Genomic DNA, 459,611 nt, shown 5'->3' with positions numbered 1-459,611 from the left:
GTGGAGCGGTAGTTCAGTTGGTTAGAATACCTGCCTGTCACGCAGGGGGTCGCGGGTTCGAGTCCCGTCCGTTCCGCCACTTATTAAGAGCCCTGAGCTAACGCTCAGGGCTTTTTTCTTGCCTGCTGTTCCATTATTGCTTATTTCGCAAAAATCCTCTGCGTTCTACGATCTTTTTCCGCATAAAAATAACCAGATTGAACTGTCTCCGTATCTGCAAAATCGCAAGGTCGTGGATTGGGCAAAAAAGGCGATTGCCGCACTGGATTGCAACGATCGCCTTGTCAGCCCGGAAGGTCTGGCGCCAGAGTGGGACTGATCGGCTAACCCTCACTCTGTACCCTTAACCCTCTTTTACAGCTCCTTCGGGGGCTTTTTTACATGATCACTGAGAAAATCGATGAATGCCCGAATGCGGGTACTGACCGCACGATCGCTGTAATAAACGGCACTGAAAGGCATCTCTACCGGTAGGCGCTTATCGGCCATCAGCTCCACAAGCTCTCCCCGCGCGATTTCTTTATCAATCATATAGTCAGACAGGCAGGCGATCCCGTTACCACTCAGACAAAGCTGCTTGAGCGTCTCACCGCTATTTGACGACAGACCGCTGCTGATTTCATGGAGTTGCCCGTCGCTACATGCTACAGGCCATGTATTGAGCGAAGCCGGTTCAGTGAATCCGAGACATAGATGCTGTTTTAACTCTTCAATGGTTTCGGGTTTGCCAAAGCGGGCAATATAATCCGGCGACGCGATAATCTTTCGATAACTGGTAAAGAGCGGGCGGGCGCGCAGGCTTGAATCGGTCAGCGTCCCGGCACGTATGGCGACATCGACCTTTCGTTCAATCAGATTGATGAATGTTTCTGAGGAAACCAGTGATAGCGTCATTTCTGGATAACGCTCGCGAAAAGGCTTAACCAGCGGCATCAGAAAGTGCAGTATCACCGGCGTGGCGGCGTCGATACGCAACAGGCCGCGTGGAGTGCTTCGCGTTTCCATCACCTCCGTTTCAGCGGCGGCCATGTCTTGTAGTATCGACTGCACGCGACGAAAGTAACGTTCGCCTTCTTCCGTCAGACTCAACTGGCGTGTTGTGCGATTAAGCAGACTCACGCCCAGTTTCATTTCCAGCTTTTTGACTGCCCGGCTGACCGCAGAATTCGCCTGTCCAAGTTGCTCCGCAGCGCGGCTAAAGCTACCGCTTTCGACTACGGCAACAAATATCACGAGTTCTTCTGATGTAGCTTTCATTTTTGCACCTGAAGCAAAATTACATTGATATTTTGGCTATTTTTTCATTAAAACATCCTGGGCTGTTGGTTTCAATCTGCGCGTGAGGTGTGGTGGCCGGAGCGCCTGTTCTGACGGCGTTAACCCGTGATCGGTTGGATAGGCCAGTTCGCGCTGTTCCTGGTTAAATTTACGGAGGTAAGCGCTTGCTTACAAAACAATATGTAACTGCTCGTTGAAAGTGTGAGCTAAAATCCCTATAACAGAATAACCAGTCCGTGCCCGGGCTGGTTGACGTTACAGAGGTTTTAAAGTCAAACGTGCGAAAAAATACTTATGCCATGCGCTATATTGCCGGACAACCCGCCGAGCGGATTTTACCGCCTGGGTCGTTTGCGAGTATTGGCCAGGCATTACCCGCCGGAGTGCCGTTAAGCAGTGAAGACCGCATTCGGATTCTGGTGTGGAATATCTTTAAACAGCAGCGGGCCGAATGGTTATCGGTGCTGAAAAACTTTGGCAAAGATGCGCACCTGGTTTTATTACAGGAAGCGCAAACCACGCCCGAACTGGTGCAGTTTGCGACCGCTAACTATCTTGCAGCCGATCAGGTTCCCGCTTTTGTGTTACCTCAGCATCCTTCGGGTGTTATGACGCTTTCTGCTGCTCATCCCGTCTACTGCTGCCCGCTGCGCGAACGTGAGCCCATCTTACGTCTGGCGAAGTCAGCGCTGGTGACCGTATATCCTTTGCCTGATACGCGATTGTTGATGGTGGTAAACATTCACGCCGTTAACTTCAGTCTTGGGGTGGATGTGTATAGTAAGCAGTTACTTCCTATTGGCGATCAAATTGCGCATCACAGCGGCCCGGTGATTATGGCCGGTGATTTTAATGCCTGGAGCCGACCACGAATGAACGCGCTGTATCGCTTTGCGCGCGAGATGTCCCTGCGCCAGGTGCGTTTTACTGACGATCAGCGCCGACGGGCGTTTGGCCGTCCTCTTGATTTTGTGTTTTATCGAGGTTTGAACGTTAGCGAGGCTTCCGTACTGGTCACGCGCGCGTCCGATCATAACCCGCTACTCGTTGAATTCAGTCCCGGCAAACCTGAGCAATAAGGTGTGTCAGGTCTGCCGTGGGGCAGGCCTGAAGTGGTGCTGCCCTTTATTTTGCAAACAACCAAAGGACAACACGATGACAACACACTCCCACCATGACAACGTCGAAAAGCAGTTTGGCTCTCAGGCAAATGCCTATTTAACCAGCACCGTTCATGCTTCTGGTCGTGACTTACAGCGACTGGCGGAACGGCTGTCCTCTTTTCCGCATGCCAGCGTACTGGATATGGGATGTGGCGCCGGGCACGCCAGTTTTATTGCTGCGCAGAACGTAAAGCAGGTGGTGGCTTACGATTTGTCTTCGCAGATGCTTGAGGTCGTCGTACAGGCGGCGAAAGAGAAAGGTTTAGAAAATATCGCGACCCGACAGGGGTATGCTGAAAATCTGCCGTTTGAGGATCACGCCTTTGATGTTGTGATTAGCCGCTATTCTGCACATCACTGGCATGATGTTGGGCAGGCACTGCGTGAAGCCAACCGGGTTCTGAAAGCGGGTGGCGTGTTGATTATGATGGATGTGATGTCGCCTGGGCATCCGGTGCGCGATATCTGGTTACAGACTGTAGAAGCGTTACGCGACACTTCTCATGTACGTAACTACTCCAGCGGTGAGTGGCTGTCCCTGGTGAATGATGCGAATCTGATTGTCGATACGTTGTTAACGGACCGCTTACCGCTGGAGTTCAGTTCATGGGTAGCGAGAATGCGTACGCCTGCGGCGCTGGTTGAGGCTATTCGTTTGTATCAGGAGAGCGCATCCGCGGAGGTAAAAGCGTATTTCGCTTTGCAGGAGGACGGTTCGTTTACCAGCGATACGATTATGGTTGAGGCGCATAAAGCGGCATAAATAAAAAAGGCACTGGGGGGAAACCAGTGCCTTTTCTGAGTCATGCTATCAGGAGTCAGGTGTGCTGCTGTTCTTCACAAACAACGTTAGCTGATCGCCTGGTTGCAGATTTGCTGTATCGCTGTTCCAGCGCATCACATCTTTGATGTTCACCCCGTGACGTTTGGCGATACTCGAAAGCGAATCACCTTTCCGCACACGATAGGTAATGCTATCGCTGTTGTTGGCCAGACGCTGTGCGCTACTGCCAGCGCCAATCGTCAGACTTTGGCCCACTTTCAGGTTAGATCCGCGCAGACTATTCCACTGCTGCAAATCTTTCGTGCTCACGCCAAGGCGTGCCGCGATGCCGGAAAGCGTATCGCCAGAGCGAACTTTGTAGCTACGGCTGTTCAGCGGCGTATTGTCTGCGACCAGCGTAGACTGTACGGCAGCAATTTCGCCTGAAGCCAGAGACTCACGCAGTTGTTCTGCATGCTTCTTTGGCACCATCACGTACTGTGGGCCGCTAACACCTAGCGTAGAGCCTTTCACGCCAGCATTAAACGCTTTCAGCTTGGTGACGGACATGCCCGCCATATCTGCAACCTGCGCCATCTCAACCGGGCTGCTCAAACGAACGCGCGCCAGCGCACGACTTTCGTCTGTGGTTGGCAGACGCACGCCATAGCGTTTGCTGTTTTTGAGAATATCGCTCAATGCCAGCATTTTTGGCACGTACAGCTTCGTTTCCTGAGGTAACGAAAGCGACCAGAAGTCGGTGGCTTTGCCACGCGCCTTATTCGCTTTGATTGCCTTCATCACGCGACCTTCGCCGCTATTATAAGCTGCAACGGTCAACAGCCAGTCGCCATCAAACATCTTATTCAGACGCTGCATCATGTCTAACGCGGCCGTTGTGGAAGCCACAACGTCACGACGCGCATCATAATTGCGGGTCTGTTTCAAACCATAATTGCGCCCTGTGCTCGGAATGATCTGCCAGATGCCTGCGGCATTGGCGCCAGACGTTGCGTGTGGGTCAAAAGCGCTCTCCACTATGGGTAGTAGTACCAGTTCCATCGGCATGTTACGTTTCTTAACCTGCCCGGCTATCCAGTACATATACGGCTCTGCCCGTAAAGTTACATCGTGGAGATAGCTCTTATTGCGTAAATACTTCTGTTTCTGTTCGCGTATCCGGTTGTTCTCCGGAATTCCCATCTTTAGCTCGTCGCCAATGAAAGCCCACAAGTCTTGATCCGGCGCGAGAGACGTCCCATCGTCCATCCATCGTGCCTGACTCGTAAACTTTCCTGCTTCCCCTTGACCAGCTGCAGAAAGGCTCTGTGCGTGCTGTTGGACGTTGCCAGTGTTCTGAGACGACTGGCACCCCACAAGCAGGACAGAGGCGAGTAATATCGCTTTTGCCTTCATGTGTGTGTCAATAGTTGCTTAAAAGACGACCGATCATAACGGCGAAGTTCGCCAATGACAAGTAGGAATTGTCAGAAGCTGTCTTTCTTTGACCTTAACCAGGCAAAACGCTCTTCAGGTTGTTGCAACTTTGTTTCTTTGTTTATTTCATTAATTAAATCAGGATCTTCCGTTCTCAAAAAAATATTATTTTTCCGCTCATTTTTCAGAATTACGGGGAGTGTAATTTGGTTTTTTGCGCGTAACTCATTAACTTTACGATAATATTCATTTATGAACGAATCGTGCGGTAGGATGCTCAATGCAAACTTCATGTTTGCTAAAGTATACTCATGTGCGCAACAAATCAGCGTATCGTCAGGAAGGGCGCTGATTTTTTTAAGTGATTGATACATCTGTGAGGCTGTACCTTCAAACAGGCGTCCACAGCCTCCAGAGAAAAGGGTGTCGCCGCAGAAAAGGTAAGGATGACTAAAGTAACAGATATGTCCTAAAGTGTGACCCGGTGTGGCAAATATACTAAATTCATGCCCTAAAACGAGGGCGCTATCGCCATCTTTGACTACGTGCGTGGTTCCCTTATCTTGTGTTTCTGCCGGTCCGTAAACCACTACGTGCGGAAAATGTTGAAGAAGTTCTTTCACGCCGCCAACATGGTCGTGGTGATGGTGAGTGAGGAAAATCGCTTCCGGCTGCCAGTTCTTCTCTTTGATGGCGTTTAGCACGGGAGCCGCTTCGCCAGGATCAACGATCAGACAACGTCCTTCATTATTACTCAGAACCCAGATGTAATTGTCCTGAAATGCGGGAATACTGTTAAGATTCATAAATTACCTCTTAGTGCGTAGCGGAAGGTTGTGATGAAACCGGCAAGGATCCCTCAAACAGTCATAGCTCCCCATCGCTGGGGCGATTTGCCCTGGGGTGAATACTATCGTGAGGCGCTGGAGCATCAGCTTAACCCGTGGTTCGCCAAAATGTATGGTTTTCATTTGCTTAAAATTGGTAATTTAAGCGCAGAAATCAACTCTGAAGCGTGCGCCGTTTCTCATCAAGTCAATATTTCCCTGCAAGGCGCGCCCGTCCAGGTTCAGGCCGATCCCTTACATCTTCCCTTTGCCGATAAGTCTGTTGATGTTTGTCTGTTGGCGCATACGCTACCGTGGTGCGTCGACCCACATCGGTTACTGCGTGAGGCCGACCGGGTGTTAATTGATGATGGCTGGCTGGTTTTGAGTGGTTTTAACCCGATTAGCCTGATGGGCCTACGTAAGCTGGTGCCCGTCTTGCGTAAATCTTCACCTTATAACAGCCGGATGTTTACGCTGATGCGCCAACTGGACTGGCTCTCGTTATTGAATTTTGAAGTGCTGCACTACAGCCGTTTTCATGTTTTACCCTGGTCAAAGCAAGGGGGAAAGCTGCTGAGCACGCATATTCCGGCGCTGGGCTGCCTGCAACTGATTGTGGCGCGTAAGCGAACCATCCCGCTTACGCTTAACCCGATGAAACAAAATAAAAGCAAAGCGCGGATTCGCCAGGCCGTGGGCGCGACCCGGCAATACCGTAAGCCAGACGCTTAAGCCTCTGCCTGATAGCCAACGTCTTCCTGCGTAGGGTTCATCGCTGCCGCACGCGCCAGCTCATCGCAACGTTCGTTTTCAGGATGGCCGGCATGGCCTTTTACCCATTCCCATTTGATTTGATGTTGGCCCAGCGCGGCATCAAGGCGCTTCCAGAGATCGACATTCTTTACCGGCTTTTTCTCTGCTGTTTTCCAGCCGCGCTTTTTCCAGTTGTGGATCCATTGCGTAATTCCCTGACGGACATACTGGCTGTCCGTGCTTAATGTGACTTCACAATGTTCTTTTAACGCTTCCAGCGCGACGATGGCCGCCATAAGCTCCATGCGATTGTTAGTTGTGAGGCTATATCCTTCGCTAAAGGTTTTTTCATGGCCGCGATAGCGTAAAATAGCGCCATAACCACCTGGACCTGGATTTCCCAGGCAAGAACCATCGGTGAAAATTTCTACCTGTTTAAGCATCTCTGGTAGACTTCCTGTAATTGAAATCGATCGTAAAACGACAAGTCTGACATAAATGACCGCTATGAGCACTGCAATTACACGACAGATCGTCCTCGATACCGAAACCACCGGTATGAACCAGATCGGCGCCCACTACGAAGGCCATAAGATCATTGAGATCGGTGCGGTCGAGGTCGTAAACCGCCGTCTTACCGGCAATAACTTCCACGTCTATCTAAAACCGGACCGACTGGTGGACCCGGAAGCGTTCGGCGTACACGGTATTGCGGATGAATTTCTGCTTGATAAACCCGTTTTTGCCGATGTGGTTGACGACTTCCTGGAGTATATCCGTGGCGCGGAACTGGTGATCCATAACGCATCGTTTGATATCGGCTTTATGGATTATGAGTTCGCCAAGCTCAGTCGTGGTATTCCGAAAACAAGCGAGTTCTGCAAAATCACCGATAGCCTGGCGCTGGCGAGGAGGATGTTCCCCGGCAAGCGTAACAGCCTTGATGCGCTTTGTTCACGCTATGAGATAGATAACAGCAAACGTACGCTGCACGGCGCATTGCTCGATGCCCAGATTCTGGCCGATGTCTATCTGGCGATGACCGGCGGGCAAACGTCGATGGCCTTCTCAATGGAAGGGGAAACGCAGCAACAGCAGGGTGAAGCGACAATCCAGCGTATTGTCCGCCAGGCCAGCAAGTTACGCGTTGTTTTAGCGACTGATGAAGAGCTGATGGCGCATGAGTCGCGTCTCGACCTGGTGCAGAAGAAAGGCGGAAGTTGCCTCTGGCGGGCGTAATTCGGGGTTTTACGACGTAAAAATAGCCGTCCGGGTGATTTTTACAGCAAACGATTCAAAACGTGAGAAAAACCGTTGACGAGGTGCGAGGCAATCCGTAATATGCGCTTCGTTCCCAAGAGGAACACAACGCGGAGCGGTAGTTCAGTTGGTTAGAATACCTGCCTGTCACGCAGGGGGTCGCGGGTTCGAGTCCCGTCCGTTCCGCCACTATACAGAAAGCCTGAATCAGAAATGATTCAGGCTTTCGTCGTTTTAGCCTTCAACAAAAATTATCCTTCTCTGTAGAAATGCCAGAATCGTTGCAAAGAAGGATGAACAATCATCAGCGTAACGTGAACGGGTCGGCGTCCTGCCATGCCGGAAATTTCTCGCGGTATTCCCGTAACGCCGTGAGCGACAGGTCTGCATCAATACGTGTCGCCTGATGTGGTTCGGCGGTGGCGATAATCTCTCCTTGCGGGTTAATCACCCGACTGTCCCCACGGTAATGGTGCCCGTTGCCGTCAGTGCCAACACGGTTGCAGCCTGCTACATAGGCCTGGTTTTCAATCGCGCGTGCGGTGAGCAGCGCCTGCCAGTGTAGCGAACGTGGAGCAGGCCAGTTTGCTACATACAGCGCCAGGTCATAATCATTAAGATTGCGGGACCATACCGGAAAACGCAGGTCATAACACACTAACGGCAGAATACGCCAGCCGCGCCATTCAACGACAACACGTTTATCGCCCGCCTGGTAATGATGATGTTCATCCGCCATGCGGAACAGATGGTGTTTATCATAGCAACGAACGTTGCCGTCAGGTTCAACCAGTAAAAAACGGTTTACCGGGCCACGTTCGGTTTGCAACGCAGCGCTGCCCGCAATCAGGGCATCAGTCTGTTGTGCTTTGGCCAGCATCCAGTCGATCGCATCTTCTTGCGGGAGTGACTGAAGTGCGGCTTCCATTGCAAAACCGGTGGTAAACATTTCAGGTAAAACAATGACGTCACGTCCGGTGATGGTTTCCAACAGTCTGTCAAAATGACGTAAATTGGCCGGACCGTCCATCCAGACCAGCGGTTGTTGCAACAGGGTAATTTTCAAACCAGGCACGATCGGGGCTCCTCGTTGAACAGCATTTTTACACTGTAGCATGAGTATCAACGAAAATGTGGCAATAAAAAGCCCCGCAGAAGCGGGGCTTTCAGGGGCGGTGAGGATTAAGCGGCTTCGACTTTACGCACTTGCTTCTCTGGCAACTTTACCGGCTGAGTCGCCAGCGCGTCGGCATCAAAATCATCAACGTTAATGCTGCGCAGACGGCTTTCTTCCGCTTTCACCAGAATGGCGGCTTCATCGTTATCAATCAGCCCTTTTGCCAGCGCGTTATGCGCCAGTTCATCCAGACGGGTAAACGGCAGATTTTTACCCAACTCTTTGCAGATCCGCTGGTGGATAGGATCTGCCACTATTACGTCCAGCAGCGCTTCTTCCAGCAAGCCGACCGGGTTATGCTCGCTCGGCGTCAGGTATTGACCGCGACCGATACGTGAACGGGTTGCGCTCGGTACTTGTAGAATCTGCGCGACCTTATGATCCAGCTTGTCGGAAGGGGCAAGGTAGTGACGACCGGTTGGGAAGATCACCACGTTCAGCAGACCCGCAACAAAACGGTTCGGGAAGTTTTGCAGCAGTTCATCCATCGCTTGCTCCGCCTGATACAATGCATCCTGTACGCCCCAGTGCACCAGCGGCAGATCGGCTTCGTTACGGCCTTCATCGTCATAGCGTTTCAGCACGGCGGAGGCCAGATACAGCTGGCTTAAAATATCGCCCAGGCGTGCGGAGATACGTTCACGACGTTTCAGGCTACCGCCCAACACCGCCATTGAGACATCAGACAGCAGGGCCAGGTTGGCGCTCAGTCGGTTAAGGTGCTGGTAATAACGTTTCGTTGCGTCGCTGGTCGGGGTGTAGCTGGTCAGGCCGCGGGTCAGACCGAGCCAGAAGCTGCGTACTTTGTTGCTACCGACATGGCCGATATGTTTAAACAGCAGATTGTCGAACGCATTCACATCGTTGCTTTGCGCGGCGGCCATCTCTTCCAGAACATACGGATGACAGCGAATCGCCCCCTGACCGAAGATCATCATGCTGCGGGTCAGGATATTCGCACCTTCAACGGTGATGGCAATAGGCGCCCCCTGGTAAGAACGTGCCAGGAAGTTGCTTTCGCCGAGCATAATGCCTTTACCACCGGTAATGTCCATCGCGTCGATGATGGACTGCTGGCCGCGATGGGTACAGTGGTACTTGACGATAGCTGATAGCACCGCCGGTTTTTCACCCAGCATAATGCCGTAGGTAATCAGCGACGCTGCGGCGTCCATTACGTAGGCGTTACCGGCAATGCGCGCCAGTGCCTCTTCAATACCTTCCATCTTGCCGATAGAGATTTTGAACTGGCGACGAATATGGGCATATGCCCCGGTTGCCAGAGCGACGGATTTAACCCCGCCGGTCGAGTTGGACGGCAGCGTGATACCACGGCCTACCGACAGGCATTCCACCAGCATACGCCAGCCCTGGCCTGCCATCTTCGGCCCGCCAATGATGTAGTCGATCGGCACAAAGATATCTTTGCCGTGCGTAGGCCCGTTCTGGAACGGTACGTTCAGTGGGAAGTGACGGCGACCAATTTCGACGCCAGGCGTTGAGGTCGGGATCAGCGCACAGGTGATACCCAATTCTTCTTCGCCACCCAGCAGTTTTTCCGGGTCAGAGAGTTTAAAGGCCAGGCCCAGCACGGTCGCGATAGGGGCCAGCGTAATGTAACGTTTGTTCCAGGTCAGGCGCATACCCAGCACCTGCTGGCCTTGCCATTCGCCCATGCAGACGACGCCGGTATCAGGAATTGCGCCCGCATCGGAGCCCGCTTCCGGGCTGGTCAGCGCGAAGCAAGGGATCTCCTGACCACGCGCCAGACGCGGCAGGTAATGGTTTTTCTGCTCTTCAGTACCGTAGTGTTGCAGCAGTTCACCTGGGCCTAATGAGTTAGGCACGCCCACGGTAATCGCCAGAATCCCGGAAACGCCGGAGAGTTTTTGCAGCACGCGAGACTGCGCATACGCCGAAAACTCCAGGCCGCCGTACTCTTTCTTGATGATCATCGCGAAGAAGCGATGCTCTTTCAGGTAGTCCCACAGCTCCGGCGGCAGATCGGCTAATTCGTGCGTGATCTGGAAATCATTCGCCATACGGCAGGCTTCTTCTACCGGGCCATCCAGGAACGCCTGTTCTTCAGCAGTCAGATGCGGTTGCGGATAGTTGTGCAATTTTTTCCAGTCAGGTTTGCCCTGGAAGAGATCGCCTTCCCACCATGTTGTACCGGCATCAATGGCCTCTTTCTCCGTGCGCGACATCGGCGGCATCACTTTACGGAAGCTACGAAACGCTGGCGCAGAGATCATCGACTTACGCATCGGCGTAACGTTAAACGGTACGAGGATAATGGCCAGAGGAACCAGCACCCAGATAGACCACAGGCCAGCAACGCCCAGCGCGGCTGTCCATGCGAGTAAAATCAGGCTGCTGAGGAATAAGCTCACGCGGTGATAAAACAGCGCGCCGAGCAGAACAACCGTTGCGAGAATACTCAAAATCATCATAACGAAAAGCTCCCTTGCTTGTAGGAGGTCTGACCACTTGTGATGATATGGTTGTAGTGGATGTCATTTCTTTTAGCAATGTGTTTACAAAATAATTACAACGAAGCTCACATTGTTGCCGTTTTCACCGGCACAAAAAATCAAAAGCCAGCGGCATTCCTGTGGCTTGTGCTTCTCGCTTTCTGCGCTATCCGGTACACTGCATCTGTCAATTACATTCATGCTGAAGGATATCCTCATGTACCAGGATCTTATTCGTAACGAACTGAACGAAGCGGCGGAAACGCTGGCCAATTTTTTAAAAGATGAAGCCAATATTCACGCTATTCAGCGCGCGGCGGTCCTGCTGGCAGACAGTTTTAAAGCGGGTGGCAAGGTACTTTCCTGCGGTAACGGCGGCTCTCATTGCGACGCGATGCATTTTGCCGAAGAGCTGACCGGTCGCTACCGCGAAAACCGTCCAGGCTACCCGGCGATCGCTATTTCTGACGTCAGCCATATCTCCTGTGTCAGTAATGATTTTGGTTACGACTATGTTTTCTCCCGCTACGTTGAAGCGGTTGGCCGTGAAGGGGATGTGCTGTTAGGGATCTCAACTTCGGGCAACTCTGGTAACGTGATTAAAGCGATTGCCGCAGCACGCGAGAAGGGAATGAAAGTCATCACCCTGACCGGGAAAGACGGCGGTAAAATGGCAGGGACGGCGGATATTGAAATTCGCGTGCCGCATTTCGGTTATGCTGATCGTATTCAGGAAATCCATATCAAAGTGATTCATATCCTGATCCAATTGATCGAAAAAGAGATGGTTAAGTAAGCGGATAATTCTTTACTGTGTTTTTGCCGGATGATGACGTTAAAGCGTCTTATCCGGCCTACATTTGATTTGTCCAGGCCTGATAAGCGCAGCGCCATCAGGCGGTTCAGCGTTTTAAGGTAGGTGATGTATGTGCGAACTGCTCGGGATGAGCGCCAATGTGCCAACCGATATTTGCTTTAGTTTCACCGGGCTGGTTCAGCGTGGTGGAGGAACCGGGCCGCACAAAGACGGCTGGGGCATTACGTTTTATGAAGGTAAAGGGTGTCGCACGTTTAAAGATCCGCAACCCAGTTTTAATTCGCCCATCGCCAGACTGGTGCAAGACTATCCCATCAAATCCTGTTCCGTCGTTGCCCATATTCGCCAGGCGAATCGTGGGGAAGTGGTGCTGGAAAATACGCATCCGTTTACCCGTGAGCTTTGGGGGCGTAACTGGACGTATGCGCATAACGGGCAGCTCAACGGCTACAAATCGCTTGAAACCGGTAATTTTCGCCCGGTTGGTGAGACGGACAGCGAAAAAGCGTTCTGCTGGCTGCTGCATAAGCTGACGCAGCGTTATCCGCGCACGCCGGGCAATATGATGGCGGTATTTAAATATATTGCGACGCTGGCAGAAGAACTCCGTAAGAAAGGTGTCTTCAACATGCTGCTGTCAGACGGGCGCTATGTTATGGCCTATTGCTCGACCAATTTATTCTGGATCACCCGCCGCGCGCCGTTTGGCGTTGCCACGCTGTTGGACCAGGATGTGGAAATCGACTTCAGTTCACAAACCACACCGAATGATGTGGTTACCGTGATTGCAACGCAGCCGCTGACGGGAAATGAAACCTGGCAAAAGATTATGCCAGGCGAATGGCGATTATTTTGTCTCGGGGAGCGTATAGTTTGACGCCAGCTGTGGCTGAACCACTTCATGGCTCAACGGTTTGCTGACCACGTAACGGCCATCAACAACGGAAACCGTTGGTGGCTTACGGGTTTGCTCAAAGTAGTCGTAGCCCGGTTTTAGCTGCGTCCAGAAATCTTTGTAATACGAATACTTATGGCGCTGCATATTTGCATCGGTCATGCGGAAGGGATAGATGCTCACCTGTACGCTGGATTGCCCGAATACCAGGGCGCCGGTTACAAACTGGAAAATCTCATCAATGCCGCTGTCGGTCATGGCATAGCAACCGACGGAGACGCAGGCGCCGTGGATCATCAGATACTTACCTTCATAACCGTGTGCGCGGTCATAGGCGTTCGGAAAACCGATATTAATGGCCTTATAGAAACGGCTGTCCGGTTTGAGCTGATTACGCTGGACGCTGTAAAAACCTTCCGGGCTTTTAAAGTCACCCTGGCGCTGTTTGGGGCCTAAGCCACCGGAATAGTTGCAAATTTTGTAGCTGTCGAGCAATTGATATTGCTCACCCATCTTGACGTACAGATCGAGCGTACGCTCTTCTTTAAAGATCTGAATATAGACAGGCGACCCCATCAACTGCTGCTTATATTCTTTACTGACTGGCGTGGTTGGGCTGCTACTGCTTAGCAAACCGGCAAATGAGACGCACGGGATCAGAAGCATCGCAAGAAAAAATGCGATTTTACGCATACTGCTTATTCCTTGATAAAACGGTTACACACGCCAGAACGGCAAACAGAGTCCCCAAATCAGACTAATCCGTATTTGGTGCGCTCACATTATCACCACGGCAGTTTTTCGCAAGCCCCAGGCGATGCGTTTACAATTTAGTTTCTCTTTATACTGAAATTTAGCCGTCAAGGCAGTCAGAACCCGGCGCATTCTGCCGCGGCTTAATTTCCACTCGCTTCTCACAATACAAAATATACTGTATACTTAAACAGTATTGCAGAGGTGAGCCATGCGCAAAATCATACATGTTGATATGGACTGTTTTTACGCGGCGGTTGAAATGCGCGATAACCCGGCCCTGCGTGATATTCCCATTGCTATCGGCGGCAGCCGCGAGCGCAGGGGCGTTATCAGTACGGCGAATTATCCCGCCCGCAAATTTGGCGTGCGCAGCGCGATGCCGACCGGTATGGCGCTTAAGCTTTGCCCGCACCTCACGCTATTGCCGGGGCGGTTTGAGGCGTATAAAGAAGCGTCGCAGCATATCCGTGAAATCTTCTCTCGTTATACCTCGCGTATAGAGCCGCTTTCGCTGGATGAAGCCTATCTGGACGTCACCGACAGCACTTATTGCCACGGCTCCGCCACGCTTATCGCTCAGGAAATCCGTCAGACGATTTTTAACGAACTCCAGCTCACCGCATCAGCAGGTATTGCTCCGGTTAAGTTTCTGGCAAAAATTGCTTCTGATCTTAATAAACCGAATGGGCAATATGTGATTACCCCCGCCGATGTTCCTGAGTTTCTCAAAACCTTACCGCTGGGGAAAATTCCGGGGGTGGGTAAAGTGTCTGCGGCCAGGCTGGAAACGATGGGGCTGCGTACCTGTGAAGATGTGCAAAAGTACGATCTGGCGATGTTACTCAAGCGCTTTGGTAAGTTTGGCCGCGTGTTATGGGAGCGTAGCCAGGGGATTGATGAGCGGGATGTGAACAATGAAAGACTGCGTAAATCGATAGGCGTTGAACGTACGCTGGCGGAGGATATTCACGAATGGGCGGAATGCGAGGCGATCATTGAGCGGTTATATCCAGAGCTGGAAAGGCGGCTGGCAAAAGTGAAGCCTGACCTGCTCATCGCCCGCCAGGGGGTTAAATTAAAATTTAACGATTTCCAGCTGACCACTCAGGAGCACGTCTGGCCGCGTTTAAGCAAGGACGATTTAATCACGACGGCGCGTAAAACCTGGAATGAGCGGCGGGGAGGGCGGGGCGTGCGGCTGGTAGGGTTACACGTTACGCTACTGGACCCACAACTGGAAAGACAGCTTCTGCTGGGGCTGTGACTTTGATGTATTGCCGGATGGCGGCGTAAACGCCTTATCCGGCCTACAAATCAGCGTGTAGGCCGGGTTAGTTGTAGGCCGGATAAGCGCAGCGCCATCCGGCAATGTTTCGTAGCGACTTACTTCGCCGGAATAGACTTCAGCAGTTCAGTCAGAAGCCGCCAGTAGTGACCGACGCTTTCGATATGAACCTGCTCATCTGGAGAGTGCGGGCCGGTAATGGTTGGCCCGATAGAGACCATGTCCATATCCGGGTACGGTTTTTTGAACAGACCGCATTCCAGACCCGCGTGAATAATCTGGATGTTCGGCGTCTTATTGAACAGACGCTGGTAAGTTTCACGCACCAGGTGCATTACCGGCGAGTTCGCATCTGGCTGCCAGCCCGGATAGCCGCCTTTTGCTTCGGTTTTCGCGCCGGCCAGTTTACCCAGCGAATCCAGCATGCTCACCACGTAGTCTTTACCGCTGTCGATCAGCGAGCGGATCAGGCAGTGGATTTCCACGTTGTTGTCGGTCATGGTCACAACGCCCACGTTCAGGGACGTCTCAACCACGCCTTTCGCTACGTCGGAATTGCGAATCACGCCGTTTGGCGTGGCGTTCAGCAGACGGATAAAGCCGTCGCGGGACGGGGCAGTCAGCGCCGCTTTGTCGTTAGCGGCTGCTTCCAGCAGAACCACCAGATTCTTCTCTTTCTCTGCCAGCTCGTTTTTCAGGATCTCCTGATAAGCGTTCACCCGCGTTTTCAGCGCATCGACGTTATCTGCCGCTACGGCAACGGTGGCGAAGGCTTCACGCGGGATAGCGTTACGCAGCGTACCGCCGTTGAAATCAACCAGACGCAGACCCAGTTCTTCAGCATGATCCGCCAGGAAGCGCACCAGCAGCTTGTTGGCATTGCCGAGACCGACGTGGATTTCGCCGCCGGAGTGGCCGCCTTTCAGGCCTTTCAGCGTCAGTTTAAAGCTCTGGAAGCCCGCCGGAATGGCTTCACGGGACAGCGGCAGGTTAGAGGTAAAATCGATACCGCCTGCACAGCCCATGTAGATCTCACCTTCTTCTTCGGAGTCGGTATTGATCAGAATATCGGCCTGTAGCCAGCCAGACTGAAGGCCGAATGCGCCGTCCATACCGGCTTCTTCCGTCATGGTCAGCAGCACTTCCAGCGGGCCGTGTGCGACGTTGTCGTCAGCCAGAACGGCCAGCGCGGAAGCCATACCAATGCCGTTATCCGCGCCCAGCGTGGTGCCGCGGGCTTTTACCCACTCGCCGTCAATATAAGGCTGGATCGGATCTTTGGTGAAGTCGTGTACGGTGTCGTTGTTTTTCTGCGGAACCATATCCAGGTGCGCCTGCAAAACCACTGGCTTGCGGTTTTCCATACCTGCGGTGGCAGGTTTACGAATCAGGATATTACCGACCCGATCGCGCTCAGCGTGGAAACCTTTCTCTTTGGCCCAGCCCATAATGTGTTCAGCGAGCTGCTCTTCATGGTAGGACGGGTGAGGAATAGAACAGATTTTTGCAAAAATATCCCACAGCGGTTGTGGAGATAATTGAGACAGTTCAGACACGATAAGTCTCCTTGACGATGTCCTGCAAAACTTTCTTGCAGGCCACAGGGTTAGCAGATTGATTGTCACCACAAGTCGGGCTTGCGAGATGCGATTGAGAATACCACTTTCCTGGTCTTCGGGTAGTATAAAGCACGTAAAAAGAGGGCTGGATTCCGCGAAACACTGGTTTTTAGCGCGTCAGGTCTCTATAATCTCGCGCAACCTGGTTCACCCTCAATTTTTAAGCCGTAGATAAACAGGCTGGGACACTTCACATGAGCGAAAAATACGTCGTCACTTGGGACATGTTGCAGATTCACGCACGCAAACTGGCAAGCCGCCTGATGCCTTCTGAACAATGGAAAGGCATTATTGCCGTCAGCCGTGGTGGTCTGGTACCGGGCGCATTGCTGGCGCGTGAGTTGGGTATTCGCCATGTCGATACCGTTTGCATCTCCAGCTACGACCACGACAACCAGCGCGAACTGAAAGTGCTGAAACGTGCGGAAGGCGATGGTGAAGGTTTCATCGTGATCGACGATCTGGTCGATACCGGCGGTACTGCTGTTGCTATCCGCGAAATGTACCCTAAAGCTCATTTCGTCACTATCTTCGCTAAACCGGCTGGCCGCCCGCTGGTGGATGATTATGTGATTGATATCCCGCAGGACACCTGGATTGAGCAGCCGTGGGATATGGGCGTGGTATTCGTCCCGCCAATCTCTGGTCGCTAATCACTGAAATTTTCAACGCCTGGCAATGCCGGGCGTTGTTTTTTTTAGCCGCACACACGTTACAATAGGCCTCAGTAAGTACCCTTGGAGGCTGCACGAATGTCACAGGCTAACCTCAGCGAAACCCTGTTCAAACCCCGCTTCAAACATCCTGAAACGTCGACGCTTGTCCGGCGCTTCAATCACGGAACGCAGCCGTCCGTGCAGTCCACTCTGGATGGTAAAAACGTGCCGCACTGGTATCGCATGATCAACCGTCTGATGTGGATCTGGCGCGGTATCGATCCGCGAGAAATCCTTGATGTGCAGGCGCGTATCGTAATGAGCGAAGCCGAGCGAACCGACAAAGATCTGTACGACACGGTGATTGGCTACCGTGGCGGTAACTGGATCTTTGAATGGTCGAAACAGGCGATGGAATGGCAGCAGAAAGCCTGCCAGGAAACAGACCCACAGCGCAGCGGGCGCCACTGGCTGCACGCTTCCTCGCTCTACAACATTGCGGCTTACCCGCATCTTAAAGGGGATGAGCTGGCGGAGCAGGCGCAGGCGCTGGCGAACCGCGCGTACGAAGAGGCCGCGCAACGCTTGCCGGGCTCGCTGCGTGAAATGGCGTTTTCGATCCCCGGCGGCGCGCCTGTCACTGCGTTTTTGCATATGCCGAAAGGGGATGGTCCGTTCCCGACCGTACTGATGTGCGGCGGCCTGGATTCCATGCAAACGGACTATTACACCCTGTTCGAACGTTACTTCGCGCCGCGCGGTATGGCGATGCTGACGCTGGACATGCCGTCGGTTGGATTCTCGTCAAAATGGAAGCTCACCCAGGACTCCAGTCTGCTGCATCAGCATGTGTTGAAAGCGCTGCCTGGGGTGCCGTGGGTTGATCATACCCGGGTGGCGGCGTTTGGTTTTCGTTTTGGCGCTAACGTTGCGGTACGTCTGGCCTACCTGGAAGCGCCGCGACTGAAAGCGGTAGCCTGTCTGGGGCCGGTGGTCCATGCGTTGTTAAGCGATTCACAGCGTCAGGGGACGGTGCCGGAAATGTATCTTGACGTGCTGGCAAGCCGTCTGGGGATGCATGATGCGTCAGATGAAGCGCTGCGCGTTGAGCTAAATCGTTATTCACTGAAGGTTCAGGGGTTGCTCGGCAGACGCTGCCCAACGCCGATGTTATCTGGCTTCTGGAAAAACGATCCGTTTAGCCCGGAAGAGGAGTCCCGGCTCATCACCTCGTCATCTTCCGACGGTAAGCTGATGGAGATTCCGTTTAATCCGGTGTATCGCAATTTTGACACTGCGCTGAAAGAAATTACCGGTTGGATCAATCACAGATTGTGTTAATGGATTGCTAAATTTTATTGTTTTGGTAAAACAGTTGCTTCACCAAAGGAGATCGCAATGACGTTACCGAGTGGACACCCGAAAAGTAGATTGATCAAGAAATTCACTGCGCTTGGCCCGTATATACGCGAAGGGCAGTGCGAAGATAATCGTTTTTTTTTCGATTGCCTGGCTGTTTGCGTCAACGTGAAGCCAGCGCCTGAGAAACGTGAATTCTGGGGCTGGTGGATGGAACTGGAAGCGCAGGAAAAACGCTTTACCTACAGCTACCAGTTTGGCCTGTTTGACAAAGAAGGTAACTGGACCGCCGTGCCGATTAAAGAGACCGAAGTGATTGAACGCCTGGAGTACACCCTGCGCGAGTTTCATGAAAAATTGCGTGCACTGCTGACTTCGCTGAATCTGGCGCTGGAACCCGCCGATAACTTCAAAGAACCGGTGAAGTTAACGGCGTAACATAGAATAATGCCGGATGACGCTACGCTTATCCGGCCTGCAACAGTGCAAAAGAGTAGGCCGGATAAGACGCCTGAGCGTCGTCATCCGGCAAATTAAGACAATCAGAACTGGTACGTCATACCAATCGCGACGATATCATCGCTGCTTACGCCCAGCTTGTTATCATCGTCAATCTGGTTGATTTTATAATCAACGAACGCAGACATATTTTTATTGAAATAATATGTTGCGCCCACATCGATATATTTCACGATATCTTCATCACCGATACCTTCAATATCTTTGCCTTTAGACTGAACATAGCCCAGAGAAGGACGCAGGCCGAAATCAAACTGATACTGGGCAACCGCTTCGAAGTTTTGCGCTTTATTGGCGAAACCACCGGAAATAGGCGCCATGTTGCGGGTTTCAGAATAGATAGTCGCCAGGTAAATGTTATTGGCGTCATATTTCAGACCCGTCGCCCAACCTTCCGCGTTTTTACCTTGTCCGCGAGATTGCAGGTTCTGCTCATTGGTGCGGTCTGAATTGGCGTATGCGCCGATGATGGCGAAGTCGCTGCCGCCGAAGTCATAGCTCAGAGATGTGCCGAAACCGTCGCCATTCTGCTTTTTGACGTCGCGGTTTTCGTTTTTACCCTGATATTGCAGGGTTAAGTTCAGACCATCGATAACGCCGAAGAAATCGGTGTTACGGTAAGTTGCCAGGCCACTGGCGCGTTTGGTCATAAAGTTGTCGGTCTGTGCAAGGCCGTCGCCGCCGAATTCAGGGAACATATCCGTCCACGCGGCAACGTCGTACAGGGCGCCCAGGTTACGACCATAATCTAACGAACCGAAATCGTTCAGCTTCAGACCCGCAAAAGCCAGACGGGTTTTCTGACCGCCTTCGCTTTCTGTTTTGTTACCGGCGAACTCAGCTTCCCAGCGACCGTAACCGGTCAGCTGATCGTTAATCTGCGTTTCGCCTTTAAAGCCAAAGCGGATATAAGTCTGGTCGCCATCTTTGCTGTCATCATCACTGATGTAGTGCATCGCTTTTACTTTGCCATACACGTCCAGTTTATTACTGTTTTTGTTATACACTTCTGCTGCCTGCACGGATGCCGATGCAACAATACCCATCACCACTAATGCCAGAGTGCTCTTTTTCATTTTCATTCCTGATTTAAAATTACGCGCTAATATTCGCTGGGAGTGATCCCCGTGAAAAACAGGATGGTTTTTAACGCTCTGCAATGAAGGTTTTATGACAAATTAAGAATATTTTTAAAAAAGGATGATTTATTATTGCGGTAATAAAATTGTCAGAAACTGCCGCTACGCTTGCTGATCCTGCGCAACAAAATTTCATGCTTTGTGCTCTGGTTGTTGGCAACCGGGGCCAGTCCTGCTAAAACGTTCGTTTGATATCATTTTCCCCTATTTTGAATGGCAGAGAATCATGAGTGACAGCCAGACGCTGGTGGTAAAACTCGGCACCAGTGTGCTAACGGGCGGATCGCGCCGCCTGAACCGTGCCCATATCGTAGAACTTGTTCGTCAATGCGCGCAGCTACATGCCGCAGGCCATCGTATTGTGATCGTTACGTCGGGTGCTATCGCCGCCGGGCGTGAGCATCTTGGCTACCCGGAACTCCCGGCGACCATAGCGTCTAAACAACTGTTGGCGGCGGTGGGGCAGAGTCGTCTGATTCAGCTTTGGGAACAGCTATTCTCTATCTACGGTATTCACATCGGGCAGATGCTGCTGACGCGTGCGGATATGGAAGACAGAGAGCGCTTCCTGAACGCGCGTGACACCCTGCGTGCGCTGCTGGACAACAATATTGTCCCTGTCATCAATGAAAACGATGCCGTGGCGACCGCTGAAATAAAAGTGGGCGATAACGACAACCTTTCCGCGCTGGCCGCCATTCTGGCGGGCGCCGACAAATTGTTGTTACTGACCGATCAGCAAGGGTTGTTTACCGCCGATCCGCGAACCAACCCGCAGGCTGAGCTGATTAAAGACGTGTACGGCATTGATGATGCGCTGCGTGCGATTGCAGGCGACAGCGTCTCTGGCCTGGGAACCGGGGGAATGGGCACCAAATTGCAGGCTGCCGACGTTGCCTGTCGTGCCGGAATCGACACCATCATCGCAGCGGGCAGCAAGCCGGGCGTGATTGGCGATGTTATGGCAGGCATTTCTGCGGGAACCCGTTTCCATGCGCAAGCCTCCCCGCTGGAAAACCGCAAACGCTGGATCTTTGGCGCGCCGCCTGCCGGTGAAATCACGGTGGATGAAGGGGCGACATCTGCGATTCTGGAACGCGGTAGCTCATTATTGCCAAAAGGCATTAAAAGCGTGACAGGTAACTTCTCGCGTGGTGAAGTGATCCGCATCCGTAACCAGGAAGGGCGCGATATCGCCCACGGCGTCACCCGTTATAACAGCGACGCGCTGCGCCGTATTGCTGGTCACCACTCTCAGCAGATTGACGCGATTCTTGGCTATGAATATGGCCCGGTCGCTGTCCATCGCGATGACATGATTACCCGTTAAGGAGCCGACGTATGCTGGAACAAATGGGCATTGCTGCCAAAGCGGCGTCCTACAAACTGGCGCTACTCTCCAGTCGCGAGAAGAATCGCGTACTGGAAAAAATAGCGGACGAACTGGAAGCGCAAACTGAAAGCATCCTGAGCGCTAATGCTCAGGACGTTGCCGAGGCGCGCGAAAACGGCCTCAGCGAAGCGATGCTGGATCGTCTGGCATTGACACCGGCGCGCCTGAAAGCGATTGCCGATGACGTCCGTCAGGTGTGTAACCTGGCCGACCCGGTCGGACAGGTGATTGATGGCGGTCTGCTGGACAGCGGGCTGCGTCTGGAACGTCGTCGTGTTCCGCTGGGCGTCATTGGCGTGATTTACGAAGCGCGTCCCAATGTGACCGTTGACGTCGCCTCGTTGTGCCTGAAAACCGGCAACGCGGCGATTCTGCGCGGCGGTAAAGAGACGTATCGCACCAATGCGGCAACGGTTGCGGTGATTCAGCAAGCGCTGGAAGCCTGCGGCTTACCGGCTGGCGCAGTCCAGGCGATCGACAGCCCGGATCGCGCGCTGGTCAATGAAATGCTGCGTATGGATAAATACATCGACATGCTGATCCCTCGTGGCGGCGCGGGCCTGCACAAGCTGTGCCGTGAGCAGTCGACGATCCCGGTGATCACCGGCGGGATTGGCGTATGCCATATCTTTGTTGACGACAGCGCGGAGATCGAACCGGCGCTGAAGATCATCGTCAATGCGAAAACCCAGCGTCCGAGTACCTGCAACACGGTGGAAACGCTGCTGGTGCATCAGGATATCGCTGCGCGTTTTCTGCCTGCGCTGAGCAAGCAAATGGCGGAAAGCGGCGTCACGCTGCATGCTGACGATGCGGCGCTGGCCCAACTGAAATCAGGCCCGGCGAACGTGGTAGCGGTGAAAGCCGAAGAGTATGACGACGAGTTCCTGTCGTTGGATCTGAATGTGAAAATCGTGGCCGACCTGGATGATGCGATTGCGCATATTCGCGAACACGGCACTCAACATTCTGATGCGATCCTGACGCACACTCTGCGCAACGCCGATCGTTTTGTGAATGAAGTAGATTCGTCCGCCGTTTACGTCAATGCTTCTACCCGATTTACCGATGGCGGACAATTTGGCCTTGGCGCGGAAGTGGCTGTCAGCACGCAAAAATTACACGCACGCGGCCCAATGGGGCTGGAAGCGCTGACCACCTACAAGTGGATCGGCATCGGTGACGATACCATTCGTGCGTAATTAAAACCGGAGTGATGCAAAATCAGCCACTTGATTCACAAGGCTATTGACGCATCACCCGGTTAGTTTTAACCTTCTACCCCGTGATTCACACTCGTGGTCATGTCCTTTCAGGGCCGATATAGCTCAGTTGGTAGAGCAGCGCATTCGTAATGCGAAGGTCGTAGGTTCGACTCCTATTATCGGCACCATTTCAACCTCTTCCCAGGTCTACCGAAATCAACTTAAAGCCCGTATACTGCGGTTTCTGGCCCGTATCTTATCTCCTGTTATCAACTGGACTCAACCGGAATCAAGTTACAGTTGGGGGCATAAGTGGGGGCATTCTGTGTTCGGTCCAGGGAGATGCCCCCAATGAAGCTAAATGCGCGACAGGTAGATGCAGCTAAACCCAGAGAGAAAGCCTATAAGCTGGCAGATGGTGCTGGTTTGTATCTTGAAGTCGTTCCCTCTGGTTCCCGATACTGGCGGATGAAATATCGCTTTAATGGGAAAGAGAAGCGTATGGCTTTTGGGGTCTATCCGGCAGTGTCCCTTGCACAAGCGAGGGCACTGCGTGATGAAGCCAAGAAAAAGCTGGCCGAGGGCATCGATCCGTCTTTCGCCAAGAAAGAAGAAAAGCTGGTTCGCGATGTGCAGCTCAATAATACGTTTCAGGCTGTGGCACTTGAATGGCACGGAACAAAGGTGAGCCGATGGTCAGAAGGTTATGCCTCCGATATCATCGAAGCATTCAATAAAGATATTTTCCCCTATATCGGCCAGCAGCCGGTAAATGAAATCAAACCGCTGGTTCTGCTTAATGTGCTGCGTCGAATGGAAAGCCGTGGCGCGACGGAAAAGGCCAAGAAGGTTCGCCAGCGTTGCAGCGAAGTCTTTCGTTACGCCATTGTTACCGGTCGTGCGGAATACAATCCTGCAGCGGATCTAACCAGCGCGATGTCAGGGCATGAATCAAAGCATTATCCCTTCCTGACTGTTGAGGAGTTACCTGATTTCTTCAAAGCTCTCTCAGGCTATACAGGAAGTCCGCTGGTTGTTCTTGCCGCTCGTCTGCTGATCCTTACAGGAGTTCGCACCGGTGAGCTTCGAGGTGCTTTCTGGAGTGAATTTGATCTTGAAAAAGCGGTGTGGGAAATTCCTGCTGACCGAATGAAGATGAAACGGCCTCACCTTGTTCCCCTCTCTACCCAAGCACTAGAGATCGTACAGCAGCTCAAAGTGATGTCTGGGCAATATCCTCTAATGTTTCCTGGGAGAAATGATCCCCGGAAAACAATGAGCGAAGCGAGTATTAATCAGGTGTTTAAGCGGATTGGATACACGGGGAAGGTAACGGGGCATGGTTTCCGTCACACGATGAGTACGATTTTGCATGAGGAAGGGTTTAATACGGCATGGATTGAAACCCAGCTTGCGCATGTCGATAAGAATGCGATTCGCGGGACATACAACCATGCGTTGTATCTGGAAGGGCGAAGGGAGATGATGCAGTGGTATGCAGATTACATTGATAACATTGGTAAATTTAATCTAATCATAGCATCATAATTTCACCTACAAACTTAGCTACTTATTCGTTAGATAAAGTGAAAATACAAGCAGGTCTCCTCCAAAACGGAGGAGTTCCATACCAGAAAATTTCTTTTTTTGCTGAGTTTCATTTCTGCTTTCTGGAGAAAAATTACATTTACTTCTGAAGATCTGCTTAGTTATGTAAGTTCAAACGATAGATACAAACGCAGGCTATAACGCTCTGTGAGGGATTCAGAAAGTCGATTGAATGTAGTGCCAATGGGGCACGGTAAGATATGTGAGTTTTACCTTTAAACTGACCATGCTAATGGAGGCATAATGGCTCGTATCGCTTGTCTTGGATGGGGTTCCTTAATTTGGGAGCCAAGAGGTTTACCTGTTCAGGGGAAATGGTCTGAGGATGGCCCACTTATATCCGTTGAATTCGCCAGACAGTCGCTAGATGGACGGATTACGCTTGTGCTAGTCGAAACTGATCGATTAGTGCCTTCCCTGTGGGCGATAATGGAATCAGTGGATCTTACCTCTAGTATTGAGGCTTTGCGTTGCCGTGAAGGTATCCCAATAAAAAATATTGAAAAGCATGTTTGCAGGTGGTCTGCTGGTCAGCCTTCTCCAAAACTGATCCCAGGATTGTCTGAATGGGCTGATACCAATAACGTGGACCATGTGGTATGGACCGGTCTCCCTCCAAAATTCAACGGTAAAGAAATCCTTCCGACAGCCGAAAAAATTGTGAAGTATTTAGAACAACTATCTGGAGAACAAAGAGATAGGGCGGAGCAATACATTCGTCGTGCACCGCGTCAGATCGACACCATGTATCGGCGTATTATTGAATCATCGCTCCAGTGGCATTCAACGGGCGGTGAATAGGCATCTGGTCAGACCTGTGTTGAGGGCTGACATTTTAGCATGTGTTTGAGCTGATTAAGAGGAGGCAGGCTAGGATTTCGCGGGGTGCGTATAAACAGAATAAGATACCTTAACTCAGACTCGAGGACGTCCGTCATAAATGTCAGCCCCAAAACTACTAATTGCGGTGGCAAGTATGCCGTAAATTACCCCACTGCAAACCAGTAATTGTTTACGAGGTTACTATCCCCCGTTTAATCTAATGTTTTGACAGCATTGTTACAGTAGTAATGGATTGCCGATCTTGTTTTAAGGTGAATGCCCAACAAAAGGAGCTGTTATGCTACCCGACCATTTAAAAGGTTTACATTTAAGGTCAGCAGGTTTGATAACCGTTGAAGGCCGGACCATAAATGTTTGGGAGTTCTCGCCCCCAACTGATCCGGCGATTCTTGACAGTTGGGCACTGCATTTTCGTCGGCAATACTGTACAGACCAGGAGCTTCCTGAGCTCTTGTGCGGGACAGGAATGACGATAGAACAGTATCTAAATGCACATATTTTCCCCGACAAAGTCAAGGCTCCCGGGCCATCAATTCGTTCTGGTGATTTCGCTGAATTTCTCATTTCCGACTACTTGGAGTTCACGCTCAATCTGTGGGTGCCCCGAGGAAAATACGCTGACAAAGCCAGCAACAATGAGTCCGTCAAAGGCGTTGATATACTAGGCTTCCATCAGTTGGATATTGCTACTCCCAATCGAGGGGATGCCCTTTATGCCTTTGAAGTTAAAGCGTCTCTTTCAGGTGGTATATATGGTGGCCAGCTCCAAAATGCTGTTGACGATGGTTCTAACGATCAACACATAAGGCAAGCTTTCACGTTAAACGCCACTAAACGTAGGTACCTTCGTGAAGGAAAGACACTGGAAGTGAGCCGAATTGCACGGTTTCAGAATCCTGCAGATAACCCTTATACATATTACTCAGGTGCGGTTGCTGTTCTTTGCAACACAGCTTTCAATGAAGAAGAGCTTGCCAAGACACTGGCCAACACGCACTCAAATGAGGCAGCACTTTATCTGATGGTTGTGAGAGCCGATCTTCAGATGAAACTGGTTCATGAACTTTACGAGAGGGCCTGCAAATGAAGGCTGGATTCAATAGCAAACGCCTCTTTGGCATAACACGCTCGAAAGGTAAGATGTACGAGTTTGGTCTGGATGAGTCTCTGCATCTCAGAATGCCTGAAGGTTCAGATCCTCTGCAGCTGTTTATTATGACCGTAGCAACCTTGGGCGACGTTACCGGGGTGCTGGCTGAGCTGTCACTGCCATTAGTTTCTCTTCCCCCTGAGCCGCAAGCGGAGCTGAATTTCTGCGCCAGCTTTTTTGACGCAGTTCTGGATTCAGGATTTGCACAAGGCCTCGAAAGCACAACATTACTATTAGCCTCTGCCGCCTATTATGTGGCTCGACGCCCGGGAAGTAGCTTAGTCCTTGCCCGTCGAATTGAACCTAAAGAAGAAGACAACAATGTTGAGCATTTGCTTCAATGGTTGCTCAAAGCGGACTGGAGGACTTACTGGCTTTTAGACGACAAACGTTATGGACCGCTGCTAACATCGTTTTCGCGTGCTGTTGCTAACCATTTTGCCGAAGGTACCCAGCTACAAGAGATTGATGTACTGATGAAACTCCTCAGGAATGAGGCTTATAAAATGGGCACTCCCGAGGAAGTGCTTTATGCAGATGTCGCCATATCGATTTGTCGTATGAGGCTTGCAGCATCTGCTTGGGTAACCCTCTCCCAATATTCAGGTTTATCAGTGGATCATTGGCGGCCGGTCATTCAGAGGGAACGCTTTCCTAAAGAACTCTGGCCTTCTCAGATTCTTTTAGGGGAAAGAGGGATATTCAGAGGTGACTCGGGCTTGATTCAGATGCCTACAAGTGCCGGGAAAACTAGGTCGATTGAGTTAGTTCTGCGCAGTGCATTCATGTCTGGGCGCACGAAGCTTGCGGTTGTGGTTGCACCCTTTCGGGCACTCTGCCATGAAATTGCCTTATCACTTCGGCAAGATTTGGCCGGCGATGACATTAAAGTCAATGAACTGACGGATGCCTTGCAGATTGACTTCGTTGAACAAATTGCTGACCTTCTGGGAAGTGCCCCGCCCTCAACATCGAACGTATTAGTCCTCACACCCGAAAAGTTTCTCTATGTGCTGCGTCAGTCCTCTCAGGCTTTGAAACACATTGGTCTTGTCGTTTACGACGAGGGGCACCAGTTTGATACTGGCGTGAGAGGTATAACCTATGAATTGTTGCTCACCGAAATCAAGGGATTGCTGCCTGATACAGCGCAGACTCTACTTATTTCAGCTGTGATGCAAAATCCACAGGCCATTGCTAGCTGGCTGATGGGTGAGGATAAGGCACAGGTTATTGACGGCGCAACGCTATTACCTACGAGCCGGTCTGTTGCCTTTGCAAGCTGGACAGAGTCGCTTGGACAGTTAATGTTTCATGAAAATGGATATGACAAAGAGGACTACTTTGTTCCGAGAATAATCGAAGCGGCACAGCTATCGGGAATTAAAGCAGACAGCTCGATATTTCCGACCCGGACGAAATCGAGCGACGTATCGCTCTATTTGGGTCTACGCGTTATTAGTAAGGGATCCGTAGCTATTTTCTGTGGGACAAAGTTGATTGCAAATGGTATAGCAAAAAGGGCTGTCCAGATTGCGGATGCAGGATATAACACGTTATGGCCTTCAACCTACGCTAATCCTGAAGAAGTCATGGCACTGAAAACTATTATTGAGGGTAATTTCGGTAGCAATTCCTTTCTTTTAAAAGCTGCAAAGCTGGGTATATACACGCATCACAGTAATACACCTCAGGGTATACGCTTAGCACTAGAACATGGTATGCAGAAAGGACTGATTAACTTTATTGCATGCACATCTACGCTTGCTCAAGGTGTAAACTTGCCTATTCGCTATCTTATCGTGCAGGGAGTATATCAGGGGGTAGGACGTGTCAAAGTTCGCGACTTCCAGAATCTTATTGGGCGTGCCGGTCGTGCAGGGATGCATACTGAGGGGGTTGTAATCTTCGCTGATGCAACAGTTTGGGACAGAAGGAAAAATTGGCAGGAAGGATGGAAATTTCAAAGCGCTGTGGAGCTTCTCTCTCCTGACCGCGCTGAAGGCGTTACCAGTTCACTCCTTTTATTGTTAAAACCTTTTGCACTCCCCCGTAACCAAGAATTGCCCTTTGCTGGGGGCGATTTGCTGGATTTTATGGATAAGGAGGTTGAGTGGGAAGGCTGGGCTAATCTGGTGGCGGATTCAGACCCTCGCCTCAGTAAGTCGAAAAAAGATGCTCTAGTAAAAGCGCTGTTGAGCTCCTTGGCAGAACGGAAAAAGATGACGCATACACTTGAAAGCTATCTAATGGCAAACTGTGCTGCGATGGATGCAACCGCCTTTGAACAGAGGGCCGGGGAACTTGCACGCGAGACATTGGCGTACTCGCTTGCCTCTGCCGAAGAGGCTGAGAAACTTGAAGAATACTTCAGATTGGTTGCCAGACGTATTGAGTCGGTTGAGAGCTCACCCTTAAAGCAGGCATTCTTCGGCAAGACATTGCTGGGCGCAAAGCAGACTAAATTTATTGAAGTATGGTCAGGCGAACATAGAGCAATGCTGCTAGCGCTGGATTCCTCTAATGGATGGCTCAATGCCGTCTGGCCACTACTGACCGAGCTCTGCGACAATCGTTTTTTCCGTAGCGTCGAGCCTGCAGGTGCAGGGTTCGAGATCGCCCTTTCGTGGATGTGCGGAATGAGTTACGGAGAAATCTTCAAGAAAGCATCCCAGATGCAGGTTAAAAAGAAAGCCGGTAAGCGTAAACAAAAAGTGAGTGACGACGATATTCTTAAGTTCTTGGAGAGCACACTGGCATTTGATTGTTCGCTCATTCTGGCAGCTCTTGCACAATTCCTTTTTAGTCCAGAGGAAATAATCGGAGAGCAAGGGGCATCGCTCGCTCATTTTCAGAAGAGCCTAAAAAATGGTCTCCCTGACGCGCTATCCATGAGTATATTTGAGGCGGGATTTGCTGACCGTTTTATTTCTCAAGCTATTCGCGACGCTCTCCTCCAGGATGGATATGGAGGCAGCTCATTTGATGAGGCTAGGCAAAATCATTTAAGCGTTATTGAGCAAGTTGTCAAAGGAACCCCTGCTTATTTCAATTACGTTTTAAGCTCATACTGATGTCTGGTGGACTCGTAGCACGGTGCATTATGCTGCATGGGTTCCACCACACGATGCGTACCATTTTGCATGAATAGAAATTTAACACTGTCTTGATTGAGTTACAGCTTGCTCACGTCGATAAAAACTAATCCGCGAAACGTATAACACGCTAGCGCTTAGGTGGGTTATATAGTGATATAGAGAACTATTGTTTACTTTTAAAATACTAAGAGCTATATATTCTTGAATCTAATTGTAGCAATCCTTTGCTACAATTAGATTATTCTTACATTTTAAGTAAGCGATTATATCTTAAGTTGAAGGCCTCTTTACCACCTTCCATTATCTCACAAACATTAAGTCTGACATCAGTGTCACATAAACCACCTGCAGATAGTAATTGCACCTGACCGCCGTTAAAATGCATAACATTTATGTACTCAGCATCTCCATTTACAACTATGTTTGGGTTGTGGGTAATGATTATAATTTGTCTTCTTCTTTTATTGCTATGTATTTGAGATACTATTAACTTATTGATTAGAGCATTATCTAAATCATCTTCTGGTTGATCGACTACTATTGGATTATCTCCATGACTTAACAGGAATGCGAGAATTGCAGCGGCTTTCTGTCCCGCAGAACCTCTGTCAATTGAGGCGAACTTCCCTTTTTCAACATCTCTTGCATATTCTACCAGTAAACGGTCTTGTGGAAGCCAATTAATTATTCTTTCTAATATTTCTGGCTGCGACTTTATTTTTTCACATAACGATGTTTTAAATCTGCCATCGACTCTATGTATAGTTACATCTTCACTTGCTGCAATTTTGAATATAGTATCCTTTATTTCTGAGATATATTTTATCGTTTTTCTTAAATCTCCACCATCATTTATTACTTTATAAAGTAAACTATCTTCACGATCATCTTGATAAATGGATGAATTGAACCCATTGCTATAACCTAGAATAGAACGGAAATCATTTTCAATATTATTTTTATCTCCAAATGGAATGATTGACATTTTAACATATTTATTATTCCCAATTACTGAACGGATGAATTTCTCTCGTTTTTTTTGTAGGCGTCTACGTAAGATGTAACTCAAGGAAATCGAACGATTAAAATCTGTTTTGTAAGAATCAAGTTTATTTTCTTCTTCTACGATTTCATCTAACTGTTTTTGTGTGTTATTTCTTTTTTCGATCCATTGTTCATATTCTTGAGGGTTCAGTTCATGCCCTTTGCTTTCGTAAGTTTGAACAACTTCCTTATACCGATCAATGATTTTTTTACTATTTTTTTTCCATTCAGAGTTATCGAGTGCTTGTACGGTTTGCTGTACAATGTTGTCAATCTTTGCTTTTGATGATTTGATATCAGATATGACTTTATCAATTTCAGCAGTGAAATTTTTATGAATTTCACTTACTTCATTTTCATTTTCTAACTCATGTCCTAAATTAGATAAATCAAGAGGGACTGTGTTAAAATCAATAATTGATTGTAATGCATTGCTCAAACTTTCTATTTGGAAACTATCTTCTATTTTTGTTTGTTTTTTTGATAGCGTTTGATAGTTATTAAAAACATCTTTATGTCCACCCTTTTCAAAGCTGGATATATCAGAGTTTAAGTCATCAATTTGTGCTTGAATAGAGGTTTTTTCAAGAGCGCTCAGCTCAATTTTTCTAATGCTTTTTGCTAAATTAATTGATGTAACTTGTTGGGAAGCTAATTTCTGTTTCCAGCTGGAAATATCTACTTGTGGTGTTCGATCAACTATGTTTAGTAAACTTTCAGGATTAGATGCTAAGGCATTGATTTGCTTTTGGCTATAAATGCTTATGTTGAATCTTTCCTCTGGTTTGCCCGGAGCATCTTGCCACTCTTCATTTTCAAATTTCTTTATTTCAATGTCATTATTTTTTGTCCATATAACATTAAATAAATCATCACGCCTCTTTATTCCTACGCTGACTTCGGTATCATCTCTAGTAACTCCATCAATAAAAGAATCTAGATCTCTTTTTATAGATTGTAAGCCGACTAACTCTTCAGATCTACCCATCGCAATTCGTAGTGATTCAACAAATGTTGATTTACCAGCGCCACGTCCACCAATTATAGCATTGAAGAGAGGGTGCAGTTTTATCTCAACAGGTTTTCCTGGGATAATTCCACAGTGGGTCATTTTTTTAATTGTTAGGTTGTTAATTGACAGGTTTGGTAGAGAATTAGGATCGTCAATTTCGTTACTTACGCAGAATTTATTATCGTATAATGCAAGCCTTAAACCATCAATTGTTGGTTTTCCCATCTTGATCCAAGAGGTATTAGCTCCTAGTCTAGACTTTTCATGAGCATCAGAACCTTTAACTCTACCTATATCTTGAAATGTCTTTTGTAGTTCTACATCTACGCTATCAAGGAAGTTTAAATCGACAAATTCTGCTGCAACAATTTTTTTTGCCCATGTACTTATTTCTGAGTTGTTGTTTTTTATTCCCTTTAATAGCCCTTTAGGACCATCAATATGCGCAGGAATAGCAATTCCATTTTCCTTGCTTATCAGCTCAATTACTTTATCAACAGATTCGGTAGCGCATGTTGACTCTGCATCTCCATGTCCTTCCGTAATCCCACACATGCCAAGCACACCATTAATTTTAGCTGTGCCACAAGAGGGGTCAAAAATTGATAATATATGAACCCTAGATTGCCCGGTGCTTACGGTTATTTCACATCCTGGGAATAAAATTAATGGGCGATATTCTTGATAGGATGTTTCAAGCGCTTTTAGCTCTTGCTTCAAGATATCAATCCATGCCCCACTAACATGGTCAGTTACTGCAACGCAGTCAACCTCTCTTTCCATCAGGGCAATGAGCCACTCTTTTGCTGTTTCTGCTGGCGCTTTGTAATCTGATGAGGCAGGAGTGTGTGTATGAAAATCAAATTTATACCAATAGCTTCCTACATTAGTGTACATATCAAAGTCCTACTAAGTTATTAAGCTGAAACGTTTTATTGTTTTAAAACATGATGTTAAATCATATTTCCTATTCACATTTTTTACTATTAAATTTTAAAAATTTTGAGTTTTGCTTTCATATATGAAAAAATGCATGTGATGTTGATCGTTTCATTTTTCCGCGTGATAATGAATGTTTCCGTCAGAGGAGAAATTCCTATGAAGCCCCTACAACTCTTCAAAAACCTCTCCGATGAAACCCGTCTAGGGATCGTACTGCTGCTCAGAGAGATGGGAGAGCTGTGCGTGTGCGATCTCTGTACAGCGCTGGATCAGTCGCAGCCCAAGATCTCCCGCCATCTGGCAATGCTCCGGGAAAGCGGTCTATTGCTGGATCGCAAGCAGGGGAAATGGGTTCATTATCGCTTATCCCCGCATATTCCATCCTGGGCTGCTCAGGTGATTGAGCAGGCCTGGTTAAGCCAACAGGACGACGTACAGGCCATCGCCCGTAAGCTGGCATCGGCAAACTGCTCTGGTAGCGGTAAGGCTGTTTGCATCTAAAAAATTTTCCTGAACATATATGTTTTTCCAAATGTGAGGTATTCAGAATGAAGACGTTAACGGTGTTTGACCCGGCAATGTGCTGCAGTACCGGCGTATGTGGCTCAGATGTCGATCAGGTTCTGGTTGATTTTTCTGCTGATGTGCAGTGGCTGAAAGGACGTGGTGTACAGGTTGAACGTTACAACCTGGCGCAGCAGCCCATGAGCTTTGTTCAGAATGAGAAAGCGAAAGCATTCCTCGAAGCATCTGGAGCAGAAGGTCTTCCGTTACTGCTATTGGACGGTGAAACGGTGATGGCAGGGCGATACCCAAAACGCGCTGAGCTGGCTCGCTGGTTCGGTATTCCGCTGGAGAAGGTAGGGTTAGCTCCCACCAGTTGCTGTGGTGGTAATACTTCCTGTTGCTGAATATGTCAGGAGGACATATGAAATTCTTACAGAATATCCCGCCTTACCTGTTTTTTACCGGCAAGGGTGGTGTAGGAAAAACTTCTATTTCCTGCGCGACGGCTATCCGCCTTGCTGAACAGGGTAAGCGGGTTTTGCTGGTCAGTACTGACCCAGCCTCCAATGTCGGTCAGGTGTTCGATCAGGCTATCGGTAATACCATTCGCCCTGTGGCAGCAGTTCCTGGACTTTCCGCTCTGGAAATCGACCCGCAGGAAGCCGCCAAACAATACCGCTCCAGAATCGTTGATCCTATCAAAGGTCTTTTGCCTGATGACGTTGTTAACAGTATCAGCGAGCAGCTTTCAGGAGCCTGTACCACTGAGATTGCGGCGTTTGATGAGTTCACCGGCTTATTGACAGACGCTTCCCTGCTGACCCGCTTCGATCACATCATTTTTGATACAGCGCCGACGGGCCACACGATTCGCCTTCTCCAGCTTCCCGGTGCCTGGAGTAGCTTCATTGAAAGTAACCCGGACGGTGCTTCCTGTCTTGGCCCAATGGCCGGGCTGGAAAAGCAGCGTGAGCAGTATGCTCATGCGGTAGAGGCGTTATCCGATCCTGAACGTACCCGCCTAGTTCTGGTTGCGCGACTGCAAAAATCTACGCTACAGGAAGTCGCCCGCACCCATGAAGAACTCGCCGCAATTGGCCTGAAAAACCAATACCTAGTGATTAATGGTGTGCTGCCTAAAGCCGAAGCTGAACATGACGCCCTGGCCGCTGCGATATGGCAACGTGAGCAGGAGGCACTGGCAAATCTTCCTGCCGGTTTATCTGGGCTACCGACAGATACCCTATTACTACAGCCAGTCAATATGGTTGGTGTTTCAGCATTGAAGGGACTGCTGGATACCGGTTCTGAGGCATTACCGCTCCCGGTAACGAACATCCAGTACACGCCTAAAAACTTATCGCTCTCTGGCCTGGTCAATGATATCGCTCGCAGCGTACACGGCCTGATTATGCTGATGGGCAAAGGTGGCGTAGGGAAAACCACGATGGCTGCTGCCATCGCCGTCAGGCTGGCGGATATGGGATTTGACGTACATCTCACGACCTCTGATCCTGCTGCGCACCTGAGTACAACGCTGAACGGCAGCCTCAAAAACCTGCAGGTCAGCCGCATCAACCCTCACGATGAAACCGAACGCTATCGCCAGCATGTTCTTGAGACGAAGGGAAGAGATCTGGACGAAGCCGGGAAACGGCTGCTCGAAGAAGATTTACGCTCCCCTTGCACCGAAGAAATTGCCGTCTTTCAGGCCTTTTCAAGGGTAATTCGTGAAGCAGGTAAGCGCTTTGTGGTCATGGACACGGCACCTACCGGGCATACGTTATTACTGCTTGATGCTACCGGGGCTTATCACCGTGAGATTGCCAAGAAGATGGGGGATAAAGGTCATTTTACCACTCCGATGATGCAGCTTCAGGACCCGGAACGTACCAAAGTCCTGCTGGTCACTCTGCCTGAAACCACACCTGTACTGGAAGCTGCAAACCTGCAGTCCGATCTTGAGCGTGCGGGGATTCATCCCTGGGGCTGGATTATCAATAACAGCCTTTCGATTGCACAGACGCAATCGCCGCTGCTTTGCCAGCGCGCCCTACAAGAGCTTCCTCAAATCGAGGTTGTGAAAAACCAGCATGCAAGCCGCATAGCGTTAGTACCGGTAGTGGCTGCAGAGCCCACTGGCATCGAGAAACTCAGAGAGCTGGCCGTTTAATTTTTTTTGTATACACAGGGCGGCAGAGCCGTCCTGTCTGGAGGATTTATGTTACTGGCAGGCGCTATTTTTGTCCTGACCATCGTTTTGATTATCTGGCAACCGAAGGGATTAGGGATCGGCTGGAGTGCGACGCTGGGCGCGGTACTGGCGCTGATATCTGGCGTAGTCCATTTTGGTGATATCCCTGTAGTGTGGAATATCGTCTGGAATGCGACGGCGGCCTTTATTGCCGTGATTATTATCAGCCTTCTGCTCGATGAATCGGGCTTTTTCGAATGGGCAGCGCTGCACGTTTCCCGCTGGGGTAGCGGTCGTGGACGTTTGCTCTTTACGTATATCGTTCTGCTCGGTGCGGCGGTGGCGGCACTGTTTGCCAACGATGGTGCGGCACTTATTCTGACGCCGATAGTCATCGCCATGCTGTTGGCATTAGGGTTCAGCAAAGGCACCACGCTGGCATTCGTCATGGCTGCCGGTTTTATTGCCGATACGGCCAGCCTGCCGCTTATCGTGTCGAACCTGGTGAATATAGTCTCGGCGGACTTCTTTGGACTGGGCTTCACTGAGTATGCGTCGGTAATGGTGCCGGTGGATATTGCCGCTATTATCGCCACGCTGGTGATGCTGCATCTGTTCTTCCGCAAAGATATTCCACCGACTTACGACCTGGCTCTCCTGAAAGCACCGGCAAAGGCGATTAAAGATCTGGCAACCTTCAGAACTGGCTGGATAGTGTTGATCCTTCTTCTGGTTGGTTTTTTCGTCCTTGAGCCGTTGGGTATCCCGGTCAGCGCGATTGCGGCTGTAGGGGCTGTCATTCTGTTTGCGGTGGCGAAACGAGGCCATGCCATTAACACTGGCAAAGTGCTTCGCGGTGCGCCATGGCAGATCGTCATCTTCTCTCTGGGGATGTATCTGGTGGTCTATGGCCTGCGTAACGCTGGTCTAACAGAGTATCTCTCTGGCGTACTGAACGTGCTGGCAAATAAAGGTCTTTGGGCCGCGACCTTTGGTACTGGCTTCCTGACGGCTTTCCTGTCTTCCATCATGAACAACATGCCTACCGTGCTGGTTGGCGCTCTCTCTATTGATGGCAGCACCGCAACAGGTGTTATCAAAGAGGCGATGATTTATGCCAACGTGATTGGCTGCGATCTGGGACCGAAAATTACACCTATTGGTAGCCTGGCAACGCTGCTCTGGCTGCATGTCCTTTCACAGAAGAACATGACCATCACCTGGGGATACTATTTCCGCACCGGGATCGTCATGACTCTGCCTGTGCTGTTTGTAACGCTGGCCGCGCTGGCGCTACGTCTCTCTTTCACTTTGTAATGAGATACTGATATGAGCAACATCACCATTTATCACAACCCAGCCTGCGGCACGTCGCGTAATACGCTGGAGATGATCCGCAACAGCGGTATTGAGCCGACCGTTATTCTTTACCTTGAGACTCCACCTTCACGCGATGAGCTGGTCAAACTCATTGCGGATATGGGCATTTCCGTCCGTGCTTTGCTGCGTAAGAACGTCGAGCCGTATGAGGAACTGGGTCTTGCAGAAGATAAATTTACTGACGACCAGCTCATCGACTTTATGCTGCAGCATCCAATTCTGATCAACCGTCCGATCGTAGTGACGCCACTGGGAACTAAACTTTGCCGTCCTTCGGAGTTGGTTCTGGATATCATTCCGGAACGTCAGAAAGGAGCATTTACCAAAGAGGATGGTGAGAAAGTCATTGGCGAAACGGGGAAGCGTGTTAAGTAATCTGCCCACTTTAAAATATCGGACGCCTGTTAACGCTATGCGGGTGTCCACCTTTCGCTCATAGCAGACCTCGCAACGCTTCAGGCGGTCCGCTTTGTGCTAGGAGCGGACACGGCCAATACCACTGGATATTAATCAATGGGGGGGGCAGCCCAGCATTACAAACCAAGAATCTGGGATAGCGCTGTTGCAGCCGCAGACAATGCCGCAAATGAATTGTACTTAGATTGAAGCCGCGCAGTAGCGAAGAAATCATGGAGGTTTACATTAAGTTCGGGATCTTCATATGTGACCATGACAATTTTTTTGCCTAGCTCAACTTTTGCTGTGGCAGATTTAATCCATAAAATTGCAGATAAGACTCCAAAAGTTAATGACATCACATGATGATCCTTAATCCAGCTCATCACAAAAAGTATATCTTCCACTCATCACCTCCCTGATAAATAACAATAGCATTACGGACAAACAAGAAATCTCCTGTCGCGAGAACCTCGTCGATTTTAACTCTACACTAGTGATTGGCTATTCGAACAGGATACAGCGGCAAGGCTGCGAACTTCCGCTTATCGCTCACAGCAGCCGCACCTGAGTGAAGTCCCCATAGGGAAACCTGTGGGGACTTTTTCTCTTTTTTTGACGTCGCACTCTCATCTCCGAAAATTCAGGCGATGGCACTGAGAAATTCTGTCGGGCCTGGAGTCTTTTGCAGGCAGGGTACCGATGCGTTTATCCCAAGCCCTGCTTGGCCTAAGGTTTCTGCCATGGAACGTGCCAGGTGCTGCCATCTTCAGACGTAAAATTTCCTGCCTTATCATCCGTCCGGAAACACCGGGTGACTTTGCCGTCAACGTTGCAATTTCTCCAGTATAACGGGAAGCCCTCAGTCTCCTTATGTAGCTGCGCCAGCGTTGAGCGTCGCTCGTGTATCTCATCCAGTGAGGGAACAAGCGTCAGGATAAGCACAATGACCACACTGCACAGAACCCCCTGTGCAGCCAGAAACCAGAGCCAGCTTCGCCAACCAAGAGACCTGCAGGCTCGTTCATAGCGGTTAGTTGCACCGTCTGCGGCTCGATCGGCTTCGCGGAAATGGTCCGCCAGAAGTCGTGCAGACCTCTGAGCCGTTGAGTCGGCCATTGCTGTAACGGCACTGATAACATCATCTCTGACCTCTCTCATCTGTTTTTCATGAGATGTTGCGGAATGAATCAGTGCTGACGTTGCCCTGTCTGCTGTTTTTCCCTGCTGCTGTGCGGCCTGAAGGAGCCTGTCTGCGGCCTCAAAAAAGAGGCGTATGTCGTGTTCACTGACGGAATTTGTGTTTTTCATAGGCTCAGCTCAATCCCTCTGTCGTGGTCTAATGATTGCTCTCTCTCCAGCTTTGGCTGGCGATCTACTTCATGCCTGTACAGGAGCCATTTCTCATGTGTCATCGAAAGCTCCATCATATTCTTCAGCTCTGCATACCTCAGATTACCGCTGCCGTCACAAACGACGATAAGCGCGCCCGCGTTGCTCTCTGCGTCCACGCCCTGGCACCACCTGACCAGTTTCAGGTAGTCACTGACGGCAACCGGATCTTCGGCATTAACCTGAGTCGAAAAGATGCTACGGGTTGTCTGTGCAATAAAGTTCTCAAGGTTCAGGGGCTCAGCCTGACGGGGGGACCGAGAGAGGGCGATGAGATAGCTCGAAAAGTAGGTTTTCACACCCACCTGAACATCAGGCGTTGTTTCAACATACCAGTGGATTCGGTGAGAGAGTGGCCTCAGCCTCACATCACTTCCTAGCGCGTGAGAGAGCTTTCTGAAACGGGCGGCCTCTTTACCAGAGCGGTTATCCGCAGATTTGAACTCAATTAGCCGTAGGGTGCCGGGAAAGGAAAGCAGGACATCAGCCAGCGCCTTGTCCTCAGGCGTCTGTTGGAGCAGATTGACAGATGCTGGCAATACATGCCCGCGAAGCTGTGCCCCTACAGAGACGCCCAGTCCGTACAGGAAATTACCAATAACCACGTTCTCATAAAGTTTCACTGTCTGCTTCCCCTCCTCAGTTCTTAGCGCGGCTCCGCACGTATATTTATCCACACGCCGGAGCTGGCATATTTATGACCGCTGTTTACCTATATCCATAGCGATTTATCGGCCTCTACTCTGTGAGGATGATTGTTTTCGAAGGAGATTTTTACATTACACTAAGCGCTGGAGCAAATGAGCCATTTAGAAAGAGCGGACCTTACCGGCCCTGTGTTCAAACTTTTTGGTGAAAGTGCTTTCCCGTCAGACAGCATTAATCATTCAGTAATGAGAAGCCGACGCAGTCACGGGCTGGCCGCTGCATATGCTGAGCTGCTCCGCCAACTACTTGTATCTGAGACTACTGGCTTACCTTTGACTCTCACATCAGGCAGTGTCACATCCTAGCCATGCTTGTTCACTACGTCACGCCACTCACGAGCCATCGCCAGACGTATGCACCAGCTGCCCTGCGCGGGCATAGCGATGGGTTTATCTGTTAGGTCATCGCTGTAAAGTTAGGAGGATGTTGACGAGTTTGTGCTTATTGATAATCACAGGCAGGATGAATGGGACTATGAGCGATATTTCAACAACGGGTAACGTTTGTTTGCGAGAAGACATCACTGAACTCTTGGAAATAAAAATTAGCTTCTATAGGCCATAGCAGATATAGTTAATGGAAGATTAAATAAATGATATCGATAAAGTTTTGGACGAACATGCAGCTTCGAAAGAATTGAAATTAAAAGGATGGATATTATGACTTGGGTGGTTGGAGGGAACTGCTTTAATGGGTTTGTCTGCGTAGCCGATATTCAGGCAACAATAACATTGACTGGCGGGGAAGTTCGTTATTTTAATTGCATTCAAAAAATACACCAAATAGGAAGTAATTTATGCGTGGCTTTCAGTGGTGATATTAGGTCAGGATTCAAAATCATCGAGTTATTGAGGGAAAATATTCATCAAAACTTTCAGGATGGTGAATGCTTTGATATTGATGGCCAATCTAAGATATTGATAGGTTTTCTTAATTGCTGCTATGATTATATCAATCCGAACCATAAGCCTTATCTTGAATTAATGTTTCTATGGAATTCACAAGAAGGCGATGGACTTCTATATCGCCCATTTTGCATGAAATTTAAATCGCCAAACTTTACTATGAATTCAACCGCATTGCCTGGGGTTGCTCAATCAGGTAGTGGAATGACTAATAGCACTTTTCAGGCAATATCTTCTTTTTTAGAGGGAAAGGAAATTTCCACGCCGGAGTACAAAAAATTATTTTCTAACATTGAAGGTGCTCCAGATATTATCACTCTTAAAAATTTCAAAAACATAATTCTGAATGAAGCGTCAAAAGTTAATCAGCCGGGTATAAGTCGAACATTGATTTCTTTTGAATCAGAAATACCCTTTGACGAGATTTATAGTGAGCAACAAAACAAGAATTTAAAAGAAGCATTTATCACCCTAGGTTTAGGACCCACTGAAATGAAAACTGAAAATTACAGATTATTTCTTTCTGTGCTCTCAGTTCCTGATGTTCAGAAAAAATTAGATTATATCAAACGATATAATCCATTTTTGTATAACTCGATAAGGGATATATTGCAACAGGGGAAAAAGTCAATAAATATACAGCCAATAACAGAACTTCCGCCAATTGTTGTCGATCGTCATGTGAGTGATGAAGAAGAAATTCACTCTTATAAACTAATAACCACGTGGCCTGAACTTAAAGCATTTTTGGGCGAAAAGCGCATTAGCGTATCGGCTATGCAGGCAACAGCGTGAATTAGCTATCCTCTTTCAAACATTGCCACTTACTTAAGTTGTTCGCTCACATCGGACTTTTAGCCCGGTTAACGTGTCCGTTCCGTGGGAGGAGCGGACAACACCTAAATGCTCTTGTAGACTTGGCTAGTTCTTCATTGTTTCTGTTGTTTCGTACAAACGAGGGAAATTACAAAGATTACCTGTAACTTGCACCAGATCTAGATACGGGTATCTTTAGATAGCCATTCGACGCTAGTAACATCTCAATTTCATAATTATTTATTTCACATTTAGGGCCAAGAACAACTTCAAATAGAAGATTTTCTTTTGAGGAAAAATCATATTCGAAATACGATGTTATTCTATTTCCTGTAACTCTTTGCTTTGGCCTTGAAATTGAATGTAAGAAGTTAAATTCGCCACGCTCATTCCCTGTAACAAAGGGAAGGTGTACAATTCTCACTTCTTGCTCTTCTTCAAAGAATTTATTTTTAGTAAATAAGCATTTTGTTCTGACCTCAGTTGTTATATGATTATAGGTCATCCATCTATGAGAGTCATCAAGAAAAGATGATGCAATTACAACATTAGACATGCGGTCAGCAAACTCACGGATAACTTTAACATCATCATAAAAAACTTCATTGATGCCTATGGAATGAATATCAGACATACCCAAAACTGGGGCGACGTCAGAAAACCCAAAGGCTTCAGTATTAAAACCAATTGATACTCCACAGCCATCACTAGCATAGGCACGCCATTGACTTAAGAGATCTTTGTTTTTTGAAAAACTACAAATATAAGGATGTGGGAATGAGTTTTGAAAGCAAAGAAGGAACTCATCAATAACATAATTATTAGATGGATTTCTCTTTGAATCCAGAGCATCCAAGAAATAGTTTTTAGCATAATTTATTTCAGTATAATCATTTAGATTTCCAGCCGATGAAATCCAAAGTTTCTTATTATTTATAATGCTCAATAGTGCATTGAGATCACAATAGTGATAAACTTTACCCATCAAAGACACAACCTTCTTTATAATATAAAAATCCCCTTGCTTATCTCAAGAGGCTCCCGCGACTTAGCTAACGCCTGTCTTCCAACACTCATGCCTCTCAATGATTTAATCGCAGATGTATGAGTAGATATCGCATGATAATAAAATGAAGACTGAATCACCATATATTTAACCGATACCTTATTGCTATCCATAGATACTGTTTTATCGTTGTAGAAGGTAACTGCTACACCGATGACGTTACCCAAAACTAACTTCCGCTCCTCACTCACTATGGACCTTGCTGAGCGTGAGTTTCTTCGTGTTCGGGGGCGGAAGTGGCTAACAACAATCTGTGTGGTTCAACGGGGAACGGGTCAATACAGTGACTGAGAGATAAACCATATTCATTCATAACCTTCCTTGGGAGGATACGCTTCGCATGCAGCTAGATATTGCTAATCGATGAGCACAAGTTAACCCTGACCTATTAATGGGTAATGTTATCAAATAAGGAATAAAGTGTTGAGCCTTATGAGGAACTGGGCTTTGCAGATGAGAAATTTACTGACGCTCGGTTAATCGTTGTGACGCCGCTGGGAACCAAACTGTTTCGTCCTTCTGAAGTTGTTCTGGATATCCTTCCAGATGCTCAGAAAGCGGCTTTCACCAAGGAAGACGGTGAGAAGGTTATTGATGATGCAGGTAAACGGCTGAAATAAACATTAAGGGGGCAATTGCCCCCATATTTGTTAATTCTTCATACCCTTCCGAAAGTCTGTTCGAATCAGTTCATTATGATGATTACCATTGTTTATTCTGTATTTTACAATGGTATCATGGGGTTAATGGTATTTAAGTTTGCTTCATCTAGAGCACCATATCACGATGGTAATGAATTTATACCTTTCATTATGCAACAGCATATAATGAAACCGATGTATCAAGCTGATCGACCATTTCGCAGATTTGCGATTGTTCATAGCTCAGGACCGGTCGTTGCTTAACCACACTTACTACAAGTGGTTTAATCAGCATATTGGCCGTTGCTCGGTCTTGCTCTTTTGCGGCGAAGATTACCTCCAGGGTTTTTTGGTCAATTACTGTTGCCAGATTCGCGTTCAGGTTTTCAAGTTCGTGTTCTGTAAGCATGAAACTTGTTGCAAGCCATGTAACCTGTTCCTGGATGAGAGCCAGCACTTTTACTCGGTCGTCTTCAACCAGTGCACCCGCTATTTTTTTGGAAATCGCTGTGGCAATCATACCGCCTAACAAGCCACCAGCTGCGCGTCCTGCTAAAGCACCGAAAGGACCTAATGGACTAAGCATCATTCCGCCAGCAATAGAACCAATTGCACCCCCAGCCACACCAGATGAAGTAACTGCCAGATTTTTTATAAACTGTGCCCCAGAAATACGACCTCGCACCATTTTGATCATATCCGGACCAGTGGTCACGGCGACCAGTGCGAAAGAGGTAACCAGTGTGCCACGCATCATCTTGTTAAGGGAGTTGAGATTGTTAGCTCCGACTCCCTGTTGAAGCGCATTACGAACTGTCGGGCTGGCAGCGGCAAAATCAATATTTTTAAGTAATCCCTGAACGGCACTGATACGGTGTAATTGCTGTACCGTCACATAAACTGTCAGTGTGCGGGTAAATGTTTTACCTGCCTGTATTGCTGCCGTTTGCAACGCAGCCTTACGATCGCCGGTATTGAGGTAGAAAATAGAAGCTGTCAGACCGAAGCTGATACCTCCAGCTGCGAGGCTGATGATAGATCCTTCCGCAATGTCGTAAGTGATAGATTCGAACGTGCCAAACTTAGTAATGTTTTGTGCCTGGCTATAAGTCAGGTGTCCCTGACGTACAAGTTTTGTGGCTTCTGCAGGATCGGTAACGCCGGGGACTTTGCCATCGCGAATTTTGTTCTCCATCGTTTCAAGCGCTTTCGAATACTGGTCTTTCGGAACCTCTAACTGCATTGGGGTTCCGTTACTGTCATAATAGCGATAATTACCGTTTTGTCCGTCAAAACCAGCACCGACGCTACGTGCAGCGGTTGCACAGTATTTGGTCTGAATCTCTGAACCGTTAACCAGCCTGTCTGCACCATTTTTCGCATTATCATCACCGAGAATATGTGCATCTTTTAGTTGGATTTTGTCAGTAAGATGATTTCCCCGTTCGGCTGCAAAACCATGTCCTTGTCCTCCCACTGCAAACATTTTTTCGTTAGTATTCCAGGCCTCCGGGAGTGTCATGAGAATCAGACCGTTTGTTGCTGCACTGGAAATAAATTCAGCCTGTGGTCGCTTGTGAATTTCAATGCAGAGTTTTTCCGTTTCCCGGCAAATATCTGAGCAATACCATTCTTGGCTCCCACCACCGCCTTGGTGTTTTGCGTTTTTAATTTCGCTCAAACCGCATGAAGTGCAGGTACAAAGCTCGTCGACATAGTGAAACGAGACAAATTTTCGACCATCCGAAAAAGAATAATAGTTCCCACCATCAAGATAACGGTTCAGGAGATCATCATTCGCAGCAGAGGGTAAATTCAGCCTATTACCAAAAAGGCTTCTTAGCTCATCTGATGAGTGTACTATTTTACTGTTTAACTGCTCATTAAATTCAGCCATCTTTCTTTCATACCAGGCATCATTTAAAAGCCAGTTTTCACCAGCCAGATCCTGCTCTCGAGTATCGCCCTGAAAAATATGCTGTGAGACCAACTTGAGATAGATAGTCTCTACGAATTCTGCTGAGAGGTTACTTCCTTCTTTTAGTTCCGTCAGCCAAAGTTTGTTATTGATCGCTTTTTGCTCATTTAACCCTGTATTGATGGCATTAGTTAACTTCTTGAGTTCCTGAATTTGGTTTGCCGCATAGAACTGTGTCAGTAAGGCTGCTATCCAGTATAGCAATCCTGTCCACCACATCAGTGAAGATGAGATATTATATTGCCAGGCTATAAACGGTGTAGCCGCAGAGCAGGCCATCAAAAAGTAAGACGTATAAAAACAGCAATAATACTCTTTAAGTTTGGCATTGATATCGGCTGGTATAAGCCCGTTTTGTAGAATAGCCTTGGTTTGTACAGGTACTGCAAGCAGGCCACTGGCAAATGCAGCGGTTAAAATAAACTTCATTGAATCAAATGAATAAGCTTCGTAGGCAATATGTTTACCATCAAGTCCCCACATAAAGCTAATCACCATTCCTGCTATGGCAAGAGGTACACCCAGCAGCCAACGTGAGTGAAGCGCATAGGTTACGCGCTCTACAATATAGCCCGCCAATAAAGGTGGGCCTGCAACAATCAATGCACCCAATCCTAATATCACACCTAGAATATTGAGAGATGCCTTAAACAACGCTTTTATAATAACAAAACCGATTACCAGTAAAATTAACGCACCAATTATCTGTAGCATTGTGGTTTTATCCTTGCTGTAATTTTTATTCGAGTGCTACGCCATCATAAATGTGTCAAGATCATCCGCATTTTTGATTATCTTCGTCTCTTCAACACCGTGGGCCTGGGCAAGCGTGATGCTTGCTTCCAGCAACCGGCGATTGTTTTCCACGCTAAATGCAGCTGCGGTAAGCTCACCCAGCGCCGCGAACTCGTTCAAAATTCGGTTGAGTGCTTTCTGCTCAATCTCACTTAAGCGACATGTAAATTGCTCCATTTTTTTCGCCAGCAATTGGCGTGCTTTACTGTCCAGATTTTTAGCTACGGTAACCATAAACTTCCCTGAGATAGAACCAACCAATGCCCCCAAAACAGGCACAGGGATGATTGCCTGACCTGCGACAGACATTGCGCCAACGATGGCAGATTCCGCGCAGATGATAAGGCCAAGATCGGTAAATTCATCAGCATTAATCTCACCGCGCTGATAGGAGAGAGCAAGATTGCTTACACCTTTAGCGGCAGTGACCAGCGCGCTGGCGAACGGTGCTCCCAGAGAGGCATAATTGGTCAGGGTATAAATTGCTCCGGCGGATACACCGCCAATAGCGGCACCTTTCAATGTATCTAAGCCGACATCCTGCCAGTCCTGTCTGTTGAAATCTCCACGAAATATATTTTTACCGTCACGGTATTTGCTATATATACCTGTTACAAGAGCAAAGGTTCCACCGAAAGCGGCTCCCATTGCGGTTGCACGCATGCCTTCACTTAGGGAGGGTTGGTGATCGTCAATAATTTCTGCTTTTTTTGCCTCGTTCTGTTCCGCTAATTCCTGATCATGTTTATCAAGCGTTTCGTCAATTTTTCCCCACTGAACATCTTTGTAATCAGAAACTCCAGGACGCACGACATCATTAAAGGATCTTCCCGTTGTACTTTCAATTTCTGTAACTTTATCCCTGATAGCCTGTATTGTTTTTTCGCTCAAGCCCTCCACCGGCTTCCCATCAATAACATCCTGAATCGTTTGCCAGGAGTCTTTGGGGATATGGTAAAAGGATTCTCCTTGGGTGAAATTGGGATAGGTTTCCATGTGCTGAAGGACATGGTTCAGGTTATTATTAACTCCGTTGATAAACTTTGACTGCACGTCAACGCCATCTATCATATAATCCGCCGGAGCGGTTCGACCCACTCCGTCAAACGTGGCGCTAAGATCAGAGGCATCCTGAACCCTTTCTTCTATTGCCTGGCGAGCATTGCGCACGCCAACTTCTACCTGCTCAGCAATTTCACCGTGTTTGGTGCTCATTGAGCCCAGGATGTTACCCGGTGACGCGATGAAATCACGCACCTTTTGCATTTGTTCGCCAGCCAACTCAAATGCACGATCCTGCTGCGATAGTTTTAACAGTTCATTATCAATGCGGGTCTGATTAATGGCGTTAACCGCGCTGCCGATAAGCTGGTCGCCAACTGTATTATGGTTAATGCTCATTACTGGATTTTCTTGTTGATCAGTTTTGATAATGCATTGATATGGTTAATCAATGCCCCTAATTGATCTTTCTGCTGGGTATTAAACTGGCAATAGTCTTGAGGCGCAGCCTTTTCCAGCACATCAATAATGCTTTCAGTACCATGATAGTGCTCGGATGTGAGCATCTTGAGTTCTTGCGCACCACGTTCCATCACGCGAAGTTCGCTGGTTTTTGCGCGAACCTGGCGCTCTTCCTGTTGTGCTTCATCAATGATTTTACCGTTTTTGCGACGGGCTAGTAAGGTTCCGCCAGCGATGCCTACAGCACCAATCCCCCAGCCTATTGGACCCGCCAGAGCCAGTAGTGCGCTTCCTGCTGACATGCCACCGCCACCCGCAGCCAGTGCGCCGCCGCCGAGCCATGCCAGGGCTGCATTTGTTGCGGCAGCTCCGCTTAACGTAGCAATAGCGGTACCCGTGGATGCTGTACCAAAAGTTGTTGCGACCGCCAGCGCAGCCGTAGGGGCAAATGCGGCGACCCCCGCCCCAACGGCAACCCCCGCAGCAGCCGTTCCTTTACCAATATGTGATGCGCGGTATTCTTCTTCCAGTTTTTCCACCACGTTATCAAATTCAGCGATTTCCGCTTTCAATTCGCTCCAGGATTTATCAAACTCTTTCGGTGTATTCGCCAGTCGATTAACAAAATTTTCACCACGGGCAATCAGGTCCTTACTGCATTTCTGGCGTAACAGAAAGAGGGCAGTGATCTCATCCTGGGTGTCTTTAGCCTGTACTTCATAACGGTTAGTTGCACTTTTGAGACTGGCTAATGCTTCTTTTCTTTCTGAACCACGTAACATTTTTTACTCCTGCTGTATGTTGTCAAAAATAATTTCACTGCAATGGGTTTTTCATTTCTATTATCTGCTGGTTGAGCTTCTGATAAAAAAGTTGTTGTAGGCTAACCGGGGAAATAATAGTGAGATTTGGTAACCAATAACGTAATAATGGAAATAGCTGGTTTTCGTGTGCCATTTTGGTTTGCACGATCAAGTCGCCATTAGGTTCCTGACGAATTAACTTTTGGGCAGGCAGAACATTTCGACGTTTAAAAAAATGGCTTACGTCGGCTGAAATTTTAAGGAGTACAATCTGCTTATCCAAAGAAAACCAGACATCATCTTCTTCAGCAAAGTATTGTGTGATATGGGGTTGTGGTGTGAAGTGCTCTGATTTAAATTTCAGCCAATGAATTTTGGTGAGCTGGAATCCTTTAACCTTTTCATTCTCTACCGCACCGAGATACCAGACGCTCTTTATGTTAATAAGCTTATAAGGCGCGACGGTCCGATGTTTCCCTTTATAATGAAATTCACAAAGGCTATTTTCACGAATCGCTTTATCGAACACACTATAGTTATTCTCAAGTACGCGTTTCGCTTCTGGATCTCCGGGCAGCGATCTGATGATCAGTGAAGTCATGTCAGGCTGGGAGAAGATTTTTTTTACAGGGAATAACTCTGCCATCCCTAGGGCATTGATGAGATTTTGTTGTTCTTTTAGAGCCTGAGGTTTAGCGTAAGCGGGAGCCAGCCTGTAAATACCATCACCATCGGGGACGATTCTGTCGCCCAGACGATTAAGATCACGATACAAAGTACGCTCACTGATGTTGAATTCGTCCATCATCTTCTTACGTGATACAAAACCGTACTGGTAAAGTTCTGCAATAATAGCGGTTATTCTTTGTACCATTACCTCATGCCCGCTCATGCGCGTTCTCCTTGTGATTTTTCCTTGAGATTACCAGTCGCTACTGACAGGGCATGTCAGTAGCGACTGGGGGATCATGTTTTCATATCGGCAAATTTCTCACATAACTTAAGGAGATTAAGTCGAAAAGTCAGTTAATGGCTTTTGCGGTCAATAACATAATCAGTCTCCTGCAGGCAGTCGCGAGTAGCCACTCAGAGGTGAAAGAACAACTGACGTGTCAAGGCTTCAAAAGCGGAGTATGCTGAGATTCAGTCGATTAGAGCCAGGCTGAAGAAATCTTTATAGACTTAGTTTGTTTTGCCTCAGGACTGGCTGCAGCCAAATGAGCGTTCATTCCGGCTGTATGACTTGGTGCGCTCCTTCGCAAAATAACTCAGCCTGAAAGTGAGTTTATCGTAAACCGTTTTGTAGTCTAAATTATTGACGTCCAGGTAATACAATGGGTTGTCCGGGATATGTACCAGCGTTCGATATCCGGGGGGAGAGCTCAACTGTAAGGCACTCAGCCAGGCTGCCTGTATCAGGCTGGCTAACCCAGTTCCATCTTCACCGTACACCCCTAACCCGTTGAAAGTATCTTTATTCACAAAGAGTACCATGTGGTAATGAGACTTCTTGTTTACTTCTCCAACCTCCCGGACCCAGGCGTAACGTAAATGACATGGGTAGCATCGAATACCCTGCTTTAGTTTGCTTCGATATCGTGCTTCAATCTTTGCATTAAGCGATTCTATAAATCGAGAGATAAGACCAGCCTTACATTCATCGTGGTTATCAGGAAGTCGTAGGTCTACACGGACAACCATTGTTCGTGGGTATTGTGCTGTAGCGTTATTAATCACGCGAAGCATCCGTTGCAGATACATTGTATTGAATGGGGCATGACGTTGATCAAGATAAATATCATTAAGCATCATAAATTCCTGTTGTCTGTATAGTATCTAGGGTTGTGTCTTACCTTGGGCTGATGAGGTAATTAAATGGTGATTTATGGTTTTGATTTGAATGTTTGTTAGTTTGATTTGTGGGAGCGTGTATATGTGCAGAGTGTATTGACTATTGTTGTTTATATACTTGCAATGGATGAGTGTGTTGATGGTTGGATGTGTAGTATATTGTTGTATATATTACCAATCCGGGGTGTTAATTTTAATGCGTGTCATGCAAGGTGTGATTTTATTAGCTGGTGATCATTTATTTTTACTCCGAAGTTAACATGTGGGTTATATAATGATATTTATGATATAAACATGCAGTCCGATTGGGGGCATGGGCGTAATTTCATTTCAGCTTCGCGATGCTTTAACTCGTTCTCGTAACCAATTTTCAACTTCACTCTGTAACCAGCGAGAACTTCTCCCTAGCTTAATAGGTTTTGGAAATTCACCATCTTTAATTAATTTATAGAACCACTTGTCAGTTAATCCAGTTAGGGTGGTGATAAATAACATGTCAACTAATTTGTCTTCAGTTAATAGTGTTTCAGTTATCATATTAGATTCTCCGGTTGTTATTAGTGTGGCAGAGCTCAATTTGGAATTGAGTTCGCGTTCAGGCATAACAACCGGTTGTTATGTAAAAATTATAATGAGCCTTTTAAGTGATTCTGGAAATTGAAATGTCCCACTTCATGCATATAAAGCAGTAAGGTTTTTTATAATTCGTTATGGCTATTTCAATCTGTTTATATTTGCGCTTAGAGTTTTATATCCCTTTGTAATCCAGGACCCAAACAGTTCTTTTACTTCTTCCCCTCTGCTATCCCCCAGTCCTCAAGAAGCCAAATTTTCGTGACCGTATACACGTTATCAACAATAACTCATTGAGTTAATGTGCAAAAATGGGCATTTTTGTACCTATAATCACGTAGTGACAAGGGGGTAGTGGTGGTTTCATTTTATGATGAAAGGAATCTCATTTTATTTTTGTACTTTAAATTAAAGAAATTCGAGGTTGATATTCCTCCTGAGTCGTCCGAAGCAAATCTTGCAAACTATGAAAAGAGAGTGCGCAATTTATTATTGAGTGGGAATAAAGGTTCCGAAAGAGAAGTAGATACTTTTATCAATAACACCCGGGTTGAGGCTAAAAAAGAGATTCCATGTGAAGATGAGCTTGAATGGTTCACCACAGACTCCAGGGCTAGTTATTGGTTACTTTGTAAAACAGATCAAGATCACGTTACCGCGGGTTATGCACCCTATACAAACACTTTCCCTGTTCAGGCAGGAAATTCTCTGTTAAATGAACCATTCACTTTAGGATTCGATATTCCGCCGGTCCATAATCTTCGGGTGCGGCTTATCAAAGATAAAGTTGTAAGAAGCATTTCTGAAGGAAATACCAGACAATACATCCTAAAATTACATAATGAGTGGAATGAATTAATCACAAAGAGAAATTTATTTTCTGATGTTAATGGGAAGGCAGGGGTGACCATTGACTGGTTGCTGAACTATTTGCAGGAAAACAATATTACCTTGCAAAAGTATCGGCATGCTGAAGGAACAGAAGAAAAAATCGCATACTGTTATGCGTCATATTTTATCTGGCGTGAGGATGTTTTTAGAACTGAAGCAGAAAGAGAACTATTCATAAGGAAATTTAAAAGTGCATTGAGCACACAGAAAAGCCGAGAGAAGAAGCGTGCAGATAAAAATAAAGCCCTTAACGTGATCATTTCTCAGGAGACTCATGATAAGCTTCGTGATATATCTGTGAGAGAAGGGATCTCAAATGCCAGAGTTATTGAATATGCTATTCATCTGGCATGGAGGCAAAAATTGAATCCACGCTGAATGTTTTTTTGGATATATATCATCCCCATGAAGGATTCAAAAAGGCAGCCATGTAAGCTGCCTTTTTATTATCAATAAGAGGGGGGTGTTATGAAAAATAAATACGGTTATTCTTCTTTGCTAAAGCCGGTATCTGGATTACCTGAATGGGTTACTGAGCATTTATTGCAACAAATAAGACAGATAACTGAGTATGAACCGGTTATAGGTATTATGGGTAAAACGGGAGCAGGCAAAAGTAGCCTTTGCAATGCCCTGTTTGCTGGTGAGGTATCTCCTGTCAGCGATGTGGTAGCCTGCACCCGGGAACCTCTGCGCTTTCGCCTTCAGGTTGGCGAGCGCGTTATGACGTTGGTAGACTTGCCCGGCGTAGGGGAAAGTAGTGCACGCGATAGCGAGTATGACGGGCTGTACCGTGATCAGCTTCCCCGGCTCGACCTGGTGCTGTGGCTGATCAAGGCCGATGATCGGGCGCTGGCGGTGGATGAGCATTTTTATCATCAGATAATTGGTGAGTCGTACCGGCACAAGGTGCTGTTTGTTATTAGTCAGTCGGACAAGACCGAACCCACTAGCGGTGGCGGTTACTTATCCACAGAGCAGAAGCAAAACATTAGCCGTAAAATTTGCCTGCTGCATGAATTGTTCCAGCCTGTTCATCCTGTATGTGCCGTATCGGTCCGGGCTAAGTGGGGATTACGAACAATGGCGGAGAGAATGATTCGCTGCCTGCCGCGCGAGGCCAGCAGCCCGGTGGTCGCGCAACTGCAGTCTCCCTTTCGCACAACAGTAGTCCAGGAAAAAGCGCGCGTTGATTTTGGTGAAACTATCGGTGCGGTGCTGGATACGGTGAGTACTTTCCCGCTGATACCGACTCCGGTGCGGACCATCATTCAGGCCATGCGCACCACCGTGGTATCAGTGGCCCGTGCTGTCTGGGATTTCTTCTTCTGAGCGTTTAATTCCAACCTGTTATTCCATGAGCCCTGTCGCCTGTGCGGCAGGGCTTTCTATTATTGTTTTCGTTATGAGGAGTCTGCTTATGACCCGTCTGGCTTCGCGCTTTGGCGCAGCAAATCTTATCCGTCGTGACCGTCCGTTAACCCGCGAAGAACTGTTTCGTGTGGTGCCCAGCGTTTTCAGCCAGGACAAACACGAATCCCGCAGCGAACGTTATACCTATATTCCAACTATCTCCCTGCTGGACAGCCTGCAGCGCGAAGGTTTTCAGCCATTCTTTGCCTGTCAGACCCGCGTGCGTGACCCGGGGCGTCGGGAACACACCAGGCACATGCTTCGCCTGCGGCGGGAGGGGCAAATTACAGGTAAACAGGTGCCGGAAATCATTCTGCTTAACTCTCATGATGGCACCAGTTCGTATCAAATGCTGCCGGGATTATTTCGTGCGGTGTGTCAGAACGGGCTTGTCTGCGGTGAGTCGTTTGGTGAGGTGCGGGTACCACATAAAGGTGATGTGGTGAGTCAGGTGATTGAAGGGGCTTATGAAGTGCTTGGGATTTTTGATCGGGTGGAAGAGAAAAGCGATGCCATGCAGTCTCTGATGCTACCGCCACCTGCGCAGCAGGCACTTGCGAAAGCAGCGCTTACGTATCGCTTTGGTGAGGACCACCAGCCTGTTACTGAATCGCAGATACTCTCCCCACGCCGCTGGCAGGATGAGAGCAATGATCTGTGGACCACTTATCAGCGTGTACAGGAAAACCTGATTAAGGGCGGGCTTAGTGGACGCAATGCTAAAGGCGGACGAACGCATACCCGTGCGGTGCGTGGCATTGACGGGGACGTAAAACTCAACCGTGCGCTGTGGGTGATGGCGGAAACGATGTTGTCACAGTTTCAGTCTGTTTAAATTCAGGTTCTGCATCTGAAAAGTTAATGCCTCGTTAAAGAATGACATGCCCTGTCAATTCACCTCTTCTTGTGTTGCTGATTAATTGAACAAAAACCCCAGCTTACCCAGTGATCAGTGGCTTCCTGTCCATCGAAAAATAGTTATTGCCCCGGACATACCCTGTCAGACCCCTTCTTTAGAATCATAACCCTTTCAGTCAGTTAACTCGTATGGAGAAATGATAATGACACAGACAGAGCGCCGCCACGACAGGCTGGCGATCAGGCTGTCGCTGATTATCAGTCGCCTCGTCGCAGGTGAAACGCTGGATATGCGCAGGCTGACCGCAGAGTTTGGTGTATCTGCACGTACTCTGTACCGCGATTTTCGTGAACGGCTGATGTATCTGGATCTTGAATGTAGCAACGGTTGTTACCGCCTGCGGACGGGGGTGAGTGGTGCGCAGGCCGAGCTGGATGTGCTGACCTTCGCCCACCGTACAGGTGTAGCCGATCTGTTTCCGGGGCTGGACCGTCGACTGGTCAGCCTGCTGCTGAACTGCAACGACGCGCCCTGTCTGGCGGGTGAAGCTGTGGGTATAACCAGCCCGTCAGCGTCACTGTCATTCTATCGTCTGGTCAAAGCCATTACCGCCTGCTATCGCGTCACGCTGCTTGCTGACGGACAGCGTTGCGAACGGCTGGCACCGTATCGGCTGATGATGCAGGAAGGTCACTGGTACCTGATCGCTGAATATCAGGAGCGCCCGGCTGTTTTCACCCTGAATGAAATCCATGTGGTACAGCCCACAACGGAGATATTTAGACGTAACGAGAGGCTCTGGCGGATGGCAGAGAATACCGGTTTTGCCCGGGCTCTGCCGCATTTCCGCTGCATCCAGCAGTCGCTGAATGCATTTACCTCACCCTGAAGTTTTTCACCAGCCAGCATCCACGGAGAGTGGATGCTGGCTTTTTTATTTACACACAACAAGGTTAATACGATGAAGCGAAATCTGAATACCAGCTATCGGCTGGTCTGGAACGAAGTTCTTGGCGCATTTGTGGTTGTTTCAGAACTGGCAAAAGCAAAAGGAAAGCGTACTGGCGCAGTACTCGCACTAGCCGTTGCCGGACTGACCTCTGGTACAGCACTGGCGGCAGAGACCTCTGTACCTGTCGGGGAGACGACTGACGGGGTGGTTATCAGCAATAACGACACGCAGCTGGTTTACGGGCAGGCGAATAACACCACCATTAACACTGGGCTTGAGTACGGCAGCGATGATGAAGATAACAATCAGGGCGGCCAGTTCGTACAGGATGGTGGCGTAGCAAACCACACCACCATAAACAGTAACGGTCTTCAGGCGGTGCTTGCAGGCGGCAGTGCCAGCGATACAACGATAAATACCGGTGGTGGTCAGAGCGTACACGGTCAGTCTTCCGGTACGGTACTGAACGGTGGCGAGCAATGGGTACATTCCGGCGGGATTGCCAGCGGTACCGTCATTAATGAAGGCGGCTACATGGTAGTTAAAGGGGGGGCTCAGGCAATTGGCACCGTTGTGAATACCGGCGCACAGGGTGGTCCGGATTCGGAAAACAGCGACGGGATGTTTGTTTCTGGTACCGCAACAAATACAACCATCAATGAAAATGGCCGCCAGGTCGTTTTCGAGCAAGGGACCGTCGTCGCTACGACGGTGAATGCTGGCGGTGACCAGAGCGTTCATGGCAGTGCAGAAAATACCACGCTAAATGGCGGCTATCAGTACGTTCATTCCGGTGCGGCAGCAACGGATACCGTCATCAACAACGGTGGCTGGCAGGTAGTTAAGGACGGCGCTCAGGTCAGCGATACCACGGTCAATAACAGCGGCAGACTCAGCGTGGTGGCGGGTGGCAAAGCCTCAGATGTCATTATCAATGCCGGTGGCGCACTGGTGACAAATACGGCTGCGGATGTGTCCGGCACCAACCGGCTAGGCAGCTTCAGTGTTGATTCGGTTTCCGGTAACGCAAGCAATGTGGTGCTGGAAAATGGGGGGCGACTGGATGTCCTCACTGACAATGCCGCAGACACAACAATGGTCGATAAGGGCGGTGTGCTGGCGGTTAACAACGGCGGAACGGCGACAAACGTGACTATAAATGAGGGCGGTGCCCTGATTGCCGACAGCGGTTCAACGGTCAGCGGTACAAACGCGCATGGTGAATTCAGTATTGATGCTGCATCTGGCAAAGCCAGTGGGCTCTGGTTGGAAAACGGCGGTCACTTTAGCGTTAAATCCGGTGCGATAGCGGAAAATACAGCCGTTGGCAGCGGCGGCGAGCTGAGTGTGGGAAATGGCGGTGGGCTGGCCGGAACCACCAGCCTGGCTGAGCATGCAAACCTGACGATTACGGGGGATGTCATCAGTACCGGCACCATTGAAAATGCCGGTACGATAACCTTCGCGCCTGAGCAAAGCGATGCCGCCAGAACTCGCCTGTTTGCTGCTTCCTCTGATATTACCTTTACTCCCCGCAAGCTCACCACGACAAACATTGTCGGCCAGGGTGGCACCATTAACATGAGCATTAATCTGGCTAACCCAGACTTCCCGGCTGATATGCTGGTTATTGATGGTGGGCAGGCAACGGGTAAAACCTGGCTGAATTTCACCAATGCCGGTGATGCCGGGCTGGGCCTCGCCACCACGGGGAACGGCATCAAAGTAGTGGATGCGATTAACGGTGCCACGACGGATGCCGGGGCCTTTGCACTTGGCAGCAAACTGCAGGCTGGTGCGTATAACTACATCCTGAACCACGGTGCTGCGGATGAAAACTGGTATCTGACCAGCGAAGCTGGCTATCGTGCTGAAGTTGCTCTTTATGCTTCGCTGTTTGCGCAGAGCATGGACTATGACCGCGCACTGGCAGGCAGTTACAACCAGCGCAGCGCGGTCAAAGGTGACAGCGGAGTCTGGGGACGCATCCAGGGCGGTCACATGGGACATGATAATAACGGCGGAATTGCACAGGGTGCGACACCGGAAAGCAGCGGCAGCTACGGCTTCGTACAGCTGGGTGGTGACATGTTGAGTACGCCATCACTGAAAGCCGGTGTGTACGGTGCAGCAGGACATTCTTCTGTTGATGTAAAAGACGATGACCGCTCCCGCGCCGGGACTGCCCGTGACGATGTGTACAGCCTGGGCGGTTACCTGACCGCCGTGCATGCCGCCAGCGGCCTGTGGGCGGATGTGGTGGCTCAGGGCTCCCGTCATAACCTGAAAGCGACGTCTGATGCAGACAGTTTCGCTACCCACGGCTGGGGCTGGCTGGGCTCGCTGGAAACGGGCCTGTCGTTCAGTGTGACCAGTGGCCTGATACTGGAGCCGCAGCTTCAGTATGTCTGGCAGGGGCTGTCCCTGAATAACGGCTATGACAATGGCGGCTACGTGAACCTCGGTGACGGTAGCGTACAGCATATTCGTGCCGGTGTTCGCTTCGGCAGCCAGTCAGAGATGGCCTTCGGTAACGGTACTTCCACACAGGCTGGTTTTGGCGACAGCATGAAACGCAGCGTAAGCGAACTGCCGGTGAACTGGTGGGCGCGTCCGTCTTTTATTCGTACCTTCAGCTCAGATGGTGATTTGAGCATGGGAACGGCCACGGCGGGAAGCAATGTTACCTTTACCCCGTCTCAGGATGGCACAGCGGTTGATCTCCAGGCGGGTATCGATGCCCTTATCCGCCAGAACGTGACGCTGGGTATTCAAGGCGGCTATACCCGTAGTGTCAGCGGTAACAGCGCTGACGGTTACAACGGGCAGGCCACGCTGAAAGTCGCCTTCTGATAGCACAGCCCCACTAAAACAGAGATAACCACTCTCATCCGGCCCCTGTTGCTTATGCAGCAGGGGCTTTTTGTTTTTAACGTTATGTAATCGACTTCACGCCAGCACACAGTCGCTGGCTTTTTATTTCGGAGAAACATCATGAACGCATTCAATAGCAATAGCGTTACGCCCTTTCAGGAACAATCGCCAGCGACAGGTATTACCGCCTCTGTTGTGCCCGATCGTCAGCGGCTCTCATTCTGGCCGACACACTTTGGTTCCATTCCGCAGTGGATAATCCTGAAGCCCCGCATTTTCGCCTGGATGGACCGCTTCTGTGATGAGTACAGCGGTGGTATCTGGTCCTTTTACATGCTCAGCAATGGCGGAGCGTTTATGGCTCCCGATGCTGACAGTGACGATAAATGGCATCTGTTCAACGGCATGAACGGCAATGGTGCGGAAATGAGCGCGGAAGCCGCAGGTATCGCTGTCTGCCTGATTGAATACAGCCATCACGCCTGTCGCACCGAATGCTATGCCATGACCGCGCACTATTACCGCCTGCGGGACTATGCCCTGCAGCATCCCGAAGCTCACGCCATTCTGAGCATTATCGATTGAGGATACTCATGATGGAACAGCCACTTACCCCACAGGCTCCGGTGCTCCCACTGAGCGCTCAACGCACTGTGCAACATGCCCTGGCCCTGCTTGACCGCCACCTGCGCGAAACTGGCGTGGCGTTCACCTCCATACAGGCCGCCCGCGACTGGCTGCGGTTGAAAATGGCCGGGCTTGAGCGAGAGGAGTTTATGGTGCTTTATCTCAATCAGCAGAACCGGTTGATTGCCCACGAAACCCTGTTTGCCGGTTCCATTAGCAGCACCGAGGTACATCCCCGTGAGGTGGTCAAGCGGGCCCTGTACTTTAATGCGGCAGCAGTGTTATTTGCGCACAACCACCCTTCCGGTGACACCACACCCAGTCAGGCCGATAAAGCTGTCACGCAGCGTCTGGTGCAGGCGCTCCAGCTCGTTGATATCCGTGTGCCTGACCACCTTATCGTCGGTGGCACGCAGATATTGTCGTTCGCTGAACACGGTCTGCTTTGAGGTATTACATGAAAATTATCAGTAAACGCCGGGCGATGACGATTTACCGTCAGCATCCGGCCTCCCGTATTTTTCGCTACTGCACCGGCAGATATCAGTGGCGCGGCAGTGTCTGTCATTACACCGGTCAGGTAGTTCCTGACATTCCCGGCGTGCTGGCGGTATACGCCGAACGTCGCCAGGACCGCAACGGGCCGTATGCCTGCCTGATGAGTATTACCCTGAACTGACAATAAAGGAGGCTATAAATGAGTAACATGACATGGGGCCTGCAGCGGGACATTACGCCACGCCTGGGAGCCCGTCTGGTGCAGGAGGGGAACCGGCTGCACTATCTGGCTGAGCGGGCAAATATCACCGATAAGTTTAGTGATGCCGAGTGTATGAAGTTGGATGTCGCATTCTCGCATTTTATCAGTCAGATGGAATCAATGCTGACCACTGGTGAAATGAATCCTCGCCATGCCCACTGTGTCACCCTGTACCACAATGGTTTCACCTGCGAAGCCGATACCCTTGGTAGTTGCGGCTACGTATATATCGCCATTTATCCCACTCAACGCTAACGAATTTCACGAGAGCAAACATGAAAACTCTACCTGCTACAATTTCGCGGGCGGCGAAGCCCTGGCTGTCGCCCGTTGCAGTCTGGCAAATGCTACTTACACGCCTGCTGGAAAAACACTATGGTCTGACCCTGAACGATACGCCGTTTTGTGATGAAACCGTTATACAGGAACATATCGATGCCGGTATCACTCTGGCTAATGCCGTTAACTTTCTGGTAAAGAAATATGAGTTAGTTCGTATCGATCGCAATGGATTCACCTTACAGGAACGAACGCCATATTTGACTGTGACAGATATCCTTCATGCCAGGAGAGCATGCGGATTAATGAACAGTTGTTCGTATCTGGAAGTAAGTAATATTGTTCTTAGCCGATCGCGGCAGTGAGAAAGACTTCAAGAGCCGAGAAGATTTGTACGGTCTGTGAAAAAATTGGTGATATTGGCGACTCGGTGAAAGGCTCATCGAGTCGCATGAAAAACAAGGTGGGGGCACAAAAGGGGGCATTTATAAAGATGAAACGAGAAAATATGTATGTTTATCAATGGTTATGTGGGGTGTGTTATGTTCCTATTATCTTCCAAATTCTTCCCAGGTCTACCGAAATCAACTCAAAGCCCGTATACTGCGCCTTCTGGCCCGTATCTTATCTCCTGTTATCAACTGGACTCAACCGGAATCAAGTTACAGTTGGGGGCACAAGTGGGGGTATTCTGTGCTCGGTCCAGGGATATGCCCCCAATGAAGCTAAAATGCCCGACAGGTTGATGTCGCTAAATCCAGAGAGAAAGCCTGCAAGCTGGCAGACGGAGCTGGTTTGTATCTTGAAGTCGTTCCCTCTGGTTCTCGATACTGGCGGATGAAATATCGCTTCAATGGAAAAGAGAAGCGTATGGCTTTTGGTGTCTATCCGGCAGTCTCCCTTGCACAAGCCAGGGCACTACGTGATGAAGCCAAGAAAAAGCTGGCCGAAGGTATCGATCCATCATTTTGCCAGGAAAGAAGAAAAGCGGGTTGATGTGCAGCTCAACAACACGTTTCAGGCCGTGGCGCTTGAATGGCACGGAACGAAGCCGATGGTCAGAAGGGTATGCTTCTGACGTTCTGGAGGCCTTTAGGTTCTACTGAATGTGCTACGTCGAATGGAAAGCCGTGGCGCGACAGAGAAGGCAAAGAAGGTTCGCCAGCGTTGTAGTGAAGTCTTTCGCTACGCTATCGTTTAAACTTATAGTTCCGAAGGAACGATACCGCATCTGTGTGAACACGTTCACATACGTTATCTTCCTCATCACGCCATCGCTGTACTATATTGATATCAAGCTCAATACCTATATTTCTGTCGGCCGGTAATTTATTGCGCATGACAGCCCCACCACCTGGATGGGTTTCAATATAAGTATGGTGCTGCGGCATAATATTAATGAGCCGCTGAAAGCACTTGCTTTTTCCGCCTGGATATTTCATTACTCAATCATCGCCATAAATGATGATATAAAGTTATTGTCCCGTTCATTATATCTCTCATCATGTAGTTAAATTCATGACATTTACTCTGTCAGGTGTTGACATTGCACATGATGGGGTCCGTTTGGAAAAAGGAAAATATCTCAAGCTAAGACTTTTTTGTACTACCCGGTGTCAACTGTGCGTAATGACCGATGCCCAAATATTTGCAGCCTTTTACCGTCATTACTTTCAGTTTTTTGGGTTGTCTCTACGGAGGTGTTTGCACTCGATGTCACTGCGTATCATCGCGTTCAGTTTCATATGTCTGAAGAGGAAGCTGTAAAGTCGCTGAAGCAGATTACTCCGCCAGCAGGTTAATCAGCGTATATACCGGGTGGTCAGAATTAGCAAATGTAAGCGCGAGGAAGATCTGACCATTTTGTTGCATAAGATGGTGAGAGCATTTCACTATTCATTTGCCATTCCGGCGCTATCCCTCCGAGGTTGTAACTCGTCAAACAGGTTAAGCTGAGAAACGCCAGAAGGGGTAAAGTCATTCAGCATCACACCTGCCTTCGCGTAACAATGGCCCTCAAGAAAGATACGATCCAGAGCCTTTACAGCGGCGGTGATGATGTCACATGTATCGTGGGTGGGAAGACGCAACTTTTCGCTGGCCACGTTGCTGTAGTAAGTCTCTTTGACTGCAAATAGTGACGTTTTTTGACGTGCCGGCAATATTGTCGTTCTCCTCGCAGCTTAGCGGTCTTTCCGGGGATCTCTAACCCATGTATTTCCCAGTATCCTGGCTTGTGCTTAAATAGCTAAATCGGTTTAACGTTATTTAGCTATGAGGATTACATGGAAAAGATCTGGGTGCTTGGCGACGCGGTTGTGGATCTTCTGCCGGATGGTAAGGGCAGATTACTGCAATGCCCCGGGGGCGCACCGGCCAATGTCGCGGTTGGCATTGCCCGCCTCGGCGGCAAAAGCGCGTTTATCGGCAGAGTCGGTGATGACCCATTCGGCAGGTTTATGCAAAAGATGCTTGCGGACGAACAGGTCGACGTTCAGTGGATGCGGCGCGACCCGCAGCATCGCACATCAACGGTGGTGGTTGATCTGGACGAACAGGGTGAACGCTCGTTTACGTTTATGGTACGCCCGAGCGCCGATCTGTTCCTGACATCTGATGATCTCCCGCCATTTCAGGTTGGGGAGTGGCTGCATGTCTGTTCGATTGCCCTGAGCGCAGAACCCTCTCGTTCCGCTACACTTCAGGCAATGGAAACCATCAGAAAGACCGGTGGTTTTGTCAGCTTCGACCCCAACATCCGCCACGATCTCTGGCGTCATGATGCCGAGTTGCGCCAGTGCCTTGCGCAGGCATTGACCAAAGCCGATGTGGTGAAACTTTCCGTGGAAGAGTTGAGCTATTTAACGGGGGAGCATCAGGTACAGGACGGTCTGACGGCGTTAATGCAAAGCTGTCCTGCCAGTCTGGTGCTGGTAACTCGGGGTAAAGAGGGGGTGATTACCTGGCATGAGGGCACGATGACCCACTATCCCGCGACGTCAGTGGAATGCGTTGACACCACCGGCGCAGGGGATGCCTTCGTGGCGGGACTTCTCTACGGACTGGCGTCAGCAGGCTCTGCCATTCCCCATCATCTCCCCCCGATAATCGGACTCGCACAACGCTGCGGCGCACTCGCCACAACGGCCAAAGGGGCAATGACTGCACTGCCGTATCTCCACGAACTGTAATATCCCTCCGCAGGCTGCCTATCGGTGGCCTGAATTGTTGCCCTGATCACAATTGTTAAACCGGTTTAGCAAAAAGCATTGCCGATTCAGAATCCATCAGTTTAGTATCACTTTCCTAAACCGGTTTAGCTGATTAGCAATATTCAATAACTTCTTTCAGGATGCGACAAAATGTATAAAAAACGCAGAATTGCCGTGATGATAGGCATGCTGATCGGCAGTACCTCTGTTCTTGCCCAGACGGATATGACGAGTATCGAATCACGCCTTGCGGCGCTGGAGCAGCGTCTTCAGGACGCAGAAACCCGCGCACAGGTGGCTGAGAAACGTGCCATAGCAGCAGAACAAAAAACGCAGCAGTTGGTTGCCGCCCAGCAACAGGCGCAAACCATCACCCGGGAGGTGGCGCAGCGGACTACCGCGCTGGAAAAGAAAGCCGATCAGAGTAGTGGATTTGAGTTTCACGGCTATGCTCGTTCCGGCCTGCTGATGAACGACGCAGCCTCGAGCAGCAAAAGTGGCCCGTACCTGACGCCAGCTGGGGAAACAGGCGGGGCGATTGGGCGTCTGGGGAATGAAGCAGATACCTACGTCGAGCTAAACGTGGAACACAAGCAGACCCTGGACAACGGCGCAACCACGCGCTTTAAGGCCATGCTGGCCGACGGGCAGAAAACCTATAACGACTGGTCAGCGGACAGCAGTGATCTCAATATTCGCCAGGCCTTTGCTGAACTGGGCAATTTGCCTGATTTTACCGGTGCGCTGAAAGGCAGTACCTTCTGGGCGGGAAAACGTTTTGACCGCGATAACTTTGACATTCACTGGCTGGATTCTGACGTGGTGTTCCTGGCCGGTACGGGCGGCGGTGTGTATGACGTGAAGTGGGACGACACGCTGCACAGTAACTTCTCTGTCTATGGGCGCAATTTTGGCAGCGAGGAGGAGATCGACAACAACGTTCAGAACTACATCCTCAGCATGAACCACTTTGCCGGACCGTTCCAACTGATGGTGAGTGGTCTGCGGGCTAAAGACAACGATGACCGTAAAGACAGCAACGGTGACCTGATTAAAACTGATGCGGCGAATAACGGTGTTCACGCTATGGCTGGCCTGCACAACAAGAGTTTCTACGGCCTGCGGGAGGGATCTGCCAAAACGGCGCTGCTGTATGGCCACGGCCTGGGTGCGGAAGTAAAAAGTATTGGTTCCGATGGCGCACTGCTGTCTGAAGCTGATACCTGGCGCTTTGCCAGTTATGGTGTCACGCCTCTGGGCGGCGGCTGGCATATTGCACCTGCAGTCCTGGCGCAGAGCAGTAAAGACCGTTACGTCAAAGGCGACAGCTATGAATGGGTCACGCTCAACACTCGTCTGATTAAAGAGGTCACGCAGAATTTCGCCCTGGCGTTCGAAGGTAGCTATCAGTACATGGATTTGAATCCTGAAGGCTACAAAGACCGTAATGCGGTCAACGGGAGTTTCTACAAGCTGACTTTCGCCCCGACATTAAAAGCAGGCAAGATCGGCGATTTCTTCAGCCGTCCGGAGCTGCGTCTGTTCGCCACCTGGATGGACTGGAGCAGTAAACTGGATAACTACGCCAGCGATGACGCCTTTGGCAGCAGCGGCTTCAATGCTGGCGGGGAATGGAACTTTGGGGTTCAGATGGAAACCTGGTTCTAAGCCTTCACGCTCCTGCGTGGCGGGAGCGTTTTAAACACCATAAAAATGAAGTCAGGCAGAGGTATATATGGATTTTGATAATATCGCCCGCGAACTCATCCCGCTGCTCGGAGGCAAAGAGAACATCGCAAGCGCCGCTCACTGCGCAACGCGTCTGCGTCTGGTTCTGATTGACGACGCGCTTTCCGATCAGCAGGCCATTGGCAAGGTCGAAGGGGTGAAAGGCTGTTTTCGTAACTCCGGGCAGATGCAGGTGATTTTTGGTACCGGTGTGGTTAACAAGGTCTACGCCGCGTTTATTCAGGCTGCGGGGATTAGCGAATCCAGCAAGTCCGAAGCTGCAGATATCGCCGCACGTAAGCTGAACCCGTTCCAGCGTATTGCTCGTCTGCTGTCTAACATCTTCGTGCCAATCATTCCTGCCATTGTGGCGTCCGGTTTGCTGATGGGCCTGCTTGGGATGGTAAAAACCTACGGCTGGGTGAATGCGGATAACGCGCTTTACATCATGCTGGATATGTGCAGCTCGGCGGCGTTTATTATTCTGCCGATCCTGATTGGCTTTACCGCAGCCCGGGAATTTGGCGGTAACCCGTATCTGGGGGCGACGCTGGGTGGCATTCTGACGCACCCGGCGCTGACCAACGCCTGGGGCGTGGCGTCCGGCTTCCACACCATGAACTTTTTCGGTTTTGAAATCGCCATGATTGGCTATCAGGGAACCGTGTTCCCGGTACTGCTGGCGGTGTGGTTTATGAGCATAGTGGAGAAACAGCTGCGCCGGGCGATCCCGGATGCGTTAGATCTGATCCTGACCCCGTTCCTGACTGTTATTATCTCCGGCTTTATTGCGCTGTTGATCATTGGCCCTGCGGGCCGCGCGCTGGGAGACGGTATCTCCTTCATCCTGAGTACCCTGATTGCTCATGCAGGCTGGCTGGCCGGGCTGTTGTTTGGTGGTCTGTATTCGGTAATTGTTATTACCGGTATTCACCACAGCTTCCACGCCATCGAGGCCGGACTGCTGGGGAATCCGTCGATAGGCGTTAACTTCCTGCTACCAATCTGGGCGATGGCGAATGTGGCGCAAGGCGGGGCGTGTCTGGCGGTGTGGTTCAAAACCAACGATGCCAAAATCAAAGCCATTACATTACCGTCGGCGTTCTCTGCGATGCTGGGCATCACCGAAGCGGCGATTTTTGGTATCAACCTGCGCTTCGTGAAGCCGTTTATCGCGGCGCTGATCGGTGGCGCGGCGGGCGGTGCTTGGGTGGTGTCGGTGCATGTCTACATGACCGCCGTGGGACTGACTGCTATTCCGGGCATGGCAATAGTACAGGCCAGCTCGCTGCTTAACTATATTATCGGCATGGTGATTGCTTTCGGTGTGGCGTTCACCGTCTCCCTGCTGCTGAAATATAAGACGGACTCTGAATAATGACTTTAGCTTCCCGCTGGCCTGCCGTGTTGCAGGCAGTAATGCAAGGCCAGCCGCGTGCACTGGCGGACAGCCATTATCCGCAGTGGCATCCCGCGCCGGTAACGGGGCTGATGAACGATCCGAACGGGTTTATCTGGTTTGCCGGGCGCTACCACCTGTTTTATCAATGGAACCCACTGGGCTGCGATCATCGCTATAAGTGCTGGGGACACTGGAGCTCCGTGGATCTGGTGCACTGGCAGCACGAGTCAATTGCCCTGATGCCCGACGAAGAGTATGACCGTAACGGCTGTTACTCCGGCAGCGCCGTGGATAACAACGGCGTGCTGACCCTGTGCTACACCGGCAACGTCAAGTTTGACGACGGCGGTCGCATCGCCTGGCAGTGTCTGGCGGTGCAAAATGACGATGGTAGTTTTACCAAGCAGGGGCCAGTGTTGCCCCTGCCGGAAGGGTACACCGGGCATGTACGGGACCCGAAGGTGTGGTGCCATGATGGGCAGTGGTACATGGTGCTCGGTGCGCAGGATCTGCAAAAGCAGGGCAAAGTGCTGCTGTTCACATCCGATGATTTACACCACTGGCAGCCCTGCGGTGAGATTGCTGGACAGGGCGTGAACGGTCTTACGGACTCCGGGTATATGTGGGAGTGTCCGGATCTGTTTGCGCTTGATGAAACACATGTGTTGATCTGCTGCCCGCAGGGGCTGGCGCGCGAACCGCATCGCTATCTCAATACCTATCCGTCAGTCTGGATGAGCGGGGCATTTGATTATGAAACGGCTTCGTTTGCCCACGGCGAGCTGCATGAGCTTGACGCCGGTTTCGAGTTTTATGCGCCACAAACCACGGTGGCGGAAGACGGAAGACGCATCCTGATCGGCTGGATGGGCGTGCCGGACGGTGAAGAGATGCTTCAGCCCACATGTGCGTACGGCTGGATCCACCAGATGACCTGCCCGCGGGAATTGAAGTATCGCGACGGCAGGCTCTGGCAAACGCCTGCCAGAGAACTTGAACAGCTTCGCGAAGCCGAACACCAATGGCAGGGCCGCGCCAGCGATGCGCCAGAACTGGAGGCGACGCGTCTTGAGTTTGAACTGAGCACTTCGTACGTGAATGCCGATTTTGCCGGCGCGTTGCGTCTCACGGTCGATGACCACGGTGTGCGTCTGGAACGCGCCAGTCTGAAAACCGGTGAAATGTTGACCCGCTACTGGCAGGGCGACGTCAGCCATTTACGCGTTCTGTGCGACAGCTCCAGTATTGAAATTTTCATCAACCATGGCGAAGGGGTGATGAGCAGCCGCTATTTTCCTGACCATCCGGGCCGGGTACGCTTCGAAGGTGCGTCCGACATCACATTACGCTACTGGTCGCTGCGCCGCTGCATGATAGAATAGGAGTTTTGGCAGCCGGATCTAAGTCGTTGTGAGAAAAACAAAACGCGTCACAATAAAAGACATCGCGGAACTGGCGGGGGTCTCAAAAGCCACCGCCAGCCTGGTACTGAACGGACGCAGCAAAGAGCTACGGGTGGCGGAAGAAACACGGGATCGTGTACTGGCTATTGCAAAAGAGCATCACTACCAGCCCAGCATTCACGCCCGCTCGCTGCGTGATAACCGCAGCCACACCATTGGTCTGGTGGTTCCGGAAATCACCAACTACGGTTTTGCCGTCTTTTCTCACGAACTGGAAACCCTGTGCCGGGAGGCGGGCGTTCAGTTGCTGATTTCCTGTAGCGATGAAAACCCAGGCCAGGAGACCGTAGTGGTCAATAACATGGTGGCGCGCCAGGTGGACGGGTTGATTGTCGCCTCCAGTATGTTGAATGATGCGGATTACCAGAAACTGAGCGAGCAGATGCCCGTGGTTCTATTTGATCGCCACATGAACGACAGCTCTCTGCCGCTGGTCATCACCGATTCGATTACTCCCACGGCTGAACTGGTGGCGGATATCGCCCGCCAGCATCCTGACGAGTTCTACTTCCTCGGCGGTCAGCCGCGGCTTTCCCCGACGCGTGACCGTCTGGAGGGGTTTAAGCAGGGGTTACGTGAAGCCAACGTTGAACTGCGCCCGGAGTGGATCATCCACGGCAACTATCACCCAGGTTCCGGTTATGAGATGTTCGCTGAACTTTGCGCCCGACTGGGACGTCCACCTAAGGCGCTGTTCACCGCCGCCTGCGGGTTGCTGGAAGGGGTGCTGCGCTATATGGGCCAGCACAACCTGCTGCAAAGTAACATGCGGCTGGCCAGCTTTGACGATCACTATTTGTATGACTCACTCACTATTCCTGTCGATACCATCCGCCAGGATAATCATCAGCTGGCATGGCACTGCTTTGATCTTATTGGCAAATTGATTGAAGGGGAAAACCCGGAACCTCTCCAGCGTAAGCTGAAAGCAACACTGCAACGGCGATATAAAACAGAAAAACAGACGCAATAGTCTGTCCTGACACGTTAATAAAAAGAATCGGAGAACCACTGGCTAACGGTATTTTTTTCAGACACGAAACTCAGATTCTAAACTCTTCGGGATAACGCTTACCGTCCATGGGCACCTCTTTTTAAGCCATCTTAAACGACTCTGAGGTGTCTGTTAAACCCGTGGCGATTCAGGATTCAAGCCATTCGGCACCTATATTGATGAGAAGTCTGCGTATCCGTGGCAATTCATATTGGTAAAACGGATAAAGTTAACTGTGCCCCCAGTTGAGTCCAGCATTCAGTCATGTTTTCATCGGATCAATACCAATTATTTTACTTGAATTTAATGGGGTTTTAGAGTGAATGCCAAAGAAGTATCGGTGAACCTACCAACATTATAAGATTTTTTTCGCCATTAGGGCTGTGGGTTAAAAGCCTTACCACCCGGCAGGAAGGCGGTAAGGTCAGGAAAAAAGTGGCATAAAAGATGAGAACAAATACCTGAAAGGAGGGGGATGAAACTCTCTGTCAAAGTGCCTTAAAGGACGTAACGAATGCCGAACACAAATTCATTGTTGACCAGGCGTCCACGCATATTTTCATCCTGTAGAGCACGGGCGTTTACAAAGGTGTTACGGCCGCTTTCGATATTGCCCATATCGACATAACGATAAGTGGCGTACAGGGTCAAATCGTTAATAACTTCATAAGAAGCACCCGCACCAACGGAGTACGTAAAGTTGGTTTGCGTGTTGCCGGCGAACTCGCGGGTGTCATTACCCTGCCAGCCACCTACTTTCACTTTCGCTACACCGGCGCCAGCCGTTGCGTACAGGGCGAATTTATCGGGAAACTTAAACTGCGACTTGAACAGCGAGACCGTGACAAGGTTGGCCGCATGGCACACCGGATTAACGGCGGTGCACGGATGATGAATTATACGCCGCTGAAAGAGACCTGTGAGGCGCTTGAAGTTGCCTGCAATAACGAGCAGGACTGGGAAACGATTGAACAGTTGGTCGAATGTGTGCTGGAAGATATGGTGCGCTTTAATAAGTGGCTGGCAGAAAAATCTTAACCCCCTCCGGGCAGTTATGAACTGTTTGAAAGAGGGCGATAAACAGCAGCTGTCTGGCTGACGCCTTCTGCGCCAGCATGCGGTTCTGCCGCTCAGGGATATATTACCCACTGCGGTTTATAGCCCGTATCTTATTAACAGAGTCATTTAGCCGAAAGTTCTCTTCGGATGATTTCTGCGCCTGCGCTTAGGGCATCGAGCTTACCTCTGGCTACCTGACGAGATAAGGGTGCCATACCACAGTTGGTAGAAGGATAGAGCTTGTCGGCATCGACAAACTGAAGCGCTTTGCGTAACGTACTGGCGACTTCCTCTGGTGTCTCAATGGTATTGGTTGCCACGTCAATGGCTCCTACCATGACTTTTTTACCGCGAATCAGTTCAAGCAGATCCATTGGAACATGCGAGTTATGACATTCCAGTGAGATGATATCGATATTAGACGTTTGCAGTTTGGGAAAAGCTTCTTCATATTGTCTCCACTCTGACCCCAGCGTCTTTTTCCAGTCGGTATTGGCTTTGATGCCATATCCATAGCAGATATGCACAGCGGTCTCGCATTTTAGCCCTTCAATGGCTTTTTCTAACGCGGCGATCCCCCAGTCATTCACTTCATCAAAAAACACATTAAATGCGGGCTCATCAAACTGGATAATATCGACGCCGGCAGCTTCTAACTCTCTGGCTTCCTGATTGAGAATTTTTGCAAATTCCCAGGCCAGCTTTTCGCGGCTTTTATAGTGGGCATCGTAGAGCGTATCGATCATCGTCATAGGCCCTGGCAGCGCCCATTTAATTGGCTGACAAGTGAGCTGGCGTAAATACTTTGCATCTTCAACAAAAACGGGTTTTTGACGCGCTACCGCATCAACAACGGTCGGTACGCTCGCATCATAGCGATTACGAATTTTAACAATCTGACGTTTCTCAAAATCAACGCCGCTGAGGTGTTCAATAAACGTGGTGACAAAGTGTTGGCGCGTTTGCTCGCCATCACTAACAATATCAATACCTGCCCGTAGTTGATCATCCAGGGATAAACGTAGCGCATCTTGTTTTCCCTCGATTAATTCCTCATTTTGCAATTTCCAGGGCGACCAAAGCGTCTCAGGTTGAGCAAGCCAGGAAGGTTTAGGTAAACTGCCAGCCGTTGAAGTGGGTAGTAATATTTTCATAATCGATGACCTTTTATTTTCGGTTAATCAGAGAGCGTAGTGAGCAGACCACTTTTCAAGAATATCCTTGTATGGTTTGATGAAATGCTCTTCTGTAAACTTTCCCTGCTCAATAGCCAGCTGGCTGCGTTCTTCCCGATCATAAACAATTTTTGTTAATGAATGATCCTGGTGGTTCAGATTTGGTTGATAGCATTGACCTGCTGCGGCGTTGGCATTGTAAATTTCAGGTCGGTAAATCTTCTGGAACGTCTCCATCGTGCTGATGGTGCTGATAAGCTCAAGATTCGTGTAATCACTAAGTAAATCACCAGAAAAATAAAAGGCCAAAGGTGCAACGCTATTTTGGGGCATAAAATAGCGAACCTGCAAATCCATTTTTTTGAAGTATTTCTCAGTTAACGAAGAACCACCTGGCTGGTATTCGATACCCAATACAGGATGCTGATTCCCAGTCCGATGATAGATATCGTTACTTGACACGCTGAGACATATCACAGGTGGTTTTTTGAAATGCTCTTTGTATTCACTTGAGTTTATGAAATGTTTAAATATGTTCCCATGCAAATCACCAAAATTATCTGGAATGCTAAACTCAGGTTTGTTTTTGTTATGCTCTGGCAGTAATACGCTAAAATCATAATCTCGCACGTAAGAGGAGAAATTATTCCCGACAATACCTTCAAATCGTTCGTTGTTCTTTTTGTCAATAATATTGGTTTTTAATATTTCAATTGCAGGGAATGTATCGATGTTGCTATCAACGTTAATATTCATCGCAACAGAAATGATATCAAGTTCCACAGAATAACGATCGCTTTTGGGGTTATCCCAATACGCCAGTGTATTGAAGCGATTGTCAATCATCACTAACGTGTTGCGTAAGTTTTCCTGGCGGTTCTTTCCTCTGGCCAGATTCGCAAAGTTGGTAGTAATACGCGTATTTTCAGAAGGGTTATAATGCTCATCGAAGCGACTGCTTTTGATCGTAAATGTAAAATCGTTATTCATCGTGATCCTGCATCCTAAGTCATGATATGAAAACTGAATTAATTTATTGATTTTACAGAGTTACCTGACTTTATTATTTAGCAGTCTTCATGTTATCAATAAGTGAGTAAGGTCTCTTTTATGCCAGAGTCACTGGATGAGTGAAAGAGACTTAATTTCATTACAACATGAGTCATATTCATGGTCTGCTGTATGGTCAAACCCGGTCATGCTTGTAATCGATTAAGTTGAATAGTGATTCTTCTGACTGACCGGTTCACCTGGCTCTGTTATTCAAGCGCAGCTGGCAGGATGCTGTGCAGCAGAACATTAGCGCCTTTTTCTGCCCATTCCGGCTGAATATTTTCTGCCTCGTTATGGCTGATGCCTTTTTCGCAGGGGATAAAAATCATGCTGGCGGGCGCGATTTTGCTGATATAACAGGTATCGTGACCGGCGCCGGACACCATCCGTTTGCTGCTGTATCCCAGTGCCTGGGCCGCGTTTGCGCTGCGCTGTAGACAGGTCTCGTCAAATGCGATGGGGGCGTAATCGAAGATACGTTCCACGTCGAGCTGAATGCCGCGCTGATTCAGATCGGCGGTTGCCTTGCGAAGCGCCGTTTCCATTGCCTGGAGGACGGTAGTCTGTGGATGACGAAACTCCACGCTGCAATGTACTTCCCCTGGCACTACGTTACGCGATCCCGGTGAAATCTGCGCCATGCCGATTGTCGCTCTGCCGTCTGGTTCGTGCTGATTGCCAATATCTTCCACCGCCAGCGCCAGACGGGCGAAAGCGGTCAACGCATCGCGGCGGCTGGCCATTGGCGTGGTGCCGGCATGGGCGGCAAATCCGCGAATTACAACGTTGAACCAGCGCTGGCCCATAGCGGCATGCACCAGGCCGATATCAATACCTTCCTCTTCGAGAATCGGGCCTTGCTCGATATGTAGCTCGTAACAGGTGTAGACAGGGAAGGCGACGGCGGGCTGGTCGCCACGGTAACCGATGGCCTCAAGCGCTTTGCCGACGCTGATGCCATCCTGATCTTCACGCGCCCATGCGTATTGTTGTGTGAACTGCCCGCTCCAGACGCCGGAGGCCAGCATTGCTGGCGCGAAGCGCGCGCCTTCTTCATTGGTCCAGTTGACCAGTACAATATCGCGTTCGGTTTCAATGTTCTGATCGTTTAAAGTACGCAGCACTTCCAGCCCGGCCAGCACGCCGTAAATTCCATCATATCGCCCACCCAGCGGCTGAGAATCAACGTGTGAACCGGTCATCACCGACGCAAGCTGTGGTTTTTTACCGGCGCGGCGAATAAACATGTTGCCCATGCTATCGATTTCGCAGCGAAATCCGGCTTCCTGCGCCCAGTCGCGCAGTAAATCACGGGCGAGGCGATCCTCATTGCTTAATGCCAGTCGGGTGACGCCACCGGCTGGCGTGCCGCCGATTTGCGCCATTATCTCAAGCGTTGACCATAAACGCTCTGCATTCACGCGGATCATACGTCTTCCTTTTTGGTGCGATAGCGAAAGTCACAGCATGCGCCACCCTGCATGATGGTGGTCGTACGGGTCAGCTCCACGTCGGGCGCGTAGCCGACGATAAATTTCTCATCGCGGGCGCAGGAGAGCAGGTGGCCAATCTCACCGAGGCCCATCTCGTGGTACATCTCGGCATAACGGCAGCGGGTGACGTTATAGTTGTACTGCTTGTCGTCGGCGTCGATCACTTTGACATCCAGCGCGTTATCCTTCTCCCACAGGTATTGCAGGGCGATAAAACTCTTCACGTCTGTGCCATTCGGCTCCTTGCGCGCAAATTCTTTACCGGCATCGATCGCCGCCTGCTCAATGGCTTCGCCAATGACCGCCTGGGCGCGGGCTTTCCCTATCTCGCGCACCAGGATTTCATAGATTGGTTTAATAATCTCTGCTTCTATTTTGCGGCGGGCGAGAATGCCCAGCTCATTATTATCACTCATCACATTGCCTCACTGCGTTACTTCGTTTTGGCGCCGCCCAGTACCGTTTGCGGCTGCCATTTACCATCCACGACTTTGTAGACGGTGAAAGACGGCGATTTCAGGTTGCCTTCATTATCAAAAGCGATCTGCCCGGTAACGCCGGAATAGCTTATTGCGCGCAGAACCGGCAGATACTCAGCCGGATCGACAGAGTCGGCTTTTTCCATCGCGGCAACCAGAACGCGGGTGGCGTCATAGGCGAACGGGGCGTGGAGTTCAATATGGGTGTGGTAGCGAGACTGATACTCTTGTTCGAACGCCTTACCGCCCGGCATCTGCTCAACCGGCAGGCCCGGCTCCAGCGCCACGACGCCTTCACCTTCTTTCTGGGCCAGTTGCAGGAAGGTCTGGCTGACGAAGCCGCCTGCGCCCATCAGCGTGGCGTTCATACCCAGCTGTTTGATACGACGCGCCAGCGGCGCGGCCTGGCTATCCACGCCGCCGAAGAAGATCAGGTCAGCGTTTTTGCTACGAATGGCGGTCAGCACGGCGCTGAAATCCACGGTTTTGTCGTCAACGTACTGGCGGTCAACAATCTTCACGCCCTGCGCTTCAAGTGATTTTATAAACTCGTCAGCCAGCCCCTGACCGAATGCGGTACGGTCGTCGATCACGGCAATACGTTTTGCCTTCAGGGTATTCACCGCGTACTGACCAGCAAACTGGCCGCCGTCATCGTCATGCCCCATCACACGGAAGCTGGTATCAAAGCCCTGCCTGGTATAGGCATGACCGGTGGCAACAGGCGCGACCTGGGCGATACCCGCATCGTGATAAACGCGTGCCGCCGGAATACTGGTGCCGGTATTCCAGTGGCCGACCACGCCCGCCACGCCGCTATCGACCAGACGCTGCGCCACAGCCACGGCAGTGCGCGGGTCGGACTGATCGTCTTCAGATTGCAGCCTGAAGGTCACCGCTTTACCACCGATGGTCGGGTGCTGCTTGTTGATATCGTCAATCGCCAGTTGGGCTCCGTTCTCCAGATCTTTACCAATACGGGCAGACGGGCCGGTAAGCGGGCCTGCAAGACCGATGGTCACGGTTTCGCTTTTAGCTGACCATGCACCTGTAGAGGCAAAACTACTGAGCAGAATAGCGGCGCTGAGCGCACTGATTTTTACTGTTTTCATTGTTTTTCCCTGCTGTTGGTGAGTGTGTTAAACAGGCATTTCGCCCAAATAAATCTGTGCAATTTGATCGTCATTAAGCATCGCTTTCGACTCGCCGTGATGCACAATGCTGCCGCTGTCCATCACCCAGGCGCTGTCGGTTACTTCCAGCGCTAGTCGGGCGTTTTGTTCAATGAGCAGCAGGGCGACGCCGCGTGCGCGCAGCCCGGCGATCACGGTAAAAATGTTTTCCACCATCCTGGGGGCTAACCCCATAGACGGCTCGTCGAGGATCAGCAAACGCGGTCGGCTCAGCAGGGCGCGGTTGAGCGCCAACAGCTGCTGTTCGCCGCCAGAGAGCAGTCCTGCAAGCTGGTGCTGGCGTTCGCCAAGACGCGGGAAACGCTCAAAAATCTCTGCCATTTCGCGCTTAACGCGGGCGGTGTCACGCCTTAACCATGCCCCCATCTGCAAATTTTCAAGCACCGTCATGCGGGCAAAGATGCCGCGACCTTCCGGCACCATCACCAGCCCGTTGCGCAGCAGCGTCTCCGGTTTCTGTTTGCGTACGGCTTTGCCATTGAACTCAATGTTGCCGTTAAAACTTTCCAGCCCGGTGATGGCGCGCACGGTGGAACTTTTACCCGCGCCGTTGGCGCCAATCAGCGTGGCTTGTTCACCCTCATGCAGGGTAAAGGAGATATCGCGAACGGCCTGAATACCGCCGTAATGCACATCCAGGCGTTCCACCTTCAGTAACTCAGACATGCTTATTGCCTCCAAGCCAGGCTGCGATAACTGCCGGGTCGCGACGCACGCTATCCGGCGTGCCGCAGGCCAGCGTTTTGCCGTAATCGAGCACCGTCAGGCGGTCGCAGATGTTCATCACCAGCTTGACGTCGTGCTCGATCATCAGCAGGGTTTTGCCATCTTCACGAATACGGATTAACAGCTCGCCAAGCGCGACCTTCTCGGCGGCATTCATCCCCGCAGCAGGTTCGTCAAGCGCCAGAAGCAGCGGATCTGTAGCCAGCGCGCGGGCGATCTCAAGACGACGCTGGTGGCCATAGGCCAGATCGCAGGCGTGGTAATGGGCAAACTTTGCAATGCCGGTGTACTCCAGCCAGCGCCAGGCCTGTTCGCGGGTTTGCGCTTCTTCCTCACGGGCGCGTTTATGGCGGCTCAGTGCAGCCCATAGCCCATTACGGGTACGAACGTGGCGACCGACCATCACGTTTTCCAGCACCGACATCTCGTTGAACAGACGCACGTTTTGAAAAGTGCGTGCAATCCCGGCGGCGGTGACTTTCTCTATCTGTTTTGGGTAATAGGGTTGGTCTGCAATAAAAAACGCCCCTCTGTCTGCCGGATAAAGCCCGGTAATCAGGTTAAAACAGGTGGTTTTTCCGGCTCCGTTGGGGCCGATCAGACCGTAGATCTCGCCTTTATTAATGGAAAGCGAGACATCGTCCACGGCGGTCAGGCCGCCAAAGCGTTTGGACATATTGCTCACGGTTAACAGGCTCATGCTTTCACCTCTTTGTGGCGAACCGGCCAGATACCGGATGGGCGAACCAGCATCACCAGCACCAGTGCAAGGCCGTAGAAGAGCTGACGCAAAATTTCCGGGTCAATCAGTACCGTGCCGAACAACATCTGTTGAACAGGGGCCGCCTGGCTACGGAGCAGTTCCGGCAGAGCGGTCAGGAGCACCGCACCGAGGATCACGCCAGGGATGTGGCCCATACCGCCCAGCACCACCATCGCCAGCACGGCAATGGACTCTTGCAAGGTGAAGGATTCCGGGGAGACAAATCCCTGAAACGCGCCAAACAGTGCGCCAGCGACGCCGCCAAACGAGGCGCCCATAGCAAAAGCCAGCAGCTTATAGTTGCGCACGTTAATGCCCATCGCGCGGGCCACGTCTTCGTCCTCACGAATCGCGTGCCAGGCGCGACCGATACGTGAGTGTTGCAGGCGCAGGCAGACAAAAATGATCGCCACAATGACCAGCATCAGCAGGTAGTACCACAGCCACAACGCGGGTACTTTAAAGCCGAGCCAGTGATAAACACCGCTGAACTTCAGGCCAAACAGATTAAGCGTATCCACGCCGGTGATGCCTTTGGCGCCGTTGGTGATATTCACCGGGCGATCGAGGTTGCGCATCAGAATGCGGATAATTTCGCCAAAGCCCAGCGTAACAATTGCCAGATAATCCCCGCGCAGCTTCAGCGTCGGTGCGCCAAGCAAAATGCCGCATACGGCAGCGACCAGTGCCGCAGCCGGAACGATCAGCAGATACGAGGTATGTAGCCCGTCCGGGAACCAGACGGCGAGGATTGGGAACACCTCAGACAGATGGGGAGAGGCCAGCAGAGCGGCCAGATAAGCCCCAACGGCATAAAAGGCAATAAACCCCATATCCAGCAGGCCGGTATAGCCCACGACGATATTGAGCCCCAGCGCCAGCATGATGTAGAGCAGGGCGAAATCGATCACGCGGACCCAGTAGTTACCGCCAAGCTGACTGGCAACGACAGGAGCAATCAGCAATGCGATGCAGAACAAAGTCATACCTGACCAAAATTTGCGCGTCGTGGCTGGAGCTTGCAGTTGTACGGTTGTCATTGATTTTCCCTTACGCTCTGTGCGCCACGCGCTCGCCCAGCAAACCTGCCGGACGGAATACCAGCACCAGGATCAACACGATGAAGGCAAACACGTCCTGGTAATTACTGCCAAAGACGCCGTTAGTGAGTTCACCGAGATAGCCCGCACCCAGCGCTTCTATGACGCCCAGTAAAATCCCGCCGATCATCGCGCCGCGAATATTGCCAATGCCGCCAAGCACGGCGGCGGTGAACGCTTTAATTCCGGGGAGAAAGCCCATTGAGAAGCTGGCGTTACCGTAGTTGCTCGCCATCATCACGCCGGCCAGCGCCGCAAAAATGCCGCCGATAGCAAACGTCAGGGTGATGATGGCGTTTGGGTTAACGCCCATCAGCGTGGCGACTCGCGGATTCTCTGCCACTGCGCGCATGCCTCGCCCGAGGCGAGTGTATTCAACCAGCAGCCACAGACCGGTCATGACCGCCAGCGCCAGCCCGACGGTGACAATGCCGGTGAGAGTGATAATCGCGGGTGGATGAGTTTCGCCGCCGGAGGTCACGGCGATCGGGGCCATCGACAGGATCTGCGGGAACATCAGCGGGTTGCGGGTCCAGACGATCATCGCCACGGTTTGCAGTAATACGGAAACGCCGATACCGGAGATCAGCGGAGCCAGCCGTGGAGCGTTACGCAGCCTGCGATAGGCGAAACGTTCTACCGCCATTGCCAGCAGGGCGCAGACGGCCATCGCAATGAGCAGCGCTACACCGAGTTGCAGTAACTGCGGCATAGCAGGGAAGGTATGATTCAGGACATTGATGGCGGAGAGCGTAGTGAGCGCGCCAACCATCAGGATATCGCCGTGAGCAAAGTTAATAATACGCAAAATACCATACACCATGGTATAGCCCAGCGCGATCAGCGCGTAGATGCTGCCCAGCATCACACCGTTTATCAGTTGTTGTATGAGTGTGTCCAACGTTTGTACCCGACAAATTGCTCTTTCAGTGGGTACCATCCAATAATTGAATAAAATTGTAAAATACACATATATTATTTCTTATGATAAACAGATATTTTCATATCTTAATGATTAATATGATTATTTTATTAATCACAAAACAAGGTTACAGCCTAAAGAAATCAATATATGAATAAAACAGAACAATTGACGACATTGCCCTCCTTTGCGGAGAGTCGCCTTGCCAACGATCCTCCGTTGCGGGCGGTGCGCGCCTTTGAAGCCATTGCCCGGTTAGGAAGCGTGACGCAAGCCGCGAGGGAACTGGCGATTTCTCCATCTGCGGTTAGCCATCAGCTCAAGTTACTTGAGGGATATCTGCAAATCGCGCTCACCGAACGGCATGGGCGACGACTGGCGCTGAGCCAGCAAGGGCGTGAATATTATCGTTCGATCCGTGCGGCGTTTAACGTTTTGCGTCAGGCGACGGAGCATCTGGTGGAGCAGGAGCAGACCCGGCAGGTAACGATTAGCCTGATTCCGCTTTTTGGGATGGGATGGTTTATTCCTCGCCTGCCGATGTTTATGCGCGCGAATCCGCATACCGAGATTAACGTGGTGTATGCCAATCACCGCAACTATCTGAGTGATGCTTCAGACATGTCGATCCGCTTCGGCAATGGCAACTGGGCGGGATACCAGAGTGAAAAACTGATTTCCGGGCGCATGGTGCCAGTATGCAGCCAGGCGTTTTTGCGACTGCATGGTCATATTGATACCCCGGAGCAACTGATGCAGATGCCGCTGCTGCATGATGAAGAACGAACCACCTGGCATCAATGGTTTATTCAGCAGGGCGTGAAGCGTTCCCCGCCGCGCAGCGGCCCCTTGTTTGAGGACGGTCTGCTGACGCTGGCGGGCGTACAGGCAGGACTGGGATGCGCCCTGATGCGCGAACCCCTCATTATGCCGTACCTGGACAAAGGCGAGCTGGTGAAGATTTTCGATCTGCCAATAGATGACGGGCGCGACTACTATTTGTGCGTCCGCCAGGATAGTGAAATGACGCAGGATGGCAAACTATTACAGAACTGGTTAAGGCGCGAAGCGGCTACCGTATAACGATGTCACCGCATATGAAGCGAATATGGGCGACATAATGAAATGCCGTTTTCAGCGTAGCGTTGCATAGCCTCTGGAGAACGCAATTTCTTCCCGGTCGCAGACGACTTGCCAGGCGTCTGCTGACGGGGTGATAAATCCCCGCAGCCCCAGAGGCCGTAATAGCGTGGCGTCGCGTTCTGTGTTCAGCGTCAGCAGCGCCGTTTGCAGCGCCGTAATGGCCTGTGGATTAACGGTATCGCTTGCCACCAGTAAAGGCATCGGTGCAGGAACGCTGCGCGTCAGTATGCGCACATGGCGCGTTAGTTCCGGCTCATACCGGCACAGAAGCGACCAGGCATAGCTGTCCAACGGGCCGACATCCGCTTCGCCCGCCGCCAGCGCTTCCACCACGCGTCGCGGGGTGATTAGCGGCCCGACAAGCGTGCGATAGAGCGTCTTTCGCGTCTCGTTAATGTATGCCGACAGATGATAGCGTACCGCGTTATAGCCGGAGTGCGACTCTGGGTTGGTATACGCCAGCCGCCCGCTGAACGTCTCTTCCAGACATCTGGCGGTAGACGATGTTGGCACCATAAATAGGGTGCGGTAGTGCCCTGGAATCCCTTCCCTGGTGGCCTCTTCCGTAACCGGCGCGGCCACCGGGCGTACCGGAAAGCGCCGCTGCGCGAAGGGCCAGCCGCACATGAATACCGCCAGCAGATCGGAACGAGCCCATAGCCCCTCCAGCCTGGCCGGGGCCGGGTAGTCAACAATCTCTGCCGTCAGCCCGGCGCGGCGCACGGCTTCGGGCAGGAGTCTTTTCCACCCCTCCGCCGCTGCCGGAGTTACCGAGTACATTCTTGCGTTAACAATCATCGGTAGCGTAGCTCCTGACCAATACCCAGCGCACGCGCTTTCTTCAGCATCGTATGCCCCAGTGCAATATCGCTTAGCGACAGCCCCCGGTGCCAGAAGAGGATGGTTTCATCATCATTTTCACGGCCTGACTTCGTGCCCGCGACAATGTCACCCAGCTCGGCATGCAGGGTATGCTCACTTAATTTTCCCGCTTCTACGTGGGCTCGCAGTGAACCAAACATGCCGCCTTTGCACTGCCCCCAGTCGTCCACCACCAGCTTGTCCATCATGTCGGTGAGCGACAGCTCCACGGCGCTCATGGTGCCGTAGGGCACAACAAAGGCGCCGGGCTTTATCCATTCTGTTTTTAACAGCGGCGTCGGCGCATTAAGACGCGAGGCTTCGACCACAATATCCGCGCCGCGCACGCAGCTTTCCCAGTCATCGGTAACGATGATTTTTTTGCCGAGATCCTGCTCCAGACGGCGGGCAAATGCGGTACGGCTTTCCGGGCGACGCGAATGAATGCGGATTTCATCAAAATCATAAATGCTGTTGAGCAGGCGAACGTTCCACCAGGCGGTTCCCCGCGCGCCGATATGCCCCAGCACTTTACTGTTGCGGCGGGCAAGGTGGCGTGCGCCCAGCGCGGTAAGCGCGCCGGTGCGCATATCTGTGATTGCCGATGCGTCCAGAATGGCGACCGGCATCCCGGTGCGCGGATCGAACAGGTTCAGTAGCGCCATTTCCGAGGGCAGCCCGAGCGTATAGTTATTGACGTAATCGCCGACGATTTTTACCCCGGCGAGTCCCAGCGGTTCGATATAACCGCGCAGCACGTTAAAGTGGCCGTTAAACGCTTTATCGGGAATTAAATGCATGCGCGGTTCAATGACTGTTTTTTTCTCTCCCTGTGCCCGCAGCCCGTCCTCCACCGCCGTGAGGATTTCCGTATCCGTGAGCTTCAGTTGGTCAACGTCGGGGCCGTTTAGCCAGGTTAAATGGATGGGTTGAGTCATAAATTTCTCTCACTGGTAGCATGGTTCGCATCGGGTCGTACGTGGGTGAAAAGCCGCTGGCGAGTTAATACGCCAACGGGTGCGCCGCATTTGGTGACGGTGATGCTGTCGGCGCGCCGGGAAAGCATCAGCGCCAGCGCGTCTTTCAGAGTAGCGTTGACGTCAAGCCGTTGTGGATGGTCAGCGTTCAGAGACGTTTCCATCGCCTGGGCGACCGGGGTAATAGCAAGAAGTTTCAGCGCCGCATCGCTGCCGACAAAAGCCGCGACGAACTCATCTGCCGGGGCCGAGAGCACTTCAGCGGGCGGGGCATACTGACACAGGCGCCCTTCGCGCATAATGGCGATGCGATCGCCCATTTTGATGGCCTCATCAAGATCGTGAGTGACGATAATCACCGTCTTTTTCACGCGTTGCAGAATCTGCTTAAACTCGGTCTGTAATCGCCCGCGAACCAGCGGATCGATGGCGCCGAACGGTTCATCCATCAGCATGACCGGCGGGTCCGCCGCCAGTGCGCGGGCAACGCCGACTCGTTGCCGCTGACCACCGGAAAGCGCGGCAGGAAATCGGCTGGCGTATTGCCGGGCATCCAGCCCGACCAGTTCCAGTAATGTTTCCACTCGCGCCTGAATACGCGAGGCGCTCCAGCCCAGCAGGCGCGGCACCGTGGCGATGTTGTCCGCGACGGTCATATGCGGGAACAGTCCGACGTTCTGAATAACGTAGCCGATATGCCGACGCAGCATCACCGGATCTTCCGTTGCGACGTCGCGCCCGTTTACCCGGACACGCCCGGAAGTGGGTTGTTCCAGCCGGTTGATTAAGCGCATGGTGGTGGTTTTACCGCAGCCGGAAGGGCCAATCAGGGCCGTGGTGGTTCCCTCTTCAAATGTCATGGAGAGATCGTCAAGCGCTTTACGCGGCGAACCAGGATAAATTTTGCTAATATTTTCCAGTGTAATCATTGTATTAGCCCTTACGTCGGCTGAGAATACAGGCGCTCAAGCAGGGCGAAAAGCGCTTCGATAGCCACAGCGAGCAGAATAATCGGCACCGCGCCGACCAGCAGGCGCGACATGTCCATGATGGCAATGCCGGTGGTGACAAAATCCCCCAGACCGCCGCCACCGATAAATGACGCCAGAGCCGCGCCGCCGACAACCTGTACGGCGGCGGTACGGCAGCCGGCGAGAATGCCGGGAGCCGCCAGAGGCAGTACGATTTTGCCTGTGACCTGCCAGGGCGTCAGCCCCATGCCGTGCGCCGCTGAGAGCGTATCCGGGTTCACGGACTGAATGCTGGTGCAGGTGTTGAGCAAAATCGGCGGCACGGCCAGCACCACCAGCGCGACGACTGAAGGCAGCAGGCCAATACCGAGAAACGGCATGACCGCCGCAAGGATCGCCAGACTTGGGATCGTCCGCAGCGTGCTGGCGCCGCTGGTGATGATAAAAGCGAGGCGAGGGATGTTCGCGATCAGCACACCCGTCGGGATAGCAATAATCAGGGCGATGCTGAGCGCCAGCCCGCACATCATCAGATGCTGCCACACTGCCTGCCAGAACAGCGGCTGGTTATCCAGCACCCATAGCCATGCCTGGGTTATCATTGGTCTCTCCCCTGTAAAACGCGCCGCTGTAGCCGGACAAAAAACAGATCCGCGCCGATCGCCAGCAGCGACGTCAGGCCGCCGCCGATAAATATTTTCTCTGGATAGCGCTGATCCAGCCCGGCGAGAATAATTGCGCCAAGTCCACCGGCGTTGATATATGCCGCGACCGTAGCGATGCCGATAAGCGTGGTGGTGGCAATGCGCAGTCCGGTGATGATGAACGGTAGCGCCAGCGGCAGTTCCACTTCGCGCAGATTGCGCCAGGCGCCATATCCCATTCCGCGCGCCGCTTCGCGGACGTCCAGCGGAATGGCATGAAAACCGGTGGCAATATTGCGGGTCAGGATCATCAGCGCATAGGCTGTCAGCCCGACAATCGCCGGGAGCATTCCGATGCCGAGCCACGGGATGAGCAGTGCGAATAGCGCCAGCCCTGGAATGGAAAAAATCATGCCGGTGACCGCCATCACCAACGCATACAGTCGCGGGCGGCGGGCGGTGGTAATGCCGAGAAACAGTGAAATAGCGAACACCATCAGCATTGCGGCACCGACCAGTACCAGATGCTGCCAGAGCGCCAGCAGAATGTCGTCATAGTGTCGCGTCGCCCAGCGCATCAGGAGGTCTCCAGCAATACGGCCTGGCCTGCAAGCCATTCCGGCTGCATTATCGCGTCGGCCAGAACGGAAATATCGCCAGCGCTGGCGCGATCTTCATCCAGCGGCGCCACCCGAGCGCGAATCTTGTCGTGTAATGCCGTTGCATAGCGTCCTGGCCGTGGCGACGCCTGAAGATCCAGCGCCTGCGCGGCGACCAACAGTTCAATGGCCACCAGATAGCGCAGGCTTTCCAGTAGTCGTGTGGTTTTGGCGACCACCCCCATTGCCTGCGAGGCGTAATCTTCAATCCGATCGGCTACCGGCATCGTCAGCGGGGAGAGCGGCTGGGCATGATGGGCGATATCGCTGACCAGCGCGGAAACCGTTTTTTGCAGCGTGGCGAAGCCTGTCTGCCCGGCGTGGCGGGTGAGAAAACGCGGCAGGCCGCTGGCGGCGGGTGACATCAGTTTCATGATGCGTTCGCCGCTGCATGCGGCATGGCGGGCGAGAGCCAGCCCGAGGCTTTCCAGCGCCAGCGCCAGATGCGTGGCATCAAAATTGGCATTTGCCAGAACTTGTTCAGACTCAGCCAGCAGGCCGGGATTGTCGTCGGCGCTGTTGAGTTCCAGTTCCACCGCCGCGCGGGCATTCAGCCAGGCATGGCAAACGCAGGCCAGCACCGGCGCGACGCAGCGGAAGCTGAGCGGGTCCTGCAACGAACGCGCGCTGCCGGGCTGGAGTAGCGGGCTGCCTTCCAGCAGCGCCAGCAGATACGCGGCGGTCTTAGCCTGTTGCGGTGCGGGGCGCATCCGCGCCGCCCAGGGCGTCAGCGGCGAGATATTAGCGCGAAATGCTTCAAACGAGAGCGCGATAGCGCCCGCGTGGGCGTTCATAAGCCGGGCTGCGTCGTGCAGCAGCAGCGCGGCGAGGCCAACGCTGGCGGCGTTAGACGACACCAGCGCCAGCCCGTCTTTTCCACGCAGCGGCGCAGGCGTCAGACCCGTCTGGTTCAGCAGTGCGGAGACTGGCGCCACCGTACCCTGAAATTCCGCTTCGCCATCGCCGATGAGCGCGCGTCCGATATGCGCCAGCGGCGCGAGATCCGCTTCGCCGATAGATCCGATAAGCGGAACGCGCGGATGGATGCCTTCGTTGATAAAGGCCAGCAGCATCTGCGCCACGGGCAGAGAAATACCCGATGCGCCCTGCACGAAACCCGCAAGACGCGCCAGCATGATCGCGCGAACCTGTGCGGGCGTTGCCTGCTGGCCGACGCCGACCGCCCGCGCCAGCGGGATTCGTCGCTGAATCGCCTGTAGCAGACCCTCATCGTGACGGTCATTTTGCGTGTGCAGCAGCGTCGTATCGACATTAGCGCCAAGCCCGGTGGTGACGCCATAGATATGTTTTCCGGCGCTGATGCTATGCAGCAGAAAATCAAAGGACGCGCTGATGGCCTGCTGCGCCTGCGCCCCCAGCGCGACAGTCTGGCCGCAGTCAGCAACAGCTCGCACGTCATCAAGCGTGAGCGGCGCGTCGCCCAGAAAAAGTGTCGTTGTCACGGTCGTACCCTATTTAATTACGCCTTTTGCGCGCAAAAAGTCTTCCGCCACATCGCGCGGTTCTTCTTTATTCTTTTCCACTTCCGCATTCAGTTTTTGCATCGTGGCGTTATCAAGCAACTGGCTGATGTTATTTAAAATGTCGCGAACCTGGGGATGTGCCTGTAGTGCTGTATCGCGCACGACCGGCGCAACTTCGTAGGGAGGGAAGAGGTGTTTGTCGTCTTCCAGTGCGACATACTGGTTTTCCGCGATTTGCCAGTCGGTTGCGAAGCCGTTTGCGACGTCTATTTGCCCGGCAGCAAGGGCGTCGTAGCGCAGGCCGACTTTGGCAAACTGGCGGAAAGCTTTAAATTTAATGCCGTAGGTCTGCTCCAGCCCTTTCAGGCCGTCCTGACGGTCGCCAAACTCCGCACCTGCGCCGATGGTCAGTTCCGGCGCGGCTTTGGCGAGATCGGAGAGCGTTTTCAGGTGGTATTTCTCTGCGGTTTGTTTGCTCACCAGCAGTGCGTAGCCGTTGTTCACGCGGGCTGGTTGCAGCCAGGTGAGATGATATTGCTGCTGGTAGGCGTCGCTGACCTGCTTAAACACCTGTGCGGCATCGGAGGAGGGCTTTCCTTTGACCACTGCGCTGAGCGCCGTACCGGTATATTCCGGGTACATATCAATTTCGCCTTTCAGCAGCGCGGCGTGGGCGATTAGCGTCCCGCCCAGGTTTGTTTTGCGTTCAACGGAAAGACCGGATTGCTCCAGTGCCTGGGCATAGATTTCCGCCAGAATATATTGTTCGGTAAAGTTTTTGCTGCCCACAACGAAATCCGCTGCCTGCGCCTGCGCTGCGAACAACCCCAGCGCCAGCCAGGAGGCTGCCAGTTTGTTTTTTATGCTCATCCCCGTTTCCCCGCAAAGAAATGCATGAATTTACTTGTATATACAAACCAGCGAAGCTAGCAGCATATTGACGGCGCATGAAATAGGGATTCGTTCTTTCTTATAACGAAACTTTAAATGTTTACTATTTGGCTGACTTCTCCTCGTACCAGCATCGCCAGACAAGTTTCAGACGGGGCTCAGTGCCGTTGAATGGTCTTAACGGCGGAGAGCGCCGGGTGGATACATAAGTAATTTTGGCTGCTCAGTAATCCCATCTTTTTTAATGCCGACCTCTTGTAGTAAGAGACCGTTTTTTCAGAGATGTTTATTGCGCTGTACATTCGTTTCACATTCCCGGCACGGACTAACTCGCTGAGAATAAAAAACTCTTTGTCAGTGATGGTGTTATTTTCCGTATTTTTTCTATTTGAAATAGCAATCAGAATATCGTTTAATTCTGATAGTGTTTTGTTTTTATTGAAGTAATATACACCGTACTGGCAAAAGAAATGGCGACGGGAATGCAGGCCTGACGGTGATATGCACAGCGTAACCTTACTAAAGAAAAAGGTTATTAACCTGTCGAGTAAACCCGGTTCTCTGACGGAGAGTAACACAACGGTATCTTTTGATAGCGAAAAAGAGGTGGTTAGCGTGAAACGTTCAAACTCGCCAGCATCGCTTAAAAAAATGCTCTCAACACGCGTACCTGACTCTTTCATCCCTTTCGATATACCCGTCAGATAATAGATGTCATCAGACACTATCACTATTTTCGACTTCATTTGAATCCCTTTTTTATATTTGAAATATGCTGATTTCCTTAATATTTAAATCGTTATTACGAATGATTCTCGCTCATCAACGGGCCAGAGAAATCCCTGGGCATAATGTACGTCGCTCTCCGAAATAAAGCGGTGCTGGTATTCGTTTTCAACGCCCTCCACCAGAACATGATCCGTCAGATATTCCACCTGCTTTACCAGCGTTGTCATTGCTGAGGTATCCTGTTCAGCGGATATTCTCCAGAGTTCATGTTTATCAATTTTAATCCCATCAAAGCGAAAGGGGAGTTGCGCAATTAACGGAATATGCCTGACATAGAGATCGTCCAGCCAAAGTTGAGTATTAAAAGCGCGCATTAGGGTCAGAATTGCATCAATATGCGGCACAAGTCGCGGAAAATAAGACTCGCTTTGCTGGCAATCAATTTCAATGACCTTTGGGCCGGGTAACATGGCAAGAATCGATCTGAGCCACACCAGATTCATAAGCAATGGAATCGTAATATTCAAAAATAAAATGCCATTGCGATCGTGCTGATTTGCTACTCCCGTGCATATCTGTTCCTGAACAATATGTGACAGGAGTTCTGGCGAAACAGAGCGGAAAAATAGCTCTGGATCTGCCCCTTCCGGCTGGCAGAGCACCTCACCGCCAATCCGTCTACCGGTCTGGACATGAATGATAGGTTCGATACGGCACATGAGTTTCATAATAATGGCATATCCTTTTTAATTATAAACGGTGCATCGGGATTTTCTGGGATTAATTAAATCGGTCGCGATAAGATATGCTTGCACTTTTTAGTGGATTACTGTTTATCGCTTTCAGCATTTTTATGTGTTCATTTTTAGTGCTTAGATGCAGCTTTTTATTGATCTTTTTGATGTAGTAAAAAAGCGTGTGATAGCGTTTATTTATTATTTTTGCGATGTCATGGGTAGGCGTGCTGTGGGCCAGTTCGGTCAGCACGGTCCATTCAATGTCGTCAAAAGAATCCGGCTGTTCTATTTCAGCCATGAGATCGTTAATGTACTGGCTGTAAAAAGCCTCATCCAGCCAGCAGGCATGAACGGCATGATTAAGCTCGGACATGGGTTCATACTTAGAAACGATATTGATATAATGAAAACTTCGCAAAACCTGAAGCAGGTAACTGTTACGCGTAAAAGTAAACACCGTTAAGCGAATGCCAGGATAGTTTACCTGCATATCATAAATGAAATTAAGCGCCTCCAGCGCACTCTCCTCCAGCGTAAAAACTTCCATGACGACATTATCAATAATATGGTTTTCTATTTTGTATTTTGCTTCTCTGAATGTCGGGCTGGTGTGTAATACCAAAGGGTTGATCAGGTGTTTGCAAAGAAAATTAATCATATAGTTATCGGTATCAATAATTAACGTTGAATGGAGCGGCTGCGTAACGCTATTTAATGACTTGACAGAGTTTTCTATCATGACTAAATCAAATCTTGCAGTGGAAGGATTACAGGGGGAGTCCTCACTGCTGAGATAAAGAAATTGATCGTTCTGTAGTGTACGCATTATATTTTTCGATCCGCATATCGTTTACAATAATGACAAGATGTAAAATTTAACTGTAACTATTTATAAAATAAGAAAATAATAGTGATGCTATTAAAACACACCATGATAAGGCGTTGATATACACTTCATCCTTCAGGCTGCCTCTTTGTTGGCTGCGCTCATTCACCCCGGTCACGTACTACGTGTACGCTCCTGGGGGCTCATTCACTTGCCGCCTCGATGCTTCTCAAATGATTTTGTGTATAAATATCTTTCTTTTTTTGTTGAGGCTTCTGATTATTTCAGTAGATGACTATTCTGTTTCTCGCCTTTTATCATGGGTAAATGATGTTTACTTTCGCCGTGGTTTGTATTCTGCCTTCCGTCGGTTTGGCACCATAGATGTAATAATATGCTCTCAGTGGAATATCAAAATTGCTTCCCCACTGCGCAATCTTATAGAGTTCATACTCGCTGGTAATATTACCTGCGGTAAGCTCTGTCTGGCTGATGGCAATTTTTTTACTGGTATCGGCACGCATAATTCGCACCCCAATATTCCTTGCCGTTCCCTGGGTGTTTTTCAGGGTGTATTTATCCGTATCGACGCTGGCGCTACTGAGATAAAACTGAATGGTGCGTGTGCTCATGCCTTCTAACAGGTCGCTGCATTCGGCATGCAGAGTGAAGTTTTCATAAAACTGCGCTTCCTTTCCTGCGGATATCAGGCTGGTAAGATCGGTTTCCGGTAGCGTGACCGTCGTATCCGGGATGCTACAGGTGCTGACATGAGGACGATAATTGATCGTGATATTCTGGTAGAACAGGCGTTTCTCTTCGTCAGAACCGATAAGGCCTAATATCCATTTAATGAATTCGGCTAAATTAACGCCGGGAAACCAGAAATCGATACCTGAAGCATCAACAACGGATATAGCGTGAGCAAGAGTAATACTGGTTGCGTCCGGGCCAACGTTATAGACATAGGCCGGGTTGGCGCCGCTCGGTACGCTTTTGAGTAACTTAGCCTTATAGGTATAGACCACGTTATTCAGCGAAGTACCGGGAATATGACTTTCTCCAGAGCGACTATAGTCTTTTTTCGTGGGTACAATATTGCCGATGGTGAATTGCAATACATAGTTACCATAATTGATATAGGCCGTGCTGTTGGCCATTTCAGAGATAATGGCAACACGGTTAGCATAACCAATCCATTCGCCGGTACAGCTAAACGTACCGGATGACAGTGACAGGTTCTGCGAACCTGTGGTTTCGCTGCTGAGGGAAAGTGAATCCAGGTTGAGCACCAGATTGCTCTCTTTTTGCGCGCCGGAATCGCTTTTACAGGAGGCCTGTACGCCATAGCTTATCGATCCCAGTAGCCAGGCAAGAATTAACGTTATTGTACGGATAGTGATTTTCATCCTCTGCTCCTGCCATTAGCGGCAAATATTTATCTGACCATCGTGGGTCGGCTGGCTAATAACACAGCTTTGGCGGCCGTCACTGCTGGTTTTGATATGTAAACGTGACGGGAGCTGTTCCGTTTTCAGATACAACATTCCTCCCTGGGCGACATATCCGACGCTGGCGCCAGCATCGTCAAAAATTTCGGTGCCGAAGGGGAGAGGGCGCCCGTTAACGGCCCGTGCTGGCAACATGAACTGCCGCCGTTGGTCGGTATCGAAGCGCACATAGGTGACGGAACCCGCATAAGGCACCACTTCCTGGATATTGCCTTTCAGCTCAACGCCTTCCTTCATATGGGTGGTATCTAACTGGATTCGGTTTTTACGGTACGGGGACAGGTAAGGAACCAACGCTTTCCCGGCGGTATTCGTGGTGCGTGTGCCGTCGCCGCCCAGCGTGGCCCCTTGAGCGCCTGGCGCGTCGATAATCGCGAAGGTATCGCCCAACTGGCTGGACGTCAGCAGGCCGTCTCGATAAGCCACCAGGCTACCGCTGGCTCCCGCGCCGATCTGACGATAGTCTCCTGACTCGCTATAGCTGCCGTTTAAGGTGGTAAACGCAGTGCGATAGCTCAGGCTGCTGCTGGCCGAGTTATTCCCACCGCGACGGTTGCTGCCGCTGACGCTATAGGTCGCCTGATTAAATTCGCCTGCGGTTCCGCTGATCCCCACGTTCGTGTCGGAATAGCCGTCACGATTAAATGTAACGCTGCTGTTGAGGAAAACGGGCCGTTCAAAGAGACTCAGGGGCACCGAGAACGTGAGGTAATAACGTCGTTCTTCGCGCTGATTATCGTTACGCATGCTACTGGCTGAGAGGGTATAACTTACGGCGCCAACGTGGTTGGAATACCCCAGTTGATACTCTTTTGTTGTGCCATGACCATTCCAGTAGTCCCGCCAGGTTCCTGATAAGTAAAGGGAACCCAGTTCCTCACCCAGAGACTGGCTCAGGTTGATATTAAAGGTGTTTTTCTGGCGCATATATCTGGCATTAGGGCTGTCAGCGTTCTCTTTTTGCCAGTTATGCAAAGCGATTGCATCATTGAAGCTGTAATAGTTTTTCGTGGAATAGCGATACGCCGCCAGCGCAAAGTTCGTCCCGGTGACATTAAAGAAACGGCTAAAGGCGATTTTGTAACTTTGCCCACGGACTTTTTTATCTGCCGGAATTTGCGTTTGTGACTGTGTGACGTCAAAAGACAGCGCGCCAAACGGGAGGTTAAGGCCGCTCCCGAGAAGAAACGCGTTATAGTCTTCGCTGTAAATTACCCCGGTATAACCGGTGATCAGGTTATTGATCCCGTATTGATAGCTGCCCTGGGCAAACTGGGGGCGATAGCGGCTTTCTTCCGTGCGCGCTTCCCCCAGCAACAGACCATATTTCCCAATCCCTTCTTGCAGCATGTTTGGCACCGAAGAAAAGGGGACGATGAAACTGCTGGTGCGCCCGTCTGCTTCAATGACTTCGACATTCAGATCGCCGCCTGAGCCGGTAGGAAGGATATCCGCAATTTCAAATGGGCCAGGCGACACGTTTTTCTGATAAATAACCTGCCCGTTCTGACTAATTTTAACCAGCGCGTTAGACTGTGCGACGCCGCGTACAATCGGGGAAAAGCCCTGCTGAGAATCGGGTAACATGCGCATATCCGTGCCCATGCTGACGCCGCGAAAACGCAAAGAGTCAAAAAGATCGTTGCTGGAATAGCTGTCACCCATGCGGATGATCGATTTAAGCGCAGCGATCCCGCGCTCAACGTAGCGTGTATTGTTTGTCCATGATCCTTCCACGCCCTTGCTTTTGTTATAGCTGGAGCTATCGCGAAATTGCCAGCCAAACGCATTCAGCCCGCTGTTTAACTGGAAATAGGCGTTTTCCTGATTGCGTCCTCCGCCTTTGGCTTCGTTGTAGTTATAGTTGGCATTGTATCCCAGCATCAGCGCCGGAATGCCTTCATCCCAAAAGACGGGATCGACATAACCGCGCAGCGTCTGGCGAATATACGCCTGGGGAATGGTCAGACGCAGCGACATATCGGCCGCATTGACTTTCATACTGCCTCCGTGCAGTAACGTATTCACATCCACTCGCTCGCTGGCGCTATTTGCGGCAGGGACTATTGAGGGAAGAAGCCCAAGCTGGGCAATATTTTCATGCTGGAAAAACGTTCCTTCATCCGTGATATAAACGGGAAGGCGGCCTTTCCACTCCTCGTTAATAAAAACATCAAACGGGTATTCACCAGGAGGAAGCGCAGAGGCACGATAAAAACGCGACATATCGGCATTTTTAGAGTCACCGGCTAAAAAGTCAGTATTGAAAGCCACGGCATACGCCCGACTATAAATAGACATCATCGCCAGTATTGGCAATAAACATGCGTATTGACTCTTTTTACCAGCCATTGCCATCCCCATTCATTTGGACATTATTATATTATTTTGTGGTGAATGAATATTTTTGATATGAACCGTAATCATCAACTAACAGAATATCCAAAGCCTGCCCCGATAAAACCGCCCCTGTCGTGGGTATTGTCAGTGTTGACAATGGCGCAATCATTTTCGGTTCGCCAGTAAGAGATTTACCTCGTGAACTCATTGTGGCAATCGATGCGAAATAAGGAGCCCGGTTTGTGGCGACAAGTTGATTACCCTGCGCGCTAAACGATAAATACTTATGTAAATCGCTGGCCGGAATCGTGAGTTCGGTCGGGCGATAAAATAATTTGATGCGCGACTTAATGGCGATTTGCATCGTGTTTTTGCCATCAAGATTTTCCTGTTTTGGCGGAATATCCAGCACATTCAGGTAATAAACGGACTCCCTGTCCTGAGGCAGCGCGTTGGCTGAGCCGGTATAGCGAATGCGCAGCTGCTGGCCGCTACCGCCTTCAACTTTCACCACTGGCGGCGTCAGCAAAAAGGGAACCTGAGCGGTTTCTGGCGTAGAGTCTGGATTACCTTCGTCTATCCAGGCCTGAATTAACGCCGGACTGTTGCCACGGTTAATCAGCTGAACCGTTGTTTCTTTTTGTTCTTCAGGATAGATAACCCTGGTATTGCTAATAATAACATTCGCCAGACTGCTAAAGCTGAAGGCAATAAGCGTTAGAAAAATGAGAGAACGTTTCATATTAACCTGAAAAAAGAGAGCCTAATCTAATCAATATACCTGGTCGCGTTTATTTTCTCTCTTTCCTCCTGAATTGCAGGTATAAGAATACCTCACCAGAAGGTGAAAATAATTCGCTAATACAATAAGTCAATAATGACGAATCAGGCTCTTTATTTATATGAGTAAATTAACCCGTTGCTTATAAATACGCGACGGTATAAGTCAGCATGGTGTTAACGGCACCGGTATCGGCAGCGTCTGAACCGACTTTATAGTAGTTCGCATACAGATCGACAGTGGCGCTATCACCTTCAACATTCGTATCAAGGTTAGTATGCAGGTTCAGCGGCGTCTGGCTATTGGCCAGCGTGCTGAGTGCGATACCCACGTTTTTCTTCGTGCCGTCGGTTCTCAACTGTGTGTTGTTCAGATACAGACCATCGTTAGAAATACTGTCTGAACTCAGGATCAGATTCAGGGTATTTTTATTTCCCGCGCCATCGTCCTGCCCCAGGGAAGCAGAAGTACAGCCGGTAAATTCCAGAGTAAATTGTTTACGGTTTTTCTGGATCAGACCTGCGGTAGATGCATCGCTAACGGCGATGGGATCTAATGGAATCGTCAGGTCAGCAGAGTTTCCGCCGTTAATTGTACAGGTTGTATCAGTAACCTGGCCGGTAAAGGTGATAGTACCGCCAGAAGCCTCGGTTGCAGCGCTGACATTAAAGGCTGCGAAGGATGACGCGATAACGAAAGAAGAGATAGCGAGCTTTTTCATTGATATTAACTCCAGTATGTTTGCTCCCGTCCTGGGGACGAACATTTCATGTCACAAAACCGTCCTGGTCTTGCTGTCTACATCCGTAAAATCCCTGAAAACGGAAAAATGGAGCCTGCATCATTATTTCCATCAGGTTAGGTGATGATCCTAATTGATGTAACACAATCTTAAAATATCAGTTTAAGAATTTACTTAAATTAAGTGTATAAGTCTGCTGTTTTGGTTTTTTTTCTTGTTTATCAGCATATGGCACTGATCATGTAACTGAGATGTAACTTTAAATTTTAAAATTCTTATAAAACGAAAGGTAAAATGGAAAAAATCTGATGCTTACATTCAGTAATATTGATTTACACAATCAGGTAACGACAAAAAAAGAGAATATTTTGCTCGCTAATGTTATATTTATAAAGAAAAGTAGTTAAATGTTCTTTATTTGTTTTGTTTTTGTTTCATTGTTTGGGGTGAATTATTTTAATTAATAAGATTTATTAAAATGAAAGTGGGTGAAGAGGATGAGCAAAAGGGATAAAAACGCTCTGGCATGCAATATAAAATGGCGTTTTAATAAAAAGGAGAGAAGAGGGGGATTGCTGCTTATTCTTGCAGGTACGCACTGACGCTAACTAAATAGCGCAATGGCAGGGGAGCAGAGTGTACGGCTTTGCCATATGGGGACTGTTATATACCGCAAACTCCGTATTTTTATAGGCGGGGCTGCGTTCTGTCGTTGCATTCCGGTCTTTATCTGTCCCTTAATTCGCTCCCGATCACCGCAGACTTCCCAGCATTTTATCTTCTTCGGCGCCGCTGATTAACCGGGTTAATTCCTGACAGGCAGCAATACGGCCATTTTCTAATGTGAAACAGGCAAAGACTTCGGTTTGTGCCTGTTCGCCGTTCGTTTTGATGACGGTCACCAGGTGATGGGTCAGAACGTGATTGCCCTGCTGAGCGATGGCCAGAATGTTCACCTTCATGGTACGAGTAACCTGTTTTAGTTTTGCCATGTGCGTGACGAAGTTCTCGTAATCAAGGTCGATGCCATTTACCGTCTGGCGATAATCGGGCGTGAAAAATGATTCAATAGTGTGTTCATCGTGCCCAGGTCGGGAAATAACGGCATCAAGCGCCTGAGCAACGCGTTGCATCATATTTTCCAATGTTCTCTTCCTCATCGTGATTGCGTACAGGGAAGATTACCCTCAGGCTGAAGCGGCAAAGTAACCGTAGTAAGACAATAAATACGTTAAATCGGCCATGATGATAGAAAGTATTCAACCTTTACATCACTCCTCTAAGCATACGACTCAGTGGCACCATCACCCTGGCGGGCAGTTGTACTGGATCACGCGTGGCATGGTGATGGTCGAAACGGAGCAAGGGCAGTGGGCGTTGGTGCCCGTTTCGGTAGGGTGGATTCCGCCGTCGTTACCCCATTGCGCGTGGATGCCGGTGAGTGCATATGGCGCCAGTCTGCACTTCAGCGCGGAATTTTGCAGGGCCTTTCCCTCCTCGCCGTGCATTCGGGCAGCGTCGCCTTTTTTACTGCTGTTGCTTGAGAAAATTTGTGGGGAGGGAACCATCGGAGAGCCTTCAGAGCGGCTGGCCCACCTGTTGCAGGTTATGGTCGATGAGATTCGCTGTGCTGATGCGCTCTCTTCACAATTGATCCTTCCCGACGACAGAAGGGTCAGACAGATTGCGCAAAAAATACTGGCCGACAGGGCCTGTACGCTGAGTCAGGCAGAGCTGGCGAAACAGGCCGGGCTGAGCGTCAGGACGTTGAGCCGCCTTTTTATACAGCAGACGGGATTAACATTCGGTCAGTGGAAGCAAAAAGCGAAAGTCATTTTGTCTCTGGAATATTTACTGCGCGGAGAGCCTGTCAGCCTTGTCGCGCAATTAGCGGGTTATGAGAATGTGAGTGCATTTATTGCCGTGTTCAGGCGTTTTATGGGAATGACGCCAGGGCAGTTCTATCTGCGTTTCGGTCATGGTACGAATGTGGTTTAAAAAAAGGTCGCATAAATAGAGTCACTTATGCGACAAGGCACACGGAGTCAGACATCCCTGCCTGTATAATAGAATCTTATGATTTGTTCTTCGTTTTCTCCAGAATGACGCCTTCCAGAAAAATAATTCTGTTTTCCAGCAGATTAATATAATCCTTCATCAGGACATTTTCTTGTCGCAACGTTTTAAAGACATTAATTTTTAAGTTAAGGTCGTGGTCTATTTTATTTCTTCCTGTTTTTTTTATGTTTAACAGTTCCCTTTTCATAAATATTCCTTATGCTTATAAGGTTATGCCTTTATTTCTTATTGCCCATATTTATGCTGTGTAATTATCTTGTCAAGATTATTATTTTTTCTCATTGGATTTAAGATGCAAGGACAATGTACCGGAGAGAATAAATGAGACTCTGGACTCAGGTGTGTTCTGTTTACATTGATGTATTACGCTTTTATCAGTGTTGACATGTTATCAGTTAGTTGTTTATATAACATATATTTTACAGGGAAAAGTTCATAATTGTGATATGGTCACTTGAACTCTTTTTTATTGGACTGCATGTCTTTCATTTTTTTGCTTATTTAGCACGCTCATACAGATCTTTTCTAAACTTTACCTGATGTGCGCCTGTCTTCTTCTTCCTGAAAAGACGTATAATTGTGAAACACAATTCGTACAAGGATAATAATTATGCCGAAAATCATTCAGTCTTTATTATTATTTATTGCACTAAGTAATATCTCAATGGCATCGACGCAGGAAACGGCGTTTTTGGCTGAACGCGGGCTGGCGGGAAAATCGGTTGAGCAAATGGTGGATGCTATCGATCAAAACCCTCAGGCGCGTCCTTTACCGTATACCGCTTCTGTGACCAGCACGGATCTGAAACTGTCGGCGAATGGCGAAACGTACACCTTTCCGCTGGGTGAGAAATTTTATCTCTCGCTGGCGCCTTATGAATATCAAACCCATCCCTGTTTTAACCACAGTCTTTCAGGTTGCCAGGGAGAAATGCCGGACACCTGGTTTGATGTGAACGTGACAGATCGGAACGGTACGGTGTTGATACATAAGAAAATGAAAAGTTATCAGAATGGCTTTATTGGGTTATGGCTACCGCGTAACACTGAGGGGATGATTGAAATCAGTCATGAGGGGAAAAAAGCGGCTTATTCGTTTAAAACCGCGAATGACAGTCAGACTTGCCTGACCGACCTGCAATTACGCGCTGCCTCGTAAAGAGATAAACAGCCTGAAGAGATGACTGACGATGTGCTGCATTCTTCGCCAGTCTCTATCTTCAGGGCGATTCCCTTGCCGGTGACTCAGCCCCGCATCGGGTGCGAATCACGTATCATGTAATGGTGACTTCTTTTCGGATTTTGTTTTGAAATTCCGTAGACAGCGATTTAAATTGCGCTCGCTTTTCTGTCAGTGTGGTAATGACTTTATTGCTGCTGGTACATCTGCCGTAGATAAAGTCAAAATAGATAGAGCAGTTTGAAACTTTACACAGCGTATTATAATCATCCTGTAGATGCGGAAAGTAAATAGATATTAATGCTTTTATTTTGGAGTAAAGTTTGCTGTCGCCGCTTATTGTCGGTTGTGTTATCGGCGTTTCTGTGGCGCTTTTACTCTTCACTTTTGTAATGAAAAACTCAATGGTGGATATTCGATACGTATGCCATTCGATTTCCATTGCTAACAGCTCCTCATATTTTTGCAGAATTTTATTATTCTGATCCTCTTTCCTTTTGAGTTCCAGCCCATCCATTATTTTTTGTTCTATTTTAGCTTCGGCTTTCAGAATGAGTATCCATCCTCCAGACAGCGCCAGGATGCAGCCAATTATGATTAAGGAGATAATAAATATTATGTCCATACATCAGACTCCTTCATTTGTTATTTTGCTCAAATTGCCTGAGTACCATTGCGACACAATCCGGCCTGTACTTAAATCTTATGTTGTATGATTGCTATAAATTCTGTTGATATTTTAAAAAATAGATGCAGGGTTAGCTGATATGTTTCATTAAGTCAAATCAGATCGCCTTGTCAATGTGTAAATAAAGTATTTGTTTTCTGTTCAAGCGTAAGGTTTTTGATTTTTCTTATTTCTGTTAGACATGAGGCAGAGTATTAGTAATTCTCTTAGGGCGTTAATGGACGAACATACAACAAAAGGAGTTTGTTATGGAGTGGAGCGTCGAAAATAACCTGGTGTGCCCGACAACGGGAACCGCCTTTGCGCTGACCAGCGGAGCGGAAAATCTTAAGTTCATTCTGTGGTATAAGGGCGATTATTTTTTACGCACAGGTTCCGTTATCTCCCCGGAGGATTCAGGCGTCCTGGCGAACGGGAAAAAAAGAAACATCAAAATCCTGCACGTTTTCCCCTACAGCAATGCGTTATGGGCCTCTTTTCATAACCGAATTGATTGCCCGGGAAATGGCGTTGTTACCATCAATCACTGTGCGCGACAGCAGCGGTGCGTATTCACGCTTTGTCCGTATGGCGCGAGGACTGTCACCGGATAAAATAATTTATGGCGTGACTATTCTGGCATCGCAGAACGTCGTCGTTACATGCAAATTGGGTATCCATCCTTTTTATTGCTGTCATTTAAGACGGGCCGGTTTTGTGTCGCCTGAATACAGAGTGCCCTGAGTAGAAAAGAAGCGACCTGATATGTCTTTAAGGTTTATAACAAAATCAGATAAAAGAATCCTTACAGCTTCTGTCTTTCTGTTTTTTCTGGTATTTGCCAGCGTGCTGTGGCTGGAGTTAACGAGCGTACAGCAAAGTAAGCAGGCGCTGCTGCAATCTGAGGTCAAAAGTCTGGCTTTTGTCGTCGATAAAGTATTAGGCGATGCCCGACTGGCGATTGCGCAGGCGCAACCGTTACTGGGTCAGCCCTGTAATACGACACTGGAAAAAAAGCTCAATATTATCCCCACACGCTACCCGCATCTTCAGTCGCTTAACTTTACGCAGGGCAATACGATTTATTGTTCCTCGCTACTCTACAACAAAGGGTACACCCTGAGTCCTGCTCTCTCTTTACAGCAGGGCATAAGGGTTGATCGGGTGATCACCTCTCCGCATGATTTCATCATGATGCTTTATGTTTCTTATCCGGCGGGAAGAATATTTGCGGCTTCTGATGTGCGCATTATTGTTGAGCGCATCAAAAATATGGCGTTCAGCGATCGTATTGTTTTACGCATGAACGATAAAATTTTAACCGCCTCTGGCGTTAAACCGGGGAGTTTGCAGGAGTCGCATTTTTCACACTATATAAAAGCGGAAAGTTATAACAAACTTTATACGATTGCCTGGCGAAAAACCGAACTGGGGGATGCGCTGGTCGTGATCGCCCACTCATGGCGCTATATTGCGATGATTATCGCCAGTGCGCTCGTATCATCCATATTGCTCTGGTTACTGTTATCGCATCGGGCATCATTACCTCATCACCTTGCGGTAGCCATCAGAAGAAATGAAATCCAGCCTTACTACCAGCCGATTGTATGCGCCAAAACAAACCGCGTGATTGGCGCGGAAGTTCTGGCCCGCTGGCAACATTGTGAAGCGGGTTCTGTTTCTCCCGATATCTTTATCCCGGTGGCAGAACGTGCCGGGTTGATTGCCGACCTGACGAAAGGATTACTGGATCTGGTGGTTATCGATATTCAACGCTCGGTCACGGTATTTAAACCGGGTTTTAAATTTAACCTGAACATCAGCCATGCTCATCTGGTGAAGGACTCTTTTTATTCATTCATCGGGACGTATTCAGGTGTGTTTCGCGAACAGAACCTGCAACTTGTTTTTGAAATCACCGAGCGTGGAGAGATCGAAGTGAATGATGATATCTCCAATAAAATTGATTATATGAAGATTCATAATGTCGGGCTGTCGCTGGATGACTTTGGCACGGGGTTTTCTAACCTGTCTTATATCACTGGCCTGCGGCCAGAGAATATTAAAATAGGTCGCATGTTTATTAATCTGATTTCGGAAGGGAAAAATACGCCGCTTGTTGATTGTGTGGTCGAGATGGCACAAAGAATGCGTATTCAAACGACTGCGGAAGGGGTGGAGCATAAGTATCAGGTTGATTATCTTCGATCTAAAAATGTTGATTTCTTTCAGGGCTATTTCTTCTCCCGGCCACTTTCATTCGCGAATTTTATCCGCTTTATCAGAGGTTATCAGGTTGTCACGTAACATACTGATTATAGGAATTATATCCTGAAGGACTCTGCGCGGGGGAGGGGGCGTGATATGAACGATAAGCTATCTCAAGTGCGTGACAGATTACCGCTCATAATAATTATGCTGTATAGCGATGATTCAGACTGGCGTCTCTTTACCTAAATCATACTGAATTAACTGCCATTGCACGGGCGAGCCCTGATAATAAGGCATCATTTCCCCTTTTTTTAGGTTCACTACAGCCGATACCGCGGTACTGGACAATTGCCAGTAGCCGCTTTGTGGACTGGCCTGCCCGCTGTTACGCGTGATGCCGAGAGGTTTGCGACTGGCATCGTTTTGTGACGAACCTGAGGAGAGTGTCGAAAGCATGTAATTACTACTGTCTATCTTCATAACCTAACAATCCATGAGGAACACATATTGTTATCAAGCGACATTTACCGGCAACAACTTAAATCAGGGAGGTGATTATTCATAATGTGAATAAAATCTTGTGACTTATTGCAAATAAAACATAATTTAGCCAAAATAAGCCCCTGTATTGGTTAAAGATTATTCATAATGATTGGTCGCCTGATTAACTGTCTGATACTCCTTGTGTCATTCTCCGCTGCCAGCGCTTATGCGGTTAACTGTCAGCGTGCTTCTATGCCTTTAGAAAACACCATTTGTAACAACGACAATCTTCATTGGCTGGACAGCACAATGACGGTTATCTATCACACGATGTTGGTCAGAAACCCTTCTCAACAGGTTCACAAGAAGTACCAGGAATGGGAAAAGTCGCTACAGGCGTGTACCTCCGACAGCTGCATTGAGCGCGCCTACTATCAGGGCATCAGTTCTATTTCAGACGTTGCCCCGGATTTTGACTGGGAAGGGCTGTGGTGGAACACCAGTGTGTCCAATTTAAGTGGCGGAATGATCCAGTTCAGCCGGAGCGCGGAATGGTCAGTCACGACGGATATTCGCGTCTGGTCGGGATTGAATAAAGATGAGTTTACGGCTGAAGCCCGAAAACTGTACGGCATGGCGCTGGTCGAACGTATTGCCGATACCAGTAATTGCAAACTGCTGTTTATCCCCCGTAAAAGCGGCGCGCTTCAGGTCTACAGCAACGCGGACTGGGGATGCCGGATTTCGATGCCGACGGGGGCATTTATTGATGGGCGCTATCTGCGCTCGGATCACGATCCCCGCCCGAAGGCGACGCTGTACTCGCTGGGAATTTTCTCCGACCCCAAAATGGATGAGCGCTTCCGCGCGCTGGTGGGGGATGATTACCAGAAGTTTGTGGATACCGCCAACGTTTACATTTATCAGGATGATATAGATAACATCGGCGCAACGGTCGTCTCTATGTGGGTGCGTGGCGCGGCGAACAACCATACGGCCATTATTATGTACACGCAAAGCAATATCTGGGCGGCGAGGGTAGAACGCGACAGCGCCGGAAAAATGCAGTTGTACTACTTCAGCACCAGAGGTAACGATATCAAGAAAATGCCGCGTACGCTCGCTGGCTGGAAACTGCGTTACCTGGATCAATAAAACCTGTCGTTATGGGAAAGGAGATCGTCATCGCGATCTCCTTTGTCGATCTCCTGCCGGTTATGCCAGCGTCCCTACGACGTTCAGATCCGCGTCATCCGGCACTTCATTATAAGAAAGAATATGCAATCCGCTGGCGAACAGCCGACCATAGCGGGAGATCACTGGACGTAGCTGCGGCGTTACCAGCAGCAGCGGCGGCAGCCCTTTCGCCTTCATCTGCTCGTAAATCATCGGCATTGTCGTCTGCAACTGGGTCAGAATGTTCGGATCGACAGGGAAGCTATCCAGCGCCACTTTTCCGGCCTGCTGCGCCTGGTTGAGCGCGCCCAGCAGCATATTCTCCAGTTGGCTGTCGATGGTGTAGGCCGCGAGTTGTTGACGATCGCCGTTAATGGTGTGAACGATGGCGCGGCGCAGAGCATAGCGCACGTCGGAGGTCAGCAGCACGGGATCTTTCGTCACGGTGACGCTTTCCAGCAATGTGGACGCGATGGTGACGATATCCTTCAGTGAAATCTGCTCCAGCAATAACTGGCGATAAATGCGCAGCAGCAGACTGTAGTTAAACGCGGCATTTAAATCCTCCGCCAGCTTTGGCGCCTGGAGCGCCAGGCGCGCATGCAGGTGGGTAATATCGTCATAGTTAAACAGATCTGGCAGATGCTCGCGGGCGACCTTGTTGACGTGCGTCGCCACCACGCTCGCGCAGTCAACCACCTGATAACCAAGATTCAGCGCTTTCGCCTTTTGTTCCGGGTCGATCCAGACAATCGCCATGCCGTAAGCGGGGTCGGTATCCAGTATGCCGTTGATCTCCCCGTACAATTCAGTGCCGGGAATCGCCATCAGTTTTTCAGCCTGGACTTCGCCGAGCGCGGTACGAATGCCGTTGATATGAATCGCGTATTGCGCCGGTTTCAGGCGGAAGTTTTCCCGGATGCGGATCTCCGGCAGCAGTACGCCGCAGTGCTCGGAAATGACCTGGCGAACGCCGCGTATACGTTGTGACAACGGACTGCCCTTCGACTCATCCACCAGCGTGACCAGTTTATAGCCGAGATTCAGGCCAATGGGCTCCACCAATGGAATGCTTTCCCAGGAAACGCCTGGCGTCGCATCCGGCGCGATGGCTTCGGTGATGGCCTCCATATCCGTCTCTTCCTGGGCGGGCTGCACCGCTTTGCTCTGCCGCCAGGCGGCAAACAGCAGCAGGGCGGTGAAGCTCAGGAAGGCGATGTGCGGCATTCCCGGCACAATCGCGAGAATAAACATCACGAAAGCGGCGGTATAGAGCACCTTCGGGCGAGAGAGAAGCTGGATTTTAATCTCATCGCTGACGTCATTGCCTTCGCTGACGCGGGTCACGATAATCGCTGCGGCAGTCGCCAGCAGCAGCGATGGGATCTGGGCGACCAGACCGTCACCAATGGTCAGCAGAACGTACTGGCGGAACGCGTGGCTGGCATCGAGATCGTATTTAAAAATACCGATACAGATACCGCCGATCACGTTGATGATCAGCACCATGATCCCGGCGATGGCGTCACCGCGAACAAACTTCGACGCGCCGTCCATCGCACCGTAGAAGTCTGCTTCTTTCGATACTTCCTGTCGGCGGTTTCGGGCCTGCTGTTGGTTAATCAGACCCGCGTTCAGATCGGCGTCGATAGCCATCTGTTTGCCCGGCAACGCATCCAGGGTAAAGCGCGCGGAAACCTCGGAAATACGTTCCGCCCCTTTGGTGACCACCACGAAGTTGATGATCATCAGGATGATAAACACCACGAAACCGACGACGAAATCGCCGCCGATGACCACCTGACCAAAGGCTTCAATGACCTTACCCGCCGCGCCTTCGCCTTCATGACCGTGCAGCAACACCACGCGGGTAGAGGCGACGTTCAGCGTCAGACGCATTAACGTCGTGATCAGCAACAGCGTCGGGAAAATCGCAAAGTCCAGCGGACGCTGCATATTCACCGATACCAGCAGCACGATGACCGCCAGGACGATATTAAAGGTAAACAGAATATCCAGCATCAGCGGCGACAACGGCAGAATAACCATTGCCAGCACGCAGAGAAGCAGAATAGGCACGCCGACTTGCCCCTGACGGAGCACGCTCAGCGCGTTGCGCAATTTACTGTTCGCCATTGGCTTTCAGTACCTCTTGAGGAATGTTGATTTGCCTGTTCAGGCGGGGCTTTTGTTCCACGTTGCCTTCGCGCCAGGATTTTAATTGCATGACGTAGGTCAGTACGTGGGCAATAGCGCGGAAAAGCTGTGTGGGAATCTGTTGGTTAACGCGGGTGGTGTAATAAACTGCCCGCGCCAGCGGCGGAAATTCCACCACCTCGATATTGTGATTAGCGCCCACTTCACGGATCCAGAGCGCAACATCGTCGATTCCTTTAGCAACGATGTAAGGGGCTTCGGCACGCTGTGGATCATATTTCAGCGCAACGGCGTAATGCGTCGGGTTGGTGATGATAACGTCTGCCGTTGGTACGGTTCGCGCGATTTGCCCCATCGCCATCTGACGCTGAAGCTGGCGGATGCGTCCTTTAATCTGTGGATTACCGTCGTTGTTTTTATACTCTTCTTTCACTTCCTGTTTGGTCATGCGCATTTTTTTGGTGAACATGAACTTGCTGAGCGGTACATCCAGCAGGGCGAAAATGACGATAACGGCGATGAAGTAGCTGAAGACGTGACGAAAAATGGCAAACCCTTGTCCGATCGCCTGACGAAGATAAAGCTGTTGCAGGTGCAGCAGAGCGTGCATGGAGTCATGCACCATCATGTACAACACGGTAAGAATAATGCCGCACTTGAGCAGCATTTTGCCGACTTCCGTGTAGTGGCTGGCGGAAAACATCCGCTTGATGCCGCTAATGGGGCTGAGCTTTTTAAAATCCGGCTTCAGTTTTGTGGGGGTAAAAATCCAGCCGCCAGGCACCAGGCTTGCCACTATGCAGCACAGCGGAATCGGAATCAGCGTTGCGATAAAGCGCAGTACAACCCAGATGTTCAGCAGCATAAACTGATTCAGCGCCGTGGGATCGTCGAGCCTGCCCGCCATTTCACCGACAGCGGCAAACGATTCACGGATTAACTGCTGGTAATAGGGCAGAAATGCGGCAAGGGTGAAAAACGACGCCAGCAGTCCCGCCGCCATCGTCAGATCTTTTGAGCGCGGGAGGTCGCCTTTTTCACGCGCTTTGCGCAGTTTTCCGGGGGTGGGTTTTTCGCTTTTGTCGCCGCTGGAGGACATTACGACACCCTTATGGCGTCGAGCTTCGCCAGTATTTCATTGGTGAGATTGAGATAGTGATCAGGAATGTTGGTCACCATCATCGAGATACAGAGCAACCCAAACAGCATACTGATCGGAAAACCCAGCGAGAAAAGGTTCAGCGTCGGTGAAACGCGGTTTAGCAGGCCAAATCCGCCCTGCACAATCAGCATGACGAACGTCGTCGGCAGCGCGATAAGCGTCGCGGATGCCATAATCCAGCCCAGTCCCTGAACAATCAGCGTCAGCGTTGGCTGATTAATCGCCTGACCAATAGGCCAGTAGCTAAAGCCTTTGAACAGAATCGTGACCAGCAGCAGGTGCCCATCCATGATGAAAAAGAGCAGTGCGCAGAAAACATAAATGATCTGCGAAATCACCGTGGTGGAACTGCCGTTGACCGGGTCGTTCATCATCGCCATCCCCAGCCCCATGTTCATCGACAGAATATGCCCGGCGGTTTGCAGCGTGACAAAGACGAGCTGGAGCGCCATGCCGAACAGGAATCCCCACAGGAGCTGCTCGCCGATCAGCAAGACGGTGCGCATCGAAAGCAGTTCGCTGAGTACAACATTATTGGGCAGCATGGGGGTGATAATGATCGACAGCGCCAGCGCTGCGGCAATCTTAATGCGACGGGAAAAAGCCCGGTTGTCCAGCACGGGCGCGAACTGCAAAAACGCCAGGATGCGGAAAAAGGGTAGCACCAGAGCCATCAGCGGCGTGAACAGCGCCTGTATATCGATTCCCATCGCCGCTTAACCGACCAGCGCCGCCGCCTGGTGAAAGATCTGGATCGTAAAATCCACCAGTTGCGTCAGCATCCACTTACCGGCGAAGATCAGCACGCCCAGGGTGACGACCAGTCGCGGCAGAAAGCTCAGCGTCTGTTCGTTAATTTGCGTGGTGGCCTGAAAAATACTGACGCACAGCCCGACAATCAGGCTGGGAATAATGGCGACGGCGGAAATCAGCAGCACCAGATGGATGCCGGTCGCCATGATGTCGCCTGCCGTGTCCATGTTCATCATCGCTAAAGACCCTGAACGCTGGAGGCCAGCGTACCGACGATCAATGTCCAGCCATCGCACAGGACGAACAGCATCAGCTTAAAGGGCAGCGAGACAATCAGCGGCGAGAGCATCATCATCCCCATCGCCATCAGGATACTGGCGACAATCAGGTCGATCACCAGGAAGGGGATATAGATCATAAAGCCGATCTGGAAGGCGGTTTTCAGTTCGCTCAGCAGATAGGCCGGAGTCACGATCGTGAGATCCTGCTCGCGCGCATCGCCCTCGATCCCGGCGATGCTCATCATTTGCGCCATCGCTTTATTGTTCGTCTGGGCCAGCATGTAGTTCTTCAGCGGCACTTCCGCCTTCGCCAGCGCCTGTTTCAGCGTGATTTCATCTTTTTGAAAAGGGTCAATGGCGTCAGTATAAATCGTGGTCCAGACCGGGCGCATCACCAGCAATGTCAGCGCCAGCGCAATCCCGGTAAGAATTTTATTGGGTGGACTTTGTTGCAGCCCGAGCGCCTGGCGCAGAATCGCCAGAACGATAATGAAGCGGGTGAAACAGGTCATCATCAGCACCATGATCGGCAATAAGCCAAGCAAAGTCATCAGGATCAGGATCTCAATTTTAACGTTGTAATCCTGACCTGCGCCGTTGGCGGCGGTGCTAAAGAGGGTAATGTCGCCATTTGCAGCCAGTGCCGGTTGTGCGACAAGCAGACTCAGGAGCAGCAGAGCGATGCCGCTTCTGTTAAACAAGCGGTTCATCGCGTGAGCTCACCGAGTTCTTTGGCGTTGAATTCAATGATTCGCAGGCCGTATTTATCGTTGAGCACCACCACTTCTGCTTTACCAAACAGAATGCCATTCACTTTAATGTCCAGCGGCTCGCCCGCCATCTTGTCCAGTTCGACCACCGAATCGCTGTTGACTGACATTAATTCAGCAAGCGAGATATTTACGGAAGCGACTTCCAGCGTCAGCGTCACGGGAATGCGGCTAAACAGCGCCATTTTACGGATATCCGTCATCGCGGTGTTGCGCGTTTCAGGCTGCAAATCCAGGCGGATATTCCCTTCGACGGTGTCTTCCTGCGTCATATCGCTAAGGTTCAGGTCATCCAGGTCAAGAGACTGGCTTAGCTCGTGTTGCAAATCACTCATATTGCTTCTCGGTTGTCTTATCATAGATATCGCACAAAAACAGCTTGCTACGATCTTCAACGATAGCAGCCTCAAAAATCTGTTCTTTGCCGATAAATACCGGTAAAGGTTCGTTAATGGCGATGGGGATGATATCCCCGGGTTTAATATCGGAAATCTGGGCGACGGTCAGGTTCAGGCTGGCCAGACGCCCGCTCAGTTTTAACGGCAGACTGTCGAACAACCGTTCTATCTGCGCAGGGCTCAGGGGCACGCTTTTCACGGCGCGGCTATCGGCCGCATCTGGCGAACGGAGTATCGCCAGCATCTGATCAACATGGTGGTGATCGAGCAGAATGGTAAAAGAGCCATGATCGTACCCTTCGAGGGTAAAGGTAATGCACCAGGACCAGTGGCTAATGACCGTTGAATAATCGACCTTAATATCGAGATTTTCGCCAAAGGTTTCTTTGCAAATCACCAGTTGCGTGAGTTCCTGACCCAGTTTACTTCTCAGGCGTTCTTCTGTTTTTGTCACGCGCAACGATTCATCTGGCGCAACATGGCTGCTGTCTTTACTTAAACCGTAATAATCATGAAGGATGTTCAGCAATAAGATGCGATCAATAACAAAGGCGACATTTCCGTAAGGCGTCGAAAAAACCTGCGCATTCTTATATTGCTGGTCGATTGCGAAGGTCATCGACTTCAACGCGGCATTAACACGGAGTTTCTTCAGAAAATAAATGCTCAGGCGTGCATCAAGTATGTCAAAACTGTCATTCATCAACTTGGGTAACTTGTGCCACGGCCGACCGAGTTTACTGGTGTCGAGCTTTACCAGAGAAGGTAAATCCTTTCTCTGATGAATTCTGACTCGCTGTGATGCAGGGTTCATGATTATTCCGGGTTACCAAAAGTTTAGATGAAAAATAACGCCACTTTTTGGTTGTTGTGTAGCGTGAACCGTAAAATTTCCTGGAGGTATTTGAGTTTTAAAAATTATGTGTCGCTCTTGAACAACACAGAAGAAACGTCGCTGTCGAAAACTCTCACACATTACGTCAGGATGTAGATTAGACAATCTTAACCCTGCTATTGCAAGCATCCAGGGGTTATTAATCCATTATTTCTCTAGGAATTTTCTCATTAATAACTTTTTTAATTCATTGATTTTTATAGATTAATATTTTAATACCCATTAAAAACAAGACAATTCCTATTCGCTACGTATACTGCCTTTACTTTATGAAAGTTGCCTGATTCATGAGTTAAAAAAACTGTTTATTTTTATTAACATCTTATAAAAACCCATTAACAAACTGGGTTTGTGATGTTTTTAAAAGATGCTTTGAATAATGGCTGAACAGCATATTTCTTATTTTGTTTTTTCTGTTGGTACACCTAAATGAGTATTATCATTGAATGCGAAGATCGTAATAGAAATGGCTTTATCGCCGTTTCTCCTGCCAGCGTTAGCGTAATGTCGTTAGCGCGTCGCGTTGCTAAGTATAATGTATCAGTACTGATTACGGGCGAAACGGGAACAGGGAAAGAGTGTATCGCCAAATACATTCACGAGAATGCCTGCGGCAGTGACGCCCCGTATGTCGGCGTTAACTGTGCAGCTATTCCAGAGAGTATGCTGGAAGCCATTTTATTTGGTTACGAGAAAGGCGCGTTTACCGGCGCTGTTGCGAGCGTCGCCGGTAAATTTGAGCAAGCTAATGGCGGCACGCTGCTGCTTGATGAGATTGGCGATATGCCGTTGGCGTTGCAGGCAAAATTACTGCGCGTATTGCAAGAGCAGGAAGTTGAACGTCTGGGAAGCCATAAGCGTATTCCGTTGGATATTCGCCTGATCGCTTCTACAAATAAAGATTTGCAGCAGGAAATTGCCGAAGGCCGTTTCCGCCAGGATCTTTTCTACCGTATTTCCGTCGTGCCTATTCATATTACGCCGCTGCGTGAACGCAGGCAGGACATCCTGCCATTGGCCCAGCGTTTTATCACTAAATACCGCGCTTTTCATAAAGGCGATCTGCGTCTGAGCGATGAGGCGCGTACCGTCCTGCTCAGATACGACTGGCCGGGTAATGTCCGTGAACTGGAGAATGTGATTCAGCGCGGCATGATTTTGTGCAACGGCGAAGAGATTCACGCCGCCGACTTTGGCCTGGCCGTTCGCGCTTCCCAGCCTGAAGCGCCGGTTATCGAAATGATGCCTGCCTATCGCGAGCAGGAGACGGGCAACCCGTCGATCCGCGATGTCAAACTGCACGGACGGCTGGCGGAATACCAGTACATCATCGATCTGCTTAAACGCCATAAAGGCAACAAATCCAAAACCGCAGAGTTTTTAGGCATCACCCCACGCGCTCTACGTTATCGTCTCGCCTCCATGCGCGACGAGGGTATTGATATTGAATGTTATTCCTGAGGCCAGGAAGGATTGATGAATGGATAAGATTACTGCCGCAGGCATTAACACGACACACCAGGCGTTGCTGAACAGAATGCAGCAAACCGCTTCATTAGCGTCAGCCGGTTCGGTTGACGTCTCTTTAACTATCGCTCCCGCCAGCAACGCGTTTGGCGTCAGTGAACCGATTTCCTTTGCGGGCGCGCTGAATAACGCTATCGATAACGTCGATGCGATTCAACACAGCGCAGGCGTAAAGCAAAAAGCGATTGATATGGGGCTGAGCGACGACTTAGCCGGTGCGATGATCGAAAGTCAGAAAGCCAGCGTGGCTTTTTCGGCCATGATGCAGGTGCGTAATAAGCTCACCACGGCACTGGACGAAGTAATGAATATTCTGCTCTAAGGTTTTAACCGTGCTTACTAAGATTAAAAGTCGTCTCCCTTCCGTGTCGGTGCCATCCGGTCTGAATAAGCCCCAGCTCATGGCGATTGTGGGCGGCGTGGTGCTGGCGGCCGCGATTATTCTGTCGCTGTGGAACCGCAATCAGGGTTATGTCGCGCTCTATGGTTCGCAGGAACATCTGCCGGTGTCACAGGTGGTGGACGTTCTGGGGGCAGAAAACATCGCTTACCGCATTAACCCGGACAATGGCCAGATTCTGGTGAGCGAAAGCAAACTGCCGCAGGCGCGAATGGCGCTGGCGGCAAAAGGCATCAGCGCGGCGACGCCCGATGGCTACGAATTGATGGACAAAGAAGAGATGCTCGGCAGCAGCCAGTTTATTCAGAATGTCCGTTACAAACGCAGCCTGGAAGGGGAACTGGCGAAGAGCATCATGGCGTTGGACCCCGTGGAAAACGCGCGCGTCCATCTTGGGCTTAACGAGTCCAGCTCCTTTGTATTGACCAATAAACCGACCAGCAGCGCATCGGTCATGGTGCAACTGCACTATGGCAGAAAACTGGATGAGCAGCAGGTCGCTTCTGTCATTCAACTGGTGGCCGGAAGCGTACCGGGTATGCAGCCTGGCGCGGTGCGGGTGGTCGATCAGAGCGGTAATTTGTTGTCTGACGGCATCGAAGGCCCGGATGGCGGCATGACGAGCAAGCGTATGGGCGATGACGTCATGCAACGCATTCGCGAGGATACCACGAAAAATATCACCAGCCTGCTGACGTCGTTAGTGGGGCCGGGCAACTTCCGTATCAGCGTTGCGCCGACCGTAGATTTAAGCCGTGTGGAAGAGACTCAGGAACGGCTGGGTAAAGATCCGCGCGTCAGCGATGAACAACTGAGCCAGGAAAACACCACCAATGAAATGGCGTTTGGCATTCCCGGCTCGCTGAGTAACCGTCCGGTCAACCCGACGCCGCAGGCTCCCGCCAACCCGGCGGAGGGCAATCCGCCCGCTGAAAACGCTGCAAACGCCGCGAATAACACCGACCCGCGCTCGCTTTCCAGCCGCAGTCAGGAACAGCGTAAGTACGCGTTTGATCGTGATATTCGCCATATCCGCCACCCGGGTTACAAGCTGGAAAAACTGAGTGTCGCGGTGGTGCTGAACCAGGCCGCTCCTGCGCTGGCGAAAATTACGCCGGAACAACTGACGTCGATGACGCGCCTGGTGGAAAGCGCGGCGGGTATCGAAAAAGCGCGCGGCGATGCCTTAACGCTGGATGTTCTGACCTTCACGGCCCCGGCAGACGATGTCATGCCAGACCTGAAATGGTGGCAAGACCCTTCCATGCAGTACTGGGGACAGAATGGCGGAATTGGGCTGCTGGCCTTGCTGACATTGCTGTTTGGCGTTCGCCCGCTGGTACAGCGCTTTGGACGTCGCGACCCGATCACCCTTGATGGCGAGGCGACGAAGAAAGAGCTGGAAGCGCCTGACAATGGGGTGGTGATGAACGATGACGAGTTCGCCAGCCTGTCGAAAGCGGCGTTCAACAATAATGAAGATCTGCTGCCGCCGCAAAGCTCCGGCCTGGAAGCCAAAGTGGAATTCCTCCAGCTGTTGGCTCAGAGCGAAACCGAGCGCGTAGCAGAAGTACTGAAACAATGGATCAACAGCAATGACCGAAGCAACAGTAAGCCGGAATGATAAAAACCACTCAGCCTCAGCCGGGCGCAGCCGTCTGGAGCAGGCGGCGATCCTGCTGATGAGCGTAGGCGAAGAGGCCGCCGCGCAGGTGATGCAGAAGCTGAACCGCGAAGAGGTTATGTTGTTGAGCGAAACGATGGCGCGTCTCCATGATGTGAAGGTGCATCAGGCGCGTCTGGCAATGAACAATTTTTTCTCTGATTACCGCGAACAAAGCGGGATCAACGGCGCCTCACGCACGTATCTGCGCAGCATTCTGGAAAAAGCGTTGGGCGGTGAGATTGCCCGCAGCGTGATCAACGGTATCTACGGCGATGAAATTCGCTACCGTATGGCACGCCTGCAATGGGTCGATATCCCACAGCTGGCGGCATTGATTGAGCAGGAACATCTCCAGCTCCAGGCCGTTTTTCTCGCCTTCCTGCCACCGGATATTGCCGCCAGCGTGTTAAGCGTTCTGCCGCAAGAACGGCAGGATGAAATTATCTATCGCGTCGCGCGTCTGGACGACATCAACCGTGACGTTATCGACGAACTGGACAGACTGATCGATCGCGGCGTCGCGGTGCTTTCCGAGCATGGTTCAAAAGTGATTGGCCTCAAACATGCCGCCAACATCGTTAACCGTATCCCCAGCAATCAGCAACAGCTGCTGGATCAACTGCGCGAGCGCGACGAGAAAGTGGTCGAAGATCTGAAAGACGAGATGTACGAGTTCTACATTCTCAGTCGTCAGACGCCGGTGACGTTGCAGCGTCTGATGGATGAAATCCCGATCGAAGAGTGGGCGGTAGCCCTGAAAGGGACGGAGCCGGTTCTGCGTCAGGCCATCTTTAACGTGATGCCAAAACGCCAGGTCACGCTGCTGCAAAGCACCACGACCCGCCTGGGGCCAGTGCCGATCAGCCGTATAGAGCAGGTGCGCAAAGAGATCATGCAGGTTGTGCGCCAGCTGGCTGAAGAAGGTGAAATTCAGGTGCAACTGTTTGCCGAGCAGACGGTGGAGTAAACCATGTTCAAGAAACGGAGTTTACCGCTGGATGCCCTGACCGCCAGCCGCCAGGCGGTGGTTAAGCCGCGCTTATACCGCTTCCCGCCCCTGCGTAATCGCAGGATGCCTGCCGGTGTTGTCGCTGATGAAGACGCCGCACCGACGCTGGACCCCGCCGACTACCAGTTACAGGTAAAAGAGGGGTTCCAGGAAGGGATGAACCGGGGGTTTGCCCAAGGGATGGAAGAAGGCCGGGAAGAGGGCTACCAGGAAGGTATTCGTCTTGGTTTTGACGAAGGGATGCGCAAAGGGCTGATTGAAGGTAAACAGCAGGCGCGCCAACAGTTCCTGGACGCCGCCGCCCCGTTTGAGCGCCTGACCGCAGAGGTGCGGAACTACCTGGAGCGTTACGAGCAGCGTCGCCGCGAAGAGTTGCTGCAACTGGTGGAAAAAGTGACCCGCCAGGTGATCCGCTGTGAACTGGCGTTGCACCCGACGCAACTGCTGGCGCTGGTGGAAGAGGCGTTGACCAGCCTGCCGCATCAGCCGGAGCAGGTGCGTGTTCAGCTGAACAGCGAAGAATTTATGCGCATCAGCGAGGCCGAACCGGAGAAAGCGCGTGAGTGGGGACTGGTTGCCGATCCTTCTCTGGAGCCGGGAGAGTGCCGCGTTATCACCGATACCACGGAGATGGATGTGGGCTGTCAGCACCGTCTCGATCAGTGCGTAGATGTACTGAAAAACAGTTTGCTGCCGGAATCGCCGCATGAGCAGCCTTGATTTTGAAGAGGCGCTGCGCTCTATCGAGCAGATCGATCTGGCGCGCGTCGCCGGGCGGTTGGTCAGGGTCAACGGCATTCTGCTGGAGTGCGTCGGTTGTCGTCTGGCGGTAGGGCAGATGTGCCACGTTGAAAGCGTCGATCAGGAGATGATGGATGCGCAGGTGGTTGGCTTTGATCGTGACGTGACCTACCTGATGCCCTTCAAGCATCCCTCTGGCCTGATCGCTGGCGCCCGCGTGTTTCCCGCAGGCAAAACTGAAGGGGTTATGATCGGCGATCAGTGGCTGGGACGCGTGGTAAACGGTCTTGGCGAACCTCTTGATAATAAAGGAAAGCTCGGCGGAGATACGCTGTTAGCACAGCAGCTTCCGCAGGTGCATCCGCTTAAGCGTCAGCCTGTTCATGCGCCGCTGGACGTTGGCGTTCGCGCCATCAACGGCTTGCTGACTATTGGTAAAGGCCAGCGCGTCGGGCTGATGGCGGGCAGCGGCGTCGGTAAAAGCGTTCTGCTCGGCATGATCACGCGTTACACCCGGGCGGAAGTCGTGGTGGTAGGACTGATCGGTGAGCGAGGCCGTGAAGTCAAAGAGTTTATTGAAAATGCTTTGCAGGCTGAAGGGCTGGCGAAGTCGGTGATTGTCGCCGCGCCAGCGGATGAATCGCCGCTGATGCGCATTAAAGCCACCGAGTTATGCCACACCATTGCTGGCTATTACCGCGATAAAGGGAAAGACGTTCTGCTGCTGGTAGATTCCCTCACGCGTTACGCGATGGCGCAGCGCGAAATCGCCCTGTCGCTTGGCGAACCACCTGCGACCAAAGGCTATCCGCCGTCGGCGTTTGGGATGATCCCGCGGCTGGTTGAAAGCGCCGGAAACAGCGAAAGCGAGGGATCGATGACCGCGATCTATACGGTGCTGGCGGAAGGGGACGATCAGCAAGATCCGATTGTGGACTGCGCCCGCGCGGTGCTTGACGGGCATATCGTGCTTTCGCGCCACCTTGCCGAGGCCGGGCATTATCCGGCGATTGATGTCGGCCAGTCTATCAGCCGCTGTATGAGTCAGGTGACGGAGCGTGAGCACCAGCTCGCCGCCCGCACGCTGAAACAGCTGTATGCCGAATACCAAAGTATTAAACCGCTGATCCCGCTGGGGGGATACGTTGCAGGCGCCGATCCGCTGGCAGACAGAGCGGTACGTCTTTCGCCCGCGATCAATCAATTCTTACAACAGGAAGTCCAGGATGCCGCGCTGCTTGAGCCGACAATCAGCGATCTGTGCGCCCTGGCGCAGGCAGGGTAATGCACGATGAGCAAACTGATTTCTACGCTTGAGCAACTTCACCTGCTGCGCACTCGCGCGGTAGAAGACTTAAGCACGAAGCTGGCATCGCAAAACCAGCTGTGCCAACGGTTTGAGAAAAATATCGATACGCTGACGTCACTTGCTGCGGGTCTGGTGTCCCAGAGCGCCAACAGTGCGGCCATGATGATTAACCAGTCGAAATATAAACATAACATTCAACGCATTATCGACTGGCAAAAACAGGAGCAGGCGCTGGCGCACCTGGAAGCGCAAAAAATTCAGGGCAACCTGCTGGCGGAGGCGAAGCGGGAAAAAAGCATTGAGCTGGTTCTCGACGCTAAACGCGCTGACCGGCAGGCTGAAATCAACCGTCGGGAACAGAAAATGACCGATTCGCTCTCTGCCCAGTGCTGGCTGCGTCAACAACGTCTGATTCGTCAACGATAAGCGCTATGAAAAGAAACAAACCGGGTTTCCCGAAAACGTCTTCGCGTTCTCTGATGGGGACGCTGATTCACCGTCAGCAGACGGCACGCGTTCACAGCACGCCGTTTGTTAGCGTCGTCTGCCCGACGTATAACCGACGCGAGTTCCTGCCGTATCTGCTGTATATCTGGCAGTACCAGGACTATCCGGCCGACAAACGCGAACTGATTATTCTGGATGATTCTCCGGTCAGCAATGCCGATCTGATTGAGATGATGACGGACCCGTCGCAGCCCAACGTGCGTTATGTCCACAGTGAAGCGCGTCTGGTACTGGGGCAAAAACGTAACATGCTCAATGCGATGGCGCAGGGAGAGTACATCCTGTGTTTTGACGATGACGATTATTACCCGCCGGATAAAATTTCCTGGCAGGTGGCGCAGATGCAGGCCAGCAACGCGCTGTTCTCCGGCAGCGATCAGATTTATATCTGGTACAGCCATCTGGACAAAATCTATATCACGCACCCTTTCGGGCCGAGACATGCGCTGAACGGCACTTTTGGGTATCACCGCAATTTGTTGAAAAAAAATCGTTATGACGACGATGCGGCAAAAGCGGAAGAGACGGGATTCCTGAAAGGCTTTACCACGCCGGTTCACCAGATAGATCCGAAGCGCGCCATTCTCTGTATTTCGCACAGCAGCAATACCTATGACAAAGATTTCATCATGGGCAGCTCCACGCCGGTGGATCTGACGCTGGAAGACATTGTCGATGACGCGAACTTGCTGGCGCACTACCGTCGACTGAGTCATGCGCCGCTAAATGTTCAGGTGAACTGGCAGGCTTTTGAAAAGGTGGCGGTGCTCTACGACCCGGCAAAAGAGGCGGAGCTGGCCCGTCGCTGCGAGGCTTTACTGGATTTTGGCCTGCGCGGCGAACAGATCTGGCCGGTAGCGAAAAACGCGGAGGCGTCGGCGGAACGGGCGGAACTGGCAACGCACTGCCAGGTGCTTGAGCGGGCGCAGAAAGAAGGCTGGAAAAATGTGTTGCTGCTGGATGCCGACGTGCAGTTCGTCAAAAAAGAGAACGCCGTTAACGACATCAACAAGCTGCTGAATGGCCTGAAACAGCTTAACTGGCAGGTGCTTCTGCTCGGCGGGCGCTATGAAAACTTTACGCTCACCCAGTCATTGAAGGGCGTAGCGCGGATCTATAACGCGGGCTGCGGCTGCGCGTATGCCGTTAACGCAGGTTATTACGATGCCCTGCTGGACGCCTATCGCCAGGCGATGGACTATCCGGCAAGCCTGGATCGCTGCTGGGCGGCATTAATGAATAAGGGGGATTTGTGGCTGGGATTCAGCCCGAGCTTTGCCTTCCTGCAACATCACCCGGACCCTAAAAGTGGCGAAATCATCGATTGTACGCACTGGTTTTTCCGTAAACACCGCTAACCGCAGGCCAGAATACGCCTGGAGAGAGCAAACATGGAACTGATAGAACATTACCAACCTGAATTTGTGTCACGCTTTGATGCGCGAGAAACCCCGTGCCAGTGCCCGGCTTGCCAGCATGCGCAGCAAAACTGGCCGCGTATTAGCGTGAAGCTGAAAAACCAGCAGCGTGAAAGTCTGGATATCACCTGTGAAGCGGCGGCCAGAGAGATGCTGCTTAACCCGGAGGCCTTTATCCTGCACACCTCGCAAGGGGAGGCGCAGGGCGAAGATGAGTTATCCGCCTGGAGCGAAACCCTGAACCAGCAATGTATTAACCTGGCGGTACATCCTGCGCTGTCGCTGGAAGGCAGCCTGTATGCGATCGGCGTTTTGCTGAGTAAGGCGCAGCAGTATCTGGACGGCGGCGAGCACGATCCGGCCCTGTTGTCCTCTATGGGAGAGCAACTGGCGATGCTGGCAGAGCAGGGCGTGCTGACACAGCAGTTTGCGCTGTTGCCTCCGATTGCTGAAAACCGCATTGCCGCGCTAAAAGAGATGGGCCGGGTACGCCTGAATCTGAATCTGCCGCTGACTGAAAAAATGAGTGTGGCGCTGAAAATGAGCGAGCTGTCGGTGATGCAGCCGGCGCGGTTGGCGGATCGTCTTCAGCAACTGGAATCGCTCTGGTCAACCATCCCACTGTTTGATGAACAGCCGCATATCCTGCGTAATGCGCTGATTTATCAACTGTATAACGATGTATTCCCCGGCATTCAATGCACCAATTACGGAGAGGCGCTACTGGGGCTGGCCAACCAGTTCTTCCAGATCAAAATGCTGTGCGCAATCCGCCGCGAACAGGGAGCGCTGACGCAGGATGATGTCGTGCTGCTGATTAACGCGCTGAAGGGGTGGCAGCAGCAGAATCCGTTCTCCGCGAATGCGGCGCATACCTCTGACTACAGCCTGCTGTGCGGGTTGTCGCTGTTGTAATAAATCATATGGATACTGTTTATTTACATCTTAATGCTGCAATGGGAGATACCCTGTATCTCCTGGCAGCGTGCAGAACCATCAAAAATAAAACCGGCGCGAGCATTGTTATGCTGAGCCAGCCGCACTTTAGCGCGCTGGCGCGGGCATGCCCGCATATCAGCGAGGTCTGGCCGGTGGATTCTCTTAATGCGGAGCAGCATCAATGCATTCAGCGGGCGCAGGCGCAAGGGCGACTTTTTGACTTTACGCATTGGGCCCATGCGCTCAGACCGCTACATATGATCGATGCTTTTCTCGCGCAGGCAGGGCTTGAGGCGTCCGCAGCGGATAAACACCTCGATTTGGTCATTCCAGAATCTGCCCACAGTGCCGTTGACGCGTTCTGGCAGCAACATAAATTAGAGAACGCGCCGGTGTTATTAATGCACCCTAATATTGGGCACCCAAACCGGACCTGGCCGCAAAATAACTGGCATGAGCTGGCGCAAATGTGGCTGCAAACGGGGTGGCAAGTTGTGTTCATTGGGAGCAATAACAACTCAGAGGCGGGAAAATCGATGGCGGAAGCGTATCCGGCCGGGGTTATCAATGCTATTGACCGCTTTTCAGCGCTGGAAACGGTTGCGCTTATGCAGCGAGCGAACATGCTGGTTTCCTGTGATTCAGGGCCGGTCATGCTTGCGGCGGCAACAGATATCCCTGTGGTAGCCCTCTATTCAACCGTGGCTGCGGAACACCGGTTGCCGTTTCGTTATGGGGAAGCGGGCTGGCGTTGTATGGGAATTGATCTCGCCTGTAGTCATGGGCCATGTGCGCGTTTGCTGATGAACGATGTCATTTTCACCACCGTGCTTAAACGCCCTTTTGATGTGCCGACGACTCAGGAATTTGCAAACTGGTGCGTTCATAAAACCCCTTTCCGTTGTCTGCGACAATATGAACCGGCGATGCTGTATACCCAAATGGTCAGTTTTGTTTTATCGCTCCAGGAATAACGTTATTTCTTGTCGTGCCGGTTCCTGAAGGAATATCTGGTAAAAGCGATTGGCTATGCGGCATAGCCAATCGTATTGCTAAATAGCGTGGTATGAAGACTAAAAACCTTCGGCTAATATTCTTCTTTTGTTCTTTATCGCCAGTTCAATTCTGCCTGATAGCGCGATGAATTCGCTCTCATCAATAATATTGCTGTCGCGAGCAATTTGGTTAATCAAGGCATGCAGCAACACAAGCCCATTCTCTGTTGGCGTGTCTACATACAGTTCATGAAAAATGGATGCCAGATAGTGAATCATCTTCTGTGCGGAAAATAAAGGCAGCGTTTCGGGCAAATTACGGATTATCGCATCCTGATATAGCATACCCGTATATCGGTTTAAACATTGTACGGTTTGGGGATTGCTGATATTTCCGGCCCGGGGAAGCAGCAGTCGGAAGGTATCAAGGATAGCCAGCGCGCGTTTTGCTTTGCTGCTGGAAGTGGTGATTGAGCCGTTACGAATGGTATGGAAATACAGTCTGTCGGCAAGGCATCTTACTTTTGCGTCGGGCACGCTGAGCAGCAATTCGGTGGTGAAGTATTCATCCTCAAAAAACGGTGTCTTAAACCGCATATGAGCATACGTTTTTCGCCGCCAGGCATATCCCCAGACCACAACGGAGTAACCGTGTCCTGTTCGGGCGCGTTCGGTAATGCAGTGATTAAAGAACGTTTCGGCATGAAATGTTTTATTAATCAGATTACGCGGCCGTTGATAATACCCGGAAACCATATTGTTGCTGATATGGTGCAGGTGAAATTCCAGATGGGTGGAGAAAAACAGGGCATCCAGGTGATGCTTTTCCATTTCGCGCACAATGGTTTCGATACCATCCGAAGCGATATGATCGTCAGAGTCCAGGCAATAAATATATTCACCTGATGCGCTTGCTAACGCGGCGTTGCGGGCTTCGGCAAGTCCTCTGTTTTCCTGGTCAACGATACGCATACCCGGCAGACGGCTCTGATAACGCGCCAGAATATCCCGGGAGTTATCTGTCGAACCGTCATTAACCGCGATAATTTCCAGATGCCGCCAGGTCTGCGCAACGAGTGAATCAAGGCAGCGCTCAAGGTATGCGCTGACATTGTAGACCGGCAAAATAATCGATACGACAGGGTGATTCATTGGCTACTCTCCCTGTTGCTATGATTTCAGCTTTTGGATGATTATCTCAATTGCGGATTCAGCAAACGCCGTCCGCGTTTGATCGAATCGAGGCATACCTTTTAAATGGCTATGATTCAGCCTCTCTATTTTCTCAATGCTGAAGTTCCCTGGCAGGGTTTGTAATAACGATAATACGTTGACGGAAACAGGCGACCAGCTCCGATGCTTAAAGGGCGTAAAAGTATGTTTATGATCGTCGTTGAAGGTTGATGGCCAAACGCCTTGCTCGTATAAATCTTCGTCTGGAATGGTTAAAACCAGATGACCGCCGGGTTTTACGACCCTTAACCAATGAGGCAGCGCGACGTAGGGGTCCATAACATGCTCCAGGCAATGCCCTGAATAAACGAAATCAAATTCGTTATCCGGTACTCTGGCTAAATACTGCGCGTCACCTTGTTGAAGATCGAATACGGTTATTGATTGGATTAAAGGAAACAGGCTTTGATACAACGCAATACTGTCATCGCCGCCGCCAATATCCAGACCTTTTCCTGACAGCCAGCGAGTACTGAAACGCGCATCAAGCAATCTCCTGTTAATTGACATACAGGTTGTTCCTGGTATCCCCGTTCGAAATACGGGGGCGGCAGTCCGGTCTCCTGCCAGAATATGGGTGTTAACGCCGAATTCTCGCCAGCTTTTAGGCCAAAGTACAACGTAGCCCTGGTCATCGGGGTAATGTTTGATGATATGCGTCCCGCTATAGGCCTCAAGCGCTTCCAGAAACGCGTTCTCAGCGTCTTCTGTGGGAGGAGGGAGCGCTTTGCAGCCGGTGGCCTCATGCATGACGCGAAGATAGATACGGCTATCGTCAATAATAATCAGCGCATTATCCGCAAATTCTTTTAGCTGGCGTAACTCATTGAGCAGAGGAAGGCGCGTTTCCTCATTGTATTTATTGCTCTGGTAGTCCTCGAATTTAAAATCTGCGCCGGGGAAGTGTGCATCCAGAAAAACAACGGCGCGCTTGATGAAAAGAGTGCGTTTAATTTCTTCATGGGACAAAAATGTCAGGCTGTCTTCATTGTACAGATGCAGATTGTCTATTTTTGGCGCGGCATCAAATAACGGTTTATAGATTTCACAGGAATAAACTTCTTCAGCACCTGAGCGTAAGGCATATACACTTGATGCACCTTTACCAAAACCTGTTTCAATTACATGAGTAACACGATAGTGACGAATCAGGTGGGGAAGGTTGAAGCGTCGTAATTGCCCCATAATATTGGCCTCGATGAAAATTACGGATAGAACGCAAACGGAACAAAGCTACAAATCAATAAATTACAGCGCATTACCCCTGCTGATACAGCCAGTTTTCGGGTTCGCTGATATTCAACAGATTGGTCAGAATCTCCTGCTGCATATTCATCAGCATGGCGTTGTATTCATTGGTGGCCTGACATTGCGCGACCTGTTGCTGGAGACTTTGCCAGAGAGCGGAAACGGAAGGCTGGTGGGCGGCAGGCAGGCGGGCAATGAGCGTTTGCATGCCCTGCGCGTTGGCGTTAATGCCTAACCGCTCAAGCAGGCGATAACGTTGCTGACTGTGCTGCGACAAGTGCTGGTAGCATGCCATGATTTGCGCGTTCAGCACGTCAAGCTCTGCGGCGCGGCGCGCAATAATGTGGTCGCGCTGCTGTATGAGTAAATCATTCAGGACATGGTAATGCTTACGGTCTTCGGCCATGTCCTGTATCAGTGTTTTAACGCTCTGAGCGGCGTTAGTCATAATTACCTCTGGAAATACTTCTGCATCGCATCCGTCAGCGAATCGAGGTTAACCGCGATTTTACCGCTGCTGATCGCGTCTTTCATTTCAGCTACGCGCGCCATATCCACTTCCGGCAGCGCAGAGAGTTGTGTTTGCGCATCGCCCAGTACCGGATCGATCGCGGCGCTGCGCTCAATTTTCGTGCCTTCCTGAGCGACAGTGCGGGTCTGTTCTGCGGCGCTGCTCTTGTTGATTGCGGTTGCCAGATTGTATTGATTCGCTACTACTTTCATCGCTTCGCCTCTTTTTCATCTTTTCGTTATGGTTGCGGATGAATCCTGCCCTGCGGAAGGAGGACTTCCGATGCCCTCACCGTTAAAGAGCGGCCTGCTGCCGGTAAAACTTAAACCGCGAATGAATATTTTTAGTTTCCGCTGGCGTAGACCATTTTGACGACGCCAGCGTCCGCGACAATTGCGCTTACCACCCGCTCGCTGCTCTCATTTTTCACCTTAATCATTTCGCCTTTACGTCCCTTTTTCATGGCTTCCCCCATCGTACGGGCCTCTACGCCTCCCTGTTCGGCGATCATCAGAACGCGCTGACCGCGTTCAACCAGCACCGGAGATTCCAGTTGCGTCAGGGTGATCGGCTGTAGTTCACGAATGCGGCGCTTCACGGTCAGCCCAATGGCCTCATCCGGGTCGGTGAGGTAGTTGCCGCGCGTGCTGCTGATGTTGAGCTTTTTGATGGATACGTCGCTGGCGGATAACACCTGGCCGCGCTCCAGCGAATTTTTGGCGATCACCACCGGAAGATAGACATCCGGTTTGACGGTGACGGCGACATCCCAGCCTTGCGGCCCTTCACAGCGCACATCAAAACGCAGGCGGTTGAGATCGATGCGTTCGCCGCCGGGCAGCGACACGGTTAGCGCGTCAGGGCAGGGAGCGTACCGGGAGACGTCGGAAGGGATAAACAGGTTCATCTTCGCCTGGTACTCGGGCCACTTGCGGCGCCCGGCCTCCTGGCGAAGGGCTTGCGCTGCGTGATGTTGAACGGCGGCAGTGACCTGCTTACGCGCGCTCTGCACTTTTTCCGGGGCGGCGAAGGATGGCAGCGCCGTAAAAAGCATCAGCAGGAAGGATAACGTTCCAGGGCGGAAGCAACGCTTCACCCGTGTAGGGATAAAACCAATAAAGCCATTAAAAATCATAATGTTAAAACCTTGGCATGAATATTGCTATACAGGGAAGCAGATCATTGCAGGTTTAGCATCACGAGGGTGTGAGTTGTGAGTATTACTTTTGACAAAGCATTGGGCGTTCATCCACAGGCTGTAGCGCTTCGACTTTCCCGAGCAGAGTTGCTGTCAGCCAATCTGGCAAACGTCGATACCCCCAATTTCCAGGCTAAAGATATTGATTTTGCCGCTGAGATGCAACGTTCATCGTGGAGTTTTTCGAATCCGTCAGCGCCGCAAGAGATGTACCGCGTGCCTTATCAGCCCTCTTCCGATGGCAACACCGTTGCGCTGAACGTCGAGCAGGCTGAGTTTGCGAAGAATACCCAGGATTATCAGATGAGCCTGGCATTTTTAAACATGAAATTCACGGGCCTGAAAAAGGCCATTGAAGGTAAGTAATCCTACGCAGGTGATAACGGAATATGGCTTTTACCGATATTTATCGCGTTTCGGGGTCGGCGATGACGGCGCAAACCGTTCGTCTGAATACCATCGCCAGTAACCTCGCTAATGCGGAAACCGCCTCCGCCACCGAAGACGGCGTCTATAAAGCCCGTCGTCCGGTGTTTGCTGCGGTTTATAAGAATGATGAGTTAATGAATAGCAGGGCGTTAACCGGCGCGCGCGTCCAGGTGATGGATGTTGTCGAAACCGGCAATGCCGTACAGCGTTATGAGCCGCATAACCCGATGGCGAATACGGATGGCTATGTCTACTACCCGGATGTCAACGTGGTAGAGGAGATGGCGGACATGATGTCGGCGTCGCGCGGTTTCGAAACCAATGTTGATGTTCTGAACAGTGTTAAAAGCATGCAGCAAAGTCTGCTGAGACTCGGAGAGGTATAAGGATGAATGTAGACGGCACGTCCACCAGAAGCCAGACAGGAACGTCGGATAGCAGCATTGCCAGTAACAACAATAACAGCAGCGCAGCCGGCATGAACACGCTGTTCATGCAGCTTCTGGTCGCGCAGATCCAGAATCAGGACCCGCTGAACCCTACCGATGGCACCGAGTATGTCAGCCAACTGGCGCAGCTGACGCAGGTTCAGTCAATGGAAACCATGTCGCAACTGATGGCGAACAGTTCCGTATTGATGGACAACCTGCAAACGCTCACCACCGGCAACCTGGTCGGGCAGCATGTGATGGTGCAGACCGACGCTATCAACTCTGACGGCGAAACGACGATTAACGGACGTCTGACGCTGGATCACGCTTCCGGTGTGACGACGGTCATCGTCAAAGACGCGGCCGGCACCGAGCACAAAATTGAGCTGGGGAAACAGGACGCCGGGCAGGTGGACTTCACCATTGACCCGCAGGAGCTGGGCCTGAGCGAAGGGAAATACACCCTTAGCGTTGTGACCGATACGGGCGAAGAAGGCATTCCTGTTGAAGTGGGCGGCATCGTCAACAATGTGCGCATCCCGCTTGATGGCAGCGCCATCCAACTGAATATCACCGGAATCGGTGAGATTGCTTACAACAATATTACCCAGTTTGGCAGCGACTCGCAGAAACGTGCGTAAGTCGGGTTAAGCGTTGAGTTAACAGGAATTTATTATGAGTTTTAATATTGCGACCTCCGGTCTGAATGCAATTACCGAGCAGTTGAACGCCATTTCCAACAACATTGCGAACTCCGGCACCGTAGGATTCAAATCCGGCCGTGCGGAATTTTCCTCACTGTATGCGGAAAGCCAGCCGCTGGGCGTAGGGGTTTCTGGTGTGACCCAGAGTATTACCCGAGGCGGAAACATTTCTACCACCGGAAATGCGCTCGATCTGGCGATCAGCGATAGCGGATTTTTCATGGTGCGTGACAGCACGGGGACCACGGCATATACGCGTGCGGGCTACTTCGGCACCGACAGCAGCGGCAACCTGATCAACAACCTGGGGATGTATCTTCAGGGCTACCCGGTTAATGCTAACGGCGAGATAGAAGTGGGGACGATCGGCAATCTGACGATCAGCAGCGGCTCTATTCCGGCGAAAGCGACCGACAGCCTCGACTTCACCGCCAACCTGGATGCGCGCGCCGCCGAGCCGGAGACGGCGCCTTTCAACCCAAAAGACAGCACTTCCTATAACAATACCTACACCACGCAGGTTTTTGATTCCCTGGGACGCGAGCACACGCTGAACCAGTATTTTGTGAAAACCGGCGAGAACACCTGGCAGGTTCACTATTACATGGACGACGTGGAAATCCCGGACAGCAGCCAGGCGATAGAATTTACCGAGCAGGGCGTCCTGAAAAGCCCGATTGGCCTGACGAACCTGACCACATCGATCTCCGGCGCGGCGGATCTCTCTATCGATCTGAGCTACAACGGCACCAGCCAGTACGGTTCTGACTTCTCCGTCAGCAAAAACAACAGCAGCGGCTACGCGTCTGGCGAACGTACCGGTCAGGCGATTGATGAAGACGGCAGCGTTTACGCGACCTTCTCCAACGGCGAACGGATGTTGCAGGGGCAACTGGTGCTGGCGAACTTTGCGAACCCGAATGGTCTGGCGTCAAAAGACGGCACGACGTGGGTACAAACCGCCAGTTCCGGCGCGCCGCTGACTGGAACGCCGGGCACCGGTTTGCTGGGTTCTGTGAAATCCGGTGCGCTGGAATCCTCAAACGTGGATTTGACCTCTGAGCTGGTTGGTCTGATGACCGCGCAGCGTAATTACCAGGCGAACACGAAGGTTATCAGCACTAACGACAACATGATGAACGCTCTCTTCCAGGCGGTGTAATGGATCGTTTGATTTTTACCGCCATGAGCGGCGCATCGCGCAGTTTGTCGCAGCAGCAGATCCATGCAAACAACCTGGCGAATGTGAATACCCAGGGGTTTCGTAGCGATCTTGATAATGCGATTTCCCAGCAGGTTAACGGCGAGGGATATGCCTCGCGTTATATGGCGCTGCCTACTCAGGGCGGCGTGGATATGACGCCTGGCGCGGTACGTGAAACGGGGCGCAATCTGGATATCGCCATTAAAGGCGATGGGCTGATTGCGCTGGCCAGTGGCAACCGTGAGGTTTACACCCGCAACGGGCAGATCGACGTCAGCCCGGAGGGCGATCTGTCGATCAACGGCCTGCCGGTTGAAGGTGACAACGGCCCGATCGTTTTACCGCCGTTCTCGTCCGTCAGCATCGGTGAAGACGGTGTGATCACTATCGTGCCTGACGACGGCGATATTGCCGCGCCGGTTGATGTTGACCGCATCAAGCTGGTGAACATTCCGGTAAGCGACCTGAGCAAAAATGTGGATGGCTTTCTGGTGAGCAACACGGCGATTAACCCACGCGATGAAGAGGTGATGGTGGCGTCCGGGCATCTGGAAACCGCTAACGTCTCGGCCATTAATGAGATGGTCGCCAGCATTGCGCTGAATCGTCAGTTTGAAGCGCAAATCAAGATGATGAAAGCCGCTGAAGATCTCGCTAATTCAGGCAACCGTCTGATTCGTGGCACCTGATAACAATAAGAAGGAATAAAGATGAATCCCGCTTTATGGATCAGTAAAACCGGCCTGGCGGCGCAGGACGCCAAAATGACCGCGATTTCCAACAACCTGGCGAACGTCAACACCACCGGGTTTAAACGCGATCGCGCGATGTTCGCCGATCTGTTTTATCAGAATCAGCGCACGCCAGGCGGGCAGCTCGATCAGAACAATATCGCGCCGACCGGTATTCAGTATGGCACCGGGGTGAAGATCGTCGGGACGCAGAAAGAGTTTACCGTCGGCAGCATCCAGAACACCGGGCAAACCTTCGACGTGGCGATCACCGGGCAAGGGTTCTTCCAGGTGGAAACTGCGGATGGCGATATCGCGTATACCCGCGCCGGTAATTTCCAGAAAACGCCAGATGGCGTGCTGACGAATGCGCAGGGGCTGCCGCTGGTGCCGCAGATTGAATTGCCGGAGAACGTCAAAGATTTGCAGATTGGTAAAGACGGCACCATCACCGCGACGGTGGCAGGTGAAACCGATCCGGTGGAGCTGGGGCAGTTGACGCTGGTGAACTTCGTCAATCCGGCCGGTCTGGAGGCGATAGGCGGCAACTTATACCGTGAAACGGCGGCCAGCGGCGAAGCGGTTGAAGGCGTACCCGGCGAGGACGCGCTTGGACAGCTGGAGCAGGGCTCTCTGGAAGGTTCTAACGTACAGGTCGTTGAAGAGATGGTCGACATGATCACCGTTCAGCGTGCCTACGAAATGAACGCCAAGATGGTCTCTGCCGCCGATGACATGTTGAAGTTTGTCACCCAGTCGATGTAACGACAGGGCTTTAAAGTGAAAGAGAAATGAAAAAGCAGTTAGTTATCAGTCTACTGGCGCTGTTTTTGTCGGGCTGCGAAAGCCCGGCGTTGCTGGTGAAAAAAGACGATGCGGCGTATGCGCCGCCGGAAGATATCGTGGTGCCTGAAACGCAGGTGCGCGGCGGTGGGTTATATAACGGCAACTACAACTGGTCGTTGACCCAGGATCGCCGGGCTTATCGCGTAGGCGACATCCTGACCGTTAAGCTGGATGAGTCTACTCAGGCCAGCAAGCAGGCGCGCACTAACTTTGGTAAGAAAAACGATGTTTCCCTGGGGATACCGGAAGCATTCGGCCATTCAATCGATAAGCTTTCCGGCTCGATTGACGGCAACCGAAACTTTAACGGTAATGCCACCTCGCAGCAGCAGAACAGTCTGCGCGGCGCGATCACCGTTGCGGTTTATAAAGTGTTGCCAAACGGCGTGCTGGCGATTCGCGGGGAGAAATGGCTCACCCTCAACCAGGGGGATGAGTATATGCGGGTGACGGGCCTGGTGCGCGCGGAAGATATCGAACGCGACAACTCCGTCTCTTCACAGCGAATCGCCAATGCCCGTATCTCCTATGCCGGACGCGGCGCGCTCAGCGACGCGAATGCGGCAGGCTGGCTGACCCGCTTCTTCAACCACCCGCTGTTCCCAATTTAATGGAGGCCATGATGCGTAAACTGGCACTCTTTTTCCTGCTGATTTGCAGCATGAACGCGGCGGCGCAGCGTCTTGGCGATGTGGTCGATATTCAGGGCGTGCGCGGCAACCAGCTGGTGGGCTACAGCCTGGTTGTGGGGCTTGACGGTACAGGGGATAAAAACCAGGTCAAGTTCACCAGCCAGTCCGTTACCAACATGCTGCGCCAGTTTGGCGTGCAGTTGCCTGCGAAGATTGATCCGAAGGTGAAGAACGTCGCGGCCGTGGCGATTAGCGCCACGCTGCCGCCGGGCTATGCGCGTGGGCAAAGTATTGATGTAACCGTCTCCTCAATTGGCGATGCGAAAAGCCTGCGTGGCGGTACGCTGCTGCTGACTCAACTGCGCGGTGCTGATGGCGAAGTGTATGCGCTGGCACAGGGGAATGTGGTGGTAGGCGGCGTGAAAGCCGAGGGCAACAGCGGCTCCAGCGTGACCATCAACACCGCGACCGTTGGCCGTGTGCCAAACGGCGGCTCGGTGGAGCGCGAAGTGCCGAGCGATTTCCAGCAGGAGCCGGTGGTGATGCTGAACCTGAAACGTCCCAGCTTTAAGACTGCCAACAGCGTCGCAGTCGCGCTGAACAACGCCTTTGGTTCCGGCACGGCGACCGCGCAAAGCGCGACTAACGTGGCGGTACGTGCGCCGATGGGCGCGGGCGATCGGGTGGCCTTTATGTCCTCTCTGGAAGATGTGCAGATTAACGCCGGTAAACAGCCGCCACGCGTGGTGTTCAACGCCCGAACGGGAACGGTGGTCATTGGCGATGGCGTAGTGGTGCGCGCTGCGGCGGTATCACACGGCAACCTGACCGTCACTATCCGCGAGTCGTCGAACGTCAGCCAGCCTGGCGCATTCAGCCAGGGAAGAACGGTTGTCACGCCGGAAAGCGACGTCAACGTTAATCGTGGCCGGGGTCAGATGGTGACTATTGCGGCGGGAACCAGCCTGCGCAGCATCGTGAATACCATTAACAGCCTTGGCGCGGCGCCGGACGACACGATGGCTATCTTACAGGCGCTGCATGAAGCCGGCGCGCTGGATGCTGAACTGGTCGTGATTTAAGGAAATACCATGCTGAATGCCATTAACCGACAAACCGCGATTCTGCCCGGCGATCTCTCCGGGCAGGTAAAGCCGCAGAATCTTGAACAGGCCGCCGAACAGTTTGAGGCGCTGATGCTGCGTTCCATGCTGTCGCAAATGCGCAAGGCGTCCGATGTGCTGGGGGAAGACAACCCTTTCAACAGCAAACAGCAGCGGATGATGCGTGATTTTTACGATGACCGACTGGCGTCTGACCTGGCGTCTCAGCGCAGCACCGGGATTACCCAGATGATCATCAACCAGCTTTCGCCGCAGGTGAATACGCCGCTTAAGAAAACGGATGAAATGACCGCTTTAGAAGAGCAACCGAAAGAACTTAAAACGCCTGTGGTTCCGGTAATGCGCGGGCAGGAGTAAGCCATGAGTATGATTAATATTGCCTTCAGCGGTTTGCAGGCAGCCCAGGTGGGCATGAATGTCACCTCGATGAACATCGCTAACCTGCTGACGCCGGGGTACAGCCGCCAGGGCATTATCCAAAGCTCCATCGGCCCAATGGGGGAAGCGGGTTTTACCGCCGGGAACGGGGTACAGGTCGACAGTATTCGCCGCATCTCCAGTCAGTATCTGGTTAATCAGGTGTGGCAGACCAACTCGAAAGCCAGCTATTTCGAAACCGGAAATCAATATATTGGCGCGCTGGAACAGGTGATCGGCACCGACTCTACCAGTCTTGGTAACGGGCTGGATGATTTTGTCAGCGCCCTGAGCGCATTGACCCAGACGCCGGAATCCCCGGCGCTGCGTCAGCAGCTTATTAACCAGGCGGGCGCGCTGGCGACCCGCTTCAATAACGTTAACAACTTCATCTCCAGCCAGAAAGAGTCGATCAACACCCAGCGCAACGCGATGGTTGACCAGATCAACACCCTGAGTACCAGTATTGCGGACTACAACAAAAAAATTACCGACATGGAGTCAACCGGCGGTAACAGCAGCGTACTGCGCGATCAGCGTGATGAACTGGTAAAACAGTTAAGTACGCTGGCGGACGTGAAGGTGACGGACGATGGTTCCAGCGGGTACACCGTCTCAATGGCGAACGGTCAGCCGCTGGTGAGCGGTAAGGTCGCCGGGCAGCTCAGCGCGGGGCAGGACGCCAACGGCAACTCCACGCTGACGCTGAAATTTTCCACCAGCGAGTTCACGCTGAACCCGTCGGCGGGCGGTCAACTTGGCGCGCTGTATGATTATGAAACCGGCACCCTCCAACAGATGAAAGATTCGGTGCAAGGGATGGCGGAATCGGTGGCAAAACTGTTTAACGATCAGCTGGCGAAGGGCTATGACCTGAATGGCAATTCAGGCAAGCCGCTGTTTACTTTCGATCCGAGCAATCCTGCGGGCATGTTGCAGGTGACGGATCTGAAGCCTGAAGAACTGGCGCTGTCCGGCATCCAGGCCGACGACGGCACGGGCGTACCGGGCAACGGCGATAATCTGAAGGCGCTGATCGAACTGAAAAACCAGAAAACGGATATTCCGGGTCTGGGAAATATGAGCCTGAGCGAAGGGGCGGCGGCGATCATTTCCACTATCGGTATTGCCAGTAAGCAGAGCAAAACAGAAATGGAAGCGGCGTCGACGGTGCGCGACCAGGCGCAGAATCAGCGCGATAACCTGAGCGCGGTAAACCAGGATGAAGAGGCGATTAATCTACAGATCTACATGCAGGCTTACCAGTCGAACATGAAGGTGATCTCCACCGGAAATCAGATCTTCAGCGACCTGCTGGGGATGTTTTAAGCGCCATCAGAGAATTTAAATTATGCGTATTAGTAGTCTTTACAACTCAAATGCCATGCTGGCGCAATTAGGCGTTAACGGCACGCGTATCAGTAAGTTGATGGAGCAGATGTCGACGCAAAAGCGCATTAATGTGCCGTCTGACGATCCTGTTTCCGCAAGTCGTCTGGTGCAACTGAACCGTGAGCAGTCTGCGATTAAACAGTATCAGAGCAATATTTCCAGCCTGAGCGGCGCGCTGTCGATTCAGGAGTCGAACATCACCGCGCTCAGTAACCAGATGCTGGCGGTCGGCGATAAGCTGAAGCTGGCGAATAACAGTACGCTCAGCCAGAAAGATATGGCGGGTTACGGCATGGAGCTTTCTTCAATGCTGGATTCGCTGGTCGCCACCCTGAACGCTAAAAATGAAAACGGCAGCTATCTGTTTTCCGGCACGCAGACCGACAGCCAGACGGTAACGTGGGACGAGGCGAAAGGGCAGTATGTGTACGGCGGCAATGACAGCAGCCGCGAAACGATTGTTGCGAACGGCGTCTCTATTACGGAAAACACCCAGGTTGCTCAGGCATTCTCCGGTTCAGGAAACGACCTTGAGATGCTGAATAAATTGAAAGCGCTCAGCGACAAAATGCAGGACCCGAACGCGAATTACGCTGACTATAAAGACGAACTGGAGGAGATGATCGGTGTCGCGCAAAATACCAGCGATAACATCTCCAGCCTCTTCACCGATCTTGGCGGCCGTCAGAACCGCCTGACGCTGCTCAGCGATGCGCACAGCGATGTCAGCCTTGCGAACGATCAGGTTGTACGGGACCTGTCCGAAACGGACTGGGCGACCACCAGTATCAACCTGCAACTGTATACGCAGTCGGTGCAGATCACTAATAAGGCTTACAGTATGGTGAGTCAGCTTAACTTGTTTAGTCTGTTGTAATTGTTATGCAGGTAGGTTTAAAAACAACGTCCCTTACGACTTCCGCGCCCGCAACCGGGCGCGGAAGCATTGATGCGCCGCAAACGGTCGGCCGCGTCAACGCGCCAGAAATCACCGCGACCCGCAATGAGTTCCCCGAATCGGCGCTGTTGTCCCGCCGTCCGATGCGCTACAACGTACAGCTAAATCAACAACTCACGGCAGTGCAGCAGGCTGACAGCTATCTGGCGCAGACGGAAACGCAATTGTTGCAGGTACGTCAGTCGTCGCTTCGCGGCGATGCGACGCAGCCGGCGAATACGCTGCAAAAGCATTTGATGCGTCGGACGCAGCTTTCCGGCGGCACTGTCGATCGCCATCTGACCGCGTCGCTGGAGCAAAAAAGCACGGTTAACTTTACGCTTCCCGGCAGTGAGAAACTTCTCAGCCAGCCGGGGGGAGAAACGCTGGTATTTTCACTGGGCGGGCGGCAGCGTGAGATGACCGCCATTTCGTTGCCGGAAGAGGCGACGCCGCGTCAGACGTTGACCCAGTTGAATGTGGGGCTGGGCCGTCTGGGGATTCATGCGCGTCAGACGGCAAACGGGCAACTGATGTTCAGCGTGGATGAAAGCCGTTGGGAGCGGGTCAGCCAACAGCTCACCGTGCGCGGAGAGGGCAGACATTTCCCCGCCGATGCGTTTACGTTGCTCACGCCACAGGCGGAAACGGCAAGCAGTGATGAGGTTGTTTCGCTGGCGACGCGTCGGGAAAGGGAAAGCCAGGTAAAGCTGCAAAATACGCTGGAGCACATTACCACCCAGCGCAGCAGGCTTCGTCAACAGCAGGAGCGCGTGGCGTCGCGCATCAATGATATGGCGACGGTATACAGCCCGGCGCAGGCCCGGGAAACCGCGCGCGGCCTGGGAGAGGCGCTGGCGAGCAGCGCCAGTAGCTACAGCACCCTCTCCAGGGCGCTGGGCGCGCAGGCCAACGTCAGGCTGGCGACGGTAAAAAATTTGCTGGGGTGATTATCGTAACCGGAAGCGGGCCTCCGCCTCCGGTTTTGACTTACTGCTGGATGGGGTAGAGAAAAATCGACCCACTTTGCCCTACTACCAACGGTTGCCCGTTAAATGCCAGCGGCTCCATCCAGAAATTGGTGTTCATCAGCATATCGACCAGACCATCTATCATCAGCCCCTTGTGCGTGGTGGTGTAGTAGATGGGCGTCAGGTAAAAATAGAGTTTGCCGTTTTTCCCTGACGTCGGCGTAAATTTTTCCTTTAGTACGAAACGATTGTCATCAGGGCTGGTAATGGTCGCCAGAATGGTGCCTTTCGTTGTTTTCATCCGTGAATTATAAATTTCTTTCGTCTGCGACATCAGGTCATAGAAACCAAGCTGGAAAGTCCCTTCCACATCCGTATTGGGGCGCTCTGCGCCGCCTGTGAGGGCACTGGTGCCGAATGCGATGGCGAGAAGCACGGAAATACTCAACAAAATCACAAGATTAACTTTCTTTGCATGTTGCCATTTCATTCAGTTTTCTCCGGGTTTCACGCATAATCAGGTTGTTCAGCCGTGTCGGATCGATACGCCAGTGATAAATCGTCATCGCTAACTGCTTTTTGTCGCACTGGCTGGTAAGGGCGAACGTGTAGTTCAGCGATGAATTGGTGATGCTAAAGTAGACGCTCATCCTGACTGACTGCATTTTGATCTGCTGATTAATGGTATAAAAAGTGTCTTTCAGCTTGGTATACAAGTTATTGGCGTCATAAGACGGCTCGCTGCTCGTCCCAATGGAATACAGGTTGATGTTGCTGTAAACGTTAGGCTGTATCTCCTGGGCGACCAGATGCTCATGGCCTTTCAGTTTCATGTACCAGCCGGTAAAGAGTATGCTGCCGATCGCCGTCAGCGCGAGCAGTAAAAACACGGTGGTCCAGTGGATGGATTTTTTCACTGGCCTGGTCGTTGCAGGCGGCGTTACGCGGACGATATCGTTCACTTGTTCCGCGACAGGAAGTGATGTCTCGTCGACAACCTCATATTCCCCGGCTAAATCGGAGGGGGCGTTTTCTTCCAGCGGAAGATGATTTTCTTCGGGATCGCGAACCTCGCTCTCTTCTTTTTCGATAAAGCAGCAATAATCAGGCTCAAGCAAATACCCTTTTTTAGGGATGGTTTTGATGATTTTTTGCTTTTTGCCGTCGTCTTCCAGTGCCGTACGCAGCGCGTGGATGGCATTGGGCAGACTGTTATTACCGATGACGCGGCGTTCCCAGACCAGCGTGGTGAGTTCTTCACGCGTAAAGATCTTTCCCGCATCTTGCATGAGCGTTTCAAGGAGCTTGAGTTGATATTCTCCCAGACGTTTACGTTCCCCTGTTGTTAAATGGAGAATAGATCCCGAGGGGATATCAACCAGCCAGTTATTAACGGAGTAATAGCGTTTATTCATTTATTCATCGATGGATATACCACCCCAGTAAATGCAACGGCTAAATATCGCAAGAAAATATAGCCTGAACACGGATGTTGACTATCTGTTAATTCCATTTGAAATTCTTAATGAATGCCGCTTGCCTGCGGGAGGTGAGGAAACGAAAAGCGCTTTTGCCGATGGCTGAGTTTGTTTTTCAGCCTGAACAGCACTCAGAAACAAGACACCAGCGGCCTGCTGTTGTTCTGATTATCGCGGAATCATCTTTTCCTGGCGCTCTTTTTACGCGATAAAAATGTGATGTGCAACCTCATTTGCAGTGAAAGATTCGCCTTGTTATTAATTCTTCTGATTAAAAGTTAATCGAAATAGTTAAAAGATCCTTATGTAAAATCAGGCCCTGCGAATGTGAAAAATTTGTGTTCATCAATCTCCTTTCATGGGGTGTGGGTATATTTTTTGGTAGATTAAAACAATAAACAAGAAAAAATAAAGGGGCGGAGTTAATTTTTTTATCGTTTGTGTCGCTTGATTGTATAATTATGGGGTTGGTTTTATTGCCGGGCTAAAGGTGGTTTATTGAGGATGGTATAATAAGAATAATTAATTGGATATTTTTCGTCTTGAAAAAAGAGGGTGACAAATCTTTAAATAAATTTTCATTAAATGAATTTAATTTTTCGTTGTGGTGGGTCGTTTTTATCAGTCAGCAACGACAAGAACCTGATAAAACAGACAGGTAATCCAAGGAGAAATATATTATGTCGCTTTCGATTTTCACCAGTGCTTCTTCTATGGCATCCACCAATGCCCTGAATAAATCCAACAATCTGCTGTCCACCGCAATGGAGCGTCTGGGCACCGGCAAACGCCTCAACTCCGCAGCGGACGATGCGGCGGGCTTGCAGATTGCCACTCGCCTTCAGGGTCAGACCAACGGCATGGCCGTTGCGCAGCGTAACATCTCTGATGCCACCGCATTGCTGCAAACCGCAGAAGGCGCGTTCGACGAAGTGAGCAACATCATGTACCGCATGAAAGATCTCGCCACCCAGGCAGCGAACGACACCAACACCACCAAAGACCGTGATGCCATCAACGCTGAAATGAACGACCTGAATGCCGAACTGAAAAACATCATGGGCAACACGTCTTATGCGGGCGATAAATTATTCGGTACTGGCGGTAAATTTGCCGATTCCCTGAACTTCCAGATTGGTTCTTCCTCTGGAGAAACCATGACCGTGAGCCTGGGTGATGAACTAGGCGGTACAGCGAGTGGCCTGTTTAGCGCTTCTGGTTTCTCGGGTATCGGTGACTGGAACAATACCGCTTCCGGTATCAACATCGGGAGCGCCTCCGACGCTACGGCGATGATGAACTCTCTGGAAACGGCGCTGAATGACGTCGGCGCCGTGCGCTCCAAAATGGGTGCGAGCATTAACCGTCTGGGCCACACCGCGGCCAACCTGGCAAACATGAAAGACAACACCGATCTGGCGCTGAGCAACATTCAGGATGCGGACTTCGCCAGCGAAGCCTCCTCCATGACGCGTAACCAGATGCTGGCGCAGACCAGCATGTCCATGCTGAAACAGTCCAACAGCATGTCCAGCATGGTGATGTCTCTGCTGGGTTAACAGTAAGCCGCCGCTTGCCTGGAAAGGCAGGCGATGTGTTCTTATGACGCTGCATCCTGCGCGGGGTGCGGCTTTTTTTGTGTCAGCTGTTGCCGTGCTGCTCCTTTTTGCCGTCTTTCTTCGCCATTTTTCCCCGGGTTGTCTGAAAAATGGTCATTCGAACGTCGTCGGATTTAATTTTCGAAATGGATGTGTCGTTTTGAGTCAGTACAACGAATGAATGACCTGAATGAATAAGGAATATCTATGTCGCTTTCTATTTTCACCAGCGCTTCTTCCATGGCATCCACCAATGCCCTGAATAAATCCAACAATCTGCTGTCCACCGCAATGGAACGTCTGGGTACTGGCAAGCGTATTAACTCCGCAGCGGACGATGCGGCGGGTCTACAGATTGCCACCCGTTTGCAGGGTCAGACCAACGGCATGGCCGTTGCACAACGCAACATCTCTGATGCCACTGCGCTGCTACAGACCTCCGAAGGTGCGTTCGACGAAGTGAGCAACATCATGTACCGCATGAAAGACCTTGCCACCCAGGCAGCGAACGACACCAACACCACCAAAGACCGCGATGCCATCAACGCCGAGCTGAACGACCTGAACTCTGAGTTGCAGAACATCATGAACAACACCTCCTATGCAGGTGACAAACTGTTCGGCGCTTCCGGTAAGTTTGGCGAAGCGATGAACTTCCAGATTGGCTCTTCCACCGATGAAACCATGCAGGTTGATCTGTCTAAAGAGCTGAAAGGTTCTGGCACCGACTCGCTGATTGATGCCAGCGGCGGTTTTGGCACGATTAGCGATACAAGCAGCAGCTACTACTCGGCCAGCGGCATCAACATTACTGACGCTGCCGGCGCGAAAGATCTGATGAACAACCTGGAAACTACGCTGAATGACGTCGGCGCCGTGCGTTCCAAAATGGGTGCGAGCATTAACCGCCTGGGCCACACCGCGGCTAACCTGGCGAACATGAAAGACAACACCGATCTGGCGCTGAGCAACATTCAGGATGCGGACTTCGCCAGCGAAGCCTCCTCTATGACCCGTAACCAGATGCTGGCGCAAACCAGCATGTCCATGCTGAAACAGTCCAACAGCATGTCCAGCATGGTGATGTCTCTGCTGGGTTAATCCTTCGCGGATATCTGCCCCTAAAACACCGCTGTATGGCGGTGTTTTTGTATCCGGCAATGCGCTTCCTTCTGCCGGAAATTGCGGAAGGGGACATTCCTCCTCTTACGTAACTCATTGATAAATACTTATTAAAAAATTGGCACGATAGTTGCTTTATCTACTGTATGTTGAAAGCGGCGCGCGTGCCCGGAGAAACCCACTATGTCTGATTTTGATCCAACGACACTGGCCACACAGTTGGCAGGCTATGACATTCTTGCGCTGCAAACCTCGCTGAAATCACAGACTTCCACGCTGGAAGCGCAGAAAAAAGCGCTTTCCTCGCTGCGTACCGCCCTGTCGGATTTCCGTTCGGCAATCACCGGGCTGAATTCCTCCAGCACCAGCGTGCTGAAAAATACCGCGACCATGAACCAGGAAGGGATCGCGACCATCACCGCCAGCGCGTCTGCCCGTAAAGGGACATACAGCCTGAACGTCACCCAACTGGCTTCTGCGCAGCAGAAAGGGTTTGACGGGCTTGATGATGAGGCGATTAAAAACGCCAGCGGTACGCTGAAGATCAATCTCAACGGCGAGAGCCTTGAAATTGAGATGGATGATTTAGACAGCCTCGCTGATTTTGCCGACGCCATCAATAATGCGGATTTCCCGAGCGCGTCTGACACCGCGACTTCTGACGACGGTCAAAACGGCGTTACCGCTTCGCTGATGCGTATTGATGGCAAGGTGACGCTGATGATGAGCAGCGATCAGAGCGGCGAGAAATACGATATTCAGCTGGATACCAGCGGCATGACCAACGGTCAGGATATCTTTAATGGCGAGAATGTGATTACCGCCGGTAAAGATGCCAAATTCACCGTTGGCGATTCCAGCACCGTTTACTCCAGCAGCTCCAATACCCTGGATAACCTGGTAGACGGCGTTTCGATCAAACTGACCGGCACCACCGAAGCCAACAAGCCGCTGGTTATTTCAGTCGACACGGATGCCACGGGGACAAAGGAGCAAATCCAGGCCTTTATCGATGCCTATAACACGTTGCAGGACACCATCTCCGGGCTGACGGCGACCGGCAGCAGCTCTGATTCGCGCGGCGCGTTTGCCGGTGATGCCAGTATCTCCTCGTTAACCAACGATCTGAGCAACATGCTGCGCGGCACCTTCGGCGATCAAAACATGACGAAGTTCGGCATTACTGCCGACAAAGACGGCAAGCTGTCGATCGACGCCGACACGCTCAATGAGCAACTGAAATCAAATCCGCAATCGGTCGCTGATTTCTTCAACGGGAATAACGGGCTGATTAAAGCGATGGATAAATCGCTGGATAAATACCTGAACACCAGCACCGGTTTATTAAAAGGTCGCCAGGAAACGCTCGACAGACAGCAGCGCGACATCGACACCAAAACCGAAAAAATGAACACGCGTTATGAGTCCTCCTATAACCGCTACCTGAAGCAGTTCACGCAGTTACAGTCGATCATGACGCAGATGAATAACACCATGAGTATGTTTAGCTAATTCTTAGGGAATTTAACTTTCAATGTACGGTAACGAGCAGGAAGGCTTCGGCCTCTATCACCAATCTGACCTGGCGATTCAGGCCGCAGCAGCGAATCCGCATCAGTTAGTGCTGATGTTGTTCAATGGCCTGATGGACGAACTGGTACGCGCGAAAAGCCATATTGCGGCGCGTCGCTACGAACGTAAGGCGCAAAGCATTAATAAATGCATCGACATCCTGAACGCGCTGACCAGCGCGCTGGATTTTGAAAAAGGCGGCGAGCTGGCATTAAGTCTGGCGAATCTTTATGACTACTGCGTTTACCGTCTCTATGACGCCAGCCACAAGCTGTCTGTCGAAAATATTGAAGAGGTGGAAGTTATCCTCGGCAATATTCAGGACGGCTGGGAAAAAATGGGTCAGGGAACATGAGCTATGCGTTGACGATGCGAACGCTGATGCAGGCGTTACGCCAGGCCGCAGCCGACCATAACTGGTCTGCCGTACGGAATGTTGACCTGAAGATTGCTGAATTGCTTACCGCTGTCCGGGGTAAACCCCTGGACGCGGCAGACAGCAAAGCCCTGGACGAGCTGCGGGAAATCCACCGTCAGGTGCGCGATTACTGTCAGGGGCAGAGCGACATTATTGCGAACAAAATGGCGCTCGCCATGCGCAATCGTGAAGGTGCGACGGCGTATGCCGCGTTTATGGACGCAGAGGATATGGGGTAATGGATATTCTCAATCTTTCTCAAAATGCGGGGCACGCTTCCGGTTTGCCGATGCAGGCGGAGACGATCGCCGGGCAGAGCGGCGCTCAGTCATCTGCCGGGCAGACGCAGCCAGGATTCAACGATGCGTTGATGAATGTTGTCAGCACGCTGATGGGCGGGCAGGGCAAAAATGCCCTGGGGATTACCGTCAGCGCGCAGCCGGTGAGCGTGCAGGACGAGGACGATACGGGCGATCGGCATCAGAAGGATGCCTCTCCGTTGAAAGACGATGCGCAGCAGCAGCTGTTGCAGGCGCTGTTGATGACCGGGCAGATGCCGGTTAAACCCGTCAGCTACGCGGGTCGTTCGCAAAACGAGATGAATGCGCTGACGTTGCAGACGCAGCCGTTACTGGCGGGACAGTTGCAGGAGAAGGGGGCGTTATCGCCAACGCTGCGCCCGACGCTGGCGGCAGGGGTTAACGTAACGCCTGCGACCGAGTCGCCGCAGACGCCAACCGCAGGGTTGCAGCACATTACGCCGCAGCTTATGACCGCAGTCGCTGTGGCGACGCCGACAGTGAATGCGCAGCCGGTCTCCGTTGTCTCCACGACGCCAACGGCGGCGGTGACGCCTGATGCAATGTCTGCGCATACCTCGACATTAAAACTTGATACGGAAACCTCCCGCTGGACGCAGCAATTGCAAAGCGCGTTGGGCGATCGTCTGCAACTTCAGGTGAAGAACCAGATCCAGCACGCCACTATCCGTCTCGATCCGCCTGAAATGGGCAAGATCGACATCTCGTTGCAGCTTGATAACGGGCGCGTACAGGTACAAATCAACGCCAGCCATGCTGAGGTCTATCGTGCGCTTCAGCAAACGAGCAACGATCTGCGCCAGAGCCTGACCGAACAGAACTTTGTTCAGGTAAACGTGCAGGTCTCCTCTCAGTCAGGGCAGCAGCAGGGCAAAGAACAGCAGTTCGCACAACAACACGCCATCATTCAGGCGGGAGATGAGATAGCGGCAGGTCTGCCGGAATCAGAAAGCACCCGCCGTGAAGATGATTCGGTATTACTGACCGTTTAACAAAAAGACATTTATGAACGCAAAAACAATCTCCTTTGGGCTGGCGATCGCTTTGGTTACCGCTTTACTGACGGCATGTTTAACCGTTGCCGGCACCTGGCTACTTCGCGCGGACACGGCATCGGAGAGCAATCCGTTGACGAGCTTATTTAAATCCTCCACGCCGCAACAGGTGGAGTTCGTGGAAATTAAAAACATCCTCATCACCCTGAAAGGGAAAGGTAATGCGGAGCGTTATCTGATGCTGGAACTGAACCTGGCGACCATGAGCGCGGAAAACGCGCGGACGGCGCAAGACATGATCCCTGCGATTCGCGGGGCGACCGTCAATTTGTTTTCTGAAATGGACTATGACGCCGTGCGTGCGCTAAGCGTCAGCAACCTGCACGACAAACTCAAAGCCGCCTATGCCGCCAGATTTGACAGCCTGAAGATGGACGTCCCCTTTGATGACGTCATCATCAGCAAAATGGTCTTCCAGTGATTGATAAGCCGTATTGGACATGATGGATTTTATCGCAAGTGAAACGCTGACGCCTGCGGATGAAGCGCGCTATGTCAGCACGTATCTGCCGCTCGTCAACAAAGTGGTGAAGCAACTCGCTTACCAGACCAGTAGCGTTATTGATCGGGATGATATGGAACAGATCGCGCTAATGGGGTTATTAACCTCGTTGCGCCGTTACGGTCATCCTGATGAGCAGTTTGCCGCTTATGCCATACAACGCGTTCGCGGCGCGGTACTGGATGAGCTGCGGTTGCTTGACTGGCGTCCGCGTCGTTTGCGACAGAAAACGCATAAGCTCAATGACGCGATCCGCGAGATTGCGCGTCAGCTGGGGCGTACGCCCAGCTTTGAGGATATCAGCCACCATCTTTCCATTACGGCTGAAGAGTATCAGGAATATCTCTTACTCGATTGCGCCAAAACGCTGGAGAGTCTCGACGATCTTTTGGGTAATGACGTATATGCGGGGGCGCTGGATAGCCGTCCGCTTGAAGAAGAGATCATCGTCAGCAGAACGCTACGCAACGCGTTGGCGAGTCTTGATGAGCGTGAGCAACTTATTCTCACGCTCTATTACCAGCATGAAATGAGCCTGAAGGAAATTGCGCTGGTCCTCAATTTAACCGAGGCCAGGGTATGTCAGCTCAATAAAATCATTGCGCAAAAAATTCAGTCTTTTTTCCAGAAGTGAAAGGTTTATGCAGAAATTCTTAGGTATTCTCATCATCATGGGGTGTGTTGTCGGCGGCTTTATTTTGTCAGGCGGGCACCTCGCCTCATTCTGGCAACCGGGTGAAATCATCATTATTCTTGGCGCGGGACTGGGGGCGATGGTACTGGCGAACCCCAAAGCGGTGCTGAGCGAAATGTACCGTCAGTTTCGCGGCATTATGCGCAAAAACGAATATACCGATGAGTATCAGCGCCAGCTGCTGATGCTGCTGTATGAACTGCTGGAACTGGTGCAGGACGGTGGCCTGAAGGTGCTGGATGAGCATATCGAAGCACCGGAAAACAGCGCGTTATTCCAGAAATACCCCCTCATGCTGCACGACAAAGCGCTGGTGACGTTCATCTCCGATAACTTCCGCCTGATGGCGATGGGGAAAATCAACGAGCACGAGCTGGAAGGGATTCTCGAACAGGAACTGGTGGCAATGGAAGAGAACCTTCTGCAACCGTCCCGCTCTTTGCAACGTACTGCGGAAGCGATGCCTGGATTCGGCATCTGCGCGGCGGTACTTGGCATCATCATTACCATGCAATCCATTGACGGCTCTATTGCGGTCATCGGTGTGAAGGTTGCGGCCGCTCTGGTGGGAACCTTCCTCGGCGTATTCTTCTGTTACTGCCTGATGGACCCGGTGGCGAACGCTATGGAGCAACGCACCAAAAAGCAAATCTCGGTGCTGGAGTGCGTGCGTACCGTACTGGTGAACCACGTTGCCGGTAAGCCGACGCTGCTGGCGGTCGATGCCGGGCGCAAAATGCTGCCGATGGACACGAAACCGACATTCGCGACGCTGGACGGTTGGGTAAACCAGATGATGGGTGATGCCTGATGCGTAACCGCAGCAAAGAACATACCACGATCATCAAACGCTCCTCGCGTAAAAGCCATGATGAATTTCATGGCGGCGCCTGGAAAGTGGCCTTCGCAGACTTCACGCTGGCAATGATGGCGCTGTTTATGGTGCTGTGGATCATGGGCGCGGTAACGGAAGAAGAACGTAAAGAGATTGTCTCCATGCTTAATGGCGAGTCGGTCTTTGAAGGCAACTCATTAACGCCCATTACGCAAAAAGAGGGGCAGGGCGGGCAGCTTTCGCTGATTGACAGCCGTCATCCGAAAACACCTAAACCGTCGAAAACGGCAGAGTCGTCAAAACCGTTGACCGATGCGGAGAAGCAGGTTGCTCAGCAGGCGAAACAGACGGAAAGCCTGGACGATGTGAACGCCCGCTCGCGTAATGAGATTGAAGATCTGGCGCGCATTATCATGAAAATCACCTCGACGTACGATGCGCAAGCCAACCTGAAAATGGAAATTGTGCCGCAGGGGCTGCGTATTCTGGTCTCGGACGATCAAAAACGCGAGATGTTCCAGCGCAGTAGCGCAATCCTGACGCCGTTTTTCAAACGCTTACTGACGGAGTTCGCGCCGGAGCTGAACAAGATTGACAACAAGATCATCATCACCGGCCATACCGATGCCACGCGTTTTCGCGATCAGGTGCTTTATAACAACTGGAACTTGTCCGGCGAACGCGCCATGCAGGCGCGAGCGGTTCTGACCACCGGGGGGCTGGATCAAAGCAAAATTCTGCAAGTGAGCGGCATGGCGGATCAGATGTTGCTTGACCCGCAACATCCGCTGAGTTCCGCGAACCGCCGCATTGAAATTATGGTGCTGACGCATTCCGCCAGTGATTCTCTGTACCAGTTCTTTGGGCAGCATGGCGAAAAAGTCATTAAACCGCTGACCGATAAACTGACGAAAAACCATTAATCAGATCGTTATTGCTGTGAAACGTTTCATCCGTTCTGTCCGTTTTGTACCTGCCCGGCATGTTCTGTGCCGCCAGGTACCTTTTTTTTCTCTCATCCTGTTATTGCTGATGCCGACGGGCTACAGCATCGCAAAGCCGAAGCCTGTAGAAGCGGGTATGACGCAGCAGGAAAACGCGTTGCAGATGCGGAAAAAAAATCGCGAGCGGCTGATGGCAAAAGTGAAAAAACGGACTGCCGTCGTACCGTTAACGCCGGAACAAAAGCAGCGGGAAACGGCGAAAAAACTGGCTGACCGTACTAAAAACCGCGAGATGCTGGCAATGCATGCCCGCTGGCAGCCCGGTAGCCTGGGCGGCTCCGACACGCTGTGGAGTCAGGCGCGCAAAGGGAAGGACAAAACGGGGCGCATCAGCCCGAAACTGGCGTCCCGATTACATACCGTCATCAAGCGTCTGGAAGACCAGTTAGGTAAGCCCTATGTCTGGGGCGGTAAAAATCCGCTGGAAGGATTTGATTGCAGTGGCCTGGTTTTCTACGCCTTCAATCATGTGCTGGAGCGCAAGCTACCCCGCACGGCAAACGGCATGTATCAGGACCCCACTCTTAAACATATTCGCGTAGATAAACTCCGTCGCGGCGATCTGGTGTTTTTTAACATTAACCAGCGACCGGGCGCCGACCATGTTGGCGTCTACCTTGGAAACGATGAGTTTATTGAGGCCCCGCGTAGCGGGCTAAATATCCGCATTAGCCAGCTTTCAGATGATTTCTGGCAATCGCATTACCTCGGCGCTCGCCGCATTCTGACGGAAGAGGCGATGCTGTAAAAATGACCCTTAGATTGAGTTAAAACCCATGACCGCAACACGTATGAAATTCGCCATTGATGATGGCTCAACCAATGTGAAAATTAGCTGGATTGAAAACGGTACGCTGAAGACCGTTGTTTCGCCGAACTCCTTCCGTAAGGACTGGAAAAGCGCGGCGCTGCTGCGTGGTCAGTCGGTATACAACTACACCATCGGCACCACGAAATACACCTATGATGCGACCTCGGATAAAGCGCTTTCCACGACGCACATCGAATACCAGTATGACGATTTGAATCTGCTGGCGGTTCATCATGCGCTGCTGCAAACCGGCCTGACGCCGCGTGACGTTGAAGTTATCGTCACACTGCCGATTACGCAATTCTACAAGCCGGACGATTGCCAGCGTAACGATGAGCGCATCGAAGCGAAACGTCGCAACCTGATGCGTGAGATCTCGCTGAATAAAGGCGAGCTGTTCCGTATCGTTGATGTGCATGTTATGCCGGAGAGCCTGCCTGCGGCGCTGTCGCATCTGCTTAACTCCAACGTGAATGAATTCACCAAGTCGCTGGTCATCGACTGCGGCGGGACAACGCTGGACATGGGGGTGATTGTCGGCGAGTTTGACGATGTTTCAGCAATTTACGGCAACAACGAAATCGGCGTGGCGATGGTGACGGACGCCACGCGTAAATTACTGGCGGCGGCGGACAGCGACTCCAGCTACCTGGTGGCGAACGAGCTGATCAAGCGTCGCAACGATCTGGATTTTGTCAGAAGCGTCATTAACGATGAATCGCGGATTGACGAGATCCTTGAACGGATCGAGATCAAGATTCAGGAACTTGGCGATCAGGTGGCTTATGAAGCGAAGAAATTCGCTAAAAACCCTAACCGCGTTTATCTGGTCGGCGGCGGCGCGCATCTGATCGAATCCGCTCTGCGTCAGGCCTATTCGACGCTCGGCGAACGCGTGGTGACGCTCGACAACCCGCAAAGCGCGCTCTCTCGCGAGATCTGCCTGTACCATGCTGAGTCAGGCGTTGAGCAGATTGATTCGCCGCAAATGGTTGAGGTAGGCGACGATGAGTAACAGGCAGATCCGCCGTGTTAACCTCTCATTGCATTTGTCGCCAGAGCGATCGCGCGCGGATTTGCGCGCGATGCTGCAACTAAAAAAATGGTATGGCGCAGTGCAGCGGGACGGGAGCGACGTCAATGACGCCAACATGGAGATCCGCCAGTTTCATCGCAATATCTATCTGTCCGGCCTGCAATTGCATCTTCTCAACCCGCAATTGTGCAGCCATGTTGCAGAATCCCTGAGCCGGGAAGGTTTGAGCCTCGAATCCCTTTGCGCGGAATTGCAGGAGAGCAATTTGCTGCCCGTCGCCCTCATGACCGGCGATGGCGATGAAGAAAAAGAGAAAGACTTCAGCGAACAGCAACTGGCGCAAATGCGTACGCTGATGGCGCAGGCCCTGCAAAAACAGCAGGTCGCCGCAGCGCCATCGGATAACACGCAGCATGAGGAGACGGCAAAACTGCGTGAAGAGGTCGCCCAGCTCAAAGTCTTGCTGGAACAGCAGCATCTGCTGTTGCAACAGCTGCGCGTAACGGGGCGCACGTCAGCGGCGGAACCGGCTAAATCCGTAAATGCTGAAGAAGTCGATCTCAGTACCGTAGACGCGCCGACGCAGAAGATGAGTAAAGTGCGTCAGAAAGGGATCTTTTAGACTTTCGCACTTCGCACAGCGCGTCACCAGTGTTGAAAAGGGAACCCGGCGGTTCCCTTTTTATTTTATGCCGCCGCGCACGGCGTACTACCGGTATACCGGCAGAAGGTTAATGCTGGATAGAATATGGATAAGCGCGTTAGCTGCCCCAAAGCATAAAATCAGGACAATCATCGCGTTGCCTCCCCATACCCGATAGTGCGGGCTGTTAAAGCGTTTGCGCGATGCGCGCGCCAGCAGCGCCGGGACAATCGCCGCCCAGACGGTGGCGGCCAGCCCGGCAAAACCGATGGCGTAGATAAACCCATTTGGCCAGATTAAACCGCCGGTGATGGGCGGCAGAAACGTGACCAGCGCAGTTTTGAAACGTCCTTTTGGCGAGTCGTCGAACCTGAAGAGATCGGCGAGGTAATCAAATAATCCCAGCGTAACGCCGAGGAACGAACTGGCGACGGCAAAGTTGGAGAAGACGGTCAGCAGCAGATCGAGCGTTGAGCTGTTCAGCAAACCGCTCAGCGTCTGTACCAGCACGTCGATATTGCCGCCTTTTTCGGCGATCTCAATAAACGCCGGACGCGGAATATTCCCCATCGTACCGACCAGCCAGATGATATACAGCACCAGCGCCATCAACGTTCCCAGTAGCAGGCAGCGGCGGATGGTCAACGGATCTTTGCCGTAATATTTCATCAGACTGGGCACGTTGCCGTGATAACCAAATGAGGCGAGACAGAACGGCAACGTCATCAGGACGTAGGGCAGGTAGCTGGGGCTGACTTCAGCGGTATTGAGTAAAATCGTCGGCTGGACGTGCCAGAGCAAACCGCCAAACGTCATAAAGAAGGTGAGAATTTTAGCGCCCAGCACAATGGTCGTCATACGGCTCACCGCCCGGGTGCTTAGCCAGACAATAAACGCCACCGCCAGGGCGAATAATAACCCGCCGAGCCTGGCCGGAAAGACGATCCCCATTTGTGCAAAGGTATGGTGAATAACCGAACCGCTGGCGGAAATATAGGCGTAAGTCAGAATATACAGCACGAACGCGACGGTCAGACCGTTAATAATATTCCAGCGATTTCCCAGCAGGTCTTTGGTAATCGTGTCGAAGCTGGCGCCAATATGATAATTCAGGTTTGCTTCCAGGATCATTAACCCGGAATGCAGCATACAAAACCAGGTAAAAATTAATGCCAGCAGTGACCAGAAAAACCAGGCGCCAGACATCACCACCGGGAGAGAAAACATGCCCGCGCCAATAATGGTTCCACCGATAATCATTGCCCCGCCGATCAGCGACGGCGCTTTATTTGCGACCGATAATGTAGCCATAGTGCGTTTTCCTCGCGTGGCTATGCCCGTCATTGTGCAGAGAAAAGGGCGATCCCGCTTTTCTCATACCTGAATGCGTTGAATATCGTATTAAATAGCGGAATCGCGCTCCCGCAGGGGAGCGCGTATCAGAACGTTATTTCACCGGTTTCAGCCGGGCCACAAAGTGGCGCAGCACCGGCGGTTCATAGGTGAAAGTCAGCCCTTTGATCGATGCGGCGCGGGCTTTTACGGCGATTAACGCATCCGCGATATAGTCCATGTGATCGTTGGTGTAGACCCGGCGTGGGATCGTCAGACGCAGTAACTCCATTGGCGACGGTTTTTGTTTGCCAGTGGCCGGATCGCGCCCAAGCAGCAGAGAGCCAATTTCCACGCTGCGAATCCCGGCTTCCAGGTACAATTCGTTATTCAGCGCATGAGCCGGGAACTGTTCTGCCGGAATGTGCGGCAGCAGCAGCTTCGCATCGACAAATACCGCGTGGCCCCCGGTTGGATACTGGATTGGAATCCCCCCTTCGCGCAGCCGTTCGCCCAGGTATTCCACCTGGTTAATCCGATAGGCGAGGAAATCTTCATTCATCCCTTCTTCGAGGCCGATCGCCAGCGCTTCCATATCGCGCCCCGCCAGCCCGCCGTAAGTGACAAACCCTTCCATCGGCACGCAGCGAATGCGCACGTCGTTGAACAGATCTTCATCATCACGGAAGCAGCACAGCCCGCCGATATTGACCATCGGATCTTTCTTCGCCGACATGGTTAGCATATCCCCATACTGGTACATCTCACGGACGATCTCTTTCACCGTTTTATCCGCGTATCCCTCTTCGCGCTGTTTAATAAACCAGGCGTTTTCGCAGAAGCGGGCGGAGTCGATGACCACCGGAATATTGTGCCGCTTCGCTATTTGATACACCTCGCGCATATTGGCGATGGAAACCGGCTGGCCGCCTGAGCTGTTGCAGGTGACGGTGGTGATAATCGCCGCGACGTTTTCTGCGCCATGTTCCGCGATGGTGGCGTTGAGCAGGTCGATATCAAAGTTGCCTTTCCAGTCGTACCATGAGGTGGTGTCGAACGCTTTTGGCGTCACCACGTTGATGGCTTTCGCGCCGTTTAATTCGACATGGGCGGCGGTCGTATCAAAGTGGAAGTTGGAAATAAAGACCGGTTTTTCGGCGTTGCGGCGGGCAATCAGGCAGGGAAACAGAATTTGCTCGGCGCCGCGTCCCTGGTGCGTTGGGATCGTGAACGGGTAGCCGATCAGCTCTTTTACTTTGTCGCACAGATGGTAATAGTTGCGTGAGCCGGCGTAGGCTTCATCGCCCATCATCAGGCCTGACCATTGACGATCGCTCATTGCGCCAGTGCCGGAGTCGGTCAACAGGTCGATATATACATCATCGCTTTTGAGCAGAAAAGGGTTATATCCCGCTTCTTCAAGCGCTTTAACACGGTCGTCCCAGGTGGTCATACGAATGTTTTCTACCATTTTAATGCGGAACGGCTCAGGAATACGTTTCATATTATTTCTCCAATAGCATGTCGCGCTACGTGAACGTTATTTTTGTGCCTTTAACAGGCGCAAGAAATACCGACCAAACGTAGTGTTCAGTTAATTTTTTATTGATGTTGAACGGCTAAGGAGAATTAACGCGGAAAGTCGTTAGAAATACGCGGATCGAGGTTATACCAGAAGTGCAGACCGCCTGCGGCAATGAGGCGATAAAACGATTTGTGTTTCATTACATCGTCCTCCATGAGTGAAAGGGAATTTAAAAATAGCGGAAGATTAAAATTTATCCGCGATAAAAATCACAAAATGTTAAATCTGATACAGTTCAGTTAAGAAAGTTGATGAGGCGCGCATTTTTGCGTTCATTGGGCGGTGTGAGTTTATTCATCTTAATGTGAGGGAATAGCGGGAATACCCTGCTAGAATTGACAGGGTATTTGGACGAGAAGGATCAGAACTCCATTTTTACCGTGAACTGAACTTCACGCGGGTCGCCAATCTGATTACCCAGATTATTGGTGGCAATGGATGAGGTGTAATACGTTTTATCAAACACGTTTTTCACGTTGAGTTGCAGAGTCACCGGGTATTGCAGTTTCATCTTATAGGCTGCGAAGGCATCGGCCACAAAATAACCAGGCAGATAATAGTCCGCGCCGTTGGTGGCGGAGCGACGGCTTACGCCATGTCCGCCGCCGCCAATGGTCAGCGTATTGCCCATAAAGGCGTTGTGAATGTCATAGGTCAGGAACAATGAACCGGTATGACGCGGTACGTTAGGCAGCGGTTTCCCTTTGTAATCGGGATCTTCCGTGACTTTTGCTGCGGTATAACCGTAGCTGGCGATGATATTGGTATTGGGCGTCAGCGAGCCTGCGACATCCACTTCCACCCCCTGTGAGCGTACGCGCCCTGCGGTTTTCGCCACGGTTTCGCCATCCACGATTTCGTTGTACAGCACGTTGCGCTTATCAATATTGAACAGGGCGATATTGGCGGTGATGCCGTCAAAGAGATCGAATTTCGCCCCCACTTCATAGGCGGTAGAGGTTTCCGGCGGCAGATCGCCAATGTAGCTGGCAATAGAGTATTGCGGCATAAAGGCGCGCGATACGTTGCCGAACAGCGACACAGAAGGGGTCAGCTTATAGACCATGCCGAATTTCGGCACCCACTGCTGGTCCGTACTGTCGGTGTTGACGTTGAACGGGCGGCCCTTCCCGGCATATTCGGTGTAGTACTGATAGCGCATCCCGGCGACGGCGATCCACTTATCGGTCAGATACAGCGCATCCTGTACGTAAGCGGAATAGCTCTCCTGCTTAATCGTCTGGTCGCTGTCGGAGGCCGAGACGCTGGTGCATTTGCCGAGCGTACCGTAGACCGGATTGTAAATATTAAATCCTTTCACGTTCTTACAGCGAATCATATCCGTGCGCAGCAGATCGTAATTCTCATAAGAGACGCCGGTCAGGATCTCGTTATAGAAACCAGCGATATCCACGTTTCCTTGTAAATCGGCGCGGGTCGCGTGCATCCGTTGGGTGGAGCCTTGCGTTGCATCCACGCGGCGGGTCAGGTTCCCGGTAGCGGAATCATAAGCCATCACGCGAGCCTGGTTATCGCTGTATTTATCCTGGCTGAAGCTGTAATCAAATTTCGCCGTCCACGCACTGTTGAAGCGATATTCGGCATTGAGCTGCGCCAGATCCGATTCGCCATCGGTGATATTGAATTTCTCATCAAAGCGGGTTTTCCGATCCACGTTAACCGGCTGTTTGGTATTGAGATCGAAAATGGTGCCGCGATCGAACGGGGCTTTGTAATTACGGTGCGAATAGAGCACGCTGACCGTCGCGTTGTCGCCAAACCAGGTCAGGGAAGGGGAGATGAAGCTGCTCTGGTTAGTACCATAGTTGCGCCAGTAGTCCTCGTGCTGATACTCACCGATCAGGCGATACGCCAGTTGGGTGCCTTCAATCGGCCCGGTGATGTCAAACTGGCCTGTGCCGCCGCCGAAGCTGGAGGAGGTGGCGGAAATTGAGCCGCCAAATTGCGTTTGCGGACGTTTGGTCACGACGTTAATCAGGCCGCCGGGATCGAGAATACCGTACAGCGTGGAGGCCGGGCCTTTCAGCACTTCCACCCGCGATGTGGCCGCGTTGAAACTGCGCGGCAATACGGTTTTAAGACCGTTGGTCATCACGGAACCGTCACGATTCGCGCCGAAACCACGGCGAACAAACGCATCCTGCGTTCCGCCCAGCGTGTTGGTTTGCACGACGTTGCTGATGTTATACAGCGCTTCATCGAGCGTTGTGGCGTGCTGATCTTCCAGCACTTTGTCGCTGACGGTATTGACCACCTGCGGGATATCCAGCAGCGGCATCGACGTCAGCGTGGCGGTGGACGAACTCAGCGGTTGATAACCTGACGTGACGGCCTGATCGGCAGAAGAGGAGTCTGCGCGCACGGTCATCGTCTCTTCATTTTTGAGCGGCGAGTTTTCTTTTTCCGCCGCCATGACCGCAGGAGCCGTCGTGATACCCAAAAACAGAGCGGAGCACAGCGCTCGCCCTTTCATCCCAGAAAAATAAGGAGTTAACTTAGCCATCTTTTATTTATTCCGCAAAATACCCTGCCAAAAACGGGAGGGGAAACAGGTTTATCCAGTTCATTGCCCGGCTTGCTAGCCATGCGTTTTATCCATCTTTTAACCAACGTAAACGGCGTCAGATGTGTAATTGAGAATCATTCAATCATGGGTGTTTGTAGTAGTAAACGTAAAAATGAAAAAGAAACTACAGCAGGGTTAACGTCATAAAACCGTAGTGTTATTGCGGGAAAATAATTTTTAATTTATTGATATTTATCTGTTTTTATAAGTTTGTTCGTCTTTTTCTGCGGCGTTTTTGTTGCGTGAGTACGGTGATGTAACTACAGGGCGTAATTGCTTGACTACTACAGCGCAACCCAGCAAGATCTTAAAGAGAATGAGTTTTATTTTTATTTGAAAGGCTGCGCGCGCTGGCTTTGCCAGGCTGCGACGGCGCAGGAGTGAACATGCCACAGCATGTGGAAAACACCGCCCACAGAACGGGCATTGAGCTGAAACAGCTTTCTGCTGGCTATCGTCACCACGCCATCGTGCATGACGTCTGCCTCACTATCCCGCAAGGTAAAATGACGGTGCTGGCCGGGGCGAACGGCTCAGGCAAATCCACCTTATTAAGTACGATTGCCCGAATGCTGAAGCCGTTGGGCGGCAGCGTGCTGCTTGATGGTAAAGCGATTCATCAACAGCCGACCAAAGCGGTTTCGCGTCAGCTTGGCATCCTGCCGCAATCCCCGCTGGTGCCGGAGGGGTTAACGGTTTTTGAACTGGTTTCGCGCGGGCGTTTTCCCTGGCAGAATTTTCTCCAGCAATGGACCGATGATGACGCACAGGCCGTAGAGCAGGCGTTACAGCTCACCGGAACAACCGACTTCGCCCATTTGCCGGTGGAGAGTCTCTCCGGCGGGCAGCGGCAGCGGTGCTGGATTGCGATGGCGCTGGCGCAGCAAACGCCGTTTATTTTGCTGGATGAGCCTACAACCTTTCTCGATCTGCGTTATCAGGTAGAGATCCTTGAGCTTCTGCACTCCCTGACCCGCCATCATGGTCGTACCGTGGTGGTGGTGTTACATGATCTCAATTTCGCGGTGAATTACGGCGATATGCTGGTCTTTCTCAGGCAGGGGCGGCTGGAGGGGATCGTACATGAAGGAGAACACTGTACGCCGGAGCTGATCAAATCGGTGTTTGACGTCGATGTGCAGATGTCGGTGAATCCGTTGACCGGAAAGCCGTTCTTCATGCCGTTTCGTGCCAGGGCTGGAGCGGAAGAATGACGGCTATGGTCATCGCATCAGGCCGCCGTCGTGGTCGATTTCTGCTGGCGCTTCCTGTCTTGCTACTGCTGCTGTTTATGCTGGCGGTGATTCATCTGGGCGTCGGGGCGCGTGCCGTCAGTCCGCAGACCGTCATTCAGGCGTTATTTCACTTCGATGCCAAAAACTTTGATCACCGAATCGTTATCTCTCTGCGTCTGTTGCGTATGGCTGCGGCCATGCTGGTTGGCGCGGCTTTGGGCGTAGCCGGCGTTCTGTTACAGGCATTGATTCGCAACCCGCTGGGCGAACCGCACATTCTGGGGCTGAATGCGGGGGCCGCGTTCTCCGTGGTGCTGTGTACCGCGCTGGGCGTCGCGGGGCTCAGTCAGTCACTGGTTGCGGCAGGGGGCGCAGCGGCACTCTTTTTGTTGGTGATGGCGCTCTCTTCCGCCGGGCGTGGCGGAGTGACGCCGCTGAAGGTCACGCTCTGCGGCGTGGCGCTGTCGGCGATGGTGTCGTCGCTCACGGCGGCAATCCTTATTCTGGATGAGCAGACGTTGCTGGCGATGCGCACCTGGCTGGTGGGCGATCTCGCGGGGATGAGTTGGGAAAAAGTACGCCAGGCCCTCCTGCCGTCGCTGGTTGGCGTCGTACTGGCGGTAGCGATAGCGCCGGGGCTGAATATTCTGGCGCTAGGCGACCGGATGGCCTGTGGGTTGGGCGTTAATATTCTGCGCATTCGTCTGATGGCGATGATCGCCATTGCGCTGCTGTGCGGCGCGGCGGTATCCGTCGCCGGGCCGCTGGGTTTTATCGGGCTGTTGGTTCCGGGCGTCATCAGACGTCTGGTGACGGAAGACATTCGCCAGATGCTCCCGCTGGCGGCACTGCTGGGGGCGGCTGTGCTGCTACTGGCGGATATTGTTGCCCGAACCCTGCTTGCCCCGCAGGAGCTGGCTACAGGGGTGATGACCGCGCTGGTCGGCGCGCCGGTGTTTATTTTCATTGCGTCGAGATTTCTTAAATGAGCGTTGTTCTGGCGCGTGCCGGGCTGCGCGCATGGCGGGTGGGGAAATTCTCACGCCTTGTCCGGCTGAAAACGGTGTGGTGTGTGCTGGGGTTTGCCACGCTGGCCGCCGTACTGCTGGTTTCGGGCGTGTTGCAGGGGTCGCTTCCCGTTCCGGCTTCCGCCATCGGGCGTGCGTTGTTCTCTCCGCAGGCGTTAACGGAGCAGCAGCAGTATGTTGTCTGGGATGTCCGTCTTCCGCGTTTGCTGATGGCGCTGCTGTGTGGGGCAATGCTGGGGCTGGCTGGCGCGGCGATGCAGTCGATTACCCGTAACGGCCTGGCGGACCCCGGTCTTATCGGCGTGAAAGAGGGGAGTAGCGTGGTGGTACTGGCGTTAGTGCTGCTCTTCCCGTCGGTCAGCCTGGTCTGGCGACCGCTGGCGGGTATTGCTGGCGGATTACTGGTCGCCGCGCTGGTCATGCTGCTGGCCCGTGATTTCTCCCGCCCGCGATTTGTGCTGATCGGCATTGGCGTCTCGTGGTTCTTTGCTGCGGGAATGGGCGTTTTTATGACGACAGCCGATGTCCGCGATGTGCAAACGGCGCTGGTCTGGCTGGCCGGAAGTCTGCACGCCGCCACCTGGCCGTTGCTGTGGGTGGCGCTGGGGTGGGCGTTGCCTGCGGCTGTTCTGCTGTTTGCGACGGCGAGAGCATCGGATGTGGCGCTGCTGGGTAATCACACCGCGACCGGGCTCGGGGTGCGTCTGTCTCATCTGGCGCTGCTGCGTTTTATGGCGCCGGTCTTTCTGACCGCCGCCAGCGTCTCCTGCGTGGGCAGCCTGGGGTTTGTCGGCCTGATGGCGCCGCATATGGCGCGTTTTTGCCTGCGCGGAGGGCAAATGGCGTTGCTGTGGGGCAGTGCGCTCATTGGCGCTCTGCTGGTGCTGCTCACGGATACCATCGGGCGTCTGGCCTTTGCGCCGCTGCAAATACCGGCGGGGATCGTGATTGCGCTGGTCGGCGGCCCTTTCTTTTTACTGTTGCTCTGGCGTCGTCGGGATCGTTTGTAATTTTTAAGAGGGTGTATGCGTTTACTTTTTTCGCTGTTGCTGCTGCTGGGGTGCTCTGTACAGGCAGAGGTTGCCACCCGGCCTTTTACCGACGATCTCGGACGCGTGGTGAACGTGCCGCTGCATCCGCAGCGCATTGTGTCATTACACGATCTTGATATCACCATTCCGCTGATTGAGCTGGGCGTTCCGCCGGTCGCCAGCCACGGCAGAACGCGTCCTGACGGCAGCCATTTCCTGCGTTCGGGCGCGCTGCTGACCGGCGTCGATTTTGATCATTCGACAATAAAGTTTATTGGTACGGCAGACATTGATATTGAAGCGATTGTCGCCGCGAAACCCGATTTGATCATCACCGAGCCGAGTCGCCATACGCCCATCGAACAACTGGAGAAAATCGCCCCGACGGTGAGCATTGATCATCTCGACGGCGGCGCGCCGGAAATTTACCGCAAGCTCGCGCAGCTTACCGGAACTCAGGCGCGACTGGCTATCCTGGAGCGTCGCTACCGGGAAGAGATTGACCGGTTGAAGCACACGGTGGATACCCAACACATTACGGTGTCAGTCATTCAGGCAAACCAAGGAAAAATCAATGCGTTGCACACCTATCATTCGTTAGGACGCGTCCTGCGCGATGCCGGATTTTCCTTCCCGAAACTGATCGACAGCATTCCGCCTGGAGGGCGGATTGACGTGAGCGCGGAGCGTCTGCCAGAGATGGACGCGGATTTTGTTTTTGCCACCTGGCGCGGTGATACCGGTGGTAAGCCGCAGGATGAAATTGCCGCGATGGATGCCGTGTTGCCGGGCTGGTGCGAGTTTCTTACCGCTTGCCAGCGCGGGCACTACGTTTTGATCTCCCGTGAAGAGGCGATTTCGAACTCCTTTGCATCACTCAGCCTGATGGTTGCACAGGTACAGTCGCATATTGCCGGGCGCCACTTACCGGAGGGGAAATAACCATGCTGACGGCGAAGAAAGTGAAAAATCGTATTGATGTCTACGGCGATCGCTTCCGGGCGCGGGCGCATCTGCTTTCGCCGAGGATGCAGGCGGTGGCGCGTTATATCCATGAGAACCGGGAAGTGGTACTGGAATTTACGGCGATAGAAATTGCGGCCGCCACTCAAACTTCTGACGCGACGGTTGTCCGGGCGATTCAGGCATTGGGGTTTGCCGGGCTGCGCGATTTAAAACAGACCATCGAACACTGGTTTGGCCCGGGTATCACCTCGGAAGAGAAAATGACGACCACGGTGAATACGCTTTCCTGCGATGTAAATTCGAGCATTGATTTTGTTCTGCAAGGGCATCAGCGCACCTGCGACGTGCTGTCTACGCCGCAAAACCGTTACGCGATTGCGCAGGCGGTCGCACTGTTGGTGGAGGCGCGTCAGGTGGGGATATTTGGCATTGGCGCATCCGGGATACTTGCGGACTACACGGCGCGTCTGCTCAGCCGTATTGGCTTGCCGTCGGTGGCGTTTAATCGTACCGGGATTAACCTGGCGGAACAGCTGATTGCGCTACAGCGGGGGGATGTGCTGATTATGATGGCACAGAAATCGCCGCATCGCGAAGGGTTGACGACCATCCGCGAGGCGAAGCGGTTGGGCGTGCCGGTGATTTTACTGACCAATGCGCTGGAATCACGTTTTAGCAAGGAGGCGGATGTGGTGATCAATGTGCCGCGCGGCGGTGAGAACGGGAAAATGCCGTTGCATGGTACGGTGCTGGTTTGCCTGGAAATGATCGTGTTGTCTGTCGCTTCGACAGCCCCGCAGCGTTCGATTAAGTCCGTTAAGCGCATCAATGAATTGTACCGGGGAATTGGAAAGTCAGGGGCAAAGAAATAAATTTAAATATTCTCTCCATTTGATTTTCAGATTTTTTTCATTAAATCTCCATAATCTCTCCATTATTTTCCTGGCAAATAATGCAGGAAAATAATAAGCAAAAAAATCCTTTTCAATGTGCGCAGGAGACGTATAATTAGCCAAAATGAGAACGATCATTCTCACTTTTGAGGTGACGAGGAGATGCGATGAGCAGCAAGCTGGAAATCCGCCAGAAACAACGACAGGATGAGATCATCAACGCCGCGCGCCAGTGCTTTCGCGCCAGCGGATTTCACGGCGCCAGCATGTCGCAGATCGCTGCTGAAGCCCGTCTCAGCGTGGGGCAAATCTATCGCTACTTCGCCAGTAAAGATGCCATTATCGAAGAGATGATCCGCCGTATTATCGACTATCGCATTACACAGATAGAAGATAAAACCCAGACGGAGCGTATCCCCGGAATCCTGGCCTGGCGGCAAACGCTGAGCGAGGATGATGATGCGCTGATGCTGGAGATGGCGGCTGAATCGACCCGCAATCCTCATGTTGCCGCGATGCTCGAAGAGGCGGATGCGCGGATGTTCGACAACGCCTGCGCGCACTTGAGAAAAACGTGTCCGCAACTTAGCGAGGTCCGCATCCGTTGCTGTGTTGAAGTGATTGCAACCATGATGGAAGGGGCGGTTTACCGTCGCCTGACGCCGCAAAAAAGTGACCCTGATGCGTTACAGGAGATATATCGGGATATCGTTACCATGCTTGTGAATGGCTGAATAAAGAATCTAATAATCAAAGGGAAATAAATTATTTCCCTTATTGTCGTTGTGAGAAATAGCTCATGACGCGATACCGCTGTACCTGAAATAACGTTCAGTCGCCTGGTGCTACCTTGTTAATTTTAACGGGGCAGGCGTTTCTCACCCTGGAAAAAAGATGAAATACATAACAACATCAATTATCGCGCTATTGTTATTATCCGGCTGTGATAATACGCAAACCGACAATACCGCTTCTCCGTCTCAGGAAGTGGGCGTCGTGACCCTTAAAACAGAACCCGTTTCTGTCGTCAGTGAACTGACCGGACGCACCAGCGCAGCGCTCAGTGCCGAAGTTCGCCCGCAGGTGGGGGGCATTATTCAAAAACGCCTGTTTAATGAGGGCGATATCGTCAAAGCGGGGCAGGCGCTGTATCAGATCGATCCTGCCAGCTATCGCGCCGCATGGAACGAAGCGAATGCCTCGCTCAGACAGGCGCAGGCGCTGGTGAATGCCGACTGCCAGAAGGCGCAACGTTACGCGCGGCTGGTTAACGATGACGGTGTTTCCCGCCAGGATGCCGATGATGCGCAGGCCACCTGTGCTCAGGACAAAGCCAGCGTGGAGGCAAAGAAAGCTGCATTAGAAAGCGCGCGTATCAATCTGGACTGGACCACCATTACCGCCCCGGTTTCCGGGCGCATTGGTATCTCATCCGTCACGCCTGGCGCGCTGGTGACGGCTTCACAGGAGACGGCGCTGGCGACCATTCGTGGGCTCGACACCATGTATGTCGATCTTACCCGCTCCAGCGTGGATTTGCTGCGCCTGCGTAAGCAGTCTCTGGCGACCAACAGCGATACCCTGAACGTGACGCTGACGCTTGAAGATGGCACGACCTATAGCGAAAAAGGAAAGTTAGCGCTGACGGAAGTGGCGGTAGATGAATCTACAGGCTCAGTCACGCTGCGGGCGATTTTCCCCAACCCTCAACAGCAGCTGTTACCCGGTATGTTCGTTCGCGCCCGCATTGATGAAGGGATCATGAACGATGCGATCCTCGCGCCGCAGCAGGGGATCACGCGCGATGCGAAAGGCAATGCGACAGCGCTGGTGGTCACTAAAGACAATAAAGTGGCGCAGCGTACCCTGGAAACAGGCGATACCTATGGGGATAAATGGCTGGTGCTGGACGGTTTGCGTAGCGGCGACCGGTTGATCGTTGAGGGATCAAGTAAGGTCACGCCGGGTCAGCAGGTTAACGCCGTTGATGTACAACTGAACGGAGGCAAAGGCTGATGTTCTCCCGTTTCTTTGTGCGCAGACCCGTTTTCGCCTGGGTTATCGCCATTCTGATCATGCTGGCTGGTATTCTGGCGATTAAAACGCTGCCGGTTGCGCAGTATCCTGACGTGGCGCCGCCGTCGGTGAAAATCTCGGCGACCTATACCGGCGCTTCCGCCGAAACGCTGGAAAACAGCGTGACTCAGGTGATTGAACAGCAGCTTACCGGGCTGGATAACCTGCTCTATTTTACCTCGACCAGCAGTTCCGATGGTTCGGTCAGTATTGATGTCACCTTTGAACAGGGCACCGACCCTGACACCGCGCAGGTGCAGGTACAGAACAAGGTGCAGCAGGCGGAATCCCGCTTGCCGAGCGAGGTTCAACAATCCGGCGTCACGGTGGTGAAATCGCAAAGTAACTTCCTGCTGATTGCCTCCGTGTATGATAAGTCCGACCGGGCGAGCAGCTCAGATATCGCTGACTGGCTGGTGAGTAACGTACAGGACCCGCTGGCACGCGTGGAAGGGGTCGGGAGCCTACAGGTGTTTGGTGCGGAATACGCCATGCGTATCTGGCTGGACCCGGCGAAACTGGCCTCCTATTCTTTGATGCCGTCGGATGTGCAGAGCGCCATTGAAGCGCAAAACGTTCAGGTTTCCGCCGGGAAAATCGGTGCGTTACCTTCCCCTGACACACAGCAATTGACCGCTACGGTTCGCGCGCAGTCGCGCTTGCAGACGGTAGAACAATTCAAAAAGATCATTATCAAAAGCCAGTCTGACGGGGCCGTGGTACGCATCCAGGATGTGGCGCGCGTGGAGATGGGCAGTGAAGACTACACCGCCATCGCTAAACTCAACGGTCATCCGGCTGCGGGGGTTGCGGTCATGCTTGCGCCGGGGGCGAACGCGCTGGATACCGCCACGCTGGTAAAAGATAAAGTCGCTGAATTTAAACGGGATATGCCGCAGGGCTATGACGTAGCGTATCCGAAAGACAGCACCGAATTTATTAAGATCTCCGTAGAGGATGTGGTTCAGACGCTGTTTGAAGCCATCATTCTGGTGGTCTGCGTGATGTACCTGTTCTTGCAGAATCTTCGCGCTACGCTGATTCCGGCGCTGGCGGTTCCGGTCGTGCTGCTCGGTACTTTTGGCGTGCTGGCGCTGTTTGGTTACTCCATCAATACGCTGACGCTGTTTGCAATGGTGCTGGCGATAGGCCTGCTGGTCGATGACGCCATTGTGGTGGTGGAAAACGTCGAGCGTATTATGCGCGATGAAGGGCTGCCCGCGCGCGAAGCTACCGAAAAATCGATGGGGGAAATCGCTGGCGCGCTGGTGGCTATCGCTCTTGTTTTGTCTGCGGTATTCCTGCCGATGGCGTTCTTTGGCGGCTCTACCGGCGTCATTTATCGCCAGTTCTCTGTGACGATTATCTCGGCAATGCTGCTCTCGGTCGTGGTGGCGTTGACCCTGACCCCAGCCCTGTGCGGTTCGATTCTTAGCCATACCGCGCCGCATAAAAAGGGCTTCTTCGGGATATTCAACCGATTCTATAGCCGAACTGAACAGGGTTATCAGCGCGGCGTCCTGCATGTGCTGCGTCGCAGCGTCAGCGTGATGGGCGTTTATGCGCTGTTATGCGGGGCGATGGCGCTGGCGATGTGGAAGCTGCCCGGCAGCTTCTTACCGACCGAAGATCAGGGTGAAATTATGGTGCAGTACACCCTGCCCGCAGGGGCGACGGCGTCGCGAACCGCAGAGGTCAATCGTCAGGTGACAGACTGGTTTCTCAATAAAGAGAAAGCCAATACGGACGTTATTTTTACCGTCGATGGTTTTAGCTTCAGCGGCAGCGGGCAGAATGCCGGGATGGCGTTCGTTTCGCTGAAAAACTGGTCGGAGCGTAAAGGCGAAGAAAATACCGCACAGGCTATTGCGCTGCGTGCCAGTAAAGAACTGGGCGCCATTCGCGATGCGACGCTTTTTGCGATGACGCCGCCGTCGGTTGAGGGGCTGGGGCAAAGCAACGGCTTCTCTTTTGAGCTGATGGCGAATGGGGCGACCGATCGCGATACCCTGTTACAGATGCGTAATCAGCTGATCGCCCAGGCAAACCAGAGCGATATTCTGCACGCCGTGCGCGCAAATGACCTGCCGCAAATGCCGCAGCTTCAGGTGGATATCGACAGCAATAAGGCCGTCTCGCTGGGGCTTGGCTTAAGCGATGTGACCAGCACCTTATCCAGCGCCTGGGGGGGAACCTATGTCAATGACTTTATCGATCGCGGCCGCGTGAAGAAAGTCTACATTCAGGGCGACAGCGAGTTCCGTTCTTCACCTGCGGATCTGGGCAAATGGTTCGTGCGCGGCAGCGATAACAGCATGACGCCCTTTTCCGCCTTCGCCACCACCCGTTGGGAGTACGGCCCGGAAAGTCTGGTGCGCTACAACGGCTCTGCCGCCTATGAGATTCAGGGAGAAAACGCCAGCGGTTTCAGCTCCGGCGCCGCGATGGACAAAATGGAAGCGCTGGCAAACAGCTTGCCAGCTGGCACCACATGGGCGTGGAGCGGGTTGTCATTGCAGGAAAAGCTGGCCAGCGGTCAGGCTATGAGCTTGTACGCCATCTCTATTCTGGTGGTTTTCCTCTGCCTGGCGGCGCTGTATGAAAGCTGGTCGGTACCGTTTTCGGTGATTCTGGTCATCCCTCTGGGGCTGTTAGGCGCGGCGCTGGCGGCCTGGATGCGTGATTTAAATAATGATGTTTACTTCCAGGTCGCGCTGCTGACCACCATCGGCCTGTCGTCGAAAAACGCCATTCTGATCGTCGAATTTGCCGAAGCTGCGGTTGCGGAAGGCTATTCCCTGAGCCGGGCTGCGCTGCGAGCGGCGCAGACCCGTTTGCGCCCAATCATTATGACCTCTCTGGCCTTTATTGCCGGGGTTACGCCGCTGGCTATCGCCACAGGGGCCGGGGCGAACAGCCGTGTGGCGATCGGGACCGGAATCATCGGTGGGACATTAACCGCCACGCTGTTGGCTATCTTCTTCGTCCCGCTGTTCTTCGTGCTGGTTAAGCATCTGTTTACCCGCAAGTCCCGTCGTCAGGAGTAAGTTATGTTGCGTATTTTTCTCTTTGTTTTCGCTCTCCTGAGCGCAGGGTGTGTGTCGCTTGATCCGCACTACAGCACGCCCGATGCGCCGGTTCCGGCAAGTTTACCGGGTGCGCAGGGGCAGGGGAACGCTGTCAGCCGCGACTGGCAGCAGATTGTTAACGACGCGCGGCTGCAACAGGTGGTGAACACCGCCCTTAACAGTAACCGTGATGTACAAAAGGCGATTGCTGATATCGACTCCGCACGGGCGTTGTATGGCGAAGCGCGTGCCTCGTTGTTCCCGACGGTGAATGCTTCACTCAGTTCTACACGTAGCCGTACGCTGGCGAACGGAACCGGAACGAGCGCTGAAGCCGATGGCGCGGTGTCCAGCTTTGAGCTGGATCTGTTTGGCCGCAATCAGAGCCTGTCGCGGGCGGCGCGGGAAACCTGGCTTGCCAGCGAATTTACCGCGCAGAACACCCGTTTGACGTTAATTGCCGAGATCAGCACCGTGTGGCTGACCCTGGCGGCAGATAACAGCAATCTGGCGCTGGCCAGGGAGACGATGGCCAGTGCGGAAAACTCGCTGAAAATTGTTCAACGTCAGCAGCAGGTCGGGACAGCCGCCGCAACGGATGTCAGTGAAGCGATGAGCGTTTACCAGCAGGCGCGCGCCAGCGTAGCCAGCTATCAGACTCAGGTGGCGCAGGATATCAACGCCCTGAACCTGCTGGCGGGCACAACGCTGCCGGAAAGCGTGCTGCCCGGTACGCTGGAAAGCCTTGATGCGCAGGTGATTACGCTGGTGCCCGCTGGCGTCTCTTCTTCCGTGCTGTTGCGTCGGCCGGATATTCAGGAAGCGGAACATAACCTGAAAAGCGCCAATGCCGATATTGGCGCGGCGCGAGCGAATTTCTTCCCGACCATCTCCCTGACGGCAAGCGCCGGTGTTGGCAGCGATGCGCTCTCGTCCTTGTTCAGTCATGGCATGAAGGTGTGGTCGTTTGCGCCTTCCATTACGCTGCCGCTGTTTACCGGCGGCAGCAACCTGGCGCAGCTCCGCTATGCCGAAGCGCAAAAACGGGGACTCATTGCTACCTATGAAAAAACGGTGCAAAGCGCGTTCAAAGATGTGGCTGATGCGCTTGCCCGGCGTGCGACGCTGGATGAACAGCTGGATGCCCAGCGCCAGTATGTCGCCGCAGAACAAAAAACGCTGGATGTCGGGATGCGTCGTTATCGCGCCGGGGTCGGGGATTATCTGACTGTACTGACGGCGCAACGCACGCTGTGGTCGGCGCAGCAGACGCTTATCGCCCTGCAACTGACGGACAATGAAAACCGCATAACGCTCTGGCAGTCGCTCGGCGGCGGGGCCCGGTAATCAGAGGGAGGTGTTTTTATGGCGCGCGTGTCGCTTTCGTGGGTGTTGATCCTCGGCTTGTTAACCGGGATCGGGCCGCTGTGTACCGATCTTTATCTGCCCGCTCTGCCGGAGATGTCCGAACAGTTGGCAACGACGACCACCCTGACGCAACTGACACTGACGTCTTCGCTGATCGGTCTTGGGCTTGGGCAACTGCTGTTTGGCCCGCTCAGCGACCGGATTGGTCGTAAGGTTCCGTTGATCCTGTCGCTGTTGCTGTTTATTGCCTCTTCGGTACTGTGCGCGACAACTCAGGATATTCACTGGCTGATCGTCTGGCGTTTTGTGCAGGGCGCGGCGGGGGCCGGTGGTTCGGTGCTCTCGCGCTCTATTGCGCGGGACAAATATCAGGGCGTGACCCTGACCCAGTTCTTCGCGCTGCTCATGACGGTGAACGGCATCGCCCCGGTGCTTTCTCCGGTTCTGGGCGGCTACATTGCCACCGCGTTTGACTGGCGTATGTTGTTTTGGGTAATGGCGGGGATTGCGACACTGCTTTTGCTCTGCTGCATCCTGTTTATCAGTGAGACGCTGCCGCAGCGAACGCGCGGCGCATCGTTATTTTCGACCGGGCGCAGCGTGGTGAAAAATCGTCTCTTTATGCGCTTTTGCCTGATGCAGGCCTTCATGCTGGCGGGGTTGTTTGCTTATATCGGCTCTTCGTCATTTGTGCTGCAAAGCGAGTATGGCTTAAGCCCGATGCAGTTCAGCCTGCTGTTTGGCCTTAATGGGATCGGGCTGATCGTCGCCTCGCTGATTTTTTCCCGTCTTGCGCGTCGAATCATGGCAATGACGCTGCTGCGCGGCGGCTTGCTGTTGGCCGTCATCTGCGCGTTAATCACCTTGCTCTGCGCCTGGCTACAGCAGCCGGTTCTGGCGCTGGTGGCGCTCTTTTTTACCGTCGCCTTTTGCAGCGGAATTGGCACCGTGGCGGGCGCTGAGGCGATGAGCGTGGTGGACGTTCAGGAGTCAGGAACCGCCTCCGCGCTGATGGGGATGAGCATGTTTGTTTTCGGTGGCATCGCCGCGCCGTTGTCGGGGCTGGGCGGCGAAACCATGCTAAAAATGAGTCTGGCGGTGGCGCTCTGTTATGTGGCCGCTCTGCTACTGGCTAGCGGTGGTTCACGCCTTCGTAAATCAGCCTGAGGGCGAACACGCCGATGATCGCGCCAATCACCCTGCTGGCAATGCGCTGAATCCGCCCGTAAGCGCGGCGTACCGCCGGTAGGGAAAAGGCCTGGCTCAGGAAGATGCGCCAGATGACGGAAGAGAGCATGATGCCGGCCCAGGCCATCAGTCTTGCCCATGTCGGGGTTTCCGCGCTGAGCGTGACCGAGAAAATACTGATAAAAAACAGCACCGTCTGCGGATTTGACAGATCGGTTAACAGTCCCCGGCGGAAGAACACGCTCCAGGGGGCGGAAATGGGCTGTTGCAGAGTCGGCATTTGCGGGGTGGCCTGATGGCGGATGCTGTTCCAGGCAAACCATAACAAATATGCGCCGCCGACGATTTTGATCAGCGAGAAAATTTCTTCGCACTGGGTAATCAGGGTCGCCATGCCAAACAGTCCCAGCCCGGAATAAATCGCATCGCCAAGCGCCACGCCCAGCCCCGTTAATACACCGGCCCGACGCCCGGAGGCGAGGCTGGTTTGTACCACCACAAAGAGGTTTGCGCCGGGGTTAAAGAAGGTTAAGACGAACAGGCTGACGGTCAGGACAACCGCGTGCAGAGGTTCCATAGTGAGATTTCCAGGGCCTGATAGTTAACGCCATACTATTTATAGTAAAAGTGCAGGGGTGAGAGAAAGATCACAAATTATGATACATCCGGCTGACTGGATTTTTCCGCTAATCTCAACTAGTTATTTAATCACTCAGAACAGAGCATCCGTTCCGAGAAGGCGATGATAGCGTAATAACACAACCGGAGCTTTTATATGAAGACAGGATATAAAGTATTGATTGGTGCGTTAGCGTTTGTCGTAACCAACGTCTATGCCGCGGAGCTGTTGACAAAGGTCGAGTTTGAGAAAGTGGAGTCGCAATACACGAAGATAGGCACCATTAATACCAGCAATGAGACGTCAACTATGGAGGCAAAAGAGGATCTGCTTAAAAAGGCCGATGAAAAAGGGGCTGATGTGGTCGTACTGACCTCCGGGCAAACCGATAATAAAATTCATGGTACTGCGGATATCTACAAGAAAAAATAAGCTGTCATTATGCCGGATGGCGACGTAAACGTCTTATCCGGCCTACGGTTCAGTGCTGCTCGTAGCTCGTAGGCCGGATAAGCGCCAGCGCCATCCGGCAATAAGTTCTCACTCTGCTCGTAGGCCGGATAAGCGTTAGCGCCATCCGGCGATAAGTTCTCACTCTGCTCGTAGGCCGGATAAGCGTCAGCGCCATCCGGCAATAAACCTTCACTCTTTTAATCGTCGCCAGAATGTCGTCCGGCTAATACCCAGATATCGCGCCGCCGCGGTTTTATCGCCGTTAAACTGCGCCAGAACCTGCTGCGGCGTAAGCGCTGATGGCGCTTCGGGAATCGTCGCCAGCTCGGGTAAAAACTGCTGTAAAAACTGGCTATCCAGACTGGGCTGCGGCTCGACGCTTAAAAAAAGCGCCAGGCGCTCCATCATATTCCGCAACTCGCGAATATTGCCGGGCCAGGCATAGCGCAGAAGAATGGTCTGGCTTTGCGCCAGCCCCTCGCGCACCGATTCGCCAAACGGCGCGTCTAATGCCGCCAGGGACTGTTTCAAAAATCCCTCCGCCAGCGGCACGATATCTGACGGGCGCTCCCGAAGGGGCGGAAGCGTCAGGCGCAGAATGCTGAGACGATAAAACAGATCGGTGCGAAATTGCCCCTGCTTTATCGCCTGTTCCAGATTGCAGTGCGTGGCGCTGATGACCCGTACATCTACCGGGACAGGCTGATGCCCGCCAACGCGCGTCACCTCTTTCTCTTCCAGTACGCGCAGCAGACGGGTCTGTAAGGGCAGGGGCATTTCCCCGATCTCATCCAGAAACAGCGTCCCGCCGTGGGCGATTTCAAACAGACCGGCGCGTCCGCCGCGTCGGGAACCGGTAAATGCCCCCTCCTCATAACCGAATAACTCTGCTTCAAGCAGCGATTCGGTAATTGCGCCGCAGTTAATGGCCACAAACGGAGGCGTTTTTTTACCGCTGCGCTGGCCCCGACGGGCAAAAAACTCGCGGTGAATCGCCTGCGCCGCCAGCTCTTTACCGGTGCCGGTCTCACCCTGAATCAACACCGCCGCGCTGGAGCGGGCGTACAGCATGATCGTATGGCGAACCTGCTCCATTTGCGCGGAATGGCCGCGCATATCTCCCAGATCGTAGCGGGTGCGCAGCCCGTTGCCGGAGGCATATTGGCCGCCATGTTGCAGCGTCAGCCGGGTCATATCCAGCGCATCGCTAAACGCCTGACGCACGGTGGCCGCAGAATAGATAAAAATGCCGGTCATCCCGGCTTCTTCCGCCAGATCGGTAATTAGCCCTGCGCCGACTACCGCCTCAATGCCGTTGGCTTTCAGTTCATTAATTTGCCCACGGGCATCCTCTTCGGTGATGTAGCTGCGCTGTTCCAGACGCAAATTAAACGTTTTTTGAAAGGCGATCAGCGCGGGGATCGTCTCCTGGTAGGTGATAACGCCAATGGACGAGGTCAGTTTGCCGGCTTTCGCCAGCGCCTGGAGCACGTCGAATCCGCTGGGTTTTATCAGGATCACCGGTATGGAGAGGCGGCTTTTTAAATAAGCGCCGTTGGAACCCGCCGCGATAATGGCGTCACAGCGCTCGGTCGCCAGTTTTTTACGGATATAGTTCACCGCTTTTTCAAACCCAAGCTGGATGGGGGTGATGGTCGCCAGATGGTCGAACTCCAGGCTGATGTCGCGAAACAACTCGAACAGACGCGTTACCGAGACCGTCCAGATCACCGGCTTGTCATGATTATCGCGAGCGGGAAGGTGCGTGTCAGCCATAGCAGTTGATGTTGTATTGAGGGACCGAGATTTTGTTTTAGTCGTGTTTCATAAATGTTGCAATGAAACAGCGCGAACCGTTTCATGAAACGTTAGCTGACACGCTTTTGTCCTGATGAAAGGTATGGTTAAGTTTGTGTTTTTTGTTATTTGTTTGAATTATAAGAAAAAACAAAATTCTCTCTTTTTCAGCGATCGCTCTGGCATTCCCTTTGCTCTATGTGAATCAACATTAAATAACAAGTTGATAACAAGAGGACGGGATATGTCTCTACACTCTCCGGGCCAGGCGTTTCGCGCTGCGCTCACCAAAGAAAACCCCTTACAGATCGTCGGCGCCATCAATGCCAATCACGCATTGCTGGCCCAGCGCGCAGGCTATCAGGCGATTTACCTTTCCGGCGGCGGCGTGGCGGCGGGATCGCTGGGTCTGCCGGATCTGGGGATCTCCACGCTGGATGATGTGTTGACCGACATCCGCCGTATTACCGACGTCTGCCCGCTGCCGCTGCTGGTGGATGCCGACATCGGCTTTGGTTCCTCCGCCTTTAACGTGGCGCGTACGGTGAAGTCGATGATCAAAGCCGGCGCCGCTGCGCTGCATATCGAAGATCAGATCGGCGCGAAACGCTGCGGCCATCGCCCGAATAAGGCGATCGTGTCCAAAGAGGAGATGGTGGACAGGATTCGTGCGGCGGTGGATGCGCGTACCGATCCTGACTTCGTGATCATGGCGCGTACCGATGCGCTGGCGGTGGAAGGATTAGAGGCGGCGATCGATCGCGCGCGGGCTTATGTGGAAGCGGGGGCCGACATGCTGTTCCCGGAAGCGATTACCGAGCTGTCAATGTATCGCCAGTTCGCCGATGCCGTACCGGTGCCGATCCTGGCGAATATCACGGAGTTTGGCGCGACGCCGCTGTTTACCACCGACGAACTGCGCAGCGCTAACGTGGCGATGGCGCTCTATCCGCTGTCGGCATTTCGCGCCATGAATCGCGCTGCCGAGCGTGTCTATAACGTGCTGCGCCAGGAAGGCACGCAAAAAAACGTTATCGACATCATGCAGACCCGCAACGAGCTGTACGAAAGCATCAATTATTACCAGTACGAAGAGAAGCTGGATGCGCTGAACCTGAAGTAGAGCTGTAGGCCGGATAAACGAAGTGCCATCCGGCAATGCCTGATGGCGGCTGCGCCTTATCAGGCCTACAACGGCGAAACGTACACCCTCAATACCCTACATATAACAATGACGAGGACAACATGAGCGATACGACGATCCTGCAAAACAACACCCATGTCATTAAGCCCAAGAAATCTGTCGCATTATCGGGCGTTCCGGCCGGAAATACCGCGTTGTGTACCGTGGGAAAAAGCGGCAACGACTTACACTATCGCGGGTACGATATTCTCGATCTCGCGGAGCATTGTGAATTTGAAGAAGTCGCGCATCTGTTAATTCACGGCAAATTGCCCAATAGCGATGAACTCCATGCCTATAAAAATAAGCTGAAAGCATTGCGTGGATTACCGGCCAATGTACGCACCGTGCTGGAAGCATTGCCTGCGGCGTCGCACCCGATGGACGTCATGCGCACCGGCGTGTCGGCTCTCGGCTGTACGCTGCCGGAAAAAGAGGGGCATACCGTTTCCGGCGCGCGCGATATCGCCGACAAACTGCTGGCCTCGCTCAGTTCCATCCTGCTCTACTGGTATCACTACAGCCATAACGGCGAACGTATTCAGCCGGAAACTGACGACGACTCCGTCGGTAGCCATTTCCTGCATCTGCTGCACGGCGAGAAGCCGTCGCAAAGCTGGGAAAAGGCGATGCACATCTCGCTGGTGCTGTATGCCGAGCATGAATTCAACGCGTCCACTTTCACCAGCCGGGTGATTGCAGGGACGGGCTCCGATGTCTACTCCGCCATCATCGGCGCGATTGGCGCGCTGCGCGGCCCGAAGCACGGCGGGGCGAATGAGGTATCGCTGGAAATTCAGCAGCGCTACGAAACGCCGGAGGAAGCCGAGGCGGATATCCGCAAACGCATTGAAAATAAAGAGGTGATCATTGGTTTTGGCCATCCGGTCTACACCATTGCCGATCCGCGCCATCAGGTGATCAAACGCGTGGCGAAACAGCTTTCGGAGGCCGGTGGTTCGCTGAAGATGTACAACATCGCCGACCGTCTGGAAAACGTGATGTGGGAATCGAAAAAGATGTTCCCCAACCTCGACTGGTTCTCGGCGGTCTCCTACAACATGATGGGCGTCCCCACCGAAATGTTCACCCCGCTGTTTGTGATCGCCCGCGTCACCGGCTGGGCGGCGCACATCATCGAACAGCGTCAGGACAACAAAATTATCCGACCTTCCGCCAATTATACCGGCCCGGAAGATCGCGAATTTATTCCGCTGGATCAGCGCCAATAACTTTATTTCTCTAACGATAAAACGCAGGAAATGTACCCTATGTCCGCACAAATAATGAACATTCGCCCGGAATTTGACCGTGAAATCGTGGATATCGTCGATTACGTCATGAACTACGACATCACCTCTAAAGTGGCCTGGGACACCGCCCACTACTGCTTGCTCGACACGCTGGGCTGCGGTCTGGAAGCGCTGGAATATCCGGCCTGTAAAAAACTGCTGGGGCCGATCGTTCCGGGCACCGTCGTGCCGAACGGCGTACGCGTACCGGGCACCCAGTTTCAGCTCGATCCGGTGCAGGCGGCGTTTAATATCGGCGCGATGATCCGCTGGCTCGACTTCAACGATACCTGGCTGGCGGCAGAGTGGGGCCACCCCTCTGATAACCTCGGCGGGATTCTGGCAACCGCGGACTGGCTGTCGCGTAATGCGGTTGCCGCAGGCAAAGCGCCGCTGACCATGAAGCAGGTGCTGGCCGGGATGATCAAAGCCCATGAGATTCAGGGCTGCATCGCGCTGGAAAATTCCTTCAACCGCGTCGGCCTGGATCACGTACTGCTGGTCAAAGTGGCTTCGACAGCAGTTGTCGCCGAAATGCTGGGGCTGACGCGTGATGAGATCCTCAACGCGGTGTCGCTGGCGTGGGTGGATGGTCAGTCGCTGCGTACCTATCGCCATGCGCCAAACACCGGAACACGTAAGTCCTGGGCGGCGGGCGATGCCACCTCCCGCGCGGTGCGTCTGGCGCTGATGGCAAAAACCGGTGAGATGGGCTATCCGTCGGCGCTGACGGCGAAAACCTGGGGCTTTTATGACGTCTCTTTCAACGGCGAGCCGTTCCGCTTCCAGCGTCCGTATGGTTCTTACGTCATGGAAAACGTGCTGTTCAAAATCTCCTTCCCGGCGGAGTTCCACTCGCAGACGGCGGTTGAAGCCGCCATGACCCTCTTTGAACAGATGCAGGCGGCGGGCAAAACGGCGGCGGATATTGAGAAAGTGACGATTCGCACCCATGAAGCCTGCATTCGCATCATCGACAAAAAAGGGCCGTTGAATAACCCGGCCGACCGCGACCACTGCATTCAGTACATGGTGGCGATCCCGCTACTGTTCGGGCGCTTAACGGCGGCGGATTATGAGGACGGCGTAGCGCAGGATAAACGCATTGACGCCCTGCGCGAGAAGATAACCTGCTTTGAAGACCCGGCGTTTACCGCCGACTATCACGACCCGGAAAAACGCGCCATCGCCAACGCTATCACCCTTGAATTTACCGATGGTTCACAGTTTGCCGAGGTGGTCGTGGAGTACCCGATTGGCCACGCTCGCCGCCGTACCGACGGCATTCCGAAGCTTATCGATAAATTCAAAATCAACCTGGCGCGTCAGTTCCCGACCCGTCAGCAGCAGCGCATTCTGGATGTCTCCCTGGACAGAACTCGCCTGGAGCAGATGCCGGTCAATGAATACCTCGACTTATTTGTCATCTGAGCCAGCAGGCAGTAAGTTCAACAGGAGAGCTTCATGTCTTTTAGCGAGTTTTATCAGCGTTCCATTACGCAGCCGGCGTCGTTCTGGGCCGAGCAGGCCCGACGTATCGACTGGCAGCAGCCGTTTACTCAAACGCTGGATCACAGCGATCCGCCGTTTGCCCGCTGGTTTTGTGGCGGAACCACTAATTTGTGCCATAACGCTATCGACCGCTGGCTGGACAAGCAGCCGGATGCGCTGGCGCTGATTGCCGTCTCCTCTGAAACGGAAGAGGAGCGCACGTTTACCTTCAGCCAGTTGTATGACGAAGTGAACGTGGTGGCGTCGATGCTGTTGTCGCTGGGCGTGCAGCGCGGCGACCGGGTGCTGGTTTATATGCCGATGATTGCCGAGGCGCGCATTACGCTGCTGGCCTGCGCGCGGATTGGCGCGATTCATTCGGTGGTGTTCGGCGGTTTTGCCTCGCACAGCGTAGCGGCGCGAATCGACGACGCTAAGCCGGTGCTGATTGTCTCGGCAGACGCCGGGGCGCGCGGCGGTAAGATTCTGCCGTATAAAAAGCTGCTGGATGATGCCATCGCGCAGGCGCAGCATCAGCCGCGCCACGTTTTGCTGGTGGATCGCGGGCTGGCGAAAATGGCGCGAGTACCGGCGCGCGACCTCGATTTTGCGTCGCTGCGTCAGCAGCATCTCGGGGCGCGGGTGCCGGTGGCCTGGCTGGAATCCAATGAGATCTCCTGCATTCTTTATACCTCCGGCACGACCGGAAAACCGAAAGGCGTACAGCGCGACGTCGGCGGCTATGCGGTGGCGCTGGCAACCTCGATGGACACTATCTTCGGTGGCAAAGCGGGCGGCGTGTTCTTTTGCGCGTCGGATATCGGCTGGGTTGTGGGGCACTCCTATATTGTCTACGCGCCGTTGCTGGCAGGCATGGCAACCATCGTTTATGAAGGGTTGCCGACGTACCCGGACTGCGGCGTCTGGTGGAAGATCGTAGAGAAATACCGCGTCAGCCGGATGTTCTCTGCGCCGACCGCCATCCGCGTGTTGAAGAAGTTTCCGACGGCGCAGATCCGCAATCACGATCTCTCCTCGCTGGAGGTGCTCTATCTGGCCGGTGAGCCGCTGGATGAGCCGACGGCCGCCTGGGTGACGGAGACGCTGGATGTGCCGGTTATCGACAACTACTGGCAGACCGAGTCCGGCTGGCCGATTATGGCGATCGCCCGCGCGCTGGACGACCGGCCTTCACGGCTGGGCAGCCCCGGCGTACCGATGTACGGCTATAACGTGCAGTTGCTCAATGAGGTCACTGGTGAACCTTGCGAGGTGAACGAGAAAGGGATGCTGGTCATTGAGGGGCCGCTGCCGCCTGGCTGCGTTCAGACTATCTGGGGGGACGATGCGCGTTTTGTGAATACCTACTGGTCACTGTTCTCGCGTCAGGTGTACGCCACTTTCGACTGGGGGATTCGCGACGCGGACGGCTATTATTTCATCCTCGGGCGCACCGATGATGTGATCAACGTCGCCGGGCACCGTCTGGGCACGCGCGAGATCGAGGAAAGCATTTCCAGTTACCCGAACGTGGCGGAAGTGGCGGTGGTGGGGGTGAAAGATGCGCTGAAGGGACAGGTGGCGGTAGCGTTTGTGATCCCGAAACAGAGCGACACGCTGGAGGACAGGGACGTGGCGCAAACGGAAGAGAAGGCGATTATGTCGCTGGTGGACAGTCAGATCGGTAATTTTGGCCGCCCGGCGCACGTCTGGTTTGTTTCACAGTTGCCGAAAACACGTTCTGGCAAAATGCTGCGTCGTACGATTCAGGCGATTTGCGAAGGCCGCGATCCGGGCGATTTGTCCACGCTTGACGATCCCGCTTCGTTGCAACAAATCCGTCAGGTGATTGAGGAGTAACCGAGGTGCCCGATGGCGTTATCGCTTATCGGGCCAGGAAGAAAATGTATCGCAGGCCGGATACGGTGCTTGCACCGCCATCCGGCAATTTCCCTTTTACCGCCAGCTTATCTGGTAGTGGTAGCGCCCGGCGCTGAGCTGATATTCCGCAGAGACAGAAGGGCTCCAGGAGTCATCGCCGCCTACGCCCATATGGAAACCGTCAATATTGAGCCAGGTGCCCGCTTCCGGCTGGAGCAGATGGCGGTGGCTGGTTTCCATCAGCTGTTTCTGGCCGTAGCGGCTGATGTTGAACTGAAAATCGCCGCGCCACTGATGCGCGCCATAACGCAATTCACGCGTTCCGCAGCGCAGGCCGTTTTCGCTCGGGAAAACATACGGGGTGTACATCTCTTCCAGCGGCAGATCCCAGCGTTCAAAACAGGCGGCAGAGAGACGATCCGGGTAGTTCTCGTGCGGGCCTAACCCCAGCCAGTTGACCCGCTCCGCCACCTGCGCAAGCTGGCAGCTCAGGCCGATGCGCGCCGGATGCGGTGTCCCGCTGGCGACGTCAATATCTACCGTTATCTGCATTTCACCGTTGCCGTCGATACGGTAGGTTTTCCGGCTGATGAACAGCGTCTCGCCCTGATACTGCCAGGCGTGGGCGGTGGTAATCAGTACCGCGCTGGCAAGCGTGTCGGCATCGCATTGCAGTAATACCGCTTTAGCCTGGTAATGACCGGCGGCCTTCCAGCGTTCAACCCAGGCGTTAGGGTCGATGCGGGTTGCCTCGCTCACGCCGATGTCGTTGTCCAGCGGCGCGCGGGTGAACTGATCGACAAGCGGAGTCAGCAACTGTGCCTCTTCGCCAATCCAGAATTGCGTCAATACGCCCTGCTGGCGGCTGAACTCCCAGCATTTCTCGCCTGCGACAATACGGAATGCTGTCCCGCTGCTGGTGAGCTGTGGCGCGTTGCCAGCGTGCTGCGGCCACTGCGTAGCGAGTTTTTCGCCGAGCTTCCACTGTTGCCAGGCGCTGATATGTCCGGCTTGCGACCACGCGGTTGCCTGCGGCTGTTCAACGCGTACCGTCAGCCATAGCTGGCCTGCGGTTTCCGCTTCCGGGAGCGCTGGCAGCGCGATGATCTGGCGTCCCTGCGGCGGGATATCCAGCGTCACAACGCCTGCGGTCAGCGGGTTGCCATCCAGCGCCAGTGACCAGTGGAGCACCTCGTTATCGCTATGGCGGAACAGGTATTCGCTGGTTACTTCAATCTGGCATTCGGCTCCCGGCAGCAGCGTAAACTGGAAAAACTGCTGCGCGTGTTTGGCTTCATACAGTGACGGATGCGGCGTTCGGTCGGCGAACACCAGGCCGTTCATACAGAACTGACGGTCGTTAGGCGCGTCGCCAAAGTCGCCGCCGTAGGCTGACCACGGCCGACCGTCGTCGTCGTATTTGATAAGCGACTGATCCACCCAATCCCAGACAAAACCGCCTTGCAGGCGTGGATACTGGCGAAACGCCTGCCAGTATTTCGCGTAACCGCCGAGGCTGTTGCCCATCGCGTGGGCGTATTCACACAGGATCAGCGGGCGCTGCTCGCCCGGCATCGACAGCCATTTTTTGATCGACCATTTCGGTACGGCGGGGAAGGGCTGATCCTGATCGACGCGGGCGTACATCGGGCAAATGATGTCGGTTGCCGCCGTATTCGCGCCGCCGCCTTCATACTGCACGGGACGGGAGGGATCTTCCGACTTAATCCAGCGGTACAGCGCGTCGTGGTTGGCACCGTGCCCGGACTCGTTGCCCAGTGACCAGATAATAATGCTCGGATGGTTGCGATCGCGCTGTACCATCCGCGTCACGCGCTGGCTCATGGCGGGCAGCCAGACCGGATCGTCGCTCAGGCGATTCATCGGCACCATGCCGTGGGTTTCGATATTGGCCTCATCCACCACGTACAGGCCGTAGCGATCGCACAGGGTGTACCACAGCGGGTGATTCGGATAATGGGAGCAGCGCACGGCGTTAAAATTGTTCTGCTTCATCAGCAGAATGTCTTTAATCATGGTCTCTTTATCCATCACCTGGCCGTTTTCCGGGTGATGTTCATGGCGGTTGGCGCCGCGGATCAGCAGCGGCTTACCGTTTAACAGCAGCAGACCGTTTTCAATGCTGACCTGACGGAAACCGACGTCGCAGGCTTCGGCTTCAATCAGCGTGCCATCGGCGGCGTGTAGCTGCACAACGGCACGATACAGATGCGGGGTCTCCGCGCTCCACAGCACCGGGTGTTCGACATTCAGACGAAGGGTTGTGCGATCAGGGTAAGCGCCGCGCTCATCAATGATCCCGCTGCCGAGCGGAGCGGTTTTTTCTCCGACGAATGTTTCGCTATCCCACAGCTGTACCGTCACGCGTAAATCATCGCATCGTTCCCCCGTTGTTCTGACCTCCGCTTCCAGCACTGCGCGGCTAAAATCATCGTTAAAGCGGGTGTTGATGCGCAGGTCACGGATTTGCGTTGCCGGTTTATGCAGCAGCGAGACGTCGCGAAAGATGCCGCTCATCCGCCACATATCCTGATCTTCCAGATAGCTGCCGTCACTCCAGCGCAGCACCATTACCGCGAGGCGGTTTTCACCCTTAAGCAAAAAATGCGTGAGATCGAATTCAGACGGCAGACGGCTGTCCTGACCGTATCCGACCCAGCGACCGTTGCACCACAAATGGAAGGCGGAGTTCACGCCATCAAAAATGATCCGCGTCTGGCCTGCCTGTAGCCAGTCTGCGTCAATACTGAATGTGAGCGAGTAACATCCGGTTGGGTTATCTGCCGGAACGAACGGCGGGTTAACCGGAATGGGATAGGTGACGTTGGTATAAATGGGGGCGTCGTAACCGTCCATTTGCCAGTTAGACGGCACGCGCACGCTATTCGCCTGTTGCAGATCGCTTGTCCGCCAACTCTCTGGTACTGCTTCAGGCGCCGAAAACCAGGCAAACGTCCATTCACCGTTCAGGCTGCGCTTGTGTGCGGAGTCACGGTTCGCGCGGGCGTCATCGGCATTACGCCAGCTGCAAAAAGGAGGGTGCGCCTCCAGGCGATTAAGTTGCGTTACGCCAGGGTTTTCCCAGTCGCGACGTTTCAGAACGACGGCGAGTGAATCTGCATTCTGGGGCATAGCGGTATCCTGATTGGGTTTGTTATTCGCTCACAATTTCAGTCAAAATACGAAGAAGGGATTCCTGCTGTAAAGGACAGGAGGTTCAATGAGTGAACTGACTCACACAATTGTTATGCGTTCACATTTTCGGCGCTAACAGCGAAACCTGCCGAGCCAGTTGGATCAGGGAGTCGGCCAACGCCTGCGGAGAAGTGGCCTGAGCATTGGGGGGCTGCACGGTTTTACGCTGAACCAATGAAACGGGGAGTTGCTGGTTACCGGTGGCGGGTTCGCCACGGGAGAGTTGCAGCAGTTTGTCGACGCTGGTTGCGCCAAGCAGGGGGAAATTCTGTCTGATGGTGGTCAGCGGTGGGATGTAGCAGGCGCTGTCTTCGGTGTCATCGTAGCCTATCACCGAGATATCCTGCGGGATGCGCAGGCCAAACTCAGCGATCGCCCGCATGGCGCCCAGCGCCATCTGATCGTTAGCCACCAGTATTGCGGTGGGCATCGTTCCGTCATTGAGCATCTGCATGGTTTGCTGGAAACCGGACATCGCGCTCCAGTCGCCTTCCGTTTCTGCCACCGGTCGCAGCTGATAGTGGGTCAGATATTTATGCCAGCCCGCCAGTCTTAGCCGCGCAGAGACGGACGAGTGCGGCCCTGTCAACAGCGCGATGCGCTGGTGCCCGTGTTCTACCAGATGCTCAACGCCCAGACGCGCGCCGTCGTCATGGGAAAAAATAATACTGTTAACGGGGAACCGATCGGACACGTCGAGAAACAGTACCGGCACGTTGCCGCAGGCGGCGGCAACGGCAATGGCATCGTTCTCATCAAGCGGGTAGTTGATGATCAACCCGCTTACCCGCTGCGCCAGCAGGTTATGTACCGCCGCTTTGCAGGCGTCTACCCCGTTGCGCTCCACCATCGCGATCACCACGCTGGCGCCTGACCTGTCGGCGCGGGATTTAATCGCCGCGACAATTTGCGACGGCGCGTGCAGCGCGAGGTTAGCGGTGGCGACGCCGATGAGCGGAGTTTGTTTACCCGCCAGCTGCTGCGCGACGCGATTGGGAATGTAATTCAGCTCCGCCATCGCGGCTTCGACTTTTTCACGGGTTTTGGCGGAAACGTGGCTGGCCTGATTCACCACGCGAGAGACGGTCTGATAAGAGACGCCTGCACGGTCTGCAACATCATAGAGCGTTACCGGTTTCACATTCATCACCCTGAATTTGTTGTTATCTGCGCGTTATGATGCCACACCCTGAAGGTTTTTCGCCATTCTGCCGGGCTGACGTCAGTTTGTCGGCTGATATCGACCCCGGATCCTGACGTTGTCCTCATTCCGTCGTATGAGTGGGGACGGTATGTTCCCACTTCTGTCTGAGCGCCGGTGCGCCGCCTTATTGCCAGAGTTGTAAGAGATTCTGGCAGCGGAGGCATTATGAGCTGGCGACCCTTTCTTTATCTCATTGTTACTCCTCACCCGGTGCTGAGCGCCCGGCGCGCGCGTTTGCGGCTGGTACAAGGCTGACGGGTCTTTAATAATTGCGTAGCGCTCCCGATTACCGCCCGGCGCGCTGTGTTATGGTGCTTGTTTCATTGCCGATTTCATAAGCAGAAACAGGAGCCAGACTATGTCGCAACATAATCCGTTGAGCGCCATCCTCGATAAACAGGATTTCCTGTTGCTGGACGGGGCGATGGCGACGGAACTGGAAGCGCGCGGCTGTGATTTAGCCGATAGCCTGTGGTCAGCGAAGGTGCTGGTAGAAAACCCGGCGCTGATCCGCGAAGTCCACCTTGATTACTACCGGGCGGGGGCGCAATGCGCGATTACCGCCAGCTACCAGGCAACGCCCGCAGGACTTGCCGCGCGTGGGTTTGATGAAGCGCAGTCGAAAGCGCTGATCGGCAAGAGCGTGGAACTGGCGCGCAAAGCGCGGGAAGCGTATCTGGCTGAGAACCCGCAGGCGGGCACGCTGCTGGTGGCGGGTTCCGTCGGGCCATATGGCGCGTATCTGGCCGACGGTGCGGAATATCGCGGGGATTACGTATGTACTCCCGAAACGTTCCAGGCTTTTCATCGCCCGCGTGTGGAAGCGCTGCTGGATGCGGGCGTTGACCTGCTGGCCTGCGAAACGCTGCCGAATTTTATTGAGATTAAAGCGCTGGCTGAGTTGTTAACCGAATATCCACGGGCGCGGGCATGGTTCTCGTTTACGCTGCGCGACAGTGAGCATCTGAGCGACGGTACGCCGCTGCGTGACGTGGCGGCGTTCCTCAACGCCTGCCCGCAGGTTGTGGCGACAGGCGTAAACTGCATCGCGCTGGAAAACGTCACCGCCGCATTGCAGCATTTGCACGGGCTGACCGCGCTGCCGCTGGTGGTTTACCCCAATTCGGGCGAGCGGTACGATGCGGTAAGCAAAACCTGGCATCATCACGGCGAAGCGTGCGCCACGCTGGCAGAGTATTTACCGCAGTGGCTGGCGGCGGGTGCGAAGCTGATTGGCGGTTGTTGCCGGACGACGCCGAAGGATATTGCTGAATTGAACGCGCAACGTTGAGTGTGTGGGCTGATGCCTTACCCGGCCTACAACGTGCGAACTGTAGGCCGGGTAAGCGTAGCGCCACCCGGCATCAATTACACTGCGTCTGCTAAAACAAACATCCCGTACGGGTGGATTTCGAGGTAATAATTTTCCCCCACGTCCGGCTGCAATCGGGTGGCGTTAACCTGCAATAAAATCTCCTGTCCGTGCCACGCCACCGTCACCTCATACTGCGGCCCCATATAGGCGACATGCTGAATCACACAGCGCTGGCTCTCTTCGCCGCGATCGCTCAAGGTAATCGCTTCCGGGCGCACGCCAACGGTGCCGGAACCCTGGGCGGCAAAGTGCGCCGGGCGCGGCAGTCGATAGCCGTAGATATCCACATACTCCTGACTGAACGTCGCCGGGAACAGGTTGGCATCGCCCATAAAGCTCGCCATAAAGCGTGACGCAGGTTGACGGTAGAGATCCTGCGGCGAACCGATCTGCATAATATGCCCCTTGTTCATCACCAGCACGGTATCGGAAACCGCAAAGGCTTCGCTCTGATCGTGGGTAACGTACAGCGAGGTGATATCAAACTGCTTTTGCAGTTCGCGGATCTTGTCGCGCATGCTGCGACGCAGGTTGGCGTCGAGGTTACTTAACGGCTCATCAAACAGCAGCACCTTCGGCTTGAGGATCAGCGCGCGCGCCAGCGCCACGCGCTGCTGCTGACCGCCGGAGATCTGATCAACATAGCGGTCTTCGAATCCTTCCAGATCCACCATCGCCAGCGCCTCTTGCACACGGGCTTTCACTTCGCTGCGCGACACGCCAAGCATCTTCAGACCGTAGCCGACGTTTTCCCCCAGCGACATGTGCGGGAACAGGGCATAAGACTGAAAGACCATACAGATATCACGCTGCTGAATAGAGCGATGGGTGACGTCTTCGCCATCAATGAAAATCTGCCCTTCGCTCGGTTTTTCCAGCCCGGCCACCAGACGCAAAATGGTCGTTTTGCCGCAGCCGGAAGGGCCGAGCAGCGTCACCATTTGCCCCTGCGGGATGGTGAGATTGATATTATCGATAACCGTGTTGCTGCCGAATCGTTTGGTGACGTTGCGCAGTTCAACAAAATTTTTCTGACTCATAGTGCGCTCCATTACGCCTGGTTTTTGGCTTTTGAACGGGAGATACGCGCTTCCCCGATCAGCCAGTCAAAGATGAAAATAATCGCCAGCATCACCACGATCAGAATCGAGCCGTAGGCGATCGCCACGCCGTATTCGCCGTCTTCCACGCGGTTGAGGATGTAGGCCGTCGCCACGCGGGTGTCTGGCGTGACGAGGAACACAATGGCGCTGACGGTGGTAATGGCGCGCACAAAGCTGTAGATCAGCGCTGAGAGGATCGCCGGGCGCAGCAGCGGCAGCAGGATGTGCGTGATGGTGCGCAAGCTCCCGGCGCGCAGGCTGAGCGACGCTTCATCCAGCGATTTATCGATCTGGCCTAATCCGGCGATCCCGGCGCGAATCCCAACCGGCACGTTACGCATCACCATCGAAATAATCACAATCGCCGCCGTTCCGGTGAGGTACACCGGGGCGCTGTTAAAGGCGAGGATGTACGACACGCCCGCCACGGTGCCCGGTACGGCGAAGCACAGCATGGTGGTGAACTCGATAGTCTTTTTGCCTTTGAACTGCTGGCGTACCACAATCCAGGCGATCAGCAGACCGAAGATGGCGGTGATCGGCGCGGCAATTCCGGCGTAGAGCAACGTATCAAGCAGGGAAGGCCACGCGCCGTCGCTCATTCCCTGGCCGAACAGCTTGATAAAGTTCGCCAGCGTCAGGGTGTAATCCACGCCCCAGTTGACGGTGAAGCTACCGTAGAAAATGCTGCCGTAGAGCAGGGCGTTGAAGGCTATCCACACGGCCAGAATGGCGATGACGCTCCACACCAGGGTGACAGGCAGCGGCTGGACGTCGCCACGGTACGATTTCCCGGAGACAGTGACGTAAGAGCGCTTACCGATCCACATATACTGCACACAGAACACCAGCAGCGAGAACAGCAGCAGGAACGCGCCCAGCGTACTGGCGGCCTGATAATCAAGCTGCGAACCGGTGATATAGAAATAGATCTGCGTCGCCAGCACGTCGAAGTTACCGCCGAGCACTAACGGGTTACTGAAGTCGGCCAGCGACTGCACCACCACGATCAGGAAGGCGTTCGCCAGCGCCGGTTTTAGTAGCGGGACAAACACGCCGTTAAAGGTCTGCCAACGGCTGGCGCGCAGGGTGTACGAGGCTTCTTCCAGCGATGGATGAATGGTTTTGATCGCCCCGTCAAGGATCATAAACGCCATCGGGGTAAAGGCCAGTACCTGCGCCAGCCAGATGCCGGTAAACCCGTACAGCCAGTTGGTGTTGGTCAGCCCGAACCACTCGACCATAAATTCGGTGACGTAGCCGGAGCGTCCCATCATCAGCGTAACGCCTAAACCCACTACGAACGGCGGCGTGACGATTGGCAAAATCGAGAAGATGCGGCCAATAATGGCGCTGCGTTTGGCAATGCGGGTGGTGTAAATCGCCAGTACCAGGCCGAAGAAGGTACAGCCCACGCCCACCGCAATCGACAGGGCGATGGAGTTGAGGATCACCTGGATGATATGCGCCTGCGACAGCACCGTCATAAACGCCAGCGGCGCGAATTCCCCGGCGTCGTTGGTGAACATCGGGATGAAAATCGCGATACTCGGCCAGACGATAAAGATGCCGATCAGCGCCACAATGGCGGTAAGTGAGCCGATCACGAAGCGGTCGCCGCCCAGCCATTCCAGACGGGTCAACGCCAGCGTCATGATCGCGCCCAGCGCGACGAACAGCACGATAGTGGCGTAGCCTAAACCACGGCCTTCAACGGTGGCGCTGACGACGATAAAGGCCATACACAACAGCGCCCAGCCCGCATCAAGGTAATGGCGGCTGCGCTGTTCGCTCCTGGCTTCATGGAACGGGCGAATCAGCAGCAGGCTTGGCAGCAGATACCACAGCCAACTGATATTGCGCTGTGACCAGCCGTAGGACTCAAGGATTTCATCGCCCGTGGACTCCAGCAGGCCGTAATCCAGGCTCCAGCTCGGCAGCAGGGCAAACGCCAGCCAGCCCAGCAGAACCCAAAAGAATATCGCATCCCGTTTTTTCACGGGATGGTGTGCAAGTGTGTGTGACATAGCGGTTCCGGTATTGTGGGCCGGGTACGGCGTTACGCCGCCACCCGGCAAATGAACGCAATGTGGGCTTATTTACCCATCTTCACTTCGCTAACCCACTTATTGATAAGCTGCTTACGGACGTCGGTAGAACCGTATTTATCCATGTCGTAATTGATGAGCTTCAGGTCGTCGAGCTTCAGCGAGTTCGGTGATGTTTCCGCTGTGGTGTTGGTCAGGATCTGATAAGACTTGCCTTTCTTCCACGCCAGCTCTTGTGCTTCTTTTGACAGCACCCAGTCCACGAACAGTTTGGCGTTGTCGAGGTTACGCGCGCCTTTCAGGATGCTGACGCCGCCAATTTCATAGCCGGTGCCTTCGCACGGAGAGATCAGCTCCAGCGGCGCGCCCTGTTCTTTTTCCAGCGAATAGTCGTGCAGGAAGCCAATGCCGATAGCGGTTTCGCCACGGGCGGCGTTACGTGCCGGGGCAATACCGGATTTGGTGTACTGAGAAACGTTGGCGTTGAGCTGTTTCAGGTAATCAAAGGCCTGATCTTCGCCCCACAGCTGGGCGAAGGTCGCCAGTGCGGTATACGCGGTGCCTGAACTTTGCGGGTCGGCAATCTGAATCTCACCTTTGTATTCCGGTTTGGTCAGATCCTTCCAGCATTTTGGTACCGGCAGATTTTTCTCTTTCAGGCGCTGGGTGTTGACGCCAAAACCGAGAATACCGACATACACCGCTGAAGAGAGGTTGCCTTTTACTTTCGCCGGATCGCGGAATTTCTCCATGACCTGCTCAAGATTGGGAGACTTGTAGGGTTGCAGCAGCCCCATTTCACCCGCCTGAGACTGAGGGTCCAGCGTCCCGCCGTACCAGACGTCCGCCTGCGGGTTTTTCTTCTCGGCATCGACTTTCGCCAGCGTACTGCCGGAGCCGTTGCGAATGAACGAGGTTTTGACGTCATATTTGTCGCCAAACGCTTTGGTTTCTGCTTCGCACATTTCGTTGGTGGCGCTGCAATAAACCACCAGGCGGCCTTTGGCCTGCGCGGCGCCGGTTAAGGTTGCCAGCGCAATGCCGGATGCAATCAGGGTAGAGGTAAGCGTCAATTTCATTGTTTTATCCTTTGACTGAGCGAGGTGGTGATGCCCGCCATCAGTAGCGGCATCAGCAATAAACCCATAAGTACCGCGGCGACCGAGAGCAGACTGAACATGCCCGACCAGCCGTAGCGTTCAATGACCAGCGACAGAGGCCAGCCCGCCAGCGCTGCCCCCAGATAGGCGAACAGGCCGAGAAACCCGGTGATGGAACCGGCCGCCGCTTTGTGCCCGCACTCGACGGCGGCAAGGCCAATCAACATTTGCGGGCCAAAAACGAAAAAGCCCACCGTAAAGAAACAGACCGCCAGCAGTGCGTAATGGTGTACCGGCGCTAACCACAACGCGGCAACGGACACCATCAGCCCCAGCGTGAACAGCAAAATCATCGGCGCGCGCTGGCCGCTGAACAGCAAATCCGACCCCCAACCGGCGAACAACGCGCCGAGCAGACCGCCAACTTCAAACAGCATCACCGTGGCGTTGGCGCTGAGCAGATTGACGCCGTGGCTTTCCGTGAGCCAGATGTTGCCCCAGTCGTTGAGGGCGATGCGGATCAGATAGACCAGCACATATGAGACGCCCAGCAGCCAGATCATCGGGTTTTTCAGCATCGTGGTGCGCAGCATCTGCCACAGCCCCATCGGCGGGCTTTGCTGCTCCTGGCGCAGCTCCAGCGGGTCATGACGCCATGCGCCGACCGTTGGCAATCCCTCTTCCTGCGGCGTGCTTTTCAGCTGTAGCGTGAGCCAGATACCTAATGCCATGCTGATGATCCCCGGCGCCAGCATCGCCGCCTGCCAGCCCCACCAGTGGGCGGCGAAAGCGCTAATCAGCGGGATAATCGCCCCGCCGATGTTGATCGACATATTCCAGCAGCCCCACCAGAAGCCGCGCTCGTTGCGCGAATACCAGTGGGTCAGCAGTCGGGCGCAGGGCGGCCATCCCCAGCCCTGAAAGAAACCGTTCAGCGTCCAGACCGCCAGCAGCAGCGTCAGCGACTCGCCAAAGGCGAACACCACATTCAGCAGGCCGGTGGCGAACAGGCCAACGCCCATAAACCAGCGCTGCCCGTGGCTGTCGTGCCACAGCCCGGCGGTAAACTTCGACAGGCCGTAGGTCAGGTAAAACAGTGAACCCAACAGGCCGATATCGCCTTTATCGAGTCCCAGATCCGTTTGCAGCGCTGGAAGCACGTAATTCACGCTTTTTCGCGTCAGGTAAAACGCGGCGTACCCGATGACCATGCACATCAGCAACCGCAGGCGTAGCGCCCGGTATCGTTGGTCTGTTTCGTTTACTGGGCGTGGGTGCATGGCCGTCTCCGTTTGTGCTGACTATAGGAAAGTGAAAACCAAAGGGGATGAGAGAAAGTCCGCAGTGACTAAGACTTTTTCCTGGTCAGGACGTGGTTTGTTGCAAAATTGTGGGCAAGTTAACAATTACCCGCGTGCCGTGCAGCGATTCGAGCGTCAGTTCGCCGCCCAGCGCGCTGACCCGTTCGCGCATCCCCTGAATACCGAATCCCGGCATTTTTTCAGGCTGGATGCCGGTGCCGTTGTCCCGAACTTCCAGATGGAGGGTCTGTTTCTGCTGGCTTAACAGAATCGTGACCTCGCTGGCTTCGGCATGTTTACAGACGTTGTTCAGCAGTTCCTGCAACAGGCGGTAGAGGGTAAACCTGACGGTTTCATTTTCCGGGGTAAGCGTAAGGCGATACTCAAACTGGCAGCGAATCCCACGTTCGGGGAACGCGAATTCGTTGACCAGATGATGCAGCGCCTCTTTGAACGACAGCTCATCCAGCGCGGGGGGACGTAGCTGGCGTAACAGCTGGCGGGTTGAGTGGTGAATACGGCGGGCGAGATCGTTTATCTGGCTGGCGGCGGCCTGCGTCTGCGCCGGATCGCGCGCGCGTTTCACGAGCTGTGACTGGATCTGAATGGCGGTGATGTTCTGCCCGATCTCGTCGTGTAGCTCGCGCGCCAGGTTTTTGCGCGTATCCTCTTCGGTATGGATCAGCTTTTCGGTCAGCGCCCGGCGCGCCGCCAGCTCCGCCTCCAGACGCTGGCGATAGTGGTGCAGGTTTTGCGCCAGATGCTGCTGGCGGCTGATGGCGATCCCAAGACCTATGCCGAGTAGCGCCTGGGTGGCGAGGAAAATCTCCAGCTCGACCAGGTTGTTAAACCCGACGCCGACCTGGCGGGCGATGGTGATCATCATGCTGCCCAGCAGCCCGGAGAGCACGCCGCCCTGCCAGCCAAACTTCCACGCCATCACCACGTTAGGCAGGAACACCACGATCAGCAGCAGGCGTTCAATTTCCGGCGACAGCACCATTTGCGTGCCGATGCCGATAATAAAGAACAGGCTGCACCAGATGATCAGCGAAGTGCGCAGCGGCGGGTTGTTGGTATCCAGCCCCAACAGGTGATAACGGTGCTGCTGGCGTAAAAATTCAAATACCAGATAAACAAAGGGGGTGAGCAGCACGCCGCCGGTAAACGACGCCAGGCCAGTCAGCATTGCCGGGCTTTTTATAAAGGGCGACAGCAGGGCGGTATTCAGCAGCGAGGCCAGCGTGACGGCGGCCAGCAGCAGCGTGAGACGCTGCCAGTACAGGGGAAAACGGTGCCAGAATTTTTGTCCGATGCTGGCCGGGATCAGGCAGATCAGCGGCGCCGCCAGCAGGACGTAGCCGCTGAGCAATTGCTCGCTATGGAGCCATAACGGCATCAGCACCGGCGGCAGTATCAGCGCGGGCCAGTAACGGCGGGAGAGTAAAATCAACAGCGCAAGATAAACGCCGTGCGGCAAAAAGAGCGCCGCCTGTTGGCCGTTATGGGTCAGGTAAAAGCCCAGCGTCCATAGCATCAGCCAACCTGTTCCCCAGGCCAGCAGGATAAACAGTGAGATCACCCAGTAACGCACGCCGCGAGACATCAGTGCCCCGTCAGCAACTGGTGGTCGAGGGCGAAATGCACCAGCTCGATGGTACTGTGGCACTGCAATTTACCCAGTACGTTAGCACGGTGGACGTGAACGGTTTTATGGCTGAGGTCGAGCTTAAATGCGATCTCTTTGACGCTGTCGCCTTTGACCAGTAAATCAAAAACTTCTCGCTCACGGGGGGTTAATACCTCCAGCACCTGCGCCGGCTGTTCACCGCCGCGCAGCGCCCGCAACGCATCGGCGCACAGATAGTGGCCGCCCATACCAACGGAACGCACCGCCTGAACCAGCTCTTCCGGCCCGCAGCGTTTAGTCAGATAGCCGCTGGCGCCTGCATCCAGCGCGCTTTGCACAAACGCTGGCGTGTCGTAAATGCTGAGGACGATGGCGCGAAACGTGGGTTTTTGCGCGCGTAGCCGCTTTAACAGACTCAGCCCGTTTTCGTCCGGCATCGCGATATCCAGCACCGCGACGTTAACGTCATCGCGCAATAATGCGGGCCAGGCTTCCGCCGCGCTGCTGTACTGGCCTGCTACGTCCAGATCGTCTTCAAGACTTAATAATTGCGCAAAGCCGGAACGCACCACCACATGGTCATCAACCAGCACCACACGAATCATATGCTTACTCTCTTGCCGAATAATGCCTCTATGATGCCTGCCCCCGCCGCGCTGGCAATCATCCGGGTGTGGTTATGGAATGAATGTAACAAAATCGCAATAATTTGCAGGGGGTTGTTGTCGTGGTAGGCCGGATAAGCGTAGCGCCATCAGGCATGGATTGTCGGATGGCGGCGCAAACGCCTGATCCGGCCTGCAACTCAATGCTAAATACATTTCCACACTAACCATTCCCGTTTTTTTTCTAAAAACGCTTTGCTATTAGCAAGAATTTTTAATTCCTTTATCAAACTCGGCCGCAACGAAATACTGCCCCCATAACAAGACAGGGGAGCAGACAATAATGGGTATTTCATCGCGTAACACACTTCTCGCCGCACTGGCGTTTATTGCATTCCAGGCGCAGGCGGTTAACGTCACCGTCGCGTACCAGACATCCGCTGAACCGGCGAAAGTGGCGCAGGCGGATAACACCTTCGCCAAAGAGAGCGGGGCGACCGTTGACTGGCGTAAATTCGACAGCGGCGCGAGCATCGTGCGCGCGCTGGCTTCCGGCGATGTACAGATCGGCAACCTTGGCTCCAGCCCACTGGCGGTCGCCGCCAGCCAACAGGTGCCGATTGAGGTTTTCCTGCTGGCGTCAAAACTGGGGGAATCCGAAGCGCTGGTGGTGAAGAAAACGATCGCTAAGCCGGAGGATCTCATCGGCAAACGCATTGCGGTGCCGTTTATCTCCACCACCCATTACAGCCTGCTGGCCGCGCTGAAACACTGGGGCATTAAGCCCGGGCAGGTCGAAATCATCAATCTGCAACCACCGGCGATCATTGCCGCCTGGCAGCGTGGCGATATTGACGGCGCTTACGTCTGGGCACCCGCCGTTAACGCGCTGGAAAAAGACGGGAACGTGCTGACAGACTCGGGGAAAGTTGGCGAATGGGGCTCGCCGACGCTGGATGTGTGGGTAGTGCGTAAAGACTTCGCGGAAAAACATCCAGAGGTGGTCAAGGCATTCGCGAAAAGCGCCATCGACGCGCAGCAACCCTATATCGCCAATCCTGAGGCGTGGCTTCAGCAGCCGGATAACATCAGCAAACTGTCGCGCTTAAGCGGCGTGCCGGAAACGGACGTGCCGGGGCTGGTGAAAGGCAATACCTACCTGACGGCGCAACAGCAGGCCGTTGAGCTGAACGGGCCGGTCAATAAAGCGATTATCGACACCGCGCAGTTCCTGAAAGAGCAGGGCAAAGTGCCCGCCGTCGCGACGGATTACAGCCAGTACGTCACCGATCGCTTTGTACAATAAGGAGGCGCGGATGCTGCAAGTTTCCCATCTCTTTGCCGATTACGCCGGTAAACCGGCGCTGGAAGATATCAATCTGACGCTCGACAGCGGTGAGCTGTTAGTGGTGCTGGGCCCGTCAGGGTGCGGGAAAACCACGTTGCTGAATCTGATCGCCGGTTTTCTGCCTTATCAGCACGGCACGATCCAACTGGCGGGCAAACGGGTCGATGGGCCGGGTGCGGAGCGCGGCGTCGTCTTTCAGAACGAAGGGCTGCTGCCCTGGCGCAACGTGCAGGATAACGTTGGGTTTGGCCTGCAACTGGCAGGAGCAGACAAAACCCGGCGTCAGCACGTTGCGCAGCAGATGCTGAAAAAAGTCGGGCTGGAAGGGGCGGGAAAACGCTTTATCTGGCAGCTTTCCGGCGGGCAGCGCCAGCGTGTTGGCATCGCCCGCGCGCTGGCGGCCAATCCTCAACTCCTGCTGCTGGATGAGCCTTTCGGCGCGCTGGACGCTTTCACCCGTGAGCAGATGCAAACGCTGCTGCTGAAACTCTGGCATGAGACCGGCAAACAGGTGTTACTCATTACGCATGATATTGAAGAGGCTGTGTTTATGGCGACGGAGCTGGTGCTGCTTTCTCCTGGCCCCGGTCGCGTGCAGGAGCGGCTGTCGCTTGATTTCGCCCGCCGCTTTGTGGGGGGCGAATCCTGCCGCAGCATTAAATCCGATCCGCAGTTTATCGAGACGCGGGAGTATGTGTTAAGCCGCGTCTTTGAACAACGGGAGGCCTTCTCATGAGCGTGGTCATCAACGATAAGCTGCGTCAACGCGGGTTGAAATGGCGCTGGCCGTTCTCTCGTCGCATTACTCTGAGTATCAGCACATTAGCGGTGATTCTGGCCGTGTGGTGGAGCGTAGCGGCGTTGCAGTTAATCAGCCCGCTGTTTCTGCCGCCGCCGGGGCAGGTGCTGCAAAAACTGATCGCCATCGCCGGGCCGCAAGGGTTTATGGACGCCACGCTGTGGCAGCATCTGGCGGCGAGCCTGACGCGCATTCTGCTGGCGCTGCTGGCCGCCGTGATTATCGGCATTCCGGTGGGCATTGCGATGGGGCTAAGCCCAACGATACGCGGCATTCTCGATCCGATCATTGAACTCTACCGACCTGTTCCGCCGCTTGCGTATTTACCGCTGATGGTGATCTGGTTCGGGATTGGCGAGACCTCCAAGATCCTGCTGATCTATCTGGCGATTTTCGCCCCGGTCGCCATGTCGGCGCTGGCGGGCGTCAAAAGCGCGCAGCAGGTTCGCATTCGTGCGGCGCAGTCGTTAGGCGCCGGACGAGTACAGGTATTGTGGTTTGTGATTCTGCCCGGCGCGCTGCCGGAGATCCTCACCGGATTACGCATTGGCCTGGGCGTGGGCTGGTCAACGCTGGTGGCGGCTGAGCTGATTGCCGCCACCCGGGGTTTAGGGTTTATGGTGCAGTCCGCCGGGGAATTTCTGGCAACCGACGTGGTGCTGGCGGGGATCGCGGTGATTGCAGTGATCGCGTTTATTTTAGAACTGGGTCTGCGTGCGCTTCAGCGCCGCCTGACGCCCTGGCATGGAGAAGTACAATGAGTGAACGTCTGAGCATTACCCCGCTGGGGCCGTATATTGGCGCGCTGGTTTCCGGCGCGGATCTGACCCGCCCGCTGAGCGATAATCAATTCGAACAGCTGTATCACGCGGTGCTGCGCCACCAGGTGGTTTTTCTGCGTGAACAAGCCATTACGCCGCAGCAACAGCGCGCGCTGGCACAGCGTTTTGGCGATCTGCATATTCATCCGGTCTATCCCCACGCCGAAGGCGTCGAAGAGATTATCGTGCTGGATACCCATAACGATAACCCGCCGGATAACGATAACTGGCACACCGATGTGACCTTTATTGAGACGCCGCCAGCAGGGGCGATTCTGGCGGCAAAAGAACTGCCCTCTACCGGCGGGGATACGCTATGGACCAGCGGTATTGCCGCATATGACGCACTTTCCGAACCGTTTCGCCGGTTGCTGAGCGGTTTGCGGGCGGAGCATGACTTCCGTAAATCGTTCCCGGAATACAAATACCGCAAAACTGACGAGGAGCATCAGCGCTGGCTTGAGGCGGTAGCCAAACATCCACCTTTGCTGCATCCGGTGGTGCGTACCCATCCGGTGAGCGGCAAACAGGCGCTGTTTGTGAATGAAGGCTTTACCACGCGGATTGTCGATGTGACGGAGAAAGAGAGCGAGGCGCTGCTTGGATTCTTGTTTGCGCACATCACAAAACCGGAGTTTCAGGTGCGCTGGCGCTGGCAGCCTGATGACGTAGCCATCTGGGATAACCGCGTCACCCAGCATTATGCCAACGCTGATTACCTGCCGCGGCGGCGCATTATGCACCGGGCGACGATTCTGGGAGATAAGCCGTTTTATCGCGCACTGTAATAGATAATCACACTATTCGGTTAGGGAACGGTTAGGGAAATTCAGGCCTGGTAAGCGCAGCGCCATCGGGCACGATGTGGCACCGCGCCGGATGGCGGCGTAAACGCCTTATCCTGCCTGGAAACCCAAATGCGCGCCAATATAGCGCTGATACCTGTTTGCCTTCAGATAGGTTAAATCGACCAGCACCAGACCATCCACGCAGTTGCTGAATGCCGGATCGTTACCGAAATCAATAAACTGCACGCCGCCGGGGTCGCAAAGTTCGGAGTACTGTTTGTAGAGCGGGGGAATACCGCAGCCCAGATTGCCGAGCAACGATTTCAGCCGCGTCAGATCGTCGTTGTAGCTTTTGCCTTCAAACTGCGCCAGTACGTCCGGCAATGACGCGGGGTAGGGCTGGCGTGATATCGCCAGCGGGTGCGTCGGCGGGAACCACAGGCGATAAAAGGCCACCAGTAAATCCCGCGCATCCGCAGGCAGACCGCCGGAAATAGACACCGGGCCGAACAGGTATCGGTATTGCGGATAGCGCGCCAGATAAGCGCCAATGCCAGACCAGAGATAGTCCAGCCCGCGACGTCCCCAGTAACGCGGCTGGATAAAACTGCGACCCAGCTCAATGCCGTGCCGCATCACTTGCGCCATCTGCTCGTCGTAATGGAACAAACTGTAGCTGTAAAGCCCTTCTATGCCATGTTTTTCCTGCTGCTGCGCGCAGGGAATGAACCGATAGGCGCCAACAATTTCCAGATCGTCTTCATCCCATAAAATCAGGTGCAGATAGTCGTCATCATAGCGGTCGGTGTCCCGACGCTTTCCGCTGCCTTCGCCAACCGCGCGAAAGGCGATTTCACGCAGCCGCCCCAGTTCCCGCAGGATGGGGACATCCTCTTTGCCGTTGCGCTGCCAGAGGTAAATGTGCTTCCCGTCGGCGGTGTGCCCAAGGCATTCCGCCTGGGCGAGATCGCGTTTGAGGTGCGCTCTGTCTTCTGCGCGGGCTATCGTACTTTCGGTGGTGAATAACCCGGGGCGCCCTTTACCTAATGCCGCGACGTGCTGACGGCATTTTTCGGCCTGCTCGCGGACGTTGGTTTTCGTGGCGGACCACTGTGTCCAGGCGATTTGTTGGCCGATGCGGAGCGGCAGGCTGCTGCGACGCCGACGAAACATCTGCTGCATCAGGAGCAGCAATGCGAAGGTGGGGGACACCAGGCTGCTGGCGTAAAACAGCGAGCTGTTACGCGCGTTGATATGTACGGGAAGCAGCGGCGTGCGGTATTTCTCCGCCACCCGGATAAACCCGGAATGCCATCGGCCTTCCCTGATTCCCTGCGATGTGAAGCGCGCTACTTCGCCCGCCGGAAAGAAAATTAACGCTCCGCCAGCCTGTAAATGCGCATCTATCTGTTGTAGCGATGATTTTGGCGTGCGCCCGCCGATGTTGTCCACGGGAATGAAAAGTGAGCTGAGTGGTTGCAGATGCGAGAGCAGGCGGTTGGTCACTACTTTCACGTCACGGCGCACACGCGAGATGGCATACAGCAGAGCCAGCCCATCAAGCGTGCCTGTCGGGTGGTTGGCAATGATGACCAGCGGGCCATGTGCGGGGATGTTTTCGAGGTCGTGTGCGGGGATATCGCAGCGTATTTCAAGGTGTTCGAGAACCTGTTCCACCATGTCCACCCCTTTCAGATGGGGATGGCGGGATGCAAATTGCTGAAATTCTTCTTCATACAGCAACCGCCTGAGCAGATTTTTTTGCCAGGGTGTCGGCCTCGCCTGAGGCCACAGGTCGTCGAGTACGTTATCGAGACTAAACATAGCGGCTCCTCCTCCCGTCCTGTGCTGACAGTAGAAGGTACAAATGTCGTTTGTATGACGATGAGGTGACGTTTTGTGACAGTGCCGGATGGCGGCACCCGGCCTACAGATGTCAATCCCGTAGGCCGGATAAGCGCAGCGCCAGCAGGCACCGCAGGTCAGAAAGGATTAACGCAGGATTTTTTTCTCCGCCAGATCCAGCGCGAAGTAGCTGAAGATCAGATCCGCGCCCGCGCGTTTGATCGAGCCTAAGCTTTCCAGCACCACTTTCTCTTCGTCGATCGCGCCCGCCATCGCGGCGAATTTGATCATGGCGTATTCGCCGCTGACCTGATACGCGCCGAGCGGTAATTCGGTACGATCGCGGATATCACGCAGAATATCCAGATAAGCGCCAGCGGGTTTCACCATCAGGCAGTCCGCGCCCTGCGCTTCGTCGAGCAACGACTCGCGAATCGCTTCACGGCGGTTCATCGGATTCATTTGATAGGTCTTACGATCGCCTTTCAGTGCCGTACCGGCCGCTTCACGGAACGGGCCGTAGAAAGAGGAGGCGAACTTGGTGGAGTAGGACATGATGGCCGTATCCGTAAACCCGGCGGCATCCAGCGCCTGGCGAATCGCCTGCACCTGACCGTCCATCGCGGCGGAAGGGGCAATAAAATCAGCGCCCGCAGCAGCGGCGACCACCGCTTGTTTACCGAGGTTCGCCAGGGTTGCATCGTTGTCGACGCCGTGTTCGCACAGCACGCCGCAGTGACCGTGGGAGGTGTACTCACAGAAACAGGTGTCAGACATCACGATCATTTCTGGCACGGTTTGCTTGCAGATGCGCGACATGCGCGCCACCAGGCCGTCTTCTTTCCAGGCATCGCTGCCGGTGTCGTCGGTATGGTGGGAAATGCCGAAGGTCATCACTGAACGAATGCCGGCGTTGGCGATGCGTTCAATCTCGCGTGCCAGATGTTTTTCAGGAATGCGCATGACGCCAGGCATGGCGTCGATCGCTTTGTAGTCGTCGAGTTCTTCTTCAACAAAAATCGGCAACACCAGGTCGTTTAAACTGAGTGTTGTCTCTTCAAACATGGCGCGCAGCGCAGCGGATTTGCGCAGGCGACGGGGGCGTTGGATTAGGTCTGTCATGGTATGCCTGATGTTTGTGGAATCGAAACGTCGAGTATACCTGAACCTGCCGCGAGGTGTTTTACGAAAGTTGTCCTTATGTGAAGTATTGCGGGTTGCTGTTAATGAAGCGATTAAATATTCGCAATTAGTATTTCTATGAATAAGATTATTTTTGTTAGTGATACATTTATTTCTGGTTTTAATTTTATTAAATGTTGTTTTAAGCTCTTCTGTTCTTTATTTATTGGTGATTTCTTTATTTCTTCATCATATATCATTCAGTTAAATAAGTAACTTCTATTTTCCTTTCTAATTTATTGAAAAGTGGCGATTTAAAAAATATCTGTGATTTTGCTGGTGATTTTTTAATTGTCCGCTTTCGGACATTAAACAAAGAATAATTGAACCTTTCAATGCTGACGCCGCATAATCGACCTGCGAAACATAAAATGTTTTCTATGCATTGATAATTGATGGATCAACTATATTACGTCCCTGAGGAGGGATGACAAATGCACTCCTGGAAAAAGAAACTTGTAGTCTCACAATTAGCACTGGCCTGCACTCTGGCAATCACCTCTCAGGCAAATGCTTCTACGGATATTTCTGGAACCACCTACACAACATTCAACCACTATAACGACGCAACCTACGCTGATGGTGTTTATTATGATGGTTACGTAGGCTGGAACAACTACGCGACCGATAGCGTTTATAACGGTGATATTTATCCGGTTATCAACAACGCTACCGTTAACGGCGTAATCTCAACCTACTATCTGGATGATGGTCTTTCTACCAACACCAACAGTAATAGTCTGACAATCAAAAACAGCACCATTCACGGGATGATCACCTCTGAGTGCATGACCACTGATTGCGTGGGTCGCGATGCGACCGGTTATGTTTATGACCGTCTGGCGCTGACTGTTGATAACTCAACCATCGATGATAACTACGAGCATTATACCTATAATGGCACGTACACTGATGGTACGGCGGATACGCATGTTGTTGACGTTTACAACCTGGGTACTGCGATTACGCTGGATCAGGAAGTTGACCTGGTCATCAAAAATAATTCCCACGTTGCGGGTATTACGCTGACTCAGGGTTATGAGTGGGAAGACATTGACGATAATACCGTTAGCACCGGCGTCAACAGCGCTGAAGTGTTCAACAACACCGTCACGGTGACTGACTCTACGGTGACCTCTGGCTCATGGTCAGATGAAGGGACTTCCGGTTGGTTCGGTAACACCAACAACGCGAGCGATTACAGCGATTCTTATACTGCTGATGACGTGGCGATTGCGGCGATTGCGCATCCGAATGCGGATAACGCAATGCAGACCACTGTTAACCTCAGTAATTCTACCCTGATGGGCGATGTTGTTTTCTCCAGCAACTTTGACGAAAACTTCTTCCCGAACGGGGCGGATACTTATCGTGATACGGACGCTGACCTGGACACCAACGGCTGGGATGGCACTGACCGTATGGATGTTACGCTGAACAACGGTAGCAAGTGGGTTGGCGCGGCAATGTCCGTACATCAGGTTGATTCTGATGGTGACGGCGTGTACGACAGCTTTGCTGCGGGCACCGATGCCACTGCGACGCTGATCGACATTGCGGCTAACAGCCTGTGGCCTTCCTCCACTTACGGCATTGACAATAATGACACCGCGTATGGCGAAGATGGTCATGTTGTTGGTAACGAAGTCTATCAGAGCGGCCTGTTCAATGTGACGCTGAACGGTGGTTCACAGTGGGATACCACGAAAACCTCGCTGATTGATACGCTGAGCATCAACAGCGGTTCCGTCGTGAATGTGGCAGACTCTGATCTGGTTTCTGACAGCATCTCCCTGACCGGCGGCGCGGCCCTGAATATCAATGAAGATGGTCATGTTGCAACTGATGAACTGACAATCAACAACAGTACCGTCACGATTGCTGATGATGTGTCTGCTGGCTGGGGCGTGTACGATGCCGCACTGTATGCAAACACCATCAACGTCACCAACAACGGCGTTCTGGATGTGGGCAACAGCACCGCGTATGCGCTGCAAGCTGATACCCTGAATCTGACCAGCTACACCGATGCTAACGGTAACGTGAATGCCGGTGTCTTCAACGTTCACAGCAACAGCTTTGTGCTGGATGCCGATCTGACTAACGATCGTACTAACGACATCACTAAGTCTAACTACGGCTACGGTGTGATCGCGATGAACTCTGATGGCCACCTGACCATCAACGGTAATGGCGATGCCTGGACTGGCGATCAATCTGAAGTCGATAACGCGGGTGATAACGTTGCTGCGGCAACCGGTAACTACAAAGTGCGTATCGATAACGCGACCGGTGAAGGTTCTGTCGCTGATTACAAAGGCAAAGAGCTGATCTACGTTAACGACAAGAACAGCAAAGCCACCTTCTCCGCAGCGAACAAAGCTGACCTGGGGGCATACACCTATCAGGCTCAGCAGGAAGGCAACACTGTTGTTATGCAACAGATGGAACTGACCGACTACGCGAACATGGCGCTGAGCATCCCGTCTGCAAACACCAATATCTGGAACCTGGAACAAGACACCGTTGGTACTCGTCTGACCAACTCTCGTCATGGTCTGGCTGATAACGGCGGCGCATGGGTGAGCTACTTTGGCGGCAGCTTTGATGGCGACAACGGCACCATTAACTACGATCAGGATGTGAACGGCATCATGGTCGGTGTTGATACCAAAATTGACGGTAACAACGCTAAATGGATTGTCGGTGCGGCGGCTGGCTTTGCGAAAGGTGACATGAGCGACCGTACCGGTCAGGTGGATCAGGACAGCCAGTCTGCCTATATCTACTCTTCCGCTCGCTTTGCCAACAATGTCTTTGTTGATGGTAGCCTGAGCTATTCTCACTTCAACAACGATCTGTCTGCCAACATGAGCAACGGCCAGTACGTTGATGGCAACACCTCTGCGGATGCGTGGGGCTTTGGTCTGAAACTGGGTTATGACTGGAAACTGGGCGACGCTGGCTATGTCACGCCGTACGGTAGCGTATCCGGCCTGTTCCAGTCCGGCGATGATTATCAGCTCAGCAACGACATGAAAGTTGACGGTCAGTCTTATGACAGCATGCGTTATGAACTGGGTGTTGATGCAGGTTATACCTTCACCTACAGCGAAGATCAGGCGCTGACGCCTTACTTCAAACTGGCCTATGTTTATGACGACGCAAATAACGACGCCGACGTAAATGGCGATTCCATCGATAACGGCGTAGAAGGTTCTGCGGTACGTGTTGGTCTGGGCACTCAGTTCAGCTTCACCAAAAACTTCAGCGCTTATACCGATGCCAACTACCTCGGTGGTGGTGATGTCGATCAAGACTGGTCCGCGAATGTGGGCGTTAAATACACCTGGTAATTGTTTTTCATGATGAAAACGCAGGTGATTTAATCAAAGGAAATGCCCGTCATGGATATGGCGGGCATTAATGCAAGGATGCGCATATGCTGTCTCTGAATAAACCACTTCAGGAATTTAGTAAGCTCGATAAGTGCCTGTCTAAATACGGCACGTACTTTGAGTACGCCGATGAAAAGCAGGTTGTCTATTCGAATGATGCCAATCAAGGCGATACGTTTGTCATTTTAGACGGTCTCATCTCTTTGCGCAGAGGGGAGAACGTGCTTATGGGGATAACGCAGGCTCCCTTTATTATGGGTATTGCTGATGGCGTGATGAAAAATGATATCGAATATAAATTAGTCACGGAAAGTCGTTGTACCGGTTATTTTCTTCCTTCTTCCCACGCGATAAAAATCCTTGAGCAACACCAGTTATGGCGTGAAGCCTTTTGCTGGCTGGCATGGGAAAACAGAACTCTGGAACTGCGCGATCTGCAATTAATTGGCAACAACTCGTATGATCAAATTCGGGCGACGTTGATCGCGATGGTTGACTGGGATGAAGGGTTGCGAGCGCGTATTGGCGTGATGAACTACATTCATCAGAGAACGCGAATTTCCCGTTCCGTAGTGGCTGAAGTGCTCGCCGCGTTACGCAAAGGGAACTACATCGAAATGAAAAAAGGCAAACTGGTCAATATCAACCATTTGCCTTCAGAGTATTGATCAGGATGCGGGCACGATCAGCGGTTTATTTCCGCTCAATTCTGTTACCAGGTCGTTGATGCCATCGCTCATATTAGTAAATCGCGTAAGCGGTGAGCGAGTGACGACCACAAAAGCGCCAACGTTGTGTTGCGGAATCATCGCCATATAGGTGATGAAACCACCGCCGCCGCCGGTTTTTTGAATAATCCCCGGACGTCCGTTTTTAGGCGCCATATAGACCCAGCCTAAGCCCAGCGCATCGGCTTTGCCCGGCACGTCCATACCTGTCACCCGTGTGAGCTGAGTTCGCTGATAAATCAGCGTCTGCATACGATCGGCCTGATTACTGCGATGATAAAAGTCGGATGAGAGATATTGCTGCATCCAGCGCATCATATCTCCCGGCGTGGAATAGACGCCGCCGCTGCCAATTGCCGCCAGCGTGTTGTTACAGGGACTGGCCCCTTTCTCCGCCACCATCAGGCGCTTGCACTGATCGGGGGAGGGGGTAAAGGTTGTGTCTTTCATCCCCAATGGGCGCGTAATCTGTTCTTCAAATAACTGCGTGTAGGGTTTGCCGGATGCGGTTGCCAGCGCGTCAGCCAGCAGGTCAAACGCAAGGTTGGAATAAGACGCCTGCGAGCCAGGAGCCGCTTTTAGCGTTGCGGTAGAGAGGTAGCTCCAGCGCTGTTCGCGGGTTGGCCAGACAAATACCGGGCGATGCGGCGCGCCGCCGGGTTGCTCACGCGGCAGGGCGCTGGTATGGGTCGCCAGATTCACCAGGGTGATAGGCGTTCCGTTGTAGGTCGGTACGCGCACACCGGGCGGGGCATACTTGCTCAGCGGGTCGTGTAATTTCACCGTCCCCTGATCGAGCAGTTTGACCAGCATCTCGCTGGTCATGAGTTTCGTGATAGACGCAATGCGAATAACGGAGTCCAGTTGAGGATGTACGTTATTGCCGGGGCGAGTCTCCCCGAAACTGCGGAACACGCGTTGATTACCATCAATCACCACCAGCGCCATTCCCGTCGCGCCGCTGCCGTAAAAGATGTGGTTGGCATAACGATCAACGATATCGGAAGCGAAAACCGGATCGGTGATTGGCTGTGCCGCCTGGACAGATGTCAATGACGCCGCGCACAGCACGGCAGAAAAAAGCAGACTACGTTTCAACGGTTGTGTCCATCAGTTAAATGAAAAAACTATGCGTATTTATACTACCTGGCGGCGCGTTGCAAAGCGCTAAAAAGACAATAATAGTGTGAAAAACGTAACGACGAGTAAACAGGGCATTTTTTCCCAATCGCGAATGTCCGCTTTTGTGATCCCGCGCTTGTGGTAACCTTGGTCGGTTTTTGGGTTTCGCCTTCCTGTTGCCGTTGAAGGGAGCCGAAACTCGCTGAAACAATTCTGAAAAAACGATGTGCGAACTAAGCTGGCGAATACGGGTCACAATGCTCGGTTTCCGTCGCGGTTTTGTTGGGCCTAGCCCGTCTTGTCGCGCTCAGCGCTGCGGCAAAAGCACAGCAGTCGTCATAACGATAAGAAGTTAGCAGGAGAGCATCATGTTTAAGTCTTTTTTCCCAAAGCCGGGGCCGTTTTTTATCTCGGCGTTTTTTTGGGCGCTTGTCGCCGTCATTTTCTGGCAAGCGGGCGGAGGCGCCTGGGTTGCGCATCTTACTGGCGCTTCCGGTGATGTTCCCATCAGTGCCGCACGCTTCTGGTCGCTGGACTACCTGATTTTCTACGCGTATTACGTCCTTTGCGTCGGATTGTTTGCGATGTTCTGGTTTATTTATAGCCCGCATCGCTGGCAATACTGGTCGATTCTGGGCACTTCGTTGATCATCTTTGTGACCTGGTTTTTGGTGGAAGTAGGCGTGGCGGTCAACGCCTGGTACGCGCCGTTTTACGACCTGATCCAGACGGCGCTGAGCTCGCCGCATAAGGTCACTATCGAACAGTTTTACCGTGAAGTCGGCGTGTTCCTCGGGATAGCGCTGATTGCCGTAGTGATTGGCGTGATGAACAATTTCTTCGTCAGCCATTATGTGTTTCGCTGGCGTACCGCGATGAACGAGCACTACATGGCGCACTGGCAGCATTTGCGCCATATTGAAGGCGCCGCGCAGCGTGTGCAGGAAGATACGATGCGTTTTGCCTCTACGCTGGAGAATATGGGCGTAAGCTTTATCAATGCCATCATGACGTTGATCGCCTTTTTACCCGTACTGGTTACGCTGTCTGCGCACGTACCGGATCTGCCGATCGTCGGGCATATTCCTTATGGGCTTGTTATCGCGGCTATCATCTGGTCGCTGATGGGAACAGGATTGCTGGCCGTGGTGGGGATCAAACTGCCGGGGCTGGAGTTTAAAAACCAGCGGGTTGAGGCCGCTTACCGTAAGGAGCTGGTCTACGGTGAAGACGACGCCAGCCGCGCTACGCCGCCCACCGTGCGTGAGTTGTTCAGCGCGGTGCGCCAGAACTATTTCCGCCTCTACTTCCACTATATGTACTTCAACATTGCGCGCATTCTCTATCTACAGGTGGATAACGTTTTCGGTCTGTTCCTGCTGTTTCCGTCGATTGTTGCCGGTACGATTACGCTGGGCCTGATGACGCAGATTACCAACGTGTTTGGTCAGGTGCGCGGTTCCTTCCAGTATCTGATTAACTCCTGGACCACGCTGGTGGAACTGATGTCCATCTATAAACGTCTGCGCAGCTTTGAGCGCGAACTGGATGGGCAGGATATACAGGAAGTGACGAATACATTTAGCTAACAAACAAAAGGAAACGTTATGTCGGCGGCGTCCCGTCTTTACCCTTTATCATTCCTGGCTGCGTTGGTGCTGGCAGGGTGTAGTAGCCAGCCTTCGCAACCGCTGAAAAAAGGGGAAAAACCTGTCGATGTGGCAAGCGTGGTGCGCCAGAAAATGCCCGCCAGCGTAAAAGACAGGGACGCGTGGGCGCAGGACATCGCAAAGACCTTCGAAAGCCAGGGGCTGGCGCCAACGGTTGAGAATGTTTGCTCGGTGCTGGCGGTGGCGCAGCAGGAGTCTAACTATCAGGCGGACCCGGTGGTGCCGGGGTTGAGCAAAATCGCCTGGCAGGAGATCGACAGGCGTGCTGAGCGGATGCATATCCCCGTTTTTCTGGTGCATACCGCGCTGAAAATTAACTCCCCGAATGGAAAAAGCTACAGCGAACGTCTGGACGCGGTGAAAACGGAAAAACAGCTCAGCGCGATTTTTGATGATTTTATTAATATGGTGCCGATGGGGCAGACGCTGTTCGGTTCGCTTAATCCGGTGCATACCGGCGGGCCGATGCAGGTCAGCATCGCCTTTGCCGAACAGCACACAAAAGGTTATCCGTGGACCATGAACGGGACGGTTCGCCAGGAGGTCTTTAGCCGCCGTGGCGGACTGTGGTTTGGAACCTGGCATCTGTTGAACTATCCGGCGAATTACAGCGCGCCTGTATTCCGTTTTGCTGATTTTAATGCCGGTTGGTACGCCAGTCGTAATGCGGCATTTCAGAATGCGGTCAGTAAAGCCAGCGGCGTTAAGCTGGCGCTGGACGGCGACTTGATTCGTTATGACAGCAAAGAAGCCGGGAAAACGGAACAGGCAATCCGTAAGCTGGCGGGCAAGCTGGACATGAGCGACAGCGCGATTCGACGTCAACTGGAAAAGGGAGACAGCCTCGCTTTTGAGGAGACGGCGTTGTACGAGAAAGTGTATAAGCTGGCGGAAGCCAAAACCGGTAAGGCATTACCGCGCGAGATGTTGCCGGGTATTCAGCTGGAAAGTCCGAAGATCACCCGTAATCTCACTACCGCGTGGTTTGCTAAACGTGTGGATGAGCGTCGGGCGCGTTGTATGAATTTGTAGGCCGGATAAACCTGGCGTCATCCGGCACAGGGAGGGTTACTGATGACGGTGACGCCAGCGCAAAATTACGGCAATGACGCCAAAAATCAGGCAACCTGTCAGGAAAGGCACCAGTCCGAAAATGGTGCCGACGCCTAATCCAATTTCCACGCGGGGGCGTCCGGTCTCTTGCATCTGCATCAGATGTTCATAAACGCCAGGCGCGTGAACCAGAAGGTTCAGGATCTGCGCCCCTGCCCAAAAGCAAAACAGCACAAACACGGCATAGGCGATATTACCTGGCGTGGAGGAGGTATCTCGATGTTTCCCGCTAAACAGGGATTTTGAGAGGGTAAAGTCAGCCATAAAGACCTCCGGGATAGTCTTCTGCACGAATCTGGCGTCATGCCAGCGGCTTATCGTGAAGTCTGACAGGTCATCGTGTTTGTCAATATCAGAATGATGGTAATTTCACTCAGGGATGACTCCTGGATTGCGGATTTTTTGTTTGATGTCACAATTTTGTTACCTTAATCTAAATTGATTAACATTTGAGAAATTCCGCACAGGCCACAGACGCTCAGGCAGAAATGTGCGAGGATGATTTTTTATTGTTTTAGCGTCGGAGCTGTCATGAACCTGCCTGTAAAAATTCGCCGTGACTGGCACTATTATGCTTTCGCCATTGGGCTGATCTTTATTTTGAATGGCGTGGTGGGGTTGTTGGGCTTTGAAGCAAAAGGATGGCAAACCTACGCGGTAGGCCTGGTGACGTGGGTATTCAGTTTCTGGCTTGCCGGGCTGATTATTCGTCGCCGTGAGGATGATAAAACCGAAGAAGCTTAATGCGGTAGTGTGCCGGATGGCGGCATCGGCCTACGGGCGTAAAACGTCGTAGGCCTGATAAGCCACAGCGCCATCAGGCGATCAACACCAGATGGCGCATCGTCATCATGACATGCTGGTTTTCAGGGCGTTATCCGCCGCATGACGTTCCAGCGCCAGTTCAATCAGACGGGTAATCAAATCGGTATACCCTAAACCACTTGCCTGCCAGAGTTTCGGGTACATGCTGATGTTGGTGAATCCCGGCAGCGTATTGATCTCGTTAATCACCACCTCGTTTTCCGCCGTTAAGAAGACGTCCACGCGCGCCATTCCCGCACAACCTAACGTCTGGTACGCCTGAATGGCGATCTGGCGGATCTTGTCGTTCACCTCTTGCGGGATTTGGGCGGGAACCACGACCTGCGCCCCGTTGTCGTCGATATATTTGGTGTCGTAAGCGTAAAAATCGCTGTTCAGGACGATCTCGCCGCAGGTGCTGGCCTGCGGGTGATCGTTGCCCAGCACGGCGCACTCGATCTCACGGCCTTTGATCCCTTGCTCAACAACCACTTTGTGATCGAATTCGAACGCCAGCGCAACGGCCTGTTCATATTGCGCTTCGCTGGTGACTTTGCTGACGCCCACAGAGGAGCCCTGATTTGCGGGTTTCACAAACAGCGGCAGACCCAGCCGGGACGCCACTTCCGCAAAACGGATCGCATCGCGATTCGCGCGAGTCAGCGTAATAAACGGCGCGATGTTCAGCCCGGCATCGCGCAGCAGACGTTTGGTGACGTCTTTATCCATGCAGGCGGCGGAACCTAGCACATCGGAGCCGACAAACGGTAAATTCGCTACGCGCAGCATCCCTTGCAGCGAGCCGTCTTCCCCCAGCGTGCCGTGTACGATCGGGAAAATGACGTCCACCGTCGGCAACGGCTGGCCGTTCTGTGCGTCAATTAACTGGTGTTCGTGTTTGCCCGGAACCTGCGCCAGGCTGGTAGAAGAGGGGCGCAGCGTAATGTGCGCGGGGTCGTTTGCATTCAGCAGATAGTTTTCGGCATCGCTGACATGCCATTGCCCTTGTTTATCAATGCCTAACAGCACAACGTCAAAGCGGGCTTTGTCGATGGCATCGACAATATTTTTTGCCGATTGCAAAGACACTTCATGTTCCGCTGATTTACCACCAAATACGATACCTACCCGCAATTTTGCCATCTTAAAAACCCATTCCATCGAACGCAAAGCGTATACATTACCACGACAAAACGTCGGATTCGCGGGCTTCTGCCATAATGTTTAAGGGAATCAGAGAGGAGGGGGCGTGAAAGGTAAGGGTTGGCTTGCGATTGTGCTGCTGGGGGCCGTGGGGGTGGTGGGTTACCGCTCTCTTCCGTCTCATTACAATCCTTTTGTTCCCCTGCAACTGTCCGACCCTCCGGGCTGGCTCACCAAATTCAAACTACAGCGTCTGACGCCGCAACAGTGCCAGGGATTACTTGAGCAGGCCAATCGCCAGGGAATGATCTCGTCGCAACCCGTTGCCGACAGCGCGGGCGAATGTCCGCTGTCAGACGTGGTACGGGTCAGGCATTTTGGCTCCGTGTCGTTGAGCAGCAGTTTCCTGGCCTCTTGCCCGCTGGCGCTGAGTTCTGCGCTGTTTGTGGCGCGCCAGGCGAAACCGCTAACCCAGTCGTTTATGGGCAGTCAACTGACCCGTATTGAGCACCTTGGCAGCTATGCCTGTCGCAATATCTATCACCGGGCGGATGCGCGTCGCAGTGAACATGCCAGCGCACAGGCGTGGGATATCAGCGGTTTTCAACTGGCGGACGGTCGAAAAGTTACGGTTCTGCGGGGATGGAAGGATGAGAAAACCGCCCCCTGGCTGCGCGCGATGCTTAACGCCAGTTGCACTTATTATGGCAATGGACTGGGGCCGGAGTACAACGCCGCGCACGCCAACCATTTCCATCTCGGTATGCGCGGATACGGGCTTTGTCGTTGAAGCATAAATCCCTGTTCTGAACGGGTATATAATGTGACATATTTCACAAATCTGATGAACGGGGAGATAAAATAGCAAAATAGAGGTTACCGCATCTCTGGAACCGCTTCTGCTGACGCAACTTGCTAAGCTGGTGAGCGTTTTCAGCTATTTATCGTTATGAGCACTTATGGAATCCTGGAAGGTTAATCTTATCTCCGTCTGGTTCGGCTGCTTTTTTACCGGGCTGGCGATCAGTCAGATCCTGCCATTTTTACCGCTGTATATCTCGCAAATGGGCGTCACTTCGCATGAAGCGCTCTCCATGTGGTCTGGCTTAACCTTCAGTATCACCTTTCTCATCTCCGCGATTGTTTCGCCCATGTGGGGCAGTCTGGCTGACCGTAAAGGCCGCAAACTGATGCTACTGCGCGCATCGCTCGGCATGGCGATCGCGATTTTACTTCAGGCGTTTGCGACCAATGTCTGGCAACTGTTTCTTTTGCGCGGCGTCATGGGGCTTACCTCCGGGTACATTCCTAACGCGATGGCGCTGGTGGCTTCGCAGGTGCCGAGAGAGCGTAGCGGCTGGGCGCTCAGCACGCTTTCCACCGCCCAGATCAGCGGGGTGATCGGCGGGCCGTTAATGGGCGGAGTTATTGCCGATCATATCGGGCTGCGGGCGGTCTTTTTTATTACCGCCACGTTGTTGATGGTGAGCTTTCTGGTAACGCTGTTTTTAATTAAAGAGGGCGTTCGTCCGACTCTCAAAAAGAGTGAACGACTGAGCGGCAAAGCGGTTTTTGCCTCATTGCCCTATCCGGGTCTGGTGATTAGCCTGTTTTTCACGACGATGGTGATACAGCTCTGTAACGGTTCGATCAGCCCCATCCTGGCGCTGTTTATCAAATCCATGCTGCCGGACAGCACGAACATTGCCTTTTTGAGCGGATTAATTGCGTCGGTGCCCGGCGTTTCAGCGCTCATTTCCGCCCCCCGCCTTGGCAGACTTGGCGACAGGATCGGGACGGAAAGGATTCTGATGGCGACGCTGGTCTGTGCCGTGGTGCTGTTTTTCGCCATGTCGTGGGTGACGACGCCGTTCCAGTTGGGGGTTCTACGTTTTCTGTTAGGTTTTGCCGATGGCGCGATGCTGCCTGCCGTACAGACCTTATTGGTGAAGTATTCCAGCGATCGAATAACCGGCCGTATCTTTGGTTATAACCAGTCGTTTATGTATCTCGGAAATGTGGCCGGGCCGCTGATGGGGGCATCCGTATCGGCGATGGCGGGCTTTCGCTGGGTATTTGTCGCGACGGCGCTCATTGTGCTGGTGAATATCTGGCAACTGGCGATTGCGTTGCGCCGCCGTCACGCTGCCTGAGATCCGCTGCTAATCGTGATCATGTGCAGAAAGCATTCTGTACATGATCCTTTCTTTGCTGCCAAATCCAATGTAGATCACAAATTGACCATTAGTTGTGTAAGAGAACTTCTTTTTTCTACTGTTACGCGTATACAGTTACGCGTAACAGTTATAGAAAAAGAGGTTTTTGATGAAAAGTATTTTTAGTCTTGCAGGTAAACGCGCATTGATTACGGGGTCAGCGCAGGGAATCGGTAATTTGCTGGCAAGGGGGCTGGCAGAGCATGGCGCCAGCCTGGTGATTAACGACATTACGCAGCAGCGGGCGGAACAGGCCGCGAGCACACTGACGGCTCTGGGTTATGACGCCGTGGGTTATGGGTTTGATGTCACTCACGCGGCGGAGGTGGAAAAAGCGATTGCGCATATTGAGCAGGAAATTGGGGCGATTGATATTCTCATCAATAATGCCGGTATCCAGCGTCGTTACCCCCTGACGGAATTTCCTGAAGCAGAGTGGGATCGCGTTATTGATGTCAATCAGAAATCCGTATTCCTTGTTTCTCAACAGGTAGCCAAATATATGATGGCGCGCCGGGAAGGGAAGATTATTAATATTTGTTCCATGCAGAGTGAATTAGGCCGGAAAACAATTACACCCTACGCTGCTTCAAAAGGCGCGGTGAAAATGTTGACGCGAGGAATGTGCGTGGAACTGGCGGAATATAATATTCAGGTTAACGGTATTGCACCGGGCTATTTTGCCACAGAGATGACGGAAGCGCTGGTGAACGACGACGCCTTTTCCGCCTGGCTGTACCAGCGCACGCCTGCCGCGCGCTGGGGAAAGCCGGAGGAGTTGATTGGCGCGGCGGTTTATCTTGCGGCCCCGGCCTCGAATTTTGTTAACGGTCATATTCTCTTCGTCGACGGCGGAATGTTAGCTGCGGTATAGACTCATTATCAAAAGGAATGTGTATGAACGCTCTTGCTAAATTACCAGCCCGGCGCTGGTGGTATTTAATGCCGATTATTTTTATTACTTACAGCTTAGCGTATCTCGATCGCGCCAATTATGGTTTTGCCGCCGCGGCAGGTATTGAAACCGATCTGGGTATTACGAAAGGAACCGCATCCTTAATTGGCGCGCTTTTTTTCCTCGGGTATTTCTTTTTTCAGGTGCCGGGGGCTTTGTACGCCGTTAAACGCAGCGTACGGAAAATGATCTTTTTCAGCCTGATCCTGTGGGGAATATGTGCCGCCGCGACGGGGTTTGTCAGTAATATTCCCATGCTGATGGCGATCCGTTTTACTCTTGGCGTGGTTGAGGCGGCGGTGATGCCAGCCATGCTGATTTATATCAGCAACTGGTTTACGAAAACCGAGCGCTCGCGGGCGAATACCTTTTTGATTTTGGGTAATCCGGTCACCGTGTTGTGGATGTCGATTGTCTCCGGTTATCTGATTCAGGCCTGGGGATGGCGCGAGATGTTCATTATTGAGGGCATCCCGGCGGTACTGTGGGCATTTTGTTGGTGGGTGCTGGTTCGTGATAAACCGGCTGATGCCAGCTGGCTGACGGCGGAGGAAAAAGAGACGCTGCAACAGGCGATGGATCGTGAGCAAACCCATATTAAACCGGTACGTAACTACGGGGAAGCCATGCGCTCGCGTAACGTTGTCATGCTGTGCGCGGTACATGCTTTGTGGAGTATCGGCGTGTATGGATTCATGATGTGGATGCCATCCATCCTGAAATCAGCGGCCCAAATGGATATCGTATCCGTCGGCTGGCTGGCCGCCGTGCCCTATCTGGCGGCGATCTGTCTGATGCTTACCGTATCGTGGTTATCGGATAAGTTTCAGAACCGTAAGCTGTTTATCTGGCCGTTGCTGCTGATTGCCGCCATCGCTTTCTTATGTTCCTGGCTGTTGGGGAGCAACGCTTTCTGGCTCTCTTATGGATTGCTGGTGGTTGCCGCAGCCTGCATGTACGCGCCTTACGGCCCGTTTTTTGCCTTAATTCCTGAACTGTTGCCGCGTAATGTGGCGGGCGTGTCGATGGGCTTAATCAACAGTTTCGGCGCGTTAGGGGCATTCCTCGGCGCATGGCTGGTGGGGTATCTCAATGGCCTGACGGGCGGGCCGGGCGTTTCGTACACCTTTATGGCGATTTCCCTGCTGGCCTCGGTGGTATTGATGTATAACGTGCGCGCTAACCAGGCGCCGTCGTCCACATCCTTACAAACCGGGAAAGCGGTGGGCTAATCCGGCCGGATAAGATGCAGTCCCTCGCTGGCTGTGTTAAGGTTCTCTGCGAATTGATCACGCTGTCTTTCGCAGAGAACTTCATGAAAAACAATCGGATGACCTTGCAGGATATCGCCACGCTGGCTGGGCTAAATAAGATGACGGTAAGCCGTTATCTTCGCGATCCCAATCAGGTCTCGCAGCGTAGCCGCGAGCTGATTTCGAAGATCATGGAGGAGAATAATTATATTCCCAATCGCGCCCCCGAGATTTTGCTTAATGCGCGCAGTAAAACGATCGGGGTGCTGATTCCCTCCTTTCGCAACCAGATTTTTGCCGATGTCCTGGCGGGGATTGAGTCGGTGACTTCCGCTCATCAATACCAGACGCTGATCGCTAACTATGAGTATGACCCGGAGCGGGAAGAGCGCGAAGTGCTTAACCTGCTCTCCTACAACATTGATGCGCTGATTCTGACCGGAAAACAACATACTGAACGTATGGTGCAGTATGTGCGCGCCAGCGGTATCCCCGTGGCGGAGTTAATGGATATCACCGAGCATTGTCTGGATATGCAGGTTGGTATTGATAACGAAAAAGCCGCGTGGGATATGACTCAGGCGTTTCTGGAGGCGGGAAAACGCGCCGTGGCGTTTTTCGGCTCAATGGACGACCCGCGTGATGTCAGTCGCTATCGCGGCGTTGAGCGTGCGCTGAACGAACAGGGGTTACAGCCTTACCATGTGGTGCCAAAAGCCATTTCGTCACTGGCCTTAGGTCGTCAGTTGTTTTTGCAGACGATGCGCGACAGACCGGATATTAACGCGATTTTTTGCACCAATGACGACTTAGCCGTTGGCGCGCTGCTGGAGTGTCAGTCGCAGCAGATCCCCGTTCCGCAACAGGTTGCTATTGCCGGATTTCATGGCCTGGAAATCGGCCGCGCACGTTTGCAAAAAATAGCGAGCGTGATTACCCCCCGCTACGATATGGGAAGCGTAGCCGCAGATATGCTGATTAAACGTCTGGGCGGAAAAGAGACGCTGGACAGGGTCAATCTGGGATATCAAATATATTATGGCGATACGCTTTAAGTTAAATTCTGGCGTATTTACTATAACTTTAATTTATGCAATGGCGTGACTATTTATACCCTGATTTTTTACGGTTGAATTATTTTCTTGCGAGAAACGTTTCGCTCCATTTTGTCAGCGCATTATTTACAGAAAGTCTTTCCTTTATCATAAAAATACTACTTTTACCCTCTAGGCAGTCGTGAACCATAATGATAACGTCAGCATTCCTCGGATAAGGAAATACGGTCATGAAAAATCTCATTTCAGAGTTGTTGCTGAGGCTCGCCCAAAAAGAAGAAGAGTCGAAAGAACTGGTTGCTCAGGTAGAAGCGTTAGAGATTATTGTCACGGCGATGCTGCGTAATATGGCGCAAAATGAGCAGCAGAAGCTCATTCATCAGGTTGAGGATGCGCTCGACGGCGTAAAGCCGGATGCCAGCGTTCCAGATTACGATACGGAATTGCTGCGCCAGTATGTAAAAAAGTTACTGAGGCATCCTCGTAGCTGATCGTATTCAGAGTAAACACTGTCATAACCTTGTCACGTCAGTTACCTATAGTCGCTTTGTTTTTATTTTACTGTATTTATACCCGTTGTACTTCAGGTTGCATATGTATTGGCTTTCTGTAACCCGAATTATTTAGGGTAGGCACATGGAGAAAATAAAGTGAAACAAAGCGCTATTGCTATTGCCCTGTTACCTCTGCTGTTTACCCCCATTACACATGCCAGGACGTCCGCGATGACGGTGCTGGATAATCGTGCCGCACAGGGAGATATTACCACGCCGGGCGGGGCGCGCCGATTAGCGGGCGATCAAACGGCGGCGCTGCGAGATTCGTTGAGCGATAAACCGGCCAAAAATATTATCCTGCTGATTGGCGACGGTATGGGTGATTCTGAAATCACTGCGGCGCGAAATTATGCGCAAGGGGCCGGCGGCTTTTTTAAAGGAATTGATGCTTTACCGTTGACCGGGCAATACACCCATTACGCGCTGGATAAAGAAACGGGCAAACCGGATTACGTCACAGACTCCGCCGCGTCGGCAACGGCGTGGTCGACGGGAGTAAAAACCTATAACGGCGCGTTAGGCGTTGATATCCACGAAAAAGATCACACCACGATCCTGGAGATGGCCAAAGCGGCAGGTCTGGCGACGGGCAACGTCTCGACCGCAGAATTACAGGATGCGACACCCGCCGCGTTAGTCTCCCATGTAACCTCACGCAAATGCTACGGCCCCAGCCTTACCAGCACTCTTTGCCCGACAAACGCGCTGGAGAAGGGTGGAAAAGGGTCGATCACCGAGCAACTGCTGAATGCGCGGGCGGACGTCACGCTTGGCGGCGGCGCGGCCACCTTTGCTGAAATGGCGACAGCAGGCGAATGGCAGGGGAAAACGCTGCGTGAGCAGGCGCTGGCGCGGGGATATCAGATGGTGAACGATGCCGCCTCGCTGAAGTCGGTAACGGCGGCAAATCAGGATAAGCCGCTGCTGGGCTTGTTCTCCGACGGCAACATGCCGGTTCGCTGGGAAGGCTCGAAAGCCTCTTATCACGGCAACCTTGAACAACCTGCGGTGACCTGCAAGGCAAACCCGCAGCGCGATGATACCGTGCCTACGCTGGCGCAAATGACGGACAAAGCGATTGAGCTGTTGAGTAAGAATGAAAAAGGTTTCTTCTTGCAGGTTGAAGGCGCGTCCATCGATAAACAGGATCACGCCGCCAACCCATGCGGGCAGATTGGTGAAACGGTCGATCTGGACGAAGCCGTGCAGCGTGCGCTGGCATTCGCTAAAAAAGAGGGCAATACCCTGGTTGTGGTGACTGCCGATCATGCGCATTCCAGCCAGATTATCGCGCCGGAAAGCAAAGCGCCGGGACTGACGCAGGCGTTAAATACCAAAGATGGCGCGGTGATGGTCATCAGCTACGGCAACTCGGAAGAGGAGTCGCAGGAACATACCGGCAGCCAGTTGCGCATTGCCGCATACGGCCCGCATGCGGCGAATGTCGTCGGATTAACGGACCAGACCGATCTGTTTTACACCATGAAAGCGGCGTTGGGACTGAAGTAAACGGACTCCTGACGGCAATACTTTTGCCGTCAGGTGGTATTTTCGTCGTCAGCAGCCAGACTTAGAGTTAGCCTCCTTCGGTTACGGCGCACGTAACCAGAAGGATGACGTGTAGTGTCAACACTCACAGAAGGATGGTGCTATGAAAATAACATTACTGGTTACCCTGCTGTTTGGGCTGGTTTTTTTAACCGCCGTCGGCGCTGCCGAGAAGACATTAACCCCGCAACAACAGCGTATGACGAGCTGCAATCAGCAGGCGACGGCGCAGGCGTTAAAAGGGGATGCGCGTAAGACCTACATGAGCGATTGCCTGAAAAACAGTAAATCCGCCCCTGGTGAGAAAAGCCTGACGCCGCAGCAACAGAGAATGCGTGAGTGCAACCAGCAGGCGACGGATCAGTCGCTGAAAGGCGACGATCGCAGCAAGTTTATGAGTGCCTGTCTGAAAAAATCCGCATAGTGCTAACGGGTGAGCTGAGAAAATCACTCACCCGAAATTTCATACTTCCTTCACAATCCCCCTCTCTATAATTTGGGAAAATTGTTTCAGAATGTTCCCAAAAAATAATGAATGATGAAAACTTTTACAAAAAAGCGGTCGCACAGAGTGAGCCACCTCACTCTCCTCAAAATGACCATCAACGCTCCGGGCTGCGATTCGCCAGGCGGGTGAGACTGCCGCGTGCGGTAGGACTGGGATGGATGTTTCTCCCGATCGCCGCCGTACTGGCTTCACAACCGATTGCGGGAGGATGGTGGTTGTTTCTGGTCGGCTGGTCTTTCGTCTGGCCGCACCTGGCGTGGCAACTGGCGAGTAAAGCCATCGATCCTTTAAGCCGGGAAATATACAACTTAAAGGCGGACGCCATTCTTGCTGGCGTCTGGGTTGGGGTGATGGGCGTCAACGTGCTGCCCTCCACGGCTCTGCTGATGATGATGTGTATGAATTTGATGGGCGCGGGAGGGCTGCGGCTCTTTATTGCCGGTATGGTGTTAATGGTTGTGTCATGTCTGGTGACGTTACAGCTGACCGGAATTACCGTGGCTTTTCGCAGCGCGCCGCTGGAGTGGTGGTTCTCCCTGCCGGTGATTGTGATTTATCCCTTACTGTTTGCCTGGGTGAGTTACCAGACGGCGACTAAGCTGGCGGAACATAAACGCAGGCTACAGGTGATGAGCATGCGGGATGGTATGACCGGCGTCTATAACCGGCGTCATTGGGAAATATTGTTGCGTAATGAATTTGATAACTGTCGCCGCTACCACCGGGACGCCACGTTGCTCATCATCGATATCGATCACTTTAAGAGCATAAACGATACCTGGGGGCACGATGTCGGAGATGAGGCGATTATTGCCCTGACGCGCCAGTTACAGATGACGCTGCGCGGCAGCGATGTGATAGGACGTTTTGGCGGCGACGAGTTTGCGGTGATCATGTGCGGTACGCCAGCGGATAACGCGATTGCCGCGATGTCGCGGGTTCATGAGCGATTAAACGCGTTACGCCTGCCGTGCGCGCCACAGGTTATTTTGCGCATCAGCGTGGGCGTTGCGCCATTGACCACACAAATCGGACACTACCGGGAATGGCTGAAATCGGCGGATATGGCGCTTTATAAAGCAAAGAACGCCGGACGTAACCGTACCGAAGTGGCGGCCTGACGTCCGGCAACTGGCTCAGGACTTACTGAGTTTCTCTGATTTTTCCATACACTTCGCCATCGCTTCGATAATCGACGCCCGGAACCCTCGCTCCTCCAGCACGCGAACGGCTTCAATGGTCGTCCCGCCAGGCGAGCACACCATATCTTTCAGTTCACCCGGATGTTTACCCGTTTCGAGCACCATTTTGGCGGAGCCCATTACGGCCTGCGCGGCGAATTTATAGGCCTGCGCGCGAGGCATTCCGCCCAGCACCGCAGCATCGGCCATCGCCTCAATAAACATGAAGACATAAGCCGGAGCGGAACCGCTGACCCCAACGACGGGGTGGATCATCGACTCGGCAATCACTTCCGCTTCGCCAAAGCAGCGGAAAATGTTCAGCACGTCAGCGGTATCTTCCGGCGTGACCAGCGCATTTGGCGTTATGGAGGTCATGCCCGCGTTGACTAAAGACGGCGTGTTTGGCATCGCACGAACAATTTTGCGATCGTGCCCCAGCGCGCGCGCCAGCTGATCGAGCGTGACCCCCGCAGCGATAGAGACGACTAATGAGTCCTTGTTCAGGCTGGAGCTGATTTCGCTCAGCACTTTAATCATGATGCCCGGCTTCACGGCGCCGAAAACGATATCCGCAACCTGCGCGACGTCCTGCGCACTCTGCGCCGCATTGATGCCGTACCGATCGTGCAGCGCGGCGACGTTATCCGGGGACGGGGTATAGACCCAGATTTGCCCGGGGAGAACCTGACCGCTGGCAATCAGGCCGCCCAGAATGGCTTTTCCCATATTACCGCAACCGATAAAACCGATTTTCTTCTCCATTTCGTCACTCCCTATGCGTATTTTTAGTTGGGGTTATTAGCTTAACGTGGATTGAAAGTCTCATGAAGGAGAAACAGCACTTTGACGGAAGACAAAAGCACGAGACAATAGACGATTGCACATGAGCCTGGAGCGGTTATGACAATATGGGTGGATGCGGATGCGTGTCCGAATGTGATTAAAGAGATTTTGTACCGTGCGTCTGAACGTATGCAGATGCCGCTTATTCTGGTGGCAAACCAGAATTTACGCGTACCGCCTTCGCGTTTTATCCGCACACTGCGCGTACCCGCCGGATTTGATGTCGCTGACAACGAGATTGTGCGTCAGTGCGAAGCCGGAGATTTGGTCATTACGGCGGATATCCCTCTGGCCTCTGAAGTGCTGGAAAAAGGGGCAGCGGCGCTGAATCCACGCGGCGAACGCTATACGGAGTCAACGATCCGCGAACGCCTGACAATGCGTGACTTTATGGATACCCTGCGCGCCAGCGGGATTCAGACGGGCGGGCCGGACAGCCTTTCTCCGCGCGATCGCCAGCATTTCGCCGCCGAGCTGGATAAGTGGTGGCTGGAAGTCCAGCGCAGAACGCGCTAAATGTAATGTTATTTTTACACTTTGCTGCTGATGATTTCTTGTTATAGTAAGCGCGTACAATCTTTCATGGTTTTTGTGGAATGATTTATTTACATTTAACGACGTACTAGTTTGGTGGTATGATTATTACTTTGATGACATCAGATCCCGCACCTTTGCGGCTCTCTGGGGAAAGCCCGCTATGACGCAACCTCTCTTTCTTGTTGGCCCTCGCGGCTGTGGTAAAACAACAACCGGTATGGCGCTTGCGCAGGCAGTGGATTTCCAGTTTGTTGATACCGATCGGTGGTTGCAATCGCACGTCCAGATGACGGTTGCGGAGATTGTTGACCGGGAAGGGTGGGACAGCTTTCGCGCCAGAGAAACAGCAGCGCTGAAGGCAGTTACCGCGCCGTCAACGGTGGTTGCGACGGGGGGAGGGATCATCCTCACCGAATACAATCGTCGCTATATGCGCGAAAATGGCATTGTGATTTATTTAAGCGCGCCAGTGTCCACGCTGGTGAACCGGCTGGAGGCCGCGCCAGAAGAGGGACTGCGCCCGACGCTAACCGGCAAGCCCTTAAGTGAAGAGGTGCAGGAAGTGCTTGAGCAGCGTGACGCGCTGTATCGTGAAGCCGCGCATTACATCATCGATGCGAGCCATGCCCCTGACCAGGTTGTTTCTGAAATTCTTGCGGCGTTGTCGCAGGCGGCGCAACGATTGCAGGGCGGCGTCTATAATTAAAGTTCATCCAGTAAAAAGGAAGAACTATGCCAACAAAACCGCCTTATCCCCGGGAAGCGTATATCGTCACCGTTGAGAAAGGAACGCCAGGTCAGACGGTGACCTGGTATCAGCTTCGCGCCGACTATCCCGAACCCAACGCACTGATCAGCGAGCATCCTTCCGCGCAGGAAGCGATGGATGCCAAAACGCGCTATGAAGATCCCGATAAAAGCTGATAAATCCTGAAGTGTGGAACGCCTGGCAAGGCGCCTGAGTCACGTCACAACGTACTTGCATCACACTTTTCACTCATTGCCGCATTCTGCTAAAACTGAAAATTAAACGATAACAATATACTACTGGAGTGATTTGGAATCTTTACACAATGCATTGCCGATCTCCTGCTACGCTTTTCTGCATTTGTAGCGCAGGGCAGGTAAGTGTTCAGGCATTTACCCGGGAATTAACGACGAAGTAAAAAGAAGGTGGAACAGAAAATGAGTGCGTCGTTGGCTATCCTCACGATCGGCGTTGTGCCAATGAGCGAAGTGCTGCCGCTTCTGACGGAGTATATTGATGAGCAACATATTACCCATCATAGTCTGTTGGGTGAGATCAGCCGTGAAGAGGTGTTGGCGGAGTACGCCGTCGAGGCCGGAGACGATCCGCTATTAACGTTGCTCAGTGATAACCAAATCGTCCATGTTTCGCGCCAGAAAGTGGAGCGCGACCTGCAAAGTATTATCGAAGTGCTGGATAACCAGGGCTACGATGTCATTTTATTGATGAATACCGCCGCGATTAACAGTATGACCGCGCGTAACACGATCCTGCTGGAGCCGTTGCGTATTATCCCGCCGTTAGTGGCGTCGATTGTTGATGGCCACCAGGTGGGCGTGATTGTGCCGGTTGAAGAGTTACTGGATGTACAGGCGAGAAAATGGCAGGTCTTACAACGTCCTCCGGTCTTTTCTTTGGCGAATCCCGTGCAGGGATCGGAACAACAACTGATTGATGCCGGTAAAGATTTGCTGGAACAGGGCGCGGATGTGATCATGCTGGATTCCATTGGATTTAATCAGCGTCATCGTGATTTATTGCAAAGAGCGCTGGATGTTCCGGTCTTGCTCTCTAATGTATTGATTGCACGGCTGGCTTCGGAATTACTCGGTTAATTTTGCGTGACAGGCAGAAGGTCGCGACCCTATATTGGTGCTTAACGTAACCATGAGAAAGGGCCAGTTTATGCTACAAAGTAACGAATACTTTTCCGGCAAAGTGAAATCGATCGGCTTTACCAGCAGCAGTACTGGTCGCGCCAGTGTCGGCGTGATGGCGGAAGGCGAATATGCCTTTAGCACTGCCGCGCCGGAGGAGATGACGGTGGTCAGTGGCGCGTTGAACGTACTGCTTCCGGGGGAAACCGAGTGGAAAGTCTACGCAGCGGGCGAGGTGTTTAACGTCCCTGGCCAAAGTGAGTTCCATTTGCAGGTGGCTGAACCGACGTCCTATCTTTGCCGCTATTTATAATGGCGCTTCCCTCTCCCGGCGGAGAGGGAATATTCACTTAGCGTTGCGCTTCGCCGCCCAGACCTTCAACCAGGCTTTGAATTAACGCCGCCAGCTCACCCGTCATCAGAATGAAATCGGCATCAAAACGCTGAGCGTAGTCTTCGCGATCGATATCTTCGTTTTGATCGCGCAGTTCATCGCTGAACTTCAGGCGTTTGATCGAACCGTCATCGCAGATCAAGAACTGAATGCGCTGCTGCCAGTCGAGCGCCAGTTTCGTGACCACTTTACCCGCTTCAATGTGCACGGCGATCTCGTCGCTGACCAGATCCTGTTTCTTCGCGCGGATCACGCCGCCGTCTTCCAGCATTGCTTTCAGCTCTGCTTCGTCCAGCAACTGGAATCCCTGCGCCACCGTACCGGAACGCACCCATTCGGTGAGCGTCAGCTCGATAGGATTTTCCAGCGCCAGCGGAACCACCGGCAGCGAGCCGAGGCTTTTACGCAGCAACGCCAGCGTATCTTCCGCTTTTTTAGCGCTTGCGCAATCGACCATGATCAGACCGTTAACGGTGTCGATCCACATCATTGTCTGACTAAAACGGCTAAAGGCGCGCGGCAGCAGTGAGTGCAGCACTTCATCTTTCAGCGAGTCTTTTTCCGTTTTTTTCAGCTTGCGCCCCTGATCAGCCTCCAGTTTGGCGATTTTCGCTTCCAGCGCTTGCTTGATCACCGGCGACGGCAGAATCTTCTCTTCTTTGCGCGCGCAGATAATAATTTGGCCATTGGCGGTATGCGTTAACACATCGCTGTGCGATCCCATTGGCGGAACCCAGCCCATTTTTGCCATATCCTGGCTGCCGCAAGGGGTAAACGTCATCGAGGCTAGCTGTTTTTCCATCTCCTCGGCGCGCAACGAAATATCGCGGCTAAGACGGTAAACCATTAAATTTTTGAACCATAGCATGATAATTTCCACGGCCTTGTCGTTAAATCCAGCGGGTATAATAACGAATTGTCGGCGGGCTTGCATTGCCAACCAGAACACCCGCCTCTACTCTGTTGATATTCCCTAAAAATGAGGAGCGATGTGTGCGTATAGGTATCGATTTAGGCGGCACGAAAACGGAAGTGATTGCGCTCGGCGATGCGGGGGAACAGCTGTTTCGCCATCGTCTGCCTACGCCGCGGGATGATTATCGACAAACGATAGAGACCATCGCTTCGCTGGTCGAGATGGCGGAAAAGGCGACGGGCCAGACGGGTACGGTAGGGATGGGTATTCCCGGTTCGATCTCGCCCTATACCGGTGTGGTAAAGAACGCCAACTCAACCTGGCTTAACGGTCAGCCGTTCGATAAAGATTTGAGTGCGCGTTTGCAGCGGGAAGTGCGCCTGGCGAACGACGCCAACTGTCTGGCGGTGTCCGAAGCGGTGGATGGCGCGGCGGCCGGAGCGCAGACCGTTTTTGCGGTGATCATCGGCACCGGGTGTGGGGCTGGCGTGGCGCTGAACGGTCGGGCGCATACCGGCGGCAACGGTACAGCAGGCGAGTGGGGACACAATCCCTTGCCGTGGATGGATGAAGATGAACTGCGCTACCGTGAAGAAGTGCCCTGCTACTGTGGCAAACAAGGCTGCATTGAAACCTTTATCTCAGGAACCGGGTTTGCCACGGATTACCATCGTCTGAGTGGTCATCCGCTGAAAGGGAATGACATTATCCGTCTGGTTAACGAGCAGGACGCGCTGGCGGAACGGGCGCTTAGCCGTTATGAACTGCGCCTGGCGAAATCGTTAGCCCATGTGGTCAACATCCTCGACCCGGACGTTATCGTGTTAGGCGGCGGGATGAGCAATGTCGATCGGTTGTACAACACCGTGCCATCGTTGATTAAACCGTTTGTTTTTGGCGGCGAATGCGAAACGCCGGTCCGTAAGGCGTTACATGGCGATTCCAGCGGCGTTCGCGGCGCGGCATGGTTGTGGCCGCAGGAGTAAATCGTTTTTTGCCGGATAAGGCATAATGCCCGGTGACGCTACGCTTACCGGGCCTACAACATGCTCCCTGTAGGCCGGACAAAGCGGTGACGCCGCCATCCGGCGTAATGCCCGGTGGCGCTACGCTTACCGGGCCTACAACGTGCTCCCTGTAGGCCGGATAAGGCGTTTACGCTGCCATCCGGCAAAACAGCCGTCATTCCACAGCAAACATCTTATCCAGTTTGCTGTAACCCAGCCCGTTGATTTTCTTCACCTTAATTTGCACAGGAATGCGTTCTTTCATCGCTTCCACATGGCTTATTACGCCAATCGTCTTACCGGTGGCATTCAGCGCGTCCAGGGCATCCAGCGCGGTATCCAGCGTCTCGCTGTCCAGCGTGCCGAACCCTTCATCAAGGAACAGGGAGTCGATGCGCGTTTTGTGGCTGACCAGATCGGACAACGCCAGCGCCAGCGCCAGACTGACCAGGAAACTTTCGCCGCCCGACAGCGTGCGGGTATCGCGAACGGCATCCGCTTGCCAGGTATCGACCACCTCCAGTTCCAGCGCTTCGCTGGCCTTGCGCTGGAGCAGGTAACGACCATGCAGGCGAGTCAGCTGATTGTTCGCCAGCCAGACCAGGTTATCCAGCGTCAGTCCCTGAGCAAATTTGCGGAATTTATCGCCCTCTTTAGAGCCGATTAACGCGTTCAGATAACCCCAGTCCTCCACCTGCTGCGAGGCGTTTTCAATCTCCAGCATCAGAGACTGCTGCTGTTGGTGGTTATCCGCATCCTGTTTGAGTTGCTGGCGGATCTCCCCCTGACGCGTCGTATTGTCCCGCAGTTGTCCGGTTAATTGCGTCACGGCCTGCTGAATGTGTTCAGGTGTGAGCGTGAGATCCAGCCCCTCGGGCGGATGTTGTTGATGTTCTGCCAGTACCTGGTTCGCCTGAGCGGCTAAGGCCTGCGCCTGCTGTAACTGGTTTTCCAGCGCCTGGCGATGTTGTTCGAGGCGGGCGATGGTCTCATCATCCAGCAGCGCGGCAAGGAAGGCGGCGCGATCGTCAAATACGCTGGCCTTGAGCGCGGCGTCAAAGTGCGCCTGCGCCTGTGCTATCCGCTGCATTTCCTGCGCTTCCTGCTGCTGCAAGGTCTGCCACTGGCTCTGTAGCGAAACGCAATCATCATGTACCTGCCGCCAGTTATCCAGCGCCACGCGCTCATCGCTCTCCGGGAGAATATCTGTTTCCGGTAGTGTCTCCAGCAGGGGAGCCAACTGCGCGATGCGCGTTTGTAGCTCGCCCAGTTCCGTCTGGCGCTGTTGCCATGTTTGCGCGTCATCCGCGCGGGCGTTTAACCACGACGCTTCTTCTCCGTCGGCGGGCAGGGATAACCCGTAGCGGCGTAGTTCAGACAGCAGCGTGGTTTGACGCTGGTCGATTTGCTGCTGAAATTGCGTAACCTGCCCGGTATGGGCGGCGATCTGCGCCTGCAACATATGGCGCTGGCTGAGCTGATACAGCTGTTGTTCATAGTCCTGCCGGGCGGTCAGCCACGGTGAAATATCGTCCTGAGGGTGCAGCGTAACTTTCAGCGCGTCACACAGCGTTTGCCATTCTTGAGTGAGCGCTTGCTCCTCTTTTACCAGTGCCTGCGCTTCGCTTTCGTCGCGGTGTAGCTGCTGCGTTAATGTTTCCAGTTGCCCGCGTAAGGCGGCGCCTTCTTCCGCCAGCGTCTTGACCTCTTTTTCCAGTGCATCGCGCCGCGCCTGATTCACGCCGGGTTCGAGTGCCTGATAGGATGCAATCGCCGGATGCGAGGTCGAGCCGCAGAGCGGGCATGGCTGGCCGGATTGCAGCAGCGCTCGCTGGCTTTCCAGATCTTTGATGCGCGCCTCCTGCTCGCAAATCGTTTTCACATCCATGAACTGCTGATTTTTTTCTTTATATTTCTGTCGCTTATCCTCCAGCGCCGCATTGCGTCGGGCCAACTCCTGCTGACTATTCTGGATCGCGGTTTGCAGTTGTTCCCGTCGTTTTTGCTTAGGCGCTATCTGCCCATGCAGGCTGGCGAGCCGCTGACGCAGCGGCTGCTGTTGCGTATGCTGCGCCAGCGCTGCCGTGGCCTCTTCTGGCGTAAGCGTCAGAGGATTTGGTGGAAGCGCGTCACGCTTGCGGATATCGCTTGCACACTGCTGCTGCCATTTAAGCAACTGCGCTTTATCGCTGGACTGTTGAGCAAACAGCGCACGCCAGCCTGCCAGTTCACTGCTCCACAAGCGGAAGCGTTCATGTTCGGTGAGCCACCCGGTCAGCGTCTGCATGGTGGTGCGCAGTTCGGCGGATTGTTGTTGAGCGCTGTGTCGAATGCGGCTGCGCAGGTGTAATACGCTTTGTAAGCGAGTATTTACTTCCTGAATTTGCTGGCGTGTGCGCCCGGCGGCAGCGGTCTGTTCCTCAATGCGTTCCCAGTGTGGGCGTAACTGCCGGGCAGGATGCGCCAGGTTCAGCGCGGCCAGCTGCGGCTGCGCGTTTTCCTGTTCTTCCTGGGCGACCCGCAGCGCCTGCTGGCGGCGATTCATTTCAGCCTGCAACTCATTCTGACGGGTCAGCCAGTGCAGATGTTGCTGGTGAAGCTGCTGGCGGGCGAGCAGCTGTTTTTCTTCGTCAGTGAGCGCCTGCAAACTTTCATTGAGGGAATGCTGCTGCTCCGGCGCTAACAGCGAGACGCCGCTGGCCTGCGCCTGAAGCTTTTCCAGGTCAGTGCGGGCGGTCTTGTGCTTTTCAAACACCAGCGCGGAGATCTGCCCATAGATTTCTGTTCCGGTCAGCTCTTCCAGAAGCTCGGCGCGCTCTTTTGGCTTCGCATTGAGAAACGCAGCGAACTGCCCCTGCGACAGCAGCATGGAGCGGGTAAAGCGTCCGTAATCCAGCCCGGTAAGCGATGCCGTCATCTCCAGCTTATCTTTGACCTTATCGGCGAGGATTTTTCCGTCGGCGCAGCGCGCCAGCTCCACGCGCGGCACTTGCAGGTTTCCGTCCGGCTGATTGCGGGCGCGGTTCTGGCTCCAGAAAGCGCGGTAAGACTCGCCTTTAACCTCAAACTCTACTTCAGCAAGGCATTCGGCCGTATCGCGGGTCATCAGATCGTTTTGCGATTGCGAAACGGTGCTCAGGCGCGGTGTCTCGTGATAGAGCGCAAGACAGATGGCGTCGAGCAGCGTGGTTTTCCCCGCGCCGGTCGGCCCGGTGATGGCAAACAGCCCGTTGCTGGCAAAAGGTTCTGCCGTGAAATCGACTTTCCATTCTCCCTTCAGGGAGTTGAGGTTTTTCAGGCGCAGGCTGAGAATCTTCATGCGTCATGCTCCCCGGACAGCGAATGTAGGGTGGTGGTAAAAAGCTGCGTCAGACGTTCACGCTGGGGTTCATCCAGCTCTTCCAGCGCCAGACGGCGAGTAAAAACGTCTTCCACGCGCAGTTCGCTCAGGGTTTCACGTCGTTCGTTAGCCATAATGCGTTCGCGATTTTCCCGACTGCGGCGCACCAGTAAAACCTCAACGGGCAGCGACTCCGTTAATGCCTGAATTTTGCGCTGCATATCGTGAAGGTATTCGTCGGTGGTGATTTCAATATCCAGCCAGACGGGAGGCTCCTGGTGAGCATCTCGCCATTGCTCAAGTTGTTCGGTGATGGAGGCCAGATCGCCTTTCAGCACCGCCAGCGGTTGAGTGACGGGAACGGTGAGGTTCTCTACTTGATGTAATTTGCCGTTTGCAAAACTGACCAGATGGACGCATTTGCTTTTGCCGCACTCATCAAAGCTCAGCGCGATCGGAGAGCCGCAGTAGCGGATGTGTTCCGTGCCGCCAATGATCTGCGCCCGGTGAATGTGTCCCAGCGCGATATAATCGGCAGGAGGGAAGTTTTGCGCCGGGAAGGCATCCAGCGTGCCAATATAGATGTCACGTACCGCGTCACTTTTACTGGCGCCAACGGTGGTCAGGTGCCCGGTGGCGATAACCGGCAGAGTTTGATCGCCGTCGCCGCGCAGCTTACAGGCTTCCTGATACTGTTGTTGGTAATAATCCGTGATCGCCCCGAGCAGATGCTGCTGTTTTTCATTGCCCGAAAGCCCCGCCTGGCTGGTGATGATGTCGCGCGGGCGTAAAAACGGAATCGGGCAAAGCACGGCGCCCGGCGTGCCGTCGCGACGGTAAAGGTACTGCGGCGCGTGGCCTGCGCTGGCGACCACGGTGGTGTTGAGAAACGCCAGAATATCGCGGGATTCGTTGAGCGTGGCGACGGAGTCATGGTTTCCGGCCAGCACCACCAGATGACAGCCGGTTTGCTGTAAATTGACAACAAACCGGTTATACAACTCGCGGGCATAGCTTGGCGGCGATCCTGTATCAAAAATGTCACCCGCGACAATAATCGCATCCACCTGGTGAGATTGCGCGGTTTCCAGCAGCCAGTCGAGAAACGCCTGGTGCTCGGCGGCGCGGCTTTTGCTGTAGAAGTTTTGTCCCAGATGCCAGTCAGAGGTGTGAAGGATGCGCATAACGGTTCCATGACGAAAAAGCGTGGGCAGGATTATAACCCGTCGGGAACGGTAATATCTTGTTTCGTGACTGTCATAAATCAATAACCTGAGCCGAATGTCGACTATCTTTTTCATAAATCTGTCATAAATCTGACGCATAATGGCGCCGCATTGATGACAACGACTTATTTAAACAGGGCAAATCATGGCGAGACGTATTCTGGTCGTAGAAGATGAAGCTCCAATTCGTGAAATGGTCTGCTTCGTGCTCGAGCAAAATGGCTTTCAGCCAGTAGAAGCCGAAGATTATGACAGTGCTGTGAACCAACTGAATGAACCCTGGCCGGATTTAATCCTCCTTGACTGGATGTTGCCCGGCGGGTCGGGCCTTCAGTTTATTAAACACCTCAAGCGTGAAGCGATGACCCGGGATATCCCTGTGGTTATGCTGACGGCAAGAGGAGAAGAGGAAGACCGCGTGCGCGGGCTGGAAACCGGGGCGGATGACTATGTCACCAAGCCGTTTTCCCCTAAAGAGCTGGTGGCGCGTATCAAAGCTGTGATGCGCCGCATTTCGCCGATGGCGGTAGAAGAGGTGATTGAGATGCAGGGGCTTAGCCTCGATCCAACCTCACATCGCGTGATGACCGGGGAAAATCCGCTCGATATGGGGCCGACCGAATTTAAATTGTTACACTTCTTTATGACGCACCCTGAGCGCGTCTACAGTCGCGAGCAGCTCCTCAACCATGTCTGGGGAACGAATGTGTATGTTGAAGACCGTACGGTCGATGTACATATTCGTCGTTTGCGTAAAGCGCTGGAGCACAGCGGTCACGATCGTATGGTGCAAACGGTACGCGGAACCGGGTATCGCTTTTCGACCCGTTTTTAATACCTTGCCGCCAGACCGGCATCTCGGTGTGGCGGGCGGGTTTACTATTCTGAAGGGAGTGTGACGCGTGCTGGAACGGCTGTCATGGAAAAGGCTGGTGCTGGAGCTGATCCTCTGCTGCATCCCCGCTTTTATCCTCAGTGCTTTTTTTGGTTATCTGCCCTGGTTTTTACTGGCGTCGGTAACGGGATTGCTGATCTGGCATTTCTGGAATTTATTGCGCCTCTCCTGGTGGCTGTGGGTCGATATGAGTATGACGCCGCCGCCGGGACGCGGGAGCTGGGAGCCGCTGCTGTACGGTCTGCACCAGATGCAGTTGCGTAATAAAAAGCGGCGTCGCGAACTGGGAAACCTGATTAAGCGCTTTCGCAGCGGGGCGGAATCCCTCCCCGACGCGGTGGTGCTGACAACCGAAGACGGCGGGATTTTCTGGTGTAACGGACTGGCACAACAGGTGCTTGGGCTGCGCTGGCCGGACGACAACGGGCAAAACATTCTGAACCTGCTGCGCTACCCGGAATTTACGCAGTATCTCAAAACACGCGATTTTATCCGGCCGCTCAACCTGGTGCTCAACACCGGGCGGCATCTGGAGATCCGCGTGATGCCCTATACCGATCAGCAACTGTTGATGGTCGCACGCGACGTGACGCAGATGCACCAGCTTGAGGGCGCGCGGCGCAATTTCTTCGCGAACGTCAGCCATGAACTACGCACGCCGCTCACCGTCTTGCAGGGCTATCTGGAGATGATGCAGGAGCAGCCTCTGGAAGGCGCGACGCGGGAGAAGGCGCTGCATACGATGCGTGAGCAAACGCACCGGATGGAAGGGCTGGTGAAACAACTGCTGACGCTGTCGAAAATTGAGGCGGCGCCCGCACTGCTGTTGAACGAAAGGGTGGATGTGCCGATGATGCTGCGCGTTGTCGAGCGTGAGGCGCAGGCGCTCAGCCAGCAGAAACACACCTTTACGTTTGAAGTGGATGCCCGGCTGAGCGTATTGGGCAACGAAGAGCAGTTGCGCAGCGCGATTTCGAACCTGGTCTATAACGCGGTGAATCACACGCCTGCGGGAACGCATATTACCGTGCGCTGGCAGCATGTGACCCACGGTGCGGAGTTCAGCGTGGAAGATAACGGGCCGGGGATTGCGCCTGAGCATATTCCGCGTCTGACGGAGCGTTTCTACCGTGTGGACAAAGCGCGGTCGCGGCAAACCGGGGGAAGCGGATTAGGTCTGGCGATTGTGAAACATGCGCTGAATCATCACGAGAGTCGATTGATTATCGACAGTTCGCCGGGTAAAGGGACGCGCTTCAGCTTTGTGCTGCCGGAACGATTAATTGCCAAAAATTGCGCTTAATTGTGGTTCGTAAGGTTAGCTTTCCATAAGCCAGCGGATGCTGGCTTATTTTCTTTGCAGTAAAGAAGACTCTGCTGAATTTTTCAACGTCTGATGCTTTTTTGTTCGCATGATTAGCCATGACTTTTTCTTATGGATAGCGTTTTGTACTGGTTGCTAATTTCATATCGCTATATTCTTCTGGTTTTTGGATCTCACCTTGCTTTAAAACGTTATAAGCGTTTAAATTGCGCTCCAGATGCTGTCATACCGACTGCATTTACGCGGTAAATCGAAAAACTATTCTTCGCCGCGCCAGCCCAGGAGCATATCCCGCTGGAATTGCTTAAAAATGCCGCTGTATCGTCCCGCAGGGAAGGGCAGAAAATTTAACGTTTTCAACACCACATCCACAGGCAGTAAAACTTTATGACCCATCAGTTAAAATCGCGCGATATTATCGCTCTGGGCTTTATGACATTTGCGCTGTTCGTTGGCGCAGGCAATATTATCTTTCCGCCGATGGTCGGTTTGCAGGCAGGCGAACACGTCTGGACGGCGGCGTTCGGCTTTCTGATTACTGCCGTTGGTCTTCCGGTACTTACCGTTGTGGCGCTGGCGAAAGTCGGCGGCGGCGTTGATAGCCTGAGCACCCCGATTGGTAAAGTGGCTGGCGTTCTGCTGGCGACCGTCTGTTATCTGGCGGTGGGGCCGTTATTCGCAACGCCGCGTACGGCAACCGTCTCCTTTGAAGTCGGGATTGCGCCGCTGACCGGCGATTCCGCACTGCCGCTGTTTATCTACAGCCTGGTGTATTTCGCCATTGTGATTCTGGTATCGCTCTATCCGGGAAAACTGCTGGACACGGTGGGTAACTTCCTGGCGCCGCTGAAAATCATCGCGCTGATTATTCTCTCCGTTGCGGCAATCATCTGGCCTGCCGGCCCGATTAGCGACGCGATGGATGCCTACCAGAACGCGGCGTTCTCTAATGGCTTTGTGAATGGCTATCTGACGATGGATACGCTGGGCGCAATGGTGTTTGGTATCGTTATCGTCAATGCGGCGCGCTCGCGCGGCGTTAAAGAAGCGCGTCTGCTGACCCGTTATACCGTCTGGGCGGGCCTGATGGCGGGTGTGGGTTTGACGCTGCTGTACCTTGCGCTGTTCCGTCTGGGTTCGGATAGCGCGACGCTGGTCGATCAGTCTGCTAACGGCGCGGCAATCCTGCACGCTTACGTTCAGCATACCTTCGGCGGCGCGGGTAGCCTGCTGCTGGCGGCGCTGATTTTCATCGCCTGTCTGGTGACGGCGGTTGGCCTGACCTGCGCATGTGCGGAGTTCTTTGCGCAGTACGTCCCACTCTCTTATCGCACGCTGGTGTTTATTCTGGGCGGCTTCTCAATGGTGGTATCGAATCTGGGTCTGAGCCATCTGATTCAGATTTCTATTCCGGTGCTGACAGCCATCTATCCGCCGTGTATCGCACTGGTTGTATTAAGCTTTACCCGCTCATGGTGGCATAATTCTTCCCGCGTCATTGCTCCGGCGATGTTTATCAGCCTGGTTTTTGGTATCCTTGACGGGATTAAAGCCTCTGCGATTGGTGACATCTTACCGGCCTGGACCCAGCGTTTACCGCTGGCGGAACAGGGGCTGGCGTGGTTGATGCCAACAGTGGTGATGGTTGTTCTGGCAATTATCTGGGATCGCGCCGCAGGTCGACAAGTGACCTCCAGCGCTCACTAAGATCACTGACAGTATGTTTTAACCACGGGGCTACAGGCCCCGTGGTTTTTTTATTATTTTGATGGGTTCGGAATTGATGGAAAGCAATAACAAGCTAAAGCGTGGGCTGAGCACCCGGCACATTCGCTTTATGGCATTGGGATCGGCAATTGGCACCGGATTATTTTATGGCTCGGCAGACGCCATCAAAATGGCCGGGCCAAGCGTGTTGCTGGCCTACATTATCGGCGGGGTCGCGGCGTACATTATTATGCGCGCGCTGGGCGAAATGTCCGTGCATAACCCCGCCGCCAGCTCGTTCTCGCGCTATGCGCAGGAAAACCTCGGCCCGCTCGCCGGTTACATTACCGGCTGGACTTACTGTTTTGAAATTCTGATTGTCGCCATTGCCGACGTGACCGCCTTCGGTATCTATATGGGGGTCTGGTTCCCTACGGTGCCGCACTGGATCTGGGTGCTGAGCGTGGTGCTGCTTATCTGTGCCATCAACCTGATGAGCGTGAAGGTATTCGGCGAGCTGGAATTCTGGTTCTCGTTCTTTAAAGTCGCCACTATCATCATCATGATTGTTGCCGGCTTCGGCATCATTATCTGGGGGATTGGCAACGGCGGGCAGCCGACCGGGGTCCACAACCTGTGGAGCAACGGCGGGTTCTTCAGCAACGGCTGGCTGGGGATGGTGATGTCGCTGCAAATGGTGATGTTCGCTTACGGCGGGATTGAAATTATCGGCATCACCGCCGGAGAAGCGAAAGACCCGGAAAAATCTATTCCGCGCGCCATCAATTCTGTGCCGATGCGTATTCTGGTGTTCTACGTGGGCACGCTGTTCGTCATCATGTCTATCTACCCGTGGAACCAGGTTGGCACCAACGGCAGCCCGTTCGTCCTGACCTTCCAGCATCTTGGCATTACGTTTGCCGCCAGCATCCTGAACTTTGTGGTGCTGACCGCTTCGCTGTCGGCGATTAACTCCGACGTGTTCGGCGTGGGACGTATGCTGCACGGTATGGCGGAGCAGGGCAGTGCGCCGAAAGTGTTCGCTAAAACGTCGCGTCGCGGTATTCCGTGGGTGACGGTTATGGTGATGACCATTGCGCTGCTGTTCGCGGTTTACCTGAACTACATCATGCCGGAAAACGTCTTCCTGGTGATTGCTTCGCTGGCGACCTTCGCCACGGTATGGGTATGGATTATGATCCTGCTGTCGCAGATTGCGTTCCGCCGCCGTCTGCCGCCGGATGAGGTGAAGGCGCTGAAATTTAAAGTGCCGGGCGGCGTGGCGACAACCGTTACGGGCCTGATTTTCCTGGTCTTTATTATCGCGCTTATCGGCTACCATCCAGATACCCGTATTTCGCTGTACGTCGGTTTCGCCTGGATCGCACTGCTGTTGGTCGGCTGGATGTTTAAACGCCGCCGCGACCGCCAACTGGCTGAAGTGGGGTGATTCCCCGCCGGATGGCGCTAACGCTTATCCGGCCTACAGGCAACCGTAGGCCGGGTCAGGCGAAGTCGCCGCCCGGCAGTATCAAACAATATCCTCCCCCGGACTCCTCCCCCAATAAACATTAAGATGATGAGTTATCCTTGATGTCGCTATGGCAAGGTGGCTTCATTTTCATCAAAGGGGATACGTGATGTTGAACGCCTGGCACCTTCCGGTTGCCCCATTTGTTAAGCAAAACAAAGAACAACTGACCATAACGTTATGGCTGAGCGGGGAGAACCCGCCCCAGCGTGTGACGCTACGCGCTGAGAACGATAATGAAGAAATCTCGCTGGCGATGCATCGGCTGCGCAGTCAACCGCAACCGGGCGTCACGGCATGGCGGGCGGCGATCGATCTCGCCAGCGGACAGCCGCGCCGTCGCTACAGCTTTAAGCTGCTCTGGCACGATCGCCAGCTGTGGTTCACGCCGCAGGGATTTAGCCGTTTCCCGCCCGCGCGGCTGGAGCAGTTTGCCGTCGATGTGCCGGACAATGGCCCGCAATGGGTCGCCGATCAGATTTTCTATCAAATCTTCCCGGATCGCTTTGCCCGCAGCCAGCCGCGCGAAGCGGAACAGGATAATGTCTATTACCATCATGCCGCCGGTCAGGATATCGTCTTGCATGACTGGGACGATCCGGTGACTGCGCAGGCCGGGGGATCGACGTTCTACGGCGGCGATCTGGACGGGATCAGCGAGAAACTGCCGTACCTGAAAAAACTGGGGGTGACGGCGCTGTACCTGAACCCGGTCTTTAGCGCACCAAGCGTCCATAAATACGATACGGAAGATTATCGTCACGTTGATCCGCAGTTTGGCGGCGATCGGGCGCTGCTGCGCCTGCGGCAGCATACGCAGCAGCAGGGAATGCGCCTGGTGCTGGACGGCGTCTTTAACCATAGCGGCGACTCGCACGCCTGGTTTGACAGGCACAATCGGGGAAGCGGCGGCGCATGCCACAACCTGGATTCACCCTGGCGTGACTGGTACTCTTTCTCCCCGGAGGGCGTGGCGCTGGACTGGCTGGGGTATCCGAGTCTGCCCAAGCTGGATTTCCAGTCGGAAAGCCTGGTCAATGAAATCTACCGCGGTGAAGACAGCATTGTGCGTCACTGGCTGAAAGCGCCGTGGCATATGGACGGCTGGCGGCTTGATGTGGTGCATATGCTGGGCGAGGCCGGAGGCGCGCGCAATAACCTGCAACACGTTGCCGGTATTACGCAGGCGGCAAAAGAGACGCAGCCTGACGCCTATATCGTTGGCGAGCATTTTGGCGATGCGCGGCAATGGCTCCAGGCGGATGCGGAAGACGCCGCCATGAACTATCGCGGCTTCACTTTCCCGCTGTGGGGATTTCTCGCCAATACCGATATCTCTTACGATCCGCAGCACATTGACGCGCAAACCTGCATCGCCTGGATGGATAACTACCGCGCTGGCCTGTCGCATCAGCAGCAGCTACGGATGTTTAACCAACTGGACAGCCACGATACCGCCCGTTTCAAATCGCTGCTGGGCAAAGACGTGGCGCGTTTGCCGCTGGCGGTTGTCTGGCTGTTTACCTGGCCTGGCGTTCCCTGCATCTATTACGGCGATGAAGTGGGGCTGGATGGCAATAACGATCCGTTCTGTCGTAAGCCGTTCCCGTGGCAGGTTGAAAAACAGGATGCCACGCTGTTGGCGCTGTACCAGCGTCTGGGGAAACTTCGCCAGCGCACGCAGGCGCTACGTCACGGCGGTTGCCAGGTGATTTATGCCGAAGAAGATGTGGTGGTTTTTGTGCGAGTCTATCACCAGCAGCGCGTACTGGTGGCGATCAACCGGGGCGAGGCCTGTGAGGTCGTATTGCCTGCCTCACCGTTGCTTAACGTCAGCGAATGGCGAGGCAAAGAGGGGAAAGGCCAACTGGCTGAGGGTGTTCTCAGCCTGCCCGCCATTTCCGCTACGGTCTGGGTGAATCACTGATAGAGCTGCGCGACTTCCGGGCTGGCGAGCAGAGCTTCTCGCCACCAGCGCTGCGCCAGACCGTCGCTGTGGTTGCGCCATGCCATATAGGCGACATCTTTCTGCCGAAAAGAGATGACGGATTTTTCCACCAGCTCGCCGGTGGCAAGCCACGGTCTGGCAATATGGCGGGGGAGGAATCCGCACCCTAAACCGGCGCGCAGCAGCGTCACTTTGCTGTCGAAGTCATCCACGCGAATTTGCGGCTGCTCATCCATTAAATTGGATTGCAGGGGATGGCAGAAGCGGGCGCTGTCGCTGATCACCACCGCCCGGTGCAGACAGAGTTGCTCATTGGTCAGGCCGTCCGTGGCGGCGGCCAGCGGGTGCGAAGGCGCGACCACAAATACGTTGTCCAGGGTGCCGAGCATTTTATATGACCAGGCGGCGGAGGTCGGAGGCTCGTTAATTGCGCCGAGAATGATGTCCGCGCCGTTGTGCGTCAGCTCTTCCCACGATCCCGCCAGCGTATGGTGTGTAAAATTGAGGCGCGTTTGCTTATTCAGCGCATAAAACGCATCAATAACGGGCAGCAGCGTCTCGAAAGGGAAGGAGTCATCCAGCGCTATCGCCAGCTCTTTTTCCCAGCCAGAGCTTAACTGCACGGCTTGTTTCTCCAGGTCTTTTGCGGCGTTGAGCAGCAGACGCCCTTTTTCCAGCATCATCCGTCCGGTATCGGTAAATTTCGCCCGGTGGCCGGAGCGATCGAGAAGCTCAATATCGAGATCGTTTTCCAGTTTCTGAATCATATAGCTAAGCGCCGCGGGGGTTTTAAACAGCGACCCGGCCGCAGCGGCAAACGAGCCGTGTTTGTCGATAGCATCAAGAATGAGCAGAACGTCCAGATTGATTCGCATGATCTGAAAATATCCTGAAAATGAAATAAGTACGTTGTACAGACTGTCGAAAAACAATGCCAGTGAATAATTTAGACCAAAGCATGGCATTTTTTTGAGGGTGTCTGTTATGCAAAATAAGATGAAATAACCACGTTATTAGCATGGTTCATTTCCTCAATAATGCCTTCAAAATGGTCGGCTCTATTCGCCCCGAAGCCGCGTTCTGGTTTACGCTGCGATCCGGCATTTTCACCTTCAGGGATGGCAAAAATGTAATAATCTATGTCATTCTGGTCTGTCCTTGTACAGTGAAGGTGGAAACATGGATGAGCTTTTAATCCTTGGCTGCATTGTTTTATTCTTCGCGCTGGTGGTGGTTCCCATTCTCGCGATTGTCGCGCTCAACCGCAGCGCGGCGGTTCGCTTTGAGCTGGCGGTGTTGCGCCGACGGGTTGAGCAACTTGAACAGCAGCGTGCGGAAGAAGCGCCTGCGGTACAGGTGACGGCGGAACCTTCGCTACCTGCGAAAGAGCGTGTCGCGCCATCGCCGCCTGATGCCATCGAAGCGGCCATACCTGAGCCGGAAAATCCCTGGGCTGCGCAGGAAACCCTCGCAAAACCGCTTCCGGCGCCTGCGCAAACGGCGAAACCTTCCGCGTTCGGCGGCGTTTTCACCTCGCTGGCGCGCTGGTTTATGCAGGGAAATCCGCTGGCGAAGCTGGGCATCCTGCTCCTCTTTTTCGGTTTATCCTTCCTGTTGCGTTATACGGTTGAACACGCGCTGTTTCCGCTTGAACTGCGTCTTGTCACTGCTGCGCTGTGCGCCGTAGTGCTGCTCGCGACAGGCTGGCGTTTGCGACACAAACAGCCGGTTTATGCGTTGATCCTGCAAGGCGGCGCGACAGGCGCGCTCTATCTGACCGTCTTTGGCGCATTCCGGCTGTGGCAAATGCTGCCGATGACGCTGGCGTTTGCGCTGCTGGTGCTGATTTGCGCCGCAAGCGTAGGGCTGGCTATTTTGCAAAAAGCGCTTAGCCTGGCGATGCTGGCCAGCCTGGGCGGCTATCTTGCGCCGCTGCTGCTGTCGACGGGCGGCGGGAACTATGTGGCGCTGTTCTCGTTCTATCTCCTGCTGTCGGCAGGCATTCTTGCCATAAGCGTCTGGCAGCACTGGCGTGAGCTTAATCTGCTGGGGTTATTATTCACTTTCGGGGTCGGCGGCCTGTGGGGCGTCAGCGACTACCGGCCTGAATACTGGCTCAACTGCCAGCTTTTCCTGATTGCCAATATCATTATTTTCGGCGTGCTGAGCGTGGCGCTGTCGCTGCGGGCGCAGGAAAAAGGCAAACATATTGTTGATGGCGTGCTGTTGTTTGCGCCGCCGCTGGTTGGGTTTGGCATGCAGTATTCCATTACCCAACATATGGATTATGGTCCAGCGCTCAGTGCGCTGGGCTACGGCGCGTTCTATATGGCGCTGGCGTGGCTGGCGCTGCGCCGCTACCCGTCGATGGGAAGGCCGCTGGTGCTGGCGGCGCTCGCGTTGGGCGGCGCGTTTACCACCCTCGCCATCCCGCTGGCGCTTTCGGCGCGCTGGACGGCAATGGCCTGGGCGCTGGAGGGGCTTGGCGTATTGTGGCTGGGTATGCAGCAACAGCAGCGGCGGATGAGCTATAGCGGCACTGCGCTAATGCTACTGGCTGTGGGCAGCGCGCTGTGGGCGCTGGCTGATGACGCCGCGCCGCTGACGGTGATGATGATCTTCGCCGTGCTGAGTTTGTGCTGGCTGGGCGGCGCGTGGCTGTGGCGCAGCGAGAAGAAGGAGGTCAGTTGGGCGCTGCTGGCGGGCGGCATCGCCTTCTGGATCGTTGCGCTGACGGGGGCCTCGCAACTGGCGCTGGCGCGTTATGCTGCCGAATGGTCTGGCGTGCTGGCGCTACTCGCCGCGTCCGCCTGGCTCTGGCGTTATCTGAGTGGGCGGCTCGCCTGGCGGGCGTTAGGTTACAGCCCCTGGCTGCTGTGGCCTGCGATGCTGCTGGCATTGCTGTACCAGATTGAAGAACGGCAGATTTTCGCCGCAGGCTGGCAAAATCTGGCGTGGTGCGTGGCGCTGCCTTGTGCGGTGCTCATGCTTTATCGTGATGATGCGCATCTGCCGCCGCGCATCTCCCGGACGCTGCATTTATCCTTGTTCTGGATGGTGCTTTTAGCGCTCGGGATGGAGCTGTTCTGGTTTGTGCAGTCGTTGCCGTGGGGAATGGACGCCTGGCGCAGCGGGTTGATGATGGCGGCGGGCGGAATCGTCATACTGCTGGTACACGCCGCGCTGCGCCGCGATTTGTGGCCGTTCAAATGCTGGCCTGCGTTGTACGGCGCGCTGGCGTTGGCGCCCGTGGCAGCGATCCTGCTGTTGCTTCTGGTGCTGGCGAATTTACAGGATGGCGTGGTTTTCCAACAGCGCTATCTGCCAGTGGTGAACCCGCTTGAGGAGGGAGCCGCTTTCGCCTTGCTGGGATTGTTCCTCCTTGCGCGTTTCTCTCGTCGTTTTCTGCCGTCGCCGTTAGCGAAATATCGCGCATGGGCGCCTGTGGTGCTGGCGGCGCTCGCATTCTGGTGGTTGAACGGAGGGCTGATGCGGGCGCTGGCGTGGTATGGCGAGGTGGCGTGGAGCATGGAGACATTGTGGCATTCGCGGTTGATCCAGACCTGTTTCGCCCTGTTCTGGATGCTGACGGCATTAGTTATGATGTTGCTCGCGACCCGTCGCCGTTCGCGGCGGGAATGGTTATGCGGCGCGGTGCTTTTGGGGATCGTCATTGTTAAGCTGATGCTGGTGGATAGCGCACGCGGCGGCGGGCTGGCGCGCGCCATCGCTTTTATCGGCGTGGCGATCCTGGTACTTATCGTCGGGTATTTCTCACCGTTACCGCCCAAAGCAGGAGAAGAAAAATGAAATGGATAAAAGCGGTAGTCTGGAGCGCGTTGCTGAGTGTGGCGTGGCCGGCGTTCAGCCGTGACGAAGCCCCGGAAACGCCGCAGGATTACGCCACCGGCATGATGCTGGAAGCGACGGGTTCATCGCCGTGGTATCGCGTTTCGCTGCCGCTGGCGCTTTACCAACAAAGCGCCTGGCCGGATTTACGCGATGTGCGGGTTTTTAACCGCCAGGGCGATACGGTGCCCTTTGCGCTGACGGCGCAGAAAACGTCGTCTGTCACGCCAGAGACGGTGGCGCTGCGGCTTTTTCCTCTGGATATGTCGCCAGTATCACCGCGGGAAGGGGAGCGCCGTGGAAGCGAATCCTTTGTCTTGCGTTCAAAGACCGGCGTGGAAATTCATCTGGAAAGCGATGACGTTAACGCGGTTGGGCAGAGCTATTTACTGACTCTGCCGGAAGAGATGACGGCGGCCTTTTCGCTGGCGCAACTGCGCCTGAACTGGAACACGCCTGCGGGCAACTGGCAGGGGAAGGCGTCCGTTTATGCCAGCCGTGATTTACGTTACTGGCAACCCGTGCAAGAAGACGCGCCGCTGATGGATCTGACGCGCGATAACGATCGGCTGAAAATGGACACCATCAGCGCCAGCCTGACGCTCTCTGCGGAAGGCCGTCGCTACCTGCTGGTGATTCTCGATTCGCAAAGTCCGCCGCTGACCTTAAACAGCGTAAGCGCCATTGCGGACAGCGGAGAACCGGCGTCGGAGCGTATTGCGCTGGAGGCCCACGCAAAGAAAGTGTCGGAAACAGAAGCCGTATGGCGCTGGAATCAGCCGCAGCCGCTGACGTCGCTCAGAATTGCGCTGGAAAACGAGGGCGTTTTACCGGTTGAGCTGGCATGGCGCGGCGGGGAAAAAGAGGCGTGGCGTCCACTGACGAAAACGATCCTGTACCGCCTCGACGGGAAGCGTTCGGAGGATATTCTTCTTTCAGGTCAACAGGTTGAAGCTATCCGTATGACCACCATCAACGCCCGATTGCCGGAAACGCTGCCTGCGCTGAGCGGCGCGCGGGACAGTTATCAACTGGTGTTCAATACGCAGGGGAAAGGCCCGTATATGCTGGCCTGGGGAAACCGGGCGGCGGAAAAAGCCGATGTTGAGCTGGATATGCTGATCCCGGCGTCGCTGCGCAAAACGCAGGATGTTAACGACCTGCCCTGGGCGATGACGCAGCAGCGCGTAACGCTGGGCGGTGAGGCGCGGCTGACGGCAACGTCGGCTGCGGAGCAGCAAAGCCGCTGGAAAACGTTACTGGTGTGGGGGGCGTTGATTGCTGGCGTCGCGGTACTGTTGGTGATGGCGTGGCGAATCTGGCGCGAGGTGAAAAAGGACGGCGCGGCGTAAACGCGACGTGTTTGTAGGCCCGGTAAACGGCGTGCCACCGGGCACTACGCCGGATGGCGGCGGAACGCCTTATCCGGCCTACAAAAATCCGTAGGCCTGATAAGCGCAATAAAAAAGCTCGCCATAGCGAGCTTTTTTCAATTCGAGCCGATTACAGGCTGGCGACGTTTTCAGTCAGGTATTTTGCCACGCCGTCTGGAGAGGCGTTCATCCCTTCTTTGCCTTTTTCCCACTGTGCCGGGCACACTTCACCGTGCTCTTCGTGGAACTGCAACGCGTCAACCATACGCAGCATTTCGTCGATGTTACGGCCCAGCGGCAGGTCGTTAACCACCTGGTGACGAACCACGCCGTTGGCGTCGATCAGGAAAGAACCGCGCAGGGCAACGCCCGCTTCCGGGTGTTCGATACCGTAGGCTTTCTGGATTTCACGCTTCACGTCAGCAACCATTGCGTATTTCACTGCACCGATGCCGCCTTTATCGACAGGGGTGTTACGCCATGCGTTGTGGACGAATTCAGAGTCAAAAGAAACGCCGACAACTTCTACGCCACGCGCCTGGAACTCTTCATAACGTTTGTCGAAAGCAATCAGTTCAGACGGGCAAACGAAGGTGAAATCCATCGGCCAGAAGAACAGAACGGTTGCTTTGCCGTTGGTGTGCTGTTTGAAGTTGAAGTTTTCAACGATCTCACCGCTACCCAGTACGGCGGCTGCTGTGAAGTCCGGGGCCTGACGAGTAACCAGTACCATATAAATACTCCTGCAAAGTTAAGGGGTTTGGAACGCAACGCGGGCAAGTATAGGGAGGGGAAGAGGGCAACTCAACGCGGTGCTGACAATCAATGAGACAGGTTTCACCTATCAATTTTTGCCTGATGGCGTTACGCTTATCAGGCAGCTAAAGCGACTTCTGACGCGCCTGCGCCATCATGCGCGGGTAGAAGCGCCAGAAGCGCGCTTCTAACGCATCGTAGTGCGTATCCAGATCGTACCAGGAGTCGCGCAGGGCATCGAGGCGTGGGCGGCGATTCGCCATCCCGTTGAGGACATTCTGGATAAAATCCATATCGCGATAACGCTCCAGCCACTTTTCCGACCACAGATAATCGTTCAGATTCACAAAACGCGGCGGCGAGTCGGGCAAAATAGTGCTGACCTGCGCATGGGCGTAGCCCACGAACGCCTGCAACGGGAAATCGGGAGATATTGTCGCCCAGTGGCGCGACAGGAAGTGGTCCCACATCACATCCAGAGTGATGGGGGCTACACGACGGGTTTCGCTGCGAAACCATTCCCGCGCTTCACGCACTTCCGGCAGATTATCGGTCATGACGTCAATCCGCCGATGCATATAAATCCCTTCCACCACGTCAGGGGGAAAATTTGCTTCCGGGTTTCCCCGAACAAAATCGGCCAGTAAATTGCCGGAAAGTGAGCTGTCGGCGAGATGCGCTAAGTGCAGGTGTGCAAGAAAATTCATATCCACTTCATCCTTCAAACTGCCTCTTTGTTGGCTGCGAGTTACTCGGCCCATCCCCGGGCCTCACCCCTGCGACTTACTTGAGTAAGCGCCTGGAGACTCATTCAGTTGCCGCCTCGATGCATCCTGAATGATTTTGTCTATAGCTTATATCTCTTAACTTGAGGGGTAACGGTTGCAGGGAGCGCGCCCCGGCACTAGACTACCCGCCTCTTATTTTAGTCTGAGTCAGTGTCATGCGCGTTACCGATTTTTCCTTTGAATTACCCGAATCCCTGATTGCCCACTATCCGCAGCCTGAGCGCAGTCGTTGCCGCTTGCTGTCACTGGACGGGCCGACGGGCGCGCTGACGCACGGTACTTTCACCGATCTGCTCGATAAGCTCAACCCTGGCGATCTGCTGGTCTTTAATAATACCCGCGTCATCCCGGCGCGTCTGTTTGGCCGTAAAGCCAGCGGCGGCAAGATTGAAGTGCTGGTTGAGCGGATGCTGGATGACAAACGCATTCTGGCGCATATTCGCGCTTCCAAAGCGCCGAAACCGGGCGCGGAACTGCTGTTGGGCGATGACGAAAGCATTAACGCCACCATGACCGCACGTCATGGCGCGCTGTTTGAAGTTGAGTTCAACGACGCGCGCCCGGTTCTGGAGATCCTCAACGCGATCGGCCATATGCCGCTGCCGCCATACATCGACCGCCCGGATGAAGATGCCGACCGTGAGTTGTATCAGACGGTCTACAGTGAAAAACCGGGAGCCGTTGCCGCGCCAACCGCGGGTTTGCACTTTGACGATCCGCTGCTGGCCGCGCTGCGCGAAAAAGGCATTGAGATGGCGTTTGTGACGCTGCACGTCGGCGCGGGGACGTTCCAGCCGGTGCGTGTGGAGACCATTGAAGATCACATCATGCACTCGGAGTACGCCGAAGTCCCGCAGGAGGTGGTTGATGCGGTGCTGGCGGCAAAAGCGCGGGGCAATCGGATCATCGCGGTGGGCACCACCTCGGTACGCTCGCTGGAGAGTGCGGCGCAGGCGGCGAAAAACGACCTGATCGAACCGTTCTTCGGCGATACGCAAATCTTCATCTACCCAGGTTATCAATACAAAGTGATTGATGCGCTGGTGACCAATTTCCATCTGCCGGAATCGACGCTGATTATGCTGGTGTCCGCTTTTGCGGGTTATCAGCACACGATGAATGCGTACAAGGCTGCGGTAGAACAAAATTATCGCTTTTTTAGCTACGGGGACGCGATGTTTATCACGTACAATCCGCAGGCTTTGAATGAGCGTGTCGGGAAGTAGGTTCGCGGCACAGGTTTAAACGTCAGACTGTTTTTCTGGCGTATGGAGAGAAAATGAAATTCGAACTGGATACTACCGACGGACGCGCTCGCCGTGGCCGCCTGGTGTTTGATCGTGGCGTAGTGGAAACGCCTGCTTTTATGCCTGTCGGTACGTATGGCACCGTTAAAGGCATGACGCCGGAAGAAGTTGAAGCCACCGGCGCACAAATTATTCTCGGCAACACCTTCCACCTGTGGCTGCGCCCGGGTCAGGAAATCATGAAACTGCATGGCGATCTGCATGATTTCATGCAGTGGAAAGGCCCGATCCTGACGGACTCCGGCGGTTTCCAGGTGTTCAGCCTCGGCGATATTCGCAAGATCACCGAGCAGGGCGTGCATTTCCGCAACCCGATCAACGGCGATCCGATTTTCCTCGATCCTGAAAAATCTATGGAGATTCAGTACGATCTCGGTTCCGATATCGTCATGATTTTCGACGAATGTACGCCGTATCCGGCGGACTGGGACTATGCTAAACGCTCTATGGAGATGTCTTTACGCTGGGCGAAGCGTAGCCGCGACCGTTTTGATGGTTTGGGCAACAAAAATGCGCTTTTTGGCATCATTCAGGGCAGCGTTTACGAAGATTTACGCGATATCTCCGTCAAAGGTCTGGTAGAGATTGGCTTTGATGGCTACGCTGTCGGCGGTCTGGCTGTGGGTGAGCCGAAGGAAGACATGCACCGCATTCTGGAGCATGTCTGCCCGCAAATCCCGGCGGACAAACCTCGTTACCTGATGGGCGTCGGCAAACCGGAAGATCTGGTGGAAGGCGTGCGTCGCGGTATCGATATGTTTGACTGCGTTATGCCAACACGCAATGCCCGTAATGGTCACCTGTTCGTGACTGACGGCGTGGTGAAAATTCGTAATGCGAAGCATAAAAGCGACACCAGCCCGCTCGATGCCGAGTGTGATTGCTACACCTGTCGCAATTATTCGCGTGCCTACTTGCATCATCTCGACCGTTGCAACGAAATATTGGGCGCGCGACTCAACACGATTCATAACCTGCGTTACTACCAGCGTTTGATGGCGGGTTTACGCAAGGCTATTGAAGAGGGTAAATTAGAGAGCTTCGTGACCGATTTTTACCAACGTCAGGGTCGACCTGTTCCACCTTTGAACGTTGATTAATTTTAATAATGAGGGAAATTTAATGAGCTTTTTTATTTCTGATGCGGTAGCGGCAACAGGTGCTCCGGCGCAGGGCAGCCCGATGTCTCTGATTTTGATGCTGGTGGTGTTTGGTCTGATTTTCTACTTCATGATCCTGCGTCCACAGCAGAAGCGCACCAAAGAACACAAAAACCTGATGAGCTCCATCGCAAAAGGCGATGAAGTGCTGACTAACGGTGGCCTGGTGGGTCGTGTAACGAAAGTAGCGGAATCCGGCTACATCGTTATCGCGCTGAATGACACCACTGAAGTGGTTATCAAACGTGACTTCGTAGCTGCCGTTCTGCCGAAAGGCACTATGAAGGCGCTGTAATCTATTGTTTTCCCAAAGGGAACTGCCGTGTTAAACCGTTATCCTTTGTGGAAGTACATCATGCTGGTCGTCGTGATTGTCGTCGGCCTGCTTTACGCACTTCCCAACCTGTATGGTGAGGATCCGGCTGTTCAAATCACTGGCGCGCGCGGCGTCGCCGCCAGTGAGCAAACGCTGATCCAGGTCCAGAAAACGTTACAAGAAGAAAAAATTACCGCTAAGTCTGTGGCTCTGGAAGAGGGCGCTATTCTTGCGCGCTTCGACACCACCGACATCCAGCTGCGCGCCCGTGAAGCGCTGGTTGGCGTGCTGGGTGATAAATACGTCGTGGCGCTTAACCTTGCTCCGGCAACGCCTCGTTGGCTGGCGGCCATTAAAGCCGAGCCGATGAAACTTGGCCTTGACCTGCGTGGCGGCGTTCACTTCCTGATGGAAGTGGATATGGACACCGCGTTAGGTAAGCTTCAGGAGCAAAATATCGATAGCCTGCGCAGCGACCTGCGTGAAAAAGGCATTCCTTATACCACTGTTCGCAAAGAAGATAACTACGGTCTGAGCATCACGTTCCGCGATAACAAAGCGCGTGATGAAGCGATCTCTTATCTGAGCGGGCGTCACCGCGATCTGGTGATTACCAGCCAGGGCAATACGGTGCTGCGTGCGGTCATGTCTGATGCGCGTCTGAGCGAAGCGCGTGAGTATGCTGTTCAGCAGAACATCAACATTCTGCGTAACCGTGTAAACCAATTGGGCGTGGCGGAGCCGGTTGTCCAGCGTCAGGGTGCGGATCGCATCGTCGTTGAGCTGCCGGGTATTCAGGATACCGCGCGTGCGAAAGAGATTCTGGGCGCTACCGCGACCCTCGAATTCCGTCTGGTAAACACCAACGTTGACCAGTCTGCGGCGGCATCCGGGCGCGTACCGGGTGACTCGGAAGTGAAACAGACGCGCGAAGGCCAGCCGGTTGTGCTGTACAAACGCGTGATCCTGACTGGTGACCATATCACCGACTCCACTTCCAGCCAGGACGAATACAACCAACCGCAGGTTAACATCTCGCTGGATAGCGCAGGTGGCAACATCATGTCTAACTTCACCAAAGACAATATCGGCAAGCCGATGGCGACCTTGTTTGTGGAGTACAAAGACAGCGGTAAGAAAGATGCCAACGGTCGTGCGGTACTGGTGAAGCAGGAAGAGGTGATTAACATCGCCAACATCCAGTCTCGCCTGGGCAACAGCTTCCGTATTACCGGTATCAACAACCCGAACGAAGCCCGCCAGCTCTCTCTGCTGCTGCGCGCCGGTGCGCTGATTGCGCCGATTCAGATTGTTGAAGAACGGACTATCGGCCCGACGCTGGGTATGCAGAACATCAAACAGGGCCTGGAAGCGTGTCTGGCCGGTCTGGTGGTCTCCATCCTGTTCATGATCTTCTTCTACAAGAAGTTCGGTCTGATTGCGACAAGCGCGCTGGTGGCCAACCTGGTATTGATTGTCGGTATCATGTCGCTGCTGCCGGGGGCCACGCTGAGTATGCCGGGGATTGCCGGTATCGTGCTAACCCTTGCGGTGGCGGTCGACGCCAACGTACTGATCAACGAACGTATTAAAGAAGAGTTGAGCAACGGGCGTACGGTTCAGCAGGCGATTGATGAAGGTTATAAAGGCGCGTTCAGTTCCATCTTCGATGCGAACATCACCACGCTGATTAAAGTCATCATCCTGTACGCAGTCGGCACCGGGGCAATTAAAGGGTTCGCGATTACTACCGGTATCGGTGTGGCGACGTCGATGTTTACCGCGATTGTCGGTACGCGTGCCATCGTAAACCTGTTGTATGGCGGCAAACGCATCAACAAGCTGTCAATCTGAGGAGTGCGATGTGGCACAGGAATATACTGTTGAACAATTGAACCACGGCCGTAAAGTCTATGACTTTATGCGCTGGGACTACTGGGCTTTCGGCATCTCTGGTTTCCTGCTGATTGCGGCCATCGTGGTGATGGGCGTGCGCGGTTTTAACTGGGGTCTCGATTTTACCGGTGGTACGGTTATCGAAATCACGCTGGAAAAACCGGCCGAAATGGACGTGATGCGCGATGCGCTGGAAAAAGCGGGCTTTGCCGAGCCGCTGTTGCAGAACTTCGGTAGCAGCCACGACATTATGGTGCGTATGCCGCCGACGGAAGGTGAAGACGGCGGTCAGGTGCTGGGTAGCAAGGTGCTGAGTGTCATTAACGAAGCCACCAGCCAGAACGCCGCCGTGAAGCGTATTGAGTTTGTCGGGCCGAGCGTGGGCGCCGATCTGGCGCAAACCGGTGCGATGGCGCTGATTGTCGCGCTGATCTCTATCCTCATTTATGTCGGTTTCCGCTTTGAGTGGCGACTGGCGGCGGGGGTGGTTATCGCGCTGGCGCACGACGTGATTATCACCTTAGGGATTCTGTCGTTGTTCCATATTGAGATCGACCTGACGATCGTTGCATCGTTGATGTCGGTTATCGGTTACTCGCTGAACGACAGTATCGTGGTATCTGACCGTATTCGTGAAAACTTCCGCAAAATTCGTCGCGGGACGCCTTACGAAATCTTTAACGTGTCGTTGACCCAGACGCTGCACCGTACGTTGATCACCTCCGGGACGACGTTAGTGGTGATTCTGATGCTGTACCTCTTCGGTGGTCCGGTACTGGAAGGCTTCTCTCTGACCATGCTGATCGGTGTTTCTATCGGTACGGCATCGTCGATCTACGTGGCCTCGGCGCTGGCGCTGAAGCTGGGCATGAAGCGCGAGCATATGTTGCAGCAGAAAGTTGAGAAAGAAGGGGCGGATCAGCCGTCTATTCTGCCTTAATCACGCAGTCACGTTATTACTGGAATCCCGGTCGCATGGCCGGGATTTTTTTATCGCTAAAAAAGCCTGCGGTTAAGCGGGCTTCTGCATCCTTCACGGGCAATGGGGTACGCAGAGTGTTAAACTTGCTCATAACCCTACATTCAACGCAGATACAGAGTCACTATGGCGATTATCCCTAAAAACTATACGCGGCTGGAAAACGGCTATCGTGAAAAGGCGCTCAAATTATTTCCGTGGGTATGCGGGCGATGCTCTCGCGAATTTGTTTACTCTAACCTGCGCGAATTAACCGTCCATCATATCGATCACGACCACACCAATAACCAGGAAGACGGCAGTAACTGGGAGTTGCTGTGTCTGTACTGTCACGATCATGAGCATTCGAAATATACCGAAGCCGATCAGTATGGCTCAACCGTTATTGCCGGGGAGGATGCGCAGAAAGATGTCGGCGCTGCGATGCATAACCCTTTCGCTAATCTGAAAGCGATGATGGATCAGAAGAAATAAAAAAGCACCGGCGCGTTGTGCGTTCGGTGCTCTTTCTGTGCCCGGCGTTGTGCTGGCCGGGCGTAAACAGCTTAGAAGTTGTAACCGACAACCAGGTAGCCACCCCAACCGGTAGCTTTAACCGTTTCGGATTGCCATACCGGCTGAGCGCCGTTTTCCCACTGTCCGCCGTTATGGAAGTAACGAGCCACTACAGAGTAGTGCCAGTGATCGTAGTTCAGCGCCAGGATGTGGCTGGATGCGATAGAGTTGCTGGTACGGTACTGAGAGTCGCCCAGATCGGAGCCCCAGTCAAAGTTAGTGAAACCGATGTAACTCAGGTTGCCGCCCCACAGCTCGGTGAGTGGCACGAAGTATTTCACTTTGAAACGGTAGCCGTCCCACTCGTTTTCGTTATCAGCCAGGTAGTTCTGCCACTGGTACTTCGCATAGACGTTCAGAGACAGGCTCATCGGCAGACCGGTTTCGATGTCAGTACCCAGACCCATGTACCAGGTGCTCTGACGGCCAGACTTGTTACGACCCATGTCATAGATGTAGTTGTTAGCGAAGTACCACTCTTTGAACGGGCCAAAGCTCAGGTCGGCTCCGGTCAGTTTGTCGATAGAGAAACGCGGTTCAATTTCCATGAACAGCGGGGAACCGTGGTTCCAGATACCCTTCGCGTTGGTGTTACCGCCGAAGAATACCGGCGCATCCATATAGCCGTAGAAATCGAACCAGTCTTTTTTCGCGAATGCTTCATATTCCAGATAGGTATCGTTACGGAGCTGCGGTCCGAAACGGGTATGGTAGCTGCCTACGACGTTAACGCTCTGGTGCCACCAGTCTGAAAGGTATTGCGGTTTGTCATTTTCTGCTGCGTTAACAGTAAAGGACGATGAGAGCGCCAGCACTGCACCGGCTGCAAGTAATGTTTTTTTCATATTGTATGCCACTGTTTGAAATCCCTTGAAGGGAATGAAAAAGGCGCAATTTGCGTTTCTAAATATTTCGTGTTTCTGCGGAGCCTATTATAGAAATCATTGCTCACAAAAATATGTCTTGTTTCACAGATCTATCATCTACGTAATCGATTGCGTTCACGTTTGCGTACTTTAAGCGCGGCGATTGTACTGACTTTCATGAATGTTGCCAACTTTTAGCAAAAATTGCGGTGATGTCAGGGGAGTAACAAAAAGCCGGGGAGGGATGTTGCGGAACGCACAAAACGCTCCGCCGGAGGTTTATTGATTAACAGGCTGGATATCGTGAACGCGGACAAAACCTAACTGGTCGGGCGTTAATCCGTTTAATTGTAACGGGATGTCCACATCGCTCGGCGCCAGGATGCTGGCCGGGGCGTTAATCAGTTGATTCTGGACATTCACTTCCTGATAGTTATCCGTGGTGCCCTGAATCTGCCCGTATTCGACAGTACCGCTAAACGCCGGTAACGGATCGTTGGACTCACCCTGAATGCGCAGCGTCACGCGTGTGCCGTCGGCATTGGGCGCGATATTCACCAGGGACATACGCAGCGTACCGATCTGACTGTTCAGGCGGGCAGGCGTTTTTGAACCCGGCAGCAGATAGACCCCGCTGGTGGATTTCGCATTCAACATATTTTGCTGAGTAATCTTCACGGTTTCCTGGTTTAACTGCGCCATTTCCGTATTCAGCGTGCTGACGCTTTGGTTCATCTGGCGAACTTCGCTCTGCTGCGCGCAGGCGCTCAGGCTAAAGAGGCTTCCCACCAGGAGAATTCTTAGGTAACGTCTTGTCATGTAGATTATTTCCTTCATGGTCGCGATACCCTAATGGTAGATCGCAAAGGGGTGTAAGGTATCGATCCTTTGTCTCAAAAGTGCTCCGCCTTTGTTGTCGCGCCAGTTCAGGGTAAAATAGATTTCTGTTAACCACCTGGTCAGGACGCCGTATGCATTGCCCATTCTGTTTCGCCGTAGACACTAAGGTTATTGACTCTCGTCTCGTGGGTGAGGGCTCTTCCGTACGCCGCCGTCGGCAGTGTCTGGTCTGTAATGAACGTTTCACTACCTTTGAAGTGGCAGAGCTTGTTATGCCGCGCGTAGTGAAAAGTAACGATGTGCGTGAACCTTTCAACGAAGAGAAGTTGCGCAGCGGTATGCTAAGAGCGCTGGAAAAACGCCCTGTCAGCTCTGATGACGTCGAAATGGCGTTGAATCACATCAAATCACAGCTGCGAGCCACCGGGGAACGCGAAGTTCCCAGCAAAATGATTGGCAACCTGGTGATGGAGCAACTGAAAAAGCTCGATAAAGTGGCTTACATCCGCTTTGCCTCCGTCTATCGGAGTTTCGAAGACATCAAAGAATTCGGCGAAGAGATTGCTCGCCTACAGGATTAAGCCATGCTGGATGAGTTTTACATGGCGCGTGCGCTGAAGCTGGCGCAGCGCGGGCGTTTCACCACGCACCCGAACCCGAATGTAGGCTGTGTGATCGTCAAAGATGGCGAAATTGTTGGCGAAGGCTACCATCATCGCGCGGGTGAACCGCATGCTGAAGTCCATGCGCTGCGTATGGCGGGAGACAAAACCAAAGGCGCGACCGCGTATGTCACGCTTGAACCGTGTAGCCATCATGGCCGTACGCCGCCGTGCTGCGATGCGTTGATTGCCGCTGGCGTGACGCGGGTCGTTGCGGCGATGCAGGACCCCAATCCGCAGGTCGCGGGACGTGGGCTGTACCGTTTGCAGCAGGCGGGGATCGACGTCAGCCACGGGCTGATGATGAGCGAAACGGAACAGTTGAACAAAGGTTTCCTCAAGCGGATGCGCACCGGCTTCCCGTATGTGCAGCTCAAGCTCGGCGCATCGCTGGATGGCCGCACGGCGATGGCCAGCGGTGAAAGCCAGTGGATTACCTCCCCGCAGGCGCGGCGCGATGTGCAGCGTTTACGGGCGCAAAGCCATGCGATTCTGACCAGCAGCGCGACGGTGCTGGCCGACGACCCGGCGTTAACGGTTCGGTGGCCTGAACTGGATGCCTCAACCCAGACTCTCTATCCGCAGGAAAACCTGCGTCAGCCGATTCGCATTGTCCTCGACAGCCAAAACCGCGTGACGCCGGAGCACCGTATTGTGCAGCAGCCGGGAGAAACTTGGTTTGCCCGCACACAGGACGATTCCCGCATCTGGCCTGAGACGGTTCGCAGCCTGCGGGTGCCGGAGCATAACGGTCATCTGGATCTGGTGGTGCTGATGATGCTGTTGGGTAAACAGCAGATTAACAGCATCTGGGTGGAGGCCGGGCCAGTGCTTGCGGGCGCGTTGTTGCAGGCGGGCGTGGTGGACGAGCTTATCGTCTATGTTGCGCCTAAACTGTTAGGAAGTGATGCGCGAGGATTATGTGTGCTGCCGGGGCTTGAGAAACTGAGCGAGGCACCCCATTTTAAATTCAACGAGATACGCCATGTAGGCCCGGATGTTTGCCTGCATTTGATTCCCGCGTAAAGGCTTCGAAATAGAGAAGCGGCGCGTCGAGTATTATGATAAAATCCGCCCCCCTGCGGGGCCATATCGAACCCGAAGGAAGAATATGAACATTATTGAAGCTAACGTTGCTACCCCGGACGCTCGCGTCGCCATCACCATTGCGCGTTTCAACAATTTTATCAATGACAGCCTGCTGGAAGGCGCGATTGACGCCCTGAAGCGTATTGGTCAGGTAAAAGATGAAAATATTACCGTGGTTTGGGTTCCTGGCGCGTATGAACTGCCGCTGGCGGCTGGCGCATTGGCAAAAACCGGTAAATATGACGCGGTGATTGCGCTGGGTACAGTGATTCGTGGCGGTACCGCGCACTTTGAATATGTGGCTGGCGGTGCAAGCAACGGCCTGGCGCACGTCGCCCAGGACAGCGAAATCCCGGTAGCCTTTGGTGTTCTGACCACTGAAAGTATTGAACAAGCCATCGAACGTGCTGGCACTAAAGCTGGCAACAAAGGTGCGGAAGCCGCACTGACCGCGCTTGAAATGATTAATGTATTGAAAGCCATCAAGGCCTGATTTTTGTAAGGGGAAATCCGTGAAACCTGCTGCTCGTCGCCGCGCTCGTGAGTGTGCCGTTCAGGCGCTCTACTCCTGGCAGTTGTCCCAGAACGACATCGCTGATGTTGAATACCAGTTCCTGGCGGAACAGGACGTAAAAGATGTCGACGTTCTGTATTTCCGTGAACTGCTGTCCGGGGTGGCGACTAACAGCGCGTACCTGGACGGATTGATGAAACCGTACCTGTCTCGTCTGCTGGAAGAGCTGGGTCAGGTAGAAAAAGCTGTGCTGCGTATTGCGTTGTTTGAACTGTCTAAACGTAGCGATGTGCCATATAAAGTGGCCATCAACGAAGCGATTGAACTGGCGAAGACCTTCGGCGCCGAAGACAGCCACAAGTTCGTCAACGGCGTACTGGACAAAGCAGCACCTGTGATTCGCCCCAACAAAAAGTAATCTCCAGGTCGGCTGGTGGCGGGATGTATTCCCGCTATCTCCGGCCTTTTCTTTTTTTCTGCTGAGGCATAACGTATGGCATGCGGCGAGTTCTCCCTGATTGCCCGTTATTTTGACCGTGTTAGAAGCTCTCGTCTCGACGTCGAAACCGGTATCGGTGACGATTGCGCTCTCCTGAATATTCCTGAAAAACAGACGCTGGCGATCAGTACCGATACGCTGGTGGCGGGCAACCATTTCCTGACTGATATCGATCCTGCCGATCTGGCCTGGAAAGCGCTGGCGGTTAACTTAAGCGATCTGGCGGCGATGGGGGCCGATCCGGCCTGGCTGACGCTGGCCCTGACGTTGCCGGACGTTGACGAAGCGTGGCTGGAAGCGTTTAGCGACAGCCTGTTTGACCTGCTGAATTACTACGATATGCAGCTGATTGGCGGCGACACCACGCGTGGGCCGCTGTCGATGACGCTGGGTATTCATGGCTATGTGCCCGTGGGACGCGCGCTCAAGCGTTCCGGGGCAAAACCTGGCGACAGGATTTACATCACCGGCACGCCGGGGGACAGCGCCGCTGGGCTGGCGATTTTACAGCATCGCTTACAGGTGGCGGATGCGAAAGACGCAGACTACTTGATTAAGCGGCACCTGCGCCCGACGCCGCGTATTTTGCAGGGGCAAGCCCTGCGCGACCTGGCGAATGCGGCGATCGATCTTTCCGATGGCCTGATTTCTGATTTGCGGCATATCGTTAACGCCAGCGGCTGTGGCGCGCGGGTGGATGTGGATGCGCTGCGGTATTCTGAGGCGGTTACCCGTCATGTTGATCCCGGGCAGGCGCTGCGCTGGGCGCTTTCCGGCGGTGAAGATTATGAATTATGCTTCACTGTACCGGAGTTGAACCGTGGCGCGCTGGATGTGGCGCTGGGGAATCTTGGCGTACCGTTTACCTGCATCGGACAAATGAGTGCGGATGTGGAAGGCATCAGCTTCATGCGTGACGGAAAGCCTGTCACTTTTGACTGGAAAGGATATGACCATTTTGCCACGCCATAAAGATGTTGCCAAAAGTCGGCTGAGCCTGCGTAATCCGTGGCACTTACTGGCTACCGGGTTTGGCAGCGGCCTCAGCCCGATTATTCCGGGAACAATGGGGTCGTTAGCGGCGATCCCATTCTGGTATCTGATGACATTTCTGCCCTGGCAGCTCTACTCGCTGGTGGTGATGTTGGGGATCTGTATTGGCGTTTATCTTTGCCACCGAACGGCGAAGGATATGGGCGTTCACGATCACGGCAGTATTGTCTGGGATGAGTTTATCGGGATGTGGATCACCCTGATGGCGCTCCCTACGATGGACTGGCAGTGGGTTGCCGCCGGATTTGTGATTTTCCGTATTCTGGATATGTGGAAACCCTGGCCGATTCGCTGGTTCGACCGTAACGTACACGGCGGAATGGGGATAATGGTTGACGATATCGTCGCAGGGGTTATTTCCGCCGGTCTGCTTTATTTCATCGGGCACCATTGGCCCATCGGGTTGTTTTAAACCTGTAGGCCCGATAAGCGCAGAGCCATCGGGCGTGGTATGGCCGGATGGCGGCATACATGCCTTATCCGGCCTACATGCTCATCGGGCAATATTATTTAAACCCGACCACCGGATGCTGTTTATATGGCGTTTCCAGCTCGGCAATCTGCTCTGGCTTCAACGTCAAATCCACCGCGCCGAGCAACTCATCCAGCTGTTCTTCCCGCGATGTACCGATAATCGGCGCAGCGATGCCTGGTTTACTCAATAGCCATGCCAACGCCACCTGCGCACGCGTTGCGCCAAGATCCTCACTGACGCCCGTCAGACGCTCTGCAATCCGTGCGTCATTCTCATCGCTCTCGCTGTACAGCGTCTTGCCGAACTCATCGGATACCGAACGTGCGGTGGTTTCTCCCCACGGGCGCGTCAGTCGTCCTCGTGCCAGCGGGCTCCACGGAATCACCGCGATCCCTTCGTGATAGCACAGCGGCAGCATCTCGCGCTCTTCTTCGCGATAGATGAGATTGTAATGATCCTGCATACTGACAAACTGCGCCCAGCCGTGCTGTTTTTGCAGCGCCAGCGCCTGGGCAAACTGTGCGGCGTGCATGGAGGAGGCGCCGATATAGCGCGCCTTACCGGCCTTCACCACATCATTCAGCGCTTCCAGCGTCTCTTCTATCGGCGTGTTGTAATCCCAGCGGTGAATTTGCAGGATATCCACATAGTCCATACCCAGACGTTTCAGACTGTCATCAATGGAACGCAGGATTTGCGCGCGGGATAATCCTTCTGGCAGGTCGCCGACGCGATGAAAAACTTTGGTGGCGACCACCACCTCTTCGCGGCGGGCGAAATCACGCAGCGCGCGACCCACAATCTCTTCGCTGCTGCCTGCGGAATAGCTATTGGCGGTATCAAAAAAGTTAATACCGCCTTCAAGCGCGCGCTTAATGATGGGGCGGCTGCTTTCTTCCGGTAGCGTCCAGGCGTGATTGCCGCGATCCGGTTCACCGAACGTCATGCAGCCCAGACAAAGGCGAGAAACCCGTAGATCTGTTTTTCCTAAGGTGTTGTATTGCATTGTTCCGCTCCTGTTATACCCGTTATTGATTAAGCATAGCAGGAGCGGGGAGGGGATTATGCCAGCCAGTCCTTGATTTTGGCCTCAATTCCGGCGGCATCCAGACCGAGTTCCGCGCGGGCCTCGTCCTGTGTACCCTGCGGGATAAAGAAGTCCGGCAGGCCGATATTCAGTACCGGAACGACTTTACGATGCGCCATCAGCACTTCGTTAACGCCGCTGCCTGCGCCGCCCATAATGGCGTTCTCTTCAAGAGTGATCAGCGCTTCGTGACGTTCAGCCATCTCCAGAATCAACGTTTCATCCAGCGGCTTCACAAAGCGCATATCGACTAAGGTCGCGTTCAGGGATTCGGCGACTTTTGCCGCTTCCGGCAGTAGCGTACCAAAGTTCAGAATCGCCAGTTTTTCACCCTGACGTTTGACGAGTCCTTTGCCGATCGGCAGTTTTTCCAGCGGCGTCAGTTCCACGCCAACGGCGTTGCCACGCGGATAACGCACTGCCGTTGGGCCATCGTTATAGTGATAGCCGGTGTACAGCATCTGGCGGCACTCGTTTTCATCGCTCGGCGTCATAATGACCATTTCCGGGATGCAGCGCAGGTAAGAGAGATCGAACGCGCCCTGGTGCGTCTGCCCGTCAGCGCCGACGATACCGGCGCGGTCGATAGCAAACATCACCGGCAGTTTTTGGATCGCGACGTCATGCAGCACCTGATCGTAGGCGCGTTGCAGAAAGGTGGAGTAGATCGCCACGATCGGCTTATAACCACCGATCGCCAGACCGGCGGCAAAGGTCACTGCATGCTGCTCGGCAATCGCCACGTCAAAGTAGCGGTCGGGGAATTTACGTGAAAACTCCACCATGCCGGAACCTTCGCGCATTGCCGGGGTGATCGCCATCAGCTTGCTGTCTTTGGCGGCGGTTTCGCACAGCCAGTCGCCAAAGATCTTTGAATAACTCGGCAGGCCGCCGCTGCTTTTTGGCAGGCAGCCGCTGGACGGATCGAATTTTGGCACCGCGTGGAAGGTGATCGGATCTTTTTCCGCCGGTTCATAGCCACGACCTTTTTTGGTCATGATATGCAGGAACTGCGGGCCTTTCAGATCGCGCATGTTCTTCAGCGTGGTAATCAGCCCCAGCACGTCGTGGCCATCGACCGGGCCGATATAGTTAAAGCCCAGCTCTTCAAACAGCGTGCCTGGCACGACCATGCCTTTGATATGTTCTTCGGTGCGTTTGAGCAGCTCTTTGATTGGCGGCACGCCGGAGAACACTTTCTTCCCGCCTTCACGCAGGGACGAGTAGAGCTTGCCGGAAAGCAGCTGCGCCAGGTGGTTGTTCAGCGCGCCGACGTTTTCCGAGATCGACATTTCGTTGTCGTTGAGAATGACCAGCATGTCCGGCTTGATATCGCCCGCGTGGTTCATCGCTTCGAACGCCATCCCGGCGGTGATCGCCCCGTCGCCAATGACGCAAACGGTGCGACGGTCTTTGCCTTCTTTTTCTGCGGCGACCGCAATGCCAATGCCTGCGCTAATGGAGGTAGAGGAGTGGCCGACGCTCAGTACGTCGTATTCGCTTTCACCGCGCCACGGGAAGGGGTGCAAACCGCCTTTCTGGCGAATGGTGCCTATTTTATCCCGACGCCCGGTGAGAATTTTGTGCGGATAAGCCTGATGCCCCACGTCCCAGATTAACTGGTCAAACGGGGTGTTATAGACATAGTGCAGCGCCACGGTGAGCTCCACCGTGCCCAGCCCGGAGGCGAAATGTCCGCTGGAACGACTGACGCTGTCGAGTAAATAGCGGCGCAGTTCGTCGCAGAGTTTCGGCAGACTCTCTTTTGGTAGCAGGCGTAACTCCGAAGTGGAGTCGACCAGTGCCAGGGTCGGGTATTTGGCTATATCAAAACTCATCAGAGGCCTATTAAGTAAGACTTGTTGTTTGTTTATTTATCACGCTGGATTATGTAGTCCGCTAGCGCTTCCAGTGCCGAGGTATCGAGTGAGAGGTCTGCCAGCTGCGTTAACGACTGGCGGGCGTCTTCGATCAGATCCCGGGCTTTATTCCGGGCTTGCTCAAGGCCCAGAAGTGCAGGGTAGGTACTTTTGCCAAGTTGCTGGTCAGCACCCTGACGTTTACCCAACGTTGCAGTATCGCCCACCACATCCAGAATGTCATCCTGGACCTGGAAGGCAAGGCCGATACTTTCTGCGTACTTATCGAGTATCGGCAAGGCGTTTCGTCCGTTTTCTCCGGCACTTAGCGCGCCAAGACGAACCGCAGCGCGAATCAGGGCGCCCGTTTTATGACGATGGATACGCTCCAGCGCCTCCAGCGGCACCTGTTTCCCTTCGGCATCAAGATCCAACGCCTGGCCACCGCACATTCCGGCGATGCCGCTGGCGTTTGCCAGTTCAGAAATCATAGCAATGCGGTCGCGGTCGGCCACTTCCGGCATCGGGGCATCGCTGATGATAGAAAATGCCAGCGTTTGCAGGGCATCTCCGGCCAGAATGGCATTCGCTTCGCCAAATTTGACGTGGCAGGTCGGCAGACCGCGACGCAGGTCGTCGTCGTCCATCGCGGGTAAATCGTCATGAATCAACGAATAAGCGTGAATGCACTCAACGGCGGCTGCCGGAGCATCCAGCGTGGACAGGCTTACGCCAAACATCCTGCCCGTTGCGTAAACCAGGAACGGGCGCAGACGTTTACCGCCTAATAATGCGCCATACTGCATGGTTTCGACCACGGGAGTGTTCTGAAAGGGCAGTGGTGCGATAAAACGGCTCAGCGCCTGGTTGGCCTGCTCGACGCAGGCCTGTAGCTGCTGCGAAAAATCCATTTACTCATTATCCGGTGTAAAAGGCTCAGGAGATGCATCTTCATTGTCAGACAGCAGAATCTGCACACGCTGTTCGGCCTGTTGCAACTTTGCCTGCCCCTGACGCGCCAGCTGCACGCCACGTTCAAATTCGTTCAGCGCCTCTTCCAGCGGCAGGTCGCCGCTTTCCAGACGGGTAACAATCTGTTCCAGCTCGCTCAGCGCTGTTTCAAAGCTGGCGGGCGCCTCATTTTTCTTCGGCATAATGAATATCTGACTCTCAATATTTTCAGCTCTGATATGGTAACGGACTCAGAGCAATTATCAAATAACGCGCAATGTGCACAGGACGACCATGATGGTGGTATACTTCCGCGCCTGGATGCAGCTCCATGTATGGGCTGCTGTACTCTTTTCTCCACGACAAGCCTTGATGCTTGCTTAAGAACCATTGCCGCCATGAAGTTTATCATTAAATTGTTCCCGGAAATCACTATCAAAAGCCAATCTGTGCGTTTGCGCTTTATAAAAATTCTGACCGGGAACATCCGTAACGTGTTAAAGCATTACGATGAGACCCTCGCCGTTGTTCGCCACTGGGATAACATTGAAGTTCGCGCCAAAGATGAAAATCAACGCCTGGCGATTCGCGACGCGCTGACCCGTATTCCGGGCATCCACCATATTCTCGAAGTCGAAGATGTGCCGTTCACTGATATGCACGATATCTTTGAGAAAGCGCTGGTGCAGTATCGCGATCGGCTTGAGGGCAAAACCTTCTGTGTGCGCGTTAAACGTCGTGGTAAGCATGAGTTTAGCTCCATTGAGGTGGAACGTTACGTCGGCGGCGGTTTAAATCAGCATATTGAATCGGCGCGCGTGAAGCTGACCAACCCGGATGTGACGGTACATCTGGAAGTGGAAGACGATCGTCTGCTGCTGATTAAAGGCCGTTACGAAGGTATCGGCGGTTTCCCGATCGGCACCCAGGAAGATGTCCTGTCGCTGATCTCCGGTGGTTTCGACTCCGGCGTTTCCAGCTATATGCTGATGCGTCGCGGCTGCCGCGTACACTACTGCTTCTTTAACCTCGGCGGCGCGGCGCATGAAATCGGCGTTCGCCAGGTGGCGCATTACCTGTGGAACCGCTTTGGCAGTTCGCATCGCGTGCGTTTTGTCGCCATCAACTTTGAACCGGTGGTCGGCGAGATCCTCGAAAAAGTCGATGATGGTCAGATGGGCGTGGTGCTGAAGCGCATGATGGTGCGCGCGGCGTCGAAAGTGGCGGAGCGCTACGGCGTACAGGCGCTGGTGACGGGTGAAGCGCTGGGGCAGGTTTCCAGCCAGACGCTGACTAACCTGCGTCTTATCGACAACGTTTCCGATACGCTGATCCTGCGCCCGCTGATCTCTTACGACAAAGAGCACATCATCAACCTGGCGCGCCAGATTGGTACGGAAGATTTTGCCCGCACGATGCCGGAATACTGCGGCGTTATCTCGAAAAGCCCGACGGTGAAAGCGATCAAGGCGAAGATTGAAGCGGAAGAAGAGCACTTCGACTTTAGCATTCTCGATAAAGTGGTTGAGGAAGCGAGCAATGTCGATATTCGCGAAATCGCCCAGCAGACCGGGCAGGACGTGGTGGAAGTGGAAACCGTCAGCGGCTTTGGCCCGAACGACGTGATTCTGGATATTCGCTCCGTTGATGAGCAGGATGACAAACCGCTGAAAATCGAAGGCGTGGATGTGGTTTCTCTGCCGTTCTACAAGCTGAGTACGAAGTTTGGCGATCTCGACCAGAACAAAACCTGGCTGCTGTGGTGTGAGCGCGGCGTGATGAGCCGTTTGCAGGCGCTCTATCTGCGTGAACAGGGCTTCCAGAATGTGAAGGTGTATCGTCCGTAATTGTTAGCATGATTGCAGGCCTGATATGCATCGCGCTATCAGGCGCAACGTATTGCCGGATGACGGCGTAACCGCCTTATCCGGCCTACGCACCGCCATCCGGCGCTATTCGTAGTAATTATAAATTCCTGCCGCCATCACCAGCTGTGACGCCACTTCATGGGCTTTTTCACGGCCAACCAGCAGATCGATAATTTTCAGTCCGAAGTCAATCGACGTCCCTGGCGCCTGGCTGGTCAGCAGCTTCACGCGCGGGTCCCACACCACACGTTTATCCTGCCACTGTTCGGCGGGAATGTTGTCTTTCAACGCCGGGAAGCCGGTCATGTTGCCGATGGGAAAGATATCGTGCGGAACGAGAACCGTGGCGGCCGCTGCGCAAATCGCGGCGACAATACGCCCGGAACGGTGGAACTGCTTAACGGTTTCGACCAGCAACGGGCTGTCGCGAAAACACTCCGCGCCCTTAATGCCGCCAGGCAATACAATGATGTCGTAATCGCCGTCGGCCACCTCGACCAGCGGCGCATCCGCCAGCAGTTTTACGCCACGCGAACAGACAATGGTGAGATTTCCGTCGCTGGCGACGCTCGCGGTCGTGACCTGAATACCACCACGAACCAGCAGATCGATAGTGGTGACCGCTTCGGTCTCTTCACTACCAGGGGCGAGGCATACCAGTGCCGATGCGCTCATACTCACTCTCCTTTCGCTTTACCATTTCAAACAGACGGGCATTTTCCGGGACGGCGATGCCATGCGCGCGGGCGCGTTTTAACAAGTAACCCGTAATATAGTCGATCTCGGTATGACGCAGGGCACGCATGTCCTGCAACATAGACGAGATATTTTCTGCCGTACTCTCAATCACTTGATCGACATAATAACGTAAATCATCCGCCGACGTATGGTGTCCTTCGCGCTCGATAACCGCAGCGACCTCCTGACATATCGCCATTACCGCTTCCGGGTGGTGGCGTAATTCGCCGTTGGGGCAGTCCCATAGCGCGGTAAGGGGATTAATCACACAGTTTACCGCCAGTTTGCGCCACATCTCTGCGCGAATGTTGTTGTGCCAGGCGACGTCAGGCAGCACGCCCTGCAAAATATCGGCCAGATAGCTGTAGTCCCCGTCCTGCTCACGCGCCGGGCCAATATGGGTAGTGCCGTTGGCGACATGAATGATGACATTCCCGTCGCGTCTGGCGGCATGCGTCGTGGTGCCCATCAGTAACGGCTGCGGGATGTTTTGCAACTCTTCGATTGTGCCCATCCCGTTGTGAATCAGCAGGATCGGCGTGGTTTCAGGCAGAGTGGCGACCAGACCTCTTACGGCATCGTAGACCTGCCAGGCTTTCAGCGTGACCAGCAGTAGATCGCTGTTGGCCAGAAAATCAGGATCGTTCGCCGTCAGGGATTCGTTAAATATTGAACCGTCCGTCTCTATCAGATTCACGCTGCAATAGGGTTGCGGTACGCGCAGCCAACCCTGCACTTCATGTCCATGTTTGCACAGCGCTGTAAGCCAAAGTTGCCCTAAGGCTCCGCATCCCAGTACGGTAATTTTCATTGTTCCTCCTCACCTGCAACAGCGCCAGGTGTTATGGCCTAAGTATAGCGCCATCAGCTAAGCTTCTCGTTATGTCTCGTTACGGGTATTATGCTTCGCATCAAAAACGAAGGGAGAGGAAAAGATGCCATCTTTCGATATTGTCTCTGAAGTCGATCTTCAGGAAGCGCGTAACGCAGTAGATAATGCGACTCGCGAAGTTGAATCACGCTTTGATTTTCGTGGCGTTGAGGCCACGTTTGAATTAAACGACGCGAACAAAACCATCAAAGTACTGAGCGAATCGGATTTCCAGGTGAATCAGCTACTGGATATTCTGCGCGCGAAGCTGCTCAAGCGCGGCATTGAAGGCAGTTCGCTGGATGTGCCGGAAGCATTTGTCCACAGCGGTAAAACCTGGTTTGTGGAAGCGAAGCTGAAGCAGGGCATTGAAAGCGCGGTTCAGAAGAAGATCGTGAAGCTGATTAAAGACAGCAAGCTGAAAGTGCAGGCGCAAATTCAGGGGGAAGAGATCCGTGTGACCGGAAAATCCCGTGACGATCTGCAATCCGTCATGGCGCTGGTGCGCGGCGGGGATTTGGGACAGCCGTTCCAGTTCAAAAACTTCCGCGATTAAGTTGTGATGCCTGATGGCGCTGCGCTTATCCGGCCTACGGACAATGCGGTCTTGTAGGCCGGATAAGGCGGTAGCCGCCATCCGGCACTTCTCACGCCAGCCTGATCGCCTGCTCAACCTCAAAACGGTTGGTCACTTTGCTGTCGATCTTCACATAGGCGGAATGCTCTTTCTCTGCGATCAGCACCTCACTCACACCTTCAGTCGCCAGCAGACGCTGTTTCAGCGCGTCATCGGCGGCAATCTCCGGCGGAATTTCCACGCGTAAGCTGCTGACATACGGCGGTTCTTTCATCGTACTTGCTACCGCCAGCCAGACGACGGTCAGCAATGCGCCAGCCAGAAATACCGCCTGACCGTCGAACAGACCATTCACCCAGCCGCCCAGCGAGCCGCCAATCGCGACGCCGAGGAACTGGCTGGTGGAGTAAACGCCCATCGCAGTGCCCTTATAACCGGCAGGAGACTCTTTGCTGATCAGCGAGGGGAGGAGGGCTTCCATCAGGTTAAAAGCGAGGAAGAACAGCTGTACCCCGGCAATTAACCCCCAGAAGTGCACGCCTGCGCCCCACAGCACGACTTCGGCAATCAGTATCAACGCGACGCACAGCAGAAAGACCCGCTTCATCCGGCGTTTGACTTCGGCGTAGATAATGAACGGGACTACGGAGCCAAATGAGATCAGCATTGTGACCAGATAAATCTTCCAGTGTTCGGCGGCGGGGAAACCGGCAGCGGCAAGCTGAGCGGGGAGGGCGACGAAGGTCGACATCAGCAGAATATGCAGACACATGATGCCGAAGTTAAGCTTCAACAGCTTAGGTTCGGCCAGCACTTTGCTGAAACTGCCTTTCACCATGCCGGATTCACGGTTCAATACGTGGGTTGTGCTGTTGGGGACAACCCAAACGGTCAGGGCGATGCCGAGCGCGGCGAGTGCGGCAATCATCCAGAACAGGGCGTTCAGCCCCAGTTTGTGGGTGACGATCGGCCCAAGCACCATCGCAATAGCGAAGGTAATACCAAAACTGACGCCGATAAACGCCATCGCTTTGGTTCGGTTTTGCTCGCGGGTTAAGTCAGACAGCAGCGCCATGACGGCGGCGGCGATTGCGCCAGAGCCTTGCAGCGCGCGGCCAAGAATAATCCCCCAGATGGAGTCAGACAGCGCGGCGATCACGCTACCCAGCACGAACACGGCCAGACCGCCGATAATTAACGGCTTACGCCCGACGCGGTCTGAGAGTAACCCAAAGGGGATCTGGAAAACGGCTTGCGCCAGGCCGTAAATACCGATAGCAATGCCGATCAAGGCTTCGCTGGCGCCCTGAAGCGCCATACCATAGGTGGTCAGAACCGGCAGGACCATAAACATGCCAAGCATGCGCAAAGAAAATACAGTCCCTAAACCCCAGGTGGCGCGCAACTCACCCGGCGTCATTTTGTAATCGTTCATTCCCACCTCTGTATAAAATCCGCGACTAGTGTAAAGCGGTAAACGGGTGGGGTAAATACGTGCTTAATGAACAAATGTTGCGTTTGTGAGGGGGATTTTATCAGGCAAATAAAATGCCGGATAAGGCGTAAGCCACTATCCGGCAGAAGATTTGTTGCGGGGCGGGTGTTACCAGACCGAAGCCAGCAAGCTGTGTGAGTCCGGCACCATAAAGTCGACGGACATCATCACGCTTAACGCAGTGATGGCGATGATGGAAAAGCCGAACAGCTTACGCGCCCAGACTTTGTCATCTTCCACTTTGTAACCGCGCAGGGCCATACCGAGCCACCAGACGCTCACGGCTGCCGCGACCACCAGATATTTGTATCCGGCATAGCCGCCCAGGGAGAGCATCAGCGTCGCAACGGCAAAGGCGATGATGTACAGCGTGATATGGTTCTTCGCCACCGAGATGCCTTTCACCACCGGCAGAACCGGAATGTTGGCAGCCTGATAATCCTTGAAGCGGAAAATCGCGATGGCGTAAGAGTGCGGCATCTGCCACAGGCTAAAGATCGCCAGCAGAATCAGCGCGCCGCTGTCGAACTCGCCCGTTACGGCGCAGTAGCCAATCACCGGCGGCGCAGCGCCGGAGAGAGAACCAATCAGCGTGCCGTAAACGGAGTGGCGTTTCATGTACAGACTATAAATGCCGACATACACCACGAAGCCCATCACCCCCAGCCAGCAGGCCAGAGGATTCGCGCCAAACCACAGCAGCATAAAGCCAGCAATACCCAGCAAGGTGGCGTACACCAGCGAGACAGCAGGAGAAATCAGACCTTTGACCAGCACCCGATTCTTGGTCCTTTCCATCTTCCTGTCGATATCCCTGTCGATGTAGTTGTTAAATACACAACCCGACGCCACAACCAGTGACACCCCGACCAGCGTATAGATAAACAGGGGATAGTCGATGCTGCCCTTAGAAGCTAGCAGGAATCCCCCAATCACCGAGATCAGGTTGCCAAAGATGATGCCTGGTTTCGTTACTTGCAGGTATTGCTTAAACATCATAACCGCCGCTCTTAGTGCATCATCATATTGTAGTTCAGGTTCCACATAATCCAGATGGAGCCCACCACCAGAATGGCAATGATCAGCACGGTAAAGACAAAGGCCGTCATGTTCCAGCCTTCGTCAGATTTCGTATTCATGTGCAGGAAGCACACCAGATGCACCAGAATCTGCACCACTGCCATCGCCAGGATAGTCCCCAGAATCACGGCCGGGGAACCTGTACCCGTCATCACCATCCAGAACGGAATGACCGTCAGGATGATCGACAGAATAAAACCTGTCATGTAAGTTTTTACGCTGCCGTGGGACGCGCCGCTGTGATCGGTAGAATGACTCATTACATCGCCCCCATCAGATAAACAACAGTGAACACACAGATCCACACCACATCCAGGAAGTGCCAGAACAGGCTCAGGCACATGATGCGGGTACGGTTAGTGCTGGTCAGGCCGCGACGGGCGATCTGCACCATCAGCACCGCCATCCAGATAAGACCGGAGGTGACGTGCAGACCGTGCGTACCGACCAGCGCGAAGAACGCAGACAGGAAGCCGCTGCGATCCGGGCCCATGCCTTCAACAATCAGGTGATGGAATTCGTAGATTTCCATCCCGATAAATCCGGCACCGAACAAGAAGGTCAACGCCAGCCAGGAGACAACCTGGCTCTTGTTATCCTTGTGCATGGCGATAGCCGCCATGCCGTAGGTGATGGAGCTGAACAACAGCAGGAAAGTTTCAACCAGAACGAACGGCAGTTCAAAAATGTCCTTACCTGTCGGGCCGCCTGCGGTGCCGTTCACCAGAACGGCATAGGTTGCGAACAGAATAGAGAACAGAATGCAGTCGCTCATCAGGTAGATCCAAAATCCGAAGATTTTGGTCTGGCCTGCATCGTGGTGCCCGTGTTCGTGCGCGTGGGCAGTCGCGTGCGTTTGCGCTAAAGTATCAGTTGCCATTTTTCAGCCCTGCCTTAGAAATCTCATCGAAATGCTGGTTTTCCAGTTTTTCGACTTCCGGGACTGGTACGTAGTAGTCCACGTCCTCGTCAAAGCTCTTAACAATCCAGCTGATGATCATGCCTGCGAAGCTTGCAATCGCCAGCCACCAGATATGCCAGATCATGGCGAAACCAAAAATAGTGGAGAAGGCGGCGATAACGATGCCCGCACCGCTGTTTTTCGGCATATGAATTTCTTCATAATGCGCAGGCTGTTTGTACGCTTCGCCTTTTTCTTTCATTTCCCAGAAGGCATCACGCTCGTGAACGTGCGGCACAACGGCAAAGTTATAGAACGGAGGCGGAGAAGAGGTTGCCCACTCCAGCGTACGCGCGCCCCACGGGTCGCCGGTCAGGTCGCGGTTCTGCTCGCGGTCGCGAATAGAAACGAAGATCTGAATCAGCTGGCACAGGATGCCCAGTGCAATCAGCGCGGCGCCACAGGCGGCAATCAGCAGCATTGGATGGAACTGCGGGTCAATCTGCTGGCTGAGACGACGGGTCATCCCCATGAAGCCCAGCACGTACAGCGGCATAAACGCCACGAAGAAGCCGATGATCCAGAACCAGAATGCGCGTTTACCCCAGGTCTCGTTCAGCGTGAAGCCGAACGCTTTCGGCCACCAGTAGGTCATACCGGCGAAGCACCCGAAGACCACACCGCCGATGATAACGTTATGGAAGTGCGCAATCAGGAACAGGCTGTTGTGCAGAACGAAGTCCGCGCCCGGAACCGCCAGCAGAACGCCAGTCATACCGCCGACCGAGAAGGTCACGATAAAGCCGATCGTCCACAGCATCGCTGAGTGGAAGACGATACGCCCCTGGTACATGGTGAACAGCCAGTTGAAGATCTTAACCCCGGTCGGGATTGCGATAATCATCGTGGTAATACCGAAGAAGGCGTTTACGTTCGCGCCCGCACCCATGGTGAAGAAGTGGTGCAGCCAAACGATGAACGACAGAACGGTGATACACACGGTCGCCCAAACCAGCGAGGTGTAACCAAACAGGCGTTTACGCGAGAAGGTTGCAGCGATTTCGGAGAACACCCCGAAGACCGGCAGAACCAGGATGTACACTTCCGGGTGGCCCCAGGCCCAAATCAGGTTGATGTACATCATCATGTTGCCGCCCATATCGTTGGTAAAGAAATGGGTGCCCAGATAGCGATCCAGGGTCAGCAGCGCGATGGTGACAGTCAGAATTGGGAAGGAGGCGATAATCAGGATGTTCGCGCACAGCGATGCCCAGGTAAATACCGGCATCTTGAACATGGTCATGCCCGGCGCACGCATCTTCAGAATCGTCACGAAGAAGTTGATACCGGTCAGCGTCGTACCGATACCGGATAGCTGGAGACTCCAGATCCAGTAATCGACCCCGACACTCGGACTGTACTCTATTCCCGAGAGCGGCGGATAAGCCAGCCAGCCGGTCTGTGCGAACTCACCAACGCCCAGAGACAGGTTAACCAGGATAACGCCGACAACGGTGAACCAGAAGCTCAGGTTGTTCAGGAACGGGAACGCAACGTCACGCGCGCCGATCTGCAACGGAACCACCAGGTTCATCAGACCGATAACGAATGGCATTGCCACGAAGAAGATCATGATCACGCCGTGAGCGGTGAAGATCTGATCGTAGTGATGCGGCGGCAGGAAGCCCGCTTCACCCGCAGAAGCCAGCGCCTGCTGGCTACGCATCATGATGGCGTCGGCAAAGCCGCGTATCAACATAACAATTGCGACGATGACATACATGATGCCAAGACGCTTGTGGTCAACCGAAGTAAGCCACTCTTTCCATAGGTAGGTCCACTTACCGAAGTAAGTGATCAAGGCTAAAAGCGCCAGACCCCCGACGATAATGGCAGCGATCGTAACCATGACGATAGGTTCATGGAACGGGACTGCATCCAGTGTCAATTTTCCGAACATCGTTTTCTTCCTCGGCCCCTTAGTGAGCGGATTCCGCGTGGCTCATGTCCATGCCTTCCATGCCTTCATGCGAGCTGTGCTCACCTTCCGGTTGGGTCATGTCCATGCTCTTACCGTGAGCCATAAATTTGTTAATGACGTCTTTAAACAAATCCGGTTTCACGTTGGAGAAATATTCCACCTGGTTGTATTCGCTTGGCGCAGCCACTTTCTCGAACGCAGCCATGTCGCTCATGGTGTTCGGTGACTGTTTAGCTTTAGCAACCCACTGGTCGAATGTGGCGCGGTCCGGCGTGGCGATAGCTTTGAACTTCATACCGGAGAAACCAGGGCCGCTATAGCTTGCGGAAATACCATCATAGGTACCGGCTTCGTTGGCGATCAGATGCAGTCGAGTCTGCATACCGGCCATGGCATAAATCTGGCTACCCAGACGCGGGATAAAGAAGGAGTTCATCACGGAGTTGGAGGTCACTTTGAAATAAACCGGAGTGTTCGCCGGGAAGGCGATTTCATTCACGGTTGCAATGCCCTGTTCCGGGTAGATGAAGAACCATTTCCAGTCCATGGAAACCACTTCGATGGTAATGGGCTTCTCGTCATGCGCCAGCGGCTTGCTTGGCTCAAGAGCGTGAGTGGTTTTCCAGGTAAGTACAGCAAGGAAAATGATGATCAGAATCGGCACCGTCCAGACCACAGCTTCCACTTTATTGGAGTGTGACCAGTTCGGGCTGTACTTCGCATCTTTATTGCTCGCACGGTACTTCCAGGCGAAACCAACAGCCATCAAGATGGCGGGAATAACGACAATCAACATCAGGCCAAAAGCCGTCAGTATCAGTGAACGTTGTTCCAGTCCAATCTGTCCTTTGGGGTCAAGAAGTGCAGAATTACAGCCACTGAGTAATGCAGTGCCTGCAATTAATGACAACCATCCCAAACTTTTATTGTATTTCCTGAGTCTCATTTAACGACCTCAATTCCACGGGACCTGGTGGCGTTTAAAGTGTGTGGGCATTTTACGGGAAGGTTACATTACTGTAAACATGATTGGATCTGTGTTACTGGGTTCTGCCGGGCATGTCACATATGTTGCAGGATATGTCGCGTTGACTTTAAGAACCTGTTGCAACATCACGTTATAACGAAAGAGGGCAGGAAGGCAGGGCTTACAGGGTAATTGGTATAACCAATGCGAAATTAAAACAATTGTTTAACAATTAATTATCAACAAAGAGACAAATGAAAAACAAAAAATAAAACTATATTGGCTGAATCGAGTAAGGAAAATAAAATCTATAAAAGGCGTCAATAATTTCCAGATGCTATTGCGCACAAAACAACAAATATTATTTTTCGCAACTGCTGCTTATTTAGCCGTTATAATTTCGCTCTGTTATTACAACGGCAAATAACGTTGCCCACTTACACAAGACGTGTTTTGCGTAGCGCCAGATAATCCAGCACCCCGCCGAACAAAATGCCGCATATCGCCACCATGACCCCCGCCTCAAGCAGTTCGGGCAGGAAGGAGAAGCGAGTGTAGTCCACGGCGTTCATCGTCAGCAGCAACAGCCATACCGCCAGCAGGCCGCAACCGATCATTAGCGTCAGCAGCGCCAGACCATACGCCCCGCGAAATTCCGTACGGGGGATGAAGCTTTCGCTTTCCCAACTGTGTTCAAGGGTTTGACGACAAACCAGCAGAAGCAGAAGGCCGGGTACGGCCGCTGCGACGGAGAAGAGATAAAACGTGGGCCAGCCATGCGCTTCGACAAACCATCCGGCAACGGGGCCGACATACACGCGTCCCACCGCAGAGAGCGCGGAGAGCAGGGCAAACTGGGTGGCGGAAAACGATTTGTTGCACAGCGTCATTAACAATGCGACAAAGGCCGCCGTTCCCATCCCGCCGCACAGGTTCTCGAAGAAGACCGCTGCGGCCATGCTGAACATATGCTTGTCCGTCACGGAAAGCAGCCAGTAACCGGCGTTGGAAACGCCTTGCAGAATGCCGAAAATCAGCAGCGCGCGGAAAAGGGAAAGGCGCTGCATCAGGATGCCGCCGTACAGCGCGCCGACAATCGTCGCCAGCAGTCCCAGCGTTTTATTGACCACGCCGACTTCACCGGCATCAAAACCAACGCCGCGAATCAAAAAGGTGGTGGTCAGGCTCATGGCGAACGCGTCGCCCAGCTTATACAGCACGATTAACAACAAGATCAGCCAGGCGTTGTTGCGGCCAAAAAAGTCGCGCAGCGGGGCGGCAACCGCCTGTTCCAGCGTTTTAGGCACTGGAATGGAATCTTCAGGTTCAGGGGCCAGGAGCGTGGCGATAATACAGGGCACAAGCAGCGCCGCCATCAGCCAGTACATCCCCTGCCAGCCGAGCCAGCGATCCGCCAGCCACAGCGCCAGCCCACCGGAGACCAGCATTCCTAGCCGATAGCCCAGTACGCTAATCGCCGCTCCGGTGCCGCGTTCTTCCGCAGGCAGAACATCCGTTTTCCACGCGTCAAAGACAATGTCCTGAGATGCGGAACAGAAGGCGATGATAACCGCCAGCGCCGCCATCCAGCGCAACTGCGTGCCGGGTTCCAGAAAACCCATCGCCGCAATGGCGAGCAGCAGCAGAATCTGCGTGGTAATCAGCCAGCCGCGACGACGACCTAAAAAAGGCGGCGTGTAACGGTCCATGACCGGAGACCAGAGGAATTTAAAGACGTAGGCCTGGCCCACCAGAGAGAAGAAACCAATGGTTTTGAGATCGATATTCTCAACGGTCATCCAGGCCTGTAGCGTGCCGGAGGTGAGCGCGAGGGGTAAACCTGATGCAAACCCCAGAATCAACAGGATAGCTGAACGCGGTTGCTGAAAAATACGTAAATATTGGTTGGGCATGGGCATCTACAGGCCCGACAAGCGCCGGGCCATCTGGACAGAAATTAACGTGCGTTCTGCTTAATGAATTCGTGAATGCTGGTGTCCTGAGACATATCAGCGATGGTGTCGGTCAGGACGCTGTTAACCGCGTTGGCGATATTCTGGTTGGACGCCTGGAATGCGCCTTCAACAGAGTAGCTCGCACGGTAGTTTTTCGTCATCTTGTTGCCGTTTGCCGCCGTCGCGATGATGGCGATATCCGCTTTGGTGGCGATGTTGTAGCGAACGTTACCCTGAGATACATCGGCATACAGCTGATTTACGATGATTTGCAGGTTAACAGCGCCGTTTGGCCCCACCATATAACCGCGTGCGGTCATCTGTTTTTCCAGCACTTCTTGCAGCAGGAAGCGCAGATCGCGGGAGGCGGTCAGAGTAACCAGTTGGTTATTACGCGTAACTTTCGCCAGCGCCTGATCCTGACGCTGGTCGGCGCCGTTGATGCTCACAGTAACGCCCATCAGACTTGGATCTTGTTGCGGCAGTGTGATTTTCGGCGATACGTCAATGGTTGTCGGCGGTGTTGCGCACCCTGCCAGCATAACCAGAGCAATTAATGGAAAGAGGATTTTCTTTAACATGTTCGGGCTCTCAGTGACTCTTAAGCGTGATAGATAAAAATTCCCGCCATCATAACATTGCCAACGGCGAGGGGAAGTGGTCAACGCATGTAAATTCATCGCGTTGTCTGTTTTCTGACCCTCGGTACACCTTACTTCGGGTTTTCGCAACCAAATGAATGGATAAGTCAGTAAACTTCATACGTTTGAATGAAAATATCAGACGAACGCTAAATTTTTGTTGTCATGATGTAATGTAAACGGTAAAAGCGGCTAGTATTTAAAGGGATGGGTGACATCTCAGCGTTGTCGGAGGAGATATTTCATGATGATACGTGAGCAAATAGAAGAAAAATTAAGGGCAGCGTTCGAACCCGTGTTCCTCGAAGTTGTGGATGAAAGCTATCGTCACAATGTTCCGGCAGGCTCTGAGAGCCACTTTAAGGTTGTGCTGGTCAGCGATCGCTTCACTGGCGAACGTTTTCTTAATCGCCACCGGATGATTTACGGTACGTTAACGGCAGAACTCTCCACAACCGTACATGCGCTGGCCCTGCATACCTATACCATTAAGGAGTGGGAAGGATTGCAGGATACGATCTTCGCATCGCCTCCTTGCCGTGGCGCAGGAAGCATCGCGTAGAAAAACGCATTTGCAACTGTTGGCGCTTTTCCAGTATGTTGCTACAGATTATGTGAAAACGGCCTGCGGGCCGTTTTGTTTTGTCTGAATTTTGAGCGAGATGTACAGTATTCAGACCAAAATTAGCCGGGAATTGTGAAAAAAGCCGCAGCAACGCGCGATAACCGTTCTCGACTCATAAAAGTGATGCCGCTATAATGCGGCGTCTTATTTTTCGGAATGTCTTCGGGATGATTCTGACGACAGGGAATGTGATTGATTATGAGAACATCCCGGTTCCGCGAAGCCAACAACCTGTGCTTGCGGAGTAGAGTTGACCGAGCACTGTGATTTTTTGAGGTAACAAGATGCAAGTTTCAGTTGAAACCACTCAAGGCCTTGGCCGCCGTGTAACGATTACTATCGCTGCTGACAGCATCGAGACCGCTGTGAAAAGCGAGCTGGTCAACGTAGCGAAGAAAGTGCGTATTGACGGCTTCCGCAAGGGCAAAGTACCGATGAATGTTGTTGCTCAGCGTTATGGCGCTTCTGTTCGCCAGGACGTTCTGGGTGACCTGATGAGCCGTAACTTCGTTGACGCGATCATCAAAGAAAAAATCAACCCGGCTGGCGCACCGAACTATGTTCCGGGCGAATACAAACTGGGCGAAGACTTCACCTACGCTGTAGAATTTGAAGTCTACCCGGAAGTTGAACTGACCGGTCTGGAATCCATCGAAGTTGAAAAACCGGTTGTTGAAGTGACCGACGCCGATGTTGACGTGATGCTGGACACCCTGCGTAAACAGCAGGCAACCTGGAAAGACAAAGATGGCGCTGCTGATGCAGAAGACCGTGTAACCATCGACTTCACCGGTTCTGTTGACGGTGAAGAGTTCGAAGGCGGCAAAGCGTCTGACTTCGTACTGGCGATGGGCCAGGGTCGTATGATCCCGGGCTTTGAAGACGGTATCAAAGGTCACAAAGCAGGCGAAGAGTTCACTATCGACGTGACCTTCCCGGAAGAATATCACGCTGAAAACCTGAAAGGTAAAGCCGCTAAATTCGCTATCAACCTGAAGAAAGTTGAAGAGCGCGAGCTGCCGGAACTGACCGAAGAATTCATCAAGCGTTTCGGCGTTGAAGATGGTTCTGTTGCTGGTCTGCGTACTGAAGTGCGTAAAAACATGGAACGCGAGCTGAAAGGCGCTGTGCGTAATCGCGTGAAGTCTCAGGCGATTGAAGGCCTGGTGAAAGCGAACGACATCGACGTTCCATCTGCGCTGATCGACAGCGAAGTTGACGTTCTGCGTCGTCAGGCTGCACAGCGTTTCGGCGGCAACGAGAAACAAGCGCTGGAACTGCCGCGTGAACTGTTCGAAGAACAGGCTAAGCGTCGCGTTGTTGTCGGCCTGCTGCTGGGCGAAGTGATTCGCACTCAGGAACTGAAAGCTGACGAAGAGCGCGTTAAAGGTCTGATCGAAGAGATGGCTTCTGCGTACGAAGATCCGAAAGAAGTTATTGAGTTCTACAGCAAAAACAAAGAGCTGATGGACAACATGCGTAACGTCGCTCTGGAAGAGCAGGCTGTTGAAGCCGTTCTGGCGAAAGCGAAAGTGACTGAAAAAGCCACTTCCTTCAACGAACTGATGAACCAGCAGGCGTAATTCGTCGCTTAATTAGCACGAAATTCGCACAAGAGCCCGTCACCTCCAGGTGGCGGGCTTTTTTTTGTCACGCATTTTGCATGGAAGAGTGCGAAAACAGCGTTTCAGTGTTAGCGTTACAACAAAAGATTGTTATGCTTGAATTATGGCGATGCCGTACCCATAACAGAGGGACTAGCTGATAATCCGTCCATAAGGTTACAATCGGTACAGCAGGTTTTTTCAATTTTTATCCAGGAGACGGAAATGTCATACAGCGGCGAACGAGATAACTTTGCACCCCATATGGCGCTGGTGCCGATGGTCATTGAACAGACCTCACGTGGTGAGCGCTCTTTTGATATCTATTCTCGTCTACTTAAGGAACGTGTCATTTTTCTGACCGGCCAGGTCGAAGACCATATGGCTAACCTGATTGTGGCGCAGATGCTGTTCCTGGAAGCGGAAAACCCGGAAAAAGATATCTACCTGTACATTAACTCCCCAGGCGGAGTTATTACCGCAGGGATGTCTATCTACGACACCATGCAGTTTATTAAGCCGGACGTTAGCACGATTTGTATGGGCCAGGCGGCTTCTATGGGCGCGTTCCTGCTGACTGCTGGCGCAAAAGGCAAACGTTTCTGCCTGCCTAACTCTCGCGTCATGATTCACCAGCCTCTCGGCGGTTATCAGGGCCAGGCGACAGATATTGAAATTCATGCCCGTGAAATCCTGAAGGTGAAAGGGCGCATGAATGAACTTATGGCGCACCATACGGGTCAGTCTCTTGAGCAGATTGAACGTGATACCGAGCGCGACCGCTTCCTCTCCGCGTCTGAAGCGGTGGAGTACGGTCTGGTCGACTCGATTTTGACCCATCGTAATTGATGCCCAGGGCGCAGGTGTGCCGCTATAATACTATCCAGGGGCGGCACAACGCTGACAAGCGACTTGCGCCTGAGAATGGCATTTGCGTCGTCGTGTGCGGCACAAAGAACAAAGAAGAGGTTTTGACTCATGACAGATAAACGCAAAGATGGCTCGGGCAAATTGTTGTACTGCTCTTTTTGCGGCAAAAGCCAGCATGAAGTGCGCAAGCTGATTGCCGGTCCATCCGTGTATATCTGCGACGAATGTGTTGATCTATGTAACGACATCATTCGCGAAGAGATTAAGGAAGTGGCACCGCACCGTGAACGCAGTGCGCTGCCGACGCCACATGAAATTCGCAACCATCTGGACGATTATGTTATCGGCCAGGAGCAGGCGAAAAAAGTGCTGGCGGTCGCGGTATACAACCACTACAAACGTCTGCGCAACGGCGACACCAGCAATGGCGTTGAGTTGGGCAAAAGTAACATTCTGCTGATCGGGCCGACCGGTTCCGGTAAAACGCTGCTGGCCGAAACGCTGGCGCGCCTGCTGGACGTACCGTTCACCATGGCGGATGCCACCACCCTGACCGAAGCCGGTTATGTGGGCGAAGATGTTGAGAACATCATTCAGAAGCTGTTGCAAAAATGCGATTATGATGTGCAGAAAGCGCAGCGCGGTATTGTCTACATCGATGAAATCGACAAGATTTCCCGTAAGTCTGACAACCCGTCCATTACCCGTGACGTTTCCGGTGAAGGCGTACAGCAGGCGCTGTTGAAACTGATCGAAGGGACGGTTGCCGCCGTTCCGCCGCAGGGAGGACGCAAGCATCCGCAGCAGGAGTTCTTGCAGGTTGATACCTCTAAGATCCTGTTTATCTGTGGCGGCGCGTTCGCCGGTCTGGATAAAGTGATTGCTAACCGTGTTGAAACCGGCTCCGGCATTGGTTTTGGCGCAACGGTTAAAGCGAAATCCGACAAGGCCAGCGAAGGCGAACTGCTGGCGCAGGTTGAGCCGGAAGATCTGATCAAATTTGGTCTGATTCCTGAGTTCATTGGTCGTCTGCCGGTTGTGGCGACGCTGAATGAGCTGAGTGAAGAAGCGCTGATCCAGATCCTGAAAGAGCCGAAAAACGCCCTGACCAAACAGTATCAGGCGCTGTTTAACCTGGAAGGCGTCGATCTGGAATTTCGTGACGAAGCGCTGGATGCTATCGCGAAGAAAGCGATGGCGCGTAAAACCGGCGCCCGTGGTCTGCGTTCCATCGTTGAAGCGGCGCTGCTTGATACCATGTACGATCTGCCTTCTATGGAAGACGTCGAAAAAGTGGTTATCGACGAGTCCGTCATCGGCGGTCAGAGCAAGCCGTTGCTGATTTACGGCAAGCCGGAAGCGCAGCAGGCATCTGGTGAATAATTAACCAACTCATACAATCAGTTAACGAAAAAGGGGGGATTTTATCCCCCCTTTTATTTTTCCGTAAACATGGCGTTGAATGTGTGGGAAACATCCCCATATACTGACATACATGTTAATGGCTGCGTGAAGCACAGTCGCGCAGTTTGATTACCTGGCGGACACTAAACTAAGAGAGAGCTCTATGAATCCTGAGCGTTCTGAACGCATTGAAATCCCCGTATTGCCGTTGCGCGATGTGGTGGTTTATCCGCACATGGTCATACCCTTATTTGTAGGGCGGGAAAAATCTATCCGTTGTCTGGAAGCGGCTATGGACCATGATAAAAAAATCATGCTGGTCGCCCAGAAAGAAGCATCAACGGATGAGCCGGGTGTAAACGATCTTTTCACCGTCGGGACCGTGGCCTCAATTTTGCAAATGCTGAAACTGCCTGACGGTACTGTCAAAGTGCTGGTTGAGGGGTTGCAGCGCGCGCGTATTTCTGCGCTGTCAGATAACGGCGAACACTTTTCCGCTAAGGCGGAATACCTTGAATCGCCAGCGATTGATGAGCGCGAGCAGGAAGTGCTGGTGCGCACTGCCATCAGTCAGTTCGAAGGCTACATCAAGCTGAACAAAAAAATTCCACCGGAAGTGCTGACGTCGCTCAATAGCATTGACGATCCTGCGCGTCTGGCGGACACCATCGCTGCCCATATGCCGCTGAAACTGGCGGATAAGCAGTCCGTGCTGGAGATGTCCGACGTTAACGAACGTCTGGAATATCTGATGGCGATGATGGAATCTGAAATCGATCTGTTGCAGGTTGAGAAGCGTATTCGCAACCGCGTTAAAAAGCAGATGGAGAAATCTCAGCGTGAGTACTATCTGAATGAGCAAATGAAAGCCATTCAGAAAGAACTGGGCGAGATGGACGACGCGCCGGATGAAAACGAAGCGCTGAAGCGTAAAATCGATGCGGCAAAAATGCCGAAAGAGGCAAAAGAGAAAGCGGAAGCAGAATTGCAGAAGCTGAAAATGATGTCTCCGATGTCGGCGGAAGCGACGGTTGTACGCGGCTACATCGACTGGATGGTGCAGGTGCCGTGGAACGCGCGTAGCAAGGTCAAAAAAGACCTGCGTCAGGCACAGGAAATTCTCGATACAGACCATTACGGTCTGGAGCGTGTGAAAGATCGCATCCTTGAATATCTCGCGGTACAAAGCCGTGTAAACAAAATCAAAGGGCCGATCCTGTGTCTGGTTGGGCCGCCGGGGGTAGGTAAAACCTCTCTGGGCCAGTCCATCGCCAAAGCGACCGGGCGTAAATATATCCGTATGGCGCTCGGCGGCGTGCGTGATGAAGCAGAAATCCGCGGCCACCGCCGGACATATATCGGCTCTATGCCGGGTAAACTGATCCAGAAAATGGCCAAAGTGGGCGTTAAAAACCCGCTGTTCCTGCTCGATGAGATCGACAAAATGTCTTCCGACATGCGTGGCGATCCGGCCTCTGCGCTGCTTGAGGTGCTGGACCCTGAGCAGAACGTGGCGTTCAGCGATCACTACCTGGAAGTGGATTACGATCTCAGCGACGTGATGTTCGTTGCCACCTCCAACTCCATGAACATTCCGGCGCCACTGCTGGATCGTATGGAAGTGATTCGTCTGTCCGGTTATACCGAAGACGAGAAGCTGAACATTGCTAAACAGCACCTGCTGCCGAAACAGATCGAGCGTAACGCGCTGAAGAAAGGCGAGCTGACGGTTGAGGATAGCGCCATTATCGGCATTATCCGTTACTACACCCGTGAAGCGGGCGTGCGTAGCCTGGAGCGTGAAATCTCCAAACTGTGCCGCAAAGCCGTGAAACAGCTGCTGCTGGATAAGTCGCTGAAACACATTGTGATCGATGGCGATAACCTGCATGACTATCTCGGCGTACAGCGCTTTGACTATGGCCGTGCGGACAACGAAAACCGTGTGGGTCAGGTAACGGGTCTGGCATGGACGGAAGTGGGCGGCGACCTGCTGACCATCGAAACCGCCTGTGTGCCGGGTAAAGGCAAACTGACTTACACCGGTTCTCTCGGTGAGGTTATGCAGGAATCTATTCAGGCTGCGCTGACCGTGGTGCGTGCGCGTGCGGAAAAACTGGGTATTAATCCAGACTTTTACGAAAAACGTGACATCCACGTTCACGTACCGGAAGGGGCGACGCCGAAAGACGGCCCGAGCGCCGGTATTGCGATGTGTACCGCGCTGGTCTCCTGCCTGACGGGTAATCCTGTTCGCGCTGATGTGGCGATGACCGGGGAAATTACCCTGCGAGGCCAGGTACTGCCTATCGGCGGCCTGAAAGAGAAACTGCTGGCGGCGCACCGTGGCGGGATCAAAACCGTGTTAATTCCGTTTGAGAATAAACGCGATCTGGAAGAGATTCCAGACAACGTTATTGCCGATCTGGACATTCATCCGGTGAAACGCATTGAGGAAGTTCTGACTCTTGCGTTGCAAAATGAGCCGTCCGGCATACAGGTTGTCACCGCAAAATAGTGACCTCGCGCAAATAGCGCTAAGAAAAACAGGGCTGGCAGGGCATTTCGTGCTTGCCAGCCTTTTTTTGTATAGCTAATTTAGATGACGGATCGGGCTTGCCATCATTAACGGGTGTTGTAAGGGCATGGCAGGCCTGATATAACTGCTGCGCGGTCGCACTTTGAAGGATTCCGGTGCGATATAAATTATAAAAGAGGAAGAGAAGAGTGAATAAATCTCAACTGATCGACAAAATTGCTGCAGGGGCTGATATCTCTAAGGCTGCGGCTGGACGTGCGTTAGATGCAATTATTGCTTCTGTCACTGAATCACTGAAAGAAGGTGATGATGTAGCGCTGGTAGGTTTTGGTACTTTTGCTGTTAAAGAGCGTGCTGCCCGTACTGGTCGCAACCCGCAAACAGGTAAAGAGATCACCATCGCCGCCGCTAAAGTGCCGGGTTTCCGTGCAGGTAAAGCGCTGAAAGACGCGGTAAACTAAGAGCTTCTCCCCCTGGGGATGTGACAAAGTACAAGGGCGCATCATCTGATGTGCCTTTTTTATTTGTCCAGTACTACTTTATTTGAGTTTATGCTGGTTGTGGGCTGACAATTACCCCGGTTTCTTGTCACAATACAGCTTTCCGCGCAGCGTTCAGAAAACGCTATGCTGCGTGAAGTATGAATACGCAAAACAGTCACCTACAGCGGAGTGTGGTTACACCATGATGGACAGCTTACGCACGGCTGCTAACAGTCTCGTGCTCAAGATTATTTTCGGTATCATTATCGTGTCGTTCATTTTGACCGGCGTGAGTGGTTACCTGATTGGCGGAAGCAATAACTACGCCGCAAAAGTGAATGACCAGGAAATCAGCCGCTCGCAGTTTGAGAATGCGTTTAACAGCGAACGTAATCGTATGCAGCAGCAGCTGGGCGATCAGTATTCTGAACTGGCGGCGAATGAAGGCTACATGAAAACGCTGCGTCAGCAGGTACTGAATCGTCTTATCGATGAAGCCTTGCTGGATCAATACGCGCATGAGCTTAAACTCAGCATCAGCGACGAACAGGTTAAGCAGGCCATCTTTTCAACGGCGGCTTTCCAGGTTGACGGCAAATTTGATAACAACCGCTACAACGCGATTGTGAATCAGATGGGGATGACAGCCGATCAGTATGCTCAGGCATTGCGTAACCAGCTCACCACCCAGCAACTGATTGCTGGTGTTGCCGGTACTGATTTCATGCTGAAAGGTGAAACGGACGAGCTGGCGGCGTTAGTCGCGCAGCAGCGTGTGGTGCGTGAAGCGACGATTGACGTGAACGCACTGGCTGCGAAGCAACAGGCTACCGATCAGGAAGTGTCCAGCTACTACGAGCAGAACAAGAACCGCTTTATGACCCCGGAGCAATTCCGCGTGAGCTACATCAAGCTGGATGCGGCTGCCATGCAGGAAACGGTCAACGATGCGGATATCCAGTCTTACTATGACCAGCATCAGGATCAGTTCACCCAGCCGCAGCGTAACCGTTACAGCGTCATTCAGACCAAAACGGAAGATGAAGCGAAAGCGGTGCTGGACGCGCTGAACAAAGGCGGTGATTTTGCCGCGCTGGCGAAAGAGAAATCCGCAGACATTATCTCTGCGCGCAACGGCGGCGATATGGGCTGGCTGGAAGACGCCACCACGCCGGACGAACTGAAAAATGCCGGTCTGAAAGAAAAAGGCCAGCTGTCTGGCGTGATTAAATCCTCTGTTGGCTTCCTGGTCGCGCGTCTGGATGATGTTCAGCCTGCGAAAGTGAAACCGCTGAGCGAAGCGCGTGATGACATTGCCGCGAAAGTGAAGCAGGAAAAAGCGCTGGATGCCTATTACGCGCTGCAACAAAAAGTCAGCGATGCGGCGAGCAACGATACCGAATCTCTGGCGGGCGCTGAACAGGCCGCTGGCGTGAAAGCGGTTGAAACCGGCTGGTTCAGCCATGACAACCTGCCAGAAGAGCTGAATTTTAAACCGGTTGCCGATGCTATCTTCAACGGTGGTCTGGTTGGCGAGAACGGTACGCCGGGCAGCAACTCCGATATCATCACCGTGGATGGCGACCGCGCATTCGTGCTGCGCATCAGCGAGCATAAACCTGAAGCGGTTAAGCCTCTGGCTGACGTGAAAGAGCAGGTGGCTGCGCTCGTTAAGCACAACAAAGCAGAGCAGCAGGCAAAACTGGATGCTGACAAACTGCTGGTTGAGCTGAAAGCGGGTAAAGGCGCAGAAGCGATGAAAGCGGCCGGTCTGAGCTTTGGCGAAGCGAAAACGCTGAGCCGTACCGGGCAGGACCCGGTAAGCCAGGCTGCGTTTGCGCTGGGTCTGCCAGAGAAAGATAAGCCGAGCTATGGCGTCGCTAACGATATGCAGGGCAACGTTGTGCTGCTGGCGCTGGACGACGTGAAAGCGGGCTCTATGCCGGAAGAGCAGAAAAAAGCGATGGTTCAGGGTATTACCCAGAATAACGCGCAGATTACCTTTGAAGCGCTGATGAGTAACTTGCGTAAAGCGGCGAAAATCAAAGTCGGCGATGCGCTGGAACAGCAGTAATCACCGAGACGCTTCGCAAAAAACTGCAAAAAGTTGTAACCCTCAAAGGCCGCCTTCGCGGCCTTTTCCATTTCTGATATTTGCTATTTGTTTGCCTTTCGCCGCCCCGCTATCGTGATGCCACTGTTAACACACAAGGAGAAAACAGTATGAAACATGGAATCAACGCACTGCTGGTCACGATGACTCTGGCCTGCGCAGGCATGACGCACAACGCGCTGGCTGCCGGAACGGTAGAGAAAAATCAGGCGGTACAAACAAAGGCGGATTCGTCTGCGTCCACGCAGACTAAAGCCTCCGTGCCTGCAAAGGCCAGCGATGATGAAGGCGCGAGGGTCAGTATCAACACGGCTTCAGCGGAAGATCTGGCGCGGGTGATGAATGGCGTCGGGCTGAAAAAAGCGCAGGCGATAGTCAACTATCGGGAAGAGTATGGGCCGTTTAAAACGGTGGATGATTTAAAGCAGGTTCCGGGGATGGGGAGTTCGCTGGTGGAACGCAATCTGGCGGTGTTGACGCTGTAATAACTTGCACTGTGGCAAAAGTTTGCCAGGATAATGAGGTCATACCAGTTATGGCCTCTGTTCCTATAACAACAACGTAAGGTTATTGCGCTATGCAAACACAAATCAAAGTCCGTGGTTATCACCTTGATGTTTATCAGCACGTTAATAATGCCCGCTATCTTGAGTTTCTTGAAGAAGCACGCTGGGATGGGCTGGAAAACAGTGACAGCTTTCAATGGATGACGGCCCGCAACATCGCTTTTGTGGTGGTGAATATTAATATTAACTACCGTCGCCCCGCCGTGCTGAGCGATCTGCTGACCGTCACCAGTCAGGTGCAGCAGTTAAACGGGAAGAGCGGCATTTTAAGCCAGGTCATTACGCTTGAGCCGGAAGGGCAGGTTGTGGTGGACGCGCAGATTACTTTTGTCTGTATTGATTTGAAAACGCAGAAAGCATTGCCGCTGGAAGGTGAGTTACGCGAGAAACTGGAGCAGATGGTGAAGTAACGGAAAGTTGCCTGATGGCGCTTCGCTTATCAGGCCTACGGGCGACATTGACCACGGTGAATGTCGCCAGGCCGGATAAGGTGCGTGCACCGCCATCCGGCAAAACGATCACTTTAACCCTGTTTTCTGCTTCATTGCCGCCATCACTGCCGGTTTATCCGTCAGATAATGCTTCAGGCCGTTGGCGCGCAGATTACAGGCGGCGCACTGCCCGCAACCGTCACCTTTGATGCCGTTATAACAGGTCAGCGTCTCTTCGCGCACCAGATCCAGCTTGCCCCAGTAATCGGCGAGTGCCCAGGTTTCGGCTTTATCAATCCACATCAGCGGGGTTTCAAAGCGAATATCCTTCGCCATACCCAGGGTGACGGCATGATTCAGCGCTTTGACAAACTCATCGCGGCAGTCCGGGTAGCCGGAGAAATCCGTCTCGCAAACGCCGGTGATCACCGCTTCGGCTTTCACCTGATAGGCATAAATCGCCGCCAGAGTCAGAAACAGAATATTACGCCCAGGGACAAACGTATTCGGAATACCGTCGGCATCCGGTTCATAGTCCGGTACGGGAATGTTATCGCGCGTCAGGCTACTGACCGCCAGTTCGCTCAGCAGCGTTACGTCCAGCACCTTATGCGCACGCGCGCCGAGTTTTAAGGCCAGATTACGTGCGACATCAATCTCAGCGCGATGACGCTGACCATAATCAAAGGTGACGCAGTGCACTTCATCATACTGATGCAGCGCTTGCGCCAGACAGGTTGTGGAGTCCTGGCCTCCACTGAATACAACGACGGCACGTTTCATAACTTATCCTGACAAAAACGAAAAACGCTATGGTAGCGCCTGTGGATGGCCGCGACCAGCTTCTTCACCGCGCGGCGGCGGAAGCCATGCTTTCTCAAACTCAAACCAGCCGCGTGGATTGAGTTGAACGCCATTGACGCCCGGCGGCGCGCTAATACGGTAGTGATAGTTAAAAAGCGGCGTAAGCGTGGCGTCATTCATCAGACTCGTGAATACCTGTTGTAACGCAGTATAGCGGTCGTCTTCACCGGGCTGCGTTTGTAAGGCATCCAGCGTGGCCTGAAGATGGGCGAAAGCAGGGGCATCCAGCACATGCGGCCAGAGTTGATCGCAGCGTAGCCACTGCTCAAGCGTATATTCCGGCGCTTCGCCAATCAGCCTGTCGCCCATCATGAGATCCGCTTTTGCCAGCGAAGGGCAGTTATCCCAGTTTTTCGCGTTGTGGAAAATCAACGTTAATTCACAGCCGAGCGTTGCCAGATATTGCTGGAGTTGCTCCGCCATGGTGTGCAACTCAACGGGAAGGTGGTAAACCAGCGTCAGTTTTTTCGGTAATTCAACGGATTCCAGCCCCTTCCATTTCGGCATTACCCAGCCTGGCAGCAGCGCGTTGCTGGGCGTGATCAGATTTTCATCTACCGGCAGCGTCTGTAATAACGACGTATGATGAATGATGTCTACCAGGCGACGCGCCTGTTGCAGGCTGAGTTTCGAGCCTTTTTTAAGCGTCAGGTAGCAAAATCCCAGGCTAATACCGCTGCTCACCTGGCTAAGTGAGGCCAGCTCCTCAGGGTTGCCGATGGCGATCTGTACCGGATGGCGGCAGCTGGTGCCTAAATCCTGGTCAAAAAGCTGAGGCGTGATCCAGTATTCAATCGCCTTTAGCAGCGGGTGGCAAAGATGATAATTGTCGTGGCTTTCCAGGCGTACCAGCTCCGGCGTAAATAACGTCAGCCGAAAAGGTCCGGTGCCTGACAGCGGCTGATGCGGGTGCGCCAGGTGGCTACAGTAGCTTGCCAGACGGTGCGCCAGCCAGTAATCAGGGCGATGGAGAATGAACGTCAGGCATTGCGGATGGGTGACTTCAATACGCTTGACGCTGATAAACAATTTATTGAGGGCTGGCAGGTCAAGCAGCATCAGCAGGCGCGCGTGCAGTTGCGCAGTTTCTACCGTATCGCCATTATGCCAGTGCAGGGTAGAGCGAATATAAAAATCCCAGCGCATACCGTCGGCGGAGATATCCCAGTGATGTGCTAAATCCCCACAGGGACGCTGGCTGGCGTTGTCAAAGCGGGTGAGGCCGGAGAAAATTTGTCCCGCAAGATGCTGTTCTGCGCGACCGGGCAGAAATCCCGGATGCAACGGGTCCAGCGGACGATAGTAGGGAATACGCAGGGTCGGCGTGTCGTTTTGCCACTGACCGCCCATAAACGGTTGCAGCATGGTACGCAGTTCGCCTGGCGCCAGCTGTGCCAGCTCCAGCACATTAAGCTGCTGACCTTTTTCCAGCGCTTGCTCCATCATGGTATTGCGCAGTGACTCCGGCGTGACCAGAAATTGCAGTTTACCGCGCTTACCCCGCCCGGATTGCGCCTCCCATGTTAACCAGCCGGCTTCCTGCGCCTGACGTAGTAGCGTACGGACGTGGCGTTCGCTACAAAAACAGCGCTCCGCCAGTTCCCCAACGGTGACCGACTGAGGTTCTCCAGCCGAGGGCTGCCAGAGACGTTGATATTGTTTTAAACGGTTGAGAAGTCTCATTGAAACCCGGAACAATTCATTTTATCTATTCACTATTACTTCCGTATATCTCAGGTGATACTCAATCACAAGTTAATTGCGTCACAGTGTGGAGAAATAGATGGCTCGTCTGGCTGCATTTGATATGGATGGCACGCTTTTGATGCCAAACCACCATCTGGGTCATGAGACCCTTGCAACGCTGGCGCGCCTGCGTGAACGCGATATCACTTTAACGTTTGCGACCGGTCGGCATGTGCTGGAAATGCGGCATATTCTGGGGTCCATCTCAATGGATGCGTTTTTGATAACAGGCAACGGGACGCGCATTCACTCGCAGGAAGGCGATATGCTGCATCGCCAGGATCTGGACCCCGCCATTGCGGATCGCGTATTGCACCAGGCGTGGGATACCCGGGCCAGTATGCACGTATTCAACGATAACGGCTGGTTTACGGGGAGCGCGATCCCCGCGCTATTACAGGCGCATGTCTACAGCGGGTTCCACTATCAGATCGTGGATGTCAAACGTATCCCGGCCCACCAGGTCACTAAGATCTGTTTCTGTGGCGATCACGACGATCTGATCCGGCTGCGTATTCAACTGAATGAGGCGCTGGGCGAGCGGGCGAATCTCTGCTTTTCCGCTGTGGATTGTCTGGAAGTGCTGCCGCTCGGCTGTAATAAAGGTTCCGCGCTGGCGGTATTAAGCGACCATTTGGGGCTGTCGCTGACGGAATGCATGGCGTTTGGCGATGCGATGAACGATCGCGAAATGCTGGAGAGCGTGGGACGTGGTTTGATTATGGGCAACGCGATGCCGCAACTGATCGCTGAACTGCCGCATCTTTCAGTGATTGGCCATTGTCGTAATCAGGCGGTCTCTCACTTTTTAACGCATTGGCTGGATAATCCGCATCTACCTTATTCCCCCGAATGAGCGATCCTTTCCAGCAAGCCAGGCCCGTAAAGCCTGGCTTTTTTTATGCCGCTTAACGGACGTTCAGCAGTTGGGCAATTTCCGCCTGCCACGGCGCTAAATCGCCAATGTGATCGTTAACCCACTGGGGATTGTAATAGGTGTCGAGATAGCGTTCGCCGCTGTCACACAGCAGCGTGACGAGAGAACCGGTCTCTCCGGCATCGCGCATTCTGGCCGCAATCTGCAACGTTCCCCACATATTAGTACCGGTGGAGGCGCCCACTTTACGGCCCAGCTGCGTTTCCAGCCAGTGCGCGGTCGCGACGCTGGCGGCGTCAGGTACGCGCAGCATTTCGTCCACCACATCCGGGATGAAGGAAGGTTCCACGCGCGGGCGGCCAATCCCTTCAATTTTGCTGCCCACCGGGCTGCGCAATGTAGCGTCGCGATTCTGCCAGTAGGGCAGGAAGACCGAGTTTTCCGGGTCAACCACCATCAGGCGCGTGTCATACCCATGACAGCGAATATAGCGGCCAATTGTCGCTGACGTGCCGCCCGTCCCCGCGCTCATCACGATATGCTTCGGCACCGGATTCGGTTCACGCTGCATCTGATGGAAAATACTGTCGGCGATATTATTATTGCCGCGCCAGTCGGTGGCGCGTTCGGCATAGGTGAACTGATCCATATAGTGACCGTTCAGCTCGTGCGCCAGCTGCTCAGAGGCGGCGTAAATCTCGCAGGCGCTTTCGACAAAGTGGCAGCGACCGCCATAAAACGCAATTTGTTCGATTTTGCGTTTTGCCGTGCAGGAAGGCATTACCGCGATAAACGGCAGGCCGAGCAGTCGGGCGAACCAGGCTTCGGAAACCGCCGTTGAACCGGAGGAGGATTCAATAATGGTTGTGTTTTCTTTAATCCAGCCGTTACACAACCCATACAGGAACAATGAACGCGCCAGACGGTGCTTCAGGCTGCCGGTCGGATGGGTGCTTTCATCCTTCAGGTAGATCTGGATGCCCGGAAACGCCGGTAGCGACAACCGGATCAGATGCGTGTCGGCTGAACGCTGATAGTCAGCGTTAATTTCATTAATGGCGTTTTTAACCCAGGTGCTATTCATCATTAATTTCCATTTGTCATTTTGTGCCCAGATTAGCGAAAAGCACGGAAAAAATTGTTGCCATTTCACCTTTAAAATAGAATGTAAGGAGAAAAATCTTCTCTGTGGGGTGGGTATGTTAGATAAAATTGACCGTAAGCTGCTGCTTTTGTTGCAGCAGGACTGCACCCTCTCTTTGCAGGCGCTGGCCGATGCCGTTAATCTGACCACCACACCCTGCTGGAAACGGCTGAAACGTCTGGAAGACGACGGCATTCTCCTCGGTAAAGTCGCGCTGCTGGACCCAGAGAAATTGGGTCTGGGGTTAACGGCGTTCGTACTGATCAAAACCCAGCATCACAGCAGTGAATGGTACAGCCGCTTCGTGACGGTGGTCACCGAAATGCCGGAAGTGCTGGGGTTCTGGCGTATGGCCGGGGAATACGACTATCTGATGCGGGTTCAGGTAGCAGATATGAAGCGTTATGACGACTTCTACAAACGTCTGGTGAACAGTGTTCCGGGATTGTCAGACGTAACGTCGAGCTTTGCGATGGAACAGATTAAGTACACAACCGCTCTGCCTATTGAATAATTCTCCCGGAAAATATTGCCGGAAATCATGTCAGGATATAACGCGTGCGATTATTTGCTCAATTAAGCTGGTACTTCCGTCGGGAGTGGCGTCGCTATCTCGGCGCCGTGGCCTTGCTTATCATTATCGCTGTCCTTCAGCTGATCCCGCCCAAAGTGGTCGGGATCGTTGTGGATGGCGTCACTGCGCAACATTTCACTACCGGTCAGGTATTGATGTGGGTGGGCACGATGGCCATGATTGCGGTAATCGTCTATTTGTTGCGTTATGTCTGGCGCGTGCTGCTGTTCGGCGCCTCTTATCAACTGGCGGTTGAGCTGCGTGAAGATTACTACCGCCAGCTCAGTCGTCAGCACCCGGAATTTTATCTGCGACACCGCACCGGCGACTTAATGGCGCGCGCGACTAACGACGTCGATCGTGTCGTCTTTGCCGCCGGGGAAGGAGTGCTCACGCTGGTGGATTCGCTGGTGATGGGCTGCGCCGTGCTGATCGTGATGTCAACGCAGCTCAGTTGGCAACTGACGCTGTTCGCGCTGCTGCCTATGCCGATTATGGCGCTGATGATCAAGCGCTACGGCGACCGTCTGCATAACCGCTTCAAACTGGCGCAGGCGGCGTTTTCCAGTCTGAACGATCGTACCCAGGAGAGCCTGACCAGCATTCGCATGATCAAAGCTTTTGGCCTTGAAGATCGACAGTCGTCGCTGTTTGCGGCGGACGCGGAAGATACCGGGAAGAAAAATATGCGGGTAGCACGTATCGACGCCCGTTTTGATCCCACGATTTATATTGCCATCGGCATGGCTAATCTGCTTGCCATCGGCGGCGGAAGCTGGATGGTAGTGCACGGTACGCTGACGCTTGGGGAACTGACCAGCTTTATGATGTACCTCGGGCTGATGATCTGGCCTATGTTAGCGCTGGCCTGGATGTTTAACATTGTGGAACGCGGTAGCGCAGCGTACAGCCGTATCCGCGCGATGCTGGCGGAAGCGCCGGTCGTCAACGACGGAACGGAGGCGGTGCCGGAAGGGCGGGGAGCGCTGACGGTCTCCATTCGTGAATTCAGCTACCCGCAAACCGCGCATCCGGCGCTGGAAAATGTGCAATTCCAGCTTGAGCCAGGGCAGATGCTGGGGATCTGCGGGCCGACGGGCGCGGGGAAAAGCACTCTTCTTTCGCTTATTCAGCGCCATTTCGATATTACGCAGGGGGATATCCGTTTTCATGATATTCCGCTGACGCGCTTGCAGCTTGATAGCTGGCGCAGTCGCCTGGCGGTCGTCAGCCAGACGCCGTTCCTGTTCTCCGACACGGTCGGCAATAACATCGCGCTGGGGCGCCCAAACGCGACGCAGGAAGAGATTGAACAGGTGGCGCGGCTGGCCAGCGTGCATGAGGATATTTTGCGTCTGCCTCAAGGATATGACACCGAAGTGGGCGAACGCGGCGTCATGCTATCTGGCGGGCAAAAACAGCGCATTTCTATTGCGCGCGCGTTACTGCTCAATGCGGAAATCCTGATTCTGGATGATGCGCTGTCGGCGGTGGATGGCCGTACCGAACACCAGATTCTGCATAATTTACGCCAGTGGGGAGAGGGGCGCACCGTGATTATTAGCGCGCACCGCTTATCCGCTCTGACGGAAGCCAACGAGATTATCGTGATGCAGCATGGCCATATCGCCCAGCGTGGCGATCACGATGAATTAGTGCTGCAAACGGGCTGGTATCGCGATATGTATCGCTATCAGCAACTGGAGGCGGCGCTGACTGACGCTCCTGAAATCAACGAGGAGACGGCAGATGCGTAGTTTTGGACAGTTATGGCCGACCCTGAAAAGGCTGCTGGCGTATGGTTCGCCGTGGCGTAAACCGCTTGCCATCGCCGTGGTGATGCTGTGGATCGCGGCGGCGGCGGAAGTCAGCGGCCCGTTACTTATCAGCTATTTTATCGACAATATGGTCGCGAAGAGCCACCTGCCGCTGGGCATGGTCGCGGGGCTGGTGGCGGCGTACATTGGCTTACAGTTTCTGGCGGCGGGGCTGCATTATGCGCAGTCGCTGTTGTTTAATCAGGCGGCCGTCGGCGTAGTGCAACAACTGCGTACCGATGTGATGGATGCCGCTTTGCGCCAGCCACTGAGCGCCTTTGACACGCAGCCGGTGGGGCAACTGATCTCTCGCGTGACCAATGATACGGAAGTCATCCGCGACCTTTACGTTACGGTCGTGGCGACGGTGCTGCGTAGCGCGGCGTTAATTGGCGCGATGCTGGTCGCCATGTTCAGCCTCGACTGGCGGATGGCGCTGGTCGCGATGGCGATTTTCCCGGCGGTGCTGGTGGTGATGGTGATTTACCAGCGCTATAGCACGCCGATTGTGCGCCGCGTGCGGGCATATCTGGCGGACATCAATGATGGCTTCAATGAGGTCATTAACGGCATGAGCGTTATTCAGCAGTTCCGCCAGCAGGCGCGGTTCGGCGAGAGAATGGGGGAGGCCAGCCGCTCGCACTATATGGCGCGGATGCAGACCCTGCGACTGGACGGCTTTTTATTGCGCCCGCTGCTCAGCCTTTTCTCCGCGCTGATCCTCTGCGGATTACTGATGCTGTTTAGCTTTACCTCGCGCGGCACCATTGAAGTCGGGGTGTTGTACGCCTTTATCAGCTATCTGGGGCGTCTGAACGAGCCATTGATTGAACTGACGACCCAACAGTCGATGTTGCAACAGGCTGCGGTGGCGGGGGAGCGCGTATTCGAACTGATGGACGGCCCACGCCAGGATTATGGTCGGGATGAGTGCCCGTTGCAGTCGGGCAGGATTGACGTTGATGATGTCTCCTTCGCCTACCGTGACGACAATCTGGTGCTGCAAAACATTACGCTCTCCGTTCCGTCGCGCAGCTTTGTGGCGCTGGTCGGGCATACCGGCAGCGGCAAGAGTACCCTCGCCAGCCTGCTGATGGGGTATTACCCGCTTACACAGGGAGACATTCGCCTTGACGACCGTTCGCTGTCAACGTTGAGCCACGGGGTTTTACGTCAGGGAGTCGCGATGGTGCAGCAGGACCCGGTGGTGATGGCGGATACGTTCCTGGCAAACGTCACGCTGGGGCGCGATATTTCTGAGGAACAGGTCTGGCAGGCGCTGGAAACCGTGCAACTGGCGGAGCTGGCGCGTAGTCTGAGCGAGGGTATCCACACCCGGCTGGGCGAGCAGGGCAATAATCTGTCCGTCGGGCAGAAACAGCTGCTGGCGCTGGCGCGGGTGCTGGTTGATACGCCGCAGGTTCTGATTCTGGATGAAGCCACCGCCAGCATTGACTCCGGTACTGAGCAGGCGATTCAGCAAGCGCTGGCGGCAGTGCGTGAACACACCACGCTGGTGGTGATTGCACATCGCCTGTCAACCATTGTTGATGCGGACACCATTCTGGTGCTGCATCGCGGGCAGGCGGTCGAGCGCGGTACGCATCAACAACTGCTCGAAGCGCAAGGGCGTTACTGGCAGATGTACCAACTACAGCTTGCCGGTGAAGAGCTGGCGGCCAGCGCGCGTGAGGAATCGCTCAGCGCCTGATGGCGCTGCGCTTATCAGGCCTACGGACAATGCGCTCTTGTAGGCCGAATAAGGTGCTTACGCCGCCATCCGGCAATCAACAATCTGGTGCAAAAATGTAACGTACCATGCACCGTTATAGTGCGTTTTTTCTTTTCCTTCCCCAGCCGCACCCTACAAGCCTGAATTATCCCGCGTTTTTCATTTCTGGCACACCCCTTGCAATATCCCTGTCGTGAAGCGGCAGACATTATCGAATTCTGACAGGAGGGGATCTATGAAGCTGGTTACCGTGGTAATCAAACCGTTCAAACTGGAAGACGTCCGTGAAGCACTGTCTTCGATTGGTATTCAAGGGCTGACAGTCACCGAAGTGAAAGGCTTCGGGCGTCAGAAAGGTCATGCCGAGCTGTACCGCGGTGCGGAATACAGCGTCAACTTCCTGCCCAAAGTGAAGATTGATGTGGCGATTGCCGACGACCAGCTTGATGAAGTCATTGAGGTCATCAGCAAGGCGGCCTACACCGGAAAAATTGGCGACGGCAAAATTTTTGTCGCTGAGCTGCAACGTGTCATTCGTATTCGTACCGGCGAAGCCGACGAAGCGGCACTGTAACTCCTGGCACACAGTGATAGGGAACGAAAAGATGAAGATAGCAACGATGAAAACTGGCCTTGCTTCACTGGCTTTGCTTCCAGGTCTGGCAATGGCGGCTCCGGCGGTTGTGGATAAAGCCGACAATGCCTTTATGATGATTTGCACCGCGCTGGTGCTGTTCATGACCATTCCGGGCATTGCTCTGTTCTATGGCGGATTGATCCGTGGAAAGAACGTGCTGTCGATGTTGACGCAGGTTGCCGTCACCTTCGCGCTGGTCTGTATTTTGTGGGTTGTTTACGGCTATTCGCTGGCCTTTGGCGAGGGGAACAACTTCTTTGGCGACTTCAACTGGGTGATGCTGAAAAATATTGAACTCACGGCAGTGATGGGCAGTTTCTACCAGTATATTCACGTTGCTTTCCAGGGCTCTTTCGCCTGCATTACCGTCGGGCTGATCGTAGGGGCGCTGGCTGAACGTATCCGCTTCTCTGCGGTACTGATTTTCGTGGTGGTGTGGCTGACGCTCTCCTATATCCCGATTGCGCATATGGTCTGGGGCGGCGGTTTGCTGGCTTCTCACGGCGCGCTGGATTTTGCGGGCGGTACGGTCGTGCATATCAATGCGGCGATTGCTGGTCTGGTGGGGGCTTATCTGATTGGCAAACGCGTCGGCTTTGGTAAAGAGGCGTTCAAACCCCATAACCTGCCGATGGTTTTCACCGGCACCGCGATCCTCTATATCGGCTGGTTTGGCTTTAACGCCGGGTCGGCGGGCATGGCGAACGAGATTGCTGCACTGGCCTTTGTTAACACCGTGGTGGCAACGGCTGCCGCTATTCTGGGGTGGATTTTCGGCGAGTGGGCGCTGCGCGGTAAACCGTCTCTGCTGGGCGCCTGCTCCGGCGCTATCGCGGGACTGGTCGGCATAACGCCAGCCTGTGGTTACATTGGCGTCGGCGGCGCGTTGATTCTCGGTGTCGTTGCGGGGCTGGCGGGTCTGTGGGGCGTGACGATGCTTAAACGTCTGCTGCGTGTGGACGATCCTTGTGATGTGTTTGGCATCCACGGCGTTTGCGGCATCGTTGGGTGTATCCTGACCGGGATCTTTGCGTCCACCACCCTCGGCGGTGTAGGGTTTGCCGAAGGCGTGACGATGGGGCATCAGCTGCTGGTGCAGCTGGAGAGTATCGCTATCACCATCGTCTGGTCTGGCGTAGTGGCGTTTATCGGCTACAAACTGGCGGATATCACCGTTGGGCTGCGCGTACCGGAAGAGCAGGAGCGCGAAGGTCTGGACGTCAACAGCCACGGCGAGAATGCGTATAACGCCTGATCATCAACAGGCCGGAGGCGACGCTTTTGCGTCGCCATTCGGCCATTTTCAATTGCGATTGCGCATCACGCCTTCCTGAACGGTCGACGCGACCATTACGCCATCCCGCGTGTAAAACTCCCCACGAACAAAACCACGGGCGCTGGAAGCCGAGGTGCTCTCTACGCTGTACAGCAACCATTCGTTCATGTTGAAAGGGCGATGGAACCACATTGAATGGTCGATCGTGGCAATTTGCAGACCTTTTTCCAGGAAGCCGATGCCGTAGGGTTGCAGCGCGACGGGCAGGAAATTCAGATCGGAAGCATAACCCAGCAGATACTGATGAATGCGGATATCATCCGGTATCGTACCGTTGGCGCGGATCCAGACCTGGCGCGTCGGGTTCGCAACGTGGCCTTTTAACGGGTTGTGGAACTCCACCGGGCGGATCTCCAGCGGGCGGTCGCTGATAAATTTTTCTTTCAGCACGGGCGGCAGCAGATGCGCCAATGAACGGGCGATCTCCGTCTCCGATTGCAGCGTTTCCGGCGCAGGGGCGTCCGGCATGGTTTTCTGATGCTCAAATCCCTCTTCCGGCGCCTGGAAGGAGGCTGTCATATAGAAAATAGGTTTCCCGTTCTGGATGGCGGCGACGCGACGCGCGCTGAAACTGTTGCCGTCGCGCAGAACTTCCACATCGTAAATAATGGGCTTCAGGCTATCGCCGGGGCGCAGAAAGTAGCTGTGAAAAGAGTGAACCAGACGTTGTTCAGGTACGGTCTCTTTGGCGGCATACAGCGCCTGACCGACCACCTGACCACCAAAAACCTGACGTAATCCTAAGTCTTCACTTTGGCCCCGAAAGAGTCCTTCTTCAATTTTTTCCAGATCTAACAATGACAGCAAATTATTCAGTGCCTGACTCATACGTGCTCTCCAGGTAACAACGGCGCCGAAGCGAGGTAGGCAGAGTATAACGCAATTTTGAAAGTGGTCCGATGGGTGCAATAGTCTGAATTACGGACTAATTCCAGGCAAAAATAAGTGAGATATGCCACACTTAGTCACGTTATGTCTTTGTTAACCACTCTTCCGGCGGGTAAAGCACCTCCCGCTGATGCATTGATGATAAGGAGAATTTAATGAAACTCGTGCACATGGTAAGTGGTTTAGCGGTTGCGGTTGCTCTGGCAGCCTGCGCAGACAGAAGCGCAGATATCCAGACGCCTGCGCCTGACCCAAATACTTCTGGCGTGGCTACACAGTCAACTATTCAGCAACCTAATGTCTCCGGTACCGTCTGGATCCGTCAGAAAGTGGCCCTGCCACCGGATGCCGTACTGACCGTGACGCTGTCTGATGCCTCACTGGCGGATGCGCCGTCGAAAGTGCTATCGCAGAAGGCGGTGCGCACCGAGGGGAAACAGTCGCCATTTAGCTTTGTACTGCCGTTTAACCCGGCTGACATCCAGCCAAATGCGCGGATTCTGTTGAGCGCCGCCGTGACGATTAATGACAAACTGGTCTTTATCACCGATACCGTACAGCCGGTCATTAATCAGGGCGGCACGAAAGCGGATCTGACGCTGGTGCCGGTTCAGCAAACGGCAGTGCCTGTTCAGGCCAGCGGCGGTGCAGCGACAACCGTACCGTCAACGTCACCGACGCAGGTGAACCCGTCTTCCGCCGTACCGGCGCCGACACAGTTCTAAGCTCTCACAGGACAACCCTCTCCGGCCGGAGAGGGTTAATAAATCCAGCGATATCGTTGCATATCGATTTGCCCACTCCCCGAGACCACCACGCCTTCTGACAGTAACGCCTGACGTTGGCGTTGCAGGTCTGGCCCGGTCAGGGAGATGGCGCCATGACGATTCACGACCCGATGCCAGGGGAGGGTGCTGCCTTCCGGCAATCGTTTTAATACGCCGCCGACCTGACGCGCGGCGCGAGGTGAACCGGCGAGGCGGGCGACGTCGCCATAAGTCGTGACAAACCCTTCGGGGATTGAGGCCACGATTTGCCAGACGCGTTGGGGGAAAGTGTCTTGTCTGTCCATCATTCATTCCTGCGATAATCTTCCAGCATAATCGTGAATCGCCGGGGAGTGAAGCCTCATTGCGCAAGAAAACAGCATCCGATATTGGATGGGTTGCATTTACAGGGGCCAGCAGTGATAATGCGCCTGCGCGTTGGTTAACAACGCTCTCAATGGGGGCTCTGTTGGTTCTCCCGCAACGCTACTCTGTTTACCAGGTCAGGTCCGGAAGGAAGCAGCCAGAGCAGATGACGTGTGTGCCGGGATGTAGCTGGCAGGGCCCCCACCCAATTCTGCCGTCCGGCAACCTCTTCATTTTCCTCCTCTTGTCATATTAACGTCATTATTTTGTCATCAAATGCTGGCAGAGTGTTATCGGGACGTTATTAATCAGTTTGTGCCCTGATATTCACGCGGTGACGATAGCTGTGTCGCACACGACGTGTTTTGCCTGTTTACAAGGACTCTTTACGATGGCTACTGCTGTACTAAATGTCAAAATCGATGAGACGTTAAAAGAGAAGCTTCGCCATTATGCCGAAGCAAATAATGAGAACTTAAGTATCACCACAGAAAAACTGCTGCTGATTGCATTTGAGGCCGCAGAAGAGGCGGGAGTCTCGGCGAGTGATATCGACAGTCAGCATACGGAAGAATCCGTAGATGAGCCGCTTACTCCTAAAGAAATCAAAGCATTACGCAGATTACTCAAGAAGAAAAAATGAAACAACAACTCTCAATCGCCAGTAATTATGGCGAAGCCTGCGAATTACTGCGTTCCGGCTATGTGAAGCATGTTCGTCTTAACTGGAATGTTGGTAGTGATGAATTCTTTCGTATTGCCTCCGACTGGTGCGATGCCGGGGCAAAAATAAAGAAAGACGGCGAGAACTTCATTATTTCCCTGAAAGGTTTCCCCGTCCCACGCCAGCAATAAAACGACGATGACAGGCCATATTAGATAATTTTGCGTATTTTCCCTGCGCTGTTTTGTGAGCGCAGGTTGTCCCATATCGGCTGTAATGTCTGAAAAGCCGATCGCAGTGTTTCATCCGGCAGGGTGAACGGCATACGTAAGAAACGATCAAACGCACCCGCGAGGCCAAAACGCGTACCGGTGCCCAGTTGAATCCCTTCGCTTTCGGCGCGCGTTGCAAAGAGCGTGGCCAGCGTGTCGGGTAACTCCACCCAAAAAGAGAGCCCGCCCTGCGGCTGCCTGAAGCGCCATTCAGGAAAATGCGCGTGCATCAGTTCACAACACAGGTCGCGTCGTTGGGACAGCAACTGCCGTCTGTCAGGAAGAAAGCTGGCGGCATTATCAAGCAGCCAGCCGGTCGCTAACTGCTCCAGTACCGGCGATCCTAAATCAAACGTATCCCGGGTTTGTACCAGCGCGGCGATTGTCCGTGATGAGGCGCGAACCCACCCCAGACGCAACCCGCCCCAGAAACTTTTTCCTGCCGATCCCAGCATAATAATCGGCGCGTCGGCATTGTAATGCGCGAGTGGGGGCGGCGGCGGGGCGTTGTACCACAAATTAACCATCGTCTCGTCCACAACCAGCGTGGTATGCGTTCTGGCGGCAATATCCGCGACCGCTTGCCGCGTGGCGGCATCCATACAGCGCCCGGTGGGATTATGGAAATCCGGCATCAGATAAGCCATTCTCGGCGCGGTCTGCGCAATGGTCGCCATCAGACCGGCGGTGTCCCAACCCTGTTCGGGCAATGAGACGCCAACGGGGCGACAGGAGGCTCCCTGAATCGCGGCGATTGCGAGCGGGTAGGTCGGGTGATCCACCACTACGCGATCGCCCGGGCCCGTCAGGAGTCGCAGGAGTAGCGCCAGCCCGCTCACGGCGCCATTGACCACCATGATTTCATCAGGGCGGGTTGGCAAGCCGCGCTCGCAATAGTGCCGGGCGATAGATTCACGTAAAGAGAGCAGACCTTGCGGCAGATACCCGGAACTCAGCAGATGCTGCGGCATTGCGCAAAGCGCCAGCTGGTAAGCCTGGTGAATTTCAGGGCCTGCGCTGAGCGCGGCGGTAGAGAGATCCAATGCCATATTGGCTCCGCCGCGCGTGGGCACAGGGTGGATGGCATCCGGTAAGATCACCCGCGAGCCGCTACCCTGACGGCTTTCCAGATAGCCTTCTTCCCGAAGTTGCGCCATTGCGCTGGCGACGGTTGTTCGGCTGATCTTCAATACGGCGGCCAGTTCGCGTTCGCCGGGCAGTCGGCTATCGAGCGCCAGTCGGCCATCAAGAATCAGCAGACGCAGGGCCTCCGCCAGCTGACGCCAGACAGGAGTACGTGAGGGGGTCTCCTGCCAGTGCCCAAGCAGGCGCTGAAGAGACTGGCTTCCATAGCGGCGTGATGACATAGCAGTCCACTTTTTTAAAACTGGACATTAATCATAGTGCCAATTGCGGTGAAGATGAAAGGTATCTGAACGGGGAGAATGGAAGAATGCTGCGTCGTCTGATTCAACTGTATACCGGTCTGGCTCTTTATGGCGTATCGACCGCAATGTTTGTGCGTGCGGACTTAGGGGCCGATCCGTGGAACGTTTTCCACCTTGGCGTGGCGAATTTGCTGTCAATGAACATTGGCATGGTGATTATTGCCGTTGGCGTGCTGGTGTTATTACTGTGGATACCGCTGCGTCAACGCCCGGGCCTTGGCACCATCAGCAACGTGATCGTTATTGGGCTGGCGGCGGATGTTGCTCTGGCCGTACTGCCCGCTTTTGAGTCGTTGCTTGTCCGCAGTGTTCTGTTGATCTCCGCTGTAGTGGTCAACGCGCTGGCGACCAGCATGTATATTGGGGCCGGTTTCGGCGCAGGCCCGCGAGATGGCCTGATGACCGGGATTCACGCGCGCACCGGTTGGTCGATACGCGCCATCCGCACGGCGATTGAAGTTTCGGTATTGCTGAGCGGCTGGTTGCTGGGGGGGACGCTGGGCGTCGGTACGGTATTGTATGCGCTGGCTATCGGGCCGCTGATTCAGATCTGCTTGCCGTGGTTTCGCTATCAGCCCCGGGCACGCATTCGGGCTCGTCATTCGCCCACAGCAGAGTAACGCGATGGCGACTAGACTTAACAACGACTGACGCGGCCAGAATTGGCTTGCCGCGCAGTACGCTTCGGAGGTTTTTCTCATGAAGTATGTTGATGGTTTTGTGGTTGCCGTACCTGCTGAAAACAAGGAGGCGTATCGGGAAATGGCGGCAAAAGCGGCTCCTCTCTTTAAAGAGTTTGGGGCGTTACGCGTCGTTGAGTGTTGGGCTGATGATGTGCCGGACGGCAAATTGACCGACTTTCGCATGGCGGTGAAAGCGGAAGATCACGAAGAGGTGGTGTTTAGCTGGATTGAATACCCTTCGAAAGAGGTTCGCGACGCGGCGAATCAGAAAATGATGTCAGACCCACGAATGAAAGAGTTTGGCGATGCCATGCCTTTTGATGGCAAGCGCATGATTTACGGCGGATTCTCTCCCATTCTGGATGACTGAAGCGACAGGCTGTGCGGCGTGCCGCCAGCCGTCCCCATTCTAAATCCGTTTTTCCGCCCACAAAATAAATTCTGCGGCGGGCAGCGCTTTGCTGTAAAGCCATCCCTGACCATACTGCACGCCGTGCTGGCGTAACCAGTCCTCCTGATGCGTCGTTTCAATACCTTCCGCCACCATTTTCAGCTTCAGCGTTTTCGCCATTTCAATAATATGCGGCGTCACATTTTTGTAGGCCAGCGCATCAACAAAGGACTTGTCGATCTTCAGAATATCCACGTCCAGATTCTGTAAGTAGCAAAGACTGGAATAGCCAGTGCCAAAGTCATCAAGATAAATCGCGTGACCGGCTTTGCGGTATCTGGCAATGACTGGCGCGCTGGTTTTGGGATCGGCAAACTCACGCTCGGTCAGCTCCAGGGCGATTTGCGACGGTGAAATCTGACTCCGGTTAAGCAACTGGCTGAGATGTACCGGAAGTTTCTCCGACGCAAGGGTCGTTGCCTCAATATTGATAGAAATGTGCTGCTCAGGGTGTTGTCGCAGCCATGTTCCCATCTCCTCAAAAACGGTCTCTAAAATCAGGTGGGTGAGCGGTTCGGAAAGCCCCGTTTGTTCTGCGAGGGGAATAAATATTTCTGGCGAAAGGTAGCTGCCGTCGGTTTGCGGCCAGCGAGCCAGCGCTTCCGCGCCTGCTATCTTCCCGCTACTCAGCGAAATAATCGGCTGATAATGCACCTTAATATCACGGTTATGGATGGCGTCCAGTAAACGGTGGTGTGGTGATTGTAAGCGGCGAAGAATGCGCAGAATAAACGCCGCCGCCAGCAGGCTCGCCATCATCCCCAGCGGTAGCCAGATAAAAGCCTGGCGATACCAGTTCTTTTGTAGCGGTAGCGTGGAGGCCCAGGTCACGATGGCGATGTTCATTTCAGGAGAGCGCTGAATTGTGTAGACACTGTTGCGATCTTCCCGGTATTGACCGGGCGACTGCTGCAATTGTCGAATAATGTCGGGATCGAGCCGATTGCTACTGGCGGCCACGATGTTATTTGCTTCGCCAATAATAGCGGCATCAATATGCCATGAACTAAATGGGATCACATCAATGAAGGAGGCGGGGTCCATCATGACCACATAGTGTCCTTTACCCACAGCGACCATAAAGCGCTTGAGCCCTAAATCATTTTGCGAGGTAAGCCATATGCGGTAGCCGTCCTGGGTGATCTTTTCCGGTTTGGGGAAAACGAAGGGGGCGCTTTTTTGCTCCAGCGATGAGCAAACAGGCATATTTTGGTCGAGGTATAGCACTTCCTGAATGTAGCGCAGACTGTAAGATATTCGGCGCATTGTCAGTAAATGCGCATTACTACAAGGCGTACCGCGAAAGGCGTTTAGCTGGTCTAACGCCAGTTTGCTCTGGGAGGCAACTTTGTCAGCGCGTAAGGCTACGCGTGATGAATAGACGTTAAGTTCCTCAATAAATTTCTTTTCAACCTGGCGATGAGCGAGCCAGAGGCTTAATCCCACAGGGGCAAGGACAGACAGAATGAGCACCCCTGTGACCAGGCTGACCAAATGTCGTGTTGTCACGGTGATATCCTTATTGATGCAGCATATGGCGAGTATATCTGAACGTAAAAAAGCCCTTCGTTTAATCACGTTATTCTAACTGCTTTTGCTCTTTCTGGCTCAATAAGGGCTTGTTTCGACTTAAAACGTACAATATTGAAGGATAACCACATCATTATGAGGGTTGAAAAGCGGCAATTTGCGGCGTATTTTATTGTTACGTTATAACATAATATTGAGGCTGTCATGAAACCGAATATCCATCCTGCCTATCGCACCGTGGTGTTCCACGATACCAGTGCGAATGAATACTTTAAGGTGGGGTCAACGATCAAAACCGAGCGTGAGATTGAGCTTGAGGGCGTGACCTATCCGTATGTCACCATTGAGGTGTCTTCTAAATCACACCCTTATTACACCGGAAAACAAAAAACCTTTGATAACGAAGGCAGCGCAGCACGTTTCCAGAAACGTTTCGGAAATTTTATTGGCGCTAAGCGAGGATAAGATGCAGGTACTGAATTCATTGCGTAGCGCAAAGCAGCGGCACCCGGACTGCCAGATAGTTAAACGCAAAGGGCGTTTATATGTGATCTGCAAATCCAATCCACGTTTTAAAGCGGTGCAGGGTCGTAAAAAAAGACGTTAATGATTTGCCAACATTGCAGGGACTACAGTGCGTGCCAGGGACGGTACGCACTTTTTACATCTGCAACAGTGAGAAAACTAGTGGCTTGTTTCTGTGCGAGTGAGCGTGAAAACATCGTAGAAAGAGAGTTCGCCTTTACGCGTTATCATCTTCTGTAATTGTGCTTTCTGGTCGCTGCCAACATGCGGTGACTGAAGAATAGCGTGGATCAGCGCAGGGGGAACGAAGCGCGTGTTATACCATTCTCCGTTATAGCAAACCCTGAAATCCAGCACGTCGATATCCTCGTAGCGATAACGCGGGGCGACATCAAAAAAGAAAAAACCATTCAACAGGACGAATAATACGACCAGCAGCCACACTGAATCCACCAGCGTGTCTGATTGCAGCATGACAGCCAGCGTGGCAAACCAGGCGATATACATGCCAATAAACAGCCCCGGATGTTTGCGAATAAAACTAATACTGAAACGCGGTCTGTTGTCGCGTTTCTCGCGAGCATTGAGATCGTCAATCGTTTCCGTCAGCAGGCGCTGTATTTCTGTCATCATTTGCCTTTGTGATTTCTGTAACATTCAGGGAACAGCCCATTTTAGAAGGGCGAACTTCATGAAAAAAGTAACAGATTAACCACAATTTATCATAACAGTTACAATTCGCTTTACAGCGTTTTAATGATTCGCGCGGGATTTCCACCGACCACAACGTTGGCCGGAACGCTTTTGGTCACGACGGCGCCCGATGCGACAACGGCGTTGTCGCCAATGGTGACGCCAGGGTTAATCACGGCGCGACCACCGATCCAGACATTATTCCCGATGGTTACAGGTTTACCCAGTTCCCTACCGCTGTTGCGTTCTGTGGCATCCAGCGGGTGCGTCGCCGTATAGATATGCACGCCAGGCGCGAGCATACAATTGTCGCCGATATGAATCGGGCAGACATCCAGCATCACACAGTCGAAGTTAGCGTAAAATGCTTTGCCGAGGTAAATATTGTAACCGTAATCACAGCGGAAGGAGGGCTCAATATACGCACCGTCGCTCTGGCCTAGCAGGTCGCTCAGAATAGCCTGTCGCGCATTCTTCTCGTCCGGTGCGGAGTGGTTGTATCGATGAAGCAACTGGCGCGCCCGCAGGCGGTCGTTGCGCAATGTCTCATCGGCCGGGCAATATAACTCACCGGCAATCATCTTCTGCTTTTCTTCGCTCATTATGCACTCTTCTGTTTGTGGATTAACTGCCGCAGTACAGTAAAGCGCAACGCCTTTTAAGGGAACGTTCCCGTTACCTTGATGTGATCTAAATCACGAGACGTAAAATAGGAATTAACGGTAAATACAGGGAAACCCTCGGTCAGGCAGAACGAACGTATTCTCCATAGCGTTATGCAAAAATTAGCGAATGAATTTCCACACGGAGGTGGGAATCTTGTCGTAGAGCTTATTCATCGTCAATTCTGCAAGACGGTGATCTGCTGCTGAGTAAAATACAGCCAATTCATTGTCAGACAATTCATATTTATTTTTCTCTATTACACGTTCCAGCGTGTCTATTGTCTGGCAGCGTCGTAAACGCATCAAATAATCTGTTTTCGTTAATGGTTTATCGGACATAAATCTTACCTATGATTGTAATAATTTTTAACATGACAAGCTAACAGGATTCGCCCTGGTGGCATTGACGAAGCAGCGAAACAGGCGGTTTCCTGATTTTCGCCATTTTTGCAGATCCTGCGCATTAATGCCGTAACTGCTGAACAACATAAAGGTGTCATCCAGATATTCATCTATCTGTGCAATCAGCTTATTGTCCTCATTATACTTAATTTTATAATTAAGTGCGAAGGTTGCAATATGCTCTATCAGTTCATTGAGCTGAAGATTGATTGCCGAAGTAGGGTCATTAACCCAACCGTGGTTGCTTTCTTCAAGGTTTGCAAGACAGTCATGATACAGGGTTTCACAGAGAAATTTAAGCTGTGCGATATCATGTCTTTTGGGTGAGTACTCATCCATAACGCATCCCCTTCTTAGTGGCTTGAACTAACCGAACACCTTTCGGGATGGATACAACTAACTGACCTGGAACTTGCGCTCTTCTCCTGATGTTTTAACTATAATCCACTCTAAAAAAGATTTCATCGTCCTATTACGAAAAATTACAATTAGGTAAAAGTATGTTGCCCCAACGCAATTTTACATTTTAACCGTAAAAGACGATGCCTGAAATGAGGCGATCTTTTTATTGTTTTTGCAATCATTGAGTTATCGTCATTTGTGCTAACGACGATTGTTAAGAAGGCTGTTACACTCACGATATACCAGGAATAATCTTAATGATTTCTTAATTAACGGAAAAAATAAGAAATGACCAGACTCTCTAAGAATAGCCTTTAGCACGCTGGGGATTATATGTCTTATTTATTCTACGGTGAATAAACAAACTAACAATAAGCGCTTTTTATGATTTTTATCCAGAAAAAAGGCCGCTTGCGCGGCCTTTTCACAGGAGATGAATCAATGATGCTCTACCGAATGGCTGTGCTCAATGTCTTCGCTCTTGCGGCTAAAGCGGCGGCGTACCACCACAAAGAAGACCGGAACGAAGAAGATAGCCAGAACCGTTGCGGTGACCATCCCGCCCATTACGCCGGTGCCCACAGCGTTCTGCGCGCCGGAACCTGCGCCAGAGCTGATAACCAGCGGCATAACGCCGAGGATAAACGCCAGAGACGTCATCAGGATCGGGCGTAAACGCATACGTACCGCTTCCAGCGTTGCTTCTATCAGACCTTTGCCTTCTTTATCCATTAAGTCTTTGGCGAATTCGACGATAAGTATCGCGTTCTTCGCCGACAACCCAATGGTTGTGAGCAGGCCCACCTGGAAGTAAACGTCGTTGGTCAGGCCACGGAAGGTTGCCGCCAACAGCGCGCCGATAACCCCGAGCGGCACCACCAGCATAACGGAGAACGGAATAGACCAGCTCTCATACAGCGCCGCCAGACACAGGAAGACCACGATCAGTGAAATGGCGTACAGGGCAGGCGCCTGGTTGCCGGACAGTCGTTCCTGATAAGACATCCCGGTCCAGTCGTAGCCGATGCCGGATGGCAGTTTGCTTGCCAGCTCTTCCATCATCGCCATTGCTTCACCGGTACTCTTACCTGGTGCCGCCTGGCCGAGGATTTCCATTGAAGGCAGACCGTTATAGCGTTCCAGACGAGGTGAACCGTATTCCCAGCGCGAGGAGGAGAAGGCCGAGAACGGCACCATCTGACCATCGCTACCGCGCACATACCAGTTTCCGATATCTTCCGGCAACATACGGTATTTCGCTTCAGACATGACGTAAACTTTCTTCACACGACCACGGTCGATGAAGTCGTTCACATAGCTGCCGCCCCATGCTGCGCCCAGCGTCGTGTTAATATCGCTAATGGAAACACCCAGCGCCTGCGCTTTTTCCTGATCGATATCGACCTTGAACTGCGGCGTATCTTCCAGACCGTTCGGACGAACGCCGACCAGCAGATCCGGGTGTTTTGCAACTTCGCCAAACAGCTGGTTACGCGCCTGCGTCAGTTTTTCATGACCGAGGCCGCCCTGGTCAATCAACTGGAAGTCGAAGCCCGTTGCCGTACCCAGTTCGACAATCGCTGGCAGGTTAAAGGCGAACACCATCGCATCTTTAATCTGGGAGAATGCGCCCATCGCGCGACCGGTGATCGCATCGACTTTATTCTCATCCCCCGGACGGTCGGCCCAGTCTTTCAACGAGACGAACGCGATACCGGTGTTCTGACCACGACCAGCAAAACCAAAGCCGTTAACCGCAAAGACGGATTCAACGTTATCTTTCTCTTTGGTGAGATAATAGTCGGTCATCTCATCGAGAACTTTCTGCGTACGCTCCTGGGTTGCGCCCGCTGGCAGCTGCGCCATGCTCAGGAAGACTCCCTGGTCCTCGTCCGGCAAGAAGGAGCTTGGCAGGCGAACGAACAGGTAAGCCATGCCGACCACGATGATCAGATAGAGCAGCAGATAACGACCGGTGCTGCGCAGGATGTTGCCTACGCTGTCGGTGTAGTGGTGCGTGCTCTTTTCGAACATGTTGTTGAACCAGCCAAAGAAACCTTTGGTTGACCCGTGGCTGCCTTTGGCAACCGGCTTAAGCATGGTTGCGCACAGGGCTGGCGTCAGGATCAGTGCCACCAGCACTGACAGCGCCATTGCGGACACAATGGTGATGGAGAACTGACGATAAATAGCCCCTGTAGACCCGCCGAAGAAGGCCATCGGGATAAATACCGCTGACAGCACCATCGCGATACCCACCAGCGCGCCCTGAATCTGGCCCATTGATTTTCGCGTGGCTTCTTTCGGCGGCAATCCTTCTTCGGACATTACACGCTCAACGTTCTCTACCACCACGATGGCGTCATCCACCAACAGGCCGATGGCGAGCACCATCCCGAACATTGTTAGCGTGTTTATCGAGAAACCGAACGCCGAAAGCACGGCGAATGTCCCTAACAGCACCACCGGCACCGCGATTGTCGGAATCAACGTCGCGCGGAAGTTTTGCAGGAACAGGTACATGACCAGGAACACGAGGATGATGGCTTCTACCAGCGTTTTCACCACTTCGTGAATGGAGATCGTCACGAACGGGGTGGTGTCATACGGGTAAACGATCTTCATCCCTGACGGGAAGAACGGTTCCATCTTCTTCAGTTCTGCACGGATGGCGTTTGCGGTATCCAGCGCGTTCGCACCGGTCGCCAGCTTGATCCCCAGACCAGACGCAGGCTGTCCGTTGAACTTCGCAATGATGTCGTAGTTCTCACCGCCCAGTTCAATTCTTGCTACATCGCGCAGGCGAACCTGGGAGCCGTCCTGGTTCACTTTCAGCAGAATTTTACCGAACTCTTCCGTAGAGGTCAGACGCGTTTGTGCGATGATGGAGGCGTTCAGTTGCTGGCCTTTCACCGGCGGCGTACCGCCAAGCTGACCGGCCGCAACCTGGGCGTTCTGCGCTTTGATCGCGTTAATCACATCCACTGGCGTGAGCTGGAAGTTGTTCAGCTTCGTTGGGTCCATCCAGATACGCATCGCGTACTGCGAACCAAACAGCTGCACGTCACCCACACCTGACGTACGGCTGATGGCGTCTTTCATGTTCGCCGCAACGTAGTCAGAGATATCCTCCTGGGTCATGGTGCCGTCGGTGTTAATGACGCCCACAACCATCAGGAAGCTGCTGGATGATTTCTCAACGCTCACACCCTGCTGTTGAACCTCCTGAGGAAGCAGCGGCATGGCCAGTTGCAGTTTGTTCTGCACCTGAACCTGCGCGATATCTGCATCCGTACCGGATTCGAAGGTCAGGGTGATCTGCACGGTACCCGTGGAGTCACTGTTTGAGGACATGTACATCAGGTTATCGATACCGTTCATGTTCTGTTCGATAACCTGCGTCACCGTGTCCTGCACGGTTTTCGCATCAGCGCCAGGGTAAGTCGCGGAGATCGTCACTGCGGGCGGCGCAATCGTTGGATATTGCGCTACCGGCAGTTTGAGGATCGCGAGGCCCCCTGCCAACATGATGATAATGGCGATCACCCACGCAAATATAGGGCGATCGATAAAGAAATTAGGCATGTCTTAACGGCTCCTGTTTAAGTTAAGACTTAGACTGTTCAGACGGGTTAGCGCTTGCGGCTTGCTGTTCATTATCCGCGGTGACTTCCTGCGCTTTAACCTGCGCGCCAGGACGCACTTTTTGCAGCCCGGTAACAATCACGCGATCGCCCGATTTGAGTCCATCAGTGACTAACCACTTATCGCCAATCGCCTGGTTTGCGACGATCTGACGGGTTTCCACTTTGTCATCGGCGCCGACAACCAACGCACTGGCATCACCGCGTGGCGTACGGGTAACGCCCTGCTGGGGAACCAGCAATGCATCAGGATTGGTGCCTTCTTCCAGACGTGCGCGAACAAACATACCAGGCAGTAAGGTATGGTCCGGGTTAGGGAAGATTGCGCGTAACGTAATAGAACCGGTGGTTTGGTCGACGGTGACGTCAGAAAACTCAAGCGTACCGGATTGCGGATAGGTAATGCCGTCGCTGGTGACCAGCTCGACTTTCGCTTTGCCGTTCTCTTGCTTCAGTTTGCCGCTCGCCAGCTCCTGTTTCAGGCGCAGGAAGTCGTTGCTTGACTGCGTTACATCCACATAGATCGGGTCGAGTTGCTGTACTGTCGCGAGGGCGGTAGCCTGGCCGTTTTGTACCAGCGCGCCTTCCGTTACGGATGATTTACCGATACGGCCGTTAATCGGGGAGGTCACTTTGGTATACGCCAGATTAATGCGTGCGGTTTCAACGGCCGCTTTTGCCGCCACAACAGACGCATTCGCCTGTTGCGCATCTGCCAGCGCGCTATCGTAGTCTTGTTGGCTGATGTATTTCGTACCCAACAGTTTCTGATAACGTTTAACCGTTAACTGAGCGATATTTGCAGCCGCCTGCGCTTTAGCGAGATCGCCTTTGGCGCTTTCGTAAGCCGCCTGGTAAGTCGCAGGATCAATCTGATAGAGAGACACACCCGCTTCAATGTCGCCGCCTTCCGTAAAGTTACGTTTCAGGATAATTCCGCTTACCTGAGGACGAACTTCCGCAATACGGTATGCATTGGTGCGACCCGGGAGTTCAGTAGTGATCTGTAGAGGTTCAGTTTTGAGCGTCACAACCCCAACTTCTGGCATCTGCTGACCACCTTGTTGGGCCTGTTTGTCGTCACATCCTGTTAGCGCTAAGCTGCCTGAGAGCATCAGAACGACCGCCAGAGGCGTAAACCCTCTGTTTTTGTTCATATGTAAACCTCGAGTGTCCGATTTCAAATTGATCAATGGTCAAAAGTCCACAAACCCATTGCTGCGTTTATATTATCGTCGTGCTATGGTACATACATCCACAAATGTATGTAAATCTAACGCCTGTAAATTCACCGACATATGGCACGAAAAACCAAACAACAAGCACAGGAAACTCGGCAACACATCCTGGATGTAGCTCTGCGTTTGTTCTCGCGACAAGGGGTATCATCCACTTCGCTCGCGGAGATTGCAAAAGCCGCTGGCGTCACACGCGGTGCAATCTATTGGCACTTCAAAAACAAGTCGGATTTATTCAGTGAAATCTGGGAGCTATCAGAATCCAATATTGGTGAGCTTGAGATTGAGTATCAGGCAAAATTCCCCGACGATCCACTATCAGTATTAAGAGAAATTTTAGTCCATCTTCTTGAAGCAACCGTGACGGAAGAGCGCCGACGTTTATTGATGGAAATTATATTCCACAAATGCGAATTCGTGGGTGAAATGGCGGTAGTGCAACAGGCGCAGCGAAGCATCTGCGTGGAAAGCTATGATCGCATTGAACAAACGCTAACACATTGTATTAAAGCAAAAATGCTCCCGGGAAACCTGATGACGCGCCGTGCGGCAATATTAATGCGCGGCTATATTTCCGGCATCATGGAAAACTGGCTCTTTGCGCCGCAATCCTTTGATCTGAAAAAAGAAGCACGAGATTACGTCGCCATCTTGTTGGAAATGTATCTGCTTTGCCCGACGCTGAGAGCGGCGCCTGCCCTCGAAAGCCCCTGATATCATTCCAGGAATTATCCTGGACATTTTCCGTTCCGCTATTCTGTCCGTCACCGCCGTGATATTCTTGCGGCTTGACTATTTCCGGTCATTCTTCCGGTTCAGAAACCTTCACTCCCATGACTATGTTGCAGCTCTATAAACGTTCATCGCATCTTGTTTTTATCTCAATCATTTTCTTTGTGTTATTGCTGTGCGGTCAGTCGTCGGCGTTTGCCCGTGCGCAAACGAATGGCGATCTGCCGTCGAAAGCGGACGTGCAAAGCCAGCTGGATGCGCTGGGTAAACAGAAAGACCTCTCGGCGCTGGATAAACTGGTTCAGCAGGATCTCATCGATACGCTCGCCACGCTTGATAAAATCGATCGGGTAAAAGAGGAGACCACGCAATTACGTCAGAAAGTCGCGCAGGCGCCGGAAAAAATGCGTCAGGCGACGGACGCGCTGAATGCCCTCAGCGATGTGGATAATGACGACGAAACGCGAAAAACGTTGAGCACGCTTTCGCTGCGCCAGCTGGAACTTCGGGTTGCGCAGGTGCTGGACGATTTGCAGAACTCGCAAAACGATCTGGCGACTTACAATAGTCAGCTGGTTTCGCTCCAGACGCAGCCTGAGCGTGTACAAAACGCGATGTATACCGCGTCGCAGCAAATGCAGCAAATCCGTAATCGACTGGACGGCACCAGTGTCGGGGACGGCGCATTGCGCCCGAGTCAACAGGCTCTGCTACAGGCGCAACAGGCGTTGCTTAACGCGCAAATCGATCAGCAGCGCAAAAGTCTGGAAGGCAATACAGTTTTGCAGGATACCCTGCAAAAGCAGCGCGATTACGTTACGGCGAACACCAATCGACTGGAACACCAGCTCCAGCTTTTGCAGGAAGCGGTCAACAGCAAACGTCTGACGCTAACCGAGAAGACGGCGCAGGAGGCGATCTCGCCGGATGAAACTGCGCGTATTCAGGCTAACCCTCTTGTGAAGCAGGAGCTGGATGTCAATCATCAACTGAGCCAGCGCCTGATCACGGCAACCGAAAACGGCAACGCGCTCATGCAGCAGAACATCAAAGTCAAAAACTGGCTTGATCGCGCGCTGCAATCAGAGCGCAATATCAAAGAGCAGATTGCGGTGCTGAGAGGCAGTTTGCTGTTGTCGCGTATCTTGTATCAGCAGCAGCAAACGCTGCCGTCGGCAGATGAACTTGTCGATATGACCAACCGGATTGCGGATTTGCGTCTGGAGCAGTTTGAAGTTAACCAGCAGCGTGACGCTTTGTTCCAGAACGATGCCTTTGTGGCCAAACTGGAAGAAGGGCACACTGACGAGGTTAATGACGAAGTGCATGATGCGCTGCTGCAAGTGGTTGATATGCGCAGGGAATTGCTGGATCAGTTGAATAAGCAACTGGGCAATCAGCTGATGATGGCCATTAACCTGCAAATCAATCAACAGCAGCTGATGAGCGTCTCGAAAAACCTTAAAGAGATCCTGACTCAGCAAATCTTTTGGGTTAACAGTAACCGCCCGATGGACTGGGACTGGATTAAAGCCTTCCCGCAAACGCTGAAAGATCAGTTCAGGTCGATGAAAATTACGGTGAACTGGGAAAAGGCCTGGCCTGCGGTATTCATCGCATTCCTCGCGGGACTGCCATTGCTGCTGATCGCCGGGGTGATTCGCTGGCGACTGAAATGGCTTAAAGCGTACCAGGAGAAGCTGGCGGCCGCGGTGGGATCATTGCGTAACGACAGCCAGCTCAATACGCCGAAAGCGATTTTCATCGATCTGATTCGCGCCTTGCCGGTTTGTCTGATAATCCTTGCGGTGGGGCTGATCCTCCTCACCATGCAGTTGAATATTAGCGACCTGTTATGGGCGTTCAGTAAAAAGCTGGCGTTGTTCTGGCTGGTATTCGGTCTGTGCTGGAAGGTGCTGGAGAAAGAGGGCGTTGCCATTCGGCACTTCGGCATGCCGGCGAAATTGACCAGCCACTGGCGCCGCCAGATTGTGCGCATCAGTCTGGCGCTACTGCCGCTGCATTTTTGGTCGGTGGTCGCTGAACTTTCTCCGCTGCATCTGATGGACGATGTCCTGGGGCAGGTGGTGATTTTCCTCAACCTTCTGCTTATTACTCTGCTGGTGTGGCCAATGTGCCGCGATAGCTGGCGTGATAAGGAGTCGCATGGTTTACGTCTGATCACGATTACCGTGCTCTCCATCATTCCCGTCGCGTTGATGGTGTTGACCGCGACGGGCTATTTCTATACCACGCTACGCCTGTCCGGGCGCTGGATTGAAACCGTCTATCTGGTGATTATCTGGAACCTGCTGTATCAGACCGTGTTACGCGGCCTGAGCGTCGCGGCGCGTCGTATTGCCTGGCGCCGTGCGCTGGCGCGTCGTCAGAATCTGGTGAAAGAGGGGGCAGAAGGCGCGGAGCCGCAGGAAGAACCGACCATTGCGCTGGAACAGGTTAACCAGCAAACGCTGCGCATCACCATGCTGCTGATGATTGCCCTGTTTGGGGTGATGTTCTGGGCGATTTGGTCCGATCTGATCACCGTGTTCAGCTATCTCGACAGCATCACGCTCTGGCACTACAACGGCACGGAAGCGGGCGCCGCGGTGGTTAAAAACGTTACGATGGGCAGCCTGCTGTTTGCCATTATTGTGTCAATGGTGGCCTGGGCGCTGATCCGTAACTTACCTGGCCTGCTGGAAGTTCTGGTACTTTCCAGACTGAAAATGCGCCAGGGGGCTTCGTATGCGATCACCACGATCCTCAACTACATCATCATTGCCGTTGGCGCGATGACGGTATTCGGATCGCTTGGCGTATCGTGGGACAAACTACAGTGGCTGGCGGCGGCGTTATCGGTCGGTCTTGGTTTCGGCTTGCAGGAGATTTTCGGTAACTTCGTCTCTGGCATTATTATCCTGTTTGAACGCCCGGTACGCATTGGCGATACGGTGACTATCGGCACCTTCTCCGGGACGGTCAGCAAGATCCGTATTCGTGCGACCACCATTACCGACTTCGATCGTAAAGAGGTGATCATTCCGAACAAAGCCTTCGTGACCGAACGATTGATCAACTGGTCGCTGTCCGACACCACCACCCGGCTGGTGATCCGCCTTGGCGTCGCCTATGGCTCGGATCTGGACAAAGTGAAAAAAGTGTTGTTGCAGGCGGCGACGGAGCACCCGAAAGTGATGCGTGAGCCAGAACCTGCGGTGTTCTTTACCACGTTTGGCGCCAGTACGCTCGATCATGAACTGCGTCTGTACGTGCGTGAACTGCGCGATCGCAGCCATACGGTGGATGAACTGAACCGGACCATCGATCGTTTGTGCCGTGAAAATAACATCGACATCGCTTTTAACCAGCTTGAAGTGCATCTGCGCAATGAGAAAGGTGACGAGGTGACGGAAGTTAAACGCGAAATCAAAGGCGACGATCCGACGCCGTCGGTGGGCTAAGTTCTGTTCAGGGCGGCCAGGCCGCCCTGAGTGTCTCTAATGGGAGAGCGCAGACAGCTCTTCTGGCGAGAGTCCGGTTAGGTGGGTGATCAGATCGGGGGCCAGACCGCTGTCGAGCATTTTGAGAGCGATGCTGCGCGCTTCGGCCTGACGACCTTCTTCTAAGCCCTTTTGCCGTCCTTGCTGCATTCCCTGTTGCATTCCTTTTTGCAGTCCGTCTGCTCTGCCTTTCTCTTCCAGCCATTCGGCAATGCTCATCAGTTGCTCCTTATACTGGGGGGCGCTGCTGGCCAGTTTGCGGATCAACGCGCCGGGGTCCGTGGTATTCCCAACCTGCAACATATAGTGTATCAGCACGCTGATTTGGCTACGGGTCAGGTGTTCCTGCGTTAATAGCGTGATTAATTGATCCTGTAATTCGGCCAGATCGCGTCGACGTATATGCTTTTGCAGTAACTCCAGCATCGCCATTCGCCGATGCCGCATGATCTGATTATCCGGCATTACGGTCAGGTCCACCAGCGCAAATTCATTGCTGTAAAGGCTATTGGCAAGCGCGGGCTCACAAAACATATTCTGCCAGTTCAGGCTGTAGGGCCACGGGCTAATTGACCCGTGGTAGAACAGTAAGGGAACCACTAACGGCAGCGTGTCGTGCCCGGCATCAAGATGCCGCTGCATGGCGGCGATGGCATAACGCATCAGGCGAAACGCCATGAATTTATCGGGTTTGCTTTGATGCTCAATCAGCGCATAAACGTAGCCTGGTCCATGCGTAGTTTGCAGGGAATAGAGGATGTCTGAATAGCTGGCCCGTAAGTTGTCTTCGACAAAACTTCCTGACTCCAGCGTCAGGGAATCCAGATTGCAGATGCGAAGAAAAGTGTCAGGTAAATGGATCTGTAAAAAATCCTGCGCGATCGCTTTTTGCGTCAGCAGTTGCCGAAATACCGCATCATGCGGCGTGGTTGAAAGTCGTTCCATGAACTGTCCGTCGTCATTGTGTCCCGACGCAGACTCTGACATTGACGGTGGGGACGCACCAGCTCCCTTTTAATCGCTTTGCGAGGCGTCTTCCGCGTTTTTTAGTTTGTTTTCATAATCACGCTTTACAATTTCCAGCGCGCGTAGCACGGTTTGCGCGGGCAACTGATTCTCTTCAAGCAGGACGATCAGATCGACGGCCAGTTTGACGTCGTCCGGGGCATTCTCAAGCGACATATTTTCTCCAGTGGTTAACGGGTCAGGCGCGCCAGTACGTGCTCTATTTTTTCCAGCGCATGACGACAGCGCGCCAGACGGCCTTCAAACGCCTCGATTTCCCGGTGTAGCGCCTGCTGTTCGGTGAAGCCGGTGACCTGCGCCAGACGGGCTTTACGCTCCTCGGTCATTTCCAGCAGACGACGCTCAAACTCCTGATGTTTTACGCGTTTACGTTGCCAGCGCGCCAGCCCCGGGGAGGCGCTGTCCCACTCCCTGAGCGACCAGGTCGCGGTTTCCCGTGTTATCGCCTCAATCTGTGAAACCAGGCGCTCCGCCAGCCAGGCAATCTGCGGCAACGTCTGTTGTTCAACCGCATGGCGCAACGCGTCAAGGTTGGTTCCGGCTTCATCCAGATACGCCTTCAATAGCGTGCTGCGGGTGCGAAAAAGATGCCTGTCAAAGCGTGCGCTGAGCGTCGCATGCTGTGCCAGCGGCGCGCTCTGCTGGCGCAGACTGGCGAGCTGGCTTTCCAGCCTGTGTAACAGCATGGCGGTTTTCAATGTAACACTCCGATGAAAATGATAACTGTTATGCTACAGTAGCAGCCTTGTGTACTACGTACTGTCATTATGAAACGTACTATTTTAATCATCATTGGCTGGCTGGCGGTAGTGTTAGGGACGCTGGGCGTCGTGTTGCCGCTATTGCCCACTACGCCGTTTATTTTACTGGCGGCCTGGTGTTTTGCCCGTTCGTCGCCGCGCTTTCATGACTGGCTGCTTTACCGCTCCTGGTTTGGCGGCTATTTGCGTCACTGGCAAAAGCATCGCGCGATGCCGCCGGGGGCGAAACCACGCGCTATTGCATTGATATTGATTACATTCGGTATCTCGCTTTGGCTGGTGCATATGATGTGGGTACGAATACTGCTGCTGGCGATCCTGGCCTGCCTGTTGATTTTTATGTGGCGGATACCGGTGATTGATGAAAAGCAACAAAAGCACTGAAGCGCAATAATCGCTGTTGCAATTGTCTTACGCAGCCAGTAAATTCGACCGTTTTCGAGCACAGGCGCAGACGGTTAAAGGTTAAACAATCGTTACTTTGACCCCCTTAATTCGCGCCGTGAGTAACACCGTAATAGCAGGCATATATCCATGACCGCGACTGCACAGCAGCTTGAGTTTCTCAAAAATAGCATTAAAAGCATTCTCGACTACCCGAAACCGGGCATTCTTTTCCGTGATGTCACCAGCTTGCTGGAAGACCCGAAAGCCTATGCGCTCAGCATTGAGTTGCTGGTTGAACGATACAAAAATGCAGGCATCACCAAAGTTGTCGGCACCGAAGCGCGTGGCTTCCTGTTTGGTGCGCCGGTCGCGCTGGGCCTGGGCGTCGGGTTTGTTCCGGTGCGTAAACCGCGCAAATTGCCGCGTGAAACGATCGCTGAAAGCTATGAGCTGGAGTACGGCACCGATCAGCTTGAAATCCACGTTGATGCCATCAAACCGGGCGATAAAGTGCTGGTGGTGGACGATCTCCTGGCGACCGGTGGCACAATCGAAGCGACTGTGAAGCTGATCCGTCGTCTGGGTGGGGAAGTGACCGATGCCGCTTTCATCATCAATCTGTTCGATCTGGGTGGTGAGCAGCGTCTGGCAAAACAGGGGATTACCTGTTATAGCCTGGTTCCCTTCCCGGGGCACTGATTCAGGCTAGCCTATTCGCCACTCTGGTTCCGACCAGCGCCCGACAAAACACATTTGCGTTTTGAACGCCGCTTGCGGCGGCTCAAAAGGGTGAGCGTCGCGAATAAAGCCTCACAACCTCGCTGTATTTGCGAGGTTGTGTTAGCATTCCCCCCATGAATCCACCTTCCAGCGTTTCAGAGCCAGCCAATGAGTTATCAGGTCTTAGCCCGAAAATGGCGCCCACAAACCTTTGCTGACGTCGTCGGCCAGGAACATGTGCTGACCGCACTGGCGAACGGCTTGTCGTTAGGGCGTATTCATCACGCATATCTTTTTTCCGGCACCCGTGGCGTCGGTAAAACCTCCATCGCCCGTCTGCTGGCGAAGGGACTGAACTGTGAAACCGGCATCACCGCCACGCCGTGCGGCGTATGTGACAACTGCCGGGAAATCGAGCAGGGGCGTTTTGTCGATCTGATTGAGATCGACGCCGCGTCGCGCACCAAAGTGGAAGATACCCGCGACCTGCTGGATAACGTCCAGTACGCACCCGCGCGCGGCCGGTTTAAGGTCTATCTGATCGACGAAGTGCATATGCTCTCGCGGCACAGCTTCAACGCGTTGCTTAAAACGCTCGAAGAACCGCCCGCGCACGTCAAATTCCTGCTGGCGACCACCGATCCGCAGAAGCTGCCGGTGACGATTTTGTCGCGCTGCCTGCAATTCCATCTCAAGGCGCTGGATGTCGAACAAATTCGCCATCAGCTTGAGCATATCCTTAACGAAGAACATATCGCGCATGAGCCGCGCGCGCTGCAACTGCTCTCCCGCGCAGCGGACGGCAGCCTGCGCGATGCGCTAAGCCTGACCGACCAGGCGATCGCCAGCGGTGACGGGCAGGTCTCCACCCAGGCGGTGAGCGCGATGCTCGGCACGCTGGATGATGACCAGGCGCTTTCGCTGGTCGAGGCGGTGGTTGCCGCCAATGGCGAGCGCGTGATGTCGCTGGTGAATGATGCCGCCGCACGCGGTATTGAGTGGGAAGCGCTGCTGGTCGAAATGCTGGGGCTGTTGCACCGCATTGCGATGGTGCAGCTGTCGCCTGCCGCGCTGGGTAACGATATGGCGGCGATTGAGCAGCGCATGCGTGAACTGGCGCGAACCGTGCCGCCAGCGGACATACAGCTCTATTACCAGACGCTGTTGATTGGCCGCAAAGAGCTGCCTTACGCGCCGGACAGACGGATGGGCGTTGAAATGACGCTATTACGCGCGCTGGCATTCCACCCACGTATGCCGCTGCCGGAACCGGAAAGACCGCAGCAATCTTTTGCGCCGGTCGCGCCAACGGCGGTGATGACGCCGACGCAGGTGCCTTCGCAACAATCCGCTCCGGTACGCCAGGAGGTGCCGTTGCCAGATGCCACCAGCCAGGTGCTGGCGGCGCGCAACCAGCTTCAGCGTGCTCAGGGAGCAACCAAAACAAAAAAGAGTGAACCGGCAGCCGCTTCCCGCGCGCGGCCGGTAAATAACGCTGCGCTGGAAAGATTAGCCTCTGTCTCTGAACGCGTTCAGGCGCGTCCGGCGCCGTCTGCGCTGGAACAGACGCCGACGAAGAAAGAAGCCTACCGCTGGAAGGCGACCAATCCGGTGGTGGAAGTAAAAGAGGTTGTGGCCACGCCGAAAGCGCTGAAAAAGGCGCTGGAGCATGAAAAAACACCGGAACTGGCGACCAAACTGGCCGCGGAAGCGACTGAACGCGATCCGTGGGCGGCACAAATTAGCCAGCTCTCCCTGCCGAAGCTGGTGGAACAGGTGGCGTTAAACGCCTGGAAAGAGGAGAACGGCAATACCATTTGCCTGCATCTGCGCTCCACGCAGCGACACCTTAACTCCACTGGCGCGCAGCAAAAGCTGGCGGAAGCATTGAGCGCCCTGACGGGAACGACGGTTGAACTGACCATCGTTGAAGATGATAATCCGGCGGTGCGAACGCCGCTGGAGTGGCGTCAGGCGATTTATGAAGAGAAACTTGCGCAGGCGCGTGAGTCGATTATCGCGGATAACAACATTCAGACGCTGCGTCGATTCTTTGACGCGGATCTGGATGAAGAGAGTATTCGCCCCATTTGATCGTAAGCCCGGCTTGCGATTGTAAACCATCAAGAGAGAGAGCTTATGTTTGGAAAAGGCGGTCTGGGCAACCTGATGAAGCAAGCCCAGCAGATGCAAGAAAAAATGCAGCAGATGCAGGAAGAAATCGCCAAACTGGAAGTCACCGGCGAGTCTGGCGCAGGTCTGGTGAAAGTGACCATTAACGGTGCGCACAACTGCCGTCGCGTGGAAATCGACCCAAGCCTGCTGGAAGACGACAAAGAGATGCTGGAAGATCTGGTCGCTGCGGCGTTCAACGATGCGGCGCGTCGCATTGAAGAGACCCAGAAAGAGAAGATGGCGTCTGTCTCCTCCGGTATGCAACTGCCGCCTGGCTTTAAGATGCCGTTCTGATGCAAACCAGCCCGCTGTTAACTCAGCTTATGGAAGCACTGCGCTGTCTGCCGGGCGTTGGCCCGAAGTCAGCGCAGCGCATGGCGTTTACGCTGCTTCAGCGTGACCGCAGCGGCGGGATGCGTCTGGCGCAAGCGCTCACCCGGGCGATGTCGGAAATCGGCCACTGCGCCGATTGCCGCACCTTCACTGAGCAGGACGTGTGCAATATCTGTTCGAATCCGCGTCGTCAGGAAAACGGTCAAATCTGCGTGGTGGAGAGTCCGGCGGACATCTACGCCATTGAGCAGACCGGGCAATTCTCTGGCCGCTACTTCGTACTGATGGGGCATCTGTCGCCGCTCGACGGCATCGGGCCGGACGATATCGGTCTCGATCGTCTGGAGCAGCGTCTGGCGTCAGAACAGCTCAGCGAAGTGATCCTCGCGACCAACCCGACGGTCGAAGGGGAGGCTACCGCGAACTATATTGCCGAACTTTGTGCGCAATATGGCGTTGAAGCCAGCCGTATCGCCCACGGCGTACCGGTGGGCGGCGAACTGGAAATGGTCGACGGCACCACGCTGTCCCACTCGCTTGCCGGGCGTCATAAGATTCGTTTTTAATCAATCGGGAGAACATTCGCGTTCTCCCGCTTGAAAACTCATTTCCCGTCCCCATCTCTCCCTCAACGCATTTTGACCTTGTAAATGGCATTGTTGAGGTATTTATCCAATGAAAGGACAAGAAACTCGTGGTTTTCAGTCAGAAGTAAAACAGCTTCTGCACCTGATGATCCATTCTCTGTACTCCAATAAAGAAATTTTCCTGCGTGAGCTTATCTCTAACGCCTCAGATGCGGCGGACAAGCTGCGTTTTCGCGCGCTGTCGAACCCGGATCTGTATGAAGGCGACGGCGAGCTGCGCGTGCGTGTCTCCTTTGATAAAGATAAGCGTACGCTGACCATCGCCGATAATGGCGTGGGGATGAACCGTGATGACGTTATCGATCATCTGGGAACCATTGCGAAATCCGGCACTAAATCTTTCCTCGAATCCATGGGTTCCGATCAGGCGAAAGACAGCCAGTTGATCGGCCAGTTCGGGGTCGGCTTCTACTCCGCGTTTATCGTCGCGGATAAAGTGACCGTGCGTACCCGCGCAGCGGGCGATAAGCCGGAAAACGGCGTGTTCTGGGAATCGGCGGGCGAAGGTGAGTACACCGTCGCGGATATCACTAAAGACGATCGCGGTACGGAAATCACCCTGCACCTGCGTGAAGGCGAAGACGAGTTCCTTGATGACTGGCGCGTACGCTCCATCATCAGCAAATATTCCGACCATATCGCACTGCCGGTAGAGATTGAAAAACAGGAAGAAAAAGACGGTGAAACGATCGTCTCCTGGGAGAAAATCAACAAGGCGCAGGCGCTGTGGACGCGTAACAAGTCAGAAATCAAAGACGACGAGTATAACGAGTTCTACAAGCACATTGCTCACGACTTCACCGACCCGCTGACCTGGAGCCACAACCGTGTGGAAGGTAAGCAGGAGTACACCAGCCTGCTGTACATCCCGTCTCAGGCGCCGTGGGATATGTGGAACCGCGATCACAAGCATGGGCTGAAACTGTACGTACAGCGTGTCTTTATCATGGACGACGCTGAGCAGTTTATGCCGAACTACCTGCGCTTCGTGCGTGGTCTGATTGATTCCAACGATCTGCCGCTGAACGTTTCCCGCGAAATCCTTCAGGACAGCACCGTTACCCGCAACTTGCGCAGCGCGTTGACCAAACGTGTTCTGCAAATGCTGGAAAAGCTGGCGAAAGACGATGCGGAAAAATACCAGACCTTCTGGAAACAGTTTGGTCTGGTGCTGAAAGAAGGCCCGGCGGAAGATCATGCCAACCAGGAAGCCATCGCGAAACTGATGCGCTTTGCCTCAACGCATACGGACTCTTCCGCACAAACCGTCTCTCTGGAAGATTATATCTCCCGCATGAAAGAAGGGCAGGAGAAGATCTACTACATCACGGCAGACAGCTACGCGGCGGCGAAGAGCAGCCCGCACCTGGAGCTGCTGCGTAAGAAAGGCATCGAAGTGCTGCTGCTTTCCGATCGCATTGATGAGTGGATGATGAATTACCTGACCGAGTTCGACGGTAAGGCGTTCCAGTCCGTGTCTAAAGTTGACGAATCGCTGGAAAAACTGGCGGATGAAGTCGATGAAAGCGCAAAAGAAGCGGAAAAAGCGCTGACGCCGTTCGTTGAGCGCGTGAAAACCCTGCTGGGCGATCGTGTGAAAGAGGTGCGTCTGACGCATCGTCTGACCGATACTCCGGCCATTGTCACCACCGACGCTGACGAGATGAGTACCCAGATGGCGAAGCTGTTTGCCGCTGCCGGTCAGGCCGTGCCGGAAGTGAAATACATCTTTGAACTCAACCCGGATCACGTACTGGTGAAACGCACGGCGGATACCCAGGACGAAGCGCAGTTTAACGAATGGGTAGAGCTGCTGTTGGATCAGGCGCTGTTTGCCGAACGCGGTACGCTGGAAGATCCGAACCAGTTTATCCGTCGTATGAACCAGTTGCTGGTGTCTTAATCGGCACCGCGTCATGCCGGATGGCGCTAATGCTTATCCGGCCTACGAGCAGGTTGCTTATGTAGGCCCGATAAGCGCAGCGCCATTGGGCATTTTTATTTTATCCTCTCTTTTTCTTCATTTTCCCGCCGTTAACCGTTTCAGCGCAGGGCGCCTTCCTTGAGCGAATTGCGTGATGGTGGTATCGTTTAGCGCTTTTTTAAAAAATATCGACAACCTTTAAGGGGATTTTCGTAATGCGTATCATTCTGCTTGGCGCTCCGGGCGCGGGTAAAGGAACTCAGGCTCAGTTCATCATGGAGAAATATGGTATTGTGCAAATCTCCACTGGCGACATGCTGCGTGCCGCCGTGAAATCTGGCTCCGAGCTGGGTAAACAAGCGAAAGACATCATGGACGCCGGCAAGCTGGTGACCGATGAGCTGGTGATTGCGCTGGTAAAAGAGCGTATCGCGCAGGACGATTGCCGCAACGGTTTCCTGCTGGACGGCTTCCCGCGTACAATTCCGCAGGCCGACGCCATGAAAGAAGCGGGCATTGCGGTTGACTATGTTCTCGAATTCGACGTACCGGACGAGCTGATCGTTGACCGCATCGTGGGCCGTCGCGTGCATGCGGCGTCTGGCCGTGTTTATCACATCAAATTCAATCCGCCGAAAGTGGAAGGCAAGGACGATGTGACCGGCGAAGAGCTGACCACCCGTAAAGACGATCAGGAAGAGACCGTTCGTAAGCGTCTGGTGGAATACCATCAGATGACTGCGCCGCTGATTGGTTACTACCAGAAAGAAGCGGAAGCGGGTAACACTAAATATGCGAAAGTGGACGGTACTCAGGCCGTTGCCGATGTGCGTGCCGACCTTGAAAAAATCCTCGGTTAATCCGTAAATTGCCCGATGGCGCTACGCTTATCGGGCCTACGGCCTACGATTTTCTTGTAGGCCTGATAAGCGTAGCGCCATCAGGCAAATTCTCATCTTACCTCTCACAGCAATTAGTTCTTCTTCCTCGCTTTTCCGCTACAATTATCAACAATTTGAATCAATAAGAGGCGGTAATGCGTCAGACGAAAACCGGTATCCTGCTGGCTAACCTCGGCACTCCCGATGCCCCAACTCCTGAAGCGGTTAAACGCTATCTGAAGCAATTTTTAAGCGATGAGCGCGTGGTGGATACTTCCCGCCTGCTGTGGTGGCCGCTTTTGCGTGGTGTGATTTTGCCGCTGCGCGCGCCGCGTGTCGCAAAACTGTACCAGTCTATCTGGCAGGAAGGCGGATCGCCGTTGCTGGTTTACAGCAGGGAGCAACAGCAGGCGCTGGCAGAGCGTCTCCCGGATACGCCCGTTGCGCTGGGGATGAGCTACGGTTCGCCGTCGCTGGAAAGCGCGGTCGATGAACTGCTGGCGAATCACGTCGATCACATCGTGGTGCTGCCGCTCTACCCACAATACTCCTGTTCGACGGTGGCGGCCGTCTGGGACGAACTGGCGCGTATTCTGGCGCGTAAACGCAGTATTCCAGGCGTCTCGTTTATTCGTGACTACGCTGATGACAATAGCTATATCACCGCCCTGGCAAATAGCGCCCGTGCCTCGTTTGCCCAACATGGCGAGCCGGACTTGCTGCTGCTCTCGTATCACGGCATCCCGCAGCGTTACGCTGACGAAGGCGACGACTACCCGCAACGCTGTCGCGATACTACCCGTGAACTGGTCTCCGCGCTTGGTCTGGCGCCAGAAAAAGTGATGATGACCTTCCAGTCGCGCTTTGGCCGCGAGCCGTGGCTGACGCCGTATACTGACGAAACGTTGAAAATGCTGGGCGAAAAAGGCACCGGGCATATTCAGGTGATGTGTCCGGGTTTTGCGGCGGATTGTCTGGAAACGCTGGAGGAGATCGCGTTGCAAAACCGGGAAATCTTCCTTGAGGCGGGCGGTAAAAAATACGAATACATTCCGGCGCTCAATGCCGCGCCGGAACACATCGATATGATGCTGAAGCTGACCGCGCCGTACCTCTGAGGCTATTTTAACTGCGCCATAAAGAAACGCGCGCCATCCTGTAGCGCATCGTCCGCGATTTTCATCATGCGTGAATAGTGCAGGAAGGCATGCAGCGTGCCGGGGTACATCCGGTACTCACTGGGCTGATTATGCGCCTGGAGCGTCTGGTGCAGCAGACGGCTGTCATCAAGTAACGGATCGAACTCCGCGCCGGCAATAAAGCAGGGTGGCACATTGCGGGTCAGATCGTTATTGAACAGGCAATACCAAGGGGATTCGCGATCCTGCTCATCACGCAGATAGGCGTTTTCATACCTCTCCAGATCCTGACGGGTTAAGCCGTCCCATTCCCCGCCAAATAAACGGCGGCTGGGCGAATCCTGTAACCCGTAGAGACCATACCACAGCAGCGTGGCGATCACGTTCCCGCATACAATCTGCTTATCGCGCAGCCACAGCGCGCTGGCGAGCGCCAGCATAGCGCCTGCGGAATCCCCGGCAAAACCGATTTGCGCCATGTTCAATGCGTATTCATCGGCGCGTTGATGAAAGAACCGACATGCCGCGACGGTCTCCTCAATCGCCTGTGGGAAACGCGCCTCGGGAGAGAGCGTATAGTCGATGCCGACGACCGTACACCGCGTATAGCTCGCCAGCAGCCGCATAATGCGGTCGTGGGTATCCAGATTGCCGAGAATAAATCCGCCGCCGTGCAGATAAAACAGCGTTGCCCTGCTGTTGTGCTGTGGATAATACAGACGCGTGGCGACCTCGCCGTAGGGTGTGGGAACCGCCGCCGTCCGCGTTGCCATCTGCGGCGCCCCGGCGTTCCAGAACTGGCGCTCGCGGGTGTAGTGCTGGCGCTGCGCCGCAATGTCATCCGCAGGCCACGGCGGCAACTCCGCCTGATGAACGTTGATGACGGCCCTCATTTGCGCAGAAATAAGATCGATAACGGGAATTTTGTTTTCTGGCTTCATAACGCGCTCCTTGTGAAATGCCTCCATTGTAGAAAGCGATCGCCAATAAACTGCGATCTCACCGTCCGATATTGAAACTCCGCGCCTCGTCGCGCGGGCAGGGGGGAATGTGCTACCATGCACCGCTCAGTTATCCACCTGTAAACACAATCATGAAATTTCCCGGTAAACGTAAATCCAAACACTATTTCCCCGTTAATGCCCGTGACCCGCTGTTGCAACAAATTCAGGCTGAAAATGAAACCAGCGCGTCATGGGTGGTCGGTATCGATCAGACGCTGGTGGATATTGAAGCGAAAGTCGATGATGACTTTGTGAAACGTTATGGATTGAGCGCCGGGCATTCTCTGGTGATTGAGGATGACGTCGCAGAAGCGTTGTATCAGGAGCTGGTGCGTGAAAACCTGATCACCCACCAGTTTGCCGGTGGCACCATTGGTAACACCATGCACAACTACTCGGTGCTGGCGGACGATCGCTCCGTTCTGCTGGGCGTGATGTGCAGCAACATTGAGATTGGCAGCTACGCCTACCGCTATTTATGTAACACATCAAGCCGTACCGACCTCAACCACCTGCAAGGGGTTGATGGTCCCATTGGCCGCTGCTTTACGCTGATTGGCGAATCCGGCGAGCGTACCTTCGCCATCAGTCCCGGCCACATGAACCAGCTTCGGGCGGAGAGCATCCCGGAATCGGTGATTGCGGGCGCATCTGCGCTGGTGCTGACCTCCTATCTGGTGCGCTGTAAACCGGGCGAGCCGATGCCGGAAGCGACCATGAAAGCCATTGAGTACGCGAAAAAGCATAATGTGCCGGTGGTGCTGACCCTGGGGACGAAGTTTGTTATCGCCGATAATCCGCAGTGGTGGCAGGCGTTCCTCAAAGAGCATGTCTCCATTCTGGCGATGAATGAAGAAGAGGCGGAAGCGTTAACCGGCGAGAACGATCCGCTGCTGGCGTCTGATAAGGCGCTGGACTGGGTGGATCTGGTGCTGTGTACCGCCGGGCCGATTGGGTTGTATATGGCGGGCTTTACCGAAGATGAAGCGAAACGCAAAACCCAGCACCCGCTGCTGCCGGGGGCGATTGCCGAGTTTAATCAGTATGAGTTCAGCCGTGCGATGCGGCATAAAGATTGTCTCCATCCGCTGCGGGTCTACTCGCACATCGCCCCGTACATGGGCGGGCCGGAAAAAATCATGAACACCAATGGCGCGGGAGACGGCGCGCTGGCGGCGCTGTTACATGATATTACCGCCAATAATTATCACCGCACCAATGTGCCTAACTCCAGCAAGCATAAATTCACCTGGCTGACCTATTCGTCTTTGGCGCAGGTGTGTAAGTATGCGAACCGTGTGAGTTATCAGGTATTGAACCAGCATTCCCCGCGGTTGACGCGCGGTCTGCCGGAACGGGAAGACAGCCTCGAAGAGTCTTACTGGGATCGCTGAGTTATTGCCCGATGGCGCTGCGCTTATCGGGCCTACAAGAAAATCGTAGGCCGGATAAGGTGATTACACCGCCATCCGGCATCACACCGTTTAACCCGTCACCACTTCGCCTGCGGGCGGGGTTTCCAGTAGCTCCAGCATGGTGCGGGCAATTTCACGCTCGCCCATCACCACCTGATTCGCTCCGCGCTCGGTGATGTATTCCACCTCATCGTCATAATGCGCGCGTGCGATAATCTCAATATGCGGGCATTTCTCGCGGGCAGAGGCCACGATTTCACCGGCCTCGTAACCGTTCGGAATGGTCAGCAACAGCCAGCGAGCGCAGTCCAGATGCGCCAGGTTCATGATCTCTTCGTTAGCGGCATTCCCCAGTACGGCGCGAATACCGCGCTCACGCAGCTCATCCACGCGGGTACGTGAAGTTTCAATGACCACCAGCGGAATGCCTGCCGCCATCAGTTTTTCGCCCAGCAGACTACCGACGCGACCAAAACCGACCAGCAGCGCGTGGTTGCAGATATCCACCGGAATCTGCTTCTCTTCTTCGATCGCTTCTTCCAGCGTCTGCTCTTCCAGCGTTTCCGTTTTGGCGAGGTATTTCTCTAACAGCGCAAACAGCACCGGGTTGAGCATAATCGACAGAATCGCGCCCGCCAGCACCAGGTTCTGCCCTGCCTGCGGCAGCAGATCCAACGCCATGCCCAGACCTGCCAGAATAAAGGCAAATTCACCAATCTGCGCCAGGCTGGCGGCGATGGTCAGTGCGGTGCGCGGCGAGTGCCCGAACAGGCGAACCAGGAAGAAAGCGGCAACCGATTTACCAAAGATAATAATGGCCAGCGTAGCCAGTACCGCCATCGGCTGTTGAATCAGGATTAACGGGTCAAACAGCATCCCGACGGAGACAAAGAACAGGACCGCAAAGGCGTCGCGAAGCGGCAGCGTATCGTGCGCGGCGCGGTGGCTCAATTCTGATTCGTTTAACACCATCCCGGCAAAGAAAGCGCCCAGCGCGAAGGAGACATCGAACAGCTCGACGGCGCCAAAGGCGATGCCCAGCGCCAGCGCCAGTACGGAAAGGGTAAACAGTTCACGGGAGCCGGTGGCGGCGCTGCGCGCCATAATCCACGGCACCAGACGGCGCCCAACCAGCATCATAATGGCGATAAACGCCACCACTTTACCGATGGTGATGCCCATATCAACTGCCAGCGACGCGAAGCCGACATCGCCTTTTTCCAGCATTCCCGCCACGGCGGGCAGAAGAACCAGCGTCAGAACCATCACCAGATCTTCCACAATCAGCCAGCCGATGGCGATTTGCCCGCGCTGACTGTCAATAAGCTGTCTCTCTTCAAGCGCGCGCAGCAGCACCACGGTACTGGCGGTTGAAAGACATAACCCGAAGACGATACCGGTCATGAGCGACCAGCCCAACACCGCTGAAAGCGCCATACCCAGCAACGTCGCCACGGCTATCTGGGCGACCGCGCCGGGAATGGCGATGGCCTTTACCGCCATCAGATCCTTCAATGAAAAGTGCAACCCGACGCCGAACATCAGCAGGATTACGCCAAGCTCCGCCAGTTCAGGCGCAAGTTTGGTATCCGCGACAAAACCCGGAGTAAATGGCCCCGCAAGAACGCCCGCTAACAGATATCCCACCAGAGGAGAAATACGCAGTTTATTGGCAAGCATGCCGAGTATAAAAGCGAGCACGAGGCCGCCAACAATGGTGGTAATAAGCGGGGTGGCGTGATGCATTCCGTCTCCTTTGGTCGTTATGTTGATCCATTTTTGGTCGCCCTGGCGTCATCGCTCGCACAGCCTCACAAGCGATGGCGCCAGAGAAACCAAAATTCCAGGTAATAGTTTATGACAATTTCGATGTTTATGTTTATGAATAATTGTTGAAATTTGATGAAAAGTGGAATTTAGAATAAAAAAGGCACGGATTGGAAAACTGGCGGGGTGTCTGTGAGCTAAAGGCTTACGGTGACTGGAAGAGAGTGCGACCAAAGTTTACCTTTGGCCGCAGAAAAATCAGGCTTTATGTCGGTTGTCAGGCAAGAATATGGTCAGTATCCCCAGAAGTGGCAGGAAAGCACATATTTTGTAGACCAAATCAATACTGGTGTGGTCGGCGAGCAGGCCTAATACCGCAGCGCCAAGGCCTCCCATACCGAACGCGAAACCGAAAAAGAGCCCAGAAACCATACCGATACGCCCCGGAAGCAGTTCCTGCGCATACACCAGGATGGCAGAAAAGGCCGATGCGAGGATAAAACCAATTATCACGGTTAAAATCCCCGTCCAGTGCAGGGTTGCATAGGGTAAAACGAGAGTAAACGGCGCTACACCCAGAATTGAGCCCCAAATAACATATTTTCGGCCTATTTTATCACCCAGAGGCCCGCCGATTACCGTTCCAGCCGCAACGGCAAACAGGAAGGCAAACAGATGAAACTGTGCGTTTTGTACCGATAATCCGAATTTTTGCATCAGATAAAAGGTGTAATAGCTGCTGATGCTCGCCATATAGAAGTATTTGGAGAAAATCAGGACTAACAGCACGCTGACGGCAAGTATCACTTTATTGCGCGGCAGCGGATTGACGATGGTCGCCTTCGGTTTTCCTTTACTTATCCGGTGTTGCGCGGCATACCAGCGGCTGATCTGCGCCAGCACAATAATGGCCAGCAACGCGGCTAATACAAACCAGGCCACATTACCTTTGCCATATGGCGCGATGATGACAGCAGCCAGTAGCGGCCCCAGCGAGCTGCCGAAGTTGCCGCCAACCTGGAAGATGGATTGCGCCAGCCCGTGGCGTCCGCCGGAGGCCATACGCGCCACGCGGGAAGATTCTGGATGAAATACCGAAGAACCGGTGCCGACCAGCGCCGCCGCCAGCAGCACGGCGCCAAAACTGCCCGCCAGCGCCAGCAGTACCAGACCGCTCAGCGTAAAGCACATCCCAATGGGGAGCGACCACGGCATGGGATATTTATCCGTCCAGTATCCGACGACCGGCTGGAGCAGGGAGGAGGCGAGCTGGAAGGTCAGGGTAATCATCCCTATCTGCATAAAGGTCAGGGAAAACTCTGATTGCAGCAGCGGGTAAATCGCTAAAATTAGCGACTGGATCATATCGTTCAACAAATGAGACAGGCTGATCGCGCCTAAGATGCCAAACGAGGTGCGTGCTTTAGTCGCCGCAGCAGAGGCGCCCGCTAACGGCTGGGTTGGTTCACTCATTGCCATAGAATGTCACTTCTGTTTTGTTTGCGATGTTGGGGATAATCGAATTTGTAATTATTACTCGACTAACATACCTGTGGACGGTGTTTGAAGGAAGTCTCAATTCTGAAAACATTTTCGACTATTATTTCAGATCATTGTAATTTCAGCGGTTGATATTGAGTCAGGGAGAGAAGCATGAAATTTTTGAAACGGGGTGTGGCGCTGGCATTGTTTGCCGCGTTTACGCTGGCAAGCCAGCCTGTTCAGGCTTATGAAAAAGATAAAACCTATAAAATCACCATTCTGCATACTAACGATCACCACGGCCATTTCTGGCGCAGCGAATACGGCGAGTACGGTTTATCGGCGCAAAAAACGCTGGTGGACGGCATTCGCAAAGAGGTTGCGGCTGAAGGCGGCAGCGTGCTGCTGCTTTCCGGCGGCGACATTAACACTGGCGTACCGGAGTCCGACTTGCAGGACGCGGAACCTGACTTTCGTGGTATGAACCTGATTGGCTACGATGCGATGGCCGTCGGTAATCATGAGTTTGATAATCCGCTCAGCGTGCTGCGTCAGCAGGAAAAGTGGGCCAAATTCCCCTTCCTCTCCGCCAATATCTACCAAAAGAGTACCGGAGAACGCCTGTTCAAGCCATGGGCTATTTTTAAACGCCAGGATCTGAAAATCGCCGTCCTCGGATTGACGACGGACGACACCGCGAAGATCGGTAACCCGGAATTCTTCACCGATATCGAGTTCCGTAAACCGGCCGAAGAGGCGAAGGTGGTGATTCAGGAACTGCAAGTGAATGAAAAGCCGGACATCATTATCGCCACTACCCACATGGGGCACTATGACAACGGCGATCACGGTTCGAACGCGCCGGGCGATGTTGAAATGGCGCGTAGTCTGCCAAAAGGCTCGCTGGCGATGATTGTGGGTGGTCACTCACAGGACCCGGTGTGCATGGCGTCCGAAAACAAAAAGCAGGTTGATTATGTGCCGGGTACGCCTTGCGCGCCGGATATGCAGAACGGCATCTGGATTGTGCAGGCGCATGAGTGGGGAAAATACGTTGGCCGCGCGGACTTTGAGTTCCGTAACGGCGAGATGAAAATGGTCAACTATCAGCTCATTCCGGTAAACCTGAAGAAGAAAGTCACCTGGGATAACGGGAAAAGTGAGCGCGTACTTTACACCCCGGAAATTTCAGAAAATCAGCAAATGCTCTCGCTTCTGACGCCATTCCAGAACAAAGGTAAAGCGCAGCTGGACGTGAAGATTGGCAGCGTCAATGGTCGTCTTGAAGGGGATCGCAACAAAGTTCGCTTTGTGCAGACTAATATGGGCCATCTGATTCTGGCCGCGCAAATCGCGCGCACCAGCGCCGATTTCGGCGTGATGAGCGGTGGGGGGATTCGCGACTCCATTGAAGGCGGCAACATTACCTATAAAAGCGTGCTCAAGGTGCAGCCGTTTGGCAACGTTGTGGTCTATGTCGACATGAGCGGTAAAGAGGTAATTGATTACCTGACCGCCGTCGCGCAAATGAAGCCGGATTCCGGGGCGTATCCGCAGTTTGCGAACGTCAGTTTTGTGGCGAAAGACGGCAAACTTAATGACCTGAAAATTAAAGACGAGCCTGTTGACCCGGCGAAAACCTACCGGATGGCGACGCTGAGCTTCAATGCGACGGGCGGCGACGGGTATCCGCAAATTGATAATAAACCGGGATACGTGAATACCGGGTTTATTGATGCGGAAGTGCTGAAAGAGTACGTGCAGAAGAACTCACCGCTGGATGCCAGCGCGTATGAGCCGAAGGGCGAAGTCAGCTGGCAGTAATAAGGCGTAGTGCCGGTACGGGTCAATGCGGTTTGTAGGCCTGATAAGCGTAGCGCCATCAGGCAATCATTCTAAAATCGCTTAATCCCGGCGAGCGATATCGGCGAATTTCGCATCCAGAATTTTGGCTAAATCGCCCGCCGCCAGCTCGATGTCCAGCCCGCGTTTGCCGCCGGAAACATAAATGGTGGCGAACGTTTGGGCCGGTGCGTCAATCAGCGTCGGCAGCCGTTTTTTCTGCCCCAGCGGGCTGATGCCGCCGACCAGATAACCTGTCGTCCGTTGGGCGACCATCGGATCGGCCATATCGACCTTTTTAGCCCCCAGCGCTTTCGCTACTTTTTTCAAATCCAACTGTCCGGCAACGGGCGTTACCGCGACCGCCAGGTGCTTCATATCGCCGTTTACGGCAACCAGCAGCGTCTTGTAAACCTGATCAGGATTCAGGCCTAATTTGCGCACCACTTCATCGCCAAAATTGGTTTCTGACGGATCGTGATCGTAGGCGTGGATCTGAAAAGTAATGTTGTTTTTTTCGAGTAATTTTACGGCGGGTGTCATAGCAATTATTCCTGGCCCAGACAAAATACCCTTAAAGCATACGCCTGATGGTGGTCTAAAAAATAGTACCATCTTGCGCAATAGTATTGGCAGGATGGTGACTTTGAGCGACAATCGACATAATCAGGGCGCTACGTCCTGGCATAATAATAACGATGAAATTCCTCTTTGACGGGCCAATAGAAATATTGGCCATTTTTTTAACGCATTAGCGCAGGCAAATTGCCTTCCCCGTAAAGATGAAGTGCGCCGACCGCCACGACATACCGACCCGGCGGCATGGCATGCAGACGTTCCCGCCAGGCGACATTTCGCTGATGCATCAGCACATCATACAGCGACTGACTGAAAGTATTCGGCAACGAAATAGCATTATTCTGCGGGGGCGATTTCAGCCACCAGCTCATCATCTGTTGCAGCAGTCTGGCGTTGGTATGCCAGTGCGTCAGGGTATCATCCAGTAGCGCCAGTCCGTTATCAGGGAGCTGGCACAGCAGATCGATCTGGCTGGAAGCGCCTTCCAGTTCGATGATCGGTTTTTGCGCCTGTTTTGCCGTTTTCAGCAACTGGTAATCAATACCGTATTCCGGTCGCAGCCCCAGTTGTTGCGCCTGAGTCGCCTGCAATATCATGGCAATTTGCCATAACGGCTGGGTTGAAAAGAGAGAAGGGGAAATGCCCAGTTCATGGGTGATTTTATGCAGGCGCTGACGTAACTCGTCGCTAATTCGCTCATCCAGGTCGGCAAAGGCAGGCAGGTCGGTAAAAGGCGAATCGTTGCCTGAAACATCGGCTTCAACAATCAGCGCGTCCGCCTGCCTGAGCTTTTTAAGCAGTTTTGCCGGAAGGGGGGCCATATCGCGCGTTCCCATGTGAATACTGCCCACAAGATGAAAACAGCGATCGCCGGGTAACATGATGTCGATGGCAGGCCAGGTATAATGGTTGCCGCGCAGTGCAGCCCATAACGCTTTTACCCGGTATAACAGATCCATACGCCCTCCCTTAGTGGAAAACCATGCTAGCGTGTGGCTCTGGAAGGTGCAATGCGTGAAATGCCGGATGGCGACGCAAAAGCGTCTTATCCGGCCTACGATGAGAGTGCTGCGTAGGCCGGATAAGCGTTAGCGCAGGCGCCTTATTCTTTTGGTTTAAAGCGCAACAACCGGTTGGCGTTGCTCACCACGGTAATTGAGGAAAGCGCCATTGCCGCGCCTGCCACAACCGGGTTAAGCAGCGTGCCGGTGAACGGCCACAGAATCCCGGCGGCAACGGGAATGCCGATGCTGTTATAGATAAACGCGCCGAGCAGGTTCTGCTTCATGTTTCGCAGAGTCGCCCGTGAGATGGCCAGCGCGTCAGCTACGCCCATCAGGCTATGGCGCATCAGGGTTATCGCCGCAGTTTCAATCGCCACGTCGCTGCCGCCGCCCATCGCGATGCCGACATCCGCCTGCGCCAGCGCCGGTGCGTCGTTGATGCCATCGCCGACCATTGCGACCTGACGCCCCTGACTTTGCAGACGTTTAATCGCATCGGCTTTACCGTCCGGCAGCACGCCCGCGATCACCTCATCAATCCCGGCTTCTTTGGCAATGGCGTTGGCGGTGGTCGGGTTATCCCCGGTTAACATCACCAGACGATACCCGGCGCGGTGCAGGCGCTGAAGCGCTGCGACGCTGTCGTTACGCAGCGGATCGCGGATCGCCAGCAGCGCCGCGGCTTTTCCGTCAATCGCCAGCAATACGGGCGTTGCCCCCTGAGAAGCCTGTGCTGAAATTTCAGCGTCCATTGCGGTCGTGACAACCTGTTGTTCATTCAGCAGCGCCTGATTGCCTAACAGCAACGTATGCCCGTCCGCTTCGCCGCTAACGCCTAAGCCACGTAACGTCCGAAAGTTATTCACCTGAGGCAGGGCGGCGTCGGCGGCTTTTTCCAGGATAGCGTGCGCCAGCGGGTGGCTGGAGCCTTGTTCCAGCGCGGCCGCCAGACGTAAGGCGCTCGCCTCATCGGTATCGCCAAATGTCCTGATGGCGACGACCTGCGGTTTACCTTCCGTCAGCGTACCTGTTTTATCAAATATCACGGTGTCCAGCGTGCTGGCGCGTTGCAGCGCGTCGGCATCGCGTACCAGGATGCCAAATTCAGCGGCGCGCCCGACGCCAGAGATAATCGACATCGGTGTCGCCAGGCCCAACGCACACGGACAGGCGATAATCAGGACGGTGGTGGCGATCACCAGCGTGTAAACAATTTGCGGCGCCGGCCCAAAGACATACCAGATACCTGCGCTCACCAGGGCAATCACCACCACGACTGGCACGAACACCGAGGAGATTTTATCGGCAAGCTGACCGATTTCCGGTTTGCTGCTCTGTGCCTGGCGCACCATGCGAATAATGCGCGACAGAGTGGTATGGCTGCCGACTGCGCTTGCGCGAAATAGCACGCTGCCGTCCTGCACCACGGTTCCGGCGTGAACGCTGTCGCCTTCGCCTTTCTGCTGCGGGATCGGTTCGCCAGTGAGCATCGCTTCATCCAGCCAGGCTTCACCCTGAGTGATTTCACCGTCTACCGGCACACGGTCGCCGGTGGTCAGACGCAGCAACATGCCCGGCTGTACATCCGCCAGAGGTACGCTTTTTTCACCGTCATCAGTGACCACGCGCGCCGTTGGCGGGGTTAAGTCGAGCAATTTTTCCAGCGCCTTAGAAGAGCGCTGACGCGCGCGGGCTTCCAGCATGTGTCCGAGGTTGATCAGACCGATGATCATCGCACTGGCTTCATAATAGAGATGCCGCGCTTCCATCGGGAACCACTGTGGCCACAGGTTGACGCTCATCGAGTAGAGCCAGGCCACCCCGGTGCCGAGCGCCACCAGCGTATCCATCGTGGCGGTGCCGTTCATCAGGCTTTTCCATGCGCTGCGGTAGAAGTGTCCGCCCGCAAAAACCATCACGGCAAGGGTCGCCAGGCCGATTGCCAGCCACAGGCTGCGGTTATCGGCGGTGACCATCATGTTATCGCCGAGCATCCCCCAGACCATTACCGGCACGCCGACCAGCAGCGCGACAATCGCCTGCCAGCGGAAGCGTTTCATGGTAGCGAGTGCGGTTTCCTGCTGGCGTTCGCGGCGTTTAACATCATCTTCGATCGCTTCTGCGCCGTAGCCTGCTTTCTCTACCGCCTGCACTAAATCTGCGGCGGACGCGCTGCCCATTACCAGCGCAGTGCGTTCCGCCAGGTTTACCCGTGCCTGTGTGACGCCCGGTACGCTTTGCAATGCGTTTTGCACCCGGGAAACACAGCTGGCGCAGCTCATGCCGCTTAACAGCAACTGTTGGCTTTCATCATCGACCGTCGCTGCCGGAAGCTCAGGGGGAACCGCTGTCAGTGCTTCCGACGGGATTGATGACTCCGCCAGCGGTTTAGCCTTTGGGTGGCTTAACTCCGCGCCGTAACCGGCTTGTTTAATGGTTTCAATAAGCGCTTCGGCGCTGGCGCTGCCGGTAACGTGCGCTTCGGTTACCGTGACGTCCGCCTGTTCAACGTCAGGACGTTGTTCAAGACTTTCTTTCACGCGTTTGACGCAGTGACCACAGGACAGACCGTCCAGGGTCAGGTCGATAGTTTGAGACATAACACACTCCTTTATGACTGGATTAACTGACTGTGATAAAGGGTAAACCTTCCATCAAGGGGAAGGTCAAGAAGTTTGTTTTATACTCGTGTTTTTCAGTGTTCCAGCGCGATAGCGCAGACGTGTTCGAGCGTAGAAAGGTTGCTGTACAGTTCGGGCAGAGTTATTTTTTTTCTGATCACAACCTTAAGGTTGACCTCTATTTTTCCCTTTTTTACATCGCGGATAGTAATGGTCTCAATAATGCTTTTTTGCTGATTAATACTTTCTACCAGCGTTTGTAGCCCTGATTTTTCGTCAAGAATAATGCGGATTTTTACTTTGCCGGGGAGCTGGTTTTTTGTTTGTAAAAAGATCACAAAATAACTGAGCTTTATAGCCAGCAGAAATAACCCTGTGGCAAGCAGGGCATGAAGATAAAAACCGGCTCCGCTGGTAATTCCTATGCCAGCAGAAGCCCAGACGATAGCTGCGGTTGTTAGCCCGGATATCGCATCATCATGGCGATGGAGGATAACCCCGGCACCGAGAAAACCCACGCCACTGATGATTTGTGCGGCCAGGCGCATAGGATCGCTACGGATATTCATTGAAATCTCAGCGTAATACTCCGCAGATTGAATCGAAACAATGGTCAGGGCACAACTGGCTACTGAAATAATCACACATGTTTTAAACCCGACAGGCTTTCCCTTTGATTCTCTTTCAAGCCCGATGATTCCTCCCAGGAAAAAAGCGACGCAAATTTTGCATAATGTAATTAAAATTGGTTCTCCTTCACCAGAGAGGATGAGTGCTAACGTATTCATTTTTCCTCCAGAAAAACATAACCTTACACACTGCGCGAATATCTTCTTTTTCTGTGCAGCATCGCTATGCGCCGTAGCGATGGATGTAGTGTTCAATCAGCGAAAGAAGTTGATGGTTATCGATAGTCTGTAGAATTTTTATCATCGCGCCTTTGGGCTCGGGTATTCCCACGTCCAGGCGTAATGTGTCACGTCCATAACGACAGGTCATACCACGAGTAAGGCCTTCAAGCGAGACGTCCAGAAAGTCTTCTGTCGTTGCGGCGAGCGAGGGATCAAGCAACCAGGCGATCGTCAGAACATCGTGGATCCAGCAGCCAGGCAGATTGCGGGTCTGCATAGAGTAGGTGATCCACGGGCGAATGGTTTTCTCCAGATAGCGACCAAGAACGTTTTCTGCCGCAGCCAGACGATCCAAATCGGTATGAAGCATTTGGGTTTTTGTCGTGACATCCATCGGAACCAATGTGACCGGCGCACCGCTGGTGAGTACGGCATGAGCTGCTTCTGGATCAAGGCCAAAATTAGTGTCTTTCAGGTAGCCAGGAACATTGAATACTCCGCCCATGATCACGATATTCTTCACCGCATGAACGAGCTGCGGATAGAGCTGTAGAGCAATGGCGACGTTGGTGAGTGGGCCTGTTGCGACCAACGTTATCTCACCGGGGTTATTGCATATCAGCTCACCTATCGCCTCAGGCGCAAGAGGCTTCGTGGCCTGGTATGCCTGCGGAACGGGGACGTCAGCCCAGAGTTGGCGTAAGCCATATTGGTCTACACCATGATCAAGCTTTTCCCGCCAGGGCTGCGGATCTTCTCTGAGCGCGCGTGCGGCGCCACGGTAGACAGAAACGGGTACACCTAATTGTTGAACGAAATCTTTGGCTACTGCATATCCGATTTCTACCGGTGTATTACCAGCCACCGTTGTGATCATCTCCAGAGAGATTTGCGGCGCGGCAATGGCGAGTGCCAGCGCGAGGCCGTCATCGATATTGGCGCCGGGAATGCCATTACCCGGATCGCAGTCGATAATCACGCGCATAGATTTATTTTTATCTGGTTTCAGGTTGTACTTCATGTCCCTGGCAGCCACACGACTCTCCCACTCGTAAAAAAAACTCAAATTCAACGCGGCGAACTTCTCCATCCCAGTTTTTCAACATATCAATTGCCGCACGAGCCATTTTGTCGACAGGCTGTCGGACGGCGGTCAGGGAAGGTACGTTGTAAGCCGATTCTTGTGTTGCGTTAAAGCAGACCAGCGCCACATCCTGTGGAACGCGTAATCCTTGTTCTGCCAGAGCGCGTAAACAGCCAAGCGCCTGCTGTTCGTTGGTTGCGAACAGCGCGCGCGGTGGTTTACCTTGCAACATGCGTTTTGTCGCCTCGTAACCTCCGGCGCGGGTATAGTTAGTCGAAAAGATCCAGGAGGGGTTGATAATTAGCGATGACTCTTCCAGCGCTAGCTGCCATCCCCGGATACGATCCTGGGTGTTCAACATTTCACGCGGACCACAAATAATGCCAATATCGCGGTAACCGTGATCAATCAGATGCTTCGTCACCTGCCAGGCCGCCAGTTGTTCATCTACCTGAATAACACTGACATTCAACCCAGGGTCCACGCGATCCAGCATGACGCAGGGGGTTCCGCTCTCCTGAATCAGCTCAATATAGGGATGCCGGTCAACACTGGTATAGATAAGCCCGTCGACCTGACGGTTTAGCATATTGTTAATCAGTTCACGCTCACGTCCGCTGTTGTCGCCCGCATCGCCCAGCAGGAGCACTTTCCCATCAGAAAATGCTTCACGTTGCAGGGCATGCGCCATTGAGGCGATAAACGGGTTAGAGATGTCTGGCGCAATGAGTCCATAGGTTTGCGTGCTGCCTGAAGCCAGGGCGCGCGCTATACCATTAGGTCGATAACCGGTTTTTTTTATGGCCTGCAATACGCGCTGTCGGGTCGCTTCGGCGACGGGGCGCGGACCGTTATTAATAACGTAACTGACAACAGCGACAGATGTTCCCGCTTCTTTTGCAACATCAGAACGTGTTACGCGTTGTGAATGTGATTGGGTCACAAGGCACCTACCTGATTGAGTTCAGAGTGATCTTTTTTCCAGACAGCATAAGGCGTTATGACCCAAAAATCTTTGGTAAAGAACGCGCACCTCACGTTCTCTGGCCTCAAATTGCATCCTCGGGCAAGTTGAGATCCCGCCCACGAGTCTCTGGCGCGAAGAAAGTCGTCACCAGCCCAATTGCGGCCATCAGGGTGAAATAGACGGCGATAGGCCACCAGTGTCCGTAAAATGAGAGCAGCGCCGAGGCGACAAGTGGCGCCGTACCGCCAGACATAATGGACCCCAGCTCTTTTGCGAAAGCCATCTTAGTATAACGGTTGGTCACACCGAAAAGCTCAACGCCCCATGCAGCCTGAACACCGAAAATGCCCAGTGAAGCGAGCCCCATTCCGGTAATGATCGTCGGGATAACAATCCACGGTTCACGAGAATCCAGCAGCATGAATGCCGGAAATGCGTACAGAATCAGTAGCAGACAGAACCAACGGTAAGTGATACGTCTGCCAAACCGGTCAGAAAGCCAACCCGCCAGCGGAATAATGGCAAATCCCAGAATAGAGGCGATAAATACCGCAACAGTGGGGACAGATTTATCAACCATCAGCACTTTGGCAACATAGCCAATGATGAATCCCTGGGCCAGATAGGAGGGGCCATTTTCGCCGATGCGTAATCCGACCATGGTCCAGAACGCTCTGGTGCGTTGCCAGAAGCTACGGGTGTCATACTGTTGCATCTCCTGACCCTGGCGAAGCGCGTTCTCTCGCTCGGCTTGCAGGAGTGCTTTTTGACGCTCAAAGACGGGCGTTTCACGCATATGGCGGCGAATAAACAGTGCGGCGGCGGCGATGAGGAAGCTGCAAAGAAAAGGGATGCGCCATCCCCAGCTAAGCAAGGTGTCTTTATCCATTTGCAGTACGATGAGCCAGACTAAAGAAGCCAGCAATGTTCCGCTATTTGAGCCCAGAGCGATAATCGAGGAGACCAGTCCGCGATGCTTAACTGGGGCATATTCACCGAGCATGACGGTGCCGCCTGAAAGCTCTGCCCCGGCGCCCAGCCCCTGGGAAAATCGTAAGATGACCAGGCATACCGGCGCCCAAACGCCAATCTGGGCGTAGCTGGGAATTAAACCGATCAACATGGTCGACATACCCATTAACCCGATAGTGATAACCATGACAGTCTTCCGGCCATGACGGTCGCCTATCCAGCCGAACAACAGCGCGCCGATGGGGCGTGCTATAAACCCGACGGAATAGGCGGCGAAGCTGGAAAGTAGCGCCATAACTGGTGTGGCTTCAGGAAAAAAGACGTCGCCAAAGATAATGCCTGCGGCGAGGCCATACAGCGCAAAATCGGCATATTCCATTGTCGTGCCTAACCAGCAGGAAAATGTCGCTCGCCAGAATTCGCGGCGCCCCTCGGGGGTTTCCAGTCGTTCCTGAGCTGCCTGTTGGCCGTCCGTCAGGGGAACAGAGGATGAATGCGTGTTCATAAGAACTCCTTGAAGTTAGCTGTCGACATAAGTCGCAGGTTTATACTCTTCGTGTTCTACTCGCGTAGATATTATATTTTTACCGCAGATTAATAAATCTACCCGCGTAGAATGACCAGTTGAAAGAGTCAGAATTGAGAAAGCGATCACTTATAACAGGCAATTGTTACAGAAAATGGAGCATCAGCATTCGATGCTCCGCAAGTTTTACCGATCGAGGACGATCAGCGGTGAGAGATTTGATGGATCGTTTAAAACCGTGATATCCGCGCCGTAAAGCGTTTTCAGCGCCTGTTGTTTCAGCACCTCCTGCGGTCTGCCGTTATCAATAAGGCGGCCGTTTGCCATCAGCACCACCCGGTCGGCATAGCGTGCGGCAAGATTGAGATCGTGCAGCACGCAGCAGACGTTGAACTGTCGTTCACGCACCAGTTGGCGCAGCAGACGGAAAAGATGCTGCTGGTGGTGAATATCCAGCGCGGAGGTGGGTTCATCCAGAAACAGCCATTTGGGCGAGGGCTCGGGTTCCCAGAGCTGAACCAGCAGGCGCGCCAGCTGTACCCGCTGCTGTTCGCCGCCCGACAACTGCCGGTAATCACGCGAGGCCAGCTGGCTGCAATCGCACAACGCCATGATGTGCTCGGTTTCATCGCGTGGATTATGCGTCCGATGAGGATGCCTGCCCATGCGAATGACTTCCCGAACGCTGAACGGGAACGCCATGTGGCTGTTCTGGCGCATTACCGCGCGGGTCTTCGCCAGTTCCGTTAGCGGCCATTCGGTCAGCGGCTTGCCCAGAAGTGTACAGCGACCAGAGTCGGGTTTCAGATACCCGGTAAGCTGGCGCAGCAGCGTGGATTTCCCGGCGCCATTCGGCCCTAAAATAGCGACGATTTCACCACCAGGCAGAGTCAGCGAAACATTGTCCGTTAAACGGCGTCCATGAATGCTGTAAACCAGATTTTGGGCATCAATCATACCACCCTCCGGCTGTTCAGAATGAGCCACAGGAACCAGGGGCCGCCAATCAGGCTGGTCAGAAGGCCGACCGGCATCTCCGCAGGCTGTACCAGCGTGCGTGCCAGCGTGTCGGCAACCAGGAGCAAACATGCCCCTGCAAGTGTAGAGCAGGGAATAAGCCAGCGATGGTCTGCGCCGATGATCATGCGAATTAAATGGGGAACCACCAGACCGATAAAGCCAATCACGCCGCTTACCGAAACGGCAGCGCCCACCAGCAGGGAGCTGAGCAACAACAGCTGCTGACGTTTACGCTTTACGTTTATCCCCAAATAGTGTGCCTCTTCATCCCCTAATTGCAGCAGGTTCAGCGTCCCGGAAAGACAGGCGGTGGCGGCGATGGCGGGCAGCGCGAACGAACTGGCCACCAGTAGCGTCGGCCACTGCGCCTGGCCGAGGCTGCCCATCATCCATAGCGTCAACTGACGTAATTGCTGTTCGTCGCCAACATAGCTCAGTATGCCGATAGCCGCCCCGCACAGCGCATTAATCGCAATCCCGGCCAGCAGCAGTTGCATCATGCCGCCGTGAGCGTGGCGCAGGCTGATCAGAAAAATAACCGCGCAGACCACCACGCTGCCGGCGACGGCAAAGATCATCTGTTCATAGAGCGCCAGAACGACGGGCAACGAAAGAGGGAAAACGATCGCGACGCCGACCATTAACGCAGAGCCGCTGCTGACGCCGAGCAACCCCGGATCGGCCATCGGGTTGCGAAAAAGTCCCTGCATGATCACGCCCGCCGTCGCCAGCGCGCCGCCAACCAGCACGGCCAACAGAACGCGGGGCAAACGGATGTTCAGCCAGATATCCCGGTACTCTTCGTTAAACAGCGCGCTGAAGCTGATGTTCAGCGCGCCCTGGCTGGCGCCGAACAGCACCAGTGCGATCAGCAAGAGTGAAAGCCCCGTCAATACACTGAGGGAAGAGAGTGAATCCTTGAACACTCGAATCTCCATAACGTCATTGCGGCGCGGATGTCCGCGCCGCGAGGGGATCACACCGGCTTTAGTTCAGGCTCAACCAGACTGTAGATCTGATTGTTAAGCGCAGGCGCGCAGGCCAGTTCATGAATATGGGCGGCGACATCCGCACGCATCACAAACCCGTGGCACTCCTGTCCCTGGTAGCGCTGCGCTTTACCTGTCGCATCGCCATTCAGTAAACCGCCAGGCCGCAGGATGGCATAATCCAGTTGACTGGTTTGCAGCCAACTTTCCGCCAGCGTTTTTTCCCGCACGGCCTGGCCGAATGCGGCTTTCGCGCGAGGGGATAAAAATGCCCAACTGTCGCCGCATCCCAGCGACGTCACCAGAATCATGCGTTTGATGCCCACTTTTTCCGCTTCATCAATAACGGTTCTGTGCGCCAGATAATCCTGGTTTCCCCCCATTGATGAAATGACAAGCGCCTGCGGCCCTGCGGCATGGCAGGCGCAGGACACGATGCTTGCGTCGCAGGCATCGCCAATAAATACCTGAACGCCTTTGCTTTGCAAAAGGGCCGCGGTTTCCGGGTGACGAATCACGGCAACGACCGGGCGCTGTTGCGCCAGCGCGAGTTCAAGCGTTCTGGCACCCACGCCCGTACCACCGGCACCGAAAAGTAACCACGGCGTCATCAGGCGTTTTCCTTCAGAGAGGAAGCCAGGGTGCGGAAGGCGTCAACCTGTTCGCCCAGTAGCTGACGATGCTCGTCGCGACCGAGGAAGACTTTAAACATGGCGCTGCCCGCCTGGTTGAGGAACAGAATAGACGCGGTGTCCATGCCCATAAATTTGCGCTCCACTAAGGCGATGTGCGTGCAGTTTTCCGCTTTGATATGGCCGGTCATGCCTTTTTTACCGCGCAGATTGAAATAACCGTGACGATGGAAGCCGGAGGGCAGTTCACCGGTAAATTCGAGAATGACATCGGCGGTGTGCACCAGAGTTGTGACCTTGCCCCATTCGCTGACGGTGTCCCAGACGGTATCGAATTTATCGCCGCTGACCAGAATATGAGAGGGCAGGTTTTTGACCACGTCTAAAAGCGTGGTGTTGTACTGTGCGGCGATCGCTTCCAGCGTTCCGTCCGGCTCAGTGCGCAAAAAATCCTGTAAAGAGACATGGCTCATAAGTTACTCCTTTTATGGTTTATCTACCGCGATGCGCGGTGCGTTAAGTTCCTGAATCAGCTCGTCAAGAGACTGCAAAATATTGCTTGCCCAGAAGCGTCCTTCGTTGGTCAGACGTAGGCAGGTTGACGCATCGCGGGTCAGCCCCGCGTTGTGCCATTGGGTCAGTAACGGAATCAGTTGCTCCGCGTGAGGCGTCAGTTCATCAAGCGGTACGCGCGCCGTTTCAATCCCCGCCTGTAACGTATGGCGCCACTGAAAGCCGCGTTCGGCGGTACGCATCATCATCATTAACGGCTTTTTCCCGGCGGCGATAGTTTCATGCCAGGTGGAAAGGTTTCTCTCCACCATCCAGGAGTAGCCGTTGACCGAACCGCCTGCGCCGGAGCCGAAGGCGAGGCAGTCAGCGCCTTGCTTGATCAGCAGGTTGTACAGGTTGCGTTCTCGGGTGGTACGCGCCCAGTGGCTGTTGCTGATGCAGCGCCAGCCCGCGCTCTCCATAAAATCGCAGCCCTGAAGGTAGAGGTCGCGACGCGCTGAGGGGGAAGGAACGGTCGTCCGGCCACTTTCAACCGCTTTACCGAGCGGCGTATTGGGAAGCAAATTCAGCGCATACAGATCGATCCCATCCAGCCCGATATCGCGGGCTATCGCCAGATCTTCACCCCACAGGGCGGCATCCTGACCGGGCAGGCCGAACAGCAGATCGCACACCACGGCGGCGCGATCCCGCCGCACCAGGCCGTTCATAAAGGCGATGGCGGTTGGGCCGTCCGAGGTGCGCGCCATTTTCTTGCGGATCTTGCTGTTGAAAGACTGAATGCCGATAGAAAACCGATTGGCGCCCGCATCAAGACAGGCATCAACGCGGGCATCATCAAAGTTGAGCACCCGACCTTCGATAGTGATTTCGCAATCCGGCGCCAGCGGCAGTTTTTCACGCAGCGTGGTGATGATCCTGGCCAGATCCCTGGCCGACAGCGCAGACGGCGTTCCACCGCCGAAATACACCGCATGAATGGGCGCTGACTGGTGCAGCGTGCTGTCGGCTTCCATCTCTATTTCACGTAGCAGGGCGTCGGTATAGCGTGCGCAGTGATCCTCTTCAAAGCGGTTCTGATAAAAACCGCAGAAAGTACAGTGGGTTGCGCAAAAAGGGATATGTAAATACACCAGTCTTTTGCGCGGTGGAACGGTCTGGCTGATGACGTTCTGCCAGGTTTGCGACAATTGCTCTTTTGCAACAGGAATCGCACCACGCCACGGCATCGTGGCCCGACGATCCTTAAAGGGCTGGTTCCCCTCCAGCGCGAAATGTGGAGTGAGATCCAGCGTGTGTTGAGTATTCATAATTGTAATGCCAAATCCATTTAATGAGGCCAGAGTTGCTGGTGCAGAGTTTCAACGGCGTCAGCGACGCGGGGACCCATCCCCAGAATCAACGCCTGATCAATGGCGACGATCCGCTGATTTTTCCAGGCGGAGGTATGGGTGATACCGGCAATGGCGCGCAGGCGATTGATGTCGCCCTCGACCATCTGTGATGTCACAACAATCACCTGCGGGTTTGCCGCAATCAGCGATTCCGCGCTGTAACTTTTATATTGCGCATGTTGGGCGACATTCTGCGCGCCAGCGAGGGTCAGAATCGCGTCAGCGACGCTGCCCTTACCGGCGATCTGCGGGGCGCTGCCCCCCGCAGAAAGAATAAACATCGCCTTAACCGGCGCGCCTTTCGCCTTCACGCTGTCCTGCACACGATCCAGCCGCTGGCGAATGCGGTTAACCAGCGCGTCGCCCTGTTCAGGAACCTGGAGCGTGTTCGCCAGGGCATGAATATTGGCGTACATCTGGTCAACGGTGGCCGGAACGCGCGGTAGGGTGACAACGTTGACTTTTTGGGCACGCAACTGCTCCAGCACAATATGCGGGCCCGCGTCCTGCCAGGTGATAAAGCTGTCCGGGCGCAGCGATAAAATGCCTTCACTGTTCAGTTGCTTCCAGTAGCCAATATGCGGCAGTGCAGCGGTTTCGGGGGGATAAGAGGTGGTTTCATCCACCCCGACAACGTGATCGCCGATGCCCATCGCAAAAATAAGCTCGCTGAGAGAGCCGCCCGCCACCACCAGTCGTTCGGCCGCCTGCACGCTGAAGGCGCTAACCAGCGCCAGCAAGCCAATGACAATTCTCTTCATCGTCAGAAATTCCACGCAAAACCAATCGCTGCGTTAAAGCCCGCCGCTGGAATAGATTCATGAGCGGTCTGGTAACGTTTATCGGTCAGGTTGTTCAGCGCCAGATTGACCTGATACTGATCCTGCGGACCAAACTCGGTATTAAAGGCGAGGTTAAGCGTCGCCCAGCCCGGATAGCGAATTTCAGTCTCTCCCGTGTTGTCTTTGGCGCTGGATGCCGCGCGGATGAAGAGATCGGAAGTGATATTCGCGGCATTGAGCAGCAGCGTGTGTTTCAGACCTGCGCGGCCTGTCAGCATCGGTTCGCCGGTATCCCAGGTTTTCTGCACGTCGCCTTCATACTGACGACGAATCAGGTTGCCGCTCAGATAAGGCGATACGGCCCAGGCGTTGTATTCCGCCGTCAGCTCCATCCCCCAGGTTTTGGCGCGGTCGATGTTGTCGTAGTAGTAAGATGAGGTGCTGCTGCCATTACAAATCGCTTGCCCTGAACAGGCGAGACTGGCGATATAGTCTTTGGCTTCGGAGTAGTAAATCGCCCCGTCAATCAGCCACATATTGCCTTTGTAACGCGCACCCAGTTCATAGTTATTGGAGTGCTCAGCCTTCAGGTCAGGATTGCCATAGGTGATTCTGCCGCCCGCAGACGTTTGCATAAACAACTGAACCAGCGTCGGGAAGACATATCCCTGAGCATAGGCTGCGCGTAGCTCAAGATTATCAAAACCGGAGTAACGCAGGCTGGTTGAGGTGACTAACTCATCGTCATGCGCTGACTTTCCACCGGATGACTGCCAGGTTGTGCCGCTCAGACTGTCGCTACGGTTCAGTTTAGAAGAGAGCCAGTACTGACGTGCGCCGACGGTCCAGGTCCAGTCATCGGCAAAACGCCAGTCGTTTTGCGCAAATATTGAGGCGTTACCTTGTTCAGCCTCAATATGCGACAGGGTATTGGTCTGGATATCGAAGACGCCGGTTGCCGCTGTCTGACGCGTGCTGCTATTGGTGTCCTGCTTCACTTTGTCGTGCTGATACTGCGTCCCGATAACCAGCTCGTTGTTCGCTGGCAGTGAGAAGTTGCTCTGTAACGTCACACCCTGCGTGTACTGTTTATCATTGGTGTTGGTCTGATTGCTGACTGTCAGCGCCTGAATCATCGGGCTTGGGATTACCTGGGTGGTTTTTACCCGATTCTCAAATTTACGCTCAATGGTCTGGCTGTAAGCGTCGAGGTGGATTTTTTTCAGGTAATCGCCATCGGCATCATAGTCATAGAAAACGCCGACCTTTTCGCGTTCCAGTTTCGGAATACGGACGCTGAATTCGTCATACTGGTTATCCGCATCGCTAATCCAGGTTTGGGTAGACGTTTTGTAGCGATCGAGTGATAGTCCAAATTTATGGCGATCGAGATTGTAGCCAAGCCAGACGCCCTGGCTGTTGTTGCGGAAATTGGTGTTGGGCAATCTGCCGTCAGGCGTGTCGCGGTTGCCCTGATCGGAATAACTGCCGTTAATGCGGTAGTCAAAGTTGCCGATGCTGCCCCAGGCGGCGGCCGACTCCTCCCAGCCTGCGGTCGCGGAGTTGTAAACGGCTTTGACGCTTCCGCCGAGCGGCTTATCGCCGCCTTTTTTCGTAATAAAGTTCACCACGCCGCCAATGGCCTGCGAGCCATAGAGCACCGAGTAGGGGCCTTTAACGATTTCAATACGCTCAAGCGACGATTCATCAATGAGCAAGCCAGCGCCGTAGTTTTGCCCGGCGCGCTGATAGCTGACGACCTGGCCGTCAATCAAAATTAATACGCGTGAAGAGGCTTCGCCGCGAATGCGGATCTGTTTGCGTCCTGCCAGAGAGTTATCAGTAACCTCAACGCCGGGGATGTCCTGTAGATCGTCCGCAATCGACACGCTGGTGGAATTCTGTATGGCCTGGCGGTCGATAACCTGAATCGTGGCGGGGCTTTCCCAAAGGCTACTTTCTGAGCGGTTAGCGGTGACGATTAACGTGTCGTCATCCGATACTTTATGATGTTGTGCTGTAGTTGTCGTGGCTGCTGAAACAGCACCTGAAACGCATAATGTCAGGGCCGAAAGAATAAATGGCCGTTGGCTAATCCGTGGCAACATGTGAGAACCTTTATGAGTATGTAAATGATCATCATTATCATTCGCGTTTATATAGAAGATGTATCCACAAGTTCAAGGTTGAAAGGTGTATAATTAATGCACCTTTGATCTGTATCAATATGTTGCAAGCAAGACAGCCATAAGTGTGAGCGAGATCGCACATAACAGTAGGATTGCTAAGGATTTATTGCACAGGCGCCAGGGGCATTCCACCCCGTGATAGCATGGGGGCGATGTGGGTTATAATGAGCTTCGGCATCAACATGCTCTGCGGGGGGGGAGATGTGAATATTAGCGATGTTGCGAAAAAAACAGGCTTAACCAGCAAGGCTATTCGATTTTATGAAGAGAAAGGGCTGGTGACGCCGCCGCTGCGCAGTGAAAACGGATACCGCACTTACAGCCAGCAGCATTTAAACGAGTTAACGCTGTTGCGTCAGGCGCGTCAGGTCGGTTTTAACCTGGAAGAGTGCGGTGAACTGGTGAATTTGTTTAACGATCCGGGGCGCCATAGCGCAGATGTGAAAAAACGCACGCTGGAAAAGGTCGCTGAGATTGAACGCCACATCAGCGAATTGCAGGTTATGCGCACGCAATTACTGACCCTGGCGGAGTCATGCCCGGGTGATGACAGCGCCGATTGCCCGATCATTGATAATCTTTCCGGCTGCTGTCATCACAAAGGTAAAGCCCGCCGTTGATCACACGGCCTTAATGCGCAACGTTATCCCTTCGATGGCAATCACCTCCACCTGCGTTCCGGCGCTCAGATCCGCGTCGGCGCTGACGGGCCAGGAGCTGTCGCCGACGCGCATGTGGCCGCGTCCGTTGACCAGCGCGGTTTCCAGAATAAAGCGGTGGCCTACCAGCTGTTTCCCGCGTTGATTAAGGTGACTGTCAGCCGGTTTTTGCTCACGCACGCGCCGTGCCAGCCACTTCCACCACAGCCAGGCCGCCAGCAGCGTCAATACGGCGAACATAACGCCTTGCCACTCCCAGCCGAGCGGCACCAGCCAGACCACCAGGCCAGTAATCACGGCGGCGACACCGCTCCACAGCAGGTAGCCGTTCCCTCCCAGCATCTCGGCGGCCAGCAGTAGCCCACCAAGACTCAGCCAGAAAATATGCGGGTGAACCAGAATCATCGCTATCATGATTTGTTCCGTTCGCTGGTGCTGTCCTTGATAAGTTCGGTGATCCCGGCAATGGAGCCCATCAGACTGCTGGCGTCCAGCGGCATCATGACAACCTTACTGTTGCCCGACGAACCAATCTGCTGCAACGCTTCGGTGTATTTCTGCGCCACGAAGTAGTTCACCGCCTGAATATCCCCGGCGGCGATCGCTTCAGAGACCATCTGGGTGGCGCGGGCTTCCGCTTCGGCGGAACGTTCACGCGCTTCAGCCTGTAAGAAGGCAGACTGGCGTTCGCCTTCCGCTTTCAGGATCTGCGACTGTTTTTCACCCTCAGCTTTCAGAATTTCAGCCTGGCGCACCCCTTCCGCCTCCAGAATGTAGGCGCGTTTGGTACGTTCTGCTTTCATCTGGGCGTTCATGGATGAAATCAATTCCGCCGGTGGACGAACATCGCGGATCTCAATACGCGTAACCTTGACGCCCCAGGGATTGGTGGCCTCATCGACAATGTGCAGCAGGCGCGTGTTGATGCTGTCGCGCTGGGAAAGCATTTCATCCAGCTCCATTGACCCCAGTACGGTACGGATGTTGGTCATGGTGAGGTTGATAATGGCCAGCTCAAGATTGCTGACTTCATAGGCCGCGCGCGGAGCGTCGATAACCTGAATAAAGCACACCGCGTCAATGGTGACGTTGGCGTTATCTTTTGAGATAACCTCCTGCGACGGGATATCGAGTACCTGTTCCATCATGTTGATCTTGCGACCAATTCTGTCCATAAACGGCACCACCAGGCTCAGGCCTGGTTGCAGGGTTTTGGTGTAACGGCCAAAACGCTCCACGGTCCACTGGTATCCCTGTGGGACAATTTTGACGCCTGCGCCGACTATCACCAACGCCACGAAAATGAGAATAGGGATAAAAATAAGCATTGATAAACCTCCTGTCGTGCTGTCCATGTAAAAAAACGGTCTTTGCGGTCTGTTTAATCAAATTATACCCGATTAATCAAAGTGAGTTCCCCTCTTATAAATTACAGGGATACACTGTTTACTTTAAAGATGTGAAAAATGGATGTGAGATGAAAGAGAGCAGCCCTTTGCTCCAGCTAAGAAAGGTGGGATACCAGGCTGGCGCCACGAAAATTCTCAATAACATCAGTTTCATGCTGAATGCCGGGGAATTTAAACTGATTACCGGCCCATCCGGGTGCGGTAAAAGCACATTGCTAAAGATTGTGGCGTCATTAATCAGCCCGGATACGGGGGATATCCTGTTTGAAGGCGAAGAGATTGCCACGCTTAAGCCCGAAACTTACCGCCAGCAGGTCTCTTATTGCGCCCAGACGCCAGTGCTGTTTGGCGATACGGTGTATGACAACCTGATTTTCCCCTGGCAGATCCGCAACAAAACGCCGGAACCGAAGGCTTTTCTTGCCGATCTGGCGCAGTTTGAGCTACCGGAAACCATTTTACAGAAAAACATTACGGCGCTTTCCGGCGGGGAAAAACAACGTATCTCATTGATCCGTAATTTACAGTTTCTGCCGCAGGTTCTGCTGCTGGATGAGATCACCAGTGCGCTGGATGAGCGTAATAAAGAGAATGTGAATGACATTATTCATCGCTATGTTCGCGATAAAAATATTGCCGTGCTGTGGGTAACACACGATAAAGATGAAATTAATCATGCGGATAATGTGATTACGCTTCAGCCTCATGCCGGAGAAATGCAGGAAGCTACCTATGAACGAGCATAATATAACGAATGAGTCGCTGGCGTTATCGATGATGCTGGTGGTTGTGGCTATTCTGATTAGCCACAAAGAGAAACTGGCACTGGAAAAAGATATTCTCTGGAGCGTTGCCCGGGCGGTAATCCAGCTTGTTATCGTCGGCTATGTTCTGAAATACATTTTTGGCGTCAATCACGCCATCCTGACATTATTGATGGTGCTGTTTATCTGTTTTAACGCGGCGTATAACGCGCAAAAACGCAGTAAATATATTGATAAAGCGTTTACCTCGTCGTTTATTGCGATTACGACCGGAGCGGGGCTGACGCTGGCGGTACTGGTATTGTCAGGATCTATCGAGTTTACGCCGATGCAGGTGATCCCGATTTCCGGCATGATTGCGGGTAACGCGATGGTGGCGGTAGGGCTGTGCTACAACAATCTGGGCCAGCGATTCAGCAGCGAGCAGCAGCAAATTCAGGAGAAGCTCAGTCTGGGCGCAACGCCGAAAACGGCGTCTGCGGGGCTTATTCGCGACAGTATTCGCGCGTCGCTGATCCCGACCATTGATTCGGCAAAAACGGTTGGGCTGGTGAGCTTACCGGGGATGATGTCCGGGTTGATTTTTGCCGGTATCGATCCGGTAAAAGCGATTAAGTATCAGATAATGGTGACTTTTATGCTGCTATCCACAGCAAGCCTGTCGACCATTATCGCCTGCTATTTAACCTACCGGAAATTCTATAATTCGCGCCACCAACTGGTGGTGACGCATTTAAAGAAGATGTGATGCCAGGGGGATCGGTATTTTTAGCGTTTGTAGGCCCGATAAGCGTAGCGCCATCGGGCAAAATGTAGCGGATTAGTACAACAGCGCGTACAGCTGGCGGCGGAATTTCGACGCCAGCGCATCGCCGGTGCCTAACGCGGCGAGGATCTCCTGGAACGTTTTCCGCGCCTGACCGTCTGCGGCGGCGAGATCTTTCTTCAAATGGCTGAACAATAACTCCAGCGCCTCTTCGTTACGCCCGACCTGATGCAGTTGCAGCGCCAGTTGCGCCGCCAGCGCCGCATCTTCTGGATTGTCCGCAACCTGCTGTTGCAGTTGCTGGATTTCCGGGGTGTCGGCCGCCTGTTTCAGTAAATCAATCTGCGCGACCAGGCCCTGATAGCGGGTGTCCTGATCCTGTAACGGAATGGTTTTCAGCACGGCTTCGGCGTCTTCCGTACGGTTGAGGGCAATCTGGGTTTCCGCCAGCAGCAGGCCGATCTCGCCGTTCTGATGAGAGAGCTGCCAGGCGTCTTTCAGCAGCGGCAGCGCTTCAATGTAGTTGCCTTCCTGCATCAGTTGCATTGCCTGCTGCGCTTTCAGCTCTTCTTCACGCGGCAGCACTTTGTCGAGCAGCGCGCGAATCGCTTCTTCCGGCTGCGGCCCCTGGAAGCCGTCGACCGGCTGACCGTTCTGGAACAGATACACGGTAGGAATAGCGCGCAAGCCAAACTGGGAGGCGATCATCTGCTCGGCGTCGCAGTCGAGCTTCGCGAGGATAAACTGGCCGTTGTACTGTGCGGCAAGGCTTTCCAGCACCGGCGTCAGTTGCAGACAATGCTGGCTGCGTTCAGACCAAAAATAGAACAGAACCGGGGTGGTCATCGACTGTTCGAGGGTCTGTTGCAGGTTAGATTCGTTAATATTGACAATATTTTGTACGGACATGGAGTCACTCTCTTTATGTCTGGTTCTCTTTTACATGGGGGCTGACGCGTGCGCTTCAACTCAACCCTGCAAAATTTTGTCCATTGCGCGTCCCGGCAGCACGCGCTTCAGCAGCGTGATCGCCCACGTCACCATCGTAACCGGGTAGCGTAATTTCGGTTTGTCGCTCTCAAAAGCATGGCGGACTTTAGCGACAACGGCTTCTGGCCCGAGCGTAAAACGCGCGGCAATCCCCGGATTTTCTACCGGTTTGTCGCTCTGGGTCTGGCTGACGTTATCGGTAAACCGGGTACGAATCGGGCCGGGTTCGATCAGGCTGACCTTAATACCCGTGTGGCGCAGCTCCATGCGCAGCGCATCAGACCAGGCTTCCAGCGCATATTTGCTGGCGGCATAGGCGCCGCGCCCTGGCGTGGAGATCAGCCCCATCACGGATGAGGTCATCACAATGCGCCCTTCGCCGTACGGCAGCATAGCAGGGAGCAGGCGCATAGTGAGCTGGTGCGCGCCAAAGAAATTGGCGGAAAACTGCTGCTCCATCTGCGCGCGGCTGATAGTGGTAAGCGGGCCATACACGCCGTATCCGGCATTGTTAAAGATCCCATATAAACGATTATCGGTCAGGGCGATCACGTCGTCTGCGGCGCGATCCACGCTTTCCGGCGAGTCGAGGTCGATCAGCACGCCGGTGAATCCCATGCTGTTCATCCGCGTGACGTCATCGGGTTTACGGCAACCTGCCAGAATTTGAAAACCCTGACGTTTCAGTTCAAGAGCGCTTTCCAGACCGATTCCGCTGGAACATCCTGTAATTAAGACCGATTTTTGCATAACTTTACCTGTCAGGATCTCCGTTGATTTACGAGTCGTGGTTAACTAATGGGGTTAGTTGTTGCGCCATCCAGTCGGCAATAAACGGCTGGGCGTCGCGATTAGGATGAATACCGTCGTCCTGCATCCATTGTGGTTTCAGATAAACCTCTTCCATAAAAAAGGGCAGAAGCGGAATATCAAACTCTTTGGCAAGCCGTGGGTAGATGGCGCTAAAGGTTTCATTATAACGGCGACCATAGTTTGCGGGCAGACGAATTTGCATGAGCAACGGCTCGGCGTTTGCGGCCTTCACATCCAGCAGGATTTTACGCAGGGTTTGCTCGGTTTGCTGAGGTTGAAAACCGCGCAGGCCGTCATTGCCGCCAAGCTCGACCAGAACCCAGCGGGGCTGATGCTGCTTCAGCAGCGCAGGCAGACGCGCCAGGCCTTGTTGCGAGGTGTCGCCGCTAATGCTGGCATTGATGACCGGCGTTTTATCCTGCCACTTGTCGTTAAGCAGCGCAGGCCAGGCCGCGCTGGCGGACATGCGGTATCCGGCGCTCAGGCTGTCACCCAGAATTAATAACGTGTCCGCTGCGGCGGCGCGGAACGTTAACAGGACCAGAAACAGGAAGGGCAAATGCCAGCGGAAAACATTGTTGAAGTTCATCGTCTTAAGAAGTCCGTCGGTCAGGGTGAGCATGAGCTTTCCATCCTTACCGGAGTTGAACTGGTTGTCAAACGCGCCGAGACCATTGCGCTGATCGGCGAGTCAGGATCGGGGAAATCGACGCTGCTGGCGATTCTGGCCGGGCTGGATGATGGCAGCAGCGGCGAGGTGAATCTGGTCGGGCAGTCTCTGCACACGATGGATGAAGAGGCGCGGGCGCAGCTGCGCGCGCAGCATGTCGGCTTTGTTTTCCAGTCTTTTATGTTGATTCCCACGCTGAATGCCCTGGAAAACGTTGAACTGCCCGCCTTGCTGCGGGGAGAGAACAGCGGGAAAAGCCGCGATGGCGCGAAAGCGTTGCTGGAACAGTTAGGTCTGGGAAAACGTCTTGATCATCTTCCGGCCCAGCTTTCCGGCGGCGAGCAGCAGCGTGTGGCGCTGGCGAGAGCGTTCAACGGGCGGCCAGACGTGCTGTTTGCCGATGAACCGACGGGAAACCTTGACCGGCAGACCGGGGATAAAATCGCCGACCTGCTGTTTTCGCTTAATCGCGAACATGGCACCACCCTGATTCTGGTGACGCACGACCCGCAACTGGCGGCGCGTTGCGACCGACGATTACGCCTGGTGGATGGGCAGTTGCAGGAGGAGGCATGATTGCACGCTGGTTCTGGCGCGAATGGCGCTCACCTTCCTTACTGATTGTCTGGCTGGCGCTGAGTCTGGCGGTGGCCTGCGTGCTGGCGCTGGGCAATATCAGCGATCGCATGGAAAAGGGTTTAAGTCAGCAAAGCCGTGATTTTATGGCCGGAGACCGGGCGCTGCGCAGTTCGCGCGAGGTGCCGCTGGCGTGGATCGATGAGGCGCGCAAACGCGGTCTGAAAGTGGGCGAACAGATGACTTTCGCCACCATGACCTTTGCAGACGATACGCCGCAGCTGGCCAGCGTCAAAGCGGTGGATGACGTTTATCCGATGTACGGTGAGCTGCAAACGAATCCGCCGGGGTTAAAACCGCAGCCGGGTTCCGTGTTGCTGGCGCCAAGACTGATGGCGCTCCTCAACCTGAAAACGGGTGACAGCATCGACGTCGGCGACGCCACGCTGCGTATTGCTGGCGAGGTGGTACAGGAGCCGGACTCTGGGTTTAACCCTTTCCAGATGGCTCCACGCCTGATGATGCACATTGCGGATGTTGAAAAAACGGGCGCAGTACAGCCGGGAAGTCGCGTGACGTGGCGCTATAAGTTTGGCGGTACGCCGCAGCAGCTGGACGGCTATGAAAAGTGGCTATTGCCGCAGCTTAAGCCTGAACATCGCTGGTACGGGCTGGAACAAGATGAAGGCGCGCTGGGCAAATCGCTTGAACGCTCGCAGCAGTTCCTGCTGCTGTCGGCGCTGTTAACGTTGCTGTTAGCTGTAGCGGCCGTGGCGGTGGCGATGAGCCACTACTGCCGCAGCCGCTACGATCTGATTGCGATCCTCAAAACGCTGGGGGCGGGCAGGGCGCAGCTGCGCAAGCTGATCGTCGGGCAGTGGGGGATGCTGCTGGCTCTTTCCGCCGTGACGGGAGGCGCCATTGGGTTATTGTTCGAGAACGTGCTGATGGTGCTTCTTAAACCGGTGTTACCCGCCGTTCTGCCGCCAGCCAGCCTCTGGCCGTGGCTGTGGGCGCTGGGAACGATGATCATCATTTCTTTGCTGGTTGGACTGCGTCCGTATCGTTTGCTGCTGGCGACGCAGCCGTTGCGTGTGCTGCGGCGTGATGTGGTTGCGCGTGTCTGGCCGCTGAAGGTGTATCTTCCGGTGGTCACGGTTGTTGTCGTCGCGCTGCTCGCGGGGTTGATGGGCGGCAGCATGTTGCTGTGGGCGGTGCTGGCCGGTGCGGTGGTGCTGGCGCTACTTTGCGGTGTGCTGGGCTGGATGCTGTTGAACGTGCTGCGCGGTATGACGTTGACATCGCTGCCTCTGCGCCTGGCCGTAAGCCGACTGCTGCGCCAGCCGTGGTCCACGTTAAGCCAGCTCTCGGCTTTTTCGCTCTCCTTTATGCTGCTGGCGCTTCTGCTGGTGCTGCGCGGCGATCTGCTGGATCGCTGGCAACAACAACTGCCGCCGGAAAGTCCGAACTATTTCCTCATCAATATCGCTTCTGAACAGGTGGTGCCGCTGAAAGCCTTCCTGTCTGAGCATCAGGTGATCCCGGAGGCATTCTTCCCGATCGTGCGGGCGCGACTGACGGAGATTAATGGTCTGCCGACCGAAGGAAATCAGGACGAAGCGCTTAACCGTGAGCTGAATCTGACGTGGCAGGATACGCGCCCGGATCATAACCCGATTACCGCCGGAAGCTGGCCGCCAAAAGCGGGAGAGGTCTCGATAGAGGAAGGGCTGGCGAAGCGGCTGAATATACAACTCGGCGATCGCGTGACCTTTATGGGCGATACCCAGGACTTTAGCGCGATGGTCAGCAGCCTGCGCAAAGTAGACTGGGAAAGTCTGCGCCCTAACTTCTTCTTTATCTTCCCCTCCGGTGCGCTGGACGGGCAGCCGCAGAGCTGGCTTACCAGCTTCCGTTGGGAAAATGGCAACGGCATGCTGACGCAGCTTAATCGCGAGTTCCCGACCATCAGCCTGCTGGATATCGGCGCGATCCTGAAACAGGTCGGTCAGGTGCTGGAGCAGGTCAGCCGGGCGCTGGAGGTGATGGTGGTGCTGGTCACGGCCTGCGGCATGCTGTTGTTACTGGCGCAGGTTCAGGTCGGAATGCGTCAACGTCATCAGGAACTGGTGGTCTGGCGCACCTTAGGCGCGGGTAAAAAACTGCTGCGCACCACGCTCTGGTGTGAATTTGCCATGCTGGGTATGGTCTCCGGGCTGGTGGCGGCGATCGGCGCGGAAACTGCGCTGGCGGTGCTGCAAAGTCAGGTGTTCGATTTTCCGTGGGAACCGGACTGGCGCGTGTGGATTATTTTGCCCGTCTGCGGCGCATTATTACTTTCATTATGCGGCGGATGGCTCGGCGCGCGTCTGTTAAAAGGCAAAGCGTTATTTCGCCAATTTAATAATTAATTTATAGATGTGATGATCACACACCGGTTTTTATACCGGTGTGTAGTTTTAATAATATAATTTATATACGTGATGATTACGCACCGGTGTTTATACTGGTGTGTACTCCCTATGTGGCACGAATTGTTAACCCCTCGATTTTTAGTAGCACAAAACATTAAAAACCCGCCAACACGACAGGATTAATACCAGTTAATATTTAATTGCTAAATAGTTAGCGGGCTATGCCCGTTGTTTTTTACGTTGCCGGTATTTTGCCAGCAGTGCGAATAATGACGGGTAAATCTATCAAGGAAAATATAATGACAATAAAAAAAACAGCGCTGGCGGCATCGATCGGCGCGGCAGTGGCATTAACGTCTTTCGCATCTCAGGCGGAAATCACTGTTCTGAAACAAGATCCACAGGCGGGTAATCCGCTGAGCCGTCTTAACTTCACCGTTGGCGGCAGTATTCGTCCTCAGTTCCAGAATATGGCTGGCGACGATGGTAAAAATGGTTACAAACGTAATGGCTTCGATGGCGGCACCCGTTTCCGTTTCGCGGCTGATTACTATCTGTTTGATGACATTAGCTGGGTCAGCTACTACGAGCTGGGCGTTAACTTCCCGGCGATGTTCAACTGGGATAATCACTACGCAGACGGCGCGAACGACACCACTCGTCGTATGCTGTACACCGGTCTGAAAAGCGATACCTGGGGTACGCTGACTTTCGGTCAACAGAACAGCGTTTATTATGATGTGGTTGGCGTGAAAACCGATATCTGGGACTATGACATGATTGGTCAGGCGCCAGGCAACGGTATCAACGGCGACTACGACGGTTCTTACCGTACCCGTAAATCCCTGAAGTATAAGAAAACAGTCGGCGACGTCGATCTCTACGCGTCTTATCTGTTCAGCGATGATTACAACCCGAACAACGGCCTGCGCTACAAGCGTAAAGGCGGCGGTTCTCTGGGTGCGGATTACCACATCACGGACGATCTGACCTGGGGTACGGCGTGGAACTATACGCGTGCGGAAATGCGCCCAGGTAACGGCGGCGACGGTAAAGACTACGATCAAAATATCGTTGGTACTGCGCTTAGCTGGACGCCGGATAACTGGACTTTCGCGCTGGGCGGCGGCTGGTATCAGAACTTTATGACCACCAAACGCGTAGACGCGCATGACTACTTTGCGGGCGACGCATGGGGTATTGAATACTTTGCCGGTTATAAATTCCCGATCAACCAGTATGCGGTGAAATCTATTCAGCCGTACTTTATGGGTGACCGTATTGAATATGTGAACGGCCGTAACTACCAGCGTATTGATAATGGCGTTGGTATTAGCTTCCAGCTGGATTATGGTTTCCGCGTGGATTACGAACACGTATTCACCTCCAGCACCGACGATCTGGGCGATATGAACCTGGTTCGTCTGCGTTACGACTTCTAATCATTGACGCCTGCCAAACCGAATGCCCGATGGCGCTTGCGCTAATCGGGCCTACGAGTGCAGCGCAATAATAGAGCGTCCAGGCCGGATAAGGCATTTATGCCGCTATCCGGCTTTTTCATTTCTGCCCATCCCTTTTCAACGACATACTCTGCAACATCATGAAATAATTTCAAGGACAACAGGTTGTGAACTGTGTCATGTTAACAAATAGCCTTGTATTCAGGCCCAAATGAACAACGTCGCATCGCACGGCGTACTGCACTGCATCACAACATTTAAAAGGGAGAAGTTATGGGACTGCGTCAGAGTTTACGCGTTGCCGCCGGGGCGCTTTTGCTGGCCTGCGGCCTGCAATTTGCTCATGCTAATAGCGATCCACAGACTATTGTATTCGGCGTCGCGCCGGGGCCGTATGGCGATATGGTTAAACAGGCCATCGCGCCAACGCTGAAAGAGAAAGGCTACAAGGTCGTGGTGCGCGAATTTAGCGACTATGTTCAGCCAAACATGGCGTTATCCAACGGCAGCATTGACGCTAACCTGTTCCAGCACACGCTCTATTTTGAAAAATTCACCGCCGATAAAGGGCTGAAACTGACGAAGCTGATCGTCGTGCCGACGGCCGGAATGGGGTTCTATTCCCGTAAAATCAACAGCCTGGACGAGCTGAAGAAAGGGGACATTATTACCCTGTCGAATGACCCGACCAATCTGGCGCGCGGTCTGCGTTTCCTGCAATCAATCGGTCTTATCACCATTAAAGACAATATCGACCCGACGAAAGCCTCCGAGCGTGATATCGCCAGCAACCCGAAAGGGCTGGTGTTTAAACCGCTGGAAGCGGCACAGCTGCCGCGCACGCTGGATGGCGTGACCGGCGCGCTGGTTAACGGTAATTTCGCCGTTGCGGCGGGGCTGGATCTTTCCAGCGCGCTAAAACAAGAGCAACTGGATGAAAACCTGAAAAATATCATTGCCGTACGCAGTGAAGATGCCGATAAGCCGTTCGCGAAAGATATTGTCGATGCGGTGAAATCTCCGGCCTATCGTGCAGTTATTGACGATCCGAAGAATATTTACAGCGCCTTCCAGAAGCCGGAATGGATGACCGCAGACAAATAATCGCTGCGCAAGGGAATTAACGGGGCAGCGGCGACTGCCCTTTTCGCATTTCTGAGGTGAGCATGATTGAGATTGAAAAGGTCTGCGTGGATTTTACGGCAGGCCGTGGCGCATCGACCCGCGCGGTGGATGATGTCAGCTTGCGGATAGCGGCGGGCGAAATTTTTGGCATTGTTGGCACCAGCGGCGCGGGAAAAAGTACGCTGCTGCGTACCCTTAATGCCTTAACGCGCCCGAGTCAGGGAAGCGTGAAAGTGAACGGTGTGGCGATCTCTGCGCTGGAAGGGGCGAATCTGCGTAAAGCCCGCCAGCGTATTGGGATGATTTTCCAGCACTTTAATCTGATGCATACCCGCACGGTGGCGCAAAACGTCGCTTTCAGCCTGAAATCCGCCGGATGGGAGCGCAGCAAGATCGCCCCGCGCGTCGCCGAAATTCTGGCGCTGGTCGGGCTGGCGGATAAGGCGAACCGCTTTCCGGTACAGCTTAGCGGTGGTCAAAAGCAGCGAGTGGGGATTGCCCGCGCGATCGCCAATCATCCAGATGTACTGCTCTGCGACGAACCGACTTCCGCGCTGGATCTGGAAACGTCAGCGACCATTCTGGCGCTGCTCAAACAGATTAACGAACAGCTGGGGATCACGATCGTGCTGATCACCCATGAGATGAATGTGATCAAGTCCATCTGCGATCGCGTGGCGGTGATGTCCGGCGGCAAAGTGGTGGAGTCGGGCGACGTGTTTGATGTTTTCGCTCATCCGCAGCACGCCTTCACACAGCAGCTGGTGTCGCACACTCTCAATCTGACGCTACCGGAACGTCTGCGCCAGCATCTGCCCGGTCAGTTACTGAAAATTCTGTTTATCGGTGATTCGGCGGAGCAGCCGGTGTTGTCTGATGTGGCGGTAAAGTTCGGCGTAGCGGTGAACATTCTGCACGGCAAAATTGAATATATCGGCGAACGCGCGCTGGGGATTTTAGTGGTGCAACTGACTGCGCCGCACAACCCGTCAGCGGTGGATGCCGCGGTAGCGCATATTCGGCAACGTACTGCGCAGGTGGAGGTGATTCGTGGATGATTTACTGCCGGATTTAACGCTGGCGTTCAATGAAACCTTTCAAATGCTGAGCATTTCAACGGTGCTGGCGGTTGTCGGCGGGCTGCCGCTCGGCTTCCTTATCTTTGTCACCGACCGGAATCTGTTCTGGCAGAATCGCTTCGTGTATCTGGTGAGTTCGGTTCTGGTGAACATTATCCGCTCGGTGCCGTTCGTGATTTTGCTGGTGCTGCTGTTGCCGCTCACGCAATTTTTGCTCGGCAATACCATCGGGCCGATTGCCGCCTCCGTCCCTCTCTCTGTTGCGGCGATAGCGTTCTATGCGCGTCTGGTCGATAGCGCGCTGCGTGAGGTGGATAAAGGGATTATCGAAGCGGCAGAAGCGTTCGGCGCCAGCCCGATGCGCATTATCTGCACCGTACTGCTGCCAGAGGCCAGCGCCGGTCTGCTACGCGGGCTGACCATCACGCTGGTGAGTCTGATTGGCTATTCCGCGATGGCCGGGATTGTCGGCGGCGGCGGGGTCGGCGACCTGGCGATTCGCTACGGTTATTACCGCTACGAAACCCAGGTGATGATTGTCACCGTGGTCGCGTTGATTATTCTGGTGCAGGTTGTACAGATGCTCGGCGACTGGCTGGCGAAACGCGCCGATAAACGCGACAGACATTAGGGCATAGTATTTGTAGGCGGATAAGGCGTTAGCCGCCATCCGGCAAATCGCCTGCAATCGCTAGTTTTGAAGCCACTGCGCAACGTCCTGCCATATGCCGCGAAAGACGATTTTCGCGGCTTTCTTTTCCAGTTGATAGCGATACATCGGATCGTAGTATTCGTTGAGGAGCGGCACCAGCCAGGCCAGATGCCCGTCGGTACTGCCGCTGGCCTGCTGCATGGCCAGCGCAGCGTCTAGTTTTACCGTCAGCTCTTTAAAACGCTGCAAACCAAGGCGGCGCTGAATGGCGGAAAGCCCATGATGCAGATAGTCGCTGTACGCCTGCCAGCCGTCTTCTTCCCCACAGGCATGGGTGAAGTCGCGATGCATGCGGATAAAATACTCATCGCGCAGCCGCTCCAGACGCAGCTCGAACGGATCGTCCACAACCGCAATGGATGCCTGCGCCATGCGTTCGCGCAGACATTCGGGCAGATGATTTGCGCCAATCATCCGGCCTTCGTCTTCCAGCACCCACATCTGCAACTCCTGACGGGCGTCGGTTTTCAACATCTCCACGGCGAGCTGGTTTTCAAAACTGGCCTGACTCAGCTGCGGCTTCAGCGTGCGGCCGAATGACGAACCGCGATGATGCGCCAGCCCTTCCAGATCCACGCCGTTCGGCTGCTGTCGAACCAGCTGTGTTTTTCCGCTGCCGGTACAGCCGCCAATTAAGATCATGGGTTTTTGTACCAGCGTGTCGGTGATGTGCATGGCCGCCTGGCGGAGCGCTTTGTAGCCGCCCTGGATCAGCGGATAATCCACGCCGGACTCATGTAGCCATTGTTGTACGATATGCGAACGCTGACCGCCGCGCGCGCAGCAGAGATAACCCCGTGGATGTTGAATACAGGCTTTTCGCCAGGCCTCCAGCCGCCGTTGACGCTCGTCGCCGGCAACGAGTTTATGGCCCAACGCCAGTGCCGCTTCCGGCCCCTGGCGTTTGTAACAGGTGCCGACTGCCGCGCGTTCTTCATTATTCATTAAGGGCAGGTTAATCGCGGTGGGCATGGCGCCCTGCGTAAATTCTATCGGCGCGCGAACGTCGATTAAAGGCGTATCGGCCGCCAGAATGGCGCGATAGTCCGTCCCATCGTTCATTGTGGAATCCTGAAAAAAAACAAACGGCAATGACGGGGATTTTACGCGCTGAAGGAGGAGCCGGAAAAGGATAAGATTCCTTTCCCGGCATTTTATGTATTACTTAAGCTTACTTTGCGCCCAGATGATGCCGCTGGCGTATTCCGGCGGCAGCAAGGGAACTAAGGCTTCCAGCGTTGCGCTTAAGCGATCGGTATCGCTGTCGGTCAGGTTCAGGTGGCCCACTTTACGCCCCTCGCGAACCTCTTTGTCGTACCAGTGCAGATGCACCAGCGGCAGTTTCAGCCAGTCGTAATTCAGATCGCTGCCAATCAGGTTCACCATCACGGACGGGCTGTCCACGACCGGTGACGGTAACGGCAGGCCGGTAATCGCGCGCAGATGCAGCTCAAACTGGCTGATGCTGGCGCCGTTTTGCGTCCAGTGCCCGCTGTTGTGTACCCGCGGCGCCAGTTCGTTGATGAGCAACCCTTCCGGCGTGATAAAACACTCCATCGCCATGACGCCGACATAACCCAGTTCATGCATGATGGCGGAGAGCATGGCTTCCGCCTGTTCCTGCTGTTTTGCGTTGGCCTGTGGGAACGCTACGCTGGTGCGTAGAATCCCATCCTGGTGCAGGTTGTGCGTCAGCGGGTAGAACACGGTGCTGCCGTCATGGGCGCGTGCGCCGACTAACGACACTTCGCCAGAGAAGTTAATGCCCTGTTCAACAATGCACTCGCCGTAACCGTCGTCCGGGAACTGAGCGGTTTCATCCGCGCGTAAACGCCACTGCCCACGGCCGTCGTAACCGCCGACGCGCCGTTTGACGATAGCCAGTTCGCCCAGACGCGCAAATACGGCAGGCCACTCGTCCCGGCTTGCCAGCAACTGCCAGGGCGCCGTCGCCAGCGAGAGTTTGTCAAAAAGCTGCTTTTGCGTCAGGCGGTCGGCAATAATCGGGAAAACGTCGCGGTTGACGAAAGCCGGGTGGCGCGCCAGTTCGCGGGTCAGCGCGGTTTCCGGCCAGCGTTCGATTTCCGCTGTGATCACGCTTTGCTGAACCGGAACGGCGGTAGGTTCCGCGTCCAGCCCGACAGGCCAGACGGTGATGCCCAACGGTTCGCCCGCCTGACGCAGCATCCGTCCTAACTGGCCGTTACCCAGTACGCAGACCTGCTTCATGCCGCACCTCGTGGGTCGGGATTCTCAAGCACCTCATCGGTCTGGGCTTTACGCCAGTCCGCCAGACGTTGGCGCAGGTCTTTATCGTGTGTCGCCAGAATTTGCGCTGCCAGCAGCGCCGCGTTTGCCGCGCCCGCTTTGCCGATCGCCAGCGTGCCAACCGGAATGCCGCGCGGCATCTGGACGATAGAGTAGAGGCTGTCCACGCCGCTCAGCGCAGCGCTTTGCACCGGCACGCCCAGTACCGGCACCAGCGTTTTTGCCGCAATCATTCCCGGCAGATGCGCCGCGCCGCCAGCACCGGCAATAATCACCTGATAATCCTTCTCTTCGGCGCTTTCGGCGAAGCTGAACAGCTTATCGGGGGTGCGGTGTGCGGAAACCACTTCAACGTGGTGTGGAACGTTCAGGATATCGAAGATTTCGGCGGCAAACTGCATGGTAGCCCAGTCGCTTTTGGACCCCATCACGATGGCGACACGCGCCGGATTATTGCGGGAAGACATGCGTCTTAAAACTCCTGTGGTGCACAACTCTCGGCTTTTGAGGGCACAGAGAATAGCACGGAAATACGCCAAGGAAAACGGTTGCGTACCTTATGACGTCGTCAATTCACGGGCGAGGTTAAAACGGGAAATGGAGAAGCTCAACGTCATCCGGCGTGACTTTGACCATCGACCCTTCGCTATGCCAGGCGCCTAAAACAACGCGGAACGCGGGTTTGCCGTTAGCGCTCAGTTCGTGAACGTCCGGGCGATGAGTATGACCATGAATCAGCCATTGCACATGGTGTTTTTCCATTTCGACCACCACGGCCTGTGGATTAACGTCCATGATCTCCAGTGACTTGCTGCTGTTGGCGGCTTTGCTGCCTGCGCGCATTCTGGCGGCAATACGATTGCGGATAAACAGCGGCAGGGCGAGGAACAGCGTCTGTAGCCAGGGTTTGTGAACTTTGGCGCGAAACGCCTGGTAACCGGCATCGTCGGTGCAGAGCGTGTCGCCGTGCATAATCAATACGCGACGACCATAGAGGTCGAGCACCTTTTCCTGCGGCAATAGCGTCATTCCGCTTTCACGGGCAAAGCGTTTGCCGATCAAAAAATCACGGTTGCCGTGAATAAAGAAGCAGGGAACGCCGGAATCTACAACGGCTTTAATGGCTGCGGCCATTTCGCGGTGCAGTGGGTTGGGATCGTCGTCGCCTATCCAGGCTTCGAAAAGGTCGCCAAGAATGTACAGTGCATCGGCCTGGCGCGCGTCACCAGCTAAAAAACGCAGAAAACCGGCGGTGATCGCCGGTTCTTCCGTGCAGAGGTGAAGATCTGCAATAAACAGTGTTGCCACGATTACTCGCTGACGGTCACGTTTTCGATGATAACGTCTTCTTTCGGCACGTCCTGATGCATACCGCTGCGGCCTGTTGATACGCCTTTGATTTTATCAACCACGTCCATGCCTTCCACGACTTCAGCGAATACGCAGTAGCCCCAGCCCTGCATGCTTTCGCCAGAGAAGTTCAGGAAGTCGTTGTCGGCCACGTTGATGAAGAACTGCGCCGTTGCGGAGTGTGGAGCCTGAGTACGCGCCATTGCCAGCGTGCCACGGGTGTTTTTCAGACCGTTGTTGGCTTCGTTTTTGATCGCTTCTTTGGTCGCTTTCTGCTTCATGCCAGGTTCAAAACCGCCGCCCTGAATCATGAAACCGTTAATAACACGGTGGAAAATGGTGTTGTTGTAAAAACCTTCGCGGCAGTAGTCCAGGAAGTTTTTAACTGTTTCAGGCGCTTTGTCATCAAACGTTTTGATTACGATATCGCCGTGATTAGTGTGGAAAGTAACCATTTTTGCATCCTGTTCCGATATAGTGGTGCTTCGACCCCGGTAAGGGTCACATATAGGGGGGTGTTATAGCATAACCGCACGCTGCGATCACCTCGCAAAGTGTGCTGCTTCGATTACGAATAATATGTATCATACGGATATTATTACCCACACACGTCTATACGGAATCTTCGATGTTAAAAATCTTTAATACACTGACGCGCCAAAAAGAGGAATTCAAACCTATTCATGCCGGGGAAGTCGGCATGTACGTGTGTGGTATTACCGTTTACGACCTCTGTCATATCGGTCACGGGCGTACGTTTGTCGCCTTCGATGTCGTTGCGCGCTATTTGCGTTTCCTCGGTTATACGCTGAAGTACGTGCGTAACATTACCGATATCGACGACAAGATCATTAAACGGGCGAACGAAAACGGTGAAAGCTTTGTCGCGCTGGTCGATCGTATGATTGCGGAGATGCACAAAGATTTCGACGCGCTGAATATTCTGCGCCCGGATCTGGAGCCGCGTGCAACGCACCATATCGCCGAAATTATTGAGATCACCGAACAGCTGATCGCCAAAGGTCACGCTTATGTGGCGGACAATGGCGACGTGATGTTCGACGTGCCGACCGACCCGAACTACGGTCAGCTGTCGCGCCAGGATCTGGAACAGCTACAGGCGGGCGCTCGCGTTGACGTCGTTGACGTAAAACACAACCCGATGGACTTCGTGCTGTGGAAGATGTCCAAAGAGGGCGAGCCGAGCTGGCCGTCGCCGTGGGGCGCGGGTCGTCCGGGCTGGCACATTGAATGTTCCGCTATGAACTGCAAACAGCTGGGCAACCATTTTGATATTCATGGCGGCGGTTCCGATCTGATGTTCCCGCACCATGAGAACGAAATCGCCCAGTCTACCTGCGCGCACGACGGCGAATATGTGAACTACTGGATGCACTCCGGCATGGTGATGGTGGATCGTGAGAAGATGTCGAAATCGCTGGGCAACTTCTTTACCGTGCGCGATGTGCTGAAATACTACGACGCGGAAACCGTTCGCTACTTCCTGATGTCCGGCCACTATCGTAGCCAGCTCAACTACAGCGAAGAGAACCTCAAGCAGGCGCGCTCCGCCCTGGAGCGTCTGTACACCGCGCTGCGCGGAACGGACAAAACCGTTGCGCCTGCGGGCGGTGAAGCGTTTGAAGCGCGTTTTGTGGAGGCGATGAACGACGATTTCAACACGCCGGAAGCCTACTCCGTGCTGTTTGATATGGCGCGTGAGGTGAACCGTCTGAAGAGTGAGGATATGGCTGCCGCGAATGCGATGGCGTCACATCTGCGTAAAATTTCCGGCGTGCTGGGGCTGCTGGAGCAGGAGCCGGAAGCGTTCCTGCAAAGCGGAGCGCAGGCGGATGACGGCGAAGTGGCTGAAATCGAAGCGTTAATTCAACAGCGTCTGGATGCGCGTAAAGCCAAAGACTGGGCGGCGGCGGATGCGGCGCGTGACCGTCTGAATGAGATGGGCATCGTGCTGGAAGATGGTCCGCAAGGGACAACCTGGCGCCGTAAATAACGTCATTGCCGAATGGCGGCTAACGCCTTATCCGGCCTACACTGGCATAACCAGTAGGCCGGATAAGACGCGATAGCGTCGCCATCCGGCACTCTGAATCAGGCGACGACGTTAACGCTTTGCCCTGCGAAGCTGACGGTTTGCCCGGCAACAATTTTGCAGCGTTTGCGGGTTTCAACCGCGCCATCAACCTTCACTAAACCTTCTGCAATGGCAATTTTCGCCTGGGCACCGCTTTCGCTCCAGCCTTCCAGTTTGAGCAGGTCGCACAACTCAACGTGCGGGTGCTTGCCTAAAGAGAATGTTGCCATGTTATTTACCTTGTGGATCGTGATATTCAACGCACGCCTGTAGCGTGTTTTCGATAAGTGTTGCGACCGTCATCGGACCGACGCCGCCCGGCACCGGGGTGATATAGGATGCGCGCGCGGCAGCGTCTTCAAAGACCACATCGCCGACCACTTTACCATTTTCCAGTCGGTTGATTCCGACATCAATCACGATGGCGCCTTCTTTAATCCACTCGCCGGGAATAAATCCGGGTTTGCCGACGGCGACAATCAGCAGATCGGCGTGTTCAACATGGCGACGCAGATCTTTGGTGAAACGGTGAGTCACGGTCGTTGTGCAGCCTGCCAGCAGCAGTTCCATGCTCATCGGGCGACCGACGATATTCGAGGCGCCGATGACGACGGCATTCAGTCCGAAGGTATCGATGTTGTAACGCTCCAGCAGCGTGACGATGCCGCGCGGCGTACAGGGGCGCAGACGCGGCGCGCGCTGGCACAGACGGCCTACGTTGTAGGGATGGAAACCATCTACGTCTTTGTCCGGAGCAATGCGTTCCAGCACTTTGACGTTATCGATGCCCGCCGGTAACGGCAACTGCACCAGAATACCGTCGATAGTGTTGTCGGCGTTAAGCGTATCAATCAGCTCCAGCAGTTCTGCTTCGCTGGTGGTTTCGGGCAGGTCATAGGAGCGGGAGACGAATCCCACCTCTTCACAGGCTTTGCGCTTACTCGCCACATAAATCTGCGAAGCCGGGTTGCTGCCTACCAATACAACGGCCAACCCTGGGGCGCGAAGTCCGGCCGCGACACGCGCCTGAACTTTTTGAGCAACCTCAGAGCGCACCTGCTGCGCAATCGTTTTACCGTCAATAATCTTTGCTGCCATCAGAGAGAGGATTCCGTCTGTTACATTAAGTCGAAGGGGATGTGGCTATTTTGTCAGAAGCGGGGCGCGCTGTCAGTTATCGTTTGCGTCTTTACGTGTGATCGGTGCAGTGACCGCTGCGATACGGGCTGCGGCGAGGGGCAAAATCCTGTGGGCAATTAATGAGCAACCTAATCAAAATTAACCTAAAAGAAACAATTCATCACCCTGCTAAAATTAGGGGGAATGCCGCGAAAAACGTGGCGTTAAGTGTGATATTGAACACTTTTATATAAAAAAGGCTTAGACCTGTCCTATATCCCAATAAGAATTTACCTGGGCTAATTAAAGAGATTGAAGGTATTTTTCACTTATTGAAATGTTTAATTTATCCCTGTGACGAATTGTCATATTCGTAAAGATTAATTAGTGAATCTAATGCTCAGGAGAGTTGGGGTAAAAAGGTTAGCTAATTCTCTTTCGATATATATCTTTACAGGATGCAGAGATAATTAGCCTGACATTATTATGTCGATTTTGATTCAAACGGTTCCCGCAGGAAACTGGAGCCGAATGTGCGTAATTCAAGGGAAATCCATGAAACTTAAATTAATGACCTCTTCCGTTATTGCTGGCCTGATGTTTGCTGCTGGTGCGGCTCATGCCGATCCGGTAAGCGTTAGCGGCGGTACGGTTCACTTCGAAGGTGAGCTGGTCAATGCAGCGTGTGCCGTTAGCACGAAATCTGCCGATCAGACCGTGACCCTGGGCCAGTATCGTACCGCCAGCTTTACCGCTGTTGGCGATACCAGCGCACAGATTCCGTTCACCATTGTACTGAATGACTGCGATCCGAGCGTAGCAGCGACCGCTGCCGTTGCGTTCTCTGGTCAGGCTGACGGTACAAACGACAGCCTGCTGGCAGTCGTGTCTGGTGACAATGGCACCACGGCAGGCGGCGTAGGGATCGAAATTCTTGATAACACCTCTTCTCCGCTGAAGCCAGACGGCGCGACCTTCTCTACGGCTCAGGCGCTGGTAGAAGGTAGCAACACGCTGCGTTTCACCGCGCGTTATAAAGCGACTGCTGCGGACACCACGCCGGGTCAGGCTAACGCCGACGCAACCTTCATCATGAAGTACGAATAAACCCACCAGGGATTCAGGGATGTGGCAAGCCTCAATGGATGAGGCGCTATCCGGGGACGATAAGTGATACAGCAGATGATTAGCAAAGGCGTGGCGCTGGTGGGGCTGATTTGCGCGATGCCCGCATTCGCGCATACGGTGATACTGGAGAGCGGTAATCTTCACCTGCGAGGCCAGCTGGTAAACGGCGCCTGCGCGGTGAATTCCGAAAGCCAGGATCTCCGTGTACAGATGGGGCAATACCGCACCAATGTCTTTTCTGGCGCCGGGAGTTTCGCCCCGACCAGTATTCCTTTCGCGCTGCGATTAACCGATTGTAGTTCAGAGGTTTATAGCCATGTTGGGATCGCTTTTTCCGGTGTGACTCCCGCAGAAGATCCGCAGGTATTCCTGGCGCGCAGCGACACGGCGGCGACCTCCGGTATTGGTCTGGCATTATTTGATGAGGAACAACGGCAAATCATACCCAATTCCTTGCCGCTTCATTATGCCCCTATTTTAACGCAAGAAATGACATTTCATTTCACGGCTCGCTATCGGGCAATCTCGGAAAATATGACGCCGGGAAGTATTCATTCAGATGTGTGGTTTACGCTGGTTTACCCCTGATTTGTTTTCCGGGCGTTGATAAAACGCAAAAGGTATTTTTTGCCATGCTTAATTATATAAAATCAGGCCTTATTATTTTTATTGCCTTATTGACTTCAATGAGTGCGCAGGCGGCCGGGGGAATTGCATTAGGCGCCACCCGCGTTATTTATCCGGCGGACGCCAAACAGACCTCGCTGGCAATTAGCAACAGCGCATCGAAAGAGCGTTATCTGGTTAATTCATGGATTGAGAACAGCGCCGGCGTCAAAGAAAAATCGTTCGTTGTTACACCGCCGCTGTTTGTCAGCGAACCCAAAAGTGAAAACACGCTGCGTATTATTTATGCCGGACAACCCCTGCCTGCCGATCGGGAGTCTTTGTTCTGGATGAACGTGAAAGCGATACCGTCGGTGGATAAAAACAGCCTTGAAGGCAAAAACGTCCTGCAACTGGCGATCCTGTCGCGCATTAAGCTGTTTGTTCGCCCTGCCAATCTGCCGCAGGTGCAGGAAGACGCGCCAGGAATGCTGCAATTCTCCCGTTCCGGGAACCACCTGAAAATCACCAATCCGTCTGCTTACTATCTCACGCTGGTCAATCTCAAAGTGGGAAATCAGAAGGTTGATAACGTCATGGTCGCGCCGAAGAACAATACCCAGATTCTGCTTCCGGCAGGCGCGCAGGGAAGTGTGACGTTCCAGACGGTAAATGATTACGGTGCGCTGACACCGGCGAAAACGGTTAGCTTGCGCTGATCGGAATGTGTGAAGCCACACTGAGAAAACGATGAAGAAGATAACGTATCTTCCCGGTTCACTGCCGGGGTATACGCCACATCTGACGGGGGTGGCGTTGTCCATATTGGCGGCGCTCTATCCGGCGATAAGTCATGGCGAAAGTTACTTTAACCCGGCTTTTTTGTCGGCAGATGCTGCGTCCGTGGCAGATTTGTCACGTTTTGAGAAAGGCAATCACCAGCCCCCGGGCATCTATCGGGTGGATATCTGGCGCAACGATGAGTTCGTCGCGACCCAGGATATTCGCTTTGAAACCTCGTCGACGAAAACCGGTGAAAAATCAGGCGGATTAATGCCCTGTTTTGATCTGGCGTGGATCAAAAGGCTGGGGGTAAATACCACCGCCTTTCCTGTGCTTGGGCAAAGCCAGGAGGAGACCTGCATCAATTTGCCAGAGGCGATTCCCGGCGCTGAAATCGCTTTTGATTTTTCCTCAATGCGTTTAAATATCAGTCTTCCGCAGGCGTCAATGCTGAATAGCGCGCGCGGGTATATTCCGCCGGAAGAGTGGGATGAGGGGATTCCCGCCGCGCTTATCAACTACAGTTTTACCGGCAGTCGCGGGACGAACAGCGACAGCTATTTTTTAAGCCTGATGAGCGGCCTGAACTATGGCCCGTGGCGGTTGCGTAACAACGGCGCGTGGAGCTATTCCAAAGGCGACGGATACCATTCGCAAAGCTGGAAAAACATCGGCACCTGGGTACAACGCGCCATCATCCCGTTGAAAAGCGAACTGGTGATGGGGGACAGCAACACCGGCAACGACGTGTTTGACAGCGTGGGCTTTCGCGGGGCGCGGCTCTACTCTTCCGACAATATGTACCCTGATAGCCTGCAAGGCTATGCGCCGACCGTGCGTGGGATCGCCCGTACCGCCGCAAAACTGACTATCCGCCAGAACGGCTATGTGATCTATCAGAGCTATGTCTCACCGGGCGCTTTCGCGATTACCGACCTCAACCCAACGTCTTCAAGCGGCGACCTGGACGTGACGGTTGATGAGAAAGACGGCAGTCAGCAGCGCTATACGGTGCCGTACTCCACCGTTCCGCTGTTGCAGCGCGAAGGACGTATGAAGTTCGACCTCGTGGCGGGGGATTTTCGCAGCGGCAATAGCCAGCAATCTTCGCCATTCTTCTTCCAGGGAACGCTGATCGCCGGTCTGCCTGAAGGGTATACCGCTTATGGCGGCACGCAGCTGGCTTCGCGCTACAGCTCGGTGGTGCTGGGGGCCGGACGGAACCTGGGCGACTGGGGCGCGGTCTCGGTAGACGTCACCCACGCCCGCAGCCAACTGGCGGATGACAGCACCCACCAGGGGCAGTCGCTGCGTTTCCTGTACGCCAAATCGTTGAACAACTACGGCACTAACTTCCAGTTACTGGGCTATCGCTATTCCACGCGCGGATTCTACACGCTTGACGATGTGGCGTACCGCAGTATGGAAGGGTACGAGTATGAATATGACAGCGAAGGTAAGCGTCATAAAGTGCCGGTAGTGCAGAGCTATCACAACCTGAACTACAGCAAAAAAGGCCGATTCCAGGTCAACATTTCACAGAATCTGGGGGATTACGGCTCGCTGTATATCTCCGGCAGTCAGCAAACATACTGGAACACGTCGGATGCCAATACCTGGTATCAACTGGGGTATGCCAGCGGCTGGCAAGGGATCAGCTACTCCCTTTCCTGGTCGTGGAATGAATCCGTAGGGATTTCCGGCACCGATCGCATTCTGGCATTCAACATGTCGGTTCCGTTCAGCGTGCTCACCGGGCGACGCTACTCGCGCGACAATGCCCTGGATCGCACCTACGCCACCTTTAACGCGAACCGGAACAGCAATGGACAGAACAGCTGGCAGACCGGCATCGGCGGTACATTGTTAGACGGGCGTAACCTGAGCTACAGCGTGAACCAGGGACACAGCAGCACCAATGGCTACAGCGGCAGCGCCAGCGCGAACTGGCAGGCGGCTTACGGGACGCTCGGCGTGGGGTACAACTACGATCGAGACCAGCATGACTACAACTGGCAGCTGTCTGGCGGCGTGGTCGGTCATGCGGACGGCATTACGCTCAGTCAGCCTTTAGGCGATACCAACGTCCTGATTAAAGCGCCAGGCGCCGAAGGGGTGCATATAGAAAATCAGACCGGGGTGCAAACCGACTGGCGCGGATATGCGGTCATGCCTTATGCCACCGTATATCGCTATAACCGTGTCGCGCTGGATACCAACTCAATGGATAACCACACCGATGTGGAAAATAACGTCAGCAGCGTGGTGCCGACGCAAGGGGCGCTGGTACGCGCTGCCTTTGACACGCGAATCGGCGTGCGCGCAATTGTCACCGCAAAACAGGGTGATCGCCCGGTGCCGTTTGGCTCAATTGTGCGCGAAACCGCCAGCGGCGTCACCAGTATGGCGGGCGAGGACGGGCAAATTTATCTGAGCGGACTGCCGCTGAAAGGGGAACTGCTGATTCAGTGGGGAGAGGGGGCGAACGCCCGCTGCGTGGCGCATTATTCCCTGCCTGAAGAGAGCCTGAAGCAGGCGGTGACGCTGCTTAATGCGACCTGTAAACGTCCGTCGTCATGAAAGGTAAGAAAAGATGAAAATGAAATCAGGGTTGTTGCCGGGCGCCATCGCATTATTGCTGGCGAATACGGCATGGGCGACGGTTTGCCATAACTCGAACGGTACGCCGACCGATGTGTTTTACGATCTGTCGAATGTTTTTACCAGCAGCAATAATCAGGTAGGACAGGTGGTGACGCTGCCGGAGAAATCGGGCTGGGTTGGCGTACAGGCGACGTGTCCTGCTGGTACGAATGTGGATTATACCTTTCGAAGCTATGTGACCGAACTTCCCGTGCAAAGTACGGAAGGGGGATTCCAGTATCTCAAGCTCAATGACTACCTGCTGGGGGCGATGAGCATCACCGACAGCTATGCCGGATTATTTTATCCGCCCCGTAATTATATTCGCATGGGGACGCACCCCAATGTACCGAAACAAAAGCCCTTCGGCGTGATGGACTCTAAGCTGATCTTTAAACTCAAAGTGATACGGCCTTTTATCAACATGGTGCCGATTCCCCGCCAGACCATGTTCTCGGTGTATGTCACCACCAGCACCGGCGATGCCCTGAGCACGCCGGTTTATACCATCAGCTACAGCGGTAAAGTCGAGGTTCCGCAAAGCTGTGAAGTGAATGCCGGGCAGGTTGTGGAATTTGATTTTGGCGATATCGGCGCCGCGCTGTTCAGCAAAGCCGGGGCGGGGAATCGCCCGGAAGGGGTGACGCCGCAGACAAAAACGGTCGCCATAAAATGTACGAACGTCGCGGCGCAGGCCTATTTGTCGATGCGTCTGGAGGCGGAGAAAATCTCCGGGCAGGCGATGGTCTCTGATAATCCCGACTTAGGCTTTATCGTTTCCGACAGCGGCGGCGTGCCGCTGACGCCTAACAATCTGGCCAGCAAAATTCCATTCCGTCTGGATGACAGCGCCGCCGCCAGCGTGGGGATCCGCGCATGGCCGGTAAGCATTACGGGGAGTAAACCGACGGAAGGGCCTTTTACCGCTCGTGGGTATCTGCGTGTGGATTACGACTAAGGGGAGCGCACAGCCATGAGACTTTTGCTGGCTATTTTTTGCAGCGTGTTGCTAAGCCCGCTTTGCCGGGCTGACACCGCTCTGGGCGAGATTAATATTGAACTGCGCGGTAATGTTGTGGACTTCACCTGCACCGCAGTGACCGGTGACAGTAACAAAACGGTCGAGCTGGGCACCTGGCCCACGAAGCAGTTGAAAACCAGCGGCGATACCACCCAGCCCGTGCCTTTCAGCATCAAACTTGAGGGCTGCCCGCCGGGCGCGGCGTCGATGACCTTTTCAGGAACGCCAGCGGCGGGGACGTCGCTGCTGGCGCTGGATGATGCGGTCATGGCGCAAAAAGTGGCCATTGAGATCCGCGACAGCGATCGCAGCAGATTACCGCTTGAGCAAGCCAGCCAGGCGGTAAGCGTTGATGAAAACGGTAATGCTACGCTGACGTTTTATGCGAATTACATTGCATTGGCCGATGGCGTTCAGCCGGGAGTCGCAAAGGCGGATGCGACTTTTATGATCAATTACAACTGAAGCCCGATCCCGATAACGTACTCCCGAACGATCTCTCGTCGGGAGTCAGCCACGATCACAGCAAGTCGTGTACCTTCGCGTAATCAATAAGCTCAACAATGGTATGCAGACCGAGTTTCGAAAAGATGTTCGCTTTATGCGCACTGATGGTTTTGTTACTCAGCAAGAGCTGCTCTGCGATTTCTTTATTCGATAAACCGTTGGCGAGATAGCGCAGTACCGTAACCTCCCTGTTTGAGAGCGGCATATCATTGTGCTCACCTTTTCGTGAACTGGTATTACTGATAAAATTTAGCGTCTCTGAAGGAAAAAAAGAATATCCTGATAAGATCATTTTCACTGCGTTATAAATATCATTGAGATCCTTTCTTTTACTGACAAATCCGTTTGCGCCTGCCCGGATAGCTCTCCCGGCATAAAAAGATTCAGATTTAGACGACAAGAAAAGAATTTTGGTATTTTCTTGTATTGATTTGATTCGTTTAAGCAGTGTAAATCCATCTGTACCCGGCAGCTCTATATCCAGGATGACCAGATCCACAGGATATGTGCGCAGATAATCTACCGCGGTACGATTGTCATCGGTTTTCAGGACAACCTGGATATTACTATTCTTTTCGAGAAGCACTTCTATCGACATTCTGACAATAGGGTGTTCGTCCATAATGATAACGGATGCAGGTTTCATTGTTGTATGCCTCAGACTGTTTGCGCGTCTTCCGTTTGCGGATAAGCGTCAGACACTATTAATTATCAAATAGCCAGAATATACCTCACGAACCTGGGAAGTGGTGAAGGTAATACCATCCTTGTTAACTGACTATTTTGCGTAAGAGCAATAAGCGTGGGGAATATCCATTTCGCACCAACAAAAAAGAAAATTCTGATTAACTAAGAATAGGGAGGATTATACCTGGTCTATTTTTTCGGAAAAGGCTTACGGTACACAAATCGGTGCTGGCTGTTAGGATGTTCTGCATGTTTTAGACTGTTTAATAGCGTTTGGTTTTATTCTCTGTTGAATCAATGTTCCGTGGCTAAAAGTATTTTTTTTAAATATAAAAACAACACAAAAAACCAATTGTTTAGTTTCTGTTATGTGATTTTTGGGCGAATTTTCAACGATGAGGCCGTGAGAGCCCGTCAATTGAAGGATTATAGAGAAAGAGGGATTTTCCTATGATACCAGGAATAGTTGTAAATATTAATTTTATGTAAAAAATTTACATTTAGTCAGGCGTTAAAATAAGTAATTTCTTAAAAAATCTTATAGCTTAAGAGGTTAGCGTGTTAAATTAAGTGAAGAGAAGTGACGCTAAGGCGGTGTATCAGATACAGCAAACTGTGTCGATGCGGCAGATCCAACTGAGTAATAAGTTGATTGAGTCGGTAGATCACCCGGTGATAAGGCGTATTGAGTAAAAGCGCGATTTCCTTTAAAGACATACCCTGAGATAACGCGGAAATGATCTTCCAGTCAGTATGGCTAAAGGTGCCATCAGTATTTTGAACGGAGGGGGGAGATAATAAGGCGTTACGTAATGATGAGAGATTCTGGCGACGTTGCAGAATATAAAACTTACCGGCTTTTTGCATAAAACGCGTCAGACTAACATCCTTATCCGGCACCAGTAAGTAAACCTGGATATCGCTTCGCTCTCGGATAAGCAGGCGTAATCGCTCAAGCGTTTCGTAGCAGGAGACCGCCAGTCCAGCCATATCAACAATCAATTGTCTGATGCCCGTCTCTTCCAGCCTGCGTGAGGGTGATTCCAGAGAGCTGAATACCGCCGTGCGTTTTCCAGAAAATAAATAGCGATTCAGTGTATATCCGAGATAGTTATCCGTCGTGATAATAACCTGAGAGATTGTATTGTCCGGTAGGGCATAATTGAGACGTTGGGTCAGATATTCCAGACGATCAAATACCTGTGGTTCAAGGTGATGGTAGTGGTGAGTGCAATCAGTATTTCTTAAACGGCGATGTCTTTCTTTGCGAAGTGCGCTGCGCATCCTTTCCCTTTCCGTTTTTCTACTCTTTGTTTTGCAAAAGCGCGGGCCATAAGTATCCCTGGCCTAATTGGGCGCCAGAATGAAAAGCAATTTCTTTTTGCGCATGATTTTCAATACCTTCAATGAGTATGACATCTGCAATGTTATACCCCATAAAAATCACCTGGCGCAGTTTCTGAGGATGCAGAATTAGATCCCAGAACGCATTTTTATCCAGTTTCAGACCACTAAAACGCCAGCGGGCGGCAGCCACTTCTTTGATCAAATTTTCATCGACATCATCCAGCCAGACGGGAATTCCGATAGACTCAACCTGTTTTATTTTTTCATAGAGTTGGGAACGCTGGCGGCTATTAAGTGAAAAAAGCGTTTCTGGGTCCTGGATTTCAAGGATCAGATTGGACGGGCAGGGGGTTACTCCTGAATTAAAAAAATCCAGGTGTAAAAATACCTTCAGCGGTAAATTAAGAAAATAATGTACGCCTTTGGGATAATGCGTAATAGTGGCGACTTGCTGATAAAAGTTCGCCACTATTTTTTCTGGCGGAAGGTGGTGAAAAAAATGCTCAGTATTGACATGAAAAGGAACCTGAGTCAGAACTTCATAGCCAAAGGTGCGGGCAGAAGATAAATGGACTATCGGCTCAAGCTTTAAAGGATATTCCCAACAAAAAGGACGTTCCTTTTGAGTGCGCAATGTTGCAGAGTCAAGAATATTTCCCTGTAATACCGGGCGAGTTGCCACAAAAACACTCCTGTAGGCATAAAAAATGCCGCCGAATATTTTCGGTTCCTGACGGTTGTGCAATCAGGAAATATGATAAGTGTCATTGTGGCAGTATGCGAAAAATCGCTGTAGATGACGTTACTTAATCATCTGTGAGATATTTCTCAACATGATGGATGGAAAATTGAGAATATGTCTATTCTTGCAGAAAACCCAGGTTAACTCTGATGTAATTTAAGAACTGCTGTTCATTTTTTACGTGCAGTTTCTTCATGATGCTGCGGCGAATTGATTTGGTTTGTTCTTCGCTCAGCGAAAGGAGTACGGCAATTTCGCTTAACCGGTGCCCGCGGGCGACCATCTTTAAAAACTGGCGTTCCAGAATGGAGAAATGGCGAGTCGTACAGTAATGGCAAACAGAAGGGGGAACGCTGCGGCGAAGTGCCCGTTTATGCAGGATAAGCACCATCTTTTTGGTTATCTCATCAACATCGTCCTCCCGGTAAATATGCGGCAGCATATAGAGACACGGCCTGAACATAAGTTTGTCTTTATCGTATTCATTACAAATAATGACTCTCTGCTGGTGCCGGGTATGTACCGGTATCTGATAACATCCGGCACTAAACCAGTCTTCATCCAGCGATAAAAATGCGATATCCGCTTTGTCTATATCATCAGCAGGTAGAAATTGAATTTTCTGATGCCACTGATGAGTCAGACGAGTCATGATGATTTTAAGACCGTGTTCGAAATGGCTATTTTGTTCTTTTATGGCGACACTCAGCATAAAAAATATCCTGAACAGCTGGGAAGTGGGGAGGAAATAGTAAGTAAACGCATTAATTTTCTAAATACATTTATCCTTAAAATGCCACTTTATGCAGGCCGAGTTCTTACCAGGTGATTTCCTGGATACTTGCGTAGCGCCAGAAAAAAAGATATTCGTACACTTCCTCAGCAACCAGAACAAAAGCCATTGACTCAGCAGGCGCTCACCGTATAATTCACGCGTTTCATCCGCATGAAGCCATCGCTTCACACAGTGCGCCCTTAGCTCAGTTGGATAGAGCAACGGCCTTCTAAGCCGTGGGTCGCAGGTTCGAATCCTGCAGGGCGCGCCAGTCTTTATTCTCGCCTTTCTGTCAGACTCCATTTCGCTGCGTCGTTATCACTGCATTTCAATCGCCATGTTTCGGCAATGTCAGAATAAAGCGCGTTGCGCGCAGATCGGACGTTACGGACACGGTTCCCTGATGGGCGATGACGATTGATTTCACAATCGCCAGCCCAATTCCGCTGCCTTCGCCCTTACGCTGTCGGGAAGGGTCAACCCGGTAGAAGCGGTCAAACAGGCGCGGTAAATGTTCTGGCGCAATGGGGGCGCCGGGGTTTTCAACGGTAATCTGCGCCTGCCTGTCCATTTCTTTGAGCCGCACGGTGACGGCTTCGCCTTTCGGGGTGTAGCGCATGGCGTTAGACAGCAAGTTGCTGAGCGCTCTGCGTAACATGATGGGATCGCCGGATACCCAACACGCGCGTCCTTCAAAATGCAAACGCACTTCGCGTTCTTCCGCCCAGGCTTCAAAAAAGTCGAACACCTTGTGGACTTCATCCGCCAGGTCGAGCGCCTTTTTCTCCGGGATGAGCTGGTTATTGTCGGCCTGAGCCAGAAACAGCATGTCGCTTACCATCTTCGACATACGGCCAAACTCTTCGAGGTTGGAGTAGAGTACGTCTTCCAGCTCTTTTTGGCTGCGGGTCTGGCTTAGCGCAATCTCTGTTTGCGTCACCAGGTTCGTAATCGGGGTGCGAATTTCATGGGCGATATCCGCAGAGAAATTCGACTGGCGGGTAAAAACATCCTCAATGCGTTCAAGCATATGGTTAAACGAGAGCACCAGCCGTTCCAGCTCAATCGGAACGGCCTGCGGGTCAAGACGCACATCGAGGTCTTTCGACGTAATATTTTGAATCCGGCGGCTGACACTGCGAATCGGTTCATGGCCTTTGTAGACGGCGAACAGCACAATAAAAATGATCATCATGCTAATCAGCGAAGCCGTCATAATCAGCTTATTTTTCAGATCGTTAATATAGTGCAGATGGAAGTCGATCGATAACGCCATATAGAGCGTGTAGGCCGGTTGCCCGTCCGCGAGTTGCCCGACCGGCAGGCGAATCATGCGCCATGCGGAATGAGCACCGTGCCCGTTAGCGTGCCTCTTGCCTTGTAAGTCCGGGCTGGACAACAAAAAGACATCGCCGTTACGCGCGCTGCTATCCGGCGTGGCTTTGGCGATAAACTGGCGAAGATCAGGTGAACCGGGAGAGTGAAAAATCGCCCGCTGGTTGGCATCTTCCAGCGAAATAATGACGTTCGAGTAACCGGCGGCAACGTTTTTTAGGATTTCCAGTCGGCGTGCTTCCGGTTCGTCGGGATGTGTGAGGATTCGCTCCAGCGTCGCGCTGATCTCTTTCAGGTCATTGATATCCTGCTCGGCAAAATGCACTTTTACGGAGTGAATCATGATCCAGGCAAACGCGAAAAAAGAGGCAATGGTGGCGAGGCTGATGAAAAATGTCAGGCGCGTCGCCAGCGAGAAAGGGCGCTGAAAGCGTTTAGTCACCATCCGGTACCTCAAGCACATAGCCCACGCCGCGCACGGTCTGGATGAGTTTCGGTTCGAACTCGTTATCGATTTTCGCGCGCAGCCGTTTAACGGCAACGTCAATCGCGTTGGTATCGCTGTCAAAGTTCATATCCCAGACCTGGGAAGCGATCAGCGAGCGGGGCAAGACTTCTCCCTGGTGGCGAACGAAAAACTCCAGTAGCGTAAACTCTTTACTGGTGAGCGTGATGCGCATGCCGTTGCGGGTCACTTTTCTGCTGACCAGATCGAGCGTCAAATCCGCGACCTGAAACTGACTTTCGACCATCACCGCCGCGCCGCGACGAAGCAGCGTTCTGACGCGAGCCAGTAATTCAGCGAAAGCGAACGGTTTAACCAGATAGTCGTCAGCCCCCAGCTCCAGACCTTTTACCCTGTGTTCAATGGTGCCCAGCGCGGTAAGAAGAAGGATTGGCATGCCTTTGTTGGCGGTGCGCAGCATACGGACAATATCCCAGCCATTCACATCCGGCAGCATGATGTCGAGGATCAGCAGATCGTAATCTCCCGTCATCGCCAGGTGATACCCGTTAAGCCCGTTATCCGCCAGGTCCACCACGAAGCCCGCTTCCGTCAGACCTTTGGTCAGGTATTCACCGGTTTTTTTCTCGTCTTCGACTATCAGAATCTTCATCACGTCTTCCTTCACGCAAAGGTTGGGCGGGTTTTCAATTCTAGAGGAGCAGGATCGGATAGCAATCGGTTATTGGGAAAATGACAACTTTGTCATTTTCCTGTCACGGGCCGAACAGAGTCACTTCGTTAAGGTACAGGGCATAAATTCACATTCACTATATGGTTATCAGTCCCGTTGGGACGAGAAACGCTATGCGCAAATTTAAGCTTCTTACCCTCAGCGTGATGCTTGTTCTGACGGGCTGTTCGCTGGCGCCGGACTATCAGCGGCCCGCGTTGCCGGTGCCGCAACAATTCTCCCTGAGCCAGAATGCGCTGGTTTCTGCGCCTGCGGGGTATCAGGAGACCGGCTGGCGAACCTTTTTTGTTGATGAGCAAGTAAAGTTGCTGATTGGCGAGGCGTTACGCAATAACCGTGACTTGCGCATGGCGACGCTGAAAGTGCAGGAAGCCAGAGCGCAATACCGGGTGACGGATGCCGATCGTTATCCGCAGCTTAATTCCGATGCCAGCGGAAGCTGGGAAGGAAAATTAAAGGGTGACAGCAGCAGTACCCGCGAATATGAAGCCGGGCTGAATCTGAGTTTTGATCTGGACTTTTTTGGCCGGCTGAAAAACATGAGTGAGGCTGACCGACAGAACTATTTTGCCAGCGAAGAAGCGCGCCGGGCAGTGCATATCTTATTAATCTCAAACGTGGCGCAAAGTTATTTTAATCAACGGCTGGCGTACGCGCAGTTGCAAATCGCACAAGAAACGCTGGAAAACTATACACGCTCTTACGCATTTGTAGAAAAGCAGTTGCTGACCGGCAGCACGACCGTGCTGGCGCTGGAACAAGCGAGGGGCGTGATTGAAAGCACCCGTAGCGATATTGCGAAACGACAGGGCGAGCTGGCGCAGGCCAATAATGCGCTGCAATTGCTGTTGGGCACTTATTCTGCGCTGCCGGATGACAGGGCGCGCGATAGCGGAGATATTAAAAACGTGACGCTCCCGCCGTCGCTTTCCTCGCAAATCTTGTTGCAGCGCCCGGATATTATGGAAGCTGAACATACGTTGATGGCGGCGAATGCCAATATTGGCGCGGCGCGCGCGGCCTTTTTTCCCTCCATTACCCTGACCAGCGGGGTGTCCGGCAGCAGCAGCGATCTCTCCCGTTTATTTAATGCCGCGAGCGGGATGTGGAATTTTATCCCGAAAGTGGAACTGCCGATTTTTAACGCCGGACGTAATCAGGCCAACCTCGATCTGGCGGAAATTCGCCAGCAGCAATCGGTTGTGAATTATGAACAGAAGATCCAGACCGCGTTTAAAGAGGTGGCGGATGCGCTGGCTTTGCGCCAGAGCCTGACCGACCAGATAACCGCGCAACAGCGTTATCTGAGCTCGCTGCGTATTACGCTGCAACGCGCCAGAGCGCTCTATCAGCATGGCGCGGTCAGCTATATCGAAGTGCTGGATGCGGAGCGCTCTCTGTTTTCAACCCAGCAAACGTTACTCGATCTGAATTACGCCCGACAGGCTAATGAAATTACGCTGTTCACCGCGCTGGGCGGCGGTTGGGTGGAATAAAAATTTATCGTTATTTTCAGGAGAAAGCATGATGAACAATACAGTAAAAGCGGCGATTTTGGGTCTGTTCTCCGCCGTGGTATTTAACGTTCAGGCGAATGAACATCACCACGGCGAGATGATGAATAACGCATCAGCGGCGCAGCAGGAGCAGGTGATTCATTCAACCGGCGTGGTTAAAGCCATCGACAAAGACACGAAAAAAGTGACTATCGATCATGAACCTATTCCGGCGGTCAACTGGCCTGCGATGACGATGCGCTTTACCCTGACCCCGGAAACCCGTTCCGGTGACATTAAACCCGGCGACAAAGTGGCGTTTACTTTCGTTCAGCAGGGCAATCTCTCTTTATTACGCGATATTCAGGTCAGCCAGTAAAGCGTATTCGCTGTCTCTTTGTTCTTGCCCGGGTTTACAGAAGCGCGGGCATATCTCCCGCGTAACTGATCCAGAAAATGGATCGAATGGAAGTCACTATGGCGTCTTTAAAAATAAAAAATACCGCGCTTATTCTCGGCAGTATGATCGTCGGAGGGATTATCTCGGTCGGCGTTTACGCTTATTTTGCGTCTGCGCATCAGCCTGTCGATACTGCGCCTGCCTCCGAAAAAGAGGCCCGTAAGGTTCTGTTCTGGTATGACCCCATGTATCCGAATACGCGCTTTGATAAGCCCGGTAAATCGCCGTTTATGGATATGGATCTGGTGGCGAAATACGCTGATGAAGAGTCAGACACGACCTCTGCGCCAGGCGTGCGTATTGATCCGGTACAGACGCAGAATTTAGGGTTAAAGACGGAGGCTGTTCGCCGTGGGCCGCTGCGCTACGCGCAAACTTTCCCGGCTAACGTCAGTTTCAATGAATACCAGTTTGTGATTATGCAGGCGCGTTCCGCAGGCTTTATCGATAAAGTCTGGCCGCTGACGGTGGGGGATAAAATTAAGAAAGGAACGCCGCTGATCGACCTGACCATTCCTGACTGGGTTGAAGCCCAGAGTGAATATTTACTGCTGCGGGAAACGGGCGGTACGGCAACGCAGGTGGAAGGCATTCTTGAACGACTGCGTCTGGCCGGGATGCCGGAAGAGGATATCCGCCGCTTAGTCTCAACCCGTAAAATTCAGACCCGCTTTAGCCTGAAAGCGCCTATTGATGGGGTGATCACCGCGTTCGATCTGCGCGCCGGGATGAATATCGCCAAAGATAACGTGGTGGCGAAAATCCAGGGGATGGACCCGGTGTGGATCAGCGCGGCCGTTCCTGAATCCATCGCATGGCTGATTAAAGATGCCTCGCAGTTCGATATTGCCGTGCCCGCGTGGCCGGATAAACGCTTCACCATCAGTAAATGGACGATTCTGCCAAGCGTGGACGCCACCACTCGAACCCTCCAGTTGCGCTTACAGGTTGATAACCCTGATGAAGCGCTCAAGCCCGGAATGAATGCGTACCTGAAGCTGAAAATGCAAAGCGAACCGATGCTGCTAATCCCGTCTAAGGCATTGATTGATAATGGAACGGAACAGCGGGTGATCGCCGTCGACAACGACGGTCGCTTTGTGCCGAAACAGGTCTCGGTGTTCCATGAATCACAAGGCGTGACGGCGATTCGCGCCGGGCTTGCCGAAGGTGAAAAAGTGGTCTCCAGCGGACTGTTCCTGATTGACTCCGAAGCCAATATCTCCGGCGCGCTGGATCGTATGCGGGCGCAATCTTCCTCTGCTGCGCCCGATCATGCGGCCCATTCACATTGAGGGAATAACAAATGATTGAATGGATTATCCGCCGCTCCGTAGCGAACCGTTTTCTGGTTGTGATGGGGGCGCTGTTCCTCAGCATCTGGGGAACCTGGACCATCATTAACACGCCGGTTGATGCGCTGCCTGACCTGTCTGACGTGCAGGTAATTGTGAAAACCAGCTATCCGGGACAGGCGCCGCAGATTGTTGAAAATCAGGTGACCTATCCATTGACGACCACCATGCTGTCGGTGCCAGGTGCGAAGACGGTGCGCGGTTTCTCGCAGTTTGGCGATTCTTACGTGTACGTCATTTTTGAAGATGGCACCGATCCCTACTGGGCGCGTTCCCGCGTGCTGGAGTACCTCAATCAGGTGCAGGGGAAACTGCCTGCGGGCGTCAGCGCGGAAATGGGGCCAGACGCCACCGGCGTTGGCTGGATATTTGAATATGCGCTGGTGGATCGCAGCGGTAAACACGATCTGGCGGAACTGCGCTCTTTACAGGACTGGTTTTTAAAGTATGAGCTGAAAACCATTCCGAATGTGGCGGAAGTGGCCTCGGTCGGCGGCGTGGTGAAAGAGTACCAGGTCGTTATCGACCCGATGAAACTCACGCAGTATGGCATTAGCCTTGCGCAGGTGAAGTCGGCTCTGGATATGTCCAACCAGGAGGCGGGGGGCTCCTCCGTCGAACTGTCAGAAGCGGAATACATGGTGCGCGCCAGCGGTTATTTGCAGACCCTCGATGACTTCAACAACATTGTGCTGAAATCCGGTGAGAACGGCGTTCCGGTGTACCTTCGCGATGTCGCCCGCGTACAGATTGGCCCGGAAATGCGCCGGGGCATTGCTGAGCTGAACGGCGAAGGCGAAGTGGCGGGCGGGGTGGTGATCCTGCGTTCCGGTAAAAACGCCCGGGACGTTATTTCCGCCGTGAAGACGAAGCTGGAAACGCTGAAAAGCAGCTTGCCGGAAGGCGTTGAAGTCGTGACAACCTACGATCGCAGCCAGTTGATTGACCGCGCCATTGATAACCTCAGCTACAAATTGCTCGAAGAGTTTATTGTGGTTGCGCTGGTCTGCGCGCTGTTCCTGTGGCATGTCCGCTCTGCGCTGGTGGCGATCATTTCGTTGCCGCTGGGCCTCTGTATTGCCTTTATCGTGATGCATTTTCAGGGGCTGAACGCCAATATTATGTCGCTCGGCGGGATCGCCATTGCGGTAGGGGCAATGGTGGATGCCGCGATTGTGATGATCGAAAACGCGCATAAGCGGCTGGAGGAGTGGGCGCACCAGCATCCCGGCGACCTGCTGGATAACGAAACGCGCTGGAAAGTTATCACGAACGCCTCGGTGGAAGTGGGCCCGGCGCTGTTTATCAGCCTGCTGATTATTACCCTGTCGTTCATCCCGATTTTTACCCTCGAAGGGCAGGAAGGACGCCTGTTCGGCCCGTTGGCATTCACCAAAACCTATGCGATGGCAGGGGCGGCCTTCCTGGCGATCGTGGTGATCCCGATCCTGATGGGCTACTGGATTCGCGGCAAGATCCCGGCAGAGAGCAGTAATCCGCTTAACCGCTTTTTGATCCGCATTTATCACCCGTTGCTGTTGAAAGTGCTGCACTGGCCGAAGACCACACTGCTGGTGGCGGTGCTTTCGATCCTGACGGTTATCTGGCCGCTTAATAAAGTGGGCGGGGAGTTCTTACCGCAAATTAACGAGGGCGATCTGCTGTATATGCCTTCCACGCTACCGGGGATTTCGGCGGCGCAGGCGGCGGATATGCTGCAAAAAACCGATAAGCTGATCATGACGGTGCCGGAAGTGGCGCGCGTGTTCGGCAAAACCGGCAAGGCGGAAACGGCCACCGACTCTGCGCCGCTGGAGATGGTGGAAACGACGATCCAACTGAAACCGCAGGATCAGTGGCGACCGGGAATGACGATGGACAAAATCATCGAAGAACTGGATAAGACGGTGCGCTTGCCGGGGCTGGCGAATCTGTGGGTGCCGCCAATCCGTAACCGAATCGACATGTTGTCTACCGGGATAAAAAGCCCGATCGGTATTAAAGTGTCCGGCACCGTGCTGGCTGATATTGATGCCACGGCGGAGCAGATCGAAGAGGTTGCCAGAACCGTACCGGGCGTTGCGTCGGCGCTGGCGGAACGGCTGGAAGGAGGCCGTTACCTCAATATCGACATTCATCGTGAAAAAGCCGCCCGTTACGGGATGACCGTCGGTGATGTACAACTGTTTATTACCTCCGCAATCGGTGGGGCGATGGTAAGCGAAACCGTGGAGGGGATTGCGCGTTATCCCATTAACCTGCGCTACCCGCAACGCTATCGCGACAGCCCGGAAACCTTACGTCAACTGCCGATTCTGACGCCAATGCAGCAGCAAATTACCCTGGCGGATGTGGCGGACGTGAAGATCGCGCCAGGACCGTCGATGTTGAAAACCGAAAATGCCCGGCCTGCAAGCTGGATCTATATTGATGCGCGCGATCGTGACATGGTGTCGGTAGTTAACGATCTGAAAAAAGCGATCGCGGAAAAGGTGCAGTTGAAACCGGGAACCAGCGTGGCGTTTTCCGGGCAGTTTGAGCTTCTTGAACGCGCCAGCCATAAGCTGAAGCTGATGGTGCCGATGACGCTGATGATTATTTTCATTCTGCTGTATCTGGCGTTTCGTCGGGTGGGGGAAGCGCTGCTGATCATTACCAGCGTTCCTTTCGCCCTGGTCGGCGGGATCTGGTTCCTGTACTGGATGGGCTTTCATTTGTCCGTTGCCACCGGAACAGGATTCATCGCGCTGGCAGGCGTCGCCGCAGAGTTTGGCGTGGTCATGCTGATGTACCTGCGTCATGCGATTGAAGCGGAGCCGTCTCTGGATAATCCACAAACCTTTACGGCAGAGAAACTTGATGAGGCGCTGTACCACGGTGCGGTTCTCCGCGTGCGGCCAAAGGCCATGACCGTGGCGGTGATTATCGCCGGTCTGTTGCCTATTTTATGGGGAACCGGGGCGGGTTCAGAAGTGATGAGCCGTATTGCCGCGCCGATGATTGGCGGTATGATCACCGCGCCGCTGCTGTCGCTATTTATCATTCCGGCGGCGTATAAACTGATGTGGTTGCGCACGCATCAACATAAGCGCTCATAACGTTATACCTGCTGCGCCAGTCGTCCGGCCCGTGGAGTACGCTTCATGGGCCGGATGAGATGCCATAGCGTATTGAACGGTGAATTATGTTTATCTTTTAAAATCAAGTTATTACTGTTGCGTGGCGAATATTTTGTCTTTATCGCCGCAAAGAAAGTAAGCCTTAACAGGTTAATTTATTTTAAGTGTTTCTGCTCAGGTTCATTATTATTTTTTCCCTCCTGACGTTACATTTTTGTTCTCCAGATCTTCTTCAATATTAAAGACGATGCCGCAGTGTAAATTCCACGCATAATGAAAAAATCCGACAGTCTACTCCTTTAGTTTATATTGCAATCCCTCTTTTTTTATTTCAGAATCGCGGCGCGAGCAGCGATGTTATTCCAAATTGTTATAATTTTGAGTTAAATTTGTATTGTGTAGCACATAAGTTACGCTAACTTTAATCATTTATGAATGTTTTTATGTATCAATAAAACGGCAAAAATAGTTAAAAACTTAATTTCTCACGAATTATTTGATCTGGAATCCATTATGGTAATCAAAAGCCAGGGATGGGGGACGATTTTGCGTTTTTCACATAAACGAGAATGAGATGTATCTCGAATAAAAAATAAGGACTTGCTGATGAGTTTTGGATTGATGAAGGATAACAAGTTTGAAATTATCGCTGTTTTCCGTGAAGAGCTACTAAAGAAGACTAAACTAGAGCTTAAATATGCCAACACTAGTGTGGTCACGCAGCTGGAAAAAGTTGATTTTGAACATTTTGTTATCCCTCACCATAAGGATATTGTCACCAAAAAGATCCAAACGTTTATTCTTCACAGTGAAAATGGAATTATAAAATTTAACGCCAGAATTGATCAGGAAATGTCAGACGGCATGGAGAATGCGCTGGCGTATTTCATTCCCGAGATGGTCTTTCTTATACAACGACGCCAGCATCAGCGCTTCTCCTTCCTGAAGGGACACAGTTTCAACTGCTTTGGACGATATAAAAATGGAGAGAATTATTCTTTCAAAATTAAAAATATGTCCAGGGGTGGATGCGCATTAATTGCGCAGGATGCGAATACGCGTTTTCTCTATAAAGATGCCGTCATAAAAGGCGCGTCTCTGGATTTTGAGCAATTCGGCTATTTGCAACTCGACTTAAAAGTGGTGGATGTGGTGATGGTCAATGAATTTGATGCAGAGAATCAGCTGTATTCCTGTTATCAGGTCTCCTGTCGTTTTGATTTTAAAAATTCGCGTGAAGAAGCAGAGATCGAAAGAATCATCATTAGTTTTTTAATGGGCAATAAAGTTCGACGGCTATAAAGGGTAAAGGGTGGTCATGATGATGTTGTGAGCAACGGTATCCCTGCCTCCCTGACGCTCCGCCTTACCCTGCGAGGATCTCTTGTTCCGCATGTTTTACCTGAACTTCCAGCGTATCGCGAATTTCCGCTAATGCGCGCTCCTGCTCGGCAAAGTACGCTTCTTTGTCGGTTACGGATGTGGCAAGACGCCAGGCGTTCTCCGTTTCCAGCTCGCTTATCTCTTTGAGCAGGGCGTTAATTTGCGTTCTGAGTTGCTCTATCTTACTGCGCAGATGGGCAAGATTGTTCAGCCTGTCGCTCGCCAGCATCGGCTCCAGACCGCTTTGCAACTGGGTAAGTAGCGAACGGATCGTGGCCAGGTCGGCATTCTGCCGGGCCTGGTTAAGTTGAACCATCATCTGGTGCGCTTTTTCTTTCAGCTCATCGGCGACCACGTCCGGGTGGCAGAGTCGGCTGGCCTGGCGCCACAGGCGTTTAAGCTCATTACGTTCATCAGCAGAGAGGCGCTGATCGCGCGCATAGCGGTGCTGCGCATCCTGATGCTGCTCCTGATATTCCTCATATTCGTGATCGGCCTCTTCACGCGCCTGTCGGGTTGCGCTGTCATCCTGACGTGAGAAATCATTCTCCAGCTCGCGAATTTCCGCCAGCAGGGAGGTGATAAGTTCCGTCTGCTGTTGAATACGCTTTCTGGTTTCCACCGCTTCCCGGGAGGTTGAGCTAAGGCTCACCCAGTGCTGTTTAAGCTTCACTAACTGATCGATAGCCTGAGAAATATACTGCTGGCAGGACTGATAGTCCTTTTCACGTCGTCTGAGTTCGGCCTCTTGCCTACGCTGCGCGCTGGCGGCCAGCTGTTTGCGCAGCTCCAGAATACGGCCCATGAGCGGGCCAAGGCGCAAGTGATACAAATCGTTGAAGTCGTCGAGGATCTGGATGCGGGCATTGCGTTTGTCGATCAGCTCGCGTAGCTGCGTTTCGAGCGCCTTCAGTTCCAGCTTGCTGGCGGCGATGCCGGGGTCCTGCCACGTCGAGACGGCGCGCTGGGACTGTAACCAGGCGGCAATTTCACGCATCGCGTCGCCGAAACGTCGCTCCTCGATCGCCAGGGCAATGGTGCCGATGGCCGCATCCAGAGAGGCGTCTTTCAGGTGCGCAAGTTGCTGATGGATGATCTCCTCATCCTCAAGTTCGATGGCGCTTTTGACGATCTCTAACCGTTTAATGATTTTATTCATGACAGCCGATGCCCGACGTGACTCAAAAACGAGTGACAGATAGTAGATCCGACTCACGCGTTTGAAAATATAGAAAAAAAATTAAAACATATTCTGTGGTGTGTGAAGCCTTTTCGTCCAGAACAATTCATGAAAATTATACGACGTGCCCAGGTATGTCCATCTGGCTTGTACTTCAAACCACCGTTTTGAAATTTCGTCTTTCGGGTGAATTATTCTTGCTTCGCTAAAGAGAATAAGTATAGTTCTCATTCTCTTTATTATTTAATGGCCTGGCGGCGAATGCGCTTACGGTTCGTAAGACTTTCCCTCTCTACACGGATGGTTCATCACGTCACTGCCGCGTGCAAAGGACGTTATCAGGCTTTTTTCACATGGTTCACATTACCCAGGTAAGGATTTCCAAAATGAAAAAGACAACATCCGCGTTGGCCCTGCTGATTGCCGTTGCATTAAGTGGTTGTGCGGCCACTTCCGGTTCTTCAACCCCCGTTGCGCCGCAGGCAACGCCGACTGCGCCAGCCGTTGCGACCGATGTTCAGAAACGTGATTTAGCCGATGGACTGTATGAAATGGCGTTAAGCCCGTCAGGCGATGCGCTTTACGTTGCCAGCGCCGAAGGTTTTAAAGATGTGCAGGGCGGGGTGGTCTACAAACTGGACCCGAAGACGCTGAAAACCATTGGCGCCAGCCACACTGACCTGAAAAACTTCGGTATGGCGATTTCGCCGGACGGTAAAACCGTCTATGTCACCAATTCGCTGGATGGCGGCGTGAGCGCGCTGAATACCGCCGACGGCAAAGTGAAAAACCGTGTGCTCTTCCCGGAACGTAACCCGGAAGGATTCCCGTACGGCGCGCGTCAGGTTCTGCTGCATAACGGCCTGCTGTATATCGGCGCCGTTGCCGATCCGGCGGTGATCTGGGTCGTCGATGCCGACACCCTGAAGTTGAAAACCCGCATCAAAAATACCGGTAAATGGATGACCGGTCTGCACTACTCTGACAGCACGCAGCGTATCTATGCCGCGAATGGCGGCGGTGAAATTCTGGTTATCAATCCTCGCACGCAGCGCGTAGAAAAACGCTGGAAACCGCTGGGTGATAAACCGGCGCTGCTACTGAATATGGCGGAAGATACGCAAACCGGTCGCCTGTTTGTTACCGACAACTCCAAAGCGAAAACCACGCTGGTGCTGGATATCCATACGGGCAAACTTATCAAACAGCTGGAGGTGGGTGATTCCTTATCGGTGAAATTCAACCCGAAACGCAATGAACTTTATATTTCTCAGCGTGAGTCCGGGAAGTTGCTCAGCCTCAACGCGACGGATTACAGCGTGAAGAAATCCTGGGCTCTGCCGCCGAATCCAAACAGCCTGCTGCTGTCCGCCGATGGTCAGACGCTGTATGTCACGGTGAAACAGAAATTCAATAAAGATCACTCGACTGATGCGCCAGACAGCGTGGTGCGTATTGATCTGAACAAATAATAAATAGCGTCGCCTCGGGGCGTCAGGCAGGGATGCCTGGCGCATCCCTGAGGATTGTGCCTTGCGGCAACTATAGCGAAATGTTAAAAGGTGCCCCTTCAATAAAAACGATACAGGGGTAGGGCGTGAAAAACGCGTCAACTGCATCTGGCAACAGTTTGCCTGATGCTGCGTCGAACGGAGAGCCGACGCTTCAACGGGGGTTGCAAAACCGCCATATTCAATTGATTGCGCTAGGCGGCGCAATTGGTACAGGTCTGTTTCTGGGGATTGGCCCCGCCATTCAAATGGCTGGCCCGGCGGTTCTGCTGGGTTACGGCGTCGCCGGAATTATCGCTTTCCTCATCATGCGCCAGCTGGGTGAAATGGTGGTTGAAGAACCCGTTTCCGGCTCTTTCGCGCACTTTGCATACAAATACTGGGGCCCCTTCGCCGGTTTTCTTTCCGGCTGGAACTACTGGGTCATGTTCGTACTGGTTGGGATGGCGGAGCTGACTGCCGCCGGTATCTATATGCAATACTGGCTTCCCGATGTTCCAACCTGGATCTGGGCCGCCGCGTTCTTCATTATCATCAACGCCGTTAACCTCGTGAACGTGCGCCTGTACGGTGAAACGGAGTTCTGGTTTGCGCTAATCAAAGTGCTGGCGATTATCGGCATGATCGGCTTTGGCCTGTGGATGCTCTTTTCTGGTAACGGGGGAGAACATGCCAGTATCGAGAACCTCTGGCGCTACAACGGCTTTTTCGCTACCGGCTGGAACGGGCTGATCCTCTCTCTGGCGGTGATCATGTTCTCTTTCGGCGGGCTTGAGCTTATTGGGATCACCGCCGCTGAAGCGCGCGATCCGCATAAAAGCATTCCAAAAGCGGTGAATCAGGTGGTTTACCGTATTCTGCTGTTTTATATCGGTTCGCTGGTGGTGCTGTTAGCGCTTTATCCGTGGGTGGAAGTGCAATCCAACAGCAGCCCGTTCGTGATGATTTTCCATAATCTCGACAGTAACGTGGTGGCTTCTGCGCTGAACTTTGTCATTCTGGTGGCCTCGCTGTCGGTTTATAACAGTGGCGTCTATTCCAACAGCCGTATGCTGTTCGGTCTTTCCGTTCAGGGAAATGCGCCGAAGTTTTTAACCCGCGTCAGTCGCCGTGGCGTACCGGTGAACTCGTTGGTGCTCTCTGGCGCTATCACCTCGTTGGTGGTACTCATCAACTATCTGCTGCCGCAGAAAGCCTTTGGCTTACTGATGGCGCTGGTGGTCGCCACGCTGCTGCTGAACTGGATTATGATCTGCCTGGCGCACCTGCGTTTTCGCGCGGCGATGCGGCGCAAAGGTCGCGATACGCAGTTCAGGGCGTTGCTGTACCCTGCCGGGAACTACCTGTGCATTGCTTTTCTGGCGATGATTCTGGTTCTGATGTGTACCATTGACGATATGCGCCTGTCGGCGATATTGCTGCCGGTATGGATACTGTTCCTGTTCGTTGCCTTTAAATTACTGCGCCGTAAAACCCGTTAATCCTGCTGCCCGGTGGCGTTGCGCTTACCGGGCCTGCACAGCCGCCACCCGCAACATCGCGCGCCGCGCCACGCTTCACCTTTATCGTGACTCTCCTCGCAATTCTTATTTGATCCGCAGGATCTTTGTTTTGTAATCGATTACTTTTCATTTTGAGTTTATTTGTAATCGATTACTTTTTAAAGGTGAGGCAAAAAAATGGTGTCGACAACCGAAAGTAGTGGAAAACAGACCGTACAGTACCGGCTGCTGGTGCCGAGACTGTCGTTAATGATGTTCTTACAGTTCTTCATCTGGGGGAGCTGGTCGGTGACGCTGGGGCTGGTGATGACCCAGTACAACATGTCGCTGCTGATTGGCGATGCGTTTTCCGCCGGGCCGATCGCCTCCATCCTGTCGCCGTTTGTACTGGGGATGCTGGTGGATCGCTTCTTTGCGTCGCAAAAAGTGATGGCGGTGATGCATGTGGCGGGGGCGGCGATTCTGTGGTTTGTACCGCAGGCGCTGGTGGCGCAAAACGGGGCATTGCTCATCGGGCTGCTGTTTGGCTATACGCTGTGCTACATGCCAACGCTGGCGCTGACCAACAACATCGCCTTTCATAGCCTGTCAGATAAAGATAAGACCTTCCCGGTTGTGCGCGTGTTCGGCACGATTGGCTGGATTGTGGCCGGTATTTTTATCGGCGTGACGGGGATTTCCGACACCACCGGGATCTTCACGCTTGCCGCGCTCTGCTCTGTGATTCTGGCGCTCTACAGCCTGACGCTGCCGCACACCCCTGCGCCAGCGAAGGGGTTGCCGGTGAAGATAAGCGATCTTTTTTGCGCTGATGCGTTTGCATTACTCAAGACCCGCCACTTCTTTGTGTTCTCGCTTTGCGCGACGTTAATCTCCGTGCCGCTGGGAACTTACTACGCCTATACCGCCTCGTTCCTGGCGGATGCTGGCGTGGGCGATGTCAGCACCGCGATGTCATTCGGCCAGATGTCCGAAATCGTCTTTATGCTGGTGATCCCCTTCCTGTTCCGCCGTCTGGGGGTGAAATACATGCTGCTGATCGGGATGTGCGCCTGGTTTGTCCGTTATGCCTTCTTTGCGCTCGGCATCAGCGAAGAGGGGCGCTTCCTGCTCTATCTCGGTATTTTGCTTCATGGCGTGTGTTATGACTTTTTCTTTGTCGTGGGTTTTATCTATACCGACCGCATTGCCGGAGAAAAGGTGAAGGGGCAGGCGCAAAGTATGATCGTCATGTTTACCTATGGCATCGGTATGCTGCTCGGCTCGCAGATTTCCGGCGCGCTGTACAACCGCCTGGTGGCGGGGCAGGCGGTTCCTCAGGCCTGGGTGACGTTCTGGTGGCTCCCGGCAGTGGCCGCTGCGGTGATTGCCACGATTTTCCTTTTCGCTTTCAAGTATGACGAAAAAGAGCAGGCGTAATTTTCAGGAGGGGTTATGAGAACCATTAAGGGACCGGGTATTTTTCTGGCGCAGTTTATCGGGGGGCAACCCCCGTTTAATACGCTGGAAGGGCTGGCCGGTTGGGCGGCAGGGCTGGGTTATAAGGCCTTGCAGATCCCCTGCAATCATAAAGCGTTGTTTGATGTTGAACAGGCCGCCGTGAGTCAGACCTACTGTGATGATATTCGCGGGATGCTGGCGGATCACGGCCTGGTCATCAGTGAATTATCGACCCATCTTGAAGGTCAACTGATTGCGGTACACCCGGCCTATGATGAGGCGTTTGCCGGTTTTGCGCCGCCGTCGATGCGCGGAAACCCGCAGGCGCGACAGGCATGGGCGACGCAGACGTTGCAACAGGCTGCCGCCGCTTCGCAAAAACTGGGGCTGACCGCACATGCCACCTTCTCAGGTTCGCTCGCCTGGCCCTATTTTTACCCCTGGCCGCCGCATAATCGTCAGCGTTTTGACGAGGCGTTCAGCGAACTGGCGCGCCGCTGGCGACCGATTCTCGACTGCTTTGATGAGCATGGCGTGGACGTGTGTTATGAGATTCACCCCAGCGAGGATTTGCACGATGGCGTCACGTTCGAGCGTTTTTTAACGCTGGTCGACGATCATCCGCGTTGCCATATTCTGTACGATCCCAGCCACCTGCTGTTGCAACAGATGGATTATCTGGGCTTTGTGGATGTGTACCACTCGCGCATTAAAGCATTTCATGTGAAAGATGCCGAGTATCGCGCCAGCAGCCGTAGCGGCGTATACGGCGGGTATCAACCCTGGATTGAACGGGCCGGGCGGTTTCGTTCGCCGGGTGACGGACAGGTGGATTTCAAAACGCTGTTCAGCAAGTTCGCCCAATATGATTACCCCGGCTGGGCGGTACTGGAGTGGGAGTGCTGCCTGAAAGAAGCCGCCACCGGCGCGCGTGAGGGCAGTGAATTTATTCGCCGTCATATTATTCCGGTTTCTGAGCATGCGTTTGATGATTTCGCTGCGGGTGATGAGGTACGTAAATGATTCAGGTTGGCATTATCGGAACCGGGTTTATTGGCCCTGCGCATATTGAAGCCTTGCGCCGACCGGGAAACGTATCGGTGGTTGCGCTTTGCGACAGTTCGCTGGAGAAGGCGCAGGAGAAAGCCCGGTCGCTAAACGTTCCGCACGCTTACGGCAGCGTGGAGGCATTACTGGCGCATCCGGGATTGCAGGTGGTACACAACTGCACGCCGAACCACCTTCATGCCGACATCAATCGCCAGGCGTTGCGGGCGGGGTTGTCTGTGTTCTCCGAAAAACCGCTCTGTATGACGCCGGATGAAGCGCGTGAACTGGCCGCGCTGGCGGAGCAGGCGGGGGTGGTGCATGGCGTGAGTTTTGTCTACCGGCAGTTTGCGATGGTGCAGCAGGCCGCCAGCATGGTACGCGCCGGGAGCGTCGGGCGGCAGTTTTCCGTGCAGGGCAGTTATTTGCAAGACTGGATGCTGCTGGAAACCGACTATAACTGGCGCGTAGACCCTGCGCTTGGCGGGGGCTCACGCGCGGTGGCGGATATCGGTTCACACTGGTGCGACACGGTGCAGTTTGTTACCGGAAAGCGGATTGTGGAGGTGATGGCGGATCTCGCCACGGTCTGGCCAACGCGTAAGGCCAGCGTGGAAGGGAACTCGACGTTTACTCAGCCGCTCACGGAGCGCCAGTGGGTAGATAAACCGGTCAGTACGGAAGACAGAGGCGCGGTACTGGTGCGTTTTGATGACGGCAGCAAAGGCTGTTTCAGCGTTTCACAGGTGAGCGCCGGGCGGAAAAACCAGCTGACATTTGAGATTAACGGCAGTCACTGTTCGCTGGCCTGGGATCAGGAAGTGCCGCAGCAGTTGTGGATCGGCCACCGGCAGCAGGCGAATCAGATCCTGACGGACGACCCCGGATTAATGAACGCGGATGTGGCTGGCAGCGCGCACTTTCCCGGTGGGCATATTGAGGGCTGGCCGGATGCCTTTAAAAACATGATGCAGCAGTTTTATCTTGCGGTGCAGGCAGGAAAAATGCCCGCGCCGGAGGTGCGTCGTTTTGCCTCGTTCGCGGACGGTGCTGACGTGATGTATATCATTGACGCCATTGTGAAAAGCCATCAACACCAGCGGTGGGTGAGCGTGATGCGGTAAACCTTCGCCCGGTTCGCCGGAGGGCGATTTTATGGTAGCCTCAACACAAAGCGCAAACCGCAGGATGTGTCGCCGTTATGTCTATTCAAAAAATCGCCCAGCTCGCCGGTGTGTCGGTGGCGACGGTATCACGCGTGCTCAATAACAGTGATACCGTCAAAGCCAAAAACCGCGAGCGCGTGCTGCAAGCCATCAAGGAAAGTAACTATCAGCCCAACCTGCTGGCGCGCCAGCTTCGCACCGCGCGCAGCTCAATGATTCTGGTGATGGTTTCAAATATTGCGAACCCTTTTTGCGCAGAAGTGGTGAAGGGCATTGAAGAAGAGGCGGAGAAAAACGGGTATCGCATTCTGCTGTGTAATTCAGGCTCGGATATGGCGCGTTCAAAATCGGCGCTGAAACTGCTCTCGGGGAAAATTGTCGATGGCATTATCACTATGGACGCGTTTTCAAAATTACCGGAGCTGACCACCATAATCGGCGATGCGCCGTGGGTGCAGTGCGCGGAATACGCCGATAAAGGCGCGGTCTCCTGTGTGGGGATCAATGACGTTGATGCCGCACAGTCGGTCATCTCCCATCTGGTCGAAAAGGGGTATCAGCGGATTGCGCTGATCAACCATGATTTAAGCTATAAATATGCGCGTCTGAGGGAGCGGGGGTATAAGGCGGCGCTTCATGCCTGGTCTCTGGATTATCAGGCGGTAGAGTATGCCAGCGAACTGAGTTCCAGCGCCGGAATGGCGGCGATGGACGTTTTGCTGGCGGCAGAAACGCGCCCGGATGCGGTTTTTGCGGTATCGGATACCCTGGCGGCAGGGGCCATGCGCGCCATTGCCAACGCCGGATTGCGCATCCCGCAGGATATCGCCGTCGTGGGTTTTGACGGTACGGAGCTGGCGGAGATGGTTTCCCCGCAGCTGACCACTATCGAGCAGCCTTCCCGCGATATTGGCCGTAAAGCGGTCGGGCTGCTGCTGAACCGGATTGAACACCCGGATGCGCCAACCGAAAGGGTGATGATGGACTGGCGCTATATTTCCCGCGCCAGTACCGGATATTAGCGCTGAAACGCCCCGGACAGCGCGCGAATATCGTTTCCTGTAGGGGACTGGTGAATCCGTAAGCCAAACTCTTCGACCACGGCAAAAATGTGGTCGAAAATATCGGCCTGAATACTTTCATATTCCAGCCACACCACGGTATTGGTAAACGCGTAAATCTCAATGGGTAAACCCTGATCGTCCGGCGCAAGCTGGCGTACCATCATGGTCATATCTTTGCGGATACGCGGATGGTGGCGTAAATATTCATTCAGGTAGGCGCGGAAAGTGCCAATATTGGTCATCCGACGATGATTGAGTACGGATTCCGGCGCAGTCTGCTGTTGGTTCCATTCCTGGATTTCCTGATGACGGGTGGTTAAATAGGGCTTTAACAAATGCGCTTTATATAAACGCTGCTGCTCATCCTCATCAAGAAAATGAATGCTGGTGGCGTCGATACTGATGCTGCGTTTAATTCGGCGACCGCCAGAGGCGGACATGCCGCTCCAGTTTTTGAAAGAGTCCGAAACCAGGGACCAGGTGGGGATGGTGGTAATGGTATTATCCCAGTTGCGCACTTTCACGGTGGTTAAGCCGATATCGATCACCGCGCCGTCCGCGCCGTATTTCGGCATTTCCAGCCAGTCGCCCAGCTTCAGCATATCGTTCGCTGAAAGCTGTATACCCGCGACCAGACCGAGAATGGGGTCTTTAAACACCAGCATTAAGACGGCGGCCATCGCGCCGAGACCGCTAATGAGAATAGCCGGAGACTGGCCTATCAGCAGGGAGATCATCAGAATACCGATGATAATGGCGCCGATGAGTTTGATGCCCTGGAATATTCCTTTCAGCGGAAGCTGAGACGCCGCCGGGAATTTTTGCGACAGGTTGAGAATAACATCCAGTAACGAAAAGACGGACAACAGGGCATACATCATGATCCACAGTTGTGCGCAGGTGGTTAATATCTCAGCCGCCTCAGTCCCCTTTTGTAGCCAGAGCACAGCCTGAATATTGACGATAATCCCCTGGAGCGTAAACGCCAGGCGGTGAAATAATTTATTCTGGGTAATGATTTGCAGCCACAGGCGTGAACTGGCGCTGGCGCGCTTTTCAAAGGCTCGCAGCACCACCCAATGCAAAATAATATGCACAATGATGGCAGTGAGAAAAATAATGCCAAAAATCATCACCAGCGAAGTGGTGTGATTCATTTCGATCCCGAGTTCTTCTACCTGAGATATTAATTCCTGCATAACGTCTCCTTTATAAACAGCGGTCTATGATGACCGCTGTGCGGATATTATGCAAATTGCGCGGCGCAGGTTTGCTATTTTGACGCCATACAGGGGCGGGTTGCATTGATATTCAATGCGCGGCGAAACCATAATGTCGCCAGAACCAGACTGAGCATCATGGCGGCTTCGACGGCCAGAAAACCGATCACCGACTGCGTATAATCGCCGTGACTATTGTGTTGCAGATGCAAAAATAACGCCCCCAGCACCGCCGGGCCAAGCCCCAATGTGGCTTGCTGCAACGTGCTTAAAATGGCGCTTCCGGCTCCGGCATCCTGCGTGCTGATATCGCGCATGCCGATACGATAAAAGCTGTTCACGATCAGCGCCTGTCCATAACCTATCAGGGCCGTTGCCGGCGCCAGCGCGAAGGTGGATGTTTGCATACCCGAATGCCAGAAGGTCATCATTAACCCGGCTAAGCCGACTATCTGAATCGCCAGACCCATCAACAGAATACGCCCCATGCTGTAGCGCGCAATCAATCGCGGTGCGTAGCAGGCCGAGATGAAATAGGCCGCGCCGAGGGCGATAAAGCTGTTACCGGATTCCCACGGCGCCATCCCCAGACCCATTTGCAGAGTCAGCGCCATACAGAACATAAAACCTGACCATGCGCTAAAAAACAGCAATGCGATCAGAATGCCGAAGCGGATGCTGGTCAGCCGTAACAGGCGCGGCGGCAGAAGCGGGTGCTGGTGGCGCAGCTCCTGCCGGAGCGCATTTTTACGCATCCACCATCCCAGCGGGAGAATGGCAAATAGCGCCGCCTGAGCCTGCCAGGGCCAGCCGGTTTCTGGCCCCAGCGCCATAGGAAAAAGCAGGCAGCAGAGGATGGCGGCCAGACAGACGGTGCCCAACCAGTCGATGTCGGCGCGGGTTTCGCTGGCCGTTTCGGGAACGTGGCGGCGGCTGAATGCCAGTACCAGAAGGCAGACCGGGACATTAATAAAAAATGCGTTGCGCCAGCCAAGCCCGGCGATATTCGCCGAGACCAGCCAGCCACCGCCCATTTGACCGACGATAAAGGCAATGCCGCCAATACCGCCATACAAACTGATGGCCTTTGCGTGCGCGCTTCCTTTTAGCGTGACGTGAAGCGTGGCGAGAATTTGCGGCACGATCAACGCCGCGCCAGCCCCCTGCAAAATACGGGCGCCCAGCAGCATGTGAATAGAATTCGCCAGACCGCAGAGCAGGGAGGCGACGCCAAAGAATGCGACTCCCCACATAAACAGGCGGCGGCGACCGTAGTTATCGCCGAGCTTGCTCCCCAGCGCCAGACAGACCGCGAACGTAATCCCATAGAGGGCGACAATTAACTCCAGTTGCGTCGTTGTCGCCTGTAAAGAGCGGGTAATGGACTCCAGGGCGACGTTGGTAATCGATGTATCAATAAGCGGCAGCATTTGGCCTGTCAGCAAGAGCGATAGCCCGGTGCGACTGAGTGAAACGACTGACGTATTCATGGTAACTCCATTGCGTCATTCAACAGATGGACGTAGCATTACTGAAGAATTAAACGGGTACCAGTTCCTGGTTATACTGGTATTGGTACTACCATGCTGGAGGTAATATGACGGTGATGACGCGACGTGAGCCCACGGTGATGCAACCGGCAGACAACCGGAAGCAGCTCGGCGCATTTTTACGCGCCCGGCGGGAAAGCCTCGATCCGCAACGTATGGGGCTGCCGCGCGTCGGTCGGCGGCGAACGCCCGGTCTGCGCCGCGAAGAGGTGGCGATGCTGGCGGAAGTTGGCGTGACCTGGTACACCTGGCTGGAACAGGGGCGGGAGGTGAATCCCTCTGAGTCGGTACTGGTTGGCGTTGCGAATGCGCTGCAATGCAGCCCGCTGGAAACCCGACACCTGTTTGTTCTGGCCGGGCTGACGCCGCCGGAATCGACGCAGATCACCGTGTGCGAGGGGATCAGTGCGGGAACCCGCCGTATGCTTGACAGCCTGATGCCGCAGCCAGCCAGCATTCAGAAGCCTAATTTTGATATTGTGGCGTGGAATGAGAGTTTTTGTCGGCTGATGGGCGTGGATTTTGCCACGATCCCGGATGACGATCGCAACTGTATTTACCTCTACCTCACCAACGAAACCTGGCGCAGTCGCATAGAAAACCGCGACGTGCTGCCGACGTTTGTCTCTTATTTCCGTGCGGCAATGGCGGAACACCGTGGCGATCCGAGGTGGGAAAATAAACTGGCGCGCTTTTTCGCCGCATCTTCCGAGTTTGAAGCGTTATGGCATCAGCGTTATGAAGTGCGTGGCGTGGAAAACCAGGTGAAGAATTTTCTCCATCCCCGGTTAGGGCGTTTTAGTTTGCAGCAGATGTACTGGTATTCCGCACCGCGTAACGGCTCCCGGTTGTTGGTGTATTTACCGATGGATGAGGCCGGAGAACAGGCGCTGGCGTGGCTGGATAAGCAGTAAAATGCCCGGTGGCGCTACGCTTACCGGGCCTACAATAACGCGTGCTCCGTAGGCCGGATAAGGCGCAGCCGCCATCCGGCATTGCGCCCGGTGGCGCTACGCTTACCGGGCCTACAATAACGTGCGCACCGTAGGCCGGATAAGGCGCAGCCGCCATCCGGCATAACAAGAAATCAGACTTCCGTCAGGGTGGTTTCCTGCGGCAGGCGGGATTTCGGCAGCGCAGCGTTAAAATCTTCTACGCTGTGATGGCCGACAGGCACCACGACCAGGCTGGTATAACCTTTTTCTTTCAGGCCAAATTCAGCGTCAAGAACCGCGGCGTCGAAGCCTTCAATCGGTACGGCGTCCAGACCCATCGCGGCGACGCCCAGCAGGAAGTTGCCAACGTTCAGGTATACCTGTTTCGCCATCCACTGATCGTCATCTTTCAGGTCGCGGCGGTGCAGATCCGCGAAAAAGCGACGGCCTTTGTTATTTGCCGCTTTGGCTTCCGGCGTGGCAAAACGGCCATCGGCATCTTCCTGATCGACAACGCGATCCAGCCAGGCGTCGTCCATTGCGGTTTTTGCGCAAAACACGACGACATGGGAAGCATCCAGCATTTTGCGCTCGTTAAATACGAAATTACCGGCGGCGGATTTCGCAACGCGCGCTTTCCCTTCTTCGGTACTGGCGACGATGAAATGCCACGGCTGAGAGTTGGTGCTGGAAGGGCTATATTGCAGCAATGTTTTGAGTTTTTCCGCTTCGTCTGCGGTCAGTTGTTTGCTGGGATCGAACGCCTTAGTGGAGTAGCGTTTTAAGGCGACAGAAACGATATCCATAAATACTCCTGATGTTTTTTAATACCCTGCGGGTGCGTTTTCGTGCCAGCAGGGTACAGGGTTAGCGCATAAAAGATAAGAGAGAAAAGTGCGAAAACACTTATCGATATCAACGATAAATCAGGCGGGGCGCAGACGCTTTTGATCTTTTTTAGCCAGACCATCCACCACCAGATTCCAGGAGTCGCCGATCAGGTCGGCAAGCAGCGACGGCGTGATATCGTCTCCTGCGTAAACGGAAATCCAGTGTTTTTTGTTCATGTGGTAACCGGGTTCAATACTGCGGTAAATCTGCTGATTTAACAGGGATTTCTGTGGATCGGACTTCAGGTTCACAAACCGACGGCCGCGTTGTTCAGAAACGATCATGAATATCTTGCCGCCGACTTTAAAGACATCAAACTCCGGGCCGAACGGCCAGCAGTGTTCGGTGAAAGGCAGTTCGAGCGCGATGCGTTTCGCACAACAGTGCAGCGTCTGGCCGTCCATTATTTTTCCTCGCGGGTGAGGGCGCGCCACATCGCTTCAAAACCCAGCGAGATGTACTCATTTGCGTGGGCCGGATCGCGGGCGGCAAATTCCATCGTGGTTTCCGCCAGGGTGAGGAACAGGGCATCGCCAAAGGCGCGGTATTCGTCAGACATGAAAATGGGCAGAACCGAACGATGGCAGAGATCGCGCAGTTCCGGGAACATATCGTCTGCCAGTTGCTCGGTTTCTTTCGTGATTTTCTCACTAACCGCAAGCTGGCGGATGGTGCGGTGCCCGTTAGTGTTGTTCAGACCCCAGTTGATGTAGCTGTTCCAGATAAAGTGCGTCATGGTCCTGGTGTCGGTGATTGAGCGGTCCAGATTCGCCATCATCGACTGGCAGAGATCCTGCTTCAAATGCAGATAAAGCTCGTTGATTAAGTCATCTTTTGTCGCGAAATAGCGAAACAATGTTCCCTCAGCAACACCTGCGTTGCGAGCAATGACGGCGGTGGAGGCGGCAATGCCGGATTGCGCGATCGCTTTTGTTGCGGCTTCCAGTAACGCCAGTTTTTTGTCTTCACTCTTCGGACGAGCCACTACACTTTACCCTTAATGATGTAAAAAACACGATTGAAACACGCTCTTTGCAGCGCCGCAACGGTGAATGTCAAAGATTGAAAATCATCTTGACGAGATTCCTTCGCTTTCTATAATGAGTGCTTACTCACTCATAATCAAGTGACAGTCGCGCAAACCAGCGGAAAGGGGCGCGTTTTCGGATCAGGATATGAAGCGTCTCACAATTTGTGTGGTTGTTATTATGCTTATTGCTTCTACAGCGAGTCTGCCGTTTGTCCTTAATGCCGGGTTTGGTCAGGTGCCGCAGGGCGCTCAACTGAGCCTGGTGGAACAGTCTCCACACTATCGTGATGGACAGTTTCATAATCAATTACCCACTCCCGGTTACACCGGGGATAAGGGGATGCTCGCCGCATGGTGGGAGTTTCTGGTCGCTAAACGTGAAAACGCGCGGCCTGCCCAGCCGTTGCCGCTGGTAAACACCGATCTCGCCAGCGTACCGCGCGATCGGGACACGCTCATCTGGCTGGGCCATTCCTCCTGGTATCTGCAACTGGCGGGAAAACGCATTCTGATCGACCCGGTATTCAGCAGCTATGCGGCGCCGTTTTCGTTTCTGAATAAAGCCTTTGCCGGAGACTACCCCTGGACGGCGCAAAATATGCCGGAGATCGACCTGCTGATCATCTCGCACGATCACTATGACCATCTGGACTACGCCACCATCAAAGCGCTGATGCCGAAGATTAAGCGGGTCATTACGCCGCTGGGTGTGGGATCGCATTTGCGCTACTGGGGCATGAATGGCGGGATTATCGACGAGCGCGACTGGAACCAGTCCGTCAGGATCGATGACGCGCTGCTGATCCACGTCCTGCCCGCGCGCCATTTTTCTGGTCGGGGGCTCAAACGTAACCAGACGCTGTGGGCGAGTTTTATGTTTGAGACGCCTGAACAGAAGGTTTATTACAGCGGGGATTCCGGTTACGGGCCGCATTTTAAGGCGATTGGAGAACAGTTCGGCTCAGTCGATCTGGCCATCATGGAAAACGGTCAGTACGACCGGGACTGGCGATACATTCACATGATGCCGGAAGAGACCGCGCAGGCGGCGCAGGATCTGCGCGCAAAAGCGATTTTACCCGGTCATGCCGGGCGTTTTGTCCTGGCGAAACACAGTTGGGACGATCCGTATAAACGTCTGGCGCTGGCGAGTCGTCATAAACGCTACCGTCTGCTGACGCCGACGCTGGGTGAACCGGTGATGTTGGCCGATCCGACCCAGCAGTTTACGGCCTGGTGGGAATAAGCGACCATTTTTCGGAGGGGGAGAGCACGATGACCATTTCCGCTCAGGTAATCGACACTATTGTCGAGTGGATTGATGATAATTTAAATCAACCGTTGCGCATTGATGATATTGCCCGCCACGCCGGGTACTCCAAATGGCATCTGCAACGCCTGTTTATGCAGTACAAAGGGGAGAGTCTGGGGCGCTATATCCGGGAGCGTAAGCTGCGGCTGGCGGCGCGTGATTTACGCGATACCGACCAAAGGGTGTATGACATCTGCCTGAAGTACGGTTTTGATTCGCAGCAGACCTTTACGCGGATCTTCACCCGAACCTTTAATCAGCCGCCGGGTGCCTACCGTAAAGAGAATCACAGCCGTACGCACTGAGTTTCCCCGGCAGCGCCTGGCTGCCGGGAATCTTTCTTACCAGGAATAGCTCACTGTTGCCGTAACCGTACGACCTACGCCATAGAAGCAGGCGGTGTCGCTGGCGCAAGAGGCCACGTATTTCGTATCGGCGATATTATTGACATTAAACTGTACGGCTGCGCCTTTCAGGCTGCTGTTCAGTTCTCCCAGTTCGTAGCTCACCATCGCGTCATACAGATCCACCGCCGGCACTTTAAAGGTGTTTTTCGCATCGCCGTAGCTGGTGCCGATGTAGCGTACGCCCACGCCGGTCGTCAGGCTTTTCAGCGGGCCGCCGGGGAAGGTATAACTGGCGAAGGCGGAAGCCATGTGGGCAGGAATACGGGCAGGCGTTTTCCCTTCCGTACCCGCTACCGTGGTGTTGACGGTTTCCGCATCCGTGTAGGTATACGAACCAATCAGGTTGACGCTATCCCACAGTGAAGAGTGAATTTCCGCTTCCACGCCTTTGGAACGCACTTCCCCTGCGTTTTCGAACCAGCCCAGCGTGCTGTTGTAAGTGGACACATTGCTCTGTTTGAGATCGTATAACGCCAGCGACATCAGTGTGTTATCCACCGGCTGATACTTCACGCCCACTTCGGTTTGTTTACCGGTAGTGGGTTTAAACGGCGCGCTGCCCGGCGCGCGGTTGGTTTGCAGATTAGGTTCATACGAGGTGCTGTAGCTGATGTACGGCGAGAGGCCGAAATCAAAGGCATACAGCAAGCCGGTACGCCAGGTGAACTTGTTGTCGTTCTGCTGCGTTTTCTCACTGTTGATGTAATCGGTGGTGCGAACTTCCGTCCAGTCATAGCGCCCGGAGAGCAGCAGCTCCCAGTTGTTCCAGCTCATCTGATCCTGCAAATAGAGGCCCATCTGATCGAGGTTCTGCTGTTCGTGGCTGGCGGGGCTGAAGGTGCTTTCATCGACGTTTACGCCATAAACCGGGTGCGTCCAGTCCATATCGTACTGCGAGCCGGAACCGCGCATTAACAGTTGCTTGTCGTTGCTGGACTTGTAATCCAGCCCGCCGAGCAGCGTATGGTTCATCTGCGCGGTCGCAAACTGTGCTTCCAGTTGGTTATCAATGCCAAACTCATTGGTCGTGCGCTCCTCATGCTGGGCGCGACGGCTGAGCAGCGTGCTTTCCGGTTTGCTGTTGAAGTAAACCAGATAGCGGTATTTTTGCTTGATGCTGGCATAGCGGGCGTTCTGGCGGAAGGTCATCATGTCATTGAACTGATGTTCAAACTCATAACCCACCATCGTCTGCTCACGCCATGACTGATCGTAATCAGGATCGCTGACGTTAAAATCGAGCGGAATATATTTTCCGTTAGCGCTGGTGACGGTGCCGTAAGCAGGCAGGAAGTTACGGTAGCCCGCATCGGGATCTTTCTGGTAGCTGGTCAGCAGCGTGAAACGGGTCTGATCGTTTGGATACCAGGTGATAGCCGGAGCAATCGCGACGCGCGAATCTTTATAGTCTTCAACCTGGTTATGCTGAGTGCGGGCGATCCCGTTCAGGCGATACAGTACCCGGCCGTCATCGCTCAGCGGGCCGCCGAAATCAAATGCGCCTTCCGCCAGATCGCGATTACCGGTGCTGAACTGAACCTTATGAATCGGTTCGCTGGTAGGGCGTTTGCTGGTCATGCTGATAAGCCCGCCGGGGTTCACCTGGCCAAACAGAACCGAAGCCGGGCCGCGTACCAGCTCTACCCGCTCCAGCAGCCACGGATCAACGGTGCCGGTTTGCGATGACGCCGTTGCGCCAAAGCTCAGACCATCAAGGAATTTAGGAACGTAGCTGAAGCCGCGTACAAACACTTCATCGTTACGGTTGGATGAGCCGCGATACTCCGTAAATGCCCCGGCGGTGTAGCGTAGCGCCTGGGAGACGGAGGTGGCGTCCAGCGCGTCCATCTGGTCGCGGGTAACGACGGAGACGGACTGCGGCGTTTTCACCAGCTCCGCGGAGGTTTTGGTTGCCGACAGGGTTTTGGTCGCCACCATTCCCTTCACCGGCGCAGTGGGTTCCTGGCTGACGCCTTGCGTCACCAGAATGGTCTCCTCCTGCGTTTTGGCAAACGTCGTCGTACTGACGGTCGCCAGACTGAGAACCCAGAGCTGCATTATCTTGTTATTTTTAAATATCATTTAGCATCCTTTTCTATGCCATACCTGAAATTGTCCGGTCGTCCTGTCAGACAAATGCCGGACTGCCATCCTCATTAAACGCGACAGATGTTATTGCAAATCATTACCATTTGCATTAGCGTTGTTAACAAATTTCATCAGGAAAGCACCGTTAATGAAGATGGCATGGAGTGGTTTGGTGATTGGGCTGGGGACGATGTCGGCTCAGGCGATGCCGTGTTCGACGCCCTCCGTTCAGGGAGAGCAGCAGGGGAAATTTGATGCCAGCGGCGAGATCTGCTTTGTGCTTCCCGCGCTGAGTGAAAATTATGTTTCGGCCACCCTGTCGGGGATTACCGATGCTCGTTTGCTGGACGGCCAGAACCGTCGCATCCGTACTTTACTGGAAGGCGGCCCGGCCGATGGCGAGCATCAGCTGTTGTTTTCTTTGCCGGTACAACAGGCCACCTCGCTGGTGTTGCACGGTAATGAGGGCGCTCGCTGGCGGTTTACATGGCAGATGAAAGAGACTACGCCGCTGCCGAAAATACAGCGCGTCGCTCCCGTCAGCCCAACCTTGCAGCAACTGGAAAAAGCGCTGGCGGCAGGCGCCGGAACCGCTCATTTCTGGCAGGATCTACAGCGTAACGGCACGCCGCTGGTGGAGCCGGTTGACGACAGCCATAAGCGGGTTACGTTTCTGTGGCGCGGTGCGAAACAGAACGTTTTTATTCTCGGTTCTCCGGCAGGCGATCACGATCCCCTGTTCCGCCTGGGCGATTCCGACGTCTGGTTCCGCAGCTATGTGGTGCCTGCGGATACGGTAATGCAGTACAAACTGGCGCCGGATGTTCCGTTGGTGAACGGTTCGCCGCGCGATCAGCGGCGGGCGATTCTGGTCAGCGCGCAGAGAGATCCGCTTAACCCGCTGACGCTTGGCGAGAAGTATGCCGATCGCTGGAATCAGTTTTCCCTTCTCGATCTGAGTCCCGCGCGGTTTTGCTCTGCGCAAGCTACCGCGCAGCCTGTTCGTTACGGTTCGCTTACGCGCAAAACATTGTTCAGCGAACGTCTGGGCAACAGTCGTGAAATTGCGATTTATCGCCCACACAGCGCGCAACCGGCACGCTGGACGCTGATGCTGTTTGACGGCAAAACGTATCTTGATGATTACCATATCGATCGCGTGCTGGATGGACTGATCGCGCGCCATCAACTGCCGCCGATAAACGTGGTGTTTATTGATACGCTCGATCACGCCAGACGAGCGAAAGAGTTGCCGCCGAACCCTGATTTTGCCGACTTCATGGCGCATGAATTATTGCCCTGGCTGCGTCAGCAGGGGGTGACCACGCAACGACAAAAAACGGTGCTGGCGGGCTCCAGCTATGGCGGGCTGGCGTCATCCTGGGTCGCGTTGCGCTATCCGCGTCTGTTCGGCAACGTGCTGAGTTTATCCGGTTCGTACTGGTGGGCGCCAAAAGACGAGGAGGCCAGTTGGCTGACGCGTCAGTACCAGAATTCGCCGCGTTATCCTGTCCGCTTCTGGTTGCAGGCTGGCCGCTTTGAAACCAAAGGCCCGGACGGCGGTATTTATCGCAACACGCTGGAATTTTCGCAGGTACTACGTGAAAAAGGCTATCCGGTGAGTTTTCATCCGTGGTCAAGCGGACACGATTACGCCGCGTGGTGTGAAGCGCTGGTTCACGGTATGCGGGATTTCACCGGCTTAGTCAGCCAGCGAAAACCAGCGACGCCAGATAAAGCGGATCACGAAATATTCGAGAGCGCCAAGCGTTAAAAACCACAGGCAAAACAGCAGGGTGTAAAGCTGGTTGAGATCCATTAAATGGAAGGTCGCAACCAGCTTTTGCGCCAGCACCATGCCAGGCGAGGGCACTGGCAGCAGCAGGCAGGAGAGAAAAGCCATCAGCAGGATGCCAGCAGCGGTCATCAACGATTCAAGCGGGTGTTTCATGGCATTGTTAAACTTGAGTTAAAAAGCCATTGTCCGGGATATCGCCGGCTAACGCAAATCGTCGCCTACTGACCCGCCCAGATCTCGCAATGTTTTTTCACCAGCCCAATTAGTGAGCCGCCATCCGTCACAAACTCCCGCATCTGCCGCGCTTCATTCAGCCCGTTTTTCACCTGTAGGCGCAGAGCGTTAATGGCGCTGGCGGCGCCGACGTTATCTGCGGAGGAGGCGACATTCTCCAGCAGGCGCAGCGTGTCATCAGACAGCAGGTGATGGTCGCCGGTGTGGACATCGGTCAATGTTCCCTCCAGACCATACCGACAGGCCTGAAAGCGGTTGAATTTGTACAGCAGATAATCCCGCTCCTGATGCCTGAACGGGCGCTCGGTCAGCAGCCAGTGGGCCGTCGCCTGAATCAGCCCCGCGATATTGACCGCATGAGCAAGGGTCAGAGGCGTATCCATTACCCGAACTTCTACCGTGCCGAAGTGAGGGCTGGGACGGATATCCCAGTGCAGATCTTTGATGCTGTCGATCATGCTGGTGTACGCGAGGCGGCGGAACAGCCCTTCACATTCCTGCCAGTTGCTGGCCCACGGCATCGGGCCGTTATCAGGAAAGCTTGAGAAGATATTCAGCCGGGCGCTGGAAAAACGGGTATCTGACCCTTGCATATACGGCGATGCCGCCGCCAGCGCAATAAAGTGAGGAACAAAGCGCGACAGACCATGCAGGAGGTAGATAGCGTCATCACCGTTCGCGCATCCAATATGGACGTGCTGACCAAATACCGTCGCCTGCTGAATCAGATAACCGAAGTTTTCCAGCGTACTCTGGTAGCGCGCATTGTCGCACACCTCCTGGCGCTGCCACTTTTGAAAAGGGTGCGTGCCCCCGCCACAGATTTCAAGATGATGGTCTGCGGCAGCCTGCAAAATCACCTGCTGCATGGCGGAGAACTGCGCCGCCGCCTGGTCAATGTTGCGGCAGACTCCCGTCGCCATCTCAAGCATGCTTTCGGTGATATCGTGCTTCACTTCTCCGGCGGTGAGTTGGGATTTGACGGCGTCAATCAGGGTGGAAGAGTCCTGGCTTAAATCGTAACCCGGCGGATTGACCACCTGCATTTCCAGTTCAATTCCCAGCGTAAACGGTTCGGAAACGTGAAAATCGGGTAGCGGCATAACGTTCTCTTTTGTCAGGGCGTTGCGTTGAGTATAGATGTCAGGGAGGAGGAGGGGGGCGTGGTCTTTTCCCGCTCAGCAGCAGAGCGGGAAAAAGAGGTGGGATTAACGCAGCGGCGGCTGACGCACGGGCGCATCACCTGCGACGTAATAGCTTGCGGTGCTCTTTGCCAGCGGTTCGCGGCCACGAATCGCATCGGCCATCTTCTCGCCGATCATAATGGTGGTGGCGTTCAGGTTGCCGGTGATAATTTGCGGCATAATGGAGGCGTCCACCACGCGCAGATTTTCCACGCCGTGAACCCGGCCTTCGCCGTCGACTACCGCCATTTCGTCGTAACCCATCTTGCAGGTGCCGCAAGGATGAAACGCGGTCTCCGCGTGGTCGCGCACAAACGCATCCAGCTGTTCGTCGGTCTGGCACGTAATGCCAGGGCTGATTTCGCGTCCACGGTATTTGTCCAGCGCAGGCTGGTTGATGATTTCACGCGTGATGCGTATGGCATCGCGGAACTCCTGCCAGTCCTGCCCGGTAGACATATAGTTAAACAGAATGGCCGGATGCTCGCGCGGATCGCGCGATTTAATGTGTACATGCCCACGGCTGGGTGAGCGCATCGAACCGACATGACACTGAAAACCGTGTTCTTTCACCGCATTCGAGCCGTTGTAATTAATCGCCACCGGCAGGAAGTGATACTGAATATTCGGCCAGCTAAACGCTTCGCTGCTGCGGATAAATCCACCTGCCTCAAAATGGTTGCTGGCGCCCACGCCGGTGCCGCCAAATAACCACTCAGCGCCAATTTTCGGCTGGTTCCACCATTGCAACGCCGGGTAGAGAGAGACGGGTTCTTTGCACTCATACTGTAGATACATCTCCAGATGGTCCTGCAAGTTTTCACCCACGCCCGGCAGGTGGTGCACCAGCGGAATATCAAACGCTTTCAGTAGCGATGCGTCACCCACGCCGGAGCGTTGCAGGATTTGCGGCGACGCAATGGCGCCCGCGCACAGCAACACCTCTTTACGCGCCATCGCCCGGGTCGGGATGGTGCTGTCGCCTTCCAGCCACTCAACGCCTGACGCTTTTTTACCTTCGAATAGAATATGGTCGGTCAGCGCATGGGTGATGATGGTCAGATTCGGCCGACCTTTGGCTTGATCGAGATACCCGCGTGCCGTACTGGCGCGTCGTCCTTGCGGCGTCACGGTTCTGTCCATCGGCCCAAACCCCTCCTGCTGATAGCCGTTGAGGTCGTCGGTACGTGGATATCCCGCCTGGACGCCCGCTTCTATCATTGCATGGAACAGTGGGTTGTTATTGTGCTTTGGCGTGGCGACGCTTACCGGGCCGTCGCCGCCGTGGTAGTCGTTGGGGCCGATATCACGGGTTTCCGCCTTGCGGTAATAGGGCAGGCAGTTGAGGTAACTCCAGTGTTCGAGGCCTGGCTCCTGCGCCCAGTTGTCGAGATCCATCGCGTTGCCGCGAATGTAACACATGCCGTTAATCAGCGATGAGCCGCCCAGCCCTTTACCACGGCCGCACTCCATGCGGCGGTAGTTCATATGCGGCTCCGGTTCGGTCTCATACGCCCAGTTATAACGTTTACCCTGTAGCGGAAACGCCAGCGCGGCAGGCATCTGGGTGCGGAAATCCGCACGGTAGTCCGGGCCGCCCGCTTCCAGCAGCAACACGGTGGTGTCGCTGTCTTCAGTCAGCCGTGTTGCCAGTACGTTGCCCGCCGAACCGGCGCCAATAATGATGTAGTCAAAATGCAAACAAACCTCCTGGTTAAAATATGGATTGAAACTGACCCATCTCAACCTGGATGGACTTCACCTGGGTGTAGCTTTGCAGCGTCATGATGCCGTTCTCGCGACCAATACCGGAATGCTTGTAGCCGCCGACCGGCATTTCAGCAGGAGATTCCCCCCAGGTATTGATCCAGCAGATCCCCGCTTCAAGCTGGTGGATTGCGCGATGAGCGCGGTTGAGATCGGCTGTCACTACCCCGGCGGCCAGTCCGTAATCGGTGTTATTGGCGCGGCGGATCGCCTCTTCTTCGTTTTCGTAGGTCAGAATGGACATTACCGGGCCGAAAATTTCTTCGCGTACGATGGTCATCTCATCCCGGCAGTCGGTGAATACGGTGGGGGCGACCCAGGCGCCGTTATCAAACGCTTCGCCTTTTAATACGTCGCCGCCGCAAAGCAGCGTTGCGCCTTCCGCTTTTCCGCTGGCGATATAGCGCAGAACGTTGTCGCGATGAGGGAAGCTCACCAGTGGGCCAAAATTGGTTGCCGGGTCAGACAGATCGCCTGCGCGAATGCGGCTTACGCGCGCCAGAATTTTTTGCTCGAAGGCGCTTTTCATGTGCGCCGGAATGAATACGCGCGTGCCGTTGGTGCAGACCTGGCCGGAGCTGAAGAAGTTCGCCATCATGGCGATATCCGCCGCGAGGTCGGGGTCCGCGTCGTCAAAGATAATCAGCGGTGATTTGCCGCCCAGCTCCATCGTCACCTCTTTCAGCGATGAAGCCGCTGAATTAGCCATCACTTTCTTGCCGCTGGCGACGCCGCCGGTGAAGGAGATTTTGGCGATATCAGGATGTTCCGTCAGGAACTGCCCTGTTTCCGCGCCGGTGCCTGGCAGCACGTTGAACACGCCGTCCGGGAGACCGGCTTCGCTGTAGATTTCCGCCAGTTTTAACGCGGTTAGCGGCGTGACTTCACTGGGTTTGAAGATCATGGCATTGCCTGCCGCCAGCGCCGGAGCGGATTTCCACAGGGCGATTTGAATGGGGTAGTTCCATGCGCCGATCCCGGCCACCACGCCCAGCGGCTCGCGACGGGTGTAGACGAATGACGTCTCGCGTAGCGGGATCTGGCTGCCTTCCAGGGCAGGGATCAGCCCGGCGTAATACTCAAGCACGTCTGCGCCGGTGGCGATGTCCACGCTGGCGGTTTCGCTCAGTGGTTTACCGGTATCGAGCGTTTCCAGTTGCGCCAGCTCGTCATTGCGTTCACGCAGAATATCAACTGCCCGACGCAGGATTCGCGAGCGCGCCATTGCGCTCATCGCGGCCCACATTTTTTGCCCGCGCTGCGCGCTTTTCACGGCGCGATCAACATCGTCGCGGCCTGCGGCCTGTACGGTAGCCAGTACCTCGCCGTTAGCGGGATTGATCGTCTCAAAGGTGCGACCGCTGGTGGCGGCAGTATATGCGCCGTCAATATAAAGCTGTTGTTCTGCCATTCGGGGCATGGGTTCTCCTCGGTTAGTCAGTGGCGTTCGGCAAATGCTGACTGATGAAATGGGTGGTCAGCGCTTGAGCGAGACTGAGATTAAACGGTTTTCCGCTCAGCGCGGCGCGTAGCCACAGTCCATCGATAAGCGCCGCCAGGCCATAGCCGGCCTGTTGAGCCTGCTGGCGCGGAAGTTCGCGTCTGAATTCGTACACAATGTTCGACAGCAGCCGCTTGCTGGCGACCTGTTGCAGGCGGTAGAGCATCGGCTGATGCATGCTGCTTGCCCAGAATGCGAGCCAGGCTTTCATCGCGGCCTGGCTTATCTGACTGTCGTCAAAGTTGCCCGCTACGATGGCGCGCAAACGCAATTCAGCGCTGGCCTCAGGAAGGGCGTGCAACCGACGCAGGACGGCATAGCGAAGCTGGCTGGTGATGTCGCGCATCGTCGCTTCCAGCAATCCATTTTTATCCTTGAAATAGTGACTGATGATGCCGGTCGACACGCCTGCTCGCCGGGCTATTTGCGCAATGGTCGCGTCATGCATCCCGACTTCATTAATGGCCTCCAGGGTGGCGTCAATCAGTTGCCTGCGACGAAGGGTTTGCATCCCCACTTTGGGCATTTTTATCGCTCCAGTCATCAGTTATGGTTATGTATTAAACCGTTTTTTGATTGGACGTTCAATATAAAATGTGTCTTAATTGTTATCAATTTAGCGGTTAACAGGTAAGGGGAATGTAATGGGATATTAGATAAAATTAATAAAAACAATAGATTGAAAATATCATCATTTCTGTTAATAAGGCTATTTTTGCAAATCTGTTAAAAATGCCATCACCTTACAGAATCTCAAAAAGTTAGCTGCTCGACAGAGTAGTCACCGTTACTTAATCAGAGGTAATCGATGACGAACCTTGCTCAGAACAGAGAAAAGGACAAAATCAATCCCGTCGTGTTTTATACGTCTGCCGGACTGATTTTGTTGTTTTCCCTGACGACCATTTTTTTTAGTGATTTCTCCGCAGTCTGGATCGGCCGCACGCTGAACTGGGTCTCCAGAACGTTTGGCTGGTACTATCTGCTGGCCGCCACGCTCTATATCGTTTTTGTCATATTCATTGCCTGCTCGCGTTTCGGTTCCGTCAAGCTTGGGCCTGAGCAGTCAAAGCCGGAATTTAGTCTGCTAAGCTGGGCGGCAATGCTTTTCGCCGCCGGGATTGGCATCGACCTGATGTTCTTCTCGGTGGCGGAGCCTGTCACCCAATATATGCAGCCGCCGGAAGGCGCAGGGCAGACCATTGAAGCCGCCCGCCAGTCGATGGTCTGGACGCTGTTTCACTACGGCCTGACCGGTTGGTCGATGTATGCGTTAATGGGGATGGCGCTTGGCTACTTTAGCTATCGCTATAACCTGCCGTTGACCATTCGCTCAGCGCTCTATCCGATCTTCGGTAAGCGCATCAACGGGCCGATTGGGCATAGTGTGGATATTGCCGCGGTTATCGGCACCATCTTCGGTATCGCCACGACGCTGGGGATTGGTGTGGTGCAGCTCAATTACGGTCTGAGCGTGCTGTTTGATATCCCGGATTCAATGGCGGCCAAAGCGGCGCTGATTGTGCTGTCGGTGGTGATCGCCACGATCTCGGTGACTTCTGGCGTGGACAAAGGCATTCGGGTTCTGTCGGAGCTGAATGTGCTGCTGGCGCTGGGGTTGATCCTCTTTGTGCTGTTTATGGGGGACACCTCATTCCTGCTCAATGCGCTGGTGCTGAATGTGGGTGACTACGTTAACCGCTTTATGGGGATGACGTTGAACAGCTTTGCGTTCGACAGGCCGGTTGAGTGGATGAACAACTGGACGCTCTTTTTCTGGGCGTGGTGGGTTGCCTGGTCGCCGTTTGTCGGGCTGTTCCTGGCGCGTATTTCGCGTGGCCGCACCATTCGCCAGTTTGTCTTCGGTACGTTGATTATCCCGTTCACTTTCACCCTGCTGTGGCTGTCGGTGTTTGGCAATAGCGCGCTGTATGAAATCATTCATGGCGATGCCGGTTTTGCCGAAGAAGCGATGGCGCACCCTGAGCGCGGCTTTTATAGCCTGCTGGCGCAGTATCCGGCCTTCACCTTCAGCGCGTCTGTCGCCACAATCACCGGTCTGTTGTTCTATGTGACATCGGCGGACTCCGGTGCGCTGGTGCTGGGCAATTTCACCTCAAAACTGAAAGACATCAACAGCGATGCGCCAGCCTGGCTGCGTGTTTTCTGGTCGGTAGCGATTGGCCTGCTGACGCTGGGGATGCTGATGACCAACGGGATTTCAGCGCTGCAAAACACGACGGTAATCATGGGGCTGCCGTTTAGTTTTGTGATCTTCTTCATTATGGCGGGATTGTATAAATCATTGAAAGTTGAAGATTATCGTCGGGAAAGCGCCAGTCGTCATACCGCGCCGCGTCCGATGGGCGTACAGGACCGGCTGAGCTGGAAAAAACGACTGTCGCGCCTGATGAACTACCCGGGAACGCGCTATACCCGCGAAATGATGGAGAAGGTATGTTTTCCGGCAATGGAAGAGGTCGCCCATGAGCTACAACTGCGCGGCGCATCGGTGGAGCTGAAAAGTATGCCGCCGCAGGAAGGGGAAAACCTTGGTCATCTGGATCTGCGGGTTCATATGGGCGATGAGCGCAACTTTATCTATCAGATCTGGCCGCAGCAGTACGCAATCCCCGGCTTTACCTACCGGGCACGTAGCGGCAAATCGAGCTATTACCGGCTGGAAACGTTCCTGCTGGAAGGAAGCCAGGGAAATGACCTGATGGACTACAGCAAAGAGCAGGTGATTACGGACATTCTCGATCAGTATGAACGTCATCTGAACTTTATTCATCTGGATCGTGAAGCGCCTGGCAACGGGGTGTTGTTCCCGGGAATGTAAGCGGATCTCACGTTTTCTGAAAATAGTTCCGTCAACCTTGAGGCTAACAACCCGAACACGACAATTCGGCTTGTTAGTCTCTTCTTCGCATGGAGGCGATATATGCTGACGAAATACGCTTTTATGGCAATGCTTGTGCTCCGCAGTCAGCAATGGCTGCGGGCAAATTCTACAGGGCGGACGCGCAGAGCGTAATGACCTGACCGTCGTACTCACGCCACGAAATATCCACTGTGCAATCAGCAAGCTGCGGCGAAAACGCCGACGTCATTTGCATGGTTAGATGTGTTTTCGTCACTGAAACGATCCTGGCGCTGGCAAAACCCGGTAACGTTGCCGCGCGATCGGAGAACGCTTTATAGACGCTCTCTTTGGCGGAAAACGCCAGGGTTAACGCGAGCGGAAAAGGGAGGGAACTGCGCTGTAAAACGCGTTGTTCATCGTTATCGACGATACTGCTGGTGAGTTCTGCCGCCGTTTGAGGCGTGAAGATTGCTTCGATATCAACCCCTACCGGAGTGAGGGAGACGACTGCCAGCGCCGTGGCGGCGCTGTGGCTGATACTGCCGAACAGGCCTTCTGGCCACAAGGGCTGCCGTTTATCGCCGATAGCGGGTACGGTTTTGTGCCCATATTCAGTCAGGGCATGAAACGCGGCGAGACGTCCCGCTAAGTGTTCAGCCTGACGTTTTCGCCCGGCGGGAAGCAGCTGCGCGTGATGCGGCAACCAGAGCAGATCGTGTTCGTGGAAGCTATCGATATCGAACCCGATAAGATGAAGTTTGTGGCGGGAAAAAGAGAGGGGGGTGTAAGTGGTTCGCATGGTTTCTCATAAAAACCCTCTCCCCGTTCAGGGAGAGGGCGGTCGTTATCAGAAGCGCGTGTTAACGCCCATGTACCATGTACGACCCGGCTCGTTGTAGGTGTAAGCACCTGCACCGTACATATAAGCGCCGGTCGCGTCGTTACCCGTGGTCTGGGCATTCCCCGCACGCCATTGACGCTTGTCGAAGACGTTATCCACGCCGCCGGTCAGGCTGACGTTTTTGGTTACGTCCCAGGTCGCGCTCAGGCCGACAATGCTGTACGGGCTGACTTCATCTTTCTCAGAGCCGGTAGCAGGCTGGCCCTTATAGTTGTATTTCTTCGGCTGCTGCTTGCCGTACCAGGTGAAGGTTGACTGCACTGACACATCCTGATGTACCTGCCAGCTCAGGGTTGAGTTCAGCGTGTACTCCGGGATGATCGACAGACGATCGCCGGTTGTTTTGTTCTTGCTCTGTAGCATGTAGGTAATGTTGTTGGTCCAGTTTATCGCATCGCTGACCGGAATATTCAACGATCCTTCCAGACCTTCTACCACGGCCTTCGGCACGTTTTCCCACTGGTAGATATCGGTTTGCACTTTACCTGAAGAGGTATGGCCGACTGGCGCATAGCCCGCTTCAATCTTATCGCGGTAGTCGTTACGGAACCAGGTCACACCGGCCTGCCAACCGTCGTGTTTCCACTCAAGACCAATCTCTTTGTTGACGCTGGTTTCCGCTTTCAGGTCATCGTTACCCATCATGTAGCAACCGACGCCATCGGAGCTTGCATAGCAACCCTGGCCTTTGCTGTACAGCAGGTAGTTCGGGTTGGTCTGATAGAGGCTCGGTGCTTTATAGGCACGGGCGATACCCATCTTCAGGGTGAAATCATCGCCCAGCGCCTGCGACAGGTTCAGGGACGGGCTCCAGTTGTTGCCGACGATAGTGTGGTGATCAAAGCGCAGCGCCGGGGTCAGCATGGTGCTGTCAGTTATCTCCATGTTGTTCTCGGCAAACAGGGAGAAGATTTCTGCGGATGAGTACGGACTGCGGTCGTCGCTCATGCCTGGAATGGCTCCGCCCTGTTGAGCCTGAGTATTCGAGGCGGAATCCTTCATACGCTGCTGGTTCCACTCAGTACCCAGCGTCAGGTTTTGATTAACGATGAAATCAAGCGGCAGGTTAATTTCACTGTGCAACATCACGTCGGCCAGGTCGGTGTCGGTGAATTCGTCGCTGTTGAACAACCCTTCGAGACCGCCCGCCAGCCCTTCGCCCAGACGCGAGTTGCGGGTGTGCTCATACTGTGCCCAGTTGCTGGTGGTGATACCGTTATCCCAGCCGCCGTTCCAGGTCACTGCGAAGTTCTGGCGATAAATACGGTTAGTCTCTTTACCGTAGTTTTTCTTCACCAGGGCATTGTCGTTATTGGTGTTTTGGGTGTCGCCCGCGTAAAGGTTGTTCTGGCGGCTGTAGCCTGCTTCAAACTCCAGCGCCTGCATTGGCGCGAAATCCCAACGTACGACACCATTAATATCTTTGTTTTCAACCCCTTCGCGACCTGCTGGCAGGGTGTTGGCGTAGGCGCCGGTACGCTCAGACTGGTGGCCCTGGTTGATGTCCCAGGCGTCGGCCTGAGTTTTATCCAGGTTGCCGTACATGCGGAAGCTGAATTCGCCGCCCAGCGGGCCGCTCAGGCTAAAGTTGGTGCGCTTGGTGGAACCTTCGTCTTTGTGTTCCGGCGCATTCAGATAAGTGTTCCACGAACCATGCCACTGATCGTCGAATTTCTTGGTGATGATGTTTACCACGCCGCCTGCTGCGCCGTTGCCGTAACGTGCCGCCGCAGGGCCACGAATCACATCAATGCGTTCGATCATCTCTGGCGGCACCCAACCGGTATCGCCACGGGTGTCACGCTCGCCGCGCCAGCCCAGACGGATGGAGTTGCGGCTGGTCACCGGTTTGCCGTCGATCAGAATCAGGGTGTTTTCCGGGCCCATGCCGCGAATGTCGATCTGGCGGTTGTTGCCGCGCTGGCCGCTGGTTGAGTTACCGGTCAGGTTCACGCCCGGCATGGTGCGGATGATTTCGGCAACGTCGCGAGCGGGAGGATTTTTACGGATTTCGTCGGCGGTGATGGTCGATACGCCCGGTGCCTGGAGGTTCTGCTGGGCGGCGGTGACCACGATGGTGTCTTCATGAAGCGCTGCGCTATCAGTGGTCTCCTCCGCCATAACAGGCAGAGCGACCCCATAAATTCCCAGATTGACCAGTAAGGCCAGGGAATGAATCTTATTGTTCATTGTGTTTCCTGCTTATCTTTATTTAGCCACATGCGCCAAACTCTCGTGGTGAGGTGTTTAGCCTGATGTCGCCCGCATCTGCGAAAGCCATACATTCCAGAAAAAGCACGCAGTGCAGGTTTCAGGTTGTGTTTCTCATTTGAACGTGGCGTCAATGCACGAATGAGAGACCCAGCCTGGGTGGTGAAATAATGTTCGCGCTTCCCACGGCGCGACAATACGCTATTGCAAATGAAAATAGTTATCAATAATATTATCAATATATTTCATCATTAAATAAAAAATTACACAATAAACATGAGGTTATGACGGTGACGGCGTTAACGACAGGAAGTGAGACCTGGTGGCAGTCAAAACACGGTCCCGAATGGGAGCGTGAAACAGACGAAAAATATCGGGTGACTTTCTGGTGGCGCGATCCGCAGGGAACGGAAAGCCGCTCTTTAATTCGCCGCGTATGGGTCTACATTACGGGCGTCACCGACCATCACCAGAATGCGGTTCCGCAATCCATGCAGCGTATTGCGGGCACGGATGTCTGGCGATGGAGCACGACATTAAGCGCCGACTGGCGTGGTAGTTACTGTTTCATCCCTTCTGAACGCGATGATATTTTTGCTTCTCTGGCAGTAGACGAAACGCCTGACAGAACCACGCTGCGTGAAGGCTGGCGTCAGTTATTGCCGCAGGCTATTGCCGATCCTCTTAACCCGGTGAGCTGGAAGGGGGGGCGGGGCCATGCGGTTTCCGCGCTGGAAATGCCAGACGCGCCAGTGCAACCCGGCTGGGATAAGCCTGAAAATCCGTCAGCTCCCCCGGTATGTCTGCAATGGCGCAGCGAGCGGCTGGGCAATACGCGTCGCGTGTGGGTGTTCACGACCGGCGACGTCCGACCTGAACGTCCGCTAGCGATTCTGCTTGACGGGCAGTTTTGGGCGGAAAGCATGCCCGTCTGGCCCGCGCTCACCTCACTGACCCGGCGGCGTCAGCTCCCTCCTGCGGTCTACCTGCTGATTGATGCCATTGATACCCCCCACCGTAGCCGTGAACTGCCCTGCAATGCCGATTTCTGGCTGGCGGTACAACAAGAACTCCTGCCGCTGGTGAAAACCGTTGCGCCATTCAGCGATTGTGCAAAAAGGACGATCGTCGCCGGGCAGAGTTTTGGCGGGCTCTCCTCGCTGTATGCCGGTCTGAACTGGCCTGAGCGCTTTGGCTGCGTACTGAGCCAGTCGGGATCGTTCTGGTGGCCGCAGCGCGGCGCAGATCGGGAAGGCGAGATTATTGAACAACTGAAGGCGGGCACATTGACCGCCAGAGGATTGCGCATCGTGCTGGAGGCCGGTATCAGAGAGCCGCTTATTTTCCGGGCGAATCAGGCGCTTTACAGCCAACTACACACTACGCAGCAGTCGGTTTTCTGGCGTCAGGTTGACGGCGGACATGATGCGCTTTGCTGGCGTGGCGGATTAATGCAGGGGTTGATGACCCTCTGGCAACCGTTAACCGACACGCTGTAGCTGGCGATTTTCCACGACAGGAGTTGAGTATGGAATTCAGTAATCCCTTCGATAACCCGCAGGGACAATTTTACATTCTGCAAAACCCGCAGCGTCAATTTAGTCTCTGGCCACAGCAGTGTTCTCTCCCTGCGGGCTGGCAGGTGGTGTGCGAACCGCAATCGCAGGCGCTTTGCCAGCAGTGGCTGGATGCGCACTGGACCGCGCTAACTCCCGCCCATTACGCCGCTGCGCAGGAGGCTCAATGACCACGCGTTTACCGTTAGTGGCCGCCCAGCCAGGGATCTGGATGGCGGAAAAACTCTCTACGCTGCCTTCTGCCTGGAGCGTGGCGCACTATGTGGAATTACACGGCACGCTGAATGCCCCTCTGCTGGCGCAGGCGGTTGTAACCGGTATGGCGCAAGCGGATACCCTCCGCATGCGATTTACCGAAGATAACGGTGAGGTCTGGCAGTGGGTGGACCCGGCATTCACGTTTGCACAACCCGAGCTTATCGATCTGCGTGACGAGCCCGATCCGCATGCGGCGGCGCTGGCGCGGATGCAGGCCGATCTGCGACAAAATCTACGCGTTGATGGCGGCAAACCGCTGGCGTTCCACCAGTTGATTCAGGTCGATGAGACCCGTTGGTACTGGTATCAGCGTTATCACCATCTACTGGTGGATGGCTTCAGTTTCCCGGCGATAACCCGTCAGATCGCGGCGATTTACCGCGCCTGGCAGTGTAACGCCCCGACGCCCGACTCGCCGTTTACGCCATTTGCTGACGTGGTGGAGGAGTATCAGCGTTACCGTGAGAGCGAGGCTTATCAGCGCGATGGCGCCTTCTGGGCGGAGCAGCGTCGCCAGTTGCCGCCTCCCGCTTCGCTGTCGGCTGCGCCGCTTCCCGGGCGGGCGGCCAGCGCCGATATTTTGCGTATGAAACTGGATGTGCCCGACGGTGTTTTCCGTCAGCTGGCGGCACGTATGTCTGATATTCAGCGTGCGGATTTAGCGCTGGCGCTGGTGGCGCTATGGCTGGGCCGCCTGTGCGGTCGGATGGACTATGCCGCCGGATTTATATTCATGCGGCGTATGGGATCGGCGGCGTTAACGGCGACCGGCCCGGTACTGAACGTCCTGCCGTTAGGGGTAAGCATTAATGCGGCGGAAACGCTGCCGGAACTGGCGACGCGTCTTGCCGGGCAGATGAAAAAAATGCGTCGCCATCAGCGTTATGACGCCGAACAGATCGTTCGCGACAGCGGCCGCGCGGCGGGTGAAGAGCCGCTGTTTGGCCCGGTGCTGAACGTGAAGGTCTTTGATTATCAACTGGATATTCCCGGTGTACAGGCGCAAACCCATACGCTGGCGACCGGCCCGGTTAACGATCTTGAACTGGCGCTGTTCCCGGATGAAGAGGGCGGCCTGAGCATTGAAATCTTAGCCAACAAACAGCGCTATGATGAGGCGACGTTATCCTGCCATGCGTCGCGGCTGACGGCGCTGATACGCCAGTTTGCGGACAATCCGGCGCTGCGCTGCGGCGATGCCGAAATGCTCCTGCCTGCCGAATATGCGCAACTGGCGCAGATTAATGATACGGCGGTAAGCATACCGCTCACGACGCTCAGCGCGCTGGTTGACGAACAGACACGCAAAACGCCGGACGCGCCCGCGCTGGCTGATGCGCGCCATCAGCTCAGTTATCAGGAGATGCGCGAGCAGGTGATCGCCCTGGCGCACCTGCTGCGTGAACGTGGCGTTAAACCGGGCGACAGCGTCGCGGTGGCGTTGCCGCGCTCGGTTTTCCTGACGCTGGCGCTGCACGGTATTGTGGAGGCCGGAGCCGCCTGGCTGCCGTTAGATACGGGGTATCCAGACGATCGTCTGCGAATGATGCTCGAAGACGCGCAGCCGAAATTACTGATCACAACCGCAGAACAGCTGCCGCGATTTAACGATATCCCCGGCGTAGAAAGCCTGTGCTACAACGCGCTGCTGCCGACGAGCGGCGCTGAATCGCTGGCGTTGTCGTTGCCGCACCACACGGCATACATCATCTTTACATCCGGTTCGACCGGCAGGCCGAAAGGGGTAATGGTCGGGCAAACCGCGATCGTGAATCGCCTGCTGTGGATGCAGGATCACTATTCGTTAACGGCAGAGGATGTGGTCGCACAAAAAACGCCGTGCAGTTTCGATGTTTCGGTGTGGGAGTTCTTCTGGCCGTTTATTGCCGGGGCGAAGCTGGTGATGGCGGAGCCGGACGCGCACCGCGATCCGATTGCCATGCAGCATTTCTTTGCGAAGTATGGTGTGACCACCACCCATTTTGTCCCGTCAATGCTGGCGGCGTTCGTCGCCTCGCTCACCCCTGAATCTGCTCATGAAAGCTGCGCTACGCTACAGCGCGTATTTTGTAGCGGCGAGGCGCTGCCCACCGGGCTGTGCCGCGAGTGGGAACAGTTGACCGGCGCGCCGCTGCACAATCTGTACGGGCCGACGGAAGCGGCGGTGGATGTCAGCTGGTATCCCGCCTGCGGCAAAGAACTGGCGGATGTCACCGGAAATAGCGTGCCGATTGGCTATCCGGTCTGGAATACCGGGCTGCGCATTCTTGATGCGATGATGCGCCCGGTGCCGCCGGGCACCGCGGGTGATTTATACCTGACCGGCATCCAGCTGGCGCAGGGGTATCTGGGGCGCCCGGATCTGACGGCGAGTCGCTTTATTGCCGATCCGTTTATGCCGGGCGAACGCATGTATCGCACCGGAGACGTGGCGCGCTGGCTGGAAAATGGCGCGGTAGAGTACCTTGGCCGCAGCGACGATCAGCTAAAAATTCGTGGTCAGCGCATTGAACTGGGCGAGATTGATCGGGTTATGCAAACGCTGCCGGACGTCGAGCACGCCGTGGCTCACGCCTGCGTGTTTAACCAGGCGGCCGCGACAGGAGGCGATGCTCGCCAACTGGTAGGCTATCTGGTGTCACAATCCGGTTTACCGCTGGATATTCCGGCGCTTCAGGAACGGTTACGCGAGACATTACCGCCGCATATGGTGCCTGTGGTTCTGCTACAGCTTGCGGAACTGCCGCTCAGCGCAAACGGGAAACTGGATCGTAAAGCGCTGCCGATGCCGCAACTGACGCAACGTACGCCGGGGCGCGCGCCATTACCAGGGACGGAAAAAACGGTGGCTGACGCCTTTGCCGGCCTGCTGGGTTGTGAGGTCAATGATGTGGAGGCCGACTTCTTTGCGCTGGGCGGGCATTCGTTACTGGCGATGAAACTCGCCGCGCAGTTGAGTCGCGCGTCCGGGCGTCAGGTGACGCCGGGGCAGGTGATGGTGGCGTCAACCGTTGGTCAGCTTAGTGCGTTGCTGGATTCCGCCGATGACGAGCAGTCTCAGCGTCTGGGCTTTGAAACACTCCTGCCGCTGCGTGAAAGCAGTGGACCAACGTTATTCTGCTTCCATCCGGCGTCCGGTTTTGCCTGGCAGTTTAGCGTACTGGCACGTTATCTCAGCCCACACTGGTCGATTACGGGGATTCAGTCGCCAAGGCCTGATGGACCAATGCAAACGGCCACGAATCTGGATGAGGTGTGCGAGCGTCATCTGGAAACGCTGCTGGCGCAGCAGCCGCATGGGCCTTACTACCTGCTGGGGTATTCGCTGGGCGGAACGCTGGCCCAGGGCATTGCGGCGCGCTTGCGTGCGCGTGGCGAAACGGTTGCCTTCCTCGGGCTGCTGGATACCTGGCCGCCGGAAACGCAAAACTGGCAGGAAAAAGAGGCCAATGGTCTGGACCCTGAAGTGTTAGCGGAGATCGCGCGTGAACGCGAAGCGTTCCTTGCTGCGCAACAGGGAAATGCCTCCGGGGAGTTATTCAGCACCATCGAAGGAAACTACGCCGATGCCGTGCGGCTTCTGACAACCGCGCATAGCGTACCGTTCGATGGACGCGCAACGCTGTTTGTCGCGGAGCGCACCCTGCCGGAAGGAATAAGCCCTGAACGCAGCTGGGCGCCGTGGATGGCTGAACTGGATATCTATCGCCAGGATTGCGCCCACGTCGATATTATTTCACCTGCCGCGTTTGAGAATATCGGGCCGATTATTCGCGCATTGCTCGACCAGTAAGCGAAGCGTTCTGACGCCTTTAAAAATCTAATTCTACTGATGCCCATAATAGCTACCAATTATTATGGGCTTTTTATTTGTCTTCAGCATTGATTTAACATAAGTGAAACATAATCAGACAGTTGGTAAAATTCTGAATATTGCATGCTACCTGTGGAACAAACAAAGATCGTTTCGGATAATTCTGAGATGCTGTTAGAATATTAGAAAGGATGTTTTTATTCATTGGACTCAATGTCAGGTTACACAACATGTCATCACTCAATGTTAAGCAGGAAAAAGATTCGGAATTTACTGGCTATCCGTTAGCGCCGTCAAACAGTAATGAAATTGATTTGTTAAGCCTTGTTGATGTTTTATGGCGGGCGAAAAATCGCATTATTGCGACTGTTTTTGCGTTTGCGCTGGCAGGTATTCTGCTGTCCTTTATTCTGCCGCAGAAATGGACCAGTCGGGCGATTGTCACCCCGGCAGAGGCCGTACAGTGGCAGGCGCTGGAAAAAACGCTGACCACATTGCGTGTGCTGAACCTCGACATTAATTTGCAGCGAGACGCCGTCTTTACGCTTTTCATTAAGAAGTTCAGCTCAACATCGCTGCTGGATGAATATCTTCGCGCCTCCCCGTATGTGATGGATCAATTAAAAGGGGCGGATATTGATGAAATGGAACTGCATCGGGCGATTGTTGCGCTCAGTGAAAAGATGAACGCGGTGGATACCAACGCTGGTAAGAAAAACGAGACGTCGTTATTTACCTCGTGGACATTGAGTTTTACTGCGCCAACGAAAGAAGAGGCGCAGAAGGTGCTGGCCGGCTATATCCAGTATGTGTCGGACATCGTCGTGAAAGAGACGCTGGAGAATATTCGTAACCAGCTGGACACCAGAACGCATTTCGAGAAAGAAAAACTGGCGATGGACCGGGTGAGATTGCGCAACCAGCTTGATGCGAACATTCAGCGACTTAATTATTCCCTGGAGATTGCCAACGCCGCCGGGATTAAGAAGCCGGTCTACAGTAATGGTCAGGCGGTAAAAGACGACCCGGATTTCTCTATTTCTCTGGGCGCCGATGGTATTGCGCAAAAATTGCAAATTGAAAAGTCCGTCACGGACGTTGCGGAAATTAACGCTGAAATACGCAATCGCCAGTATTACGTAGAGCAACTGACCGCGATGAATATCAATGATGTGAAATTTATGCCGTTTAAATATCAGCTATCGCCTTCGCTGCCAGTGAAAAAAGACGGCCCGGGCAAAGCGTTGATCGTGATTCTGGCTGCGTTGTTGGGCGGTATGATCGCGTGCGGCGGTGTTCTGCTGCGTCATGCCATGCTGTCCCGTAAACTGGATGATGCGATTCAACTGGAAGAACGGTTAGTCTAAGCGCCATCCGGCAAATCGCCCGGTGGCGCTGTCGCTGACCGGGCCTGTATTGTTAACCCTCCGCCATTGAGATTACTTCGGGCGACCCAGCGGCACAACCAGCGGCGTTCCGGCGATCGGATCGTCGATGATCGTGCAACGTAATCCATAAATTTTCTCAATAAGATCCGCTGTCACAATCTCCTTTGGCGCTCCCTCTGCGACGATCTTGCCTTCACGTAACGCGATTAAATGCGTGGCGTACCGGCAGGCCTGGTTAAGGTCGTGCAGAACCGCAGCGAGGGTGTAACCTTTCTCGCGATTCAGCTCGCTCAACAGCTCCAGCAGATCGATCTGGTGGCTGATATCCAGCCAGGTCGTCGGTTCATCCAGCAACATGATGGACGTTTCCTGCGCCAGCACCATGGCTATCCATGCTCGCTGCCGCTGCCCGCCTGAAAGCGTGTCCACGCTTTGCGTCGCCAGGTGGGTAATCCCCGTGGCGCGCATCGCACCGGCGACGGCGTCTTCGTCTTCTTTGCGCCAGCGGGTAAACAAAGGCTGATGCGGATAGCGGCCCCGGGCAACCAGCTCCTGTACGGTGATATCGCCCGGCGTGGTGGCGTTTTGCGCCAGCAGGCCGATTCGTCGCGCCACCTCTTTACTGGCGTAGTGCTGAATATGCTCGCCGTCGAGCCAGACGTGGCCATGTACGGGTGACATCAGACGGCTTAGCGTACGCAATAACGTTGATTTGCCGCAGCCATTCGGCCCAATAATGGCAGTGAAGTGACCATCCGGGATAGAAACATTCAGATTCTCCGCGACGGTATACTTGCCATAACCCAGCGTTAACTGGTCGCCACGCAAACGGGCTACTGATTCGGTCATTTTTTGCGGGACTCCTGAATTAACAAGACGATAAGGTAAATACCGCCGAGGCTTACGGTGACAACGCCTACCGGAAGCTGGTAAGGCATAAACAGTTGTTGGGCGCACAGGTCGGCGGCCAGCAGCAATAGCGCGCCGCACAATGCGGACTGGGTTAACCCCCAGCGTGCCGTGCCGCTAAGGCGCCGCGCGATGTGCGGCGCAACCAGCGCAATGAAAGAGATCGGGCCTGCGAGCGCCGTCGCGGCGGCGGTCAGCACCACGGCGACCAGCATCATCATTAGCCGGGAACGTTCAACGCTGACGCCAAGCGCGCAGGCGCTGTCATCACCCATTTCCAGCAAGCGCAGACGGCGTACCAGCAATGCGGCACACGCCAGCATCAGAACGATCAGCGGTGCCGAGGGCCACGTTTTGGCCCAGGTCAGTCCGTTGAGCGACCCGGCGTTCCACAATCCGGCGGAGAGGGCTGTTTCTAACGACGCCTGCAACAGCAGCCAGGTGTTGAACGCCACCAGCATGGCGCGCACGCCGATGCCGATAATAATCAGCCGGAAGGTCTCAATGCCGTTGCGCCAGGCAAGCAGCCAGACGATCAGCGAGGTGAGAATCCCACCAGCCATTGCCGCCATCGCGATCGCCGTCAGGTTCTGGCCAAACAGCACCATTGCCACCAGCACGCCGCTCCAGGCCCCGGTGTTAAAACCCATTACGTCCGGGCTACCCAGCGGGTTGCGCATCAACGACTGAAAAATTGCGCCGCTGACGCCCAACGCGGCGCCAATCAGCAGCGCCATCAGCACGCGAGGCAGACGCCATTCGGTCACCACCAGGGTAATGCTGCGCGGGGCGTCTCCCAGCAACGCATTGATGATTTGCGAGACTTCCAGCGTAACGGCGCCGCTGCGCAGGCTCCACAAGCCGACAGCGATACAGCCGAGCACCAGCAACAGACAGCTTATGATCAGGCGGCGGGAAAGGTGCATCATACGGCACCTCCGCGCTGCTTGCGCCGCACGAGGAAAATAAGCACTGGCGCGCCGAGAAAGGCGCTGACAACCGAAACGCGCAATTCACCGGGAACGATGAGTCGCCCGATAATATCGGCAAACAGCAGCAGGGTCGGGGTCGCCAGCAACGTGACCGGCAGCGACCAGCGGTGATCCGCCCCCACCAGCCAGCGGGCCATGTGCGGCATCATCAGACCGATAAACGCGATAGGGCCAACAACCGCCGTCGCGCTGCCGCATAACACGGTAATCACCAGCAGGCCGATGAGCTGGGTACGCGCCACTTTGCTGCCCAGCGCGGTGGCAGTATCGCTACCGAGACTCAGGCTGTTCAGCGCGCGGCTGAGAAACAGCGCGGTAGCACCGGCAATCAGCACCGGCACGACAATAACCTTGAGCGTTTGCAGACTGCGAATGTCCAGCGAGCCGGCCTGCCAGAAACGGAGCTGATCGTACACATCCGGGTTCAGCAACGCGATACCGTTGGAAAGCCCCTCCAGCACTGCGCCGAGCGCGACACCCGCCAGCGTGAGGCGAACCGGGCTTAACTGCCCGGCGCCCTGACTGCCGGTAAAGGCGACAATCAGCGAGGCGACCAGCGCCCCGGCAAACGCCATCAGCAACTGTTCCTGCGGAGAGGAAAAACCAAATAGCGCCGCGCCGAGTACGATCGCGAAACTGGCGCCGGAATTGACGCCGAGAATGCCCGGGTCGGCAAGCGGGTTGCGGGTGAGCGTTTGCATTAACGCCCCGGCGAGCCCCAGTGCGCCGCCAGCCAACAGGCCAGCCAGCGTGCGCGGCAATCGCGCATCCAGCACGATGGTGCAGTCAGCGCTTTGGCAGGTGCCGGTAATTGCTTCAAGTACGACGGACGCAGGCAGTGATTTTGCGCCGATAGCCAGACTTAATGCCGTGGCGAGAATAAGTAATAACAACAAGCCGGGCACGGCGATGGCGCGTGCCACGGAAACAGAGCATGACATATCAACTTCCCTGATAATGATAGTAATTATCGTTATCGATCTTATTCGGTTATGTTAGCATGTGCAGCCATTGAATGGATATTTAAAAAAAGTTCGCATTAAGGCGTTGTAATGAATCGACAATCCTGGCTGCTGAATCTCAGCCTGTTGAAGACGCACCCTGCATTTCGCGCTGTCTTCCTCGCCCGTTTTATCTCTATTGTCTCGCTGGGCCTGCTGGGCGTAGCGGTGCCGGTACAGATCCAGATGATGACCCACTCGACGTGGCAGGTTGGTCTGTCGGTGACGCTGACCGGCAGCGCGATGTTTGTTGGCCTGATGGTCGGCGGCGTGCTGGCGGATCGTTATGAACGTAAAAAGGTGATCCTGCTGGCGCGCGGCACCTGCGGTATTGGCTTTATTGGCCTGTGTCTGAACGCGCTGTTGCCGGAACCTTCGCTGCTGGCAATCTATCTGCTCGGTCTGTGGGATGGCTTTTTTGCCTCGCTGGGGGTCACGGCGCTACTGGCGGCGACGCCTGCGCTGGTAGGGCGAGAAAACCTTATGCAGGCCGGGGCGATTACGATGCTGACGGTACGTCTGGGATCGGTGATTTCACCGATGCTGGGCGGCGTATTGCTGGCTACCGGCGGCGTGGCCTGGAACTACGGTCTGGCGGCGGCAGGAACATTTATCACGCTGCTGCCGTTGCTGAGCCTTCCGGCGCTCCCGCCGCCGCCGCAACCGCGTGAGCATCCGTTGAAATCGCTGTTGGCGGCGTTCCGTTTCTTGCTCTCCAGCCCGCTCATTGGCGGCATTGCGTTGCTTGGCGGACTCTTGACGATGGCAAGCGCGGTGCGCGTGCTTTATCCGGCGCTGGCGATTAACTGGCACATGTCCGCCGCGCAAATTGGTTTACTTTATGCCGCTATCCCATTGGGGGCGGCTGTTGGCGCGTTAACCAGCGGGCAACTGGCGCACAGCGTTCGCCCTGGATTGTTGATGCTGGTTTCCACCGTAGGGTCGTTCCTGGCTATTGGGTTGTTTGGGCTGATGCCTGTCTGGCTGCTCGGGGTGATCTGTCTGGCGCTGTTTGGCTGGCTCAGCGCGATTAGCTCGTTACTGCAATACACCCTGTTGCAGACGCAAACGCCGGAAGCCATGCTCGGGCGAATCAACGGCCTGTGGACGGCGCAAAACGTGACCGGCGACGCCATAGGCGCAGCGCTGTTGGGCGGGCTGGGCGCCATGATGACGCCGGTTGCGTCAGCGAGCGTGAGCGGGTTTGGGTTGGTGATCGTTGGGTTGTTGTTAATGCTGCTACTGGGCGAGTTGCGTCGTTTTCGCCAGCCGCCGGTGCCAGATGGTGCACCGCTTTAAAATGCAGGCCGGACAGGGCATTGGCCGCTATCCGGCAAGTAAGTTAAAACAGCGCGGCGAGACGGTTAAGCAGTAACGTTGCGCTGTAGTAGTCCAGACGGAACGTTTCGGTGCCCAGCGCATAAACGCGCTTGTTTTGCACGGCAGGCAGGTGAGCAAGCAGTGGGTTGGCGTAAATAGCGTCGGCATCTTTGCTGTCACCGGCAAACAGGAACAGCGCTTCGCCGTTCAGACCTGCCGCCAGGTTTTCCCCGCCAAGCTGGATGATGTCATGACGTTTGCCCTGGCTTTTACTGGTTTGCAGTCCGGCAGGGAGGGGCGCCAGCGTAAAGCCTAACTGCTCCATCAGCTTGCCCTGGGCTGAATCCTGCGTCCACAGGTTGGCGCTATGTGCGGCAGCGGTGTAGACCAGCGCGCTGACCGGTTGCGGCGGTAATGTGAGCTGTTGTTTAACGGTCGCCAGTTGTTTATCAAATTCCGCGATGCGCACAGCGGCCTGTTTTTCCTGGCCGGTGATCTCGCCCAGTTGCGTCAGCAGAGACTGCCAGCTTTTATCGTCGTAATTGATGATAAGCGTAGGGGCAATAGTAGAAAGCTGATCGTACAGCGCCAGCGCAGAGTCGCCGCCGGTTGCGCTAATCAGAATAAGGTCCGGCATTTGTGCGGCAACGGCTTCAGCGCTTGGTTCGCCGATGTACAGGCGCGCCAGCTTGCGCGCTTTCGCAACGTCGCTCCATTGACGCAGAAATCCCCGATCGTCGGCAAAGCGGTTGTTAGGGGTGGTCGCTCCGCTGGCGACAACGGGAGCATCAATCGCCAGCAGCGAGCCCGTCAGGGTCACGCTGGTAGAGACGATACGTTCAGGTTTATGGTCCAGCGTATGCGTGCCGCGGCTGTCGGTGATTTGGCGCGGCCAGTCAGCGGCATGACCTAAAGAAATTCCTGAAATGAAAAGCCCAACCAGTATCAGGGATGTTCTGCAAAGCAGGGGAAGTCTCACGAATCAGCGTCCTGTTATTAATGGAGTTAATGCTTCTCATTTTCATTGTTAGCGTGAAGGGATGCAAGTCTAAGTCGCACATTGTGCTACCCCAAGAGTTGACATGCTGTCTGTTTACTTTTAGGTTAGCGCCCGAAAATATAAATGATAATCATTATTAAAGCCTTTATCATTTTTGGAGGATGATATGGATACGTCACTGGCCGAGGAAGTTCAGCAGAAAATGGCAACGCTCACCCCCGATCGCTTTTTCTTTATGTCGCCGTATCGCAGCTTTACGACGTCAGGATGCTTCGCCCGTTTCGCTGAACCAGCGGTTGACGGGGATTCGTTAGACAGCCCCTTCCAACAAAAATTACAGCAAGCCTTTGCCGACGCCAGAGCGCAGGGTATCGCAAATCCTGTTATGGTCGGCGCTATCCCCTTCGATACCCGCCAGCCATCCTCGCTGTTCATTCCTGAGTCCTGGCAGACTTTCTCCCGACCGGCAAAGCAACAATCCTCGCGTTACTTTACCGGGCATCAGGCACTGAATGTTGTTGATCGTAAAAGTATCCCTGAACAGGAAACGTTTGAAGCGATGGTGGCGCGCGCGGCAGCGCTAACAGCGACGCCTGAAGTTGACAAAGTGGTTCTGTCACGCCTGATTGATATTACGACCGATGCCACCATTGACAGCGGCGCGCTGCTGGAGCGGCTGGTTGCGCAGAACCCGGTGAGTTACAACTTCCATGTGCCTCTGGAGGATGGCGGCGTGCTGCTTGGCGCCAGCCCGGAATTACTGCTGCGTAAAGAGGGCGAGCGCTTTAGTTCGCTGCCGTTGGCCGGGTCGGCGCGTCGCCAGCCTGATGATGTGCTGGATCGTGAAGCGGGCAACCGACTGCTGGCTTCTGAAAAAGACAGACACGAACATGAGTTGGTCACTCAGGCCATGAAGACGGTGCTGCGCGACCGCAGCAGTGAATTACAACTGCCTGCATCTCCACAATTGATCACCACCCCGACGTTATGGCATCTCGGTACGCCGTTCGAAGGTAAGGCGAATGCGGAAGAAAATGCCCTGACGCTGGCGTGTCTGCTGCATCCGACGCCTGCGTTGAGTGGTTTCCCGCATCAGGTGGCGAAAAAATTAATTGCTGAACTGGAGCCGTTCGATCGTGAACTGTTCGGCGGCATCGTCGGCTGGTGTGACGCCGAAGGAAACGGCGAGTGGGTCGTGACGATTCGTTGCGCGAAGCTGCGACAAAACCAGGTTCGCCTGTTCGCGGGCGCCGGGATTGTGCCTGCTTCGTCTCCGGTCGCGGAGTGGCGCGAGACCGGCGTTAAGCTTTCTACCATGTTGAACGTTTTTGGACTGCATTAAGGAGCGATGATGACCATTCCTTTCACCCGTTGGCCGGAGGAGTTTGCCCGCCGCTATCGTGAAAAAGGGTACTGGCAGGATCTGCCGCTGACCGATATTTTAACCCGCCACGCAGACAGCGATAAAACGGCGGTGATTGATGGCGATCGATACCTGAGCTATCGCGAACTGAACCAGGCGGCGGATAATCTGGCCTGTAGCCTGCGCCGTCAGGGGATCAAACCCGGCGAAACCGCGCTGGTGCAACTGGGCAACGTGGCGGAGCTGTATATCACTTTCTTTGCCCTGCTGAAGCTTGGCGTCGCACCGGTTCTGGCGCTGTTCAGCCATCAACGGACGGAACTTAACGCTTACGCGAAGCAAATTGAACCGGCGCTGGTGATTGCTGACCGCCAGCACGCGCTGTTCACCGGGGACGATTTCCTCAATACGTTTATTGCCGAACACAATTCCGTGCGTGTGGTGCTGTTGCTCAACGATGCGGGTGAACACAACCTGCAAACGGCGATTGACCAGCCTGCGGTTGATTTTACCGCCACGCCATCACCTGCCGATGAGGTGGCTTATTTCCAGCTTTCCGGCGGTACAACCGGAACGCCGAAGCTGATCCCGCGCACCCATAATGATTATTACTACAGCGTGCGCCGCAGCAATGAAATTTGCCACTTTACCGAAGCCACGCGTTTCTTATGCGCGATTCCGGCTGCGCATAACTACGCCATGAGTTCGCCGGGATCGCTGGGCGTCTTTCTGGCCCAGGGAACGGTGGTGCTGGCGGCTGACCCGAGCGCTACGCTCTGTTTCCCGTTAATTGAAAAGCATCAGATTAATTCAACGGCGCTGGTGCCGCCTGCGGTGAGCCTGTGGTTGCAGGCGATTCAGGAGTGGGGCAGCAACGCGCAACTGGCCTCGTTGAAACTGTTGCAGGTAGGCGGCGCGCGGCTTTCAGCGACGCTTGCCGCGCGTATTCCGGCGGAAATCGGCTGTCAGTTGCAGCAGGTATTCGGCATGGCGGAAGGACTGGTGAATTACACCCGTCTGGACGACAGCCCGGAGCGCATCATCAATACTCAGGGTTGCCCGATGTGCCCGGACGACGAGGTCTGGGTGGCTGACGCTGACGGCAATCCGCTGCCGCAGGGGGAAACGGGACGCCTGATGACGCGCGGGCCGTACACGTTTCGCGGCTATTTTAAAAGCCCGGAGCATAACGCCAGCGCGTTTGATGCCAACGGCTTTTACTGCTCCGGCGATCTGATCTCCATTGATCCAGATGGCTATATCACCGTGCAGGGACGTGAAAAAGATCAGATCAATCGCGGCGGGGAGAAGATCGCCGCTGAAGAGATTGAAAACCTGTTACTGCGCCACCCGGTCGTAATCCATGCCGCGCTGGTCAGCATGGAAGATGAGCTGATGGGGGAAAAAAGCTGCGCCTGGCTGGTGGTGAAAGAGCCGCTGCGCGCGGTACAGGTACGCCGCTTCCTGCGTGAGCAGGGGGTCGCCGAATTCAAATTGCCGGATCGCGTGGAGTGCGTCGAGGCGTTGCCTCTGACCCCGGTCGGTAAAGTCGATAAAAAACAATTACGTCAGTGGCTGGCGTCACGTTCACTGACCTGAAGGAGAAAGAGAGATGGCAATTCCGAAATTGCAGGCGTACGCGCTGCCTGGCGCGCTCGATATTCCGCCCAATAAAGTGAACTGGGCCTTTGAACCTGAACGCGCTGCGCTGTTGATCCACGATATGCAGGATTATTTTGTCAGCTTCTGGGGCGACAACTGCCCAATGATGGAACAGGTGATCGCGAATATCGCCGCCCTGCGTCAGTACTGCAAAGAGCACAACATTCCGGTCTATTACACCGCTCAGCCGAAAGATCAGAGCGATGAAGATCGTGCCCTGTTGAACGATATGTGGGGGCCGGGCCTGACGCGTTCTCCCGAGCAGCAAAAGATTGTCGATGCGCTGGCGCCGGACGAGGCGGACACCGTGCTGGTGAAATGGCGTTACAGCGCGTTTCACCGTTCGCCGTTGGAGCAGATGTTAAAAGAAACCGGGCGTAATCAGCTGATTATCACGGGTGTGTATGCGCACATTGGCTGTATGACCACGGCGACCGACGCTTTCATGCGCGATATCAAGCCGTTTATGGTGGCGGATGCGCTGGCCGATTTCAGCCGTGAAGAACATGTGATGTCGCTTAACTATGTTGCTGGTCGCTCCGGTCGCGTGGTGATGACGCAGGAACTGCTGCCGACGCCGGTTCCGGCGAGCAAAGCAGAGTTGCGGGCGCTGATCCTGCCGCTGCTGGATGAATCCGACGAGCCGCTGGATGATGAAAACCTGATTGATTACGGGCTGGACTCTGTACGTATGATGGCGCTGGCGGCTCGCTGGCGTAAAGTGCATGGCGATATCGACTTCGTGATGCTGGCGAAAAACCCGACGATCGATGCCTGGTGGACGCTGCTTTCCCGTGAGGTGAAGTGATGGCCGGATTGGATTTTAACGGCAAAACCGTCTGGGTGACCGGTGCGGGAAAAGGGATTGGTTATACCACGGCGTTGGCGTTTGTTGCGGCTGGCGCGCAGGTGACGGGATTCGATCGCGAGTTCACGCAGGATGCATATCCATTTGCGACCGAAGTGCTGGATGTCGCAGACGCCGCGCAGGTCGCGCAGGTTTGCCAGCGCGTGCTGGCGCAAACCGAACGGCTGGATGTGCTGGTGAATGCCGCCGGGATTTTACGGATGGGGGCGACCGATGCGCTAAGCGCCGAGGACTGGCAGCAGACGTTCGCCGTCAACGTCGGCGGCGCGTTTAACCTCTTCCAGCAGACGATGGCGCAATTTCGTCAGCAGCAGGGCGGGGCGATTGTTACCGTCGCGTCTGATGCGGCGCACACGCCGCGCATTGGCATGAGCGCCTATGGCGCGTCCAAAGCGGCGCTGAAAAGCCTGGCGCTGACCGTTGGGCTGGAGCTGGCGGGCAGCGGCGTTCGCTGTAACGTCGTCTCTCCGGGGTCTACCGATACCGATATGCAGCGCACGCTGTGGGTGAGCGATGATGCGGAGCAACAGCGTATTCGTGGCTTTGGCGAGCAGTTTAAGCTTGGCATTCCGCTGGGTAAAATCGCGCGTCCGCAGGAAATCGCGAATACCATTTTATTCCTCGCGTCCGATCTGGCCAGCCACATTACGCTACAGGACATTGTGGTTGACGGCGGCTCAACCCTGGGAGCGTAACGATGATCTGGAAACGCCATTTAACGCTTGATGAGCTGAACGCCACCAGTCTGAACACGATGGTGGCGCATCTGGCGATCGTCTATACCCGTCTGGGCGATGACGTGCTGGAGGCGGAAATGCCCGTCGATGCGCGAACGCATCAGCCTTTCGGCTTGTTACACGGCGGCGCTTCGGCGGCGCTGGCGGAGACCCTGGGGTCAATGGCCGGGTATCTGATGACCCGTGACGGCCAGTGCGTGGTGGGAACCGAGCTGAATGCCACGCATCATCGCGCCGTGTCGCAGGGGAAGGTGCGCGGCGTTTGCCAGCCGCTGCATCTGGGCCGGCAAAGCCAGAGCTGGGAAATTGTGATTTTTGACGAACAGGGACGACGTTGCTGTACCTGCCGCCTGGGGACGGCGGTGATGGGCTAGGCCCAACAAAATGCAATGATGTTGCAGCGTTGACCGGCCAATGAAGTGATCCAGTTAACAATGCAATGTAAATAATCAGTTTTATAGCGTTGTCAGGTTGTTAAAACCAGCAGAGGTGTTATAGAAACAAAATGTAACATCTCTCTGGAACACAACACGCAAACGGACAACAACTATGAACAAATCAGGGAAATACCTCGTCTGGACATTGCTCTCCGTTATGGGAGCATTTGCCCTGGGATATATTGCGTTAAACCGTGGGGAACAGATCAACGCGCTATGGATCGTCGTGGCGTCAGTTTGTGTCTACCTCATTGCCTACCGTTTTTATGGTCTGTATATCGCCAAAAATGTGCTGGCGGTTGACCCGACGCGCATGACGCCTGCGGTGCGTCATAACGATGGTCTGGACTACGTACCTACCGATAAGAAAGTGCTGTTCGGTCACCATTTTGCGGCGATTGCCGGGGCAGGGCCGTTGGTTGGGCCGGTGCTGGCGGCGCAGATGGGGTATCTGCCCGGTATGATCTGGCTGCTTGCCGGGGTTGTGCTGGCAGGCGCGGTGCAGGACTTTATGGTGCTGTTTGTTTCTACCCGTCGTGACGGTCGTTCGCTGGGTGAACTGGTTAAAGAAGAGATGGGCCCAACGGCTGGTGTGATCGCGCTGGTGGCCTGTTTCATGATCATGGTGATTATCCTTGCGGTACTGGCGATGATCGTCGTGAAAGCCCTGACCCACAGCCCGTGGGGGACGTACACCGTTGCGTTCACCATTCCGTTGGCCATTTTTATGGGCGTCTACCTGCGTTACCTGCGTCCGGGACGTATTGGCGAGGTGTCTGTTATTGGTCTGGTGTTCCTTGTCTTTGCCATCATCTCCGGTGGTTGGGTGGCGGAAAGTCCAACCTGGGCGCCGTATTTTGACTTTACCGGCGTACAGTTAACCTGGATGCTGGTGGGCTACGGCTTTGTGGCGGCGGTTCTGCCGGTATGGCTGCTGCTGGCGCCGCGTGATTACCTCTCAACCTTCCTGAAGATTGGTACGATTGTCGGTCTGGCCGTCGGCATTCTGATTATGCGTCCGACGCTGACGATGCCTGCGCTGACCAAATTTGTGGATGGCACCGGCCCGGTGTGGACCGGTAACCTGTTCCCGTTCTTGTTCATCACCATTGCCTGTGGCGCGGTGTCTGGCTTCCATGCGCTGATCTCTTCCGGCACCACGCCAAAGATGCTGGCGAACGAAGGGCAGGCCTGCTTTATCGGCTACGGCGGGATGTTGATGGAATCCTTTGTGGCGATTATGGCGCTGGTTTCCGCATGTATCATCGATCCGGGCGTTTACTTCGCCATGAACAGCCCAATGGCCGTACTGGCGCCAGCCGGAACCGCTGATGTGGTTGCTTCTGCTGCGCAGGTGGTCAGTAGCTGGGGCTTTGCGATTACGCCTGATACGCTACATCAGATTGCCAACGAAGTGGGCGAACAATCCATTATTTCTCGTGCCGGTGGCGCGCCAACGCTGGCGGTGGGGATGGCTTACATCCTGCACGGGGCGCTGGGCGGTATGATGGATGTGGCGTTCTGGTATCACTTCGCGATTCTGTTTGAAGCCCTGTTCATTCTGACGGCGGTTGATGCCGGTACGCGTGCGGCGCGCTTTATGTTGCAGGATCTGCTGGGCGTGGTCTCTCCGGGTCTGAAACGTACGGATTCACTGCCTGCGAACCTGTTAGCGACGGCGCTGTGCGTGCTGGCGTGGGGATACTTCCTGCACCAGGGCGTGGTGGACCCGTTAGGAGGGATCAACACCCTGTGGCCGCTGTTTGGTATCGCGAACCAGATGCTGGCGGGTATGGCGCTGATGCTCTGCGCGGTTGTACTGTTCAAGATGAAACGTCAGCGTTACGCATGGGTGGCGCTGGTGCCTACCGCCTGGCTGCTGATCTGTACGCTGACCGCAGGCTGGCAGAAAGCGTTTAGCCCGGATACCAAAATTGGTTTCCTGGCGATCGCCAATAAATTCCAGGCGATGATCGACAGTGGCGATATTCCTGCGCAGTACACGCAGTCTCAGCTGGCGCAGCTGGTGTTCAACAACCGTCTGGATGCCGGTCTGACCATCTTCTTCATGGTTGTGGTGGTGGTTCTGGCCCTGTTCTCAATCAAAACTGCGCTGGCTGCGCTGAAAGAGGACAAACCGACGGCGAAAGAAACGCCGTATGAAGCCATGCCGGAAAACGTTGAAGAGATTGTGGCGCAGGCGAAAGGCGCGCACTGATTTTTAAATAAGCGGCCCTCTTCTTAACGGGAGAGGGCATTTGCGTCACAGGTGGTAACGATGTTTGATACGCTTTCTAAGGCCGGGAAATATCTGGGTCAGGCGGCAAAACTGATGATTGGCGTGCCGGACTATGACAACTACGTTGAGCATATGCGCGTGACGCACCCGGATCAGACGCCAATGACTTACGAAGAATTTTTTCGTGAGCGGCAGGATGCGCGTTATGGCGGGAAAGGCGGCGCACGTTGCTGCTGATGTTTTGTGTTGCCCGGTGGCGCTACGCTTACCGGGCCTACGGGGTATTTTACAGGCCGGGTAAGGCGTAGCCGCCATCCGGCAAGCCGCCGCTAAACCGTAAACGACTCTACCTTTTCAAACGCGGCGCGTAATGTGGCTGGCGTTAACGTCACCGGCAGAAAGTGGATGGATTCAACCGGGCGCAGGGTGTGGGCAATCACGTTATCAATCTCCGCCTGGTTCTGGATATCGACATCCAGCGCCGCCAGCGTGGTGGGCAGACTAAAGCGCTGATAAGCGGCGATAAGCTGCGCCAGTACCTCATCCTGACCCAGCAATGCGCTTTGTACCAGAATTCCATAAGCCACTTTGGTGCCGTGCAGAAACTTCTCGGTTTGCGGCAATACGGTGAGCCCATTATGGACGGCGTGTGCCGCCGCCACACGGGTATAACGCTCGCCAAGACCGCCGACCATGCCGCCCCCGGCAATAATCGCATCCACCACATCGCGAAATGCCTGGGTGAGTTCTCCACGCTCTTTGTCCGCCAGCGCCTGTTCGCTGCTCTCCAGTAGCACATCACGGATCGCCAGCGCGCCGTTAATGCCCAGACGCACGGTAAGCGGTAAGGTTTCTGGCTGTGGCGCTAATACAACGGCTTCGTACCATTTTGCCAGCGTGTCGCCGATGCCGGCCAGCAGATAGGCCTCTGGCGCGCGGAGAATGATTTCCGGTTCTACCAGCACCAGATAATTGGCGTCGTCAAAAATTTCAAAGTGCAGTGCCTGACCAGCATCGTTGTACCAGACCGACAGCGGTGTCCAGGCCGCGCAGGTGGCCGCGATAGTCGGGATCGCCACGAAGGGGAGTTGTAGCCGACGGGCAAGGGCTTTGGCGGTATCAAGCAGCGTGCCGCCGCCGATACCGATCACTACGCGGCGGTCGTCGCCTGCTTTCGCGGCTAGTTGTTTCACATCGCTTTCGCTGCAATGGCCGGTAAACGGCAGGTGTCTGGCTCCCGGAAGATCAAACGCATCCGGCAGGTAAGGGCGGGCGGCGGCAATCGCACGTTCGCCATACACCCATACTGCGGCGGAGAGTTGCCCGGCGCTGAAAAAATCCTTCAGTCGGGAGAGGCTGCCGGTATGGGAAAAGTAGTTAGCCGGGCCGGTAACGACGCGGATGTCAGTGTTACTCATGGTGTGTTGTCCTTGTGGCTGCGCTGTCCGGGAGTTGTTTTTATTTAGACGTCTAAGCGTCTTGATTGCCAAATGCTAACATCGTGTTATAGTGGTTTCAACATCGACATCACCCTCGGGTATGATAACTATGAGTAATAACCCACTGATTCCGCAAAGCAAACTGCCTAATTTAGGCACCACAATCTTTACACAAATGAGCGCCCTGGCGCAGGAGCATCAGGCGATTAACCTGTCGCAGGGATTTCCTGATTTCGATGGTCCGCGCTATCTACAGGAACGTCTGGCCTGGCATGTTGCACAAGGGGCGAATCAATATGCGCCAATGACCGGCGTGCCTGCATTACGCGAAGCCATTGCGGAAAAAACGGCGGCGTTATACGGCTATAAGGCTGATGCCGGGAGCGAGGTGACGGTAACGGCGGGGGCAACGGAAGCGTTGTATGCCGCTATCACCGCGTTGGTTCGTGCGGGAGATGAGGTGATCTGCTTCGATCCCAGCTATGACAGCTACGCGCCAGCCGTTGAACTGTCCGGCGGCGTGCTGAAACGTCTGGCGCTTCAGCCGCCGCAGTTTCGCGTTGACTGGCAGGCATTTGCTGCGTTACTGAGCGAACGTACCCGGCTGGTGATCCTCAATACGCCGCATAACCCGAGCGCGACCGTCTGGCGCAAAGCCGACTTTGAAGCGCTGTGGCAGGCGATTGGCGATCGCGAAATCTATGTATTAAGCGATGAAGTGTATGAGCATATCTGCTTTGCGCCAGAAGGCCATGCCAGCGTACTGGCGCATCCGCAGCTACGTGAGCGTGCTGTCGCGGTCTCGTCATTCGGTAAAACCTTTCATATGACCGGCTGGAAGGTGGGGTACTGCGTAGCGCCAGCGGCGATCAGCGCGGAATTGCGTAAAGTGCATCAGTATCTGACGTTCTGCGTCAACACACCGGCGCAACTGGCGCTGGCCGATATGCTGCGTGCTGAACCGGAACATTACCGCGATTTACCCGCATTTTACCGGAAGAAGCGTGACGTTCTGGTTAATGCCCTGCGTGACAGTCGTCTGGAAATCCTGCCCTGCGAAGGCACCTATTTTCTGCTGGTGGATTACAGTGCGGTATCAGACCTCAATGACGTGGATTTCTGCCAGTGGCTGACCCGGGAAATCGGCGTTGCGGCGATTCCGCTGTCAGTATTTTGCGCCGATCCTTTCCCACATAAACTTATCCGTTTATGTTTTGCCAAGCAGGAATCCACGCTGCTGGCGGCCGCAGAACGCCTGTGTAAATTGTAATTACTTTACGGTCCAGGCTTTGGAGAATCGACGGTCGGCAAAGAGTTCCTGTAGGCCGTTGATTTGTTTCAGACGCAGGACTTCATCTTTATCCATGCCCAGCTCTTTTCCGATTCGCGTCTCGTCCCAGCCCAACAGGGAGAGTTCTCGCACAATTTCCGACATCGCGTGAATCTGATGACGACCACGGGCGCGGTTGTGACGAATGGTCGCCGCAATTCGTTCATGGCGATTGCGTTCCAGACAGGTGACGGGAAGATAGCCTTTTAACTTTGAGCGTAATGTGGATTTCCCTTTACCGAGTTCGTGACGGTGAAAGCCATCCACGATTTCATATTTTTCTGCCGCCGTTTCTGCAACGACAATAGGCTGCGTGAAGCCATCTACCTCAATAGACTTCAGCAGGAGCCTTTTCTCCGGGGGCGCCACATTGTTTGGGTTGTAATCATTAGGCTCGATTTGTTCGTTTTTTACCCATTGTACGCAGTCTACCGGCTGATCGCGAAAGGGGCTGACGCGGTGGATCGCCATTCTGAATTCGTTGATTGCCGCAATTCTCTCTTCTTCGTTCAGCGTGGAGAGAAAGTCGGTTATTTGTTGGGTGAGTCGCTGTTGCATAAAATCCCCCATTCTTTGCGCTTTGCTTTCATGCGTTCATTGTAGCGCTGGTAGTGTTTGGGTTTTGTCGGGCTGAATGAGAGCGCCCGACACCAGTAATCATTGTTCAATAGCACCTTGCAGATACGTCGCCATGAGGGGATATCTTTGGAGCCGATATCGCCTTCCTGCGTTTGTGGAATGTTCTCCATTCCTTTCTTTTTATACCATTGCAGGTAGACCGCGATTTTGTTGCGGTAATGCTCGGCGCTCTGTTCCGGCATGCTGTCCAACAGCAGCATGGCGTAGCTTTGCCAGCTATGGTGCTCGGGTTTCAGTATTTTTCGATGGCCGTAAAAATGGTTATCCTGGCCTGCATATATCCCTCCGCTACGCACGCCGCTTACCCTGGCGCACATTGCTGCCCAGCGTTCGGGTTCAATGACATGATAGAGCCACAATCCCTGACGTTGCTCCGGGCCGAAAGGTTCGCAGATGCGCATATACCGGAGCGGTACGTTGGCCTGGTACATCAGGTTATAAAGCGGGTTGCAAGGCTGCTTCGTTTTTGCGAACCATGTCCAGATGTCTGCCGTTTTCCAGTCATACATCGGGTAAATATACCAGGTGTGCCCGCCCTGAGCGGCGGTCGTCCAGGGTTTGTCGTCCGCAAAACGCTGTTTGCTCAGGGAGGCGATGGCGACAAACCGATTGTAAGACTCGTCAGCGCGGATGCCGATCAGCATCGCCGCAGGGCGCTTTTCTGAAAACCACTCGGCAAAGTCGCGAACAAATTGTTCGAAGGTCATGCCTGGCTGATAAAAAGGAAAGTAAGCCGGATCGGTAATGGCGTCGGCAGGCGGTTGACGCACCCATTCGGCATTCGGGTCCCAGCATTGCCATTCGGGTTGGTATTGCGACAGCGAATTTTGTGTGGTGAGCGGCAGGGCAACCCAGTAAAAATGTTCAATGACATCGGAATATTGTTCGCGTAATGACTGAACATAGTCAATTGTGCAGGAGAATTGCACTTCCCAGTCAATAAATAATACGCAGATCTTCTTCTTTAACTTACGCGCGATTCCGGCGGTAAGGTGCAGCATCAACCCTGAGTCTTTCCCCCCGGAAAATGACACGCAAATACGCGGTAAGGTGGTGAGTGTCCATGTAATGCGCTCTTCCGCAGCTTCCAAAACATTTTGGTCAAGTGGGATTTTATAAACAGACATAATGAGTTCATACCTGAACGGAAAATGGCTATGTGTAGAATACAGAAAAATAATTATATATATTATATGATATAATCAACAGAATGTGCAAGGTTTAAAAAAGCATCCAAAACTTAAATTAATTTTATATTAATTATTTTAATTTTGAATGCTTGTGCCGGCGATGGCCCCGTATGCTTTCGTTTCAGCTATTTTCCGTCATTTTGTTAATGATACTCGTAAAACCTTTGTTATTCAGTGACGTTCGATTATATACCAGGTATAACTGAACTGAAGGTAAATCCTGATCAATATTAACCCGTTGCAGTTTAAGGGTGGAGTGAAAGAAGTCATATATGACTTCAGGAACGATGCCAATTATGTTGGTTTCAGCAATAGTATTAATGATTGCAACCATCGAGTCACTGCGAAACCCAATTTTCCGGCTGGCAAGAAGGGAGTTGACCAGCGACTGGTATTCTTTAACGCCTGGCTCCTCTCCCTGGTATGAGGTAAACGGTTCTTCGAGTACTTGCGCTAATGTACTGGCGTCGCTGATTCTGGGGTGATCGGCACGACACACCAGTACGCTTTTGATTGTTTTAAAAGGCGTACAGACAACCGAATGGTTGTTCAGCGGCGTGGTGGTGATCACCATGTCCGCCTTGCGGTATGCCAGCAGGTCTTCTGCTGATTCCGCAGACATCAGGATATCATGATGCTCAATTTCAACGGAAGAATCTTCCATAATAAAATTAATCAGCTTTATTACGTTCATTGCAGTAAGTAGCTGAGGGCTGTAAATGATAAATTTTTTCTTAAGGCTGGAACTATGCATAATATTAATTGTTTGTTCCAGACTATTGAGGTTTTCCTCAAGATGATGATGCAGATTTATACCGGTGACGGTTGGCGTGATGCCTTTTCCTGAACGAATAAATAAAGGATCGTTGAATTGAGTTCGTAATCGTTGCAGAGATTGACTCACGGCAGACGGGGTGATGTACAGCGTTTCCGCCGCTTTACTAATGCTTAAATTCTGGTAGATACACTCAAAAATAATCAGTAAGTTAAGATCGAATTTTTTGAGATCGTAGAGATTAGCCATGTTTTTTTCTTCCTGTTTTGTGACTATTGTCATAACTATATTTGTTATAGTTATGCAACACATCCAATGCTTTACAATAGTGATGTTTGCTAAGCTTAAATTCTCTTTCAATAATACTAAAATAGCATAGCTCAGAATATCTTTGCGAGCGATTTATAATGGAAAAGGAGATTGACAGAAAAACAATGCCAATCTTCCCCCTTTAATTTAGGTTTAATGTTCACCCATCATAATGTCCAGCTGCGCTTTTTCTGGTAACCCGACGACCTGCTGTAACATATTTTCTTTATTCATATAGTAAATGGCTGGCGTTGCATTCGCTCCCAGATCGTCCATGAGTTTCTGATGAATATTCAGCATTTTCATCTTATCTTCTGGCAGCGGTGAAGGGATCGCCAGATTGAGTTTACCGCCTGACGCTTCATAGTCATGCCAGGTCTTTGCCGGATCGCGGGTGGATAAGATAGCGGCAGCCGTTGCCGGGCTTTCGGGTTTGATCACGCCCACCAGTAGCGTCCGCAGCTGTACTTTGCCGGATTCGACCCAGGGGCGCGCCTGCTGCCAGAACTGTTTGCAGTAAGGGCAGAAAGGGTCCGCAAAGACATAAAGAATCACCGGCGCCTCTTTTTTGCCGTCCAGAATCCACGACGCTTTTTCCATCCGCTGCCACATTTCTCTGCCGACCGGGGCGTAGATCTCTTTTTCTATCAGCGCATTACTGAGGTTTGCGCCTTTTTCGTCGTACATGTAGCCGGAAATCGCGTGCTTCCCGTCAGGCGTGAGGTAGATGGTCACGCCCATATCCTGGTATTTGCCCAGATAGCCTTTCATTCCGCCGGGGGCGTCAAAAGACTTCAGGATCGTAATTCCCTGTTTTTCTACCGCTTTAACCGGGGCAGGCAGTTCTTCAGCAAAGGCGATGAGCGGGAACAGCGTCAGCAGCAATGTTCGTTTTATCATTATATTTCCTTAAAAATCAGTGCAAAAGGAACATTGACGGCAAAACCTATCACAGTCATAGGTAAGGTCTGCCGTCGGAAGATTGCCCTTTCTTTGGTAGGGTGATGTAATCCTTTCGCTGTTACAGCCTTTGTTAAGGTAATGTAGAGCGCAACACATAGCCAGTTTCACTGGCGCTGAAGTTACCTACGGGTAGTTCAGGTAATGGGGCCGCCTGCAAAGGGGGCCTTTTTACTTTTTGTCGCTAAACGTTCACAACGTTGTCTTGTGTGAGTTGTTAGGTATCGCTGATTGATTTGATAATGCAAACGCATTAGCCCAATCACGGAAAGTTGGTTACTTTACATCTCAACGAAAACACGGAGGAAGTATAGATGTCCTTGATTAATACCAAAATTAAACCTTTCAAAAACCAGGCGTTCAAAAACGGTGAATTCATCGAAGTAACCGAGAAAGATACCGAAGGCCGCTGGAGCGTCTTCTTCTTCTACCCGGCTGACTTCACTTTCGTATGCCCGACCGAACTGGGCGACGTTGCAGATCATTACGATGAATTGCAGAAACTGGGCGTAGACGTTTACTCTGTTTCTACCGACACCCACTTTACTCACAAAGCATGGCACAGCAGCTCTGAAACCATCGCAAAAATCAAATATGCGATGATCGGTGACCCGACTGGCGCCCTGACCCGTAACTTCGACAACATGCGTGAAGACGAAGGTCTGGCTGACCGTGCGACTTTCGTTGTTGACCCGCAGGGTATCATCCAGGCTATCGAAGTTACCGCTGAAGGTATCGGCCGTGACGCATCTGACCTGCTGCGTAAAATCAAAGCGGCTCAGTATGTTGCTGCTCACCCAGGTGAAGTTTGCCCGGCTAAATGGAAAGAAGGCGAAGCGACTCTGGCTCCGTCCCTGGACCTGGTCGGCAAAATCTAAAATTCGCTGCGCCTTTCGCGCTACAGGTGCGTTGGCTGCGCTTTCTCACCCCGGTCACTTACTGATGTAAGCTCCCGGGGATTCATAAGCTTGCCGCCTTCCTGTAACACGAAATACTGGCGAATTAATCCTTAAGCGGGTGCGTCGCACCCGTTTTTTCCAGCACCATCATGCAAGTCGCATTCAGGCTGCCGGTATAAGGCAACTTGCATGATGATGTTTTTAGAGAGGGAAGAATAATGCTCGACACTAACATGAAAACTCAGCTCAAGGCGTATCTTGAGAAACTGACCAGGCCTGTTGAGCTGATTGCCACGCTGGACGACAGCGCTAAATCGGCAGAAATCAAGGAACTGCTGGCTGAAATCGCTGAACTGTCAGAGAAAGTCACATTTAAAGAAGATAACAGCCTGCCGGTGCGCAAGCCTTCTTTCTTGATAGCGAACCCGGGTTCTGACCAGGGGCCGCGCTTTGCGGGTTCTCCGCTGGGGCATGAATTTACCTCGCTGGTGCTGGCGCTGTTGTGGACTGGCGGCCATCCGTCGAAAGAGGCGCAGTCTCTGCTGGAGCAGATCCGCGATATCGACGGCGATTTCGAGTTTGAAACTTATTACTCGCTCTCCTGCCACAACTGCCCTGACGTCGTACAGGCGCTGAACCTGATGGCGGTGCTGAACCCGCGTATCAAACATACCGCGATTGACGGCGGCACATTCCAGAATGAAATCACCGATCGTAATGTGATGGGCGTTCCGGCTGTGTACCTGAACGGTAACGAATTCGGTCAGGGACGTATGACGCTGACGGAAATCGTCGCCAAAGTGGATACCGGCGCAGAAAAACGGGCGGCGGAAGAGCTGAATAAGCGTGACGCTTACGACGTACTGATTGTCGGTTCCGGCCCAGCGGGGGCGGCAGCGGCAGTTTACTCCGCACGTAAAGGCATTCGTACCGGTCTGATGGGCGAGCGTTTTGGCGGTCAGGTGCTGGATACCGTTGATATCGAGAACTATATTTCCGTGCCAAAAACGGAAGGTCAGAAGCTGGCTGGCGCGCTGAAAGCGCACGTTGATGATTACGATGTTGACGTGATCGACAGCCAGAGCGCGAGCAAACTGCTTCCAGCGGCAACGGAAGGGGGCCTGCATCAGATTGAGACCGCTTCCGGCGCGGTGCTGAAAGCCCGCAGCATTATCATTGCCACCGGTGCCAAATGGCGCAACATGAACGTGCCGGGCGAAGATCAGTACCGCACGAAAGGCGTAACCTATTGCCCGCACTGCGACGGCCCGCTGTTTAAAGGCAAACGCGTTGCGGTAATCGGCGGAGGGAACTCCGGCGTGGAAGCGGCGATTGACCTCGCGGGGATCGTTGAGCACGTTACGCTGCTGGAATTTGCGCCAGAAATGAAAGCCGACCAGGTTCTGCAAGATAAAGTGCGTAGCCTGAAAAACGTCGACATTATTCTGAACGCGCAGACAACGGAAGTGAAAGGCGACGGCAGTAAAGTGACGGGGCTGGAATATCGCGATCGCGTAAGCGGCGACATCCACAACGTTGCGCTGTCCGGGATCTTCGTACAGATTGGCTTGCTGCCAAACACCAACTGGCTGGAAGGCGCGATTGAGCGTAACCGTATGGGCGAAATCATCATTGATGGCCGGTGCGAAACCAGCGTGAAGGGTGTATTCGCCGCAGGCGACTGCACCACGGTTCCTTACAAACAGATCATCATCGCGACGGGCGAAGGCGCGAAAGCCTCTCTGAGCGCATTTGATTATCTGATCCGCAGTAAGACGGCATAAAAAGAAAGTAAGACTACACCTGCAATGCAAGAGGCTGCCAGTGGCAGCCTCTTTTTTTACGCAACAACCGTGCGATTTACCGCACAACCAGCACCGGCAACGTAGCATGGCGGACAACGCTGGAGGCGTTAGAACCCAGCAAATGCGTGGTGATAGACGGATTGCGGGAGCCAATGACCACGACGTCCGCATTCAGCTCTTCGCCCAGTTCGTTCACCACATCCCGCACGTTACCAAAGCGGACGTGCTGCTTAATCCGGGAAGGGTCGATACTGAAATGACTCACCATCGTTTGCAGGCGAGTCTCCGCTTCGTGCTGCAAATGCTCCTCAAAACGACGAACGTCGGCGGCAAAGCGGTGCAGACTCAGGCTGGCGGAGCCCGGAAGAACATGCAACAGATGAATGACGCCATCCTGTTGCGCCAGAAACTCTGCGTGGCGCACGGCCTTGTCGCTAAGTTCCATTTCGAAAACATCAACCGGCATAATGATTGTCTTATACATACCCGTTTCTCCCTGTTAACTAATACTGAATTCATTCAAACATATAATAATATTTCTTTCTGGTATCTGCCCGGCACTTTTCATATCACAACGTTTCTTTACGACTGATTGATGCTTATGACCAGAAGCTACCAGCGTCGCTCAAGGTAAAGTACGGCCACGACGATAATCGCCATCATAATAAGAAATGCCAGCGTGATGAAAAGAGCCTCATTCATGACCGTACTCGCGGCAATGAAACGGATTAATTCTGGATGACGGAGAACGGGGGTGAACCAGGAGGAATGGGTGATTTTCGGAAAGAGGATGCAGGGAGCATCCTCTGTGTAAACGGGTGAACGCTTATCCAGATGGTTTAGCGCAGGTAGTCGCCCGCTGCTTCAGGCTGATATTCAAGTTCCAGCACTTCAAGGTGAGTGGACGCCCCGCCAGGCAGGTCCCAGTGAATGGTATCGCCGACGCGCAGGCCCAGCAATGCCGCGCCCACCGGCGCCATTACGGAAAGCTGCGTATTGCTGTCGGTCATATTCGCCGGATACACCAGCGTGCGCACGCGAATCTCTCCATCGCTGAGATTGCGGAATTTCACCCGACTGTTCATGGTGACGACGTCGTGCGGCATGGTTTCCGGCGAGCACATCTGGGCGCGATCCAGCTCCGCATTTAATGCGTCAGCAATGGGTAAACCAGCAAACGCAGGCTGCTCCAACAGGCGGTCGATGCGTTCGGCGTCGAGGTCGTTGATGATAATAGTTGGTCTGGACATTTGTTACTCCATGTCGTCGATGCTGCGAGTGCCGCAGGTAAATAATCCCAAAAGAAAACCCTCACCGTCAGGCGGCGAGGGTTTAGCTTTCATGATAATACTGAGACTTCCCCCTTCTTTGAAGTGATTTAGCTCACATTCGGGGAAATCCTCAATACGGTTGTCTTTGCGTAAATTTTAGTCGCAAGCCGTGATGGTTCTCAAGTTTGTATACCGCCTCAGTAACCCGCTTTGTCAATCACAAACTGCTTCCCGCAATTGCCCGGATGGGGTTGCGATATAAACGAGGAAGCGGAAAGCGGATCGTTAATCCTGGCGGCGTTGAGCGAGAACTGTATTTCCGTCAGATAAGCCGGGTTCCCGTGGCAGCTCAGTTTCACCGCCTTCACGTTTTCTTTCCCCCAGCTTTGGGCGACGGCAGCGTCAAACGCGGCGCGGCTGACCCTTTTCCCGTAATTTGCAGCCAGAAAATCGCCCAGCGCGCTGTGTTTTATCTCATGGTTCAGCCGTACCATTGTGCCGAAATAAACGTCTGGATCAAATCCAAAGCAGGCACCGTGTTTGGCGTATTCATAACGTTCCAGGCAGGATTTTCCACCGGCTCCGGGCATGACCGCGCTGAGTTTTGCCGCGCTCTCCAGTGAAAGGCCGGTTTCAGGCGCGGCGCATTTACGGCTGGCGCGCGCTTCCGGCAGATTGGGGATCGGACGAGTCGCGCAGCCAAACCGCATCCAACGGCGCTCGTCCACGCCACGCGCGGCAACCGATCCCGGCAGACCTGGCCACAGACCGTGGACAGTCAGAAAATCAGCTTTGTTGGGAATCTCTTTCTGCTGACGGCACTCTTCGGGTTCCCGATGATCGCGCTCATGCTGACTTTGACAAAAACCGGTTTGCCAGGAGAGCGCCAGCACATAGCGGTCAAAATCAGCGTACTGTTTTGCCTGAAGTGGCTCAGCGTTAACGTTGAAGAGGGGAAGCAGGAATACCGCCAGGAGAGAACCATAACGCCATGTTGATTTCATGATGGATGCTGAAACTCATACAAATATTGAATATCACCTATTTAACCATAAAAAAAGCCAGTCAGGTTTATCTGACTGGCATGAGAGGGATAACGTGTTAGCCGTCATCCGGCATTATGTGCCGATGTTTAGTTCCACAGCGCCAGAATCGGCCAGCCAACCACCAGCAGCATGGTGATGTAGATGACCCCAAAGATCGCGCCAAGACGCCAGTAATCTTTGGATTTTACATAGCCGCAGCCGTAGATGATGACCCCCGGCCCTGTTGCATACGGCGTCAGGCAGCCCATGATACCGATGGACAGCACCAGCAGAATACAAAGTTGCTCCATCGGAACGCCTGGAATACCTTTACCTATCGCCAGAATGACCGGCAGCATGGTTGCGGTATGTGCGGACAGGCTGGCGAACAGGTAGTGAGCAAAGTAGAACACCAGTACCAGCACAATCACCGTTGCGTTAGGTGAGAAGCCTTCCAGATGGGCGCTCATTGTGGTAGCAAACCAGTCGATAAAGCCAGAACGGGTTAAGCCGTTGGCCATAACAACCAGCGTCGCGAGGTTAACAAGGGTGTTCCACGCACTGTTATAACGCGTGATGTCTTTCCACGGCACAACGTGCAGCGCCAGCATCAGGGATACCGCCAGCAGACCGACAGCGGTGGCATCAATCACTTCACCGCCAAATACCCACAGTCCGAGGCTGAGCAACACCAGACCGATCAGCGTCATCTCTTTGCGGGTCAGCGTGCCCATCGTTTTTAACTCTTCGCCAGCCCATGCCGCAACTTCGGCGCTGTGGGTCACTTCGGGTTTGTAGAGTACGTAAGAGAGCCACGGTGCGACGATCAGCAGAATGATCCCTACTGGTAAGAAGCCCAGGAACCACTGCAACCAGCTGATCTGAATACCGGCAATTTTGCTGACGAATTCCAGACCCAGAACGTTAGGCGCCGCGCCGGTCACGAACATGGAAGAACTGAGGCTGGTACTGATGACCATCATCCACATCAAATAACCGCCAATGCGGCGCGCGGAAGGATCGTTTGGAAACGACTTAAACAGCGGCGGCAGGTTCTTGATTACCGGGAATACCGTACCACCGGTACGCGCGGTGTTGGACGGAGTAAACGGCGCCAGCAGAATATCGATGATGACAATGGCATAACCCAGCGTCAGGGTGCGTTTACCCATGAATTTCACCAGGAAGAGCGCAATACGGCGGCCCAGACCGGTGACTTCATAACCCAGCGCGAAAATGAATGCGCCGAACACCAGCCAGACGGTGGTGCTGGAGAAGCCCGCCAGCCCCCATTTCAGCGCCTGTTTGCCTGCGTTAAAGGCCGGGTCGGCCAGCTCTGAGGCATCAAATAACAGATAGTTGCTGCCGATAACGCAAATGGTCACCGCGATAAAACTGATCGCGGTGGCCGGAATCGGCTCCAGTATCATCCCGACGATCATCGCCACGAAAACGGCGAAGTAGTGCCATGCCTGAGGGGGCATGCCGTCCGGGACGGGGATCAAAAACATGATGCCCATAACGACTAATGGGGCCAATAACTTCCATATGTTATCTTTAGATAAAGACATAAGTGATTCTCCGAAAAGGATCTTTCAATAATTATGTAAATGATTAACTTGCGAAATTTGTGCTAAAAACCAGGTGACGATCAGTAAGTCGGCGCTGCCGCCAGGGCTGAGGTTGCGTGCAATGCACTGCTGATCGAACCGGTGGAGATGTTCAAGATCGGCAGGAGAACGAATGCCTCCTTGCCGTAATAATGTTGTCGCCTGCTGTTGTATCCAGCGCAGGCCTTCCGCGCCGCCGCGTGATGCGACGTTGGTGTCGCCGTTCATTGAGATCAGCAGCAGCAGGGTGTCGAGCAGCGCCAGCTCGGGGTCGCGCCCCTGCGCCAGCAATGCGCGGTAGTGTGGTAAAGCATGGCGGATCACTAACGGGTAACCCGCTTCGGCTTCGCCGCGCGCGCCAGTTAACCCCAGCTGTTGGTACAAGCGTTGACCTGCGGTGAGTTGTTGATTGTTCTGTCGCAGTTCACGCTCGGTCAGACCCCGGCAAAATGTTGCGGCGGTCGAGCAGATGTTTACAGGAGTGATCGGGGAATGCTGCTGGTGCAGGCGTCCGATGGCGGCGCACAGCAGTCCCAGGGAAAATATGCTGCCTTTATGCGTGTTAACGCCGGCAGTGGCGCGAAACATGTCGGCTTCGCAGGCCATACCTAATGGACGTAGCCCTTTCAGTACATCGTCTGACGGCAGCTGCGCGCAACTCGCGCCATATTCGATAAAACGCGGCAGCCAGCCCTGAATGGCCAGCGCGCTGCGATGGAAATCTTCCAGCGCCATGTCTTTGTGCGCGCCGCAGTTAATGCGATCGACCAGACCCGGCTTGGGAGATAAATTCACCTCAGTCAGCATGGCGCGCCACGCCAGCAGGGCGTACGCGTCAAGCAGCGTCTGAGGAATGGCGGCGGAATCAGTTGATGTGGCTGGAATCGGCATCATGCAGCAGCGCCTCCATGCGAATAAGTAAGTCGGAAAGCGCGTGGGTTTTCCCCCGGGCGCATTCAGCGGCGCTTTGCTCGCACAACAGGCAGCGGCGGGCAGGAAGCGAAAAATGACGGCGGGACAGAATGTCGCCTTCCGGCGTCAGCACATCGATATCCCATAAACGTCCCAGCGGGTGCTGATGCTCAAGCTCGATCGTGGCGAGCTTGAGATCGCGGGCCGGCGCCTCAATGGCGAGGAACCCTTCCGGCCCACTGGCTGAGGCCAGTGCAGCCTGCTCCCTGACAGACCAACCTGCTTTTTTCGCCACGGCGAGCAGGGCGGTTACGCCGTGATTGAAGATTCGGCGAGTAAGCTCGCTGTCTTTAATCGGGCCGGGCGCCACCACGGTAAAGGAGACCAGTGGAGTGAGATGGCGCGTCAGCCAGGCGTGTTGCCGCGCTTGTCTCTCATCACGGCTGACGAGCAGCTCGGGAATGGAAACCGCATGGCGAGTGGCCTGTTCAGGGAGCAGGTGCATGGCTTATTCCTTCACCTGATGAACAACGTCAATGACCGAACCGTCGCGGTAACGCACTACGGCGATGACGCGATCGGTATATTCAATGGCGCGAGGTTGACCGGTGAGCAGCTGCGCACGTTCACGCAACCATTCAATGGAGACCACTTTCATTCCCGCTTCTTTCAGGCGTTCCGCCAGCTCCGGGCGCGCCGGGTTGACGGCGATGCCGTGGTCGGTCACCAGAATGTCGACGCTGGAGCCAGGCGTTACGCAGGTGAGCACGTTATCGACCAGCGTCGGGATGCGGCCGCGAACCAGCGGTGCGACGATGATTGACAGCGCGGCGGCAACGGCGGTATCGCAGTGACCACCTGACGCGCCGCGCAATACGCCATCGGAACCGGTCAGCACGTTTACGTTGAACTGGGTATCCACCTCCAGGGCGCTCAGTACCACGACATCCAGACGATCGACCGATGCGCCTTTTGAACCCCAGTTGGCGTACTGGTTGGCGCTGATTTCGATGTGATTCGGGTTGCGGGCCAGCGATTCTGCGGCGTTACGGTCGAAGCTCTGTACGTCCAGTAATTTGCGGATCAGCCCTTTTTCATGCAGGTCGACAATCGTGGCGGTAATGCCGCCCAGCGCGAAATCCGCGTGAATATCGCGGCTGCGCATTTTGTCTTCCAGAAAACGGGTTACTGCCAGAGAGGCGCCGCCGGTTCCGGTTTGCAGAGAGAAGCCTTCCTGGAAATAGCCTGAGTTGGCAATCACGTCTGCCGCGCTGCGGGCAATCAACAGTTCACGCGGGTTGGTGGTCATACGGGTCGCATCTGCGCCAATTTTGTCGGCGTCGCCTACCCGTTCGATCTGCACGATGAGATCCACCTGATCCTGGGCGATACTGGCTGGATTATGCGGATACGGCAGCAGCGCTTCCGTCAGCAGAACAACCTGGCGGGCGTTTTCGGCATCCACTTTCGCATAGCCCAGCGAACCGCAGCAGGCTTTACCGGTGTAGCCGTTGGCGTTGCCAAACGGATCGCAAGACGGCACGCCGAGGAAGGCCACATCGATATTGAGCTCACCGCTTTGCACCAGATGGACGCGACCGCCGTGGGAGTGGATTTGTACGGGCTCATCCAGCAATCCGCGGGAGATCTCTTCCGCCAGGGGGCCACGCAGACCAGACGTGTAAATTCGGCTCACGACGCCCTGGCGAATATGCCCGACCAGTGGCGCGTGGCAATCGCTCAGCGAACTGGAGGCCAGCGTCAGGTTTTTAAAGCCCATGCTGGCGATGGTGTCCATCACCAGGTTGATCGTCAGGTCGCCGCCACGGAAAGCGTGGTGGAAAGAGATGGTCATTCCATCCTGTAAACCAGAACGGCGGATGGCTTCTTCAAGCGTGGCGCACAGTTTTTTATCGCGCGGTTTTTGCGCCTGTAAATTCAGTTTTGAAGTGCTCTGAAAAGCGGAAAATTCGCTTTCGGCATGGCGACTCCAGGCCGCTACCCGTTCTTGTCGTTGAAGTTGTTCGATTTTCTGCGTCATTTTTTTGCCTTATTCTTCGCGAATGCCGGAAAGTTCTGCACGGGAGAGCACCAGACGGGCGCGTTCAATCACCGGGCTGTCTACCATTTTGCCGTTCAGGGAGACGACGCCGCGGCCTTCACGGGCGGCGGCTTCCGCGGCTTCCACGACCAGACGCGCATGGGCGACTTCTTTAAGCGTCGGGGCATACAGGTTGTGCAGCAGTTCAATCTGGCGTGGGTTGATGAGGGACTTGCCGTCAAAACCCAGCTGTTTGATGTGTGACGCTTCGTGCAGGAAGCCCGCTTCGTTATTGGCATCGGAATAGACGGTATCGAACGCCTGAATGCCTGCGGAGCGTGCCGCCTGTAAAATGGAGCAGCGGGCAAACAGCAGCTCGGTGCCTTCCGGGGAACGTTCGGTACGCAGATTGCGCACATAGTCTTCCGCCCCCAGCGCGATCCCGATGAGACGTTCGGAGGCGTGGGCGATTTCAACGGCGCGGGTAATGCCCAGCGGCGACTCGATTGCGGCCAGCAGTCCGGTGCTGCCGGGTTCACGGCCGCAGGTTTGCTCAATGCGCAGGATCTCTTTCTCGATGTCGGTCACATCCTGAGCGGTGTCGGTTTTAGGCAAACGGACAACGTCAGCGCCGCCGCGAACCACCGCTTCAAGGTCGTTAATGCCCCATTCGGAATCCAGCGCATTAACGCGGACAATGGTTTCCACATCACGGTACAGCGGGTGTTGCAGGGCGTGATACACCAGACGGCGAGCGGTATCTTTTTCACGCAGCGCGACGGAGTCTTCCAGGTCGAACATCAGCGCATCGGCCGGGTAGATAAACGAGTTGCTGACCATCGCGGCATTTGCGCCGGGGACGAACAGCATGCTGCGGCGGGTGCGGGATTTACGTTGTTGCAGAGAAGCGGAAATCATTGGCGATCCTCCCACGGCAGAGCGGGGATGCCGCTGGCGCGAGCCAGTAACGCTTCCAGCCGCGCGCGCAAAATGCAGTCCAGCGCGCCTTTGTCGTCAACATTTAGTTGCACGCCGCGGACGTTATAACGGGCAAGCACATCCAGAATGGTGGCGCGAATGGCGTCACCAAACTGTTTTTCAACGCTGCTGTTGATTTGCAGGTCAATATCCTGCGTGTCGAGTGGAGCAATGCGAATCATCACATCACCGGACTCAAGTGTGCCAGCGACGGCAGCCTGGTCTATTTTCATTTTTCACCTGTTTCTAATGCGGGGGTCTTTTGGCGGACTACCGCGCTGGACGGGTTACGTTCAACCATGCCTTGCAGATAGTGCAGAGTGGGGTTGGGAACCAGCGGTGCGATAGCCGTGAGATCTTTTTTAACCAGCAGCTTGCGCACCCAGGAGGCGGAAATCGGCATCTCCTGGAAACACAGCCGCTCAATTTCCACCAGCTCGATGGGTGGGGCGGGAAGCGTTGGCGTCTCCAGCCAGTAGCGCATATCGTGGTTGTACTGGGAGGTGACGGTGCAAAACGGTTCCGTGCCGACAAAACGGTGTGTTACACCCAATGCTGGCGCCAGGTACTGGCGGAAAATCTTCAGGTCGATTTCGGTGTAACAGTGGTTAATGACGCTTTGTTCTTTGATGAAGTAGCACGGAAAGGTCGCACGCGAGATGATGTACTCGGAACCGCGATGCACAGTCAGGCGTGGAATATCCGTTGTTCCTTTGATCACCAGATCAAACCTGTCCTCGTACGGAAAACGCGACGTATCCTCTTTTACCAGGAACAGATGCAGCCAGTCGCACTGTGCGGCGGCCTGCTGGATCAGATAGCGATGCCCGTTTGTGAAGGGGTTGGCGTTCATGACGATACAGCCGATTTTTTTCCCGTCATGACGCAGTTTCGTTAAGGATTCAGCGTAGCGTTTCAGGCGCGTATTGCTGTTTTCCATGAGCACCATCACGCCAGGCACATCAGCCAGAGTTGAGAAGCCGCACTGTTTAAAGAGCGCTTCGTATTCTGTTTTGGTGTAGATGAAGAGGTGCGTACAGTGCCTTTCGTAGGCGAGGTTGATTAACTCTGTAGCCAGCGTCAGCGCCAGCCCTTCGCCGCGCACGGATTGGCAGATAGCAACGCATTTAATGATATTTCCGGCAATACCGCCGCAGGCAATAAGACGATCATCGCGCGTAACGGTAATAAAAACTTCGACGGTGGTATCTACGCTTAAATCATTCTCTTTCAGAAATTGCGTGATAACCGCCATCTTTTTATTTTCTGAGCGTTTCACTTGCGTGAATACATTATTACCGAACATAGTATTGAGCGTCCTGATGATATATTTTGTTGCCAGTTTTTTGCGTATGTTGTGTGTCGTTGCAACCTGATAACGTTTTGTTTTCAATTGGAGCGGTCGTTGTTTTTATTACGACGTATTTCTTTTTCTCTCTGTTGCCTACATCGTAAGGGGTATTTTGGTGGTAAATTTTGATTTATTTCACAAACACTTAGATGGTTTTTATGTGTTTAATGGTTTTAAGTTTTTTAATTAATTTAATAGCAAATTGCGCGGTGGGTTTTATTTGTTTAATTGATTTAAGGTGGGGAATCTGTAACGATCGCTATTAAATGCACAGCAGAAAGTTAAAACATTTTTATTACATATACGGGAAATGAGACGCTTACGCCAGCGAAGGAATAACAATGCCCGACCCAAAAAATAAAAAACGGTTTCTTTTTTTTCGTCAACTCGCGTTCCCGCTGCGGATTTTTCTGCTCATTCTGGTCGTTTCTGTTTTCATCATCGCCGCGTTAGCCCGCTATTTTTCCGCCAGCTTTGAAGACTATCTGGCATCGCATGTCAGGGATATGGCGATGAACCAGGCAAAAATTATCGCCTCCAACGACAGTATCATCACGGCCGTGAAACACCGGGATTACAGGCGGCTGGCGACCATCGCGGATAAACTACAAAGCGACACCGATTTTGATTATGTGGTCATCGGCGACAAAAACTCGATTCGCCTCTACCATCCTAACCCGGAAAAAATTGGTTATCCGATGCAGTTCACGAAACCCGGCGCGCTGGAGAACGGTGAGAGCTATTTCATCACCGGCAAGGGGTCTATTGGTATGGCGATGCGCGCTAAAACGCCGATATTTGACGACAATGGCAACGTGATCGGCGTGGTTTCCATCGGTTATCTGGTCAGTAAAATTGACAGCTGGCGACTGGATTTTTTACTGCCGATGGCGGGCGTATTCGTCCTGCTGCTGGTGGTGCTTATGCTGCTTTCCTGGTTTTTCGCCGCCCACATTCGCCGCCAGATGCTCGGGATGGAGCCAAAGCAGATTGCGCGCGTTGTGCGCCAGCAGGAGGCATTATTCAGTTCAGTGTATGAAGGATTAATTGCAGTCGACCCGGAAGGGCACATTACCGCCATTAACCGCAACGCGCGAAAAATGCTGGGGCTGCGTTCGCCGGGGCGGCAATGGCTGGGTAAGTCGATAGAGACGGTTGTTAATCCTGCGGACTTCTTCACACAGCAGATAGCGGAAAAGCGCCAGGATGTGATGGCGAATTTCAATGGGTTGAGCGTTATTGCTAATCGTGAGGCCATTCGCTCCGGGGATGAATTACTGGGGGCAATCATCAGCTTTCGCAGCAAGGATGAAATTTCCACCCTGAACGCCCAACTGACGCAAATAAAACAGTATGTGGAGAGCCTGAGAACGCTGCGTCATGAACACCTGAACTGGATGTCGACGCTCAACGGTCTGCTCCAGATGAAAGAGTATGATCGGGTCAGGGAAATGGTGCAGGGCGAGTCGCAGGCGCAACAGCAACTGATCGATAGTCTACGCAGCGCGTTTGCCGATCGCCAGGTCGCCGGTCTGCTGTTCGGCAAAGTCCAGCGGGCGCGGGAGCTGGGGCTAAAAATGACGATCGTACCCGGGAGTCAGCTGCACCGACTCCCGGAAGGGCTTGATAGCACCGAATTTGCCGCGATTGTCGGCAATCTTCTCGATAACGCGTTTGAAGCCAGTTTGCGTACCCGGGAAGGGAATAACGTCGTTGAACTCTATTTGAGCGACGAAGGGGACGATGTGGTGATTGAAGTTGCCGATCAGGGATGCGGCGTTCCTGAATCTCTGCGCGAAAAAATATTTGAACAGGGTGTCAGCACCCGAACCGATGAACCAGGCGAACATGGCATCGGGCTGTATCTGATTGCAAGTTATGTGGGGCGCTGTGGCGGGGTGATTACGCTGGAAGATAATGATCCCTGTGGCACCTTGTTTTCTCTATTTCTTCCGAAAGTGAAAAAAAACGATGACGGAACCATTAACCCTATTGATCGTTGAGGATGAAACGCTGCTGGCGGAAATGCATGCGGAATATATCCGCCATATTCCCGGTTTCAGCCAGATATGGCTGGCGGGCAATCTGGCGCAGGCCCGTATGATGATCGAACGTTTTAAACCCGGGCTTATTCTGTTGGATAACTATCTGCCGGATGGGAAGGGCATCACGCTGCTGCATGAACTGATGCAGGCGCGCTATCCCGGCGGAATTGTGTTTACCACGGCCGCCAGTGATATGGAAACCGTCTCCGAAGCGGTGCGCTGGGGGGCGTTTGATTATCTGGTGAAGCCGATTGCCTATGAGCGCCTGGGGCAGACGCTTACGCGGTATCAGCAACGCCGGCGTATGCTGGCGGGTAACGATAGCGCCAGCCAACGGCAGATTGACGAGATGTTTAATGCCTATGCGCGAGGGGAGCCAAAAGGTGATTTGCCGACCGGGATTGATGCTCTGACGCTGAATGCCGTGCTGAAGCTGTTTAGCGACCCAGCGACGCGCCATACGGCTGAGACGGTGGCGCAGGCGTTGACGATCAGCCGTACCACATCCCGGCGGTATCTGGAGTATTGCGCCAGTCAGCATTTGATTATTGCCGAGATTATTCACGGAAAAGTGGGCAGACCGCAGCGTATTTACCACGGTTGAATTCGAGATTGACCAATCGCCCGGTGGCGCTGCGCTTACCGGGCCTACGGGGAGTTTTGTAGGCCGGATAAGGCGTTATCGCCGCCACCCGGCCAATCGCCCGGTGGCGCTATGCTTACCGGGCCTACGGGTAAGATTCGTAGGCCGGATAAGGCGTTACGCCGCCATCCGGCGAATCATCTACAAATTAATTTGCTTAACCACCCGCTACAGCAGAAGAAGTGCCTGGCACCATCACTTCAGTTGCAATGATGACAACCAGCAGCCCGACCATAACCGGAACGGAAGTACGCTTCACCACTTCAAACGGCGAAATCTTCGCCATCCCTGCCACCGCAACGACGACGCCAGAGACCGGGGAGATCGTGCGCCCCAGATTTGAAGCCTGCAACATCGGAATGGACAGGTAAGCCGGGTTAATACCGGAAGAGTGCGCCAGTTTGGGAATCATTTCGACAAAGGCATAGAAAGGCGCGTTACCGGAACCGGTGGTCATTGCCGCGAGCATGGTCAGGATCACCAGTACCAGCATGAGGATAATACTGGCGGAGCCAAACGAGGTGGCGATAGAGATCAGACTCTGGATGAAACCGATAGTGCTCAGCCCCTGAGCGAATACCCCGGCTGCGACCAGCAGCATCACCACGCCCGCAAATGCGTCAGCCATCCCGCGGTACGCGACTTCCAGACCGGAAAAGACTTTCTGTGTATTGAATCCGCGAATGAACTCCAGCACGGCAGCGAGCAGCATACAGATGACGAGAATAGTAATAATGTGCAGCTGCGGACCCCATTTACCATCAAAAACCAGAACGCCGATAATCGGTGTGAATGGCAGAATGGCGTAAAACGCCGGGGCGGTGGTGGTAATTTCGTTTACATCCAGCATTTCATGGGAGATGTTCTCTTTTTTATCCAGATAACGCTGCCAGAAAAAGTGGGCAATCGCCATACCGATAATGGCGGCAATGGAGATCGGCAGGGTCGTTTTAAAGGCAAAATCAATCAACGGCATCTCAGCCGCTTTTGCCGCCAGAACCACGTCGCCCGAGGTCGGAGAAAGGATGATCGCTGCGGGGGAAGCGCAGATGGCGGCGGCAGCGCCACGGCTGATCCCGACGTTAACCATCACCGGGAAGAGCGTTGCCATCAACAATACGCCAAGCCCTGTTGCCGAAGAGACCGCCAGCGACATCAGGCAGGCGACAAAATAGGCGGCGATCATCAGCAGGTAAGGTGAGTTAATGTATTGCAGCGGTTTGGAGGCCAGTTTTACAACCATGTCGTTTGCGCCGATATGCGTCATGTAGGCGGCGAAACCGCACAGCATCATGATCATCATACCGAGGTCGCCACCACGGCTCATCAACAGAATCTTAATGTATTCAACGATGTCCGTCGCGGTATAGCCGGTACTGGTTTCACTGGCGGGCAGGACTTTATGCCCCATTAACGCGCTGATAATCAGCAGCACCAGGCCGCCCACAAAGAGCACGCCGGTTGCCGAATAACCTTTAATGATGTAGCGCGCTACACCCACAATAACCATAACCCCAATAAGGAGTTCAATAAACGTTAGCATTGTTTCCCCTGTCGCCTGGACGCCCAGAAAGTAAGAATAAAAAAGGAACAGAAAGTGGTGTGAAAATGTGCCGAATAAACCGCTTCCCCTTGCTGATTAAAATCAAGAAAAGGACGGATTAAACGTCCTGTGTTGTTATTTTTTCATGCAGGCAACGAATATGAAATCTCTCAGGTGAAAAATTTACGTAGAAACGTATTTGTTTTGTATTTGTTATTTTTATGGAAATGTAATGTTAATGATGGGGTGGTGTACAGAATTATAACAGGCCAGATTCCCTTTCCTGATGATAAAAAGTTTCAGTAAACGGCGATGATCCGTATGAAATAAACGGGAAATAAGCGGGTTCGTTATTGCAAAGGGGAGTTTTCTGATTTTTCGTTACCTGTTTTTTGTTAAGATTCCATTCAGGTTCGTTTTGCTACGATCGGTATTGAACTCCAGGATGGTAATTAAGTTGTGATTGTCGCTAAAAAATATTTTCTTGTTCTTTCATTTCTCTTTGTGCAATTCGCCCTTCTGCCCCAGGCCTTTTCAGCAGATAAAGGCTGGTTTGATACGCTGAAAGATAATGTGTCGGAAACCTGGCAACAACCCGAGCATTATGATTTGTACGTGCCGGCCATTACCTGGCATGCGCGGTTTGCCTACGATAAAGAAAAAACGGATCGCTACAATGAGCGCCCGTGGGGGGCAGGGTTTGGTCAGTCTCGCTGGGATGATAAAGGCAACTGGCATGGGCTTTACATCATGGCGTTTAAAGACTCCTTCAATAAGTGGGAGCCTATCGGCGGTTACGGTTGGGAAAAAACCTGGCGACCTCTGGCAGATGAAAACTTCCACATGGGGCTGGGATTTACCGCTGGCGCAACGGCGCGTGATAACTGGAAGTACATTCCGGTGCCGGTTCTGTTGCCGTTAGCCTCGATAGGCTACGGTCCGGCAACGTTCCAGATGACCTACATCCCCGGTACGTATAACAACGGTAACGTCTACTTTGCCTGGATGCGTTTCCAGTTTTGATGAGTGATATGCCTTGTTAGTGGTATATAAAATAGCGTTATAAAACAATAGGTAGTACAAAAAATCTAAAAAATAACGCGATATTTATCACTTTTTGGCAAAGTTGGACTGGACAAAATGCACCACAATTGATGTACTGGTACCCGACACAGCATTTGTGTCTATTTTTCATGTAAAGGTAATTTTGATGTCTAAGATTAAAGGTAACGTTAAGTGGTTTAATGAATCCAAAGGATTCGGTTTCATTACTCCGGAAGATGGCAGCAAAGACGTGTTCGTACACTTCTCTGCAATCCAGACTAATGGTTTTAAAACTCTGGCTGAAGGTCAGCGCGTAGAGTTCGAAATCACTAACGGTGCCAAAGGCCCTTCTGCTGCTAACGTAATCGCTCTGTAAGCATACGACAGCAAGAATTCCAAAACCCGCCAACTGGCGGGTTTTTTTATGCCCTTAATGCGCGGTGGATGCCGAAAATAGCCAAAACGCAAGCGCGGTCATGGCAAATGACCCGAGCAGGTTGACCAGTATATTCACCATCGCCCAGCCAAAACGCCCATCCTGGAGCAAAAAAACAACTTCCGCTGAGAAGGTGGAAAACGTGGTCAGGCCGCCGCAAAAACCGGTGGTAATCAACACCTTCCACATCGGATCAATATTCGTCATGCGACTAAATAAGGCGAAGCCCATACCGATGATGAAGGCGCCGATCAAATTCGCCGTCAGGGTGCCGAACGGAATGGACTGATGAAGCGGATTAAACCGCATACTCAACATCCATCTCGCTACGCTTCCTGTACCACCGCCAATAAAAACTGCTAAAAGGAGTTGTAACACTGAATATTCCTGCTATTTGATTGTATATGGGATGAGTGTAACGCCGAATAAACATCTTTGGCGAGTTTAACGAATCTGGTCGGAGGGGGGTATGCTCGTTGCAGCAGGACAATTTGCCGTGGCGTCGGTCTGGGAAAAGAACGCCGAAACATGCGTTTCGTTAATGTCTCAGGCGGCAGAAAATGGCGTTTCCTTACTGGTGTTGCCTGAGGCGCTGCTGGCTCGCGACGATCGCGATCCCGATCTGTCGGTTAAGTCCGCGCAGCTACTGGAGGGCGGATTTTTGCGCTGCTTACTGCGTGAGAGCGCGCGCAATACGATGACGACAATCCTGACGATTCATGTTCCTTCAACGCCGGGGCGGGCATTCAACATGCAGGTTGCGTTGTGCGGGGGAAAGATTGTTGCGCATTACGCCAAGCTGCATTTGTACGATGCCTTTTCGATTCAGGAGTCCCGCAGCGTTGATGCAGGCGACACCATTGCCCCGCTGCTGGATGTTGAGGGGATCAAAGTCGGGTTAATGACCTGCTATGACCTGCGCTTCCCGGAGCTGGCTCTGGCGCTGGCTTTGCAGGGGGCTGACATTCTGGTGCTGCCTGCCGCCTGGGTAAGAGGGGCGCTGAAAGAGCATCACTGGGCGACCTTGCTGGCGGCAAGAGCGCTGGATTCAACCTGCTACATCGTTGCCGCAGGGGAGTGCGGCAACAAAAATATCGGTCAAAGCCGAATCGTCGATCCGTTTGGCGTCACAATAGCCGCTGCGGCAGAGACTCCGGCGCTGATTATGGCCGAGGTCTCCGCCGAGCGCGTCAGGCAAGTTCGGGCGCAACTTCCCGTTTTACGTAACCGTCGTTTTGCGCCACCGCAATTATTATGATGTTTTTTTAAACTAAGCTTGATTCACCTTGTTACAGATTGCTATTGTGTGCGCGCGTCGAATGACCGTTAATATTCTCAGGTTAATATGGCGCGTTAAGCCGCCTGATTTTAAGTCAAGAAGGTATCTATGGGTGAGATTAGTATTACCAAACTGCTGGTGGTTGCCGCACTGGTCGTTCTGCTGTTTGGTACCAGGAAGTTACGTACGCTGGGCGGAGACCTGGGCACGGCAATTAAAGGTTTCAAAAAGGCGATGAATGATGAAGACGCTGGCGCGAAAAAAGAAGCGGGCGGCGATATTCAGGCTGAGAAACTCTCTCATAAAGAGTGATCATGACGCGAGCAGGATGCTCCTTCATCTGACTCTGAAGAGAAAAAACCCGCGTTTAAGCGGGTTTTTTATGCGTTAAATGTAAGCGAGTATTACTCGATTACTTCACTTCCAGTCCTTTCGCCTGCATGTCTGCATGGTAAGAAGAACGAACAAACGGCCCGCAGGCGGCATGGGTAAAGCCCATCGCCATGGCTTCGGCTTTCATCTCATCGAACTCTTCCGGGCTAACATAACGCTGTACCGGCAGGTGATGGCGGCTTGGCTGTAAATACTGGCCCAGCGTCAGCATGGTGACGCCATGACGGCGCAAGTCGCGCATAACCTCAATGATTTCAGCGTTGGTTTCTCCCAGACCGACCATCAGACCCGATTTGGTTGGGATTTCCGGGTGGGCCTCTTTGAAACGCTCTAGCAGCTTCAGCGACCAGTTGTAATCGGCGCCTGGGCGTACCTGACGATAGACACGCGGTACGTTTTCAAGGTTATGGTTGAAGACATCTGGCGGGGTAGCGTTAAGGATCTCCAGTGCGCGATCCATACGGCCACGGAAGTCAGGCACCAGCGTTTCAATTTTAATTGCCGGGTTTTTTTCACGAATCGCGGTAATGCAGTCAGCAAAGTGCTGAGCGCCGCCATCGCGCAGATCATCGCGGTCAACGGAGGTGATAACCACATAGCGTAACGCCATATCCGCAATCGTCTGAGCCAGTTTTAACGGTTCGTTAGTATCCGGGGCGACAGGGCGGCCGTGGGCAACGTCACAGAACGGGCAACGGCGGGTACAAATCGCGCCGAGGATCATAAAGGTGGCGGTTCCGTGATTGAAACATTCCGCCAGGTTAGGGCAAGAGGCTTCCTCGCAGACAGAATGCAGGCCATTTTTGCGCATTGCCGCTTTGATGCCCTGGATACGAGTGGAGTCCGCTGGAAGCTTTATTTTCATCCATTCCGGTTTACGCAGCAGGGCTTCGCGCTCTGTTGCCACATTTTTAACCGGGATAAGGGCCATCTTATCGGCATCGCGGTATTTGACACCGCGTTCCATCACAATGGGTTTACTCATAGCGTGCGTGTTCCAGTTGCGAATAACGAAGGAAAGCGTTTCAATTCAAGGGAATGTTGTATTTATCAACTATTTTTGAATTAACTACAGGCAGTATATCATTGAAACGGGCCATAAAGCAGCCTGAGTGGTCGGCAAAATGTAAAATAGTTGTTGTTTTGTGCCATTTGCCCAACATCTCCTGTGATTAAGCAGCAACATCTCCGGTTCGAAACGCATCGCGTATCACATCAATAACATTCTCCAGCACCGGGTCACGCAAGCTTAATTTGTTGTAATGCAGCGAAAAGTCGATTCTCTCATCGCTCAGTGGCGCATAGGGAATGCGCTTGAGCGGCCAGCAACGGCTAAATAAGGTGTAGAACCGGGTAGGCATCATCCCCAGCAGGTCGCTGCTGGCGATGAGTGAGGCAATGGTGAAGATGTTGTAGCTGCTAAAGTTGATTTGTCGTTCAGGGAAGAGGTCCTGGATACGCTGACGCACCAGGCTGAAATTCTGCCCTTCGAGCATCAGCAGAGTATGGTCGACCGCTTTCAGCTTCTCTTCGGTTAGCGGGGCGGAAAGTGAAGGGTGATCCTGGCGACAAACCAGCTCAACAGTATCGGCAAACAGCACATGGTGATGAATGGCCCGACTACTGTAGATATGGGTATCGATGACCAAATCGGTCTGAAACTGGCTGAGCTGGCATTCGGCGTCGCTTACCGGAATGTTGCGTAACAGAAGCTGCGGATACCGGGATTTGATCGCCTGATAGATGGTTGGCATGACTAACGCCCCGATAGAGGGAGGCGTGCCTATCGTGATGGTGCGCTGTTTGTCGTAACTGCCGGTCAGATCCAGCGCGCCCAGAATAGATTCCAGCCCCTGGCTAATATACTCATGCAGATGGGTGGCATAGGCCGTCGGGGTCACGCCCTGGCCTTTACGGATAAATAGCGGGTCGGGAAATATAGCGCGTAATTTTTGAATAGACTGGCTAATAGCGGATGGCGTTAAATTAAGAATTTTCGCAGCATTGACGATGCCTTTATGAACGTATACCGCTTCAAAAATAGTCAAGAGATTAAGGTCAATATTTCTCAGCGTTCTGAAAATTTGAGGTTTGTCTTCTGGCCGTTGCTCGATTAGACGTCGTCCCGGCAGATTATTATCATTCACGCTCTCGCTCCGAATTTATTCACGTTATAAATAATAGTAGGGTTTATATTTATTGCATTTTTGATTTGGCTTAAATATCGCCTGAATGTCAATATCAGTAACAATTTCAACAGGGTAACAAACAGTACATTCGGATTTTAGCCACGGCGAATCCCCTCATTCTGATGGCTGATGAGGTTGCGTCATTGACGGTTTTAGCTTAGGCATAACGAAAATATAGAAACCGGGCGGAGAAGTAAAGCATTCAAGCAATATATAGTTAATGACCCATGAATTGCGTGGGTCATTATATTTTATTGATTAAGCAGGAATATATTCATGAGGTGGATTGTTTAGCAGGGCTAAAATATTGGCCAACAGGCGAGGGGCAATATTATCCGTCGTTGCGTTATTATCCCATTGCGATATTTTCGCCATTTCCATCCCGGCATAACCGCAAGGATTGATGCGTAAGAACGGAGAGAGATCCATATTGACGTTTAATGCCAGACCATGAAAAGAGCAGCCGCGACGGATTCGTAAACCCAGTGAGCAGATCTTTTTTTCTCCCACATAAACTCCGGGCGCATCGGCTCGCGGATGCGCATCAATACCCAGTTCGGCAAGCGTATTGACGACGGTTTGTTCCAGCAGCGTCACCAGTTCCCGCACGCCCAGCTTACGGCGTTTAAGATTCAGCAGAACATACATTACCTGCTGGCCGGGGCCGTGATAGGTGACTTGCCCGCCACGATCGCTCTGGATCACCGGAATATCGCCGGGCATTAATACATGCTCCGCTTTACCGGCCTGACCCTGGGTGAAAACAGGAAAGTGCTCAACTAACCAGATCTCATCGGGCGTGTTTTCATCGCGGGTATCGGTGAATTCGTGCATGGCCTGGGAAACGGGTTCGTAGGGCTGAAGACCGAGCTGGCGGACAAGAATTTTATCCTGATACAAAACGGCATCTCCGTAGAGAATGAACAAAAGAGGGAGAAAAGTATATCACAGCGGGGGAGGATGTTACCCGGGCAACGCCGGGTAACGAACGGATGTATTACAGCACCATACGAACGATATCGATATTACCCAGTTCTTCGTACAGTGTTTCAACCTGCTCGATATGGGTTGCGTTGATGGTGATAGAGACCGAGTGGTAGTTACCTTTGCTGCTCGGTTTTACCGTCGGGGAGTAATCACCTGGCGCATGGCGCTGTACCACTTCAACCACCTGATCAACCAGCTCAGGCAACGCCTGCCCCATTACTTTGTAAGTAAATGGCGTAGGGAATTCAAGCAGTTCGTTAAGTTTGGTTTTCATGTCAGCTCCGGCATTACATCAAAAAATAATAACTCCCACAGCGTGTGGGAGTTATCAGGATACTCAGTATATGGGGATGGAAATCACACTTTCAAGTGCTTAATTTTTAACCAAACCAGTGATGGAACATTAATTTAATGTAATCAATGATTTTGCCGAAGAAGTTACCTTCAGGAATTTCCTGTAGTACCACCAGCGGGCGCTGCTCAATGGTTTTGCCATCCAATTGGAAGTTGATTGTGCCGACGACCTGGTTTTTCTGCAACGGGGCATGCAGTTCCGCCGTGTTCAGCACGTAGCTGGCTTTCAGATCTTTCATGCGGCCGCGAGGGATAGTCAGATAGACGTCTTTATCCACACCCAGCGAGGCGCGATCGGTATCGCCAAACCAGGCCGGTTCAGAGGCAAACTCTTTCCCAACTTTCAGCGGGTTCACGGTTTCAAAGAAGCGGAAGCCCCAGGTCAGC

General features: G+C 53.5%; 420 protein-coding genes, 4 tRNA genes, 1 other RNA gene, 8 pseudogenes and 1 other annotated feature (1 of these 434 only partly in view). Of the genes and pseudogenes, 235 read left to right on the top strand and 198 right to left on the bottom strand.

Translation table 11 applies throughout. From position 1 onward, the window contains the following. The first annotated feature begins 2 nt into the window (after nt 1-2). Nucleotides 3-79, top strand: a tRNA-Asp gene (locus OGV82_RS02720). A 162-nt stretch (nt 80-241) separates the two neighbouring features. Continuing rightward, nucleotides 242-319: pseudogene (locus OGV82_RS02715) on the top strand (hypothetical protein); the annotation flags it as partial. 24 nt (nt 320-343) lie between these two features. Here the strand turns inward: OGV82_RS02715 and yafC are convergent. Then, nucleotides 344-1,257, bottom strand: a pseudogene (yafC, locus tag OGV82_RS02710) (DNA-binding transcriptional regulator YafC). Nucleotides 1,258-1,556: 299 nt separating this feature from the next. Between yafC and OGV82_RS02705 the strand changes: the two are divergent. Continuing rightward, complete coding sequence (locus tag OGV82_RS02705) at nt 1,557-2,357, top strand: endonuclease/exonuclease/phosphatase family protein (protein WP_024130650.1); 801 nt, start codon at nt 1,557-1,559, stop codon at nt 2,355-2,357. 76 nt (nt 2,358-2,433) lie between these two features. After that, nucleotides 2,434-3,204: a class I SAM-dependent methyltransferase gene (locus OGV82_RS02700; protein WP_047458775.1), complete on the top strand. Its 771-nt coding sequence runs from the start codon at nt 2,434-2,436 to the stop codon at nt 3,202-3,204. A 48-nt stretch (nt 3,205-3,252) separates the two neighbouring features. On the opposite strand, the gene mltD is transcribed toward OGV82_RS02700, so the two are convergent. After that, a complete protein-coding gene (gene mltD, locus OGV82_RS02695; RefSeq protein ID WP_047458772.1) occupies nt 3,253-4,620 on the bottom strand; it encodes a murein transglycosylase D in 1,368 nt (455 codons plus the stop codon). A 71-nt stretch (nt 4,621-4,691) separates the two neighbouring features. Next, nucleotides 4,692-5,447: a hydroxyacylglutathione hydrolase gene (gene gloB, locus OGV82_RS02690; RefSeq protein ID WP_047458770.1), complete on the bottom strand. Its 756-nt coding sequence runs from the start codon at nt 5,445-5,447 to the stop codon at nt 4,692-4,694. A 33-nt stretch (nt 5,448-5,480) separates the two neighbouring features. On the opposite strand from gloB, the gene OGV82_RS02685 reads away from it, so the two are divergent. Then, nucleotides 5,481-6,203: a class I SAM-dependent methyltransferase gene (locus tag OGV82_RS02685; protein ID WP_012133785.1), complete on the top strand. Its 723-nt coding sequence runs from the start codon at nt 5,481-5,483 to the stop codon at nt 6,201-6,203. Here the strand turns inward: OGV82_RS02685 and rnhA are convergent. Continuing rightward, a complete protein-coding gene (rnhA, locus tag OGV82_RS02680) occupies nt 6,200-6,667 on the bottom strand; it encodes a ribonuclease HI (protein ID WP_012133784.1) in 468 nt (155 codons plus the stop codon). The two genes, OGV82_RS02685 and rnhA, sit on opposite strands and share 4 nt — an antisense overlap. 64 nt (nt 6,668-6,731) lie before the next feature. Here rnhA and dnaQ point away from each other — a divergent pair, with 64 nt between their 5' ends. Then, complete coding sequence (gene dnaQ / locus OGV82_RS02675) at nt 6,732-7,463, top strand: DNA polymerase III subunit epsilon (RefSeq protein ID WP_024130648.1); 732 nt, start codon at nt 6,732-6,734, stop codon at nt 7,461-7,463. Nucleotides 7,464-7,596: 133 nt separating this feature from the next. After that, nucleotides 7,597-7,673, top strand: a tRNA-Asp gene (locus OGV82_RS02670). A gap of 115 nt (nt 7,674-7,788) precedes the next feature. On the opposite strand, the gene OGV82_RS02665 is transcribed toward OGV82_RS02670, so the two are convergent. After that, nucleotides 7,789-8,559, bottom strand: coding sequence for an amidohydrolase (locus tag OGV82_RS02665; protein WP_101743957.1), 771 nt, complete (start codon nt 8,557-8,559; stop codon nt 7,789-7,791). A gap of 107 nt (nt 8,560-8,666) precedes the next feature. Then, a complete protein-coding gene (gene fadE / locus OGV82_RS02660) occupies nt 8,667-11,114 on the bottom strand; it encodes an acyl-CoA dehydrogenase FadE (RefSeq protein ID WP_101743956.1) in 2,448 nt (815 codons plus the stop codon). Nucleotides 11,115-11,352: 238 nt separating this feature from the next. Between fadE and lpcA the strand changes: the two genes are divergently transcribed. Beyond that, nucleotides 11,353-11,931, top strand: a complete 579-nt coding sequence (gene lpcA, locus OGV82_RS02655) for a D-sedoheptulose 7-phosphate isomerase (RefSeq protein ID WP_024130646.1) — start codon at nt 11,353-11,355, stop codon at nt 11,929-11,931. A gap of 130 nt (nt 11,932-12,061) precedes the next feature. After that, complete coding sequence (locus OGV82_RS02650) at nt 12,062-12,829, top strand: class II glutamine amidotransferase (RefSeq protein WP_101743955.1); 768 nt, start codon at nt 12,062-12,064, stop codon at nt 12,827-12,829. On the opposite strand, the gene dpaA is transcribed toward OGV82_RS02650, so the two are convergent. After that, nucleotides 12,800-13,540: a peptidoglycan meso-diaminopimelic acid protein amidase gene (gene dpaA / locus OGV82_RS02645; protein ID WP_012133778.1), complete on the bottom strand. Its 741-nt coding sequence runs from the start codon at nt 13,538-13,540 to the stop codon at nt 12,800-12,802. The genes OGV82_RS02650 and dpaA overlap by 30 nt on opposite strands. A gap of 271 nt (nt 13,541-13,811) precedes the next feature. Here dpaA and dinB point away from each other — a divergent pair, with 271 nt between their 5' ends. After that, a complete protein-coding gene (gene dinB / locus OGV82_RS02640) occupies nt 13,812-14,867 on the top strand; it encodes a DNA polymerase IV (protein ID WP_012133777.1) in 1,056 nt (351 codons plus the stop codon). Here dinB and OGV82_RS22925 read toward each other — a convergent pair. Together OGV82_RS22925 and pepD are read right to left on the bottom strand one after the other, a co-directional pair. Next, a pseudogene (locus OGV82_RS22925) lies at nt 14,823-14,978 on the bottom strand (hypothetical protein); the annotation flags it as partial. The gene dinB and the pseudogene OGV82_RS22925 sit on opposite strands and share 45 nt — an antisense overlap. Nucleotides 14,979-14,986: 8 nt before the next feature. Then, complete coding sequence (gene pepD, locus OGV82_RS02635) at nt 14,987-16,444, bottom strand: cytosol nonspecific dipeptidase (RefSeq protein WP_101743954.1); 1,458 nt, start codon at nt 16,442-16,444, stop codon at nt 14,987-14,989. A gap of 257 nt (nt 16,445-16,701) precedes the next feature. Here pepD and gpt point away from each other — a divergent pair, with 257 nt between their 5' ends. The 3 genes from gpt to crl all read left to right on the top strand — a co-directional run bounded on the left by gpt (nt 16,702) and on the right by crl (nt 18,960). After that, nucleotides 16,702-17,160 (top strand): xanthine phosphoribosyltransferase, encoded by a 459-nt coding sequence (gpt, locus tag OGV82_RS02630; protein ID WP_006685917.1) that lies wholly within the window; start codon nt 16,702-16,704, stop codon nt 17,158-17,160. Nucleotides 17,161-17,259: 99 nt separating this feature from the next. After that, the gene (frsA, locus tag OGV82_RS02625) at nt 17,260-18,504 is read left to right on the top strand and encodes an esterase FrsA (protein WP_101743953.1); all 1,245 of its coding nucleotides are present in this window, start codon (nt 17,260-17,262) and stop codon (nt 18,502-18,504) included. A 57-nt stretch (nt 18,505-18,561) separates the two neighbouring features. After that, nucleotides 18,562-18,960: a sigma factor-binding protein Crl gene (gene crl / locus OGV82_RS02620; RefSeq protein ID WP_012133774.1), complete on the top strand. Its 399-nt coding sequence runs from the start codon at nt 18,562-18,564 to the stop codon at nt 18,958-18,960. A gap of 104 nt (nt 18,961-19,064) precedes the next feature. Here the strand turns inward: crl and phoE are convergent, their stop codons facing one another. After that, nucleotides 19,065-20,117 (bottom strand): phosphoporin PhoE, encoded by a 1,053-nt coding sequence (phoE, locus tag OGV82_RS02615; protein ID WP_024130644.1) that lies wholly within the window; start codon nt 20,115-20,117, stop codon nt 19,065-19,067. A gap of 289 nt (nt 20,118-20,406) precedes the next feature. On the opposite strand from phoE, the gene proB reads away from it, so the two are divergent. From proB to OGV82_RS02580, 7 genes are all read left to right on the top strand, one after another. After that, nucleotides 20,407-21,510, top strand: a complete 1,104-nt coding sequence (proB, locus tag OGV82_RS02610; protein WP_012133771.1) for a glutamate 5-kinase — start codon at nt 20,407-20,409, stop codon at nt 21,508-21,510. Between the two features lie 11 nt (nt 21,511-21,521). After that, nucleotides 21,522-22,775 carry a glutamate-5-semialdehyde dehydrogenase gene (gene proA / locus OGV82_RS02605; protein ID WP_047458747.1) on the top strand — a complete coding sequence of 418 codons (1,254 nt, stop codon included), beginning with the start codon at nt 21,522-21,524 and terminating at the stop codon, nt 22,773-22,775. 115 nt (nt 22,776-22,890) lie between these two features. Next, nucleotides 22,891-22,966 (top strand) — tRNA-Thr (locus OGV82_RS02600). Between the two features lie 163 nt (nt 22,967-23,129). Further along, nucleotides 23,130-24,326, top strand: a complete 1,197-nt coding sequence (locus tag OGV82_RS02595) for a tyrosine-type recombinase/integrase (protein ID WP_101743952.1) — start codon at nt 23,130-23,132, stop codon at nt 24,324-24,326. A 303-nt stretch (nt 24,327-24,629) separates the two neighbouring features. After that, nucleotides 24,630-25,187 (top strand): hypothetical protein, encoded by a 558-nt coding sequence (locus tag OGV82_RS02590; protein WP_071994603.1) that lies wholly within the window; start codon nt 24,630-24,632, stop codon nt 25,185-25,187. 319 nt (nt 25,188-25,506) lie between these two features. Further along, nucleotides 25,507-26,316 carry a Hachiman antiphage defense system protein HamA gene (locus tag OGV82_RS02585; RefSeq protein ID WP_101743951.1) on the top strand — a complete coding sequence of 270 codons (810 nt, stop codon included), beginning with the start codon at nt 25,507-25,509 and terminating at the stop codon, nt 26,314-26,316. Beyond that, entirely contained in the window at nt 26,313-29,453 is a 3,141-nt protein-coding gene (locus OGV82_RS02580; RefSeq protein ID WP_101743950.1) for a DEAD/DEAH box helicase, read from the top strand. The genes OGV82_RS02585 and OGV82_RS02580 overlap by 4 nt, the downstream gene beginning before the upstream one ends. 268 nt (nt 29,454-29,721) lie before the next feature. Here OGV82_RS02580 and OGV82_RS02575 read toward each other — a convergent pair whose 3' ends face one another. Continuing rightward, nucleotides 29,722-32,430 (bottom strand): TrlF family AAA-like ATPase, encoded by a 2,709-nt coding sequence (locus tag OGV82_RS02575; RefSeq protein ID WP_101743949.1) that lies wholly within the window; start codon nt 32,428-32,430, stop codon nt 29,722-29,724. Between the two features lie 201 nt (nt 32,431-32,631). On the opposite strand from OGV82_RS02575, the gene arsR reads away from it, so the two are divergent. From arsR to arsC, 5 genes are read left to right on the top strand one after another with little or no spacing between them, the layout of a single operon-like run. Further along, nucleotides 32,632-32,976 (top strand): As(III)-sensing metalloregulatory transcriptional repressor ArsR, encoded by a 345-nt coding sequence (gene arsR / locus OGV82_RS02570; protein WP_096875271.1) that lies wholly within the window; start codon nt 32,632-32,634, stop codon nt 32,974-32,976. 47 nt (nt 32,977-33,023) lie between these two features. Further along, nucleotides 33,024-33,386: an arsenite efflux transporter metallochaperone ArsD gene (gene arsD, locus OGV82_RS02565; protein ID WP_000855179.1), complete on the top strand. Its 363-nt coding sequence runs from the start codon at nt 33,024-33,026 to the stop codon at nt 33,384-33,386. Nucleotides 33,387-33,403: 17 nt separating this feature from the next. Continuing rightward, on the top strand, nt 33,404-35,155 hold the full coding sequence (arsA, locus tag OGV82_RS02560) for an arsenite efflux transporter ATPase subunit ArsA (protein ID WP_192466318.1): 1,752 nt from the start codon (nt 33,404-33,406) through the stop codon (nt 35,153-35,155). Between the two features lie 48 nt (nt 35,156-35,203). Then, complete coding sequence (gene arsB, locus OGV82_RS02555; protein ID WP_060571116.1) at nt 35,204-36,493, top strand: arsenite efflux transporter membrane subunit ArsB; 1,290 nt, start codon at nt 35,204-35,206, stop codon at nt 36,491-36,493. Nucleotides 36,494-36,505: 12 nt separating this feature from the next. Next, nucleotides 36,506-36,931, top strand: a complete 426-nt coding sequence (gene arsC / locus OGV82_RS02550; RefSeq protein ID WP_060571117.1) for a glutaredoxin-dependent arsenate reductase — start codon at nt 36,506-36,508, stop codon at nt 36,929-36,931. Between the two features lie 158 nt (nt 36,932-37,089). On the opposite strand, the gene OGV82_RS02545 is transcribed toward arsC, so the two are convergent. The 3 genes and pseudogenes from OGV82_RS02545 to OGV82_RS02535 form a co-directional block, all read right to left on the bottom strand. After that, on the bottom strand, nt 37,090-37,359 hold the full coding sequence (locus tag OGV82_RS02545) for a hypothetical protein (protein ID WP_047717959.1): 270 nt from the start codon (nt 37,357-37,359) through the stop codon (nt 37,090-37,092). 900 nt (nt 37,360-38,259) lie between these two features. After that, on the bottom strand, nt 38,260-38,967 hold the full coding sequence (locus tag OGV82_RS02540) for a hypothetical protein (RefSeq protein WP_047738102.1): 708 nt from the start codon (nt 38,965-38,967) through the stop codon (nt 38,260-38,262). A gap of 389 nt (nt 38,968-39,356) precedes the next feature. Continuing rightward, nucleotides 39,357-39,467 (bottom strand): annotated as a pseudogene (locus OGV82_RS02535) (alpha/beta hydrolase); the annotation flags it as partial. A 244-nt stretch (nt 39,468-39,711) separates the two neighbouring features. Here OGV82_RS02535 and OGV82_RS02530 point away from each other — a divergent pair. Next, nucleotides 39,712-40,752 (top strand): Ntn hydrolase family protein, encoded by a 1,041-nt coding sequence (locus OGV82_RS02530; protein WP_180961886.1) that lies wholly within the window; start codon nt 39,712-39,714, stop codon nt 40,750-40,752. 178 nt (nt 40,753-40,930) lie between these two features. Here OGV82_RS02530 and OGV82_RS02525 read toward each other — a convergent pair whose 3' ends face one another. Continuing rightward, complete coding sequence (locus OGV82_RS02525; protein ID WP_072197166.1) at nt 40,931-41,758, bottom strand: DUF2971 domain-containing protein; 828 nt, start codon at nt 41,756-41,758, stop codon at nt 40,931-40,933. A 500-nt stretch (nt 41,759-42,258) separates the two neighbouring features. On the opposite strand from OGV82_RS02525, the pseudogene OGV82_RS02520 reads away from it, so the two are divergent. Continuing rightward, a pseudogene (locus OGV82_RS02520) lies at nt 42,259-42,459 on the top strand (thioredoxin domain-containing protein); the annotation flags it as partial. Between the two features lie 190 nt (nt 42,460-42,649). Here the strand turns inward: OGV82_RS02520 and OGV82_RS02515 are convergent. The 6 genes from OGV82_RS02515 to OGV82_RS02490 form a co-directional block, all read right to left on the bottom strand. Beyond that, nucleotides 42,650-45,172: a YeeR family protein gene (locus tag OGV82_RS02515; RefSeq protein ID WP_101743946.1), complete on the bottom strand. Its 2,523-nt coding sequence runs from the start codon at nt 45,170-45,172 to the stop codon at nt 42,650-42,652. A 36-nt stretch (nt 45,173-45,208) separates the two neighbouring features. Further along, complete coding sequence (locus OGV82_RS02510) at nt 45,209-46,654, bottom strand: hypothetical protein (RefSeq protein WP_101743945.1); 1,446 nt, start codon at nt 46,652-46,654, stop codon at nt 45,209-45,211. After that, nucleotides 46,654-47,499: a hypothetical protein gene (locus OGV82_RS02505; protein ID WP_101743944.1), complete on the bottom strand. Its 846-nt coding sequence runs from the start codon at nt 47,497-47,499 to the stop codon at nt 46,654-46,656. The genes OGV82_RS02510 and OGV82_RS02505 overlap by 1 nt, the downstream gene beginning before the upstream one ends. 34 nt (nt 47,500-47,533) lie before the next feature. Next, nucleotides 47,534-48,412, bottom strand: coding sequence for a helix-turn-helix transcriptional regulator (locus OGV82_RS02500; RefSeq protein WP_101743943.1), 879 nt, complete (start codon nt 48,410-48,412; stop codon nt 47,534-47,536). Between the two features lie 305 nt (nt 48,413-48,717). Next, nucleotides 48,718-49,329, bottom strand: a complete 612-nt coding sequence (locus tag OGV82_RS02495; RefSeq protein WP_101743942.1) for an inovirus Gp2 family protein — start codon at nt 49,327-49,329, stop codon at nt 48,718-48,720. 372 nt (nt 49,330-49,701) lie between these two features. Next, on the bottom strand, nt 49,702-49,908 hold the full coding sequence (locus tag OGV82_RS02490) for a helix-turn-helix transcriptional regulator (protein WP_072197167.1): 207 nt from the start codon (nt 49,906-49,908) through the stop codon (nt 49,702-49,704). A 393-nt stretch (nt 49,909-50,301) separates the two neighbouring features. Here OGV82_RS02490 and OGV82_RS02485 point away from each other — a divergent pair, with 393 nt between their 5' ends. From OGV82_RS02485 to OGV82_RS02435, 11 genes and pseudogenes are all read left to right on the top strand, one after another. Beyond that, nucleotides 50,302-51,213, top strand: a complete 912-nt coding sequence (locus OGV82_RS02485) for a hypothetical protein (RefSeq protein ID WP_101743941.1) — start codon at nt 50,302-50,304, stop codon at nt 51,211-51,213. Between the two features lie 90 nt (nt 51,214-51,303). Then, the gene (locus OGV82_RS02480) at nt 51,304-52,167 is read left to right on the top strand and encodes a GTPase family protein (protein ID WP_101743940.1); all 864 of its coding nucleotides are present in this window, start codon (nt 51,304-51,306) and stop codon (nt 52,165-52,167) included. Nucleotides 52,168-52,255: 88 nt separating this feature from the next. Next, a complete protein-coding gene (locus OGV82_RS02475) occupies nt 52,256-53,083 on the top strand; it encodes a DUF932 domain-containing protein (protein ID WP_101743939.1) in 828 nt (275 codons plus the stop codon). A gap of 226 nt (nt 53,084-53,309) precedes the next feature. Continuing rightward, entirely contained in the window at nt 53,310-53,996 is a 687-nt protein-coding gene (locus OGV82_RS02470) for a WYL domain-containing protein (protein ID WP_047738081.1), read from the top strand. Between the two features lie 72 nt (nt 53,997-54,068). Further along, on the top strand, nt 54,069-56,912 hold the full coding sequence (locus OGV82_RS02465; protein WP_192466320.1) for an Ag43/Cah family autotransporter adhesin: 2,844 nt from the start codon (nt 54,069-54,071) through the stop codon (nt 56,910-56,912). A gap of 141 nt (nt 56,913-57,053) precedes the next feature. Then, nucleotides 57,054-57,518 (top strand): antirestriction protein, encoded by a 465-nt coding sequence (locus OGV82_RS02460; protein ID WP_060571128.1) that lies wholly within the window; start codon nt 57,054-57,056, stop codon nt 57,516-57,518. Between the two features lie 8 nt (nt 57,519-57,526). Next, nucleotides 57,527-58,009, top strand: a complete 483-nt coding sequence (locus tag OGV82_RS02455; protein ID WP_101743938.1) for a JAB domain-containing protein — start codon at nt 57,527-57,529, stop codon at nt 58,007-58,009. Nucleotides 58,010-58,017: 8 nt separating this feature from the next. Continuing rightward, nucleotides 58,018-58,239, top strand: coding sequence for a DUF987 domain-containing protein (locus OGV82_RS02450; RefSeq protein ID WP_008783823.1), 222 nt, complete (start codon nt 58,018-58,020; stop codon nt 58,237-58,239). A gap of 18 nt (nt 58,240-58,257) precedes the next feature. Beyond that, entirely contained in the window at nt 58,258-58,575 is a 318-nt protein-coding gene (locus OGV82_RS02445; RefSeq protein ID WP_060571130.1) for a type IV toxin-antitoxin system YeeU family antitoxin, read from the top strand. A gap of 20 nt (nt 58,576-58,595) precedes the next feature. Then, nucleotides 58,596-58,964, top strand: a complete 369-nt coding sequence (locus tag OGV82_RS02440; RefSeq protein WP_101743937.1) for a TA system toxin CbtA family protein — start codon at nt 58,596-58,598, stop codon at nt 58,962-58,964. Nucleotides 58,965-59,376: 412 nt separating this feature from the next. Beyond that, a pseudogene (locus tag OGV82_RS02435) lies at nt 59,377-59,797 on the top strand (tyrosine-type recombinase/integrase); the annotation flags it as partial. Between the two features lie 630 nt (nt 59,798-60,427). On the opposite strand, the pseudogene OGV82_RS02425 reads toward OGV82_RS02435, so the two are convergent. After that, a pseudogene (locus OGV82_RS02425) lies at nt 60,428-60,784 on the bottom strand (DUF4113 domain-containing protein); the annotation flags it as partial. Between the two features lie 100 nt (nt 60,785-60,884). On the opposite strand from OGV82_RS02425, the gene cscK reads away from it, so the two are divergent. From cscK to OGV82_RS02400, 5 genes are all read left to right on the top strand, one after another. Then, nucleotides 60,885-61,790 carry a fructokinase gene (gene cscK, locus OGV82_RS02420; RefSeq protein WP_012133766.1) on the top strand — a complete coding sequence of 302 codons (906 nt, stop codon included), beginning with the start codon at nt 60,885-60,887 and terminating at the stop codon, nt 61,788-61,790. Between the two features lie 171 nt (nt 61,791-61,961). Then, a complete protein-coding gene (locus OGV82_RS02415; RefSeq protein ID WP_047458720.1) occupies nt 61,962-63,479 on the top strand; it encodes a carbohydrate porin in 1,518 nt (505 codons plus the stop codon). Between the two features lie 67 nt (nt 63,480-63,546). After that, nucleotides 63,547-64,917 (top strand): sucrose-specific PTS transporter subunit IIBC, encoded by a 1,371-nt coding sequence (locus tag OGV82_RS02410; protein WP_012133764.1) that lies wholly within the window; start codon nt 63,547-63,549, stop codon nt 64,915-64,917. Further along, the gene (locus tag OGV82_RS02405; RefSeq protein WP_047458718.1) at nt 64,917-66,323 is read left to right on the top strand and encodes a sucrose-6-phosphate hydrolase; all 1,407 of its coding nucleotides are present in this window, start codon (nt 64,917-64,919) and stop codon (nt 66,321-66,323) included. The genes OGV82_RS02410 and OGV82_RS02405 overlap by 1 nt, the downstream gene beginning before the upstream one ends. Nucleotides 66,324-66,351: 28 nt before the next feature. Next, entirely contained in the window at nt 66,352-67,377 is a 1,026-nt protein-coding gene (locus OGV82_RS02400; RefSeq protein WP_012133762.1) for a LacI family DNA-binding transcriptional regulator, read from the top strand. Nucleotides 67,378-67,896: 519 nt separating this feature from the next. On the opposite strand, the gene OGV82_RS02395 is transcribed toward OGV82_RS02400, so the two are convergent. After that, nucleotides 67,897-68,265, bottom strand: a complete 369-nt coding sequence (locus OGV82_RS02395; RefSeq protein WP_227657968.1) for an outer membrane protein — start codon at nt 68,263-68,265, stop codon at nt 67,897-67,899. Between OGV82_RS02395 and OGV82_RS02390 the strand changes: the two genes are divergently transcribed. Then, nucleotides 68,257-68,436: an Hpt domain-containing protein gene (locus OGV82_RS02390; protein WP_047458716.1), complete on the top strand. Its 180-nt coding sequence runs from the start codon at nt 68,257-68,259 to the stop codon at nt 68,434-68,436. The genes OGV82_RS02395 and OGV82_RS02390 overlap by 9 nt on opposite strands. 143 nt (nt 68,437-68,579) lie before the next feature. Here OGV82_RS02390 and OGV82_RS02385 read toward each other — a convergent pair whose 3' ends face one another. The 9 genes from OGV82_RS02385 to OGV82_RS02345 form a co-directional block, all read right to left on the bottom strand. Then, on the bottom strand, nt 68,580-69,611 hold the full coding sequence (locus OGV82_RS02385; protein WP_047458714.1) for a methionine synthase: 1,032 nt from the start codon (nt 69,609-69,611) through the stop codon (nt 68,580-68,582). A gap of 27 nt (nt 69,612-69,638) precedes the next feature. Then, the gene (locus OGV82_RS02380) at nt 69,639-70,622 is read right to left on the bottom strand and encodes a DUF1852 domain-containing protein (RefSeq protein WP_047458712.1); all 984 of its coding nucleotides are present in this window, start codon (nt 70,620-70,622) and stop codon (nt 69,639-69,641) included. Between the two features lie 269 nt (nt 70,623-70,891). Continuing rightward, nucleotides 70,892-72,115 (bottom strand): Zn-dependent hydrolase, encoded by a 1,224-nt coding sequence (locus OGV82_RS02375; RefSeq protein WP_047458710.1) that lies wholly within the window; start codon nt 72,113-72,115, stop codon nt 70,892-70,894. Then, a complete protein-coding gene (locus tag OGV82_RS02370; protein ID WP_012133757.1) occupies nt 72,112-72,594 on the bottom strand; it encodes an L-2-amino-thiazoline-4-carboxylic acid hydrolase in 483 nt (160 codons plus the stop codon). The genes OGV82_RS02375 and OGV82_RS02370 overlap by 4 nt, the downstream gene beginning before the upstream one ends. Before the next feature lie 17 nt (nt 72,595-72,611). Next, entirely contained in the window at nt 72,612-73,769 is a 1,158-nt protein-coding gene (locus tag OGV82_RS02365; protein ID WP_047458708.1) for a branched-chain amino acid ABC transporter substrate-binding protein, read from the bottom strand. A 27-nt stretch (nt 73,770-73,796) separates the two neighbouring features. Then, nucleotides 73,797-74,516 carry an ABC transporter ATP-binding protein gene (locus tag OGV82_RS02360; RefSeq protein WP_047458706.1) on the bottom strand — a complete coding sequence of 240 codons (720 nt, stop codon included), beginning with the start codon at nt 74,514-74,516 and terminating at the stop codon, nt 73,797-73,799. Then, nucleotides 74,509-75,276 (bottom strand): ABC transporter ATP-binding protein, encoded by a 768-nt coding sequence (locus OGV82_RS02355; protein ID WP_047458704.1) that lies wholly within the window; start codon nt 75,274-75,276, stop codon nt 74,509-74,511. Before OGV82_RS02355 ends, OGV82_RS02360 begins: the two co-directional genes overlap by 8 nt. Next, nucleotides 75,273-76,379: a branched-chain amino acid ABC transporter permease gene (locus tag OGV82_RS02350; RefSeq protein WP_012133753.1), complete on the bottom strand. Its 1,107-nt coding sequence runs from the start codon at nt 76,377-76,379 to the stop codon at nt 75,273-75,275. The genes OGV82_RS02355 and OGV82_RS02350 overlap by 4 nt, the downstream gene beginning before the upstream one ends. 10 nt (nt 76,380-76,389) lie before the next feature. Beyond that, nucleotides 76,390-77,340: a branched-chain amino acid ABC transporter permease gene (locus OGV82_RS02345; protein WP_024130638.1), complete on the bottom strand. Its 951-nt coding sequence runs from the start codon at nt 77,338-77,340 to the stop codon at nt 76,390-76,392. Nucleotides 77,341-77,511: 171 nt separating this feature from the next. Here OGV82_RS02345 and OGV82_RS02340 point away from each other — a divergent pair, with 171 nt between their 5' ends. Beyond that, nucleotides 77,512-78,444: a LysR substrate-binding domain-containing protein gene (locus OGV82_RS02340; RefSeq protein ID WP_047458702.1), complete on the top strand. Its 933-nt coding sequence runs from the start codon at nt 77,512-77,514 to the stop codon at nt 78,442-78,444. Nucleotides 78,445-78,495: 51 nt separating this feature from the next. Here OGV82_RS02340 and OGV82_RS02335 read toward each other — a convergent pair whose 3' ends face one another. From OGV82_RS02335 to OGV82_RS02265, 15 genes are all read right to left on the bottom strand, one after another. Further along, complete coding sequence (locus OGV82_RS02335) at nt 78,496-79,302, bottom strand: phosphate/phosphite/phosphonate ABC transporter substrate-binding protein (protein WP_052194413.1); 807 nt, start codon at nt 79,300-79,302, stop codon at nt 78,496-78,498. Next, a complete protein-coding gene (locus OGV82_RS02330; RefSeq protein WP_286462610.1) occupies nt 79,299-80,303 on the bottom strand; it encodes an ornithine cyclodeaminase family protein in 1,005 nt (334 codons plus the stop codon). Before OGV82_RS02330 ends, OGV82_RS02335 begins: the two co-directional genes overlap by 4 nt. After that, entirely contained in the window at nt 80,300-81,271 is a 972-nt protein-coding gene (locus OGV82_RS02325) for an ABC transporter ATP-binding protein (protein ID WP_047458700.1), read from the bottom strand. Before OGV82_RS02325 ends, OGV82_RS02330 begins: the two co-directional genes overlap by 4 nt. An 11-nt stretch (nt 81,272-81,282) precedes the next feature. Further along, the gene (locus OGV82_RS02320) at nt 81,283-81,915 is read right to left on the bottom strand and encodes an ABC transporter permease (protein ID WP_047458696.1); all 633 of its coding nucleotides are present in this window, start codon (nt 81,913-81,915) and stop codon (nt 81,283-81,285) included. Beyond that, the gene (locus OGV82_RS02315; RefSeq protein WP_047458693.1) at nt 81,912-82,535 is read right to left on the bottom strand and encodes an ABC transporter permease; all 624 of its coding nucleotides are present in this window, start codon (nt 82,533-82,535) and stop codon (nt 81,912-81,914) included. Before OGV82_RS02315 ends, OGV82_RS02320 begins: the two co-directional genes overlap by 4 nt. Continuing rightward, nucleotides 82,535-84,079 carry an HAL/PAL/TAL family ammonia-lyase gene (locus OGV82_RS02310; protein ID WP_101743935.1) on the bottom strand — a complete coding sequence of 515 codons (1,545 nt, stop codon included), beginning with the start codon at nt 84,077-84,079 and terminating at the stop codon, nt 82,535-82,537. Before OGV82_RS02310 ends, OGV82_RS02315 begins: the two co-directional genes overlap by 1 nt. Nucleotides 84,080-84,088: 9 nt before the next feature. Beyond that, on the bottom strand, nt 84,089-84,970 hold the full coding sequence (locus tag OGV82_RS02305; protein ID WP_012133744.1) for a glycine betaine ABC transporter substrate-binding protein: 882 nt from the start codon (nt 84,968-84,970) through the stop codon (nt 84,089-84,091). 179 nt (nt 84,971-85,149) lie between these two features. After that, complete coding sequence (locus OGV82_RS02300) at nt 85,150-85,737, bottom strand: LuxR C-terminal-related transcriptional regulator (protein WP_101743934.1); 588 nt, start codon at nt 85,735-85,737, stop codon at nt 85,150-85,152. A gap of 45 nt (nt 85,738-85,782) precedes the next feature. Further along, nucleotides 85,783-86,448, bottom strand: coding sequence for an EAL domain-containing protein (locus OGV82_RS02295; protein WP_101743933.1), 666 nt, complete (start codon nt 86,446-86,448; stop codon nt 85,783-85,785). A 52-nt stretch (nt 86,449-86,500) separates the two neighbouring features. After that, nucleotides 86,501-87,283 (bottom strand): hypothetical protein, encoded by a 783-nt coding sequence (locus OGV82_RS02290; RefSeq protein ID WP_145991246.1) that lies wholly within the window; start codon nt 87,281-87,283, stop codon nt 86,501-86,503. A gap of 317 nt (nt 87,284-87,600) precedes the next feature. Further along, a complete protein-coding gene (locus OGV82_RS02285; RefSeq protein ID WP_047458669.1) occupies nt 87,601-88,692 on the bottom strand; it encodes a fimbrial protein in 1,092 nt (363 codons plus the stop codon). 15 nt (nt 88,693-88,707) lie between these two features. Beyond that, a complete protein-coding gene (locus tag OGV82_RS02280; protein ID WP_101743931.1) occupies nt 88,708-91,146 on the bottom strand; it encodes a fimbria/pilus outer membrane usher protein in 2,439 nt (812 codons plus the stop codon). A 31-nt stretch (nt 91,147-91,177) separates the two neighbouring features. Beyond that, complete coding sequence (locus tag OGV82_RS02275; RefSeq protein ID WP_049009526.1) at nt 91,178-91,876, bottom strand: fimbrial biogenesis chaperone; 699 nt, start codon at nt 91,874-91,876, stop codon at nt 91,178-91,180. 181 nt (nt 91,877-92,057) lie between these two features. Then, nucleotides 92,058-92,636: a fimbrial protein gene (locus tag OGV82_RS02270; protein ID WP_024130637.1), complete on the bottom strand. Its 579-nt coding sequence runs from the start codon at nt 92,634-92,636 to the stop codon at nt 92,058-92,060. Between the two features lie 773 nt (nt 92,637-93,409). Continuing rightward, nucleotides 93,410-93,793 (bottom strand): nuclear transport factor 2 family protein, encoded by a 384-nt coding sequence (locus tag OGV82_RS02265; RefSeq protein ID WP_047463755.1) that lies wholly within the window; start codon nt 93,791-93,793, stop codon nt 93,410-93,412. A 106-nt stretch (nt 93,794-93,899) separates the two neighbouring features. Here OGV82_RS02265 and OGV82_RS02260 point away from each other — a divergent pair, with 106 nt between their 5' ends. Then, nucleotides 93,900-94,655 carry a helix-turn-helix domain-containing protein gene (locus OGV82_RS02260; protein ID WP_101743930.1) on the top strand — a complete coding sequence of 252 codons (756 nt, stop codon included), beginning with the start codon at nt 93,900-93,902 and terminating at the stop codon, nt 94,653-94,655. 76 nt (nt 94,656-94,731) lie between these two features. Here OGV82_RS02260 and OGV82_RS02255 read toward each other — a convergent pair whose 3' ends face one another. Next, the gene (locus tag OGV82_RS02255; RefSeq protein WP_012133731.1) at nt 94,732-94,923 is read right to left on the bottom strand and encodes a hypothetical protein; all 192 of its coding nucleotides are present in this window, start codon (nt 94,921-94,923) and stop codon (nt 94,732-94,734) included. A gap of 423 nt (nt 94,924-95,346) precedes the next feature. Here OGV82_RS02255 and cueP point away from each other — a divergent pair, with 423 nt between their 5' ends. Continuing rightward, a complete protein-coding gene (cueP, locus tag OGV82_RS02250; protein WP_012133730.1) occupies nt 95,347-95,895 on the top strand; it encodes a copper-binding periplasmic metallochaperone CueP in 549 nt (182 codons plus the stop codon). A gap of 115 nt (nt 95,896-96,010) precedes the next feature. Here the strand turns inward: cueP and OGV82_RS02245 are convergent, their stop codons facing one another. Further along, nucleotides 96,011-96,541: a hypothetical protein gene (locus tag OGV82_RS02245; protein WP_012133729.1), complete on the bottom strand. Its 531-nt coding sequence runs from the start codon at nt 96,539-96,541 to the stop codon at nt 96,011-96,013. Between the two features lie 311 nt (nt 96,542-96,852). On the opposite strand from OGV82_RS02245, the gene OGV82_RS02240 reads away from it, so the two are divergent. Then, complete coding sequence (locus OGV82_RS02240; protein ID WP_047458657.1) at nt 96,853-97,197, top strand: anti-adapter protein IraM; 345 nt, start codon at nt 96,853-96,855, stop codon at nt 97,195-97,197. Nucleotides 97,198-97,348: 151 nt separating this feature from the next. Beyond that, complete coding sequence (locus tag OGV82_RS02235) at nt 97,349-98,890, top strand: EAL domain-containing protein (RefSeq protein ID WP_012133727.1); 1,542 nt, start codon at nt 97,349-97,351, stop codon at nt 98,888-98,890. A 126-nt stretch (nt 98,891-99,016) separates the two neighbouring features. Here OGV82_RS02235 and OGV82_RS02230 read toward each other — a convergent pair whose 3' ends face one another. Further along, a complete protein-coding gene (locus tag OGV82_RS02230) occupies nt 99,017-99,274 on the bottom strand; it encodes a hypothetical protein (protein ID WP_024130634.1) in 258 nt (85 codons plus the stop codon). A 168-nt stretch (nt 99,275-99,442) separates the two neighbouring features. On the opposite strand from OGV82_RS02230, the gene OGV82_RS02225 reads away from it, so the two are divergent. After that, entirely contained in the window at nt 99,443-100,432 is a 990-nt protein-coding gene (locus OGV82_RS02225; protein WP_012133726.1) for a lysozyme inhibitor LprI family protein, read from the top strand. A gap of 60 nt (nt 100,433-100,492) precedes the next feature. Here OGV82_RS02225 and OGV82_RS02220 read toward each other — a convergent pair whose 3' ends face one another. Genes OGV82_RS02220 through OGV82_RS02190 form a run of 7 tightly spaced genes read right to left on the bottom strand, consistent with a single transcriptional unit; the run spans nt 100,493 to nt 106,788 of the window. Continuing rightward, entirely contained in the window at nt 100,493-102,589 is a 2,097-nt protein-coding gene (locus tag OGV82_RS02220) for a flagellar biosynthesis protein FlhA (protein ID WP_012133725.1), read from the bottom strand. Beyond that, nucleotides 102,576-103,709 carry a flagellar biosynthesis protein FlhB gene (flhB, locus tag OGV82_RS02215; RefSeq protein WP_101743929.1) on the bottom strand — a complete coding sequence of 378 codons (1,134 nt, stop codon included), beginning with the start codon at nt 103,707-103,709 and terminating at the stop codon, nt 102,576-102,578. Before flhB ends, OGV82_RS02220 begins: the two co-directional genes overlap by 14 nt. Beyond that, the gene (gene fliR / locus OGV82_RS02210) at nt 103,709-104,482 is read right to left on the bottom strand and encodes a flagellar biosynthetic protein FliR (protein ID WP_012133723.1); all 774 of its coding nucleotides are present in this window, start codon (nt 104,480-104,482) and stop codon (nt 103,709-103,711) included. The genes flhB and fliR overlap by 1 nt, the downstream gene beginning before the upstream one ends. A gap of 6 nt (nt 104,483-104,488) precedes the next feature. Next, nucleotides 104,489-104,761 carry a flagellar biosynthesis protein FliQ gene (gene fliQ, locus OGV82_RS02205; RefSeq protein WP_012133722.1) on the bottom strand — a complete coding sequence of 91 codons (273 nt, stop codon included), beginning with the start codon at nt 104,759-104,761 and terminating at the stop codon, nt 104,489-104,491. Between the two features lie 2 nt (nt 104,762-104,763). Then, nucleotides 104,764-105,516 carry a flagellar type III secretion system pore protein FliP gene (gene fliP / locus OGV82_RS02200; RefSeq protein WP_101743928.1) on the bottom strand — a complete coding sequence of 251 codons (753 nt, stop codon included), beginning with the start codon at nt 105,514-105,516 and terminating at the stop codon, nt 104,764-104,766. Beyond that, nucleotides 105,513-105,911, bottom strand: coding sequence for a flagellar motor switch protein FliN (gene fliN / locus OGV82_RS02195; RefSeq protein ID WP_012133720.1), 399 nt, complete (start codon nt 105,909-105,911; stop codon nt 105,513-105,515). Before fliN ends, fliP begins: the two co-directional genes overlap by 4 nt. Next, nucleotides 105,904-106,788: a FliM/FliN family flagellar motor switch protein gene (locus OGV82_RS02190; protein ID WP_047458648.1), complete on the bottom strand. Its 885-nt coding sequence runs from the start codon at nt 106,786-106,788 to the stop codon at nt 105,904-105,906. Before OGV82_RS02190 ends, fliN begins: the two co-directional genes overlap by 8 nt. 510 nt (nt 106,789-107,298) lie before the next feature. Between OGV82_RS02190 and OGV82_RS02185 the strand changes: the two genes are divergently transcribed. From OGV82_RS02185 to OGV82_RS02140, 10 genes are all read left to right on the top strand, one after another. Beyond that, nucleotides 107,299-108,330, top strand: a complete 1,032-nt coding sequence (locus tag OGV82_RS02185) for a sigma-54 interaction domain-containing protein (protein WP_101743927.1) — start codon at nt 107,299-107,301, stop codon at nt 108,328-108,330. Between the two features lie 19 nt (nt 108,331-108,349). Further along, entirely contained in the window at nt 108,350-108,718 is a 369-nt protein-coding gene (fliE, locus tag OGV82_RS02180) for a flagellar hook-basal body complex protein FliE (protein WP_286462609.1), read from the top strand. A 10-nt stretch (nt 108,719-108,728) separates the two neighbouring features. Then, nucleotides 108,729-110,420 carry a flagellar basal-body MS-ring/collar protein FliF gene (fliF, locus tag OGV82_RS02175; protein WP_101743925.1) on the top strand — a complete coding sequence of 564 codons (1,692 nt, stop codon included), beginning with the start codon at nt 108,729-108,731 and terminating at the stop codon, nt 110,418-110,420. Next, on the top strand, nt 110,392-111,429 hold the full coding sequence (locus tag OGV82_RS02170; RefSeq protein WP_012133715.1) for a flagellar motor switch protein FliG: 1,038 nt from the start codon (nt 110,392-110,394) through the stop codon (nt 111,427-111,429). Before fliF ends, OGV82_RS02170 begins: the two co-directional genes overlap by 29 nt. A gap of 3 nt (nt 111,430-111,432) precedes the next feature. Continuing rightward, complete coding sequence (gene fliH / locus OGV82_RS02165; protein WP_101743924.1) at nt 111,433-112,191, top strand: flagellar assembly protein FliH; 759 nt, start codon at nt 111,433-111,435, stop codon at nt 112,189-112,191. Beyond that, on the top strand, nt 112,178-113,497 hold the full coding sequence (gene fliI / locus OGV82_RS02160) for a flagellar protein export ATPase FliI (RefSeq protein ID WP_058668664.1): 1,320 nt from the start codon (nt 112,178-112,180) through the stop codon (nt 113,495-113,497). Before fliH ends, fliI begins: the two co-directional genes overlap by 14 nt. A gap of 6 nt (nt 113,498-113,503) precedes the next feature. Further along, complete coding sequence (gene fliJ / locus OGV82_RS02155; protein ID WP_012133712.1) at nt 113,504-113,947, top strand: flagellar export protein FliJ; 444 nt, start codon at nt 113,504-113,506, stop codon at nt 113,945-113,947. 5 nt (nt 113,948-113,952) lie between these two features. Next, a complete protein-coding gene (locus OGV82_RS02150) occupies nt 113,953-115,386 on the top strand; it encodes a glycosyltransferase family 2 protein (RefSeq protein ID WP_233596554.1) in 1,434 nt (477 codons plus the stop codon). 33 nt (nt 115,387-115,419) lie between these two features. Then, on the top strand, nt 115,420-116,361 hold the full coding sequence (locus tag OGV82_RS02145) for a hypothetical protein (protein WP_071259990.1): 942 nt from the start codon (nt 115,420-115,422) through the stop codon (nt 116,359-116,361). Nucleotides 116,362-116,471: 110 nt separating this feature from the next. After that, the gene (locus tag OGV82_RS02140) at nt 116,472-117,359 is read left to right on the top strand and encodes a glycosyltransferase family 9 protein (protein WP_180961885.1); all 888 of its coding nucleotides are present in this window, start codon (nt 116,472-116,474) and stop codon (nt 117,357-117,359) included. A gap of 99 nt (nt 117,360-117,458) precedes the next feature. Here OGV82_RS02140 and OGV82_RS02135 read toward each other — a convergent pair whose 3' ends face one another. The 5 genes from OGV82_RS02135 to flgA all read right to left on the bottom strand — a co-directional run bounded on the left by OGV82_RS02135 (nt 117,459) and on the right by flgA (nt 121,507). After that, complete coding sequence (locus OGV82_RS02135) at nt 117,459-118,532, bottom strand: glycosyltransferase family 2 protein (protein ID WP_047458632.1); 1,074 nt, start codon at nt 118,530-118,532, stop codon at nt 117,459-117,461. A gap of 18 nt (nt 118,533-118,550) precedes the next feature. Beyond that, entirely contained in the window at nt 118,551-119,798 is a 1,248-nt protein-coding gene (locus OGV82_RS02130) for a class I SAM-dependent methyltransferase (protein ID WP_012133707.1), read from the bottom strand. Nucleotides 119,799-119,871: 73 nt separating this feature from the next. After that, nucleotides 119,872-120,309 carry a flagella synthesis protein FlgN gene (locus OGV82_RS02125; RefSeq protein WP_012133706.1) on the bottom strand — a complete coding sequence of 146 codons (438 nt, stop codon included), beginning with the start codon at nt 120,307-120,309 and terminating at the stop codon, nt 119,872-119,874. Between the two features lie 2 nt (nt 120,310-120,311). Next, nucleotides 120,312-120,584, bottom strand: coding sequence for a flagellar biosynthesis anti-sigma factor FlgM (gene flgM / locus OGV82_RS02120; protein ID WP_012133704.1), 273 nt, complete (start codon nt 120,582-120,584; stop codon nt 120,312-120,314). 131 nt (nt 120,585-120,715) lie between these two features. Continuing rightward, nucleotides 120,716-121,507 carry a flagellar basal body P-ring formation chaperone FlgA gene (gene flgA / locus OGV82_RS02115; protein ID WP_047458630.1) on the bottom strand — a complete coding sequence of 264 codons (792 nt, stop codon included), beginning with the start codon at nt 121,505-121,507 and terminating at the stop codon, nt 120,716-120,718. Nucleotides 121,508-121,585: 78 nt separating this feature from the next. On the opposite strand from flgA, the gene flgB reads away from it, so the two are divergent. From flgB to OGV82_RS02055, 12 genes are read left to right on the top strand one after another with little or no spacing between them, the layout of a single operon-like run. After that, on the top strand, nt 121,586-121,936 hold the full coding sequence (flgB, locus tag OGV82_RS02110) for a flagellar basal body rod protein FlgB (protein WP_012133701.1): 351 nt from the start codon (nt 121,586-121,588) through the stop codon (nt 121,934-121,936). 23 nt (nt 121,937-121,959) lie between these two features. Beyond that, entirely contained in the window at nt 121,960-122,385 is a 426-nt protein-coding gene (gene flgC, locus OGV82_RS02105) for a flagellar basal body rod protein FlgC (RefSeq protein WP_012133700.1), read from the top strand. Between the two features lie 2 nt (nt 122,386-122,387). After that, nucleotides 122,388-123,071, top strand: a complete 684-nt coding sequence (gene flgD / locus OGV82_RS02100) for a flagellar hook assembly protein FlgD (RefSeq protein ID WP_012133699.1) — start codon at nt 122,388-122,390, stop codon at nt 123,069-123,071. Between the two features lie 34 nt (nt 123,072-123,105). Then, complete coding sequence (flgE, locus tag OGV82_RS02095; protein ID WP_047458627.1) at nt 123,106-124,296, top strand: flagellar hook protein FlgE; 1,191 nt, start codon at nt 123,106-123,108, stop codon at nt 124,294-124,296. Beyond that, entirely contained in the window at nt 124,296-125,027 is a 732-nt protein-coding gene (locus OGV82_RS02090; RefSeq protein ID WP_012133697.1) for a flagellar basal body rod protein FlgF, read from the top strand. The genes flgE and OGV82_RS02090 overlap by 1 nt, the downstream gene beginning before the upstream one ends. A gap of 21 nt (nt 125,028-125,048) precedes the next feature. Continuing rightward, nucleotides 125,049-125,834, top strand: a complete 786-nt coding sequence (gene flgG / locus OGV82_RS02085) for a flagellar basal-body rod protein FlgG (protein WP_012133696.1) — start codon at nt 125,049-125,051, stop codon at nt 125,832-125,834. A gap of 26 nt (nt 125,835-125,860) precedes the next feature. Then, nucleotides 125,861-126,526 carry a flagellar basal body L-ring protein FlgH gene (gene flgH / locus OGV82_RS02080; RefSeq protein ID WP_012133695.1) on the top strand — a complete coding sequence of 222 codons (666 nt, stop codon included), beginning with the start codon at nt 125,861-125,863 and terminating at the stop codon, nt 126,524-126,526. Beyond that, on the top strand, nt 126,526-127,629 hold the full coding sequence (locus tag OGV82_RS02075) for a flagellar basal body P-ring protein FlgI (protein ID WP_012133694.1): 1,104 nt from the start codon (nt 126,526-126,528) through the stop codon (nt 127,627-127,629). The genes flgH and OGV82_RS02075 overlap by 1 nt, the downstream gene beginning before the upstream one ends. A 9-nt stretch (nt 127,630-127,638) precedes the next feature. Then, complete coding sequence (locus OGV82_RS02070; RefSeq protein WP_012133693.1) at nt 127,639-128,028, top strand: rod-binding protein; 390 nt, start codon at nt 127,639-127,641, stop codon at nt 128,026-128,028. A 3-nt stretch (nt 128,029-128,031) separates the two neighbouring features. Next, complete coding sequence (gene flgK / locus OGV82_RS02065) at nt 128,032-129,417, top strand: flagellar hook-associated protein FlgK (RefSeq protein ID WP_012133692.1); 1,386 nt, start codon at nt 128,032-128,034, stop codon at nt 129,415-129,417. 22 nt (nt 129,418-129,439) lie between these two features. After that, a complete protein-coding gene (gene flgL, locus OGV82_RS02060; protein WP_071818870.1) occupies nt 129,440-130,357 on the top strand; it encodes a flagellar hook-associated protein FlgL in 918 nt (305 codons plus the stop codon). 5 nt (nt 130,358-130,362) lie between these two features. Further along, nucleotides 130,363-131,367: a hypothetical protein gene (locus OGV82_RS02055; protein WP_101743921.1), complete on the top strand. Its 1,005-nt coding sequence runs from the start codon at nt 130,363-130,365 to the stop codon at nt 131,365-131,367. Between the two features lie 40 nt (nt 131,368-131,407). Here OGV82_RS02055 and OGV82_RS02050 read toward each other — a convergent pair whose 3' ends face one another. After that, nucleotides 131,408-131,878 carry a hypothetical protein gene (locus OGV82_RS02050; RefSeq protein WP_047458624.1) on the bottom strand — a complete coding sequence of 157 codons (471 nt, stop codon included), beginning with the start codon at nt 131,876-131,878 and terminating at the stop codon, nt 131,408-131,410. Continuing rightward, nucleotides 131,850-132,803: a winged helix-turn-helix domain-containing protein gene (locus OGV82_RS02045; protein WP_047458621.1), complete on the bottom strand. Its 954-nt coding sequence runs from the start codon at nt 132,801-132,803 to the stop codon at nt 131,850-131,852. Before OGV82_RS02045 ends, OGV82_RS02050 begins: the two co-directional genes overlap by 29 nt. Nucleotides 132,804-133,546: 743 nt before the next feature. Between OGV82_RS02045 and OGV82_RS02040 the strand changes: the two genes are divergently transcribed. The 13 genes from OGV82_RS02040 to OGV82_RS01980 all read left to right on the top strand — a co-directional run bounded on the left by OGV82_RS02040 (nt 133,547) and on the right by OGV82_RS01980 (nt 144,455). Next, nucleotides 133,547-134,425 (top strand): flagellin N-terminal helical domain-containing protein, encoded by an 879-nt coding sequence (locus OGV82_RS02040; protein WP_286462607.1) that lies wholly within the window; start codon nt 133,547-133,549, stop codon nt 134,423-134,425. 246 nt (nt 134,426-134,671) lie between these two features. Beyond that, nucleotides 134,672-135,565, top strand: coding sequence for a flagellin N-terminal helical domain-containing protein (locus OGV82_RS02035; protein ID WP_024130627.1), 894 nt, complete (start codon nt 134,672-134,674; stop codon nt 135,563-135,565). A 204-nt stretch (nt 135,566-135,769) separates the two neighbouring features. Continuing rightward, complete coding sequence (gene fliD / locus OGV82_RS02030; protein ID WP_047458617.1) at nt 135,770-137,098, top strand: flagellar filament capping protein FliD; 1,329 nt, start codon at nt 135,770-135,772, stop codon at nt 137,096-137,098. Between the two features lie 22 nt (nt 137,099-137,120). Beyond that, nucleotides 137,121-137,513, top strand: coding sequence for a flagellar export chaperone FliS (fliS, locus tag OGV82_RS02025; protein ID WP_012133681.1), 393 nt, complete (start codon nt 137,121-137,123; stop codon nt 137,511-137,513). Beyond that, nucleotides 137,510-137,815, top strand: a complete 306-nt coding sequence (locus OGV82_RS02020; protein ID WP_012133679.1) for a hypothetical protein — start codon at nt 137,510-137,512, stop codon at nt 137,813-137,815. The genes fliS and OGV82_RS02020 overlap by 4 nt, the downstream gene beginning before the upstream one ends. Then, on the top strand, nt 137,815-138,888 hold the full coding sequence (locus tag OGV82_RS02015; protein WP_012133678.1) for a flagellar hook-length control protein FliK: 1,074 nt from the start codon (nt 137,815-137,817) through the stop codon (nt 138,886-138,888). Before OGV82_RS02020 ends, OGV82_RS02015 begins: the two co-directional genes overlap by 1 nt. A 13-nt stretch (nt 138,889-138,901) precedes the next feature. After that, nucleotides 138,902-139,372: a flagellar basal body-associated FliL family protein gene (locus OGV82_RS02010; RefSeq protein WP_012133676.1), complete on the top strand. Its 471-nt coding sequence runs from the start codon at nt 138,902-138,904 to the stop codon at nt 139,370-139,372. Nucleotides 139,373-139,391: 19 nt separating this feature from the next. Continuing rightward, the gene (locus tag OGV82_RS02005; protein ID WP_012133675.1) at nt 139,392-140,087 is read left to right on the top strand and encodes a FliA/WhiG family RNA polymerase sigma factor; all 696 of its coding nucleotides are present in this window, start codon (nt 139,392-139,394) and stop codon (nt 140,085-140,087) included. Nucleotides 140,088-140,094: 7 nt separating this feature from the next. Continuing rightward, nucleotides 140,095-140,958 (top strand): flagellar motor stator protein MotA, encoded by an 864-nt coding sequence (motA, locus tag OGV82_RS02000; RefSeq protein ID WP_012133674.1) that lies wholly within the window; start codon nt 140,095-140,097, stop codon nt 140,956-140,958. Next, nucleotides 140,958-141,905, top strand: coding sequence for a putative lateral flagellar export/assembly protein LafU (gene lafU / locus OGV82_RS01995; RefSeq protein ID WP_012133673.1), 948 nt, complete (start codon nt 140,958-140,960; stop codon nt 141,903-141,905). Before motA ends, lafU begins: the two co-directional genes overlap by 1 nt. A gap of 16 nt (nt 141,906-141,921) precedes the next feature. Beyond that, the gene (locus tag OGV82_RS01990; protein WP_308385075.1) at nt 141,922-142,734 is read left to right on the top strand and encodes a C40 family peptidase; all 813 of its coding nucleotides are present in this window, start codon (nt 141,922-141,924) and stop codon (nt 142,732-142,734) included. Nucleotides 142,735-142,777: 43 nt separating this feature from the next. Beyond that, entirely contained in the window at nt 142,778-143,812 is a 1,035-nt protein-coding gene (gene parM / locus OGV82_RS01985; RefSeq protein ID WP_196491298.1) for a plasmid segregation protein ParM domain-containing protein, read from the top strand. Further along, the gene (locus OGV82_RS01980) at nt 143,805-144,455 is read left to right on the top strand and encodes a hypothetical protein (RefSeq protein ID WP_012133670.1); all 651 of its coding nucleotides are present in this window, start codon (nt 143,805-143,807) and stop codon (nt 144,453-144,455) included. Before parM ends, OGV82_RS01980 begins: the two co-directional genes overlap by 8 nt. Before the next feature lie 87 nt (nt 144,456-144,542). Here the strand turns inward: OGV82_RS01980 and mtr are convergent, their stop codons facing one another. From mtr to OGV82_RS01960, 4 genes are all read right to left on the bottom strand, one after another. Then, nucleotides 144,543-145,787, bottom strand: coding sequence for a tryptophan permease (gene mtr, locus OGV82_RS01975; protein WP_024130622.1), 1,245 nt, complete (start codon nt 145,785-145,787; stop codon nt 144,543-144,545). Nucleotides 145,788-145,923: 136 nt separating this feature from the next. Continuing rightward, nucleotides 145,924-147,312 carry a tryptophanase gene (tnaA, locus tag OGV82_RS01970; protein WP_071259965.1) on the bottom strand — a complete coding sequence of 463 codons (1,389 nt, stop codon included), beginning with the start codon at nt 147,310-147,312 and terminating at the stop codon, nt 145,924-145,926. A 125-nt stretch (nt 147,313-147,437) separates the two neighbouring features. After that, entirely contained in the window at nt 147,438-147,533 is a 96-nt protein-coding gene (tnaC, locus tag OGV82_RS01965; RefSeq protein WP_024130621.1) for a tryptophanase leader peptide, read from the bottom strand. Between the two features lie 221 nt (nt 147,534-147,754). Beyond that, nucleotides 147,755-149,917, bottom strand: a complete 2,163-nt coding sequence (locus OGV82_RS01960) for a TonB-dependent siderophore receptor (RefSeq protein ID WP_101743920.1) — start codon at nt 149,915-149,917, stop codon at nt 147,755-147,757. A 449-nt stretch (nt 149,918-150,366) separates the two neighbouring features. On the opposite strand from OGV82_RS01960, the gene OGV82_RS01955 reads away from it, so the two are divergent. The 10 genes from OGV82_RS01955 (at nt 150,367) to OGV82_RS01910 (ending at nt 162,812) form a co-directional block, all read left to right on the top strand. Continuing rightward, the gene (locus tag OGV82_RS01955) at nt 150,367-151,194 is read left to right on the top strand and encodes an ABC transporter ATP-binding protein (protein ID WP_012133664.1); all 828 of its coding nucleotides are present in this window, start codon (nt 150,367-150,369) and stop codon (nt 151,192-151,194) included. Then, a complete protein-coding gene (locus tag OGV82_RS01950; protein WP_101743919.1) occupies nt 151,191-152,204 on the top strand; it encodes a FecCD family ABC transporter permease in 1,014 nt (337 codons plus the stop codon). Before OGV82_RS01955 ends, OGV82_RS01950 begins: the two co-directional genes overlap by 4 nt. Continuing rightward, nucleotides 152,201-153,253, top strand: coding sequence for a FecCD family ABC transporter permease (locus tag OGV82_RS01945; RefSeq protein WP_047458603.1), 1,053 nt, complete (start codon nt 152,201-152,203; stop codon nt 153,251-153,253). The genes OGV82_RS01950 and OGV82_RS01945 overlap by 4 nt, the downstream gene beginning before the upstream one ends. A 15-nt stretch (nt 153,254-153,268) precedes the next feature. After that, nucleotides 153,269-154,216 (top strand): iron-siderophore ABC transporter substrate-binding protein, encoded by a 948-nt coding sequence (locus OGV82_RS01940; protein WP_012133661.1) that lies wholly within the window; start codon nt 153,269-153,271, stop codon nt 154,214-154,216. A gap of 2 nt (nt 154,217-154,218) precedes the next feature. Beyond that, entirely contained in the window at nt 154,219-155,112 is an 894-nt protein-coding gene (locus OGV82_RS01935) for a MurR/RpiR family transcriptional regulator (protein WP_012133660.1), read from the top strand. A 188-nt stretch (nt 155,113-155,300) separates the two neighbouring features. Beyond that, a complete protein-coding gene (locus tag OGV82_RS01930; protein ID WP_047458599.1) occupies nt 155,301-155,867 on the top strand; it encodes a TetR/AcrR family transcriptional regulator in 567 nt (188 codons plus the stop codon). A 160-nt stretch (nt 155,868-156,027) separates the two neighbouring features. Then, nucleotides 156,028-157,149: an efflux RND transporter periplasmic adaptor subunit gene (locus OGV82_RS01925; RefSeq protein WP_012133656.1), complete on the top strand. Its 1,122-nt coding sequence runs from the start codon at nt 156,028-156,030 to the stop codon at nt 157,147-157,149. Then, on the top strand, nt 157,149-160,256 hold the full coding sequence (locus tag OGV82_RS01920; RefSeq protein WP_101743918.1) for an efflux RND transporter permease subunit: 3,108 nt from the start codon (nt 157,149-157,151) through the stop codon (nt 160,254-160,256). The genes OGV82_RS01925 and OGV82_RS01920 overlap by 1 nt, the downstream gene beginning before the upstream one ends. 3 nt (nt 160,257-160,259) lie before the next feature. Beyond that, nucleotides 160,260-161,624 carry an efflux transporter outer membrane subunit gene (locus OGV82_RS01915; RefSeq protein ID WP_047458592.1) on the top strand — a complete coding sequence of 455 codons (1,365 nt, stop codon included), beginning with the start codon at nt 160,260-160,262 and terminating at the stop codon, nt 161,622-161,624. An 18-nt stretch (nt 161,625-161,642) separates the two neighbouring features. After that, the gene (locus OGV82_RS01910; RefSeq protein ID WP_047458588.1) at nt 161,643-162,812 is read left to right on the top strand and encodes a multidrug effflux MFS transporter; all 1,170 of its coding nucleotides are present in this window, start codon (nt 161,643-161,645) and stop codon (nt 162,810-162,812) included. Here the strand turns inward: OGV82_RS01910 and OGV82_RS01905 are convergent. Then, nucleotides 162,778-163,410, bottom strand: coding sequence for a LysE family transporter (locus tag OGV82_RS01905; RefSeq protein WP_047458585.1), 633 nt, complete (start codon nt 163,408-163,410; stop codon nt 162,778-162,780). The genes OGV82_RS01910 and OGV82_RS01905 overlap by 35 nt on opposite strands. A gap of 198 nt (nt 163,411-163,608) precedes the next feature. Here OGV82_RS01905 and yahO point away from each other — a divergent pair, with 198 nt between their 5' ends. Next, nucleotides 163,609-163,884 carry a DUF1471 family periplasmic protein YahO gene (gene yahO / locus OGV82_RS01900; RefSeq protein WP_012133651.1) on the top strand — a complete coding sequence of 92 codons (276 nt, stop codon included), beginning with the start codon at nt 163,609-163,611 and terminating at the stop codon, nt 163,882-163,884. A gap of 210 nt (nt 163,885-164,094) precedes the next feature. Here yahO and prpR read toward each other — a convergent pair whose 3' ends face one another. Beyond that, entirely contained in the window at nt 164,095-165,681 is a 1,587-nt protein-coding gene (gene prpR / locus OGV82_RS01895) for a propionate catabolism operon regulatory protein PrpR (RefSeq protein ID WP_012133650.1), read from the bottom strand. A 265-nt stretch (nt 165,682-165,946) separates the two neighbouring features. Between prpR and prpB the strand changes: the two genes are divergently transcribed. The 4 genes from prpB to prpE all read left to right on the top strand — a co-directional run bounded on the left by prpB (nt 165,947) and on the right by prpE (nt 171,528). Further along, nucleotides 165,947-166,825, top strand: coding sequence for a methylisocitrate lyase (prpB, locus tag OGV82_RS01890; RefSeq protein ID WP_024130618.1), 879 nt, complete (start codon nt 165,947-165,949; stop codon nt 166,823-166,825). A 122-nt stretch (nt 166,826-166,947) separates the two neighbouring features. Next, on the top strand, nt 166,948-168,117 hold the full coding sequence (prpC, locus tag OGV82_RS01885) for a bifunctional 2-methylcitrate synthase/citrate synthase (protein WP_047458582.1): 1,170 nt from the start codon (nt 166,948-166,950) through the stop codon (nt 168,115-168,117). A gap of 39 nt (nt 168,118-168,156) precedes the next feature. Beyond that, nucleotides 168,157-169,608, top strand: coding sequence for a bifunctional 2-methylcitrate dehydratase/aconitate hydratase (locus OGV82_RS01880; protein ID WP_047458578.1), 1,452 nt, complete (start codon nt 168,157-168,159; stop codon nt 169,606-169,608). Between the two features lie 33 nt (nt 169,609-169,641). Further along, nucleotides 169,642-171,528, top strand: a complete 1,887-nt coding sequence (gene prpE / locus OGV82_RS01875) for a propionate--CoA ligase (RefSeq protein ID WP_101743917.1) — start codon at nt 169,642-169,644, stop codon at nt 171,526-171,528. Between the two features lie 96 nt (nt 171,529-171,624). Here prpE and OGV82_RS01870 read toward each other — a convergent pair whose 3' ends face one another. Next, a complete protein-coding gene (locus OGV82_RS01870; RefSeq protein WP_047458573.1) occupies nt 171,625-174,702 on the bottom strand; it encodes a beta-galactosidase in 3,078 nt (1,025 codons plus the stop codon). A 121-nt stretch (nt 174,703-174,823) separates the two neighbouring features. Further along, nucleotides 174,824-175,906, bottom strand: coding sequence for a LacI family DNA-binding transcriptional regulator (locus OGV82_RS01865; RefSeq protein ID WP_047463741.1), 1,083 nt, complete (start codon nt 175,904-175,906; stop codon nt 174,824-174,826). A 421-nt stretch (nt 175,907-176,327) separates the two neighbouring features. On the opposite strand from OGV82_RS01865, the gene mmuM reads away from it, so the two are divergent. Continuing rightward, the gene (mmuM, locus tag OGV82_RS01860) at nt 176,328-177,260 is read left to right on the top strand and encodes a homocysteine S-methyltransferase (protein WP_012133641.1); all 933 of its coding nucleotides are present in this window, start codon (nt 176,328-176,330) and stop codon (nt 177,258-177,260) included. A 77-nt stretch (nt 177,261-177,337) separates the two neighbouring features. On the opposite strand, the gene fbpC is transcribed toward mmuM, so the two are convergent. The 6 genes from fbpC to OGV82_RS01830 form a co-directional block, all read right to left on the bottom strand. Continuing rightward, entirely contained in the window at nt 177,338-178,384 is a 1,047-nt protein-coding gene (gene fbpC, locus OGV82_RS01855; protein WP_024130614.1) for a ferric ABC transporter ATP-binding protein, read from the bottom strand. 11 nt (nt 178,385-178,395) lie between these two features. After that, nucleotides 178,396-180,474 carry an ABC transporter permease gene (locus OGV82_RS01850; protein WP_047458571.1) on the bottom strand — a complete coding sequence of 693 codons (2,079 nt, stop codon included), beginning with the start codon at nt 180,472-180,474 and terminating at the stop codon, nt 178,396-178,398. Between the two features lie 68 nt (nt 180,475-180,542). Next, nucleotides 180,543-181,574 (bottom strand): ABC transporter substrate-binding protein, encoded by a 1,032-nt coding sequence (locus OGV82_RS01845; RefSeq protein WP_012133638.1) that lies wholly within the window; start codon nt 181,572-181,574, stop codon nt 180,543-180,545. Then, nucleotides 181,571-182,875, bottom strand: a complete 1,305-nt coding sequence (gene uhpC / locus OGV82_RS01840; RefSeq protein ID WP_286462606.1) for an MFS transporter family glucose-6-phosphate receptor UhpC — start codon at nt 182,873-182,875, stop codon at nt 181,571-181,573. The genes OGV82_RS01845 and uhpC overlap by 4 nt, the downstream gene beginning before the upstream one ends. A gap of 85 nt (nt 182,876-182,960) precedes the next feature. Beyond that, complete coding sequence (locus OGV82_RS01835; RefSeq protein WP_012133636.1) at nt 182,961-184,502, bottom strand: MASE1 domain-containing sensor histidine kinase; 1,542 nt, start codon at nt 184,500-184,502, stop codon at nt 182,961-182,963. Then, a complete protein-coding gene (locus OGV82_RS01830) occupies nt 184,502-185,131 on the bottom strand; it encodes a response regulator transcription factor (protein ID WP_047458568.1) in 630 nt (209 codons plus the stop codon). Before OGV82_RS01830 ends, OGV82_RS01835 begins: the two co-directional genes overlap by 1 nt. A gap of 343 nt (nt 185,132-185,474) precedes the next feature. Here OGV82_RS01830 and tauA point away from each other — a divergent pair, with 343 nt between their 5' ends. The 4 genes from tauA to tauD are packed head-to-tail and all read left to right on the top strand — an operon-like array spanning nt 185,475 to nt 188,887. Beyond that, complete coding sequence (gene tauA / locus OGV82_RS01825; protein ID WP_012133631.1) at nt 185,475-186,437, top strand: taurine ABC transporter substrate-binding protein; 963 nt, start codon at nt 185,475-185,477, stop codon at nt 186,435-186,437. A gap of 10 nt (nt 186,438-186,447) precedes the next feature. Next, nucleotides 186,448-187,215, top strand: coding sequence for a taurine ABC transporter ATP-binding subunit (gene tauB / locus OGV82_RS01820; protein ID WP_047458565.1), 768 nt, complete (start codon nt 186,448-186,450; stop codon nt 187,213-187,215). After that, nucleotides 187,212-188,039, top strand: a complete 828-nt coding sequence (gene tauC, locus OGV82_RS01815; RefSeq protein WP_012133629.1) for a taurine ABC transporter permease TauC — start codon at nt 187,212-187,214, stop codon at nt 188,037-188,039. The genes tauB and tauC overlap by 4 nt, the downstream gene beginning before the upstream one ends. After that, on the top strand, nt 188,036-188,887 hold the full coding sequence (tauD, locus tag OGV82_RS01810) for a taurine dioxygenase (protein WP_101743916.1): 852 nt from the start codon (nt 188,036-188,038) through the stop codon (nt 188,885-188,887). The genes tauC and tauD overlap by 4 nt, the downstream gene beginning before the upstream one ends. A gap of 108 nt (nt 188,888-188,995) precedes the next feature. On the opposite strand, the gene olsF is transcribed toward tauD, so the two are convergent. Then, a complete protein-coding gene (olsF, locus tag OGV82_RS01805) occupies nt 188,996-190,711 on the bottom strand; it encodes a bifunctional ornithine lipid synthase OlsF (protein ID WP_047458558.1) in 1,716 nt (571 codons plus the stop codon). Between the two features lie 168 nt (nt 190,712-190,879). Further along, nucleotides 190,880-191,854 (bottom strand): porphobilinogen synthase, encoded by a 975-nt coding sequence (gene hemB / locus OGV82_RS01800; RefSeq protein WP_012133626.1) that lies wholly within the window; start codon nt 191,852-191,854, stop codon nt 190,880-190,882. 494 nt (nt 191,855-192,348) lie between these two features. On the opposite strand from hemB, the gene ehaB reads away from it, so the two are divergent. Further along, nucleotides 192,349-195,270 (top strand): autotransporter adhesin EhaB, encoded by a 2,922-nt coding sequence (ehaB, locus tag OGV82_RS01795; RefSeq protein ID WP_012133624.1) that lies wholly within the window; start codon nt 192,349-192,351, stop codon nt 195,268-195,270. A gap of 86 nt (nt 195,271-195,356) precedes the next feature. Beyond that, nucleotides 195,357-195,980 (top strand): hydrogen peroxide resistance inhibitor IprA, encoded by a 624-nt coding sequence (gene iprA, locus OGV82_RS01790; RefSeq protein WP_047458555.1) that lies wholly within the window; start codon nt 195,357-195,359, stop codon nt 195,978-195,980. Here the strand turns inward: iprA and ampH are convergent, their stop codons facing one another. Then, nucleotides 195,981-197,138: a D-alanyl-D-alanine-carboxypeptidase/endopeptidase AmpH gene (gene ampH, locus OGV82_RS01785; RefSeq protein WP_047458552.1), complete on the bottom strand. Its 1,158-nt coding sequence runs from the start codon at nt 197,136-197,138 to the stop codon at nt 195,981-195,983. A gap of 392 nt (nt 197,139-197,530) precedes the next feature. Here ampH and sbmA point away from each other — a divergent pair, with 392 nt between their 5' ends. Both sbmA and OGV82_RS01775 read left to right on the top strand, forming a co-directional pair. Further along, nucleotides 197,531-198,751 carry a peptide antibiotic transporter SbmA gene (gene sbmA, locus OGV82_RS01780; protein ID WP_047458548.1) on the top strand — a complete coding sequence of 407 codons (1,221 nt, stop codon included), beginning with the start codon at nt 197,531-197,533 and terminating at the stop codon, nt 198,749-198,751. Nucleotides 198,752-198,769: 18 nt separating this feature from the next. Beyond that, the gene (locus tag OGV82_RS01775) at nt 198,770-199,864 is read left to right on the top strand and encodes a DUF1615 domain-containing protein (RefSeq protein ID WP_012133619.1); all 1,095 of its coding nucleotides are present in this window, start codon (nt 198,770-198,772) and stop codon (nt 199,862-199,864) included. Between the two features lie 36 nt (nt 199,865-199,900). Here OGV82_RS01775 and OGV82_RS01770 read toward each other — a convergent pair whose 3' ends face one another. After that, on the bottom strand, nt 199,901-200,209 hold the full coding sequence (locus tag OGV82_RS01770) for a YaiY family protein (protein ID WP_024130611.1): 309 nt from the start codon (nt 200,207-200,209) through the stop codon (nt 199,901-199,903). 267 nt (nt 200,210-200,476) lie between these two features. Between OGV82_RS01770 and OGV82_RS01765 the strand changes: the two genes are divergently transcribed. Beyond that, nucleotides 200,477-200,689, top strand: a complete 213-nt coding sequence (locus OGV82_RS01765; RefSeq protein WP_024130610.1) for a DUF2754 family protein — start codon at nt 200,477-200,479, stop codon at nt 200,687-200,689. Nucleotides 200,690-200,794: 105 nt separating this feature from the next. Here the strand turns inward: OGV82_RS01765 and ddlA are convergent, their stop codons facing one another. Next, on the bottom strand, nt 200,795-201,892 hold the full coding sequence (gene ddlA, locus OGV82_RS01760; RefSeq protein ID WP_047458545.1) for a D-alanine--D-alanine ligase: 1,098 nt from the start codon (nt 201,890-201,892) through the stop codon (nt 200,795-200,797). A gap of 106 nt (nt 201,893-201,998) precedes the next feature. Here ddlA and OGV82_RS01755 point away from each other — a divergent pair, with 106 nt between their 5' ends. The 9 genes from OGV82_RS01755 (at nt 201,999) to adrA (ending at nt 211,105) form a co-directional block, all read left to right on the top strand. After that, nucleotides 201,999-202,682: an extensin-like domain-containing protein gene (locus OGV82_RS01755; protein ID WP_047458542.1), complete on the top strand. Its 684-nt coding sequence runs from the start codon at nt 201,999-202,001 to the stop codon at nt 202,680-202,682. A 169-nt stretch (nt 202,683-202,851) separates the two neighbouring features. Continuing rightward, on the top strand, nt 202,852-204,045 hold the full coding sequence (locus OGV82_RS01750; RefSeq protein WP_047458539.1) for a multidrug efflux MFS transporter: 1,194 nt from the start codon (nt 202,852-202,854) through the stop codon (nt 204,043-204,045). A 172-nt stretch (nt 204,046-204,217) separates the two neighbouring features. Then, nucleotides 204,218-204,982, top strand: coding sequence for a gluconate 5-dehydrogenase (gene idnO / locus OGV82_RS01745; protein ID WP_012133612.1), 765 nt, complete (start codon nt 204,218-204,220; stop codon nt 204,980-204,982). Between the two features lie 23 nt (nt 204,983-205,005). Then, nucleotides 205,006-206,295 (top strand): MFS transporter, encoded by a 1,290-nt coding sequence (locus OGV82_RS01740; RefSeq protein ID WP_024130608.1) that lies wholly within the window; start codon nt 205,006-205,008, stop codon nt 206,293-206,295. Between the two features lie 83 nt (nt 206,296-206,378). Continuing rightward, nucleotides 206,379-207,371: a DNA-binding transcriptional regulator IdnR gene (idnR, locus tag OGV82_RS01735; RefSeq protein WP_024130607.1), complete on the top strand. Its 993-nt coding sequence runs from the start codon at nt 206,379-206,381 to the stop codon at nt 207,369-207,371. Nucleotides 207,372-207,601: 230 nt separating this feature from the next. Further along, nucleotides 207,602-207,862, top strand: coding sequence for an anti-adapter protein IraP (iraP, locus tag OGV82_RS01730; protein WP_012133608.1), 261 nt, complete (start codon nt 207,602-207,604; stop codon nt 207,860-207,862). Nucleotides 207,863-208,021: 159 nt separating this feature from the next. Further along, nucleotides 208,022-209,437: an alkaline phosphatase gene (phoA, locus tag OGV82_RS01725; protein WP_286462605.1), complete on the top strand. Its 1,416-nt coding sequence runs from the start codon at nt 208,022-208,024 to the stop codon at nt 209,435-209,437. A gap of 142 nt (nt 209,438-209,579) precedes the next feature. Continuing rightward, entirely contained in the window at nt 209,580-209,900 is a 321-nt protein-coding gene (gene psiF, locus OGV82_RS01720; RefSeq protein ID WP_012133606.1) for a phosphate starvation-inducible protein PsiF, read from the top strand. Nucleotides 209,901-210,007: 107 nt separating this feature from the next. Then, nucleotides 210,008-211,105 carry a diguanylate cyclase AdrA gene (gene adrA, locus OGV82_RS01715; protein WP_012133605.1) on the top strand — a complete coding sequence of 366 codons (1,098 nt, stop codon included), beginning with the start codon at nt 210,008-210,010 and terminating at the stop codon, nt 211,103-211,105. Between the two features lie 15 nt (nt 211,106-211,120). Here adrA and proC read toward each other — a convergent pair whose 3' ends face one another. Beyond that, nucleotides 211,121-211,930, bottom strand: coding sequence for a pyrroline-5-carboxylate reductase (proC, locus tag OGV82_RS01710; RefSeq protein ID WP_047458533.1), 810 nt, complete (start codon nt 211,928-211,930; stop codon nt 211,121-211,123). A gap of 138 nt (nt 211,931-212,068) precedes the next feature. On the opposite strand from proC, the gene OGV82_RS01705 reads away from it, so the two are divergent. The 5 genes from OGV82_RS01705 (at nt 212,069) to ppnP (ending at nt 214,766) form a co-directional block, all read left to right on the top strand. Then, nucleotides 212,069-212,527, top strand: a complete 459-nt coding sequence (locus OGV82_RS01705; protein WP_012133603.1) for a YaiI/YqxD family protein — start codon at nt 212,069-212,071, stop codon at nt 212,525-212,527. A 181-nt stretch (nt 212,528-212,708) separates the two neighbouring features. Then, entirely contained in the window at nt 212,709-213,254 is a 546-nt protein-coding gene (aroL, locus tag OGV82_RS01700; protein WP_047458531.1) for a shikimate kinase AroL, read from the top strand. A 26-nt stretch (nt 213,255-213,280) separates the two neighbouring features. After that, nucleotides 213,281-213,472, top strand: a complete 192-nt coding sequence (gene yaiA / locus OGV82_RS01695) for a protein YaiA (protein WP_012133601.1) — start codon at nt 213,281-213,283, stop codon at nt 213,470-213,472. 261 nt (nt 213,473-213,733) lie between these two features. Then, nucleotides 213,734-214,411, top strand: a complete 678-nt coding sequence (locus tag OGV82_RS01690; protein ID WP_012133600.1) for an AroM family protein — start codon at nt 213,734-213,736, stop codon at nt 214,409-214,411. A 70-nt stretch (nt 214,412-214,481) separates the two neighbouring features. Further along, nucleotides 214,482-214,766 carry a pyrimidine/purine nucleoside phosphorylase gene (gene ppnP, locus OGV82_RS01685; protein ID WP_024130605.1) on the top strand — a complete coding sequence of 95 codons (285 nt, stop codon included), beginning with the start codon at nt 214,482-214,484 and terminating at the stop codon, nt 214,764-214,766. Nucleotides 214,767-214,803: 37 nt separating this feature from the next. Here the strand turns inward: ppnP and rdgC are convergent, their stop codons facing one another. Beyond that, nucleotides 214,804-215,715 (bottom strand): recombination-associated protein RdgC, encoded by a 912-nt coding sequence (gene rdgC / locus OGV82_RS01680; RefSeq protein ID WP_047458527.1) that lies wholly within the window; start codon nt 215,713-215,715, stop codon nt 214,804-214,806. A gap of 125 nt (nt 215,716-215,840) precedes the next feature. Here rdgC and mak point away from each other — a divergent pair, with 125 nt between their 5' ends. Next, nucleotides 215,841-216,749, top strand: coding sequence for a fructokinase (gene mak / locus OGV82_RS01675; RefSeq protein WP_047458524.1), 909 nt, complete (start codon nt 215,841-215,843; stop codon nt 216,747-216,749). A gap of 196 nt (nt 216,750-216,945) precedes the next feature. On the opposite strand, the gene sbcC is transcribed toward mak, so the two are convergent. Both sbcC and sbcD read right to left on the bottom strand, forming a co-directional pair. Beyond that, the gene (gene sbcC / locus OGV82_RS01670) at nt 216,946-220,089 is read right to left on the bottom strand and encodes an exonuclease subunit SbcC (protein ID WP_047458522.1); all 3,144 of its coding nucleotides are present in this window, start codon (nt 220,087-220,089) and stop codon (nt 216,946-216,948) included. Continuing rightward, complete coding sequence (sbcD, locus tag OGV82_RS01665) at nt 220,086-221,294, bottom strand: exonuclease subunit SbcD (protein WP_047463739.1); 1,209 nt, start codon at nt 221,292-221,294, stop codon at nt 220,086-220,088. Before sbcD ends, sbcC begins: the two co-directional genes overlap by 4 nt. 187 nt (nt 221,295-221,481) lie before the next feature. On the opposite strand from sbcD, the gene phoB reads away from it, so the two are divergent. The 5 genes from phoB to malZ all read left to right on the top strand — a co-directional run bounded on the left by phoB (nt 221,482) and on the right by malZ (nt 228,720). Then, complete coding sequence (gene phoB, locus OGV82_RS01660; RefSeq protein WP_012133591.1) at nt 221,482-222,171, top strand: phosphate response regulator transcription factor PhoB; 690 nt, start codon at nt 221,482-221,484, stop codon at nt 222,169-222,171. 67 nt (nt 222,172-222,238) lie between these two features. Next, nucleotides 222,239-223,534, top strand: a complete 1,296-nt coding sequence (gene phoR / locus OGV82_RS01655) for a phosphate regulon sensor histidine kinase PhoR (protein ID WP_012133590.1) — start codon at nt 222,239-222,241, stop codon at nt 223,532-223,534. Nucleotides 223,535-223,942: 408 nt separating this feature from the next. Continuing rightward, the gene (gene brnQ, locus OGV82_RS01650; protein ID WP_012133587.1) at nt 223,943-225,262 is read left to right on the top strand and encodes a branched-chain amino acid transporter carrier protein BrnQ; all 1,320 of its coding nucleotides are present in this window, start codon (nt 223,943-223,945) and stop codon (nt 225,260-225,262) included. Between the two features lie 76 nt (nt 225,263-225,338). Continuing rightward, nucleotides 225,339-226,712 carry a proline-specific permease ProY gene (proY, locus tag OGV82_RS01645; RefSeq protein ID WP_024130602.1) on the top strand — a complete coding sequence of 458 codons (1,374 nt, stop codon included), beginning with the start codon at nt 225,339-225,341 and terminating at the stop codon, nt 226,710-226,712. Between the two features lie 190 nt (nt 226,713-226,902). Continuing rightward, nucleotides 226,903-228,720: a maltodextrin glucosidase gene (gene malZ / locus OGV82_RS01640; protein WP_047458519.1), complete on the top strand. Its 1,818-nt coding sequence runs from the start codon at nt 226,903-226,905 to the stop codon at nt 228,718-228,720. Here the strand turns inward: malZ and OGV82_RS01635 are convergent. Beyond that, entirely contained in the window at nt 228,714-229,616 is a 903-nt protein-coding gene (locus OGV82_RS01635; protein ID WP_047458516.1) for a LysR family transcriptional regulator, read from the bottom strand. The two genes, malZ and OGV82_RS01635, sit on opposite strands and share 7 nt — an antisense overlap. 304 nt (nt 229,617-229,920) lie before the next feature. Between OGV82_RS01635 and OGV82_RS01630 the strand changes: the two genes are divergently transcribed. Then, a complete protein-coding gene (locus OGV82_RS01630) occupies nt 229,921-232,551 on the top strand; it encodes a DUF2339 domain-containing protein (RefSeq protein ID WP_047458511.1) in 2,631 nt (876 codons plus the stop codon). Then, nucleotides 232,548-233,942 carry a DUF3999 domain-containing protein gene (locus tag OGV82_RS01625; protein WP_101743915.1) on the top strand — a complete coding sequence of 465 codons (1,395 nt, stop codon included), beginning with the start codon at nt 232,548-232,550 and terminating at the stop codon, nt 233,940-233,942. Before OGV82_RS01630 ends, OGV82_RS01625 begins: the two co-directional genes overlap by 4 nt. A 151-nt stretch (nt 233,943-234,093) precedes the next feature. Here OGV82_RS01625 and OGV82_RS01620 read toward each other — a convergent pair whose 3' ends face one another. Together OGV82_RS01620 and acpH are read right to left on the bottom strand one after the other, a co-directional pair. Beyond that, nucleotides 234,094-234,696: a peroxiredoxin gene (locus tag OGV82_RS01620; RefSeq protein ID WP_012133577.1), complete on the bottom strand. Its 603-nt coding sequence runs from the start codon at nt 234,694-234,696 to the stop codon at nt 234,094-234,096. A gap of 148 nt (nt 234,697-234,844) precedes the next feature. Next, nucleotides 234,845-235,426: an ACP phosphodiesterase gene (gene acpH / locus OGV82_RS01615; RefSeq protein WP_047458505.1), complete on the bottom strand. Its 582-nt coding sequence runs from the start codon at nt 235,424-235,426 to the stop codon at nt 234,845-234,847. A gap of 236 nt (nt 235,427-235,662) precedes the next feature. Between acpH and queA the strand changes: the two genes are divergently transcribed. The 6 genes from queA to yajD all read left to right on the top strand — a co-directional run bounded on the left by queA (nt 235,663) and on the right by yajD (nt 241,639). Continuing rightward, nucleotides 235,663-236,733, top strand: coding sequence for a tRNA preQ1(34) S-adenosylmethionine ribosyltransferase-isomerase QueA (queA, locus tag OGV82_RS01610; RefSeq protein WP_012133575.1), 1,071 nt, complete (start codon nt 235,663-235,665; stop codon nt 236,731-236,733). Between the two features lie 53 nt (nt 236,734-236,786). After that, entirely contained in the window at nt 236,787-237,914 is a 1,128-nt protein-coding gene (tgt, locus tag OGV82_RS01605; protein ID WP_012133574.1) for a tRNA guanosine(34) transglycosylase Tgt, read from the top strand. A 22-nt stretch (nt 237,915-237,936) separates the two neighbouring features. After that, a complete protein-coding gene (gene yajC / locus OGV82_RS01600; RefSeq protein WP_012133573.1) occupies nt 237,937-238,269 on the top strand; it encodes a preprotein translocase subunit YajC in 333 nt (110 codons plus the stop codon). A 27-nt stretch (nt 238,270-238,296) separates the two neighbouring features. Further along, entirely contained in the window at nt 238,297-240,144 is a 1,848-nt protein-coding gene (secD, locus tag OGV82_RS01595; protein WP_048902403.1) for a protein translocase subunit SecD, read from the top strand. Nucleotides 240,145-240,154: 10 nt separating this feature from the next. Further along, the gene (gene secF / locus OGV82_RS01590; RefSeq protein ID WP_024130598.1) at nt 240,155-241,126 is read left to right on the top strand and encodes a protein translocase subunit SecF; all 972 of its coding nucleotides are present in this window, start codon (nt 240,155-240,157) and stop codon (nt 241,124-241,126) included. 165 nt (nt 241,127-241,291) lie between these two features. Continuing rightward, on the top strand, nt 241,292-241,639 hold the full coding sequence (gene yajD, locus OGV82_RS01585; RefSeq protein ID WP_101743914.1) for an HNH nuclease YajD: 348 nt from the start codon (nt 241,292-241,294) through the stop codon (nt 241,637-241,639). A 71-nt stretch (nt 241,640-241,710) separates the two neighbouring features. Here the strand turns inward: yajD and OGV82_RS01580 are convergent, their stop codons facing one another. Together OGV82_RS01580 and OGV82_RS01575 are read right to left on the bottom strand one after the other, a co-directional pair. After that, nucleotides 241,711-242,565, bottom strand: coding sequence for a nucleoside-specific channel-forming protein Tsx (locus OGV82_RS01580; RefSeq protein ID WP_012133569.1), 855 nt, complete (start codon nt 242,563-242,565; stop codon nt 241,711-241,713). Between the two features lie 300 nt (nt 242,566-242,865). Next, on the bottom strand, nt 242,866-243,405 hold the full coding sequence (locus tag OGV82_RS01575) for a SadB/YajI family lipoprotein (protein ID WP_024130597.1): 540 nt from the start codon (nt 243,403-243,405) through the stop codon (nt 242,866-242,868). 152 nt (nt 243,406-243,557) lie between these two features. Here OGV82_RS01575 and nrdR point away from each other — a divergent pair, with 152 nt between their 5' ends. The 6 genes from nrdR (at nt 243,558) to pgpA (ending at nt 247,655) form a co-directional block, all read left to right on the top strand. Further along, a complete protein-coding gene (gene nrdR / locus OGV82_RS01570; RefSeq protein ID WP_012904816.1) occupies nt 243,558-244,007 on the top strand; it encodes a transcriptional regulator NrdR in 450 nt (149 codons plus the stop codon). Between the two features lie 3 nt (nt 244,008-244,010). After that, entirely contained in the window at nt 244,011-245,114 is a 1,104-nt protein-coding gene (ribD, locus tag OGV82_RS01565) for a bifunctional diaminohydroxyphosphoribosylaminopyrimidine deaminase/5-amino-6-(5-phosphoribosylamino)uracil reductase RibD (protein ID WP_101743913.1), read from the top strand. Nucleotides 245,115-245,199: 85 nt separating this feature from the next. Further along, nucleotides 245,200-245,670 (top strand): 6,7-dimethyl-8-ribityllumazine synthase, encoded by a 471-nt coding sequence (gene ribH / locus OGV82_RS01560; protein ID WP_001021161.1) that lies wholly within the window; start codon nt 245,200-245,202, stop codon nt 245,668-245,670. A gap of 19 nt (nt 245,671-245,689) precedes the next feature. Next, a complete protein-coding gene (nusB, locus tag OGV82_RS01555) occupies nt 245,690-246,109 on the top strand; it encodes a transcription antitermination factor NusB (RefSeq protein ID WP_000801129.1) in 420 nt (139 codons plus the stop codon). A gap of 75 nt (nt 246,110-246,184) precedes the next feature. Further along, nucleotides 246,185-247,162 (top strand): thiamine-phosphate kinase, encoded by a 978-nt coding sequence (thiL, locus tag OGV82_RS01550; RefSeq protein WP_012133565.1) that lies wholly within the window; start codon nt 246,185-246,187, stop codon nt 247,160-247,162. Then, entirely contained in the window at nt 247,140-247,655 is a 516-nt protein-coding gene (gene pgpA / locus OGV82_RS01545) for a phosphatidylglycerophosphatase A (RefSeq protein ID WP_012133564.1), read from the top strand. Before thiL ends, pgpA begins: the two co-directional genes overlap by 23 nt. 94 nt (nt 247,656-247,749) lie before the next feature. On the opposite strand, the gene yajO is transcribed toward pgpA, so the two are convergent. The 4 genes from yajO to xseB are packed head-to-tail and all read right to left on the bottom strand — an operon-like array spanning nt 247,750 to nt 251,818. Next, a complete protein-coding gene (gene yajO / locus OGV82_RS01540) occupies nt 247,750-248,724 on the bottom strand; it encodes a 1-deoxyxylulose-5-phosphate synthase YajO (RefSeq protein ID WP_024130596.1) in 975 nt (324 codons plus the stop codon). Nucleotides 248,725-248,780: 56 nt separating this feature from the next. Further along, the gene (gene dxs / locus OGV82_RS01535; RefSeq protein WP_047458486.1) at nt 248,781-250,643 is read right to left on the bottom strand and encodes a 1-deoxy-D-xylulose-5-phosphate synthase; all 1,863 of its coding nucleotides are present in this window, start codon (nt 250,641-250,643) and stop codon (nt 248,781-248,783) included. A 32-nt stretch (nt 250,644-250,675) separates the two neighbouring features. Then, nucleotides 250,676-251,575 (bottom strand): (2E,6E)-farnesyl diphosphate synthase, encoded by a 900-nt coding sequence (ispA, locus tag OGV82_RS01530; RefSeq protein WP_047458483.1) that lies wholly within the window; start codon nt 251,573-251,575, stop codon nt 250,676-250,678. Then, nucleotides 251,576-251,818, bottom strand: coding sequence for an exodeoxyribonuclease VII small subunit (gene xseB, locus OGV82_RS01525; RefSeq protein ID WP_012133560.1), 243 nt, complete (start codon nt 251,816-251,818; stop codon nt 251,576-251,578). A gap of 195 nt (nt 251,819-252,013) precedes the next feature. Here xseB and thiI point away from each other — a divergent pair, with 195 nt between their 5' ends. Beyond that, nucleotides 252,014-253,462 carry a tRNA uracil 4-sulfurtransferase ThiI gene (gene thiI, locus OGV82_RS01520; protein ID WP_047458480.1) on the top strand — a complete coding sequence of 483 codons (1,449 nt, stop codon included), beginning with the start codon at nt 252,014-252,016 and terminating at the stop codon, nt 253,460-253,462. A 105-nt stretch (nt 253,463-253,567) separates the two neighbouring features. On the opposite strand, the gene yajL is transcribed toward thiI, so the two are convergent. Beyond that, nucleotides 253,568-254,158: a protein deglycase YajL gene (gene yajL, locus OGV82_RS01515; RefSeq protein WP_012133558.1), complete on the bottom strand. Its 591-nt coding sequence runs from the start codon at nt 254,156-254,158 to the stop codon at nt 253,568-253,570. Further along, complete coding sequence (panE, locus tag OGV82_RS01510; RefSeq protein ID WP_047458477.1) at nt 254,121-255,032, bottom strand: 2-dehydropantoate 2-reductase; 912 nt, start codon at nt 255,030-255,032, stop codon at nt 254,121-254,123. The genes yajL and panE overlap by 38 nt, the downstream gene beginning before the upstream one ends. Before the next feature lie 124 nt (nt 255,033-255,156). On the opposite strand from panE, the gene OGV82_RS01505 reads away from it, so the two are divergent. Further along, nucleotides 255,157-255,648, top strand: a complete 492-nt coding sequence (locus OGV82_RS01505; RefSeq protein ID WP_012133556.1) for a YajQ family cyclic di-GMP-binding protein — start codon at nt 255,157-255,159, stop codon at nt 255,646-255,648. A 91-nt stretch (nt 255,649-255,739) separates the two neighbouring features. Here OGV82_RS01505 and OGV82_RS01500 read toward each other — a convergent pair whose 3' ends face one another. The 8 genes from OGV82_RS01500 to OGV82_RS01465 form a co-directional block, all read right to left on the bottom strand. Then, nucleotides 255,740-257,104, bottom strand: coding sequence for an MFS transporter (locus OGV82_RS01500; RefSeq protein WP_047458474.1), 1,365 nt, complete (start codon nt 257,102-257,104; stop codon nt 255,740-255,742). 168 nt (nt 257,105-257,272) lie between these two features. Next, the gene (cyoE, locus tag OGV82_RS01495; protein WP_072025291.1) at nt 257,273-258,163 is read right to left on the bottom strand and encodes a heme o synthase; all 891 of its coding nucleotides are present in this window, start codon (nt 258,161-258,163) and stop codon (nt 257,273-257,275) included. Between the two features lie 11 nt (nt 258,164-258,174). Beyond that, the gene (locus tag OGV82_RS01490) at nt 258,175-258,504 is read right to left on the bottom strand and encodes a cytochrome o ubiquinol oxidase subunit IV (RefSeq protein WP_012133553.1); all 330 of its coding nucleotides are present in this window, start codon (nt 258,502-258,504) and stop codon (nt 258,175-258,177) included. After that, on the bottom strand, nt 258,504-259,124 hold the full coding sequence (locus OGV82_RS01485) for a cytochrome o ubiquinol oxidase subunit III (RefSeq protein ID WP_012133552.1): 621 nt from the start codon (nt 259,122-259,124) through the stop codon (nt 258,504-258,506). The genes OGV82_RS01490 and OGV82_RS01485 overlap by 1 nt, the downstream gene beginning before the upstream one ends. Further along, the gene (gene cyoB, locus OGV82_RS01480; RefSeq protein WP_012133551.1) at nt 259,114-261,105 is read right to left on the bottom strand and encodes a cytochrome o ubiquinol oxidase subunit I; all 1,992 of its coding nucleotides are present in this window, start codon (nt 261,103-261,105) and stop codon (nt 259,114-259,116) included. The genes OGV82_RS01485 and cyoB overlap by 11 nt, the downstream gene beginning before the upstream one ends. A 19-nt stretch (nt 261,106-261,124) precedes the next feature. After that, nucleotides 261,125-262,072 (bottom strand): cytochrome o ubiquinol oxidase subunit II, encoded by a 948-nt coding sequence (cyoA, locus tag OGV82_RS01475; RefSeq protein WP_012133550.1) that lies wholly within the window; start codon nt 262,070-262,072, stop codon nt 261,125-261,127. Between the two features lie 458 nt (nt 262,073-262,530). Further along, nucleotides 262,531-264,006, bottom strand: a complete 1,476-nt coding sequence (gene ampG, locus OGV82_RS01470; RefSeq protein WP_024130594.1) for a muropeptide MFS transporter AmpG — start codon at nt 264,004-264,006, stop codon at nt 262,531-262,533. Nucleotides 264,007-264,050: 44 nt separating this feature from the next. Next, on the bottom strand, nt 264,051-264,629 hold the full coding sequence (locus OGV82_RS01465) for a lipoprotein (protein ID WP_012133548.1): 579 nt from the start codon (nt 264,627-264,629) through the stop codon (nt 264,051-264,053). Nucleotides 264,630-264,933: 304 nt separating this feature from the next. Between OGV82_RS01465 and bolA the strand changes: the two genes are divergently transcribed. From bolA to fadM, 9 genes are all read left to right on the top strand, one after another. Further along, nucleotides 264,934-265,251: a transcriptional regulator BolA gene (gene bolA / locus OGV82_RS01460; protein WP_012133546.1), complete on the top strand. Its 318-nt coding sequence runs from the start codon at nt 264,934-264,936 to the stop codon at nt 265,249-265,251. A gap of 347 nt (nt 265,252-265,598) precedes the next feature. After that, on the top strand, nt 265,599-266,897 hold the full coding sequence (gene tig / locus OGV82_RS01455; RefSeq protein ID WP_012133545.1) for a trigger factor: 1,299 nt from the start codon (nt 265,599-265,601) through the stop codon (nt 266,895-266,897). Nucleotides 266,898-267,143: 246 nt separating this feature from the next. After that, nucleotides 267,144-267,767 (top strand): ATP-dependent Clp endopeptidase proteolytic subunit ClpP, encoded by a 624-nt coding sequence (clpP, locus tag OGV82_RS01450; RefSeq protein ID WP_003021624.1) that lies wholly within the window; start codon nt 267,144-267,146, stop codon nt 267,765-267,767. Nucleotides 267,768-267,896: 129 nt separating this feature from the next. Next, nucleotides 267,897-269,171: an ATP-dependent protease ATP-binding subunit ClpX gene (gene clpX, locus OGV82_RS01445; protein ID WP_012133543.1), complete on the top strand. Its 1,275-nt coding sequence runs from the start codon at nt 267,897-267,899 to the stop codon at nt 269,169-269,171. A gap of 184 nt (nt 269,172-269,355) precedes the next feature. Continuing rightward, a complete protein-coding gene (gene lon, locus OGV82_RS01440; protein WP_012133542.1) occupies nt 269,356-271,710 on the top strand; it encodes an endopeptidase La in 2,355 nt (784 codons plus the stop codon). Between the two features lie 209 nt (nt 271,711-271,919). Continuing rightward, the gene (gene hupB, locus OGV82_RS01435) at nt 271,920-272,192 is read left to right on the top strand and encodes a nucleoid-associated protein HU-beta (RefSeq protein WP_003021629.1); all 273 of its coding nucleotides are present in this window, start codon (nt 271,920-271,922) and stop codon (nt 272,190-272,192) included. 223 nt (nt 272,193-272,415) lie between these two features. After that, nucleotides 272,416-274,287, top strand: a complete 1,872-nt coding sequence (gene ppiD, locus OGV82_RS01430; protein ID WP_012133541.1) for a peptidylprolyl isomerase — start codon at nt 272,416-272,418, stop codon at nt 274,285-274,287. A gap of 149 nt (nt 274,288-274,436) precedes the next feature. Further along, nucleotides 274,437-274,811, top strand: a complete 375-nt coding sequence (locus tag OGV82_RS01425; RefSeq protein ID WP_047458466.1) for a helix-hairpin-helix domain-containing protein — start codon at nt 274,437-274,439, stop codon at nt 274,809-274,811. 92 nt (nt 274,812-274,903) lie between these two features. Then, nucleotides 274,904-275,302 (top strand): long-chain acyl-CoA thioesterase FadM, encoded by a 399-nt coding sequence (gene fadM / locus OGV82_RS01420; RefSeq protein WP_012133539.1) that lies wholly within the window; start codon nt 274,904-274,906, stop codon nt 275,300-275,302. 108 nt (nt 275,303-275,410) lie between these two features. Here fadM and queC read toward each other — a convergent pair whose 3' ends face one another. Both queC and OGV82_RS01410 read right to left on the bottom strand, forming a co-directional pair. Further along, nucleotides 275,411-276,106, bottom strand: coding sequence for a 7-cyano-7-deazaguanine synthase QueC (queC, locus tag OGV82_RS01415; RefSeq protein ID WP_047458463.1), 696 nt, complete (start codon nt 276,104-276,106; stop codon nt 275,411-275,413). Nucleotides 276,107-276,133: 27 nt separating this feature from the next. Further along, nucleotides 276,134-277,870, bottom strand: coding sequence for an SgrR family transcriptional regulator (locus tag OGV82_RS01410; protein ID WP_047458460.1), 1,737 nt, complete (start codon nt 277,868-277,870; stop codon nt 276,134-276,136). A 100-nt stretch (nt 277,871-277,970) separates the two neighbouring features. Here OGV82_RS01410 and cof point away from each other — a divergent pair, with 100 nt between their 5' ends. Continuing rightward, a complete protein-coding gene (gene cof, locus OGV82_RS01405; protein ID WP_101743912.1) occupies nt 277,971-278,789 on the top strand; it encodes an HMP-PP phosphatase in 819 nt (272 codons plus the stop codon). A gap of 52 nt (nt 278,790-278,841) precedes the next feature. On the opposite strand, the gene OGV82_RS01400 is transcribed toward cof, so the two are convergent. After that, complete coding sequence (locus OGV82_RS01400) at nt 278,842-279,897, bottom strand: PLP-dependent cysteine synthase family protein (protein ID WP_101743911.1); 1,056 nt, start codon at nt 279,895-279,897, stop codon at nt 278,842-278,844. Nucleotides 279,898-280,009: 112 nt separating this feature from the next. On the opposite strand from OGV82_RS01400, the gene decR reads away from it, so the two are divergent. The 5 genes from decR to amtB all read left to right on the top strand — a co-directional run bounded on the left by decR (nt 280,010) and on the right by amtB (nt 285,969). Further along, nucleotides 280,010-280,468 (top strand): DNA-binding transcriptional regulator DecR, encoded by a 459-nt coding sequence (gene decR / locus OGV82_RS01395; protein ID WP_012133534.1) that lies wholly within the window; start codon nt 280,010-280,012, stop codon nt 280,466-280,468. Nucleotides 280,469-280,512: 44 nt separating this feature from the next. Further along, nucleotides 280,513-282,285 carry a SmdA family multidrug ABC transporter permease/ATP-binding protein gene (locus tag OGV82_RS01390; protein WP_024130591.1) on the top strand — a complete coding sequence of 591 codons (1,773 nt, stop codon included), beginning with the start codon at nt 280,513-280,515 and terminating at the stop codon, nt 282,283-282,285. Next, entirely contained in the window at nt 282,278-284,056 is a 1,779-nt protein-coding gene (locus OGV82_RS01385; protein WP_101743909.1) for a SmdB family multidrug efflux ABC transporter permease/ATP-binding protein, read from the top strand. Before OGV82_RS01390 ends, OGV82_RS01385 begins: the two co-directional genes overlap by 8 nt. Nucleotides 284,057-284,312: 256 nt before the next feature. Beyond that, on the top strand, nt 284,313-284,651 hold the full coding sequence (gene glnK, locus OGV82_RS01380; protein ID WP_012133530.1) for a P-II family nitrogen regulator: 339 nt from the start codon (nt 284,313-284,315) through the stop codon (nt 284,649-284,651). A gap of 31 nt (nt 284,652-284,682) precedes the next feature. After that, entirely contained in the window at nt 284,683-285,969 is a 1,287-nt protein-coding gene (gene amtB / locus OGV82_RS01375) for an ammonium transporter AmtB (protein ID WP_024130590.1), read from the top strand. 48 nt (nt 285,970-286,017) lie between these two features. Here the strand turns inward: amtB and tesB are convergent, their stop codons facing one another. Beyond that, nucleotides 286,018-286,878 carry an acyl-CoA thioesterase II gene (gene tesB / locus OGV82_RS01370; protein ID WP_012133528.1) on the bottom strand — a complete coding sequence of 287 codons (861 nt, stop codon included), beginning with the start codon at nt 286,876-286,878 and terminating at the stop codon, nt 286,018-286,020. Nucleotides 286,879-287,093: 215 nt separating this feature from the next. Between tesB and OGV82_RS01365 the strand changes: the two genes are divergently transcribed. Then, nucleotides 287,094-287,663: a YbaY family lipoprotein gene (locus tag OGV82_RS01365; RefSeq protein WP_047458441.1), complete on the top strand. Its 570-nt coding sequence runs from the start codon at nt 287,094-287,096 to the stop codon at nt 287,661-287,663. Nucleotides 287,664-287,698: 35 nt separating this feature from the next. Here OGV82_RS01365 and OGV82_RS01360 read toward each other — a convergent pair. After that, nucleotides 287,699-288,088, bottom strand: a pseudogene (locus tag OGV82_RS01360) (MGMT family protein). Nucleotides 288,089-288,172: 84 nt separating this feature from the next. Between OGV82_RS01360 and ffs the strand changes: the two are divergent. The 3 genes from ffs to OGV82_RS01345 all read left to right on the top strand — a co-directional run bounded on the left by ffs (nt 288,173) and on the right by OGV82_RS01345 (nt 288,926). Then, nucleotides 288,173-288,269, top strand: an RNA gene (gene ffs / locus OGV82_RS01355) — signal recognition particle sRNA small type. A gap of 193 nt (nt 288,270-288,462) precedes the next feature. After that, nucleotides 288,463-288,714, top strand: a complete 252-nt coding sequence (locus tag OGV82_RS01350; RefSeq protein ID WP_012133525.1) for a hypothetical protein — start codon at nt 288,463-288,465, stop codon at nt 288,712-288,714. Further along, entirely contained in the window at nt 288,711-288,926 is a 216-nt protein-coding gene (locus OGV82_RS01345) for a hypothetical protein (RefSeq protein WP_012133524.1), read from the top strand. Before OGV82_RS01350 ends, OGV82_RS01345 begins: the two co-directional genes overlap by 4 nt. Nucleotides 288,927-288,946: 20 nt before the next feature. Here the strand turns inward: OGV82_RS01345 and yczR are convergent, their stop codons facing one another. Continuing rightward, a complete protein-coding gene (yczR, locus tag OGV82_RS01340) occupies nt 288,947-290,374 on the bottom strand; it encodes a MocR-like transcription factor YczR (protein WP_047458437.1) in 1,428 nt (475 codons plus the stop codon). A gap of 86 nt (nt 290,375-290,460) precedes the next feature. On the opposite strand from yczR, the gene yczE reads away from it, so the two are divergent. Both yczE and OGV82_RS01330 read left to right on the top strand, forming a co-directional pair. Continuing rightward, nucleotides 290,461-291,075, top strand: coding sequence for a membrane protein YczE (gene yczE / locus OGV82_RS01335; protein ID WP_101743908.1), 615 nt, complete (start codon nt 290,461-290,463; stop codon nt 291,073-291,075). Nucleotides 291,076-291,154: 79 nt separating this feature from the next. Next, nucleotides 291,155-291,508 carry a DUF1428 domain-containing protein gene (locus OGV82_RS01330; protein WP_012133521.1) on the top strand — a complete coding sequence of 118 codons (354 nt, stop codon included), beginning with the start codon at nt 291,155-291,157 and terminating at the stop codon, nt 291,506-291,508. A gap of 39 nt (nt 291,509-291,547) precedes the next feature. Here OGV82_RS01330 and pdeB read toward each other — a convergent pair whose 3' ends face one another. Beyond that, nucleotides 291,548-293,098, bottom strand: coding sequence for a cyclic di-3',5'-guanosine monophosphate phosphodiesterase PdeB (pdeB, locus tag OGV82_RS01325; protein ID WP_047458434.1), 1,551 nt, complete (start codon nt 293,096-293,098; stop codon nt 291,548-291,550). Between the two features lie 225 nt (nt 293,099-293,323). On the opposite strand from pdeB, the gene OGV82_RS01320 reads away from it, so the two are divergent. After that, a complete protein-coding gene (locus OGV82_RS01320) occupies nt 293,324-293,584 on the top strand; it encodes a type B 50S ribosomal protein L31 (RefSeq protein WP_012133519.1) in 261 nt (86 codons plus the stop codon). A gap of 1 nt (nt 293,585) precedes the next feature. Beyond that, a complete protein-coding gene (gene ykgO, locus OGV82_RS01315) occupies nt 293,586-293,726 on the top strand; it encodes a type B 50S ribosomal protein L36 (protein WP_003859006.1) in 141 nt (46 codons plus the stop codon). A gap of 77 nt (nt 293,727-293,803) precedes the next feature. On the opposite strand, the gene OGV82_RS01310 is transcribed toward ykgO, so the two are convergent. From OGV82_RS01310 to acrA, 6 genes are all read right to left on the bottom strand, one after another. Beyond that, complete coding sequence (locus OGV82_RS01310) at nt 293,804-294,274, bottom strand: YlaC family protein (RefSeq protein ID WP_024130587.1); 471 nt, start codon at nt 294,272-294,274, stop codon at nt 293,804-293,806. A gap of 113 nt (nt 294,275-294,387) precedes the next feature. After that, nucleotides 294,388-294,939 carry a maltose O-acetyltransferase gene (maa, locus tag OGV82_RS01305; RefSeq protein WP_047458424.1) on the bottom strand — a complete coding sequence of 184 codons (552 nt, stop codon included), beginning with the start codon at nt 294,937-294,939 and terminating at the stop codon, nt 294,388-294,390. A 183-nt stretch (nt 294,940-295,122) separates the two neighbouring features. Next, nucleotides 295,123-295,341 (bottom strand): hemolysin expression-modulating protein Hha, encoded by a 219-nt coding sequence (gene hha / locus OGV82_RS01300; RefSeq protein ID WP_002892050.1) that lies wholly within the window; start codon nt 295,339-295,341, stop codon nt 295,123-295,125. Nucleotides 295,342-295,368: 27 nt separating this feature from the next. Beyond that, nucleotides 295,369-295,743, bottom strand: coding sequence for an Hha toxicity modulator TomB (gene tomB, locus OGV82_RS01295; protein ID WP_012133514.1), 375 nt, complete (start codon nt 295,741-295,743; stop codon nt 295,369-295,371). Between the two features lie 501 nt (nt 295,744-296,244). Beyond that, a complete protein-coding gene (acrB, locus tag OGV82_RS01290; RefSeq protein ID WP_012133513.1) occupies nt 296,245-299,391 on the bottom strand; it encodes an efflux RND transporter permease AcrB in 3,147 nt (1,048 codons plus the stop codon). Nucleotides 299,392-299,413: 22 nt separating this feature from the next. Beyond that, nucleotides 299,414-300,607: a multidrug efflux RND transporter periplasmic adaptor subunit AcrA gene (gene acrA, locus OGV82_RS01285; RefSeq protein WP_047458420.1), complete on the bottom strand. Its 1,194-nt coding sequence runs from the start codon at nt 300,605-300,607 to the stop codon at nt 299,414-299,416. Between the two features lie 141 nt (nt 300,608-300,748). Between acrA and acrR the strand changes: the two genes are divergently transcribed. Continuing rightward, nucleotides 300,749-301,402 carry a multidrug efflux transporter transcriptional repressor AcrR gene (acrR, locus tag OGV82_RS01280; RefSeq protein ID WP_012133511.1) on the top strand — a complete coding sequence of 218 codons (654 nt, stop codon included), beginning with the start codon at nt 300,749-300,751 and terminating at the stop codon, nt 301,400-301,402. A 119-nt stretch (nt 301,403-301,521) separates the two neighbouring features. Continuing rightward, nucleotides 301,522-304,884: a mechanosensitive channel MscK gene (gene mscK / locus OGV82_RS01275; RefSeq protein ID WP_047458417.1), complete on the top strand. Its 3,363-nt coding sequence runs from the start codon at nt 301,522-301,524 to the stop codon at nt 304,882-304,884. A gap of 36 nt (nt 304,885-304,920) precedes the next feature. Here mscK and OGV82_RS01270 read toward each other — a convergent pair whose 3' ends face one another. The 3 genes from OGV82_RS01270 to priC all read right to left on the bottom strand — a co-directional run bounded on the left by OGV82_RS01270 (nt 304,921) and on the right by priC (nt 306,647). Further along, on the bottom strand, nt 304,921-305,868 hold the full coding sequence (locus tag OGV82_RS01270; RefSeq protein WP_047458414.1) for an Rpn family recombination-promoting nuclease/putative transposase: 948 nt from the start codon (nt 305,866-305,868) through the stop codon (nt 304,921-304,923). Between the two features lie 69 nt (nt 305,869-305,937). Then, entirely contained in the window at nt 305,938-306,105 is a 168-nt protein-coding gene (gene rsmS / locus OGV82_RS01265; RefSeq protein WP_012133507.1) for a pleiotropic regulatory protein RsmS, read from the bottom strand. A 14-nt stretch (nt 306,106-306,119) separates the two neighbouring features. Next, nucleotides 306,120-306,647, bottom strand: coding sequence for a primosomal replication protein N'' (priC, locus tag OGV82_RS01260; protein ID WP_047458410.1), 528 nt, complete (start codon nt 306,645-306,647; stop codon nt 306,120-306,122). Nucleotides 306,648-306,716: 69 nt separating this feature from the next. Between priC and OGV82_RS01255 the strand changes: the two genes are divergently transcribed. From OGV82_RS01255 to hemH, 8 genes are all read left to right on the top strand, one after another. Further along, nucleotides 306,717-307,094 (top strand): DUF454 family protein, encoded by a 378-nt coding sequence (locus OGV82_RS01255; protein WP_012133505.1) that lies wholly within the window; start codon nt 306,717-306,719, stop codon nt 307,092-307,094. Between the two features lie 150 nt (nt 307,095-307,244). Then, nucleotides 307,245-307,796 (top strand): adenine phosphoribosyltransferase, encoded by a 552-nt coding sequence (gene apt / locus OGV82_RS01250; RefSeq protein ID WP_047458406.1) that lies wholly within the window; start codon nt 307,245-307,247, stop codon nt 307,794-307,796. 189 nt (nt 307,797-307,985) lie between these two features. Continuing rightward, entirely contained in the window at nt 307,986-309,911 is a 1,926-nt protein-coding gene (gene dnaX / locus OGV82_RS01245) for a DNA polymerase III subunit gamma/tau (protein ID WP_047458402.1), read from the top strand. After that, nucleotides 309,244-309,308, top strand: a sequence feature (DnaX frameshifting element). It overlaps the preceding gene by 65 nt. 45 nt (nt 309,912-309,956) lie before the next feature. Further along, a complete protein-coding gene (locus OGV82_RS01240; protein WP_001515903.1) occupies nt 309,957-310,286 on the top strand; it encodes a YbaB/EbfC family nucleoid-associated protein in 330 nt (109 codons plus the stop codon). Beyond that, complete coding sequence (gene recR, locus OGV82_RS01235) at nt 310,286-310,891, top strand: recombination mediator RecR (protein WP_012133502.1); 606 nt, start codon at nt 310,286-310,288, stop codon at nt 310,889-310,891. Before OGV82_RS01240 ends, recR begins: the two co-directional genes overlap by 1 nt. A 109-nt stretch (nt 310,892-311,000) precedes the next feature. After that, on the top strand, nt 311,001-312,875 hold the full coding sequence (gene htpG, locus OGV82_RS01230) for a molecular chaperone HtpG (RefSeq protein WP_012133501.1): 1,875 nt from the start codon (nt 311,001-311,003) through the stop codon (nt 312,873-312,875). 236 nt (nt 312,876-313,111) lie between these two features. Continuing rightward, nucleotides 313,112-313,756, top strand: a complete 645-nt coding sequence (adk, locus tag OGV82_RS01225; RefSeq protein WP_012133500.1) for an adenylate kinase — start codon at nt 313,112-313,114, stop codon at nt 313,754-313,756. A gap of 176 nt (nt 313,757-313,932) precedes the next feature. Further along, entirely contained in the window at nt 313,933-314,895 is a 963-nt protein-coding gene (gene hemH, locus OGV82_RS01220) for a ferrochelatase (RefSeq protein ID WP_047458399.1), read from the top strand. A gap of 2 nt (nt 314,896-314,897) precedes the next feature. Here the strand turns inward: hemH and aes are convergent, their stop codons facing one another. Then, a complete protein-coding gene (aes, locus tag OGV82_RS01215; protein ID WP_047458394.1) occupies nt 314,898-315,857 on the bottom strand; it encodes an acetyl esterase in 960 nt (319 codons plus the stop codon). Between the two features lie 152 nt (nt 315,858-316,009). On the opposite strand from aes, the gene gsk reads away from it, so the two are divergent. Continuing rightward, nucleotides 316,010-317,314, top strand: coding sequence for an inosine/guanosine kinase (gsk, locus tag OGV82_RS01210; protein WP_047458391.1), 1,305 nt, complete (start codon nt 316,010-316,012; stop codon nt 317,312-317,314). 90 nt (nt 317,315-317,404) lie between these two features. Here gsk and ybaL read toward each other — a convergent pair whose 3' ends face one another. Both ybaL and fsr read right to left on the bottom strand, forming a co-directional pair. Beyond that, nucleotides 317,405-319,081, bottom strand: a complete 1,677-nt coding sequence (gene ybaL / locus OGV82_RS01205; RefSeq protein ID WP_047458388.1) for a YbaL family putative K(+) efflux transporter — start codon at nt 319,079-319,081, stop codon at nt 317,405-317,407. Between the two features lie 279 nt (nt 319,082-319,360). Continuing rightward, the gene (gene fsr, locus OGV82_RS01200) at nt 319,361-320,581 is read right to left on the bottom strand and encodes a fosmidomycin MFS transporter (RefSeq protein WP_012133495.1); all 1,221 of its coding nucleotides are present in this window, start codon (nt 320,579-320,581) and stop codon (nt 319,361-319,363) included. A 174-nt stretch (nt 320,582-320,755) separates the two neighbouring features. On the opposite strand from fsr, the gene ushA reads away from it, so the two are divergent. After that, nucleotides 320,756-322,408, top strand: coding sequence for a bifunctional UDP-sugar hydrolase/5'-nucleotidase UshA (gene ushA / locus OGV82_RS01195; RefSeq protein WP_047458385.1), 1,653 nt, complete (start codon nt 320,756-320,758; stop codon nt 322,406-322,408). An 81-nt stretch (nt 322,409-322,489) separates the two neighbouring features. Here ushA and ybaK read toward each other — a convergent pair whose 3' ends face one another. The 14 genes from ybaK to OGV82_RS01125 all read right to left on the bottom strand — a co-directional run bounded on the left by ybaK (nt 322,490) and on the right by OGV82_RS01125 (nt 338,468). Continuing rightward, nucleotides 322,490-322,969 carry a Cys-tRNA(Pro)/Cys-tRNA(Cys) deacylase YbaK gene (ybaK, locus tag OGV82_RS01190; protein WP_012133493.1) on the bottom strand — a complete coding sequence of 160 codons (480 nt, stop codon included), beginning with the start codon at nt 322,967-322,969 and terminating at the stop codon, nt 322,490-322,492. Between the two features lie 200 nt (nt 322,970-323,169). Next, nucleotides 323,170-323,964: a TraB/GumN family protein gene (locus tag OGV82_RS01185; RefSeq protein WP_047458383.1), complete on the bottom strand. Its 795-nt coding sequence runs from the start codon at nt 323,962-323,964 to the stop codon at nt 323,170-323,172. Between the two features lie 143 nt (nt 323,965-324,107). Next, nucleotides 324,108-326,609, bottom strand: a complete 2,502-nt coding sequence (gene copA / locus OGV82_RS01180) for a copper-exporting P-type ATPase CopA (protein WP_047458381.1) — start codon at nt 326,607-326,609, stop codon at nt 324,108-324,110. Nucleotides 326,610-326,704: 95 nt separating this feature from the next. Next, a complete protein-coding gene (locus OGV82_RS01175) occupies nt 326,705-327,418 on the bottom strand; it encodes an MgtC/SapB family protein (RefSeq protein ID WP_047458375.1) in 714 nt (237 codons plus the stop codon). A 64-nt stretch (nt 327,419-327,482) separates the two neighbouring features. Then, nucleotides 327,483-328,466, bottom strand: coding sequence for a nucleoside hydrolase (locus OGV82_RS01170; protein WP_370906247.1), 984 nt, complete (start codon nt 328,464-328,466; stop codon nt 327,483-327,485). A 10-nt stretch (nt 328,467-328,476) separates the two neighbouring features. Then, a complete protein-coding gene (locus OGV82_RS01165; RefSeq protein WP_071259872.1) occupies nt 328,477-329,508 on the bottom strand; it encodes a LacI family DNA-binding transcriptional regulator in 1,032 nt (343 codons plus the stop codon). Between the two features lie 106 nt (nt 329,509-329,614). After that, nucleotides 329,615-331,009 (bottom strand): MFS transporter, encoded by a 1,395-nt coding sequence (locus OGV82_RS01160; protein WP_047458370.1) that lies wholly within the window; start codon nt 331,007-331,009, stop codon nt 329,615-329,617. Nucleotides 331,010-331,216: 207 nt separating this feature from the next. Beyond that, nucleotides 331,217-331,987 carry a heme ABC transporter ATP-binding protein gene (locus tag OGV82_RS01155; RefSeq protein WP_012133486.1) on the bottom strand — a complete coding sequence of 257 codons (771 nt, stop codon included), beginning with the start codon at nt 331,985-331,987 and terminating at the stop codon, nt 331,217-331,219. Further along, nucleotides 331,984-332,976: a FecCD family ABC transporter permease gene (locus OGV82_RS01150; RefSeq protein WP_071259870.1), complete on the bottom strand. Its 993-nt coding sequence runs from the start codon at nt 332,974-332,976 to the stop codon at nt 331,984-331,986. Before OGV82_RS01150 ends, OGV82_RS01155 begins: the two co-directional genes overlap by 4 nt. Before the next feature lie 50 nt (nt 332,977-333,026). Further along, entirely contained in the window at nt 333,027-333,650 is a 624-nt protein-coding gene (chuY, locus tag OGV82_RS01145) for an anaerobilin reductase (RefSeq protein ID WP_101743906.1), read from the bottom strand. Continuing rightward, nucleotides 333,650-334,144, bottom strand: coding sequence for a heme utilization cystosolic carrier protein HutX (hutX, locus tag OGV82_RS01140; RefSeq protein WP_101743905.1), 495 nt, complete (start codon nt 334,142-334,144; stop codon nt 333,650-333,652). Before hutX ends, chuY begins: the two co-directional genes overlap by 1 nt. A gap of 12 nt (nt 334,145-334,156) precedes the next feature. After that, nucleotides 334,157-335,494 (bottom strand): heme anaerobic degradation radical SAM methyltransferase ChuW/HutW, encoded by a 1,338-nt coding sequence (hutW, locus tag OGV82_RS01135; protein ID WP_049010050.1) that lies wholly within the window; start codon nt 335,492-335,494, stop codon nt 334,157-334,159. 20 nt (nt 335,495-335,514) lie between these two features. After that, a complete protein-coding gene (locus tag OGV82_RS01130; protein ID WP_101743904.1) occupies nt 335,515-336,339 on the bottom strand; it encodes a heme/hemin ABC transporter substrate-binding protein in 825 nt (274 codons plus the stop codon). Nucleotides 336,340-336,341: 2 nt separating this feature from the next. Then, nucleotides 336,342-338,468 carry a TonB-dependent receptor gene (locus OGV82_RS01125; RefSeq protein WP_012133480.1) on the bottom strand — a complete coding sequence of 709 codons (2,127 nt, stop codon included), beginning with the start codon at nt 338,466-338,468 and terminating at the stop codon, nt 336,342-336,344. Between the two features lie 284 nt (nt 338,469-338,752). Here OGV82_RS01125 and cueR point away from each other — a divergent pair, with 284 nt between their 5' ends. Further along, nucleotides 338,753-339,169: a Cu(I)-responsive transcriptional regulator gene (cueR, locus tag OGV82_RS01120; RefSeq protein WP_101743959.1), complete on the top strand. Its 417-nt coding sequence runs from the start codon at nt 338,753-338,755 to the stop codon at nt 339,167-339,169. Here cueR and OGV82_RS01115 read toward each other — a convergent pair whose 3' ends face one another. Beyond that, a complete protein-coding gene (locus tag OGV82_RS01115) occupies nt 339,170-339,622 on the bottom strand; it encodes an NfeD family protein (protein ID WP_047458358.1) in 453 nt (150 codons plus the stop codon). Further along, on the bottom strand, nt 339,619-340,536 hold the full coding sequence (locus OGV82_RS01110; protein ID WP_012133477.1) for an SPFH domain-containing protein: 918 nt from the start codon (nt 340,534-340,536) through the stop codon (nt 339,619-339,621). The genes OGV82_RS01115 and OGV82_RS01110 overlap by 4 nt, the downstream gene beginning before the upstream one ends. A gap of 149 nt (nt 340,537-340,685) precedes the next feature. Between OGV82_RS01110 and fetA the strand changes: the two genes are divergently transcribed. Together fetA and fetB are read left to right on the top strand one after the other, a co-directional pair. Continuing rightward, nucleotides 340,686-341,363 (top strand): iron efflux ABC transporter ATP-binding subunit FetA, encoded by a 678-nt coding sequence (fetA, locus tag OGV82_RS01105; RefSeq protein WP_047458355.1) that lies wholly within the window; start codon nt 340,686-340,688, stop codon nt 341,361-341,363. Then, complete coding sequence (gene fetB / locus OGV82_RS01100; protein WP_047458353.1) at nt 341,350-342,129, top strand: iron efflux ABC transporter permease subunit FetB; 780 nt, start codon at nt 341,350-341,352, stop codon at nt 342,127-342,129. Before fetA ends, fetB begins: the two co-directional genes overlap by 14 nt. 72 nt (nt 342,130-342,201) lie before the next feature. Here fetB and OGV82_RS01095 read toward each other — a convergent pair whose 3' ends face one another. The 3 genes from OGV82_RS01095 to tesA are packed head-to-tail and all read right to left on the bottom strand — an operon-like array spanning nt 342,202 to nt 344,539. Further along, on the bottom strand, nt 342,202-343,056 hold the full coding sequence (locus tag OGV82_RS01095; protein WP_058668720.1) for a co-chaperone YbbN: 855 nt from the start codon (nt 343,054-343,056) through the stop codon (nt 342,202-342,204). A gap of 60 nt (nt 343,057-343,116) precedes the next feature. Continuing rightward, nucleotides 343,117-343,887 (bottom strand): SDR family oxidoreductase, encoded by a 771-nt coding sequence (locus OGV82_RS01090; protein ID WP_101743903.1) that lies wholly within the window; start codon nt 343,885-343,887, stop codon nt 343,117-343,119. Between the two features lie 28 nt (nt 343,888-343,915). Further along, nucleotides 343,916-344,539, bottom strand: a complete 624-nt coding sequence (gene tesA / locus OGV82_RS01085; protein WP_024130579.1) for a multifunctional acyl-CoA thioesterase I/protease I/lysophospholipase L1 — start codon at nt 344,537-344,539, stop codon at nt 343,916-343,918. Between tesA and ybbA the strand changes: the two genes are divergently transcribed. The 6 genes from ybbA to OGV82_RS01055 all read left to right on the top strand — a co-directional run bounded on the left by ybbA (nt 344,510) and on the right by OGV82_RS01055 (nt 351,908). Next, complete coding sequence (gene ybbA, locus OGV82_RS01080; RefSeq protein WP_012133471.1) at nt 344,510-345,196, top strand: putative ABC transporter ATP-binding protein YbbA; 687 nt, start codon at nt 344,510-344,512, stop codon at nt 345,194-345,196. The genes tesA and ybbA overlap by 30 nt on opposite strands. Further along, nucleotides 345,193-347,607, top strand: coding sequence for a putative ABC transporter permease subunit YbbP (gene ybbP / locus OGV82_RS01075; RefSeq protein ID WP_101743902.1), 2,415 nt, complete (start codon nt 345,193-345,195; stop codon nt 347,605-347,607). The genes ybbA and ybbP overlap by 4 nt, the downstream gene beginning before the upstream one ends. Nucleotides 347,608-347,909: 302 nt before the next feature. Next, on the top strand, nt 347,910-349,052 hold the full coding sequence (locus OGV82_RS01070; protein ID WP_024130578.1) for a porin: 1,143 nt from the start codon (nt 347,910-347,912) through the stop codon (nt 349,050-349,052). A 294-nt stretch (nt 349,053-349,346) separates the two neighbouring features. Next, a complete protein-coding gene (locus OGV82_RS01065; RefSeq protein WP_012133466.1) occupies nt 349,347-350,177 on the top strand; it encodes a MetQ/NlpA family ABC transporter substrate-binding protein in 831 nt (276 codons plus the stop codon). A 62-nt stretch (nt 350,178-350,239) separates the two neighbouring features. Beyond that, entirely contained in the window at nt 350,240-351,256 is a 1,017-nt protein-coding gene (gene sfbB / locus OGV82_RS01060) for a virulence-associated ABC transporter ATP-binding protein SfbB (RefSeq protein ID WP_012133465.1), read from the top strand. Next, nucleotides 351,249-351,908, top strand: coding sequence for a methionine ABC transporter permease (locus OGV82_RS01055; protein WP_012133464.1), 660 nt, complete (start codon nt 351,249-351,251; stop codon nt 351,906-351,908). The genes sfbB and OGV82_RS01055 overlap by 8 nt, the downstream gene beginning before the upstream one ends. Nucleotides 351,909-351,968: 60 nt before the next feature. Here the strand turns inward: OGV82_RS01055 and mnmH are convergent, their stop codons facing one another. From mnmH to ppiB, 5 genes are all read right to left on the bottom strand, one after another. Continuing rightward, a complete protein-coding gene (gene mnmH / locus OGV82_RS01050) occupies nt 351,969-353,051 on the bottom strand; it encodes a tRNA 2-selenouridine(34) synthase MnmH (protein WP_101743901.1) in 1,083 nt (360 codons plus the stop codon). Nucleotides 353,052-353,150: 99 nt separating this feature from the next. Continuing rightward, complete coding sequence (gene purK / locus OGV82_RS01045) at nt 353,151-354,218, bottom strand: 5-(carboxyamino)imidazole ribonucleotide synthase (protein WP_047458333.1); 1,068 nt, start codon at nt 354,216-354,218, stop codon at nt 353,151-353,153. Continuing rightward, the gene (gene purE, locus OGV82_RS01040; protein ID WP_047458330.1) at nt 354,215-354,724 is read right to left on the bottom strand and encodes a 5-(carboxyamino)imidazole ribonucleotide mutase; all 510 of its coding nucleotides are present in this window, start codon (nt 354,722-354,724) and stop codon (nt 354,215-354,217) included. Before purE ends, purK begins: the two co-directional genes overlap by 4 nt. Nucleotides 354,725-354,842: 118 nt before the next feature. Then, the gene (gene lpxH / locus OGV82_RS01035) at nt 354,843-355,565 is read right to left on the bottom strand and encodes a UDP-2,3-diacylglucosamine diphosphatase (RefSeq protein ID WP_012133460.1); all 723 of its coding nucleotides are present in this window, start codon (nt 355,563-355,565) and stop codon (nt 354,843-354,845) included. 2 nt (nt 355,566-355,567) lie between these two features. Continuing rightward, on the bottom strand, nt 355,568-356,062 hold the full coding sequence (gene ppiB / locus OGV82_RS01030; protein WP_003021875.1) for a peptidylprolyl isomerase B: 495 nt from the start codon (nt 356,060-356,062) through the stop codon (nt 355,568-355,570). Nucleotides 356,063-356,235: 173 nt separating this feature from the next. Here ppiB and cysS point away from each other — a divergent pair, with 173 nt between their 5' ends. Then, nucleotides 356,236-357,621: a cysteine--tRNA ligase gene (gene cysS, locus OGV82_RS01025; RefSeq protein WP_049011837.1), complete on the top strand. Its 1,386-nt coding sequence runs from the start codon at nt 356,236-356,238 to the stop codon at nt 357,619-357,621. 98 nt (nt 357,622-357,719) lie between these two features. Here the strand turns inward: cysS and ybcJ are convergent, their stop codons facing one another. Together ybcJ and folD are read right to left on the bottom strand one after the other, a co-directional pair. Beyond that, entirely contained in the window at nt 357,720-357,932 is a 213-nt protein-coding gene (ybcJ, locus tag OGV82_RS01020) for a ribosome-associated protein YbcJ (protein ID WP_047458327.1), read from the bottom strand. Between the two features lies 1 nt (nt 357,933). Then, nucleotides 357,934-358,800, bottom strand: a complete 867-nt coding sequence (gene folD, locus OGV82_RS01015; RefSeq protein WP_012133456.1) for a bifunctional methylenetetrahydrofolate dehydrogenase/methenyltetrahydrofolate cyclohydrolase FolD — start codon at nt 358,798-358,800, stop codon at nt 357,934-357,936. Nucleotides 358,801-359,376: 576 nt separating this feature from the next. Between folD and fimA the strand changes: the two genes are divergently transcribed. The 6 genes from fimA to sfmF all read left to right on the top strand — a co-directional run bounded on the left by fimA (nt 359,377) and on the right by sfmF (nt 365,467). Beyond that, entirely contained in the window at nt 359,377-359,928 is a 552-nt protein-coding gene (gene fimA / locus OGV82_RS01010) for a type 1 fimbrial major subunit FimA (RefSeq protein ID WP_024130577.1), read from the top strand. Between the two features lie 75 nt (nt 359,929-360,003). Continuing rightward, nucleotides 360,004-360,537: a type 1 fimbrial protein subunit FimI gene (fimI, locus tag OGV82_RS01005; RefSeq protein ID WP_049011846.1), complete on the top strand. Its 534-nt coding sequence runs from the start codon at nt 360,004-360,006 to the stop codon at nt 360,535-360,537. A gap of 44 nt (nt 360,538-360,581) precedes the next feature. Beyond that, the gene (gene fimC, locus OGV82_RS01000; RefSeq protein ID WP_101743900.1) at nt 360,582-361,274 is read left to right on the top strand and encodes a type 1 fimbria chaperone FimC; all 693 of its coding nucleotides are present in this window, start codon (nt 360,582-360,584) and stop codon (nt 361,272-361,274) included. Between the two features lie 31 nt (nt 361,275-361,305). Beyond that, a complete protein-coding gene (locus OGV82_RS00995; protein WP_101743899.1) occupies nt 361,306-363,918 on the top strand; it encodes a fimbrial biogenesis usher protein in 2,613 nt (870 codons plus the stop codon). 13 nt (nt 363,919-363,931) lie between these two features. Further along, a complete protein-coding gene (gene fimH, locus OGV82_RS00990; protein ID WP_047458320.1) occupies nt 363,932-364,939 on the top strand; it encodes a type 1 fimbria D-mannose specific adhesin FimH in 1,008 nt (335 codons plus the stop codon). A gap of 15 nt (nt 364,940-364,954) precedes the next feature. Next, nucleotides 364,955-365,467: a fimbria assembly protein gene (sfmF, locus tag OGV82_RS00985; protein ID WP_047458317.1), complete on the top strand. Its 513-nt coding sequence runs from the start codon at nt 364,955-364,957 to the stop codon at nt 365,465-365,467. A gap of 55 nt (nt 365,468-365,522) precedes the next feature. Here sfmF and fimZ read toward each other — a convergent pair whose 3' ends face one another. The 4 genes from fimZ to fimW all read right to left on the bottom strand — a co-directional run bounded on the left by fimZ (nt 365,523) and on the right by fimW (nt 368,997). Continuing rightward, nucleotides 365,523-366,155 (bottom strand): fimbria biosynthesis transcriptional regulator FimZ, encoded by a 633-nt coding sequence (gene fimZ / locus OGV82_RS00980; protein ID WP_012133449.1) that lies wholly within the window; start codon nt 366,153-366,155, stop codon nt 365,523-365,525. A 602-nt stretch (nt 366,156-366,757) separates the two neighbouring features. Then, entirely contained in the window at nt 366,758-367,480 is a 723-nt protein-coding gene (fimY, locus tag OGV82_RS00975; RefSeq protein WP_047458315.1) for a fimbria biosynthesis regulator FimY, read from the bottom strand. A gap of 19 nt (nt 367,481-367,499) precedes the next feature. Then, on the bottom strand, nt 367,500-368,225 hold the full coding sequence (locus OGV82_RS00970; protein WP_227657966.1) for an EAL domain-containing protein: 726 nt from the start codon (nt 368,223-368,225) through the stop codon (nt 367,500-367,502). A 178-nt stretch (nt 368,226-368,403) separates the two neighbouring features. Continuing rightward, nucleotides 368,404-368,997 (bottom strand): fimbria biosynthesis transcriptional regulator FimW, encoded by a 594-nt coding sequence (gene fimW, locus OGV82_RS00965; protein ID WP_047458307.1) that lies wholly within the window; start codon nt 368,995-368,997, stop codon nt 368,404-368,406. Nucleotides 368,998-369,254: 257 nt separating this feature from the next. Here fimW and OGV82_RS00960 point away from each other — a divergent pair. After that, nucleotides 369,255-369,331 (top strand) — tRNA-Arg (locus OGV82_RS00960). Nucleotides 369,332-369,388: 57 nt separating this feature from the next. Here the strand turns inward: OGV82_RS00960 and OGV82_RS00955 are convergent. Together OGV82_RS00955 and cusR are read right to left on the bottom strand one after the other, a co-directional pair. Then, nucleotides 369,389-370,840 (bottom strand): Cu(+)/Ag(+) sensor histidine kinase, encoded by a 1,452-nt coding sequence (locus tag OGV82_RS00955; protein ID WP_047458304.1) that lies wholly within the window; start codon nt 370,838-370,840, stop codon nt 369,389-369,391. Then, nucleotides 370,830-371,513, bottom strand: coding sequence for a copper response regulator transcription factor CusR (gene cusR, locus OGV82_RS00950; RefSeq protein WP_024130574.1), 684 nt, complete (start codon nt 371,511-371,513; stop codon nt 370,830-370,832). The genes OGV82_RS00955 and cusR overlap by 11 nt, the downstream gene beginning before the upstream one ends. 194 nt (nt 371,514-371,707) lie before the next feature. On the opposite strand from cusR, the gene OGV82_RS00945 reads away from it, so the two are divergent. The 5 genes from OGV82_RS00945 to OGV82_RS00925 all read left to right on the top strand — a co-directional run bounded on the left by OGV82_RS00945 (nt 371,708) and on the right by OGV82_RS00925 (nt 379,326). Then, the gene (locus tag OGV82_RS00945; protein WP_047458302.1) at nt 371,708-373,090 is read left to right on the top strand and encodes an efflux transporter outer membrane subunit; all 1,383 of its coding nucleotides are present in this window, start codon (nt 371,708-371,710) and stop codon (nt 373,088-373,090) included. Nucleotides 373,091-373,121: 31 nt separating this feature from the next. Then, nucleotides 373,122-373,469, top strand: coding sequence for a cation efflux system protein CusF (cusF, locus tag OGV82_RS00940; RefSeq protein ID WP_024130571.1), 348 nt, complete (start codon nt 373,122-373,124; stop codon nt 373,467-373,469). A 98-nt stretch (nt 373,470-373,567) separates the two neighbouring features. Beyond that, nucleotides 373,568-374,845 (top strand): efflux RND transporter periplasmic adaptor subunit, encoded by a 1,278-nt coding sequence (locus OGV82_RS00935; protein ID WP_047458299.1) that lies wholly within the window; start codon nt 373,568-373,570, stop codon nt 374,843-374,845. A gap of 11 nt (nt 374,846-374,856) precedes the next feature. Next, a complete protein-coding gene (locus OGV82_RS00930; protein WP_047458296.1) occupies nt 374,857-378,003 on the top strand; it encodes a CusA/CzcA family heavy metal efflux RND transporter in 3,147 nt (1,048 codons plus the stop codon). Nucleotides 378,004-378,630: 627 nt separating this feature from the next. Further along, entirely contained in the window at nt 378,631-379,326 is a 696-nt protein-coding gene (locus OGV82_RS00925; RefSeq protein ID WP_012133436.1) for a flagellar brake protein, read from the top strand. A gap of 64 nt (nt 379,327-379,390) precedes the next feature. Here the strand turns inward: OGV82_RS00925 and OGV82_RS00920 are convergent, their stop codons facing one another. Next, complete coding sequence (locus OGV82_RS00920) at nt 379,391-380,566, bottom strand: coiled-coil domain-containing protein (protein ID WP_047458292.1); 1,176 nt, start codon at nt 380,564-380,566, stop codon at nt 379,391-379,393. A 407-nt stretch (nt 380,567-380,973) separates the two neighbouring features. On the opposite strand from OGV82_RS00920, the gene OGV82_RS00915 reads away from it, so the two are divergent. The 6 genes from OGV82_RS00915 (at nt 380,974) to OGV82_RS00890 (ending at nt 388,275) form a co-directional block, all read left to right on the top strand. Continuing rightward, complete coding sequence (locus OGV82_RS00915) at nt 380,974-382,059, top strand: YncE family protein (protein ID WP_047458289.1); 1,086 nt, start codon at nt 380,974-380,976, stop codon at nt 382,057-382,059. Between the two features lie 125 nt (nt 382,060-382,184). Next, nucleotides 382,185-383,579: a phenylalanine transporter gene (gene pheP, locus OGV82_RS00910; RefSeq protein WP_024130568.1), complete on the top strand. Its 1,395-nt coding sequence runs from the start codon at nt 382,185-382,187 to the stop codon at nt 383,577-383,579. A gap of 198 nt (nt 383,580-383,777) precedes the next feature. Continuing rightward, nucleotides 383,778-385,019 carry an MFS transporter gene (locus OGV82_RS00905; protein WP_286462604.1) on the top strand — a complete coding sequence of 414 codons (1,242 nt, stop codon included), beginning with the start codon at nt 383,778-383,780 and terminating at the stop codon, nt 385,017-385,019. Nucleotides 385,020-385,034: 15 nt separating this feature from the next. Then, the gene (locus OGV82_RS00900; RefSeq protein WP_047458284.1) at nt 385,035-386,063 is read left to right on the top strand and encodes a sugar phosphate isomerase/epimerase family protein; all 1,029 of its coding nucleotides are present in this window, start codon (nt 385,035-385,037) and stop codon (nt 386,061-386,063) included. After that, on the top strand, nt 386,060-387,211 hold the full coding sequence (locus tag OGV82_RS00895) for a Gfo/Idh/MocA family protein (protein WP_047458282.1): 1,152 nt from the start codon (nt 386,060-386,062) through the stop codon (nt 387,209-387,211). Before OGV82_RS00900 ends, OGV82_RS00895 begins: the two co-directional genes overlap by 4 nt. A gap of 77 nt (nt 387,212-387,288) precedes the next feature. Beyond that, nucleotides 387,289-388,275 (top strand): LacI family DNA-binding transcriptional regulator, encoded by a 987-nt coding sequence (locus tag OGV82_RS00890; RefSeq protein ID WP_047458279.1) that lies wholly within the window; start codon nt 387,289-387,291, stop codon nt 388,273-388,275. Here OGV82_RS00890 and OGV82_RS00885 read toward each other — a convergent pair. Next, nucleotides 388,272-389,516, bottom strand: a complete 1,245-nt coding sequence (locus OGV82_RS00885; protein WP_012133427.1) for a mechanosensitive ion channel family protein — start codon at nt 389,514-389,516, stop codon at nt 388,272-388,274. The genes OGV82_RS00890 and OGV82_RS00885 overlap by 4 nt on opposite strands. A gap of 74 nt (nt 389,517-389,590) precedes the next feature. After that, on the bottom strand, nt 389,591-391,027 hold the full coding sequence (locus OGV82_RS00880) for an MFS transporter (RefSeq protein WP_101743898.1): 1,437 nt from the start codon (nt 391,025-391,027) through the stop codon (nt 389,591-389,593). Nucleotides 391,028-391,134: 107 nt separating this feature from the next. Between OGV82_RS00880 and OGV82_RS00875 the strand changes: the two genes are divergently transcribed. Continuing rightward, nucleotides 391,135-392,001, top strand: coding sequence for a helix-turn-helix transcriptional regulator (locus tag OGV82_RS00875; protein ID WP_012133425.1), 867 nt, complete (start codon nt 391,135-391,137; stop codon nt 391,999-392,001). 173 nt (nt 392,002-392,174) lie between these two features. Here OGV82_RS00875 and nfsB read toward each other — a convergent pair whose 3' ends face one another. From nfsB to OGV82_RS00860, 3 genes are all read right to left on the bottom strand, one after another. Then, nucleotides 392,175-392,828, bottom strand: a complete 654-nt coding sequence (gene nfsB, locus OGV82_RS00870; RefSeq protein ID WP_047458272.1) for an oxygen-insensitive NAD(P)H nitroreductase — start codon at nt 392,826-392,828, stop codon at nt 392,175-392,177. Between the two features lie 120 nt (nt 392,829-392,948). Next, a complete protein-coding gene (locus tag OGV82_RS00865) occupies nt 392,949-393,317 on the bottom strand; it encodes an MmcQ/YjbR family DNA-binding protein (RefSeq protein WP_101743897.1) in 369 nt (122 codons plus the stop codon). Beyond that, a complete protein-coding gene (locus OGV82_RS00860; protein ID WP_012133421.1) occupies nt 393,317-393,898 on the bottom strand; it encodes a TetR/AcrR family transcriptional regulator in 582 nt (193 codons plus the stop codon). Before OGV82_RS00860 ends, OGV82_RS00865 begins: the two co-directional genes overlap by 1 nt. Nucleotides 393,899-394,088: 190 nt before the next feature. Here OGV82_RS00860 and OGV82_RS00855 point away from each other — a divergent pair, with 190 nt between their 5' ends. Beyond that, nucleotides 394,089-395,189 (top strand): MBL fold metallo-hydrolase, encoded by a 1,101-nt coding sequence (locus tag OGV82_RS00855; protein WP_012133420.1) that lies wholly within the window; start codon nt 394,089-394,091, stop codon nt 395,187-395,189. A gap of 29 nt (nt 395,190-395,218) precedes the next feature. Then, nucleotides 395,219-395,560: a RamA family antibiotic efflux transcriptional regulator gene (locus tag OGV82_RS00850; RefSeq protein ID WP_024130566.1), complete on the top strand. Its 342-nt coding sequence runs from the start codon at nt 395,219-395,221 to the stop codon at nt 395,558-395,560. Nucleotides 395,561-395,596: 36 nt separating this feature from the next. Here the strand turns inward: OGV82_RS00850 and OGV82_RS00845 are convergent, their stop codons facing one another. Continuing rightward, nucleotides 395,597-397,741: a TonB-dependent siderophore receptor gene (locus OGV82_RS00845; RefSeq protein ID WP_060815872.1), complete on the bottom strand. Its 2,145-nt coding sequence runs from the start codon at nt 397,739-397,741 to the stop codon at nt 395,597-395,599. 157 nt (nt 397,742-397,898) lie between these two features. Between OGV82_RS00845 and OGV82_RS00840 the strand changes: the two genes are divergently transcribed. Next, nucleotides 397,899-399,524, top strand: a complete 1,626-nt coding sequence (locus OGV82_RS00840; protein WP_047458262.1) for an alpha/beta hydrolase-fold protein — start codon at nt 397,899-397,901, stop codon at nt 399,522-399,524. On the opposite strand, the gene OGV82_RS00835 is transcribed toward OGV82_RS00840, so the two are convergent. The 5 genes from OGV82_RS00835 to betI form a co-directional block, all read right to left on the bottom strand. Then, nucleotides 399,453-399,701 (bottom strand): DUF1158 domain-containing protein, encoded by a 249-nt coding sequence (locus tag OGV82_RS00835; RefSeq protein ID WP_012133415.1) that lies wholly within the window; start codon nt 399,699-399,701, stop codon nt 399,453-399,455. The two genes, OGV82_RS00840 and OGV82_RS00835, sit on opposite strands and share 72 nt — an antisense overlap. Nucleotides 399,702-399,766: 65 nt before the next feature. Next, a complete protein-coding gene (locus OGV82_RS00830; RefSeq protein ID WP_101743896.1) occupies nt 399,767-400,885 on the bottom strand; it encodes a YbdK family carboxylate-amine ligase in 1,119 nt (372 codons plus the stop codon). Nucleotides 400,886-400,990: 105 nt separating this feature from the next. Then, nucleotides 400,991-402,667, bottom strand: a complete 1,677-nt coding sequence (gene betA, locus OGV82_RS00825; protein WP_012133412.1) for a choline dehydrogenase — start codon at nt 402,665-402,667, stop codon at nt 400,991-400,993. 13 nt (nt 402,668-402,680) lie between these two features. Beyond that, nucleotides 402,681-404,153, bottom strand: coding sequence for a betaine-aldehyde dehydrogenase (betB, locus tag OGV82_RS00820; protein ID WP_101743895.1), 1,473 nt, complete (start codon nt 404,151-404,153; stop codon nt 402,681-402,683). A gap of 13 nt (nt 404,154-404,166) precedes the next feature. Continuing rightward, complete coding sequence (gene betI, locus OGV82_RS00815; protein WP_024130562.1) at nt 404,167-404,760, bottom strand: transcriptional regulator BetI; 594 nt, start codon at nt 404,758-404,760, stop codon at nt 404,167-404,169. A gap of 282 nt (nt 404,761-405,042) precedes the next feature. On the opposite strand from betI, the gene OGV82_RS00810 reads away from it, so the two are divergent. After that, nucleotides 405,043-407,076: a choline transporter gene (locus OGV82_RS00810; RefSeq protein ID WP_047458253.1), complete on the top strand. Its 2,034-nt coding sequence runs from the start codon at nt 405,043-405,045 to the stop codon at nt 407,074-407,076. Nucleotides 407,077-407,245: 169 nt separating this feature from the next. On the opposite strand, the gene entD is transcribed toward OGV82_RS00810, so the two are convergent. Both entD and OGV82_RS00800 read right to left on the bottom strand, forming a co-directional pair. Further along, complete coding sequence (gene entD / locus OGV82_RS00805) at nt 407,246-407,899, bottom strand: enterobactin synthase subunit EntD (RefSeq protein WP_101743894.1); 654 nt, start codon at nt 407,897-407,899, stop codon at nt 407,246-407,248. A gap of 48 nt (nt 407,900-407,947) precedes the next feature. After that, nucleotides 407,948-410,191 carry a TonB-dependent siderophore receptor gene (locus OGV82_RS00800; RefSeq protein WP_012133407.1) on the bottom strand — a complete coding sequence of 748 codons (2,244 nt, stop codon included), beginning with the start codon at nt 410,189-410,191 and terminating at the stop codon, nt 407,948-407,950. Nucleotides 410,192-410,496: 305 nt separating this feature from the next. On the opposite strand from OGV82_RS00800, the gene fes reads away from it, so the two are divergent. From fes to wzz(fepE), 4 genes are all read left to right on the top strand, one after another. Continuing rightward, nucleotides 410,497-411,711 carry an enterochelin esterase gene (fes, locus tag OGV82_RS00795; RefSeq protein ID WP_101743893.1) on the top strand — a complete coding sequence of 405 codons (1,215 nt, stop codon included), beginning with the start codon at nt 410,497-410,499 and terminating at the stop codon, nt 411,709-411,711. Between the two features lie 29 nt (nt 411,712-411,740). Beyond that, on the top strand, nt 411,741-411,959 hold the full coding sequence (locus OGV82_RS00790; RefSeq protein ID WP_047458244.1) for an MbtH family protein: 219 nt from the start codon (nt 411,741-411,743) through the stop codon (nt 411,957-411,959). Further along, the gene (entF, locus tag OGV82_RS00785) at nt 411,956-415,840 is read left to right on the top strand and encodes an enterobactin non-ribosomal peptide synthetase EntF (RefSeq protein WP_101743892.1); all 3,885 of its coding nucleotides are present in this window, start codon (nt 411,956-411,958) and stop codon (nt 415,838-415,840) included. The genes OGV82_RS00790 and entF overlap by 4 nt, the downstream gene beginning before the upstream one ends. Nucleotides 415,841-416,091: 251 nt before the next feature. Then, nucleotides 416,092-417,228, top strand: coding sequence for an LPS O-antigen length regulator Wzz(fepE) (gene wzz(fepE) / locus OGV82_RS00780; RefSeq protein ID WP_071259795.1), 1,137 nt, complete (start codon nt 416,092-416,094; stop codon nt 417,226-417,228). A gap of 72 nt (nt 417,229-417,300) precedes the next feature. Here the strand turns inward: wzz(fepE) and fepC are convergent, their stop codons facing one another. Genes fepC through fepD form a run of 3 tightly spaced genes read right to left on the bottom strand, consistent with a single transcriptional unit; the run spans nt 417,301 to nt 420,091 of the window. Then, complete coding sequence (fepC, locus tag OGV82_RS00775) at nt 417,301-418,098, bottom strand: iron-enterobactin ABC transporter ATP-binding protein (protein ID WP_047458235.1); 798 nt, start codon at nt 418,096-418,098, stop codon at nt 417,301-417,303. Next, complete coding sequence (gene fepG / locus OGV82_RS00770; RefSeq protein WP_012133400.1) at nt 418,095-419,087, bottom strand: iron-enterobactin ABC transporter permease; 993 nt, start codon at nt 419,085-419,087, stop codon at nt 418,095-418,097. The genes fepC and fepG overlap by 4 nt, the downstream gene beginning before the upstream one ends. Continuing rightward, nucleotides 419,084-420,091, bottom strand: coding sequence for a Fe(3+)-siderophore ABC transporter permease (fepD, locus tag OGV82_RS00765; protein WP_012133399.1), 1,008 nt, complete (start codon nt 420,089-420,091; stop codon nt 419,084-419,086). The genes fepG and fepD overlap by 4 nt, the downstream gene beginning before the upstream one ends. A 111-nt stretch (nt 420,092-420,202) precedes the next feature. Between fepD and entS the strand changes: the two genes are divergently transcribed. Then, entirely contained in the window at nt 420,203-421,450 is a 1,248-nt protein-coding gene (entS, locus tag OGV82_RS00760) for an enterobactin transporter EntS (protein ID WP_047458233.1), read from the top strand. A 43-nt stretch (nt 421,451-421,493) separates the two neighbouring features. Here the strand turns inward: entS and fepB are convergent, their stop codons facing one another. Further along, on the bottom strand, nt 421,494-422,450 hold the full coding sequence (gene fepB, locus OGV82_RS00755; protein ID WP_047458230.1) for a Fe2+-enterobactin ABC transporter substrate-binding protein: 957 nt from the start codon (nt 422,448-422,450) through the stop codon (nt 421,494-421,496). 187 nt (nt 422,451-422,637) lie between these two features. On the opposite strand from fepB, the gene entC reads away from it, so the two are divergent. The 7 genes from entC (at nt 422,638) to OGV82_RS00720 (ending at nt 430,014) form a co-directional block, all read left to right on the top strand. Beyond that, nucleotides 422,638-423,813: an isochorismate synthase EntC gene (gene entC / locus OGV82_RS00750; protein ID WP_060815865.1), complete on the top strand. Its 1,176-nt coding sequence runs from the start codon at nt 422,638-422,640 to the stop codon at nt 423,811-423,813. A gap of 9 nt (nt 423,814-423,822) precedes the next feature. After that, nucleotides 423,823-425,433: a (2,3-dihydroxybenzoyl)adenylate synthase EntE gene (entE, locus tag OGV82_RS00745; protein WP_047458223.1), complete on the top strand. Its 1,611-nt coding sequence runs from the start codon at nt 423,823-423,825 to the stop codon at nt 425,431-425,433. A gap of 13 nt (nt 425,434-425,446) precedes the next feature. Then, nucleotides 425,447-426,304 (top strand): isochorismatase, encoded by an 858-nt coding sequence (locus OGV82_RS00740; RefSeq protein WP_047458220.1) that lies wholly within the window; start codon nt 425,447-425,449, stop codon nt 426,302-426,304. Continuing rightward, nucleotides 426,304-427,059 carry a 2,3-dihydro-2,3-dihydroxybenzoate dehydrogenase EntA gene (gene entA, locus OGV82_RS00735; RefSeq protein WP_012133393.1) on the top strand — a complete coding sequence of 252 codons (756 nt, stop codon included), beginning with the start codon at nt 426,304-426,306 and terminating at the stop codon, nt 427,057-427,059. The genes OGV82_RS00740 and entA overlap by 1 nt, the downstream gene beginning before the upstream one ends. A 2-nt stretch (nt 427,060-427,061) precedes the next feature. Next, nucleotides 427,062-427,475: a proofreading thioesterase EntH gene (entH, locus tag OGV82_RS00730; RefSeq protein WP_012133392.1), complete on the top strand. Its 414-nt coding sequence runs from the start codon at nt 427,062-427,064 to the stop codon at nt 427,473-427,475. 175 nt (nt 427,476-427,650) lie between these two features. Further along, a complete protein-coding gene (gene cstA / locus OGV82_RS00725) occupies nt 427,651-429,756 on the top strand; it encodes a pyruvate/proton symporter CstA (RefSeq protein ID WP_012133391.1) in 2,106 nt (701 codons plus the stop codon). A gap of 60 nt (nt 429,757-429,816) precedes the next feature. Next, nucleotides 429,817-430,014 (top strand): YbdD/YjiX family protein, encoded by a 198-nt coding sequence (locus tag OGV82_RS00720; protein WP_012133390.1) that lies wholly within the window; start codon nt 429,817-429,819, stop codon nt 430,012-430,014. Between the two features lie 92 nt (nt 430,015-430,106). Here OGV82_RS00720 and OGV82_RS00715 read toward each other — a convergent pair whose 3' ends face one another. Next, nucleotides 430,107-431,195 (bottom strand): oxidoreductase, encoded by a 1,089-nt coding sequence (locus OGV82_RS00715; RefSeq protein ID WP_047458216.1) that lies wholly within the window; start codon nt 431,193-431,195, stop codon nt 430,107-430,109. A 130-nt stretch (nt 431,196-431,325) separates the two neighbouring features. Here OGV82_RS00715 and OGV82_RS00710 point away from each other — a divergent pair, with 130 nt between their 5' ends. After that, the gene (locus tag OGV82_RS00710) at nt 431,326-432,486 is read left to right on the top strand and encodes a pyridoxal phosphate-dependent aminotransferase (RefSeq protein WP_024130556.1); all 1,161 of its coding nucleotides are present in this window, start codon (nt 431,326-431,328) and stop codon (nt 432,484-432,486) included. Here OGV82_RS00710 and OGV82_RS00705 read toward each other — a convergent pair whose 3' ends face one another. The 4 genes from OGV82_RS00705 to dsbG form a co-directional block, all read right to left on the bottom strand. Then, nucleotides 432,487-433,104: an IbrB-like domain-containing protein gene (locus OGV82_RS00705; RefSeq protein WP_012133386.1), complete on the bottom strand. Its 618-nt coding sequence runs from the start codon at nt 433,102-433,104 to the stop codon at nt 432,487-432,489. It abuts the gene before it with no gap. Then, complete coding sequence (locus OGV82_RS00700; RefSeq protein ID WP_012133385.1) at nt 433,077-434,312, bottom strand: phosphoadenosine phosphosulfate reductase; 1,236 nt, start codon at nt 434,310-434,312, stop codon at nt 433,077-433,079. The genes OGV82_RS00705 and OGV82_RS00700 overlap by 28 nt, the downstream gene beginning before the upstream one ends. 184 nt (nt 434,313-434,496) lie before the next feature. Further along, nucleotides 434,497-435,399 carry a DNA-binding transcriptional repressor CitR gene (gene citR, locus OGV82_RS00695; protein WP_024130554.1) on the bottom strand — a complete coding sequence of 301 codons (903 nt, stop codon included), beginning with the start codon at nt 435,397-435,399 and terminating at the stop codon, nt 434,497-434,499. A gap of 213 nt (nt 435,400-435,612) precedes the next feature. Then, nucleotides 435,613-436,359, bottom strand: coding sequence for a thiol:disulfide interchange protein DsbG (gene dsbG / locus OGV82_RS00690; protein WP_047458212.1), 747 nt, complete (start codon nt 436,357-436,359; stop codon nt 435,613-435,615). Between the two features lie 374 nt (nt 436,360-436,733). Between dsbG and ahpC the strand changes: the two genes are divergently transcribed. Beyond that, complete coding sequence (gene ahpC, locus OGV82_RS00685) at nt 436,734-437,297, top strand: alkyl hydroperoxide reductase subunit C (RefSeq protein WP_012133381.1); 564 nt, start codon at nt 436,734-436,736, stop codon at nt 437,295-437,297. Between the two features lie 239 nt (nt 437,298-437,536). Next, a complete protein-coding gene (gene ahpF, locus OGV82_RS00680; RefSeq protein WP_012133379.1) occupies nt 437,537-439,102 on the top strand; it encodes an alkyl hydroperoxide reductase subunit F in 1,566 nt (521 codons plus the stop codon). Between the two features lie 76 nt (nt 439,103-439,178). Here the strand turns inward: ahpF and uspG are convergent, their stop codons facing one another. The 11 genes from uspG to citC all read right to left on the bottom strand — a co-directional run bounded on the left by uspG (nt 439,179) and on the right by citC (nt 448,266). Next, nucleotides 439,179-439,607, bottom strand: a complete 429-nt coding sequence (gene uspG / locus OGV82_RS00675) for a universal stress protein UspG (RefSeq protein ID WP_024130553.1) — start codon at nt 439,605-439,607, stop codon at nt 439,179-439,181. Between the two features lie 128 nt (nt 439,608-439,735). After that, on the bottom strand, nt 439,736-439,825 hold the full coding sequence (gene yldA / locus OGV82_RS00670) for a small membrane protein YldA (RefSeq protein WP_272917174.1): 90 nt from the start codon (nt 439,823-439,825) through the stop codon (nt 439,736-439,738). Between the two features lie 137 nt (nt 439,826-439,962). After that, nucleotides 439,963-440,373 carry a nucleoside diphosphate kinase regulator gene (rnk, locus tag OGV82_RS00665; RefSeq protein ID WP_047458208.1) on the bottom strand — a complete coding sequence of 137 codons (411 nt, stop codon included), beginning with the start codon at nt 440,371-440,373 and terminating at the stop codon, nt 439,963-439,965. Between the two features lie 218 nt (nt 440,374-440,591). Beyond that, the gene (rna, locus tag OGV82_RS00660; protein ID WP_047458204.1) at nt 440,592-441,398 is read right to left on the bottom strand and encodes a ribonuclease I; all 807 of its coding nucleotides are present in this window, start codon (nt 441,396-441,398) and stop codon (nt 440,592-440,594) included. Nucleotides 441,399-441,526: 128 nt separating this feature from the next. Then, complete coding sequence (gene citT / locus OGV82_RS00655) at nt 441,527-442,990, bottom strand: citrate/succinate antiporter CitT (protein WP_012133375.1); 1,464 nt, start codon at nt 442,988-442,990, stop codon at nt 441,527-441,529. A 24-nt stretch (nt 442,991-443,014) separates the two neighbouring features. Beyond that, on the bottom strand, nt 443,015-443,923 hold the full coding sequence (citG, locus tag OGV82_RS00650) for a triphosphoribosyl-dephospho-CoA synthase CitG (RefSeq protein ID WP_047458201.1): 909 nt from the start codon (nt 443,921-443,923) through the stop codon (nt 443,015-443,017). Then, nucleotides 443,895-444,446 (bottom strand): citrate lyase holo-[acyl-carrier protein] synthase, encoded by a 552-nt coding sequence (gene citX, locus OGV82_RS00645; protein ID WP_012133373.1) that lies wholly within the window; start codon nt 444,444-444,446, stop codon nt 443,895-443,897. The genes citG and citX overlap by 29 nt, the downstream gene beginning before the upstream one ends. Nucleotides 444,447-444,449: 3 nt before the next feature. After that, nucleotides 444,450-445,982, bottom strand: coding sequence for a citrate lyase subunit alpha (gene citF / locus OGV82_RS00640; protein WP_012133372.1), 1,533 nt, complete (start codon nt 445,980-445,982; stop codon nt 444,450-444,452). Nucleotides 445,983-445,991: 9 nt separating this feature from the next. After that, on the bottom strand, nt 445,992-446,900 hold the full coding sequence (locus OGV82_RS00635; protein WP_024130551.1) for an aldolase/citrate lyase family protein: 909 nt from the start codon (nt 446,898-446,900) through the stop codon (nt 445,992-445,994). After that, on the bottom strand, nt 446,897-447,193 hold the full coding sequence (gene citD, locus OGV82_RS00630) for a citrate lyase acyl carrier protein (protein ID WP_012133370.1): 297 nt from the start codon (nt 447,191-447,193) through the stop codon (nt 446,897-446,899). The genes OGV82_RS00635 and citD overlap by 4 nt, the downstream gene beginning before the upstream one ends. Further along, entirely contained in the window at nt 447,190-448,266 is a 1,077-nt protein-coding gene (gene citC, locus OGV82_RS00625) for a [citrate (pro-3S)-lyase] ligase (protein ID WP_012133369.1), read from the bottom strand. The genes citD and citC overlap by 4 nt, the downstream gene beginning before the upstream one ends. Before the next feature lie 386 nt (nt 448,267-448,652). Here citC and dpiB point away from each other — a divergent pair, with 386 nt between their 5' ends. Together dpiB and dpiA are read left to right on the top strand one after the other, a co-directional pair. Next, nucleotides 448,653-450,314 carry a sensor histidine kinase DpiB gene (dpiB, locus tag OGV82_RS00620; protein ID WP_012133368.1) on the top strand — a complete coding sequence of 554 codons (1,662 nt, stop codon included), beginning with the start codon at nt 448,653-448,655 and terminating at the stop codon, nt 450,312-450,314. After that, on the top strand, nt 450,283-450,960 hold the full coding sequence (gene dpiA, locus OGV82_RS00615; RefSeq protein ID WP_012133367.1) for a two-component response regulator DpiA: 678 nt from the start codon (nt 450,283-450,285) through the stop codon (nt 450,958-450,960). Before dpiB ends, dpiA begins: the two co-directional genes overlap by 32 nt. A gap of 196 nt (nt 450,961-451,156) precedes the next feature. Here dpiA and dcuC read toward each other — a convergent pair whose 3' ends face one another. Beyond that, on the bottom strand, nt 451,157-452,542 hold the full coding sequence (gene dcuC, locus OGV82_RS00610) for an anaerobic C4-dicarboxylate transporter DcuC (protein ID WP_012133365.1): 1,386 nt from the start codon (nt 452,540-452,542) through the stop codon (nt 451,157-451,159). A gap of 459 nt (nt 452,543-453,001) precedes the next feature. On the opposite strand from dcuC, the gene pagP reads away from it, so the two are divergent. Together pagP and cspE are read left to right on the top strand one after the other, a co-directional pair. Beyond that, a complete protein-coding gene (gene pagP / locus OGV82_RS00605; RefSeq protein WP_012133363.1) occupies nt 453,002-453,565 on the top strand; it encodes a lipid IV(A) palmitoyltransferase PagP in 564 nt (187 codons plus the stop codon). Nucleotides 453,566-453,752: 187 nt separating this feature from the next. Then, nucleotides 453,753-453,962, top strand: coding sequence for a transcription antiterminator/RNA stability regulator CspE (gene cspE, locus OGV82_RS00600; protein WP_000034825.1), 210 nt, complete (start codon nt 453,753-453,755; stop codon nt 453,960-453,962). 54 nt (nt 453,963-454,016) lie between these two features. On the opposite strand, the gene crcB is transcribed toward cspE, so the two are convergent. Then, nucleotides 454,017-454,400: a fluoride efflux transporter CrcB gene (gene crcB, locus OGV82_RS00595; RefSeq protein ID WP_024130549.1), complete on the bottom strand. Its 384-nt coding sequence runs from the start codon at nt 454,398-454,400 to the stop codon at nt 454,017-454,019. A 91-nt stretch (nt 454,401-454,491) separates the two neighbouring features. On the opposite strand from crcB, the gene OGV82_RS00590 reads away from it, so the two are divergent. Both OGV82_RS00590 and tatE read left to right on the top strand, forming a co-directional pair. Beyond that, nucleotides 454,492-455,280 carry a deaminated glutathione amidase gene (locus OGV82_RS00590; RefSeq protein WP_047458198.1) on the top strand — a complete coding sequence of 263 codons (789 nt, stop codon included), beginning with the start codon at nt 454,492-454,494 and terminating at the stop codon, nt 455,278-455,280. Nucleotides 455,281-455,409: 129 nt separating this feature from the next. Then, nucleotides 455,410-455,613, top strand: a complete 204-nt coding sequence (gene tatE / locus OGV82_RS00585; protein ID WP_012133359.1) for a twin-arginine translocase subunit TatE — start codon at nt 455,410-455,412, stop codon at nt 455,611-455,613. 100 nt (nt 455,614-455,713) lie between these two features. On the opposite strand, the gene lipA is transcribed toward tatE, so the two are convergent. From lipA to dacA, 5 genes are all read right to left on the bottom strand, one after another. Beyond that, nucleotides 455,714-456,679 carry a lipoyl synthase gene (gene lipA, locus OGV82_RS00580; RefSeq protein WP_047458196.1) on the bottom strand — a complete coding sequence of 322 codons (966 nt, stop codon included), beginning with the start codon at nt 456,677-456,679 and terminating at the stop codon, nt 455,714-455,716. Between the two features lie 187 nt (nt 456,680-456,866). Continuing rightward, entirely contained in the window at nt 456,867-457,841 is a 975-nt protein-coding gene (locus tag OGV82_RS00575; protein WP_047458193.1) for a YbeF family transcriptional regulator, read from the bottom strand. A gap of 300 nt (nt 457,842-458,141) precedes the next feature. Further along, nucleotides 458,142-458,783, bottom strand: a complete 642-nt coding sequence (lipB, locus tag OGV82_RS00570) for a lipoyl(octanoyl) transferase LipB (RefSeq protein ID WP_047458192.1) — start codon at nt 458,781-458,783, stop codon at nt 458,142-458,144. Nucleotides 458,784-458,880: 97 nt separating this feature from the next. After that, the gene (ybeD, locus tag OGV82_RS00565; RefSeq protein ID WP_000850547.1) at nt 458,881-459,144 is read right to left on the bottom strand and encodes a DUF493 family protein YbeD; all 264 of its coding nucleotides are present in this window, start codon (nt 459,142-459,144) and stop codon (nt 458,881-458,883) included. 106 nt (nt 459,145-459,250) lie between these two features. Beyond that, nucleotides 459,251-459,611: the 3' portion of a D-alanyl-D-alanine carboxypeptidase DacA gene (dacA, locus tag OGV82_RS00560; RefSeq protein ID WP_012133355.1), read on the bottom strand. The gene runs 851 nt beyond the window's last position; the window shows 361 of its 1,212 coding nt (coding positions 852-1,212); its start codon lies off the right edge, out of view; the stop codon is at nt 459,251-459,253.

Source organism: Citrobacter sp. CK191, from assembly GCF_030333435.1.
GTDB classification, from domain to species: domain Bacteria; phylum Pseudomonadota; class Gammaproteobacteria; order Enterobacterales; family Enterobacteriaceae; genus Citrobacter_B; species Citrobacter_B koseri.
Note: the sequence above shows the minus strand (reverse complement) of the source record. Positions and strands in the feature narration are given on the sequence as shown.

Coding starts and splice junctions, on each gene's coding strand:
- OGV82_RS02700 (WP_047458775.1), top strand. CDS start 2,434: ATGACAACACACTCCCACCATGACAACGTCGAAAAGCAGTTTGGCTCT.
- mltD (WP_047458772.1), bottom strand. CDS start 4,620: ATGAAGGCAAAAGCGATATTACTCGCCTCTGTCCTGCTTGTGGGGTGC.
- gloB (WP_047458770.1), bottom strand. CDS start 5,447: ATGAATCTTAACAGTATTCCCGCATTTCAGGACAATTACATCTGGGTT.
- OGV82_RS02685 (WP_012133785.1), top strand. CDS start 5,481: ATGAAACCGGCAAGGATCCCTCAAACAGTCATAGCTCCCCATCGCTGG.
- rnhA (WP_012133784.1), bottom strand. CDS start 6,667: ATGCTTAAACAGGTAGAAATTTTCACCGATGGTTCTTGCCTGGGAAAT.
- dnaQ (WP_024130648.1), top strand. CDS start 6,732: ATGAGCACTGCAATTACACGACAGATCGTCCTCGATACCGAAACCACC.
- fadE (WP_101743956.1), bottom strand. CDS start 11,114: ATGATGATTTTGAGTATTCTCGCAACGGTTGTTCTGCTCGGCGCGCTG.
- lpcA (WP_024130646.1), top strand. CDS start 11,353: ATGTACCAGGATCTTATTCGTAACGAACTGAACGAAGCGGCGGAAACG.
- OGV82_RS02650 (WP_101743955.1), top strand. CDS start 12,062: ATGTGCGAACTGCTCGGGATGAGCGCCAATGTGCCAACCGATATTTGC.
- dpaA (WP_012133778.1), bottom strand. CDS start 13,540: ATGCGTAAAATCGCATTTTTTCTTGCGATGCTTCTGATCCCGTGCGTC.
- dinB (WP_012133777.1), top strand. CDS start 13,812: ATGCGCAAAATCATACATGTTGATATGGACTGTTTTTACGCGGCGGTT.
- gpt (WP_006685917.1), top strand. CDS start 16,702: ATGAGCGAAAAATACGTCGTCACTTGGGACATGTTGCAGATTCACGCA.
- frsA (WP_101743953.1), top strand. CDS start 17,260: ATGTCACAGGCTAACCTCAGCGAAACCCTGTTCAAACCCCGCTTCAAA.
- crl (WP_012133774.1), top strand. CDS start 18,562: ATGACGTTACCGAGTGGACACCCGAAAAGTAGATTGATCAAGAAATTC.
- phoE (WP_024130644.1), bottom strand. CDS start 20,117: ATGAAAAAGAGCACTCTGGCATTAGTGGTGATGGGTATTGTTGCATCG.
- proB (WP_012133771.1), top strand. CDS start 20,407: ATGAGTGACAGCCAGACGCTGGTGGTAAAACTCGGCACCAGTGTGCTA.
- proA (WP_047458747.1), top strand. CDS start 21,522: ATGCTGGAACAAATGGGCATTGCTGCCAAAGCGGCGTCCTACAAACTG.
- OGV82_RS02595 (WP_101743952.1), top strand. CDS start 23,130: ATGAAGCTAAATGCGCGACAGGTAGATGCAGCTAAACCCAGAGAGAAA.
- OGV82_RS02590 (WP_071994603.1), top strand. CDS start 24,630: ATGGCTCGTATCGCTTGTCTTGGATGGGGTTCCTTAATTTGGGAGCCA.
- OGV82_RS02585 (WP_101743951.1), top strand. CDS start 25,507: ATGCTACCCGACCATTTAAAAGGTTTACATTTAAGGTCAGCAGGTTTG.
- OGV82_RS02580 (WP_101743950.1), top strand. CDS start 26,313: ATGAAGGCTGGATTCAATAGCAAACGCCTCTTTGGCATAACACGCTCG.
- OGV82_RS02575 (WP_101743949.1), bottom strand. CDS start 32,430: ATGTACACTAATGTAGGAAGCTATTGGTATAAATTTGATTTTCATACA.
- arsR (WP_096875271.1), top strand. CDS start 32,632: ATGAAGCCCCTACAACTCTTCAAAAACCTCTCCGATGAAACCCGTCTA.
- arsD (WP_000855179.1), top strand. CDS start 33,024: ATGAAGACGTTAACGGTGTTTGACCCGGCAATGTGCTGCAGTACCGGC.
- arsA (WP_192466318.1), top strand. CDS start 33,404: ATGAAATTCTTACAGAATATCCCGCCTTACCTGTTTTTTACCGGCAAG.
- arsB (WP_060571116.1), top strand. CDS start 35,204: ATGTTACTGGCAGGCGCTATTTTTGTCCTGACCATCGTTTTGATTATC.
- arsC (WP_060571117.1), top strand. CDS start 36,506: ATGAGCAACATCACCATTTATCACAACCCAGCCTGCGGCACGTCGCGT.
- OGV82_RS02530 (WP_180961886.1), top strand. CDS start 39,712: ATGACTTGGGTGGTTGGAGGGAACTGCTTTAATGGGTTTGTCTGCGTA.
- OGV82_RS02525 (WP_072197166.1), bottom strand. CDS start 41,758: ATGGGTAAAGTTTATCACTATTGTGATCTCAATGCACTATTGAGCATT.
- OGV82_RS02515 (WP_101743946.1), bottom strand. CDS start 45,172: ATGCTACAGATAATTGGTGCGTTAATTTTACTGGTAATCGGTTTTGTT.
- OGV82_RS02510 (WP_101743945.1), bottom strand. CDS start 46,654: ATGAGCATTAACCATAATACAGTTGGCGACCAGCTTATCGGCAGCGCG.
- OGV82_RS02505 (WP_101743944.1), bottom strand. CDS start 47,499: ATGTTACGTGGTTCAGAAAGAAAAGAAGCATTAGCCAGTCTCAAAAGT.
- OGV82_RS02500 (WP_101743943.1), bottom strand. CDS start 48,412: ATGAGCGGGCATGAGGTAATGGTACAAAGAATAACCGCTATTATTGCA.
- OGV82_RS02495 (WP_101743942.1), bottom strand. CDS start 49,329: ATGCTTAATGATATTTATCTTGATCAACGTCATGCCCCATTCAATACA.
- OGV82_RS02490 (WP_072197167.1), bottom strand. CDS start 49,908: ATGATAACTGAAACACTATTAACTGAAGACAAATTAGTTGACATGTTA.
- OGV82_RS02480 (WP_101743940.1), top strand. CDS start 51,304: ATGAAAAATAAATACGGTTATTCTTCTTTGCTAAAGCCGGTATCTGGA.
- OGV82_RS02475 (WP_101743939.1), top strand. CDS start 52,256: ATGACCCGTCTGGCTTCGCGCTTTGGCGCAGCAAATCTTATCCGTCGT.
- OGV82_RS02470 (WP_047738081.1), top strand. CDS start 53,310: ATGACACAGACAGAGCGCCGCCACGACAGGCTGGCGATCAGGCTGTCG.
- OGV82_RS02465 (WP_192466320.1), top strand. CDS start 54,069: ATGAAGCGAAATCTGAATACCAGCTATCGGCTGGTCTGGAACGAAGTT.
- OGV82_RS02460 (WP_060571128.1), top strand. CDS start 57,054: ATGAACGCATTCAATAGCAATAGCGTTACGCCCTTTCAGGAACAATCG.
- OGV82_RS02455 (WP_101743938.1), top strand. CDS start 57,527: ATGATGGAACAGCCACTTACCCCACAGGCTCCGGTGCTCCCACTGAGC.
- OGV82_RS02450 (WP_008783823.1), top strand. CDS start 58,018: ATGAAAATTATCAGTAAACGCCGGGCGATGACGATTTACCGTCAGCAT.
- OGV82_RS02445 (WP_060571130.1), top strand. CDS start 58,258: ATGAGTAACATGACATGGGGCCTGCAGCGGGACATTACGCCACGCCTG.
- OGV82_RS02440 (WP_101743937.1), top strand. CDS start 58,596: ATGAAAACTCTACCTGCTACAATTTCGCGGGCGGCGAAGCCCTGGCTG.
- cscK (WP_012133766.1), top strand. CDS start 60,885: ATGGAAAAGATCTGGGTGCTTGGCGACGCGGTTGTGGATCTTCTGCCG.
- OGV82_RS02415 (WP_047458720.1), top strand. CDS start 61,962: ATGTATAAAAAACGCAGAATTGCCGTGATGATAGGCATGCTGATCGGC.
- OGV82_RS02410 (WP_012133764.1), top strand. CDS start 63,547: ATGGATTTTGATAATATCGCCCGCGAACTCATCCCGCTGCTCGGAGGC.
- OGV82_RS02405 (WP_047458718.1), top strand. CDS start 64,917: ATGACTTTAGCTTCCCGCTGGCCTGCCGTGTTGCAGGCAGTAATGCAA.
- OGV82_RS02390 (WP_047458716.1), top strand. CDS start 68,257: ATGGCACACCGGATTAACGGCGGTGCACGGATGATGAATTATACGCCG.
- OGV82_RS02385 (WP_047458714.1), bottom strand. CDS start 69,611: ATGAAAATATTACTACCCACTTCAACGGCTGGCAGTTTACCTAAACCT.
- OGV82_RS02380 (WP_047458712.1), bottom strand. CDS start 70,622: ATGAATAACGATTTTACATTTACGATCAAAAGCAGTCGCTTCGATGAG.
- OGV82_RS02375 (WP_047458710.1), bottom strand. CDS start 72,115: ATGATCCGCGTGAATGCAGAGCGTTTATGGTCAACGCTTGAGATAATG.
- OGV82_RS02370 (WP_012133757.1), bottom strand. CDS start 72,594: ATGAGTGATAATAATGAGCTGGGCATTCTCGCCCGCCGCAAAATAGAA.
- OGV82_RS02365 (WP_047458708.1), bottom strand. CDS start 73,769: ATGAAAACAGTAAAAATCAGTGCGCTCAGCGCCGCTATTCTGCTCAGT.
- OGV82_RS02360 (WP_047458706.1), bottom strand. CDS start 74,516: ATGTCTGAGTTACTGAAGGTGGAACGCCTGGATGTGCATTACGGCGGT.
- OGV82_RS02355 (WP_047458704.1), bottom strand. CDS start 75,276: ATGAGCCTGTTAACCGTGAGCAATATGTCCAAACGCTTTGGCGGCCTG.
- OGV82_RS02350 (WP_012133753.1), bottom strand. CDS start 76,379: ATGACAACCGTACAACTGCAAGCTCCAGCCACGACGCGCAAATTTTGG.
- OGV82_RS02340 (WP_047458702.1), top strand. CDS start 77,512: ATGAATAAAACAGAACAATTGACGACATTGCCCTCCTTTGCGGAGAGT.
- OGV82_RS02335 (WP_052194413.1), bottom strand. CDS start 79,302: ATGATTGTTAACGCAAGAATGTACTCGGTAACTCCGGCAGCGGCGGAG.
- OGV82_RS02330 (WP_286462610.1), bottom strand. CDS start 80,303: ATGACTCAACCCATCCATTTAACCTGGCTAAACGGCCCCGACGTTGAC.
- OGV82_RS02325 (WP_047458700.1), bottom strand. CDS start 81,271: ATGATTACACTGGAAAATATTAGCAAAATTTATCCTGGTTCGCCGCGT.
- OGV82_RS02320 (WP_047458696.1), bottom strand. CDS start 81,915: ATGATAACCCAGGCATGGCTATGGGTGCTGGATAACCAGCCGCTGTTC.
- OGV82_RS02315 (WP_047458693.1), bottom strand. CDS start 82,535: ATGCGCTGGGCGACGCGACACTATGACGACATTCTGCTGGCGCTCTGG.
- OGV82_RS02305 (WP_012133744.1), bottom strand. CDS start 84,970: ATGAGCATAAAAAACAAACTGGCAGCCTCCTGGCTGGCGCTGGGGTTG.
- OGV82_RS02300 (WP_101743934.1), bottom strand. CDS start 85,737: ATGAAGTCGAAAATAGTGATAGTGTCTGATGACATCTATTATCTGACG.
- OGV82_RS02295 (WP_101743933.1), bottom strand. CDS start 86,448: ATGAAACTCATGTGCCGTATCGAACCTATCATTCATGTCCAGACCGGT.
- OGV82_RS02290 (WP_145991246.1), bottom strand. CDS start 87,283: ATGCGTACACTACAGAACGATCAATTTCTTTATCTCAGCAGTGAGGAC.
- OGV82_RS02285 (WP_047458669.1), bottom strand. CDS start 88,692: ATGAAAATCACTATCCGTACAATAACGTTAATTCTTGCCTGGCTACTG.
- OGV82_RS02280 (WP_101743931.1), bottom strand. CDS start 91,146: ATGGCTGGTAAAAAGAGTCAATACGCATGTTTATTGCCAATACTGGCG.
- OGV82_RS02275 (WP_049009526.1), bottom strand. CDS start 91,876: ATGAAACGTTCTCTCATTTTTCTAACGCTTATTGCCTTCAGCTTTAGC.
- OGV82_RS02270 (WP_024130637.1), bottom strand. CDS start 92,636: ATGAAAAAGCTCGCTATCTCTTCTTTCGTTATCGCGTCATCCTTCGCA.
- OGV82_RS02265 (WP_047463755.1), bottom strand. CDS start 93,793: ATGATGCAACGCGTTGCTCAGGCGCTTGATGCCGTTATTTCCCGACCT.
- OGV82_RS02260 (WP_101743930.1), top strand. CDS start 93,900: ATGATGATAGAAAGTATTCAACCTTTACATCACTCCTCTAAGCATACG.
- OGV82_RS02255 (WP_012133731.1), bottom strand. CDS start 94,923: ATGAAAAGGGAACTGTTAAACATAAAAAAAACAGGAAGAAATAAAATA.
- cueP (WP_012133730.1), top strand. CDS start 95,347: ATGCCGAAAATCATTCAGTCTTTATTATTATTTATTGCACTAAGTAAT.
- OGV82_RS02245 (WP_012133729.1), bottom strand. CDS start 96,541: ATGGACATAATATTTATTATCTCCTTAATCATAATTGGCTGCATCCTG.
- OGV82_RS02240 (WP_047458657.1), top strand. CDS start 96,853: ATGGAGTGGAGCGTCGAAAATAACCTGGTGTGCCCGACAACGGGAACC.
- OGV82_RS02235 (WP_012133727.1), top strand. CDS start 97,349: ATGTCTTTAAGGTTTATAACAAAATCAGATAAAAGAATCCTTACAGCT.
- OGV82_RS02230 (WP_024130634.1), bottom strand. CDS start 99,274: ATGAAGATAGACAGTAGTAATTACATGCTTTCGACACTCTCCTCAGGT.
- OGV82_RS02225 (WP_012133726.1), top strand. CDS start 99,443: ATGATTGGTCGCCTGATTAACTGTCTGATACTCCTTGTGTCATTCTCC.
- OGV82_RS02220 (WP_012133725.1), bottom strand. CDS start 102,589: ATGGCGAACAGTAAATTGCGCAACGCGCTGAGCGTGCTCCGTCAGGGG.
- flhB (WP_101743929.1), bottom strand. CDS start 103,709: ATGTCCTCCAGCGGCGACAAAAGCGAAAAACCCACCCCCGGAAAACTG.
- fliR (WP_012133723.1), bottom strand. CDS start 104,482: ATGGGAATCGATATACAGGCGCTGTTCACGCCGCTGATGGCTCTGGTG.
- fliQ (WP_012133722.1), bottom strand. CDS start 104,761: ATGATGAACATGGACACGGCAGGCGACATCATGGCGACCGGCATCCAT.
- fliP (WP_101743928.1), bottom strand. CDS start 105,516: ATGAACCGCTTGTTTAACAGAAGCGGCATCGCTCTGCTGCTCCTGAGT.
- fliN (WP_012133720.1), bottom strand. CDS start 105,911: ATGAGTGATTTGCAACACGAGCTAAGCCAGTCTCTTGACCTGGATGAC.
- OGV82_RS02190 (WP_047458648.1), bottom strand. CDS start 106,788: ATGAACCCTGCATCACAGCGAGTCAGAATTCATCAGAGAAAGGATTTA.
- OGV82_RS02185 (WP_101743927.1), top strand. CDS start 107,299: ATGAGTATTATCATTGAATGCGAAGATCGTAATAGAAATGGCTTTATC.
- fliE (WP_286462609.1), top strand. CDS start 108,350: ATGGATAAGATTACTGCCGCAGGCATTAACACGACACACCAGGCGTTG.
- OGV82_RS02170 (WP_012133715.1), top strand. CDS start 110,392: ATGACCGAAGCAACAGTAAGCCGGAATGATAAAAACCACTCAGCCTCA.
- fliH (WP_101743924.1), top strand. CDS start 111,433: ATGTTCAAGAAACGGAGTTTACCGCTGGATGCCCTGACCGCCAGCCGC.
- fliI (WP_058668664.1), top strand. CDS start 112,178: ATGAGCAGCCTTGATTTTGAAGAGGCGCTGCGCTCTATCGAGCAGATC.
- fliJ (WP_012133712.1), top strand. CDS start 113,504: ATGAGCAAACTGATTTCTACGCTTGAGCAACTTCACCTGCTGCGCACT.
- OGV82_RS02150 (WP_233596554.1), top strand. CDS start 113,953: ATGAAAAGAAACAAACCGGGTTTCCCGAAAACGTCTTCGCGTTCTCTG.
- OGV82_RS02145 (WP_071259990.1), top strand. CDS start 115,420: ATGGAACTGATAGAACATTACCAACCTGAATTTGTGTCACGCTTTGAT.
- OGV82_RS02140 (WP_180961885.1), top strand. CDS start 116,472: ATGCTGAGCCAGCCGCACTTTAGCGCGCTGGCGCGGGCATGCCCGCAT.
- OGV82_RS02135 (WP_047458632.1), bottom strand. CDS start 118,532: ATGAATCACCCTGTCGTATCGATTATTTTGCCGGTCTACAATGTCAGC.
- OGV82_RS02130 (WP_012133707.1), bottom strand. CDS start 119,798: ATGGGGCAATTACGACGCTTCAACCTTCCCCACCTGATTCGTCACTAT.
- OGV82_RS02125 (WP_012133706.1), bottom strand. CDS start 120,309: ATGACTAACGCCGCTCAGAGCGTTAAAACACTGATACAGGACATGGCC.
- flgM (WP_012133704.1), bottom strand. CDS start 120,584: ATGAAAGTAGTAGCGAATCAATACAATCTGGCAACCGCAATCAACAAG.
- flgA (WP_047458630.1), bottom strand. CDS start 121,507: ATGATTTTTAATGGCTTTATTGGTTTTATCCCTACACGGGTGAAGCGT.
- flgC (WP_012133700.1), top strand. CDS start 121,960: ATGGCTTTTACCGATATTTATCGCGTTTCGGGGTCGGCGATGACGGCG.
- flgD (WP_012133699.1), top strand. CDS start 122,388: ATGAATGTAGACGGCACGTCCACCAGAAGCCAGACAGGAACGTCGGAT.
- flgE (WP_047458627.1), top strand. CDS start 123,106: ATGAGTTTTAATATTGCGACCTCCGGTCTGAATGCAATTACCGAGCAG.
- OGV82_RS02090 (WP_012133697.1), top strand. CDS start 124,296: ATGGATCGTTTGATTTTTACCGCCATGAGCGGCGCATCGCGCAGTTTG.
- flgG (WP_012133696.1), top strand. CDS start 125,049: ATGAATCCCGCTTTATGGATCAGTAAAACCGGCCTGGCGGCGCAGGAC.
- flgH (WP_012133695.1), top strand. CDS start 125,861: ATGAAAAAGCAGTTAGTTATCAGTCTACTGGCGCTGTTTTTGTCGGGC.
- OGV82_RS02075 (WP_012133694.1), top strand. CDS start 126,526: ATGGAGGCCATGATGCGTAAACTGGCACTCTTTTTCCTGCTGATTTGC.
- OGV82_RS02070 (WP_012133693.1), top strand. CDS start 127,639: ATGCTGAATGCCATTAACCGACAAACCGCGATTCTGCCCGGCGATCTC.
- flgK (WP_012133692.1), top strand. CDS start 128,032: ATGAGTATGATTAATATTGCCTTCAGCGGTTTGCAGGCAGCCCAGGTG.
- flgL (WP_071818870.1), top strand. CDS start 129,440: ATGCGTATTAGTAGTCTTTACAACTCAAATGCCATGCTGGCGCAATTA.
- OGV82_RS02055 (WP_101743921.1), top strand. CDS start 130,363: ATGCAGGTAGGTTTAAAAACAACGTCCCTTACGACTTCCGCGCCCGCA.
- OGV82_RS02050 (WP_047458624.1), bottom strand. CDS start 131,878: ATGAAATGGCAACATGCAAAGAAAGTTAATCTTGTGATTTTGTTGAGT.
- OGV82_RS02045 (WP_047458621.1), bottom strand. CDS start 132,803: ATGAATAAACGCTATTACTCCGTTAATAACTGGCTGGTTGATATCCCC.
- OGV82_RS02040 (WP_286462607.1), top strand. CDS start 133,547: ATGTCGCTTTCGATTTTCACCAGTGCTTCTTCTATGGCATCCACCAAT.
- OGV82_RS02035 (WP_024130627.1), top strand. CDS start 134,672: ATGTCGCTTTCTATTTTCACCAGCGCTTCTTCCATGGCATCCACCAAT.
- fliD (WP_047458617.1), top strand. CDS start 135,770: ATGTCTGATTTTGATCCAACGACACTGGCCACACAGTTGGCAGGCTAT.
- fliS (WP_012133681.1), top strand. CDS start 137,121: ATGTACGGTAACGAGCAGGAAGGCTTCGGCCTCTATCACCAATCTGAC.
- OGV82_RS02020 (WP_012133679.1), top strand. CDS start 137,510: ATGAGCTATGCGTTGACGATGCGAACGCTGATGCAGGCGTTACGCCAG.
- OGV82_RS02015 (WP_012133678.1), top strand. CDS start 137,815: ATGGATATTCTCAATCTTTCTCAAAATGCGGGGCACGCTTCCGGTTTG.
- OGV82_RS02010 (WP_012133676.1), top strand. CDS start 138,902: ATGAACGCAAAAACAATCTCCTTTGGGCTGGCGATCGCTTTGGTTACC.
- OGV82_RS02005 (WP_012133675.1), top strand. CDS start 139,392: ATGATGGATTTTATCGCAAGTGAAACGCTGACGCCTGCGGATGAAGCG.
- motA (WP_012133674.1), top strand. CDS start 140,095: ATGCAGAAATTCTTAGGTATTCTCATCATCATGGGGTGTGTTGTCGGC.
- lafU (WP_012133673.1), top strand. CDS start 140,958: ATGCGTAACCGCAGCAAAGAACATACCACGATCATCAAACGCTCCTCG.
- parM (WP_196491298.1), top strand. CDS start 142,778: ATGAAATTCGCCATTGATGATGGCTCAACCAATGTGAAAATTAGCTGG.
- OGV82_RS01980 (WP_012133670.1), top strand. CDS start 143,805: ATGAGTAACAGGCAGATCCGCCGTGTTAACCTCTCATTGCATTTGTCG.
- mtr (WP_024130622.1), bottom strand. CDS start 145,787: ATGGCTACATTATCGGTCGCAAATAAAGCGCCGTCGCTGATCGGCGGG.
- tnaA (WP_071259965.1), bottom strand. CDS start 147,312: ATGAAACGTATTCCTGAGCCGTTCCGCATTAAAATGGTAGAAAACATT.
- tnaC (WP_024130621.1), bottom strand. CDS start 147,533: ATGAAACACAAATCGTTTTATCGCCTCATTGCCGCAGGCGGTCTGCAC.
- OGV82_RS01960 (WP_101743920.1), bottom strand. CDS start 149,917: ATGGCTAAGTTAACTCCTTATTTTTCTGGGATGAAAGGGCGAGCGCTG.
- OGV82_RS01955 (WP_012133664.1), top strand. CDS start 150,367: ATGCCACAGCATGTGGAAAACACCGCCCACAGAACGGGCATTGAGCTG.
- OGV82_RS01950 (WP_101743919.1), top strand. CDS start 151,191: ATGACGGCTATGGTCATCGCATCAGGCCGCCGTCGTGGTCGATTTCTG.
- OGV82_RS01945 (WP_047458603.1), top strand. CDS start 152,201: ATGAGCGTTGTTCTGGCGCGTGCCGGGCTGCGCGCATGGCGGGTGGGG.
- OGV82_RS01940 (WP_012133661.1), top strand. CDS start 153,269: ATGCGTTTACTTTTTTCGCTGTTGCTGCTGCTGGGGTGCTCTGTACAG.
- OGV82_RS01935 (WP_012133660.1), top strand. CDS start 154,219: ATGCTGACGGCGAAGAAAGTGAAAAATCGTATTGATGTCTACGGCGAT.
- OGV82_RS01930 (WP_047458599.1), top strand. CDS start 155,301: ATGAGCAGCAAGCTGGAAATCCGCCAGAAACAACGACAGGATGAGATC.
- OGV82_RS01925 (WP_012133656.1), top strand. CDS start 156,028: ATGAAATACATAACAACATCAATTATCGCGCTATTGTTATTATCCGGC.
- OGV82_RS01920 (WP_101743918.1), top strand. CDS start 157,149: ATGTTCTCCCGTTTCTTTGTGCGCAGACCCGTTTTCGCCTGGGTTATC.
- OGV82_RS01915 (WP_047458592.1), top strand. CDS start 160,260: ATGTTGCGTATTTTTCTCTTTGTTTTCGCTCTCCTGAGCGCAGGGTGT.
- OGV82_RS01910 (WP_047458588.1), top strand. CDS start 161,643: ATGGCGCGCGTGTCGCTTTCGTGGGTGTTGATCCTCGGCTTGTTAACC.
- OGV82_RS01905 (WP_047458585.1), bottom strand. CDS start 163,410: ATGGAACCTCTGCACGCGGTTGTCCTGACCGTCAGCCTGTTCGTCTTA.
- yahO (WP_012133651.1), top strand. CDS start 163,609: ATGAAGACAGGATATAAAGTATTGATTGGTGCGTTAGCGTTTGTCGTA.
- prpR (WP_012133650.1), bottom strand. CDS start 165,681: ATGGCTGACACGCACCTTCCCGCTCGCGATAATCATGACAAGCCGGTG.
- prpB (WP_024130618.1), top strand. CDS start 165,947: ATGTCTCTACACTCTCCGGGCCAGGCGTTTCGCGCTGCGCTCACCAAA.
- prpC (WP_047458582.1), top strand. CDS start 166,948: ATGAGCGATACGACGATCCTGCAAAACAACACCCATGTCATTAAGCCC.
- OGV82_RS01880 (WP_047458578.1), top strand. CDS start 168,157: ATGTCCGCACAAATAATGAACATTCGCCCGGAATTTGACCGTGAAATC.
- prpE (WP_101743917.1), top strand. CDS start 169,642: ATGTCTTTTAGCGAGTTTTATCAGCGTTCCATTACGCAGCCGGCGTCG.
- OGV82_RS01870 (WP_047458573.1), bottom strand. CDS start 174,702: ATGCCCCAGAATGCAGATTCACTCGCCGTCGTTCTGAAACGTCGCGAC.
- mmuM (WP_012133641.1), top strand. CDS start 176,328: ATGTCGCAACATAATCCGTTGAGCGCCATCCTCGATAAACAGGATTTC.
- fbpC (WP_024130614.1), bottom strand. CDS start 178,384: ATGAGTCAGAAAAATTTTGTTGAACTGCGCAACGTCACCAAACGATTC.
- OGV82_RS01850 (WP_047458571.1), bottom strand. CDS start 180,474: ATGTCACACACACTTGCACACCATCCCGTGAAAAAACGGGATGCGATA.
- OGV82_RS01845 (WP_012133638.1), bottom strand. CDS start 181,574: ATGAAATTGACGCTTACCTCTACCCTGATTGCATCCGGCATTGCGCTG.
- uhpC (WP_286462606.1), bottom strand. CDS start 182,875: ATGCACCCACGCCCAGTAAACGAAACAGACCAACGATACCGGGCGCTA.
- OGV82_RS01835 (WP_012133636.1), bottom strand. CDS start 184,502: ATGTCTCGCGGCGTGCGTTACTGGGTGATCTCACTGTTTATCCTGCTG.
- OGV82_RS01830 (WP_047458568.1), bottom strand. CDS start 185,131: ATGATTCGTGTGGTGCTGGTTGATGACCATGTGGTGGTGCGTTCCGGC.
- tauA (WP_012133631.1), top strand. CDS start 185,475: ATGGGTATTTCATCGCGTAACACACTTCTCGCCGCACTGGCGTTTATT.
- tauB (WP_047458565.1), top strand. CDS start 186,448: ATGCTGCAAGTTTCCCATCTCTTTGCCGATTACGCCGGTAAACCGGCG.
- tauC (WP_012133629.1), top strand. CDS start 187,212: ATGAGCGTGGTCATCAACGATAAGCTGCGTCAACGCGGGTTGAAATGG.
- tauD (WP_101743916.1), top strand. CDS start 188,036: ATGAGTGAACGTCTGAGCATTACCCCGCTGGGGCCGTATATTGGCGCG.
- olsF (WP_047458558.1), bottom strand. CDS start 190,711: ATGTTTAGTCTCGATAACGTACTCGACGACCTGTGGCCTCAGGCGAGG.
- hemB (WP_012133626.1), bottom strand. CDS start 191,854: ATGACAGACCTAATCCAACGCCCCCGTCGCCTGCGCAAATCCGCTGCG.
- ehaB (WP_012133624.1), top strand. CDS start 192,349: ATGCACTCCTGGAAAAAGAAACTTGTAGTCTCACAATTAGCACTGGCC.
- iprA (WP_047458555.1), top strand. CDS start 195,357: ATGCTGTCTCTGAATAAACCACTTCAGGAATTTAGTAAGCTCGATAAG.
- sbmA (WP_047458548.1), top strand. CDS start 197,531: ATGTTTAAGTCTTTTTTCCCAAAGCCGGGGCCGTTTTTTATCTCGGCG.
- OGV82_RS01775 (WP_012133619.1), top strand. CDS start 198,770: ATGTCGGCGGCGTCCCGTCTTTACCCTTTATCATTCCTGGCTGCGTTG.
- OGV82_RS01770 (WP_024130611.1), bottom strand. CDS start 200,209: ATGGCTGACTTTACCCTCTCAAAATCCCTGTTTAGCGGGAAACATCGA.
- OGV82_RS01765 (WP_024130610.1), top strand. CDS start 200,477: ATGAACCTGCCTGTAAAAATTCGCCGTGACTGGCACTATTATGCTTTC.
- ddlA (WP_047458545.1), bottom strand. CDS start 201,892: ATGGCAAAATTGCGGGTAGGTATCGTATTTGGTGGTAAATCAGCGGAA.
- OGV82_RS01750 (WP_047458539.1), top strand. CDS start 202,852: ATGGAATCCTGGAAGGTTAATCTTATCTCCGTCTGGTTCGGCTGCTTT.
- idnO (WP_012133612.1), top strand. CDS start 204,218: ATGAAAAGTATTTTTAGTCTTGCAGGTAAACGCGCATTGATTACGGGG.
- OGV82_RS01740 (WP_024130608.1), top strand. CDS start 205,006: ATGAACGCTCTTGCTAAATTACCAGCCCGGCGCTGGTGGTATTTAATG.
- idnR (WP_024130607.1), top strand. CDS start 206,379: ATGAAAAACAATCGGATGACCTTGCAGGATATCGCCACGCTGGCTGGG.
- iraP (WP_012133608.1), top strand. CDS start 207,602: ATGAAAAATCTCATTTCAGAGTTGTTGCTGAGGCTCGCCCAAAAAGAA.
- psiF (WP_012133606.1), top strand. CDS start 209,580: ATGAAAATAACATTACTGGTTACCCTGCTGTTTGGGCTGGTTTTTTTA.
- adrA (WP_012133605.1), top strand. CDS start 210,008: ATGAATGATGAAAACTTTTACAAAAAAGCGGTCGCACAGAGTGAGCCA.
- proC (WP_047458533.1), bottom strand. CDS start 211,930: ATGGAGAAGAAAATCGGTTTTATCGGTTGCGGTAATATGGGAAAAGCC.
- OGV82_RS01705 (WP_012133603.1), top strand. CDS start 212,069: ATGACAATATGGGTGGATGCGGATGCGTGTCCGAATGTGATTAAAGAG.
- aroL (WP_047458531.1), top strand. CDS start 212,709: ATGACGCAACCTCTCTTTCTTGTTGGCCCTCGCGGCTGTGGTAAAACA.
- yaiA (WP_012133601.1), top strand. CDS start 213,281: ATGCCAACAAAACCGCCTTATCCCCGGGAAGCGTATATCGTCACCGTT.
- OGV82_RS01690 (WP_012133600.1), top strand. CDS start 213,734: ATGAGTGCGTCGTTGGCTATCCTCACGATCGGCGTTGTGCCAATGAGC.
- ppnP (WP_024130605.1), top strand. CDS start 214,482: ATGCTACAAAGTAACGAATACTTTTCCGGCAAAGTGAAATCGATCGGC.
- rdgC (WP_047458527.1), bottom strand. CDS start 215,715: ATGCTATGGTTCAAAAATTTAATGGTTTACCGTCTTAGCCGCGATATT.
- sbcC (WP_047458522.1), bottom strand. CDS start 220,089: ATGAAGATTCTCAGCCTGCGCCTGAAAAACCTCAACTCCCTGAAGGGA.
- sbcD (WP_047463739.1), bottom strand. CDS start 221,294: ATGCGCATCCTTCACACCTCTGACTGGCATCTGGGACAAAACTTCTAC.
- phoB (WP_012133591.1), top strand. CDS start 221,482: ATGGCGAGACGTATTCTGGTCGTAGAAGATGAAGCTCCAATTCGTGAA.
- brnQ (WP_012133587.1), top strand. CDS start 223,943: ATGACCCATCAGTTAAAATCGCGCGATATTATCGCTCTGGGCTTTATG.
- proY (WP_024130602.1), top strand. CDS start 225,339: ATGGAAAGCAATAACAAGCTAAAGCGTGGGCTGAGCACCCGGCACATT.
- malZ (WP_047458519.1), top strand. CDS start 226,903: ATGTTGAACGCCTGGCACCTTCCGGTTGCCCCATTTGTTAAGCAAAAC.
- OGV82_RS01635 (WP_047458516.1), bottom strand. CDS start 229,616: ATGCGAATCAATCTGGACGTTCTGCTCATTCTTGATGCTATCGACAAA.
- OGV82_RS01630 (WP_047458511.1), top strand. CDS start 229,921: ATGGATGAGCTTTTAATCCTTGGCTGCATTGTTTTATTCTTCGCGCTG.
- OGV82_RS01625 (WP_101743915.1), top strand. CDS start 232,548: ATGAAATGGATAAAAGCGGTAGTCTGGAGCGCGTTGCTGAGTGTGGCG.
- OGV82_RS01620 (WP_012133577.1), bottom strand. CDS start 234,696: ATGGTACTGGTTACTCGTCAGGCCCCGGACTTCACAGCAGCCGCCGTA.
- acpH (WP_047458505.1), bottom strand. CDS start 235,426: ATGAATTTTCTTGCACACCTGCACTTAGCGCATCTCGCCGACAGCTCA.
- queA (WP_012133575.1), top strand. CDS start 235,663: ATGCGCGTTACCGATTTTTCCTTTGAATTACCCGAATCCCTGATTGCC.
- tgt (WP_012133574.1), top strand. CDS start 236,787: ATGAAATTCGAACTGGATACTACCGACGGACGCGCTCGCCGTGGCCGC.
- yajC (WP_012133573.1), top strand. CDS start 237,937: ATGAGCTTTTTTATTTCTGATGCGGTAGCGGCAACAGGTGCTCCGGCG.
- yajD (WP_101743914.1), top strand. CDS start 241,292: ATGGCGATTATCCCTAAAAACTATACGCGGCTGGAAAACGGCTATCGT.
- OGV82_RS01580 (WP_012133569.1), bottom strand. CDS start 242,565: ATGAAAAAAACATTACTTGCAGCCGGTGCAGTGCTGGCGCTCTCATCG.
- OGV82_RS01575 (WP_024130597.1), bottom strand. CDS start 243,405: ATGACAAGACGTTACCTAAGAATTCTCCTGGTGGGAAGCCTCTTTAGC.
- nrdR (WP_012904816.1), top strand. CDS start 243,558: ATGCATTGCCCATTCTGTTTCGCCGTAGACACTAAGGTTATTGACTCT.
- ribD (WP_101743913.1), top strand. CDS start 244,011: ATGCTGGATGAGTTTTACATGGCGCGTGCGCTGAAGCTGGCGCAGCGC.
- ribH (WP_001021161.1), top strand. CDS start 245,200: ATGAACATTATTGAAGCTAACGTTGCTACCCCGGACGCTCGCGTCGCC.
- thiL (WP_012133565.1), top strand. CDS start 246,185: ATGGCATGCGGCGAGTTCTCCCTGATTGCCCGTTATTTTGACCGTGTT.
- pgpA (WP_012133564.1), top strand. CDS start 247,140: ATGACCATTTTGCCACGCCATAAAGATGTTGCCAAAAGTCGGCTGAGC.
- yajO (WP_024130596.1), bottom strand. CDS start 248,724: ATGCAATACAACACCTTAGGAAAAACAGATCTACGGGTTTCTCGCCTT.
- dxs (WP_047458486.1), bottom strand. CDS start 250,643: ATGAGTTTTGATATAGCCAAATACCCGACCCTGGCACTGGTCGACTCC.
- ispA (WP_047458483.1), bottom strand. CDS start 251,575: ATGGATTTTTCGCAGCAGCTACAGGCCTGCGTCGAGCAGGCCAACCAG.
- xseB (WP_012133560.1), bottom strand. CDS start 251,818: ATGCCGAAGAAAAATGAGGCGCCCGCCAGCTTTGAAACAGCGCTGAGC.
- thiI (WP_047458480.1), top strand. CDS start 252,014: ATGAAGTTTATCATTAAATTGTTCCCGGAAATCACTATCAAAAGCCAA.
- yajL (WP_012133558.1), bottom strand. CDS start 254,158: ATGAGCGCATCGGCACTGGTATGCCTCGCCCCTGGTAGTGAAGAGACC.
- panE (WP_047458477.1), bottom strand. CDS start 255,032: ATGAAAATTACCGTACTGGGATGCGGAGCCTTAGGGCAACTTTGGCTT.
- OGV82_RS01505 (WP_012133556.1), top strand. CDS start 255,157: ATGCCATCTTTCGATATTGTCTCTGAAGTCGATCTTCAGGAAGCGCGT.
- OGV82_RS01500 (WP_047458474.1), bottom strand. CDS start 257,104: ATGAACGATTACAAAATGACGCCGGGTGAGTTGCGCGCCACCTGGGGT.
- cyoE (WP_072025291.1), bottom strand. CDS start 258,163: ATGATGTTTAAGCAATACCTGCAAGTAACGAAACCAGGCATCATCTTT.
- OGV82_RS01490 (WP_012133553.1), bottom strand. CDS start 258,504: ATGAGTCATTCTACCGATCACAGCGGCGCGTCCCACGGCAGCGTAAAA.
- OGV82_RS01485 (WP_012133552.1), bottom strand. CDS start 259,124: ATGGCAACTGATACTTTAGCGCAAACGCACGCGACTGCCCACGCGCAC.
- cyoB (WP_012133551.1), bottom strand. CDS start 261,105: ATGTTCGGAAAATTGACACTGGATGCAGTCCCGTTCCATGAACCTATC.
- cyoA (WP_012133550.1), bottom strand. CDS start 262,072: ATGAGACTCAGGAAATACAATAAAAGTTTGGGATGGTTGTCATTAATT.
- ampG (WP_024130594.1), bottom strand. CDS start 264,006: ATGCCCAACCAATATTTACGTATTTTTCAGCAACCGCGTTCAGCTATC.
- OGV82_RS01465 (WP_012133548.1), bottom strand. CDS start 264,629: ATGTTAAAGAAAATCCTCTTTCCATTAATTGCTCTGGTTATGCTGGCA.
- bolA (WP_012133546.1), top strand. CDS start 264,934: ATGATGATACGTGAGCAAATAGAAGAAAAATTAAGGGCAGCGTTCGAA.
- tig (WP_012133545.1), top strand. CDS start 265,599: ATGCAAGTTTCAGTTGAAACCACTCAAGGCCTTGGCCGCCGTGTAACG.
- clpP (WP_003021624.1), top strand. CDS start 267,144: ATGTCATACAGCGGCGAACGAGATAACTTTGCACCCCATATGGCGCTG.
- clpX (WP_012133543.1), top strand. CDS start 267,897: ATGACAGATAAACGCAAAGATGGCTCGGGCAAATTGTTGTACTGCTCT.
- lon (WP_012133542.1), top strand. CDS start 269,356: ATGAATCCTGAGCGTTCTGAACGCATTGAAATCCCCGTATTGCCGTTG.
- ppiD (WP_012133541.1), top strand. CDS start 272,416: ATGATGGACAGCTTACGCACGGCTGCTAACAGTCTCGTGCTCAAGATT.
- OGV82_RS01425 (WP_047458466.1), top strand. CDS start 274,437: ATGAAACATGGAATCAACGCACTGCTGGTCACGATGACTCTGGCCTGC.
- fadM (WP_012133539.1), top strand. CDS start 274,904: ATGCAAACACAAATCAAAGTCCGTGGTTATCACCTTGATGTTTATCAG.
- queC (WP_047458463.1), bottom strand. CDS start 276,106: ATGAAACGTGCCGTCGTTGTATTCAGTGGAGGCCAGGACTCCACAACC.
- OGV82_RS01410 (WP_047458460.1), bottom strand. CDS start 277,870: ATGAGACTTCTCAACCGTTTAAAACAATATCAACGTCTCTGGCAGCCC.
- cof (WP_101743912.1), top strand. CDS start 277,971: ATGGCTCGTCTGGCTGCATTTGATATGGATGGCACGCTTTTGATGCCA.
- OGV82_RS01400 (WP_101743911.1), bottom strand. CDS start 279,897: ATGATGAATAGCACCTGGGTTAAAAACGCCATTAATGAAATTAACGCT.
- decR (WP_012133534.1), top strand. CDS start 280,010: ATGTTAGATAAAATTGACCGTAAGCTGCTGCTTTTGTTGCAGCAGGAC.
- OGV82_RS01385 (WP_101743909.1), top strand. CDS start 282,278: ATGCGTAGTTTTGGACAGTTATGGCCGACCCTGAAAAGGCTGCTGGCG.
- glnK (WP_012133530.1), top strand. CDS start 284,313: ATGAAGCTGGTTACCGTGGTAATCAAACCGTTCAAACTGGAAGACGTC.
- amtB (WP_024130590.1), top strand. CDS start 284,683: ATGAAGATAGCAACGATGAAAACTGGCCTTGCTTCACTGGCTTTGCTT.
- tesB (WP_012133528.1), bottom strand. CDS start 286,878: ATGAGTCAGGCACTGAATAATTTGCTGTCATTGTTAGATCTGGAAAAA.
- OGV82_RS01365 (WP_047458441.1), top strand. CDS start 287,094: ATGAAACTCGTGCACATGGTAAGTGGTTTAGCGGTTGCGGTTGCTCTG.
- OGV82_RS01350 (WP_012133525.1), top strand. CDS start 288,463: ATGGCTACTGCTGTACTAAATGTCAAAATCGATGAGACGTTAAAAGAG.
- OGV82_RS01345 (WP_012133524.1), top strand. CDS start 288,711: ATGAAACAACAACTCTCAATCGCCAGTAATTATGGCGAAGCCTGCGAA.
- yczR (WP_047458437.1), bottom strand. CDS start 290,374: ATGTCATCACGCCGCTATGGAAGCCAGTCTCTTCAGCGCCTGCTTGGG.
- yczE (WP_101743908.1), top strand. CDS start 290,461: ATGCTGCGTCGTCTGATTCAACTGTATACCGGTCTGGCTCTTTATGGC.
- OGV82_RS01330 (WP_012133521.1), top strand. CDS start 291,155: ATGAAGTATGTTGATGGTTTTGTGGTTGCCGTACCTGCTGAAAACAAG.
- OGV82_RS01320 (WP_012133519.1), top strand. CDS start 293,324: ATGAAACCGAATATCCATCCTGCCTATCGCACCGTGGTGTTCCACGAT.
- ykgO (WP_003859006.1), top strand. CDS start 293,586: ATGCAGGTACTGAATTCATTGCGTAGCGCAAAGCAGCGGCACCCGGAC.
- OGV82_RS01310 (WP_024130587.1), bottom strand. CDS start 294,274: ATGACAGAAATACAGCGCCTGCTGACGGAAACGATTGACGATCTCAAT.
- maa (WP_047458424.1), bottom strand. CDS start 294,939: ATGAGCGAAGAAAAGCAGAAGATGATTGCCGGTGAGTTATATTGCCCG.
- hha (WP_002892050.1), bottom strand. CDS start 295,341: ATGTCCGATAAACCATTAACGAAAACAGATTATTTGATGCGTTTACGA.
- tomB (WP_012133514.1), bottom strand. CDS start 295,743: ATGGATGAGTACTCACCCAAAAGACATGATATCGCACAGCTTAAATTT.
- acrB (WP_012133513.1), bottom strand. CDS start 299,391: ATGCCTAATTTCTTTATCGATCGCCCTATATTTGCGTGGGTGATCGCC.
- acrA (WP_047458420.1), bottom strand. CDS start 300,607: ATGAACAAAAACAGAGGGTTTACGCCTCTGGCGGTCGTTCTGATGCTC.
- acrR (WP_012133511.1), top strand. CDS start 300,749: ATGGCACGAAAAACCAAACAACAAGCACAGGAAACTCGGCAACACATC.
- mscK (WP_047458417.1), top strand. CDS start 301,522: ATGACTATGTTGCAGCTCTATAAACGTTCATCGCATCTTGTTTTTATC.
- OGV82_RS01270 (WP_047458414.1), bottom strand. CDS start 305,868: ATGGAACGACTTTCAACCACGCCGCATGATGCGGTATTTCGGCAACTG.
- rsmS (WP_012133507.1), bottom strand. CDS start 306,105: ATGTCGCTTGAGAATGCCCCGGACGACGTCAAACTGGCCGTCGATCTG.
- OGV82_RS01255 (WP_012133505.1), top strand. CDS start 306,717: ATGAAACGTACTATTTTAATCATCATTGGCTGGCTGGCGGTAGTGTTA.
- apt (WP_047458406.1), top strand. CDS start 307,245: ATGACCGCGACTGCACAGCAGCTTGAGTTTCTCAAAAATAGCATTAAA.
- dnaX (WP_047458402.1), top strand. CDS start 307,986: ATGAGTTATCAGGTCTTAGCCCGAAAATGGCGCCCACAAACCTTTGCT.
- OGV82_RS01240 (WP_001515903.1), top strand. CDS start 309,957: ATGTTTGGAAAAGGCGGTCTGGGCAACCTGATGAAGCAAGCCCAGCAG.
- recR (WP_012133502.1), top strand. CDS start 310,286: ATGCAAACCAGCCCGCTGTTAACTCAGCTTATGGAAGCACTGCGCTGT.
- htpG (WP_012133501.1), top strand. CDS start 311,001: ATGAAAGGACAAGAAACTCGTGGTTTTCAGTCAGAAGTAAAACAGCTT.
- adk (WP_012133500.1), top strand. CDS start 313,112: ATGCGTATCATTCTGCTTGGCGCTCCGGGCGCGGGTAAAGGAACTCAG.
- hemH (WP_047458399.1), top strand. CDS start 313,933: ATGCGTCAGACGAAAACCGGTATCCTGCTGGCTAACCTCGGCACTCCC.
- aes (WP_047458394.1), bottom strand. CDS start 315,857: ATGAAGCCAGAAAACAAAATTCCCGTTATCGATCTTATTTCTGCGCAA.
- gsk (WP_047458391.1), top strand. CDS start 316,010: ATGAAATTTCCCGGTAAACGTAAATCCAAACACTATTTCCCCGTTAAT.
- ybaL (WP_047458388.1), bottom strand. CDS start 319,081: ATGCATCACGCCACCCCGCTTATTACCACCATTGTTGGCGGCCTCGTG.
- fsr (WP_012133495.1), bottom strand. CDS start 320,581: ATGGCAATGAGTGAACCAACCCAGCCGTTAGCGGGCGCCTCTGCTGCG.
- ushA (WP_047458385.1), top strand. CDS start 320,756: ATGAAATTTTTGAAACGGGGTGTGGCGCTGGCATTGTTTGCCGCGTTT.
- ybaK (WP_012133493.1), bottom strand. CDS start 322,969: ATGACACCCGCCGTAAAATTACTCGAAAAAAACAACATTACTTTTCAG.
- OGV82_RS01185 (WP_047458383.1), bottom strand. CDS start 323,964: ATGGATCTGTTATACCGGGTAAAAGCGTTATGGGCTGCACTGCGCGGC.
- copA (WP_047458381.1), bottom strand. CDS start 326,609: ATGTCTCAAACTATCGACCTGACCCTGGACGGTCTGTCCTGTGGTCAC.
- OGV82_RS01175 (WP_047458375.1), bottom strand. CDS start 327,418: ATGAATACGTTAGCACTCATCCTCTCTGGTGAAGGAGAACCAATTTTA.
- OGV82_RS01170 (WP_370906247.1), bottom strand. CDS start 328,466: ATGCGCGTGATTATCGACTGCGATCCGGGTAATGGCATTCCCGGCGCC.
- OGV82_RS01160 (WP_047458370.1), bottom strand. CDS start 331,009: ATGAACACGCATTCATCCTCTGTTCCCCTGACGGACGGCCAACAGGCA.
- OGV82_RS01155 (WP_012133486.1), bottom strand. CDS start 331,987: ATGATTGATGCCCAAAATCTGGTTTACAGCATTCATGGACGCCGTTTA.
- chuY (WP_101743906.1), bottom strand. CDS start 333,650: ATGACGCCGTGGTTACTTTTCGGTGCCGGTGGTACGGGCGTGGGTGCC.
- hutX (WP_101743905.1), bottom strand. CDS start 334,144: ATGAGCCATGTCTCTTTACAGGATTTTTTGCGCACTGAGCCGGACGGA.
- hutW (WP_049010050.1), bottom strand. CDS start 335,494: ATGAATACTCAACACACGCTGGATCTCACTCCACATTTCGCGCTGGAG.
- OGV82_RS01130 (WP_101743904.1), bottom strand. CDS start 336,339: ATGAAGAGAATTGTCATTGGCTTGCTGGCGCTGGTTAGCGCCTTCAGC.
- OGV82_RS01125 (WP_012133480.1), bottom strand. CDS start 338,468: ATGTTGCCACGGATTAGCCAACGGCCATTTATTCTTTCGGCCCTGACA.
- OGV82_RS01115 (WP_047458358.1), bottom strand. CDS start 339,622: ATGATAGCGATGATTCTGGTTCACCCGCATATTTTCTGGCTGAGTCTT.
- OGV82_RS01110 (WP_012133477.1), bottom strand. CDS start 340,536: ATGCTTATTTTTATCCCTATTCTCATTTTCGTGGCGTTGGTGATAGTC.
- fetA (WP_047458355.1), top strand. CDS start 340,686: ATGAAAGAGAGCAGCCCTTTGCTCCAGCTAAGAAAGGTGGGATACCAG.
- fetB (WP_047458353.1), top strand. CDS start 341,350: ATGAACGAGCATAATATAACGAATGAGTCGCTGGCGTTATCGATGATG.
- OGV82_RS01095 (WP_058668720.1), bottom strand. CDS start 343,056: ATGTCCGTACAAAATATTGTCAATATTAACGAATCTAACCTGCAACAG.
- OGV82_RS01090 (WP_101743903.1), bottom strand. CDS start 343,887: ATGCAAAAATCGGTCTTAATTACAGGATGTTCCAGCGGAATCGGTCTG.
- ybbA (WP_012133471.1), top strand. CDS start 344,510: ATGCCAGCGGAAAACATTGTTGAAGTTCATCGTCTTAAGAAGTCCGTC.
- tesA (WP_024130579.1), bottom strand. CDS start 344,539: ATGAACTTCAACAATGTTTTCCGCTGGCATTTGCCCTTCCTGTTTCTG.
- ybbP (WP_101743902.1), top strand. CDS start 345,193: ATGATTGCACGCTGGTTCTGGCGCGAATGGCGCTCACCTTCCTTACTG.
- OGV82_RS01070 (WP_024130578.1), top strand. CDS start 347,910: ATGACAATAAAAAAAACAGCGCTGGCGGCATCGATCGGCGCGGCAGTG.
- OGV82_RS01065 (WP_012133466.1), top strand. CDS start 349,347: ATGGGACTGCGTCAGAGTTTACGCGTTGCCGCCGGGGCGCTTTTGCTG.
- sfbB (WP_012133465.1), top strand. CDS start 350,240: ATGATTGAGATTGAAAAGGTCTGCGTGGATTTTACGGCAGGCCGTGGC.
- mnmH (WP_101743901.1), bottom strand. CDS start 353,051: ATGAACGATGGGACGGACTATCGCGCCATTCTGGCGGCCGATACGCCT.
- purK (WP_047458333.1), bottom strand. CDS start 354,218: ATGAAGCAGGTCTGCGTACTGGGTAACGGCCAGTTAGGACGGATGCTG.
- purE (WP_047458330.1), bottom strand. CDS start 354,724: ATGTCTTCCCGCAATAATCCGGCGCGTGTCGCCATCGTGATGGGGTCC.
- ppiB (WP_003021875.1), bottom strand. CDS start 356,062: ATGGTTACTTTCCACACTAATCACGGCGATATCGTAATCAAAACGTTT.
- cysS (WP_049011837.1), top strand. CDS start 356,236: ATGTTAAAAATCTTTAATACACTGACGCGCCAAAAAGAGGAATTCAAA.
- ybcJ (WP_047458327.1), bottom strand. CDS start 357,932: ATGGCAACATTCTCTTTAGGCAAGCACCCGCACGTTGAGTTGTGCGAC.
- folD (WP_012133456.1), bottom strand. CDS start 358,800: ATGGCAGCAAAGATTATTGACGGTAAAACGATTGCGCAGCAGGTGCGC.
- fimA (WP_024130577.1), top strand. CDS start 359,377: ATGAAACTTAAATTAATGACCTCTTCCGTTATTGCTGGCCTGATGTTT.
- fimI (WP_049011846.1), top strand. CDS start 360,004: ATGATTAGCAAAGGCGTGGCGCTGGTGGGGCTGATTTGCGCGATGCCC.
- fimC (WP_101743900.1), top strand. CDS start 360,582: ATGCTTAATTATATAAAATCAGGCCTTATTATTTTTATTGCCTTATTG.
- OGV82_RS00995 (WP_101743899.1), top strand. CDS start 361,306: ATGAAGAAGATAACGTATCTTCCCGGTTCACTGCCGGGGTATACGCCA.
- fimH (WP_047458320.1), top strand. CDS start 363,932: ATGAAAATGAAATCAGGGTTGTTGCCGGGCGCCATCGCATTATTGCTG.
- sfmF (WP_047458317.1), top strand. CDS start 364,955: ATGAGACTTTTGCTGGCTATTTTTTGCAGCGTGTTGCTAAGCCCGCTT.
- fimZ (WP_012133449.1), bottom strand. CDS start 366,155: ATGAAACCTGCATCCGTTATCATTATGGACGAACACCCTATTGTCAGA.
- fimY (WP_047458315.1), bottom strand. CDS start 367,480: ATGCGCAGCGCACTTCGCAAAGAAAGACATCGCCGTTTAAGAAATACT.
- fimW (WP_047458307.1), bottom strand. CDS start 368,997: ATGCTGAGTGTCGCCATAAAAGAACAAAATAGCCATTTCGAACACGGT.
- OGV82_RS00955 (WP_047458304.1), bottom strand. CDS start 370,840: ATGGTGACTAAACGCTTTCAGCGCCCTTTCTCGCTGGCGACGCGCCTG.
- cusR (WP_024130574.1), bottom strand. CDS start 371,513: ATGAAGATTCTGATAGTCGAAGACGAGAAAAAAACCGGTGAATACCTG.
- OGV82_RS00945 (WP_047458302.1), top strand. CDS start 371,708: ATGCGCAAATTTAAGCTTCTTACCCTCAGCGTGATGCTTGTTCTGACG.
- cusF (WP_024130571.1), top strand. CDS start 373,122: ATGAACAATACAGTAAAAGCGGCGATTTTGGGTCTGTTCTCCGCCGTG.
- OGV82_RS00935 (WP_047458299.1), top strand. CDS start 373,568: ATGGCGTCTTTAAAAATAAAAAATACCGCGCTTATTCTCGGCAGTATG.
- OGV82_RS00930 (WP_047458296.1), top strand. CDS start 374,857: ATGATTGAATGGATTATCCGCCGCTCCGTAGCGAACCGTTTTCTGGTT.
- OGV82_RS00925 (WP_012133436.1), top strand. CDS start 378,631: ATGAGTTTTGGATTGATGAAGGATAACAAGTTTGAAATTATCGCTGTT.
- OGV82_RS00920 (WP_047458292.1), bottom strand. CDS start 380,566: ATGAATAAAATCATTAAACGGTTAGAGATCGTCAAAAGCGCCATCGAA.
- OGV82_RS00915 (WP_047458289.1), top strand. CDS start 380,974: ATGAAAAAGACAACATCCGCGTTGGCCCTGCTGATTGCCGTTGCATTA.
- OGV82_RS00905 (WP_286462604.1), top strand. CDS start 383,778: ATGGTGTCGACAACCGAAAGTAGTGGAAAACAGACCGTACAGTACCGG.
- OGV82_RS00900 (WP_047458284.1), top strand. CDS start 385,035: ATGAGAACCATTAAGGGACCGGGTATTTTTCTGGCGCAGTTTATCGGG.
- OGV82_RS00895 (WP_047458282.1), top strand. CDS start 386,060: ATGATTCAGGTTGGCATTATCGGAACCGGGTTTATTGGCCCTGCGCAT.
- OGV82_RS00890 (WP_047458279.1), top strand. CDS start 387,289: ATGTCTATTCAAAAAATCGCCCAGCTCGCCGGTGTGTCGGTGGCGACG.
- OGV82_RS00885 (WP_012133427.1), bottom strand. CDS start 389,516: ATGCAGGAATTAATATCTCAGGTAGAAGAACTCGGGATCGAAATGAAT.
- OGV82_RS00880 (WP_101743898.1), bottom strand. CDS start 391,027: ATGAATACGTCAGTCGTTTCACTCAGTCGCACCGGGCTATCGCTCTTG.
- OGV82_RS00875 (WP_012133425.1), top strand. CDS start 391,135: ATGACGGTGATGACGCGACGTGAGCCCACGGTGATGCAACCGGCAGAC.
- nfsB (WP_047458272.1), bottom strand. CDS start 392,828: ATGGATATCGTTTCTGTCGCCTTAAAACGCTACTCCACTAAGGCGTTC.
- OGV82_RS00865 (WP_101743897.1), bottom strand. CDS start 393,317: ATGGACGGCCAGACGCTGCACTGTTGTGCGAAACGCATCGCGCTCGAA.
- OGV82_RS00855 (WP_012133420.1), top strand. CDS start 394,089: ATGAAGCGTCTCACAATTTGTGTGGTTGTTATTATGCTTATTGCTTCT.
- OGV82_RS00850 (WP_024130566.1), top strand. CDS start 395,219: ATGACCATTTCCGCTCAGGTAATCGACACTATTGTCGAGTGGATTGAT.
- OGV82_RS00840 (WP_047458262.1), top strand. CDS start 397,899: ATGAAGATGGCATGGAGTGGTTTGGTGATTGGGCTGGGGACGATGTCG.
- OGV82_RS00835 (WP_012133415.1), bottom strand. CDS start 399,701: ATGAAACACCCGCTTGAATCGTTGATGACCGCTGCTGGCATCCTGCTG.
- OGV82_RS00830 (WP_101743896.1), bottom strand. CDS start 400,885: ATGCCGCTACCCGATTTTCACGTTTCCGAACCGTTTACGCTGGGAATT.
- betB (WP_101743895.1), bottom strand. CDS start 404,153: ATGCCCCGAATGGCAGAACAACAGCTTTATATTGACGGCGCATATACT.
- betI (WP_024130562.1), bottom strand. CDS start 404,760: ATGCCCAAAGTGGGGATGCAAACCCTTCGTCGCAGGCAACTGATTGAC.
- OGV82_RS00810 (WP_047458253.1), top strand. CDS start 405,043: ATGACGAACCTTGCTCAGAACAGAGAAAAGGACAAAATCAATCCCGTC.
- entD (WP_101743894.1), bottom strand. CDS start 407,899: ATGCGAACCACTTACACCCCCCTCTCTTTTTCCCGCCACAAACTTCAT.
- OGV82_RS00800 (WP_012133407.1), bottom strand. CDS start 410,191: ATGAACAATAAGATTCATTCCCTGGCCTTACTGGTCAATCTGGGAATT.
- fes (WP_101743893.1), top strand. CDS start 410,497: ATGACGGTGACGGCGTTAACGACAGGAAGTGAGACCTGGTGGCAGTCA.
- OGV82_RS00790 (WP_047458244.1), top strand. CDS start 411,741: ATGGAATTCAGTAATCCCTTCGATAACCCGCAGGGACAATTTTACATT.
- entF (WP_101743892.1), top strand. CDS start 411,956: ATGACCACGCGTTTACCGTTAGTGGCCGCCCAGCCAGGGATCTGGATG.
- fepC (WP_047458235.1), bottom strand. CDS start 418,098: ATGACCGAATCAGTAGCCCGTTTGCGTGGCGACCAGTTAACGCTGGGT.
- fepG (WP_012133400.1), bottom strand. CDS start 419,087: ATGATGCACCTTTCCCGCCGCCTGATCATAAGCTGTCTGTTGCTGGTG.
- fepD (WP_012133399.1), bottom strand. CDS start 420,091: ATGTCATGCTCTGTTTCCGTGGCACGCGCCATCGCCGTGCCCGGCTTG.
- entS (WP_047458233.1), top strand. CDS start 420,203: ATGAATCGACAATCCTGGCTGCTGAATCTCAGCCTGTTGAAGACGCAC.
- entC (WP_060815865.1), top strand. CDS start 422,638: ATGGATACGTCACTGGCCGAGGAAGTTCAGCAGAAAATGGCAACGCTC.
- entE (WP_047458223.1), top strand. CDS start 423,823: ATGACCATTCCTTTCACCCGTTGGCCGGAGGAGTTTGCCCGCCGCTAT.
- OGV82_RS00740 (WP_047458220.1), top strand. CDS start 425,447: ATGGCAATTCCGAAATTGCAGGCGTACGCGCTGCCTGGCGCGCTCGAT.
- entA (WP_012133393.1), top strand. CDS start 426,304: ATGGCCGGATTGGATTTTAACGGCAAAACCGTCTGGGTGACCGGTGCG.
- entH (WP_012133392.1), top strand. CDS start 427,062: ATGATCTGGAAACGCCATTTAACGCTTGATGAGCTGAACGCCACCAGT.
- cstA (WP_012133391.1), top strand. CDS start 427,651: ATGAACAAATCAGGGAAATACCTCGTCTGGACATTGCTCTCCGTTATG.
- OGV82_RS00720 (WP_012133390.1), top strand. CDS start 429,817: ATGTTTGATACGCTTTCTAAGGCCGGGAAATATCTGGGTCAGGCGGCA.
- OGV82_RS00715 (WP_047458216.1), bottom strand. CDS start 431,195: ATGAGTAACACTGACATCCGCGTCGTTACCGGCCCGGCTAACTACTTT.
- OGV82_RS00710 (WP_024130556.1), top strand. CDS start 431,326: ATGAGTAATAACCCACTGATTCCGCAAAGCAAACTGCCTAATTTAGGC.
- OGV82_RS00705 (WP_012133386.1), bottom strand. CDS start 433,104: ATGCAACAGCGACTCACCCAACAAATAACCGACTTTCTCTCCACGCTG.
- OGV82_RS00700 (WP_012133385.1), bottom strand. CDS start 434,312: ATGTCTGTTTATAAAATCCCACTTGACCAAAATGTTTTGGAAGCTGCG.
- citR (WP_024130554.1), bottom strand. CDS start 435,399: ATGGCTAATCTCTACGATCTCAAAAAATTCGATCTTAACTTACTGATT.
- dsbG (WP_047458212.1), bottom strand. CDS start 436,359: ATGATAAAACGAACATTGCTGCTGACGCTGTTCCCGCTCATCGCCTTT.
- ahpC (WP_012133381.1), top strand. CDS start 436,734: ATGTCCTTGATTAATACCAAAATTAAACCTTTCAAAAACCAGGCGTTC.
- ahpF (WP_012133379.1), top strand. CDS start 437,537: ATGCTCGACACTAACATGAAAACTCAGCTCAAGGCGTATCTTGAGAAA.
- uspG (WP_024130553.1), bottom strand. CDS start 439,607: ATGTATAAGACAATCATTATGCCGGTTGATGTTTTCGAAATGGAACTT.
- yldA (WP_272917174.1), bottom strand. CDS start 439,825: ATGAATGAGGCTCTTTTCATCACGCTGGCATTTCTTATTATGATGGCG.
- rnk (WP_047458208.1), bottom strand. CDS start 440,373: ATGTCCAGACCAACTATTATCATCAACGACCTCGACGCCGAACGCATC.
- rna (WP_047458204.1), bottom strand. CDS start 441,398: ATGAAATCAACATGGCGTTATGGTTCTCTCCTGGCGGTATTCCTGCTT.
- citT (WP_012133375.1), bottom strand. CDS start 442,990: ATGTCTTTATCTAAAGATAACATATGGAAGTTATTGGCCCCATTAGTC.
- citG (WP_047458201.1), bottom strand. CDS start 443,923: ATGATGCCGATTCCAGCCACATCAACTGATTCCGCCGCCATTCCTCAG.
- citX (WP_012133373.1), bottom strand. CDS start 444,446: ATGCACCTGCTCCCTGAACAGGCCACTCGCCATGCGGTTTCCATTCCC.
- citF (WP_012133372.1), bottom strand. CDS start 445,982: ATGACGCAGAAAATCGAACAACTTCAACGACAAGAACGGGTAGCGGCC.
- OGV82_RS00635 (WP_024130551.1), bottom strand. CDS start 446,900: ATGATTTCCGCTTCTCTGCAACAACGTAAATCCCGCACCCGCCGCAGC.
- citD (WP_012133370.1), bottom strand. CDS start 447,193: ATGAAAATAGACCAGGCTGCCGTCGCTGGCACACTTGAGTCCGGTGAT.
- citC (WP_012133369.1), bottom strand. CDS start 448,266: ATGTTCGGTAATAATGTATTCACGCAAGTGAAACGCTCAGAAAATAAA.
- dpiB (WP_012133368.1), top strand. CDS start 448,653: ATGCCCGACCCAAAAAATAAAAAACGGTTTCTTTTTTTTCGTCAACTC.
- dpiA (WP_012133367.1), top strand. CDS start 450,283: ATGACGGAACCATTAACCCTATTGATCGTTGAGGATGAAACGCTGCTG.
- dcuC (WP_012133365.1), bottom strand. CDS start 452,542: ATGCTAACGTTTATTGAACTCCTTATTGGGGTTATGGTTATTGTGGGT.
- cspE (WP_000034825.1), top strand. CDS start 453,753: ATGTCTAAGATTAAAGGTAACGTTAAGTGGTTTAATGAATCCAAAGGA.
- OGV82_RS00590 (WP_047458198.1), top strand. CDS start 454,492: ATGCTCGTTGCAGCAGGACAATTTGCCGTGGCGTCGGTCTGGGAAAAG.
- tatE (WP_012133359.1), top strand. CDS start 455,410: ATGGGTGAGATTAGTATTACCAAACTGCTGGTGGTTGCCGCACTGGTC.
- lipA (WP_047458196.1), bottom strand. CDS start 456,679: ATGAGTAAACCCATTGTGATGGAACGCGGTGTCAAATACCGCGATGCC.
- ybeD (WP_000850547.1), bottom strand. CDS start 459,144: ATGAAAACCAAACTTAACGAACTGCTTGAATTCCCTACGCCATTTACT.